Raw genomic sequence first — 461,373 nt, 5'->3', positions numbered from 1 at the left:
ATGATGATAAAGAAGTGGCAGTATCTATATCGCATGCAGAATATTACGCTGCATTTTCAGCACGATGATTTACAAGCAGCTTGGCTTAGCAATGAATTGTGGCTACAGCGTTTATTCGATAATGTCTTTCAAAATACATTAAAGCATGCCCAAGCATCCAAGCTAGAGGTGACGATTAAGGACGGGCAAGTTGTCATGTGTGATGATGGTATTGGCTTTACGACTGAAGATGAGCATGGCGGACTTGGGCTTAAAATCATTCAGGATATTGCTAAAACATTGAATATCGAAGCTTCCTTACAATCAAACAAAAATGGCACGACCTTCTACTTTACACACCAATAAAAAACAACGGCARAGGCTRCCGTTGTTTTTTATTTTACACTGATTTTCGTTGCTGTAGTAAGAACAGGGCAAGWCCTAGTAAAATGACCACAATACCGATCCCCTGTTGAACGGAAATCATCTCATCTAAAATAAAATAAGCTAATATACATGTGCCGATTGTTTCGCCTAAAATACTCATGGAAACCACCGTTGTACTTAACCATTTCAATAGCCAATTAAAAATGGTTTGCCCGAAAATCGTTGCAATGACAGCCAGCCCTACAAGGGACCACCAGGTGGAGGCTGAATAATCGAAAAACGATTCTTTCATAAAGAGGGCATAAACGGCTAAAAAGATCGAGCTACTGCCATAGCCGATAATAGAATAGGGAATGAGCGATAAATCCTTGCGCACTGATTGCCCAATAAAAAAGTAGGCTGTAATAATACCTGCCGCAATAAAGGCAAGAATATCGCCATAAAGGGCTTGTCCACTAATCTGGAAATCTTGCCAGCCAATAATGAAGCAGCCGATGATCGCTACGAAGCAGCCAACAATCGCTCCTTTTGAAAATCGCTCTTTAAATAAAAAATAGCTGCCTATTAAAGAGAATAGTGGCTGTAGTGTCACAATGACGGTTGAACTAGCCACAGATGTGTAGTTTAATGATTCAAACCATAACACATAATGACAGGACAAAAATAAGCCTGATAAAATGCCGAGTCCCCATTGTTTTTTCGAGAGACTTGTAAGCTCCTGCCGCAAGCTCTTCTGTGCCAATAAAAATGGAAGAAGTACTAGCATCGCAAAAAATAGTCGATAAAAGGCTGTAATCGCTGGTGGTGCATCAGCTAGCTTAACAAAAATTGCTGAGGTAGATAATGCAAATACTGCAAAAAATAACGAGATGTAATAAAACATGATGTACTCCTAAGCATTTACAAGATTAATAATGACAAACCTATTATAGTGTAGTCCGCATGAATAATATAGGGTTTTTAGAATATTAGCACAAAATAGGTTTATGGAGCTAATTCTGCTCAAGCAAGGATTCAATGACCTGTTTTAATTGCAGGATGAAGGGCTGCTTACTGTCATCTTTTTTATAGATATAAACTGTTTCGATCACACTGTGAAGGCCATCTAAATCATAAAAATGCAGGTCGGGACAAGGATAAAGTGCTAGTAATTTGGTATTTAATACAGCCAATGTATGCTCGATTTCAAGAAAATCTAAAATACTACTAACTGATTTAATTTCCTTCATCGTAAAAGGTACCTGCTTGTCAGTGAGCCATTGTGCTAATGCATGGGTATACATGCAGCCCTTACTTAAAACAAGCAATGTGACAGGTGTTCGTTGATCAAAGTCAATGATATGAGCGGAGCTTGAGATAACTTCAAACGTCTCTGTGGCTAGTACATCATAGTGTAGATCGCTATAATGCTTGATTGGATTACTTGTCAATGCACAATCTATTTCCGCCAGATGAACTTTGTGATTTAAGGCTGTACTTGATTCCACAGTGAAATCAACATCTATCGGACTTCGACTAGTTTGCAGTGCGTTCATAATGGATGGTCCATATATTTTTATGGTTGTATGAGATGTACCAACCAAAATGCTTGTTTGTGTAGGGCCGATGGTATGTAAAAAGTCTTCATACTGCTCGGCAACTTTCTTTAAAAACTGTAAATAATGTTGACCTACCTCTGTCAGCTTTAAGCCTTGGGGTGTTCGTTTAAAGACGTCCTGCCCAATTTCACGCTCCATTTTTTTCACCTTTGCTGTTAAGGCAGATTGTGTATAATTGGTGATTTCAGCCGATTTACTCAAGTTTTGCCTCTCTAAAAGCTCCATTTTTAAGGCAATTTCTTCAATGTTCATGTTGTTCCTCACATACCTATAGATTTTTTTAATAGCCGCTATCATTTTCCTCCATTTTACGTTCGCTAGCTGTCCACGTACACTCTAGATAATGAAAAGGTAGACTGCAAAAGCAGTAACCTGATGGAGGGTTTTTATGCATACATATTATCGATGGGTCATCTTGCTTGTGGCTACACTTTCGCAAACAGCCGCAACCTTTGTGACCTACGGAATGGGGCCAGTTGCCTCTTTTTATCAAATGGAATGGCACTTAACGTCCTTCCAAACAGGGCTAATTGTTTCAGCCGTCAATATAGGGCCAATTTTCTCCATGCTGCTATTTGGTTATCTCATGGATAAAAAGGGAGAAAAGCAGATTATTGGATGGGGCTCGATACTACTGGGCCTGTCAGCCTTATTGCTAATACCCGTGAATCATTATACGACATTGCTTCTCGTATTAATAGTTGTGGGGATATGGTATGGCAGTGCGCAAACAGGTGGCAGTACTGCTATTGTGAAATGGTTTCCTAACAAGCATCGAGGACTTGCTATTGGGATACGCCAAACAGGTATTCCGATTGGAGGTGCATTGGCTTCCACTTTGCTGACCTATTTGTATCAACATCATCATCTATCCTCTGTCCATTTAGCACAGGGCTTGATGGCGGTTGGTGGGGGACTATTATTTTTATTGCTGTACAAAGAACCAAAACAGCATGACACCGCTACGGCACCTCTCATTCCTTTTAAAGAGAAGATGCGTGCTATTCGGCACAATCGAGCGCTCTATCCTTTATTTTTTGTGGGCATGGTCATGATGTCCCTCCAAATGATTATCATTGCTCACTTTATGAGCTATTTACATCATGAAGGTGGGTATACATTAACCGAGGCGGGGCGCTATTTAAGTCTGATTTTATTTGGTGGGATGTTTGGGAGAATTGTACTTGCTTGGATGAGTGACCATTATTTCGCTCAAAAACGAGAGCCATTATTAGTGCTCGTCATGGTCGCTACATTCCTGATGGTTGGCTTTTTGCCCTTTGTCATACATAGCAAGGGCCTCATGATTTTATTTTGCAGTTTATTTGGGTTTTTAGCGCTTGGCTGGTATTCCATATATATCACTTGTGTCACTGAGCAATCCGATTCGCAAGCAGTAGGACTAACTGTTAGTGCAGCGTTAACGATTAATCAGTTCTTTATTGTCTTGGCACCAACGGTTTATGGTTTATTGGTTACTGTTTTTTCCAGCTATCAGCTCGCTTTGGATGTTATCGCTGTAATGGTTATACTGGGGGCATTTCACTTATACAGAACATCCCAAGGTAGTCTAACTTCTGAAAGTTCGGTAAAATAATGGAAAAGAGGAAATGGAGGTTGCTGCGAATGACCAGTTCGATTTGGATTGAGGCAAAGATTTATAAAGTATGGCAGGCGATTACAGAGGAGCAATCCCTCTCCCGATGGTACGCACCAGGCTCCATATGGGACATCCCTATACTAACGGCTGGGGAAAAGATGACATTTACCTTAATGCCAAATGCGCATAACCAGCTTTCTGAAAAACTGCCGATGGAGCTAACGATTCAACAAGTGAAGAAAAATGAGGAATTTTCCTTCTATCTAGAAGTTCCTGAAACATTGATTGCTATTACGCTAGCCCAACAGGGTAATGGCACTACGGTGAGCTTTAATTCGTCAGGCTATGATGCCTCTCTTGCGAATTTAAAGGCATTGCTGGAGGGGCATGACATTCCTTATCAGTAAGCCTCTCTACGTCTTAGGTCTTAGATGAATTTCGAGCGGAGGGTCGTATTTTAATTTCCTCCCTTATATATAATGAAATTATTGGTAGATTATACGGTGGGAGGAAATAATAGTGAAAAAATTAGTGGGTTTAGGTGTCGTGATAGGCACGTCAGCATTGGTATTATCGGGGTGCTTTTCCTTTATTCCAAATAAAATGCGAGAGGAAGCCATTTTGGTGGAAAAGGATAAAGCGAAAGCATTAGAGGTAGACATTGATTTAGGTGTTGGCGAAATGAATGTATCGAGTGGTGCAAAGGAATGGGTTGAGGGCAACGCAGAATATAATGTAAAAAAGCTAGCCCCTCAGATAGACTATGATCTACATGGCGATACAGGAGAAGTGGAAATCAAGCATAAGGGCTCAACAAGGCTGGGGCTCTCGAATATTAAAAACACATGGGCGATTCAACTGAACGACAGCATCCCCATGAATCTAAATGTGGAAACGGGTGCCTCTCTTGCCAATCTTGATTTACAGGGTCTTCAGCTGGAAAAGCTCGATATTGAAGCGGGTGTCGGTGATCTAACGGTTAACCTAGGTGGCGACTGGAAAAAGAGCTTTACAACGACTATTGAAACAGGTGTCGGTCAAACAACAGTTATTTTACCTTCAAAGGTTGGCGTGAAATTAACGACAGAAAAAGGCATTGGCTCGTCTAAAGTGGAGGGCCTTATATCAAAAGGGAATGGTGTCTATGTCAACGAAGCTTACGACAAGGCGGATGTCGTGCTAGAGGTCAATTCGGAATTGGGCATCGGGGAAATTACCTTTAAGTTAGATCGATAGAAAATGGAGTAGGCTACTTGATTGAAATAAATACAATAACCATAATAGGAGCGTCAAATACATCCTTTGTATTTGACGCTTATTTTATGGTAGTTTTAAGAAAGCAATGTTTCAAAGGAGCGAATAGATTGAAGACCTATACATACAAGCAACCAGCGGCCATCGAGTCAACAGAGGCCGTTAAAATTTTAAATGAAGCGGGGGAGGTATCGTCCACCGTTCAACGTGTGTATTCCAATGCACTAAAAAAAGCATTCGATAAAACGATGGACTATCGTTATTTCGTTCGTTTTGATGTCCACGATCGCAATGGTCAGCCACTTTTTACGTGTAAAAAAGTATCCCGTCGCGGGCGCGTGCATTTTCGTGGTAAGGATTTGGTAACAGGTAAAGACTATATGATTGCCTATGATGGCTGGCAAATTATGATTCCTGATTTAGTTATTACCGATGGCGAACAGCAGATCAAGCTCAACAAAGAAATGGAGGACTGGTCTGTTTTTACTGTGAATGAGCAGCCCATCGCACGCTGGCAAGCGACTTTCTGCGAGACGCATTTTAACATTACACTACAAATTGAAGACAGCAGTCCCATTCAGCAGGAAGCCTTTTTTATTGCCATCGGACAGGCAGTGCTGTTTGTTGGGGCTTAAATAAAGGTAGATGGAAGAAAGGGCTTGATGAAATGCTAAACATATTACCAGCAAAAGAGATTTATTTACAGGGAAATGAGCATGCCCTATTGCTTTTACATTCCTTTACAAGTCATACAAGAGATATGAAGACAGTAGCCACTGCATTACATAACCAAGGCTATACTTGCTATGCGCCGCTATATCGTGGACATGGCACTCATCCAGAACAGTTATTACACTATCAGGTAGACGACTGGTGGCAGGATGTAGTGAATGCTCATCAATTTTTATTGGATGAAGGCTATCAAAAGATTTCGGTCATCGGTCTATCCATCGGGGGAATTTTCGCGTTGAAGCTTGCTCAATTAGAAAGGCTCGAGCAAATCATTGTCTTATCTGTGCCGTTTGATAAGGAGCCAGAGCAATTAAAACAAAGGATTATTGACTATGCCCATAATTACAAAACAATAGAGGGCAAGCCACCACTTCAAATCGCTCAGGAAATGGAGCCATTTGAGAACATGCCATTACATGCGATGAACGCATTCCAAACATTTATCCAAGCAACGATGGAACAGCTTGATAGAATTATCATTCCTATCGCTATCTACTATGGTGAAAAAGACGATGCCTTATACACGCAGAGTGCTGGAACGATCTATCAGCATGTTCATTCATCTAGAAAGCAGAAGAAAGGCTTTGGAAATTCTAAGCATCTCATGACATTAGGACGAGATCAAGAGGCTATCATAAAGGAAATGATAGAATTTCTTCAAATTTAGGGAGAATTTCATTTATAAAAGGAGTGGGGGTGCTCCGCTCCAAAGAGGGGTAAAAGCGCTCGCTCAAGAGAGAGCCCCGCTTCTAAAAAAACAGCCACCTCTATCCATAGAGTGGCTGTTTTACCTATATTTCCAAGATCTCATTCGCTAATTTTTGTCTGCTCATCCAGTAGCCTTGAAGGGTAAAGACAATGAGTGTTGACCCTAGGAAGGCGAGACTTGTGAGGCCCAATGTTAGAAAGTCATAGGACATCGGCGAGCCATCATCAATGAAGCCTAGCATMCTCGTTAAGACGAACCCCAGAAATGTCCCGACCGTGAGACCATAAAGGACAAACGATAGGACTTGTGTCAGTATGAGCTTCATCAGCCCATTTGGTGACAGACCAATTAATCGTTGGATGGCATAGTCACTGCGTTTTGTATAAATCGCATGCAGTAAAGTTTGAAGGACACCAAGCCCCGTGGCAGCTATTAAAATAACAAAGACGCCAACAAATAGGCTCCACCGTTGGAAGAACATTTCATTGGATTGTGCTAATATGGTCGCTTTATCTGTCAACTTCAGGGCTGGCCAGCGCTCTTCCAAGAATGATAGCTCCGCCAATGTCTGCTCTGGGTGGGATGTTTCGACCATAATGTCTTCGATAATTGGGTGATCCTGTGCCGTGAGGAATGATGACCAATCAACGATTAAATCAGCACGGTGAATAGGTGTATCAGTAATTCCTATAATTTGTAACTCACCAGTAGGCATATCCTGCCGGGCAGTAAAATCATAGGTACCCATCGTTACACGATCACCCACTGCCAAATGATAACGCTCGGCAAAGCCCTTTGTCACGACAAGGCCATTTTGCAAATTTCCTTCCTCAATTTGAGGCAACTTCTTTAATTGCATAAATTTCTTAATATCAATGGTTGTATAGTTCTCTGGTAGCCATTCATCGCCGAGTTGTAGAGCAATATACGCATTATTACTTTGTGTATACGCGTACTGTACGCTTGGCAATGCTTCTATTTCCTCTATAATTGCAGGCGTGATAGTTGGATCATTTAATTCATTATTGATTTTTATGGCTGTTTCGTATTGTGATTCTGTGTAGGCAAGGTCATTGTTTTGTAAGGTTTTCATTAATGAACTTCCAAAGGTTAAAATAACCATTAATCCTATCATGCTGAGCACCACGGGCATATTTTTGCGTACTTGTGGCATGAGCTGCTGGCATGCTAAATAGGCTTCCTTGCCAAGTACCCTTCGAATCGGCTTTAAAGCCAGATGAAGGATGGCTGTAAATAGATAGGGGATTAGTAACAGTAAAATCCCACATACAAGTAGTGTTCCGAGTAAAATAAACAGGGCACCTTGATCGCTTCCTGTCCCAGCTAAATAGGCTTGTAAAAAGAAGAAGGTAGCTGACACACCTACAATACTGACAATAATTGTTTTCCATTTTGTCCAACGCAGCTCTAAATTTTCATTATCTGTCGCGATTTGTAATGGCAGTAGTCGAGAGCTTTTCGCTACTTGCCATTTTGTCATCACTTGAAGAATGATGAAGCTGGAAAGGGCAATTAAAAGAATAAACACAATAGGAAGCTCTGTTTTAGCTTCGGGTAAATGCAAAAAGCTAAGTAATTGTGGTAGCCAGCTTTTTATTATCACAAGGCTCAGCGTTGTTCCAAGCATAACGCCAAAGCTAATGATCAGTGATAGTGGGAGCTTGACTATACGTCCAACCTGTTTCACGGATGCCCCGAGAGCCCGTAAGATCATGAGCTGCTCTTTAATTTTATAAAATAATAGCTGGAATGTGGACAGCAATAGGACACTTGAAATGAGTAAAATAAAAACGGATAGTACAATCATAAAAACCATTAAGCTCTGTAAATTTCTTTTAATCACATCGTAATCACTCATAACATCAACACGTAATGTTTCATCCAGTTGTTTGATTTCTGCGCCTACTGCCTTGGCACGCCCCTCATCAGTTTTAATGAGCGCAAATATGCCTGCCGTTTGTGGCTGACTGTTGTTCATCCATGCCTTAACTACGTCATTCGCTAAGAGGATGATATTAGGACTGTCAGTGCCTTTCATCGGCGGTAAAATTTCTTGCACGATAAAAGCCTTTGATTGAATATGAATGGAGTCCCCAACTCGTTTGTTGAAAAGACGGGCAACATTTTCCGAAAGAATGGCATCATCCGGTCCAAGATTGACCGCAAAATGGTAGCGACTTTTCACAAGGTCATCATTTTCGACGCCAACGGTATAAAATGCGGTGTACTTTTCATGTTCAACGATTGTATGAGCTATCGATAAGCGGGACACTTGTGTGACACCGGCTAGAGTAGAAAGCTCTTCTATTTGATTTGTCGTCAACAATTTTTGCTGATCGGGATTATAACCAACCATTAAATCCATTTCCCCATACAATGCTTGGATGTCTGCCTTCATCTGGCTATTCGCATTCCAAATGTAGACGGTCATCGTCATCACCAGGCAAATCGAGATCGTAATAATACTAATACTCGTTAGGACATTTGCCCAAGCGGCACGAAAAAGCTTGAGGGCAATATTGCGCATCGTAAACATTAGCGATCCCCCCTCGTTATTTCCTTGAATTTCATTAGAATACAATCTAAATCCTCTTCATTTTGCCGGTTTTGATAGGAATCCACAATCGCCCCATCATGGAAGAACAATACCCGATTGGCATAGGTAGCCACATAGGGGTCATGTGTGACAAGTAATATCGTTTGCTGGTTCTTTTTTTGCAGAGCAACAAGCAGTTCTAAAATTTCATCTGTTGTATGAACATCCAAAGCCCCCGTTGGCTCATCTGCCAGTAAAATAGGAGGATTGGCAATAATCGCTCGCGCAATGGCGACACGTTGCTTCTGTCCACCAGAAAGCTCATGTGGTCGATGCTTTGCCCAAGCAGCGATGTTTAAGGTTTCCATCATGTGCTGCACACGCACCTTAATCTCCTTGCTAGGAATATCATTTAAAATAAGGGGAAGTGCAATATTATCCTCGACGGTTAAATCCTTTAGCAGATGAAAGGATTGGAAGATAAAGCCGATATTTTCTTTTCGAAATTGCGATGCTTTTGGCTCTTGATAAATAGCCTGCGCTTCTTTGCCAAATAAAAATAATGCTCCATCTGTTGGCTCATCGATTGCACTGATCATATTCAGAAGAGTACTTTTACCAGAGCCGCTTGTCCCCATAATCGCCACCATTTCTCCTTGATAAATGGTGCAATGGATATTTTTCAAGGCATTCACAGTATGATGCTTTTGCTGATAAATTTTGGACATCCCTTCAACACGTAGCACCTCTGTTAAACGTCCTTCAGGGATGGGTATTGCATTAATGACTTCTTTCAGCGGATTGAACCCACTCATCGAGATATGCCCCCTTTAATTGTTGTCGTAATGCATGCAAGCCACGGCGAATATGTGTTTTCACGGTACCTTCAGGGCATTGCAAAATCGCCGCAATATCCTTGACAGAGTAGTCTTGATAAAATCGTAGCAATAGCACCGTTTTGTACTTTTCCTCGAGCTGGCAAAGAGCCTGCCATAAATCCAGCTCTTCTTCGATGTATGTAGGAGATGCGCTTGTTAAATCCTCGAAAGTTTGTGGTTCAACAGGCATAACTGTTTTTTTCTTCGCAATATAGGTTTTACAGCAATTTATCATAATGCGGGTAAGCCAAGTGGCAAAATAGTGAGGCTCCTTTAATTGCGGTAGCCCCTCATAGGCTCGAATAATGGTTTGCTGAAAAACTTCTACGGCGTCGTTTTCATTTTGTACGTAGACATAGGCCATTCGGTAAAGCTTATGCTGCTCCTGCTCAATGAGCTGATAAAACGCCTGCTCATCACCTTGTTGGGCTAAGGCTACAAGAGTTTGTTGGGTGCTCGTAATGAAAATCGCCTCCTTTTCGACCATTAGACTCAGCAAGTCATCATTTCGATTCAAGTTTTTTATTTTTATTGAGAAACGTCATAAGCATACCCATTTAATAGAAGGTTATCAATTTACTGCTATAATGATAGTGGCTTCATCAAAAAAAGGAGTGAGTTTATGAGCAGAAAGCCTATTTATGTCGAGATAGACATTCAGGCTCCTATAGAGAAAGCGTGGGATTATACACAAAATCCTCATCTGCATGAGCAATGGGATTTACGTTTTACATCGATTACATATATTCCGAAAAAAGCACCCGAGGAGCCACAGCGTTTTACCTATGAAACGAAGGTAATGCCAGGCTTACAGGTAAGCGGCTGGGGAGAAAGCAAGGGGGAGCATCATAAAGAAAATGGCACGCGAACTTCCTCACTGCATTTTGGTACGCCTCAAAAGCGCTCACCCATAGCGGAGGGAAAAGGCTATTGGCAATATATCCCGCATCAACAGGGGCTGACATTTCTGACCCAATATGATTATGATACACGCTATGGCAAGCTTGGCGTATTCTTTGATTTATTTTTTCGTCCATTAATGGGGTGGGCGACGGCACTCAGCTTTGACGTTTTAAAAAGATGGCTAGAAAAAGGAGAAAATCCTACCGCACAGTATAGTCGATTCTTTTTAACGATGCTTCTGTGTCTATTCTTTTGCTTTGTCTGGTTCTATCATGGTCTTGTACCGAAGATCATCCATATGCATCCGCAGGAATTAAAGATGACCGCTTCATTACTAAAACATGCTGATCAGCTAGTTATGTGGATAGGGGTTGCGGAAATTCTCTTTGCTTTTTGTTGGCTTTACCCGCGAGGAAAACGCTGGCTCTTTGGCATGCAAATCATCGTTTTTCCGCTCTTGACGATAGCTGCTATTGTTGCGGACCCGACAAGTGTACAAGCACCCTTTAATCCACTTACCTTTAATAGTGCTTTATGGGTGTTGTCGATTGTCGGATTTAGCTTAAGTAAGGATGTACCGAGTGCTAAAAGTTGTAAAAGAAAGCGAGGATAACAAGGATGACGATCTATCAAACATTATTAGGGGATGATTTTGCAAGACTTCATCCGATGCTACAACAGCGTTATGCGTTACCAATTGATGAATCATTTTTTGCTAAGGGCGTGATGCATCAAATAAAATCTGGTGCTAAATGGATGTGTCCCTTCTATACACTGGCTGCGAAAACGCGATTTCTGTTTCCAGAGTCAGGGGAGGATATCCCCTTTACTATTTCGAATACATGCAGAGCCCTGCCAAGTGGGGAACTAGACGTGCTATGGGAGCGCACCTTTTATTTCCCGCAGAAAACAAGGCATTTTGATGCAAGGATGACCATTGATCCAATTCAAAAAATTGTGAAAGATTATTTAGGCACACCCGCTCTTTTTTATTCCGATTTGCACTTTACGGTGACACGAGCGGGGACATTGGTCATTCGTTCAGGTAAGCAGCGCTTTGTCCTCTCGCGTTTCGAATGCCCGATGCCTAGACTGTTAGAGGGTCGAGTCATTGTAGAGGAAGGCTTTGATGAATCGAAAAATGTCTTTACCATTCATGTCTCCATCCATAATCCATTCATAGGGAGGCTCATGATGTATGCTGGTGAATTTACACAACAATCGAAGTAATTTCATTTTTTTACTAGGGATTTTGTTCACGGTGATTTGCTTTGTGCTTAGTGGGCAACCCAATTACTTATGGTTACTAACCGTTGCTCAACTAGTTTTCGTTCCCACCATGGTATCAATGGTTGTGGATGTTCAGAAAGTCGGCACAGCCATTATTTTGGGGATGATGCTAGCCGTTACACTGCTGCATTGGTCGACGGATGGCGTTTTGGTTAATGTTTTGGCAGGCATGTATGTACTGTATACCTTCTATATCGCCATGCAAGGCGTGAAAAGATTTTTACAACGAGGTTTTACAAATATTGCGGAGTTTGCTATCGACATGGGGCTTTTCTACCTAGCCCTCGGTGGTCTGTGGTTTTTCGCCTATGTCACCAACATGGATACTGGTTTTTCACCATTAATAACGTGGTTAACGGCCATTCACTTTCATTATTCGGCTTGTTTATTACCCATTTCAGTCGGACTTTTAGGTCGATTACATGATAGTAGCGGCTACCGTGTGATGGTGATGATGTTGCTGGCAGGACCAATCCTTGTTGCGGTAGGTATTGCCTTTTCCATTCTCATCGAAATCATCGCCGTCGCTCTTTATATTTTCGCCATTTACGGCTTGTTTTTCGTAGCGCTCAAAACAAAGCTTCCGTTTGGACAGGAGCTATTGCTGAGGACTTCCTATGGAGCGCTCTGTCTGACGATTCTTGGATCTTGTCTGTATGTTTACAGTCGTGTCAGCGGAAACGTTTCCATCGGCATTCCAGAAATGCTTCAATTCCATGGTGTGATCAATGGTGTTTTCTTTGGGGGGATAGGGGTCATCGCCTGGCTAATGGCTGTCCCCCCAACAACACAGCGTCCGTTTGAGTTCCCTGTAAGCCAAATTCGCGGGAAGCTACATCATGAGAATATACCACACCCTGGCTTGGTCGATGCCTTACAGGATTTTGTCGATACTACAAAGCTACCGCCTGTCATTCCACATTTTTATGAGTATACGACGACCTATCGGCTGCTTTCGACGGTGCAATGGAAGGCTTGGTTTCGACCTTTTGCCTTTCTGTATCAAGGAATGAGCCGTTTGCTCCAACAGCTCAATTTACCCTTTTCCAGTAAGCCAGTTGAGATGACGGGTAGCATTGTTCAGGTCGATTCTGCACGAGATAGCCGTCCGTCTCCACGTGCATGGATTCGGACAATTCATCAGCAAACCGTTTTTGTCGCGATTTATTCGAAGCACACAAGCGACGAAACGACCTATATGAATATAGCCTTACCACTCCCGTTCTCAACAATGGTTGGCATTTTGTATACCTATGAAGAAAATGGTCAGTTACACCTAACAAGTCGCCATGATGGAGATGCAGGAATTTATTTGGCGATAGGAAAAAATGTGATGAGGCTACCCCTACAGGAGGATTTTCAAATTTCTGCGGTAGATGACAAGACATTGTCAGCACGCCATCAGATGACGTTATTTGGTATTCCATTCCTACAAATTGATTATCATATTAAAAGAAATGCATAGATTGGCAGGAATTTCCTCAACCGAACGAGAAGGTCCTATTATAGAGACAAATAACAAGGAGTGATGGAAGGCTTGCGTTTAACAAAAGGAATTTCTGGTTTCGATGCAGCGCATTTAATTGAGCAGGACATGCGCATGTTTCAGTCGATGGTGTACAATTTAGTGACAAGCGAACAACGAGCGAAAGTAAGGCAATTTATTGATCAAGCGCCCTTTGTCTATATGCAGGCAGTGATTGAAATCGATGGAGAAACACTGACGATTCTTCATCATCGTTTGATGCCGTACATCGCATTTGCCAAGCAGGAGGTGAATAGCTTTACCTTTTTATCCAAGCCTCACCTGCATAAATATTTTCCTATGCGAAAATGCTTGGAAGCGGAGACACTTACAACATTACTAACAAAGGATGAGGCGTTCCATAGCCTATCTGCTACAGAATGGAAATACGTCTCTTATTTTAATAGTCAAACCATTGGCGATGTAATGTTCAATAGCTGGGATTAAGGATAGTACTAAAGGCGTGCGATAAAAGATGCTATAAAAAACATTATATTGACCAAGTTATTTCTGGAAATATAGCAAAAATTCCTAAAACCGCTAATCGTCCTAATTAAATGGTAGATTTTTAAGGATGGAATAGATTAGGAAAATAAGGGGTTTTTGCAAATGAAGTTCAAAACAATCAGTAGACGCATTGTTTTTTCCTTTAGCATTGTGATTGCAATCATGATAGGATACATTGTTTACAATTACTTTGCCATCAAGCAAAGCAATGATGCGACAGAGCAAATTGTACAGCAAGAATTACAACTATTAATCATCGATTACGAGCAGGCACAGTCCATTGATTTAAGAATAGCGGCAGCTAGAGGCTATGTGCTTTCTGGGAGAGAAAAGTATAAAGAGATATTTCAGGATAATGTTGCAAAGGAACTAAGCAATGAAGAAAAGCGGTCAGCATTATCTTCCTCAGGCGAATTTGGACAATTTGCGGAAATGTCTAAGGAATGGAACCGTTATATTGAGCAAGAGGTATTTGTGGTATATGATCAAGGGAACACCGAGCTAGCTACCCAAAACCTCACAAAAATGGATGACACAGCTACGACCATTCGTGAAGGCTACGAAGACTTAGCGGCGCAACGGAAGCTAGCCATTAATGAGGTAGGGACGGACAGTATTGCTGCTGGAGAGCAGAAACAGCGAATCGCCATTATCGTAGGTATTGTGATTGTTCTTCTAGCAGTGATAATTGAGCTATTAAGTGCTCGTGGTATTTCAAGACCAATCGTGACGTTAACCAAGCGTATGCAACAAATGACCAATGGCGATTTAAGTGAGCCGCCTTTGAAGGTTCAATCGAAGGATGAAGTAGGGCAACTGATGGAAGCGACCAATACGATGTCAGATATTTTAAATCGTCTATTAAAGCATATTCAAACGGTGTCCAATGATGTAGCGGCACATAGTGAGGAGCTTCTTCAGTCGACTTCTGAGGTCAAAATGGGGACAGAGCAAATTGTTCATACGGTTACAGAAATGGCAAGTGGGACAGAATTACAGGCAGATCATGCCTCTGATGTCGCTTCCGCCATGAATGATTTTACTAGCAAAGTTACTACGGTTCATCACGGCAGTAAAGATGTACAACAGTATTCGCAGAATGTGAAGGCTTTAACACAAGAAGGTAGAAGCTTAATGACCACTTCCACAAAACAAATGGAAGCCATCCAGTATACAGTGAAGGACGCGGTGAATCAGGTAAATGGCTTAAGTAAGCAAACACAGGAGATTTCTAAGCTTGTGGCGGTCATTCAAACGATTGCTGCCCAAACTAATTTACTCGCATTGAACGCAGCGATTGAAGCAGCTAGAGCTGGGGAACAGGGGAAAGGCTTTGCCGTGGTGGCCGACGAGGTTCGAACATTAGCCGAACAGGTCGCCTTCTCCGTCGATGATATTACAGCGATTGTCAGAAAAATTCAGGATGATTCCGATACAGTAACCTCCTCGCTAGAGCAAGGCTATGAGGAAGTCGAAAAGGGCACAACACAAATGGCCGCAACCAATACGACATTCAACCAAATTGCGGATGCTATTGAGGCCATTGCGACAGGCATTGAAGGTATGTCAGTGGAGCTAGCTGAGGTTGTTCACAATACTGTCACGATTAATAAAGCAGTCGATGAAATTGCTGCTGTCTCCGAACAATCAGCGGCAGGCATTCAGGAAACATCGGCTACCATTGAGCAAACTGCAAGCTCCATGGCTGAAATTAAACATAGTGCCGAGCATTTAGCAGAAATGGCTGAACAACTAAATGCCCTGATTCGTCAATTTAAGCTATAGAAAATACCTGTGGATTTCAAACTTCCCTCACATTTCATCTGTATACTAAGGCATTGGAAGGTGGAATCATTTTGAGAAAATATTTACTTTTATTATTGATGAGTACTTTATTCATGGCACCTGTTGCCTACGCCCATACGATGGATAAAAGTACACTATTCACGGATGTCCCTGAAACAGCCGCCAATATTCAGGACATTATGGTACTACACAGTATTGGGCTTCTTGGGTACAATGGCAAAGATATGGCCTTAAAMCCAACAGACAATCTTTCACGCAAGGACTTTGCATGCTGGGTAGGTGTCTATTTCTGCCTTGAGGGAGCAACAGTGGATGAGCTAGCACAAGCAGCTCAAAAAGAGGATTACGTATCTTCGCTAGAGGGAGATATTACGTACAAGGAAATAAATACAGCACTTTTTCATCATAAACTTGAGCTAGCCAATCCTGACGCAACCATGACGAAAGAAGAGTACATTGCATTCTTAACAGAGCACCTAACATTTGATATGGGCGGACATACGCTTATTCAGATGGGCGGCTTTGCAGAAGGACCAACGGGTACGATTGAAGACGTTGTCACAGGTGACCAAACAGGAATCATCATCGAAGGTAAAACATATATGTTGTCAGGACACCCTCGCATCTTTGCCGATTCAACAGATGCCAAAAGCTGGGTAGGGCAACAGCTAGAACGTTCTATTTTTACAACAGCAGCGGATCACCATCATGGTCATGACGGTGGGCAAGAGGAAAGCCACGGGGATCATGCAGAAGGCCATGGCGACAGCCACGAGCATGAAGCATCCGACTCGAATGAAGCAACACTACAATATGTGCAAATTAGCACTGCACAAGTGGTGAAAGAGGATGCCAAAGAAATGGAGTCTTCGAACGCTACACCAAGAGAAGAGCAACAAGCAGCCGCAGCAGATGACACAGCATCCAACTCAAACACAGTTTGGATGATCGCTATCCTAGCAGCACTAGCCGCTATTTTTGTTATTGTATTTGTGAAACGCAAGAAATAATGTAAATGAAAAAAACCAGCAATGACCGAGGGAATTCGGTTGTTGTTGGTTTTTTCATTTTTCCCCACTTTCATTAAACCGTCAAACATTCCAAATAAACACCTGCATATTCCAGCAATTTTACACAAAATTGAATAAGCACAAGCATGTTCGGTATATAAATAGGGTACGAACATTTTTTGGTTAGGAGTGTGTAAATGGCTGTACTTGTGGTGAAGAGGAGCATAATGCATCGTTATCAAAGTATCGGGCAGGCGATTGAAGAGGCGGCGCCTGGGGATATGATTGAAATTCGGGATGGGATTTATGAGGAAAGCTTGGATATTGCTAAGCGGCTGACGTTGTATGGGGTTGGCAATGTGACCATCAAGGGTGGTGTATTTATTCGCTATCAAACTCCTGTCGCGATGCGTAATTTACGGTTCCGGCAAGGGCAGGGGCTATATGTGAAAGGTGATTTACAGCTAGAGAATTGTGTCATTGAGGAGCAATTGATTCGAACGCAGATGATGGTGAGCTATGGTAGTTTGCTGATGAAAAATTGTGCAGTGCTTGCTACGCCACTGAATCATTTTGGTTTGCGTGTCGCGAATGGATCCAGTGTTATTCTAGTCGACACGACATTTGAGCATCATAGGAAGGCACAGATTATCGCTCAAAACTGTGAGCTGACCTTGACGAATTGTATGCTGTTGGAAGGGAAGAAGCATGGTATTTTTGCGATTCGCCATGTCAAGATGACAATGGAGGACTGTGAAATTCATGGGAATGACAAGGCACAAGTAATAGCTGCGTCGAGTGAGATTACGATGACCAATTGTTTAGTACACCAAGGGCAAGGGGTAGGCATTCAATTGTTTGATAGCACGACTTTCAGGATGGATGGCTGTGAAATAAAAGAGCATCTTGATACGAATATGGTGGTTCATCGCAGTGAACTAATGGTATCTGATTCTATTTTTTCAGATGGTCAAAGTCATGGGTTGTATCTTGGAGAAAAAACCGAAGCCAAGTTCTATGATTGTCAAGTTTCTCGGCATGTCAAGGCGCAGGTGTTGATAGAAAATAGCAAGGTGGAATTTCATACATGTCGTGTTCGTAATGGCATGGCTGTCGGGCTTACCATTGTGGATGAGGCAAATGTTTCGATGAACCAATGTAAAATTCAAAACCATCAGCAATTTCATATTATTGTTGATGCTAGTGGATTAAAGCTACAGCAATCGATTATTCAATTTGGGCAATCAGGTGGTGTTTATGGTAATGAACATGCCAAAATCATGATGCATCATACAACGATTCGAGAGCTGCAAAGCCACCATATCTATATCAACAATGCCCGATTATTTACACAATATTGCACGTTTGAACAAATGGAAGGAAACGGAATTACTTGCATTGATGCAATTTTTGAGATAGCTAATAGCTATTTTAAAGATGGTCAAGAAAGCTCTTATGCCATGATTTGGTCAGATCAATCAATGGGGCGTATTGAAAATTGTAGGGTGGATAAGGCGGCTAGACCATTCTTAGCGCTGTCCAATAAATCATTATTGGAAATGCGTCATACTGATATAGCCACAGTAAAGGCTCCAGCGGTGGTACAGGAAAACAGCCAATTATTTGTACAAGGACATGTGCAGACAGCGACATGGCAGAAGGATACAGCATCAAAGGTATCTCAAATTGAGGACATGAAATTAGAAATAGTGAAATATGATATTAAAAAAATAATATAAAAGCCGATTATACAAATAAGACAAGTAGTTTCAATTTTGAAATTACTTTTTTTATGGATTCGTGTATTGATATTTCATATATGTGAAAAATGGGTAAAGGAATACGTTTGGGCTTTAATTAATTTTAATTTGTGCAAAAAAAATCTATAATTCGACAAAATGCAAGAATATTTTTATAATGGTATAGATGTCTTGTTGCAATTACTGCAATATTTTGAAATATTCCACAGGAAAACTTATACAATCTTTGTATAAGTTATAACCTACATAATAAAAGTTTTTACTTAATGTAAAATAAATATTAAATAAATGTGGATAATAGATTGATTATTTTCTATGTTTAAACCTATAATTAGTAAAAATGGTTCATCCAATAAGATAAATTTTCGTTAATTATGAAATGGGAGTAATGATTTTACAATAATAAATAGAGAGAGTATTGGGGTGATATGAGTATGTTTGGGCTGACAAAAGAAGAAATTATGTTAATGCTAGAGGAGATGGAATTAGCAGAGAAGCACAAGAATGTGATTGCTGATATCTTACATCTAAATAATATGCGAATCGAACAACAACTCGCATTAATGATCCAATTAATCATAGATGAGCGCGAACGAAATATTTCCAACAATACATATCTAAACTAAAAAAATGTCGAAAAATCACAGGTGCTATGTTTGCAACGCCTGTGATTTTTTTGTCAGCCATTTTTATAATTTTTTTGTGAAGCAAATGATGCGATTAGCTTCTGTAAAACAGAACTGAAGATGAACCCTTAGGCTTTCGTCATTGTCCCATTCACAGTCAATGGCAATCACTAGACAGCCTCTTTGCTTTCCCCATTKCTCACATTTCYCCACMAGCAGTCTGGCAGAGCCATGCTGGGGATATTCCTCTCTCACAAAAAGGCCTTCTAAATAGCCGACTGGACTCGAGTCAGTCCCTTCTACATAGTCTGTTCTTAACTGGCATTGGGCAAATCCAACTGCTTCGTCATCGTCATAGGCAAGGAAAATAGCTGCGTTTTCTTCCCTTAGCAGCTGTGTCATCTCTTCGGTAAATTCCTCTGGTGTATGATTGGGCCAGAGCAGTAAGGCTAATGAGGCTGCAGCATGAGCGTTCTTCTGGTTTGCTTGTTGAATCATAAAATCTTCCTCCTTTGTAAAAAATGAAACAAATTGTTTTGAAGTACGTACAAACTAGTAAGCGTTTTTATTTTAAAGCTCTAATTCTATTTTAACAATCTTACTTGAGGGGGGAATCCAATCATGTCACTCTTACAAACGTTAATTGAACAAGCGAAAAAGCCAAATGGATGGATTGGCTCAACGATGCTACAAATTATGAATTTTGCCCATCGTGGTATGAATGCATGGTTCATCAGGCAAGGTGCTATCAATGATGGTGATCGTGTGTTAGACATAGGTTGTGGTGGTGGGAAAATGCTCCAAATTTTATCCAAATTGAATCCAAATGGTATAATATATGGGATAGATTTTTCCACACAGGCAGTGAAGGAATCAATCAAATTGAATAAAGCAAATGTTGCCAAGGGTAGCGTCATTGTGAAAGAGGCAAGCGTTTCAAGCATTCCATACGATGATCAGTTTTTTGATGCGATTACAGCCTTTCAAACGCACTATTTTTGGCCATCCTTGGAGCAGGATGTAGAGGAAGTATGGCGGGTTCTGAAAAACGGTGGGAAATTTATTATCATAGCAGAGCTCTACAAAATGAACTATCATATGAAAGCCTATCAAACACCTGAGGCAACGAAGCAATTATTAGAACGTATCGGTTTTCAAACCGTGTATGTCACCGAAAAATCAAGTAAAGGATGGCTTTGCATTACAGCTATTAAGTAAAGGATACATAAAATGGAGGGTATAAAAATGAAAAGATGTGATTGGGTCAAGCTAGATGAGCCTTTGTATGTGGAATACCATGACAAGGAGTGGGGTGTACCGGTCTATGATGACCAGCATTTATTTGAGATGCTTTGCTTGGAGGGGGCACAGGCTGGCTTGAGCTGGTGGACGATTCTCCAAAAGCGTGAAGGCTATCGTGAGGCATTTGATCAATTCGATGTGGAAAAAATTATCCATTATACAGCAGACAAGCTAGAGGAATTGCAGCAAGACACACGGATTGTACGCAATAAATTAAAAATAGCTAGCGTGGTGACAAATGCTAAAGCATATCTCCAAATACAGGAAAAGCATGGCTCATTCTCAGATTATATTTGGGGCTTTGTAGATCACAAACCAGTTATGAATGAGTGGGCATCCATTAAAGAGGTGCCTGTGACGACAGAAATTAGTGATCGTATGAGCAAGCAATTGAAGAAAGATGGCTTTAAGTTTATCGGTAGTACAATTTGTTATTCTTTTATGCAGGCAGTGGGCATGGTAAACGACCATACAACGGATTGCTGCTGTCGACAAAAGGAGCTAGCAGATGGCAATTGAACAAATTCGGGCTCAACTAGCCACGCAGGCCACGATTTTTCAAACGGGTGGTATTCGACCTACACATGATTTATTGGAAAGCTGGATTGGCTATGTGGGCTGGTCCTTACCAGAAGAGCAGCCACCATCTGGCTATCAGCCGCTCGCTACGTTTTTTCTAAAAGGTCTACCCTATGTACCGATGGCATTACAGCCTTTTCAATTAGTCACAGTCTTTGTCGATGAACGTCTATTAGATCATCTGATGGAGGATGATCTTGGTTCTTATTTTGATATTAGAACGTACACCACTTTGGAAGGCTTAGTAAAGCGCGAATGGCAGCATGAACAAATTCGCGCGTTTCCACTCCTACCGCAACATATTACAAATGACTATCCAACATGGGATGGGGGCGGTATTCCTGCTCAATTGGAGGAAGAGATTTTGACGTTGGAGCATGAAGAGCAGCTCGACTATTTTGAGGATATTGTTGAAGACCTCTATCCACTCCATAAAATTGGTGGCTATCCAAGCTTTTGTCAAAGTGGCGTTGATTTCGGTGACGATGCGCCATTTGTCCTCCAAATTGCCTCCGATGCAAAAGCACGTTTGAATATTGTGGATCATGGTAATTTTTATTTTTTCTACAATCCAACAATCCAGACTTGGCACGTCTATTGTGATTTCTACTAAAGGGATGGCGGCTTGTCTCTTTCATGAATTGTCATCATGATGAACCGGTAAATCAGATATAAGCCAAGGTACGCCCCTGTAATTAGAAAGACAGGGTTTAAGAACACAGCATGGATCGTTGTCATAAAGACTACATCCTCAAGAATAATGTTCGTTATAGCTGTAGCGGCAATCGTGCTAAACAGAATCGCAGCAAGGACACCTAGTATGTTGAAAAGAAGGCGAAAGCTAGCCCATTTGTGCTGAAGATATGCCATAAGGCTGGGGATGCCAATCGTGGCAGTCAGCATGACAATTGTCATAACATCACATCCTTTCTTTCAGATTGCCCTTGTTCGTTCCTGCATAAACATAGAAAACGATAGGAGGGAAACCGATTGCGATGGCAAGAAGGAGAGTTAAAAAGCACTAGGAAGGTGAAAAAAGTGGAGCATAAAACGGTGGTCAAAAATGGCATTGGCTTTGGTTCGGTTTTAGCGATTACGATCTCCTGGAGTGTGCATCACTCCATCATTTGGGCAATCATCCATGGCTGTTTTAGCTGGCTGTATGTTATTTACTACGCCATCATGCGCTAAGCTTGTAGGTCAGCCTATCAACTAAGATGTTGTTTGAATAAAAATAACATTGGGTACATAAAAACAAAGCGTTCATAATTTTTAATGAGCAAGCATAAATAACAAAGTGCTCTTTTTCCAAAGTACCAATTGTATGAACGTAGAAGAAAGGTTGATAGAATGACACATCAAGTAACGGCTTTAAGTAATGTTAATGGTAATGCTACAGGCGTGGAAGGTATATTACAAAATGTAGCATTTATTTTATCGACGTTTACGATTCCTTGTCCGCTCCGCGAATATGTGACAAGGTCTGATATTCGTAAACCCTTCCAGCGTATGAAGAAAATAAACACAAAACGCCTCATAGAATGTATCCAACGTTTTGAGCCACGAGCTGTCGTAGTAGATGTTGATTATCTTGGCGATGTGAATAGAGGGAAATTAGAGCCCATTGTCAAAGTCATTGTCAATGAATAGCTGAAAAATATGAATTCTGCCAGGTATGGTTTCACGAACCTGGCAGAAGATTAAATGTGCCCTTATAGTGGTAGGATTATGGTATATGAATTGGTGTCAAGTATGATAATGGAACAGTTACGCGTTTCTAATGGCAATAATTTGCTGGCAATCAATGATAAGTGGTGTTGCTGCTGCAGCATCTACCTCTAAGAATGTAGCACAGCAAGTTTTAGGATCTAAGCTGATGAATAAAATTCCTGCAAAGCTACCGCCACCTGCTAAAATAACATCAACCAAAGTGCCAGGAGATAAGCATCTTAATAGATGACAAATACAGCCTTTACACTTGTGATCTTTGGAATAATCCTTCTCGTAGTAGTACTCTTCCTCCTCTTTTTTGCAAGAGCAAGAATCCTCCTTATGTTCCCATTTACAATGGTCATCCTTTTCATGACACTTACATCGCTGATGCTTCTGTTCCCATTTGCAATGCTCATGCTTGTGTTTGCATTTGCATCCTTCTTGTTTGTGTTCACATTTTTTTTCTAAATGACAATAGCATTTTACATATTGTTCACAGCACTTTTCTTTTTTATGATTCCAATTCATATATTGACTATATCTACTATCCTGCATCTTTTAATCTCCCTTTTTGTTAGTTTTTTAGTAATGGTAGCGCTAACCTTTACATTTCTAATCTATGAAGCCACAAACAAAACTTCTTGGTAATTTGCCCTTTGTACAAAAAGAAAATTATTTTTTAATAATTAAAAAGAGAGAAATAGCCATACATAGCTGTGAGAATAATAACAATTTCAGGGAAAAAGATTGCTAGACTTCCGCCTGTAAATTTCATGGAGAAATGGAGCGAGTGTATGAAAAGTGTCCTGCAAATCTTCTTTTTATTCATGTGCTTACTGGTTGTGATGTCATTGTGGATGGTACAAAGGGAGCCTTTAGCTATAGCTCCGAGCACCGAAAGAGCAACTTCCTATGCTGAGGAGCTTGGCGAAAAATTACAAGCTACGAATTTTACAAAACAAGTGTTACTGGCGATACGGTCGGCAGGTTACTCGCCTGATAGTACAGTTGGTTATCTAATAGACTCTCCAGCGCATCAAGTCATCACTATTCAATTACACGATGGGGAAGAAATTGATGTAAGTACAGAAAGTGAAATTCAATCGATTATCGATGAGCTAGCTGAAAAGAATAATATGCATCTATTTATGGTTGATGTTCAATTACTAGAGCGTGAATAGTAGAGGGGAGGCACTGTGATCTGTGCCTTTTTACATATAAAGGGAATTGTAATATAATGATAAAGAGGTGAGAGAAATGAAAATATTAATATTAGGCGCGAGTGGACGTGTCGGCAGCCATTTGGTAGAACTAGCAATAAAGGATCAGCATGAGGTCACCCTATTAGTCCGAAATCCCGATAAATTACCGCACCATCATCAACAGCTGTGTGTAATGAAAGGGGATGTTTTAAACAAGCAGGATATCGAGCAGGCAATGCATCATGTGGATGTGGTGGTGAGTGCATTAAATACAGATGGAGGCACTACATTATCGGCTAGCTTACCATTGATTCTTGAAGCGATGACAAAGCAACAGGTGACAAGAATCATTACGATTGGAACAGCAGGGATTCTACAAAGTCGTGTAACGCCGACTCTTCTTCGTTACCAATCAACGGAATCGAAACGAAAATCGACCTTTGCTGCACAGGAGCACCAACGTGTATTCGAACAGCTACAGCAATCTGCAATGGATTGGACAATTGTTTGTCCTACCTATTTACCTGATGGGGCCTGGACAGGAAACTACCGCGTTGAACGTAACTTCTTGCCAGAGGGAGGTAGCGAAATTTCAGTAGCGGATACAGCAGATTTTGCCTACCAACAAATCTTCAGTGAGGAATTTTTGAAAACACGCGTCGGACTTGCCTACTAGAAAAGGGGAAATATAGTGAAATATATTCATGCCATCTTCGGGATGGTAATCATTGTGGTTGGATGTGCCTTTCTCAGTACAACCATAGAGGAGGCGCCTGTTAGAAATGTGATGCTGAAAGTCTATGGAGCTATTATTGTGTCCATCGGCTCTTTCTACCTCAAAAAAATTGCGAAATTTGGTAAGCAATAAGCACTTTTACATAAGGATAGTCTAAATGGACTTATCCCTTTAACCTTTCTTTATCCTAAATCGTCTAAATGATAGCTATTTTAGTGAAAAAATATACTGTTATTTTCCTTTTTATAGAAGGTTTGCTATACTTTATGTCGAATATATCTATTGAAGAGGTGATTGTATGGACAAGGAGATATCAAATAACTATCAATATCCTAAACACCTAACAAGCCTTGATGGAATCGAAACGACAGAATTATATGTCATCAAGATAACAAAGGAACAAGTGGATAGGTTGATTGAGGATATCGATCAAACATTAAAGACGTCGACATGACGTCTTTTTTCATGCCAAAAAAGGCCACCTTCCAAGAAAAGTGACCTCAAAACAGGAGAGCTGTGGAAAGGCTAGATTTGCTTTACCCTACTATTTGTATGTAAAAGTAATCTTGTTAGCTMGCCATTTGCCTGAAAGATAGATGAAATTTACTCGATTTTCTAGCAACTCAGTTCACTATCCATATATGTACTACCTCAGTTCTTCTGACATGAAAAGGAGTAATTCAAAGCCAAATAATCGCGGATGATAGTAGGCTGTCCGCCATTTTCAAGACATAGCTTACTGGCAATTTTAATTTCCTTCTGATTATAGTGAGATTGTGCCCCAATCAAAAATATGCCTGACAGTATCAATAATGTACCGATGCCCAACACATATTTTATAACCCTTTTCACTCATCTAACCTCCATTTCGATACGTTTACCCTATTGTCTAACATATGTTGAAGCATGAAAGCATTATGTTTAATTGACAATTTGTATACATTTGTATACAATCAGTTTAAATTAATGTATACAAATGTATACAAAAGGAGTGTTTTAGAAATGAGAGGATCTGGATTTAGAGAGCATATGAGAGAGGGACATCACCGTGGTGGACGCCACAGAGGCATGGAAGGCGCGCCACAGCGAGGAGCAAAAACGTTCCGACGCGGCAAAGCGATTTCATTTTTAGAGATGCTGCATGTGAAGCGAGCTACCATTAAACAGCAATTAGAACAGCCAGAATTTCAATCCATTCAGCAAATTTTAGTCGGTGAATTAAAAGCCATCGATCTAGTTATCCAAGAATTKTGCCAGTTGTTTGATATTCAAGAAAATGAAACCAACGACAGTCTACAAGAGGAAGATAACGCACATGAAACAAATGAATAACTATATAGATGAGGTATTTTATCAGGACGATGCCCTATTAGAGGATGTCCTGTCCTCTATTGCCGAAAATGGTATGCCTGCTATTTCTGTCTCTCGATCATCAGGAAAGCTGTTGACGATGCTTGTATCGATTACTAGGTCAAAGGCTATTTTAGAAATTGGTGCTCTTGGCGGCTATAGTGGTATTTGTCTGGCGAGAGGAATGGAAGGGAAAGGCAAACTGACATCCCTAGAGTTAGAGGATAAATATGCACAGCTAGCCGCTAAAAATCTTGCCAAGGCAGGCTTTGCCGAGCAGGTAACGTATATGACAGGCCCTGCATTGGATAGCCTTGAAAAGCTTGTGGCAACGGGACAGTGTTTTGATTTTTTCTTCATTGATGCTGATAAGGATAACTATGAAAATTATTTAGCCTATTGCATACAGCTAGCAAGCCCTGGTGCATTCATTGTGACAGATAATGTCCTAGCAGGAGGCAGTGTAGCAGACCCTATGGCGACACCCAAGCGCTATACAGCCATCATGAAAAAGTTCAATGTCACAGTGGCTAATCATCCGCAGCTGGATTCGATTCTTTTACCCATTGGGGATGGTATGACGGTTTCAAAAGTTATAAAATAATGCATATCAGAAATTAACTATTAATGGTAAAATATTGTTAGCAAACGATAAGGGAGAGATGCTTTTGAAGCAAGCACTAGTGGTCATTGATGCACAGCAAGAATTAATCGAGGGAAATCAGGATGAACAAGCCGTCTATCGCAAGGATGAATTGCTTAAAACAATCAATGCCGTTATTCAAAAAGCTATTGAGGCAGAGGCATATATTATCTTTGTACGTGATCAGGATGTAGCGGGTGGAGAAGGGGAAGGCTTTCAAGTACATCAAGCGATCCAAGTACCTACTACCGCTGTTTATTTTGATAAACTGGCTACAAACGCTTTTTATAGGACGGGATTACTCGATTACTTACAGGCCAATGAGGTAGAGCATTTGGTGATGATGGGCTGCAAAACCGAGCATTGCGTGGATACAGCAGTTAGAGCAGCAACTATACAGGGCTTTGATGTCACTTTAGTGGGAGATGGCCATTCAACAAATGGTTCCGACTACTTATCACCAGAAGATACGGTTGCACACCATAACGACATCCTACATGGCCATTATAATGTGGATCATTTCTCACTTGTACGAAGCGCCGACGAAGCATTATTTGAACCCACACATAATAGTTATCGCTAATTGTAAAATGACCAAGAATCAAGGTTCTTGGTCATTTTTACATATAGAAATGATTGAGCATCCAACCTATAACCGTACTCACGATACCAACTCCTATCAAGACTAGCCCATGGGTTGGTGCTTGATAATCCTTTTTAAGTACAATCCCCATACAGATAGCCATAAGCCCACAAAAAGCTTGGAATAGGAGAAGGGCTACTACCACATTGACCCAACCGATGATTAAAAGTAATCGCTTACTATTATTTTCATGTACCATTTATTGTTCTCCTTCTTCATTTCTATGTAAATAAAGTGCCATACCTAACACGCATAGTAGTAGGATTGAAAAAATAATAGACATTGTCGCTTGATAGACAATGGCAGTTATGAACAAAAACAATAAAATAATCAGTATGATGAGACGGAGTAGGAATTTTGTTTTTTTACGAATGGCGAAAAAATCCTGTAGAATAATGAGTAAAAAGCTCACACCAAATAGGAGAGCATATTTACACCCTCACCTTGTAAGTATTTTAAAATAATTATAGGAATGAGTATGTATTTTAAATACTTGTACCACTGGAAAAGACGATCCATGTTGCTGCCTCCAGCTCAATAGACTATTTTTACAAATATTGTAACGAAAATTATGATCCGACACAATGATCTTTTATTTTCATAGGGCCACTGTGCGAGCAGTGACCCTAAGTATCAAGTCAGGAGGTGTAAGGCTAAAATTAGCTTTACACTATTATATGTATGTGAAAGTAGCTTCAAAAGCTAGTTATCTGCCTGCTCGATAGATTATTTTTTGGAAGGCGACTAAATGGGGCACCAATTGTCGGATGAAGGGCTACTATTCCTGCTAAAGTAAAGATAAGGAAGGTGAAAGAAGTGGATTCTTTAACAAGGTTGAATAAGGCGATTACGTATATCGAGGCCAATCTAACAGAGGAAATTGATGTGCAAGAAGCTGCGAGATTAGCTTATTGTTCGGAATACCATTTTAAACGTATGTTTTCCTTTCTAGCAGGCATCTCGCTATCAGAGTATATTCGTCGTAGGCGTCTGACGCTTGCCGCACTGGAACTATCAGATTCATCTATGAGAATTCTCGATATCGCGATTCGTTATGGCTATCGCTCTGCAGATGCATTTACAAGAGCCTTTCAGCAAATGCATGGCATCACACCATCGGAGGCGAGGCAAAATGGTCAGCACCTAAAAGCGTTTCCACGAATGACCTTCCAACTTACCATACAAGGAGGTTGTGAAATGAATTACCGACTCGAACAAAAAGAAGCGTTTCACATCGTGGGTCTTATGAAAAGAGTACCTATCGTCTTTCAAGGAGAAAATCAAGCGATAACTGAAATGGCACGTGCATTAACAATGGAGGATATTGGGCAACTAAAAAAGCTGTCGAATCTAGAACCAACAGGAATCATCCAAGCCTCCACAAACTTTTCTGAGGGCAGAATGGAGGAAAAGGGCGAGCTTGATCATTATATCGGCGTAGCCACAACCGAAACGTCTCACCATTTTTCACAGTTGGATGTACCCGCTTGTACGTGGGCTGTCTTTGAAGCGGTTGGACCATTCCCACAAACACTGCAGGAAACATGGGGGCGCATTTATGCGGAGTGGTTCCCATCATCTGGCTATGAACAGGTTGCTGGTCCAGAAATCGTGCGCCATACAAGCACGGATTTTTCCTCACCAACCTTTACAAGTGAAATCTGGATACCACTTCAGAAAAAGAAGCCTCTTGCATAATGCGAGAGGCTTTTACTGTATTTTCGTTCCATTGGGCAGCTGCTGATCGGGCGTTAACAGGATTACATCTCCCTCCACAGGTACACCACCAATGACTAATACCTCTGACTTAAAACCCGCAACGCGACGTGGCGGGAAATTAACAATCGCCACTACTTGCTTCCCAATAATGACTTCGGGTGTATAACGCTTCGTAATTTGTGCGGAAGACTGTTTAATGCCCAATTCTTCACCAAAATCAATTTTCATTTTAATCGCAGGAACCCGAGCCTTTGGCAGTTCCTCAGCCTCTAATACCGTGCCGATTCGTATATCAAGTGCTATAAAATCTTCTATTGTCGCCATCACTGTACTCCTTAAGCTTTTATGACAATGTTAGCATTTAATAGAAAAAAATACAAAAAAGAAGAGCACATAGCGTGCCCTTCTCTCGTTAACGACGATGCTCTACCAGGTCAATCGCACCTAACACAATATGTGCTAAGCCAAAGCCAAAAATCGTATTGGCCACCATTTTGTTAGAGCCATGTTTTTGCTTCATTGCATAGCCTGCCGCCGTAACAGCTGACCCGAGTATAGTGGGGATTAAACCTTCACGAATTCCATTCATAAATTGATCCCTCCGTCGTATGATTCGGCGTGAGTTTCACACCATACTTACTATGAACGTTTGGCGCGGATACTATACTAGGCATCAACCGTATCAATCATGAAAGCAGTGATCTCCGTTTGATCTGCATTTGTATAGGCCTTGCAAAAAAGAACCACAGCACTTTCTTCATCATCAAACCATAAATAGCGAATTTCTGTTGTGAAACAACTTTGGTCGTTCATTTCATACACATCAATAGCTAAGGAAGCTTCATCCAGCGGCCATGTTAAGGTACCTTGCAAGGCGAAAACCTCCTGCAGAAATATAGCAGTATCCTCTGTTAATATCTTCTCCTGTTGAAGTTTCTCATATCTATTATGTACTAAATCATCTAAGGTCATTTTCGTTAATGCACTTATTTTGTCTTTCATTTGCATAGCCTCCCTCCTTATAGTTATTTTACTGGAAAAGGAAAAATCTTGTATAGGTAAATAGGGATTTATTGAAACGAAAAAGAGCGGTTAGCCGTATAATAAACGAAGGGGGGCTGAAAATGAAGTATATAGGCATTGGCACCATCTTGTCCATTCTAGGTGTGATATGCTCCATTCTCATATGGGGTACAGAGGAAGCCCATTTGCTTTCAGGGCTACTCGGTGGAATTTTCATCGTTTCTGCCATGTTATTGTCAGGAGCCATCGCAAGCGGAGATAGAATGCGCGCCAATTTCGCAACAGAAACCAATGAAGACAGAAACGAACGCAATCTTCTCATGAATAATGCGTTACTATTAGCAATACCAAACATTATCGTAGCAATCTTTGTTTATTATTTATGAAGCTAATAGCAGCCATCAATTTAGAATAAGCTTGGTATTCAGCACATTTAGCATTCTATCCACCGATTTGAAATGAGCAATCCATTCTAAGCGATTCTATCCATCAAAATGAGCGATGTATCCGTCAGATTAGACATTGTATCCGTCACATTTAGAATTCTATCCACCAATCATTACATATAAAAATCATAAAAAGTGTCACATCTACCCTAGGTGTGGCTTTTTTTGTTGCATTTAATAGAGAGGAGTACATTTGCAATAGAGAGGTGGTACTATGCAATTAACAGATGGTACACAGATATTTGACACGGACATCATTGATGAGGCTGCTAAAAAGAGGGAGCGTGATGAGCAGGAGCGGGAGATGCTCAACGCCTTTGCCCGCTATGCATACCTACGATATAAGCAAATACGAGACAAAGTAAATCCGCGAAAATGCAAATATATGTATATTCATCAGGTACGTCAGCAATTAGCATTACCAGCTAGACTACAACGTGTTTGCAAGCTGCTAACGATGACGGAAGAGGAAGTTCTCTACATTGTTGAATTTGTGCGGAAGTATTTGAAATACGTTAAATAAGCCTCATCTACAAAGATGGGGTTTTTTTACATAATTTCTAGGGAGAATTGTTTTTCAACAACCGCTCCATATAGTATGATGAACGTGTATAAAGGAGTGAGCGTAGTTGAGATTGATTAAATTTCTAGTGGTAATTGCTATATTTGTTGGTGTAGTGGGGTATGGTGTACTACATTTCGGCACAAAATTTGCCTCTGAAAAAATTGTAGATACCTTGTCGACAGAATTAGAAAATAGCGGACAAAAGGAAGAAATCAAAAATACCATTGAAAATGACCCACAATTAAAAGCCTATATGGAAGAGGCGAAAACGGTCGATAGCAGTACATTGCCGTTTACGACAAAAGAAGAGGCAACGAAAGTCTTAATTCAAAAAGTGGGCATTACCGATTTGAACGACATGCGTGTAAAATTGCAGGACGGCTCGATGACGCAGGAAGAAGCTCTACAAATGGTGGAAGGCAAATTATCCGATGAAGAGATTGCAGCTTTAAAAGTCATTGTCTATAAAGAGCTTTATGAATAACAAACAGCAGAAGCAATTGTTTGCTTCTGCTGTTTGCATTACCCATTACAGATCATGATTATATTTCCATCTAAATCTTGAATGTTGAAGTAAGCAAAGTCATCAAAACGTTCTATAGGCCGAACAATCGGAATGCCCTTGTCTTTCATAGACTGATAGGCATCGTCAATATTGTTTGTGTAGAAATTAAACAACACATGCTTGGACGGCTGTAATTGAAAGCCAGGATCAAATGTGTGATCGTCTAAGGTAATTCCCGTCTCAGAGGAAATGGGTAAATTGTAGACAGGCGAAACTACCTTCTCTTCACAAAAGGGCAGACCAAGAAGTTGGCTATACCATTCTGCTGAATGACGTAAATCTCGGACATGAATAAAAACATTATTCACCTTCTTGGTTAGAGGGGACGTTACAAAATTCATTCTTTCTACCACCTTTCGCTTGTTTTTATAGGAATTCGCTAAAAAAATTTTTTCACCTGCTTAAAAGAGCATGCTTCATGGTATGTTCTTTTTTTATGTCCCATTTTAAAAAATTTTCTTTATATAGTTAGAAAGGACATTAGAAGGAAAGAGGGATCGTCATGATTTATCGAGTAGCCAAAAAGGAGAATTATGTGGTTTTGGATAAAGCATTTTTAAATGATGAGCAATTAAGCTGGAAAGCAAAGGGTCTGCTTGCCTATATGCTGTCTTTGCCAGATGATTGGTCATTTAGTCTTGCAGATTTAGCAATACGTAGTAAATGTGGGCGGGAAGCGACTGCCAAAATTTTGGACGAACTCATAGAGGCGGGCTATCTTCAAAAAGTACAGGAACGAGGAAAAGACGGCAAGTTCGGTAGGGTAGAATTTTTCGTCTATGAAGCATCAAAACGTGCTGCTATACCGTCAACGGGAAATTCGTCAACGGTCGTACCATCAACGGAAAAGCCCACACTACTAAATAATAATTTACTAAATAATCAATTACTAAAAGATAAAGATGATAAGGAGTCTACTAACACTGCCTACCACTTTTATGTACAACAAGGCTTTGGCAAACAAACAGCCTATATTGCTAGTAAAATTCGTCACTGGCTCACTATTTTTTCAGAGGACATGGTCATCTWTGCGATGAAGCTAGCGGTGGAGCATAATGTTTTACGCTGGCGGTATGTAGAGAGCATCTTACAAAATTGGTGCCATCAGAACATAAAGAGTCTTGCAGATATTGCTATCGACCAGCAGCGTTTTCAAGCCCACAAGCAGCAAGTGTCATCACATTCTAAAGCTAGACGACGGGAAATCATTCCGCAGTGGTTTCAGCAGCGTGGTGATCAGGAACAAGAATTTCAGCCAACAATTGATTTTGCAGCAGAACGACAAAAAATTTTAGCCCTCTTACGGAGTGAATAAATTCTCCGCATACCATAAAGGCTTAATCGATGAAAAGTTATCATGATCCTGTAAAATCATGTGAATTCTTTCCAACGCATCGTCAAAGGAGCGTGGGTCATAGTGACGAGTCCAAACAATGGTTGAAAAGACCGTCATGGCTGCATAGAGGGCATATAACCGCCAAAACATATCGTCTGGTGAAGATGAAAAATAGCCATCAATCTGCCCAATACAATAGGGGATACTTTGTCGTCTACTAAACAAGGCAAGATTATAAAAGTCATGATAAGGATCGCCCACCTCATAGCCATTAAAATCTATCACCCCATTGTAAGTATGTCCTTTACAAATAATGTGACCGAGATGAAAATCATCATGAAGCAGGGTGATGGGGCGTTGCTTTAACAGTGGTAAGTGCGTTTCAATAAAGCGCAATAGTTTAGCCTCTTGTGGAAGTTGATAGGCATCTTGTTGGTATGCCTTCAAATAGGTAGAAAACTTTTTGAGCTGTGTTGTCTCCCAATGAATTATTTGCGGAGGGCTCACTTGATGTATTTTTCTTAATTCTTTCCCCGCCGCAAGCCCAAGGTGGAATTGCTCAGAGTCAGAAAGTTCCTGAATAATTTCATCTGCTGGTGTTTCTTCTAAAAAGCTAACGACCATTGCGGATATATTGGCTTCCTGAAACAAGGTATAGTCAACGGCTTTATGTGTTCTTACACCCTGCTTTGCTAACTCTTGGAGCAAGGAAAACTCTACTGCACGTTTGTCATGATGTGCTAGATCTGACAAGCGCACCAAATAGCGCGTTTCACCAACTGTTACCAGATACTTGCTATCAGGTGAATAGCCTTTGTTAATTTTCACTAGCTGTGTAAAGCCGTGTAAGCTTGGTAATTGACGAATAATCTCTACTGCCTGCACACTTTCTTTCCTCGCTTTCAATATTTTAGAAGAACTAAAATACTACAGAAMACAATACTTTGTCAATGCTTGGAAGCGAGAAAAGAGGTTATAAAATCATAATGAAAAAATAGTAAAAGAGCACAACTAACTAGAAAACACTTTTGTGCGCGCATTTACTAATAGTAAGTGGATGTCCTTGTGACATTCACACTTCATAGCTTCGAGGAAAGAGAGGTGAAACGATCGCAGTAGCCTTAAGCGCGAAAAGAAGCTAATAAGCCTCAAAAGGAACCTCTAATTATCTGTTGTTTACCCTAAAAAACCCAAAAAGAAGAAAAGAATAACATAGCGTCAGTCGCTAAAAATAATAGGAAAGGACGGTGCAACATGAGTYATGTTATTGAAAAACAGATGATGTCAGGGCTACCGAATCAAGCGCTAACGGCAGTCAAATACGTTGTGGCGCATGAATCAGGTAATGGCAGCAATACAGGTCCAAATGCATTGGAAAACGAAATTGCCTATATGAATCGAAATAAAGCCAATGCCTTTGTTTCTCACTGGGTAGGCGGTGGTGGAAGAATCGTACAAGTAGCCCCAGTCAATCGCGTGCAATATGGCTGTGGACCAAAGGGAAATCCGTATAGCTATGCCCAGGTGGAATTGGCACGGACTGCTGATAAGGAACAATTTAAAAAGGACTATGCGGCTTATATTTGGCTGTTACGTAAGCTTGCGATAGAGGCAGGGATTCCCACTGTTTTAGATGGTAGCGGCAACGGCATTAAGTCACATCGATGGATTGCGGAAAATCTAGGAGGCACTACGCACAAAGATCCTTTTGACTATTTAAAAAGTATGGGGATTACAGAAGCACAATTCCAGCAAGATATTAAAAATGGGCTTGAGGAGGGATTAACAGTGTCACAATATAATGAGCTAAAACAAGAAATAGAGACGTTGAAAAGCTTACTAGCTGAAAAAGCTAGTTTACAAACAAGCAGAGAAGTGGGGGCAGCCCATAAAGAGGCTTGGGAGTGGGCTATTAGCGAAGGCATTATCCGAGGCGATGGAAGTAAGAACATGAATCCAGCAGGCGCCTTAACAAGAGAGCAAATGGCGACCATGCTGAAACGCTATTACGACAAATTTATAGCCAACTAATTGTGCAGGATAAAGCTCCTATGTCATCACGAGCTTTATCCTTTTTCATTGAATAAAGGTTTTTTTAAAATTTTGTCGAATGTAGTAGAAGAGAGGAGGGGTTTTGATGTTAACCAAAATAAGAAAAGTAAAATTTGAACAAGAAAGAAAAAATCCATTATACCAAGTGGTGATGGAATGTCCCGATGGTAAGCAACTCTATGTAAAATTTGATTATACGTATAAAACAAAAAATTTCTGGCCATTAGAAGTGAATTATAATAAAAAGAACTATGGTGCAAAGCTAGCATGGTATACAAATGAAGTCGAGAATATGACAGTGGCTTTATTTCTAGAAACGATTGCTGGTAAAATCAACAAGAAGTATGATTTTAACTTTAAGAAACAATAAAAAAAGCAGCACCTTGTAGGAGCATACTGCTTAAGACTTGTCCATTATTTAGTTGAGATATAAACAACAAGTGCTGCCTCATCAAATGTTACATTTGCGCCAAGTGCTTGACTGACAAAGCGTAAAGGCACCATTGTTGTACCTTGATATATTTCAGCAGGATGGCTGAGTGTGATTGTTGATGCAGAACCATTTGTATCAACATAAGCCGTTTTATTCCCCACACCAATCACAATTTTTTTACTGTCCTTTGTTGCCGTTACTTTTTTTGTTGCATTATCATAGCTAACCGTTGCCCCAAGAGATTCAAAGATTGCCTTCATTGGCACTAAGGTTGTGCCATTTTTCATATAAGCGCTAGGCGTATAATTTTGCTTCACGTCATTTAAATAGACAGCAACCTTCGTTAATACAGGTGCTACAGTTGCTTTAGGTGTTGGCGCAGAATAACTTTGACCGCCTGAAGAAGACCCTGCATCATTGCCACCATTGCCATTATGATAATGATAGCCAGAACAAAGACCTTTAGCCTTTGATTTGTCAGAACAGTTGTGACCGCCATTGCTATCTAAACGCCCTGGATGTGCGCTCGCAATAGAGGCTGTGGTGAAAAATAATGTAAGCATCGCCATCAACAAAACCAATTTCTTCATATAAATCCTCCAATTCTCAAAATATGTAATTATTATACTATTGAAAAGAGAATTTTGATATGTTTTTATAGGAAATTAGTTTTAACCCATTAAAAGGCACTACCAGTCAAGATTGGTAGTGTCATTTTGTTATACGGTTAATTGATTTTCGTTTTGGAGATCAATGGCTTTTTGGAGCAGTCGATGCAGAACGGCTGCAAAGGTTGCAATCGTACTGGTTACAAAGATGCTGATAAGTGTCAGCGTAATAATTCCTGTAATATCTTCCTTGCCAGTAAACATTATCATAATTGATGCAATACCTAGCGCAAGGCCGGCTACAATAGTGAGAGCACAATTTTTGATCGTTCTCAAAGCCCGTACAGATGATTTGGAGAACGTTTTATGCTGGGCGATGTTCGTTAAGAGGCGATAGGCCTGATACAACGCCGTGTAATAGGGAATGCATAGTGCATACAAATAGAGTAAAAAAAGATAAGACAAATAGGAGGATTCGGGATGTGCCGCTGCATCTCTACTGGCTATCCCAGGTAGCCAAAATAGTCCTAAAGCTAATACAGGGATACCTAGCAGCATAATCACACTCTTTAGGAAAATGGTTGACCCCTTTTTATGTTTCATACAAAACACCTCACTGGTAATGATATATTGATTTTAAAATAAAATTTATCGTTTTTCAATAAAAATATATTACTATTCATTGATTTTTTTCGTTTTAAAAGACATCCATCCTTATAGGATAGATGCCTTTTAAGTGGGATGATTAACATCTTACATATTTACGTTTAAAGCCAATTCTGCCTCGCTCTATTTCCTTTTGAATTGTTTCATAAGCATTTAGCTGTGTGCTTTTCTTGTTGTCTCGCTTCATTTCTACAGGACCAATCGCCTGTGCGGTTGCTACTGCTTGTTCGTGGAGCGGCACATAGGAAATAGACACTGTATATAAAAAATTATTAATGGCCGATTTTGTACGTACGGGTACGTCGTGGATGGAATTTTTCACGACTTCCAGCATGTTAGCCAGCTTGCTCTCGGAAAATTCGCTATCCTTGCGATTCCCTAATAGCCAGCAATAGCAGCTCCAGCCCGCAGACATTTTCAGTTCCTCACCACTGGCAATCCACGCATCCGCCACCTCCTGAGCAATCGGTGCCTCTGCTAAAGTAACCGCTACTACATAATCCGACAGCATATAAAAATAAGCTGCCTCCATCCATCGATTAAAATCTTCCACAGTCATGGCTTTTGGATCTGCTATGATGCCAGCAAAGTACATCGCATCATAGTTGCCAGTAGCATAAAGCTCTTCTGCTAGAGCCTGATCGATTTTAATTTTCTTCGCAATAGGCTTCATGGCACCTGTTGCCACACCAAATAACGGCTCATGGGCGCCATTTGACATATACATTTTTTTCGTCCGTTCCTTGCCAAGAGCCTCTAGCTCCTGCATCACCAATTCAGCATTCATAATAGCACTTCCTTTTCTTTAAATATCGATTGCCTTGAGACAGCTAGTATTATTTACACCATATAGCGTTTTAGTTCCTTCTAAGTGGTCGCTTAAGAACCGATCCACCATTTGAATAAGCTCTTCAACGGAAAAATCAAGCTCGCCCTGTAGCCAGCTAATGGTAACAGCCGTAATGGATACAGTGAAAAAATGGGTCACAAAACTCATATATTTTTTCTCTACCTCTTGACACATTTCCGCAATTTGCTTCACAAAGTCTTCAATAATGCTATATATTTCTTGATGGAAAAAGCGATTAAAATGCTCATGGCCCATGGAGTTAATAGCATTTAGTGCAAACGCTCGATTTTTTTCTAAGTACAATAATATATCGCGATAGCCTTCTTGCCAAAGGCTTTCATCCTTATAATCATCCAGTAACTCAATTGCCTCTCGCTCTAGTGTCCACTTCAATAAATCATAAATATCCTCAAAGTGATAGTAAAACGTCTGTCGATTCAATTGTGCTTTCTCCATGACTTCCTGTATCGATATCTTTTCTAACGGCTTAAGGACCATTAAGTCTTTTAAGACACTGGCTAATTGCCTTTTTGTTTTTTCACTTTTTTTCATACAGATCACCTTTTTTACAATTTTGCATTTTTGTCTGAATTTATACAGATCACGTTATCTGTCTATATCTTGCTCTTCCTTTCTTGATATACAGTATAGTCAGTTCTAATTGGAAAGGAAGAAAAGCATGAAAAAGTCATGGATATTGAGTCCTGTTTTTTGGGTGATAACAGTTATCGTGATGCTGATGATAATGCCTAATCTTGAAAAACTTGTACTAGATAAAGGACAAATCACATTGCCTAGTGACTTAGAGAGTGTCATTGGCACAGAGCTGTTAAACGATATTCAAAACGAAGGGAAGGATACCTATTCGTTTGTCTATGTATTTCATCAAGAAAAGGGTCTAACAGCTACTGATTATTCGGCAATCGAAGAGGTCCTTCATCATTTAAACACAAATAAGCTTCTTATCACAAATGCGCTCTTCCATACAGACAGTGAGCATGCGGCGAATCAATTGGTTAGTAAAGACCATACAACCGTCATGGCACAATTGTCAATCGATAGAAAGATCGGTACAGCCAGTGAAGCGGCAGCGCTATTAAGGGCGGAAGTGAAAAATTTACCAATGGATACATATGTAACAGGAGCCGATATTGTGATGGATGATTTCTCTGCCACAACCCAAGAAGGTGTGAAAAAGACTGAAATCATTGCTATTATCTTTATCATTGCCATATTAGTGATTATTTTCCGTTCACCGATCATTCCATTGATCTCGCTTTTAACAGTAGGGGTGGCTTATGCTGTATCATTATCCATCATCGCCTTACTTACTAATTATTGGGATTTTCCGTTTTCTAACTTTACACAAGTATTTTTAGTTGTCATATTATTTGGGATTGGTACAGACTACAATATTCTTTTGTTTACTCGCTTTAAAGAGGAATTGGCTAAAACAAATCATGTCTTAAAGGCGATACAAAACACCTACAGAACCGCAGGCAAAACCGTATTACTAAGCAGTTCATCTGTGTTAATAGGCTTTACGGTGTTGTATTTTTCAAAATTTACCTTGTATCAAAGTGTTAGTGGAATCGCGATTGGCATTTGTATCTTATTGGCGGTTTTGATGACATTAAACCCATTCTTTATGGCATTGCTTGGCTTTAAGCTGTTTTGGCCAAGTAAGGCTATATCAGAGCATACTGAAAATAAGCTGTGGGGTTTTTTAGCAAAAAACGCCTTTGCAAGACCAATCGTTGGCATTATCTTTGCCTGTATCCTCACTGTGCCATTTATTTATCACTATTCAGGAGGGCTCAATTATAATGATTTAGTAGAAATCGATGACAAATATGAATCGAAGCAGGCAATTAGTTTGATTGAAAAACATTATGAGCCTGGTATGAGTGCGCCCGCCACACTTGTCATCCAACAAAATGAATCGCTCGCAAGCACTGATTATTTACGTGCATTAGATGAATTAACTGGCATTATTGCGAATACACCTGGTGTAGCGAAAGTCTATTCTCCGACACGTCCAGAGGGGGAGCGTATTGCTGATCTTTATGTGAATGAACAAGCAAATACTCTACAGGGGGGCTTAGGAGAAGCACAGGAGGGTGTCGGTTCCATTCAAAAAGGACTACAGGATGCCACCAATCAATTATCGAAAGAACAAGATGTCAGTGGTGTCCAAAATTTAATAAATGGCACCATACAATTACAGAATGGAGCTAGTGATTTAACCAACGCGCTACAAGGATTAACAAATGGCTTAGACAAGGCAGCAAACGGTTCTACAGATTTAATAAACGGGACAGTATCCCTAGAAGCGGGACTTGGGGAGCTTCAGCAAGGGCTCAATCAATTACAAACCTTCTATCAACAAATTGATACGGGCTTTCAACAATATCGTTCCGTTTTTTCTCAAATCGAGCAGCTAATCACGTCCTCTAAACAAGCGTTCGAAGGTATTTTAGGGGCCATGAATGCGTATGTCCAAGCAAACCCGGTAGCAGCAGAAGATGACAACATCCAAACAACTATAAAGACTGCTCAGCAAGGACTAAGTTCGTTAAATGCATTAGATGTTGTATCACTTTCAGCCCAATTTAATCAATTAACACAGGCTTTTGGGCAAGCCAATACCTCCCTAGCTAATGCCCAATCAGCCATTGTGACATTAAAAGCAGGCGCTCGTACTCTAAAAAATGGTGTCAATGATTTATCCCAAGGAATAGGGACAGCAGCACAAGGAGCCAATCAAATAACGACTGGTTCACACAATTTAACCAATGGATTAGCTGAGGTAAAAGCAGGTCAACAGCAATTACAGCAACAATTAACCAGTCTACAGGATAGCATGGTGGAACTGCGCAATGGATTAGGCGAAGGAGCAGAAGGGCTAGAAGATATCTACGCAGGATTAGATGATGCAAATGGCTATTTACATGAATTGTCAAACAAAGAAACAGGGACATTCTTTATACCAGCAGAGGTGTTACAGGGTGAGTTCCAGGAAAGCTTAAATGCTTATATGACCGATGATCGTCATGCCGCAACCTTCATGATTATTCTGGATGTCAATCCCTATAAGGAAGAAGCTATGACGATTATGCGTGACATCAAGCATCGAGTAGACAGCTATGTGGAAAGTTCGTTATTGCAGCAAGCAAACGTCTATTTAACAGGTAAAACAATGAGTAATATCGATTTACAAGAAATTTCTTCAGCTGACTTTATACGAAGTGCAGTACTGATGCTTGCCGGCATTAGCGTGATTTTATGGTTAATCACACGCTCCTTTTTACAAACACTTATTATTAATGCCAGCTTATTAATCGCGACATTTGCCAGCCTTGGTTTAACTGAAATGATAGCGAAACAGCTGCTAGATTATGACATGCTTAGTTGGAATGTACCATTCTTTACGTACATTATGATTGTCTCACTTGGTGTGGATTACTCGATTTTCTTGATGATGCGCTATAACGAAACAGCACAAGCAGGACTGAGGGAAATTATTCCAACAAGCCTACAAATGGGAAGCGTTATTTTAGCAGCGGCCGTTATTTTAGGTGGCACATTTGCTGCACTAATGCCATCTGGCGTTATTACACTGATTCAGGTAGCGATGGCAGTCATTATTGGATTAGTGATCTTGACGTTTATGATGATGCCAATTTTTATTCCAGCTTGGTTTGGGTTTGCCGACAAAATAAAATTATTCCTAGCAAATAGAAAAGAGAAAAATCTGTAACGTCATCTATTTTTTAAGAATAGAAAAAATACTATTATATGAAATGAAAATGTGGATTTGGTATTTTCCAAATCCACATTTTAGCTAGAGCCTATTCCAAATAAACATAAATGGAGCTGTATTCGATTCGAGGGCAATTTTATGATAGTCTGTTGAATCATCATCTGTAATCAAGCGACATTTTTGCACGTTTAAAATGGCATGTTTAACAGAGTCGGGATGTTCAATCGCATAGTGGGAGTCTTTTAGAAGAGTGAGGGCAGATCGACATTTATGTTTATCGATGCGCTCATTTTTTCCTTTAAAATACAGCTTAATTAAATAGGGCACATCGTCAATGATTAAACCAAGCTCAGGATTGGAACGCACAATTAAATCGTCACAATACCAATTCGCCTTACCTGGTTCAAACCACTGTACGTTTTTATTTTTTAAGAATCTTATATAGGCTTTAACGGCTTCTTGGTAATTTTTCTGGCGTGCAGGAAGGGCATTATCCACGATGTCGAGTAAATAGGTATCATTAAAACGATGTTCATGGTATTTTTTTAATCCATCACGCAAGGTTTTCCAATAATCTTTTATTGGATGGTACTCTCCCTGATATTTTATATCCTTCACAAACTTTGTCTTTGCTGCACTTCCCTTCATTGTGAAGTCTGTAAATTGTGTTAAACCAATAGATGGCTTTGTGAGCGTCGTCATTTTTCCATCACCCTTCTTTCATCATCGCTGACATACTATAGATTAGTATTATATTGGAAAGGGTACATGTATATGATTGATGGGCTTGTTAACAATCAGCTCCTAACAGTGTTCTATTACAATAAGAAAATCAATTTTTTAAAAAAATATGTTTAGATGTGTTTTGACTGGGAATATAAATAGCGAGCTAGTAAAAAGCTCAAAAAAATATTTAGGAGGAATAGAAATGGCTAACAAGCAAAACAATCGCAACAGAAACAACAATGAAAACATGACTGTCGAAGAAGCGGGACGTAAAGGCGGAGAAGCTACCTCCAGAAATCATGACCGTGATTTTTATGAAGAAATTGGACGTAAAGGCGGAGAGGCTACGTCTAAAAATCATGGACATGAATTTTATGAAGAAATTGGTCGCAAAGGTGGAGAAGCTACGGCTGAAAACCACGGCGAAGAATTTTATGAAGAAATTGGCCGCAAAGGCGGAGAAGCTACCTCTGAAAAGCACGACGACGATTTTTATGAAGAAATAGGACGTAAAGGTGGAGAAGCACGCAGTAAACAGCGTAGTAACAACTCCAACGGCAATCAAAATCGTCGAAATAACAACAATAACTAATCACTTTTAAATAGCTTGAAACCCTTCACACACAGGGCGTTTGTAGTTTTAAACTACAGGCGCCTTTTTTGTTGTTAAGTTCCTCTCAATCCACAGGATAAATTTGTTGAATTTCTCCTAATTGTAGTATATATTTAATCCGCTTCTATTTGTTTTTAGAGGAAATGAGGATAGAGAGAATGACACAACTTATAGATAAAGAACTATTTCAGGTAATTCAATCCGTCGTGAAGGCTGTGAACATGACGGTCAAGATAAAACAAGATGATTCAGGTATTAATATGAGYTATAACTTTATTGGGGATTATGTAGGATTTGATGCGAAACGATTAGTAGAGGCAAGAAATGAACTAATGCTTCCAACTTCTCTTGAAATTTATGTCAAAACAATGACCCTTCATGAGCTAGGTCATGCAGTGGATCGACAAGCATTACAGGCGTCACTTCCACGTACAATTGAAATCTTTACGATGAAAAAGCAACATGCCTTAAAAGAAATATATCGTCAGGAACAACTACTAGCCATGCTGATTGAAGAACATGAAATGAATATTCAATTTGAGCAAACGGCTTGGGAAAATGCATGGATGCTTAACCATACACATCACTTAGTTCCTGAAAAGGACTTTGACTATATCAAACAGCATAGCCTAGCGACCTATCAGCGTTTATATGAGCAAGATTTACAAGCTTATCACCATCTTTTGAACCAGCAGATGGTGCAATTAGTTTAGCTAGAAATAATCATTTCATACCGTCGCGGGAATAGATCAAACCAAATAGGGCAATGTAATACTACTTGGAGGTGATCATTTTGACAAAGGGCAAGCAATATAAACGTCAGTCAGAGTTGGCGGAATTAGCGACAGATTTAAGTCCAGATGATTTAGATGTGCGCGAAGAAAATGCTTTAACACAAGAGCAAAAGAAAAATTCGAGCGAAGGAAATCGTTCAAAAAAATCTGCCACACGCAAATCGCAATCATAACGTAAACACCACAATCATTTCCGATTGTGGTGTTATTTTATCTATTGCCACTTTTACATAGAACTCTACTAACAATCGTTGAATTAATGTTACAATTTATAGAATGAATGAAAGGAGCTGGAATAAATGATTTTATTTATCGTATTTGTTGGAGTTGTCGTTGTCATAGGCATCGTCAGTAATGCAAATAAAAATCACAGCAAATCAAATGAGCACAATCACCATATCCATTCCACTAACGAATTTTCAACAAATGATGCATATCTTTCCTCCCAGGACAGCCAACAGTGTGCTGATTCTAGTGCTACTACGAGTGACTCATCCTGTGGCTCCGGTGGGGAATGAAGGTGGCCCATTCTGAATTATGGAGATATTGCTAGTAAATTGGCTTACGAGAATTCAAAGTAATCGAACTAAGAGCAAATTTTTTATAACGTGATCAAAAGCGGAGGAGGTCTGTTTTGCACCGATCTCTTCCGAAGTACATATGTAAAATTTCATCACCTCACCACTAGTAACTATTGTTACTAGAGAAGTTGTGAACTGTTCTTTAAGATATAGCGAAAATGAAGCAACAGGCGTAAGATAGAGGAATAGATAGAGAGAATTTGGAGGTAGTAGTTGATATGATTCGATTCGAAAATGATTATGCAGAAGGTGCCCATCCACAAATTTTGCAGCGGTTAGTGGCTACAAATGAAGAACAATCTCCAGGGTATGGTATGGATGAGCATTCCGAAAAAGCAAGAGCCTATATAAAAAAAGCGATTGCAGCGGAGCAGGCAGACATTCACTTTTTAGTTGGTGGTACACAAACGAATACAACCGTGATAGCGTCTATTTTGCGTCCTCATCAGGGCGTCATTGCTGCGAGTACAGGGCATATTGCGGTGCATGAAACAGGAGCTATTGAGGCAACGGGTCATAAGGTACTGACATTACCTAGCGATGATGGCAAACTAACTGCGGCACAGGTGAAAGCCTGCTATGATGCGCACTGGCTGGATAGCACTCATGAGCATATGGTGCAGCCAGGCTTAGTGTACATATCACACCCTACAGAAAATGGCACGACTTATAGTAAGGCAGAATTAACAGCCTTACGTGAAGTTTGCCGAGACTGTGACTTACCACTGTTTATAGATGGTGCTCGTTTAGGCTATGGTCTAGTGGCACAAGACAGTGATTTATCTCTCGCTGACATGGCTCAGCTTTGTGATGTATTTTATATTGGTGGTACTAAAATGGGTGCATTGTTTGGAGAAGCAGTCATCATCGTGAATCCTGCGTACCAAAAGGATTTCCGCTACATGATTAAGCAAAGAGGAGGGCTACTTGCCAAAGGTCGATTATTAGGCATTCAGTTCGAAACGCTATTTGAAGATACGCTCTATATGGATATTTCGCATCATGCGGTAGATATGGCAATGCTTATACGACAGGCATTTCTCGATAAAGGCTTCGCAATGCGCTATGATTCAAAAACAAATCAGCAATTTCCAATTTTACCAAACCATCTACTTCCAACGTTAGAAGAAAAATATTCCTTCTCTATTTGGGAAGCATACGATGATACCCATACGGTTGTGCGCTTTTGCACAAGCTGGGCTACGACCAAAGAAAATGTGGATCGTTTAATAGACGACATCTACCGTTTAATATAATCAATCAAGCTGCACCTTCCGTCAAAGGGTGCAGTTTTTTCCTATTATTCCCTAACTCTTGCTATACTATAGATAACAGGAAAGGTGGAAGCGAATGACTAAATACGTAGCACTTTTAAGAGGTATTAATGTAGGTGGGCACAATAAATTAAAAATGGCCGAATTGAGAGACGCGCTKCAACCACTGGGGCTCCAAAACATTCGGACATATATTCAAAGTGGCAATATCCTGTTTGAATCGAGTGAATCAGAAGAATTTTTGCAACAGCAAATTCAAGAGACCATCCAAAGTACCTTCACTATCACGAGTACAGTAATTATCCGTACAGCTGAAGAATTCCGCTCTATTGTGAACAATTGTCCTTTCTCAGAACAAGACTTAGCAGATGCAAGTGCTACAGCTACAGGGGAAAGTCTCCATGTTGCACTACTTTCAACAGTTCCAACTGAAGAGAACGGAGCTAAGTTATTACAATATGTAAGTGAAAAAGAGCGCTGCATTATCAAGGGGAGAGATGTCTATCTGTTATTTCACGATAGCATTCGCAATGCCAAGCTTAGTCAACAACTGCCTAAGCTAGAGGTGCCCGCTACAGCTCGCAATTGGAAAACGATGATGAAGCTTGCGACAATGGTTGGTGAGTAGGGAAACTCATCTTTTCTATAAGGAGGCGTGTTTGGATGCGACGGGATCAAGTAGGTTATTTTATTTATCCTTTTTTGTACTTCATTGTTAGAACAATGAATCAATGGAGGAAGCATGAACCGATTGCATGGGGAGAAAATGTGACGATGATGGTCATCACAATGGTCATCATCTATTTCTTTGTTTGGATGTGGAATTGGTCCAAAAAGCCGTATCAATGGAGAAAGAAGAATAATAAAGAAACATAAAGCAAGAGAGCAAATTTCATTATTGAAATGATGCTCTCTTTTTTTACTTAAACTTTTCAGGTTTTGTGGCTTTAATAGAGGCAATTTCTCCACATTGGGTACAGACAGTGAAAATAAGGGGTGAACCTGAGGAAAAGATGGTATTCACGGGTCTTAAAGCAGCATAACCATCTAATTTCCCTTCAGAAAAAGATTGACTGCCACAGGCTTTACAACTATATGTATTTGTTTCCATATTCTCACCTCGTAATGTAAGTTTAAGGAAATTATAGCATAGAAAAAACTACAGCGATATGCATCACTGTAGCTCAGAATTGGTTGATACCCCTTGAGGTTTTCTAAAGTATTATAGCATAACAACTTATTCATTGTATAGATGAAGGAAAATATATAAATGTTGCGACTTCATTTGACTTTATCGAATTGGCTATTTGAACGAAAAGATTGGGTGTTTCCTGATTCGTGCTATCTTTATAAATGCCAAGAAGATATTGTAAATTGCTTTCTTCAAAAACAAAGAAGTTAAAAAGCAGGTGCTCAAAATAAATTCCCTAACGACCATCTTGCAGTGTATATGCTTTTCCTGAAAAGCTCACTTTCGGTTGAATAGGTCGAATATCAATTTTAAAAATATGCTGTTTCATTTCGTTATGAACATAGAGAATGTTAAGTGAATCATTCATACCATATTGATGATCTTTGTAAAATCGACCAAACTTATGTGTGATGGAAAACGGGGGTATAACAGTTGGGAGTTTGACCTTACTATAATGCTGTTCAAATTCCTTCACAGCCGCTTCTACTGATTGATAGCCTGCTTCATCAAATTTTTCCTCAAAAGTGGGTGGCAGAGGATGCGCACTTGCATGTTCAATGGTGTGGTTAATTAAAAAAATACATAGTGAAAAAGTAATTTTCTTTAGCATTGCTTGCACGTCCTTATTTAAATAGCACTTTATATATAAGTATTTCGAATCAGGATGTAAATATACGTGTTCACATTTAAGGATATTAGTTTAAAAATAAATAGTTTAATGTTAAACTATTTTACGTCAGGAGAGCTGATTTGCTCTTTTTCGTGTAATTTGAAGGAGGAATTGAAGATGAATCGAGTAAAAAATAAAGTGGCATTAGTGACAGGTGGAGCTTCTGGTATTGGTTTATCAGCAGCTAGCTTGTTAGCAAAAGAGGGCGCAAAAGTAGTCATTGCTGATTTTAATGTAGAGGGTGCTAAAGAAGCAGCAGCAACTTTAGTCAATAATGGGTATGAGGCAGCAGCCGTTTTCCTTGATGCAGGGAATGCTTCCTCCATTGAAGCGGCCGTGAACTTCACTGTAGAACGATACGGCTCATTAACGGTGCTCTTTAATAATGTTGGTCTAACTAACCTGAAGAAAGATTTAGATATATTAAATATTGATTTAGATGAGTGGGACCGCTTAGTCAATGTGAATTTAAAATCCAKATTAGTAGGAAGTCGTTTTGCCATTCCACATATGCAAAAAGCGGGCGGGGGCTAAATTATTAATACGGCTTCTATGGCTGCATTCGCCAGTGACCAAATACGTACAGCCTATGGGGCAACAAAAGCAGGTGTGGTGAATATGACGAGAAACATTGCCACACAATTTGGGAAGGATCATATCCGTTGTAATGCGGTTGCACCAGGTCTTATATTAACACCTGCCGCGAAAAACAATATGCCAGAAGAAATGCTGGCCATTTATGCGAAATTTAATGCGCTACCATATCATGGGGAAGCGGATGATATTGGTCATGCAGTTGTATTTTTAGCCTCTGACGAATCAAAATTTATGACGGGCCAAACATTGCAAATTGAAGGCGGACATTACCTCGCTAACCCAACCATCGCTGATACTAATAACTGGCTAGCATCTTTATAGTTAATAAATAAAAGAGGTTGTCTTAAAATAGACAACCTCTTTATTATTTGGCACAATAGCTACATTTGAGGAGCTTCCAACCCAAACTGAGCCCATTCCTCTTTCGCTGGACCATAAATACCTGGAACAGTTAAACCAGCCTGACGCATCAGAACCGTCATTTGACCGCGATGATGACTTTGATGCTGTAGTAAAAATAATAACAGGGAACCATTGGGCATTTGTTGACCAATAAATTCAATCGTTTCAGTCATTGTCTTGTCAGTCCATTGCGATTGTATCGCTTCCACAAAGGCTTCACTCGCTTGGTGATAGCCATCTGCAATGAACTGAGCAGAAGTAGGAACTGGAAAATCCTTTGCTGGGGCTTCAAACGCTAAATTCGAATTCGAGGTAATAATTCGAATTGCAGTAACCGTGTGCCAAGCAACCCGTCCTAAAGTCCAGTTTTCGGGAGTGATTGCCTGATGTAGCGATTCATCTGTAAGGTGATTAAGTAATTTTTGCGTAGCAGCGGCTTCAAATGCCCAAGACTGTAAAAAATGATCGATTGTTTGAAACATGAAATCCCTCCAAAAATAGCCTATGATGTCTTATTTTCCTATGCTCCTAAAAGAAAAGCAAGATAAAGCACTGCATAAAGGGGAAGGGCAATAGAGAGCAGGATGTACATGCTCCATTCACCAATCGATAATTTTCGTTGCCACCTCGTTAATTTTAGCTGTCGACAATAGATCATACTAGCAAGTAAAAAAATTAATAAAGTAAAATCCTTTAAGTTATCTAAAAAGATGTTCAGAATATCAACTCCTTTAGGCATTTGCAATATATGTGTCAACAAGACGTTCAATGACCATAAGCTGAGCCAACATAAAAAGTGCGTCTCTATCTAACATAGAAACGCACTTCGATTTATTCGTCTCGAATGACGATAAAAACGCCACTAAAAATTAATAGGGAGCCTATCCAAAAGGAAAGCCCAATCGTCTCTCCCAATAAGAGCCAGCCTAAAAATGTGCCAACAATTGGTTGAAAGAAGAAAAATAAGCCGCCACTAGACGCATTCATTAGTTGAAGCCCTTTATTCCACAATAAAAAGCCACCAGCTGTTGAAATAATGCCTAAGTAAAGCAAGCCGCCTGAAATGGTCGGTTGTAAAACACTTGCCAGATCTAAATTCTTTAGCCTTGGAAGGACAAAAGGGGTCAATAACATCACGGCAATCATAGATGTATAGGTTGTGACAACAATTTGTGAGTAATGGCTTGGTACCTTTTTGACGAATACCGACATCAATGCCCACGTTAAGGCAGCAAGCAGTAAATAGAGTCCACCTAATTGCTGTGTCACATCGATTTGACCATTGCCTACAACGATCCCGACACCAATCGTGGCAAGAGTGATAGAGAAGCATTTTTTCAGCGTAATGCTTTCTTTTAAAATCAAACGGGCGAAGACAACCATAAAAGCAGGGGTTGTAGCAGTAATAATTGCCCCCATCTGCGCGGTGGATAGCATTGTGCCCATTTCCTGTGTCACAATTGAAATCGTGTTCCCAATAAGGCCAACAAGAAAAATGATCAGCCAATCTTTTTTAGCTATTTTCCAGGATTGCCTCATCATGATTCCAATGATCCCGAGTGCAATCACCGCGATCAAATATCGCATCCAAACAAGCTCTAATGGTGGCACAACCTCCACCACTACTTTAACAACTACATACATGGCACCCCAAATACTCGCAGCAAGCGATAAAAAGATAGCACCGATTATTAGATTTCTCATGTTTTTTTCCTCCGTTTTCATAGATACCTATGCCCTTAACGGAGAAAAAGCGCTTCTACCGTTAAGGAAGAAGAATTGCTGGTACGTCCTGTTCAAATAATGGAGCAAACATCATAATAATCCCACCATCCTCAAGTCATTTTTTATTAGTATAATAGAATACACATCGTTTTCATAGGGAGATTTCATGAAAGCAAAAAGAGGGGGATGTAAATGGTAATACTTCAATACGAGATGGAAGAGAAGGATTTGCCAACCATAAAGGAGGTCTATCAATCTGTAGGGTGGATGAAACATGATGAACAGATTATCAAACAAGTTTTCGATGCAAGCACACATCAAGTTTTCGCCGTGGTTGATGGAAAAATAGTGGGCTTTGCTAGAGCTTTGTCAGATGGCGTATTTAATGCCGCCATTTACGATGTGGTTGTGCATCAAGCCTATCAAGGCACAGGGATTGCTCGTTTATTTCTGGAGGATATGATCGCACAGTTAAGGGAGGTATCCTGCATTCAGTTAATCGCCACAACAGGGAATGAACCGTTTTATGCAAAAATGGGCTTTAGAAAATTGAAAACGGGTATGGCCATCTATAAAAATCAGCAACTAGCTCAAGAATATCTKGATTAAAGGAAATGGTCGGAAACMCACAAATGGTTTCCRACCTTACAAGTTTATTTCATTATAATTAGACTGGATGAAATAGCTGTTAGTGGATACCTGCTTATAGTGCCCTACATTCCACTCATTCAGGTTGATTAAATCCTTAAGGAATTTGGGGACAGGGCAATTCCAATCTACATTTGCTATTGTTAGTGGGAAATTATCCTCAGCCGGATTAGGTGTATGGATATTAACTGAATCCAAACCAGCATCCTCCTCTACAAACTCCATCCATATTTGATAAGGTTTTCCGAATGTCGAGAGCCTTTCTGATAAGCGGTTATATAGGGCTATATGTGCTTTGATGTGCTCTCTTCTTATCTTTAAACCATCATTGCCGTACCCGTAAAAATCAAGGTGAGTGTGCCACAAATTAAACCAACCTTCTTCGTCAAAGTCTACAATAGATAGCTCTGTGGTTGTTTGTCGCCATAAGTTACGGAAATAACGCCTTTTCCCACGAAATTTTTTCAAATTACTGTTCCTCCATTTAAAAAGCTGTTCCTTTCATTGCGTTGCCTTTTATTAAAATAAAGGCTTTGGCAATCCACTAAGATGCGCGATAACAGAGATTTGCCCAATATGGTAAGCTTCATGTGAGTAAACATGATGAAACAACCAGTTAAGTGTAGGGACGGAAGGTGGCGTCCAACCATCGGAAAACTTCGGCACCTCGACTATTTCATTGAGCTGCGATTCGTCTAATGTATGTAGAATGTCATCCGTATAATTTCTAATTTGAATATAGCTATCTAGTATTTCCTTAGGCGAACAATCATCGTGAAGGTTTAATATACAAGGATTTTTAAGTCCAATTTCATTCACCCAATAGTCTTCGCTACTTGATAAATGAGAAATAATCCATGCTACATTATTTGGATAAAACTCAGATGTCTTAAACCAAAACGTCTCATCAAGTGTGCTTAGGTAAGGTATTAACGTTTTCCTAAGATCATTACGATATGGAAATAGCACATCTATACATCCTTTCATTTATTAATAGGTTTATTGTATAGGAACAAGCACGGGATAGGAAATGAATCCTTTTTTCTCAGATTAAAAGAGGTCTGGAATATTAAAAAAATCACCTAGAGGAAGGTGATTAAATCGGATTGACTTTAAGTTCTCTTAGAATTAAAAGAACGCCCATTCCATACACAATAGAAATGGCTAAAGGTACAAGTGTGAAGGCTTGATCGACAAAGAAGCCACCTAAAATCAGAGCAGAAAAGCAGACGCCTAGAGTCACAAATAAATAAGCCTTACTTTTATAAATCCATATGTATGGCAGAAAATGAGAGCCTGCAAGTAAACCAATTGTAAAGGGAAGATATTCAGGTATGTTCATATACACAATGATAAATACAGGTATGTAAAAAGCTTGAGGAGCGGCAACGATTCCTCCTAACGTCCCTAAAGGATTGCCAGTAGCGTTTAAATTAATCCCAAGAATTTTACTAATACCTAAACCGATAGGGAAAATGGCACCTAAGCCAAATATCCAACTTAAACGAACTGCTTCGATTGGCAAAACTAAGGGCATTAGAGTAAAAAGTAAAAAGACAACCGCACCAGAAAGTAAAATTGGAAATCCCTTTTTTACTTCAACGATCATTTCCTTTTGTAAATCTTCCAGTGTTTTATCCATCAACGCACCATCCTTCATGAAGTAAATAGAATATAACCTATAATATACCAGTATATTTCTATTTTTACCACAGATGATTTGAAGTGGAATTTTTTAGAAAAGTTTGCGATCCATTGCCTAAAAAATTCTTGAAGACCAAGATTATTATTAAAAAGGAAGGAATAGCAGAGAGCCGAAACTTTTGCTCACTCTATGGCATTGATGTGGAAGCTGCCACAGGTTTATCCAATGGGGCTTTTACCTGTTATTTTTTAAATATAAATGTTTTTAATCAAGAGTACATATTTAGAAAAGCTACCTTCATATTGAATATGCCATTTTCAATATAAAGGTAGGATAAAAAAATTAATATTTGACTTTAGTGATAATAGGGGTTTCAACTCTACTATTCAATTTTTGGAATAGCCAGATAGCAAGGAATAAAGCCATGCTTACAGTACCAAAACCGACCCAATTCAAATTTAGGACAGAGGTATGACCGATGACAAACCCACCTAATGCAGACCCCAGTGCAAAACCGAATTGGATAAAGGAGGTATTTATGCTTAGGGCAATGTCTGGATTTCGAGGTACTAGTGTAACAAGAAGGAGCTGCTGGGCAGGAGAAATACTCCAAGTTGCTACCATAAAAATCATTAAAATCAAGATCAATACAAAGAGATTGATACCAGCTAGTGCGAATAAGAGGAGCGTTACTGCTTGTAACAGCAATCCAAAACAAATGGTAAAACGCGAACCCTTTGCATCAGCCAATTGCCCGCCCACTCTTGAGCCAAGAAAGCTACAGATGCCAGCTAAAAATAGAATGCCACTAATTTCGGTCATAGAAAGAGGGGATGTGGCTTGCAAGAAAGGCGTAATATAAGTAAATAGGGTAGCGTAGCCACCGACATAAAATAAAGTAATCGCCAGGGCAGTTAGAATTTTTGAATCTTTTAAAATCGAAAGCTGCGACCTGAGTGTAACAGCTTCTTCCTCCTTGATAACTGGAATTTTTTTATAGATGATAAGCAGTGGAAGAATAGTTAATAAACCGATCAGCATAAATAAAACTCTCCATCCAAATATTTCGCTAAAAAATGTGCCAATTGGAACACCCAGCACGAGCGAACTGCTTAGTCCCATCAAAATGATGCCGATAGCACGGCCTCTTCGTTCTTTTTCAACTAATCGAGTAGCTACTGCCATGGCTACCACTGTAGCAATTCCTCCGCTAACCCCTTGAATAATTCGTATCCCTAGTGCGTACTCAAAAGAAGAGCTGATAAACATGAATCCGTTACTAATAATGAACACACTAACGGTAGCCATAAGCAACTTTTTGCGATCCACATTGATCGTGAGCGCAATGAGAATTGGAGCGAAAATGGCTGCTGCTAGGGCAAATAAAGTAACCAATAACCCAGCTTCTGATATCGTTACTCCAAAGTCGACGGCAATCATTTCAATAACGCCTGTAATAATGTACTCAACGGTTCCGATTAGAAAAACAATGAGTGATAAAACATAGATAATCAGCTTATTTTTCAACTCAATTCACGCTTCCTTCAGCTATTTATAATAGGTATTTGTATCTCCATTAATTGGACGTTTTGGGTTGTAGATAATGGTAAATAGATTTCTCTACCCGGTTCGTTTTCCTTGACTTGATAGTTATTTTCTACAATCCAGTTAGCTAAATCAACACAGGCTGTACAAGCAAAGTTAGAATCTGAACGAAAGGTCATTGTGGCCATCATTGGCTCAGGAGGAAGAGTCAGTAGTTGAAATGTATCAGGGAGTGATGAAAGCTCCTTGGTTAAAAAATAGCCGACTTCAAATTCAAACTCGTCTTCTTTCTCCTCTATTTCTTTCCATAAAACAACCTGAGGACTTTGAGCTAATTGGCGCATTTCCTTTGTGAGTAATTGATTAAATGTACGAAACAGATCTGGAATATCTTCTTCTCTCCCGCGTGCTTTCAAAGAAAGGAATTGCTGAGCATCCACTGCCTTGATGCGGATTTCTTGATCTGATTCCACCTGACCCTCTCGTTCTAAAAGTTGCATACGTTCTTCAATTCGTGCAAGCTTGGCCTGTTCCGTCTGGATAATATGTTGAATCTCACTTTTTTTCAGCTTAAACATCCCTTGTATATCTTTTAACGAAATATCTTCGTGGAGCAAACGTATAATTTGTGGCAAGGTAAACCCCAATTCCTTATAGAGAAAGATCCGATTGAGCTCTAGTAGCTGGTCTGCTGAATAGTATCGGTAGCAAGTATCATGGTCCACCTTTCTCGGCTTTAATATGCCAATCTGATCATAATAGCGCAATGTTTTTAAGGATACTTTGCTTAGCCTAGAAAATTCACTGATTTTAAACAAAATATCACCTCCAATCTAATAACTTAATGCAAGTATACAGTTTCCTGTGCAGGGGAAGGTCAAGTGCTTATTAAATAACCTTACTACAATCTAATGTAGTAAGGCTCTTGTGAATATTTCAATGAATGTTTAATATATAAATAACAATAATAATATAATTAAAAACAATTATTATTTATTGTTAATCAATAAATTTCGTGTTAAATTTATAGTGTCATTAAATAAGTGAGGTGCTTTCAATGAATGTTAAACCAGGTTTAACATCTTTTTTAAAGGTAATGATTCTTCTGACTGGGATGGCCATTCTTGCCCTATGTATATTTTTTGTACCTCCTATGGCTCATTTCGCATCGAGTTTGTATCCGAATTTTTACCCAATGAATTATCTCATTTTCATTGTGATGTATGGATCGGCTGTACCTTTTTACATTGCTCTCTATCAGGCTTTTAATCTTTTACGGTACATTGATGCGAATGCAGCGTTCTCGGAATTATCTGTAAAAGCGTTAAAGTACATAAAGTGGTGTGCAATAATAATCAGTGGCTTGCACCTATTAGCTTCACCCCTTTTTCATTTTATAACAAACAAAATGGATCCTCCTTTTGGAATAGTGGGACTCCTCATCATTTTTGCTTCACTGGTTATCGCCATTTTTGCGGCTGTCCTCCAGCGGCTTCTACAAGAAGTGACGAATATAAAATTAGAAAATGATTTAACGGTCTGAGATGGATGATATGGTGATATTAGCCAAACGAAAACTGCTCATAGAAGAGATGTAGAACATATCATTTAGAATTCGGAATCCTATGGAAGTTTAATTGTGAAGCAAGTAAATTTCTAGATAGATATGTAGTTTAATCTTTTAAGGGGGCTGATCCACTTTTATTCTACTTTTGCTATACTTTATGAAATTGAATAGTATAGGAGGCTATAAAAGTGGATTGGAAGATAAAAAAATTTGATGAACTAACAGTAAAAGAACTATATGAGATACTGAAGGTTCGTGCGGAAGTTTTTGTTGTAGAGCAAGAATGTGTCTATCAGGATCTAGATTCAAAAGACGAAAATGCTTATCATTTATTTGGTGAAGACCAAGGAGAGGTAGTTGGGTATTTAAGAATTCTACCCAAAGGAATAGCATATCAAGAAGCAGCAATCGGAAGAGTATTAACAAAGCAAACATACAGAAAAAAGGGATTGTCTCTGGAAATGGTTAAAAGAGCAATTGATTACATTCTAGATGATATTGGAGAAGACGCAATCCGCATTTCTGCGCAGGCATATTTGCTAAAATTCTATGAGGGCTTCGGATTTGAAAAGACATCAGAAGTTTATTTAGAAGATGGAATAGAACATATAGAAATGCTATATAACAGGCTGTCCGTCGAATAATAATATTAATTTAATAACGAACAAACAAGGCGTCCGATAGCATAAATTATCGGACGCCTTGCATTTAAAGTGGAGGATAGCCCTCAAATAGCAGGATAGAATTCTAAAAGTGGAGGATAAAACTGAAAAAGTAGCGGATAGAATGCTCAAAGTGAGGGATAGCCCTCAAATAGCAGGATAGAATTCTAAAAGTGTCGGATAAAACTAAAAAAGTAGCGGATAGAATGCTCAAAGTGAAGGATAGCCCCGCAAATTAGGATGATACCATTCTAAAAGTCGATAAAATAGCAGATTAACAAATTGTAAAAATTGAGCGCTATCCGAGCATAAGGATAAGCGCTTTATTTTTTTCTTGAACTTTTAAGCCCTTAAACTAGTATTTAACCTTCAAACCTAATAATGAAGCAAAACCTATGGCTTGTTCAGTAGAGACTTCACACCCATTTAAACTTTCTGGAGTTACTTGAAGTCTTTTAAATTTACATGTACTGATGTCTATTCCTTTTAAGGAAGTTTGGGAGAAATCCACTTCATTTAGATCACTTTCCTGAAACGCCACCTTATTAAGTAAACAATCATAAAAATTCGCACCTTGCAGGGAGGTGCTATCAAATAGCACTTGTTTAAAGCGCACTTCGGGGAAATTGCATAAGTTTGCAAGACAATTTTCAAATGAAACATTGCCGAGGTTTGCTTCAGTTAAATTCAATCCTAATAATTTACAGTTTTTGAAGGCCACTCTATGAATGATGCCTTCACTTAAGTTAGTGTTAGATAAATCACAGTTTTCAAAAATGACGTCGGTTAAATCAATTTTTTGAAAGGTACAATCGATGAATGTGACATTTTTAAAGATAACATTAGAGACGATTAATCGTTCAATATCCTCGTGAGCAATGACCGTATCCGTAATCTTGCAATTTGTTAAATAGGGTTCCTCCTCATAAAAAATATCCTGAAAATTTGCTTTGTCAAGATTCGGGGATATTTTTGGTGATATAAGTTGGAAATTGTATGACATATTAGCACACCCTTCAAATATAAATAAAAGCTTCTTCTATTTAGTATAAGTGCAAACCTAAAATAAGAACACCGTCTATACGGTGCTCTTATCTGGTTTATACAAAGGATTCACCATCTTACTAAAAACGGAGGCTAGCACCTGTTGAAACAGCATCCCGAACACAACAGGCATGGCGACTTTACCTGGAAAGTACGTTGTGGCCACGATGACACCGACAGCAATATTTCTCATGCCACCCGTAAAAACAAAGGTTGCCATTTGTGGACCGTCTTTTAACAGATATCGCCCTATGAGGTAAGCAAATAGATAGCCTGAGACTGCAAGGAAGAACACTAAAAGCACCACGAAGAAGAGATGCATGTTGATATTCTTTAAATAGGGAGCAATGGCACTGCTATTAATCAGTATGACCGCAAATAAACATAGCTTTGAAAAAGGAGCAAGTTTTTTACCGATTTTTTGAGGGATGGCTCCTTTCGAAAGTTCATTCACTAAGATACCTAAAATCGTGGGTAAGACAATCATCCATAGTAAATTCAGAATCAGGGATGCCACATCCAACTCAATTTTTTCACCCGAAACGATATAAAGGATGAAGGGGAGGATGATGGGAGAAAGGAGCGTATCAATTAAAATAATTGATAAGCCTAACGGTAAGTTCCCTTTGCAAATATTGATCCAAATAACACTCGTTACGCCTGTTGGAAGTGCAACTGCTAAGACAAAACCAACAGTCAACAAATGGTCATCAAACAAAACAGTGGATAAGAAATAAGCCCATAAAGGCATCAAGAGATGAAGAAAAAGGATGGAGAATAAAATGAGAACTGGATGCTTCATGAAAATTTTTACATCTTTAAATTTCATATGTAAGCTTCCTGAGAATGTCATGAAGGCAAATAGCCAGGAGACTAGGAATAATAWATGATGTCCAATACTTTCTAAGAATACACCTACAATTAAACTTAATGGTGTCAGGATCGCAATGTATTTTTGGAGAAATACATTTAGTTTTTCTAACATACAAAGACCTTCTTTTTTTATCTGATTTTATCACTTTTATTATAATCGTAGGTAAATTTACCGCAAAAAAAGCAGAAGATTTACTCCTGCTAAGAATTTACATGTTTTTTATTGGTTTCTTTAGTGAACGGCATCCATACAATGCCTACGATCAATAAAATATTACCTGTCCACCTAACCCATAAATAATAAGGCTGGTCTTTTAAAAAGTACAACGAAGCTAGGATAATAAGCATCCCAATACCAATCATTAATTTTAAATAAATCGGAGTTTTTGCCATTCTCCTGCCTCCTTTCTATCTTTTCATGAATATGTATCTATATCACTTTTTTTCCTATCCAATGCGCAGTAAAGACAATGGGGAAAAATAATATGCCAAAAGGCAAGCTTATCAAAACGATATGCCAAGTAAGGATGCCACTAGTAAACAAAGATTTAAATAAAATAATGCTATAGGGAATAATGATGATGGCTGATGTTATAGCTCCTGGAGTAACAGAACGAAATAAGAGCGATTGTCCAATATGGGTAAAAGCATGGATAAAGAAAACAAGTGTAACAGCTGTGAAAAAATAAATAGTAAAAGAGACCTCGTTTAGAAAATAGTAGTTAGCCAGAATGGTAGAGAGACTGACAAACAAGAAGATAAATAAGACAGCAACAGCAAATTGTGCGGTGCTCATTGAAAATTGTTTCACCACTTTATCGGCTATTTTTGGGGGTAATCTTTCATACAGCTTATGACGATTATGATGTAACCATTTCTCTACCATAATAATTTCTTCAAAATCATGAATAATAAATAAAATAGGAAACAACCAAATTAGTGTTTGAACATTCGTCCATTCCATATAAATACCTCGCTCCTTATCACGATGATGGAAGTGTTACTGAAAATACCATATTTATATAATATATGTTAATAATAACATATTAGAAAAAGTTGTAAGCTAAGATTCATTTATTATTGAATCTAATTATTAAGAAATCGGGGATGAAGCTGTGAATGAAATTGATAAACGTAATAGACTAAACAAGGAACCATTCTCATATCAAACGACAAAAAAGGGGACTGTCGTTATTTATTATGAAGGCAAGCAAATTAAAATCGTCAAGGAGAAAGAGGCTGAGCGTCTACTAGCAAAAATTCAGCAGGTGAAGGGGCAGATAAAGGAAGTCCAGCTATTGTTAGCTAAAATTACGGGTAATTTTAAAAGAGGTAACGAGAAATTGGCTAAACCTCAAAAAGGGAATGAAGGTTAAAAAAGATTTATTGAGATAATAATTATGCAAAGCTAATAGTAACATATTGAATTGGTTTTTCCTTTTTAAGGCAGGCGTTAAGGGGGTTATTACGATTATTTACTGTATGGTTCTCTTTTATAAAAATACAAGTACTTGCTTTGTCCAATGAGAAGGGAAGATAAATTAACGCACAATTAGCGGATTTGAATTTTTTGTTAATTATTAGCTCATTTTACCATTTTGTCGATAACCTGTGTTATTCTATATTAGAATAATAAATTAGGAGGCGGTAATATGTATTACAGCAATGGTAACTATGAAGCTTTCGCACGTCCTAAAAAACCTGAGGGAGTCGATAAAAAGTCTGCTTATCTGATTGGCTCGGGACTAGCCTCACTGTCAGCAGCATGTTTTTTAATTCGTGATGGCCAAATGAAAGGTGAGAACATTCATATTCTTGAAGAGTTAGATATTTCAGGAGGAAGTCTAGATGGCATACTTAATCCGACGAGAGGGTTTATTATTCGCGGTGGACGAGAAATGGAAGATCATTTTGAATGCTTATGGGATTTATTCCGTTCCATTCCTTCGTTAGAAGTAGAAAATGCTTCCGTTTTAGATGAATTTTACTGGCTTAATAAAGAGGATCCTAATTATTCAAAATGTCGATTAATGAAGGATAGAGGCCAAAGACTTGAGGATGATGGCAAGTTCACTTTATCAGACAAATCCTCAGAAGAAATGATTAAATTATTCTTTACGCCTGAGGAAAAATTAGAGGACAAAAAAATCACAGATGTTTTCTCAGATGAATTTTTTGAATCGAATTTTTGGCTCTATTGGTCCACAATGTTTGCGTTTGAAAAATGGCATTCTGCGATGGAGATGCGTCGTTATATTATGCGTTTCATTCATCATATTGGCGGATTACCAGATTTATCGGCCTTAAAATTTACAAAGTATAATCAGTATGAATCGCTCGTGCTGCCAATGATTAAATACTTAGAAAGTCATGATGTTGATTTCCAATATAATACGGTTGTAGAAAATGTTTTAGTTGATAAGGTAGGAGACAAAAAAGTAGCTCATACATTGGTGTTACGAAAAGATGGTGTGAAAAAGAATATTGAACTAACAGAAAATGAGTTAGTGTTTGTGACAAATGGTAGTATTACAGAAAGTACAACATACGGGGATAATAATACGCCAGCCCCTATCAATAAAGATTTAGGTGGCAGCTGGTCCCTGTGGAAAAATATCGCTGCCCAAGGTGAAGAGTTTGGTCGACCAGAAAAGTTCTGCGATAATCTACCAGAGGAAAGCTGGTTTGTTTCAGCTACCCTTACAACATTAGATGATCGTGTGGCTCCATATATTGAAAAAATCAGTAAAAGGGACCCATACGCTGGTAAGGTCGTAACAGGAGGGATTGTCACAGCTACTGATTCTAATTGGATGCTAAGCTATACATTGAACCGACAACCTCACTTTAAAAATCAACCAAAGGACCAATTAGTTGTTTGGATTTATGGCTTACTATCAAACAAGCCAGGTGATTTTATTAAAAAAAGTATTACGGAATGTACAGGCATTGAGATTGCACAAGAGTGGTTATACCATATGGGTGTACCAGTGGATGAAATTCCAGACATTGCACAAAATTCTTGCAATACGATTCCATGCTATATGCCTTACATCACTTCTTATTTCATGCCAAGAGCAATGGGTGATCGTCCACTTGTTGTGCCAGAAGGATCAGCTAATTTAGCCTTTATTGGCAACTTCAGCGAAACAGCAAGAGATACAGTCTTTACTACTGAATATTCCGTAAGAACGGCGATGGAGGCAGTCTATCAACTATTAACGATTGACCGAGGTGTGCCAGAGGTGTTTGCGTCTGCCTTTGATGTTCGCACATTATTAGCATCAACGGCTCGTTTGCTGGATGGTAAAAAACTAACAGATATTGATGCACCATTTATCTTAAAGCAAATCGGTAAATTGGGTATTCATAAAACAAAGGATACAATCATTTATGATTTACTGAAAGAAAGTAAACTAATATAGTGTTGAAAAAGAGACAAAGCAGTTTGAGGGGCTTTGTCTCTTTTTTTTATAGCCAGTCTTTTACATAGGCAAGTAAACCGATCAACGCACCTAACCCCATGCCAATAAAGACAGGCACTATGGGGTTGGCTTTCTTGTGTACGGTTTTCATTTCTTCCATTGAAATCCCTTCTTTCCCATCACATACTTAAAATTCTAAGCGCATCGTTTGGTTCGTATCCTTGAACCCGTGTTTTTCATATAAGGATTTAGCGCCTTTATTTTCAGTCAATACATTTAACTCCAGATAGTCCAAGTGACGATAGGCTGCCCATTTTTTCGCTTCATCTAAGAAAGCAGACCCAATTCCTTTGTTTTGGTAATGCTTTCCAACAATCACATCCACAATAAAAGCATATTTGTGTTCAACCAAGCAAGTATAGGGTGGGGTCGTCGTTTCTTTAATAAGCAAAAAGCCTACTACTTCGTTCTCGAATGTTGCGATTAAAATATCTGAATCATCCTCAATGATCGTAAACCTGATAAAGTTGGCATCTTGTTTGGCAGGTTTGATATATTTAGGTTGAAGAATCGACATCTCTAAAAAAAGCTCTTGGTATAAACGCTCAATTTGTGGAATTTCATCGAGCGTTGCAGTTTTTATTTCCATACTATCCCTCCGTCAGTTTTAGTATCATAGTAAGTAATATTTTACATTAATGGTTGATTAATAGAAAGGAGAAGGCACATGAGGTTATGGCATATAGATTTAATTGCATATCTACCAAAAGGACAACTACTGTCGCAGTGGAGAGAGCTAAATAGCATATTTGCGAAAGAGGATCAGCATATACTGATTAATTATATATACGAATACCCAAAAGAAGATTTGTATTTGTATACAGAAAAAGTCATGGATGAAATGCAGAAGCGGGGTTATCAAATTCGAACCTACGAAAAAAAGAATAACTACTTTAAGGGTTTGGGCCCAGTAAAGGATAGGAGACCCTTTCAACAGCATCATAATCAGGAATATCTTGAAATATGTTTTTATAATTTAAAGGAGAAATTTATAAGAGGCCAGAAGGATTATGAAGAGGAATTGTATCAGCAATTATGCGCATATATAAATAACGTGCTTTAACTAGGAGGGTTATACATGTTAAGAGCGATTATATTTGATGTAGATGGAACGATTTTGGATACGGAGCAAGCGATTTTACAGTCATTGCAAAGAACCTTACGAGAAGAAACACAACAGGACTATCCCTTTGAGGCATTACGATTTGCTTTAGGCATCCCAGGAAAAGATGCATTGCAGAGGCTTAACGTGGATGACATAGAGGCTGTGCATCAGAAATGGTCTGCGGCTGTGCTGGATTTTTCACATGAAGTGGCTGTTTTCGAAAGTCTAGAGGAAGTTATTCAGCACCTTGCAACAAAGCCACTACAATTAGGTATTGTCACTTCTAAAACAGCGCAAGAGGTAGTGGATGAATTTGAGCCGTTTGGGTTAAGCAAGTATTTCCAACATATTGTAAGTGCCAGTGATACGGAAAAGCATAAACCACACCCAGAGCCGCTGTTAAAATGTCTGGACGCATTACAGGTAGCACCAGAAGAGGCCATCTATATTGGTGATTCTATCTATGATTTCCAATGCGCAAAGCAAACAGGCACCAAATTTGCCCTTGCCCATTGGGGAGCCAAATCCACCATTGGCTTTGAGGAGGCTGATTACGTTTTTTATGAGCCACAGGCTATTTTAGCAATCGTTAAGTAGCATGAAAAATAGACAATGGTGTCTCATCTTTCACATCATCTTTGCCTATTACATGGTAGGTGGGAGGTAAATAGTTAAGAAGGTTAAGACAGTTAAATTCCTTATATCTACACTCACATGGGATAAGATATTGAACGTAAATAAATGGCTCACCTGATATGGATAAGTACAGTCGCTTCATAAGAATGTGAAAACTTAATGAAAGAACATGGAGTTGCGTAGGCAGCTCTTTTTTCTTTATTGAATAGTGGCATCAAAAATTTATAAGAAAAGTAATTGACACCCGAACTACTCGGTGTTACTATGTAGTTGTAATAAGTATTACTTAATAGCTTCTCAAAAGCAAAAAAATTTTACCTAAGTACTAAGTTATACAGAATAGTGAAGCAAATAGAGGTGTTCTGCATATGGAAAATTTAACGGAGATGCTGAAGGGGTCCCTGGAAGGCTGCGTACTGGAAATCATTAGCCGTCATGAAACCTACGGATACGAAATTACCCGACGCCTGAATGAGTTAGGGTTCACTGAAGTCGTGGAAGGGACGGTCTACACCATCCTCGTGCGTTTAGAGAAAAAAAAACTGGTGAATATTCAAAAGAAACCATCAGATATGGGACCGCCCCGCAAGTTTTACTCACTTAATGAGGCTGGACGTGCTGAACTAAAATTATTTTGGGAAAAATGGGATTTTATCTCGTCAAAAATCAATGCTCTAAAGTCTTTTTAGTTTCATATGATAATGCGTCTGATCTTTAGCTTGATAATACAAAGGAGGAAAATAACGTGATCGAATTGTTCAAAAAAATGATGGGTGATAAAAAAGAGTACAAGATGATGATGGCACGGGTCGAACAACTGCCCGAGGATTATCAATTTGTGTTTAAAAAAATTCAAAACTACATGTGGAATTTCACAGCAGGCAATGGGATGGATATGCTGCACATGCAATATGAATTGATCGAGTTGTTCGAGGCTGGTGCAGCGGAAGGCAGACAAGTGCTGGAAATCACTGGCGAAGATGTAGCGTCTTTTGCTGATGAGCTAGTGGCAAACGCAAAAACCTATATCGCCAAGTATCGTGAAGATTTAAACCAAAGCATTTTGAATCGATTAGGAAAAAAATAAATGGGTCAGTAATACCGACTGAATAGCTATTTGTTCATTGTTGCCTTCGCTATTCAGTTTTAATTTTTAAACGGTACTAAGTTATACAGATTATCAGTCAGACTAAGTAGTTAAGGAAGGGCAATCTACTCTGCAAAGAGATTTTTAAAAAGGGAGGAAAAAGGATGAGCAAAGATGCGATTTCTGTAAAAGGGTTAAAAAAATCTTTTAAAGAAAAGGAAGTTTTAAAGGGAGTGGATTTTGAGGTGCGACGTGGCGAAATTTTCGCATTGTTAGGCTCAAATGGAGCAGGGAAGACGACGATAATCAATATTCTCTCCACATTGATGAAGTCTGATGGTGGCAAAGTAGCGATTTGCGGTTTTGATGTCCAGCACCAACCAGATCATGTTCGTCAGAGCATCAGCCTAACAGGGCAGTTCGCCACTTTAGACGGTATGCTCACAGGGCGGGAAAACCTGATCATGATTGCCAAGTTGCGAGGAGTTTCCAATCCCGCTCAAACCGCAGACAATCTACTCGCAAGATTCAGCCTGACAGATGCGGGCAATCGTCGGGCCGACAATTTTTCTGGCGGGATGCGGCGCCGACTTGACATTGCCATGAGCATGATTGGGACGCCAGCAGTTATTTTTCTAGACGAACCAACTACAGGGCTTGATCCTGAAGCACGAATGGAAGTCTGGGAAACAGTCAAGGAGCTTGCTGATGGTGGCACGACCATCTTGCTAACGACCCAGTACCTGGAGGAAGCCGAACAACTGGCGGATCGTATTGCCATCCTACATGAAGGAAAAATTATAACGACTGGCACCCTTCTAGAACTTAAAGAGATGTTCCCACCAGCGAAAGTAGAGTATATTGAGAAGCAGCCAACACTTGAGGACATTTTCCTCGCCATCATTGGCAAAAAGGAGGAGATTTAAATGAAGAGTAAAACATGGGTATTGCTAGGGCGTTTAATGCGTAACATTATGCGCAGTCCAGATACAATAATCACGGTGGCGATTACGCCAATTATGATGATGCTACTATTTGTCTACGTATTTGGTGGCGCAATAGAGACAGGCACAGACAACTACGTCAATTATTTATTGCCAGGAATCTTATTGATGGCAATTGCATCGGGCTGCGCTTACACTTCCGCACGACTGTTTACAGATATAAAGAGTGGGCTGATGGCACGTTTTATCACCATGCCCATCAAGCGCTCGTCTGTATTGTGGGCTCACGTGTTGGCCTCGCTTATTTCCAACGCGCTTACTGTTGTAGTCGTTATCCTTGTTGCGTTCTTGATGGGTTTCCGTTCTAGTACGGATCTCTTGGATTGGTTCGCGGTAGCTGGCATACTAGGGCTGTTTACGCTAGCATTGACATGGTTGGCAGTCATTCCTGGATTGGCAGCAGGGTCTATGGAGGGGGCAACAGCCTACTCGTACCCGCTGATTTTCCTACCTTTTATCAGTTCGGCCTTTGTTCCCACGGAAACCATGCCTAAAATTATCCGTGCGTTTGCTGAGAACCAGCCCGTTACCTCAATCGTCAATGCAATTCGTGCCCTCTTATATGAAGGCTCTGTTAGTAATGATATCTGGCTCGCTCTTATGTGGTGCATCGGCATCATGGTCATCGCTTATTTTTTCGCCATTAAACAATTTAAACGCCAGTTAGTCTAAATTCATCATTATCAAATAAGCCATACGAACAAGTCGATTTCTTATTGTATAGGAAATCGACTTGTTCTCGCTTCTATTCAATTTATATGGATAAAGACAATGTTAATTTCGAAAATGATTTCGTGCTAGCAGGGTTGCTGACTGATATTCATAAGGCAAATCATCCTCAAAATAAATCGCTTCTACTGGACATACTAATTCACAAGCTCCACAATCAATGCAAAGATCTGGATCAATTACATATTGGGTATCTGTCCTAACAATGCAATTTACTGGACATACATCCAAACAGACAGCCGCTTTTTCATCCCTGCATAATTCTGTAATTACAAATGCCATTATAAATCCTCCTATACAGACAACTGGTGTTTTAATTCTTCGGGTGAGTGTTTCCAATACGCTTCATTAAATTCAGATAAAAACTGATAAAGTAGCTTTTTTGAATGACTATCCATATGCTGCAAGAGAAATTTCCCTTTCAGTGCCTTATCTAAAAAATTTACCTGCTCTGGCAAAGATTTATAGCCAAGCTTAATACGACGTTCTTCTTTTGATACCCGTACTTCACTTGCGGTACATCCCGCATAATAGGGGCCATTTTGATTAACCTGAATCGCTACCCAAACTATCCAATAACGATAATAATCGCTGCTAGCATGAGCTAGATCAGGTGAAAAACGAACTTTTTTTTCAATTTTACTTCGTCCGTGTAGGGCTTCTAAATCTATAAACACGTGCTCTTTTTCACAATCTATAATAATTGACGTTACATTATTTAGATCAAGGGTACCTACTCCGTAACCTCCATCTCCGTCAGTTGAATCGTTACTTAAAATTGTAAAATGCATTTTCTCTTTCATAGAAGTCACCTCGACACATTTGTATTTCCTGATTAATAAATAGTTAATCAGTCTGAACATACAGTTTTGCTCATAGCAAAAAATCACATAAAAAAACATCACTGTACGCTACGTTGTACAAGATGTTCTACCTGTTGGTAATTTTTCAAGTACAAAACTAACAAACACATTACGTATAGTTTTTATAAATTAAGATACTTGAACGTTTTAGTAGTAATTTTTTTCTATACGTAATGGTTGTCTAGGATTTTTCCTAATACTTTTATGGTTAAAAAGTATAAATACAATATACCGTCTAACATCAATGATTGTCTTCAGACTAATGTCTGAAATGTTATGTATTGGAAATTAGTGATTGGACCTTTAATTAACGGAACGTGGTTGCTATCAATTTTGCCCTTCCTTTTTAATTGGTAGAAAGCAAGTATCTGTAAAAGAGACAAAGACTCCTGTGTTGAAAAACAGCTTTTTTTCTATAAAGGAAATTAATTGCTTGTTGTTGTAACAATAATAGTGTACGATACATAGTATAAGTTATACAGTGTATATCATATAGTAAGTGAAATAGAGGTGAGTGCATGAGTACGTTACTGAATTCATTAATGACAGAACTTAGGAGAGGAACACTGACATTAGCCGTTTTAAGTCAATTACGAACACCGCAGTATGGATATTCACTTGTTCAATTATTGGAAGATTCGGGCATTAACATCGATCAAAGTACATTATATCCATTGCTTCGGCGTTTAGAAAAACAAGAGTTAGTGACAAGTAGCTGGGAAACCTCTGAGAGTAGACCCCGCAAGTATTATGTATTAAGTGAATATGGATTAGACGTCTTTTTGCAATTGAAACGAGAATGGATTAATAATTCAAAAGAACTTTATGAGCTACTAAAAGGAGATGAGGATAAAGATGAATCTGACTGAAATTTATATTCAAGAAGTCACGCGGAGGCTGCCTGAAAAAAATCGTGAGGATATTGCACTTGAGTTACGATCAACCATTGGGGATATGCTGCCTGATGATTACAATGAGCATGATGTAAAGGAAGTACTTGAAAAATTAGGGAATCCAGCGGCGTTAGCGAGCGGTTATCGTGATCAACCAATGCATTTAATTGGCCCTCGCTATTTCGATGTATACCTCTCGTTACTAAAAATGATTATTCCAATTGCTGCTGTCATTGCGGTCATCTCAATGATTGCTGAATATTTTATTAGTTTTGGTGGGGAAGAGGCGGTTATGAATGCTTTTCTCAATATGATGGGTGAAGGAATATGGAGAATCATCGAAGTAGGCATACATGTCTTTTTCTGGCTAACGGTCGTATTTGTCATTTTGGAACGAACTGATAAAGGAAAAGAACAGCATCCATTATCAGCAAGTCTTAAAAAATGGACTCCTGAGGATTTGAAAACTGTCATTTATATTCCGAAGAAAAAAGCAATTACCAAGCTTGAAGTATTTGGCTATTTAATGTGGACGGCCATTTGGGCAACTCTATATTTTTATGCAAATCATCTTTTAGGTATATATGAAGGTGGCGGAGAGGGTCTCAAGTTCGTAATGCCAGCTTTAAATCAGGATGTTTTACTTCGTTATTGGCCTATTGTAATTGTTGTCATTGCTCTCGAAATTGGGTTAGCTCTCTACAAACTACTAAAAGGGCAATGGACGAAAAAAGTGGCAATCTTTAATACAGTTGTGGAGCTTTTCGCAACCGTTGTATTCATTGTGATAGTAAGTAATCCGAATTTAATGAACCAAGAAAGTATCACGTACATGAGTAAATTATTTACCACATCTACTAAGCAATTTGAAATATGGCTAATTGCCGGCATAATTATTATATTTGTTGTATCTGCGGCAATCAGTATATTCGACGGCTTCCGCAAGGCACGAATTCGTTAATTCATCGTTGTTTATCAACCATGGATACTTTACTTAAAGATGGCCACCGTATAGTGCCATCTTTTTCTTTTGAAATCTATGTAAGATGAAGTGAAATTACATAAATAGACAGTGGGGGAGTAAAATGGATTTACTAATTGGAATAGCGATTGTACTAATTGTGTTTTTCTCTTCAAGCATAATAGAGAGAAAGTTAAAATCGATTGAAAGGCAAAACAATCGCATAATAGAAATACTAGAAGAAATAAGAGATAGAAAATAAATAGATCATCTACTAACAGCGAAGTTTAGTGTAACGATGAAATACCCCATCAAAGTAAGACACAAAATCTAGCTTTGAACTGCTCCCCAAATGTTAGACACATCTAACATTTGGAGGAGCAGTTTTTATATGGCTAAATTTACATCGGAAGAAAAACTACAAGCAGCCTTACGTTACATAAAAGGCAATGAAAGTTCACATGAAATTGCTAAATCTATCGGAACAGATCACAAAGCAATTCTTAATTGGGCGAAACAATATGAGTATAATGGCGTAGAAGCGTTTATAAAGCGATATACAAATTATTCGGCACAGTTTAAACTAGACGTACTAAACTTTATGATTGAAAATGGTACGTCCTTACTTGAAACAGCAGCTATCTTTAAGATAGCTACGCCTTCTACACTTCGTAGTTGGAAAAAGCAATTTAAAACAAAAGGATTCGATGCCCTTCAATCAAGGAAAAAGGGGCATCCATCCATGAAAAAAGAAACGAACAAACAACCAAAACAAGCACCAGTAGAAGGGACACCTGAAGCACTTCAAGCAGAAATCAATCGTCTACGTATGGAAAATGAGTACTTAAAAAAGTTGAACGCCTTAGTTCAAGCCAAGGAAAAATCACCAAAGAAGACAAAGTAAAGGTCATCTATGAATTAAGGCATAAATACTCGGTGAAGGCGCTTGCGAAATTCGCAGGCATTCCACGTAGCACGTACTATGATTTAGTGAAGAAGATGGATCGTCCAGATCCAGATGCCGAGTTAAAGGCCGAAATTCGAGCAATTTATAACGAACACGAAGGTCGTTATGGTTATCGTCGTATTCGTGATGAGCTAGCAAATCGTGGGAAAAAAGTGAATCATAAAAAGGTTCAACGTATCATGAAAGAATTAGGTTTAAAGTGCTTAGTGCGTATGAAGAAATACAAATCTTATAAAGGGACAATCGGTAAGATTGCGCCTAATAGATTGGATCGTAACTTCATAGCAGAAGCACCGAATGAAAAATGGGTTACAGATATTACGGAGTTTAAGCTGTTTGGTGAAAAGCTCTATTTATCACCTATTTTAGACTTATTTAACGGCGAAATTATTACGTACACAATTGGTCATAGACCAACATATTCGCTTGTATCAGAAATGTTGGAGAAGGCACTAGAGAGGTTGCCAGAGGAACATCAATTATTGATGCATTCAGATCAAGGTTGGCATTACCAAATGAAACAATATCGCCACGCCCTTGAATCAAGAGGCATTGTGCAAAGTATGTCACGTAAGGGAAACTGTTATGACAACTCTGTCATGGAGAATTTCTTCGGCATCATGAAGTCAGAATTCCTCTACTTAAAGGAATTTGATAGTGTCGAGCATTTTAAAAAGGAACTTGAAAAGTATATAACGTATTACAACACGAGACGTTTAAAGGCAAAATTAAAACTGAGTCCGGTAGAATACCGAACTCAGTTTACCCAAGCTGCCTAAACGAAATAACCGTGTCTAACTTATAGGGGTCACTTCACTTTGACGGGGTGTTTTTATCTGTCAAAGAAGAAAAATCGCACGACATTAAATAAAGGGACAAGTCTATGATTTTAATGGGAAGGTATTATTCTGGCGGATATTTATACGTCTTTAGATGTGTGTGATGAATCAATTTAACATCTGGTCCTGAAGAAATTTCATAGGTCATTCGATCCTTTCCAATAGGAATCCATTGTCCGCCATCCGTAGGTTCAATTTCAAATGTAATTTGCATGTTAAAGCCTCGGAAATGATTTCTTTTTGTTTCAATTACTTCAATTTTCCAGGGAGTAATATGAGGGGAAACATCCTCTCTAACCTTTGAATAATAATTGGTCAAATCTTCTTCAATATAAGGAGTAAGCAATAGCATGAGCATATCCTGCAATCTCAGCTCGTTAGAATCCTGTGTTGGTTCAGCTGTTGAAGCGGGTATTGTTTGAAATGAAGTAACTAGTACAAGGGAGAATATAAAAACGAGTAATATCTTTTTCATTTTCTTCCAAACACCTCTTTGTGGTCTAATGCATTGTATTGTTACCTTTATGGAGTGAAGTATGTATGATCGAAGTAAAGGTGTTCGAGTATAGGCTATACAAACAATAGAAGATATTTTCTGACATGACGATTGGCAAAAAATAAGCTGCAATACTGTTCAACATAATAAATGCTGGGAACCAATCATTTTGACGGAGCTTAGCTATATTTTGACCACCATTCGATAAAAAATTTAAAATAACCACTAACATAAATCTACGTCCCCTCATAACTAATTAATTTTATATTGGATGGCGATGGCAAAAAAATAGAAGGGGCACGGATGGAAGTGCCCCTTAGTAACAAATCGGGAGGTGCCATGTTAAACGAATTCGCTTAACACTACTTCTATTTATATGATAAGATTACTTGGTTTTATGGACCATCATCTTGAATATGCTAAAATTTACACGTCGTAGCGAAGAATGGCTCTTATCCAGTCCTTTACTAATAGTTCCCATTGGAGCTGTGAACTGTCTAAGGGGAGAGAGAGACTTTGCAGCTCTTTAGGGAGCAAGTGTATTTTATGACGTATCATTTCATTGTCAGGTGATTCTGTATCGATAAATAAAAGATAGCGTCCGATTAAATCTTCCTTATACATAGATGGATAATCAAGGGCTTTTAATACACGTGTAGAAAATTCCACACCATTTAGCTTTACTTCAAAATGTCCTCGCACATTAAATTCACAGTGAATATGTGTACCAGGTAATCGATATAGCGCTTGTAGGAAAGCAGCTAATGTTCTTTCACTAATGAAATAGGTTTTCCAATAGTATTGACTCTCTTCATGTTTATTTGAATTAGCATCATATGTATCATACCTTATTTCGATTGTTGTTTCTGCTTCGGTAGATTTTTTCCTAGTGAGGTAGTGCCGAGCAATTTTTTTAATGGTGTGATGATCTAAGTCACATCCATAGCTGAGAATAGTTACTTGTCTACGTTGTGCTTTGGCGAATAACCGCATTTCTAAATTTGCATCACTATTTAAATCCCAGCCATAGCGTGGGTTGTAATGAATACATGTACTTTTGTTCATTGCGACCTCCTTTTTCCCATGTCTACTAACATTATAAATAATTTTGTCTAATTTTCCTTATTTTTCTTTTAAAAATGAAACTTTTGGATTTTAAGTTTCGTATAAACTGGAAAATACTCTTTTAGAAGGTAATTATGGCTAAATGGAGAGGCACAATCCTTCTTTGTACATTGCTATTAACAGCCTGTACAGCAGAAACTGTTCAACCTAAGGAACAAATACTGGAAGGGAAAAACGATGAAAATATTGTGGTCACAAAGGATGGCAAAATAACCTTTGAAATTAAGAATGAGATTGGTGTTCCACAAGATAAAGTAGAGGCTATAAAGGATGAAATTGTGACAGCATACGACCACATAAAGAATTCTATACATACTTCCTACACGCCATCTGAGCATATCAACGTATGGTTTATGGAAGACGGTCTATCCTGGGGGTTTGCATCGAAAATCGAACTAGTTGGCGTTAAAGAAGATACCTATCCACTTGTCCATGAAATGACCCATTCTTTACTTGGCTATGGCAACAATTTTGGATCAGACCATGGCTATTTTACACAAGAGGGTTTTGCAAGTTATATGGAGGAACAATACGGAAAAAATAAATTATACTTTGAAAAATACATGAAGCATTATTTGGATTCAGATAAGTTAATTCCTATTAGTAAGTTAATTGATCCAAATCAAGATGATGTCTATTTTCGCCCAGCACTTTCAAGTGAAGAACAGAATCGAGTCATGATGGAGATGAGCTACACACATGCGGCATCATTTGTTACATATTTAATTGATACCTACGGACTCGAAAAGTTTGAACATATATATAACGAGAAAGAACTAGCGCAAAAATTAGAGGAAGTTTACGGAAAGAGTAGTAGTGAGTTAGAAAAGGAATGGTTAGCATTTATTCAACAACAACAAGGGTTTACTCATGAGGAAAAATTTAAATCAGGAAATTTTTATGATATGAATACAATTCTTCTTCAAATAGATCCAAAATATTTTGCCAAGGAATAATATTTTTCTAAAAGTAAACCCAAGTGCTCTTTATTCAGAGCTCGTGGGTTTACTTGTGTATGAATTCGGATGAAACTGTCTATGTAATAAATGAACGCCCAGTAAAACGCACAGACCACCAATGCTTCTTAATAATATATTTTTGAGAAATACTGTATCGTCAACCGTAATCACAATCAACATAGGGCCAACCATAATCAATGCGATGCCTAGTAATGCTTTAATTACTCTCAACATGTAGAATTCACCTCAAATTTACCATTTCAGATTTGATTATCGCACGATTATCTGAAAAGGAAAAGGGTCACTAGGCTGGTAAAGTGACCCTTATAAAAAAGCTAGTATGACCTTACAAACTTTAGGAGTCTGTAAAAGGTTAGGTGCTAATTGGGATGATTAGTACATGAAAGAAGCGCCAACAATAATTAAAAGAATGAATAGAACGACGATTAATACGAATGTTGAACCGTAATAGCCGCCACCGCCAGAGTCGCCGCCATAATAGCAGCTGTTGTTCATGTTACCTACGTTTCCATTGTATCCCACTGAAAATCCCTCCTTTCTACAACCTATAATATGTGTGCTGGCAGAAAGGAGAAATGGTATTTACCCTATGGTTCTAAAAAATGCTGAAAACATTCTTGTAAATTACTTTTATAGAAGAAGGTTTTTCATTTACTTAATTTTGATTTTTTTACATAATTAGAGAGTGGTGTTTTAGGTTTCAAGTAAAGTTAGAAAAGAAAGTGGGCGTTACATGCTACGGGAAAAGCTAAAGCAAAAAATCATAAGTGAACCAACTGAATGTATGGCTTATTTAACAGAATTAGTGAAGTCAAATCGAATTTATAATGGGGAAGTATTGGCAATCATTATAGATGTTATAAAAAATGGACCTTATCAATTAACCAACACGCAGTGGGATGCCTTGTTAGATAAGGGTTTACTACCTGATTTTTATGTAGAATGTGATAGCTGTGAAGATACCATTCCCTGGTCAGAAATGTACCATGCGATCTTCATAGCGAGAGATCATTATTGTCCCTTTTGTAGATATTTAGCAAATAAAGAGAATACAAGATTATTAGACTAGGATGGTAGAGGCAATAATGAAATGGTTCATGATAATTGCCGAATGGCTATTGTTTTTATATGTGTTAATTTGTCTATTGAGCTTTAACATAATTCACCTTGGAAACCTTCTCTATGTGGATATGCCGCACGAAGAATCGATGACTGTGACAGCATCCTTTGCGCAGACATCACTGTTTATTATAGGTATAGGTGTTGTTTGTTTTTTGTATATGAAATATTTATGGGGCAGTAATGCTTATAAAAAGTCAAAGGCAGTGATCTGGGGAAGTCTATTTGCCTGCCATGCATTGACAAGCGGTTTTTATTTGCTCATGCGATATGGGCTTATATGGAATCAACATGAAGCAATGGAGCTTTTATTATCGACGATCATTAGTTTCGTCCTTACAATCCAGGCTGTGATGAAATATGTAGCAAGTAAATATTGAAAGAGTGAGATGCTAGGAAACTGGTATAGTAAAGCAACGTTTGACTTATTCAACAAACGGGCATTTAATTAAGTAAAACATAAACCAAAATTGGATAATTATGTTGAAATGAAGAAGAAATAAAATATACTAAAAAACGGAGCGGATAGTGAAAAAAGGACTTAGAATATCGATTTAATTAGACACAAAGATATGGGGGTCGTGTATGTTTATAGTTAGTCAAGTTATTTTATGGATTATTATATCAACTATTATTAATGCATATTTAATGACATTACCCATACCTGTTTTACAGAGAAGAGATTTTCCAGCTAACTATCTTATTCAACAAAACAATCGAATAGATTTTCAAAAGAATAACGAATGTGCAGCATTTTCAACAGCATATCTATTACGTCATTTTGGCATGGAAGATGATGGTGAAGGGTTATATACGCATTTTCCTAGTAAAACTAGGGTTGGTACTGTATATCCAAAGGGAATCCGAACGGTGTTAAGAAAAAAGGGTTTTAAAACAAAATATCATAAAGGAAATGTAAGTACATTAAAGTATGAAGTTAGTAAAGGAACTCCCGTGATTGTTTTTATTAAAACACAAAAGGATCGTAACTATCTGCATTTTGTCCCAGTAGTAGGCTATGACAAGGAATATATTTACCTTTCAGAATCAATAAAGAAACTGGTGAATTGTGATGATGTACACAATCGCTATAATCGAAAAGTTCCAATTAATGAATTTAAGAAACTATGGAATGTAAAGAGAATTCATATGCTTCTTTATAGCAATACTTACATAGCCGTAGACGCCACACAGTCTAGTTAATTGTTTTATCATTTAAAATGTTTACAATAACAAGAAACAGGAGTTGAACGTTATTTAACAATCGGGCGAGATTTTGCAATAAGAAAAAACACTCAAATTATCAAATAATATAAACTAACAACGCAATATTTTTTATGTGAACTAACTGGTGGAGACATTCAATATCAAGACTTAGATGAAGAAATTGCTTGGTAGGATAGCAATGAAATTTCAAAATTTATTCATGCATACCCGAAAGACTCAGAAGCTATTGAACAACTATTATCAAATTTATCTTAAAAAAATCTTCCACAATTGTGCGCATTTCTTTAAAAAGGAATGCGTCTTTTTTAATACGAAATAAACAAAAACTGCGCGTTATTTTTTAGTGTGTAAAGAATGGAAATCCATGATGTAGGAAATAATGTAGTTCTCGAATGCAAATTACAATTCAAAAGAAAGCAAATCAATACGGAGGTAAAAATGACTGTTCTTGATTGTATCATAATAGGCGGAGGTCCTTCTGGGTTAAGTGCTGGCTTAACTTTAGGAAGAGCTAGGAGAAATATTGCATTAATGGATGATGGGACAAATAGGAATAGAGTGACACAGGCGTCACATGGATTTATTACGCGTGATGGGATAAAACCACAAGCATTTAAAGAAATAGCTTTAAAAGAGTTGGTGAATTACCCGTCCGTCTCCTATCTTAATGCGACWGTTACTGAAATTATAAAGGATATAGGTAATGAGCGATTTACTGTCAAAACATCTACGAGTCAGGAATTTGTTTCAGAAAAAATCATCCTCGCCACCGGTGTTCAAGAAATATTTACTATAACAAGTATAAGAAAATTTTATGGAAAAAGTCTATTTAGTTGTCCGTATTGTGATGGCTGGGAGCAAAAGGATAAGCCATTAGTGGTGATGGCAGAAAAAGAAGAGCATGTATTGCATTTGACTAAGTTGATTTATAATTGGTCACAGGATTTGGTTGTCTTAACGAATGGAGCTCACTTATCAAAAGAAGGTAAAATGGAGTTACAAAAACACAATATCAAAATAATATCAGAAAAGATAAAAGACCTCATAGGCAATGATGGGTACTTACAAAAAATAGAGTTTGAATCAGGAGCAACCATTATAAGGTCGGGTGGATTTGTGGCCCCCTCTTATTATCGCCCCAATCAGTTTGCTGAGAAGCTTGGCTGTGATATTGACGAAGATGGAAAAGTCATAACAGATGGTGTTGGTAGAACAACTCAAAAAAATGTATATATTGCAGGGGAAACCGAAAGATCTAAACCTTCCACTTTAATGATTTCAGCTGCCAAAGGTAATAAAGCTGCTGTTTCAGTAAATACTGATTTAACGATGGAACGCTTTTGATGACGCCAAAACACTTGGAATAGGATCTTAGCAATAACATATCAGCTAATGTATTCTCAAATATTGTGTTAGAGTTACTATAAGAAATGACGAAGAACGGATTTTGCTTGTAGAATCCGTTTTTGTTGTTCCAAAAATTTAAGTTTTACAAGGGTAGGGTAACAACTAAAACCAATAAAAAAAGCTCGGGGGAAGAAAAACATGAAACAAGTGGGGACTCTATACTTTTTCTGTGGAAAAATGGGAGCAGGAAAATCAACAAAATCAAAACAATTGGCTAAAGAAAAAAATGCGGTACTTTTATCTGAGGATGAATGGCTTTCCTCTCTTTATCCCAATCAGATCACATCATTTGAGKACTATCTAAAATTATCAGCACAGCTCAAGCCGATGTTGAAAAAGCATGTCCAAAACATTTTAAGTGTTGGTACGCATGTAGTAATGGATTTTCCAGGTAACACTCAAAAACAGCGAAAGTGGTTTTTGGATATAGCGTCAGACGTCAATGCAAACCATCAACTAATCTACCTTAATTTAAATAACCAGCAATGCTTGCGTCAAATTGCGCAAAGGCGTAACGAACAACCCGAAAGAGCAGCTTTTGACACGGAAGCGACGTTTATTGAAGTTACTAAATTTTTTGAAGCACCAGAAGCTTCTGAGGGTTTAAATATATGGGAGTTTAGTGGGAAAGAATAACACAGAGTTATAGCACCAAGAAAAATTAGCTGGACTAAACCGCCTATAGAATTGTCATATGTAATTTATGCGGTTTATGAAGAATTTTTAAAAATTATATTGACAAACTATTTTTTTTCTGTAAAATGAAAAACAATTCAAAAATATTTGTATAGAACAAAGGCTATGAAAAGAAGTAGTATCAATTATTTTTACGAACAGAAAGTTACCGGTCGATGAGAGGTACATGTAAAACGATTGAGAATTCATCTTGGAGCTGTGTACCGAAAGGATTTTTCTAAGTAGGCTACGCCGGTAAGCACCCGTAATCATGTGCGAGAGTATCGTCAAATGACCGTACTTCTTAAGGTAAGTAATGTGAATTGCTTATAAATTAAAGGTGGTAACACGAGTTGAATCGTCCTTTTGGTTAATCCAAAAGGGCGTTTTTTTTATTCCTTTTTTGAGCAAGTATTTGAAAATTTAAACGTATGAGGAGTAAGCATTATGAAAGATAATCATCAAGATTCACAACTAAAGCGGGAATTAAGTACGCGTCACATGCAATTAATTGCACTAGGCGGGTCCATTGGGGTCGGTTTATTTTATGGCTCTAGTTCAACCATTCAAATGGCGGGACCATCTATTTTACTAGCTTATTTAATTGGCGGGTTAGTTATTTTCACCATTATGCGTGCATTAGGCGAAATGGCAGTAGCAGAACCTGTATCAGGCTCATTCAGTATGTACGCGAATAAATATTTAGGGCGCTTTGCTGGTTTTTTATCTGGTTGGACATATTGGTTCATGTGGATTGTCGTGGGCATGGCAGAACTAACAGTAGTCGGTGTATATATTAACTACTGGTTTCCAGATATTCCACAATGGGTAACTGCTCTTGTCGTCCTTGTTATGATGACGCTTGTAAACTTAGCAAATGTAAAAGCATATGGAGAATTCGAATTCTGGTTTGCGATGATTAAAGTTGTGGCAATTATCGGGATGATCGTTCTAGGATTAGCCATTATTTTCTTCGGTGTCGGCAATCACGGTGAAGCAATTGGCTTTGATAATTTATGGGCACATGGTGGCTTCATGCCAAATGGTTTCCATGGTATTTTAATGTCACTCGTATTAGTTATGTTCTCATTCGGTGGGGTTGAATTAGTGGGTATTTCTGCAGGAGAAGCAAAAAATCCTAGCAAGTCCATTCCATCAGCGATTAACAACATCGTTTGGCGTATTTTAATTTTCTATATTGGGGCGCTAGGCGTTATGATGGTTATTTATCCTTGGAACGAAGTTGGCTCAGAAGGTAGCCCGTTCGTTCAAATTTTCGATTACGTTGGTATCCCTGCTGCGGCTCACATTATTAACTTTGTCGTCATTACAGCTGCAATGTCTGCCTTTAATAGTGGCTTATATGGTTCAGGACGTATGCTACACAACTTATCGGTACAAAAAAATGGTCCAGAATATTTTAAAACAGTAAGCAAAAACGGTAGTCCGAGTCGAGGGATATTATTTTCGTCAGCTGTGTTATTAATCGCGGTTGTCTTAAACTATGTAGTACCTGAAAAAGTGTTCATCTATATTTCTGCAGTTGCGACGGTTGCAGTCATTACAAGCTGGATGATTATTTTATTAGCACAGTTGAAATTTAGGAAGTCAAAAACGAAAGAGGAAGTAGCCAAACTGAAATTCAAAATTCCGCTTTACCCACTTTCTACGTATATTGCTATTGTATTTTTATTAATGGTGATTGTGTTAATGGCGTTTATTCCAGATATGCGTGTTGCCCTATATGTGGCACCAGTTTGGTTTTTCATCTTATTTATTGGCTACAAAGTAATACATGTTAAAAAGTAGTTACATCTTTTATACTGATACTTCTACTGCGCAAATTGTTAAAAAATCATTTTGGTATACTCGATTCGTTACGTTTATCTAAGGTTTAATAATTTTTAGCCATTAGTAAAGAATGTGATGAGTGCCTTCCTTTATGAATAGGTTCATAATAAAATTGATCTGTATTTAGACAAAAAAGGAGGGGCATGATGGAAGTAGTATATTTGGCTGGTGGATGTTTATGGGGCGTACAAGCTTTTATAAAAACGCTACCAGGAGTTACGTTTACAGAAGCAGGAAGAGCGAATGGAACAAGTCGTACGCTTGAGGGCGATTATGATGGATACGCTGAATGTGTAAAAACAGGGTTTGATCCAACAGTTGTAACCATTCGGGATTTAATGGGCTATTTATTCGAAATCATTGATCCTTACAGTTTGAATAAACAAGGACAGGATGTTGGCGAGAAATATAGAACGGGCGTATATAGTGAAAATCCTGAGCATTTAAAAGAGGCGAAGGCATTTCTTAGAGAGCAAAATGATTACGAGCTTATAATGGTTGAAATATTGCCCCTTACAAACTATGTCAGAAGTGCAGAGGAACATCAAGATAGATTAACCAGATGTCCAAATGATTATTGTCATATTCCCGCAGAAATTTTAAATAAATATAAATAACGGAATTTACGAGACCTTTCTATGTTATTAGTGCGTCATTTGGATTATCAGGTTATGTATTTGCTAAAATGCAGAAAATTAGAAGGAAATGATAAGTGCGTAAGAAGGGCTAGTGCGGTGTAGCTAAACCCGTTCTATGTAGGCTTGTTCCAAACGGAATTATTCAAGTAAAATAAGAGAGACAGCTATTTGTAAACATTATACCTAAAAATGGTAGTTAGAATAAGGAAGATAGTGTATTGGTATATAGTATTGAACAATGTATTATCAAATCAATACATCACTATTATTTTTTAAAGATAAAGCCTGTATCTTCAATTACCAAGTAATTATGGATACAGGCTTTTTTTGTGGCCTTTTAATAAAGATTGATAATAATTAAGTTCGATTAGTTATAATAAATTTTTGATGAAAAAACTGTATGAAATAAGCAGGAACTAAAAATTATTTGGAGAAATTTAAAAGTATAGTTCAAATTAATGAAGAGGATTGTTATATAATGGAGGACGGTAATTATGAACATTTATAATACAGTTCCATATTTTTTATTAAACTACAAGCCTTCGGAGCGGTTCTTAAAACACTACCATGAAAAGTTCTCCCAACACTTCAAGGAATATTTTGTGTATCATTGTAAAAATGCAGATGAGAAGATTAAAAACGCAATTCAAAAATATCCTTCCAAAATGAGTGAGATAAAGGAATCGAGTGGAAAAATCGAAAGTCTAATTCAACAAGTTGTGTTAACTTACAGACAAAAATATAATGTCGAGTTCACTAAAGATGTACATATTATTGTTGGAGCATATGGGTCAAATGCATTTACACATCGTCAAATTATTCCTGAAGTGACTTTTTGTTTAGAAAAGCTCTCTTCTAATGATAAGCATTTAAAAGTAATTATTGCTCATGAATTTGGTCATACGCTTCATAATATTTTATCAGATCAGGAGGGTATGGATTGGTCTAAAGTTCAGTGGTTTCATCCCTTTACAGCGCTGTTTCAGGAAGGTTGTGCAACGTATTTTTCAGAACAAGTTGCTGATGCTGATAAATCGGTCTATTTTTTATACGATGATACTGGAGAAGAATGGTTAAGATTTGCAGAAGATAACAAAAAAGATATTATCACTAGTTTTTTGGGAGATATGAACAAACGTACACAACCTGAAATTATCCATGAATGGTTTTCAATTAATGGAGGTTCCAACTTTGGTTTCACACGTTTAGGGTATTTTATTGGATACAATGTGATTCAAATCTTAATTGAAAAGTATCAAGAGAAAGAGGCTGTTACACTTTGGAAAGAATCTACCTTCAATAAAGAAATAGAGAATGTGCTTTTAGAACTTACTTAAAATGATTTAATTAGAGTTAAGTTATTTGACATTCGGGCCCGATTGTCGAGTAACAGAGGATGAAAATGAACAAGCTTTTTATAAAAAACAAACTTAAAACTGCTAAAGAAGAGTCCATTTTGAACAATCTCTTTCAAAATGGATTCTTCTTATTTATCTTAAAACAAGTATTTACGAGAGGTGTTGCTCGAACTTATTTCAACTTGCTTCTCTGAGTAGGAAATAATATATCTTTATCTCTCATCGCATTTGTAAACATGACATTACGATACACAACCGGATTCTCTTTAATCCTTCCACTAGCTTTAAGCCAAAGAAATAAAGAACTTACCCTATCTATGATGGCATTGACAGTAGAAACTTTAAGGTCATCTTCAACATATTCGTAATCTAACCTCTCCTCATTTCCATGAAATCTATATGGGTTCTTGAGCCACAATTTGAAGTTAGTAAGAACATCAGGTTTACCGTCTAAATCCAAAATATCCAACCCCTTTTTCTTCAAATACACAATGAAATACCATAAGTTGTAGTAGTATGTTCTTATCGTATTAGGGAATACTTCTCGTTCAGCTCTTTCTTGTATCATATCAAGATATTCTTTTACCAATGATTTAAAATCCAAGGATGCNACCCCTTTGCNNGATNTATTNNNNATAAAAAAATTTGAGGTTAGGTTGTTCAATTAACAGGTTTTTTGATGAATAATTGAATTTGGCTAAAGTTAACTATAGAAGTTGCTATATCAGTAAATGTAGCAGCAACTTCATTAGATCGTGAATTGCAGAAAAATTAAAGTTTCCATTTTCAATCCCTTTGATGAAATATGGTAAAATGGACAAAAGTAAAGGCTTTGGAGGGATGAGGTTGGCAGAAAAAAGGTTAAAAGTTTGTGAAAAAGGACATCCATTTTACAAAAGCACAAATTGTCCAAGCTGCCCTACCTGTGATCAGGAAAATAAACCTAGCAGTGGCTTCCTTTCCAAATTGAGTTCACCTGCAAGAAATGCATTCGTACACGCAGGTATTGATACGTTGGAAAAACTATCTATGTATACGGAAAAGGATATCTTAAAATTACATGGTGTTGGACCAGCCTCCTTACCGATTATGAGATCATCATTGAAAGAAGAAGGCTTGTCATTTAAATAAGTGAGGGGGAAGACAACAATGTCAACGAAAGAATTGTCACAAGAGCAAACCGAGGAACTAATCAATACTTTGCAAGTTCGCTTCGAGAAAAATACATCTCGTCATGAAGGGCTTGATTGGGCAAATGTCCAAGCTAGGCTAGAGGCTAATAGGGAGAAACTATGGTCGCTCCACGAAATGGAGGCAACAGGCGGTGAACCAGATGTAGTAGGCTATGATGCAAACACGGACGAGTTCATTTTTTATGATTGTTCTGCGGAAAGTCCTAAAGGTCGCAGAAGTTTATGTTATGACCGTGAAGCATGGGAATCTAGAAAAAATCACAAGCCTGAAAATACGGCTATGGATGTTGCCAAGGAAATGGGCATTGAGCTGTTAACAGAGGAGCAATATCGCCAACTACAGGAGCTTGGCAAGTTCGATTTAAAAACATCAAGCTGGGTACAAACACCTGACAACATTCGCAAACTAGGCGGTGCCATCTTCTGCGACCGTCGCTATGACATGGTCTTTATGTACCACAATGGGGCAGAATCCTACTACGCAGCAAGAGGCTTCCGTGGATCGTTAAGAGTTTAAGAAATAAAGGCATATGTCCGATCAGCGGATGAGCATCTGCCTTTTTCTATGGAAATATAGTTATGCCAATGTCTTTCTAGTTAGCTATATCCTTTATTTAGTGTATGATAAACTAAAAGGGGAGGTGGAGAATTATGTTAAATTGTTTAAAAATTATTTTTTCCATCACAGGCATATCTCTCGCAGTTTACGGACTAATCACACGTGATTTCCAATTGAATTACCTCATGATATTGTTCTTAGGCTTTTTCATGTTCACTTTAGGTATTCAAGAATTTCAAAAACAGCGAACAGTTTATGGTTGGTTCCTAATGGGGGTATCTGTATTTTCAATCTATGTGTCCGTTCAGAGCTTTGTCTTGATATAAAGGAAGCAGCCACTGTTAATTTTCGTAATACCATACATCGATCAATTCCTTCCAGACATTTTCATAAATCACTTCCAAAGTATATAATGGCCCTTCATCTGGATGGGATTCAGTTAAAATTTGCATGGCATTTTTTTCTGTCGATGTCATGTTCAAATGTTCGTCTTTACCTCACGATTTGCCCCTTGTCCCATCATTATTATTTTTAGGATTTCATCAGGAAATGCAAATGTTTTTTCCTCCGTTTTAACTGTTTCATTACACCCTACAAGCAATAACAAAATGAATAATAAGAATATTTTCTTCATTATGTTCCTAGATATTTTATAGATTTGATGGGTCAGACCCGCTCATCGCTCATACCAGATATTTATATGTTATAATTTACATAAATTACATAAAATGAGGTGAAATGATGGAGAATGAAAAATTAGTTTGCAAGGCTTGTGGGCAGGATACCTTTACGATTGGACAGGTGGGTGGTACTACAAGCCAAGGCAATATACGACCTATTGGCGCAATTATGGCGGTAGGGTCACCACTCCAAATGACTTTTTGTAAAAACTGCGGGGAAGTTGCTTCATTTAAAGTGGTAAAACCACAGAATTTTAAATAATCGTTGAAAGGGTCACTGATAGGAAAGTGATCCTTTTTATATAGTGGACGTTTAAAAGGGGATAAGGATTTAAAAGCATACATATGTTCGACTTTGGTTAATTGAATACCGTGATATGAAACCTGTCTTACAAGACAAAACACCCTCTAATAGGTTAAAGGGTGTTTAAAAACTAGATAGAATTTCGATAAGCTCTCAAAGTTGAATGTAAGTTTGAATTCGAACTTGAGATTGATTTTTTATAGTTATACATACCTAATGGGCTTAAATGATTAGAACTAGATCCTAATAACCCTTGCTTTACTGCGCTTTTTAACGTTTCAATTTGTTTGCTAGATAGTTTAGAAGTTTTACTTTCTTCAAGAATTTTATTTACATTATTTATTTTTTCTTGATTCTCTTTTGATGTAGCTTTAACTTCCTTGCTCATTTGTCGTGTCAACCCATAATACTTAGACGAGGACTTTCGTGACATTAAATATTGCATAGTAGAGAAATTGGTCGTCATCATGATAAATTATCACCTTCCTAATCACATTTTTAGTTCCATAGTTGTTATCGTACTGAACTTGAAAAGATTTAGTATATTTACTTTTTTTAGTAATTGATTTTCGGGTTTAATCAGACCAGATGATGGCACCAGTAAGCTTTGAAAAACGTGGAGAAATACTATCAAGAACACAGTATTAAGTCAGTTGGATATAAACTATCATAACTACCACTGCCGAAGAAGCATATATTGTATATGAAAAATTTGCAATATCAATATATATTGAACGGATGGTTTGAATTACAGAAGGAAAAAAAGTAATAGGTAAAGAATATTTATTGTGGAAGACCCTATTAAAACTAGATGAGTTTGTTGATAGGAGGGATACAATTTAACAAGTAATTTGTGATGTAAAATAGGGCTCTAAGTAAAGTGAGAAGTCGCTGTACAAGCAAAGAATAATTCTAAGCTGTTAATAATTAAACAATTAACAGTACTATTAACGTTTGTTAATAGAAACGACATTAAATGGCTATAAAAATTAAAAAGTGAAGATGAAAGATACTTATTCCAAACTAAACTAAGGAGTGTTATTTTGAAAAATATTATTATTAGCATAGTATTTTTATTAAGCTTTGTCGTTTCATTTCTTTCAATAAATACAGTCACCTTTGCTGCAGTTGATTTCCCTGATATTGAGAATTCCTATGCAAAAAATGCTGTCAACGAGTTAGTTGAAAAAGGCATTATAAATGGTTATCCAGATGGTGAATTTAGACCAACATCAGCAATTACAAGACAAGATTTTGCTATAATTTTAGCGAAAGCACTGAATTTGAATCTAACTAACTCTCCAAGTACTCCAACATTTACAGATATTCCAACAACTCATTATGCTTATCCAGCTATCGAAGCAGCAGTTAAAGCCGGATTAATAAATGGGATAGGTGATGGGAAGTTCGGCGTTGGCTCAGGTTTAACACGTCAAGAAATGGCCACTCTATTTGCTAGAGCATTAGGTGGTGAAACTAATGGCCTTGGCGAACAACTTACTTTTGCTGACCAGCATAAAATTTCTGCTTGGGCAAGGGATGCGGTAGGTTTTGCAGTAGCATCAAACCTAATGACAGGCGATACATTAAATCGTTTCAATCCACAAGGAATTGCTGAAAGACAACAAGTTGCCCTTGTTGCTTCTCGATTTTTAAAGCAGATTGATAAAGTAACACCAGAACCAAAACCAGAACCAAAACCAGAACCAAAACCAGAACCAAAGCCAGATCCAAAACTAGAACCAAAACCAGTACCAAAGCCAGAACCAAAACCAGAACCAAACTCAGACTCAGACTCAGTTCCATCACCAACACCAATTGTAATTCCTGTAGTCGGGATTACATTGAATGAGGTGATAGAAAATCTTAAAATTGGTGAAACAAAGACATTAACAGTAAATGTTGTACCCGCAAATGCGACAAATAAACTTGTGAGATGGACTTCCTCAGATCTGAACGTTGCAACTGTTAACGGGCAGGGGAAAGTAATAGCGACTGGTATAGGGACTGTGACCATAACATCAACAACGGTAGATGGACTAAAAACGGCTTCAGTTACTTTCACAGTGACCCATAGCAATGGTGCAGCGATTACTGGCGTAGGAACGTCATCATCTGTTTTACAACTGGGAGAAACTACTAGTAGAACAGCAGAAACAACCGAATCAGGCACAATAACGTGGTCATCAAGCAATACAGGTGTTGCAACAGTTCATTCTAGTACAGGTGAAATTACTGCTCACACACCAGGCAACACAACCATTTCGTATACAAGTAGTAATGGTAAAATGAATTCTGTGAGTCTCACTGTATATGATGAGGCAACAGCAAAAAGCCCAACATATTCGCAAGTACTGCAAATGGATGAAGTAATAACAGCTTCAGTAGGAGCAGGTTTATCTGCAACAGCAACAAACAAAAGTTTTGTAGCTGAACCAACAAGTGTAGCGATAGTGAATGCTACAACTGGCCAAGTAACAGCTATAAGTGCAGGTAGCTCAGTTATTACGTATGTAGGAATGGATGCTAATGGCGTAGTAATTGAAAAAGGTACGACAACTGTGACAGTTCATCCACAAGCAGCAGTAGCAGCAATACCCATGGTGCCAGCACCTTATTCAGTTATTGGCTGGGGCTCAGCAGCAACTAATTTTACGCCTCCAGGAGTCGGACAATCCATCATCTGGACTGTAACAAATGGTACAGGAGCTGCAACAATTCAGCAAAGTACAGGGGCTATAAGAGGTGCTACAGCTGGTGATGTAACGGTAAACTATAAAATAGTAGATAATAACACTAGAGTAGTAGCTTACAAGTCAGCACCCGTAACGGTGACAATTCCAGATACACCAAGAGTTAATATTTCACCACCATATGTTGATGGTGGGACATTTGGTGAACCTTATTCCATGTCAACTAATGTGAATTTGACGGTTGCCATAACAGGGGAAAACAATTCAAATGTCACTTTCAGTAATCCGAGAAGTAATGATGACAATATTGCCACTGCAACGATTACGGGTCCAAATCCTTCTGGACATGTTTTTTTAAATGTGCAGAAGATTGGTACAGGAGAAGCTCAGATAACATTTGATTACACAGATATTAACAATAATACTGGGTCGATGACATGGATTTTTAATTTCCAATAGAACTAATTTTACAAGCTAAAGGATGCGTCTATGGACGTGTCCTTTTATAGTGTCGTTCAAAAGAGGCATTGACTAATCATTCCCTCTTTTTTCAGCATAAAGTCGGCAATAAAATCATCACAGCTTGGCGAGCAGCCATTCATATATAGTGAACCTCCAAGTAAATTAAGCGAATCAAAACAAAGCCAATATGATACAAAGCATGTCGCGTGTTAGTCGATGTATTGATACGAACCGATTGAAGCATTTTGGTGCAAAAGCATGACTTATGTAAATATTATAAGCATACCGTTAGCAGAAACGTTTGAACGGCTTGAGTCCTGTCTACTTAGAGTTGTTCATTTTGACAATTATGTGAATGGTTTTACCTAACTAACTTTAAAATGTTTTCAAGGGTTTTTGAAGAAAATTCACAGTAAATATTACTTTAGATGTACAAGTAATAACTTGTACGCCAATAATAAGGAAGGATAAGTGACGTGATTTGGCGTGATTTGTTTTTTATTTATAAATTACGCCAAAATATACATAATAAACGCCAAAAAAATGGCGTTGATTGAGTGTTGATTTAGAAAAGTTAAGAATGTTAGGATAAAATTACCTCGAGGGATATTTACTATAGTAATTCAACAACTATTACTAAATAGATTACAATAGGAGTTTATTTCATGAGAAAATTTAAATTAATGACTATTTTAATGATCACAATGACGTTACTTTTTTCAGGGGTCTCTAGTTCGTATGCAATTAGTACTGTTGAAAGTATGAATCAAGAACAAAAATTAGAAAATGATTTAGCAGAAGCACTTGAATTGATTTTTGACAAAGCAGTTTTAAAAAATAATAAAGAAGTTATTGTAGGTTATGATAGAGAAATAATAGAGACAGAATTAAAAGGTAATTCTATGAAAGAGGCGATCATTGAGGGATTAGAAGTAGAAAACCTACTAATTTCTTCTGAAGACGTTAATATAATTTCTGAACCACAAATTACACTATTTGCAGTAGCTTGTGAATGGCATGGTAAAAGAGAAACAATGGAATTTAGAGCAGCAGAAAATGAATGTATTAAAGAAGGTTTATCGAGTTATTTTGGTATTGCTACATCATTAACGATTATTGTTGATGCAATTAGAGCATCTAATTTCAAACAAGCTGCAAAATTAATTTTAAAAGAGTTTCCTAAAAAAGTTGCAGGTGCAACACTTCCAGGTTTAGTAATAAATCTTAGTGTTATCTCAGTAAGCTGTTCTACTAAGATGAACAAACTATTCCCAGGAAGTTCTAATTGTGAATAAGGAAAAATAAAATATGAAATTAATCAGGAACTTTCTAATTTATTTTATAGTCGGTGCGATAATTATAAACATTTCTAAGTTTATTTATAATAAAGAGGACTACTATTTTGATAGTAAAGAGACGATAATGTACGGTATTATCACTATGGTTGTATTTCTCATAATGGATTATGTAAGAAATATAAGTAAGTCCAGAAGTAAATAATTTTGTGATAAACCCAGGTATTCAATAATTTTGAGCCTGGGCTTTTTCCTTTTGTATTATTGGTATATTTAGTAATTAAATATTACTTTATATGAATACATACTAGAAGCGATGAAACATAATGAAAGCTTTGATTGTTCTAATTGTGCAATCACGAAGTCACATTCCCCCCAAAAACCCAAGAAATCAGGCGAAAAGCATGTCTTTGTACATTCACACAAAACCTCTTTGCGAATACATATGAAAGAGGGTAAAAGCATGAACGCTTATGATGAATGTATGCGTTCATGCTTTTTCTATGTCTTGATATATCAACGTTTATAGGGGTTTTTTGAGGTTGGTTTTTTAGAAAAAGTCACGGAAAGTAAACATTTATTCTTAAGTTCTTTTTGAATAAAGTTTAGGTCTAAAAAAAATTTAGAGCAACATTAAAAATAAAGTATAATATATGTAATAAATGGGTTTTACTAATTAATTTAAACACTTTAAGAAGCGAGTGAGATAGAATATGATACTTGTAAATGGAATTATTATGTATTTAGCAACAGTTGGTATAATGTTGCTTATTTTGAAAAAAATTAGTGTTGTTATGCTAAAGGTACAAAATAAATTAAAAGAATTTTTAAATCGAAAACAACTGAACTACTTAAATAATAGACAATTAAAAAATCTCATTAGAACTATAAAAATAGAACTTTTTTTATTAAATATACTTAATAAATTTATTCAAGGTTTCCCATCTAAAGAGGTAAAGAATTACACAAATGAAGAAACTACATACTTTATAAATGGAAATGTAGAATACTATAAATTTTATTTAATTAAGTTCTTACCTATTAATATTTTTAACGTATTAATAGTATTATGTATATTACAATTATTTTATGAAATACCGATAGTTAGTTACATATTTAATATTAATTTACCAACATTCAAAGAGTTGAAAACTTGGATAAGTTTAGCCTCACCACTAATAGTAATTTTAATAATTGTTCTAGCATTTTATTTTTTAAGCCCATCTGGATTAATAAGAACTACAAAAAAAGCTGTTCATAAAGATAATTTAAAAACGCAAATTGAATTTCATTTTAAACATAAAGGGTTATTTTATAGGGCGTTACGTACTGCTAACCAAAATATAGGATATATTATTAATAATCAGAAGGATTTTATTGAAAATAGAATACATAAAAAAGCTTTTTATTTAGAAAATTTACTTGATATTGATGAAATTTCATTATTGGCAAAAGCAATCAATAATTTTAAAGTCGAAAATTCCAATTTGGAACTATTTACTTTCGGGATTAGTCATAAGGTTTGTTATGATTTAGAAAGAGAATTTTCTAAACAAATGGATGAAAATGAAATTTCAGAAATACTGCAAAGTATTTTTATTACAAAAGAATCCTTTGATACGTTTTATTTTTCAAAAAACGATGAGTTTTTAGTTTACAAATTTAGCAAATGTATTTTAAATAGCATTAAATTTCAAATCTATATTCATAAATATCTTAAAATAGTTGAAGAGAAAATTGTTAAAAAACATAATATATTTGATTTCTTATCATTTATCACTAATAAAGATAAATAAACCATAATAATTTAAATGTGGAGATACTCTTTAAGAAATTAGTATCCCCATTTTTATCTTCACACTTCCAACAACTCAGTAAACTTATCATGCATCCTCTCAGTAGCGGCCATGCGCATCCCAGATGTAACATGCAAATAAATCTTCGTTGTTGATCAGAATTCTTATGTCCAACCCGATTCATAATAAAGTTCAAATCCACCCCAGCCTCTGCCAACAGACTAATATGTGTATGCCGGAGGATGTAGGTGCGGAATTGTTTGTTGATGTCGGTGAGTGCACCGATGCGCCGGACGGTTTGGTTGAGCATTTTGACGATAGGGGGGATGCCCTCCTTATCGCCGAAAACAAAGTCGGACTTAGCCCATTCTCGATACTCGCGCCATTTGTAAAGCTGCTTTAATTTCTCCACTACAATATCATCAATATCGACGGAGCGGATGCTGCCTGCAGTTTTGGGTGGAGTGAGCTCGAAGTAACCCCTTATACTTTTCTTTGCATACACCGTTTTGTTGATGTGTATGACCTTCTTCTCCAAGTCCACATCCTCATACTTTAAGGCAACAGCTTCGCCTGGTCGCATTCCTGTAAAAGCGATTGCGTAGATTAGCGTGCGATATATGATATTATGATGTTTGTCCACGTAACTTAAAAATTCCTTCAGTTCATTGGTTAAAGCTTCGCTGTGTCCTCACTGCTTGCTTCCTCTAACGTCATTTTCTTCTTCGGCACAAAATTAGCTTCCACAGGGTTCATTTCAATCAATCCAGATTCTTTGGCATAGGCAAATAACATTTTGGCTGTATTATGAGTACCGCGTAGCGTATTATAGGCTGTTCCATTATCAAATAGATGATTGAGCTATCCTTGTAATTCGATAGACGTGATTGCGGTTATTTTCTTTTTCGCCAAATAGCGATTGAGTAGGGAGATGCAATAGGTACCTTTAACTTCTAATATTCTCGTATATTTACTATTTAATATCTATATACAGAAGTTAAATGGAAATCACATCTGGGGAAAAAGATTGCTCGAAATATTGAAGCAAAGAAACGTGGATTTCATTTAAACGCCCTTGCATCTCCTTGGGAGAAATGGGCAAAGATTTTAGATGAATTTAAAGAAGCAAATCGTAAAGGTATAGAAACCTTAAAAACGTAGGTTAATACAGTCGTGAGAAGAAAAGACGAATGATTAAAGACCATTATAAACTTATTTCTCGACATATTGGCTATGAATGCGAAGTACCAAAGGACGTATTAGTATTGACGGCTGTAGTTGATGTTCAAGATGACCGATTAGAAGTAGAAGTTGTGGGTAACGCTTCTTTTGATCCTTTTGTAATAGCCCTTTGTCGTCAGATAGGTTCAGCATTAGAACTGAATTATACAGATAATTTAAAAGGTACAACAATAGAGATCCGTATTCTTATTTAGCGAGTATGGGAATCTCCGAGGCACAATTCAAGCTAGACATTTTAAATGGCTTGGAGGAAGTAAAAGGGGCTGAAATTACAGAAGCGAAAGTTATACTTAGTGATACAAAAACTATTCCAGCAGTGATTATAGATGGTAGGACACACGTTTCAAGTACAAGAGCTAGCCGATCTTTTAGGGTTAAAACTCGTTTATAACAACGAAAGTTAAACAACAAAAATGTATGAAGTAAAAAGATAATATTAACTCTTTTGTAATTCGAAGGCCTGTTACCTTAATTGGTAATGGGCTTTTTTATTTCACAAACATAAAATCAAATAAATTACAATGAAATTAATAGTAATTATTGTTAAGGTTTTGTAAAAACAATAAAATATACTATCAGATAAGAATGTCAAACAAAATCTGATGAAATTAAAATAAATGTAACTTTGGACCTTCTTATTACATAAATACCGCCAAAATATGGCGTGATTGATAGCGTTATGTGGCGGTTATTGTAAATTTAATGTAAATTTTACGCCGAAGAATGGCGTGTTTCAACAATTGAAGTGGGGAAGTTTCCAATGATAGGATAATAATAACTCGAGGGTGTGCTTACTATAGTAATCAGCTTATTAACAGAAAATTAAATTCAATTAATTCATGGAGGGTAAATATATTGAAAAAGTTTATTATTAGTCTAATATCTACATTTTTATTATGCGCAACGATTTTACCAAGCATATCTTTTGCACAAGAAATAAATGAAGGATCTGGCAATGAAAATTATGAATATCCCGAAGGATTAGATAATACCCTTCCTATTGATAAAATTGGTGATGGTGAGGAAGCGGTACAACAATTTTGGGTAGGTCCTATATTCAGAGTGGTTTTACAAGCTGGGAAATATATTTCATCGATGAATAGAACAGGTAAGGTAATAAAAACTGCTAGAAATGTTGTAGCTACAGAAGCTCATATTTTTTCAAAAAAGCATCTTGATGGAGGTATACTGAGATTAGGAAAAGATAGACAGCAAATTGTAGACAGAGGGATTGACATAATATCAAAAAATGACGACAACGGAAAGTTGAAACAAGGGCATAATCAAATTTGGACAAATATCAATAACCAGCCAGCTGAGGTAAGATGCTTTGTGAGTAAGGATGGTCAAATAGAAAGTTTTGATATTTTCTTTCGTGCGGTAAGTACGCCTAAACCAGGTGCTAATTTGATTATTGATTAAGAGGCGAGGATGAAAAATTTCATGAAAAAATTACATTCGAACGGACATTCACTTATACAAAATGAAAATACACTATCTTTCGTAAGTTTTTCTGAAGAAGAGGATAAAACTTACTATTATCAATATAATGGTGAAAATCTAAAGGAAATATCAAAAAAAGAGTATGTGGAAAGTAAATTTGGTGATAAATGGGATGATATATCTAGTCAATTGGAGGAGTCAAATTATTCATACATCGAAAATATAGCGAAATGTTGGATAAATGAAGAAGGAAAAAGAAAATTAATTAGTCTTAGTGAATACTATATTAATACATTTGGGGAAAATTGGGAGGATAAATATGATATTAATATCATACCTCACAATATTTTTTCTGATGTTACTAATTTTATGACATGTGCTATAAGAAATGAAACGATTTGCCTTCTGTGGCCTCATAATATCATACTGCACTTCAATGAGGATGATAAGCTTGTTCAATATATTTTGTTGGAAACCTCTGACTATTATGATACATTGTATAAAATTTGTTCAGATGGACAAGCAGTCTGGGGCGTATCTCCCACTTTGAATTCTGTTGTAAAATATAAATTTCCGAGTTTTGAAATAGAAAAAATCTACCGTTATATGCCTTATGAAGAACTCCCAGGAAAGTCTGAAGGTATAAGTAATGAAATCAATGTAATTTATTGTGAAAATGAGCTAACAGGATTAAATTACCCAGAATATATTTCTTATATCGATGAGAAATTATATATTTGTGATATGGAAAATAAACGAATTGTAACGTTTAATCCAAACAGTGGGAAAATTGAACAATATATCTCTCTGAATTCTAAACCGTTTGAGTTTTTAAAATATAAAAATCAATTTGTTATTCAAACAGACACTGGAATATATTTAATGAATAAGAATGAAAAGAAGGATTTTTCCGATTAGAATTTCTCAAAAAAGACCAGGCGCTCATATAAAATAGAGTACCTGGTTCTTTTTGTTTATTCATCATATTCATCACATGAAGCTCCTTAGCTGTATCTTTTCTTTTTAAAATATACAACGATGTTAAAAATCACTAATACTAAGCATAATGAATAAATGACTATCATTGAGTAATCAAAAAACTTTGGTTCTTTCCAGTTGACCATGTCAGTTAAGATATACAAAGCAATTGCTAAAGCAGCCAAATATCCGATATTTTTCATAATTGATGGGATATGATAAGATTATAGGGAAGGAGGCGCTAACCTCCTTCTACATCTTACTTGCGACGTTTTCCTTTGTGAGAGGGCGTCGCTTTTGTTTTGGCTTATTCTTCATATCACTAATGTTTTTTGCTGAACTTGTTAGTAAGTTAAGCAGTTGCGATAGCTACTAGATAAGCAAGAACCTTATCATAATCACTTTGTCAACCTCCTTTCTATACTCATGTTATATATCAAGTGATTTATAAAAGTTTTTTTTTATTTTGCTAAGTGATTATCATAGTATTCACCAAGCATTTCAGCTACTCCTAATCCCATAAAGCTAATGTCGCTAACACCATCTTTAGCAGCCTGTGCAGCCTTAATAACTGCTTCTACCTTTTCTGTAAGTTTCATATGTCATCATCCTTTATAATTTTATTTAATTGCAAATCAAATGGTATATATATCAAGTGGTTTTTATTTTATAGAGAACCACTCTTTTTTTTGAGAAACTCTTGGTATATTTTAGGATTCAAAGTATACTCTATATAAATCCATAATAGGAGAGATGACGCATGGTGAAAGCTTTGAATTGTCCAAACTGTGCTGCAGGTTTTAACCCAAGCAATAAGTCATGTGAATACTGTGGGAGTTACATCATCACAACTGATTTGAAACAATTTACATACGATCTAAATGAATTTAAACCTTCTTATAAAAAGATTTTTTTCCATGAAATTGAGATGGGTACGAATGAGCTACCTATACGCTCTGGCATGGCGAACATTTATTATAGTGCAACTAAATCGGATGGAGGCCGTTTGTTACTAACCAATCAACGCCTTATTTTTTGTGCTCATGCTTTAAACATTAATCCTAATTTATATTGGGAAATTAGTTTAAAGAATTTAGATCGAGCCGAGAATGGTTTAAATCTTCTTATCTCTCAAAGAGTTAAGATTTTTGATAGGAAAGGTAATGAAACAACCTTTGTCGTTTATGGAGGGAAAACTTGGATAACTGAAATTGAATGTGCTTTAAACCAAAATTAAATAGAAGTGATCAGGTATTTAATTATTATTAAGCATGGTTATTTTTTCTCTATTCTCAAGATGCTTTTGATTTAGTTCCATTTTTTAGGTGTGTAACGACCCTAAATAAAACCACTATCCGTTACACAAAAAAGTCACCAAAATCACAAAAAAGTCACATTTCTCCCGAAAACCTACGAAATCAGGCGAAAAGCATGTCTTTGTACATTCACACAAAACCTTGCTATAATAAGGTTTGCGAATACATATGAAAGAGGGTAAAAGCATGAACGCTTATGATGAATATATGAAGCAGGTTGTGAAGCCGATGCGTGAGGAGCTTGTGGAGGCTGGTTTTACGGAGCTGACGACTGCGGATGCGGTGAATGAATTTATGGCGGAGACGAAGGGAACATCGTTAGTGGTGATTAACTCGGTTTGTGGTTGTGCTGCAGGGCTTGCTCGTCCAGCGGCGCGTGAGGCAATTGCAGCGGTGAAGCCAGATCATCTTGTGACGGTGTTTGCGGGGCAGGATCCAGAAGCGACTGCGGCGATGCGTGGTTATTTTGAGGATGTGCCACCTAGCTCACCATCTATGGCGATTTTAAAGGATGGGGAGTTGGCTTACTTTATCCCACGTGAACAAATTGAGGGATTCCCTGTGGAGCAGATTGTCTCTCATTTAACTGGCGTGTTAGAGCAAACATGCGAGAACTAAAAACGATTGTGACGACAGCGGGCAGACCAGACGATGTATCGATGGCGCTCGCTGCTTTTGCGTGTCAAGAATTAGGTGCTGCGTTTGAGCCACGGAACAAGCGCTCTGTTCGCAAAATTTCGCAGGAGTTGCAGGCACATGTGATGGTCGCTGGGAAGAATCGCTTCGAGTATTATGCCTATGGGGCGCAGGAGCCGTTTTTCTTTCACCCCAATTCTGCGGCGTTTCGATTAAAGCGTGTGGCCCGTGGTGAGGCAGAGCCTTTTTTGGAAGCGGCACAGCTTCAACTGGGGGATTCGGTGTTGGATTGTACGTTAGGTTTAGCGGCAGATGCCATGTTAGCGGCTTATACAGTGGGTGAAGCAGGTCGTGTTGTGGGACTGGAAGCAAATCCAAATGTAGCGTTTATTGTTAGACAGGGGATGCAAGCCTATGATACATCCGAGCTACCGTTAACTGCCTGTATGCGACACATCGAGGTAATACAGTCTGAGGCTGTTCGCTATTTAAAAACCCTACCAGACAACGCATTTGATGTGGTTTATATGGACCCAATGTTTGAGAAGGTTATAGAAGAGGCCGATAATTTTCAGGCATTACGGTTAGCAGGGGAGCATGTCACATTAACCGATGAATGGGTTTATGAAGCCAAGCGTGTAGCGAAAAAGCGTGTGGTGTTAAAGGCACATTTTCGCTCAGAGTGGTTTGCGACCTATGACTTTCAGCAGCATGAACGGATAACTGCAAAATTTCATTATGGTGTGTTAGAGGTATAGAGGCTTGTTCTTGAGACAAGCCTTTTTTTAGTATATGGTAATAAAAGAGGAGGGTGGAATAATATGGTGAACAATGATAAACGAACTCCCTTTGAGCTAGACTTGCTGGCGAATGCACAGTCGTTGATCTGCACGAAACCTCCTATTCCATGGGCGTATGAAACGAGCATTACTGCCAATGGTGTTTTGGCTTGCGGTTGGGATCATGAGGAAAACATCGTGCTAATTAGTGGCTCTGGCTATAGTATCACTGAGCCTATAACAGGTCGTCGTCTTCATCGAGAACGAGATGTGGATGAAACCTACGACAGAATGAGTGATGACCGTTTAACATTTCAATTACCTCAGGGGACAATATCTATTTTCGGCTTTGAAGCTGGGGATGGGATTCATATGACAGCAGATGGCTGGCAGGTTGAAGTTATTTATCCTTGGTGGCCACGTGCCACAGTAGTACTCGATTATCTTTATACAACTAATTATACTTATTTAAAAAATGCGACAGCTATTGATTTACAGCGATTGGATGGCATGATTAAATGTGGATTTTCGCCATCTGGCAAGCATTTAATAATAATGGGCTCAGGCGGTGCATTGATTTATTCGAGAAAGGGATGAGGTCATGGATGATGAACAAAATGGCTATGTTTCCATATGGGCTGGTAATTTTACAAGCGAAGAACAGTTACATACATATCTTGCCACTGTCTATCAGGGAGAAGATGAAACGGACGAAGCCTTTTCACAAAAGTTAGCAAAGCTTTTTTTACCAGAAAATCAGCACCGTACTTGTGAGGAAGAGTTTAAAGCACTTTATGATGAGTTCTACAATCAATTTGAATACGATTTCGGCTTAACCTTCGACGAGGATTTTTGTGAAGCGCTATTTTACGAAGCAGCTTCAAACCAACTTAAGCAACTACTTTGTGATGAATTTTCCTATTCGCAGCAATTTAAACATCAAGTGCTAGCCAAAATGGGCAATGAACTACAGAAAGCTTATAATGCAATAATTTTACTATATGACATGAAATATGAGGGTCACATTCAATCTGTAAGCCATGAAGCGTTTCATATCGATTTTGTATGCTCTATTAAATTGCAGGAAATGTGATGAAAGGAGATTTTAATGATGTCACCAGCAAAAATCCCTCGTTAAGCCCGTGGTCCACCTTGGTTCAATAACAACGATCTTACTTATAAAAGGAGCGATGTAAATGATTGGACCAAGAAAAAAGACAAGTGATGAACGCATGCAGATTGCCCATTCGATTGCGCAACAAGTTATCGCAAAATATGGAGGAAATGTTCGAGCAATTGGTATTTATGGCTCGTTGGCTAGAAAATCAGATGGTCCGTTTTCTGACATTGAGCTTAAGTGTGTCTGTCATCAATTAGAGCACAGCTATAGCTATGAATGGACAGCAGGAGATTGGAAGGCAGAGGTTAATTTCGATCAAGCAGAAGTGATTATCGAAGAGGCAATAACGGTTGAGGAAGATTGGCCATTAACAAATGGGAAGTTTTTCGATTTACAGCCACTTTACGATCCTACTGGCTTTTTTCTAGAACTCAAAGACAAAGCGGCCACTGTGGAGAATGCCCGATTTAAGGAAGCAATTTGCAAAACCATTGTAGACGAAATGTATGAATACATGGGGAAATTAAGGAACATAGCTGTTCAGGGTCCCACTACATTTTTGCCGATACTGGCGATGAAAATAGCGATGACAGGTGCCATGATAGTAGGATTACACCATAGGCAGTGCTATACAACATCTGCACAAGTATTACCTGAGGCTTTAGCGATGGATGATCAGCCACATGGGTTAAAAGCATTAGCTGAAATGGTCATGACGGGCAATCTAACGAATCCTCAGCAAATCATAGCTGTCTGTGAAAACTTTTGGCAAACACTTCTCCAATGGACAGCTGAAAAGGGTTATCAGATTAAATGCTCTAAGGAGATTCCTTGGTAATTTTTTATAGACCTTTACTTTTGTAGTATAAGGTGCTATAATAGAACACGTGCTATTTTAGGTAGCATATTTCCGTAATCTGGCATTCTGCTTTTTGTTTTTGTAGATACTTATTCACACTGGCGCATGCTTTGGGGCTGCAAGGACGCAAAAGATGGAAGGGTTTGCGTTGCTTAAGTTAGAAGGCACACAGTGGAATTTTACCGCGGTGATGAAACGAATCTGGTTTCAAGATAATATTCCCCAGACGATTGGGTTGAGACTTTTACAATTTACGAGAATGTTACCTATAAATACTAAAGGGGTAGTTTCGCAACAGCGAGGCTGCCCCTTGTCTAATTTTAAGGCCTGTCATGTCCAACCATGACAGGCCTTTTTGGTATACATTACCGTTTACTCTCTTCCATAAATAAGTGATAATAAAAGCATGAATTTTAGTAAAAATCTAAATTCTGCATATAAAAATCAGAAAAATCAAAAAGGTGAGGGATGTCAATGGGAAATATCGACACACTATCGACGAATGTCGTGACACAATTAGAAGAAATGGCTATACGGCAAGACAATATGGATCAGCTAGTATCACGCTATTGCCAAGAAAGACTGCTTTATCGTCTATCCATATCCTCCTATGAAGATCAATTTTATCTAGATGGGGATCTATTATTATTTGCTTTAACAAATGGATTGGTGAAGCCTTCCAAAGAAGTCACGCTGACTGCGCAAGCAAGCGTTCATCAACACGATATAGTGAAACATGAAATTTAGCTCACTAGCACACCAGCGGATGGCATTGAATGGAATGCACAGCTGATCGAATCGTCCATATCGAATGACAATATTCAACTAAGCATACCAGCTACATTGGGCAAAATGACTGTATACATAGAAGTTAGGATTACCTTTAAAGAAAACATGCGAATAACACCAAAGACCATTAATTTTCCAAGCTTGCTAGACAATAAGGCTGCGGTGGTTAATACATATCCAACAGAATTCGTACTGGCACAAAAATTTATCGAAATTTACCAGTACCCAGCATTAGAAAAGACTGAAAAAACAATAAATGAAGTACAACAATTGCTACACACGCAAACTATTGAAGGACGAAGATTGCAGACGTATATTGTGGACTTATTTGATCGTCATCATTTTACAATCGAGCTAACTTCTACACTCGAGATGACAGGGATTCTGAAACAATTCTTTATCCCTGTTTATGAAGCGATTTTGGCTGAGGACGAATTTTTCAAGCAATGGAACAATCGAGCATGGCAATGAGGAGAGGGACCCGCAAATCATCTACGGTTTGCGGGTTTTTGCATGGCTATTATTCAGTAATTTATTAAGGGGATACATTTGTATATCTCATGAATGGTTTCTTCTTTTTATTAAAATGTAGCTAAAGTGTATCTGTTGCACGAATAAATAAAGTTGAATCGTATTATGTCATGAAGGAGGTTAGGTGAAAAATATGATAAAGTTTGCTGGCTTAAGTGTGCAAGAAATTGTCCAAACATATAGTGACACCCTCATACGAATTGCTGTGCAACAGACCAAAAATATGGCTGAGGCGGAGGACATTGTGCAGGAGGTTTATATGACACTGATAAGGCAGAACAAGCCCTTTGCTCATGAAGCACATTTAAAGGCTTGGCTTATAAAGGTGACATTTAATAAGTGCAAGGATTATTTTAAGTCCTCACGTGTGAAGAAGACGGTACCCATTACAGACGAAATGGCCTTTATTGCAAAAGAGGAGCAGATGGTTCTTACTGAAATTTTTGAGCTTCCTTCAGAAGAGAGAGTCATTGTTTATTTACATTATTACGAGGGCTATACAACGGCAGAAATTGCTGATTTATTAGAGATCAACGTCAATACAGTAGGCTCAAAGCTCAGAAGGGCACGAATGAAGCTGAAAACGATTCTAGAAGAGGGGAGCAAAGTATGATGAATGCTTATAAGAATGTGATGAAGCAGATTCATGCTTCTGAGGAATTTAAGCGTAAGATGCAGGAAGAGATGATGAAATATGAAAAGAGGTCCTTTATGAAAAAAGTAAGAATTAGTGTTGGAAGCTTAGTAGCCTGTGCAGTGATTGCTGTCCTTGCTATGGTAAATATAAATCATGATACACCAATTGATTTGACGGAGAGAATTGTTGCGGACCATTCAGCTCCTGCGGCAAGTGCGCTAGTAAATATCGAAGGGACCATTACGGAAGTAGGAGAAGATGGGCTGAGCTTTACATTGGATAACGGTATGGAAGTAGTCGTGACAGATAAAACCAAAATAGGAATAGATGGACCGACAGCACCACCTAAGGAGGAACAGCTATTTGAGCCTACTTTTAGAGTAGGTAATTTAATTGGCGGCTATACAGAAGATACCTCCTCAAATCCAGTTCAGGCTGCTGCCATTTATACAAATTGGAATTTTGAACATCCAATACGATAAAGATTTAGATGCGCAAAAAAGAATTTCCGAGGGGAGATTCTTTTTTTATAGCTTCTGGTTAACTATTTATTCCTTTTAATCCTAAAAACGAGATTGAATAATACTATTTATAAAGAAATGATTATTTTTATACAAAAAAGTATTGTCTAAAGAGAATATTGTCACTATAATTTACGTAATAGTCTTACATTTCCGAATTGCGAAAAATAATACGCATTATGGAAAAAATATCATACTAGGGGGATGGGCTATGAAAAGAAATTTAATGGTGTTGCTTACAATTATGGCAGCTTTCACGCTAGTTTTAGCGGGTTGCGGCTCGAAAGACAATACATCATCAGGTGATGGAGATAGTAAAAAAGTTTATAAGGTAGGTACTGAGGCTACATTTGCACCTATCGTATCTCTTGATGATAAAGGGAATATTGTAGGGATTGATGTGGATGTGTTACAAGCAATCGCGGATGAAATGGATTTTGAAGTGAAGTGGGAAAGTATTGGTTGGGAGCCGGTATTCCAAACAATTAAAAATGGTGAAACAGATATTGGTGGTGCAGGGATTACAATTACGGACGAGCGTAAGGAAACATTTGATTTTACTGAGCCGTACTACGAATCTCAATTATTAATCGTGGTGAAAGAAGATTCAAAGATCCAATCATTGGATGAATTAAAAGATAAAAAGATTTCTGTACAAATTAATGCTACTGGTCATATGGCTGCCAAAAAGCTACAGGGTGAATCTAGTCCCAACATTTTTGCTTTCGAAAATCAACCAATTGCTATTCAAGAGATGCTGAATGGCAACGTAGAAGCGGCGATTGGAGATAATTCAGTTGTTTATGAATATATCAAGGCACATCCAAATGACAAAATCAAAGTAATTAAAGATGATTCCTTCGAAAAAGAATACTATGGTTTCATGGTTCAAAAGGGGAACAAAGAGCTTTTAGATAAGTTAAATGAAGGCCTTAAAAAGATTAAAGAAAACGGTAAGTTAAAAGAAATTACAGGTTCAGACTTTTAGTAATAAATAAACCGTAGAAGCTCACCTCAAGGGGAGTTCTACGGTTTATTTTTTAGGTGCTAGTCTTGCGCTTCAGCAACTGTTTTGACCCGTTCTAAAAATTGTACGACTACTTTGTCCGATGCAAACAATAAAAATAATTTGACGAACCATTTTAACGCATTATTTGTTACGGAATAAGTAAAGGAAGTCTCTGTTTCATTTATTTTATTTAATTCATAGTAAGCCGTAATTTCAAACAAATTAGCGAGTACAAAGCCTACTTTCAATATTTTTTTATCAGGTGTATTCGAATATTCCAATGTTTCTACATCATACGTTTCGATACGTTTTCCTTCTTTATATTTTTGGCGATAAATACTGCCAACCCCTTCTTCTGTTACTTTTACAGGCTTGTTTTCAATTACCTGTGGCATAATCTTCTGCATATCAGCTAAAGAGCCATCAAGTAATTTCCAAACGTTTTCGATGGGGGCATTTATGTTTATAGTCTTTGTCCATGTTTTCATCCAAACACCTCTACTTTCAAAATTACTTATCTATGCTGTAAATTAAACTAATTAATAAATGTAAGTATACTAAATTTTAACGGTAGCCACATGATTATTAACATTTGAGGAGATAAGGGAGAGAAAAACAAAAAAAGATTGAAGCCAATGTAGCTCCAATCCTTCTTATTTACATATTCATCCTATTAATGGAATAGCTATGTGTTAGTTTTCATCTTTTATTTTCCAATCGTTATAAACGATATCTTGAAGTACATTTTTCAGTTGTACAAATTGCTGCTCTGAGATATTAGATTGCTTCATCACTTGGCGGGACACTTCAGGTAGTTTCCTTCTTACATCTACGCCTTCCTTGGTTAAATATATTTTCATTAATCGTTCGTCCTCCTTAGAACGTTCACGACAAATGTAATTCTTTGCCTCTAATTTTTTTAACAACGGTGTTAATGTTCCTGAATCTAAAAATAAACGTTGGCCCAATTCTTTCACCGTTATCTGTTCGTTTTCCTCTAAAGCTAATAAAGTGATATAGCCTGTATAAGTAAGATCGTAAGGCTTCAATAATAATGTATATTGCCGAGTGATTTCCTTAGATGTTGCATACAAAAGAAAGCACAGCTGATTATCTAAATGATTAGGCATAAAAATCCCCTCTTAAAGTTCTTCTACTACCATTTATATTAAAAATAAAGTTCCTACTTGTCAAACGCAATTAAATTGTGTACAATTCAATTTGTAAAAATTAGATTGTATGCAATTTAATTAATAACAAAAGATAAGGGGTTTTCAGTTATGAAAGAATTATACGCAACTACAATGATTAATGAAGGTGGCCGTAGTGGCACATCCTATGCAGAAGATCAATCTTTATCATTAAAAATTGCACCACCAGGCTCCAAATTAGCGGATGTTACAAACCCAGAACAATTATTTGCGGCTGGCTATAGTGCTTGCTTTAATAGTGCATTAGATTTAATCAAACGCCAAAAGAAACTAAAAAATGCATCAACCATTAAAGTAACAGTGAAATTAATGGAGCAAGCTTCTTTTGACTATGTGCTTGCAGTGGAAATCGAAGGGCATATTGAAGGACTAGCAGTGGAGGAAGCACAGGAATTATTAGAGGTCACACATACGGTATGCCCATATTCAAAAGCAACAATGGGCAATATTAATGTAACAATAAAAGCAGTTTAAATTGTGAAAAGAGGGAAACTACATGTTATCAACTACACCATTAAAACAAATTATGCAAATGCGTAAATCTGTTCGTAAATACAATGCAGAGACTAAAATTCCGCGTGAAACAATCATGCAGCTGCTGCAGGATGCTACTTCAGCACCTTCTTCAAGTAATATGCAGCCATGGCGCTTTCTTGTCATTGATGATAAGGAAATTCAGAAGAATATCAACTTCTTTTCATTTAATCAAGAGCAAATCGAAACAGCCTCTGCCATTATTGCTGTCATTGGTGATATAGAGATGTATGTAAATGCTGAGGAAATCTATGCAAAAAACGTGGAGCTGGGCTATATGCCAGAACCAATTGCCAATAAGCTTGCACAAGATGCGCTGACAATGTATGGTTCAGCACCAACAAAAACATTAGAAAATATCGTACACTTTGATGCTGGCTTAGTATCGATGCAAATCATGCTATTAGCGAAGGAAATGGGCTATGATACCGTTCCGATGGGTGGGTTTGATAAAGCAAAATTCGCGGAATACATGGAATTACCAGCAAATGAAATTCCTATTTTATTATTAGCCATTGGTGAAGCGGCAGCCCCAGCATATGGTTCTTCACGCCTACCAATAGACCGCATTGTTCGTTTTAATAAATAGTTTCAAGCAATGTCCTTGATACACTTGAGGACATTGCTTTTTTAAAGATTTTTTAGGAGGGAATAGGATGTCTTCATTAACTTTTATTTTAAGCTTAGTCGTAGCAGCTGAGCATTTGTATATTATGTATTTAGAAACGTTTGCAACTACTTCTAAAAGAACAGCAAAAACATTTAATCTGTCTGAAGAAGCGTTAGAAAATGCAAATGTTCAAGTTCTTTTCAAAAATCAAGGCGTTTATAATGGTCTGATTGCGATCGCCTTATTGTATGGATTATTTTTGTCACATCAGCAAACTGAAATTGTTGCCATTTTTTTAATCTTTGTAATCATTGTCGCTTTGTATGGTAGCTTAACAAGCTCTAAATCGATTCTATTAAAACAAGGTGGACCTGCTATTTTAGCACTTATTAGTTTATTTTTCTAAAGGAATCTCTACATATAAAAAGATTGAAGTTAATGTAAACTTCAATCTTTCCTGCACACATATTCTAAAGCGTGTCGCACATTTTTTACCTCAGTTGGCCACAAAGAAATTCAATAGCAAAACATTGATAACACGACGTAATGCATAACAGACGTTATCTCTGTTCTAATGGAAGTATAGTGGAAGACTTATATAATTGTGAGCAAAGATTTCTTTTTAAGGAAGGAAGATAATTAGCTTACATCTAATATACAGATTGTCCAAAACTTTATTAACAGTCAAAAAGATATATATTGTGATGATTGTCTCTCTGAAAAGTTGGATATTAAACCAAGACAACAAATCAATCAAATTTGTAATAAGTTAAAAAAACAGGTCTTTTATAAAGAGAGGTTAAACAATGTTCTTCTTGCGCCAAAGATATACTTATCAATAATATAGAATTTAGGTAGAGTTTTTCATAACATCCTAACTTTTTAATAAAGGGGTAAAATAGATGATGCTTAAAAATAGAAAAGTAATAGTAACAGGTGCAGCTTCTGGTATAGGAAAAGAAATTGTTAAACAATGTTTAGATGAAGGTGCTTCAGTACTTGCTTGTGATATTAATGAAGACGCCTTAAGGGAATTAAAACAATCAATGAATGTCCCCTCAGATTTGTATACATATCAACTAGATGTAAGTATTTATGAAGAAGTAGTCAATTTTTTTGGAAATTTGGAAAGAGAACATTGTGATGTAGATAGTTTAGTTAATAATGCAGGGATTTATTTGGGTAAGAATATACTGGATTATCAAACCGAGGAAATTGATAAAGTCATAGATATAAACTTAAAGGGATGTATTTATTTTTCTCAAATGTTCGGGAAATATCTACTTCAGAGCGAACGTAAGGGAGTCATCGTGAATATGTCTTCTGTATCAGGTATGGAAGGCAGTTCAGATGCAATATATGGACTCTCAAAAGCTGCTATATTGGGATTAACTAAAAGCTGTGCAGTGAATTTCTCACCATACATCAGAGTTAATGCCATTGCCCCTACAATGGTAAACACTCCTATGATGGATGCAATACCTATTTGGAGAAAAGAGGAATATTTAAATCATCAGCTCATCGATACACCTGTAATGCCTGAAGATGTTGCTGATACTGTTATTTTCCTCTTGTCAGATAGATCAAAGCATTACACAGGTGCGACATTTGATATTAATAATGGTGGATATCTAAGGTAGTTCAAAAACTTATTCAACTGTTTTGCCAAACTAATTATTTACTCAGAAATTTGGCGCTTTTCTCAAATAAGGAAAGCGTCTTTCCTCATGGAAATAAAACAAATGGGATGTTGAGTTGTTCATTAGAAGTTGTTCAATGAAAGGAATCGCTACATAATGATTTTTGGTTAGGGAGGGGTTAGTTCTGTTGATCAAAATGTAGTTCGCCAGTCGAAGAGGCTTGGTGCTCAAATATTAATGCCATTTTGAAGAATCACTTTCAGATGTAATACATATAAATATGTACCCCTAGGTCAATGAAAAAGGTACTTTTGCAATGCAGAGACAAAAGTACCTGAAAACTTCTATATTAGGGTTTTAAAACCACTTTAATGCAACCTTCTTGCTTTGTATCGAATATTTCATAAGCATGTTTTGCTTTTTCAAGGGGGAGGACATGTGTAATGATATCACCGACATTCACTTTTCCTTCAGCCATTAAGTTATAGACATGGGGCATGATATGAACAACTGGAGCCTGTCCAGTACGAATCGCTACATTGCGTTGGAATATATCTCCAAGTGGGAAGGCGTTGTATCGACCGCCGTATACACCGGTAATTTGGATTGTTCCTCCTTTACGTACAGCTTGACTAGCTGTGACAAGGGCTCCCATAGCACCACCTTGAAGTTTTACCCCACTTGCAAGAAATTCTAGTGGCGTCATTTTTCCACTCATCCCTACGCAATCAATGACAACGTCTGCACCGCCCTTGGTAATCTCTTTCAAGTATTCACCACAATTTTCATGGTCTTCAAAATTAACAATTTCGACGTTATTTGTCTTCTTTGCATGTTTAAGACGATACCCGATGTAGTCAACTGCGATTACTCTTTCTGCTCCTTTCAGCCAAGCAAATTTTTGTGCTAGCAGTCCAACAGGTCCGCAACCAAGAATAATAACAGTATCTCCTTTCTTCACACCAGCATTATCTACACTCCAAAAAGCAGTAGAGGCTGCATCGGCAAGGAGAACGAGACTTTCATCAGGAACTTCTGATTTCTCTGGAATTTTGAAAGGAATAAAATTGCCATAGGGCACTCGCATAAACTCTGCCTGTCCTCCCGGAAAACCGCCCGTTGTGTCTGAATAACCAAAGTAGGCACCCATTTCGCCATTATCGTTTGCATTATCACATTGACTTTCCAGATCATGATTGCAGTACCAGCATTCCCCGCATGCAATATTAAAAGGAATGACAATCCTGTCACCCTTTTTAACCTTCGTCACATCTTTTCCAACTTCTTCTACAATACCCATTGGTTCATGACCAATGACATAATCTTGTCCAAGATTCGGAATCATACCATGAATCAAATGCAAGTCTGACCCGCAAATGGCAGTAGTGGTTAAACGAACAATAATATCATCGGCTTTTTTTATTTTAGGATCTTGTACTTCTTTAACCTCAACATTTTTTACACCTTGAAAAGTGACAGCTTTCATTTAAAAAATCCCTCATTTTCGTTTATTTTTTCGGTGGGGTAGGGAACATTCCTTTTCGATTCATATCTTTAGGGAATAAATCCAACTGGGCAATACTAATCGCATTTTCTGCTGATTTAATATCCAGTTCCTTTTGTCCTGCAAGATCATAAGGTTTTAGCCATTCTTTTTTTACCATCAGTTCAGAAATTTCGAAATATAAATCGACCATGACATCCAGCTGAGTTCTCAAGATTTTCTGAAGAGCAGGAGAAGCTGTTTCTGTTAAGGCAATTGAAAGATTCCGAATACCCGTTTTAGTTGTAAGTAAAAACTCAAGAGCAATCCCCGAATCAGTTAGTTCAGGCATTCCAACTGAATTTATAGGATCTAAATAGTCTTGCATACAATTGTCCTCCTAATATTCCAATTCCGATTTTGAGTAGAGCTTAACCATAGCAGTGAGTGCCGGGGTAGATAATTTTACATTTTTGTCCAATAACGCTCTTAAATCATCATCAAAGACCACACCTTGACTCAGCTTCGATTTAAGTAAACTAGTTGTCATAAAGTTAATGACTTCATGAAATTCCATGGTTTCATGAAGTGCTAATTTTTTCTCAAACACGTAATTCGCACCTCCATAATTTTCTTTAAAAAGTCTTCCCTGTAGCAAGTCTATTTATGCAAATTCGCATTGGATTAATTCTAAGACTATATTGATAGCTATAATCTGATTTAAAGTTGAATTTCCTCCATTCTTTTCACTCAACCCATTTATTACATTACTTATGTGCTTGAAGCCTTATGAAAATTGGTTTTAGGCGTTTTTCTCTTTGTCTAAAGAAAATGCGGGATGTATCCTAAAGGGCGCTTTTCTGAAATAAGGGAAGCTTCTTTTTTTCATAAATGGGTCATTTAATGAAAGAAGGGAGCAACACTTTTTTTAGATAAATTTATATAAAATTGGATATAAAAAAGGACCTTCAGTCTCTATAGCTGTCAGGTCCTTATTTTTTATACTATTTCATTTGTTTTTTAAAATATCTTCTACTTTGGTAAACCTCAAGACAACAAACAGGAGAATGAAGCCCAGTACATCCTGGATATAACTCAATGGTTCATCATCTTTTGAATGCAACCATAAATTTGCTTAACACACTGCCAAGAATTATTAATATTATATTAGTCCCAACAAGCCAACTGTGTGCATGCATTACTATACATTGTAATGTAAAGAAAAATAAAAAACCCCAAAAGCTGCATATAACTGAAGTGACCCCTATAAGTTAGACACGGTTATTTCGTTTAGGCAGCTTGGGTAAACTGAGTTCGGTATTCTACCGGACTCAGTTTTAATTTTGCCTTTAAACGTCTCGTGTTGTAATACGTTATATACTTTTCAAGTTCCTTTTTAAAATGCTCGACACTATCAAATTCCTTTAAGTAGAGGAATTCTGACTTCATGATGACGAAGAAATTCTCCATGACAGAGTTGTCATAACAGTTTCCCTTACGTGACATACTTTGCACAATGCCTCTTGATTCAAGGGCGTGGCGATATTGTTTCATTTGGTAATGCCAACCTTGATCTGAATGCATCAATAATTGATGTTCCTCTGGCAACCTYTYTAGTGSCTTCTCCAACATTTCTGATACAAGCGAATATGTTKGTCTATGACCAATTGTGTACGTAATAATTTCGCCGTTAAATAAGTCTAAAATAGGTGATAAATAGAGCTTTTCACCAAACAGCTTAAACTCCGTAATATCTGTAACCCATTTTTCATTCGGTGCTTCTGCTATGAAGTTACGATCCAATCTATTAGGCGCAATCTTACCGATTGTCCCTTTATAAGATTTGTATTTCTTCATACGCACTAAGCACTTTAAACCTAATTCTTTCATGATACGTTGAACCTTTTTATGATTCACTTTTTTCCCACGATTTGCTAGCTCATCWCGAATACGACGATAACCATRACGACCTTCGTGTTCGTTATAAATTGCTCGAATTTCGGCCTTTAACTCGGCATCTGGATCTGGACGATCCATCTTCTTCACTAAATCATAGTACGTGCTACGTGGAATGCCTGCGAATTTCGCAAGCGCCGTCACCGAGTATTTATGCCTTAATTCATAGATGACCTTTACTTTGTCTTCGTTGGTGATTTTTCCTTGGCTTGAACTAAGGCGTTCAACTTTTTTAAGTACTCATTTTCCATACGTAGACGATTGATTTCTGCTTGAAGTGCTTCAGGTGTCCCTTCTACTGGTGCTTGTTTTKGTTGTTTGTTCGTTTCTTTTTTCATGGATGGATGCCCCTTTTTCCTTGATTGAAGGGCATCGAATCCTTTTGTTTTAAATTGCTTTTTCCAACTACGAAGTGTAGAAGGCGTAGCTATCTTAAAGATAGCTGCTGTTTCAAGTAAGGACGTACCATTTTCAATCATAAAGTTTAGTACGTCTAGTTTAAACTGTGCCGAATAATTTGTATATCGCTTTATAAACGCTTCTACGCCATTATACTCATATTGTTTCGCCCAATTAAGAATTGCTTTGTGATCTGTTCCGATAGATTTAGCAATTTCATGTGAACTTTCATTGCCTTTTATGTAACGTAAGGCTGCTTGTAGTTTTTCTTCCGATGTAAATTTAGCCATATAAAAACTGCTCCTCCAAATGTTAGATGTGTCTAACATTTGGGGAGCAGTTCAATACAGTGGGGTTTTCACATAAGATCATCAGCTTATTCTAAATATAGTCCTACAACAACGGTTGGTATCGGTACTGCAACTGTAAATGGTGTTATGATTAATTCGCCGTATTCAAATCACACAGCAGCACCAGATTATAATTTCCATGGTAGTTTGAAAAATTATCAAATTATGTTAACAGGCAAAAGCCAACCTCTTAAAGCCAACGATATTGTAACTCTATTCTTTAGAGCACATTCATCTAACGGTGCAAATAGTAGTGCTACTTCGGTTGACCTGAAATGTAGAGTATCATAAACTTTCCATATAGGGGGTTAAATAGATGGCTCTTAGATGGAATAAGGAAAATATTATTTTCGATAGCTTACATGAAGCAGATGTATGGGCCGACTCAATAGGAAATGAGATTTATGCAAGACTATATGATGGTTATGATACACCAGATTATAAAATAGCTTATTCCTTAGCTTTTAGACTTGCTGAAATGAAAGAATTCAGAGTAATTACTGAGATTTCAATAGATAAGGAAACAAGATATAAAGTCTGGGTAATATCTGCTTAGAATTGATTACACTTATTTAAAACTTACTCCTTGAATACATCTTGAAGCCCCGAATTGTAGACACTTAAAAGTGAAAACTATTCGGGGTTTTTTGTTTTATAGCGAAACACTTTAAATATCTATGGGAATAAAAGTGGTATGTGATTGGATTCATCTATTAAATATTAAATTTAAAGCCTATTAATAAATGTGTGGTTTGAAATAAAGTTGCGAAGTTTATAAAAAAGACACGATGTTTAAAACAAAGTCGCGATAGTTATAAAAAAGTTGCGAAGTTATACCCCTTTGGATCACTGAGACCAAAGGATTTTTATAAAAAGGTAGTATTCCACAAACGGGCCATATTATTGAATAACAATTTTTAAAGATATATTACCAAACGACGCTTTGGTAACGTTCTATCCTACAAAAAAGACACCTATCTGATGGGAGTTGAATCCCAATCAGACAGGTGTCTTTTTTGTCTTATTTTTTCATCGTCATTTCTGTTGCAGCTGCTTCAATGACTCCGATTGCCCAATGACTAGCCGGTACATCACGGAATGTTGATTCGGTGATGTTTTCTACTGTTGGTCGTTCAAATAATTGGTTCAGGACTTTTACCGCTTGTGCACGTGTTAACGCACCATTCGGATTAAACGTTGTCGCACTGTTTCCAGTCATAATGCCGAGGGCACTTACTCTTTCAATCGATGAGGCAGCCCAATGGCTTGCTGCAACATCGGAAAAGACTTTTCCGGGCTTAGCGGTTTGACAATACGTTTTCGTGTCATCTTGTGCACACACTGTATCTACCCAGCGTGCGATGACACCCGCCATTTGGGCACGGGTAATTGTCCCATTCGGGTCAAATTTGGTTTGGGTTGTGCCATTAAATAAACCAGCTTGTTTCACAAACTCAATCGCATACTTCGAAGTATTCTTTTCCGTATCTTCAAAAGTTACTTCGGCTGTTGGAATTTTCCCATTTGTTAAGAAACGGGCTAACATTGTTGCCATTTGAGCACGTGTTACCGAAGCATTTGGTTTAAATGTGCCATCTGGGTACCCTTGAATGTAGGGCACTAATCGGTTTGTTTCTACTTCCTCTTTCTCTTCTTCTTGCACTTCTGAAGCATACACTAAGCTAAATGTGGAGAAATGATCGACTTCAAATTGGAATCCTTTCACACCTGGTTCAAATTCTACTATACGACCACGTTTTACTTCAGTTGTTGCGTCACTATGCTCAATATAAACAACCAGTGAGGCCATTTGTTCTGCTGTTAATGCAGCCGAAATTGGTAACGTAATCGTTATCGGACGATTTTGTAGATTCGTTTCAATCGTTACCGGTGTCCCTAACAATGAAAGGGTTGCTCTATTTGGCATCGCCTGTTGAATGTGTTCATTTTGTCGCACATTCGCCTGAATCATTTCCTGTTGTTGTGCCTTTACAGGCATAATGCGGAAGAATATATCCTCAGTGATCCCATTAAATGCGGTAGATGGCATCATCAAGTGTGCTAATGCTGTTTGCATAAAAAGATTCGTTTGTTGCTTGTTTAAATAGAGCCCAGCCGTTCGTGGGAGATGTAAAATCGCTTCTACTGTCGCCGTTTCTGCTGGGTATACGAGACGAATTGTTCGTTCCTCTTGATTCGACATTTGTTGTACTTGTACTTGAACAGGTTCCAATAAAACGTTTGCATGATAACGCACGATTCCTTGTTCAACCGTACGAATAATAGGGATGACACCTGAAGGCATCGGTTCCACTGAGTCGTCTGGTTGTGGTACCGGTGTCGTCTCTGGTACGGTTGTTGGTGCCTTCACCGTAATGGTAGCCGTATCAAATGAACTGCCGTAAGTAGCCGTAACAGTCACCGTACCGGGTGCGATTGCAGTTAAGGTACTTCCTTGGATCGTCGCAACCGTTGGATCGCTTACTGTAAATCCGGTTTTCGCCGTTTGATCTTGCGTAGTGCCATCCGAAAGGTTTTCTATTAGTTGGAAGTTTTGTGTGCCTCCAACAGTTAGTTGCCCTGTTTTAGGTGAAAGACTAATGCCTGTTGTTGTGACAGGAGCTGAATTCACCGTAATGGTTGCTGTATCAGATGTGCTGCCGTAAGTAGCCCTGACGGCCACCGTCCCAGGAGCAATCGCTGTTAAGACATTATCTTGCATCGTGGCGATGGCTGAATTATCTACTGTAAATTGGGCATTCCCAGTTTGATCTTGGGTTGTGCCATCCGAAAGGTTTTCTATTAGTTGGAAGTTTTGTGTGCCTCCAACAGTTAGTTGCCCTGTTTTAGGTGAAAGACTAATGCCTGTTGTTGTGACAGGAGCTGAATTCACCGTAATGGTTGCTGTATCAGATGTGCTGCCGTAAGTAGCCCTGACGGTCACCGTCCCAGGAGCAATCGCTGTTAAGACATTATCTTGCATCGTGGCGATGGCTGAATTATCTACTGTAAATTGGGCATTCCCAGTTTGATCTTGGGTTGTGCCATCCGAAAGGTTTTCTATTAGTTGGAAGTTTTGTGTGCCTCCAACAGTTAGTTGCCCTGTTTTAGGTGAAAGACTAATGCCTGTTGTTGTGACAGGAGCTGAATTCACCGTAATGGTTGCTGTATCAGATGTGCTGCCGTAAGTAGCCCTGACGGTCACCGTCCCAGGAGCAATCGCTGTTAAGACATTATCTTGCATCGTGGCGATGGCTGAATCATCTACTGTAAATTGGGCATTCCCAGTTTGATCTTGGGTTGTGCCATCCGAAAGGTTTTCTATTAGTTGGAAGTTTTGTGTGCCTCCAACAGTTAGTTGCCCTGTTTTGGGTGATAGAACTATGCCTGTTGAGTAAGTGGGCCACTTTGCATAAATTATCATAGGTGCTGTAACCGTATATGTCCATGAAGTAGTATACGATTGGTCCTCGAACCATCCGTGAAAAGTAGCTCCTGGCTTGGCTTGGTGATTAAATGCTGTCTGACTAAGTCTTGAAATTTGTCCTTTAAATTCAACTTGATTTAGCTGGTTATTATAAAAGGCAAAAGTCCCAATACTAGTCACACTAGAAGGAATGGTCACATTCGGTAGCTGGTTAGACGCAAAGGCAAAACCCCCAATACTGGTCACGCTAGAAGGAATGGTCACATCCGTTAGCTGGTTACTATAAAAGACATAATCCCCAATACTAGTCACGCTAGAAGGAATGGTCACATTCGGTAGCTGGTTATACGCAAAGGCAGAAGCCCCAATACTGGTCACGCTAGAAGGAATGGTCACATTCGTTAGCTGGTTATTATAAAAGGCAAACTCCCCAATACTGGTCACGCTAGAAGGAATGGTCACATTCGGTAGCTGGTTAGATCGAAAGGCAAAAGCCCCAATACTGGTCACGCTAGAAGGAATGGTCACATTCGTTAGCTTGTTATTATAAAAGGCATACTCCCCAATACTGGTCACGCTAGAAGGAATGGTCACATCCGTTAGCTGGTTACTATAAAAGACAGAATCCCCAATACTGGTCACGCTAGAAGGAATGGTCACATTCGGTAGCTTGTTATATCGAAAGGCAGAAGCCCCAATACTGGTCACGCTAGAAGGAATGGTCACATTCGTTAGCTGGTTAGACGCAAAGGCAGAATCCCCAATACTGGTCACGCTAGAAGGAATGGTCACATTCGTTAGCTGGTTAGACGCAAAGGCAGAAGCCCCAATACTGGTCACGCTAGAAGGAATGGTCACATTAGTTAGCTTGTTAGATTGAAAGGCAAACTCCCCAATATTGGTCACGCTAGAAGGAATGGTCACATTCGTTAGCTTGTTAGACGCAAAGGCAGAAGCCCCAATATTAGTCACGCTAGAAGGAATGGTCACATTCGGTAGCTGGTTATAATAAAAGGCAGAAGCCCCAATGCTAGTCACGCTAGAAGGAATGGTCACATTCGTTAGCTGGTTATTATAAAAGGCAAACTCCCCAATATTGGTCACGCTAGAAGGAATGGTCACATTCGTTAGCTTGTTAGACGCAAAGGCAGAAGCCCCAATGCTGGTCACGCTAGAAGGAATGGTCACATTCGTTAGCTGGTTAGACGCAAAGGCAAACTCCCCAATATTGGTCACGCTAGAAGGAATGGTCACATTCGTTAGCTGGTTATACGCAAAGGCAGAATCCCCAATACTGGTCACGCTAGAAGGAATGGTCACATTCGTTAGCTGGTTATATCGAAAGGCAGAATCCCCAATACTGGTCACGCTAGAAGGAATGGTCACATTCGTTAGCTGGTTAGACGCAAAGGCAGAATCCCCAATACTGGTCACCGCTTGACCATCAATAGTAGGTGGAATAGTGACGTCTTTTGTTGTTCCTTTGTAACTTTTAATGGTAACGCCTGTACCATTTGGATTTGTTAAAAAATCGGATTCACTATTCGCAGCACCATAGACCGGTATATTTCCCCATTGTAAATTGAGGAGTAACACGATTAGGAATAGACTAGCTAGTTTTTTCATATAGTAAGTCCCTCTCTTTCTTGTGATTTCTATGTACGAATAACGTCAACTTCTCTAGCATTCAGAACATACAAAAGTAAAAAATAACATACAAAGGTTAAAAATAGGTTAAAAATTTAAAATTAAGTAATTATTTTTTATACAAACCCATTCAAAATAACGTTCCCAAATAAAAGTTTGGGTAGACACAAAAGCCAAGAAACGCTGTAAAACAAACGTTACTTGGCTTTTTCATTGGATATTGTTTATACAAAGGTATATAAAGAGAGTTTACAATAAGACTTTTCAAAATATTGCAGAAAACATTGTAGGGGTGTTATATGAATAAAAACCTGTATATGGAGACTTTCTAAATCTGTATTCTTCTCAATCCTATATTACAATTGCTGGTGGTTTAGGTGAAACGATCTTCAACAAACGGGCGCGATTGTGGAGCAACACAGGTAGAAAATAATCAAACTTTTTTATTAAAACCTAACTTATAACTGCTAAAGAAAAACCCCTTTTGATCAATCTTTTTTCAAAAGGGATTCTTCTTAATTTAACATAAAATAAGGGTTTGCAAGGTAATTTTACTCAAACTTTAATTCAAAGCTACAGTTTCTCCACTAACTAGTAGCGATAGAACAAAGCATAATTTTATTTGTTATAATTTAAGTAATATATATAAAATAAGTAATAATATGGATAATTAACTGATTCTACATAGTCAAGTGACATTCAAGAACTAATTCGTTCCACATTTAAGCTAAAGAGAGTAGGGATGTTTATGTATAAAAAGCTTTCTGCGGATGAAAGAGAGCAACAGCTATCAGCATTAACTATAAAACAACGGAATTTTTTAGAAAACGAAATGAAACGTGGTAGACGGACAGTATTAGAAAACGTTATGAGAGAGGAAAAAATCACAGCACTCAAGTCCATAGATATAACTCTTCAAGAAGATGAGATGAATGTCGTAGATTGGTTGATTTCCGATTACAATGATTTTGGTCCAGGTAATCTAGATGGGCGATGCGCCTGTGGTCGACGACTACGATATATGTTTACCGTTGAACATCAAGTGACTCGGACAAAAATTCAATATGGGAAGGATCATTTGAGTGCATTTTTAAATATTGAAGTGAATGAAATAGATGGCGTTATAAATGAGTTAGATAAGATTGATTATGAACTAGATGAACTTTTATGGAAATTAAATAATAATGTGTACTACCACGAATACTACAATAGAATCCCTGATAAAACAGTAGTTTCTGAAAGCATTAAAAGGCATTTTGAAATGAATATTCCAATTTTAGATCGACAAATCAATAGGTTAAATAAATATTTTCAAAAACAAATGGAAGCATTAGAGGAAGAACAACGTAAAATTCAGCGTGAAGTTGACCTTGAAGAGCGCCAGAAAGAAAGAAGACGAATTGAAGAATTACTTCAGGAAAAGAAAAATATTGAGGCCACTTTAGAGGCTGGAAGAAAGGCTCAACGCGAAATTGAAATCAAAAGACAACAGCAGGAAAACGAACGTATAGAAAAATTGTCACAAGAAAAAAAGATGATAGAAGACAAACTAATTGAATCAGTAAAAGCACAGCTCGGCTATAATGCTGCTTTCGATGAAGTAGCATATTCACTTGTATTGAACGGTCAACATAGCGCGGTAGCAATTAGTCATATTATGGCTAATGATTTTGGCTTTAATAAGCATTTTTCTGTAGGCATTATGCATCGTCCCTTCATTTATTTTGATGTATTACTGGCTTTGAAGAAACAAGTGGATAAAGGATATCTTATTATGGATGAATCATCAAATATAGTGGATTGTATTTTCTATGTGAATCCTTACCGTGAGGAAGATAGAAGTAATGAATCCGAGGAGTTGCAACAACAAACTTTTTCACTTTTTTAATGGTAAATAATTTGGATGAGATAACTCATATTTTTGTTTATTTTAATGATTTTGATGCAATACTTGATGGATTTTACTTAGTTTCAGAAAATGATTTGTCCGATTTAAAAAGTTTGAAATCAGCAAGATTTATAATAAGAGATATAAACGGCAACGAAGCTTGGTTTAATAATTTGAATTGCGGTTATGGCGGTATAGGACCATCTTACTCACAAAAAGTACTTGAGAAACTTGGTATACCATCAGACAAGTCCAAATGTGTAAAAGATAGTAGTTATGACATAGTTAAGTATTTTAAAAATGAAAAAGGGGAGTTTGAAGTTTATCCTATTGAAAGTGCAATTACGAGAAAATCAGAATGTAAAGCAACTTTATATTATCACAAGGGAAAAATAGTTTGTTTGCAAGATGAAGAGAATTACGTGTCTTATATGGATGATAAAACAAAGTTCTTATATGAATATTCATCGATTGTTCCCAATCCTAGTGATATTATCCTGTTTAATAATAGAGAGTCTGCTATTGAGCATGGATATTTCACAAAAGATTTTTTTGGTAATGATAAGGTTTACCAAGTAATATTAAGAGATCAGCATGGTAGGGAACTTTGGTTATGCCCTCCTGTTCATGATAATAGCGCCTTGAAATATCAAAAAAGTGTAAATGAAATATTAGAGTTTTGTGGTCTAGATGTAAAGTTTGAGGAAAACAAACATAAGTAAATATTAAACCGAAACAAGTTCTAGTAGAAGTAATTGAAATAAATAGCAGCTTATAGTTAATTTACATTAAAAGAATTGATTATAAAAGCACTCAAAACAAAAAAATCACACACATCAGACAAGTCTAGGTTGTGTGATTTTTATTTTCATGCATTAATATGCTGTGTAAGCAATATTTTTATTTTTTTCTCCAAATTCATTTGCGTTTTTATCATTAGTAGCATTTTTGAGTCCAAAATACACATCAAACCAATATAAATCTCTTTTTCTATTTAAATCACCTGTGTCCGTTACTTTAAAAATAGTTTTATTACTATAACCTTCTACATATAAAGCATTTTTTATGAGTATAGTAGAACCAAAAGGAAATATAGTATCATGGTTTGATGTTGATTTTTGATGAACAGCAACAGTCATATACTGTTTTTGGATAACTTGCTCCACCATGCCCTATTTTATTTCCTGTATAACCAGTTACTACACCTGCAATATGTTCAGAGAGCGCTTGTGTTTCGATGTCCGGTGTTTCGATGGCCTGTGTTTTCGGTGAAAATGTAAAAATAAATATAAAACAAGTAAGTATCGAGATAACTGCATTTTTCTTCATGAATACAACCCCTTTTAGTTTTTATATTGTTCTCTTTCAAATTCTTCTTCTAGCTCACCCGTTTCTGCATTGAACAATAAATAAATCATATTTTCCTTGGACTGGTCCCATCCGATAACCATCACAATTGGAATGTTTTTTTGCGAGTCTTTAGTAAAACTAAAATTATATCCCTTAGCAAAAGTGTCTCCGGGATAAATTTTGGTGATTTTTTGAGCCCTTTTTAGTAATTCAGGTGTATCATACTTAAATTCTTCAACACTAGAAATAAAGTGACTTTTAGGCATAGCGTTTAATTCATTAGGAACATGTACTTTATCTAGTACCTTTCCGTTTTGAATAGTTATTAAATAATAGTCTTTTTTATTTGGTATGCCAAATTCAATGCTCCAGTACTTTCTTCTGCCTTCCATTCCTGTTGGCGTTTTATCTTTGTCAACACTATTTCCACTATATAACATTGCTTCTTTGTTCCACTGAAGAGCCTCTTTTTGGGCAATCTCAATTGCTTCTTTTAACGTTAAACCCATTTCCATGTCAGGAGAAAAAGCAACTTCAGATTTTTTGCTCGAATCTAACGTTGTATCGTGGTCTGTACTTTGTTGACAACTTGCTAAAAATACACAAATGAAAAGAAGTAAAAAAAATTTCTTCATTAATTCCTCCCTCCAAAGAAAATTAATTTTAGTTGGTATAAGAGTAATTTATACATATAATTTCAAATACCTTCCATTAATTAAAATTTTTATGAAAAGGTCTCTTCGATTTCTATTTACCTAGAAGAACGCCAGAAAGAAAGAAGATGAATTGAAGAATTACTTAAGGAAAAGAAAGAAATTGTGGCCACTTTAGAGGCTGGAAGGAAGGCTCAACGCGAAACTGAAATCAAAAGACAGCAGCACAAGAAAATAGATGATAGAAGACAAACTAATTGAATCAGTAAAAGTACAGCTCGGCTATAATGCTTCTTTCGATGAAGTAACATAATTACTTGTATTGAACGGTCAACATAGCGCGGTAGCAATTAGTCATATTATGGCTAATGATTTTGGATTTAATAAGTATTGCCCTATTTAAATGGACCAAAGATGAACTAGGTCCTACAAGTGTATTTTTATGGTCAACCGATTAACCAGGTCCTGCAGCTGAATATGTTTGGATTGATTGCCCCAGTGATGAGCAGGTCATCTGGCCAAAGCAAAGAGGCTTAATAACTAGCCGCATTAAAGGTGGCTTTATTCTTAAAATTTTAGTGTTTCATGATTTTACATTAAAAAGTTGAATAAGACGAAAAAGGTCGAATACATTATGATATCTGCTCATATCGTAAAATGAGAGGAGGTGGGATTTATTAAAAAGAAATTCCTTATTGTAGTCTTAAGCATCATGGGGGTACTATTATTAAGCTTCGGATTAGCTTCTTTAAATGGTTCTGCTGAAAATAACATTAGTCCACCACCAAAAAGTGCTGAAATTCAAATGTTGGAAAAGATAGAAGTAAAATTAGTGGGGAAATATAAAATAGGTACCTATAGTATTAATACTCATGTTGATAACAATTCGAAGGATATAGATATTGATGTTCTTGGAAGCCAAGAGTATTATGATTCAGTAAAACATGAAATCAAAGATGTTGTGAGAAATTTGATTAGGTCAACTAAATTTGAAAAATATAATGTTAATGTAAAAAAAGGTGAAATTCGTCAAATGATAACAGAAGAAGAGTTAGAAAGAAATAATTTATTGGTTGAGATCGCAAAAAAAATTAATAATGAATTATCTAATGCTTATCCAAACAAAATTGATGGAGGAGTAGATATGAGAATTCCTCCACCGGAAGATCCCCAAGAACTAATTGTGGAAGTAAGTACATTGTTAGATGGGGAAAAACAAGTAGATATTGGTAAGGAAATAGAAAGGACAATATATACTACACTGTAGACAAAGTTAGCCTCTAATAAACTTTTAAAAGAAAGTACCGTGAAAATATACATTTATAATAAGAATAAAGAAAAAATAAAAACATCTTTATAAAAAGATGTTTCAGACTGTAGACAAAGTCGATTTTTTCGACTTTGTCTATTATTTTTAAATTAAACGGCTATAAGTACAATTTTTTCAGATTTTCCAAACCCTTTATTTTCTAGGATTCAGAAAAATATTTGAACATAGAAAACTAAAGTTAAATGCCGACTTATGATAACTTTTTGTTACGAATTTAGTTTGTCGACACTCTGAAATATCTTTATAAAAAGATGTTTTTTTTCTTTAATCATAAAAGCTTAATGTAAACTTGTCACCCTTATCAACTAAAATAGAGAATTGTACTCTATCACCTGCATTAAGATTACCAATTTGAACAGTTCCTTTATAGTCATCTATTGAATTAAGTAAAGTAAACTTTTTAACCCCATTAACAAAATAAGTAGTATGGACATAATTTGAACTATAAAAAGTGCTTTGCATATCTATTTTAAAATTCCCACCATCAGTCGCAACATATTCATTAGTCAACCATGCTACTCCTGCTCCAAGTGTTGGATTTTGTTGTCCTTTAAAATCCCATTCTCCAGCCCCCAAAGGATTTACCTTTGAATCACTATCAATTTCTGTTGCATAAGTATAAAAAGGAATTGCAAAAGTAGTTGCTAAAGAAATCATAAAAACTAATAACAGAATTTTAAATCTAAATAATTTATTCATAATAAAACTACTCCTTTTCCAATTTTTTAATTGCTATTAATTTAATTCTATAATATTGTAAAATATCCTCTTAATATAAAAAATTATATAGTATGTATATTTAAATCTATTTTCTGTTCATTATAAGTAGACTCTAGCTGAACAAAATAGAATGTAGTAATATCAATGTATTAGATTGTTCATTATAAGTTGTTCAATTAAAGGAGTCGATACATAATGATTTTTGGTTATGCACGGGTTAGTTCTGTTGATCAAAATTTAGATCGCCAGCTGAAGGAGCTTGAAGCTTTCGGATGTGAAAAAATTTACAGTGAAAAAAAGTCAGGAAAAGATTTTGCTCGTTCTGTTTATCGTGAAATGAGATCGAAAATGCGGTTTGGTGATGTGCTGGTCATTCATGATTTAAGTCGTTTCGGGCGGAACAAACAAGAAATCCTTAATGAATGGAAGCAAATAACAGAAGATGAAATTGATATTGTTGTTTTAAATATGCCAATCCTTGATACACGAAAATATAAAGAACTAGCAGGAGGTGTTGGCCAGCTGGTGTCCGATCTCGTTTTGACACTTCTTTCGTGGATGGTTGAAGAAGAACGAAATCGAATTAAAACAGCACAGTCAGAAGGTATCGCTATTGCTAAAGAGCGTGGAGCTTTCAAAGGCAAGCCTAGAAAATATCATGCTGAAGCAAAGGGAAAGGATCGTCTTATCTATAATGTAGTGGTCCAATTATTAAAACAAAATGAATCAGTAGTGAATATTCATCGAGAAACAGGTCTTGCTAGGAACACTATTTATTCAATTAAAAGGCAATTAGAATTGGATGAGTAAACCATCTCTAACAACAAGGATGCAGTTGATAAAACAAGGGCAAGCGATACTTCGTACAAATCGCGTACAAAATGCGTACAAATCGCGTACAAAATGCGTACAAATCGCGTACAAAATGCGTACAAATCACGTACAAAATGCGGACTTTTTTTCGGAAAATCTGTGCTAAAGTATTAGTATCAGAAGATTATGTCCTGAAGAAAGAAAAACTTTTGACAGGATACATAAAGGGTCTTTCCTATTTATAGGAGAGATCCTTTTCGCTTTTGAAATATTAATATTTTTGATGGGAGGGCAAAGAGAAAATGGAAGAACGTTCGAAGCAACAAATCTATGGGTATGAACTTGAGCCAGTGGACATTTCAGATATGTTGTCTTTTGTAGAAAGTAGGCAGGAAGTACACGGCAATAAACCAAAAGTTACTTTGTGCATGTACGGAGATGATGGGAAATGGCATGTTGACGCAGCTGTAAGCTACAAAGGTCGTGAAGGAAAGGATGAGTTTCAACCTTTCTTATTAAAATCCTATAAACAACTGTGGCGTGCGGAAAAATATGCGAGGGAAATTGCTGAAGAACATGGCTTTTCATATGAAGGACTTAATCCTTCATTAACTAATTCAGATATGTTCTTACAATATCAAAAACGAAAGCATGTAAAGGATACATTCACAAAAGACATGCGAAATGAAATTGAACAACATGGTACTGAATTAATGAAGGTTGTCGAAACACAGGCAATTGATGATGAAAATGACCAATCTTTCTTAACCAAGAAAGAGGTGGAACATTTAATTAGTGAGCAATTTAATCGTATTGAAATAGGTATCGAACAAATGCTCAATTCTGTGGATCCACAATCAAAGAGGAAGACATTCGCTGACTATCGTGATGAAATGAAAAATCTTCTAAAGGAATGTCGCCAGCATTTCAAAGATTCTATTATTGAACGTACATTAACATCCAAACAAAAAATGGATGACAAGGTAATTGGGCTACGGGACGGTGTTCGCGATAGTATTTCCGAAGTAAAAGATTCAGCTAAATCAAAGTTGATGCAGAGCATTCTTTATATGAATGAACGTTTAAAGGACTTTACAACTGTTATTGATCAAAAGTTGTACGAGCATGAACCAGTACAACTTGATAGAAAGCAAAACAAAGCTATGGCTGCACAAGCTCATGAACGATAGGGATTCCCCAATTTTGGGGAGTCCTTTCTATTTTTAAAAACTAAGATACTAAAAAAAGGATGGGGATTATAGTGAAAATGACAAACAACCTTAAACGTAAAATGATGGCTGTGCCATTCGCTGCTGTGGCATCTATTATGCTAATGACATCAGCATTTGCTGCGGAAACAGAAACAAAACCAGTTAACCAGGTAGAACCAATTGTAGAAGTAGCACCAGTAAAAACAACAACGCAGCAAAAACTACAATCAAACAATGATAGTGAGCGTCGACAAGCATTAGAAGAAACGTTTAACGTGAAGCTTTCTGACACAGATATTTGGGCAGATAAAGCAGGTGAGTATACTTATGATATGTATGGAAATAAGCATGAGTATACACCACACGAAGCACTTAAAGCATTAAAAGTTTATGCAACAAATGCAAATCGCCAAGAGTTAATTCAATACGGCATTCGAGAAAATGACTGGCAACCATATCGTGCATTTGAAGCTGAAAAAACACCAGCGTACTTTGAACTTGTCGATGGTAAATACGAGTACAATAAAATTTTCTGGGGAAATTTAATTGAACATGATCTTACAAATTTTAAAACAAAATTGGCCGATAACTGGAATGACCTTGAAAAGCGCGCTGTAATTGAGGCTGAAATGAAAGCCTACATTAAAAAGCAGGCTGCTATTTTTAATGAAGCTCCTGGAATCGTTCCTTACGTAATTGGACTTAATCACACTGTAACTTTGGCGAAAGAAAATGGTGTTGCTGAAGTAGCAAAAGATTACTTTGACAGTAAATATAATCATCCTGATGTTATGGCAAAAGGTATCTTTAAAGATGGTTCTAATCCATTTAAAAAATAATGTGTTTGATAGTTTATTAATGTTCGACAGGCAGCTTGGGGCTGGAACTAAATATTAATGCATTCAAGAGAGGGGGCGTTGGCCACTCTTTTTTTATTGCCCTTGAAGGGAGGTGGAGAATTTTGAATAACTACAAAGCAGAGATCACTCTAGCTATTATCGTTTTAGTTTTATTTGGTGGGATGGTAGCCTTTGCTACTGGTGTAGTCGATCCTCTAATGGCGAAAATCGGTGCTGGATGGACGAAAATGGTAGACAACGTATTTGGCGGAATTGGCGTTTAAAAAGACAGCCTTTTAGAAGAGATCGTGAGGGACTCTTCTTTTTTTATTGCTCTAACTCAATTGAAGGGAGGTATAGGAATTGAATAACTACAAAGCAGAGATCACATTAGCCATCATCGTTTTAGTTTTATTCGGTGGAATGGTAGCCTTTGCCACTGGCGTAATCGATCCTTTAATGGCGAAAATCGGTGCTGGATGGACGAAAATGGTAGACAACGTATTTAGCGGAATTGGCGTATGATAAAGGCTTAATTTAGCCCTAGGGGCAGGGAGTCATGAGGAGCAGAAGATAACGATCTTCTGCTTTTTTATTTTATCGAAAGGAGAATTACAAATTGACACCATCAGAAAGAAAGCGTCAAAGCAAAGTAAAGCCAGAAGGATTTGCTGAAACTGAGGCCTTAGTAAAGGAAATATTTGAGGCACAGGGACAGTCTTATTTTGATTGGCTACATCAGCAACATCAAGCTCTAATTCTTGAATTTAGCTTAGAAAATAAAGGAATGATAGCTTCTCTAGCTAAGGAAAAGGAGGTATAAAGCATGGATAATGCCATTACACTTATAAATGAGATTGCAAATGACGTACAAAAATTTGCGCCTGCAGTAGCTGGCTTGGTTTTAATTATTATTGGCCTTGTTTGGATGTTTGCAAAAGATCCTCAAAAGAAAGAAAGTGCGCAGTCTTGGATGATGAACGTATTTATCGGATTCGCCATTGTTTATCTAGCTGCATCTTTCGTTGCTTGGATGACAGGAAAAGTATCTGGATTCTGATCTAATATTTTACTGAGGGAAAGCAAGGGAAGGAGAAAACAATGTGTTACGAAAATTATTGATTCGTTTCAAGGATGACGGTGATTACTTTCGAGAAATTGATGAAGAACGGAATTATTTTTTTACCGAAGCAGAAGGAATTATTGATAGGATTCGTGACAGAATTGCAAAAGAAAAAAGGGCAGCCTCTACCAAGTCTTTTGAGTTTTGGATTGATGGCCAATGTTTAGTTATCAGCCAAGTTCATTTTGACAAAAAAGATAGCCTCCAAAAACAGCTTGAGCATACAATTCTAACATTTGATAGTTGGGAAGAAGATATACGACATAAGTATGTCAACACCCTAAAGGAGTATGTTGAGGAGGAAAAGCAGCTGTTTATTAATAAAGAGTTTGCGACATTTGCGATTCGCTTTGATCAACTATTCGGTGTTTCTGCTTTTGAACCGTTCCCTATTTATTTAGATGGTTCACAACTAAATCAAGTATATGGGACCATGCAACCACTTGTTAGAACAGGCTTTTATGCAGAACTTGAGCAAATGATGGCAGCTATAAAAACTGCTTTAGAAAAGTTAGTCCTCGATGCTCAAAAGACTTTGCAAGGTGAGCAAACAGACTATCTTCAACAGCAGAAACTGTTAGAGGAAAAGGTAAATTTGATATTGCAAGAGGATGCAGCTTTCAAACAATTTACTCAATATACTGGTGCAAGTTTTCAGTCTGTAGGAAAACACCGCATTGAGGCTTTATGTCCCAATTTCAAACTATATCAGGCTGTTCAGCTGATTCTTTTTTCCACTTTTGTAGAACAAAATAGTTTTGCTGAAGCTTACGAAATTCATTTAACACTGGTTACGGCTTTAAAAGAAAAATATGATGCTATTTTATCGCAAGGCTTCTCGCTTGCTAATGATGAAATGATTGAATCTCTTGTTTTAAGTCCAATTCTACAACAATTTAAGTTGGATATTGAAAAGCAATTACAGAGAGATGAGGTGAAGGAGGATGAGCCTCAATAAATTACTTTATCAAGATATAAATGAGATGTTGGCCGAATTAAATGCAAAGGATCGAGGCAGATATTTCATTTGTACGTGTCCAGAGTGCCAGCAACAGGAAGCGTTTATTTATAAAAACAATATGAATTTCATTCAATGCAATCGAGAAAATAGTTGTGGTGAGCGTTTTATTTTATCCTACGAAGAAAAAGAGGCTGAAATCTCTTACTCTACTGATCAAGATAAAAGAAAGGGACTTAGCGTTAAGGAGTCTAAGCAGCTGGCCGACTTTACAAAATTAATGACTCATGTCCTACAAAATATCGAAAGTGACACTTTAGATAAGGGTTATCGAGGACTTTCACGTGCAACTACTTCCCCGTTCATTGCTGATTTTTCTAATCCAGAAGGCGTGAAATTTATGTTTGAATATGCGAATGGATTATTACCGAAAAATTATGCAGATAATCATTGGATGTGTCAAAGAAACCTTGTCTTTCCGTTATTTAGTGAGGATGGTCGTATAGATCGCATTTTATTACGTTCTTCCATCAATCCAAATATTGAACCTAAAGAAATACAACTAGTTGTGAATCCCTCAAATGAAGCGAGGGATTTTTTTGTTGATATTCCTGAAGAGGCAAAAACCGTTGTTATTGGTGAAGCTATTCTGGACAGTTTATCATTCCGTGAAATCGATAAAACGCTTGGAATTATGGCTTTAACAGGTTCTCGGAAATATAGAACGCTCTGCAACTATATAAAAGAAAATCCAGAAAAATTTAAGAATAAGCGATTTCTTATTGCTATGGACGATGATGTTGCTGGCTATAAAGCTTCCAAAGAAATCGCTAGTTGTCTGGAAGAAATACATGCTGATTATCAAATTTTTATATACCCTGAAACGTGTAAAGATGGAAATGACTTTTTAGTAAAGGAAAAGGAAAAATTTCAGCGATATGTTCAGTTTTTTGATCAAAAATTTGAGTCAAACAGCAGAAATTATATTGATATTAAAAAGTCCATGCAACATGTAGTAATATGCAATTCGAGAATGGATGCTTTATCATTCCGAAGTGTTGATGCAGAATGTGGCGTATTAGTTATACAGGGAGAGGACAATGTTGATTTTAAAGAACCTATCCAGAAACTAATGTTAAACAGGGATTTACAGCATAAAACATTTATTCTAGCTATGCCACATACAGCTGAAGGTCAGAACAAAACACATGAGTTGATTGGATTTTTTGAGAAAATGAATTTAGAGTACAAAGTTTTTGAATATCCTGATGATGCCTTATCGCCAATAAAATTTTCTCTGGATGATCATAAGTCTTTTGAGAAATGTGTTAATCAACAACTTTTCAAAAAAGAAAATCAAATGCGGAAACTTCAATATGAAMGATAAGACACAAGGAAGGAGATATTATGACGACTTTTTTGAAATGGTTTGTACCACTACTAGCGTTCGTAGCTTTTATAGGGTTTATTGCCTACGGGGCATCAGTTCAGAATATAACGACACGTACAATGGCCGAAACTGAAGTGGTTTTGGAAACTGCTCATGTAGGAGCCATTCGAACAGGCTTAAATGAGCAGGGACGATCAGAGAAGGACGCTTTGTATATAGATGAAAAGGAATTAGTAGAAAATTTGTTGACTGAAATTGCAGCAACTCAAAAAAATCTTACCTACAAGCTCCAAGTAAATTATGCATTTGTAGATGCAGGAGGTAAAGTAACATCCATTGATAAAGATATTCGCGGTATCCAATACCGTATTCGATATATTGATGAAAAGGGTAAAGTGAAGGGTACTGCTGAACGACACTTAACACTGAATGAATTAGAGTAGGTACTCACCAAATTTGGTGAGTGCCTTTTACTTTAAGGGGAGGGTGGTGAAGCACAGGCATGTCAAATCTAAAAGGTGCAATATTGGCGATGGCACTATGGGTTGGTGTAGTGTTTCCTTTCTTATTAAGTTTTGGAATCGACTCTTTGCAACAGCGTGCTTATCTCAGTACAACAGAAAAAATAGCAGAGCTTCTTAAACAAGAAGGTGGCGTTTCCGAACAAGTACAACAGGTAGCGAATAATTTAAAGGGCAAAGGCTACATAGTGACCTTTTCTAAACCTAGTTTAGTTCAGTTTGGAGAAGAAATTGTTATTAATTATCAATATGAGTATCAAAATGTACGTGGTAAACAAAAGTTAGCTACACAAAATAAAGTGGTAATAGACAAACGTATAGTCGCAGGTGGCGGTAATCCTACCACGCCAAAGGAACCTCAAACATATTCTGTGACAACGCCTGAATCGTTAAATGCCAATGGTGAATTTACGTTTAACATACCAGGGTTAAAAAATATACTAAATGTAACTTCAAATACTGGAAATGTTGAAATTGTGCGTGTTAACGGTGAAGAAGTAACAGCGAGAGTTTCTAATGGAGCCATCTCAAAGAAAGTTCAAACAGGTGGAGCATTTATTCCAGCTGATACGAAATTTGTTCGAGTTACAGAAAAACGAAGTAGTCCTAGAGTAGCGAAATACTTGAATTATAACCAAGATGGGTATGTAGGTAAGTTACAATACGTTGGATATTCAGGAACAGCACCAAGTAAACAAGTAACAGGTGATAATTTATGTATACATTTGGTAGCTGGAAGCTTTTCATTTTATGTTTATAAAGATGGGGATTGGACTCGTACTAGCGGAACAACAGCGTGTAGTAACACTGTTTTCAAGTACAAAGAAACAGATTCAAATGGTGTAACTTGGGTAGGTGATTTAATTGATTATGTGGATACCTTCTTTGATGAACCTAAGTATGTTTATAGATCTGGAGAATCATCACTAGAATTATTAAACGGTGTCGAATATCCAAATAAACCTGATCTTAATTCCATTGTCCCTAATCCTAAAAATGGAGATACCCTTGAAATTTTAGCTACTAAGGGTATTCGTAAATTTACTGGTATAGTTTATGACAATTCTAAAGGTAATCCAAGTTGGGATTACGAAGGATACGTCACAAGATCAGAATCAGATACACGTACTTACGCCAACTACTATCAATATCAACTACAATTTGAGTATATGAGTAATTGAGGACGATAAAACTTTCTACCTTTAAGTGCTTGAACCGAAAGGTTTAGCAGAATGGTGAGTCATTTCACAAGAAGGGAGTGAGAGATTTCATATGTCTAACCTAAAAGGTGCTATTCTGGCCACAGCGTTGTTTGCAGCTGTGGTTTTTCCTTTTCTTCTCATGATGTCTATCGATGCTTTTCAACAACATGCCTTTTTGAAGATGACAGAAGAGGTGACGGAGCTTGTCAAAGAAGAAGGCGGTGTATCTGAACATGTTTCACAAGTAGCTGAAAGATTAAAGAAAAAGGATTTAACGGTGACTTTCTCTAAGCCAGGACTTGTTAAATTTGGAGAAGATATTGTTATTGGGTATGAATACAACTATCAAAATGTGCGTGGTAAGAAAACGCTAGATGGTCAAGATAAAATCGTGATTATGAAGCGTTCCACAGGTAAAAATGGTGGTAATTCTAATGAACCTAATCTGCCAACTGAGATTGCAAAGTCATACTCTACAAAAACACCTGAGTCAGTGCAGCCAGATAAAGAGTATACATTTACGGTACCAGGATTAAAAAATCTACTGGGTGTATCTGCAGATATGGGGAAAGTAGAAGTTGTACGTGTTGAAGGGGAGAAAGTGACCGTTAAAGTATCAGGTGGAAAAGTAGTAAAAACAGTACAAACAGGTGGAACAAATACGCTGGCAGATGAAAAATATGTGACAGGTGAAGATACAGCTACGTATAACCAAAATGGTTATACAGGCACCCTAGAACGCTATCTTTATAGTGGGAAACTTATGCCAGCTGATAGTAAGGTGATCACGACAACCAAAACATCGTTATTTACTAGCATTTTCCCAGGTTCTATTGATTATGGATCAGATGGCTATCATGGTACTTTGTTGAAGAATGGAGATCCAGTTAAAACGATCTTTAGTGGTGAATACACACCTTCAGATACTAAATGGATAGAAGGTGCTACAGCTGAAGATTACAATAAAAACGGTTATACAGGCAAGCTTGAAAGATATGTTGTAAGTGGCGTATACATCCCTAGCGAGAGTAGATATGTAGAGGGTCAGGATCAAGCCTATTACAACCAAAATGGCTATACAGGTATGTTAGAACAATATGTTGCTGGTTGGAAAGAGGTATTAGTAGATCGTTATGCTGATTATGTTGTACCTACGGGATTGAGCTGTCCTGCGGTATATCCAGGTGGCAGTTATCCTTTGTATGACTACACAGAGGATGTAATGGGGGCAAAAACATGTTATTACAAGTATACTGTTTCTGAAAATATCATTATTAACAAATATCGTGGCACAGTAACAAAACCAGGTATAGACACACGTGTATATGCTTATAAGGGAACAGTAACGAAGCCAGCTACTGATACACGAATATATGAATATGTACARRATTACACTGGTACGGTTACAAGACCTGAAATGGATACACGTATTTATAAATACCGCGGAACAGTGGTAAGACCAGCCTCTGATACGCGTACTTATGAGAATTATTACCAGTACAATCTTAATTTCCAATATAGGTAGGTGAACTGATTAGATCAGATCAACTACTTCAATTAAATCAAGTGTACTGTAGAACCTTCTTTTAATGAAAGGGGTGAGAGATTTCATATGTCTAACCTAAAAGGTGCTATTCTGGCCACAGCGTTGTTTGCAGCTGTGGTTTTTCCTTTTCTTCTTATGATGTCTATCGATGCTTTTCAGCAACATGCCTTTTTGAAGATGACAGAAGAGGTTACGGAGCTTGTCAAAGAAGAAGGCGGTGTGTCTGAACATGTTTCACAAGTAGCTGAAAGATTAAAGAAAAAGGATTTAACAGTGACTTTCTCTAAGCTAGGGCTTGTTAAGTTTGGAGAAGAGATTGTTATTGGGTATAAATACAACTATCAAAATGTGCGTGGTATGAAAACGCTAGATGGTCAAGATAAAATCGTGATTATGAAGCGTACCACAGGTAAAAATGGTGGTAATTCTAATGAACCTAATCTGCCAACTGAAATTGCAAAGTCATACTCTACAAAAACACCTGAGTCATTGCAGCCAGATAAAGAGTATACATTTACGGTGCCAGGGTTAAAAAATCTGCTGGATGTATCTGCAGATATGGGAAAAGTAGAAGTTGTACGTGTTGATGGGGAGAAAGTGACCGTTAAAGTATCAGGTGGAAAAGTTGTAAAGACGATACAAACAGGTGGAACAAATACGCTGGCAGATGAAAAATATGTGACAGGCGAGGACTCAGCTGTGTATAACCAAAATGGTTATACAGGCACCCTAGAACGCTATCTTTATAGTGGGAAACTTATGCTAGCTGATAGTAAGGTGATCACGACAACTAAAACATCCTTATTTACTAGCGTTTTCCCAGGTTCTATAGACTATGGATCGGACGGGTATAGAGGTAATTTGTTGAAGAGTGGAGATCCAGTTAAAACGATTTTTAGTGGTGAATACACACCTTCAGATACAAAATGGATAGAGGGTGCTACAGCTGAAGAATACAATGAAAATGGTTATACAGGAAAGCTTGAAAAGTATCTTGTAAGTGGAACGTATACTCCAAGCGATACTAAGTATATTCAAGACCAAAATTCAGCCAATTATCATCAAGATGGTTACTTTGGATATTTAGAACGTTATCAAGTTGAAGAATTCACTACAATAAGCGAGGTTTATCCTAACTTGGGGACGGGTGGTTGTTCTCATTTTTATTATATAAATGGACAATCTTTAACTTTAGTAAATCGCACGATTGATGGGGATACTACAACTTGCTTTTACAGTGGATATATTTTGGTAGATAAGTATAAAGGAATGGTCACAAAGCCTGCAGTTGATACACGCGTATATGCTTATAAGGGAACAGTAACAAAACCAGCTACAGATACACGTATTTATGAGTACGTCCAAAATTACACTGGTACAGTTACAAGACCTGAAATGGATACACGTATTTATAAGTACCGAGGAACAGTGGTAAGACCAGCCTCTGATACGCGTACTTATGAAGATTATTACCAGTATGAATTGAATTTCCAATACAAATAAGGTGAGATATATGAAAAAATTTCTCAAAAAGTCAATTTGGTTTTTGTTTTTTGTATTTGTAGCTGCTATAGCTTATATAAATACGGACTATGGGAATATTGCCCCTCAAAGAGAGCAACAAGAAATCWAACACGTTCAGATGTAACTACTACATCCAGAGCGTGTTTTTTGTTGGAATTTGAAAGAAAGGAGTAAGGTCTATGAATGAAACAAAATATTTACAACGTTTAGCACAACCTAAAGGACTTCTTGTTTTCTCTATAGTTTTTTGGTCACTCATGTTTTTTGTTTCGAATTTTGTGCTTGCATTCCTTCAATCTATACTGGCATCATTTCATCAATTCCAGGCAGATCCCAAGAGTGTATCTTTTTCGATTGATTGGCGAAGCTTTTTAGATTTTCAGTCAACTTGGATTCCGTTTTATATAGGGTTTGCAATTCTAAGCACGATAGGATTTGTGAAATTTATCTATAAAATTCGCTTGAATTTTGTGGATTTGAATAAAGGGCAGCACGGCACTAGTGAATTTGAACAGGTGCGTGAATTAAAAAAGCAATACAAAATTATACCTGCTGCAGAAAAAGAATATGACGGTGATGGTGGCGTCATTATTTCAGCTTTACAGGAAAAAGGGCGTCCGTACCGTCTATTAATCGATGAAGGACCCATTCATACGATGGTTATTGGGATTACGAGATCGGGTAAAGGGGAAACTTTTGTATTTCCTCAGATAGATGTACTGAGTCGAGCCAAAAATAAGCCCTCCTTAGTTGTCAACGATCCAAAAGGGGAACTTGCAGCTGCTAGTTATGACACGCTAATTGCTCGTGGTTACGAAGTGCATGTATTTAATTTAATACAACAATACATGGGAATGGGATTTAATCCATTACAAGTAGTTATCGATGCGTGGAAATCAGGAAATACGAGTTTAGCGCAACAGTATGCGAATAGCGTAGGGTTTATGCTATACAATGATCCATCAGCAAAAGATAAGTTTTGGTCCAACTCAGCTCAATCTTTGGTGACAGCAATCATTTTAGCTTTGACTGAGGATGCGTTACTGACTGGTAAAGAAGATACGATTAACTTATATTCTGTGGCTAATTTCCTGTCTACACTTGGAAGTGATACTAATGCGGAAACAGGTGAAAACGCATTAGATTTATTTTTCCAAGCCAGAGATGAGGTTAATCCTGCTCGTATGATGTATGCAACAAGTAACTTTGCTGCTGGTAATACACGCGCAGGAATTTTCTCATCAGCGATGGATAAATTGCAAATTTTCACATTAGAACCCAATGCAAAACTTACAAGTTACAACAGTTTAGATTTAACAGAAGTCGGATTTGGCGACAAGCCAATCGCGATTTTTATGGTAACGCCTGACTATGATAAATCGAACCACGTTTTGGCCAGTATTTTTGTGAGTCAATTATATCGAGTAAATGCTGAGAAGGCTACTATGAGTCCTAGTGGCAAAATGAAACGCCATGTACATGCTTTACTTGATGAATTTGGGAATATGCCAGTAGTGGATGGTATGGACGGTATGGTTACTGTAGGGGCTGGCCGAGGGTTTAGGTTCCATTTAATTATACAAGCTTATTCTCAAATGAAATCCCTATATGGTGATGACGCAGATACAATCATTGGTAACTGCTCTAACCAAATATATATTTTAACGAAAGATAAAGCGACAGCAGAACAGTTCTCCGCGCTCATTGGTACAAAAACAATTACAGATGTGAGTCGTAGTGGGAAATTACTGTCTACAGATAAGTCGCATAGTGAATCCGTGAAAGAACGTGCATTACTGATGCCAGATGAATTAATGCAGTTAAAAGAAGGGGAATCTGTAGTCGTTCGTGCTAATAAGCGTCAAGATAATGAGCGTAGAAAAATTGTGCCTAAGCCTATTTTTAATACGGGCGTTACAGCTGCTAAGTTCCGTTGGGAGTATCTAGCAGAGGACTTTGATAATAGTAAGTCCATATTATCTCTACCCATTATGTCCACTAAGTATCACAATTTAAAGATGTCTGAAATGGTCTTCACTTCAAAAAGTGAAAGAGACCTTTTTGTTTGTATGTCTTCAGCGATGAGTACAGCAGAGTTTTCTAATTTGACAAGTACCTTGTATCAACTATTACAATCAACGGATGATTATTTAGATGAAATCCCTACCTGGTCATTTTTACAGCTCTTTAGTTATCTTACTTACGGATCAACGATTGAATCAATACCTATTGAACGTAGAATTTTCAAGGATTTAAAAAAATACTTACCAGATAAAGTTTTGAGGGAATGGACAAGTATTTTACGAAATCAACGCGAAAAAACGATGCAAAATAAAATGTCTTCAGCTCAAGATGAAAAGATAACAAATATTCAAAAATTGATTATGGAAGGAAGCGAATGAAAGCATGTTTGAACAGGTACAAGAATTAAAAAGACAATATCAAATTATTCCAGCTACCTCCAAAGAATTTGAGGGCGATGGTGGTGTGATTATTTCTGCCTTGCAAGAAAAATTTCGCTCTTACCGTCTACTGATTGATACTAGACCAGTTCATACGATGGTTATTGGGCCTGCACGCGCAGGCAAAGGAGAATCCTTTGTTTTCCCAATGATTGATGTACAAAGTCGTGCTAAAAATAAACCATCCTTAGTCATCAATGATGCTAAAGGAGATCTTGCGGCTGCCAGTTATGAAACTTTAGTTGCTCGGGGTTATGATGTTTACGTTTTTAATGTGAGTCAACATTGTACAGAAATTGATTTAGATTTAACTGATGTAAGATTTGGCGACAAGCCAATTGCTATTTTTGTGGTTTCAACTGATTGGTCAAGTCGCATGTTAGCGAGTAAGTTTATAAGTCATCTATATCGTGTCAATGTAGAGAAAGCGAAAATGAGTCCTAGTGGTAAAACGAACCGCCTAGTACATTTTTTACTAGATGATTTAGGTAATATGCCACCAATTGAAAATATGGGTGAGATGGTGGCTTGTGGTGCTAAAATGGGGTTCAGATTTCACTTGATTTTTCAATTAATGTATCAAATAAAAAATTTGTATGGAGAAGAAGCAGATACGATAATTGGTAACTGTTCCAACCAAATTTTTATGGGAATTAATGATATAACTACTGCAGAAAAACTATCAGCTTACATTGGGATGAAAAAAATTATAGGTGTGAGTCGAAGTGAGAAACTTTTGTCTATAGATGAATTAATGCATTTAAAAGCAGGGGAGTCAATAATTGTTCGTACCAACAAGGGGCTTAAACCGATTTTTAATAGAGGCATTACTGCAGCTAAATTTCGTTTTGAGTATTTAGCAAAGGACTTTAATAAAAACAAGTCTATCTTATCCTCACCATAAAATTAGAAAATTACTTGGAAGGAGTTATTAAAGATGTTTAACGAGTTGCTTAAAGAACGGTTGCTTGACGCTCATTTAGAATTTTTCGGAAAAGATAAAAAGAAATTTCTAATCCATCGTATTTTATACGCTGTGGTTGTAACCATGCTGTATACAATGATCATTATGGTGATTAAAAAACCAATATTGTTAATTGGTTTGCCAGCTGGCTTTTATCTAGGATGGAAATTTGCTTATATCAAATTGCTGGCAACCAAAAAAAATATTGATGTAAAAAATTCCTTTTTGTTTCCGCAATTTTTGCAGAGCTTCATAGCATTACTACCGAGTTCAGGAAATGTCTATCAAACATTGAAAGTAGCGTTGAAATATACGCCTGATCCATTGGATAAAGAATTGATCAAACTTATTCAGAAAATCGAGAATGGAAATGATCGAAATGCCTATTTAGAATTTGCGGATTATATAGGTTCTAGTGAGGCTTACATGGTTATGAATATGATTTACCAATTTAGTGAACAAGGTGTAGAAAAGGAATCTATACAGGAATTAGAGCGATATATCCAAAACCTTCAGGAAAATAAGGTTGATGAATTGATACAACATAAGATGAATGCAAGCGATAAATTTGGTTTATTTCCAATTCTAATATCGCTTTTTTTAGTGGGTGGATTTGCTGGTGTCATTTTCTTGCACTACATGACGAATGTGACAGATGCATTAAATACCATGCCTAAATAGACTTTAAACAATATGACAAAGGAGGATGGTGGTGAATGTCTAAGGAAACGTTTGAAATTATTGAAAATGTTGCCCTTTTGCGAACTGCTGATACGGGATGGACAAGGGAATTGTCAAAAGTAAGTTGGTATCATAAACCAACTACTATTGATATACGGTGGTGGTCTCCTCAAAAAGAAAAAGCAGGAAAAGGCGTATCACTTACGATGGAAGAAGCCCAACTATTGTTGGAAGGATTGCAAAAATGTTTGTCTATTGAACAAATGGAGGTATAAAAAATGAACGTAATGAGCGATCAGGAACGTCTAGAAGAAAGAATTAATGAAATATTGGAACAAAGTTTTTTAGGGCCTTATTTGAAACAATTAACTATCACAGATATTAGATTTAATGGAACACAATTGAGGATACAAGATAATGAAAAAGGGCGATATTTAGCGCCAGACCAGCCAAGTAAAGAAGACGTGCAAAGACTCGTGAAACAAATATCAGATATTCAAAAAGGTAATTTTTCGCACACTGAGCCACAATTGGATACAGAAATCGGTATTTTACGGATCAGCGGCACACATCAACGTATTAGCATTGACGGTGTTAATCTTGCCATTCGTGTTTCTCGTCCTCATTTAGCGATTAGTTCAATAGCTGCTTTAGTGACAGGAGATCATGAACCCGTAGAGCAATTGTTTAAAGTATTAACGCTTGCCGAAAGTAATCTTATCATTTGTGGACGAACAGGTTCAGGAAAGACAGAATTTCAAAAACTGTTAGTTGGATATACAGCTGAAGATGCAAACATTGTATTAATTGAAGATACACGGGATAGTCATATAAAAACATTATACCCTGAAAAGGATATTACAAGTTGGAAAACAATACCTGGTGTGTTTGAAATGAGCGATGGTGTGAAAGCAGCACTTCGAAATAACCCTGATTGGACCATTATCGCTGAGATCCGAGGTGCAGTAGCTGCAGATGTATTAGATAGTGCTAAAACCGATCATGCCATTATCTCTACTTTACACGCTAAAGGGGCCATGAATATCCCATCTCGCTTGATTCCGATGATTCGACAATCACCAGCTTATGCGATTATTGATGATCAATTAATTGGAAATGAAATCGTAGAATTTTTACGTTGGGGTTGCTATTTACAAGGGACAAGGACCAAAGAAGGAAAAACTGTTCGAAGAATCAAAGAATTGGCCGAGTATACGGAGTTTACTTCTAAAGGAACAGTAGGAAATTATGTGTATAGAGAAGTGAAAGTAAGGGATCAAAAGACAGGTGAATATCGTATCGAACAACGTTATCATCCTTTATCAGAAAAAACATTGGCGGAACTAGAAGATAAAGAATTAATTCATTTAGTTCCAGACGTATTTTTGCCAAAAGGGAGGCAGTAAATTGTCATGAAACAATTATTAAAAGAAGCTCGTGTTTTGTTCTATGGCTGGGAAATCGCGTTTTATTTACTAATATGGTTCTTGGCCAACTATCAGTTTTTCTATCTCATTTCAAAAGAGCGCACCATTAGTATTATTGTTGGCTGCATAGGTGCTCTCTTTTTCTTTTTTGTCTTTACGGTACAAAATCGCCAATTAAAAAAATATCAAATGCATTTAAGTGAGCTATTAAAGTATGTCACGAACATGATCTTCTTTCTACAAACAGGTGAAAATGTGCTTCATGCATTTAAGGAAACGAAAGCAACTGTCCATCCAGACATACAAAAAGCAATTGAAATCAGTATTCAACAGTTAGAAAAAGAGGCTCAATTAAATACAAAACAGTTTGAAAAGTATGATTTTCCTACCTTAGATCAGTTTCATCAAAATTTAAAGATTCAATATGAGCATGGCGGTAATCCAGGTGACTTATTTAGCCAAATACATAAAAACATGATATTTGAGCTAAAGAAACGTGATGAATTATACCGTAAACGTAGAGGTTTCGCGATGGCCGTGTACATGTTGCTAGGCATGGTAATGGGGATCTCATTAATGCTGCGTTTTATCGTTGGGGAACTATGGGACACGTTTTTAAACGTTGGTTATGCTGGTCTAGGCGTGTTACTAATAACACAAGTATTTGCTTTTTTAAACCTATACTTTTTACAGAAAAGAAGTATGGATATATCGATTCGCTACTAAATATATAAAACAAAGGGATTCGCCAATTTTGGGGAATCCTTTTAAAAAGGGGATTATACAATGGTATTGCCGTTTGATACACATGAAATTTATATTTCAATTGACCGTTTTGATGAAGAAGGAGGTTACGCTGATTATTATAAGTTGAAAAGTGATTTTACTAAAATAAGTGTTGAAAAAATACCTATGACAACAAGGGATAAACCTTTAATAGTATTAAACGAGTCGCAATTCCTTTCAGCAAAGTCATTTTTAATGAATAAGCAAAACCCATTTCAAATGAGTAAAGATGAAGCGATTATTTATTATAAAATTGGGTTTATTACTAAAGATGAGCTAGACAACTTCATTCATACCTAGTCATTTACTTTAATTATAAAATTAGTTTTGTTGTAATTAGCAACAAATTGGGTTATACTAATACTATCAAATGAAGTATATACAAAGGGGTGTAAAACGATGGAGAAATCTTTAAATTACGAACAAACTTTCAAAATCGAAGTATTAAACGAATTTTCTAACGGTGTCTATGCTCGATTACTAAATTTTATCTTGAAAAATGGTGTTGATAAAAACGATAGTAATAACTTTTATGTTAGTCTGTTACAACAGTTCTCAGAAATGCTTAATGTAGACTTATTTAAAATGTCAAATGTTGAATTAGATAATGTTAAGTCTTATTGGGAGAATATGAACGATTACATTAAAGGAATCACAAAGGAAAAATCAGCATGAATAAGTTTGATCTCGCTTATTTTTCAGAAGATGAGTTCCAGGAGCGTTTGCAATTTACCATAGATAGATTAAGTAAAAAAAAGAAGCCTTTTCAAAAGCCAGTTGCTTATCTTTTAGGGGGACAAGCAGGTGCAGGGAAAACTACATTACATGCTATTATAAAGGATAAATTGAACAACGATGTTATAACCATCGATAATGATACATTTAAACAAATGCATCCTAATTTTGATTTACTGGTTGAAAAATACGGTAAAGATTATGTGGCACATGTTACGCCCTTTTCTAACAAAATGACTGAAGCCTTGATTGAACATTTTAGTAGCCAGGGTTTCAATTTAACTATTGAAGGCACTTTACGAACAATTGAAACGCCTATGCAGACTGCTACATCTTTAAAAGAAAAAGGCTATGAAGTCAACCTTTATGCAATGGCAGTATCAAAAGATTTGTCTTATCTAGGTACAATAGAGAGATATGAATCAATGTATTTAATCGATCCACAAACAGCAAGATCAACTGATAAGGTTATCCATGACACAATAGTTTCAAATTTGCCTGATAACCTCGATATGCTTTTTAATAGTGGTTACTTCGCTGAAATTAGTCTTTTCACAAGAGAAGGAACAAAAGTATATTCTAGTGTTGATACGCCTTCTATTAGTCCAAAACAAATTATTTATGAAGCTTTAAATCAAGAAATACCCAAAGATGTATTGATTAATAAAATTGATCATATTATCCAATTGACTAAACACAACAATCATCAAGTGCCAGATCTGTTACATTGGAGGAAGGAACTGATACGACAACCTATTTCTCCTTTCCAAGACGATGAGAAGAAACAAGACAAAGTATTTAATAAAGTAAATAAAAATAAGGTTTTTGAACGTTAAGGAAGAGATGTCATTGGAAAAAGTATATTTAAGCCAAACTGATATTGGAAAATTGACCGAAAAAGTAGGCTGGGGAGATCGTCGGAAAATTGCTGTTTTAATAGGCAGAAATCAATTTCCTCCACACGATGTACGAATAGGGAGTACGAAAGGTTGGAAAAAAGAAACGATTGACCAGTGGTTCGAAGACGTAGTGGAGAAAGATTTAAAGAAAAAGCCAAAAATACCTCTGAAGCCACAAGTCTAAGGTAGCCTAAAACTATGAGAAAAGTACACATAAAAAAAGAGGATTCGCCAAAAATGGTGAGTCTTTTTTCATGGAAATAAATTGATTATTTTAACAGATATGGTATAATGTAGTTATAGAAACTTCCTATTAAATAGTTATTGGTTTGAAATATAGATTGAGCAAAAAAATACCATTTGTTGAAGGAGGAAAATGAAATGAGAAACAAATTATTTATGGCGACATTAGCAGCTGCTATTGCTGTTCCAGTGATGGTGGCACCTATTCCGACTCATTATGCTGAGGCTGCAGGAACAAAAGGAACTGTAGTATTGGCCAATAATCCTTTCAAAGATGTAAAAGTAAATTCTCCATACTATAAAATTATTCATGAAATGCGAGATGCTGGGATCATTCAAGGCTATGAAGACGGTACTTTCCGTCCAGATACAACAATCAGCCGTCAACACGCTGCTGCATTAGTTAGCCGTGCGCTGAAAATCAATGATTTAACACTTGAAAAAACAAAGGATTTTAAGCAGCCAAAGGATCTACGTACAGATAGTCCTTTTTACAATGACATCAAGGACTTAGTAGAGGCAGGGCTTTTAGAATTAGACAGCCAGGGCAATGTAAACCCGAATAAGCCTTTGACACGTGGGGAAATGGCGAAAATTATTGCTGTAGCTTTCAATCTTGAAGTGAAGGCAGATTATGTGTTTGGGGATGTAAAAGGTTCAAAATATGAGGAATACGTGAAAGCATTATATTCAAATGGCGTAACGACAGGTTATGAGGACTATACGTTTAAATTGAATGGTTCTTTAACGCGTGTTCACTATGTCCTTTTCATGCACCGTGCTATGAATATAGATGCTGATTTCGTAGCAGAGCCAATTCCAACACCAACACCGAAACCAACGCCAGAACCAAAACCTGATCCTAAACCAACAACTAAGAGTCCAGTTAAGTATAGCGATTGGAGCTATCAGGATATTAAAACAAAAATCCCTCGTCCAGCTGGCTATGTAGCAGGTGAACATGAGAAGAAGAATGCTGAAATTTTAAAAGAGCTTATCATAGAAAATGGACATAGAGGTAAGGGGAGTTTTAATATAGAGTCCAAATCTTGGAATTCTTCTTCATTTACATTTGAAGAAAAATTACGTTTCAATGCCGAATATGCTGGTGTAACTTACGAGGAATACGTCTCCATTATTAATCAAGTGATTAAAACAGGAGAGGTTTATGATGGTGGAACCTTTGCAATGTACTTTAATTATCAAAACGGAATGATTTATGAATCTGGAACAGATCAAGCTCGGTAATAAAATATCAAATTTCAAAGACCTTTATTTTAAAGGTCTTTTTTGTATGGAGAAAGGGTGAATATACGTGTTAAAACGGGTTATTTCTATTTTTTGCTTAATTATTTTATTATTTTCTATCTTTAACTTTGAAGGTAATAAGCCCCTAGAAGTGGCTGCTGCTACCACAGCCCCCATTAAGGACACTATAACTCTTACAGTGAAGTTTCCTGATACTGTTGGAGAAGGGTTTGGAATAGAACCCACTGATCCTGAAGAAATTCATCAGATGGTGGATAGTAAAGGAAAAACGCACCCACACCGTACAGGATGGGGAGCTATTAAATATGAGTGCGTAAGAACAGATACAGATTACATTGCTGGTTATGACTACTATGGGAACCCTATATGGGATGTTCATACAGTGTCAGGTTGGAGACAAAAGGAAGACTACAGCACAGAAGATAGCCATGTTCCACATCAGCCTGCTGAAGTTAAAAAAGAGATCGTTGAAAAGTATGGAGAAGAGATGTACGAACTAGCAGAAGCTGCAGGCGCTGTATTCTATTATGACGACACAACACCCATTCCTGCTCGTTTCCTTACAGGAGATATAGGGGACTATAACCGACGAGTAAACGGTACAACAGGTCGCTATTCGATTTATTATAAAGACACTACCTATACTGATAGTCATTGCCAGAATGGAGAAAAGGCTTATTTTTATAGAAATAATGATTTCTTTGTCACAACAACTTTTGATGTTGAGTGGAAAGAGCCAGAAGATAAGCAAGGAACAGGTTTAGGGAGAGCATATTGGGAATTAGAAAGAACGGATAAAAATGACCTCAGTGAAGTAGCTGTCTATAGTAGCTTTAAGGGAGAATATGATAAACATGTTGCAGTTCGAAACATTAAACATACAGTAAATCTTGATACGAAACATGTTGAACAAGAAGGAGCGATTGAATTTACGATAAACGCAAAACAAGTCCAAAACAAGGACATGCAGTATGGCTTTGAATATGAGTATACCAACAAAGAAATTGGGTGGGTTTGCACAGGGAAAGGCGAAGATCAAGAATGTCATTGGGATGATCGTCCCGATTGGCGAGCTGTCCAAAAATTTGAGTTGAACGGTTCTATACCAGTTGATCATCAACAAAAGAAAACTGAAAAATCGGATAAACTAGATAACATTTTAGTAAAAAAATGGGTCGTTGGTAGAGAAGATAAGTATGGTCCATCGAAAGAATCAAAAGCGTATTATGAACAATATCATCGTGCTGAAGGGAATGAATGGCAGGATGAGATAAATTTAAAAACACAAACTACTTTGCCTATGACACCAGGAAAATTATTGTATAGCGTAGAGCTACCTTCAGGTAAACATAAAGACGGTGACTTTTATCCACTTATGAAAACACAAAGTTCGGGTACTTATAAAGCAGCTGAATTAGACGAAAGCCTACAAGCTGAGTTTGAGGATGGCGTACAGCTTCAACAAAAAGTAATGAAAGATATGGGGATGAAAGGTGATCAACGGCAGTTCGAAGGGGAATTTGTTTCTGATTTGTTTTTCACGGCTTCAGGAACTGGCTTTATGTCAGGTTATAAATATGCTGAAAAAGTGAAGCAAGCTATTAAGAGCGATCAAGGACTACCGAGTTTCGCGCAAGTAGTACAAGAGGGTGCAGCTAAAGGGGAAGCAGACTTTGTTCAATACACAAACGTGCCATTTGAGGACGAATGGGTCTTTACAAGTTCAGAAGAGGATCTTCCTCACTTACAACGTTATTCTTTACCTATTACACCGTATTCTCAATTAATGCCGAATGAAACGTACAAAAATCAATTAGAATTAGTGGATATGGGATTAAGCGATCTGAGCTTTACATTTGATCAATCCTTTAGCTTTGAACATTTCTTATTTGGTTCGGGGTATGATGATGCCTGGATTATTGAGCAGCCAGAATCGAGGGTACCTGTGACAGAATTTGAGACGGTGGAGTTAACGCATGAACAAGTGAAAAAACTTGCTAAAGCTGAACGACAACACTCTAATAACAAAATTCATAACTTCCGATTTGTGGATCGGACTTTTCCTGATAAAGTAAGAGAAATCCGAGGCGCGCGATAAAATGACTATGATTTATCTGATAATCACTCCTATCCTAGTCTTTGTTATTTCATATTTTTGTGCAAGATATGTCGTATGGCCAATTTTTAAGATGATTAGTCAAAAAGAGGATTCACCAAAAATGGTGAGTCCTTTTTCTATTAAAAAGTTTGAATGTAGAAAATAAGAAGGGAGGATTCGTTCATGGAAGATAATGAAATTATCGAGAAACATAAGATACTGGAATCCATTTTGCATGTGAGTGATGGCTTTCTTTGGCAAGATGTGTTTAGGGCGCTTGGAAGTGGCATTATCTACACATTAAGCTGGTTGAATCAATTATTAGAAGACATAGTGACCAAAATTATTACACTCAATGATTTTTATGCTACGGGCGCAATGGGAGAGTTTATGGATAAAGCAAGACCATTAATATGGATTGTATTCTTTATAGCTCTTGTGGTTCTGGGCTTTCAATTTATGTTAAATAAAGTGGAAAAACGGAATGAAATTCTACTGAATATTGTGATGGCCGTATGTTTTATCGTCATCATTCCAGATTTAATGTCTAATATGCAGAAGATTATTGGTGTCGGAATTGAACAAATGAATCCTGAAAATGAGACGCTTGCTAGTAATATGATCAAAAGTAATGTGGCTGACGTTTTGTATTATGCCGAACATGATTTTCAATTTGCCAGTAGTACACGTGGGGATGAAAGTTCACCTCCAAGACCTGCAAGTAAAGAAAATAGTTCCATAGGAACTACAGATTATACCTATGCAAATCGTTTTTCGGATTCATCAGCGTTGCACATCCCCTTTTTACAAAAGCTTGACTTGCACGAAGATGATGGCTGGCTTTTTAAAGAAGATTGGGTAAAGCAATTAAGTGATGAGTCAAAAGAGGTTTTAAAAACGAAATCAGTTCCGACAGGTGTTGGCGACAGTTATCAAGTCGAAGAATTACAAGATAATGCCGTCCCTATGACGAAAATAGGTCGAGAAACTTATTATCGTTATCATGTCAATTGGCTGTCTTTAATTGTGTCCTTACTGGTAACGTCTATTGCGTTAGGTATCACAGTTTTAAAAATTGGCCGTGCAATTTTTGATCTAGCGTTCCATCAAATTTTTGGTATGTTCATTGCAGCTAGTGACCTTACAGGTGGACAACGGACAAAAAAAGTATTGGTGGAAATGGTCAATACTTTTGTCGTGATCTTTATAATGACGGGCCTCCTCCAACTATTCGTTTTGTTTGTTAATTGGGCAAACGGATTAAAGACGGATATTGGGATGTTTGGTGTCGTCATACTCATGATTGCTGGTGCTTGGGCATTGATTGATGCTCCTGATATTGTTCAACGTATGCTTGGTATTGACGCAGGTTTACGCAATGGATGGCAAGCGATGATGGGAGCTTATGCAGGAGGTAAAGCATTGACAGCTGGCGCACAGGCTCTTAAAAACGTAGCTCAAAAAGGTGCTGCTACTGTAGCAGGTGGCGCAAATATGGCGAAGAGAACTGTCGAAGGAATGCGTACAGAAACACCGTCAGAGGTAGGAAAACGTACTTCTGTGCCAGCGATACCTGGTAGTGGCGATGTAAAAACCATGCCAAAATCAGATGAACAGCATTCAAATTCTACTATGGGGGGTACTTCAGATTCTATCCCGTCATCGGTTGAAAGTGATGGATTGAATGCACATGATCAGATAGCTGCAACTTCACAAGATTATGAGCCAATTCCATCTAGTGATAACAGTAACCAAGTGGGTATGCCAGGCAGTATGGGAAGTGTTCAACCTGATCAAATACCAAGTCAAGGTGGAAAGGAAAAAGGAAGTCCACCAATCCAACCAAAGACAGTAACAACACCAGCTAAACCACCAACAAATACAAGCACAAGTGATGTTTCACAACGGGGTGCTATGCAACGTCAAGAAAGTCAACCTATATCAGGAAGTCCTAGTGTTGATTCTTCAATACAAAGTGTAACTGGTCATGATGGCGACATGCACCAGGGCCCAATTCAGCGACAAGAACATGAGCCAATTCCATCTAGTGAAGCAATCCCGTCTGAAGGGATCTCAACACAACCAAGTACACCAGGCGTGGCAAGACAAGTAGATACAGCAGCAACTATTCCAACAGGAGGTCCAAACGTTCGTCAAACAAGTGAGGCAATCCCGTCTGAAGGGATTTCACCACAGCCAAGTACACCAGGCGTGACAAGACAAGTAGATACAGCAGCAACTATTCCAACAGGTGGTTCAAACGTTCGTCAAACAAGTGAAGCAATCCCGTCTGAAGGGATCTCAACACAGTCAAGTACACCAGGCATGACAAGTTCAGCAAATACAGGAAATGTTCCAATGAGGTCGAACGTCCGACAAGCAAGTGAAATAATCCCACCTGGAAGGGTTACACAACAGGCAAGCACACCAGGAGTAATAACACCATCAAGTACAGGAAATGTTTCGACAGGTTCAAACGAACGTCAAACAAATGAAACAATCCCATCTGTAGGAGTTGCACCACAACAAAATACACCAGGAGTGACAGCTCCAACGGTTATAGGAAATGGGCATCAAACTGTTACTAGTGGAGTAATTCAACAAGGTTCATCAGGAAATGTCCAACATGTTGCACCGCAAAATTCGACACAGGCACAAGTAGTTAGTCAATCAACAGGAGGATCAAACGTTGTACAGCAAGGACCAGTTGTTTCGACTGTAGGAGGACAAGGTGGTACTGTTCAGCCTAATCAAAAGTCAACTACCATTGATCCTAAAACATATGGACATAAACAGGTGGTGCATACAAATACCATTCTTGGTGGTAATCCATCTGTACAACAACTGAAAGAAAGCGTGACACGTGCTGGTAATAGTGGTTTTACACTTGGTCAAAATATTCGTCGTATGACCAATAATATAGGAAAAGGAAAAAGACAAGGGAGTGACCAAGAATAATGTATGACATTCCAAAAGAAATTAAGGCAAAGCCTAAAATTGTTGGTTTAGAAGTAAAGGAGTTAATCATTTTGTTGGTTAGCTTCTTTCTTTTTTTCACCGTATTAAAAGATTTAGTACATGGTATTTTGTTTATTCCTTATATATTGATGGCAAGTGGTACCTTGTTTTGGATGGTATTGCCTTCTAGGAATAACCCTCGACTCAAAAATTACATGTCATTGTATTTATATTTCAAGCGTAATAAATACACTTATCATGCATTAGATGTCAAAAAAATTATGAATGATTATTTATATGGAGAGGGGGATCATCGTGAATAAAGAGGAAATTAAGCCAATTATTGTCCCTTCTTATACCGAGGAAAAAGTGTCTAAAAAAAGCTTCCTTAAAAAGTATCCTTTTTTTCTAAAGAATAAAAAGGCAAAAAAGAAGGTTGAAAGAAAATCTCATGTTTTACGGAAAACGCCTATGATTATGCCATTTATCGATATAACTGACGAGTACATTGTGATGAAAAAAGGGTACTTTATGGACATCTTTCAAATTATGCCTAGTGATTTACACTCACTAACGGATAACGATATAACAGTAAAACTTTTAGAAAATGCACGCTTTTATCGTAGTTTTTCATCTCAGCACAAAGTTGTAGGGTTAAACTTTCCAGCCAATACATAAAAGCAAAGGCTGTATTGGGAAAGAAAAAAAGAGAAAACGACAGATCCATTACGTTTACGTTTTATCAACAGAAAGTTATTTGAGTTAGAGTTTTTAGAACGCGAACGGACAAACCGTGAATTTTTCTTGTTTATCTATGCGAAGTCAACTCAGACTTTAGAGGATGAAAAAAAACAAGTAGTGCGAGGGATGCGACAATCATTCCCTTTGCAAGCTTTAACAAAAGAAAAGAAGCAAGACATTTTATTTATGATGTCTAATCAAAATTCTAAATTATAAGTAGAGGAGGGGATGTTTAACAATGAAGCTATTAGACTCTCTTATGAAGATGAAGCAGCCAGATAAAATGAAGCAAGAGGAGAAACAAGAGAAAGTGTATAATCCCACTTTTTTAGCTGCTATACAACCGCAAGGCGGTATTCAATTTAAAGATAAATACATTCAAAAAGGAGACGGTTATGAGGCCTGTATTCACATATGGGACTATCCAACGAATGTATCAAAACTATGGTTAGAAAAAATATTCTCCATGCGTGATGTCATTGTAACGATGGATAATGCAACAATGCCTAAAGATGAAACCGTTAGTGCGATTAATAAAAGTATGTTAGAGCAGACCGTACGTTATTCAAGTGGAAAACATCAATCTGAAAAAATGGATGCTCAAAATAGTTATCAAGAGTTAGAAAGGCTTTATCAGGAAATTTCACAAATGGGTGAGGTCGTAAAGCTTGTCGACATTCGTTTATTTGTACATGCAAAAACGATTCATGAGCTGGAACAAAAAGTACAAGCAGTTGAAACGGATTTAATTAGTTATGGATATAAGGGAACGATATTTCTTAATGAAAGTAGTTGGGAATGGCAGTCCCTTTTTGTTCCTTATCAAGAGCAACAAACATTTCCAAATAAAAGAGAAAGTAAAGGCATACCAGCGCTTTCATTAGCTGCAGGTTTGCCTTTTCATTTTTCAGAGCTTAACGATCCCACAGGCAGTTATTTAGGCACGACATTTAGTGGTGGTAATGTTATTTTTGATCTGTTTCATCGAGACAAACAGCGTACATTTTTTAATGCCGTTGTTGCTGGAACGATGGGGAAAGGAAAATCGACACTGTTGAAAAAGCTGACAACGGATAATGCTTGTCGTAGTAATGTGATACGGGGTTTTGATGTAACAGGCGAATTTGCCACGTTAGTAGAAGAATCTTTGAATGGCCAATTAATTAGTTTAGATGGCAGTCAAGGTATCATAAATCCTTTGCAAATTTATCGTATTTCAGACGGCACAGATCAAAAAAGTGAAGAACTTAGCTTTATGCAGCACCTTTCTAAAGTTACAACCTTCTATCAATTTTTAACGAATAATCCTTCAACGGAAGACTTAGAAGAATTTAAAAAAATATTACGTTTGTTTTATGTATCTTTAGGTTTTCAAGAACGGATTCAAAGTACGGGTGTAACCCAGTTAGCGAATGAAGAATATCCGACATTCAGTGAATTTTTACAGTATGTGCGGAATGAATTATATGAGGATTTACCACAACGTATTATTCGTAAAGAGTTGTCTATGACTAGAGCCAATCGTCTAGAAAAAATTGAATTAGTAATTGATAATTTAGTACACAGTTATGGTCATTTATTCGATGGACACACATCCATTCCAGCTTTTACAGATGAACAAGTGATTTTCTTTTCTGTCCGTAATCTAACAAGGTTAGAGAAAAATATATTTAATGCACAAATGTATAGTGCATTAACGTTGATATGGGATAATCTTATTCAAATTGGTACACCTCAAATGCGAGCAATTTATGAAGATAGTAATTTCAATGAAGAGGATGTTATTCGGTTTTTCCTGGTTATCGATGAATCTCATCGTTTTATCAATGCCAATAATCTGTTAGCTGTGGACTATTTAATTGATTATGAACGAGAAGCCCGTAAGTATTTTGGTGGAATTGTATTAGCTAGTCAATCCATTCGAGATTATGTACCTGACCATGCAGATTCGGAAGTTGTGACAAAGATTCGTACTTTATTTGAATTAACACAGTACAAATTTATCATGGGACAAGACGCCAACACATTAGATGCTATGCGAACGATTTTTGAGGGTCAAATCAGCGAAAGTGAATTGGCGCAAATACCGCAGTTCCAACAAGGAGATTGTCTACTATCTATTAATGGAGTAGGGAATTTAATGTTCAGCGTAGAAGCATCAGAAGAAGAGTTGGCAATGTTTAGAGGGGGAATGTAACGTGGAACGTTCTACAATGTCAAAATTAATCTTGGTACTATTCATTGGTTTGGTCATGTTAGGGTTCATGATAAAAATGTTCTTCTATGATGGTAAAAATAAAGATGATACAGGTTTTGAGGGAGAAAATGAATACAGCTACACAGAACCAATAGAGGAAGAAAGAACAGACTCAGAGACGGAAACCGATAAAGATCAACAAGTACCTGTAGGGAATACGGAAATCGATTATGACGCTGAGTATGGGGCTAAATTCGGTGAAGATAAGGTACAGGCAGCAGAAAAATTAGCGGAAAAAGTTATGCAAGCTTGGCTAGAAAATAATACAGATATGGAGATGTGGAAGGAAATTTCTACAGCTCCTTTTTTAATTGTTGTACAAAATGAAGTAATGGCTCCGAAGGATCAACTAACAAGGAAAGTCCAGTCACTTGATGTTTCTCCTACAAAGGCTTCAGGAGATCAAGAAATACAATTCATGGTCTATGCCACATGGGATGTGCTTTCTGCAGGTAAAAAAGTTAGAGAACAATCCAACATGTATAAAATATCTTTGACACTTTCTGAGTCGGGAGAATGGTTTGTAAAAGAGTTGAGTCGTGTATGAAGCAACTCATTAATTTTATTGGACAGCAGATTGGTAAAAAGATTTTGGTATGGATTGCAGGGTCGTTAGGGTTTTCATTCTTTGCGATTGTAGCTGTCATTTTGTTGGCCATCATCATGATAATAGGTGCAGTAGGAGGCTCAACAAACAATCATTCTATTGGAGGAAATGGTTTATCAGCTTGTTCTGTGACAGGAGAAATCGATGAAGTAAGCTGGAATGCAGCCTTTTCAAATGCAGGGGCTTTCACTGGAAAAGGAGATTTATTTATAGAACTTGCTAGATTAAATGGCATTGATCCTGTATTGGCTGCAGCAATTGCTTTTCACGAAACAGGTCGAGGTACATCCAATGCGGTTGTAAATAAAAACAATCCAGGAGGCATCATGGACCCAGCTACAGGTTGGTCTAAGTTGATGCATTTTTCCACATTAGAGGAAGGGTTGTCATACACAATGGCGAATTTAAAGCGTCGCATTATTGATGACGGACTCTCAACAATTGAGTCATTAGGGAGTGTTTATGCACCCATCGGGGCAGCAAATGATCCGAACGGATTAAATGCACATTGGGTACCAACGGTCACGAAATTTGCTAGTGAGTTGGGTGGATTAACGATGAATTGTTCGCCTATGGGTTCTCAAATTGTTGGAAATGAAGCTTTTAAAACGATTTTAAACGAGATGTTAAAGTACGAAGGATGGTCCTATGTTTGGGGTGGTTACAATCCAAATATGGGCTTTGATTGTTCAGGATTAATGCAATAGTCTTACGAAAAAGCAGGCAWCCWACTTCCACGTACAGCCTATACACAATACAAATTTGCTCAACCAATAACACGGGATCAATTGCAACCAGGCGACTTAATTTTCTTTAAAAGTGCTAATTACGCACCAGTTACAMATGTCGGTATGTATGTAGGAAACGGAAAAATGTTTAACTCGCAAAACGATGGTGTGCGTTATGATGACGCGTTAACAGGTTATTGGGGATCTGTCATTGTGGGTTATGGAAGAGTGGCCGATTTCTCTGAATAAAGGAGGGCGTTAAATTGTGAAATTAAAAATAAATAAAGGCTTAGAAAACAAATTTTATGTAAGTCTGATGTCGTTTCTCATCATTAGTTTTTTGATTATCTTCACATCCAAGTTGTGGATGTATGATGATAATCCAATTAAACAAACACCTTTTAACAAAGACATAGTTGGTTTAGAACAAACGACATTAATCTTAAAAAAATGGCACTATAATCCCGAAAAAGGGTTCATGGAAGTATTGCTGGAAACACGACACACAGGTTCAGATAACGTAAAACCTACATTTGCATTTGCGGCCAAAGCGTCCAAATCATTGGAGTCTTACCCTGTGAAAATTATCTATCAAAAAGATAATCAGTACGTTCTTCATATTTCAAAAGTGCCTGAAGAGCATTCTGTTATTGGTTTATTTGTTAAGGAAATTCGTGATCAAAAAATACTTGAAAGTGAGGCAAGGGACAAACTGTTGGCTGAAAAAGGCGCTGTCGATCCATCAGCTGTTTTAGATTTACCACAGCCGAAAGAAAAGATTATTGTTGGCGATTATCGAAAAATAAGTGAGGATAAAACCTTGAAAGAAAAGACACAGTTCGCCTATCAAGAAGAATTTATTGCGCTTGAAATTGACCAAATTGATAAGAAGATTCGTACATTGGAAGGAGAACAGATTCCCTTACAAGATGACATTATTGCATCAATACAAAACGAAATGAAGCATCTAGAAAGTGAGCTTGCCTATAAGACGGAAGACGAAAAACAAGAAGTACGTCTACAACTTGTAAAGAAAAAAACAGCGATTGAAAACGTCAATGAGAAGAAAAAAGACTATCAAAATCGACTAATAGAATTACAAAATAAGCGAAAGAAGTTGCAAGAAAAAATTGACATGATTGGCTCCGATGAAATGAAAAAGAATGTAGTTGAAGTCGAATAATACTAGTAGTAAATGGATTGATTTTAGCAAAAAAGCTAGGAAGAAAACAGGAAGAACGTAAGAAATTTCAGGAAGAAAACAGGAAGAATTGCTCTTTTTTATGGGGACACCGAAATACTAGGCTCTGCCTAGTCTATCACCCCAGGTGATAGCAGATTTCCCTTATGCTCTTTCACTCAATAGCCTGCGCTCGCAGGCTATTTTCAGTTTCGCCTCTTTTAGAGACGAAACGCTCAACGCCCTAGCGACTTTGAAGTAAAGGAGAGATTGCACAATGGCCGAAATAAAGGCACGGGTTGATCCAGCATTAAAGAAAAAAATAACAAGCATGGCCAAAAAAAAGAAGATGACACAAAATGATTTTATTAATCTTCATTTGAAACGAATAACGACTCCAAATTTATTTCAAGAAGAAAAAAATCGCTTCGAAGAAATGCTGGGGATGCATATAGAAGTGTTTGCAACATTTGCAAAATCGAATGAAGAGTTGCTGAAGAAACTGATTTCAATTGAGGGCATTTTAAACCAAGAAGTTCAAAAGGTTTTTGAGCAAGAGGTGAACGAATAATGAGTGACATATTAATTCGAGATGTCGATGAATTAGCAATAGATAAAATTGATAAAGCTGCTAAAAAAGCAAAGGTGTCACGCCAGGTTTATTTAAAATCCTTGCTTGAACGAATTGCATATTTTGATGTGTTCATTGAAGAACGAGATCGCTTTGAAAAGGTTGTAATGTCTTCACAGAAACAAATGGAACAATACTTACTACAGCAAAGTGAACTATATGAAAGTGTATTGCGAATTGAATCCATGCTGTACTTATTATTAGATAGTGATGCAGAAGAAATAAATCAACAACTGACAGAATTAGTAGGAAAGGAAGTGAAGTTAAGTGACAGTAACGAAAAATAAAAAAAATTTCTGGTTAACGGATTCTACAATACTAAAGCTCGAACAGTTAGCAACTGAAAAAAATTTAACTCTTGGTGGTGTTATAGAGTACCTAATTGAGACTCTTTATGCTCATGAAACTTCTCAAAATCAAGCCCTTTTAGCAGAAGTAGAAGCAATGATGCACAAACATTTACACAGTATATTGGAGCCAATTACAGAAGACTTAAAACGAGTACGTATAACAGGGAATGTTATTGATCGTAATACTCAGATGATGCTTGAATTTTGGAATCACTATTTCATTATGACAGATGCAAAACAGTTAGGTTCTACTGATCGATTAAAAACAGTGCCTTTTACTCAAGCTGAGGAATTAATAAAAAATCGTATTGCACATAATCGTCAAAAGAAAATCGATCAGGAAACCAAAAGAGCTTTGCCAGATAATCAAGGTTCTTAATGGATAGAGGGAGATAAAGATGAATAATTCTCCTGGCGTTGTTTTAAAAAGTCGCTTTGTTATGCCATCCAGCGAGGAGTATCAGGATTTTATTAGTTATATTGATCGTGATGCTGCGAAAGTGAAGGAGAAAATTATTACTGATGAAAATGATTCCTTTTCTGTTTTTTATCAGTATATGGACTATATGGGAGATGAAAACAAGCAAGGTGCATTGTTTTCATCTACTGAAGATATTATCAATATGGATCAAAAAAATTCATTAAAAGATTTGTTCAAGCAGGCTCAAGAAAATGGTTCTCCACTATGGCAAGATGTGATTAGTTTTGATAACACTTGGCTACAAAAGTATGGATTAATGGATGAGGGTGGACAGGTTAATGAAGTGAAAATGAAAAATATTGTGCGCGCTGCAGTAAACGAAATGTTAAAAGGAGAGAATATGATCGATAGTGCGGTATGGTCTGCAGCTATTCACTACAACACAGACAACCTTCATGTTCATATAGCGACAGTTGAGCCGATACCTACACGGGTTAAAAAGTGGACAAAGAATTTTGAAACAGGTAAATGGGAAGAACAACTACGTGCCAAACGAAAACAAGGTTCCCTTGATAAAATGAAGTCGAAAGTGGCCAACCTTATTATGGATCGCACAAAAGAACGTAATCTTATAACCGATTTGATACGAGGTAGTGTGAATTTAAAAAAGGAAAAGGGAGTCGATTTATCTACACATCGTCAAACGAAAAGGCTTTTTCGAGAGGCACTTCAACGATTACCGCAAGATCGTTCTCAATGGAGGTATGGTTATCAGTCAATTGATGGGGCAAGGCCGTATATTGATCAGATCGTTGATATATATTTAAAACGTTACTATAAAAATGAAATGATAGATCTTCATCGGCTACTGGATGAAGAAGTTGAAGTCATGAAAGAAAAGTATGGAGAAGGTAGCAAGTATCAAAACTATAAACAAACAAAATTAGATGATTTAAAAAAACGTATGGGTAATGCGGTTTTAACTGAAATGCGTGCCTATCAAAAGGAAGCCGATCATCGTTGGTTTGAACTATCTAAATCCCAAAGGAAGTATCAAGCTCCTATGTATCGTCAAAATTTACATGTTTCTAAAGGGTTAAACCAGGCACTAAATAATTTGAATTATCGGTTACGAAAAACGTACCACGACTTTAAAAAAGAACGAAACATGGAAGAATTTGACCGCATGTTAGATGGATACGAGCGTTAGAGGAGGTTGTTAAATGTCCTACCAAGTCAAATGTGAATCATGTAATAAAGTGCTTGATGTAATTAGAGAACCTTATCATGGGGCAATGTGTATGTCGTGTATTGATAATAATCTAGATATTGTTGTGATGTCTGCTCCAAAAGAAATTGGTTTCTTTGACGAAAATAGTAGATGGATTTCCCCCATGAACTATTTAATTCAGAACCTTGATGGAAAAAATTATCTTATACATCGAGAGCTGGCTTTGGATGAACTATGTGAGTACGATGATGACCAAACTTTTTATTATCGATCACAAAAATATCTAAAAGAACTTACAAACATGCCCTCGAAAGAGGCTGCAGAAGAAATCATTAAAAGCTGGTGGAATGCATTTAATGAATTAAAAAATTTTGAAAATAAGAGGGATGGCAAAAATGAACAACATTCAATATGCGTTTATTAAAGAGTTAGAAGAACAGCATGTTACGCTTCGAGTAAATAGTGTAGATCTAAAAATAGATCTAACAGAGGATAATCGACAGTTTATCTTTGGGGCAATTCAACAAGGTACATTTATTGTGCCATTCAATCAAGAAAGCCATGAAATAATTATGGATACCTCATTACTTGAATATTTTCCTGAAACAGAACGTCATGAATTAGCAGATGCCCATTTGGTACCTGAAGAACTTTAAAGGAGTAGAGATTATGGTGATGACACGTAAAAAATATACAGCAAAAACAGCAGAGGAAAAGCAAAAAGAGATCGAAGAATTATCAGAGAAAATGACCAATCAACTAAGCTCCTATTTTATAACTGAGGATGCTTTAAAAGAGCATTTAGCTTTTATGTCAATATTTTATAACTATTCCTTGCGTAACATGGCTTTGATTCAAAATCAGTTCATGGGTGCAAAAGCAGTAGGTTCATTTAAGTTTTGGCAGGACAAGGGTGTATCTGTTAAAAAAGGTGAGAAGGGGATTCAAATATTTGTCCCTACACCTGTCACATATTTTAAACGGGATGATGAATGGATACAGATGCAATTCGCTAATTCAAGAGAGAAAGCACAAATTAAAAATGGCGTGCTAGAAACTGAAAAAAAGTTGTTTTTTAAAATTGGCCATGTATTTGAATATACCCAAACAGATGCAAGAGAGAAAGGGATGCCTGTCTCTGAAATCTTTGGCCAGTATCACCAGGATGGAGTGATAGAAAATGAAGGTGAAATGTTAGCAGCCTTGCATAAAGTATCTAAAAATATTGGGTTTGAAATATTACCAGTACCTCCACGTGAATTAGGAGTAGCGAAAGGAGTTGCTTATCCATATGAAAAAATAATTGCCTTAAACCCACGAAATACAGCTTACGAAAATGTTACTACGTTACTTCATGAGTTAGCACATGCTAGGCTGCACACTCCTGATGTTCGAGATAGCTTTACTACAGCAGAACGTGAATTTCAAGCAGAAATGGTGTCCTATGTCGTGGTCAGTCGATATGGAATTGATACTGAAAATTTTAGTCTTTCTTATTTGGCCAGCTGGACACAACAAGGTAAAGAATTAAAAGATAAAGAGATGTTATTAAATGGTGTGAGAACAGCAGCGAGTGAATTTATAGAAACCATCGATAATCATTTTTTAGAAATACGACGTGCAAAAGAGAACGAATTAATGAAGCCTGTGCAGCTGCTATTAATCGAGTATGGGGCCTTATCGAATGCCAGCTTGCGTGCAATTGAAGCTGAGGACTTAAAAGAAATTATTCATGACATAATCACTAATAAGGTTGAGCAATTACAACATCCAGCATTTAAACAGGAATTGGATCAACTTAGGAGTGTCAGTGATGATTTACTTACCTTTGAGCAAGTAAATGCAGATTTTATCCAGGTGTTTAATAATACGTTTAAAGATAATTTTGCCCTCATTAATCAGCAAGAAGTGACTAATCCGAAGATCCTAATCCAATGGTCTGAAAGTGAACTAATGTCTAATGAATTAATGGGGTTTGCTGAAGGAAATGAACGCATGGCGCTGCTTGAAAAGGCAGTGTTTTCTGATAAAGAAAAAGCATATAGTTATCTCAAAACTCGATACCATGTATTAATTCCAAACGGAGATACAATCGATCTAGTTAATCCAGATCGATTAGATATTGGTGATGGAGAGTACAAGAGTCCATATGATCAACTCATTGCAGAAAATAAGCTAACTGATCCGCAACATCAGGAAATTTTAAAGGAACTCGCTTTGTATGCTGATGAAAAGCAGCGTGGTGGCCAATTAACTGAGTCAGTCCAGGTAGAGAAAGAGTTGCAACAAAAAATACCTGGTGCTCATGATGAAGTATTGAAAAATGAAGTGGGTACCAAACACAAGCGAAGAAGTATTGCATATGAACGTTAAGGAAGCGCAGTCAATTTGACTAGCGTTATTTTTATTGAAAAATTAAAGAGGCTTGTCCCTTCAAGCCTCTTAAAAAGTATGTAAAAGAACGCTTGTTCTCCTGGTTTAATTATAATATGTCGGGAGGAAAAAAGCTATGAACATTAACAAAAATACTATTTACAACATGGATTGCCTAGAGGGTATGCAGTACATACCAGACAAGTCGGTTGATTTAATCCTGACAGATCTTCCTTATGGAACGACTACCTGTCGTTGGGATACGATTATTCCGTTTGAGCTTTTGTGGGAGCAGTACGAGCGAGTGATCAAAGATAACGGAGCTATTGTATTAACGGCAAGCCAGCCATTCACTAGTAAATTAATTATGTCCAATCTCAAACTGTTCAGATATGAGTGGATTTGGAAGAAAGGAAAGCACACAACAGGATTTCCAAATGCCAATAAGATGCCACTAAAAAATCATGAAAATGTATGTGTCTTTTATAAAAAACTGCCGACATACAATCCACAAGGAGTTATATATTGTAAGCCTGTATTAATAAAAAATTCTCCTAAAATGAAAATACTAGGAGATAGAAATGAAACATTAAGTAAACCACATATCGTGAAAAGGAAAAACTACCCTAAGTCAGTAATTGATTTTCCACGTGACAGCAAAACTTGGCACCCGACACAAAAACCATTATCACTATTTGAGTATCTTATCCTAACTTATACAAATCCAGGTGACACAGTGTTAGATAACTGTGTGGGAGCATTTACTACAGCTGCAGCCTGTGACAATACAAAACGTTCCTGGATTGGTTTTGAGTTGGATTCAGAATACTGTGAAGGGGGGAGAGAACGAGTAAACGAAAATAGACAAAAGTTAGGTTTAAAACCAGTTGAAATTTTGTCCTTAAAAAAGTGAAAAGTAATATTTAATTTTAAAGAGATCAGGACTCATCAAAATTGGTGAGTCTTAGCAGTTAAACAACTATTGTTATTATCATTGAGGGAGATGTGTCTATGGCTGAAAAAATAAAAATGATTGCGGTAATAGAAGTTGATGAAAATATAGCGAAAGATCACAATTACAACATTGAAGAGGAATTCAAATGGCTAGTTGATAGTGGTATATTTTTAAGAAATCTTGTGAATGTTCCTCCTGATTTTGATATAAATGATCTGCAGCAAGAAAATAAACTAATGAAAGAGAAAAAAACAATTAGAAAACAAGACAAAGGATTTTATGAACGTTAGTGAAAAGATTTTTAAAATCTAACAAATATTCAAAGGTTAAGGATTCATCAAAATTGGTGAGTCCTTTTTCTTATCAAAGGGAGTTTTTCAGGCTTTGTAGATCAAATTTAATTATTTAGAACGGAAGGAGTGTGTAATATGGCAATTTTAAAGCCTTTAAAGAGGTTGAGTGAGTGTTTCTTGATATTAACAATGCTTTATTTAAGTATCGATGGAGTGTGTGTATTAACAACCTTTATCAGTAGTGACAATGTACGTGAAGGTATCGAGGGGCTTATGGTTTTTTTAATTACGACTTCCTTCGCATTGTCACTAAGCTTGAAATTTACATTTCGGACGTCAAAAACCATATTAGAATCCTTTTTGCTTTGTTTATCTTTATGTACATTGTTAGGCTTATCGTTTTTAGGAAACCAGGAAAGTACAACATTAATAATTGTAATTTATCTTGTTTTAAATGCGGTTCTATTTTTAGTTCAGAAAATAATTATTCATAAAAAGCAGAAACAACATAATTTAATTGTTAATGATAAAGGAGGAGTTTGAAATGTCAGAAGAAACAAATGAAGATATTATTCAACCATTTTCTGTAGAATGTCCCTGGTGTGAGAGGGAGCAAAAAATATATGAACAAGAGCAAACAGTAGGCTGTACATCGCATAAATGTGAAAGTTGCGGGATAAGTTTTGCCATTTGGCACTTAATTGAAGAGAGGTATAACAAATGAAAAAATATAGATTAGGTTATGATTATGTATTTTTAGCAGATACGCCATTTATGTACAAAGGCGTTAATATTGGGGCCACAAGCGTAAATGTGTTGTTTAAAGTGTTTGATACTAAAGGAAACGAAAAATTATTTGAGTCAGAAAATGAATTAAATGAACAAAAAATTGATTTTGGTAATGGAAATTCATGTTATTTATTTGAATTTATTAGATGTTTTATTGATACAGAAAATGTTTTGAATTTTGAACCCAATATAAAACTTTTAAGAGAATTTGGATGCTCTTATACTTTGCAATGGGAGAAAACGTCATATACAAAAGATATTTTGATTAATGGTGTTCTAAATCCTGAAGATGTTTCAGAAGTTGAGTTTATGGAACTGATGAAAAATAATATGGAATTATTTGATATTCGTGATAACTACCCAGCTCAAACAACTTCGTTTTTTACACAAGAAATAATCATGTTGCACGATTACAAATTAAAAAACGTTCCTGTAAATTATGGGCTTGGTAAAGAAGAAACTGTTTCAAAATATCGCTATGAATACAACGGTGAAAAATATTTAGTTGAGGTTGTACTTGATATAGGAAATATGATTGAGGTTGCGGTTTTTGAGCTTGATGATAATACCATAAAGTACGTTGGAGATACAGGGGAAAATGTATTCTTTGTTTTTAATACGATGACTGTTTTAGTAAAAGATTTACAAAGTTATGTGAATAAATGGATTGAAGAACATAAAGAATTGATTTTTCATGGGAATTGCTTACTTGAGGAGGTAGTGAAAAAATGAATTTAATTAAATTATTGAACCAAATAAACATTGATCAAACAATCACTGCAAATCCTATACATTTTTTGTTATTTAAAGAATCTCACTTTGAAAATCTCTATATGCCTATGTACTGGGGTGGATATGGACGACTCTTCAATAAAGAAATCTTAAATGAATTTTTTAAAAATGAAATTTCATATGATGAAATTATTCAAGCTGTAGATTTAACAACATTAGAGTTGCCCTATCAAAATGAATTTCTTCCCTTGATTAAGGAACGATTAGAAGAAATAAAAAGCCTTTCTGAACCAGTCCTTAACAGCGAAAAGATGAATATATTAAACTCACTTATTCTGTCATCAAGTGCATTTGTTTCATTACCTTATATCAGGAAATCTATTCACAAGCACGAACTTATAACTTTGTTAGCTTTAACTGAGTGGGAATTTTGGTTTCAAACTTGTTCAGGATGGGGTGTTAGCTATACCGCACTCACTATAAAATTCAATAGCATTTTCGATATATCTGAGTTAGAAATATATTTACCTTATGATGAACTGAACCAGTTACTAGATAAGCTTCAGTTTCAAAATGAAGAACTTTATAGAAACTTAGAATCATCTAAAAATATAGAAGAAAGTGAACTATTTGCAAGGTTATCTAACTTGAATATGTAGCCTGTTTATTAAAGTCAAAAATATATAAAAGGTGGTTATTAGAATGAATACAGTCATATTAGCCGAAAAACCTTCACAAGCAAAAGCTTATGCCGAAGCTTTTGAAGTAGCAAAAAGAGAAAAAACACACATTGAACTAAAACCTTGTAGCACATTTCCAGATGGAGCAGTCATCACATGGGGAATTGGACATCTTGTTGGCTTGAAAATGCCAGGGGAATATCGAAAAGAATGGAAAAACTGGGATATTAAAAATTTACCTATCATTCCAGCACAATTTGAGTATAAGGTTTCTGAGGATAAAAAAGTTCAATTTAATGCTGTAAAGAAGCTAATTAATAACGCTGATGTAGTAATCAACGCATGTGACATTGATCGTGAAGGTAGCAATATATTCTATTCTACTTTCAACATGACAGGTGCAAAAAATAAAACGATTAAACGGCTCTGGATTAACTCACTTGAAGTAGATGAAATTGTCAAAGGCTTTCAATCCTTACAATCAAATGAGAAAGATTTATTAATGTACAGCGAAGCAAAAACTCGTCAAATATCAGATTGGCTTGTAGGAATGAACGCTAGTCCTTTGTATAGTTTGCTTTTGCAAAATAAAGGTCTTAATGCAAGTTTAAGTATTGGCCGTGTACAATCCCCATTAGTTTATATGATCTACCAACACCAAAAAGAGATTGAGAACTTTGTATCTAAGCCATTCTTCGAATTAGTTGGCCATTTTAAATCAACAAATGGCCAATATACAGGTAAGGCAAAGGTTAAGACAGATACACTTAAAGAATTAATTTCATTTTTAGAAGAAAAAAACCTGGTATTAAATAAAGAAATTACAGGTGAAGTTTTAGAAATAGAGACAAAAGAGAAACATATAAAATCACCAAGATTACACTCTTTATCAACACTACAAAAGATTGCTAATAAAAGATGGAAGTACAGCCCTTCTAAAGTGTTAGAAATAATGCAGTCTTTGTATGAGAAAAAAATAGTCACTTATCCTCGTACCAGTATAAATTTCATTACTGAAAATGAATTTGTTTACTTGTCAAACAATGTTGAAAATTATATGCAGTTAATAAATGTCGATTTTACCCCTAATAAAGTTGCTAATAAACGATATGTAGATGGCACAAAAGTTCAAGAGCATTATGCCATAATACCAACTAAGACAATACCTAGTGCTAATACATTAAACAGCTTATCGGTTGAAGAAAAGCATATTTATGATGAGGTTTTGCGTAATACACTTGCTATGTTCCATAGTGACTACTTGTATGAGGAAACGAAAATTGTCACAGCTGTAAATAATGTGAAATTTGAAACTGTTGGAAAGGTAGAAATTGAAAAAGGTTGGAAAGCTTTATTTGTACAATCAGATGATGAAGAACATGTGGAAAATGGCAGTAATAAGGTGCTTCCTAGCGTTTCAAAAGATGAAAGAGTATTAAGTATCCTTCAAAGCAAAGAAGGGCATACAACGCCTCCTAAGCCCTATACAGAAGGTGATCTAGTTAAAGTAATGAAAAACGCTGGGAAAACAGTAGATGATGAAAGTGATAAGGAAATCTTAAACGAGGTAGAGGGGTTGGGGACTGAGGCCACACGTTCTAGTATCATCGAAACCATTAAGAAAAATGGGTATATTACAGTAACGAAAAATATTGTTTCTGTGACGAATAAAGGCAAAATTTTATGTGAAGCAATAGAGGGTACTTTACTTGCAAGTCCAGTAATGACTGCTAAATGGGAAGGAAAGCTAAAAGAAATCGGAACTGGAAAAAGTTCACCTGAGAATTTTATTTCTAATATTAAAGCTTTTATCATGAATTTAATTCAGGAAGCACCGAAAAAAATAGGACAAGTTAGTAATATAGAGCAAACAATAAAGATAGAACAAGCAAACAATAACAAAGGTAACTGTCCTTGTTGTAAGAAAGGTCAAATGATAGATCGTAAAACTTTTTTAGGGTGCAGCGAGTATAAAAATGGTTGTAAGTTTTCGATTAATAAAATAATTGCAACTAAAAAGCTTACGGAAAAAAATATCAATGATTTATTAGAAAAAGGGATTACGTCAGTCATAAAAGGCTTTAAATCGAAAACTGATAAATCGTTTGATGCAAAACTAAAAGTAACTGGTGACAAAGTGACATTTGAATTTTCTAAATAGGTCATTTTATTAGGGAGTCATTTCTTGAAAATGGACCGTAAGAAAGGAGACTAATCGTGCTAGGAACTAAGGCAAGACAAAAAATAAAAAATCCTACTTTGATTTTGGGTTATATAATTGCTGCTCTAGTTGGATGTTTAGGTAGTTACCTGGTCTTTTTACGTTTATGGTCATTATATGGTGTGCCACACCTGATGTTTTCGTTATTGGCTATAAGCAGTGGTGGAATTATTAGCTTTATTTTAGCTATTTTCTTGATGGGTAAAATATTTGATAAGCTTTATTTTGACTGACTATATAGTGAGTCTTTTTTGTTTTAAGGAGGTGATTTAGAATTTCTTATTTTTAATCACATAATGTATGGATGGCAAAGTTATATTTTAATTATTATTAGTTATTTTTAGGATTCATCGAATTTGATGAATCCTTTTAATTTGAGTTAACTGGATAAATGATGAATTAGTATTTCTTTTGTATAAGGCACTGACATATTTCAAAAGAATAAAGCTATAACACATGTGATTTAAAATACTTAAAGGGAGTATCAGGATTGAAATTTTTGAATGCTGAGATGTTGAATTATTTGAAACCATAATAAGAATATTGATGGTTAAAAGAATTCTATAAATAGTTTTCTATATAGTCTGCGTTGAAAATAGATTATATATGTAAAATATATTTTAATATTGATTTTATGAGAAAATATGGTTATTATATTTTGGAGGATATATTAAAAAGAACTACTTATATAATATTATATTCCTATTTTATGTATTACTTTTTATATTTATAACTTTATATAGGATTTTGGTTATAAATTAAATTAAACTGAAAAGGAACTACAATGAAAAGATACAATTAAAGCTCTTAGGGATACAGATTTTATGGTTAATACAAAGTGTTCACCTGACAGATATTTTTATCCAGAATGATTATTTACTATAAGGCAAAAGAATTAAACAATTAAAGTTATTAATTTCAAAACCTTCAATAAGTATAGCCCCGTTCTAAGAAAAGAACGGGGCTAAAAATATAGTTGTTTAATTTGTGCGAAAAGAAATTACTTTGAATTCCAAAAATTTTAACACATCTTACATAAGTGTGTAAGAGAATTAAGAGATACAAATAAAAGGGAACAGGAATTAAAGTTAAATAAAAACACCTTTAATTTCTCTTATGAAGCTATTATAAGCAGCATACACAAACAACTTGAAGCATTTAAAGTGAAAGGTGAGGAAGGAACTGAAATATGAAAAGTGGAATTGGTTACTTTAAGATATCCAAAGGAACCTAAAAGTTCGATCTGGACAAATTGAAATTCCTTTTAAAGTAAAAAATTGAATATTTTAGCTTATTTAATTTCAATAAAACCAGCAGAACAATAGCACTGCATGGATGTCTGATATACTGTAGACGTATGTAAAATGTGTACTTATTACCTCTTACAAACTATCTTTGAAATGCAGAAGAACATATAATCAGTCAGCTAGATGTCCAAATGATTATTACCATAATCCAGAAGAAATATAAAGGCGGTATAAGAAAGGGAGATTATTTAAAGATGGTTTATAGGTAGTTTTCAGAAATGCTTTACCTTATAATACTTCACTGGAAGGTTTGCCTCTAGTCTACTTTGTTTTAAAATAAAATTACCTATTGGATCCATTATTTTTATATTTTAAAGGACACGTTTCAGAGACAGTTGTCATTCTTCCCTACTACTTCACTCCTGTGGTGTATCAGCAGTCACTCAATATTCTCAGTAGTTGCCCCATGACCATATACTTAATAAATACGAAAAATAAATCATGTATGAAAGGTGAATATAATTGAATACTACATCATCGATTATCTTTTTAAAAACTATTGCTCCTAAATTTATGTCCTATCTGCTTCCTAAAGTTACAAATACAAAAATTTTTCGTGATATTAAAGATAAATGGATAAGAGACAATTATACGCAAAAAACTACACTTATTTTTAAAGCAGCTATTGAAGACGCAAAAGCAGTATTGAATATTCCTGATGAATTAGCAGTAGCTTTATTAGACGATTCTATAAACAGAAATGAGGTATTCCGCTGGATTTTAGAAGAGGCACCAGCAAGTATTAATACACACGAACTAAATCTCGACCCCTATATGGAATCGTATCGAGAGTACCAAGATTTAATAAAACCCTTTTTTGAATTAATAGCTCTTTGTATGAATGACTATAAAACAAAAAATTGGGATCCAGAATTTTTAGAACTACTATACAAAATCGGAACTTTAGAAGAAACAATTAAAGAAGGCTTTAATACAGTGATTGAAAAGCAAGCTTTAACTACTAATTTAGTTGAAGAGAATAATAGTTACTTAAAAGAAATAATTACCCCTACTGAATTTAATGATTTAAATGATCTAATGAAAAAAGGTCTCTTAAAAAGTGCTCGAGAAAAAGCTATTGAAAGATTAAATAAACCAAATCTAAAGCCCGACGAAACTTTAGAGCTACATATAGTAATAGCAAATACTTTTATTGAAACTAGAGAATTTGAAAAGGCTATTCGACACCTCTACACTGCCATCACACACTGCAAAAACGAAGCTAGAAAAGAACGTTTTTTAGCTCTTATAAACATATTTGAAGAACGTTTTAATAAAGCAGAAATTCACATTGGAAAAGCTATTGAAATAGGTGGAGAGACTTCTGAAAACCTTAGTGTCTTATTAAATGTATTAATAGGCCAAAATAAATATAAAGAAGCTATTGATATTATTGAAAGTGAATCAGACGGAAAATTCGAGGAAACAAAAGCTAGTATATGGATTCTTTTGCAAGAGTTTGAAAAAGTCATTAATCTTGCAAGTGAAAAACTACAAGATAATCAATTTAATATAGTTTGGTTATTAATAAAAGCTGAAGCATTAGTATTACAATTAGAGACTAATCTGTCTAGAAATAAAATTGTATATCCAGAACTTACATTTAAAGGGGTGCTACCACTTCTTGAAAGTATTGAAAAGCAAACAACCGAGAACTTTTATATTTTAGATAGAATAAAAGAGTTAAAAGCTTGTCTTTACTTTAGAACAAATAGGTTTTCAGAAGCTAAGATACTGTATGAAGAATTATTTCAAAAAGACAAAAATTACAGAAGTAAAATATTTGACAATCTACTTCTTAATATTATTGGTTCTAATGAATGGGAAAAATCTATAGTTTTATTAGAAGAGAAAAAAACTATCGATGGTTTAGACTTAGATGAAATGTTACTCTTAGCTGATTCATATATAAATTCAAGCATTCCTGCTAAAGCAGTACAACTTCTACAAGAAAACCAATTACTGGGGGAGCCTAACGATACTAACTTCTCATACTATTTTAAATATATTGATGCGTTGTTTGCAAAATTAAAGCATGCGGAAATTATAGAATTAATTAATACATTTAATATCGACGAGTTTAATAGTTCGTTCAAAGACATTTTAAATGGATATTATGCCTTTAAAAAACAAGATTGGGAAAAGACGATATCTCTTTTAGAACCCAATTTAGATAAATTCAATTATCAAGATAAGGTATCTATAAAAGTAATCTTAAGTATAGCTTATTACAATAAACACACTAAAGATGATTATATAAAGTTAAAAGAAATTATAATTACAATTCCTAATTGGATACAACACGAATCTATAGTTAGTCGCTATATCCAAACTCTCTATGAACTTGGTGAATACAAAACAATAGTTGACTTTGAGGAGAAATTGCCTTTTAAATCTGTTATCCTATCTGAGGTAATTGCAACTATTTATTTCAATTTTGGATGGTATGAAAAGGCAAAGCTTAATTATTTATCACTATATCAACAAACTAGAGAATTAAAATACCAATTAAGTTACGCAAATTGCTTTTATCAACAAGGGGAGATCCAAACTTGCCTTGAAATTTTATCTGCTGCAGAAAATGAAGTAAATAAACGTGGAAATATAGAAGATTACCAGTTAATAAGTTTTGCCTATAAAGAAGCAATGGAATATAGGAAATCAATGGAATATGCGTATAAAGCTCTCCTGGTAGGAAAAAATTCCGCAAAAATATGGGGATTTTATTTTTACAATTTTTCAACGCTGAATCAGTTCATTAATGATCCTGAAGAAAACTGGATAAAAGAATACCAAAATATTATTAAAAACTTTGAAAGTACATTTCCAGATGATGATCCTATTTTCAAAAAAATTACAGTATTAGAAAATGATGAAGTATCTTCTGAATTAATTTCTAACTTAAAACAGCCAAAGGAATCTACAGAAGAACCTATTACATTATTTATTAAGTATAAACTACCTATAAATTTTCTAGTCAATATCTTAAATCGAAACCCCTTTGAAACATGGGCATATGTAATTAATAATAAGGATCTTCCTATAAAGGTTATAAATGGGTCTATAGAGGAATTAGTGTCAGGTTTAAAAATTGCTTTATATTCAAAAGGAATATTATGTGATTTTACTACCTTACTAATGTTAAATCATTTAAATTTACTTGACATGCTTAAATCAGAATTCAAGTTATATATTCAACAAGAACAATTTGATTCAGCCTTACATGAATATTACAATAATAAACTTTCTATTCACAATGGTATTAAGACAATGTCATATGAAAATGAAAAAATACAAGTAATCGAATACTCTCCAAGCCAAGTAAAAGAAGCAGTACAAAATCAAGAGTATATACTTAACTGGATTAAAGAAAATTGCATAATGGTTGGTAATGTTATTAAAGATCAAGTTTCTAATCCTAAAGACATTCCATTCTTAGAAAACATTTTTGAAATATGTAAAAATCAATCACTAAATCTGTTAATTGATAGTGCAACTGTAAGAGATATAGCTAAAAATGAATTTAATATTAACTGTATTTCTACGCTAGATATAATGAATTTATTAAAATTCAGAAAAATTCAAACGCAAGAAGAACAAAATTTCTTAATGGGTAAACTAATAATGGCTGGTTATACATTAATACCAATTACAGATGAAGTTTTCACTTGTTATATAAAAGAGAAAAATTACGTTACGGATTATGAAATGCAACTACTTTTTAATTATTTTAAAAATGAAGATTTAAAGGTAGAATTTTTGATAGATTTAGTCTCAAATATTCTTTATTGGCTATGGACTGAAATAATCCAAATAAACGATAAACATACAATAACTAGGTTTATTTGTGAGTATATTTGCTTTAACCGAAATAAAGACTTTATCATATCTAATATAATGGTGAGGACTGAAACAAAATTCAATCCTTTTTCAGTACATCAAAAATTACTGTTGAAACAATTTTTAACGGAATGGCTTGCTAAGTCCTAAACATTTCAAATAATTTAGTAAAATTTCAAATCGTATTTACAATGAAGTGGGAAAGTATAACCTACGATATTTTAAAATATCAGTACTGATTCACACCACCTAAGTGGTTTTATAAAAGAAACACAACACTCGTTTACAATATGGGTGTTTTTTTGTGGTTTAACCAAGAGGAAATAGGGTAAAGCATGTACTCCCAATCATTAGATATTTCAAATTATTTTAAAGTGATAATTTCATCCATACGATTAGATACGTGTACCTCCTCTTTTTTTAATGAATGTGCATAAACTTTATAAATCGTCTCTGGAATATCGCCAACTAAAGCAGCAACTGTAGATATCGGAATATTATTAGATAATTGTATCGTCATGAAAGTGCGCCTTAAGTAGTGAGGTGTAAAATGATTATTTTTGGGGGAGTTAGGGAAGAAAGTGATTAGTTGAAAGAAATTGTACAGTAAAAATTTATAATTTAAATAACTTTTCAAATTCTTCTTCTTAATTTATGTTTTTCGACCTATATAAAATAATAGTCTTATCTGAAATTAATTTACCTTATTAGAAATTAGCTTTATTTATTTTAGCTATTTACTAATTTAATTTAAAATTTTGCTTAACGCGCTGCCAAGTATTAGTAATATTATATTAGCCCCAACAAGCCCCAACATAGTCCCAAAACGAGCCCCAACTGTGTGCATTATTTTGCGTTACTATGCATTGTAAAGAAAAATGAAAAACCCCAAAAGCTGCATATAACAGGCTTTTAGGGCTTTGTAGGGTACATATTACAAAATAAAAAAATTAGTCCGTGAAACATAAAGATGATAAGTAACCTAACATTAATAAAAGACCAATACCCATTGCGATGCTCATGCTTTGTACCTCCTTTAAAAAAACGACACATTATTCATAAATATTGTACAATGAATTATAGAAATATGAAACCTTTTAATGGCGAGAACGTATATAATAATAGGAGAATTACCAATTTGTACATAAAGAGTAGGTGACAATAAATGAAAACGTGGGTTAAGAAAAGTATAGTCATCATGGTTGCGTTTTTAACATTTGGTTTAATAACGCCTACACATGAGATTTGGGAAGCATTTGATCAAAATCCTTCGAACCGTGCATCCATCGGCCCTTCATCAGGGACAAGCACTGCTTTAGCTGCTGAGCATGATGGCAGCACTGACGAGCAGCTACAGATACAAGAGGAAGCGATTGATTATAATGCCTTACTGGTGGATGCAGCTAGAGAACAATCGTACATAAAATTTGGCACAAAAATTGGTCCAAAAATTAGCAATGAATTCGACAGCATCATCTTCCCTAAAATGGAGGAAGCCATTGCAATGACAGTGGCTAATCTTGATGATCAAACTGCTGCATCTTTAACCATCTCTGAAAGACCAAGTGGTAATTACGGTGAGAAAATTTTCAATGTCATCAACAATGAAACAGGCACAGATTTAATTCGCTTCCATGTGCGCACAGAAAAAAGACCGCAGGAAGGCTACTACTACAACTTCCATTACCACAGTGTCGAGGACAACTTCATGGCACATAACAACCTTGGCGATATCTATTGGGAAAAAAACACACCACCTAAGTGGTTGTCATAATAAGTACGAAACACTCGTTTACATGACGAGTGTTTTTTTGTGAATATCTCAGCGTTTGTAAAAAGTCATTGAGTTATAACTTTTAATTTTTCAGAGTGGGGGAGGTAGGGGAAAGCATGTACCCTAAAAAGTACCCCAAATTCTTAAGTTTTTGATTTTCTTAGATTTATCAATTGAATTGTAGCGATAGCTGATATCAATAGCTACATTGAGCACTCTCGATTGAAGGTGCTTTCCATCAATATAAACAGGACTTTTGTTTATGATTGATTACCCTATATGCAAGTCCTTTTGTTATGCTTTCACAGCCTCTCCCGTAACTCCACATAGGGCTTTATAGCACCATTTAGAGAACCATATAAAAGAAAGGTGACTTTTATAGTCACCTTTTCACTTATAGATAGCAATTTATTTATTGAATATTTGCTCATAACGGTGGAAGAATGCCACAGCGTGCGCTCTTGTTAGAGAATCATTTGGTTTAAACTCTGCATCCGTTTTAGTAGTTGTTAAGTCGAAGTCACGTAGAAACTGGATGGCTTCTGGCTGAGATACTGTTTTTCCATAATGCATAGATGCTAGGATACGAGCAAAATTACCACGTGTGATGTCTTTGACTGCATATACCTGTTTAGACGCTGATATACCACCAAGCGTTGGTAGAGCGTACTTACTTGCTAGTTGATAGTTTACATCTGCACTCCATGAAGAACTAGGTTTTGTTGAAGCTAATTCATCAGACTTAAAGTAACGGAAAAGTACAGATAACATCTGATTTTCTGTTAAATTCGTGTTTGGTTTCAGTAAGTTTTCGTATTTCTTTGTTGCAGGGTTGTATACGTTTGGATAACCGCTGATAAGTCCTTTGTTTACTGCCCATTGAAAATCCTCTGCCCAGTACTGGTCTGCCTTGTAATCAGCGAACTTTGATACATCTATACTACCTACTGGAGTTGTAGGAGTTGTAGGTGTTGAAGCTGAGTAGTTTAAATAACTTGATGCTACATACCCCTCTGTCCCGTCATTTCTTTTCACAGGATACCAAACAAAATGGTTTTTCTTAGTTGATACGGCTTCATATTCAAAAGGGCCCGTAATGGTAACAATTTCGCCTTTACGTAAAGTACCCATAGAAGGACTATCCGTAGTAGGTTTTGTCCTAACTGTTACATTAGTTGTTGCATTAACTTTTTGATTTGTTTTAAAAAAGTACTTTGATTTTGTTAATGGTAAATCAAAATCGTAGTTCATCACTGAAAATTTAATATTTTCCCTGCTGTTAGAGTCATATTGAAAATGTTCGCGTGTAAAAGGCAGCTCTGTTAAGTCTATTAATTCTAATCTCTCAATAATTTGGAGAATTTTTTCTTGATAGGCATTTGCATTTCTTTCCCCAGTTGCTTGGACAAATGGACTATTTACCGGCTTAGTACCGTTATAAGCCATGATAGCGAAGTACCAATGTTCCAATATATCTCTTTTCCCACCGTTGATGCTAGGCAAATCCTTCCGCTTAAACATATCATCTAGAGTCTCCACACCAGCTCGAATATTATAGACAATATCGTTTTTTAGTCTATCTTGATTGTAGCCTGCTTGATTGGTAATTTGCATAATGCCAATTCCATTATCAGCTGTCACAATCGCTTTACCATTCATATCGAAATGACGCCAATTTCCACTTTCACCTTCCGCTATTGCCTTCACAATTTCAGGAGGAACATTATAACTCAGTGCTGTTTCGGTTAACAAACAGTTCATTGTGGAATAATCAGGGTTGACCTTCGATGCCGAATCATACTTACATGTTTTTGCAATATCATTAGCTAATACATTTTTATCTATATTTATAGTTAGAGAGAGGGCACCAATGACAATACCACTAATCAATGGTTTCAATATCTTTTTCATATCTGGTTATTACACTTCCTTTCATATTTTCCAAAGTTAAAAGATTCAGATATATGTTATCATAAACCCAATATTTGGGATAGGGGTAATATTCAATGTTCCTTTCATTTAACAGGGTAGAGTGATAAATGATAGCCCTAACATATATTGATTTGGTGAAAGGGTTGTAAATAGTGAGTTCATTGAAACAAGCCCAAGCCAAATCTATATCTACGCCGCATCTGCGGAAGATGTATTTCCTCTGAGAACCGACCTGAGAGCAGTCCATGTAACCAAGTAGTACGTCTATCTAATACTCGGTTCGTCTGAGGGCTGTTCTGAGAAGGTAGACAAGAGAACAAGCACACCTACTAATGATGTGCTACCACAATCTCATCATAACTTTTTTATAAGCTTACACTTCTCTACACAAACATTTGTAAACATGTTACACTATACCAAACAACGGATTGTTCAGTTTTTTAACTAACAGATGCTTTAGTAAATGAAGAAAAGGTTCTACATATTAGTCATATCTAATATGTAGAACCCTTTAACTTTCTATCTTTATTGAAATTAGGTCTTGATAAATCGAATTATTGGATAAATATAAGCACTTTAAAATCACAGATGCAGTTATCTTAGGTTAAAAGAAAACCCGTTTACTATGCTGGTGGGCAAACAATTAAGTAACGATAAGTATCAACCACTCGCAAATGTAGAATTTGGATTCAAGCCAGAGGAAAAAACTGCATTCAGGGAAATAAAATGAATTTAAGTTAAGTTCCCCAAAGGAATATTAAAAAATATACAAAAATATTATAATCTAAAAAGCACGATAAGCTATGAATACTTGATATTAAAGTAATCTAATAAATAAAAACTAAAAGATACCAACCCACTTAGACTCTGGGAAAAAAACACACCACCTAAGTGGTTGTCATAATAAGTATGAAACACTCGTTTACATGACGAGTGTTTTTTTCGAAAATAAAATACATACTGAGAGAGACAAGGGAAAGTATGTACTCCGAATAACTTAGATATCTAGGATTGCATTGTCATTGAAGGTATTTAAAATCAACCTACTCAACAGGAAATAATTATTGTCCCATCCCAAAATGCCTTCTGCCAGTATTTCAAAAGGCAAGGAAAATGAAGAAATCAGTCGCTTGATGGAGGAATGTGGGATTGAATTTGTCTTTTCTTGCGCTTACCCGGGAAATTTTTTTATTTCCTAAACAAACATTTGAACATTTTGTTAAAGGGAGATAGGGGGGACTGCCAAATGAAAGTACGACTCAAATTGATATCAAACTACTATAAGAAAAATAGCTACCTGTTAAGGCAGCCATTTATTATTCCGCAACATTGCCCATAGCAATAGAAATTCGATTCCAACTGTTAATTTGATTAATCAAGATAACCAAATCGACATAAGCCTTTTCATCAAAATGCTTGCGAACACGCTCATATAATTCATCAGGAACGCGTTTTTCTGGAATATGCGTAATATGTTCCGTTAATTCTAATGCTACTTTTTCAGCATCTGAATAAAAAGTACATTCTCTCCAAGCGCTAATGCAGTATAAGCGCTGTTCAGTCTCTCCCATTTTCTTCGCATCAGCAGTGTGCATGTTGATGCAATAGGCACAGCCATTAATTTGAGAAGCTCTAATTTTAATGAGTTCACGTAGTTTTCTATCAATACCACTTGTCTTCGTGTATTTTTCCATTTCCATCATTATCTTCATAGCATCTGGTGCAATTTCATAATAATTCATACGTTGTGTCATTGTGAATCCCTCCATTATTTATTAGCTAATTCAACGGATAATTGATCCGCTTGATAAAGTGCATTTTGCAAGACATCTTCTGTATTCAATAAGGCTGTTCCTTGGACACGAAGAATATTAACATCTTCTATTCCAAGAAAGGCAAACATTGATTTAAGGTATTTGTAAGAATACTCCACTTCGGTATACCAATCGCCATTTGTATAAATTGAACCACTTGCCTGAATGAGGATCATGCTCCTTCCATCATTTAATAAGCCCACAGAACCATTTTCCGTATATTTGAATGTTTCTCGCGCAATTAGAATGTTATCCATATAATCCTTTAGCTTTGAAGGAATATTAAAATTATGCAAAGGCATTACAATTAGATATTTATTGGCACTTTTAAATTGAACTAAAATTTCATTCATGCGTTCCAAAACTTCATTTTCTTCGTGTGTTAAAGGATCTCCATTTCGTGAATGTTCCCAGCCACTTAAAACAATTTTATCTATCATCGGAACAACGTCTTCATATAGATTAATTTGCTCAATTACTTCATCATCCTGTTTATTTTCTTTGTATGTCCCTAGAAAATGATCTAATACTTGAAGGCTCAAAGATGTCTTTGACTCCACTTCAGGGTGTGCATTTATCACAAGTAGTTTACGCATAAAAATCCTCCAGTTAAATAAAGTTGTTACTAATCGTCGATTAATTTAATCGTTGATTAACTTTGTCTACAATATACACTTTTCATTTTCGTTTGTCAAACTGATTCATTTATGTATAGCTAAAATGTGTTACTATCATGGTAAGCAAAATGTTTTAAGAGGGTGGAATAATGAAATATAGTGTGATGGTTGAATATGCCCTACACAGTCTTGTTTATTTAATTGATGTACCAAAAAATGAAAGTATAGGAATAAAGGATTTATCAGAATTTCAAGGATTATCGGAGACCTATCTTTCAAAAGTTTTAGGGAAATTGTCCAAGGAAGGCATTGTTAGCTCGGTATCTGGTGTAAAAGGGGGTTATCGACTCAATAGAAAACCTGAAGATATTACATTTTGGGATGTTGTGCGAGCTGTTGAAGGTGAAGATCCGATATTTCAGTGTAAGAATATTAAAGCGAATTTTGCTTATCAAAATAAAAAACCAAAGTGTGAGTCTTGTTCAAGTCAATCGAACTGTACGATCAATAGTGTCATGCTGGAAGCGGAAGAACACATGCGAAATTATTTAAGAAGCAAAACGATAGCGTGGTTAGAAGAAGAATTACTGCGGACTCTACCAAAGGAGCAAATAGAAGAAGCAAAAAAATTTTTTAAAAAAACAAATTGATAACTTGAATCGAATCATTTTGGATGTATGTAAATTCGGTTTACCTGAATGAAAATCTAAAGCGGGAATTTTATCCTGAAGGAATTAACCAAAATGGTGAARAACAAAAAACCGGCAAGGATGCCGGCTGCGGATGTTGAATGAAAGCTATTTTGAATTATTTTCGTTAGCAAATTTACCAGAAGCAAATTTTTTGTTTGCTTCAGCTTGTTGAATTTGTTGTCTGATTTGGTTAACATCAGTTTCATTCCCAAATTCAACGTTYGTTGACTTCATTGCGTTCATAGAACCAGAAGCCTGTTGCTTTTTAGCTTCAGCTTGTTGAATTTGTTGTCTGATTTGATTAACATCAGTCTCGTTCCCGAATTCAACATTCATTGAATTCATTGCGTTTGGAGCTGCATTAGGAATTTTTGAGTTGAAATTTTGGTTGTTGTTATTATTCGCCATTAAATATCACCTCCTGAAAAGTAGTGTGTGCAGAAGGTTTTTTACTATCCATACATTTTAGAAAAACCTAACCGATTTGGACTGGCACTACAGAGTGAGGAACTCTAGTATCAAATTTGCATAGTTTAAGAAATCTAGTTTTCCTAGTATAATTGTAGTTAGTTCGTTATTGTGTTTAGAGATTGGAGAAATGTATGAAAGATCGTAAACAAATCGTTATCGAATCAACATTACAATTATTTACTGAAAAAGGGTATCAGCATACATCGGTTCAGGATATTTTAGATAAGGCAAATATTTCGAAAGGTACATTTTATAATTATTTTTCATCTAAAAACGAATGCCTGAAAGCCGTATTAGAGCAAAATCGTCAAGAGCGAAATGTTTTAAAAGAGGAAATTTTAGTTGGTAAGAAAAAAGATGATGTAGACGTTTTAATTGAACAATTAATCGCCACATTAAAAATTAAAGAAAAATATAATTTAATGCCTTTATTTCGAGAAATCTCCTTTTTGCATGATGAAGAGCTGCAAGAAATTCTTGCGGAACATCGCTTTCATGAAATCACCTGGTTAAAAAACAGATTCTATGATATTTATGGAGAAGAAGGAAAGCACTATTATTATGAGTGTGCAGTCGTCTTTTTTGGCACCTTCCAATATTTATCTTTTTATTGGAATTTGGCTACTAATATGACGATAGATCTAAAAAAAGTGGTTACTCGGTCATTGAAATATGTAGAAAGTTTTCTGCCAGAAATGATTAAGAGTGGAGAAATTCTATTAGAGCCTCAGGAAATGTTTTTATTAGAAAAGGATTTAGCCTATAAGTCCATTACTAGTAAAGAAATACAGGAGAAATTAGAGAAATTTTGTAAAAAAATCTCGACAATCGAACTTCCACAAAAATCACTCGAACTCTCTAGCTTGCTTTTGGATGAAATGAAGAGAGAAACACCCCGCATGAGTGTTTTAGAGATCATGCTACAGCCATTTCGTGCTTCTTTTGCTGAAACGATTTATAAATATGAAGCTGAAGAAATAGCCAACCTTTTCTGGCTCTTTATGAAGATGAAAACAGCAAGTCATAAATGAATGATTGAATAACTAGACCAGCTTTTTAGCATAAAGTTGGTTTTTTCTTTTGTATTCGCTGGCTATTAATACTAGTGAGGGCATTAAGTTTTTTCATTCTTTTGTCAGTGAATATTCGATACTTGGTGGAATCGTGTCATTTTTCATAAAGCGGAAATAATAAAAGTATACATTTCCCACCAATTATACTTTGTTCTATAATTCCTACCCAATTCATGTTGAAACCGTATTAAGACACAACAAGTAAGCTCACCATAGACGACAATACATTCTCGGTTTAAGTGAATTACTAATTCAGGAAGTGTTATAATAATTTTACAGATTGTGGAGGTGGAGAGAGCTGGTGAAGGAAATAAGAGAACTATGGATGATTACATTTAAAATATTTTTAGAATTAATAAGAATTATTATCCTTTTTTCCATTATTGGATGCGTGATGTGGGGAGGCGCCAGGCTTATTTATACCTCTTTTGATATAAATGTTGTTGGTTCTTACGCTGGGTGGCTGGGGGGAATCGCTATATATAGTTTATTGTTTTTCCTCTATCGTAATAAACTGCAGTTTTCGGGATTTTATAATGGTCCATATCGCCAAAAATTATCCCCTACAACCACTACCATTTTTATTACGATTTCCGTTTTTTTATTAATACTGCCACTTTTTTGGCGTCCTCATTTTTAATATAGTTTCATTTGATACATAAAAAAGAATGAAAAGAGGGTTACTACTGTGAAAGAATGGAAGGATAGGGCAGAAGTATCTTTTGTCACGGATATTTCCCGATTCGATTACCTGAGACAGCAAATTCAAGAAGTGGCTGAAAAATTCAGTTTCAATCATCAGCAACTTGCGAAAATATTTGATTTACCAATGAATGAGCTGGATAGTTTATTGAATAACAAGGGCAGCATCACGACGGAGCAGCTAGATAAGATTGAACGAAAAATAGTTATGTTATGTGTTGGCTTTGAAGGCTTTGATGCAAGGGAAAGAGCCGCATTGCTTTTGAATGACCTCATTAAGGAATACATGTTTTCAACGGCTAGTGTCGCGAAAATGATTCATGTAGAGGAAAAGGACTTAATCGATTTTAGACAAGAGATATCGATCGATAAGAACGTAGAATTGAAAATTTGCGTGAATAGTATCATGCTTCATTTTGTATTACATGACTAATGACAAGCCCTGGTATTTTGGACTAAATCATTCACGAAGGAAGAATAAAAAATCTTCTCTTCTTCGCTGGCATTCTTCATGACTTCCACGTTTTCCTTCATACATAGTAATGAAGAGAACCTCACACATTAACCAAAAAGTATGGAGGTTCCTAAATGAAAAATGCCAATAGAGTGTATGTGCTTTTATTTATCGTAGTTTTCTCATTTTCTTCAACCGTATATGCAGAAGAAAATAAGGAAGGTATTCTTGTATACCATGTGAAATATGATTATGAAGCTATAAGTAAATTTTTGGGCATGACCGTGCAGGAATACGACCAAGAGTGGAGGAAAGGTCTTTCGATTGCAGAGATGGCGGAGAAAAAAGGAATTGCTAGAAGAGATGTAGAAGGCTATTTTTATCAATTTCATTATGAAGAAATGCAAAAATGGCGAAAAAAGGGTGTCATGACGGAGAAACACTATTTCCATCTTGTGTACGGATTAGCCGATGAAATAGAGGAATTTATTGATCGTAATCCCAACCGATAACTTTTTTCTAAACCCGAAAAGTTAATCTTTTAAAGTTAAAAGGCAGAAATGTTGTTTGCACAACATTTCTGCCTTCGTTCATTTATTTTTGTGTAATACGCTCGAAAAATTCCAGTGTTCTGTTCATATCCGTAACATGTTCATTGCATGTTTGACTATCTGCACAAATGTAATTACTGTGGTTGGTAAACGTGCCAACCACCTGTCCTTTAATGGACGTAGTAAATAGGCCTACATCTGAATGGCGATTACAGATAGCGCAAATGCCGCGAACCGTGTTATTGGCAAATATCCCTTTGATCCCTTTTAGCTGCCCATTTTGCTCAAGGACAACATATTTTCGATGTGTGCCAGCATCATCCCAAGCAAGATAACAAATTTGCTGAAAATCGAGTGCTTCTAGATTTGGTAGCTTGAGCTTCTTTTCTTTTTTAAATAAGGCTTTAAGCGTACTAGCGGTCACCGGCTTGAACGGGATGACATATGGTTTTAATTGCTCTAAAAATGCATCACCTTGTGCACGATCTGTGACAGCAAAAAGCTGGTCTATCAGCATTGTTTCTGCTGCTGATAATGCTAATTTTGTTGTTACCTCCGTATCAACAAGGCCACGTACCGCTAGGATAACGTTTTTATCCTTTGTTGTTGTCAGTGCATGTAAAATTTTATTTAATTGCTGTTCTAGTAAATGATAGTTGGCAACCGTTAAAAACGGCTGAATTGTTTGTTGTTCCATTTGAAATCTCTCCTGTTTATTAGGCTATTTGATTACTTTTTGGCCTAAAGAGATCATTCAATTTCTGTTAGTTTATAACTTAATCTTGACCTCTTTGACCTAAAGAAGTCGTTCTAGAGCATGCATTACAAGTGAATGCGATCATTTAGATCCCTCCTTTAAAGGAAACGTTGATTTATATGGGTTTTACATAAGGTTTTATAATAGGTTGAATTAAACAGGCGACCAATTTACATTAATTTGTTAAAAATTATAAGTGTCTATAGATATAGTAACATGTGATTGCCCTAATTGCTCTTGAATTGTTTTGAAATTACTCCCTTTACAATGGTATAAGATGCAAAGGTTCATGCAAATTTATTAGACGAAATTGTTTGTCTATAATCAACATTTCCATCTTCATTATATGTAGGACACTATTTATTTTTCTTTTGATAGGCTAATTTTTGTAATCTTGATGTATAAGAATTAGGATTGTTTAATTAATTTTAATGAACTAATTATATTTCTACCATAAAAAAGAATAAAGTAAATTAGTGTAACATTTATAAAGAAATAAAGTATATTAAAGTTAATTTGAGTAATGCCATTTTTAGTAAATAGAGCAATTGCGGATGATAACTCATTCTCACCGATGTAACTTATAAAGGGGAATGGGGCTCCAAATTTGTTAGAACCAAAAGATGCAAAGAAAATGGACATTAAGCTCATTATAATGCTAATCCATAACAACGCCTTTTTGTTTGTACCTTGCATTAAGTCATCTCCTTTTATATTTTAACTACCCAGTATTATTATATCGTAAAAAGTTGAATGTGGTAATATTTTGGTAATTTATAATAAAATATTATCCAGAATGTTTATTGTAATTTTTATACATATTGATATTATAACAGCTTATGAAAATTTGAAAATTGATAAAGCACTGTTTATTTTCTGAATTGTTGGAAAGGTAATAAATTGGTATAATGGACTGAATTGGTTAATGAAGGGGGATTTATGATGAAACAGATGACTGAACGTAAATTAATGAATGCTTGGAGAATTTATACATTGTAGGAGGCACTATGCTATTAAATAAAGAAGGTTTTGATTTATGGGCCGATGGATACGACCAAACGGTACAACACAGTGAGGAAAAGTATCAATACCCATTTGCAGGCTATAAAGCGATTTTAAATAAAATTTTCAATGAAGTGATGGCTGTTCCCGCTTCCACAGTTTTAGATATTGGCTTTGGAACAGGGGTATTAACGGCGAAGCTTTATGAACAGGGGCATTCGATTTATGGCTTTGATTTTTCTGCGAACATGATTGCCATTGCCAAGGAAAAAATGCCAGAGGCTCACTTAATGGAGTGGGATTTAATGAATGGCTTGCCACAGGAGCTATTACAGCAGCCCTATGATGCGATTATTAGTACGTATGCGCTCCATCATTTTACAGATGAGCAAAAGTCTTTGTATATCACACAATTATTACAGCACCTATCACCAACAGGGAAAATTTTAATTGGCGATGTAGCTTTCCAGACAAGAGAGCAGCTGGAGCAATGTCGTCAAGATAGCAAGGGATACTGGGATGAGGATGAATTTTACTTTGTCCATGAGGAGCTAAAGGTCGCCTTACAGGAAATTTGTGAGTTAACATTTTACCCACTATCGCATTGTGGTGGAGTCTTTGTGATTAGTCGGAAGAATATAAATGCTGATTAGTGACCCTTTATATGGGGAGTTCGAGATAGATGGTTTGTTAGAGGAATTGATTGTAAGTAAGCCAGTTCAACGCTTAAAGGAAATTCATCAGGCTGGGGCAGGCTTTCTAGTAAATAGCAAGTGGACTATTTCAAGATTTGAGCATACTGTAGGTGTCATGCTGCTTATTAGACAGCTTGGCGGTTCATTGCAGGAGCAGGTGGCAGGCTTATTACATGATGTGTCCCATACCGCTTTTTCCCATGTGGTGGATGTTGTCCTTGAAAATGAGGCGGAAGATTACCATGAAGCGATATTCATGGATGTTATCAAACAGTCTTCGATACCTGCGATTCTTGAAAAATATGGCTACGAGGTAGAGAACATACTAGATACATCCAGATGGTCGTTACTTGAACAACCTGCTCCAGCATTGTGTGCAGATCGTATCGATTATACATTAAGAGATATGTATTTTTATGGAAATTTAGCCCTGGAAGATATCCAAAAATTTTTACAGGACTTATTCGTTTTTCAGGGGAAACTGTGTGTTAAAACGATTGAGCGTGCAGAATGGTTTGTAAAAATTTATTATCAGGAAGTGTTAGATTTTTTCTTGCACCCTTTAAATATCTATGCGACAAGTTCGTTAGCGCATGTATTAAAGCTGTCACTAGCAAAACAAATTCTAACGCTTGAAGATTTCCTAAAGACTGATCATGAGGTAATGCAGCAGATGAAGGCTTCACATGATCGAGACGTTCAAGCTCTTTTACAACAATTACATGAAAATGTAGAGGTAAGAGAAGAACAAGAGAATCATGACATTCATTTTCGTAATAAAGTGCGACTCATCGATCCAGCTATCTATCATCAACAGCGACTATGGAAGGCGAGCGAGGTATCTAACTATGTCAAAGCAATGAATGTCTCTGCTTTGGAAAGGTTTGAGCAGGGTGTTTATGTGAAAATAATCAATGAGGAGCTGTCATAGGGCAGCTCCTTTTCTTTAGGCAAACATGGATAAAATATATTTGCCAGAAAGCATAAATAGGGCATAGACAGCGAGCGCGCTCATAACAGAGATGCCTGGTTTAAACCAGCTTGTTAGGAGAAACGTGAGCACAGTAAATAATAGCATGCCAACCGCTCCAAATACCGTGTTTTGAAGAACAGTATGAAAGGTATCTTCTTTCATATTTTTCATTTGCATGCCCATATTAATGAGCGTCAATATCGGTAAGGCCGTAATAATACCTGATAAAAATAAATACTTAGATTGGCTAAGTAGTAGCGCTAGCACCATGATTGTGCCACCTACTAAAAAATAGAGAAAGTATAACATGGGATGCCCTCAATTAAATTCAGAATAGAGTAATAATACTGTAGAACGTAAGTGTTCACAAGTACCCATTGATACTATTTAGCAAGAAGCGCAGAAAGATAGATGTTTATGAAAAATAGATAGAATTTTTGGGAGGGGGTGAGTAGTAATGTCCATTCTATCCTTTATGCTTTTATATGTAGTAGGCATACCAATCTCTACGCTGCTGCATGAAATTGGGCATGCATTGGGTGTTATAGTATGTTCAAAGGAACGAGCCCATGTTTATTTAGGTGCAAAAAATCTTCCTGAAAACTTGCGTATAGGTCGTATACATTTCCATATTCGATGGGGATTGTTTGGCTTCTGTACCCCACAACAAGGGAGTAGCTTAACGCGCAAGCAGTCGCTCGGATTTATAGCGGGTGGTCCTATCATGACTTTAGCAGTATTACTTTTTGCCAGCTATCTAGCCCGTTATTTTGCTGCTTATGCAGGGATACACTATTTTTTCAATAGCCTTTTTTATTTGAATACTTTTCAATTTCTTGCAACAGCAGTCCCGCTAATTTATCCAAACTGGTATAAGCCCTATGCAGGTTTACCCTCAGATGGCTATCAGATGCTAAGCTTACTGAAGAAAAATATCTGAAAATAAAAACTTTAACGAGGTCACTTTTAATATATCGTTGTATACGATATAATCGTTTTGAACGATATATTAAAGGAGTTATTACAATGATTAAAGATATAAATGATTATTTTACAACGATATTCTATCATCTACATACAACCCATGAAGATGTTATTTCCCATCAGAGTGTGCGTATTTTGCAAATGATACAAAAGGAAGAGGAAGTGACGGTGCGTGATATAGCAGGGTTACTAAATATTTCTCCTAATACGGCATCAGAGCATGTGAAAAAGCTAGAGCGTCATGGCTGGGTGATGAAGGAGCGTGCAAGTGACGACCAGCGTAAGGTCATGCTACATTTGACAGCAGAAGGGCTACAAGTGTTGAAGAAAAACTCGGAGCTAGATGATGATAAGCTACAGCATGCACTTAATCAGCTAACTGAGCAGGAACAGCAAGCCATTCTACAGGCGTTTCGACGTCTAAGTGAGGTGGCAAAATAATGTATACATTCTTTAAAATTTTGAGTTCAGCAGCCATCATTGGCGTTGTGACGGAGGTTGCACGACGATTTCCTACCTATGGAGGCATTATTGCTGCGTTGCCCTTGGTGAGTATTTTAAGCATTATTTGGCTGACAGTGCAAAGTGAGTCGAGTGAGCATATTCAACGCTTTACGGTAGGCGTTATCGTTGGCTTGCCTGCAACGATGTGCATGCTATTTGTGATTTACATGGCGATGAAATCCTCCGTACATATTGTACTAGCTATTGGACTTGGTGTGCTATCCTGGGCTGTATTTTTAGGCATACAAAAAGCGATTGCAGGGGTTTTTCATATTTCCATTTAAGAAGGAGTTTATAAAATGACGATTATTGCCATACATCAACTACCAAAACAAACTGTAAGCGAATTTTTTCAGGAACATTGGGGTACGACAGAGATGGTCATTTCCAGTGGCATTTATGATTGTAGTGAATTAGCGGGCTTTGCTTTTATGAATGAGCAACAAATGATGATCGGTTTAATCACCTATATCATGCGGGAAGAGGACTGTGAAATCATTTCGTTAGATAGTACGGTTGAGGGGAAAGGTATTGGTTCTGCTCTTGTGAAAGCAGTAGAACAAGCAGCAATGGAGCAGGGCTGTACAAGCATATCACTTATTACAACAAACGATAATTTGCATGCATTGAAATTCTATCAAAAACGAGGCTATTGTTTAATAGAAATACTGCGTAATGCAGTGGAAAAAGCAAGAGCCTATAAGCCTTCTATCCCACTCATTGGTAATGATGGTATTCCAATACGAGATGAAATACGTTTACAAAAACAACTTGACTGTCAATAAGTCAGGTTGTTTTTGTTATACTAGTTGGGAGGAAAGAGAGGGAAAGTATGAAAAAAATACTATTTATTTTAGTACTGAGTGTGCTTGTGGTCGGGGCAATCTTTATGATTTATCTCAAGAGCAATCCACCACTTGTTATTCAAAGCTATAGCAGCAAACAAGGCAATGAAGCAATCAAAATCATCGCACTTGAAAATACAGGGCTGCGTGAAATTAAGCTAAAGCAAATACTGGTGAATGATCAGCGTCCTGATAACGCGAAGCTTATAATAAGTAAGTCAGAACCTTTTGAGGCGGAAACAAAGCTAGAGGGAAATGATCAACTATCTTTTCATAAATTAGCACAGCGAACGATCGTACCTCAAAGATACATAAATCAACAAGCTATTGGCGAGCAGCCACAGCATTATGCAGTACAAGTTCTAGCATCTAACAACCAGAAAGTAACGATACACTATGAATACTTAAAAATACCTTTTACGCTTACAGTTGAGCTTCAAGCCAACAAATAATCACTTTTTGTCTTATCCTTTATGCCTGTGTCAATTTCTAAGATTGTTTGGTGAAAAGCTCCTATCCCTCCTAGAACATGGTAATATTGTATTAACAGCAATTGTGATACTAGGAGGGACCTAATGGCATTTATCATCTTGGGTATAGTACTATTTATCTGTGTTATCACTGTGACATTAGTGTTTATGAAAAAGCTTTTAAAAAATGATATTATGCTTGAAGTGACAGCCACTTGTGAAGGAAAAAATGAAGACAATCAAGCGATTATGAAGATATATTTTAGGTATTCCATTGGACGTCTTGCCAGAAGGAAACGAGAAATGATAGGCAGTATTGAATGGTCTGAAGGGTGGATGCCTGTCAGCTATAATTTAAAAGAACATGGCGTGTATGATGAAGAACGACTTCTGTATGCAACGAATGAGCAAACGTATTCCACCTTTGAAATCAACGCGACAAATGCGCTTGACGAGCAAGGACGTGGAGAGGGCTACGTGGTCCTTGTATTAGAAAAGCCAAATACCTCTCATATGTCCCGAGCGGGTGTTATTCTCGCTGTGACAGCCAATATGGTTACATATCAATTATCAGACTCGACTAGCTGGCACAATGATATGCTAGCGAACTAGCTATCCAATGTATTGGATAGCTTTTTTGGTATTTACAAGTAAAAATAGGCTGTTTATGGAACCAATTGCGGAAAATAACGTATAGAAAGAAGAAGGACTTGCAGGAGGAAGGAGGATATAGATGTCCGAACAACATAGCAAATACAATGATTCAAGGCTTGTCACAATAGATGAGCAAATATGTGCACTTTTGCAGCAACGAAAAGAGCAAGCTGCTCTTACTCCAGGCTTGCCTTCGGATGATACCATTTCGAAATGGGCACAGCAATATGGTTTCGATGATACTTTTTTAGCGTTGTTCTTCTAGTTGATTAAATCAGAAAAATACTATACTTCAAAGGTAGAACCTTCAGGCTTCCGTCACTATATCCCTGTATTGAAAACGGTAGCAAAGGGAGAGCGTTTGTATACGGTTTCTTATGTTCGTCAATATGACAATGCAAGTGTAGTGCAATTATTAATCGATTGGGATGAGCAGCAAGAACCTCAGCTAACGATTCAGCAAAAATTAGAACGAAAACATTTTGGTCTATACATTGATGCGTCCTATGAATGCCGAAGTAAAGGTACAGGTGGCTCAAATGGACATGAAAGCAGTACGTATGTGGTGACACCACCCTTGCCAGATGATTTAAGTGGACTTCATTTTGTTTTTACAGAATACGAGGATGCCTTTGAAGAAAAGCCGACAGGGTGGGCTATCACCATACAAGGTTAGGGGGATATTTAATGAAAAAATGGATGTTTCCACTTGCCCTCATCATCCTATTGACAGCTTGTCAAAGTCCCAAGCAGGAGATACATTATATCGCCAAAAGTGAGCATTGGAAAGCCATCTATCATAGTAATGGTGAGGTGGGCTTACGCTTATTTTATCTGGGAGATGATGATGATTTGGGGCCTTTAGAAATTACAATTGAGGGGACAAAAGAATCCCAAAATTTAAGTGATGTTCAGTTAAATAAAGATGGCTATTATTCCTTCACAAAAAAAGAAAGTGAGAAAATCTTTAAACGAGAAACAAAGCCAATGATCCATGTAGAATGGCAATCTGAAGATGAGACCTTAGAAGTGAAAAATCATTAGGAGATAATAATAAAATGCGAATTGAACAGCGCGAAGATATAGTGATTATTGATGGGCTAGAAATCAGCGGTACGATTCAAAAAAATCAACAATGCCCGAGTTGTCAAAATTCCATCATCTATGATGACACGTTTGATAGTTATTTTTGTGCGATGTTTAATGAGTGGCAAGAGGAGGCATGTGATGACCCGCATTGTCACTATTGTGTTCAACGTCCAGAACGCCCATTGCAAGTCCATCGCTAAATTTTTTTCTTTTTTAGTGTTTGACAAAGAATTCACTATTCGTTATAGTAATTAACAATTTCATACAAAATGAAATGGGCAATGATAAGGACAAGAGATGCGATTAACCATTTATAGAGAGGGAGGCCTTGGCTGCAAGCTTCCTAATGTCGTACTCCCATCTTACTACCTTGGAGCCGTGCTTGGAAACTTGCACCGTTTTTTTTGCGGCGTTACAGCAAAATCAATGAGCCACTAGCTTATAAACTAGTGGGAATTTGGGTGGAACCACGGGTAATCAACACATACTCGTCCCTTCTTAGGGGCGGATATGTGTTTTTTTTATCTACACAATTATGCCAAGGTGTAATTGATTTTATTACTAAAAGGAGTAGAGAAACATGTCAAATCAACGTATTCACATTCAATTTCCAGATGGTCAACAACAAGCATTTACTAAAGGTGTGACACTAACCGATATTGCACAAGCGATTCGTCCAGAGCTTCGTAAAAAGGCAGTCGCAGGGAGTGTTAACGGAACCATCATTGATTTGACGCGCCCGATTATGGAAGATGCACAAATTACATTGTACGATGCAAGCTCAAAGGAAGGGATCGAGGTCATTCGCCATTCTACGGCCCATTTATTAGCTCAGGCAATTAAACGACTTTATCCACATGCACAATTTGGAGTAGGACCAGTCATTGAAAATGGCTTTTATTATGATATAGATATTGCTGATACACTGACACCGAGTGATTTACAGCAAATTGAAAAGAAAATGAAACAAATTGTACAGGAAAATATCCCGATTCATAGACGCGAGGTTTCACGTGAAGAAGCAAAGCAATTATTCGCCCATGATGCGTTAAAGCTAGAGCTGTTGGAGGCAATTCCTGTAGATGAGCTAGTTACGATTTATGAGCAGGGAGATTTTTATGATTTATGTCGTGGTCCACATGTCCCGTCTACAGGCAAATTACAGCATTTTAAATTAATGCATGTGTCAGGCGCTTACTGGCGAGGCGATAGCGAGAATCAAATGCTTCAGCGTATTTATGGCGTTGCCTTTGCTACAAAAGAGGAACTGCGCGATCATTTTATCTTCTTGGAGGAAGCAGAAAAGCGAAATCATCGCAAGCTAGGTAAAGAGCTATCGTTATTTATGTTTTCAGAGGAAGCACCTGGCATGCCCTTCTATTTAGCCAATGGTCAAATTTTACGCAATGAACTGGAATCGTATTTGCGACATTTACAAGCAAAATATGACTATAGGGAAGTACGAACACCGCTGATGATGAACCAACGCTTATGGGAGCAGTCAGGTCACTGGGATCATTATAAGGACAATATGTATTTCACACAGGTGGATGACCAAAGCTTTGCCTTAAAGCCGATGAACTGTCCTGGGCATATGCTGATTTTCAAAAATGCCTTACATTCCTATCGGGATTTACCTATACGTATGGCAGAATTTGGGCAAGTGCACCGACATGAATTTAGTGGCGCCTTGAATGGTCTGTTACGTGTACGAACTTTTTGTCAGGATGATGCCCATATTTTTGCAACACCACAGCAAATTGAGGATGAAATTGCACTGGCCTTAAAGATTATAGATGAAGTGTACAACGTCTTTGGATTTGCGTATACGATTGAATTATCGACACGACCAGATGATTATATGGGTGATTTGGCACTGTGGGATCAAGCAGAAGCAGCACTTGAAAATGTCCTAAACAATTTAGGTATTGCCTATACAATTAATGCAGGGGACGGGGCTTTCTATGGACCGAAAATTGACATCCATATTAAAGATGCGATTCAGCGCAGTCATCAATGCGCAACGGTTCAGCTTGATTTCCAGCTACCAGAGAAATTTGATTTAACGTATATTAATGAGCACAATGAAAGGGTGAGACCTGTTGTCATCCATCGTGCAGTGTTTGGCTCAATTGATCGCTTCTTAGGTATTTTAATCGAGCATTTTGGCGGAGCATTCCCAACTTGGCTGGCACCACAGCAAGTCCAAGTGATTGGAGTAGCTGAGGCACATCAAGGCTATGCCAAGCAAGTTGTTGAAGCTTTACAACAGGCAGACATCCGTGTGCAATTAGATGACCGTCAAGAAAAGCTCGGCAAAAAGATACGAGAAGCCCAATTGCAAAAAATACCATATATTGTGGTTATTGGTGATCGTGAGGTTGCCAACCAAACTGTAGCTGTTCGCAGACATGGTCAGCAAAATTCCACTGATAAGTCACTACAGCAATTAATAGAAGAAGTCACAGCAGCCATTCAACAAAAAAGTTTAGCTTAATTTAAGTAAAGAAAGCTTGCGATGAATGTTCGTCATTCATCGCAAGCTTTTTAATTGTTAAGAAATTTTTACTTCTATTTTTTTGAAATGACTACTAGAATCTACATGGTGTGCATACAATGAATTAAAGGTGCTTGGAACTTTCTTGAAAAAGCGAATGTCCCAGTATTACTTCTTGTGTTTCAGCGTCGATGACAAGAAATTTGCGATAGGATTCATCGGTATTGTGCTGAAAGGATGCTAAAAAATAAACTTGTCGATTGGGATGAATAAAAGTATGTTGAGAGAGGTCTATTGTTTCCTGTTTACCATCTGTTTGTAAATAAAAACGTTTTGTCGCATTTGCTACATCTTTAAAAGCCATCTTTTGACGAATATTCAATGAAGCATTGGTATATTCCTCATAAATCGCACGATTAAGCTGCTGATAAAATGTGTCCTCATCACGAAACGATTGAAATTGGTTGTTTGGGTATTGATATAGTGTATTTATTTCAGTTGGTGTGCAAAGTGTGGGTGATGTATGGTCTACTGAATGTTGAGGTGGCAATAATATTTTGGAAACAACCATAAAAGTTAAGATGAATACGTGCATCATTCAACCTCCAAATGTTTTCTTATCAAAAACATCGCCTACTTTTTCATTCTCTATACATTCTGAGAAATGGCTAGGTGAATGCATGTATCATCCCCGATAAAACCAGCCAATAAAACATGGCCTGGCTTTATCATATCTATACTTTCTTCTATTATATGCCTCGTTATGATTAGGAAGCTTGTGCTTGTTTTAAATATCTATTAAGTAAGACATCCAATTCTTGACTGTAATCTACTACAATAGGGTGGGTGAAACCAAGATCCTTTGCTTTTTTATACATAATTCTTCGTTTGATCTCAATTTCCGCCTTCAAGAATTGTTTAAGTAATAAGTTAACCAAGATATTTTCCTCCTAATTTTTTATCCATATTCTTGAAATAAATTTTTATGACCTCGATTCAACTTTTTCATTGTATATCACTTATATTAAAAAAAATGTCACATTGTGTATCGTTTCTTAAATTCGTAATTTAGTCATAGATAAGGTACTTCATCCTATTTAACTTGGTTGAAAATTTTTATATATTATAGATAAAAATTACTGTAAAATTCCCCTTTTATAGAATTTAATATATGACTTAAAACCCTGTTCGTGTGCTGAATAGGGTTATTCACGTTCTTTGTTTTAGAAAATATTAAGGGGAAAATGGAGAAGTCTTAAGTCTTTTATACTAAGAAAAAAGTTGTGATTAGAGATTGAATTTTCCGATAATTAATTGCAGAATTCATATCTTGTCACATTTTAGCAAATTCCCTTTTTTGTTGTTTAGAAATGGGGACATTTCATTGTCTATGGTGAAATGTTGAGAATTTTTGAAATTAATGGAATAATGGGTGAGAGAAGAGGTGATGAAGCGGATTGATCGTTGGAATAAAGAGAGGCCTTTCAAGCTTTCTTAAACGCAGGTGAAATTCGTCCTTTACAAGCCATGATGCATTCCTCACAAAAGAATTGTTTGAGCGAATTAACTTACGTATTTCAGTATAGATTTTATGATCGAATAGTGATTAATGAATCGAGCACCCCTGATTTACAGGTCGTTCAACTGGAAATTTCCGTTGGGAGTCAGCTCTACATAAAAACATACGCTCTGCAACAGCAAGAGGAGATTTGGAAGGTTCATTTAGCTAAAGATCAAAGAGGAGAAACAGATGACTGAAATTTATTTTGTTAGACACGCACATGCTCATTATTCAGAGGATGAATATCATCGTCCACTATCTGCTCATGGACAAAGGGATGCAGAGTGTGTCACAAATCTTTTGAAGCATCATCGAATCGATGCCGTTTATGCTAGTCCCTATCGAAGAGCTATTCAAACAGTGGAGGGGGTTGCACAGGCGCGTCTTTTACCCGTTCAAACGATAGATGCTTTAAAAGAAAGACAACTTTCTAAGGGGRAGCTGGAGGATTTTCATGCAGCAGTTCAACGGGTGTGGCAGGAGCCAAGCTTTGCATGGGCAGGTGGGGAGTCCAATCAACAGGCAATGGCTCGCGCTATTCCAAGTTTGCGAAACATCCTTCTCACGCATCCACAGGAGTCTGTCGTTATCGGTACACATGGCAATATCATGGCATTGATGATGCAATATTTTGATGCCCAATACGATTATGCATTTTGGCAAACGTTAAGTATGCCAGATATCTATCGATTAGCCTTTCAAGGGCTATCCTTACAGGAAGTAACACGCGTGTGGCAAGAGGACTGAACAAAAAAAGAGATACTACAGCAATCATAGTATCTCTCTTGTGCTATTCTGTTAATTCCTCTCCCAATCGGAGCGTAAGAGGCCAAATAAAACTACGTCATGGAATGTACCGAAGCGGAAAATTTCTTGGCGTAAAATGCCTTCTTTTGTGAAGCCACATTTTTCATAGGAGCGAATAGCTGCTGGGTTAAAGCTAAAAACCTGAAGCTTGATTTTCTGAACAGCTATATATTGGAAGATAAAATCAATAAGCGTTTTCATTGCATCCGTGCCATAGCCCTTGCCGTGCCACYCTCTCSCAATTGAAATGCCCACTGAGCAAGTGCTATTTTGCCAATTCACTGCATAAACGCCACAGGAGCCTATTAACTGTTGTGACGCTTTTTCATAGATACCGAAAAAGTATTCCTCCTTCTTTCCGCTGATACTGTTAAAGAAAGCGGTGTGATCCTCTACAGTTTGTGGAAAGGGAATCTCATCATTAGCAAGTAGCAAAGAGGTGATTTCGCTTTCGATTGCTATAAAAGCCTCTAGGTCAGCAGTAGTCATTTGTTGTAAAGTGATCGATTTACCTGTTAAAAATGTTTTCAAATAATGTTCCATTATTGTATTCTCCCTTATATAAGGGCTGCAAGTAGCGTTACAACCCTACGATTGTTGGTAATATTTTCACGTCTACTGCATCTTTCACACTCATAAATCCACCCCTTTTTTTGTGCATACTTCCATAGTAGCATGAGGGACTAAGAGAATGGAAGAAATTATGTTAAAATATGTCATAGTTAAAGAGAGAGGGATTAAGATGCGCACAACATATTTTGCGAATTTATTACAATACTTACCACAAGAAGAGCAGCAACAATTACAACAGGCTTTTGGTGCTTCAGAGACACAAATTCAGGCCTTGTTAGAAGTATTTCCGAACTGCCCACAAGCTTTGGTGGATCTATTACAGGATGTCAATGGTACATATTATTGTCAGCATGGGCAAGAAACGATCTGTGTTTTAGTTCTAGGCTCTGATTTAGGGGATTATCCGTATTATTTAAAATCGGTGGAGCAAATCGTGAAAGATTATCATGACAAGCGTGAAACAATTTATGAGCGCTATCAGGAATTTTTAGCGTATGTGGAAGTAGATGAAAAGATTAATATGCATGTCCCGATAAATGAACGGCTCTGCTTTGCAGATTGTATGAATAATGGGGGCACATCAAGCCTATATATTGATTTTACGCCAAATGAAGCGGGACAAGTTGGCCAGGTGGTTCGTTATGTCCATGATCCTGATAGCTTTGAGGTGATTGCAGCTTCGTTTGAGGATTATTTACAGCAACTTATAGAGGGAGACTATGAATTCACCGCTATTTACGAGGAGGAATTCGAGTGACTATGCAGCTCATGTTCTATGAGGACAAAGCAAAAAATTTAGTAGAACAATATACCCTAACAGAAGAGCAGCTACGCTATACAAAGTCTCCAAAAGAAAGCATTGCACTTGCTAAGCAGGATAATAGTCGGCATGCCATTTTAGCAATGGATGGTAACAAGCTAGTCACGTTCTTTGTCTTACATGAAAAAGAGGGGGTGACGCCTTACTCCTCCAACGAACAGGCGCTATTAATCCGTTCCTTTTCCACTGATTTTTATGAGCAGGGCAAAGGCTATGCCAAGACAGCACTCCAATTATTGCCTGACTTTGTTCGCAAGCATTTCCCATCCATCAATGAGCTGGTGCTCGGGGTCAATGTACCAAATAGAGCTGCTCAAGAACTTTATAAGCGATGTGGCTTTGTCGATGAAGGCAGACAGGCGATGGGACTTCGAAATGAGCTAAAGGTGATGAGCTACTATATGAAGGAGGTTGAAAATTGAGCCATCATATAATTGAAGCAAGAATGGAGCATTTACAAGCACTTTGTACAATCGATCAAGAAGTAATTGGAGATTCATCCAGAGCGGAAGAAATTCAGCAAGCTATCAAAGAGAAACGCTGTTTGCTATACCAATCCGCTGATACCATTGGGGGGTTTTTGCTATTTAGCAATGACTTTTTTGGCTATAGCTTTATTTCCTTAGTCATTGTCAAGCCGTCCGAGCGCAGAAAGGGGATCGCATCTGCCTTAATGACCGCTTATATCCAAATGGCTAAAACAGCAAAGGTTTTCTCCTCTACAAATCAATCCAATAGGCGTATGCACCAGCTTTTTCATAACCTAGGCTTTATCAAAAGCGGTTTTATCGACAACTTGGATGAGGGAGACCCAGAAATTATTTATATGAAACAAGCCTCACCACAAATCTAGGGTGAGGCTTTCGTTTATTTTTTTGCTTTGATGAATAAAAAGGATGGCCTGCGTAGTTCCTTTTCAATAGAAGGAAGTTGTTGAATGGCTGCTGTGCTTGGAATTGGTTCTACGATTTTATCAATGGTTAACCCATGGGTAATCAATGTATTGACCAGTGTCGCTATAGTGCGATGATATTTGACAACAACATCCACCAACCATGTTTGCTCACGCAAGCCTTCTTCCTGGTAATGATCCACAGCATAGTGCAGACGTTGATGATTGTCATCATATACCCAATTATCATCTGTTGTATGACGAGCTGTAGCAATAGGATGCTCCACAGAGAAGATAAATACACCGTTAGGACGTAGCATGTGAGCAATTTGACCAATGACCGCATCGAAATCTTTGACATAATGAAGAGATAGGGAGCTGGTTATACAATCAAAGCTAGCCGAAGGAGCTTCATAATCCTCTATTGCCTGTAGCTGATAGTCAATTTGTGAGTGGGCATGCTCCTGTTTAGCGACGGACAGCATATTGCTCGAAACATCTAATGCGGTTACGTGCTTGGCTTGATGGTCGATACAATAYTTGGCGAAATTCCCCATACCACAGCCAATATCGAGTACCTGTAAATTTGTCAACGGTGGAAGTAAAGCCTTCATCGTGGGCTGCTCCAAAAGACGGTTATAATTAGATGCTTTTTGTCTCAATGTCTTGTAGTGATGAAAAAATATCGGATTATCATAAATATTTTGTTTCATTAAAAGCCTCCAGTTTATGAAACATAACGTTATGTTATTTGTGCGCATCATTATTGTCCCATGTAGATAGAAAAAGAAATAGACTTTTATTACAATTTTTTGTAAGATGTAGATAGAGGCATACCATTTTGTGATACAGTCATCTTCCATTTAATGGGATATTTTCTCGTTCCCTCTACATAATGATTGAACCTACCAAGCACATCCCCATTTCCATGTCATAAAAATGTAACAATTTGAAAAAATAAAAATATTTAAAGGGAAAACATGGCACTTCTTACACGCTATAACGTTCTTACTATTTGGAGGCATATTCCGAAAAAGAGACGTTGGAGGGATTCTATTGAATCAAGAAAGTTTATTATCCATTAGTAGCAATGCCTTATTTATTGCCTTTATTCTACTACTCATTGCTATTGTGCCATTAGGGCTAGCAGTCAAATCAAAGAGAAAAACATTCGGTAAGCTAGGACTATTGCTCACTTATATAGCCTTTGCCCTACAGCTCGTGTACTTTGTTGTCAGATGGGTGGCGGTTGACCATGCACCTGTCAGTAATATGTATGAATTTATGACGTTCTTTGGCATCATGCTTACAGGAAGTTACTTAATTATCCATTTCTTATATAAGCAAATCGTGGTAGGCTTATTCACGATTCCTGTATCCTTAATCATCCTTGGTTATGGAAGCGTTTTCGCGAAGGAAGTATCGCCGCTTGTTCCATCATTACAAAGTCACTGGTTAACAATTCATGTCATGACCGTGGCCTTTTCTAGTGCCATTTTATCTGTATCCTTTGCTACAGGTTTAATTTACTTATTAAGAACGCTGGATGTTTCCAAAAAATCTATCAGTACATACGGTCTTGAGTTTGTGTTGTATTGTTTGGTGGTTGTCATTGGCTTTATTGGCGTATCGACGTTTTTCAGCCTTGCCACAGAAGATGTGCAGGTACAATTCGATAATGCACAGGGACAGCAAGAAAAAGCCACTTACTCCATGATGCCCCTGATTGTCAGTAAAGGAGCCGTCACCGAGAAGGGTGAAGCAATCGGTGGTGTCGAAATCACAAATAAAATAGATGCCAAGAAATTAAACTCGATTGTCTGGGCATTTATCGTGGGTACTATTTTATATGGTGTCATTCGATTCATCACAAGAAAATCAGTGAGTGCCTTATTAAAGCCATGGACAAGCCGCGTACAGCCACAATTAATGGATGAGATTTCCTATCGCGCAGTTGTTATCGGCTTCCCATTATTTGCATTAGGTGGCCTGCTATTCGCCATGATTTGGGCGCAAATTGCCTGGAGTCGCTATTGGGGCTGGGACCCGAAAGAGGTGTGGGCATTAATTACCTTTTTATTCTACGCAGCCTTCCTCCATTTCCGCTTATCCAAAGGCTGGGAAGGAGAAAAAACAGCCTGGTTGGCCATCATCGGCTTCGGCATTATTGTGTTCAACCAAGTATTTGTCAATCTAGTCATTGCCGGCTTACATTCCTATGCCTAGTTAAAGGTAGGGGGTCTTGACTCCTAAGTGATCCTGACTGAGTGAGGAGGAGCCCGCTCTAAAGTGAGGAGAGAGCGCTCAAACTAGTCAGGTAACTGCTCCAACTAGTGAGAGAACCTCTTAGCTTTGGCCATCCTTTTCTTCTTATTAAAATATTCAACCGAAAAAAGCATTACGAAATGCATGTAGCACTTCGTAATGCCTTTTATTAATTATTTTTTGCGAAATAGTCTAGCGTTGCTTGACCTAAAACGTTGGCGGCAATTCGTAATGAGCGCTCGTCGATATCGAATTTCGGATGATGGTGTGGATAGACTTCCTCCCAATCAGGGTTTTTCGCCCCTGTGAAGAAAAACGCACCGGGGATTTCCTCTAAGAAATAGGCAAAGTCCTCACCGCCCATATTTGGATCAACTATTTCAACAGTCTCAACATCTGCAATTTTCTCTGCGGACGCCATTATATGCTCAGTCTCTGCATCATGGTTCACAACAGGCGGATAGCCTCGCACATATTCATACTCGTAATCGGCTTTTGTTAAATAACAAGTTGCCTTTAAAAGCTCTTCGATTTCATGCTCTAACAAACTACGCTCCTCCTCGTGGAAAGTGCGCACCGTACCCTTCATGTACACTTGATCAGCAATGACGTTGAATGGATTTAATGCCTCAATATGGCCAATTGATACTACTGCTGGACGTAATGGGTTGATGCGACGTGCCACAAGCTGCTGTAAATTTGTAATAAACTGAGCTGCAAGGACAATGGAGTCCTTGGTGTCACTTGGGTTTGAACCATGGCCGCCCTTGCCTTTTATCGTTATATAAATACCATCTGCTGCAGCCATTAATGGTCCTTTAGCTGTTTGCACTTTGCCAAGATCAGTGGGTGCCCATAAATGTGTCCCAAAAATAACATCTACACCTTCTAAGCAGCCATCCCTAATCATCGAAATAGCTCCACCTGGCGCAAGCTCCTCAGCATGTTGATGAATAAAGACGATTGTTCCTTCTAAATCATCCTTCATTTGATTAAACGCCTTCGCTAAGATTAAGAGGGAAGCTGTGTGTCCATCATGGCCACAAGCATGCATACGCCCTTTAATTTTCGATTGGAAAGGTAAGCCGGTTTCTTCCGTAATGGCTAAAGCATCAAAGTCTGCTCGTAACGCTACTGTTTTCCCTGGTTTTCCACCAACTAACTTTGCCACAACTCCATTGCCACCTACACCTTCACGAACCTCATGACCTAATGCACGATGAAAGGCAGCAATGGTTTTTGGCGTTTCAACTTCCTCAAAGGAAAGCTCAGGATTTTCATGGAAATGACGACGAAGCTGTATTGTCTCTTCTTCATATTGTTTTAATAAATCTGCTAACTGTTGTTGTAATGTTGTCATTCTCTAACACTCCTTATTTTAAGTAAATATAATCTCCAGGGCCAAGCGGTAAACCTAGTAGGAACCAAATGGCGAAGAGGATAATCCAACCGATTGCGAAAAACACCGAGAACGGTAATAAAGAAGAGATAAGCGTACCAATTCCGATATTTTTATCATAGCGCTTTGCAAAAGATAGTAAAATCGCGAAATACGGTAACATAGGGGTAATTGGATTTGTAATCGAATCCCCTACACGATAGGCCATCTGCGTAACCGCTGGGGAATAGCCTAAGTATAAGAACATTGGTACGAAAATTGGTGCAAGTAAAGCCCATTTTGCAGAAGCACTGGCGATTAATAGGTTGACAAAGGCACATATTAAAACAAAACCTATCATCATTGGTAAACCTGTAAAATTCAATGCTTGTAAAAGCTCTGCACCTTTAATGGCTAAAATAGAACCAATATTGCTCCAGTTGAAAAAGGCAATCATTTGTGAAGCGGCAAATGCTAATACAATAAATGGCGCCATATCTGCAATGGATTTAAAAATTTTCTCCGCAACTTCCTTATCGTTTTTAACCTCCTTCGCTGCTATCCCATAGGCAAGCCCAGGTAATAGGAAGAAGAATAACATGATAGGTACAATGCCTGCCATGAAAGGTGAGTTTAAAAAGCCACCTGTGGCAGGATCACGTAAAAGACCGTTCGACGGTATGACTGTAAAAGCAATGACTAAAATATAAACTAGCGTTACGATTCCAGCCCATTTTAATCCTCTCTTCTCTAAAGCTGTCAATGGCTCTAGCTTTTCAATTTCACCGTGAAACGAACCAAAGCGAGGCTCTGTAAACTTCTTTGCAACCCATGTACCAATAATGACTAATAAAAACGTCGAAGCAATTAAGAAATAGTAGTTCATCGTTGCACGACCAGTGTACGCGGGGTCTGCTATTTGTGCTGCTGATTCTGTAATCCCTAATAATAATACATCTAGAGAGCTAATTAATATGTTCGCACTGAAGCCTCCAGCTACAGCTGCATATGTAATAATTAAGCCTGCTAATGGATTTCGACCAATACTCATAAAAATCATGGCTGCAATTGGTGGTAAAATGATAAATGCCGCGTCAGCCGCTAAGTTACCAACTAAACCTGTAAAAATGATAAAAGGTACAATTAATTTTGTAGGTGCTGACATCACAATTTTCTTCATGACAGCTGAAATTAAGCCTGTTTGCTCAGCTAAACCAATACCAATCATTGTCACGATTACTAGCCCTAATGGAGCGAAGCCTGTAAATGTTGAAACCATCTGCGTTAAAATTAAGATAAGTCCTTCTTGACTTAGCAGATTTTTTACTTGAATGACATCTTCGGTCCCAGGTTGAACTGCTGAAATACCGAGCATGGATAAAACCCATGATAAAACTAGTACTATACCTGCTAGAATAATAAATAACGTGATAGGGTCCGGTAGCTTATTACCTGCACGCTCGATTTTATCTAACATATTGTCAATCCAAGATTTTTTCTTAATTGTTTGTGAATTCCCTTGCATAAATTTCATCTCCTTTTATACTTTATTAGACTTAACCTTTAAAAATCCAATGTCTCTATTTTAAGACATCGAAAATCTATGTCCTTTATACAAAGAAACCATATTTTCTGACTATTTTCAATATTTATTTTTTATTAAGGAGCTATATGTATGTATAAAATTAATGTTTTTACCGCTAAACGCTCACTTTCATGGGTTCAACAGCTTGAAAAAATTAAACCCTCTTTTTGTGAATTTCATTACTATGCTTATACTGATTTTGAACATTTGAATGAGCTTTTAGAAAAGTATTTGGAAGGGGGAGATGGAGCGCTTTTTAGCGGACAAATTCCATATTTTTATGCTCAAACGCATTTTCAAGAAGCAACGGTACCCATGCATTATTTTGATATTTCAGAGCGTGATTTTTACCGTACCGTTACGGAGCTTTTTTATGAGAAAAAGATTGCTATGAATCGCATTGCCATCGACTTTTGCTATGAGGAAAACGGCTATTTGGGCATTCATGAATGGTCGATAGGAAAAAAACCTTATCTTTTTAGCCAAACGATGAGCGAGTACGCAAGTAGCGATATTGTCGATAAAGCTGCTGAATGGCATCTACAATTGCATAAGGAAAACAAGGTTGATTTGAGCTTTACCCGCATTGCAGAAATACGTGAGCGCTTAGCTGATCAAAATATACCATTTATCGCTTTTTACCCGTCTCAATATGCAATGCAATTAACATTAGATCATTTTCTCAATCAACTGCGAATTCGACAGCTTAACCAAAATAAAGTAGTGGTAGTGCATATTTTAATTCCGATAGATAAATCGAATATAGAAGACCTAGAATATCGGCAAATTGCCTTATATAAAACTATATTAGATTTCAAACAACTGTATGCTAGCTCATTTATCGTACATCGTGAGGCATCGTTTATTGCAATTATCACGACGTATAAGCAATTTTTAAGTACAACGAATCGTTATTCACATTGTCATTTAGTTGATTTTTTAAATGAGAAGCTATCGTTTCCTGTCAGAATAGGGTGGGGAATTGGTGACTCTCTAATTGAAAGTCAGGAGTTTGCTAAAAAAGCCGCAACCCTCTGCTCCTCAAAGGAAACACAGGGATACATTATTGAAAATTCACGAGAAATCGGGCCTTTACTATATGGAACGATGCTACAGTTTGACGATGAAAAACAACAGCATCTAAAAAATTTAAGTACGACATATGATATTCCCTTATTACAATTACAAAAAATAGAAGCGATGCTGGAAAAACTAACGACAACGATTGTTAGTGGGGAACTGCTCAGCACACATCTTGGCATTACGGTACGCTCTGCAAACCGCATTTTAAAGCAGCTCCATGAGAAAAATTTAGCACACGAATTACCAAGCAACACGTCCACCACACGTGGACGCCCAAAAAAGTATTATCAAATTCATTTATATTAGTCAGGATGGAATGGCTCATACGGTGGGGCTACCTGTGCAAGTTGATAGGATGAATAAATCCTGACACAGGAAAAAAGAGACATCCATTTACGAATGTCTCTTTTTATATGCACGTCTATGTTAAGTGAAGATTATAGTTTCACTACATTCGTTGCTTGAGGTCCACGGCTGCCTTCTTCTACGCCGAATTCAACTTTTTGGCCCTCTTCTAAAGTTTTGAAGCCATCAGATTGGATAGCTGAGAAATGTACGAATACATCATTGCCACCTTCAACTGCGATGAAGCCAAAACCTTTTTCTGCGTTAAACCATTTTACTGTACCTTGTGTCATGTAAACACCCTCCCAAAAAAATTCAACAATCAATTGCTTCTATCACATATAAAAAACGTATTCAAAAGCTCGTATTACTTTTGAATACGTGTTTTTAATCATAGCAATGAAGTAATGTAATTATTACCCTTATTATAGTACAGAATTGTTTGTATATCCAGTAAATTCCGTTTTTAGTAAGGAAAAATTTACATTTGTAATCTAATAGTAAAGAAACGCTATTTCCTCATTATTTAATCCATGCTTTTTCCTTCGCAACAATGACCGCCTCTGCCCGCGATTCTACATTTAGCTTGACGAATAGCTTCGATAAATAGTTCTCCACCGTGCGCTGGGTGACACCAATTGCAGAGGCGATGGCTTTATTTGTACAGCCTTGGGCAACGAGCTGTAGTATTTCCTGTTCCTTATCGCTCAGTAGAACCTCCTGCTGCACATTCGGCAGGTTGGTGCGTTGCTGAACAAAGTCTAAGAAATCGGCTGCTAGTAAAATCTCACCTCTTATGGCTGCTTGAATGGTTTGGATTACTTGCTCCTTTGTCGCTAGCTTTGATAATAGACCGTCAATTTTTTTCTCAATCAATAGCTCATAATAATCGGAAAGTTCGTAGCCTGTGTAAAGAATAATCAATGCATCTGCTTGTTTTTTCTTAATCATCTCTGATAGTTGAATGCCGTTGATTGGCTTCATATTGATATCAATGAGAAACAACTGAAAGGTAGCTGTATCCATTCTTGATAAAACGGCTGCGCAATCCTGTTCTGTTTCGATTTGAACATTGGCTAAATCCTGCAACAATGTTTTCGTACCATCTAAAACGACAGGATGGTCATCTATAATAAGTATGTTCATCATATGAATCCCCGTCCTCTTGTATTTGTATATAAATATGCATGCCCTCGTTAAGGCTCGATTGAATGGTAATGTCACCATTAAAAGCACGGACACGTTCGCGAATGCCATTAATGCCCATTGATGCAGAGGACTGTATTAAATCGTCAATGTCGCAGCCTATACCATTATCATCGTATCGAAGGATAAAGCCTTGAGGGATTGCTTGTAATTGAAGCGAAACCTCTGTTGCTTCGGCATGCTTGATTGCATTATTTAACAGCTCCTGAACAAGACGATAGACTACGAGATGCAGGGTGACATCCTGAAATTCTACACGATCAATTTGGGCGCTTAATAAAAAATCAGCCCTTATTTTTACCTTTTGAATGAGTTTTTTTAATGCCATTTGTAAACCAAAGGTATCCAATAGTGGGGGACTTAAGTTCTCGCAATATTCTCGTAAGTCCTTCGTTGCATTCAATAACTGCTCGCGTATAGCTAGCACGGTCTCCTTCTGAATAGTAGGGGAGCCAGCTAGGACATCAAGCTCTCTGGCTAAATGAAGCTGCTCCTGCAAAATGGTATCATGTAATTCCTGTGCTAAAATACTCTTTTCCTTCTCAATAATATTCCATAGCAATTTATCGAGCCAAGGAAGCGGTGTATCACTGGTATTTTTTATATGCTGAATTTCACGCACTAAATCCTCAATTTGCTGTAAGTTATTGATAAACATGGACACATACAGTGCAAGCAATTCTAACCAAAGCAGCTCTTCCTTTTGCAGAGCATGGCGTATTTCTAACATAATCTTTTCCTCACCAGCATCATGTAACAGTAATTGCGGATAGTAGCTTACATGCTGTGGAGAATCGTCTGTTATTGTCCGGATATGAAACGCTGTGGTTCCAAGCTTCTCGGTGATTTCATATTTAAAACGATCCAATAATTCTTGTTGGTTTTTTGCTTTGCCCATACGCTGAACGGCTGCATATAAATTATGTACATAATTTCCAGTAGAAGAGAAGATAATTTTTCGATACTTAAAATCAATGCGTTCTTTTATATAAAAGCTTGCAATGATCACCATAAAGACAAGTAAAAAAATACTTGTGACATGGACGATGGATAGCTCCCCCATGAATAACAGGGCAATCCCTGCTGTCAACAGAAGCGCACTGAAAAAGGCTAGCGTTGAATAATAGCGTAATCGTGATAATTGGTATTCAATATCGAATAATCGTTCGTTCACCTGAATGAACAGAAAAGAGAACGGAATAAATAATAAAAATAATGCGGCGATTTCAGCGTGTAATATCGGCTTATGTCCTAATATTTCAGGTGTAACGAAGAATAATAAAAAGGGTAAAAACGGCACGATAAAGGCAAGCGCAATTAAACGAATTTTGGCCAATTTAGTACGTAAATAACTCGTTACTAAAATAAAAATTGCATAGACTACCAGGACAGCAAATAAACTTAGGTTCAATATAGGTGTGAACTCACGTAATGATGGCTCAATTTCCTCCATTAGATAAAAGCCAGGGATGAACAGTATTAATAAGTACAGCCATTTGCTGTGAGGGTAGGTCCACTTAATTTGTAGGTATTTGAAAAAGTGTTGTAAAAAGTGAATAAAGAGAACCATGCATAAAATAATACAGCTACTAATGACAAACATCCCAATCATATTTCCTCTAGCTGATGCGCCAGTACTGATATAGGCGGTCGAACAAGTTAATAAAAATAGGATCAATAAAAACGTTGAAAGATTATTTTGATTGCGTCGCCAAACATAAAGTGCGACACCAAAAGCTAGGAAAAAATAAAAGATAGGGAACAAAATTTGCAAATATAATTCTTCTGGCATGTCTCGATGTTTGACAGCAATGGTTTGAATACTCTTATCAGCCTTTTGGATCGTTAATGCATTGGCGCTTCTAACGATCATTTGCTGTTGAACGTAGCGATTCTCCATGGCTGGCTGCCCATCGATAGCCACAATAATATCCCCTTTTTCAATATTTTTTTGCTCTGCCCATAGAGGGTAATAGCTATCCACAAAAACAGGCTGACCGTTTGTCGTATCGAGAGTGAGACTCACAAAGGGTGTTTTGATGGTAATACCTAACACATAAATACCGAGTATTAAGTATGTAAGAAAAATACAATAAGTACATTTTTTCATTGTTAAACCTCTAATTTGCTTATGATCATAATCTCCTATATATTATCGCTAATTATTGATAAATTTGGAATACCGAAATAACGAGTTTCGGAAAACCACTATTGTTTTTTCGGAATAACGAAATAGTGTTTTCGGACATGGCTATGATAGGGTAAATTTAATCATTAGTGACGAATAGGGGGACTTCTGCGTGAAAAAAGGCATTTTAACACTTTTACTTTTTTTTCTCATCGCTATGATCACCATTCCATTGACCACGAACCATTGACCACGAAGGCCAAAACGGTGAATCAGGATAAAGTCGAGGTAGAAATTGGTCTCATAGGTAGTGATCATCATTTTGTCTATAAGATTCCGAAGCATTTACATAAGGATATGCCCTATACAGAAATGAAAAATGGCATTCAAGCTTCCTTAGCTAATCATTGGAAAATTGGTGAGACTCGTTATGAGGCCAATAAATCCGATGTTGCCTATACCTTTTATATTCAGGATTTATTTCAAGAAAAGCAGGATGGTCAGCTAAAAGTAGCCATTCCCTATCGTCATCTAGTAGGGATGTTTGGCGAGCAAGATCCTATTCAATTGCGTATTTTAGCAAGTAAATTATCCAAGTGGACTGTCAATACAAAGGATTGGACAGCGCTTGGCTTTATGGAGCCCTTTACTTTTTTAAGTGAACGTGAATATGTCTATGAGGGGGCAGTCCAAGAGTTATTAAACCAAAGAGTGGGCCATTTTGATGGCACCATTCAAAAAAGTCAGTTGCTTTTATACAGTGTCATTTATTTTTGCTTTATGGCTATCCAACTGCTTGCTTGTCTTATTTTATCCAGGCGGTTAAAAAGGAAAATCATTAAAAACCCAGACAATATGCATCAGTTCCGTAAACTCAATTACCTGTATCAATTGGTGCCGATTTTGATCATTGTCGCACAAATCGTGTTCCTTGTATTATCGGGTCTGATTACAGCATTTGGATTATACTTTAGTCCTGGCATTGATTTATTAGTGATTGTTGGACCTGTTTTATTAAATATCATCCTGCTGCCCACTTTTTTTGTCACAACAGAGAATGAAATTTCAAGGGAGCTCAACAATAATTCGTTGTGAAATGGTATAATGATCAACAGCAAACTTGAAGGAGCTGTTGAAGAAAAATGACGCATCCAGAATTCGCGTACTTAAATTTACTACAACATATATTAGAAAATGGCACAAAGAAAGAGGACCGAACGGGGACAGGTACATACAGTGTCTTTGGGTATCAAATGCGTTTTGATTTAAGCAAAGGTTTTCCTCTTCTAACGACAAAGCGTGTGCCCTTTAAGCTTGTAGCAAGTGAATTATTATGGTTCATTAAAGGGGATACCAATATCCGTTACCTATTGCAGCATAATAACCACATCTGGGATGAATGGGCATTTAAAAAATGGGTGGAATCTGATGAGTATAAAGGTCCTGATATGACAGATTTTGGTCGACGCTGTTTAGTAGACGAGTCATTTAACGCATTGTATCAAAAAGAACTTGCCTCATTTTGTGAACGTGTCTTAACAGATGATGACTTTGCACAGCAATATGGAGATCTCGGAAATGTCTATGGCAAACAATGGCGCCATTGGACAACCTCTGATGGCGATAGCCTTGATCAGCTACAGGATGTCATTCATCAGATTAAGCATCAACCTGATTCACGCCGTATCATTGTCAATGCATGGAATCCTGAGGATGTCATTAATGCGGGCGCAAAGGGCAGTAAAGCTGCATTACCACCGTGCCATGTGATGTTCCAATTTTATGTAGCAAATGGTAAATTAAGCTGCCAGTTAATGCAAAGAAGCCTTGATACATTATTAGGCTGTCCATTCAATATTGCGTCTTACGCCTTATTAACACATTTGGTTGCACATGAGTGTGGCCTAGAGGTTGGCGAATTTATTCAWAGCATTGGGGATGCACATATTTATGCAAACCATGTGGAGCAAGTGAAAGAGCAGCTATCACGTGAGCCAAGAAACCTACCAACATTGCACATCAATCCAAATAAAGCATCCATCTTTGATATAGAGCTTGAGGATTTATCGATTGAAGGATATGATCCACATCCTGCGATTAAAGCACCAATTGCCGTATAATGCTAACAGCAGCCATTTTGGTTGCTGTTTTTTTCAAACAAAGATCTAGGTCTAACTATTTGTTTTACGAAATAGGCAAGTAGTTGGATGACTGGATGAAAAGAAATTAATTATAGTTATTATGGTATAATTAGCATTATTTGGTATAATGGGAATAGTCCATTATATTGTAGGGGTGATAGTTGTGAAAAATACAATGGTACTTCTAGTAGATGAATATGATCGACAGCAAAGCGAGCCAGAACAAAGCATGGGTTCTGTGCAACATGCATATTCTTGTAACAAGATCGAATTGTCGCAGCAGCAAATTCAAGAAATGATGCAAATCATCGAAGAGATTCGTTTGAAAGGTTATAAAGATACACTATAAATGTAAGCGCCTCCTAAGCTATAATGGCTATGGAGGTGATTTTTTATGAACGTTATTTTTATCGATTCTTATTCTGGGGAAGAGCTGCTACATATGGTGTCACAAGATGTAGCAGGCATTTTGGCAGCAGCGCAAGGAGAAAGTGTGACATTTCCTGTAGGTCACTTTAAATATGAATTTCATAATTTAGATTTTTATGAGGACAACGGTCAAATACGACAGGAATTAGTCATTTACGTAAAAAAAATATAAGCGATACATTAGCAACAGCATAACGGGGAACAATATATACAGGTGACAGGGCTTGACTTTTTTGTACACCTGTAACTATAATAGTTACAACWGGTGGTGATACATATGGTGAACAGTCGATTTTCGGTGGCGATCCATATTCTTTCGCTCATTGCTACAACCTCTGATAAAAGTCTCCTTACGTCCGATTTTATAGCTGGTAGTGTGAATACCAATCCAGTAGTCGTAAGAAGAATGATTGGTGTGCTAAAAAAAGCTGGCTTACTTTCTTCTCATTCTGGCATGGCTGGCTATGAGCTATTAGTAGAGCCAAAGGATTTAACACTGCTAGCGATTTATCAGGCAATTGATGGGCCAGAGCAGTTATTTGCCATTCATGATGAGCCCAATCCAGCGTGTGCAGTAGGTCAAAAAATCAAGCATACATTAGAGGGTGTCTATACATCTGTGTGGCTGGCAATGGAAGAGCAATTACAAGCACAGACGCTACAGGATGTGCTAGATCAGCTTCGTACTTAGACGGAGATGGTCTTCTTGTATCTAACCTGTAACTAAAATGGTTACAACTAAACCTTAGGAGGAATAAATCATGAAAATTGCCGTAATTGGTGCAACAGGAAAAGCTGGACAAAAAATAGTAGAGGAAGCGGTACAACGTGGTCATGAGGTCACAGCCATCGTTCGTTCAGCAGCAAAAGTGACAGCTGCTATTCCAGTAATTGAAAAAGATGTGTTTGATGTGACGCAAGATGATGTAAAAGGCTTCGATGTCGTTGTCAATGCATTCGGTGCTCCAGCTGGACAAGAAGATTTACATGTCAAAGCTGGTCGTCATTTAATCTCGATTTTCCAAGGTATTCCTACAAAATTAGTGGTTGTAGGGGGAGCGGGCAGTCTATTTGTGGACCCAGAGAAAAAAGTGCGTGTGATGGATACACCAGATTTCCCAGCCATTTATTTAGCAACAGCGCAAAATCAAGGACAAAACCTACAGGATTTACAACAATCATCCATTACTTGGACATTTATTAGTCCATCTGCATTTTTCGATCCAGAAGGACCACGTACAGGTCACTATACAGCAGGAGTCGACCACTTATTAGTAAATGAGGCGGGGGAAAGCTATGTCAGCTATGCCGATTACGCAGTGGCTGTCGTCGATGAATTAGAAAACCCTCAGCACGTTAATAGCCGTTTCACAGTAACGTCAAATAAATAATAAAATGCAACCGAGCGTAGGAAATGCGCTCGGTTTTTTGTGATTTTTTTGCTTTTTTGAAGGATTTTTTTCGTTTACAGAAAAATGACTGTTTACAATACGACTTTTATTAGCTACTATCAAGTGTGAGTATTACATAAAAGGAGACGACAATAATGTCAACACAACGAATAGAAAAAGATTTTTTAGGTGAGCGCGTATTACCAGCAGAGGCGTATTACGGAATTCAAACACTACGTGCTACGGAAAACTTCCCAATTACAGGCTACACAATTCACTCTTCACTTATTAAAGCAATGGGGATTGTGAAGAAGGCAGCTGCATTAAGTAATATGGAAGTACACCTATTATCAAAAGAAATTGGTGAGGCAATTGTCGAAGCAGCGCAAGAAGTGATTGATGGCAAATGGGATGCTGAATTTATTGTAGACCCAATTCAAGGTGGTGCAGGTACATCCATCAATATGAATGCCAATGAAGTCATCGCTAACCGTGCCCTAGAAATTTTAGGGAAAGAAAAAGGTGACTATCACACAGTAAGCCCAAACAGTCATGTCAATATGTCACAATCAACAAATGATGCTTTCCCAACAGCTATTCATATCGCTGTGTTAAATTTAATAGATGAATTATTAGTAACGATGGATTATATGCAATCCGTTTTCCATCAAAAAGCAGAGCAATTTGCTCATGTCATTAAAATGGGACGTACGCATTTACAGGATGCCGTGCCAATCCGCTTAGGACAAGAGTTTGAAGCTTATTGCCGCGTGATCAACCGTGACATCGTACGCATTCGTCAAACTCGTCCGAATTTATATGATGTGAACATGGGTGCAACGGCTGTTGGAACAGGCTTAAATGCCTTCCCAGACTACATTAAATCTGTTGATGAGCATCTTGCTGAAATTTCTGGTTTACCATTAAAAGGTGCAACGCATTTAGTGGATGCAACACAAAATACAGATGCCTACACAGAAGTATCAGGCGCTTTAAAAATCTGTATGATTAATATGTCTAAAATTGCTAATGACTTGCGTTTAATGGCTTCTGGTCCTCGCGCAGGCTTAGGAGAAATCCTGTTACCAGCTCGTCAACCAGGTTCTTCAATTATGCCAGGTAAAGTTAACCCAGTTATGCCTGAGGTGCTGAATCAAGTAGCCTTCCAAGTAATTGGGAATGACCATACAATTTCTCTAGCATCGGAAGCTGGTCAATTAGAATTAAACGTAATGGAGCCTGTATTAGTGTTCAACCTAATCCAATCGATTAGCATTATGAATAATGTATTCCGTGCGTTTACAGAAAACTGCTTAAAAGATATTGAAGCAAATGAAGAGCGCATGAAAGAATATGTAGAAAAAAGTGTAGGCGTGCTAACAGCAGTTAACCCTCACATCGGTTATGAAGTAGCTGCTCGTCTAGCACGTGAAGCTATTTTAACAGGTCGTTCAATTCGTGAGCTTTGCATTGAAGAAGGCGTCCTAACAAAAGAACAATTAGACTTGATTTTAGATCCATATGAAATGACACACCCAGGTATTGCGGGTTCTAGTATCATGAAATTAAAATAAAACGAGCAATTATGGACTGTAGACATGCCCTAAAAGGCTGTCTATAGTCTTTTTTTGTAGACCTTTTCTCATATAAAATAGAGCGTATCCTTATGTATTTTAGGATTATTCAACTATAATAATGGTATGGAAGACATATTTTAGTTGGGGGAATTTGTAATGAGTTTACGAAAAAAGAGTTTACTTGGCTTTTCCGTTTTAAATGTTTTAATGATCGTTATTTTATTTATCGATTTAGCCAATGTAACGACATTGGATTGGTTTTCTACCGTGTTAACGATTGTAGGAATTGCTATTACACTATCTTACACAGTGTATGTCCATTACAAAGTGATACAGCCTATCAAACAAATCACAGAGGCTGCACAAGGAATTACGGCAGGTCAATTAGATACCGTTGTCATTGAGGTTCGTGATAATGGTGAAATTTCTCAACTAGCACAATCCTTTTTAGAGATGCAGGAACAATTACGAACAATGACACAAAAAATTGCGCACAGCTCTACAGATTTATCAGCAAGCATCGAGGAATTATCTGCGAGTACGAATGAAATTACGCTTGCTGTGGAAGAAGTAGATCAACAAATGGAGAAGACGTCAGAGGGCTTGAAGCAAGCAGCACAATCGGCTAATGATAGTGCTAAATCTATGCAAGAAACCGTTGATGGCATTGAGCGAATTACAGTAGCCACACAAGATGTGTTTGTGCATGCAAAAGATGCTAGCGAGATAGCAGGAAATGGTGCAAATATTTTACATGTGGCAAAAGAGCAAATGCAATTTATTTCCTCTTCAACAGAAAAAACAAGTGGATTGATGCAGCAATTATCCCTTAAAATGTCAGATATTAAATCAATGACAGATATGATTACTACCATTACAGATCAAACAAATCTACTAGCATTAAATGCGGCCATAGAAGCAGCACGCGCTGGGGAGCATGGTAAAGGCTTCGCCGTTGTAGCTGAAGAAGTGCGTCAATTAGCAGAACAATCAAAGCACTCTGCTACGCAAATTGTGGATTTAGTTGTAGGAATAGAAAGTGATACAAAACAAGTAGCCTCATCAGTAGAAGATGATTTGAAAAATGTTCAACAAGGAGTGTATGTAATTGACGAAGCGACAAAATCATTTGGCACAATTTCACAGCATGTTAGTCAGATGACAAGTCAGCTAGAGGATATTTCGACGACAGCTGAGCAGCTTTCAAGTAGCGCCAATGAAGTGGCATCCACTGTGACAACCATCGCAGCTGGCATGGGCAAGCTATCGAATTATACAGAAGCTGTTTTACATTCAATGGATGAGCAAACAGCCTCAATGCAAGCAGTTAATCATGTCACACAGGATTTAAGTGTCCAAGCGGATAACTTACAAAAGTTAACAAATCAATTTCATGTCTAGGTAAGAAATTGATATTTTCAAGATTTTTTAGCCCTGAAATAACTATCACATATTAATAATTTTATAAGTTTTTTAGTATAATTTTTATCTTCCTGTCACACATTCGAGAAGAGGCTTTTTTACAGACGACAAATTTTCTGTAAAATATGCCTCTTTTTTTATTATTTATTTCGTAAACTTGTAAATTAACAGATAAATAAAAATGTTGAATTTTCTAATCGAGTTTCTTATAATGGACTAGCTGTTACCTCTATTACTCACTTCAACTATTGCAACCCGCACTCGCCGGGTCAACAAGTCATTTCTATTTCTCTTCGCATATCCCTTGCGAAATCATAATTTGTAAGACAACAACTAAATGTAACTAAAACTGAATCGTAAGACCATTACAAAAAATTGAAAGGAAGTCATGCCTCGAAAAAATATTATTGAAAGATAATTCTGAATAAAAGAAAGAGAGAGATTGGATTGAAGCTATCACCAGTTGAACAAGAAAAATTACTCCTCCATGTGGCAGGAGAACTTGCGCTGAAAAGAAAAGCTCGGGGCTTAAAGCTGAATTATCCAGAAGCTGTCGCTCTAATTAGCAGTTTTATTATGGAAGGTGCTCGAGATGGTAAAACGGTAGCACAGCTTATGAGTGATGCCAAGCATGTACTGACAGCGGAAGATGTGATGGAAGGTGTCGGGGACATGATTTCAGATGTGCAGGTTGAATGTACATTCCCAGATGGGACGAAACTTGTCACAGTTCACCGTCCAATTCAGTAAAAGGAGTGTTTGTGGATGATTCCTGGAGAAATTCGACCGAAAAACGGAGTGATTGAAATCAATGTGGGACGAGCAACGAAAAAGGTATTGGTGGCGAATACAGGTGACCGCCCGATACAAGTAGGTTCCCATTTTCATTTTATTGAGGTTAATAGATTTCTAGCGTTTAATCGACAAGATGCGATTGGTATGCATCTCAATATTCCATCAGGAACAGCTGTGCGTTTTGAACCTGGGGAAGAAAAAGAGGTGGAGCTTGTCGAATTTGGTGGTAAACAACATGTCTTTGGCTTAAATATGCTAACAGAGGGCTCTACCCACCATAAGGACGAAATTTTGGACAAGGCAATTGAAGGTGGCTTTAAAGGAGCGGAAGAAAAATGAAGGTAACACATGAAGCTTACGCGAAAATGTTTGGCCCCACTGTGGGCGATAAAGTCCGTTTAGCCGATACGGATTTATGGATTGAAATTGAGAAGGACTATACTTCATACGGTGATGAGGGGGTCTTTGGTGGTGGTAAATCACTACGCGTCTCAATGGGGCAAAATGGTAAAAATACACGCAATGAAGGTGTGCTGGATACAGTTATTACCAATGTCATGATTATCGACTATACAGGGATTGTAAAAGCAGATATCGGTATCAAAGATGGTCGCATTATCGGTATAGGGAAAGCAGGCAATCCGAACAGTATGGATGGTGTGGATCAGGATATGATCATAGGTGTGGGAACAGAGGTTTATGCAGGCGAAGGGCTTATTGCAACAGCAGGAGCAATCGACACGCATATCCATTTCATCAGCCCTGATCAGGTGGAAACAGCATTATTAGCAGGGACAACGACATTTATAGGCGGTGGAACAGGTCCAGCAGCAGGCTCAAAAGCGACAAGCTTAACGGCTGGTGAATGGCATCTGCATCGCATGCTACAGGCTGTAGAGGGATTCCCCATCAATGTTGGTTTGCTTGGAAAGGGTAGTGCATCTGATCCTGCGCCTATTATCGAGCAGGTTCGTGCAGGTGCGATCGGGTTGAAAATACATGAGGACTGGGGTGCCACACCAGCTGCACTCGATCAAAGTCTATCGGTGGCAGATGAATATGATATTCAAGTTGCCCTCCACTCCGATACATTGAATGAAGCAGGGTTTGTAGAAGATACAATCAATGCGATTGATGGCCGTGTCATTCATATTTTCCATACGGAAGGTGCGGGTGGCGGTCATGCTCCAGACCAATTAGTGATGGCTTCCTTACCTAATATTTTGCCAGCATCGACGAATCCTACGAAACCGTTTACGACAAACACGATTGATGAGCATTTAGATATGCTGATGGTTTGTCACCATCTAAAGCATGATGTACCAGAGGATGTGGCATTTGCAGATTCACGCATACGCCCAGAAACTATTGCAGCAGAAGATATTATGCAGGATTTAGGGATTTTGAGCATCATGTCTTCCGATTCACAAGCGATGGGACGTGTTGGTGAGGTCACAATCCGAACGTTCCAAACAGCAGACAAAATGAAAAAACAGCGTGGTCCATTACCACAGGATGAAGGCAAGGATCACGATAATTATCGCGTTAAGCGTTATATAGCAAAACTAAATATTAACCCAGCTATTGCCCATGGCATAAGCCATGAAGTAGGCTCGCTGGAAGAAGGTAAATTAGCGGATATTGTCTTATGGGACCCAGCGTTCTTTGGGGTGAAGACGGAAGTTGTCATTAAGGCTGGTATTGCTGTGTATGGCATAACAGGTGATCCAAATGCTTCCATTCCTACACCACAGCCAATGAAAGGCCGTCGAACATATGGCTTCTACGGTCAAGGGCCACAGCATTGCGGCATGACATTTTTACCGAAAATTGCTGTGGAMGAARGYTTGCCAGAAAAATTAGGCCTAAARCGAATGATTGGCACGGTTTCAAATTGCCGAAATAATCGTAAAGATGACATGAAGCTTAATAATGCCACTCCGMAGATTGATGTTAATCCAGAAACCTATGAAGTGAAAATTGATGGGGAGCTAGCAACATGTGAGCCAGTGGATGTACTTCCAATGGCACAACGCTATTTCTTATTCTAAGCACATGATATGAGTGTAACAGCGAATACAAAGAAAAAGAGGAGCTAAACCATATGTTAATAGAAAAAATTATTGGCAATATAGCGAATGAAGAAGAACATCCACAAAAGGCAACGGAATGGATTGAGCTAGAGTGGGAGGAATTAAGCAAACGCATTCTTCGCACAGCAACGGATCAAGGAACAGATATCGCTTTACGTATAGAGGGTGAAGAGCCTCTACAATATGGTGCCTATTATTCGAGGATGAGCAACGACGAATTGCAATTCGTACAAAATTGGAGCCAGTTATCGTCATTACACCAAAAGATATGTATGAAATGGGGAAAGCTGCCTTTGAATTGGGCAACCGTCATACTCCTAGCTTGATTGCAAACAATGAAATCATCGTACGAGCAGATCATACGATTAATCCATTATTAGATGAAATTGGGGTGCACTATGAAACAACTGAACGACGCTTCAAGCAACCGTTCAAATACCGTGGACACGCTCACTAATTTATCCTTATTACAATTATTGCAAATTCATGACTCCGCATTTCCAATCGGTTCCTATACACATTCCTATGGTATGGAAACGTATATTCAGGAAGATATCATTCGCACAAAGGAACAATTAGTTGAGTTTTGTCAGGTCTATTTATTTCACAATGTAGTTTACGGTGATGCAATTCTAATACAAGAGGCATTCCATGCAGCTAAAAGACGAGATGTTGCTCATCTTATTGAGCTCGACCAACTTTGTGGGGCAATGAAGCTAGCGAAAGAATCTAGAGATGCTAGTGTCAATGTAGGGAAGCAATTTATGCGAACAGTAGCCCCTCTAATGGAGAGTCCTTTTTTATTGCAATGGAAAGAGAAGATTGACCATGAAGAAGTAAAAGGCCATTATGCAGTTCTCTATGGGATTTATTGTGAAGCACTAGGTGTGAACGTTTTTCATGCAATCATGACCTTTATGTACGCATCAATTAGTGGTTTAGTGCAAAATGCTGTCCGTGCTGTACCCTTTGGTCAAAATACAGGTGTGCAAGCATTACATGAGCTATTAGCCTCTGTGGAGGAAGCAGCCGAAACGGTGTTGACGTTAACAATGGATGATCTAGCCAACAATGCACTAGGTATTGAACTGGCGTCCATGAAGCATGAGTTTTTATTTTCGAGATTATTTATTTCATAGAAAGCGAGAGGATATACATGAAACCAGTACGTATTGGTATCGGTGGGCCTGTTGGATCAGGCAAAACATCTTTAGTCGATCAATTAACACGGGTAATGCATGAGCATTACAACGTAGCCGTGATTACCAACGATATTTATACAAGAGAAGATGCACAGTATTTAATCACAAACGGCGTGTTAGCAGAGGAGCGAATTATTGGGGTAGAAACAGGTGGTTGTCCACATACAGCCATTCGAGAGGATGCCTCGATGAATTTTGCTGCGATTGATGATTTGAATAAAAGCTTTCCAGATTTAGATATTATTTTTATTGAAAGCGGTGGCGATAATCTATCGGCAACATTTAGTCCTGAGCTCGTGCATGGCTATATTTATGTGATTGATGTGGCAGAGGGACAGGACATCCCACGTAAGGGTGGTCCAGCGCTAACACGTTCAGATTTATTGCTKATTMRTAAAACATCACTAGCTCCTCATGTTGGGGTTGATCTTGAGCTAATGGATCAGGACGTGAAAAAAATGCGTGYTGGACGTCCATATATTTTTGCAGATGTTCGCTCCCAAACGAATGTAGATAAGGTGGTTGAATGGATTCAGCACCATTTGTTACTTGAAGGTGCCGAAGCAGTTGAAGAAGATGTTTAACCCTAGCAAAGTTAATCATTTTGGCAAATTAGAGATGGCCTTTGAACCGAGACGGGGCTATACACGACTGGTTCATGTGTACCAGCAACCCCCATTAAAGGCCAGTCGTGAACTTTACGAAGGCAATCATCCAGCAGCCACCGTTTTTATCCTGGAATCCCCAGGGGGCATGGTTGCGGGAGATCGCAATGAAATTACGGTTACACTAGCGCCAGATAGTCAGGTGAAGCTCAAGCAACAATCAGCATTAAAAATTTACCCTTCTCACAATGGTGAGTTTTGTACACAAGCTATAAAGGTGGAACTTGCAGAGCAGGCGAGATTAGAATGGCTCCCTGAAGTGACGATTCCATTTGAACGAGCAAAATTTCAGGTACATACAACCATTCGTATGAAGGAAAGCTCGACATTGATCTGGGGAGAAATTGTTGCTCCAGGTAGAGAAATGCGAGGAGAAATCTTTGACTATCAAACATTCCAATCCAAATACAAGATCTATGTAGAGGATACTTTGATAGCTTATGACTCGTTGCAGTTTAAGCCGCAGGAGATGAATTTTGCCGAAATCGGCTTGCTTGAAAAGGCACGCTATATTGGTTCTTTGTGGATTGTCTCTCCATCGGTTAACAAACTTCAAATAAGGGATTTACAGGATCAAATCCAACAGGAAAAGTCCCTTCAGGCGAGTGTGACAAAATTGACAGATCAAGCCATTCATTGTAGATGGCTTGCCAAGGAGCAACGAACACTTCACAAAGAAATAAACCGCATGTTCGAGTACATCGCAGCATTGCTGTAATTTCTGTTGTGATAAAGGAGATATTAAATTGAAAAAGTTTTCCGTATTGATACTTTTGATGGTGCTAGCGGTAGTTTTTGTGGGCTGCTCGTCTAATCAAGGAGGAGAGAAACAACCGACAGCTACATCATCTGCCCAGGCAAATGAGCTTGTTTTTGCCTCAGAGTCTGAGTTTGCAGGCTTAAATCCTCTTTTGGAAGAAACCAATTTAGATGCCTTTTTATTTAGAGGTCTGATGCGCTTTGATGAGCATAATGTACCCATCAATGATATTGCTCAAAGTATTAAAATATCAGATGACCAGATGACGTTTACCATTTCGATTCACAGGGATGTAACCTTCCATGATGGGCACCCATTAACGGTGGACGATATTATGTTTACCATTAACAGTATTTTGGATGATGCAAACGGTTCCTATTTAAAGTCTGATTTTAGCCATGTTGTGTCAATGGAAAAGGTCAATGACATGACGATGACTATCCAATTAGATGAGCCATTTACACCGCTATTAGACAAATTAACGGTGCCAATTTTACCAAAGCATGCCTTTGAAGGGCAAGAGATGAGAACCGCTACATTTAACCAGCAGCCAATCGGTGCGGGTCCGTATATGTTTGAACAATGGGACAAAGGGACAAGCCTGACACTAAAGGCATATCCATCTTTCTTTGGCACAAAAGCTTCTATCGAGAAAGTAATTTTTAAATTTATCCCCGATAGTAATGTGCGTGCGCTCCAGCTAAAATCGGGTGAGGTCGATATAGCGTTACTAGACCCGAATCAGGTAGAGGAGCTATCGAAGGTTGAGCATTTAAAGCTATACGAGGTGGAATCAGCAGATTATCGTGGTGTTCTCTTTAATATGAAGTATCCTATTTGGCAAGACGTTGCTGTTCGCAAGGCCATTAGCTATGGGACAGATCGTGCAGGTATTGTCAAAGGCATTTTACATGGATACGGTACAGAAGCATACTCACCGCTACAAAAGCATGCCTTTGTAAACGCCAACATTGAGCATTATAAATATGACCTTGATAAAGCAAACGAGCTACTCGACCAAGCGGGCTGGCAACTAGCTGAGGATGGTTTCCGCTATAAGAATGATCAAAAATTAGCATTTACTGTTACGGCACCTATTACTGACACAGTGCGTGTGAACATGGCTAATTATGTGGCAGAAGGCTATAAAGAGATTGGGGCAGATGTGCAAGTAGCTGCACTCGATTGGAGCAATATTGTCATTGAAGAAACAGAAGCCTTTATGGTTGGCTGGGGAAGCCCGTATGATGCTGACCATCATACGTATAGTCTCTTCCATTCTGGTGAATCCAGTCTCACAAGTGCTGGCTACAATTACGGTAGCTATAACAATTCGAAAGTGGATGCATTGCTAGAGGAGGGGCGTACAACCGTTGATCCTGAAAAACGTAAGGAAGTCTATGGGGCATTACAGGAGGAGCTAGCACAAGATCCACCATTCGCCTACTTTGCCTATGTGGATGCTGTGTATGGTATTAATCAGCAGATTAGTGGCGTCAAAGAGCGCATTTTAGGTCATCATGGGGCAGGCTTCCTCTGGAATGTCGAGGAGTGGAAATGGCATGATCGCTAAATGGATCGGGAAGCGCGTGATAATGGGGACAATTGTCCTCATTATCGTGAGCTTCCTCTCTTTTTTCCTGATGCATGCGGCTCCTGGTAATCCAGCTGCAGCGTATTATGGTGGCAATGCCCAAACGTTATCGACAGCGGAGAAAGAACGCATTGAAACAGCTTTTGGTCTGGATCAACCGATACTCTATCAATATGGTGTGTGGCTCCGTGAAGCGATGCAAGGAAATTTAGGCTACTCGGCAAAAGAAGGCAGACCAGTAGCGACAATTATACAAGAACGTTTACCAAATACATTACAGCTCGTTGTTGGAACTTTAGGCATCGTAGCCATTGCCTCAACATGGCTCGGCTTACAGGCAGGCATGAAGGAGGGTTCGTTATTAGATCGCGGACTTTCCTTTGTAAGTATTGCTAGCTCAGCCATTCCTCCATTTTGGCATTTTATTCATCATGGTGTTCTCTGTACAACTAGGCTGGTTTCCTTCATCGGGGATGAAGGATGTACGAGGGGATGGCGGCCTTGTGGACCGACTATACCATATGGTTCTTCCTTTATCGGTCCTTGTACTGGCACATGTCGGGGTATTCGCACGTTTTTTACAGGAAAATGTGAAGGCAGAGAAGCATCGTTATTATGTAGAGGTGGCACGTGCCAACGGAGTACCAGAGCGAGCTATTCGTAAGATGATTTTACGCAATGCCATTATTCCATATATCAATTATGTCGGTGTGACCATCCCATCATTTTTTGGAGGATCCATCGTGGTTGAAACATTATTTGGCTGGTCAGGCTTAGGTCAGCTTTTAGTGAAAGCAGTGATGGTAAAGGACTTTCCTGTGCTGATGGGTGCCATTTTAATCACTGGCGTAGTAGTCGTTATCTGTTTATTTGTGATTGATGTCCTCATGATTTGTCTCAATCCCCGCTTAAGAAGAGGGGGAATCGTATGAGAAAAGAGCAAAAAATGCTCATCTTTTGGCTAGTGATTCTTGGTCTTTTAGTAGGCTTCACCCTATTCTCCTCATGGTTAGTGCCTTTTGAGCCAAACGCGATGGATATGAATCATATTTATGAAGCACCTWATGGAACACACCTCCTTGGCACAGATCAGCTAGGTAGAGATGTTCTTTCCCGCCTACTCGTTGGTGGTAGAGTGACCCTTTTTATCGCTACGTTATCGGTTGTTCTATCCAGCATAATTGGCATTATCTATGGCGGTATAAGTGGCTATTTCGGTGGAGCTATTGATGCAGTGATGATGCGTATACTAGAGGCATTTTTAACAATTCCATCTTTAGTGATTGTGCTTGCTCTTCAAGCGATTATGCAAGGAAGTGTATGGCGCATGGCAATGATTATGGGGTGCACAGGCTGGTTTGTCACTGCCCGTATCGTGCGCTCTGAATTTATCCGGTTGAAGGAATTAGAGTTTATCCACATGGCGAAGATGTTCCGCACTCCGCTGTGGAAGATTCTTTTTCGTCATTTATTGCGTAATAGTCTTCCCGCCATTTTTGTCGTGACGATATTTAATTTTGCTGGTGCTATTTTTACGGAAGTATCCTTAAGCTTTTTAGGTATCGGTGTTCCACCGTCCATTCCATCGTGGGGGACGATGCTCTATACGGCACAAAATGATTTACTTGTCGGGGCTTGGTGGATGGGCCTTTTTCCTGGGATGTTCATTTTCGTAACGATTTTATGCGTGCAAGCTATTGGTAGTAGATTTAAGCAGAGAGGGGGACAGACCCATGTTTAAAATAGAGCATGTTACTGTTCGAATAAACGAAAAATTTATATTGAACGATCTCTCGTTTACGGTGCCAAAAGGTCAGATTACCGTGATGATAGGTGAAAGCGGTAGTGGAAAAAGCACCATGCTCTCTGCCATTCTAGGCATGCGTCCAGCGCAAGCAACAGTTGAAGGCTCAATCTTTTTTAATGGAAGAAATATAGTGGAATTAGCAAAACAGGATCAATCTGTACTACGCCAAAGGCACTTCTTTACGATTTTTCAGGATGCTGCTAATAGCTTTTCGCCAACGCAAAAAATGAAACAGCAATTGTATGGATTAACTGCCTTACGGATGGGGCAGACAAAGGCAGTATTTCTAGCTAAAATGAAGCATATTGTACAGGATTTACATTTACCAGCAGATGTGTTGGAGTGCTATCCCTTCGAGCTTTCAGGAGGGATGCTACAACGCTGTATGCTTGCCTGTGCTCTCTATCTGGCGCCAGCTGTTTTATTAGCGGATGAACCAACCTCTTCCTTAGATATGCTGCATCAACAGGAATTTATTCAACAATTGAAAAGGCTTCATACACAGCTAGAAACAACCGTACTCTTAATTACCCATGATTTAGATGTAGCTGCTTCCATCGCGGATTTTATCCTCGTCATGAAAAATGGAGAAATTGTGGAGCGAGGGCGAGTAACAGAAATCTTTGAGCAGCCTAAGCATCCATACACTAGGCAGCTAGTTGCGCATCATTTTTAGGAGGAGGTGTGGGCTTTGTTACTTCAGGTTCACAATATTTGTAAAAGCTATCGAAAGGGACGCCCAATATTAAATCATATTCATCTTACTGTAGGAAAAGGGGAAATAGTCGGCTTAGTAGGAGAAAGTGGCAGTGGCAAAAGCACATTGGCCAAAGTAATTATGCAGCTAGAAGCTCCTGAAAAAGGGGCAGTATACTTTCAACAGCAACCAATAACCAAGCATCGTCGCGCATCTTTTTATGACAACTGCCAGATTATTTTTCAAAATGCAACAGCCGCTTTAAATCCCATGTGGACTGTAAGGGACCTATTAAGAGAGCCGCTTCAGCATAAGCAACCTATAACGGACACCTATTTACAGACCATGCTGGAGAAGGTCAAGCTACCAACAGATATCTTACATGCCTTGCCCTCTGAGCTAAGTGGCGGAGAAAAACAGCGAGTTAATTTATTACGATCCCTTTTGGTCGAGCCACAATTAATCGTATGTGATGAAATTATTTCAAGCCTAGATCGCTTGATTCAACGAGAAATCGTTGATTTATTAAAGACCTTGAATAAAGAAAGGGCAATGGCCATTCTCTTTATCTCTCATGACTTAAAGGCTGTTTCCTATTTATGCGACCGCATTTATGTGATGAAGGCTGGAACCATTGTTGATGAGAGCAACAAAGAGAATAACGGCTTTACCTTCACGGACAGCTATGCAAAAATGCTGTTTCAGGCAATGGATCATTGATTTGGCAAAACACTTCCTTTGAATGGGAAGTGTTTTTTTTATGAGTGAACTAGCGCAGCTAATTTTTCAGTGAACTCCTCAGATATTGTGTAGATCGTATGCGTATCCTCGACATGCATCAAACTACTGTTTTGCCCTTTATCACCTAACCAAAGATGATAGCCATATTTGTTTCCTGCCTTGTCCACTATTTGTACATCATATTCTGGCGAAGCCATATTGACAACACCCTCGTTTTTGACTGTTGTTGCAATGGCTTGTTGGAATAGTGTAAGTGATTCTTCATCCGTATATTCTTTAAAAAAATCAGTGTTCACCTTGTTAAATTTAGCACCAATAGAAATGCTGACCTTAGCTAATTCATCATCTGGTTTTTCATTACATCCTAGTAAAACAACGGCTAGTAGAGACACTAAGGCAACTATCATTATTCGCAACCACTCATCCCCTCTATAGGCTAAATAATACCACCATTTCCTGTCGTAGCTCTCACTTCTTTGTAATACATTAAATAAACGAGAGTGAAAGGGGACAGATAGTGGGCTTATTTGATGGATTGATCGGCAATGCAAGCGAGGTGAATTTAGAAAAACTACAGGAGGAGGTCCATAATTTATTAATTCCAAACGAGACAGTCAAAAACGCCTATAAAATTATTAGAGACACGTTTATTTTTACCAATAAACGATTAATCCTCATTGATAAGCAAGGAGTGACTGGCAAGAAAACGGAGTATCATTCCATTCCCTATAAAAATATCGTTCATTTTTCAGTAGAGACAGCTGGAACATTTGATTTAGATGCAGAGCTTAAAATATGGGTGTCTGGCAGTCCATTACCGATTCAAAAAAACTTCAATAAGGCGACAAATATTTATAAGGTGCAAAGCGTCTTAGCACAGTATGTTTTGGGGACGTAATGAAGGTGCTAATAGTACGTGTGCACAACCAAAAGCCCGCAGATTTGCGAGGCTTTTCTGTCGTGCCAGGAAGGGGTCGGTGTAACGGATTTTAAATCAGCTTCATGATTACGGTAAGCTCGAAAATACTTTCAAGTGTAAATAACAGCGCATTGGCGAAGTCTTATTCAAATACAATCATTTCTCCGACTTCTTTAAACCCGAAGCGTTTATAAATATTTTTTCCATCCTCTGATGCCTGTAAGACTACGGGCTTTTGCTTATCGATTGTTTGACTGAGTAGGAATTGAAACATCTCACTGCCATAACCCTTGCCCCTATACGCATCTTTTGTCATCACATCATAAATCCCATAGCTATGTTTACTGTCGATTAATAATCCCGTAGCGATAGGTACTTCCTTTATGCAACCAATAAACATGCGAGCATTTGATGCTAGTTTTTCCTGTGAGAATTTATGAAAGTAAATTTCTAATGCATCTCTTTCTGCTGTTTCTCCAAATAAACTTAGAAAAACTTCCTTATATYGTAGAAGCTCTTCCTTGTTACTTACTTCTGTGATGGTAAGATAATTGGAAATTCGTGGACCTGTGTGAAGTGTATGGTCAAGCTTCATCATCATATTTCGTTCAGCTTCCTGTAAATTGCAGTCTTTTATCAGTTGTAGCCAATCATCGCTTAGATAGTTGGCATCCACCCACGTGCTGAAGGGAAGTTTATTAACAATGAAATGATTAATCCTTTGTTTAAGATGATTTTCCTTATGAATTATAGGCGATTTCGCTACTAACAAATTAAATGTATCAGTTGGAATATTTGTATTGGCTATGACAAAATGAGCTTCCTCTATAATTTGTCCAGAAACGGCTCGAGTAAATAGTTTCATTTTTTCCTCTAAATTACTCGTTACTAATTGTTGACTTGTTTTCATATTTTTCATCCTTCCACTATTAGAAGTACACTATCTTTTATTATAAAGTCAATGAAAGATAAAAAATACGCAGTTCACCTTTTTTATATCCCGCTATAACTTTATTAGTAGTTTGGAAAATATTGTGATATTTGACTTTAGAAAAACACTACTTTACAATTGATTTTAGTAATCTAATAGGAATGTGCTTATACTCATTCCTATGACAACTGAATAGCGTGTAGTAATAGGTGTAAATTGCGTGCAATTTGCTTAAAAGGGAAGTCGGTGCGAATCCGACACTGTCCCGCAACTGTAAATGTGAGCGACTTTTCAGTATCCACTGTCTTTGGACGGGAAGGAGAAAAGAAGCGATGATCATGAGTCAGGATACCTGCCTGTTACGAGTACACACCATAAACCTACGAGGAATAGGAGGTGGCATGTTGACAAAACAGAATGCTCTGTTCGTCACAGTACGTCAAACGCCCATAGTAAATGAAAGGGTTCATAATCGAACTCGTTCACACATACTTAGGGTTTGTTTGGCATTGTGTGATGAAAGAAGATAAAATGAAGGATTTCCTCAAAAGTAGGGAGTCCTTTTTGTTTTGAAAATATGTACGCAAAGGGGATGCACGTATGACAAATATTCATGTAACGACAACGTTGGAAACGCCTTATGAAGATCTGAACATTTGTAAGCAACCACGCACAGAAGTTGCCAAGAAAGCGAAAACAAGAATGGTGGTCGAGTCACTGATCGATCAATTATTAGCAACGAAGCTGATTCGCAATGATCGCTTCTTTGAGCAAATCTTATATAATAAAGAAATTATTTGGATACAAAATGGGGATGTGGACGGTCATCTTTTAGCGAAAGCAGCCATAGCAGATGAACTAAAAACAAAGACGAATAGTTTTATGATGTACATGCCGACCAATCCGATTGTCTATGAGGTCAACGGAGAAGCGTATCACTTAATTACGCGCATTGATTCTACACGCGCAAAGCCCAACCTCGACCGTCTATCATTGGAGCCAAAGCCTGTTTTAAGTGCCGCTCGTGTCAATGACTTATTATGCTCGAYTGTCATGCGCTTTTACGAAACATATTTATATGATTTAGCATCTCATCATGACAAACTCATTGCATTTGTGCAGCAGGAATATGCCCAATTTATTGAAGCGGTGCAAGCGTTAAATGATTATCATTTCAACTGGCATCCACGTGGCAACGGTCACGAGCTTTTACTGCAATTAATTGATCATCTACAACTATTAAAAAGTCAACCTGGTAAGGTACTAATTGATTTTACGAACAAGCATGACTATGTAATAGTTGAACCCGCATATTTGTTGGACAATCCAACAAAGAAAGCTGTCGGTGCACTATAAAAACAAGCCCTCCATTTTTTGGAGGGCTTGTAATATCTTATGGCAGGGTAGAGATATATTGATGCCCAAGCAAGAAATACCCGCGGAAATACCCGAAGCGAGCAGGCTCATCCCATCCTACAGGCAATGCATGGCTGCCTGTGCTTCTTGCCATGGAACCGAATATCCTTTGCCCTTAGCACAAAAGATACTAGAGGAACTATACTCAGGGTCGGCATTTCTATCGTAGCCAATCTGTGCAATCACATCCTCTGTATTATGGCACACATCATAGCCATCAAATTGGAGTGTGAGTGCACCTTTCCCATTTGTATAGGCGGCAAAGGTTGTACTGTAGCTCATTAAAGTGGCAACAGGTGCACGACCTGTTAGGATAACATCCGTTTCGGATAAAATCGGGTCATCGAACGTGCCAGCTGCTTGCTGAATATCAGTCATCATACGACCGATAAAGTCATTTGAAGCTTTCATTTTAAAGCGATAATAGGGTTCAAGTAGGACATTTTGTGCCTGCTCCAGCCCCTGACGCAGGGCACGGAAACTGGCTTCACGGAAATCTCCCCCCGATGTATGTTCATTGTGCCCGCGACCTGTTAGAAGTGTAAAATGAATATCTGTTACAGGGAAGCCTGTCAGTAGCCCATGATGGTCACGCTCAAACAGATGCTTTTCAACAAGGCGCTGATTGCCTACAGATAAATGATCGGCATGACAGGCATTGGTGAAGGTATTACCTGTTCCACGTGGATTTGGCTCCATTAATAAATGAACTTCTGCATAATGCTTGAGGGGGTCGAAATGACCATAGACCGTTACGGTCGTCGCAATGGTTTCGATGTATAAAATGTGCGGCTCACCAAAGGAGACAGCTAATGAAAAACGCGTCATTAATACCTCTGTAAGGACCTACAATTGAATGGCACCCATAATATGCACATGGATTTCCTGAAATTTTTCCTGCCAGACCACACGCAAGGACGGTTCTTCTGCTTCGAGTAAACGGAAAATCTGTAGCACTTCCTTGATATGCTGATCACCCTCATATTGAACCTTTGCCTGTAAGGTTGGGACAAGCTCATAGGGCTGTGATAGCATCGTTGTACCGATTCGATCCCCAATGTTTGCCTGGCTCAGTCCTTTGACAGCGAAAATTTCTCCTGCCTCTACCTGTTGAACGGTCTCAAAGCGWCTTCCGTTATAAAGTCGAATTTCGGTCACTTTTTCTGTTACKTCGTCAAATGAAAATTCATCTCGTACATGCAACGAGCCCTTGGTTGCCTTCATAAAGGTTAAACGCTGGTGACYATCATGACGAATCTTAAAAACCTCGCCCTCAAATGGGGCATCCTTGTCAAAATGGGAAGCCGTTAACAGCGGGAGCTGGTCAAGAAATTCCTGAATGCCCTCATCCTTTAAGGCCGAGCCAGCAAAGCAAGGGAAGGCACCTTCATTTTTAATCATTTCCTTTAATTGAGCAAGACACTGTTCATGCTCCAATGACTCATTTAGAAAGGCATCAAGCAATTTTTCGTCGCGCTCCGCCAGCCATTCCATAATATTATTTGATACATAGTCTGCTCGCAGTGGCTCATCGATGAGCAATACATGCTGAGAGCAATCTTTGCGAAGCTGGCTGATGACGGCCTCCATATTGGCACCCTCACGATCCATTTTGTTGATAAAGAAGAAGGTAGGGACATGGTATTGACGTAAAAGTTGCCACACTGTTTCTGTATGGCCCTGTATCCCTTCGACAGCGCTAATGATAATAATGGCATAATCCATCACACGAATGGCACGCTCCATCTCAGGGGAGAAATCGACATGCCCTGGCGTATCAATCAATGTGTATGTATCATCGCCAATATTCATGCGCCCTTGCTCGGCAAATATCGTAATGCCCCGTCTGCGCTCTAGCTCATGATGATCAAGAAAGGTATCCTGATGATCAACACGCCCCCGTGCTTGAATACTATTTGTATGAAAAAGCACTTGCTCAGAGAAGGTCGTTTTTCCTGCATCCACGTGCGCAAGTACACCGATCGTTTTGTACATAAGAAATCCTCGTTTCTATAGAATGCTATCTTTTTATTGTAACAGAATACTAGCTTCTATATTTCTTGTAAAATAGTTCGTCTTTATGTCGAAATAGTGCTAATATAATGATGATTATACTTTTAGTGTCATACTACTGATTGCGCGATAAATTTTCTTCTGCTAGTCTATCAATAGTATTGACCATTATAGAACGTATTGGTGCAAATGGCATTTGTCATTTGCTTAAAAGGGAAATCGGTGCAATTCCGATGCTGTCCCGCAACTGTAAATGGGGAGTCTATACAGCATGCCACTGTAGTGAAACTATGGGAAGGCGTATAGATGATGAACCTAAGCCAGGATACCTGCCAGTATGTATTTTTTGACTAAGAACCACGAGGATGGGGATAGTGATGAAGGTAATGATACCGTTATTTCACTATGCTACTCTCTTGGCGACAAGAGGGTTTTTTTATGCCCTTCCAACTACCTTAGTAGTAAAGAAGTCTCTGATTTCTTTCTATATTTTAACAGCAAAGGAGAAAAGGACATGAAGAAATGGAAAAGTATATGGTTGATGATGATCATTGCCTTGGTCGCTGTTTTAGGGGCTTGTAACGCAAAGGACAAAACGGAATCAGCTGCACAAGGTGAAAAGGTTGAGCCATCTGAGGCGGCAGCAGCAGTAACCATTGAAAATAATGACACAACTCAAACATATACGGAAGCACCAACAAAAGCGATTAGCTTAAATCAACATGTGACAGAAATCATGCTAGCACTTGGTTTAGAGGATTCTATGGTAGGGACAGCTTACTTAGATGATAAAATCTATGAGCCACTGCAAGAGGCATACGATAAGGTCCCTGTTCTTTCCGATCAATACCCAACGAAGGAGCAAGTCATCGATGCCGAGGCAGATTTCCTATATGCAGGCTGGAAAAGTGGCTTTGGCGAAAAGGGTGTAGGCACACCAGAAGAGCTTGAAGAATTAGGCATCCATACGTATTTACATACGGCTTCCAACATGACAAAGCCAACAATAGAGGATATTTTCACTGATATTCGCAATATCGCGAAGATTTTCCGTATTGAGGATCGTGGCGAAGCTTTAATTGAGCAAATGACGAAAGATGTAGAGGCAGTACAAGCTAAATTACCAAAAGATAGCGAAAAATTACGTGTTCTTGTGTTTGATAGCGGTGAAAAGGATGTATTTACAGCTGGTCAAAACTTTATGAATGAGCTTGTGACAATCGCGGGTGGACAAAATATTTTTGGTGATGTGGAATCAGGCTGGACAACTGTGTCGAAGGAAGATGCAGTAGACCGCAACCCAGAGGTAGTTGTCGTGATTGATTACGGTGAAACAACGGCAGACCAAAAGATCCAATTCTTAAAAAATGATCCAGCCTTAAAGGAGATGGAAGCCGTCAAAAATGAGCGCTTTGTCATCCTGCCACTTTCAGCAGCGTCTGAAGGGGTTCGTGCGGCAGAGGCCATTGAAATTTTAGCAAAGGGCTTCTATCCTGAAAACTTTTAATCCATTCGAGCTAGCGTTTTTGCTAGCTCCTTTTTTATAAGGAGCGATAAAAATGAACGCATTTCAAAAAAATGTACCAGATCAAACATTTGAAACACTGAACCGTCATGGTGAGTTTACCCGTCTAGCCGTTAGCCCTGGCATTATTAATAAGCATTATACTCCTGCACAATTCCAAAAAATAGCCGAAATTGCTGGCGAAAAGGGGGCGATAAAATATTCTGCTTCCTATAGTATACTCGTATCCATACCAACGTGCGATGCCACAGAAGCGGTGCAAGCCTTACAGGAAGCAGGTCTTTATGTTGCTCCCTCTGGTTCAATCATAGCCATGAAGGCCTGCGATTTTTGTGATGGGGAGAAAATGGAGGCTACTCCGATAACCGAACAGCTCTATCATGCCATAGAGGGGATGAAGGTACCTGCAAGAGTGCGTGTCAATATTAATGGCTGTGCATCAGCTTGCTACAATGCAGTCTATGATGATATTGGACTCGTTTACCAACAAGAAAGCTTTGATGTCTATTTAGGGGCAGTACCAATGGGAGCAAAGGCACAGGCTGGCACATTATTCGCTAAGAGGGTAGACGTCACACAAATTGAAGATTTTTTACTGCACCTGATAAACCTTTATAAGGAGCATGCTCGCCCAAATGAGCCCTTTTATAAATTTTATCGCAGAACAAAGTCAGCAGAATATTGGGAACTAGTAAAAAATTCAATTAAATAGAGGAATATTACTTAGGGTGTCGAAGTATTGTAGTAAGACAGAAAATTACAATACAAAGGAGCAAGAACATGACATCGAAACAAGGGATTCAACCAGAAGATCTTTATCACTTAAAATCAGTAGCAGATCCACAGCTTTCACCAGATGGGACAGAGGTAGTTTATGTAGAGACTCGTATGGACGAGAAGAAAAATGACTATATATCGAATTTGTTTTACATAAACTTGAAGGACAAAACACCACAGCAATGGACATTTGGTGAAGATAGAACGAGTTCCCCTGTTTGGTCACCAGATGGCAGTCAAATTGCATTTTTGTCAACGAGAACAGGTAAGTCGCAAATTTATGTTCTTTCGAAAGCAGGTGGAGAGGCAAAACAGGTGACACATTGTAAAAATGGAGCGACCTCCCCTGTCTGGTCACCATGTGGCAAGAAAATTGCTTTTTCAGTCGTGCTAGGGAAAGATGAAACCATCCTAGATAAAGCGGAGGATGAGAAGAAAAAGGATAAAGAACTAAAGCCACTAGAAATCGAGAAAATGAAACACAAATCGGATGCTGGTGGATTTATTGATATGGAGCAGTTTACCCATATTGCCATTGTCAATGTGGCATCAGGAGAGCTAGAACAAGTGACAGAAGGCAAAGAGTACTGCCATCTGGGTACTTGGTCGCCAGATGGCAAATACCTTACGTACTTAGCAGATAAAGCGGAGGATTTAGATTTCTCATTTAATGTGGATATCTATTTATTGGAGTTAGAATCTAAGCAGAGTCACAAGCTAACAGAAGGTTCGGGTGCATATTACCAAACAGCTTGGTCTCCGAATAGTCGCTATCTTTCTTTTGTAGGTGGAGAACGTGAATTTGAAAATGCCACACAAGCAAAGCTTTGGATTTATGACATGGAGCAAAAACTACTAAACTGTGTAACAAGTGATTTTGATGCGCCTGTTGGTGATTATGTCATCGGTGATTTCCTGCAAGGTGTAGCGTCACCACGTGTGCAATGGATGAATGATAATCATAGCTTCTACTTCCAAGTCACAGATCACGGCAATGCGGCGATTTATTACGGAAATGTAGATGGCGAAATTTACCCAGCTATCCATGATGATCAATATGTCTATGGCTTCTCACTTGATGCGCAAAACGATCAGGCTATTGCGGCTATTAGCACAACGACCCATCCAGGCGATCTGTTTTATGTGAACCTAAAAACAGGTGACAAAGAACAGTTGACGTCCATTAATGAAGATTTTTTAAAAACCAAAACATTAGCTGTTCCAGAGAGTATCGAATTTGAAGGTGCAGAAGGCTGGAAGGTCAATGGCTGGATTATGAGGCCAGTTGGCTATGAAGCAGGGAAGAAATATCCTCTCATTCTTGAAATCCATGGTGGTCCGCATGCAATGTATGGTAATACCTACTTTAATGAATTCCAAATCCTTGCTGCACAAGGCTTTGCAGTGCTTTATACGAATCCGCGTGGTAGTCATGGCTATGGCCAAAAATTTGTGGATGCAGTACGTGGCGATTATGGTGGTAATGATTATGCGGACTTAATGGCAGCGGTAGACTACGCTCTGGAGCACTATGATTTTATTGATCAAGATCGTCTAGGTGTAACTGGTGGAAGCTACGGTGGTTTTATGACCAACTGGATTGTGGGCCATACAAATCGCTTTAAAGCAGCTGTGACGCAGCGCTCCATTTCGAACTGGATTAGCTTTGCTGGTGTCAGTGATATCGGCTATTACTTTACAGACTGGCAAATTCAAGCAGGACTCGATGATATAGAGAAGCTATGGCATCATTCGCCACTGAAGTATGTAGACAAAGTGGAGACACCATTATTGATTTTACATGGTGAAAAAGACTATCGTTGTCCAATTGAGCAGGCAGAGCAATTGTTTATCGCCTTAAAATATCGTAAAAAAMAAACAAAGTTCGTGCGTTTCCCTGAGGCGAATCATGAACTTTCAAGAAGTGGAAAGCCTACATTACGAATTAATCGACTTGAATATATCCGTGATTGGTTTGTGAAATATCTATAATCGGGTGGCCTAAGAAGAGAACATCTTCTTAGGCTACTTTTAATAGAAAGGCTCTGTTTGTTTATAACGTTTCAATCTTTTGGAGTCTTTATTGTAGAGATACCGAACCTCCTTAGGTAGAATCAACTTTTCCTTACATAAAAAGAATCACACCTTGGTGTGATTCTCGATTGGTTAGTCGATTTTCTGGATGAACACGACCTTCAGATAATTAAATTCAGGGTATTCACGTGGTACACGGAAATCCTTCGGTAAACCGTATTCCTCGACAATTTTATAGCGTGTACGAGTCTCTTTAAAGGCTTGGTCAATAAAGCCTTTGAACTTTTTCATGCCAAAGCTGGCATTATTTGTGGAAGCCACGATGATGCCGTTTTTAGCGGTAATGGCAATCGTGTCCTTTAGTAATTTAGGGTAGTCCTTTGCCGTTGAAAAGGTCATTTGCTTCGTACGTGCAAAGCTAGGTGGGTCTAATACGACAAGGTCAAACTGTAAAGCATGGCGTTGTGCATATTTAAAATAATGGAAGACATCCATGACTTTTATATCCTGTGCCTCATAATCAATATGATTGACACTAAATTGCTCAATCGTTTTGGCTAGACTGCGCTTTGCCACATCTACACTCGTTGTCTTGATGGCTCCTCCTAGAGCGGCTGCCACAGAAAATGCTCCTKTATAGGAAAATGTATTCAGCATGTCTGTATTGTTGGCATAACGCTCACGAATAGCCAATCGTACCTCACGTTGATCGAGGAAAATCCCTGTCATGGCGCCATCGTTTAAATGCACCGCATAGGTCATACCATTTTCCTTCACCATGATAGGAAATTCTCCTGGCGTGCCCATTACAAAATCATCTTGCTCGATATATTGTCCTTTGCTATCAAAGCGTTTTTTCTCATAAATCGCTTGGTAGTCTACTGTCTCAGCAAGCGCCTCATACACCACTTCTTTAAATGAATAAATGCCCTCACTATACCAGCTTACCATGTAGTAGCTGTTAAAAAAATCAATCGTAAGACCGCCGATGCCATCTCCTTCACCATTAAACACACGAAAGGCTGTTGTGTTTTCATTGCTAAAAAATGCAGCACGATTGTCGATGGCTTTTTTAAATTTTTTTATAAAAAAAGCTTTATCAATTGTTTCATTCGTATCGGTCGTTAGCACCCAGCCAATCCCTTTGTTTTGGATGCCGTAGTAACCTGTTCCAATAAAACGGTTATGATGATCCATGAGCCTGAGGAGTGTTCCTTGCTCAGCAGGTAAACGTCGTGCATCAACCGCATCCTTTGAAATAAGTGGGAAGCCTTTTTTTAATTGATCAGAAAAGGGCTGTTGTATTTGTAGAGCTATTGTTTGTGTCATAGTGTCATCCTTTAAAAAACGTTTTGCTCTATTATCGCACTGTTTGCGCGGGATAGCCAAACTTATTTCAGGAATTGCGCAATTTTTGTCACGGTTTCAATTGTTGCTTCTTCAAAATAATTCATTTTACTGAAATAACTATGGATTAAACCTGGCATTGTAATATGTTCCACTACCACACCAGCAGCCTTTAACTTTTGTGCATAGCTTAGACCCTCATCAAAGAGAACATCTGCCTCTGCAGCTATAATGAATGTTTTCGGCATGTTACGGACTTCCTCTAGCTGAAGAGGGGACACAAGTGGATTTGTGAAGTTTGCTTCCTCTGTATAGTGATGAGAGAACCACTGCATGGCTTGTGTATCTAAGCCGTAATCTTCACCATATGCCAGATAAGATACTGTTGAAAAATCGACATTTGTGACAGGATAGATGAGTGTTTGAGCGTGTAACGATGGTCCCTCGAGTGCAGTAGCTAAGTATGCAACTACAGTAGCCAAATTTCCGCCAGCACTGTCCCCAGCAACTGATAATCGACTTGCATCGCCACCTAAGGCTTCCATATGATCGTGCACCCATACTAAGCTATCGTAGGCATCATGTAAGGGTGTTGGGAAAGGATATTCAGGTGCTAAGCGGTAATCCACTGATACCACAATCGCCTGTGCCTGGTCTGCTAATAACTGGCAGCCTGCATCGACAGATTCTAGATTGCCATAGACCCAGCCTCCACCATGATAATAAACAATAACAGGTAAAGTTTTGCCGAGGACGGGCGTATAAAGCCGAACTTTAATTTGTTCGCCATCTCGCACTGTAATTTTGTGATCCTCAATGGATGCTAGCTTCGGTTTGTGTGCAGATTGCCATTGTGTAACCGTCCGCATGGCTCTCGCTTCCTGAGGTGAAACTTTGTAATAAGGTGTACCAGTACGCTGAGCTTCTAGATATTGAACAGCTTCTTTTCTTAAAGTTATCATCTTCATCATTCCTTTATTGAGAGGTTTGTTATTCCTATTATAAACTATTCATATAATTTTACTAGGATTTAGGTGTAACAAATGTTTATTTATTTAAAAATAGGTGAAATAAGCGCATTATGTTTATAATAAAAGGGACGAAAGTATTTGGAGGGACAGTATGATTTCTTTAATTGTGGCACATGATGACAATCACGTCATCGGATATAACAATGGGATGCCTTGGCATTTACCTGGGGATCTGCAGTATTTTAAACAAAAAACAATGGGCAAGCCTATGATTATGGGACGTAAAACATTTGAATCCATCGGTCGACCACTTCCAGGGCGACGCAACATCGTCATTACCCGTGACGAAAACTATCAGGCAGAAGGTATTGAAATTGTGACTAGCTTGGAAGGTGCTTTAGCGCTAGCTGGAGATGTACCTGAGGTGATGATTATTGGCGGCGAGCAAATTTTCCGTTTAGTGATGGAGATGGCTGATCGCTTGTATATCACCAAAATTAATCATGCCTTTCAGGGAGACACCTATTTCCCGAGCTATGAGCAAGATTTTGTTCAAGTCTCTTCAGAGGAGCCTGAAACAGCACCAGAAGGTTATACATTCCAATATCAAATTTTTGAACGTAAATAAACGAAAAAGCAATCGCTCCCTTTACAATGAGCGATTGCTTTTATTATAGATAAAAATAAACACACGCATACATGGAGGCACAGCCAGCTAGCACAAAGAGATGCCAGATTGCATGGTTATAGGGCAGAGAGCGCCATGCATAAAAGATGGCTCCAATCGTATAGAATAGCCCACCTGCTAGCAGTAAAGCAAAGCCATGTAAACCTAAATACAGATAAACGGGCTTAATGGCAAATATAATTAACCAGCCCATACCAATATAAAAAATTAATGAAAGTACTTCAAAGCGATTAATAAAGAAACATTTAAACAATACACCAAGCACAGCCAATGACCAAATAGTACATAGTAGCGTCAATCCAAGGGAACCACCAACGGCAATTAATAAAAACGGCGTATAGGTGCCGGCAATTAAAATATAAATGGACGAATGGTCCAAAATAGCGAAAAAGTGTTTATATTTTTCTGGCATACTGTGTAGTAATGTAGACATTAAAAACAGAATGATGACAGACGCACCGAAAATGCTGAAGGTTGTAATATGTAGGGCATTTCCTGTTTGTACGGCTGCTAACAGTAGAACAACCAGTGCTGGAATACTAGCAATGAAACCAATACCGTGTGTTATGGCATTCCACAGCTCTTCCCTCCATGATTTATAGTCAAATGAATCAACCATTTGAAACACTCCTTTCGTTCATACATTTACTATACCCCAATAATTTATAGATGAACATTTACATTAGTCATATAGTTCATATCAAAAATGTCATAAGCCTGTCATATTCTTTGAGGGGCATTGATAGACAAGAGGTAGGTGAAAACGCTATAGTATCCAAGGTAGCGTTTACATGCTAGCTAGGACAGAGCTTTGTCTAATGACAAATGTCATGTTTACATAATGATTCATTAGTCTATATAATAAATTTTAATGAAGTAAAAGGATGTGTCGAAGTGAGACGAATTCATATAGTAACTGACTCAACTTGTGATTTAACAAAAGAAGAAGTAGCACAACATGGCATACATATCGTGCCTTTAACGATTCAAATTGATGGTCAAACATATACAGATGGAGTGGACTTAGAGCCACAATCTTTTTTAGGCTTAATGAAAAATGCAAAAAATTTACCGAAAAGTTCACAACCAGCACCAGGTAAATTTAAGGAATTATATGATGAGCTCGGTAAAGATGGCGATCAAATTATCTCCATCCATATGACTGGTGGTATGAGTGGCACAGTAGAATCAGCTCGTCAAGCAGCTCAAATGACAGATGCCGATGTGACAGTCATTGACTCACGCTTTATCGCGATTGGTTTAGCTATCCAACTACGAGAGGCCATCCGCATGCGAGATGAAGACGCCACTGTGGAGGACATCGTGACACGTTTAGAAAAGGTACGAGACAATACACATTTATACGTTATTGTAGACACGCTCGAAAACTTAATCAAAGGCGGTCGAATTGGTAAAGGCACAGGCTTTATCGGTTCCCTCCTAAACATCAAAGTCATTGCCAATCTTGAAGGTGGCGTATACAATCCTGTGTCAAAGGTACGTAGTCATAAACAAGTAGTCAATTTTTTATTTAAACAATTCCAAGCAGATACAGCTGGAAAAACAGTTAAGGCAGTCGGCATTTCCCATGCAGATGGCCTAGTAACGATGGGCAACCCATTAAAAGCGCTGATCGAAGAAACTGGCTTTAACGATGTTGAAATTGCCTTTACATCTCCAATCATCTCGACACATACAGGTCCAGGAGCAATTGGTTTTATTTATTTTGCAGAATAACAGGAAGGAGCTACTACATAAGTAAATGTAGTGGCTTTTTTATTATACGTGGATCTACTAGCAGGATGAGCGGATTATTCAAAGATGAGCAGTTTTTGTTTAGCTGTGATCAGTTTTCGACTAACTATGAGCGTGAGCGGCTTCAATTTAATAGTGATCGTGTTGAACAGTAGCTTCAATCAAACAGTGATCACGTTGCCACCAAAAATAATCAGACATCCTACTAATTATCATCCCTTCTGCATAAAGGCACACTGTATAAACACACATTTTTCCATACATACACCTGAGGAAATTTGGCAAGCACACAAAATTATGGAGAACTAAGGGGAAGTCACTTTTCATTGCGGCATGAACTATTCTATAATAGAAGTAATAGAAAGGGATGGAAGGTGGTCAAATGGACATTTGGCGATTTATATTGTCATGTTTGACCGTCTTTGTACTAAGTGGTTGTGCAATATCAATCGATGAACCGAATCCGCAAGCAGAACCTGAAGGTGAGCAAGCAGGAACGGAGCAAGATATACCGCAGGATGAGCAACAAACAGAAGATGAGGAAAAAACATCTAAGAATATGTTGACGCAAATTTTTGAACATTTTTTTGAGCCATCAGCAGAGGATTTATCGCAAATTGATGAAGAACAAGCAAAGCAACTACATTACTTGGCACTGGGAGATTCGTTGACAGATGGTGTCGGTGATGAGTATAGTCAAGACGGTTATGTTGGAAGATTAGCAGATTCATTGCTCGCATGGCCTTCGATTTCGGATGTAGAGGTTGATAATCGGGGCAAACGTGGCAGACGCAGCGATCAGCTACTAAAATTAGTGAAAAAAGGGCATTATGATGAGGAGCTGCAAGAAGCACAGCTAATTTCCTTAACAATGGGTGGCAATGATGTCATGAAGGTCGTCAGGCAGGATTTATTTAACCTGAAACGTGATGCTTTTGATAAGGAATTACTGGCATACAAGGAACGTTACAGCAAAATCGTAGAAGGCATTCGTGCTAAAAATCCGACAGTGCCCTTATTACTCATTTGTTTTTACAATCCGTTTTCGATTGTAACCAATGAGGCGAATGAATTTGATACGATTATCACAGAATGGAATAATGTGATAGAGGAAGTAGCCAGCAAGGATTCCAATGCTTGTTACGTATCAGTAGAAGATTTGTTTGATTCAAATGAAGAGCTCGTCTATCATACAGACTTTTTCCACCCGAATGCAAAGGGGTATGAAAAAATGACAGAGCGTATACTAGCAGCAATGGAGCAGTGTGGTATGGAAAAAAAGATTAACAAGGCAATAGGCTTCGAGGAGTGACAAAATGAATAAATGGAAAGTCGCGTTTTTCGCCTTAGCGGGCACAGTGCTTTTTGGAATCCTCCTCGTCGTTTTTTTAGCAACTAGACCAGTGGATGGCGTCCATGTTGCGAAGAGTTCAGCAGGTGAAAGTGAAAGCAAAGGAAATGTACTCGTGGTGCAAACCACAACAAAGGAATTAGAATCGATCTCAAAAAAATACCTAAAGGATGCAGCGAAAGGCTCACCTTTACCACTTGATTTCACAATTGGGGATGATATTCAACTACGTAGCACACTGACGGTATTCTATACGGAAATCCCCATTTCCATGAATTTTGATCCTATTGTGGATGACAAGGGGAATATTATTTTAAAACAGACAGGCATGAATGTAGGGTTATTAAACATTCCACCAGAAACGACAATGAAAATCATGCGCGATTCGGTGGAATTTCCCTCATGGATTACCGTGAATCCGAATAAAGCAGAAATATATATTGATTTATCGCGCATTAACATTGCCTCTGGTTCACGTGTACGTGCTAAAGAGTTGGACTTACCAAAGGATAAAATCTTATTGGAAATTATTGTTCCTGGTGAATAAGGAGTGAAATAAATGACAAAGCAATATGCAACATTTGCGGGAGGCTGTTTTTGGTGTATGGTCAAGCCCTTTGACGAAACACCTGGGATTGATTCCGTAATCTCAGGCTATACAGGTGGACATGTTGTAAATCCTACCTATGAACAGGTTTGCTCGGAAACAACAGGGCATGTGGAAGCTGTACAAATCACATTTGATGATGAGTTATATAGCTACGAGCAGCTACTTGCGATTTATTGGACTTTAATTGACCCAACAGATGCAGGGGGTCAATTTTACGACCGTGGAGAATCCTACACAACGGCCATTTTTTATCATAACGAAGAACAGCGTGAGCTAGCTGAACGTTCAAAGTCAGATTTACAAGCGTCTGGCAAGTTTGATAAACCAATTATGGTAAAAATTTTACCAGCCACTACGTTTTATCCGGCTGAGGATTATCATCAACAGTATTATAAGAAAAATCCAATGCACTATGAGCGCTATTCGATTGGATCAGGTCGTCGAGCGTTTCAGGAGCAACACTGGGGGAACAAACATGAATAAGGAACAACGTTTAAAAGAACTAACAGAGATGCAATACTATGTCACACAGGAAAATGGCACAGAGCCACCATTCCGTAATGAGTTTGATGACCATTTTGCAGAAGGCATCTACGTAGACATTGTGTCTGGCAAGCCTTTATTCAGCTCACTCGATAAATACAACTCAGGCTGTGGCTGGCCAGCCTTCACAAAGCCGATTGAAAAAGAACAGGTAACCGAGCATTTCGATACATCTCACGGTATGCGTCGTGTGGAGGTACGCAGCAAAGAAGCGGATTCGCATCTAGGACATGTCTTCCCAGACGGCCCAAGTGAGCAAGGTGGCTTACGCTACTGCATTAACTCAGCAGCGCTTCGATTTATCGCAAAAGAAGATTTAGAAAAAGAAGGCTATGGCGAATACCTAGCACTATTTAAATAGTAAAAACCTAGCAAGGTAGCTCCTTGCTAGGGTTTTTTTATGGTCATGAGAAACAGCAGGTTAGAAGGATAGAAATCTAAAAGTGGAGRATAAACCTGAAAAAGTAGSGGATAGCATGCTGAAAGTGAGGGATAACCCTGCAAATTAGAAGGATAGCCMCGCAAAGTTAAGGGAGAACCAATAAAAAATTGGTTCTCCCTCTCTCTTTCAGTTCGCTTAAACTTTAAACTCGCTCACGAGGTTGCGTAGGCTATCTGCTTGTTGGGCAAGCTCAGTGGCAGCAGCGTTGATTTCCTGCATGGAGGCGGAGCCTTGTGTGGCTGCTGCCGCAGATGTCACAGTGTTGGCCGCGGATTGTTCTGCGTAGGCATTGACATGAATGAAGTCACTTGCCACCGCATTGCTATTTTCAAGCGTTGTTGCAATTTTATCTACCATGGCCGCGATGATTGACGTTGTTTCTTCGGTATGCGATAAAATGTTGGCTAAGGATTGATTTGTTTCGTTTGTTACTTCAACGCCTCGGATGACCGTTGTCACACCCTCATGATTTTGAGCAATAATGGATGTGACCTCATCTTGGATGGATGTGACAATCGATGTGACCTCTTTCGCTGCACTTTGGGATTGCTCTGCCAGTTTGCGAACCTCATCGGCTACGACAGCAAAGCCTCGTCCATGCTCACCAGCCCTTGCCGCTTCAATAGCCGTATTTAAAGCGAGGAGAGTCGTTTGCTCAGAAATGGCCGTGATCGTACCAATAATAGAGGTAATATCCGCAGATTTACGACCTAACGCCTCCACAGTAGATGTTGTAGAAGCCATTGTTTCTTCAATGGATTGCATGACGAGTGATGATTGCTCCACAGAGCGGCTACCTTCATCGGCTGCTTGCTGCATGGCGATAGAGGCACGATGGACAGCACTTGCTTGCTCATTTAATTGATGCATTGAATGCTCTAAGTCGCTCATTTTTTGCTGCGCACTATTCATACTGGAAATCGTATTGTCACTATCACTCGCAATATCTGCTGTCGCATCCGCAATATCCTGAATTGTACGCGCATTTTCATCTGCTAAGGACATTAGCTCCTGACTGCTGCTTGATACATGATCCGCCAACTCACTTACGCGTCGAATTAAGTTAGAAATCGACTCAATTAACGTATTTGTCGAGGCTGCAATAATCGAAAATTCATCACGATTACGCACATTTACACGTCTTGTCAAATCGCCTCCTGCTTGTGCAATATCAAGGATAGAGTCATTAATCGCTTGTGTATTACGTTTTAATGATTTAAATAGCATAAAGCCAAAAATTACAATCGCTAAAAAGCCAACGATTGAAATGAGAAAGAATGTAGTGATAGAAATATTTACCTGCTGGTTAAGCTTGTCTAATTTTGTTTTATTGGAATCGTCCATGACAGTATTAATGGTCTCAATGTTTTGATCGATATGTGTTTTCATTGTTTCCCCAGTAGCACCCATCATCAGTTTACGAGCCTGCTCAAGACCGAGCTCATCACGCATTGTCATGACTTTATCTGAATAATCAAGGTAATTTTTATAATATTGCTCGATTGCCTGCATATGACCGAGTTCCACTTGGCGATCTTGAAATTGATCTTGCAAAGCGGCTAGCTTTTTATTAATGGTATCTATTTTTAAATGATAAGAAGTAGAATAAATGCCGTTACCCGTAATTAAATACGATTGCTCTAAATTGGTCAGTCTAGCAATTTCATAGGCAAGTTGATTCACCGTTAGTTGCTCCTGCACATTTTTCTTTGTGAAATCTTCCATTTGGTGCTGCAAGTTTTGTATATTGACATAGGACAATATACCCGTAATACCGTTAATTACAATAAGAAGTGCAAACATAATAAGCACTTTACCCCGAATTAAATGGTAAAAACGTTGTCGTTTTTCTTTAATAGGAGGGGGATTTTTCCCAGTTTCCCCTTGTGTAGAAGCTTTCCTCTTCTTAAAAAAGCTAAAAGTAAAGAGAGACGGGCGTTTTTTCGCTGTACCATGGGTTTTTTTAGTCTTTTTCATCGCCATCACCTTCCTATTTTTTAAATAATCGATTTCAATTTTATCTTATTTTGCTAGATTTTTCTATCTTTATTTCTAAAAATTAAAATTTTTCAGATAAAATAACTATGACAAAAGTCAGTATCGACCATGAAAATAGTTCTAAAATCATAAGTGGGTAAAATATAGTAGTAGTGGAATTTATGACGAATGCTATTTTTTTTGATACACTAGCGAAAAGCCAATGCATAAAAAGGGGAATTTGTTCGATGAAGAAAAGTTTTTATTTATATGTCCTAACCTATCGAGGTGGCGATTGGTCTGACCCTAAAGTACGCTTTGCAGAGGAAGTGTTTCATGAGCATAATTTTCCAAAGCAGAGCACAGACTTTAATGAGTTGTCCGACTATATAGAAACCTATGCAACGGAAAACCTAACAATCCAGACCTTTGATACTTTGTGGACACTTTATGAGGAACAAGCATAATTGTACGAAAACTATAAATAATTTTGTAGTTGCTAGACGTCTAGCATTGCGTAAATGACAGAAACACAGTATTATTTATAGTGATAACTGACAGAAAAGAGGGATTGCAGTATGAGTATTCATATTAATGCAAAAAAAGGTGAAATCGCTGACACAATTTTACTTCCAGGAGATCCATTACGTGCAAAATACATTGCGGAAACATTTTTAGAAGATGTAATTTGCTACAACGAAGTACGTAATATGTTTGGATACACTGGTACGTATAAAGGGAAACGTATTTCTGTACAAGGAACTGGTATGGGTGTGCCATCTATTTCAATCTACGCAACAGAATTAATGCAAGAATATGATGTTCAAAAATTAATCCGTGTAGGTACTTGTGGTGCAATTCAAAAAGATGTAAAAGTACGTGACGTGATTTTAGCGCAAGGAGCAACATCTGATACACGTATGAACCAAATTATTTGGGGTGGTGCTATCGATTTCGCTCCAATCGCTGACTTTGATCTTTTATTAAAAGCATACAATGCAGGTAAAGATGCGGGTCTTAACTTACAAGTAGGGAATATCTTCACAGCGGATTTATTCTACTCAGATGAACACCAAAACGAAAAATTAGCTCAATACGGCGTACTAGCGGTAGAAATGGAATCAGCAGCTCTTTACACATTAGCGGCAAAATTCGGCCGTAAAGCACTTGCTGTTCTAACAGTAAGTGACCATATCATCACTGGTGAAGTAACGACAGCTGAAGAACGTCAAACAACATTCAATGACATGATGGTTATTGCGTTAGAAGCGGCAATTCAAGACTAAGCTAASYTWAGCYATAATTAACTTTATAAAGAATGCAGGCAACCGACAAAAAACAGCCCATTTTCTAAGATGGGGTGGAAGTAGTCGGTTGCTTTTTTTGGTGTAATTATAGACAGATTGTTCCAGTTTTGATACCAGTCGGCCCGTTAAATCCTGGGATTGTGGCAATTACCATGTTTGTTGCTATGTCGATGACAGACACCGTATTGTCTACTTGATTTGTTACATAGGCAAAAGTACCATCTGGCAAGATGGTTACTTGGTCTGGAGATGCACCTACAGGAATAGTTGCAATCACCGTATTGGTGGCTGTATTGATGACAGATACGGTATTATTGCCTTTATTCACAATGTAAACAAGCGTTCCATCAGGGGTAATCGCTGTTCCTACAGGTCCTGTACCAACAGGAATGGTAGCCACTACTGTATTGGTAGTGGTATTAATAACCGATACGGAATTGCTATTTTCATTTGTCACATAAGCAAATTGCCCGCTTGGAGTCAAAACAATGGATCTAGGACGAATTCCCACAGGGATTGTAGCAATCACCGTATTGGTTGCAGTATTGATAACAGATACTGAATTAGAATTCTCGTTGGCAACATAAGCACAGACACTGTTTGGCGTAAAGGCAATACCTTGAGGTTGTAGCCCTACTGGAATAGTGGCTGTTACGGTATTGGTGGCTGTATTAATGACCGATATAGTGTTCGATCCGTGATTGGATACATAAGCAAGTGCTCCATTTGGTGAAATGGCGACACCAAGGGGGTCAATGCCTACAGGAATGGTAGCGATTGGCAAGTTTGTGGCAGTGCTAAAAACCGTTACATTATCCGAGAAGAGCGCTGGAACATAGCCAAAAGCGCCATTAGGTGTAATCGCTACTTCTAGCGGAGCAGATCCTACTGGAATGGTAGCGACGATTGTGTTTGTTGCGGTATCGATTACAGAAACTCTATTATCAGGCGTTGCGAGCTGTCCAGCATCTGTCACATAGACTAGATAATGACAACTTGGTGGTATGGGTAAAATGGCGGCTTACATTTACAACGACAACAAGGACAACAACAGCGACAATGACAATTTGGATTTGACGTAAACTTGAATTTTTGAAAATATTTATGTTCTTTCCCCACACAGGACATCCTTTCAGTCATATATGGCTACTTTATGCGTAAAGAGCTAGGCTTGTTGTACGTTTACCTAGCCATTCTCTTTTACCATTTTTACTTGTTATTGGAATAGTTCTAAACTTCTGAGTACGGTTCTTCTAAAAAATGCAGTATGATGAAACTAAAAAGCATAGGAGACATGAAGATGTTTAGCTTGATTAAAAATGATATAAGATTCATTGAAATTGAAAAAGAGATTATGAATTCAAATAGGGACTATAATTTAATCGCATATGATAAAGAAGCACTAGGAAATGAGGATATTTTAGATATATTTAAAGACGCTGAGGAATTACAGATTGAGAGATACATAGTAAAAAAGGGGAAGAATATCTAGCCATATTGGATTACGGCATGTCAAGTCCTCGTCTATGCTAAAAAAATATATTTGACCTATGAAGAATTAATGAGAATGCAAAAAGTTAACTGTATTCAAATAGCGGTTCATTCCACAAATCAGCAAGCATTAACCTTCTGGACTTCACTTGGGTTTATTCAATTTGATGAAAGAATTTACGAAGGCAAAGGAATCTTCAGCTTTGAGAAGAAATTAGGAGAGGATTGAATAGCATGCTCACCTATGAACTTTTGGATACAAGGCTACTAGCTGATGAAGGAACAATAAGTCCTGTTATGCTGACAGGGCCGTTTCCAATGATCTCATTCCTACAGAGCCCATTGCCATTCAAGCAGATCAGCATAGTTGTCGAATAGGGAAATACCTGAATTGGTGCAATTGAGTAAGGCTTTGGCAAAAAAACATCATTTTGAACATTCCTGTACAGATGAGGTTGGCAGGCTCTTATCAGTTCTTGTTGGACAAATAAAAACAGGAAAAATATTGGAGATAGGTACTGGTTATGGTGTAGGCAGTTCCTGGATACTCTCTAGCATTCCTCGATCTATACATTTTATATCCGTCGATCATTCAAAGGATAAGATAAAGCTTATTAGTCAAAATATCCATCATGCCCAGGCAGAGTTTGTTTATGGGGATTGGAAAGAGATGATTCAAAGTGGTCCCTTTCAATTTATTTTTGCAGATGCGGCAGCAGCCAAAACGATTGAGGCTGAACGCTCATTTGACATCCTAGGCATGGGTGGCATGTTATTAATGGATGATTTTACACCTGAAGAGCATTTTCCTGAAGAGTAGAAAGGAAAGCCCGATAAGGTACGAGAATTTTGGTTAAATCACCCTCATTTAATGGCTACAGAGATATACGTAACAACTTAATCGTCTGCTATACTCGCTACAAGGATAAAATAAATTTAGAAAGATGCTTTAGGAGATTTTCCAATTCATATAGAATAAAAAAAATAAAGTATGACCGCTTCAAAATAGAAGCTCTCTTTTACAGATAAATTTTAGCAGCCGATTCTTAACCAGACAAGGAGGAGGGTGAACTTTGAAAAAAATAGGTTTACTAATAGCAGCTCTTTTCGTAGTAAGTGGGGTCTTTATTGATAGCAATAAATTATTATACCCTCCTTTGCCAATCGATTCCCTTACACCAAAGGAAGCTATACAAAAATTAAATGCATCCCCCTTTGATTTAGTGGCGCTCTCCAATGATAAGAAGGCAACTTGGTACCTCGCAGCCATTTCAGCTAGGGGCATACAGAAGGTGGACGAGGACATTCAGCAAATGATGGCTAATGAAGGATGGGCATTTCTTGAAAAAGAGGGGAGCGGGTTATTTTTCGAAAAAAATGGGGAACGTTCTATTGTGACAACGGAAATGTGGACGAAGCAGTATGTGCTTGTTCAAATTCAGAAATGAGGTGCTCTATGGAAGTCTGGGATCTCTATGATAAAAATCTCCAAAAAACACATAAGCGTCATGTACGTGGGACAGCATTAGCAGCTGAAGATTACCATATCGTTGTGCACGTATGGATTCGCAATAACAAGGGAGAATTCCTTTTAACAAAAAGCCATCCCAATAAACATTATCCTCATTTATGGGAATGTCCAGGAGGCTCTATAGTAACGGGTGAAAGCAGTTTGGACGGGGCTATTCGTGAGGTAGAAGAGGAAATAGGGATATCATTATTGAGGACCAATGGACAATTAGTAAAGAGTGAACGACGTGATTGTTTCAATGATTTTTATGACGTTTGGTTATTTGAGCAAAGCTTTGAAATTAGTGACACAAAACTTCAGGAGGAGGAAGTGACAGCAGTTCAATGGGTCACAAAGCTAGAGCTTGAAAAGATGCTTCACGCGAATAACGTAGTACCGACACTTCGCTACTTTACGTCCATTTTTAACGATAAGACTACGCCATGTTAGTGTTATGTCAGCATAATTCTGATTCTGTAGGTTAACCTATATCTAAATAGGTTAGAGGAGCGGTAAAATGTGACTAAGCGTATTCTTATTGGACTAGCTTTATTTACGTATGTTTCCACTTTTAATTTGGTTTTTGCAAAGGACAGTGATTCGCCACAACCTCTTGAAGAATTTCTTCCTGAAATCGGCTATAAAACAGTAGAAATAGCCGTAAAAGAGTTCGAACACCACTATAATAAAGAGCTGAAGCTACCCCTACGAGTACCGCCAATCAGCTTTACGCATCACTTTGGAAGGTTTAGTGATTTAGAAGGAGAAATGAATGATCAGCTGGAGGTGGTAATGATCAGTGATCAATTGCCACAAAATCATTTCAAAATCAAGGTTCGACCAGTTCAGCATAAAATGTCATTTGAAAAATATAAAATAGATGTATTTAAGTTGAAAAATGGCAGTGAGGCAGCCTATATTGAAAATCCACGAATTGGTTTTCATTTACTCGTGTTTGAAAGAGACAATTGGCAATATGTCTTTAGTATTGATCGAGATGTGGCAGATCAAGTAACGGCTGAAGTCTTGATTGATATTGCTAATTCAATTGATTATCCAAAGCAAAAGTATTAGCCCCTCTAATTTTTATTCTTACTGTTCAGTTCCTCTCGTAATTTCTTTAGTTCCTCCGTTTGCTCCAAAATAGAATTGTTAACTCGTCTAATCGAATCATATATAGCAAAAATCCCCGCAAAAATAAGAATGATAACTAATAATTCCATTGTGCACCTACTTTCTATTTATACAATGATTGTAACAGGAATTTCTAAATGTTCGAAGAATTAGTTAGGTGGAGGTGCTTGTCATGCAGAGATATGTTTATCATATGGTTCCAAGGGAAATGGTGGGTCATGAGCTCATGCCACTAAATAGGTTAGGGGCATTATTTCCACATTTATATGAACGATATTCGAAAAAATATTTTGATCATCCTGAGAGACCGAAATTATTCATGAAAGAAATTCCTCACTTAAATTGCTTGTGGAATGATGTTGTTCATTTCCTACCAATCCATCCTAGTCATCTATATAAGGCTTTAACAGAGCTTGGTATTGAAACGAGAGAAAGCCTAATGTTTTATCAAATTCCAATCCAAAAACTAGCGGTTAATCGTAATGCGATGTACCTGTATTCCAAGGAACACTATAAAGGGCCAGCAGGGGCAATTGCTGCAGAGGATATAAAACTACTGTCGTTACCTGATTATAGAGAACTAGAACAGCTACCATCAGCAACTGTAGACTATTTCCAAACGGAGAAAGAAAAAGGGAAGAACTTTGGGCTTTTTGCGTATATTCCGCATCTCTTCAGCTTAGGCAATGTCAACGTAGATGAAGCGGAAATCATTACATGGAATCACTTCAATCCTAGCTGAGGTGGAAAAAGAAATAGGGTATGCCGAGTAGTTGGCTACCCTTAAATGTCATAATTTCTTCCTCCTACTCATTAGCTATGATTTCTATTAGACTGTCGAAATACTAGTTGAAGCAAATAGACAATCAATCGAAAAATGAGTAGATAAATAAAAGCTTCAATCAAGCTTGTTGCTAGTATCATTACATAACGACCGAAATCTTCTAACTCATGAAAAGTATATGTTTGTATGTGCCAATCAAAAAATAATGCTTTGTAACTCGTCCCCAAAAAGATGGGTATGAAAAGTAGCCAATAAAAGGGCGGTAAACTAAATTTATAGCCTTTAACCAGCAAGGGACTCCCCTCCTCAACTTTTAAGTGATCATAACATAAAAGATAATGTTTTAGTATATTATGGAAGTATCAAAGTATTATTTACAAATATAGTAATTTAAAGGTATTATTAGTAAGTTAAAATGAACCGCAAGAAAGGTATAATTCCATGAAAATGATCCATTCAAGCAAGATTCAACCCGAAGTGAAAACATTATTATCCTATGCTACTTCCGAAAAGAAAGTGGATAGGGAATATCCATTGTATATCGAAAATCCTGAAAGAGTGTTGTATGGCTATACCATCGAGCAAGATTTAGTCGGTTGTATAGGAATCGTTAAAGGAGAGGAAAATCGCTGTGAAATTAAACATATTGCCGTATCGCCCGTTTTTCGTGGAAAAGGCATTGGACGTGAGATGATTCGGTATGTAGAAGAACATCATGCTTTTTCTTCCATTTATGCAGAAACAGATCAAGACGCAGTGATTTTTTATAAAAATCTCGGCTTTCACATTACAAGTTTAGGAGAAAAATACCCTGGAGTGGAGCGTTTTGGCTGTCTATTAACCTGCACTACCTAATGGTCAATTCGTTGTACTGTCGATAAACGTCCACTTATATGCTTTTTACGCCCTGTTATTTGTCTGTGTTAAAAGATCGGAGATTTGAATGGTACGCTAACATATAAAGGAGCTATAAAAATGAAACAAAAATTGTGGTGGATTGTTTGTGGCTTGGCATTGTTCATAGCAGGCTATTCGGTTGTTCAATATTTACTATTCGATGCACGGCAGGCGGGATTTGTTCAATTAAAGCTTATGCTTAGTGCAACATTGCATTCATTTTGGTATATCATGCTCTATATACATATGGTATTCGGTATATTAGCCCTCGTCATTGGTCCTTTTACGTTGTCATCTAAGTTACGAGAGAAAAATGTGAAACGCCATAGACTACTAGGCAATATCTATATAGTTAGTATTTTGTTTGGTGGGCTTGGCAGGACTTTATTTAGCGCTGAACGCAACAGGGGGATGGGTAGCACAGCTAGGCTTTGATTTATTAGCCATAGGGTGGCTCTTCATCATGTTTCAAGCGCTGGTCCATATTAAAAAAAGAAATATCCAAGGCCATCAGAAATGGATGCTAAGAAATTATGCTTTAACCTTCGCAGCTGTCACATTGCGAATTTGACTCCCTTTGTTTACGGTAGTATTTGGCTTTGATAATTTTGAGTATAGTTATGCCTCTATCGCTTGGCTATGCTGGGTGCCAAATTTAATAGTGATGGAATGGTATATCCAGCATAAACTACCTAAATTTGCAGCTTACCGAGAAATGGCAAAGACAAATGAATAAGGTTGAAACATATTATTGAGCATTGGGTTCTACATGGCCTAATGTTCTTTTTATTTTAAGATACATAGTTAATTCATTCTAATATTCTAGGTACATTAATTATCTCAATAAGTAGACTTTTGAATATGATAAAAAGGGACAGGAGGTGAAGTCGCATTGAGGTTTAGTTACAATCGTAATTTTGATAATTTTAAATGTGATGCAAAATGTAATTATCCAATGAAATATAAATGTAATGAATTTGGGTGTAATGGCTACCCATATGTTTATGGTATTGAGGATCCAATCGGTGTAACAGGAGCAACAGGAGCTACTGGTGCTACAGGAGCACAAGGTCCCCCAGGAGCACCAGGACCTCAAGGAGTAGCAGGAGTAACGGGAGCAACAGGTCCACAGGGAGAAATGGGTCTCCAAGGAGTAGCAGGAGTAACGGGAGCAACGGGTCCACAGGGAGAAATAGGACCTCAAGGGGTAGCAGGAGTAACGGGAGCAACGGGTTCACAGGGAGAAATAGGCCCTCAAGGAGTAGCAGGAGTAACGGGAGCAACGGGTCCACTGGGAGAAATGGGTCTCCAAGGAGTAGCAGGAGTAACGGGAGCATCAGGTCCGCAGGGAGAAATAGGCCCTCAGGGAGTAGCAGGAGTGACGGGGGCAACAGGTCCACAGGGAGAAATAGGCCCTCAGGGAGTAGCTGGAGTGACGGGGGCAACAGGTCCACAGGGAGAAATGGGTCTCCAAGGAGTAGCAGGAGTAACGGGAGCAACGGGTTCACAGGGAGAAATGGGTCTCCAAGGAGTAACGGGGGCAACAGGTCCGCAGGGAGAAATAGGCCCTCAGGGAGTAGCAGGAGTGACGGGGGCAACAGGTCCACAGGGAGAAATGGGTCTCCAAGGAGTAGCAGGAGTAACGGGAGCAACGGGTCCACAGGGAGAAATAGGACCTCAAGGAGTAGCAGGAGTAACGGGAGCAACGGGTCCACAGGGAGAAATGGGTCTCCAAGGAGTAGCAGGAGTAACGGGGGCAACCGGTCCGCAGGGAGAAATGGGTCTCCAAGGAGTAGCAGGAGTAACGGGTCCACAGGGAATAATAGGGGCCACTGGACTTCGAGGACTTGCGGGAATAACAGGAGCAACAGGAGCCCAAGGCGTAACAGGAAGCACAGGAGCGACTGGTTCACAGGGAATAACAGGGGCGACAGGAGTCCAAGGCGTAACCGGGAGTACAGGAGCAACAAGTTCACAGGGGATAACAGGGGCAACAGGAGCCCAAGGAGTAACAGGAAGCACAGGAGCAACAGGTTCACAGGGAATAACAGGGGCGACAGGAGTCCAAGGCGTAACAGGAAGTACAGGAGCAACAGGTTCACAGGGAATAACAGGGGCGACAGGAGTCCAAGGCGTAACAGGAAGTACAGGARCAACAGGTTCACAGGGAATAACAGGRGCGACAGGAGTCCAAGGCGTAACAGGAAGTACAGGAGCAACAGGTTCACAGGGAATAACAGGRGCGACAGGAGTCCAAGGCGTAACAGGGAGTACAGGAGCAACAGGTTCACAGGGAATAACAGGGGCAACAGGAGTCCAAGGCGTAACAGGAAGCACAGGAGCGACTGGCGCAAGAGGGACTACAGGTGTTACTGGAACAACAGGTCCAAGTGGTTCAGGTTTGATGGAAGTTTTCCTCTCTACAGATCAATCAGTTGGTAATAATGATTTTCTTGGTACTGGTAATTCGTCAGCTTCATTCGTGAGAAGTTCAATTGTTATTCCTGAAAATGCTACAATTAGAAGCTTAACATTGAATATTCGCGACCATGCTTTAAGTGCAGGTCAAACGGCTTCAGCACAAATATTTATCAGCACAAATTGCGGATTTACTAGCGTTGCTACAGGTATCATTGCGAGCGTATCAGGACCAAATTCATCTACAACACCCAATTGTTGTGCAAAAGTGATTGCAAATTACCCAGTTAATAGTTGTACACTTCTTTCTGTACAAGTAAGTACAACGGGAGGAGCATTTTCAAACGGTGTTTCAGCAACGATACTTTTTAATACAGTTTAATTACGCGTTTTAATTTGTGAGTTTTTGAGGGGAAGTTAATAAGGAAAGATATGCAATTTATTATTCTGGTTGATTGTTGCTAATAGGACATCCTTTACATCAATGTTATAAGTTGATAGTTGGTCTTTTAACCAACTCTCGGTTAGCGTTGTTTTATTCAACTCATGGTAATCAATTTTTCCCTCTTTAATAAGAACCGTGGGAAGAAAAAAAGGATTAGACTGTACACTTATATCTGCTCGTGTTGGTGTTTGGTAGGGTGTATGCAAAAAACTAGAGATCGATCCGTCTGGTTCCCATAAAGCGAGTGCTACATTTTGAACTTCTTCAATTTTTTCTTTTCTTAACTCTGATAAAAGTAAATCAACAGATATTCTAGCCTTTTGTAAGTTGGCGCTAATAATTTGCCCATTTTTAATCAGGGGAATCGGCGGGGAGTCTATCAAATGACGAAAGGCAACCCATTTTAGGCTCAAAAAAACACCGATGAGGTAGAGCGCAACTAAAACGGCCATGGTAATCATGGAACCCTTCATTCCTAACCCTTCATCAGATAAGGGATGTGCGATAATATTCCCAAGTGTGATAGCCATTGCAAAATCCAGCATTCTTAACTGAGAAATAGAGCGCTGTCCCATAATTTTTGTTGCGAAAAGTAGGAAGAAAAAAGCGACAATGGCTCGGAGAATCCATTGAATAGCAGTAAGTGATTCTTGACTATGAAAAAATTCCACAGCGACACATCTCCTTTTTTCTTATTGTTTCCTTCCGTTACATGATTATGCGGATCTTCTGGATTGAAACGAAATAGACTTGTAAAAATATGTTCAAAACGATATTGTTAAAATAAAAAAACTATTATTTAGTAATTTTAAGAAAATCAGGAGAATATCTATGCAAACAAAATTACAAAATATTCTTATCGACATACAAGAGAAGGTTAATTTTTCAGGAACGGTGCTAGTGGAAAATCAGGAGAAGGTTGCCTTAGTCAGCCAAAGTTTTGGCTATGCGAATCGCTCAGAACAAATCGACAATCATGCCAAAACTCGTTTTGGCATTGCCTCTGGCTKTAAAATTTTTACTGCAGTCGCTMTTTGTCAGCTTATTGAAAAAGGGAAGCTAGCATTTGATACGAAATTATGCGATTGTTTGCCTCAACTATTTAAGCACTTTGATAAGCAAGTAACCATCGCTCATCTGCTAACACATACGTCAGGAATACCCGATTATTTTGATGAGGAAGAAATGGAGAATTTTGAAGCGTTATGGGTTGAAAATCCGATGTACCAGCTTCGAACATTGAGAGATTTTTTACCATTATTTCAGAATCGTCCAATGAAGTATAAAGTTGGTGAGCGATTTCACTATAATAATGCAGGATATATTGTATTAGGGTTAATTGTAGAGCATGCAACTGGTATGGATTTTTCCGCTTACATTCAACAACATCTTTTCGATCGGGTGAATATGACGGAATCAGGCTATTTTTCGTTAGATTCTTTGCCAGCTAATACAGCATTAGGGTACATAGACAACCCAGATGGAACTTGGAAAACAAATATCTATTCTTTACCTGTAAAAGGGGGTTCTGATGGGGGAGCATTCGTAACAGGGAAGGATATGGCAAAGTTCTGGAGTGCACTTATGAATTTCGAACTTTTAAATGAAGAGTTAACGAATCAACTGTTAATGCCTCATGTCGAACTGAATGAAAATGATTGTTATGGCTATGGTGTATGGATTAAGAAGAATAGTGAACAAGCAATACTGAAATACCATGTGATGGGGTATGATCCTGGCGTGTGCTTCCATTCAGCCTATTATCCTGCTTCTTCCATCAAAGTTGTCGTATGTTCCAATAAATCTAAGGGCGCTCTTGATATGATGAAAGGAATAGAGGCTATCCTATAAAAGAATAAGGCTTGTCTGTGAAAAAGATTACAGGCAAGCCTATTGCTAGTTATTAAGTAATGCCACCATGTATATTACAATAATACTCGATCTCAATAATATGAGGTGAGGATACACCATTATATGAATAGTAACCACCGATTGCAATATTGTAAGCACTGCCATGATCTTTAATGGAAGGGTCATACCCCGTTTGCGTCCAGTAGCCTTTACCCTGTTCAATTTTAGAAGACAAGGAATGCATAACCGAAAATAACTGTCTTCCACCAGGAATGTCCATGCTTAGTTGGGTGTCAAATGAACCATCAACACGAATGATTGTTCGATGTGCCCCCATATGTAATTCAACGAATTTTGGTACTTTAACTGGAGAAAAAACTTCCTTATTATCGGCCACGACATAAGAAGTGTCTATTCTGCCTTTTAACATGTCTTCAAAATCTTTTAATTCAAGCCAATAATTTGCTGAAAATGTTGTAATGGGATCTAGCTTAAAGCCTGTACCATACTCTTCATTTAGTTTATTGACAATAGCCGAATATTCTTTATAGTAGTATTCTTTCTGTGGTAGCGTTAAAACTAATGGAACAGGTGCCATGACAGATTCCATTGCTATTATTTGTTTATCTACTGATGTAGATAGTGGTGAGGCTGCTTTGTCATCCTTTTCACAGCCTGTTAGGAAGATGGCTCCTACTACAATGCTTGTCACCAAATATCTTTTCAACACCTTCACCTCCCAAAAATGAATAAAATCTATTATACCATACATAAATATGTATAATTTCGTTTTTTTGGTAAAATGATAATTTCCTAGTATATTGTAGAGAGAACAACGATTAAGCAAGTGTAAGGGGCGGTATAGTGGCAATTTTAAAAGATGATTCGAGTCATCCGAGTTGTGAGGTAGAGCTAGATATTTTAATGGTGAACGAGGAAAGTGTAAAGTTTCGTATTGAATTTCGCTTTGGGCCAGCTTTCCCAGCGATAAATACTGAGATTTATTGTTTAAAAAGAGATTTCCTTCAATTATTAGAAGACATAACACAATTGGAGCCTGCTTATTTAAGTATGCTGGAGCCGCATGATCCTGGCCTATGCATCTATCATATCCCTCATTATGGTGAATATTTTTTTCCTGGATACGGTATCTTTCAAATTCCTGAAGAGGAGAGAGAGGAAGCAGAGCAACGTTATAAATTAGTGTTTGTACTAGATGCTTATGAGAAGAATCATCATGGTGCAAGAGAATGTGGGCCTGCATTATGTATTATTGTGACGATGGAACAAATCCGAGTCTTCATTACCACTTTGCGAGAACAAGTAATGAAATTCTAAAGTAAAAGGTGATACAACGGTCATTTATCCTCTTCTAAAACGATGCTAGAGGATACGTTGAGAAGAGGACACGTTGAACGATCACATACCTGATCAATTTGTTTTTTTGTTTCATCGCTAGGTAATTGCTCATTCACCCCTAATTGTTCAAATGAAATGTTTCCTGAATTTGAGTTGTTTCTTTTTCTAGCTCAAGAGTGATTGCTGCCGTCATATTTAGTATATCTAATTGGCTTGCAGGGCGCTTGAATTTTTTCTGTCTAGCTCAAATAGCATTGTTTTCTTTAGGTGTAAGATCTCGTTCAGAAATATTTTTTCCTCCTCTCCAATTCATTGTTTGTCAAAAGGTAATGTAACAAGTATGAAATTTATAAAGTATTTTTGTTGAAATTTAGTATAAGCTTTTGTACATGTAGGTGTAATAGTCACCATTAAGGAGCAGTATACTTCTGTTTTCTTCTCTTCTTTTGCTTATAGGTAAGATAAGAAGTTTTTAAGGAGGCATAACTTCCAATTGCTGCATAGCCATAAAACCAGCCCATGAATAGTCCTGCAAGATGATTATGTCGGTGGCTGATGAAAATAGAAATGAATAAGCCGACAACTAGTGCAATGGTTGGAACCCAAAAAGGCTTTATATGACACATTTTCTTAATGAGTTGGGTAATCATCATAACTACAGGGACTGCAACGACGGCATCCCAAAAATTTGTATGTATGAGTGGAAAGTGTTCCATTCAGTTCACCTCTCATTGACTATTTTGAACTTATTGTGAACATATAGGGAAGTTTTATACAGTAGTGTAGTGTGCAACATTGGGGATTTGTAGAGAGAGTGTATAGATAGCTCTGGTAGACTTACTCTGTCGGGATGCACAAGCAAACTAACACGCACAAAAAGGGTAGGACAACTAGCCTTGTCCTTTTAACAAAGTGGCATCAAATGGAAATAGGGATTGCAATAGCTAGTTGACAAATGTAAAATTTGATTAATAAATCTACAATAAAAGAGGTATATGATGTTTCCAATTTTACATACTGAACGATTAGTGTTAAGGGAATTGACGAGTTCTGATGGACAAGTTCTTCTTGCGTGCTTTTCGAATCCTGAAGTTTTGCGCCATTATGGACAACAACCTTTAACCAGCTTAGTTCAAGTGCAGCAAATCATTCAAAATTTTGCCAACAATTTTGCCGAAAAACGTGGTATTAAATGGGGCATTGCATTAAAGGATCAAGAAGGAATTATTGGTACAATCGGCTTTCAAGAGTGGTCAATAGAGCATCGAAGAGCGGAAATCAGCTACGCCCTTTTTCCTGACTATTGGGGAAATGGCTATGCTCAGGAAGCTGTTAAACGAGCTATTTCCTATGGTTTTGAAGAAATGGATTTAGTACGTATTGGAGCCATTGTATTTAAAGAAAATGAAGCTTCCAATCTACTATTGCAAAAAATAGGCTTCGAACAAGAAGGATTATTAAAAAAATATATGCATCAACATAATGTGCCCCATGATACTTATATATACTCACTTATAAAATAATAGGGAGACCAGATTCCTATGAGGACATCTGGTCATTTTTTTATTGTTTCTGTAAAAGTTTTTCGACCTGGATTGATTTTGGCTACATCCACATCAATTTTACTAATTGAATCCTCTGATAATGGGATTTTTCCATCTTTCTCAAGCTTTTTCCAAGCCTTGACGTTATCGCGGTAGAGATATTCTGACAATCGATAGATATCCACATCTAATTTTAGACCTTCTTTATAGGTTTCCTGAATTTCCTTTTTCACTTCTTTTACAATAAGCTCTCTCAGCTCCTGTTCGGTTACTTTTCCTTTAAAACCATTGATGGTCGCATTGATTCTCAATTTGACTTCAAATGTAACAGCCTCTTGTTTGACAAGTGGTTCCACATCGACATGTATTTTCTCAATACTAACCGTTAGTTCTTCCTGGTCACTTGTGTTTAATTGAAAGGTAATCTCCCCGCGATTAGTATAGTTATGCATCCATTGACTGCCGCGAGCCGCAGTGTCTTGCACGAACCCCTTAAAGCCATCTTTCGATAGGACACCAACCCCTGAAAAATAGGTTTCCTCAACTTGCTCCTCATCTGTTTCCCAATCGTCTTTAATGGACACATAAGGAATTGTTACTTCATAACTTGGCTCATTTAAGCCAATGACAACATCTCTTAAGTCTTTTGGTTCGATAAATGTTTCTTGTTCTGTTGGGTTGATTGGGTTACTTAATTTTGATGAGGATAACGAATTTCTTAAGATTGGTGTGACAAGCAATATATCTTCAACTGGGTTTTTTGTACAATACACCCAGATTTGATACCTAGTATCACGAAAGCGTATGAATGTATCGATGACAGGAATAATGTGTTCATTTTCCATAGCCTGCTCTGAAAAAATCATATATCGCATATGCCCCCAAAAAATTTCTTGATCCGAGGAGCGATATAATTTGTAAATTGCCTCTTCTATTGTTTTACCAGTGGCACGTCCTACTTCAGCAGGCGCCACCGTTGCGCTAGGTTGTATAGATTTCGCGACATCAGCGAAATTAATCACTTGTAAATAGACAATATACTCGTCGTTTTCGTAGTCTACACCTACTGCATTTATATAGTACATTCTTTGCGGCTCCGTAATATCCCAGCATCCTGCGAGTAATGTCGTCAATCCGATGATCAATAAAAATTTGAAATAAGTTTTCATGGTTTCTCCACTCGAATTGCTCTTCAGTTGTATTTTATAGTGTTAGCTTAGACAAAAGATGGCTTTTTTATAAAGTGCTAGCTGAGGAAATAGTATTTGGAAAATTATATCCAATGAAACAATTTTCAGGTATGATGAGGCAAGGAGGGGAGAACGGTGACTAGTATTTCATATTGGCTAATTAATACATTTACGAATGAGCTATATAAAGGGAATCCTGCAGCAATATGTCTATTAGATGAAGAAGTTTCTGAGGAGACCATGCAAAAAATTGCACAGGAGATACCTGTCCCGACAACAGCCTTTATTGAAAAAAGACAGGTTGAATTTACGCTGAAATGGTTTACGCCAAATAGGCAAATACCCATTTGTGGTCACGGCAMCCTTGCTAGTGCCTTTGTCCTTTGGCAACAAGGAATTGTTCCAAAGGAGCACACAATTACATTTCATACAGCAAGTGGTCCTTTACATGCCAAGTGGCAACATGAACGAGTGGAAATCGCCATCAAAACGTATCCAATTGCTGAAATGGAATGTCCTTCAGCATTGGAGGACTGGTTAGGATGTAAGCCCATCTTTGTAGGGAGGACCGAATTGGATTATATCGTGTAAGTAGGCAATGAAGACCTAATTGTACAGTTTGAACCTGACTTTTCTGCGATGAAGCAGTTTCCTGTTCGAGGTATATGCCTAACTAGTCAATCGAAGGAAGAAGACATCGATATCGTATCTCGCTTTTTTTCTCCAGCACAAGGCATTGATGAGGATCAGGTAAATGGATCAAGTCATGGCGCACTAGGCCCTTATTGGTGTGAGAAATTATCTAAACAACAGCTTGTCAGCAAGCAGCTTTCTAAACGTGGAGGTGTAATCTATGTGGCCCCTCATCACAACAAGGTATTGATTGCAGGCGCAGCAGTTACAGCATTGCAAGGAGAATTAAACATCTAGATACGGTTTAGAAGGAGATTTGTATTCAAAGTATACAGTTCGTTTTCTATATTTCGCCTTATTTTGGTAACTGCTAAAAAGCGAGAAAAAAATTCGAAATTGGTTGTAACCTTTTTCAATGTTAAACGACTACTCTATTAGTAGAATACAAAAGAACTAAAGCAAGTAGTAACATTCACTTTTCACAAAATGACCAGGGCTCAATTTTGAGTGCCTGGTTATTTTGTTGCCATAATAAAAAGAGGGCACGCACATATGGCATGCCCTCTTCCATTTTATTCGCTCAGCATAGCTTTTAATGTTCGTTTTTGCCAGCCTAGCTTGAAGTATGCATATTGCATAATGAAGTGGACGCAGAAGGTGATTGGATAGGCTAACCAAACGCCATTTAGTTCTAGTGACGTATGGTGAGATAATAGGAACGCTAATGGTACCTGTACAACCCAAATCGTAATGACTAAGAAGATAGTTGGCCATAATACGACACCAGTGGCACGCATTGTAGCAGAAACAGTTTGTGTGTGTCCGAAAATTAAATAGCTCCAAAAGGCGATATATAAATAATTCTTGGCAATAAGCACAGTCTCATGTGAATCGATAAAGAAAGCCAAAATAGGCTCTGCAAACAGATACATAATGAGTATGATCGCGCCACCTAGAAGATAATTAATGCGCACACCCATTTGACGGATTTTTTTAATCATCTCTGTAGAATTAGCCCCTAACGCCTGTGCTACAAAGACAGATGTTGCAATGGCAATACTCATTGCTGGGACTTGTGCATAGCTAGCTACCTGATTGACAACGCCATAAGCGGCAGTAGCATCCGAACCATAGCCATTCACAAAGCCAATAACGGCAATTTCGGCTACTGAAATGGCAACCATGCTAATACTGGATGGAATGGCTAGCTTTAATAAGGACGTTAAAATATCTTTCTTTAATTTAAAATGCTGTAAGATTGTTTTATCAAAACGTAGTAAATGCTTTGTCTTATGCAAATAGGCTAACAACAGAATCATTGTCACCAGGTTTGATAACACAGAAGCATAGGCAGCCCCATTTAAGCCGAACGCAGGCAACCCCAACCATCCGAATACTAAAGGGGGGAGGAAGGCGATATTTAACACAACACTAATTACTAAGAATAGAAAAGGTGTTTTGGAATCGCCGACTCCTCGCATAAAGGTTGTATACACCAAATACCAAAACATAATTGGTAACGTGAAGAAAAGTATTTGGGCATAACTAATACTCATGTCTAAAATATTCGCAGGTGTCTGCATAAAACGTAAAATCCATTCGATGAAAAAGCCACCAAAAATCGCGACAGCGATGGATAAAATAGTTGTAAAGGCGAGTGTTACACCAACAACCTCTTTCATTTTGGCATGATTACCAGCCCCAAATGTTTGCCCGACTAAAATAGAGCTTCCTGAACCAATGCCAATTGCAAAGGCCATTAAAAAGAAGAAAAATGGAAAAAATGCCGAAATGGCTGCTAGGGCATCGACCCCTAAATTGCGTCCGACGATAAACATAGCAAAAACTTGGCCAACAGATTGCAGCACGTTCGCTAGCATCACGGGAATTAAGAAATTAAAAAAAGCTTTGCGTAGCTGTTGATCATCCTGTAACATTTGTTCGTTCATCATTAAGTTCCTCTTGAGTTTTAATAACCCATTTCTTTTAAGATTCTTGAAAGTGTGCGTAGGCGTTCACCAATTAGCTCACCATCATTATTAAGTGCTTGCTGAAAAAGCTGAATATCCTCTTTAATCTGTTCATTTTCTGTGCAAACTTCCACTGTCATGGCATCTCCCTGTAAGCCTACACGATTAATTACAGGGTTTTCTTCATCATATAAATGCTCATGACGATAAGCCTCCTTAAAATAAAGTTCCGTTTCACACACTAAAATAGCGAGATCAAGTACGCGGTGTAGGGGAAGTTCTTCTGATTGGCGAGACCACTTGCCACCTGTATGCCGCCAAACCTTCGCAGAAATATCAACCTTTCCTCGATCATTCCATTGTGCCAGACCAAGGGAAAGCCCTTGTGCATCTGTTTGATAAGCCGTGCGCCCATCAATATTGGCATAATTTTCTGCCACGATGACAGGTTTATGTTTTAAATGTGTTGGAATTTTCATGTATCTGTACTCCTTATCATTTCGAATTTAGTAATTTAGTAAATTACTGCTTTAGTAAATTTAGCATTAAACGCTTCTATAAGTCAATCGAAAAGAGCAAAGTTAGAACCCTTTCTTTTAAGACCAGCTAAGATAGGCTTAAGAGTAAGGGATTCATTACAATAAACGTTCAAAATCTGCCGTGGTTTTTACAAAATAGTAAGTTATAATTTATAGAAGTATGATTGATTGGAGAGAAATAGGATGGAAACAGCTAAATATCACCGAATGGTTTATACACGTATATGTGAAAATTTACAAAAATGGGATAATAGTGACTTTGTTAGAGAAGACGAGCTCTATTCATTTTTACATACGTTAAAAGGCACCGCTGGATCAATCGGTTTACATGAATTAACGTCGATTGCTCGTGAAAAGCTAGAGCTTTTGAATGAAGATAGTAACAAGCAATGGACCCAATCAGAATGGAAAAAGTTTCTTGCTCCATTTATTGAAAGTGTCCATTTTTATAAAGAAAATGATTCAATGACACAACATATGGAACATCCTACAACCATCATTAAAAATCCAGCAAAACAAGATTTTATTCTGATAATAGATGATGATGTTGTATTTATTTCCTATTTAAAAAATGTTTTAGAGAAAAAGGGCTACTCTGTCATTGCAGCTCATAATGGTAAACGAGGATTAGCGTTAATTTATGAATTGCAACCATCCATCGTATTTCTAGATATCATGCTTCCAGATTCTAATGGCTTTTCTATTTTAGACAATATTAAAAAGACGAAAAAAGAGCTTATGTTTGTGACAGTGATTAGTAGTAATGATTGTAAAGAAAATCGTATTCGCACATTGGAGATGGGTGCTATGGATTTTATGGCAAAGCCCATTGATGAAGAGCTATTAATCGCTTATGTTTCCAATCGCTTAGCCTATAAAAGAGAATTAGAACAGGCTATCGTCATTGACGAATTAACCCAAATTTATAATCGTAAATTTATGGAATCGCAAATGAAGCTTTTCATTAAACACCATCAGCAAAACAAAGAACATTTTTCAATTGCGATGATCGATTTAGATTATTTTAAAAAAGTAAATGATACATATGGTCACCTAGTGGGGGATGAGGTGCTTAAGGGTTTCGCTTCATTGGTGAAGGAGCTAAAAGGAGCTGAAGAAATTGCTTGTCGCTATGGTGGAGAAGAATTTGTAATTTTAATGCCTCGTACAACTAAAAAAGAGGCATTTATTTTTATTGAAAAACTTCGTACCTCCATGGAGAAAAAGACATTTACAGCAAATGGAACTAGCTTCCATGTTACATTTTCGAGTGGAATTGCGGAAGCCACTTCTACCAATTTACATCCTAAAAAGATGCTAGAAGAGGCAGATCAAGCACTTTATACGGCCAAGCAATTAGGGAGAAATCAAACGATCATCTTTGATAATGTAGCTGCTGTGGAGAAAAGAAAGGTGAAAATTAAGATCGTTGTCATTGATGATGTGTATATTATTCGTGATCTGATTACCAATCATTTTAAGCATTTGGAGGAAAATGACGATTATAGGATTGAAACATTATCATTTCCTGATGGCATTAGTTTTCTGGAATCCAATTGGTATGACCCTGCATGCAAATACATTATCTTATTAGATTGGATATTGCCGCAAATGGACGGCATCGAGGTGCTGAGTAAGATAAGAGAGCAGCATGCTTCAAGTAATGTAATCGTCTCCATGCTAACTTCACGTGTGGGGGAAGAATACGTCATGAAGGCTTTCATTAATGGGGCGGATGATTATATTGTGAAGCCGTTTAATGTGGCTGAAGTATCGGAACGTATTGTTCGTTTAATTCATCAAATGTTTCTTTAATGGGAAAGGGAGAAAAAGACAGGATGGCTAGAATTTTAGTAGTAGATGATGAAGAAATATTACGCATGTTAATACGTGAAACATTAGAAGATTTAGAATTTGATATTGATGAGGCAGAGGATGGCGAAGAAGCCCTAAAAAAAATGATGGAAAGCTCCTATGATTTAATGATACTCGACTATATGATGCCGAATTTAACAGGAATTGAGGTGATCGAGCTTCTCCCACAAGAGATTAAAATGTCGATGCCTATTCTCATGCTGACAGCAAAATCACAGGAAAGTGATCGTCAAAAGGTATTTGACTTAGGGGTAGATTACTTTATGTCCAAACCGTTTAGTCCCATTAAGCTAATGAACCTGGTGGAGGACATCTTAAATGATTAAGTCGACACCCTTGCTGAATAAAAGTATACGCAGCCAATTCTTTAAAATGCTGCTTTTTCTAGTTGTTAGCTTTTTAATCATCATTGCTGCCTTTCTTGTCGTAGTCAATGCAAGTCAAAATGCCTTACAGCAGAAGAGAGAGCAAATGTATGAAAAATCAATGCTTGTGGATGAATTGGAAGAAAATTTTAATGGCATATTTTTTCGAGCAAGGGGCTACTATGCCTTTCAAAATGAGCAGGAATTAAAGTTATTGTATGAAAATTTGGAGAATTTCGAAGTTCTATTACAGAAGTTTTCGCAACTGGATTTAACGGAAGAAGAACGAGGGCTCTATAATGAGCTAGTTGATTTTCATTATAATTATAAAACGGTTACTCTCCCAAAAGGGTTAAGCTTTGCGAAGATGGGGGATTATGAGGCTTTGCGAGAGCTTTCGAATAGTGGCGCAAATGACCTTGTCAATAAATTTATTGCCTATACAAAATCCTATAAGAAAAAAACAGACCACTCCTTAAACCAAATTTTTAGCAAGACAGTGGAGCAGGGGCAATTATTTACTTTTATTTCGCTCATGATTAGCGGTCTCATTTTACTATTTGTTGGGGTCATTTTACGAAGAGTGCTGAATAATATGATTCGACCAATTGAACAATTAACACTTGCGACAAACGCTTTGGCGTCAGGGAAATCCATTGATTTAGGTAATCTTGTACAAAAGGAGGATGAGTTAGGCATTCTAGCGAACTCATTTCTTAAAATGATACTCTCCATTCAGGATAAGGAAGAGGTACTGACCACTCAAAATGAGGAGCTTTTAGCGCAGCAGGACGAGCTTCAAGAAAATCAGCTACAATTACAAAATTCATTAAATTATTTAGAAAAGTATAATCAATTAAATCATGTACTAACCTTTACGTTAAATAAACAGAAACTAATCGATAATCTCCATAATTATTTAAACGACATTTATCAATATGATACGAGTGTGCTGTATTGGATGGAGGGCAATGTTTATGCGACAAAAGGTTTATCACACCAATCTGCTGCAGCCCTAGTTGAAAATTTTGGCATGGATAAACAAGCACGATTAAAGCAGGAAAAATCCTTTGTTATTACACGTCAATTGACAGCAAATGAAAAAGGAATTGCACAAGAGTCTTATTATGCCTATGACTTGTATTCTTCCGTGTTTAATTCTAAACGGGAGCTAGTCGCTATTTTAATGGCGACACGAGAGGGGCATCCTCATAATGATCGGGATATAGATAGTTTAAACGGACTATTAAATCGTGTGTCCATCGCATTTGAACGTATTCTTATGTATGAAGAGGTAGAAAAATCGAGGACGTTAAATCAAACGATTATTGATAATGTCAACGAAGGAATCCAATTAGTTTCTGCTACAGGCGATACCGTTCTTATCAATAGAGCGCTATGTGGTATTGTCAACCTCCTTAACTTGACAACAGAAACAAGTATCCCTAAAAAGGATTGGCTACAGCATTTTCAAAAATGTAGTGCCCAACCTGATGAATTAATTGAATTTTTAGAGGCATCTATTATGGAGAGCTTTGAGGAGACACGAAAATGCCGCTATTGTATGACGGCTGAACATGAAATCTTTGTCGAGGTGTATGCAACTTGTCTTTTTGATGGACAGGAAAAAGTAGGCACAATTTTTGTGCATCGTGATATTACAAGAGAATATGAAGTAGATCAAATGAAATCCGAATTAGTGAGTACGGTAAGTCATGAACTGCGAACGCCTTTATCGAGCGTACTTGGCTTTACAGAGCTTCTGTTAACGAAAAATATAAAACCCGAACGACAAAATAAATATATCGATACAATTCATAGAGAAGCGGTACGACTAACCAATCTTATAAATGACTTCTTGGATTTACAGCGAATGGAGTCAGGCAAGCAGCAATATAACATGGAGACACTACAATTAAATGAAATAGCCTTTGAAATTGTCAATCGCTTCCGACATGAGCAAAAGCATAATGTCCATCTAATTGATAAGGCAAGAGAGGTCTATGTCAATGCAGATCAAGATAGACTCGTCCAATTATTTATTAATTTAATAGGAAATGCGATTAAATTTTCTCCACAAGGTGGGGATGTGGAGATTTTGTTAGAAAACAAAAATAATAGCATCCAAGTGAGTATAAAAGATGAGGGGATTGGCATATCTAAACAGGATATTGCTCAGTTGTTCCAAAAATTCAAACGAATCGATAATAGTTTAAGACGTAAAATAGGAGGAACTGGACTGGGTCTTTCCATTTGTAGAGAAATCATCTTAAAGCATGAGGGAGAAATATGGATAGAGTCAGAAGAGGGACAAGGTACTACTGTGTACTTTACTTTACCACTCGCAAATAACACTATCACCTTCGATGAAGAGGATGTAATGGAGGATAGCAACGGCTTAAACATTATGCTTGTTGAGGATGACTTAAGCTTAGCTCTATTGTTGTCTGAAGAGCTAAAAAGCAAGGGCTTTACCGTGATTCATCATCATGACCCTAAAAAAGCTTTTGAAGATACACTCAATACGCCTTTACTTGGTATTGTGATTGACATAATGCTGGGCGAAGAAATGAGCGGCTGGGATTTAGTCCGTGCACTAAGGGAAAGAGAGCATACAAAAGAGATACCGATTATTATATCCTCAGCATTAGATGAGGTAAAAGAAATGGTGGACCAATTTCAAATTAAAAAATACTTAACCAAACCATATCCACCTGAAGAAATATCAAAACTGTTTGTGAAATAATAGGATAGCTTGAATCATTGTCCGTAGCATTATATTGTAAGGAAAATGTGAGCAGTAGCTTAAATTCATAAAAACTATAATAGGTGAAGCCAAAGCGTATGTCGAAAGTTGCCCCATTCAACCAGGCATTAACCGAATCTCTATCAATGCATTTTTGAAGGCGAACAACTTAAAACTAGAAAAATAATTTTCGTGAATTTTTCTTCAAAAATGTGTAACCTTTGCCAAGCTGGCACGACTACTATACTAGTAGAATACAAAACACTAAAGCAAACTAGTAGGTTTCACTTTTCACAAAAAGACCAGGGCTCAAATTTTTTGAGAACACCTGGTCTTTTTGCGTGCTGGCAACAAAGTGGAAGTAATGCTAAAATAAGATAAATACTTTAGAATTTTCATGAAATTTAATCAAAATCACGCATAGAAATTTGAAAAAAATGAAATCCCCCATCGTTTTTTCAACTAGGCGTAAAAAGGAGTTCAGACATGCAGGTTCGTCCAATTTAAAAATCTCCCAAGAAAAAATAAAATCTTAATTTTGGGGGATAAAACGTGTTTAAAAACCGATCTTTTTCACTTTTATTGACAGGTCAATCTTTAGCGGATATTGGTGATATTCTCTATATAGTAAGCGTGATTAGTATAATTTATCGTTTCACCAACTCGGCGATTGCTACTTCCTTCGTACCGTTTATTATTACTACTTGTATGTTGATTTCCAGTCTGCTAACACCTCTTATTACGACAAAAGTGTCGTTGAATCAATTGCTAACTATTTCTCAAGGCTTTAAAACCGCTGTCATTTTGGGCCTTGCCTTGTATGTACAATGGGTAGGCGACCAGCCGATGATAGGCTTTGTGTTTTTATTGATTGCGATGGTTGCGTTTTTGGATGGTTGTGCCAATCCTATTCGTCAATCCTTGCTGCCTCATTATGTGGAAGAAAAGGATTTATTGCGAGCAAATAGTATTGCAGAAACGGTTATCCAATCCATTCAGGTGGGTTCTTGGTTTGTTGGCAGTTCCTTGCTGCTTCTCTTGACACCATCACAGCTTATATGGGGCGTTGTCGTCCTTTTTTTCATGGCAACATTGCTTTTAAAGCTTTTACCAGATGTGGCACGTATGGAACGTCCACAAAAAAAGAAATGGATGTTATTTATGCAAGGGTGGCAATCCATCCATCAAACACCTGTACTAAAGGTAGCTGCACGAATGGATTTACTGGAATCAATGGCAGGTGCAGTGTGGGTCGCAGCGATTTTACTTGTTTTTGTAGAAGAAGCATTGCAGGCTTCTTCTCAATGGTGGGGTTATCTCAACGGCATTTTTTTTATTGGCATGATTATAGGGAGTATGATTTGTTTAAAATGGACCAAATTTATTGAGCGTAAGAAAGCTATATTCATAAGTGGAGGTGCGCTGTTGTCCGCTATTTTTACATTATTCTTTGCGGTTAGTATCACACCATTGATGGCTTTACTCTGTTCTTTGCTGATTGGCTTATGTGGACAATTAAAAAACATTCCACAGCAAACCATCATTCAAACAAGTGTCTCAAAGGAGAAATTACCAACGGTGTATACATCGTTGAATGTCATTGTGACAGGGGTATTCGGCCTTTCATCTTTAATGATGGGCATGTTGTCAGAATGGTATGGGATACGAGTTGTTTTTTTGCTTTCAGCTAGTATGCTACTTCTCGTAAGTGTGATTGCCTATAAAAATAAAACATCATTCACGTAAGAAAGAGTAGCCCTTACTTTTAGAGTAGGGGCTATTTTTTATAAAAAGTTCATATCCTGTTAGTTGATAGTATGGTAAAATATACAAATATTTGTATATTTTAAAAGGAGAGTTAGTATGAATCGTAAAAAAATAAGTTTCATTATCTCTGCACTTATCATAGCAMTCTTTATTGGTGTGGCATTAAAAAATGTTTTTTTCCAAGCATCTCTTACACCATCTATGACTGTTTTGGAGGATGGCACCAAACAAATTAATTATGAAACTGCTTTAACAAAGCTAGATCAATCCTCCACAACGTTTGAAGCATATAAGGGCAAAATAGTAGTAGTGAATTTTTGGGCGTCCTGGTGTGGGCCTTGTCAACAGGAAGCACCTGAACTAGAGGCATTCTATCAACAAAAATCAAAGGATGTCGAGCTGCTAGCCATCAATGCCACAGCCTATGATAGCTATAAGAAGGCGGCAGCATTTAAGGATACTTATGCTTTATCATTTCCTATCTTCCTAGACGAAGAGGGAGTACTACAGAAAACGTTTGAAGTGGTGAATTATCCTAGTACCTTTATCTTTGATAAAGAAGGAAAATTACAGCACAGCGTGAAAGGCGAACTCACTCAACAACAATTAATACAATTGATTGATGATCTCTAAGAACAAAATAAGTCTTATAGACAATATATTTAGAAAAATGAAACTTTTTCTAAAAAGATGCGTAGAAGTAGCTAAAGAAAAAATGAAGGGGCTCCTTTAATGCCACGGAAACACATGATTATTATCATCATTGCATGGATTGTAGAAATATCGTTGACGTACTGGGTTGCCACAATATTCTCTGTGCGATTTATCGAAGTGATGTTTTTCACCGGCATTGCCTTTACCTTAGGAACGTTTTACTTTTCGAGTAGCGGTGGAGCGATGTCAAGGCTTTATACATCCCAAGTGAGTGCACAAACAGGGATCATTCATGAGCGAGAACGGTTCAAGGTTAAACTTGGGCCCGTATTTATAGCGTCACTGATATTTTTCCTTATTGGATTGGTATTCTTTATTTTACTTGTAACAGGCATTATTCCACCACAAAAGGTGTGAAAGTTATTGGCTTCCACCTGCAAAAAATCAAGATGGCTAGGTGCTCATTTTGATTTTTTTGCGTTGTATAGAATTTGTAGAGTGCTATATTATAAAATAGGCTTCGATAATTGTATTTTTACAATTATAAAGGGATAAAAAGGTAACTATTATACTATAATTACCCTTCGTTATTAGTAATTTGTCATGCAAAATATGTATATCTATGGAGGTATACAAGATGTTAAAGGAGCTATCAAACCGCAGTGCCCCAAAATCGAAACCAACAAAATAGAGAGAAGAGTAGACACCAAGAACCTGACGTTCAGTATAATGCTATGCTAGAGATTCAAACAATGGAAAGTAGCATAAAAAGATACATAACAGTGCATGGTGATCACTTGAATGCAGCTGAATATCATTCTTTACTGCAAATGATTAAGAGTTTAGAGGAATTGAAAACAGCGATTAAAGAGGTCTCATTAGATTAGGCACATTCTTTTAAATTGGATGATCTGACAATACGGTTTGTCAGATCATCCTAGGAATTAATCCACCGGTAATAAGTAAAAGTGAAGTTTTGACCATTCATTTCAAATGATTCTCCGCTTCTATCCAATTGTTTAAAACCGTTTTTTTCTAATACTTTTTGAGAGGCTATATTGTTCGTTGTTGTTTGTGCCTCAATGATGAGCATGCCTTGCTGGCGCATAAGGTCTAATACTAATTCTAAGGCTGTATGGGCAACCCCTTTCCCACTAAAATCTTTTCCTACTCTATAACCGATATGGCCTAATCGTTGATCCTTATCAATATCGATTACATTGATTCTTCCTATAATTTCTTCAAGTTCATTTTTTATTAGATAGAAATAGGATAGCTGTTGTGCTTGTTCCTCTAAAAGCATGTCATTTTTTCTTATGAAACTTGGTAATTCGTAATAGTCATCCCCTCGACTTGGGACTGTTTTTTCAAAATAGGCCCTATTTTTAACCTCAAATGCATATAAGTTTTCAAAATCACCCTGTGTTAATGTTTCTAATCGAATTTTCATGGCATCTCCAATCAATTTTGGTTTTTCTTTCATTATACCTGTAGTCTAGGGTTAATCTCACTCAGTTTTTTGATTGTTCAGATTTTGTAGATGTGTGGATAGACATGAATACTGGTTTGCTTTTTCAGCCAAAAAAGGACCGTCATTAAAAAGACCCACTTCCTGTCGGGTTTAGTGAATTAAATAGTGAGCGGACAAGTAAATTAGTAGAGGCATTGAGATTTTTTAAGAGAGTCCTGTAATTTTCAAAATGTGGAAGCACTTGTTCCACTAGAAAATGAACTTAGGTTGGTTCAAGTCTACCTCTATATACAGTAGGAGCGTTTTGGCAAGCGTATTCAGGTTGTATGGCAACTAGAGTCGGAGACAACTGTCCTCATCCCATCAATGACTAACCAGCCATTAATTGAAAATGCATTAAAGCATGGAATGTTAAAGCGTTCTGACGGGGGAACGATACATATTCGTATTATCAATTTTGATACCCATCTCGAAATCACCGAAGCGGATAATCGTTGGAATGGATGAAGACAATTGGCAAAACTACTGCAGCCTCAAGAACGCTCATCCAGCAGTAATCAATATCCATATAAGATTGCAACACCATTATGGGCAAGGTTTACGTATGACAAGCAAGCTTCACGAAGGAACGGTGTTTCATTTGTGGTAGTAGCAAAAAAACATCTACATCATTAGATGCATTGCCTCTCGATGAGTTTTAAGAGGGGGAATGCATCTTTTATTATTTGCAAGTTTGAAAAATAGAAATTTAGAGCACAGCCTGAGGCGTCTTCGTTTTAAAATGTGTGAATAAGTAGCATCCCAAAATCACGATGATTCCCCCAATGCCTTGCAGCCAGCTTAGCTGTTCACCGATAAATAAAAAGGCGAGCAATGCTGTAAAAATAGGATTAAAGTTTAGAAAAATACCAGAGGTGGTGGCACCTAATTGTTGAACGCCAATATTCCAAAATACCATACAAACTACTGTAGAGATGACCCCTGTATAAAGAAGCGAAAGGATGAAAGAGGAGTCGATTTCGGAGAAGGTAAAATCCGTAATCGTGAATGGGACTAGGATGAGTACCCCAAACAAACCTGCATACAATGTCGCCATTAACGGAGAGGTTGTTTGCATAGCCCACTTACTACATACAGAATAAAGTCCCCATACGCAAACGGCTGCCACCATCCATAAATCTCCTGTATTCAATTGGAAGTGCCATAACAGCTGCCAATCTCCTTTCGAAAGGACAAGAAAAACACCAATTAAAGAGAGTACCATCGCCAGAAGTTGCCAGCCATTTATTTTTTCTTTCAGAAAGGCGAAGGAAAAAAGGGCGATGGACATGGTATTCATTGTAGAAATAAGACCAGCATTCGTGGATGTTGTTCGTTCCAACGCTAAAAATTGAAATATATTAAATAAGGCAACACCTGTAATGCCCATCAGGAATAATGGCACAAGAGCGGCTTTAGCAGGAACCAATCTCTTCTCTTTCCACCAAACTAACGGTAGCAGGACGATCACTGCGATCAGCCATCTGACCAACGTTAAGGTCATTGGAGAGGCATGAGCCACTAGCGTCTTAGCCACAACAAAATTGCCTCCCCATAGTAAGCTCGTGACAAGCATTAAGCCCATATAAAATTTAACCACAGTATAGGTACACTCCTTTTGCTTTTATGTATAATAAGAATCATAGCACTATTAGTGATTTATCAGTATAATATTTTGTATAATTGAATAAAATCAAAATAATCGAAAGTTATTTAATGAATATCAAAATAATATTTTGAAATCGCATTAAAAACTTCCTTGTCTAAAAATAATCAAAAGAGGAGAAAACAATGGAGGATATAAAAAATAAAGGATTAGATAATGTCGATCTGCAATTATTAGCGATTTTGCAGCGAGAGGTTCAGATTAGCAATGCGGAATTAGCTAGACGGGTGAATTTGTCCCCACCAGCAACCCATACAAGGGTGAAACGTCTAGAAAATGAAGGCTATATTGATCAACAAGTCGCAATTTTAAATCAGGAGAAACTAGGGTTTGATTTATTGTGCTATATATTTATGAGCACAAATATTCATCAGGAGAAGGAAATAGAGGAGTTAGAAAACAGCTTGAAAACAATGACCGAAATTTTGGAATGTCATTGCTTAACAGGTGCCTATGATTATTTGTTAAAGGTCGTAATTCGAGACCGCCAAGACTTAAATCAATTTATTCGAAAATTAAATAAGCTTGGCGTTTCTAGAATTCAAACGAATTTATCCTTACGAGAAATTAAATATTCTACAGTGTTACCGATCGAAGAAAAACAGCAAGTCTGAGTAAGCTAACTCAGGCTTGCTGTTTTTTACTCATGATAGGTAAGCAGCCGCTTTAAACGAGTATAAAGTCGTCCTAAAAAGTTAGTTACCACTCTAAATGAGTAGAGCCCCGCTCCTAAAGATTCACCCTGTTCAAATAAGGAGACCACACGTACAAAAATCATACAACCCACAAGTTGCTTATAGTTGACATGCAACCATAGAGTTGCCTATAATCAAGCTATGAATTGGGATAAAGACGCTGTTTTTAAAGCACTAGGGGACTCGACTCGGAGACTTATATTAGATGAACTGGCTGAGTGTGATGAGATGACGTTGTATGAATTGACGGTGCGTCTTCTAATGAAACATGAACTTTCCATTTCGAGGCAGGGGATTGCTAAGCATCTGTCTGTCTTAGAGAGTGCTGGACTCGTCCTATCACAGCGAAAGGGAAAATATAGAGTCATTCTTTTCAATAAGGAACCACTTAAAGATTTACTGAAAGGATGGGTAGAATAAAGTTTACGTGTGAAGGATGCTTCTTAAACGACTTAAAAGGAGGAAAAGCAATTGAATATTATTGTCAACAGTATCTTTGTACAAGATCAGGAAAAGGCACTGGCATTTTATATGGAAAAGCTAGGGTTTGTAAAAAAGGAGGATGTCCCAGTAGGAAAACATAGATGGCTAACGCTTGTGTCGCCTGATGATTTAGAGGGCACTGAGCTATTACTTGAGCCAGATGAGCATCCTGCAGCAAAGGACTATCAAAGGAGGATTTTCGCTGAAGGCATTCCAGCAACAATGTTTGGAGTTGCTGATTTAGAAAAGGAGTATAGCCGTTTATTGGAGAAAGGCGTTGAATTTACACTTAAGCCGACAAAAGCGGGAGAAGTCACAATAGCAGTTTTTAATGATACATGTGGCAACCTTATTCAGATTATACAAAAATAGTGTAGAAAAGCGTGTTTGATATTTTTTATCAAACACGCTTTTCTCATTACTCAGCCATTACCCAACCTTGATCATCGTTCAAAACGTTTAGATTTTCTTTTGGCTGCGCATTTACGGTCTGTTCTTTGGCTTCTGCTTCCTCGCTGGGCGGAGCTTCTTCCGACGAACAAGCAGATAAAAGGAATAGTAGCGCTATACTTAATGATAGGAATTTCTGCATGAGGCAAACCTCCATCAATCAATCGTTGATATGAATATTTTGCACATCTTTTTACAGAATATGTTGTGTATAGCTGCCATTAAAAATTTTTTTAAGCGACTGTATTACTAATTATTTTGCTAAAGCCATTATTATATGCACTATTAATCAGTTGCTGTATTGACTTCACTGCTTGCTCAGAGAAAATATACCAGTTATCGCCATCGAAATCATGGAGTAAATACTCAGGATAGCCTTGTAATAATTCCTCTGGGAAAGGTTGATTTAATGTATAGATATCATATTGTCGAACACTGTTTTGATCATGGCTCATAAAATCAAATTGACCAAGCTTGTAATAAGATCCAGGAGTTTCTAGATTGAGGTGCCAATAATAATCTTTCGGAGCCTCTACTTTGTCGCCTTTCTTTTCTTGGAAAATTTTGAAAAGTGCTTGGTGATAGGCATTGCCCTTGATGTCCTGAATGACACCACCCATTGTCATATGGTATTCATAGCGTAGTACCTTGATTTTTTCATCTTCAATTAGCAATGGTTCAGTCGTAATATTCACTGTGCCATCATTATAATGCACTTGGCTGCCGAATGTTTCAGCAATAAAGCGAATTGGTACATAGGTGCGATTGTTTTTCATGTATGGTTGTACATCCAATTGCTCTTTTTGACCATTTTTAATGACTGTTCGGTTATTAAGATTCAATTTAATGGTTGTTTGATCCATTGAAAGGGTGATTTGTGAATCCTGCCAATGAACTTGCGCACCAAGATTTTCACTGATCACTCGTAATGGCACCATTGTTCGATTGTTTTTTTGCTCGGGTGCTGTATCAGATTTTACCACAACATCGTCGATTTTGATTTGTGTCGTTGCGGCATCAGCAGGTGTTGCTACAAATAATGTAGATGTTAAAAATAGCCCTGTAAAAAATTTTTTCATGGTATATAACCTCCTTATACTTTAACACTTACCACCATCGGAAATTTTACCATAATATTCTTATGTATATAATAAAAACTTTACTATTTTTTCTTTTGGCTGGAAAAGGTTGTGTATCATCATCAATATTTTGGACTTGATTTCGCAGTGTGTCATTTAGATTAAAACCATCGTGTTGCTAGATATCAAAGTAAAGAAGTTGAAATAAAACACAAAATCACCACCGCTATTAGCAACTTTTTGACAGTGTATAATCTGTATTTGTTCTCGAATACTAATGCTGAAAGGAGGTTTTTTAAATGAAGTTTTTGACATGGGGCATTGTTGGTGCAGCATTATTTGCTGTGATGAAAGGCTACGGAAAATCGAATCAAGGACAAAAGGATAGCTTTCAACAAACAACTACGCCTGTACAATTAGTAGCCAATGCAAATCCGCTGACAGCCAATACACCGAAACAGTAGAACAAAAGCTTATAGATTATAGGGATCTATAAGCTTGCTATATTTTTATATAAATAACTATTATTGGCATATAGATGGTGAGAAGAACTCAATTTTACAAACGCTCACGACGATGGCTTGGAAGAAATTTTGTAATTATTTTACGGAACTGTACATAGGTATTCACAGGCCAAATTGTAGGCTTGTGCACCGTTAGCAATGCAACCATTTAAAGTAGCGGCTTTGGCAACAGTCTTTAAGAAATAATAAGACCTATGTCGCAAGGGAGCATCATCGAATTGACAAATTTGGATCAGCCTTCATGTCACATAAGGATTTTCAGGGACAAGGGAATAGAAGCAGACGCAAAAAAGCTTGGTCTAACACATATTTACACGGATGCTGGTCTTACAGCGGGACCATTTTTTGAACGGAAAGGATACCAAAAAACAAATGCATATCGCGTGATGAAAAGGACGGGTGAAAAGCATGAGTTATGTAAAGATTTTTGTTCTATTAAAACAAGAACAACAGACCCAGTATCAAACTCGGTATGTTTCTTCGTTTAGGCATCGATAAATGGTTAAAATAGCTTGTAAAGGCATACCTTCATGAAAGATGGGGCGTAACAGTACTTGTTCAATGGTTTGCATACCCATATCAATAGGAGGGAATTCCTCTGACAATCGATGGCTATACTGTTCCTTTAATAGTTCAGGCTGCTGAGCTAAATACTTCTTTAATTCCTCGAAGGATGGCGTTTCGTCGTCAAAATGCTTTGGCGATGTACCAAAGCCAAACCATTTCTTGAGAGCTTCTAAATCTGTATCCTTTCCCTTTGTTAATGCCTCTATCCATAAATATTGATCGAGATAAACATGACCCATATTCCAGCGAATATTATTATGAAATCCAGCTGGGATGATGTTCGCTTTTTCTTCTGATACATGCTCGAGTAAGTGAAGCAGCTCGCCACGATAATTGGTTAGCTGCTGAAATAGATTTTCTTGACGTTGATTCAAATGTAACCCTCCTTTTTAATATTATTGGCTATTAAAACTCCATTTTCCTGCAAAAAAAGAAGAACACTTTTTGTGTTCTTCTCCAATTTATCTACTTTGTGTCTGTAATGCTAAACGGACACCGAGACCGATATAAACGAAGCCAACTGTCTTTTCGAGCCAGCGTGAGCTACCGCTTGTTTTTGTAAAGATTTTTTCGCCAATGAAGCTTGTAATTACTGCGAGTAGGATTGTATATAAAGCACTCATCACGACAAATGTTATACCGAGTGTTAGCAATTGGCTTGTGACAGATTGCTCGTTATGCTGAACAAATTGCGGTAGGAAGGCTAGGAAAAACAGTGCCGTCTTTGGATTGAGGATTTCTGCTAAAAAGCCTTGACGGAATGAAGTACTAGCAGGACTTTGTTCGACAGTCGGTTGCTCAATTTTCTTTGGCTTTGTGAGGAGCATCTGAATGCCTAAGTAAACAAGGTATGCCACACCAATATATTTCACCACTTCAAAGGCAGTGGCAGATTTCATTAAAATAGCAGAGAGACCTAAAACAGCCGCTAATGTATGAACCAAGTCACCAAGACCGATACCTAAAGCTGTATAAATACCATTCTTTTTTCCGCTTTTTAATGTTTGTGTAATGGTAATAATAACTGCAGGACCTGGAATGAAAAATAATAAAAGAACTATTGCGATAAAAGATAACATGCGAAAMCATCCTATTCTAATAAACTAATCAWTCTAGGGTGAATGCATGGAATATTATATTCTAGCTATTGTGTGGCTGTCGATAAAGAAATATTGAAAAAATAATGAAAAATAATTCAGAAAACTAATGAATAATACTAATGAAATTTTATTACCTAGTACTAATATTTAGTGATAGAATAAGATTATAAAAAATACGTTGGAGGAATTCATATGTTAACAAGTCAACAATTACAAGCTATTTTGCCACACCAATATCCATTTCTTTTGGTAGACCGTATTGTGGAGTTAGAAGAGGGCAAGCGCGCAGTGGGGTTGAAAAATGTAACGATTAATGAAGAGTTTTTTAAAGGTCATTTTCCACAGTATCCTGTGATGCCAGGTGTGCTAATTGTTGAAGCATTAGCACAGGTTAGTGCAGTGATTATGCTGACAAAGGCTGGGAATGAGGGAAGATTAGGTTTATTGGCAGGAATCGATCATTGTCGCTTTAAAAAGCAAGTAAAGCCTGGTGATCAGCTACATCTAGAAGTGGAGATTACGCGTGTGAAGGGCGCTGTTGGGAAAGGCAGAGGGATTGCAATGGTAGATGGAGAAATAGTTTGCGAGACGGATCTTGTTTTCGCTTTTGGATCTTAGAAAATGGAGGTTCTCGGTTGAATTACACATTTATGCTTTATATCGCCGTTTGTATCATGCAAATAGCGCTATTAACGAATATTACGATTGCTAAAGGCGCTTGGAATGGGGTGACAATGTGGCTTTGTACGGTAGTTTTTGTTTTCGCAACAGCTATTTTTGGATTAAGTAGAGCGCGGCAAAAAGACACTCAAAAATAAACGACTTTGCTTCAATTCGTACTACACGGCTCTCTTTCCTTCATATAGTAAATGGAGTGAAAGTTTTAATATGAGAGGGTGAGGGGGTTTGAGGGTCGCTTTTATAGAACATAAAGAAGAACAGCTACAGCCAGAGCAAGCGTTGGCGCACGATTTCTGTGATCAATTTGTGCAAAAGATGCATAAAAATATATTGCATAAAAAGCTTGATGAGGATGTGTATCAGTCCTATTTTGTTATCCTTCAGCAACAATATACAAGGCAAGAGCTGCGATTTATTGTCCATCTGTTAAAGGTACAGGCAAATGAGATAATACGCATGAAGCCCATGTTTATTACCATGAGTGGTGTTATTTTATCCATGTTTACATTGCTTGCTACAACCATCAATAGCAAACTCATGATAGGCATGTCGCTTGTCCAAATCGTTGCATTAGCCGTCTTGAGTTTTAATGTCGCCATTATATGGATTTCCTTTAAAATTGAAATCGAACATAAGCGGGTGCAGGCAGTGATTGCATTATTAGATTATTACGTAACAATTGTTTCAGAAGGGAGTGACCTTCATGCAAAAGACAGTTGAACAATTACATTATTGGCTTATAAAAGTACCAGAAGTATTTCGTGTGATGACAGAAGCGGAAATAACACAACGACCTGCTCCAAAAAAATGGTCCAAAAAAGAAGTAATCGGTCATTTATGTGATTCGGCTATTGTCAATCTTGAACGATTTCTTCAAATTCAGAATGAAGCTTCACCCTATGTAGTGACTACATACGACCAAGTACAATGGGTCGCGTTACAGGGCTATCAGGAATTACCAATAGAAGATATTTTAATGTTGTWGACAAGCATCAACAAAAAAATCATGTATGTACTGGACCACCTTGATGAAGAGACATTGGCCCAGCCATGTGTGATGAATCAACTACAAAGGACATTGGGATGGTTGATAGAGGAGTATATGCAACATCTGGCACATCATATCCACCACCAAATTTTAATGAATGAATGTGAAACATAAGCATTTTTTTAGGAAATCCTCAAATAATAAAGTACGAAAATAATTATTTGGGGACGTGAAAATGTGAAAAAGTATTTATTGCTTTTACTACCACTTAGTCTAATCACGGTGTCGCTTTTTTATGTAAAAGTGAGTTCTTCTGAAAATAAAGGAAGAAAGTATTATGAGGAAGCAGGTCAAATTCTTTGGGAAATTCAGACAGATGAAAAAATCATTGCCTTAACATTTGATGATGGGCCACATCGCAAATATACAGCGAATATCCTTGATGTATTGGAAAAATATAATGCAAAAGCAACCTTTTTTATTGTCGGTCAAAATGCAGAAAAAAATCCTGAGCTGATTACAAGAATGTACGAAGAAGGACATGAATTGGCCAATCATACCTATACACACCCTTTAAGAACAAATGTTACCAATTTAATGAAAGAAATACAGCAAACAGATGAAGTGATTGCAGGGATTACAGGCTATCAGCCAACATTATTTAGACCAGTTGAAGGACAATATACCGATGCGATGATTGATGCAATTTCAAAAAAAGGCTATAAGGTTGTTATGTGGTCTTGGCATTTAGATACGCTTGACTGGAAAAGCCCAGGTGTTCATCGCATCGTGAATACCGTTTTAAAAGGTGTGAAAGCAGGCAATATTGTCCTATTTCATGACGGTGGGGGAAATCGAGCACAAACGGTTCAGGCAATGGAACAAATCATACCGGAGCTTGAAAAACAGGGCTATCAGTTTGTGACGGTTTCTGAATTATTGGAAATCCAAAGGACACATAAGAAAATGGAAAAAAAACAGTAGTGTTGAAGCAGAAACGTCTTCAACACTTTTCTTTATGTAAAGGTTATTTAAACATTTTTTTGATGTGTTTAAGCTCAGCAATTAAATAATCAATTTGTTTCTGCATATTATTTATTTTAACTGTTTGATGCCCATTTCAATGGCCATTATGTGTTAGAGAAGAATCATTGTTTGCGTTTTGGAGCGCTTCTAATGCGAGTCCCGCTGCAATGGGTTGTAAACCATCCCCTAATGTTGAAATGGCTSTGCCAATATAGGATAGCTTAGCCGCATAAATTTCTATGGATTCATTGCCTTGGCTCGGTTTATTATTTCTCCCCATTGTTTTTCCTCCTTACATTTGTCATTACTTGCATCATATGCGACAACAAGTGAAAAGGCGATTCCGATGATCGTTGAATGATTCACTAAAAATGGTAAAATTAGTACAATCAACGGATGGGGGGACTAGCATTGACACACCATGTAGAGCTGATTGAAATGAATAGTGAGCTGTTAGAGGGGAAGGGCAGCTTTTGTTTACGAAGCAAGAAAAAAACAGAGGGCTATCAGAACAAAAACAAATGGCTTAATCAACAATTTGAAAAGGGCTTACATTACATACAAGTACTTGAAAATCAAAAACAAGTAGGTTTTATAGAATATACAGACGCGGAATACTCTTCAAGAGTTGTACATGCAGATGGCTATGTGGTGATTCACTGTTTATGGGTAAGTGCAGTGGGTAAGGGCTATGGTACACAATTACTGAAGAGGTGCTTAAAGGATGCCAAGGAACGTGGGAAAAAGGGAGTGGTGGTCATTACAAATGACCAAACTTCCTGGACGCCAAGCAAGGATTTATTTTTACAGCATCAGTTTCAGCATATGGCAACAGCACTCAATGATTTTGAATTATGGGCCTTTCCATTTCATGAAAGCGTTGAACGGCCATACTTTCCTGATAATTGGCAGGAACGATTAACGAGATTTCCTCATTTAACGATTTTACGTTCCTTTCAATGTCCATATGTAGACGTCGCCACGGAAAATATTCAATTAGCTGCCGAAAAATTAGGATTGCAGCCAGTGCTGGTGGATCTTCAAACGAGAGAAGAGCTGATGGAGAAATCACCGACACCATATGGTATTTTTTCAGTAGTTTATAAAGGACAATTGATTGCCTTTCATCGATTAACCGTACATTCCGTATATAAAAAACTGCAAAAACTCATGAATAATTCCTGATAGGATGCAACTTTTTTGGACACTGGCACGTTATATTCTTATAGCATTTCTATGATTCTTTGAGTTTTTTGTTGACTGCTACTAGGAAATGAGTAAAATTAAAAGGCAGTACCATAATATGCCTAAACTTAGTAGTATGATGGCTGAATAGGTGCTGGAATGCTAGTTAGAATGAAGCATGATCGGACAAGGTCTGTCATGAAATTTTGACAGTCTTTTTCTTTTCGTCTTCTGGATAACCTGTTAAGATGGTAGTAGTGTGACAACAAGTTAGTGTAAATGAGAGTGGTGACAATCAAGATGGATGAACAGAAAAAAGAAAGTACAGAACAGCAGCAGGAGCCGACTCCAGCTGAAATAAAGCCGGCAGGACAATTTATACAACTGAAACCGTTTAAATTTATCATGCTAATGTTCTTTACAATTCTTATTACGGCAGGTTTAACAATATTTGCGTTAACCTTTGGTGATAAGAAAGTAGTAGAAGTGAAAGTTCCGATTGAACGAGAGGAATTTACAAAATTATATGAAGCATTTGATTTACTGAAAAATAACTATTACCAAGATATTGACGATGAAAAAGTGGTCGATGGTGCGATCAATGGTATGTTTGATGCATTAGGCGATCCTTATTCCGATTTCATGGTAAAGGAAGAAGCGGATCAATTTAATTCTGGCTTATCTTCAAGCTTCCAAGGAATTGGTGCAGAAATCCAAGAACGTAATGGTTATATTACAGTAGTGTCACCTATCAAAAATTCTCCTGCTGAAAAGGCAGGCTTATTACCAAAAGATATTATCTTAACAGTTGATGGGAAAAGTATTCAGGGCTTAAGTGCAACAGAGGCAGTTGCACTGATTCGTGGCGAAAAAGGAACACCAGTAAAATTAACGGTAAAACGTGGTGAAAATACGGAACCTATTCAAATGACGATTGTTCGTGATGACATCCCAGTCGAAACCGTTTATGGTGAAATGCTGGATGGCAATATTGCCCATATTCAAGTTACATCATTTAGTGAACAAACTGCCCAAGAGCTTGAAAAAATCCTTACTGAGTATGAAGGCAAAGGAATGAAGGGCATTGTATTAGATTTACGTCAAAATCCTGGTGGCTACCTAAAGGCTGCAGTCGATATCTCTAATTTCTTTGTACCAGAAGGAAAGGCGATTGTGCAGGTACAAGAAAAAGATGCGGAGCCTCAAATTACAAATGCCATTGCAGGTAAAAAATATAACCTACCGATTACGGTACTAGTTGATAGTGGCAGTGCTTCAGCCTCTGAGATTTTGGCAGGAGCATTAAAAGAGTCAGTTGGTGCTAAAGTTGTTGGTGAAACATCATTCGGTAAAGGAACTGTCCAAAATGTTACACCATTAAAAGACGGCTCTAATTTGAAATTTACGACAGGTAAATGGTTAACACCGAAGGGCAACTGGATTAATGAAAAAGGAATTGAGCCTGATGTCAAAGTTGCGTATCCATCCTATGCCTCTTTACCATACTTGAATGCCTCTTTAGAAATGAAGACAGGCCTACAATCTGACTCTGTGAAAGCAGCAGAGGAGATGCTTCAGGTGCTAGGGTATGAGCCTGGTGAAGTAGATGGGATCTTTGATGACAATACCGCACAGGCAGTAGAAAAACTACAAGCAGCGAACAACCTTGAAGAAACAGGCATTCTAACAGGTAATACAACGTATGCTTTAATGGATGCGTTACGTGCAAAAATGAAAGCCGATGATCCTCAGTTACTAAAAGCGAAAGAGCTTCTTGTAGGAACAGCCGAAAAAACAGAGGAAACAACAAACTAACAATGTAGCTGTCGCAACAGTTGTCTTTCACGGCATCTGCGACAGCTTTTTTTATGGGAGGAACTAATATGAAAGATGTGTACCTATTTAGTGGCTTTTTAGGGAGTGGCAAAACATCCATGCTGACAGATGTCATTCGCCAGCTAAAAGAAAAGAAATTAAAGCCTGCTGTTATTATGAATGAGCTCGGGAAGCTGCCATTTGACTCGCAGGCAGTGGAAAAGGATATCCCGCTAAAGGAGATGCTAGAGGGCTGTATTTGCTGTTCGGGTGCTGAAAAAACAGAGGCACAAATTCAATCTCTTCTATTAGATAGTGATTTTGATATGCTCATTATCGAGACAACAGGTGCAGCACATCCTGTAGAAGCTTTGGATGCCGTTTTTTCACCGCTTTTTGCAGATCAGCTCAATGTGAAAGGCATTATCACGGTGGCGGATTCTAAGCTCTGGCTACACCGTGATACATTAACACCACAAGTGCGCTCTTTATTTCTGGAGCAAATTCGCCATGCACATCTATTGTTAGCAAATAAAACAGACTTATTAACAGAGGCAGAGCAAGGTCAGGTCGTCTATGAACTGCAGGGCTTGAACCCTCATGCCTTTATATTGCAAACGACAAATGGACGCGTACCACTCAGCTTATTAGAGGGGCTGAAGGCAACAACACAGGTCGATAAAGCAGATATAGTTAAAGCGCCAATAGCCTCAATGCAGCTGGGCTCTCGCTTAGTAGATTTTACAGATCAGGAATTTACACAGGAGCAGTTTGAAGATTGGGTGCGTGCATTACCTGAAACGATTTATCGTATGAAAGGCTATGTACCAATTAAGGGCATCAAAAACCCAATGTTGTTCCAATATGCTTATGGAATGGTGCAATGGCTCCCAGAATATATAAAAATKCCAGCAAAACTTGTTATTATTGGAGAGAATGTTAGTGCTTTACCTGTTATTGGGGAGAATTGAAGAATAAAGCAACCAGTGAATTTCTGCACGTGAACAACCTGTGTAGCTTTACACAGGTTGTTTTATTTTTATGTAAATGAAATGTAACGATCTTGTAACACAATTGTAATATTAGGCTAACATGAGGCTACGACACTAGCCGTCTCTAGGGTGATGCAAAGAAAGTAATGAAAAAAGGCGATTAAAAAATGAGTGTATAAAACATACATTTTTTATTCATATCAGCTGTTTATTTTCTAAAATATTTACGAGTTTAGGAGGGGTGTCAACCCTCTTTCAAACGTAAGTATTTCATAGATTGGTGAAACCTGCTAAAAAATAACGCGAAAAAAACGTGATTTTTCGCGCATTTTCTTCTTCGTTGGCGTAGTTAGCAGATGTTGGTAAGATTTTAATGAAAATCATCCCTTACGATTAGTGGCAGAGAAGGAGGAATTGCAAACATGAAAAAAACACTAACTGCAATTTGTGCAACATTTCTTTTAGCAGCTCCAATTCAAATAGCTTCTGCTGCTGCAAATACAACAGAGGGGAATTCCGTACAGCAATCAACAAACTGTAATGTTTATTATTATAAATGGTCAAACAATAATCATAAGTGGACGATTAAACTTCCACAGGCATCTACACCATCTAATGAGACGCCAACAACAAATAATACAACACCAACAAAGCCAAATAATAATCAATCATCACAAAATGAAAAGCCAGCAACACCACCAACTACTTCAACACCATCAACAACAACTTCAGATGTGGACGCATTTGAACAAGAAGTAGTAAAATTAACAAACGCTGAGCGTACAAAAGCTGGTTTATCACCACTTCAAACAGATGCAAAATTAATGGCTGCAGCTCGTGAAAAATCACAAGATATGCAAACAAATAAATATTTCTCACATACGAGCCCAACATTTGGTTCACCATTTGATCGTATGAAAGCTTTAGGTATCGCTTATAAAGCTGCAGGTGAAAACATTGCTCAAGGTCAACGTTCACCACAAGAAGTAGTACAAGCGTGGATGGACTCACCAGGACACCGTGCGAACATTTTAAACGGTAAATTTACACACATCGGTGTAGGTTATGTGAAATCAGGTAACTACTGGACACAACAATTTATCCAAAAATAATCATTTATTAATAGAAAGATGCTCTATAAGTCTATAAAGGCTTATAGAGCATCTTTTTTTATTGAATTAATGGTAAAATTTGATGAGAAAGGGAGGATAGAATTGAAACAATATAGCATAGCAATGGCGGTTTTCTCATTAGCCGTGTCGTTTTTAATAGGAAGCTGGCTCATCGCCACTAGTTTAAAAGAGCAGCCAAAGGAATCCGTGCAACACCAGCTATTGTCACAACAAGAGGCAGCTGATTATTTAGGAATCAGTGTAGTGGAAGTGCTAAAATTAACAGAAGTGCCAGACGGATCTAATAGTTACATAAGCGAAATCCCTCATGTGAAGGTAGGGGACAAAGTCTATTATCCAAAGCAAGCCATTGATCGCTGGCTATTGGATATGGAATTAATCGTAGTACCTTAAGAAAAACATATGAACTATTTCTTTGGATAGGGGCATCCGCTAATAAAAAAGAGCGCTCCTCCAGCGAAAAACGGTCGATGAAACTTTTCTTTCTCTTTTATAAATAGTAGTTTTTAAACTGTATTTTGGGGGAATTGATAAATAAGTAGTGGGTAAAAAGTAGGGAGAGGTGAGATGGATGAAAAAGCCGAATCTATTAAAGCAGTTTTTTACAAAAGAAGAAAGACCGCATACGTTTGCGCTGGCAACAGCTCAAGATCATCGTTTATTTTCATATGCCATGTCCTTTGCCAAGTATCACCCCGATATGATGATTGTGTTTTCGGCAGATGGCGAAATTATTTACGTCAATCAAGAAGCACTCTATGAACTATTACAATATCGACCTAGTCATGCAGAAGATTTCAAGAAAATTCTGACTGATGCAGATTATAAACGATTAAAAAGAGCGTTCAATCGAACATTACGAGGAAAGTCGGTCAAGATTGATATTGAAAGACTCCAGCATCAAGGACAAAACCTAAGCCTCGTACTGACGTTTATACCAATAAAAAATGACGACAATCAGGCGGAGGGGCTCTATTTAATCATTGAAGATATGTCCACGTATTCAGCCATGAAGCATCAGTTAATGCTACATGAGAAGCATTTAAATTACGCCCAGCATATTGCGGWAGTTGGGAGCTGGGAGTACTTTATTCAGCATGACAAACTGTTTTGCTCAGATAACTTTTATCATATTTTTGGCTTTGCACGTTCAGATAACGATGGTATTGATCACGTTTTCCAGTTCATTCATCCAGATGATTATGAAAGGACATATGATGCATTTAATCATGCTCGAAAAGGGACTAATTTTGACAGTGACTTCCGAATTTATCACGGTAAAACCAATGAGCTGCGTTTTCTACAGGCAGCCGCCGAAGTCATATGGAAGGATGACAAGCCCTTTAAGATGATTGGGGTTGTCAAAGACGAAACGGCTTTCAAACTACTTGAGAAAACACTAAATGATACATTAGCCAACTATCATTCTATCTTTGACAATTTAGATGCAGGGATTTGGATGCGAGATTCCATTCGTGGCAATATGCTGTTCGCCTCTAAAGGATTGGAAGGAATTCTTGGTATTCCATTAGCTAAGCTTTATGATGACTCAGAAGTATGGATTAATATGATTCATCCTGCACATCGTGAGGAGGTATTAGCGTATACAGATCATCTCGCTTCAGGCAAAAGCTATCAAGTGATTTATCGTATCCTAACGGGGGAGAATCAGACAAAGTGGTTGCTGGAGCAAATTGTGCCGAGACTAGATCAGCAAGGGGAGGTCAACCATATTTTCGGCTTAGTAACTGATATTACAAAGGAGATTGAACGAGAAAAGAAGCTTAATTATTTAGTGTATTATGATGAATTGACAGGTTTACCAAATCGCTTGAGCTTACATGATAAAGTTGATACCTTATGCTTAGCTGGCGAACCCTTCGCACTATTATATATTTCGATTAACCGCTTTCATATCTTAAATAATGCGCTAGGTACGAAAATCGGTGATGAGCTTCTKCGCACGGTGACCAACTACTTTTCAACACTAACAGATGATCACAGTTACATGGCACGTTTAGACAATCAGCATTTTATCATTGTCATGAAAAAATATGTGAGCAAGCAACATATTTACGCGCTGGCTAGCCGTATACTGAAAACCTTTGATACACCTTTTTCGATAAAAGACTATCGCTTGCACCTATCTGCTAGCATTGGTATTGCTTTTTACCCAGAGGAGGGCTTAACGAGAAACATTTTATTAGAAAATGCATATTCAGCTTTATGCTATGCGCAACAGCAGGGAAGGAATCGTTTTCATATTTATGCCTTTACAGAGGATATTACTTCCTATAAACAGTATGTGTTAGACCGAGATATGCGACAAGCCATGTTAAATGAGGAATTCGAATTATATTTCCAACCAATGGTGGAGCCGCAAAAGGGGGTTATCAACGGTGCAGAAGCGTTAATTCGTTGGCATCATAAAGAATGGGGCCTTGTGTCACCTGGTGAATTTATTCCATTAGCGGAAGAAAACCATATGATTCACATCATTACAGATTGGGTGATTAAAAAAGCATGTGCGTTGTTACAGCACTGGAAGCAGCAAGGGCATGTGCTGCGAACAATTAGTATTAAGATATCGCCAATCCGTCTGATGAAAAAGGGCTTTATTCAGTTTGTCCAAGAGCAATTACAGGTAAATTCAATTGACGCTCACTATATACAGTTCGAGATTAGCGAAAGTACCATCTTAAAAAATAGTACAAGTGTGATGACCGTTCTTAAAGAATTACAAGACATCGGTGTCAAAATTGCTATTGGTGATTTTGGAACAGGCTACTCTTCCTTAGAATCATTGCGAACATTCCAACCAACGACACTCCATATCTATGAAGCGTTTATCCGTGAAATTCGTCATGACCGTCCGATTGAAAATGGACTCATTTCAGCAACGATTTATTTAGCCAAAATGCTTGGTATTCAGGTTGTGGCAAAAGGAGTTGAAAGTTACGAGCAATTTATCTTTTTAAAGCAGCAAGAATGTGATTATTTGCAAGGTAGTATTTATACGAAGGCTGTTCCCGCGAAAGCCTTTGAAAAAATGCTGGCACAAGGCATTTTAACACCACAAAAAGCCATTGTTCATAAAAAACCTGTGGTGGAGCGACGCAAATATTATCGTTTTCAATTCCCGGCCTATGTGAAGGGCTTCATGACAATTATCGAAATGAATGAGCAAAAAATTAATATCGGTCATACCCCGATCATCATTGAAAATATTAGCTTAGGCGGCATGAAGATTCGCTCTTCTTTGAAGCTACCCGTTAATCAAACGATGAAATTTAAATTTAGCTTTATTTTAATGAATCAATCATTTAACCTAGAGGGTACTTTTAGATGGACCTTAGAAGAAAAATACCAAATCTATTCTTATGGCGTCGCCTTTAATTTGACGCAGGAGGATGAAGGAAAATTAGCCCCGATCATCAATCGAATGACAGCCTTGCATAATCACCATGAAAAAATAGAGGGAACGCCCTTTATGTATGAGGATATTGAAGCTTATTTTAAAAAATAGCTGATCATGAAGATGCCCAAATGTTCTAGAGGGCATCTTTTTTTCATGGCGTGGAATCACACGAACTAAGCGTTTGAAATACACGAAAAATGCTTATACTCTCCAGTAGAGGAGGCGTTTTATGGATAAAGTGRAGTATATGATCAAAAGCCTACAAAAAGCATTCTACCATTCCTCGGATTTGACCGTCAGACAAATAGATTGGCATGAAGGGGACACGGCTATTTTATGCTTTTACGCTTCTCTTGTTGATGCGAAGGAAGTCCAAAAAATACTGGATACCATTTATGCACGTTTAGATACAGAAAAACCTTTTTGGAGTGAAACCCTACTTACAACACTCGATAATTTTGCGCTACCGCAAGCGATTGAACGGGTTTGCCAAGGTGAAACGCTCGTGATTTTGCCTGATACGGGAAAAATGCTGACGTTAGCGATTACCAATGAAGTTCGTCGTAATCTTGAGGAGCCAAACAATGAACATATTCTGCGAGGCTCCCATGAAGGTCTTGTGGAGCGTGCGGATACCAATTTAACATTGATACGAAAGCGAGTGAATAATCCCGCTMTTGTGGTCAAATCTTTTACAATTGGACAACAAACTAACACTAAAGCGTATTATCTCTATATGGATGGGGTTATACGGCCTGAAAMCTTACAAGAGATGGAAAAGCGGATTGCAGACATTAAAATCGACTATTTTTATAGTATTGGCCAGTTAAGTGATGCACTAGAGGATTCCGTGTTATCGCCATTTCCACAATTGTTAAATACAGAGCATCCAGATCGTGTGGTAGCCCACTTAGTGGAGGGTAAAGTTGTGGTCATGACCAATATTTCGCCGTCTGCCTTGATTGGCCCTGTAACATTTTTCTCTTTCTATCAAACACCTGATGACTATAATAGTCGGGTAGTGGTTGGCTCTTTTTATAAAATAGTGCGTTTACTGTCGTTTGTAACGGCGGTTTTTTTACCAGCATTTTATATTGCTGTGATTAGCTTTCACTTTGAGGTATTACCCTTAGAATTAAGTAATCAAGTAAAAAATGATGTTAATGATATACCTTATCGACCGTTAATTGAAGCACTGATACTTGAGATTATTATGGAGCTCATTCGAGAATCAAGTATTCGTTTACCACAATCAGTAGGGCAAACGATTGGGATCGTAGGGGGGTTAGTGATAGGAGATGCCATTGTAAGTGCGGGACTCGTGTCGAACTTAATGGTCATTGTTGTCGCCTTAACGGCCATTTCAAGCTATGTTGTCCCGTCCGTTGAATTGAATAGCACGATTCGCATGATCCGTTTTCCGTTTATGCTACTTGCCTCATTATTTGGGTTTTTAGGCATTGTGGTAGGAGTTGTCATCCTATTAATTCATTTAATTAGTTTAACGTCATTGAAACAGCCGTATTTTTCACCTATCGTACCATTTCAACCGAAAGCTGTTTATAAAATTTTTTTACGCTGGCCATTTATTAGACCGACAGTCCAAGTTACTTCCTTTCAACCACCGAAGGATGAAAAGGGAAAAAATGAGGATACACCATGAATTTTTCTCTATCAAAGGCACAATTTTTTTTACTACTCTTTATCATTCAGACAGGTGTTGTCTACATTGCCTTTCAAACACCGTTAATCATATACAGTCAACATAGTGCATGGTATGTCTTCTTCCTTGCTAGCATCTTCCATTACGGCTTGCTGTTATTTTTTGAACGCTATTATCAATTTTTCTTTTTAAATGGGTTCTTTCGCTGGATCTATCTGATCTATTGGTTATTAATAACAGCTGTATTAATTGCCTATATGGGGTATGTTCTGGCCTCATGGGTCTTGCCCCGAACACCTGAATGGATTGTTGTCATGATGATTGTAGGGCTATCTTTGTATGCCAATTTAGTTAGACCAGAAACCATCATCAATATTGGTGTCATGCTAATTCCTATCATTTTCCTCTTTGTCATTTTTTTAATGCTGGCTATTCCAGATTTAACGTGGAGTAATCTTTTTCCCGTTGAGTGGAATAATACTAGGCAAATCATGGCGGGCATGATTCATAGCATGTATGCCTTTTTTGGGATTGAAATGTACCTCCTTTATCGTCCATTTCTCAAACAGGATTTACAGGTGAAGGGAAAGCCCTTATTGATTTATCAACTCGTCATTTTTATCTTTTATTTTATTTCGGTTGTCTTTACACAAATGTTCTTTGCTTTGGAGGAGGTTCAACTAATACCAGAGCCTATTATGTATATTTTAAAATCACAGGAAGTGAATTTTGTAAAACGGCTGGATATTTTTTTCATCTATATTTGGCTTTCTTGGTCCATTGTTACGGTCATGATCTACGGTTTGTCCTTTCGTGTGCTTTATTTGTCAAAAAAACGGAAGCATCCGAAACGAAGTATTGTTTTTTTTCATCTTCTCTTAGCCATCCTGCCGCTATTTGTCATGCAATTTCAGCGCATTGAGTTTATCAAAAATTCTATACACTACGTACTCATTGTGTTTACGATTCTACTACCAATGATGATAATTTGTTGGAATAAATGGAGGGGAAAACGTGTATCGTAAAGGGATTATGCTCCTCTTGTCTATGTTACTTTTAGCTGGCTGTTGGGATGAACGACTTTATAAAAACGCTTCCGTTGTGACGCTCGTTGGGGTGGACGGATATATAGGGGCGTACAAGGGATATTATGCCTATCCGAATACAGCAGTTCAGCAAAATGAAGTGATTGAAGCGGACGGCATTTCACCAAGAGATGTACGGAATCAAGCCAATTTAAAAGTAGAACAAACACTTGATTTATCTGAGCTATCGACCATCCTTGTATCGGACCAAACGGTAAGAGAGCCTCTTTATGATATTTTGGATATTTATTTTCGTGATCCCCAAAACCCGATTTCGATAAAAATTGCTGTAACAGAAGGGGATGTCAAGCCGTTTATAGAGCTAACAAAGGATTTAGCAGGGGGGGCAGGAGGCTATTATGAACGTTTTATGGAAAGCACAGAGGAAAATACAATTTTTCCGAAATTAGATTTACAGACGGTTGGCTCCATGCTATTTGAACAGACAATTGATATAGCACTTCCGTATATTCAGTTAAGTGAGGATAAAAAGCATGCTGTTGCGGCAGGTGTCGCTTTGTTCTCAGGTCAAACGTTTACGGGTACAATATTAACACCAAAACAATCTCTCACGATGCTTCTCTTCATGAATCAACCTAGCAAACAAGCGCGGATGAGCTATATGTGGAAGCATGATGGAAAATCGATGCCAATCACGGCTGATGTTATTCATATCAAGCGTCAATGGACGGTGAATGAGGAATTAAAAAGAATAGACATGGATTATCTCATAGAGGTAGAAATTGAGGAATTTGCACATGACCATTTATATAAAGACCCCGTTTTCAAGGAGGTTCAGCAGTTGATTCAAGATCATGTGCAGGGAGAGTTTGAGGAGGTTTTGCGGATTCTTCAAGGTCAGCAATCGGATACGTTGGGGATTGGTCGATATATTCGTGCCTATCACCCCAAAATGTTTCAGAAGGATTGGCATGCTGTCTATGCATCCTTACAGCTAGTGCCGTCTGTTCAAGTGAAAATCATTCGTACAGGTGTTTTACGCTAAAAAAATCGCCTTTCTCAAGTTAGAGAAAAGCGATTTTTTGTTGTTAAACAGTGACTCTTTTTTGAACAACCAATAGACGGATTAAAAGAGTAATTGCGCCCATTGTTAAACCTGCCACAAGGCCAATCCAATAGCCAAATGGACCGAAATCCGTATGTGTGGCAAGGGTATACCCAACTGGCAAGCCAATTACCCAATAAGATATAATGGCCATGATAAACGTGATCATAACATCTTTATAGCCTCTCAATGCGCCTTGTACTGGTGCTTGTATTGCATCAGATAGCTGGAAAATGGCTGCGTAGACTAAAAATTGTACGGCATACTCAAGTACCATCTGATCTGTCGTATACATATGTGCTACAGGTTCACGTAAAATAAACAAGATGCAAGCTGATATAAAGCTAAATAAAATGGCTGTGCCTACACATAGATAACTATACATACGAGCATCTCGCATGCGACCAGCGCCGATCTCAAAACCTACTAATATTGTGACACCCATAGAAATACTGAGCGGAACCATGTATAACAGGGAAGTGAAATTGATGGCAATCTGATGGGCTGCGATGATTTCTGTGCTAAAATTACTCATCATCATGGTCACAGCAGAAAAAATACTTGTTTCTGCAAATAGGGAAATACCGATCGGTACTCCAATCAATAAAATTTCCTTCCATCGAAGCCATTCAAGCTTAGGCCAATCATGAAACAGACGGAATCGTTCGAACGGTACTCGTTTAGCGATGATCCATACTGTAATCATGAATATTAGCCAGTACGTTATTGCTGTCGCTACACCAGCTCCGATGCCGCCAAGCTCAGGCGCACCAAATTTGCCGAAAATAAAGATATAGTTCAGCACGATATTAATGGGTGTTGTCATTAAGGTAATGATCATCGTGACCCGTGTCTGACCAAGGGCGTCAATAAAGCAACGCATAACAAAAAATAAGAAAAGTGGCAAAAGACCCGCACACATCGCATAGATGTAGCCTTTTGCAATGCTATGTACAGCAGACTCTAAGTTCATCTTACTAAGTATCCAATCAATGCCAAAGAAGAGTCCTGTAAAAATAAGGATCGCCAGCAATATGGCCACATAAATGCCTTGCTGGACTGCCTTTTTTGCATCCATCTCTTTTTTCGCTCCCACAAGCTGTGAGACAATTGGCGTAATAGCTAGGAGTATACCTGAAAGTCCAGTATAAATCGGCATCCAGATAGAGGAACCAATCGAAACACCTGCTAAATCAACCGTCCCGTAACGACTGGACATTAAAATATCAAAAAATGAAATAAGATAAATAGCTACCTGTGTCACTAAAATAGGGACAATCATTTTTAAGAGTAGCACGTATTTTTCCTTAATTGTGGATGTTTGATACATATTTTCTACTTCCTTCATGAACATAATGAACAAGTATAGCATATGTAAAGAGAGAAAAGCTGAAATTTTCATGCTTCATCTATATCTTTTCGTCAGCATATAGTAAAATAGAACACTGTAAACAAAAAGTAGTGCTAACTACAATGGTTTTTAAGGAATAGGAGAATTTGTGTGAAACAACAAACAATCATTTTAACCGGTGGTGGGACAGCTGGCCATGTATCGTTAAATCAGGCGATACTCCCGTCTTTACTAGAACTTGGTTATGATGTCCACTATATTGGCTCAGAGCAAGGTATTGAAAAAGAATTAATTGGCGAGGCGTTCCCCGATGTTCCGTTTTATGGCATTGCGAGTGGTAAATTGCGTCGTTATTTCTCCATGAAAAATTTTACAGATCCATTTAAAGTGCTTGCTGGAATGATGCAGGCTTTTCGTATTATTAAAAAAGTGAAGCCACAGGTTGTCTTTTCAAAGGGAGGGTTTGTCTCTGTACCCGTTGTGATGGCAGCGAAATTAGCAGGTGTGCCAGTCGTCATCCATGAATCTGATGTAACACCTGGTCTTGCTAATAAAATAGCCTTACCTTTTGCTTCACATGTATTCACAATTTTTGAAGAAACTCTGAAGCATTTACCTCAAGAGAAGGCTACTTGCACAGGCTCCATTATTCGTCCTGAGTTATTTGAGGGAGAAAGAGCAAGGGGGCTAGCTTTCTGCGGCTTTTCTACTTTAAAGCCTGTTTTACTTGTTATGGGAGGGAGTTTAGGCTCTGTTGTCTTAAATGAGGCACTACGTAAAAGCTTACCAGAGCTCCTCAAGCAATTTCACATCATTCATTTATGTGGGAAGGGGAATTATGATGAAGCACTGGAGGCAATGCCAGGCTACAAGCAATTTGAGTATGTGACAACAGAGTTACCTGATTTATTGCATGCTGCAGACTTTATTGTGTCACGAGCAGGCTCTAACTCCATTTTTGAATTTTTAGCGCTTCACAAGCCGATGCTATTAGTACCTCTCTCAGCGCAAAAAAGCCGTGGAGATCAAATTCTAAATGCCAACTTGTTTAAAAAACAAGGTTACGCAGAAGTGTTACAGGAAGACGAGTTGACAAAGGAATCTTTTATGAAGTCTGTTCATACACTAACAGAGCGTAAAGTGGAAATGGTGGAGACAATGGCAAAAACGCAAAAACCAAAAACACCAGATGAAATGGCGTCATTAATTTTACGGTACAAGAAATAAGTGCTATTTGAAAAAAGAAAAGAAGCTATGAGGTAGGTCGAAATGACAAAACCTTATAGCTTCTCTTTTATATATACACACTACATTGCTTGCTCTTCGCCTTCTTGCATTTGATGTGCCGTTGTTAGGTAGAATAAATCTTTTGGAATTTTAAATAAATTAAATTGTGCCTCACCGCTATTAACCTGCGCTAATAATGTTGGATGACTTTCATTGGCACTCACCACATAGGGAAGCTTTAAAGCAGCACGCTGTGATTTTAAATTTTCAACACGTATACGGAGAAAGACCGTATGAAAATTATAGTCAAAAAATAACTCGTTCAAAAATAACATTTTTGCTTTTTGATTATAACCTTTACCTTGGTAAGGGAGTCCAATCCACGTTCCTAGAAAGCCTGCACCGTCCTCCACATCGTGAATACTAATGGTGCCGATTGGTTGACCCCAATCATCAGTTATGGTCCTCGAGATAGCGAGTCCTCTCGCTTCCTCTTCAATCAGTTGTTTTGTCATAAACCAATATTCATCAGCGGATGTGGCTTTTTGACGGACAAAAGGGAATACAGAAGGGTGTGATAATAGCTCATAAAGCTCTGTACATTCATGCAGGTCTCGATGTTTAAGCATACGAAACGCCTCCTTTACTAGGGTAGTTAAAACAATTCCGTTGAAGCATAAAGAAGAAAACTAAAATTCGTACTGGAATTAAAACCCAAAGAACTAGACGTTATAACTATGATATTCCATAATCTCCCGCTGTCTTACTGATTTCGACCATACCGAAAAAAGGCTAGTTTTTTAAATATAATATAACATATAAACTGCTTGATGCAATCATTTTGCTCGTAAAAAAACAAAATTTGAGTTTAATAGTCAGTAAATTCTGATAAATTAAATGTGATTATCCATAATATTGTTGTTTTTTAGCATTAAGACTAACCTATCAATTTTAACTAATATTAATCATTTATCTACATCTTTAGTAGGATTGTTGTCTTGTTATAATAGGTAATATATCAAATATTATCCTTAAAAGGATATAATTTTTACGATTCTAGAAAGGTAATTTTTTATTTTTATGTTATAATAGTAGTATTATTTTTAATCTAACAACACATACATACGAACATTTCTATCATGATGGCAATGGCTTTTCTGGAGGTGACAGCATGGAGTATATTTTAAGCGAAGATTTCTTTAACTCATTATTTATTGGCAAGGATTTTGTTTTTCTCGTGAAAAAAGTAGGGGACGATTATCAATATATTCGCTTAAATCAAGCAGCTCAGGATCTGTTATCGAATGAGGCGATTGGTAAAATGATTTCGACCGTTACCTCAAAGCGTAATTTTTTGATCATTCAGAAAAATTACCATGAGGCCATTAGAGAACATAAACAGGTTGACTATGTAGATTATGCATATGTTCAGTCGGAGGTTCGTAAATATGAAACATCCGTCAGACCGTTGAAATATAAGAACGAAGACTATATTTTAGCCATCACGAAGGAAATACTTTATGACCGCAGTATTGAAGATAAATTTTTATTTATGCGGTCCATGTTTGACCATGCCTTTTTCTCAACAGTCATTTTATCGGCTGAAGGAATGATATACGAAGTGAATTCAAGCTTTATGGAAGATTTTCAATTAGATAATGAAACCGTCAAACAGAAAATGTTTGTGGATTTACCGATTATTCCAAAGGAAGAAGTTGAACAAATAAAAATTTGTTTGCAGAAAGCTGCAAGAGGGGAAAACGTTGGCGAGAAGTTTATTAAATTGCATACATTGGACCAGCAGGAACGCATGTATTTACTGTCACTATCACCAGTGATGCAGGATGATAATTCCTTTGCCATATTTCTTATCATGCAAGATTTTACACAATTTACTTTACAAAAAGCAGAATTACGCTCGAAGTCTCACGGGCTAGAAGTATTTAAATCTGCATTAAATTCAGCTACAGCCATTGCTGTATTAGATCATAATTGTAACATTACCGAAGTGAGTGAGATGTTTTTACAGGCTTCTGGCTACACGGCGGAGGAGTTAATCGGTCAGCCCTACGCATTGATCGAACCACGATTCCGTGGGCAAGACCTTTTTCAAATAATTGAAGATAAGCTGGACACGATGGGAATGTGGCGTGGAGAACTTTGCTATCGAACGAAATATCATGCAGATTACTGGGTAGAAACTACCATCGTTCCATTAAAAGATGAGTTTGGTCAAATCGAACAAATTTTAACCATTAACTATGATATTACGGATAAGAAAAGAATGTTCACAGAATTAAAAAATATTGAACGTACTTTCAGACTCATCACAGAAAATACAAATGATTTAATTGTGATTACAAATGAGGATGGCATCATTATCTATGCTTCCCCGTCCTATGGTATTTATTTAGGTTATGAAAATGTAGAGCTACAAGGACAGTTTTACAGTGACATTATTGATCGAGAAAGTAAAGGCGAATGGCAAACATTCTTGAATAATTATACAGGGCAAACAGATTCACAGTTTGAGCTTTTACTGAAGGCGAAAGATGGAACACCGATATGGACAGAAGGAAATGTCACGGTTGTGCACGACCCTGAACGTGAAAAAGTTTCTCAAATTATGATGGTGTCTCGTGAAATTACCCATCGCAAAGAAAGGGAAAATGATTTGCTGTATTTAGCCTATCACGACGCTTTAACACAGCTACCTAATCGGCGTTTTTTAGAAAAGGAGTTTCCTAAAATCCTAGCAGAAGCAAATGAAAATCAAACCTGTGTGGCGATGCTCTATATAGATGGTGATGATTTTAAAGAAGTAAATGATCGCTTTGGCCATGAGACGGGCGATGCGTTTATTCAGCGATTCGGCAGTTCCTTGAACAAAACAGTTCGAAGCCATGATATGGTTATTCGAATAGGTGGCGATGAATTTATTGTCATCTTAACTGGCTTAACAAGAGATCAGGAAAAAAGACATCATCAAATTATGCATATTATTCGACGGATTCGCGATGAATTAGCAGAAGGCTGGATGATAGAGGACCATCTTTTTACACCAACTGCTTCAATTGGCATTGCCTATTACCCAGACCATGCTCGAACATTGGATGAGCTAATGGATTTAGCTGACCAAGCATTATATAAATCAAAAGAGTCGGGGAAAAACAACCTCTCCATTTCAGATATACACTAAAAAGTCTGTCCACAAGGTTTTCCTTGTGAGACAGACTTTTTATTTGATGTTATGCTATAACAGTATAGGGATAAAAATCCTACATCGTTATTTTGGAATAGAAGGTGATATGATGCCTAAGAAGATATTGTTGGTAGAAGATGAAAAGCATATCGCTCGCTTTGTCGAACTTGAATTACAACACGAAGGCTATGAAGTAAAAACTGCCTTTGATGGTCGAGAAGGATTGGCTTTGGCAACATCGGAAAATTTTGATGTACTTTTACTGGATGTGATGTTACCAAGTATTAATGGGATTGAGATTTGCCGTCGTATCCGAACACAATCACAAGTACCAATCATTTTATTAACGGCACGAGATGCTGTGATGGATCGTGTAGCAGGACTCGATGCAGGGGCTGATGACTATATCGTCAAACCTTTTGCGATAGAAGAGCTGCTGGCTAGGATACGGACGATTTTACGTCGTGTCACGCCAGAGCAGACAAGCAGTGAATCTTTATGCCTACGGGATATTGAAATAGATGTAGCTGCCTATGAAGTTTTCGTTCAGGGGAATAAACTTGATCTAACAAAGACAGAATATGACTTATTGAAACTATTAATCGAGCACAAAAATAGAGTATGTACACGAGAGCATATTTTAACATCCGTTTGGGGCTATGATACGGATATCGAAACCAACGTGGTAGATGTTTATATCAGACATTTACGTACAAAGCTCCCTGGGGCGATGAATGATTATATTGAAACCGTTCGCGGTGTTGGGTATGTGATGCGAGAATGAATAAGTTAAGAAATTATTTACGTCAGCAGTCCCTGCAAAAAAAATGGATGCTGACCTCAAGCAGTGTCATCTTTATTAGCTTTACGATTATTTGTGTAGTCGTCTATGTTTCTCTGCATACATGGTTATTAAATGATGAGGAGAGTAAGGTCAATCGGACAAGTAAGGATATCATCTCTTTTTTAGAGTCCCAAGGTCCTACAATTACCATTCAGCAAATTCAGCAAAATACAGGCTTGCTCAAATCGATTGCGGATCGTGATGAGACGGTCCGAATATTTAATGCTGATGGGGTGGATATTTTACGAATCAATGATACCTCTGCTGCTGCACCACTTAATTCGTTGCAAGAAATTTTTGAGATGACCATTGATAAGCAGGATGTGCTGGTCATCAATGAACCGATTCGGATGGGCTTTTTCCAAGGCTATATTCAGGTGATTCATCCGTTAACTAGTTTTCAATCTCTCATGCATTATCTTTTGACAGCCATGCTGATTGCAGGGTTAGGAGCCTTAGTGTTATCTGGCTCTATTGGCTATTATCTAGCGAACTATTTAATGAAGCCACTACACGAATTGCGTGCATCCATGAAAACTGTGATGGATCAAGGATTTAAGGAGCCTATACAGCTAACCTATACATCACATGACGAAATTGGTGATTTACTAAAGATGTATAATGCCATGATGAACGAGCTGCAAATCTCATTTACCCAGCAGCAGCAATTTGTCGCCGATGCTTCTCATGAGCTGCGTACACCGATTCAAGCAATTGAAGGGCATCTTTCTCTTTTAAAAAGATGGGGCAAACATGATCCTGCCATATTAGAGGAATCCATTGATACCTCCTTAACAGAAATTGCTCGTATGCGCAAAATGATTGAGGAATTATTAGAACTTGCACGGCGTGAGGAAAAAGATGAAACAAGTGAGGCCAATGCATTAGTGGTCATCGAAGCAGTGATGGATGAGGTAAAGCTTGTTCATCCACAAGCGCGAATATCGCTGTCGAAACATGGTGAAATTGGTCCGTTATTTATCACCGAAAATGCACTAAGTCAAATCGTTCGTAATATAATAGAGAATGCCATTCGTTATTGTGAAAAAATTCCTGAGATACAAATTTCTATTTCTGTTGCTGGAAATTATGCATGTTTAGAAATTACTGATAATGGTATAGGAATAGCACAAGACAATATTCCGTTTATCTTTGATCGTTTTTATCGAGTGGATGAAGCAAGAAATCGCCAAATTGGTGGAACAGGCTTAGGGCTTAGTATTTCGAAGATGTTACTTGAAAAATACAATGCCACAGTAGAAGTCAAGAGTGAGGTTAATATTGGAACCGTTTTCTCGCTGAAAATCCCGCTAAAATATTAAGAAAAATACACGCTTTATTTCATTATTCTATCCTTTGCGAAAAAAATTGCTTAATTTGCTAAAAAGAGTTGTATTTTTTGTGAAGAGTAGTAAGATTGAGATGGAAAAAACGTTCTTTAAAATATGGAAAAGTAGTGAGAAACATTCTTTTAAAGAACGGCTAAATATTATATAATTAATTGCAATTTAATTAATGGAACTGCCGAAAGGCAAAATTTGGAGGTCATTTTTCATGTCGAACAACGTTACAACTGTAAGTTCTCCATGGTCAGCTTTCTCTGGTCCTAACCTAGGATATGTGATGGAGCAATACGACTTATTCTTACAGTCTCCTGAAGAAGTAGAACCGGAGTTAGTTTCTTTATTCCAACAATTTGGTGCACCAGTAGTAGTAGAAGGTGAAGTAGCTGTAGCTAGTCATACAGCAGCGGCTCCTGCTGGCGATTACAAAAAAGTGTTAGCCGCTGTAAAACTAGCAGATGCAATTCGTTCACGCGGTCATTTAGCAGCAGATATCTATCCTCTGAAAAACCGTGAACTACAAACAGCTCAAATTGAAGAAAGCGCGTTCAACTTAAGCGCTGCAGATTTAGCTGAAATTCCTGCAGCAATCTTCTTCAAAGATGTGCCAGCAAACGTGAAAAATGGTAAGGATGCAATCGACTATTTAAAAGCTATTTATACAGATAAAGTAGCATTTGAATATGGTCACGTAGTAGCTACTGAAGAACGTGATTGGATTCAAGCGCAAATCGAATCAGGCTCATTCAAACAAGCATTATCTGCGGATGAGAAGAAAGCCTTATTAGATCGTTTAACTCGCGTTGAAAATTTCGAGAAGTTTATTCATAAAACTTTTGTAGGACAAAAGCGTTTCTCTGGTGAGGGCTTAGATACGCAAATCGTTCTATTTGATGAAATTATTAAAACGGCAGAAGCAAAAAATGTGGAAAACGTACGTATTGGTATGGCACACCGTGGTCGCTTAAACGTTTTAACACACATTTTAAATAAACCTTATGACATGATGTTCTCTGATTTTGCACATGTTTCCAATGATTTATTTATGCCAGAGCATGGCCGCCTTGAAATTACAAAAGGTTGGACAGGTGATGTGAAATACCACATGGGTGCTTCTTACAACCGTGAATCCGGTATGAATGTGAAATTGGCTTACAACCCATCTCACTTAGAAGTGGGCAATCCAGTAGTACTTGGTGCTACTCGTGCAACACAAGATGATACATCTAAACCAGGGCAACCTATTTTTGACCGTACAAAGGGCTTAGGCATTCTTGTACACGGTGATGCTGCATTCCCAGGTCAAGGGATTGTAACAGAAGTGTTAAACTTCGCTAAAACAGAAGGCTTTACAACAGGTGGAACAATCCATATTATCGCAAACAATATGATTGGATTCACAACCGAACATTATGATTCTCGTTCTTCTGTGTATTCTTCTGACCCTGCAAAAGGCTATGAAGTACCAGTAATCCATGTCAATGCAGATAGCCCAGAGGCAGTAGTGCAAGTTGGACGTTTTGCGGCAAACTACCGTCAAACATTTGGCAAAGACATTATTGTGGACTTAGTAGGTTACCGTCGCCATGGTCATAATGAAACAGATGACCCAACAGTGACAAACCCAGAAACATACAAATTAGTGTCTAAACATGAAACAGTGCGTGCATTATATGGTGCACAATTAGTGGCAGAAGGTCTTGTAACTGCTGATGATGTAGCTGCACTAGATACAGCTATCTATGCAGAAATGCAAGCAGCCTATGACCACGTCAAAGAAATGGCAGAAAAAGATGATCATCATCATTTAGAAATGCCAGAAGAATTAAAAGTAGAGTTCCCACAAATTGATACAGCAGTAGGTGCGGAACGTTTAGAAAAAATCAATGAAGAGCTTTTAGTGTTTGAAGAAAACTTCGAACCACAGAAAAAGCTTGGTAAAATCTTAGAAAAACGCCGTGATGCTTATGCGTCTGCAAAAGTTGACTGGGGTCATGCTGAAACTTTAGCGTATGCAACGATTATTCAAGATGGCACACCAGTACGCTTTACAGGTCAAGATGCACAACGTGGTACATTCTCTCAACGTCACTTAGTACTGCATGATAAAAACAATGGCAATGTCTTCACACCACTACACCATATTTCTGGTGCGAACGCATCCTTTACAGTACACAACTCTCCACTGACTGAAGCTGGGGTGGTAGGCTTTGAGTATGGTTACAACCTAGAAAATAGCCATGTACTAACAGTATGGGAAGCACAATTCGGTGACTTTGCGAATATGGCACAAGTGATGTTTGATAACTTTATTTCAGGGGCACGCTCAAAATGGGGTCAAAAATCTGGTCTAGTTATCCTTTTACCTCATGGTTATGAAGGTCAAGGTCCAGAGCACTCTTCAAGCCGTATGGAACGCTATTTACAAATGTCAGCTGAAAATAACTGGTTTGTAGCGAACTGTTCAAATGCAGGAAACTACTACCACTTATTACGCCGTCAAGCAGCATTATTAGGTACAGAAGGAGTACGTCCACTTGTAGTCGTATCACCAAAATCATTATTACGTCACCCATTAGCTGCGGCGAATGCTGAGCAATTAGCAAATGGTTCATTCCAAGAAGTGATTGAACAACCACGCTTAGGGGCTAAACCAGAAGCTGTAGAGCGTATCGTTTTAGGTACAGGTAAAGTGATGATCGACTTAGCAGAGCGCGTGAAAGACGGCGAAGGCTTCGATCACCTACACATTATTCGTGTAGAACAACTTTACCCATTCCCAAAAGAGCAAGTTGCTGGTATCATTGCTAAGTATCCTAATGCAAAAGAGATTGTTTGGGTACAAGAAGAACCTAAAAACCAAGGCTCATGGAATTATGCATTAGAAACATTATATGAACTTTCAGAAGGTAAAAAACTTCGCTATGTAGGCCGTCCTGCAATGAGCTCAACTTCTGAAGGGGATGCAGATTCTCATAAAGCAGCACAAGCAGCTCTTATTGAAGAAGCGGTTGCTGAGCCAGTAAAGGTTAAATAACATATATCAATTTTTGAAACCGGGCTACTTGCCCTTAAGCAGTAGCCCTTCTATGTGCGTCATGCACGTTAATCAAAGGAGGAAATGAAAGTGGCTGAAATTAAAGTCCCTGAATTAGCAGAATCGATTACAGAAGGTAGTATCGCACAGTGGGTAAAAAAAGTGGGCGATCGCGTTGAAAAAGGTGAATTCATCGTTGAACTTGAAACAGATAAAGTAAACGCTGAGATCATTTCTGAAGAAGCAGGTGTATTAACACAAATTTTAGCTGAAGAAGGCGATACTGTACTAGTTGGTCAAGTTATCGCAGTAGTAGAAGCAGGCGAAGGCGCAGCAGCAGCTCCAGCAGCGGCAGCTCCAGCAGCGGCAGCACCAACTGAGGCAGCACCTGCACCAGCAGCGCCACAAGCAGCACCTGCACCAGTTGCAGCAGCTCCAGTAGTAGAAGAAACTTCTGGTGAGCGTGTAGTTGCATCTCCAGCAGCACGTCGTCTTGCACGTGAAAAAGGTATTGACCTTGCAGCGGTATCTCCAGTAGATCCACAAGGACGTGTACGTGTACAAGATGTAGCAGCTCATGGTACAGCWSYAGCACCAGCAGCAGCACCTACATCCGTAGCAACTTCAGGTGGCCCAGTAGTATTCACACCAGCAGCTAATTCTGACCGTGTAACAATTGAAAAAATGAGCCGTCGTCGCCAAACAATTGCAAAACGTTTATTAGAAGTTAAACAATCAACAGCAATGTTAACAACATTCAACGAAATTGACATGACAAACATCATGGCACTTCGTAAACGTAAACAAGAAGAGTTTGTAAAAGCAAACGACATCAAACTTGGTTTCATGTCATTCTTCACTAAAGCTGTTGTTGCAGCACTGAAAAAATACCCATACGTAAACGCTCAAATCTCTGGCGATGAGATTCATTTAAATAACTTCTTTGATATCGGTATTGCTGTATCGACTGAAGAAGGTTTAGTCGTACCAGTTGTACGCGATGCTAATAGCAAAAACTTTGCAGAAATCGAAAAAGATATTGCTAACTTAGCGACAAAAGCTCGTGATAAAAAATTAGGCTTAAATGACATGGCTGGTGGATCATTCACAATCACAAATGGTGGTGTATTCGGTTCATTAATGTCAACACCAATTATGAACGGTACACAAGCTGGTATTTTAGGTATGCACTCAATTGTAAACCGTCCAGTTGCAGTAAATGGTGAAGTTCAAATCCGTCCAATGATGTATGTAGCACTTTCATACGATCACCGTATCATCGATGGTAAAGATTCTGTAGGATTCTTAAAAACAGTTAAAGAATTAATCGAAAATCCTGAAGATTTATTATTAAATTCATAATTCCATTAAACCCTGCGAACAATGTTCAGCAGGGTTTTTTTGTATGACGAAAGGTATTGAGCGATTCTATGCTTGAAAGAGTACGAATGGTACATCGTTTATAGGAGCAAAGAAAGAAAAAAACGCAACTTTTCTCATATGTAGAACATACTCTATAATAAATATTTGTTGTAATTTTCAGAAATATCAACAAAAGTTCAACGATTTAAAGTGGAAGCAGAACGCACAATATCCTAATATTGTCATTAGTCAGAAAAATGTTAAAATCGTCTTGACGAACATATTAGTTTTATAGTAGTATCTAAATATCAATTAAATAAACAAACCTCACGAATTGTTACCAGTGAGGTAGAGGCGCGGTATTTATTAGTTCATTGTTGAGTAAAAGCAAGCGAAGACGCAATGAAGAAGGAAATATCGCCGAAGTATAAAAGGAGCTCGTACTTTTATACTGGGTCTGCAGTGAATAAGTGCAGGACTGTCCTAGTAAATGGATTTCCAGATTTACTAGGTTGTGCTATCTCGGAAACATGGAAATTATAGTGAGGATTTGGGCAACTGTCATAAAAGGTAAGACCTAAGTTCAATAAACTTAGGTCTTTTTTAGTACAGTTGTCTTATTTTTTTACAGAAAAGGGGAGTTTTTCATGAAAAGAAAATGGTTGTTAGTAATGATCTCTATCATGACGGCAATTGTGCTAGCTGCATGTGGCACAAGTGACAAAAAAGAGGGCGGTTCAAGTGATGCTGGAACTGACAAAGAAGAAGGTGGCGGTGAATTCCGAATTGGAATGGAGGCTGGCTACCCACCGTTCAACTGGACACAGCAAGACGATGCAAATGGTGCAGTGAAAATTGCGGATAATGCAGAGTATGCAGGTGGCTATGATGTACAAATGGCAAAGAAAATCGCTGAAGGTCTAGGCAAAGAGTTAGTCATTGTTAAAATGGAGTGGGACGGTTTAGTTCCAGCGCTACAATCAAACAAAATTGATGCAATTATTGCAGGTATGTCACCAACAGAAGAACGCAAGAAAACAATTGATTTTACAGAAAACTATTATACTTCTGATTTTGTTATGGTTATTAAAAAAGGTAGCAAATATGAAGGCGCAAAATCGATTCAAGACTTCTCAGGTGCTAAAATTACATCACAATTAAATACATCAAACTACACAGTTATCGATCAAATTAAAGGCGTAGAAAAGCAAACAGCAATGGAGAGCTTCCCAGCAATGCGTGTGGCGTTAGAAGCAGGTAAAATTGATGGCTATGTAGCTGAACGTCCAGAGGGCATTTCCGCTTCTGCTGCCAACGATAAATTCACCTATGTAGCATTTGAAGAAGGCTTTGATACAGACCTATCAAATACTTCAATTGCTGTAGGCTTACGTAAAGATGATGCAAATCGTGAAAAAATCAATGAAATCCTAAAAGGCATTTCAGAAGATGATCGTCAAGCGATTATGGAAGAAGCTATTTCTCAACAACCCGCAGCACAATAATGACATGGCACGGACTAGCAATTAGTCCGTGCATGATCATTTCATCATTATCAAAATGAGAACCTCTCTACATAATGATAATGTCCTAGCGTGACAAATCATAGAATGGTAGAAAGAGCTAGGACACAAAAGAAATAAGCGAGCAAGATGACATTGTTAGGAGGAACATCATGAGTCTTGAATGGATACTTTCAATTATTGAAAACAACTGGCAAATGTTTTTACGAGGTGCGTATTATACGTTACTGATTTCGAGTATTAGTACAATTATTGGTGCATTTATCGGATTTTTCATCGGAATTATGCATACGATTCCAGTTCGTAAAAAAGGTGTGAAATTTTATAGCTTAAAGCTCATTAATTTTATACTAACATGCTATGTTGAATTTTTCCGTGGTACACCAATGATTGTACAAGCTATGGTTGTCTACTACGGATTAGATATCGCATTCGGTATCGATATGCACTTTATTACAGCAGGTATTTTAGTCGTTTCCCTCAATACTGGGGCATATATGGCAGAAATTGTTCGTGGCGGTATTGTATCCATTGATAATGGTCAATACGAGGCAGCATCAGCAATTGGCATGAATCACTTCCAAATTATGCTTCATGTTGTCTTACCACAAGTAGCGCGTAATGTTTTACCAGCGACAGGTAACCAATTAATCATGAATATTAAAGATACAGCCGTATTAAATGTCATTGGAGTAACGGAATTATTCTTCCAAACAAAATCAATTTCGGGTAACAACTTCCGTTATTTCGAATCATTCTTCGTTGCATGTGTTCTTTATTTCATCATGACATTTACCGCATCTCGCATCCTTCTGTATGTTGAAAAACGTCTAGATGGTCCTGATGCCTATCAAAAAGAACAAAAAGAAGCCGTATAGGGGGACGCACAAATGGCAGTCATTAAAATCGAGCATTTAAGTAAATCATTTGGACGTAACCAAGTGTTAAAAGATGTGAATTTCCAAGTGGAAAAAGGGGAGGTAGTTTGTTTAATTGGCTCCTCTGGCTCTGGTAAATCCACATTGCTTCGTTGCATAAATTTATTAGAAACGCCAAGTGGCGGTCAAATTATTTATAAAGGGGAAGACATCCTAGATGAAAAGCACAATATTCAAGAATATCGCACACATTTAGGCATGGTGTTCCAGCAGTTCAATTTATTTAACAACCACAATGTCATAAGTAATTGCACGGTGGGCCAAATCAAAGTGTTAAAACGTTCGAAAAAAGAAGCAGAAGAAACGGCGCTTAAATACTTGAAAATCGTTGGCATGGATCAATATGTGAATGCCAAGCCCCGTCAACTCTCAGGCGGACAAAAGCAGCGTGTGGCCATCGCTCGTGCCTTATCAATGAATCCTGATGTAATGCTATTCGATGAGCCAACATCCGCATTAGACCCAGAAATGGTGGGTGAGGTATTAAAGGTAATGCGTCAGCTAGCAAACGAGGGCAATACGATGCTCATCGTGACACATGAGATGGAATTTGCCAAAGAAGTAGCAGATCGTGTTGTCTTTATGGATAAAGGTGTAATTGTGGAAGAAGGCCCTCCAGCACAAGTATTAGTCAATCCACAACATGAACGTACGAAGGAATTTTTAAAGCGTACATTAAAATAAGCACAAAAAAGTGAGTCCAACCTGTTGGACTCACTTATTTTCTAGAATTCCATTCTGCATAAAGTACAAAGCAGATTGCGAATGCTACAGCAATGATAAAAAACCATTGCGGTACACCACCAAAACTCATCATAACACCTCAAATGTTCATTTTTTTTGGATAGAATAGGTATAGTATTTCTTTTTTCTCCACAAAAGACCAAAAATATTATAAAATAAGCAATAGACATTAGCTTTTGCTAGTAAAGAGAGGTAGAGAGAATATGTTACATTTAAAATGGAAAGATGCGCCAACATTACGAACGGTTACTTGCAAACATACAAATGCATCGAAATACTTAGTATCAAACGTATTAACAGTAGGAAAAGAGTATGAAGTGAAAAATGAAACAGAAGAGTTCGTTTTTATCATCGACAACACAGGTAATGTCGGTGGCTACTATAAAGATTATTTTGAATAAAAACAAACAGGGTGGTTCAGAACATTTGCTGAGCCACCCATTTTTTTGTTAATCTCGCTGATAGCTGCTAGCACCCGCCACATCCTGTAGCTGTTGTTTCTCTTGTTCAGTTGCGGTATGCAGGGCAAAGACATCTTTAATTGCTGTTTGCAGCTCTTGCTGTGTTTCTTTAAACTTCGAAACTTGCTGTTCAAACGTGGGACTTGAGAAGCGATCATGAGCCCTTGATAATCGCTCCTCTAAACGTGCATAATGATGATCCATATGCATCGATAGCATCATCGCCAGTTGGTTTTTCCAGAGCGGAATCAAGGTAACGATAGAAAACTCAATTTTTTCAGCTAATGTTTGATTGGCCTGCTGAATCATACGAATTTGAGGAGCTGTTTGCAGAGCGACTTGCTGTGATACTTGTAAATCATAAATACGTTGATCGAGTCTTTCGATTTGAGCAGCAAAGTCATTTAATTGCTGGATCGCAAGTGGCTGTTTGGTAGCTTGGACACTCGTTATTTGTGCAGGTAGCTCTACCTCAATGGCTTGCTGCTTTTTCATTTGTCCTGCGGCAATCGCCGTTGCCAATTCCTCAAAAAATCCTCGATTATGGGCATAAAGCGCCTCTAAGTTTTCAACATCTTTTATCAGCTGAAGCTGTGCACGTTCCAGCTGAACGCCAATGCGTTCCACCTGTATACTAATACGTTCAAATTCTGTGAGTGTTTGCTTCACATTAGGCTCGGTTTTGCCAAAGATTTTTTTGAAAAAGGTTTGCTTTTTTGGTTCCAAAGCAGTTGGATCTACTCGATCTAACGTCTGCATTAAAGAATCCAGCATTTGACCAATTTTAGTGACATCCTTTTGCTTTACTTGAGCAAGCATGCGGTCGGCAAATTGAGACAGAGCTCGCTGTGAATCTTGCCCAAGGGACAGCAATGATTCAAAATCAGTCAAATCGATTTGACTGGCATACAGTAATGCACGACTTTGTGCAAGAGGCGATAGCGTTTCATAAGTCGCCATCGCCTCGTTTTGCGGAGTTGTTTCTAAATAGGATTGGACTAGTGGAGAAAGCCCTGGTATGGTATTTAGTTGAAATGCGTGTTCGTTTGCTGTCATTTATCATCGCCTCGCCAGTCCAATTGTTCTCTACGTCTAAGATTGGAACGATTTGCGAATTCAATCTCCATTTGCAGATGATCGATATCATTTGCAAGTGCATCCTTTAAATCAATTTGAATTGTGTCATTCAAATCAGTTAGGGTTTCTCGTGTTTTGGATAAAGTTAATTGAATTTCCTTATCCTTCACTGGCTGCTTGGAAAGCATTGTATATTTATCCGTTAATTCTACAGCAGAAGGTAAGTGTGCATAGAAAAATGGTTCCACATTATAAAATTTACGTGGGTCTGTCTTGACGATTTTGACGATATTTTTGGAGATACGCGTCATTTCAAGTAGTTGTTTAAACGCTGAAACAGAACGTACACGTAAATAGTTTTGACTCAATGTTTGAATATGCTTATTAGCTGTTAATACTTGTGTTTCAATGTGTTTGAATTCTTCTTTTGTGATGCCTGCTATTTGCATGACTTTCTTTTTTTGTCTATGTTTCAGCAACGATGTACTCGTCGCATAGGAACCCGCAAACAGTAAACCACCAAGGAAGAATCCAGGATTTGCCGCAATTGCTGCAATAGAAACAGTTGTGAGCGAAATAAGAAAGCTGGCACTATGTCTAGAGAAAAACTGTCCGACACTAAGCATTGTTTCATCCTCCTTGCTTTTCAATATGTCTATCTTCTTATACGAAATAATCGACATAAAGTTTCATTGAAAATTAATCCCTTACATAAATTTTACTGCTATTTGTGAACTTTCTCAATGATAATACATAGAATAAGTGAGTTGTTTCGATGAATAAGTCGGTTTTGTTATCCTTAGGAGCCATTCTGACATGGGAATGACGATTTTTTGCATCTCGGTCCCTGAATAGAGGAGCGTAATTTGATTCAAGAGCGGCTTCTGCCTCAAAGCGAGCGGTTAAGTGAGATCCATGAGCGGCTCCAACTCGAAAAGGAGCGGTTTATTCTCTAAGAAGAGCATCTTCATCCAAAATGAATGAGTCTTGTATGAAAATTTTTCCAAATGAATTCGTAACTGATACAAAGGGGGATATAGGATGACGAAAATTTTTCTGGTGTCTATTACAAAAAATATGGATGAACCAGTAAGTGAACAGAAAGTGAAAGAAAAAGTCTTTGAGAAAAAATCAAAATTAAAAGCCTATTTAAACAAAGAAGGCTATATGAAGGAATCTAAAAATCAATATGTGAAAATCACTGATGAATCGATATTAGTTGCTGCCATTCAAAAAATAAAAATCAAAAAATGATGATAGGTCATGTTCTTAAGAGCATGACTTTTTTGCTTTCAATAACTAGGAGAGGAGGCATCATTCAAAGAACCCATAGCCCAGTGTCAGCTCTCTTGAAAAACGGCTTCCAATTTGAATCTTTTTCGTCTTTTTCGTTTGGTTTTCTTACAAACGCAATACATCGTTCTTCGCATGCACCAAATATATTAAAATTTTTCTGTGCTTGCCTTAAGGATAGCGTATTAGCTCCACCTCCAAAGTCATAATCATAAAATTGAACGCCGTCATCTTCCCAAAAACAAATTTCACATATCTCGTATGTACCTGGTGGTTTTCCTTTCATTGTCTTATATCCGCAACAAGGACAAGTAAATTTCATTATAATCACTCCCAAATATTTTTCGATAATTTTATCATACTTCCTATATGACAAAATGCAGTGTTAAGATTAAAAATTGTTGAACCCCTCTCTAAAACAACACTACAAAAAAGCCAGACATTAAACAATGTCTGACTCCATACGTATATAGCCTTTTAAATCATCGTATAATTCTAAAGAAAATGAATTGGAATCGGCTTGGGGACTAACGCCTTTTTGGACAAAAAGGAGAAATTCATTGAGTGCCTTTTCTGAGCCCTCCACTTCCACTTCAATTTGCTCTGCGTCATTCAATCGACAGTATCCTTTTAACCCTAATTCAATAGCTTTTTGCTTGATGAAGAATCGGTAGCCTGTGCCATAGACATCACCAAAAAATTTTATACTTGCTCGTTTGTTCAAGGGAATACCTCCTACTTAATAGAGGAGAGGGGCGAACCTCTCCTTTTATTGCATGACACGTTCTTTTTCTAAATAGGCAATTAAGTTATTAATGTGATAAAGTACATGCTTAGATGCCTCATCGACTTCTTTTAGATGAATATCAGCTTGTTCGATATGACCCGCTTTATGGGCTTCAGCCGCAAGCTTCGCTGATTCATGGACGCGTAAATGATAGCCATCTAATTCATGATAGTCCTGTAAATGACCGAAACGTTCGACTGTACGAGACGCAGTGTACCATTTGCCAAGTCGACAGTCTCTATGAGAAGAAACATCGCTTGGATCAACGTTTTCTAGGCCAAGGAACATGTTATAAATGCGCCATTTCCATAAAATATGATCAGCCTTCGATAATTGTAGTAGGGCAATAGATGAAAGCTGTACATTATTGTTAGCAATAAGATCATTACGGAAACGGTTAATTTCTTTCCCTAATAAATGAATATCGCTGGATGTATTATGACTATAATCACGAATATCTTCCTGCAAGCTTGAAATTTCAATCATTCTTGCTGAAACTTCATCAATCGCGGCTGCTTGTTCCTGGGAAATGGCAGCCGTATTTGTCACATCTAAATTAATACCCTCAATCGCTTGAACAATGGCATTTAATAATGGTAACGAATCTTTTGCTTCAACGGTTGCTTCTTTAATAATAGCTGTCGTATCGGTAATCGAGTTAGAAACATCATTCGAATAACTCTTTAAATGATGAACATTTGCGGATACTTCACTTAGCGCAGCTACCGTGTTTTCAGCAAGCTTTCGTACTTCCTGTGCAACGACCGCAAAGCCTTTCCCATGTTCACCTGCACGCGCTGCTTCAATGGAGGCATTAAGTGCGAGTAGATTCGTTTGATCGGCGATTTGATTGATTAATGTGACAACCTGTTCAATATCATTTACCCTTTTTTGTAATTCTGAAAATGAGTCAACAATGGATGTAAAGGTCTCCTCTGTTTTAAAAATCTCCGATAGGGCATGCTCAATAGCGTTTTTACCTTTTGTAGCATGGTCAACAGATTCAGTTGTTTTCTCTGATATATGAGAAGACATGCGTGCAACCTCATTGATAGAAGCTGCAATCTGTTCTGTTGCAGCAGTAGAGGATTGAATCTCTTCATTTTGTTTATCTAGGCTAAAAACTAAATCTTTCATGTACATAATTTTGGCATTGACATCCATTAAAGAAGATACTTCTCCTACCACATTTTCAATAATGCGTTCAGTTAACACTTCCACTAATAATTCTTGATCGACATTGACAGCGGATTGGAAGGATTTCATATATTGAAATGCTTTATTTGGCTTGATACCAAAATTGTATAAAATATATGTAGTAATATAGAAGGCAAATTGGTTGAAGACAACAATTAATTTACCAGGCTCGTATTGATGCTTGCGGAATAGATTGAAAAATTTGACAGTTTCATCTACATAATGATCATCACGAGTTGCTAAGAAAAACTGTGTTAAGTATTGATTAATATTTTCTTCACTAATGATTAATTGAGAGGTAGGGGATATCTCGCTTAAATAATGATGAAAAATGGCATTCATGGAAGGGGTAATGTCTTTGAGCTTTTGATAGAGTGCCTTTAAGTGCTCCTCATCTTGTGAAGTGAAATGATTGAATGCCAGTGTTTGGTAAAATCGGCCTGTTGCATGTAAATCTGTACCACGTTTGAGTAGTTCTTCTAGCTCTGCTTTAGGTCGAATACTTGAAAACATAAAAATACCTCCAAAAAGTATGTATAATAAGGTAATAATAGCATAATTCAGGTGGTTTTAATAGACATTTCAGTTGTGTTTGCTAAAATGAAACTATCTTATGACAGCAAGGAATGGGCAAATATGTATACAATTATTTACATGAAAGCGGACTATGAGCCTTGGTGGAAATTTGAAGGCTGGGAAGCTTATATTCAAACTGAAGATACATTTGACACGAAGGAGCTCTTTGAACGTGCATTACAGCAAAAATTAGCGCATTTTCGTTCCTCTTACGATAATGAGGCAGCGAAAGAGGAGCAGTATTGGGCTTTTTGGTCTGAGGATGAAAGCTTTTACTGTGAGGCTTGCGATGATGATGCACAAGTATATCATGGGATAATTGCGTGTAAAATAGAAGAGAAGTAAAAAAATTTTGAAAAAAAGTAAAAAAGATTTTTTCTTTATTTGACAAAATTATGGATGGCAGTTATACTTAACTTAACAATTTAATTGCTTCACCGGAAACATGAATTCACATATTACAAAAAGTGATCGCGTTAGTTCGGTACTCTTTGTAATATGTGAATTTTTTTCAATCGCTGAAGAAATTACATATTGTTCACTTTTATTTTTTGGAGGTTTTCTTAAATGAAACAAGGTACAGTAAAATGGTTTAACTCAGAAAAAGGTTTTGGATTCATCGAAGTTGAAGGTGAAAACGACGTATTCGTACACTTCTCAGCTATCCAAGGCGAAGGTTTCAAAACTCTTGACGAAGGTCAAAAAGTGGAATTCGAAGTTGTAGATGGCAACCGCGGACCACAAGCTGCTAACGTAACTAAACTTTAATTCTCAGTAATTAAAATTACTTTCGTTAAACCCAAGACATCCTATGTAAATAGGATGTCTTTTTTGTATCATTTGCAAGTTTAAGGATTACAAATCCTATTTTAGGTTAAATATATAGTAGTGGCGGATAGCCATGCAAAAGTAAAGGATAGCGCTATAAAAGTAGCGGATAGCCATGTGAAACTGGAGGATAGCTGCACAAAAGTAGCGGATAACCCCATAAAATGGAGGGTAGCCCCGCCAAAATAGCGCATCGCTGTAAAGAAGGAGGCAGATGAATGTGAATAATGAAGAAAAATTGCCTGAAGAACAGGAGCAACAGGATTTTTATCAGAAACTACGTACAAAATTAGTAGCTTTCCTTGGGTCGAAAAAGGGAAAAAGTAACAAGTTTACTCCGTATTTAATGTTTGTGCCTGATTTATTTCATTTGTTAATTAAAACAGTAACCGATGCGGGTGTAGATAAAAAGAGTCGTGCATTAATTGGGGCATCCATTGCGTATTTTGTATTACCAATGGATTTAATGCCAGAAGGACTGCTAGGCTTTGGTGGCTATTTAGATGATGTTGTACTAGCAACTTTTGTGGTAAATACCATTATTAATAAGTTGGGTCCAGATGTAGTGGAAAAGCACTGGACAGGGGATGACAAGCTTTTACATGTGCTACAAAAGGTTGCAGAAGTAAGTGATGAGGTAGTCAGTAAAATTCCTGTAAAATCACCAATTGCTCAGTTCGTCAAGCAAGAAAGTAAAGATAAATAATAATATTATGTAAACCTAAGGCGCCCTATAAAAAATGAACCTGCTTATTACAGGTTCATTTTTTATTGCTCTTCTAATAAATTTCGGAGTTGTTGTACAGGTACAAATAGGCCAACATTTCCAATGGGCTCATATTTCATCGTGGCAAAGATAACCCCAATGACCTCACCATGTTGATCGATTACAGGGCTACCACTATTGCCCCGATAAACAGGAGCTTTTAGCATCCTAACTGGCTCCTGCCAATCTTCTAATTGAATGGCTTCTAGCAATGTTCCTTCATTAGCGATGCCGGTGAAAGCAAGTGGATTTCCAATAAAATAGACATGTTCATTAACAGTGTAAGGTGGATCTTCTGCAAGAGGTAGATAGGGAAGTTGCTCAGCTTGCACCTGTACAAAGGCTAAATCTACGGCTGGATAGCTCTCGATTAATGTTGCTTCCATCAGTCCCTCATCAGGAAAGACAACTGATAATGTTGTGGCATGTTCGACAACATGGGCGTTGGTGACAATCAGACCATCTGGTGAGATGGCAAAACCAGTGCCTTTACTGGAGCCTGTTGAAATTTCAACGACTGCCTTTTTATAGGTTTGTATATCCTCTTGTGCAGAGAGCCGCGTTGAAACCTTGATAAATTCAAGCGCGGGTATGGAGTAGATTTGAAAAATGAGGGCAAATGTATTGAAAAACAGCACTAGTGCCATACCCCACATGATCCAGCGTACAAGAGGCTTTTGTTTTTTTGGCTTTTTTCCATAAATGCGTTCTTCTCGCGCCTGTGCTAATGCTTTTTGCTGTTCCTCGAGTACAAGTTCAATAAATTCTTCTTCCGTTAATTCATCTTGCTTTGGTGTTGCATTATGTATATCACTCATTGATTGGCCTCCTTTGCTAAAAAACAGACGCCCAAGCAGGACGCCTGTTTACTTTCAATTATTCTATTTTTTGCAAGGTTGATGTCACAACAAATGGCTCATCTTGCTCTGTTTCCATCGTATCCTCTTTGCGAATTAGACCAATGTCCTTTGCAAAATATTTGGTTGTGGTCATTTGATCTTCAGAGCGACTTAGCTGGATGACATCTTGATAGACCGTTGTACCAGTATCAACAGTAGCGGTCGTTGATTCAATGGTCCAACCTTGAAAGCTTGTCCCGACTTGTAAAGGCTTTTGAAGTACGGTTTCCAGTACAGGATAAGATGCTGCCTCAGCTGCACTTGGCATGCTTGGATTACTGTCAACAGGTTCTCGATAGACAAGATCAATACTTGTATCCGTTATGCGGTAGATTTTTAATAGTGTCACACCACCATTATCCTCTATTTGTACGATATGCTGTGTATCGAGGTAGGTAGTTTTTAGTGTGAAGCTAGCAAATTCATTTCCTTCCCCTTGAAAAGAAGCAACAGATCCATCAGGTGGAAAATAGGAGAGAAGTGACGTTTGATCTTGTTCCACTGCTTGCTTGTCTTCCACAGATGGTGTTGGAGCTGGCACAGGCTCTTCCTGAACTTCTTCACGACAGCCAGCCAGCAAAAATACTACAGAAAGTACTAGAACAGGGTATCTCATGGGCACACTCCTTCGCTATTTTCTTTCATTATACGTGAACGAGGAGTGTTATACGAATAATATGAGATTGTATAAATAATATTATTATGTAAACTATTTAATGAAAACTTGTAACAGCATGGAAAATTATCTATGATAGAAATGAAGTGAAAAAATGGGGGGCAAAGACATGTATAGACATGTAGATGATTTCTTACAAGAATGGTCAAATGCATCAAACGGGACACTACAGGTATTACAGGCTTTAACAGATGACAAGCTTCAGCAAAGCATTGTAGAGGGTCACAGTACACTTGGTTGGTTAGGCTGGCATTTAGTTGGAGCAGCAGGTTATTTTAGCTATCTAGCAGGATTAAAAGTACCAATGATTCGTCAAGAAGATCCTGTGCCAACGACTGCGGCTGAGATCGTGACAGCCTATGAAAGCGTAGCAAATGGTATTAAAGAGGAAGTGGCTAAGCTTTCGAATGAAGAGTTACTAGAGGTAGTAACAGGCTTTAAAGCGCCGATGCCAAAAGGGGCTTTATTACGTGTATTAATTGACCATCAAACACATCATCGTGGACAAATGACGGTCCTACTACGTCAAGCAGGTTTACCAGTACCTGGCGTGATGGGACCAACAAAGGAAATGCAATAATCACGCAAGCAGCAGATAAATCGTTTATCTGCTGCATTTTTTAGATTGACACTTACCTACTAGTAAGTTAGTATAAAGCCATGACAAATAGAAAAAAGCAAATTATAGAATTAACATTGAAGAATATTCAGGAAAAGGGATTCACATCATTTAGTTATGAGCATTTAGCAAAGGAGCTTGGCGTCACGAAAGCCAGTATTCACTATCATTTCGAGAAGAAGGGAGACTTAGGGATTGCTGTTTGCGAAAGAATTCAACAAGGATTAGAGAGAACTTTTACATTGATGAAGGAGTCCACTTTGCCAGCTGAGGAAAAGCCATTTGCCTTTATTATGCAGCGAATAAAATTTCTAGAGCAAGACGGCATTTGCCCTATATCAGCTTTACAGGCGGATTATCAAGAATTACCGCAACCAATGCAAGAAAAGCTTCAGCAGCTTAGTCAAATGGAAATCGATGTCTTTGTTGAGCTATTGAAAGATGCTAAACAACAGGGCGCACTCCAAGCTACTAATGATTTGGAGGCTCTAGCTGTATTACTTATTTCAAGTACGAAAGGGGCATTACAATATAAACGTGTTGTAGGAGAAGCGTTCTTTCAAAAGATGCTGGAGCAATTAAAGGAACTGTTAAAGTAAGACATGATACGAGAAGGAGCGATGTGCATGGTACGAAGAGTCGTTGTTACTGGATATGGTGTTGTTTCCCCGTTAGGTAATTCGGTATCAGCCTTATGGGAGAATATTAAGGCAGGAAAATCAGGGATTCAAAAAATTCAAGGGGAGGCATTTAGCGGCATTAATACGCAAATTGCTGGGACGAGTACGGATTTCGATGCAACGCTGTATATGGATAAAAAAGAAATCAGTAAATATGATCTATTTGTGCAATATGCTGTTGCCGCTGCCCAGCAAGCTCTGACACAAGCCAATTTAAATATGGATCAGGTAGATAAGGAGCGTTTAGGCGTTTACATTGGCTCTGGCATTGGGGGCATTGAAACGATTTTAGAAAATCATCAAGCGATGCTCAAKCAAGGGCCTAGGAAGGTGTCACCATTTATGGTGCCGATGATGATTAGCAATATGGCTGCAGGAATACTAGCAATCAAAACGGGCTTTAAAGGACCAAGCTTTTCACCTGTTTCTGCCTGTGCGACAGGAAACCAGGCGATTGGAGAAGCTTTCTTAGCGATTCGACATGGCTATGCGGATGGCATTTTAGCAGGCGGAGCGGAGGCACCGATCAATCCACTTAGCTTTGCAGGATTCTCCCGCATGAAAGCCATGTCCACTAGGAATGAAGAGCCAACAAAGGCCAGTCGACCATTCGATAGCAAGCGGGATGGCTTTGTCATGTCTGAAGGAGCTGGCATCGTATTCCTAGAGGAGTATGAACACGCCAAACAAAGGGGTGCTACGATTCTGGGTGAGATTGTTGGCTATGGTGTGACAACAGATGCTTATCATATTACAGCTCCTGATTTTACTGGTGCTGCCAATGCCATGAAGCTGGCATTAAAAATGGGTGCTATCGATGGGGCAGCTATCGATTATATCAACGCACACGGCACAAGTACTCCAGAGGGAGATAAATCTGAAACAAAGGCTATTAAACACGTTTTTGGTGACCATGCCTATCAACTAAAGGTTAGCTCCACAAAATCGATGACAGGACATCTATTTGGCGCGGCCGGTGGAATTGAAGCCATTATTACATTGAAAAGTATAATGGAGGGCATTATTCCACCAACCATCAATTATGAAACACCAGATCCCGAATGTGATTTAAACTATGTTCCTAATGAGGCACTTCATCAAGACGTTAACTTTGCGCTATCGAATGGGTTTGGCTTTGGTGGTCATAATGCTGTGCTAGCATTTAAAAAATTTGAGGAATAAGGCATTAGCTTAGCTAAAAAGAGTGGTATGAATTTAATTGTTCATACCATTTTTTATGTTTGTTTTATCAACTTGAAAAGAGAAGAGGGAACTTAAGCTATTGCAAGTCAATAAGTTTTCCTTATGAGAAATAGCTAGAAATTCGTATTATAACTTATAGTTAGAGTATGGTAAATTCAAAGGAAAAGGGGGATAAATGATGCGAATCTTTGATGCACACTTTCATATCATTGACTTTAATTTTCCGATTATCGAAAATCAAGGTTATACGCCACCAAGCTATGTAGTAGAGGATTATCAAAAGGACACAGTGAGTCTCCAGATAGCGGGAGGCGCCATTGTATCAGGATCTTTTCAAGGATTTGACCAAGCCTATCTTTTAAAAGCATTGAAACAACTTGGTCCCACGTTTTGTGGGGTAACGCAATTACCTAATACGGTCACGGATGATGAAATTGTACATTTACATAACAATGGGGTACGGGCATTACGCTTTAATAGTAGACGAGGTGGCTCAGAGGATTTATCACAGCTAGAAACCTTTGCACGACGGGTTTATGATTTGGTGGGCTGGCATAGTGAATTATATATCGATGCGAAGGAAATACCGGAGATAGCCTCGACAATTGAAGCATTACCAGCCATCTCCATCGATCATTTAGGGTTGTCGGAAGAAGGGCTGCCACATTTATTAAAGCTTGTTGATAAGGGAGTACGTGTCAAGGCGACTGGCTTTGGTCGTGTGGAGCTGGATGTGAAGCATGCTTTACAAGCGATTTATAATGCTAATCCAGATGCCCTCATGTTTGGAACAGATTGCCCGTCTACAAGAGCTAAACGACCTTTTAATTATGGGGATGTGGAATTGATTCAACAGCTATTTGATCAACAGGCTGCTGATAAAATCCTCTACAAGAATGCGCTACAATGGTATTTTCAGCGTTGAATATAAAAAAGAATCCATGTTGGCATGAAAATGGATTCTTTTTTAATTATGACGGTACTAAGCATTTCGATAGTTGGCAAACATAATTTCATTATAATACTGATCTAATTGAGGCATACCTAGTTCTTTTGCGATCATTAGCTCAGCCTCTCGGTCATATGCTACTCTAATAAATTGGATGGCATTGTTTGACTGTGTTCCATCTAGAATGGCATAGGAAGCAGAAGTTAGGTCAAGTGAATTACCAACACTCCCTACATTACAAAGAATTCCTTGTTTATATGTATGTAAAAAAGTTGTATGGATATCGCCATAGAACACAATATCAGGATGTTTCTTGTAATGGCTTGAATTGGTTACTGCCGTATTCTCAAACATAGATAAACGCTTTTCAAGTGGATGATTTGGTAGGATACGTTCAAATTCACTTCTTGGAGACGCATGGAAAAATCTTATGAGCTGTTCATTTAATTCAAGATCAATATGGAAGGGTAATGACCCGAGATATTGATAGTCTTTTGCTGTTAATCGATCTTTAAACCATTGGAGAAAATCATTGTCAGTAGGGGATTGAATAAATACGTCCCAATTGCCTCGTACGACTTGTTCACAATTCTGTTGGATAAGTTCTATACAGGCAGATCCTTGAGGGCCCTTGCCGATTAAATCACCTAAACAAAAAATTCTGTCAATCTTTCTTAAGCGAATGTCTTTTAATACGGCCTCTAATGCCGTTTTATTCCCATGAATATCTGATATAATTGCAATTTTCTTCACGAAGATTACCCCCTCATTAATGCTATACTATATCATTCAATAAAAATCCTTTTAATCCTTTAAAAACCATATAAACACAAAAGACAAAAAAATCCTCTACCCACTATGGGTAGAGGATTTTTGTAAAGCTTAGCTTAAGCCTTGGCTATCTTTCCACTCTAGGAATTCATCATATGTTAACTGCTTATCTAAAATAGAGCCGTCTTCACGGATTTCGATGACACGGTTAGCAATTGTTTGGATGAACTGATGGTCATGTGATGTGAAAATCATTGCGCCTTTGAAACGAATTAAGCCTTCGTTCAATGCTTGAATAGATTCAAGGTCAAGGTGGTTCGTAGGTTCATCTAATAAAATAACATTTGCTGTCGCAAGCATCATTTTCGATAGCATACAACGTACCTTTTCGCCCCCGGAAAGAACAGCAGGGGATTTCTTCACTTCTTCACCAGAGAACAGCATACGTCCTAGGAAACCACGTAGGAAGCTTTCTGTTTCATCGTCTGGAGAATATTGACGTAACCATTCTACTAATGTTTTTTCAGAACCTTCGAAGTACTTGTCATGATCGTTTTCGAAGTAGCTTTGAGATGTCGTTACACCCCATTTAAATGTGCCAGCATCCGCTTCTTTTTCTTCCATTAAAATATCAAGAAGTGCTGTTTTCGCCATTGGGCTACCAAGTAAAACAATTTTATCTTCTTTGTTCATCGAGAAGCGCATGTCCTTGAATAGCGTTTCGCCTTCATGACTTGCTGTTAGACCGTCTACTGTTAGGACATCGTTCCCAATTTCACGGCCGATTTGGAAGTTGATGAATGGATATTTACGGCTTGATGGCTTAATATCATCCAGTTCAATTTTATCCAGCATTTTTTTACGAGATGTTGCTTGCTTCGATTTAGAGGCATTGGCAGAGAAACGTGCGATAAACGCTTGTAATTCTTTAATTTTCTCTTCTTTTTTCGCATTTTGATCTTGTGCCATTTTTTGTGCTAATTGAGAAGATTCATACCAGAAATCATAGTTCCCTACATATAATTGGATTTTAGAGAAGTCCAAATCCGCAATATGTGTACATACTTTATTTAAGAAGTGACGGTCATGGGATACAACAATAACTGTATTCTCAAAGTTAATCAGGAACTCTTCCAGCCACTGAATTGCCTTTAAGTCAAGGTGGTTGGTAGGCTCATCGAGTAATAGTACATCAGGCTGACCAAACAGTGCCTGTGCCAGTAATACTTTAACTTTGTCAGAACCTTCAAGATCGCCCATTAGCATGTAATGAAGATCATCGGAGATACCTAAACCGTTTAATAGTGTAGCCGCTTCTGAATCAGCTTCCCAACCGTTTAGCTCTGCAAATTCACCTTCTAACTCTGCAGCACGCATGCCATCCTCATCTGAGAAATCTTCCTTTGCATAGATAGCGTCTTTTTCTGTTTTCACGTCATATAGGCGTTTATTCCCCATAATAACTGTGTCGAGCACTGTATGCTCATCGTATTCGAAGTGGTTTTGTTTCAGGACAGATAAACGTTCGTCCTTACCCATCGATACATTTCCTTCCTGCGCTTCGATTTCACCAGAAAGGATTTTTAAAAATGTTGATTTACCAGCACCATTTGCCCCAATTAAACCGTAGCAATTGCCTGGTGTGAATTTTATATTTACGTCTTCAAATAGTTTACGATCGCCATAGCGAAGACCTACATTACTAACTTGAATCATGCAAGTTCCTCCTTTTTTCACAATGGCTCTAGTATAGCATGAAATATGTTCCATAGTCTATAAACATTATTAAATCAAGGTTTGGCGTTCTTTCCACATTTTTTGTTAAACATAAACTGAATAAAGATACAATAAAAAAATTAAATTTGGTGTAACTTTCTTTGAGAGTGGAGCGTCTATATTGTAGTGTGATTAACTATTTTTGAAAAAGAATAGAAAAATGACATCATTTACCACGGGGATTTTAGTTGCTTATTCACAAAGGTTTCGTCTAAAATGATTCTGACTGTTTATATATCAAGTAAATCATCACTGGTGCCCACAAGCCCATCCCCGTTTTGAATGCCAGCTATTCGTGGCTCTTTCATTTATACTAGATAGATGTTGCTAAAGTTAGACGAAAAACATCACAATCCTCATAAATGATTTCATTCATTTATCTTAATGATAATTTCATAGAAGAATGCTGTAAGCTAAAGAATTATTCGTTTGTGGTAATGATATGCTATGCCTGCGTTCAACTAGGACATTCAGCCCTTGTGGCGGGAATGATGATTAAATAAACACATCAATGGAAATTTTAACAATTGGAGGTATATTATGGGTAAGGGCTTATTATGGACAGCCACTTGTGTAATAGTAGTTTTAGTTGGGTTTGGTAGCTACTATTTTATTAAAGAAATAACAAACTCTATGGCATACGATAAATTAGTAGATGAGTATAAAAAGCCAGAACCAATTGAACATATAGAGGAAGAATATGATGTTATTGTCATCGGTGGTGAGCCAGAGGGAGTGGCTGCGGCTGTGGCTGCTGCTCGAAATGGTGCGAAAACATTGCTGGTCGAAAAACGACAAGAGTTAGGTGGATTATTTACATATGGTATGCTGAATTTCCTCGACATTCCTCGTGATGGCCATAACAACTCGATTAGTGAGGGAATATTTAAGGAATGGCATGAACTTGTTAGAGGGAATGACGCTTTTGGTATTGTAGGTGCTAAGGCAGCCTTTAAAAAGCTGATCGATGAAGAGCCCAACTTAACGTTATCCGTGCAAACCGAGGTTGTGAAAGCAAATGTTAAACAACAACAATTAACGTCTGTGGAATTAAAAAATGAGTACGGTACATATGTTGTGAGGGGGAAATCATTCATAGATGCTACACAGGATGCTGATTTTGCAGCCTTGTCGGGCGTTCCTTTCTTTGTGGGCGGAGAAGATATTGGCATAAAGGATAAGCGTATGGCTGTGACTTTAATGCTACATTTAAAAAATGTCAATTGGGATGAAGTCAAAAAAGCGGCTAATTCCGGTGTATTTGGCGGTGCTAATTTAAATCATACGGTGATGTGGGGCTTTACAAAGCTACATGATGAATACAAGCCATTACAAGAGGGTACAAGATTACGAGGGTTAAACTTAGCTCGTGTAGATGATGAATATTTCATCAATGCCTTACAGATTTTTGGTATTGATGGCTTGAATGAATCCTCAAAACAAGCGGCGATTGTCGCTGGGAAGAAAGAAACGTTACACATTCTAAAATATTTACAAACAAACTTCCCAGGGTTTGAAAAAGCTGAAATTGTCAGCTATCCAGAAGAGCTCTACGTCCGAGAAACGAGACATATTTGGGCAGAGTATCAATTACCAATGGCAGACCTGTGGAAAAATAGTGATCAGTGGGATAGCATTGGCATTGCCTCTTATCCAGTCGATGTGCAAGCGCAAACGCCTCATGATTACGGCTATGTGATCGCTTCACCCAAGCAATATGCTATTCCTTTCCGGTCGTTAGTACCGAAGGATATTGATGGCTTATTGGTTGTCGGACGCTCTGCTGGTTATTCATCACTTGCAGCTGGTAGTGCACGTATTGTTCCAACAGGGATGGTGACAGGTGAAGCGGCTGGGACTGCAGCTGCTCTTGCACAGAAGCACGATGTAACCTTTAGAGACATGAGTAAGGATAAACCATTAATCGCTACATTACGAAAGCAATTGGCTAAGCAAGGTGCCTATGTTGATTCATTTTCAATTGAGTATCCATATCAAGGAGAATGGTATGATGAAGCCATTCAAACCCTCATTAATTACGGCCTTGTTGTGGGCGGCTATGATAATGACCTAAAAGTAGACAGTAAGGCGACGAAAATAAAGTTTGCTAAAATGTTAAAAGAGAGCATGCTACGTGCTGGTGGAGAAAGTGCAGCAGGAATGAAGGACCAGCTCGAAATTGTCATCAATAAAGTTTATAATCAAGGCGATGAAGCTATTGAGCGAGATGAGTTAGCTCAATATTTGGCTGACGTCCTCATCGGTGAATCCAATGCGACTAGCTGGGATACATTGGTAGAAAAAGGAATTGTCACGGAGAAAGTAGCGAAGAAAGTCTCTGATAATAAGAAATTAAAATTAAAAGAGATGTATGCGATTATGGCTGATGTGATTCATTATGTAGAAAAAAAACGTTCCTCCTTGTGAGGAGCGTTTTTTGCTGAAACGGCAACGTAAAAAAGGGTTGACGCCAATTAGAAAGTCCTGTAATATATGTCAAAATCATAAAAAAATTCGATGAAAAAGAGAGTAATTGATGGAATGACTGGCTAGCGAGTTAGGGATGGTGGGAGCCTAATGCAGGAACCATGAACGAAGCGCACTTTGGAGAAGATTCTCGAACAAATAGTAGAGAATAGCGGGGCGTCACCTCGTTAACAACGGAAAGTGGTCATGTTACATGGCAACTAGAGTGGTACCACGGGATTATCATGCTCTCGTCTCTAATTATAGAGGCGAGGGCTTTTTTATTTGAACAGGAGGAGGAGCAAAATGAATCAACAAATCGCCGACAGTATAGCAGTCACATTAAAGCAGCAAATAATAGGAGAGGACATATTGTCATTATTAGAAAAACCCAAAAGCTTGGAGCTAGGGGACGTAGCCTTTCCATGCTTTACTCTAGCAAAAGTGTTGAAAAAATCACCGCAAAGTATCGCAGCACAGATAGCAAGTCAATTAAATCATGACAGTATCGAGCGTGTGCAAGCTGTTGGTGGCTATGTCAATATTTTTCTTGATCAACAAAAGGTGACGCAACAGGTGTTACGCAAGATTCTGCGCGACAAGCAACAATATGGTACTACGCCAACAAAGATGGGAACGGTCGTCTTGGATTTTTCCTCTCCTAATATCGCCAAGCCTTTCTCGATGGGACATTTACGTTCAACAGTCATCGGCAATGCCTTAGCAAATATTGCAGAAAAAAATGGCTATCAAGCCATTCGTATCAATCATTTAGGGGACTGGGGTACACAATTTGGCAAGCTTATTGTTGCTTATCAGCTTTGGGGTGATAAACAAGCTATTTCGGCTTCCCCGATAGAGGAGTTATTAAAGATTTATGTGAAGTTTCATGAAGAGGCCGAGCAAGACCCAACGCTCAATGAACAGGCTCGTGCCGCCTTTAAAGCATTGGAGGACGGTAATGAAGAGGCGCAGGCATTATGGCAATGGTTCCGAGATGTGTCATTCATAGAATTTCAAACAATATATGAGCTATTAGGAATTCATTTTGATGCCTTTATAGGTGAAGCCTTTTACAATGACAAAATGCCGTCCGTTGTAACAGAATTAAAAGAAAAAGGGCTCCTTGTGGAATCAGAAGGTGCGTATGTTGTGGAGATGGAGGAGATGCCTCCATGTTTAATAACGAAAACGGATGGAGCCACGCTTTATGCGACGCGTGATTTAGCAGCAGCCCTGTATCGCCAACAGCACTACCAGCCCCATAAGATGTTCTACGTTGTTGGCAATGAGCAGTCCCTCCACTTTAAACAACTTTTTCAGGTCATCGAAAAAATGGGCTATCCTTGGGCAAAGAATCTGCAACATGTGTCATTTGGCATGATACTGAAGGATGGCAAAAAAATGTCGACGCGTAAAGGCAAAGTGGTGTTATTAGCAGATGTACTAGCAGAAGCTATAACGACTGCAAAGCGTAATATGGAGCAGAAAAACCCTTCTCTACCTAACAAAGAGCAAGTCGCAAAGCAAGTGGGGGTTGGAGCGGTAATTTTTAATGATTTAAAATCCCATCGTCTCAACGATATTGAATTTTCAATCGAGCAAATGATGAATTTTGAAGGCGAAACAGGGCCATATGTACAGTATACATATGCACGTATTTGCTCTATTTTAGATAAAAAGAAAGCTCCGACTCAAGATATGCTCTTCAAATCTTTAGGAGAGCAGGCTTGGCCGATTATTTCATTACTAGAACAGTTTCCTAAAACGGTAGCTATAGCTTTTGAGCAGGCTGATCCGTCCCAAATAGCGAAATATGCCTTACAACTGGCACGTTTATTTAATAAATATTATGCACAGTACAAAATATTAGTAGAAGATGAACAGCAAGCATCCCGTCTTGCATTATGTCAGAGTGTTGCTATTGTTTTAAAAGAGTCATTAGCCTTATTAGGTATTGAATCACCTGAAAATATGTAAGAAGCCTTAGCCATGTAAAGGTAAACTGTCCAATCATTGACCAACCATCGAAAACATGATAAAAGGATAGAGGAATCCATGCAAGCTTTTCATAAATGAAGGCTGCGTAATAACAGAGGGGATCAAACAATTGGTTAAAAAACATTGGACATTATCACTCACCTTCGTGGTCATTAGTATATTTTTTGTCGCTCTTAATATGAGGCCAGCTGTCACGGGAATAGGACCGCTTTTTAATGTCCTCATGACATCCTTACAAGTCTCGAATACAAGCATGAGCTTTCTCACAGCTATCCCCGTTTTTTGTATGGGATTATTCGCACCTTTGGCTGTCCCGCTTCAGCGAAAAATGGGCACGAAATCAGCTATCACCCTTTTAGTGGCCATCCTTGTAATCGCGAATGGGCTACGCTTTTTCCAAGCAAGCTATCTCTTGCTCATCGTGACAAGCTTTGCGGCAGGCTTAGCGATTGCAATGATTGGTCCTATCCTAAATGCTTATATTAAGAAAAAGTTTCCAGAACGTTTTACGACAGTAGTCGGTATCTATTCATTCGGTATAGGCGTAGGGGCTACTTTAAGTGCAGCCTTAACCGTGACTTTTTATCAGAGTTTCAGTAATAGCTGGACAATCGCCCTTGGTATGTGGTCAATCCTTGCTATAATTGCTCTCGTTATCTGGCTAGCGGCAATTCCATCCAAACACAACGAGCAGCTCCAACAAGTAACTACGTCAGAAGAAGTCCGTAATCCGTGGACATCTAGACGTGCCTGGGTAATTTTACTGTACTTTGGTTTACAAACATCACTCTTTTTCTCAATCATGTCATGGCTTACGCCGCTATTGCAGGATAAAGGCCTGTCATTAGAGGCATCCAGTGCTATGCTAACAATTATGTCTATTGTACAAATGATAGGGAATATGGCGGTACCAATTCTCATGGAAAAATGGCCAAGTCGAATGGCCTGGCTACTAGTGTTTAGCTTTGTCGGCATGATTGGATTTATGCTACTCTGGCTGACAGCGGGTATTTACCTATGGCTGGCTGTTTTATTAATTGGCATTGTGCTAAGCGGGCTATTTCCAATCGGACTATTGCTGCCTCTTGATGAAGCCAAAAATGATCAGGAGGCCACCAGTTGGTCATCTATGGTGCTGGCAGGTGGCTTTATGGTAAGTGCCATTATCCCCATTCTAATAGGCATTTGCTATGACCTAACGGGCAACCATACATGGACGTATCTGATCTTTGTATTATTAATGCTCGGCATTCTAGTAACGACTGGACTATTAAGAAAAAAATGATTGTAAGAGACATGTGTCAGGTTGCACATGTCTTTTTATGTGAAAATTATTTTGAGGGTATAATATCCTTCCATCCTCACAGCAAATTTTGTCTTCCATCAATATTAATGGGTAGAAAGAAATGACTTTAGGGAAGTTGCTGCATTTTTCTAATATCAATTATTCAATAATAATATTATGTAAACTTGAAACATTACTAGTCCTTGATTATGATAGAGAAGAGAGAATGTAGAATAGAAAGTTTTGGTGAAGGTATGTATAAAAAAGTGCTCATTTTAGGAGCGACAGCTTTTCTTGTAGCAGGCTGCGACAGACAAATAGGGACAGGATGGTTTCAAAATAAAAAGGCAGAGGTAGAATCAGAAGGAGCTGTGACGAAGCAACAGGAAAAAATTGTCCCAGAGGTCAAAGTGATTGGAGAGCATGGTGTTGGAGCAGGCATTATTATCAGGCAGCAGGATGATCAACTGTATATTTTAACGAATGGTGCACTAGTGGCATCCAAACCAACTGCCCTCGTTCAATTTGGTCAGGACAAGCTGGTAGTAGCGACTATTCATGTCATGTCAACAGCCTATAATATGGCCCTGCTACGAGTAACCTATCAAGCGGATGTGCAAGTGCCTAATTTATATGAAGGTGAGCTAAATCAACTGGCTGTTTATGTGAATGGCTTACCCTATACAATTCAAAAATACCAAGATAAAGTAGCGGCTTATTATATAAAAGCGGAACAATCGATACCTCTAGGAAGCCCTGTCATGGAGGCTGAAAACGGAGCCATTGTCGGATTATATGTTAATCGACAACAGCAAGGAGCGTCGCAGCCATACATATTGCCTATAAAGGAATTCCAAGCATCCATCGATGAATGGATTGAGGAGGGCATGACAGCCAGTGTACGACTTTCCCAATCGAAAAACTTATACCCCTATATTGAACAAGGGGATAAAGAAGCTGTACAGCAAGCAATCGAACAATATGGAGAAAATATATTTGCGTATAATACCGATGAAATTATGCTATTTTTAGATATGTTTCACAAGTATTTAAAGGGGGCAGTGACAACCCAGGATGCAAGTGTTTTGAAACCGATTGTCGGGACAGAGGCTATACAGGAAACCTTGGCTAGTATGGTTGCCTATTATGCTTCCAAGCAAGCCAAAATTCATTTCTCAGACACGGATATTCAGGCAATTCGCGTAGAAGGGCAGCGTCTTATCGTACAGGCTAAAACGGAATATATCCTGACGAATGCTGCTGGACAGGAGGCACTTGCCTACTCCAACATGTTGTATGAGTTAGAAAAAAATGAACAGGGCGAGTACAAGCTACTTGGTCTCACAAACAAGGAGTGAATTTTGCATGGAGCAAGCTAGACAAATGCTACAGCATCATTTTGGCTATGATACCTTTCGGCAAGGACAAGCCCAGATTATTGAACAAACATTACGAGGGCAGTCAAGTCTTTGTGTCATGCCAACAGGTGGAGGGAAATCCATTTGCTATCAAATTCCAGCGCTAATGCTTGAGGGGTTAACCATCGTGATTTCGCCACTGATTTCACTGATGCAAGATCAGGTGGAGGCTTTACGTACAGCAAATATTCCAGCAGCCTATATTAATAGTACGCTGACGGCACAGGAAGTGGATGAAACCATGCAGCTTGCTAGTGCGGGTTATTTAAAGCTCCTCTATATTGCACCTGAACGACTGGAAAGTACTACGTTTCTTCAAGCATTGTCGTATTTATCTGTCCCATTACTTGCGATTGACGAGGCTCATTGTATATCGCAATGGGGGCATGATTTTAGACCAAGCTATCGTTCGATCCACAAGCTTTTTACGCTATGGCCCCAAAAACCCACTGTTTTAGCGCTGACAGCTACTGCAACGCCAACGGTTTGTGATGATATTCGTCAATTGTTAGCGATTGATGMGCAGGCAACGGTCATGAMAGGCTTTTCACGTGAGAATTTGGCACTTTCGGTGTTAATTGGTGAAAATAAAGAACGCTATGTAAAAAATTATGTTCAACAAAATAAACAGGAAGTGGGCATCATTTATGCAGCTACTCGAAAAGCTGTGGATGCCATTTATGATGTGCTGAGTCGCTCTGGTGAAGACGTTGCGAAATATCATGCAGGTCTATCAGAGAATTTAAGAATGGCTGAGCAGGAGCGGTTTTTAAAAGATGAGGCACGTATCATGGTGGCAACGAATGCTTTTGGTATGGGTATTGATAAAAGTAATGTGCGCTTTGTGTTGCATTATCAAATGCCTCGTAATATGGAGAGCTATTACCAGGAAGCGGGCCGTGCTGGTCGAGATGGTCTGCCAAGTGCTTGTATTTTATTGTATGCTTCAGGGGACGTTCAAACACAGCGTTTTCTTATCGAACAGTCACAGGATGAGGCTCGTATTACACAGGAGCTAGCTAAACTACAAACAATGGTCGATTATTGCCATACTGAGGGCTGCCTACAGAATGCGATTTTAGCGTATTTTGGAGAAGTTGAGGAGGAGCCATGTGGGCGTTGTAGTAACTGTATTGACGGGCGAGCAGTGACAGATGTGACAGAGGATGCGCAAAAGGTGCTGGCCTGTGTTGTGCGTATGGGACAAAAATTCGGGAAGACCATGGTGGCACAGGTGCTAATTGGCTCTAAAAATCAAAAGATCGCTGAATTTGGCTTTGCCCGTTTATCGACCTATGGCATTTTAAAAGGACAATATACCTCAAAGGATGTCTCCAACTTTATCGAATTTTTAATTGCAGAGGGCTTGCTGGCCGTGAAGCACGGTACATTCCCTACAATTTATGTATCTGCTGAAGGCAAGGAAGTGCTGCTTGGCAATCGACAGGTCATGCGTAAGGAAGCTGTCACAGTGAAGAAGCTGGTGGATAATGATCCATTATTTGAACACTTACGGGTATTACGCAAAGAGATTGCCAACGAGGAAAAGGTCCCACCATTTGTTGTATTTTCTGATAAAACGTTACGTGAATTATGTGATAAGAGACCAACTGTACTGGAGGATTTACGACAGGTGAGTGGTATAGGCGAAGTAAAATTTGAGAAGTATGGTCAACGCTTCTTTGACGCACTACAATCGTTTTTAGAAGCCTCTGTTTAATAAATTTGTTGCTATTGTATAAAAGAGAGGTGTCCCACAAGCTGGAGACACCTCTTTTATATTATTTTTCCCAATGCTTTGCAATGAACGTATCACGCCCAGAAACGGCACGGTCTTGCTGATAGTGTGCTGTCTCTTTTTTATAATAATCCTGGTGATAATCCTCTGCTGGATAAAAGCGTTCAGCATCGCGAATTTTGGTTACAATAGGTTTATCAAAGCGTCCGCTATTGGCAAGCTTTTCTTTCGATGCCTCTGCGATTTGCTTTTGCTCATCTGTATAGGTAAAGATTGCTGTAGTATAGGATTCGCCACGGTCATGGAACTGTCCATACGCATCCGTCGGGTCAATTTGCATCCAATAAATATCAAGGAGCTGCTCATAACTAAAAATAGCAGGGTCGAATTCGATTTCGACTACTTCTAAATGACCTGACGTTCCTTTTTTGACATCTTCATAGGTTGGGTTTTCTAAGTGGCCACCCATATAGCCTGAAGTGACTTTATGTATACCGTCCCACTCGACAAATGGCTTGACCATACACCAAAAACAGCCGCCAGCAAATGTCGCTTTTTCTATCATTTGAATCATCCTTTCTTTTGTGAAAATATTATAGCATTGTTTTACGCCAAACTGTGCAAATGGGTGTAAAATAACGTTTAGATAGAAAAACATGGAATAGATCCTTTTTATAATGAAACTTTCTAGCTAATCAATCGTTACATTAACTATATCAAAATAGAGGAGTTAGTTGTTATGGAAGAGCAAGATTATACGAGACGCTCCCAACGTCCTAAAAAGCGTCGATTACGTAAAGGGAGAGCATTTTTTACACTATTACTATTGTGTATCATTGTGATTGTCGGCTATTCGGTCATGCAATATCGCAGCGGGCTTGAGCTAGCCAACGACACCAAAGTTGCACAGGAGGATTTTACTGGTGATAGCATCAAAGGGGATATCGAAAACTATTTGATTTTAGGGGTCGATACACGTGGAGAGGAAAAATCACGGACTGATACAATGATGGTATTATCCTGGAATAAAGCAAACAACGACATTAAACTCGTATCCTTTATGCGCGATATTTACGCGGATATTCCAGGCTATCAATCCTATAAGCTTAATACAGCTTACTACCTAGACGGTGTTCAGCTATTAAAGGATACATTAACAAATATGTTTGGCCTACCGATTCATCATTATGCACTAATTGATTTTAAAAACTTTGAATCCTTAGTGGATATTTTAGCGCCAAATGGTGTGGAAATGGATGTTGAAAAGGACATGTCTGAAAATATTGGGGTAGAGTTAAAGCAAGGTGTTCATCGTTTAAATGGACAGGAGTTACTAGGTTATGCGCGTTTCCGTCATGATGCAGAAGGAGATTTTGGGCGTGTTGCACGTCAGCAAAAAGTGATTGAGGCATTAAAAACAGAGTTATTAACGCCTACGAATATGTTGCATTTACCAAAATTTGTTGGTGCGGCACAGGGCTATATCACAACAGATTATTCATCTACTGAGGAAATGCAGCAAGTACTTAAATTKCTATCAAAGGGCAAGGTAAACATTGAGAAAGCAACCATCCCTATCGAGGGTAGCTATCAATTCCAAAACTTTAGCCATGCGGGCGATTCTATTGTCATCGATGTGGAGCAAAACAAAGCCTTTTTAAGTGATTTTTTAGGTATTTCACTAGAGTGATGTTTCGCAAAAACCAGCATTATCCTGTAATATAAAGGGAGAGCATTTGGATTGGGGTGGATATATGGAAAAAGAGAGACCAAAAGAGCGTTCAAGCCTGTTAGCAACCAAGTTTATTCGTTTTTTAGGTGGTAGAAACCTATTATTTACACTGGTAATTTTATTACTGGTGGCATGTGTTATTTTTATGTTTAATCAAGTTTCCTTTATCTTTACCCCGCTACAAGTTTTATTTGAAGTAGTCATTTTACCAGGGGTACTAGCCGTCATTGGTTACTATTTATTACGCCCATTGCTGGCGATTCTAGTACGATGGCGCATACCAAGAATATGGGGTATTTTAATCCTCTATATTGCGGTCATTGGTGTCATTACGTTACTTGTGGTGCTAGTCTATCCGTTTTTACGCGATCAGTTCACGAATTTAGCACAGGAATTCCCAGAGTACTTCATGGCATTTACACAAAACATTGTAGAATTCCTAAATCATTCACGTTTTAATGAGTACTTAGATAAAATTAGTTTTAATTTTGATGAAGTTTTGAATAACTTCACAACGGATATGGTAAAAACAGTGAAGGATATGGCGACCAATGTAGCACAGGGTGTGGCATCTGGTATTACCGGCTTCCTTTCAACGTTAACAGGTATTGTGCTATCACTTGTAACGGTGCCATTCATCCTGTTTTATTTACTAAAAGAGGGCGAAAAATTACCGAAATTTATGCTGAAAGTGTGCCCACCACGTATGCGTAAAGAGGTAACTGACATTTTCCATGACATGGACAAGCAAATTAGTTCGTACATACAGGGACAGATTTTAGTATCCATGTGTATTGGGGCAATGGTAACGATTGGCTTCTTAATTATTGGCATGAAGTATGCTTTATTGCTCGGCTTCCTTGCCATGATTACAAGTGTGGTGCCCTATTTAGGACCCGTTATTGCGATCACACCAGCAGTCATTATCGCTCTTGTTACATCCCCATTGATGCTGATTAAGCTGGCAATTGTATGGACAATCGTTCAATTAATCGAAGGAAAGTTCATTTCACCGCAAATTATGGGGAAATCACTCAGTATTCACCCGATTACGATTATCTTTGTACTATTAACGGCAGGCTCGTTATTTGGTGTCCCAGGCGTTATTTTAGGGATTCCGGGCTATGCAATCTTTAAGGTACTTGTCACGCATTTATTCAAGCTCTTTAAGCAGCGCTATAATCGCTACGAAGATGACGTTCATCAAAAATATGATATCTAATAAACGACCAGCTACTGCTAGCAACGCAGTAGCTGGTTTTTGCTGTAGAAAACGGCATTATGCTATTCTAGTAGTAGAGTCAAAGCAAGGGGGAAAAGGAAATGGCATACATACCGATTAATTTTCAAGAGAAACTGGCTAAATTTCAAGAGCATTGGTCTCCAAAGGTTATTGCTGAAATGAATGATTATCAATTCAAACTCGTCAAAGTTCAGGGGGATTTTGTTTGGCATAAGCATGAGGATACGGATGAGGTATTTATCGTCCTTGAGGGGCAATTAATCATCGAATTCCGAGATGGCCAGGTAAGCTTGCGTGCAGGAGAGATGTTTGTTGTCCCACGCAATGTGGAACATAAACCCTTTGCAGCTTCGGAGTGTAAAATTCTGATTGTAGAGCCAATGGGTGTCGTGAATACAGGTGAGGAGCAATCAGAGCTTACCGCTGAAAATGATGTGTGGATTTAACCATCATAGAAAAACCCTTCCAACAAAATGTTAGAAGGGTTTTTACATTGACTAATTATTGCTTTGCTAATAATTGTACTTTTGCTAAGCGATCCACGGCTTCTTGTAGAAGTTCCTTTGGTTGAACTAATGCTAAACGTAAATAGCCTTGTCCTGCTGTACCAAATACGGTTCCTGGAACTGTGACAACGCCTACTTGTTCAATCAATTGAAAGGCTAATTCTGTGCAATCGATAGCATAGGGATATTTAGCCCATACGAACATTCCACCATCAGAGGGTGCTGCTTCCCAGCCTAAAGCTTGTAAGCCATTCATCAGCGTTTTATGGCGCTCTGAGAAAGTGGCACGTAAGCTTTCCGTAATTTCCTCTGCGTTATCCAGTGCTACGACAGCCGCATCCTGGATAGGCTCGAAAATACCGAAATCTAAATTTGATTTTAATTGCTTAATAACAGCGATCATTTCTGCATTTCCTGCGATATAGGCAATACGCGTTCCAGCAAGGCTAAAGCTTTTAGAGAGGGAGTTAATCTCCATACCGACCTCTTTTGCTCCTGGTGCAGCTAGGAAGCTAATAGGGCCATCTCCCGTAAAATAGAACTCTGAATAGGCAGCATCATGGAGGACGATGATATTATACTTTTTAGCAAAGGCGATGACTTTTTCAAAGTATGCTAATGACGGCATCGCTGGTACAGGATTTCCTGGCAAGTTTAAAATCAATAACTTTGCTTTCTGTGCAATTTCTTCTGGTACAGCGTCTAAATCAGGTAAATAATCGTTGTCGGCTGTTTGAGGCATGTAATAAGGTGTTGCGCCAGCTAAGTGAATCCCTGCGTCATATGCTACATAAGCTGGGTTTGTGGATAAGACGATGTCTCCTGGATCACAAAAGGCAATTGGTAAATGCACTAAGCCTTCTTGCGAACCAATTGTTTGAATAATTTCTGTCGCGGGATCTAGATCAACATTACTACGACGCTTATAGTAGCGACTCACCGCGTCATAAAAACGCTGTGTGCCAGTCAGTGTATAGCCATAAGACTCGGCTAAACCTGCACGATAGGAAAGATGCTCACGTATTTTGGCATGCGGAGGAAGATCAGGGCTGCCTAAGCTTAAGTCAATTAAGGTCATGCCCTTTGCTTGCTGCTCTCGAGCAAAATTTTTCAAATCTCCGAAAATTGCTGGTGTAAATAATGACATTTTTTTAGATGGTACGATTTTCAAAACTAGTACACTCCTTGTAGTTGTATAACAGAATAGTAGTTCAAATTTTATCATACTGAAGCGCAGAAAGGGACAGATATTCTGAAAAAAGAAAATATTTATATAATGGAGAGGATGTGTGCATAGACTAGCGAAAAAAGATTTTCTGCCATTGGGAGAAGCTACTATAAATTCCTTCAAAGAGGAAAGTGTATTATACTGAGTATAAAGCTTTTCAGGTGGGGTGAGTCTTATGAGAACAGAGCAAGAAATGTATGATTTAATCCTAGCCACTGCACAACAGGACACTAGAATTCGTGCTGTTTACCTAAATGGCTCAAGAGCAAATCCGAATGTACCAAGGGATATGTTTCAGGATTTTGATGTTGTGTATGTCGTAACAGATATAGCCTCTTTCTTACAAGATGATAAATGGATTCAAGTATTTGGTGAGCAGCTGATGGTGCAGGAGCCTGATCGATTGGATAAGGGGCTTGGCTTGGACAAAGACTTTTCTTATAGCTATACATATTTAATGTTATTAAAGGATGGGCATCGCATTGACCTTCGCTTATTATCGACACAAGCTATGCTGGATGAATATGGACAAGACAAGCTGACAGTCCCTTTACTCGATAAGGATCAGCTTTTGCCATCTATCTCTCCATCTTCAGATTGTGGCTATCATATTAGTCCACCGACTGTGGGGCAATTTGCCAGCTGTACCAATGATTTTTGGTGGTGCTTACAAAATATAGCCAAGGGCATTTGGCGAGACGAACTCCCATATGCCAAGCAAATGTTTGAGGAAACGACAAGGCAGTCCTTACATCAAATGCTTAATTGGTGGATTGGTCAGCATCATCATTTTCAGATATCTACAGGCAAAATGGGAAAGTATTTAAAAAACTATGTGCCAGCTAATTATTGGGCATTGTACGTAAAAACCTATGCAGACGCTGATTATGCTAACATGTGGAATGCCCTGTTTGCGGCATGTACACTCTTTCGAAGCATCGCAAAGGAGGTTGCCCATCACTTCCAGTTCTCGTACCCTCACGAGGATGATGCTCGTATGTCAGCCTATTTGAAGCATGTATGTACATTACCACCAGATGCGAAAACGATTTTGTAAGGGGGAAGAGGGCATTGAAGGTTTATTCATTAAGTGGACCAAGCGGCACAGGCAAAAGTACAAGTGCGCTGGCCTTTGCCCATAAATTAGGGGTGGAGGCCATTGTTGATGATGGATTACTCATTGTGAATGGCGTCAGAGTGGCAGGTCTTTCTGCTAAATTCGAAAAGAATACAATTACTGCTGTACGACGTGCCATTTTTACAGATCCAGTTCATCGTGAGGCTGTCCAAAAGGCGCTAGCTCATCATCAGGTACAATCTATTTTACTGATAGGTACATCGACTAAAATGACGAATAGTATTGCCAAGCAGCTAGAGCTGGGTCCGATTGAACACTATTATAATGTAGAAGATGTCCGTTCATTGAAAGAAATTCAAAAAGCACGCTTTATCCGTCAAACACAGGGCAAGCATGTTATGCCGATTCCATATAGACAAGTGGAGCAAAATTTCTTTAAACGATTGGTGCAAAAGGGCATGGAGATTTTTTCTTCGAAACGAGAAAAAATCGGGGAAACGACGATTGTACGTCCTGATTTTCAGCGGGAATATATAGAAATCAGCAAGCATGTTTATGTACAGCTACTGACATACTGCTGTAGCCAACAGGCAATTGTACAAAAGGTCGAGCAAGCACAATTTGTGCTAGGGGATCAGGTTCAAGCTATCCTCACTATTCAAGTAAAGCTGCCGATCGATTATCCATTAGCAGCGCGTTTAGTGGAATTACAACAAGCTGTGCAACAAGATTTTTATCTACATTTTGGCTATGAATTAGATGCTATTCATGTACATGTAAAAACGGCTTTGCAAAAGAAAAAAGCGTAAAAAACAGGTACTCCGCTCGCACGTTGGCGTTAAGAGTACCTGTTTTTTATTTAGGCTGGCGAGTGAACTGTGGCTGGCGTTTTTCCACAAAGGCACGACAACCCTCTGCGAAATCACTGCCTACAAATGGTGAAGAGCCTTGCCATAAGGTCGGCGCACTATCGAGACATTCTTGAACAGATTGCTTCACGGCAAGTAAGGATTCAGGCGACATTCCTGCAACCAGCTTACCCATTCGAATCATGTATTTATTTAAATCTTTTTCAGCTACTAGGTAGTTAAGCAGCCCAAGCTTGAAAGCTTCCTCTGCTTTAAACATTCGTCCTGTAAAGACTAAATCCTTGGTTGTGGCAGGGCCGACGAGCTGAACTAAACGCTGCGCAAATTTGTTATTTAAAGTAATCCCTAATTTACCGACAGGAATGCCGAGCTTGGCCTTGTCGGAGCCAATGCGGATATCGCAGGCTAAGGCTAATTCCAAGCCAGCGCCCATTGCCGGACCGTTGATGACGCCAATCGTTGGAATCGGTAGGCGCTCAATGGTTGAAATGGTCTTTTCCATATGTACAAACGCTTCTTCAGCTTGCTCAAGAGAGATGGCATTGAACTCTTTAATATCAGAGCCTGCTGTAAAGCTTTGGCCAGAGCCTCGTAAAATCAGTACTTTATTTTTCGGATTATCTAATACTTGTAGGGCAATCTTGGCTAATTGATCCCACATGTTTGCCGTTAATGCATTTTTTGCCTGTGGTCGATGAATCGTAATAATCGCTAGCCCAGCTGTTTCTTGATAAATAATTTTCGCATCTTCTGCTTCCAGTCGAGTCGTTTTTACTTGCATATCGGAAAGCCTCCTACATGTTAGTGTCTATCTTTATTATATAACACAATCAACGATAAACACGAAATGATACGAATTTTCACATAAAATTGCGTTGTTATACAAGAATGTAGGGAATAGTAAGCATTTATTGTACTACAACAGGGGAGCGGAATTTACTATTGTAAGAAAGTAAAAATTATGAGAAACTACTTTAGGAACATATGTTTCTTCATTACGTAAGGGGCATTTGAATGGTAGAAGCGGGTTCATGTTGTGAAAATACAGATTATCCGACATTACAATAGTATAAAATGAATTTGAACCTACGCACCCAAAATATAGTAAAATAGAAACAACACACGCAAAGCAATCAAGGAGGGGCAATATGGTCACACTCAAGGAAGCATGGAATAGCTACGCATTGCTGCTACAATCATTGAAAAAAAGTGCTGCCACAAAAAAACAATACAATATGGATGGGCAGCAATTTTTAACATTCGCCCATGAGCAAAACTACCTGTATGTGGACCATCAATTGAAAAATTTATTACAGCTCTATTGCGACTATTTAAAGGAAACCTACAATAATATCAACACGTTTAATCATAAAATAGCGACATTGCGAGGATTTGTAGAGTTTATTTTTTTACGAGAATGGGTGGAGCCTTTTGATTATCAGCATATTTTGCAGCCGAAAAAAAGACAAAAAGAGGCACTGCAAGTACTGACAAATAAACAGGTTATGCAAATTGCCAACGTATGGCCAACCTATTTTCAATATGCTAAAACGCAGGAGCATGCATGGCTGGCAAGACGCAATGGCTGTATCGTTCAAGTGTTGATGGAAACGGGTTGTAAGCCCGCTGAGCTCGTCCGCATGAAATGGGCTCACTTGAATGAAGAGAAAGCGACCCTTTTTATAGCCAATCGAAATGGCCGTCGAGAAATTAAGTGTTCGCCCATCCTTATGGACATGCTAACACAGTATAAAAAAGAGACGACCCATTTACATGAGCAAGAGGTAGGGGAATGGGTTTGGGTAAGCGAGGCGAGTTTAGCGAAGCCGATTACTACGAAAACAGTTGAACGCATTTTTCAAACGATGTCACAAGATATAGGGAAGAATGTAAGAGCCACTGACTTGCGTTATACTGTGATGCAACGGGCGTTTCAACAGGAAAAAACGCTGGAGCACATTCAACAAGAAATGGGCTATGTACGGAAATGGGTGCTAACAGAAAGACAGCAGCGCCTAGAATAAAAGCGTGCAGTAATCGCGATTTATCACCATTACTGCACGCCTTTTATAAATGATTCAATGCTTTGACATTTACTTTGACTGTTAAATCATGCTTGCCTCCTGTATATACCCCTTCCACAGGGCTAATGTCACTATAATCGCGTCCAATACATAAAATAATATGGTTTTCTAATACTTCCACATTATTTGTGGGATCAAGACCGATCCAGCCAATACCTGGAATCATGACTTCTACCCAGGCATGTGTAGCGATATCTCCGATGAGGGCTGAGTTTTCATCGACATATAGATAGCCACTGACATAGCGAGCTGGTATTCCTTTCGCCCGTAAAACAGCAAGCATGACATGGGTGAAATCCTGACAAACACCCCGTTTTAATGCAAATGCCTCACTTGCTATTGTAGTTACATTGGTCGCTGTCGGGTCATACTCAAAGCTAGAATATAAATACTGCATTAAATTAAGCGAAAAGAGCACAGGATTTTCAGCATGACCGATCGCATGATAAACTTCCTCTAGCTGCTGCTCTGTCATAAATGTAAAATGTGTTGCTTTTAAATACGGTAAATAATGCTCATAGAATAGCTGTGAGTGAAAGATGGTCTGCATTTCGGGCGAATATTGAATACGATGAATAAATGGTGCACGCTGAATACTTACAATTGAAGATGTATGAATTTCTAGTATTTGATGTTGCTCTGGTATATAAAAGGAACCAACAGTATTGCCCCAAATATCCGTATGCTCACGGGTTAGGGAGGATGGCGTTATGGCAATTCGATAAGATAATAATCGCTGACGCTCATCGCTACGCGGCTTTAAACGAATAGTATTCAAGCTTTGATCGACTTCAGACTCATATTGAAAAATATTTGTATGCTGAATTTCAAATTTCATCGTGTCCGCTTCCTTCTGCTTACTGACTTGCCTGTTGAAAGGGAGCTGTGGTGAATTCCTTTCAAGGTTGTACGCTGGGTTCATATAAATGATAGATTGTCGAAAAGGCATCACTAAAAGCCATACATTGAGACAATCTTTCCTCCATCATTTTTAGGGTTTCCTCAATAGTCATTTGCCAAAAATCGATATGATCGATTGCAAGAACAAGGCTACTAATATCCGACTGAAGCGTTAAAAATCGTGGGGATAAAGAATCATGTTCAATAGCCGTTATGGCTTCTTCTATTTTCTTTACACAGAACATCACAGAACATGGGAAATGCGCATCTTGGACTAAATACCGAATGACCGTTAGTAAATTGGTCTGGCGATGCTTCCGCATGAAAGATTCTCTTGCTGCGGAAAGATCCAATAAAAAGGTACCATCATCCTCTAACAGTGACGTACCTGTTCGCTTCTGTTGTTCTACGATTATCACGATCATCCGAATGGTTTTTTCTGCTCGTTCAAGCCATTTGCCGACCTGCATAAAATAGAAAGGAAGATCGCGATCCATCGAGCCCTCAATTAACCCTGTCTCCATCCATAAAGTCTTTCGTACATCCTGTAAAAAATCTTGAAGGGCAATGAGTGGAATCGGTCGTTCTCTTTTTAGTATGGACTGTTGCTTTGTTAAATAAAAGGAATTTTGAATTTCCCAAAGTTCCGTTGGCATACTATCACGTGTAACTCGTGCATTTTCCCGAATAGCACGCAATGTGGCATGAAGGGCATTGCCATTTTTCTCAGAAAACAGAAGATAATCAATCAAAGGGTTAACACGAATCGTTGTGTAATTTGCTAAATACTCCTCCTTAGAGGCACAAATATTTAAAACAGCCTCCCAATGATCAATATAATCATGTTCTTGCCCAGATTGCTCCAACATATTCAACAGCTGTACCTGTAATATATGTGCATTTGTTTGTGTACGTTCACTATAACGTGCCATCCAGTACAACGCGTCGGCTACTCGACTTAGCATGCTGCAATTCCTCCTTTAAAATCCACGTATCCTTTGCACCGCCCCCTTGAGAGGAATTTACCACAAGAGACCCTTCTTGTAGTGCCACTCTGGATAAACCACCAGGCAACACATAGCAATCCTCACCCTTCATGACATAGACACGTAAATCAACATGGCAAGGATAAAATCGCCCATTCTGGAAGGCAGGTGCTCTGGACAATTTAATCGTTGGTTGTGCAATGTATTGATAGGGCTGTTCAACAATTTTTTGCTTAAATAAAGCAATCTCTTCCTTACTCGCATGTGGACCAATTAACATGTCATAGCCACCAGAGGCTCCTACGTTTTTAATAACGAGCTCGTGTATATGCTCTAGCACCCATTCACGCTGACTGTCATCTCCTAGATGATAGGTTTTCACATTCGGTAGAATAGGTTCTTCCTGTAAATAATAGCGAATCATCTCAGGCACATAGGCATACATTGCTTTATCATCTGCCACTCCATTCCCAACGGCATTCAAGATGGATACATGACCTGCTTGATAAGCAGCCATCAAATGTGGAACACCTAATAAAGAATCCTCACGAAAGACAGTAGGATCTAGAAAGTCATCATCAATCCGCCGATAAATAATATCGATTTGCTGTAGGCCATAAATGGTTTTCATATAGACCTTCAAATCCTGTACAACTAAATCACGGCCCTCGACGAGCTGGATGTTTAAATGCTGGGCTAAAAAAACATGATCGTAATACGCAGAATTGTACATGCCTGCTGTCAGAAGTACAGCTTTAGGCTCTCTTTCTGCTTGCATGGAAGGTGGACGATGGGCAAGAAGTGCTTTTTTCATATAAGCCATTTGTTTATCAAGAGGTCGAATCGTATGCTTGGAGAAAAATTCAGGGTATACTTCCTTCATCACATCCCGATTTTCAAAGACATAGGAAATGCCGGAAGGGTTGCGTAAATTATCTTCGAGTACATGATAATCACCTTTTTCATCCCGAATTAAATCAATCCCTGCTAAAAATATATGATTCGCAATTGGTACTTGAAGTCCTCTCATGGTTGGTTTGAAATAAGGATTATTTTCAACAAGCTGCCTCGGAATAAGACCGTCCTGAAAGATCTTTTGCTGTCCATAAACATCCTGTAAAAATTTGTTGAGTGCCTCCACGCGCTGCTTGACACCTGCTTCAATCATGGCCCATTTGCTTTGAGGAATAATAATTGGGACACAATCAAAAGGCATGGTACGTTCTGTTCCATCTTGTGCACCATATACCGTAAAAGTAATCCCTTGTCTGAGAAAGCTCGCTTGCGCTTGTCGGTATTTTTCTTCAAGTTGCTCCCGCGAAAAAAAGGTTAGCTTATGATGAAAAGATCGATAATGAGGCTTTGGCTTATTGCCATCAAACATTTCATCGAAAAACAGACTAGAATCATATAAATTCATCATATGGATCGCCTCCGAATTCAAGTAGTAGTGAAAACATGTTACACTGTGAATAAATACATAAAAGGAGCTAACAACCATGACCATCATTAATTTAATGCAAGCGTATGAATTAGATAAACTATCCAAATTAAATTTATCAGACGAGGAAATTTTACGAGCTTTGCGTTCGGGGGATGTATCAGCTTGGCAAGAACAAGTGCCAAACTATGAATTTAGCGAGACAATGGCTCTATATCAGGAAGGGGAACAACAGTTCTTAAAGGCATACCATGGCCATTATCGAATCAAGTATGTAACATTACCAGGCATCCAACGTTTATTGCAGCTACGCTTTCAATTAGAAGAAGGGAAGGATTACCAACTATTAGAAACAGGTATCCAGCATTTAACGTGTGATGAGGAAACAGTCACAAGACTTCAGCAAATGTTATCGACAAACTGGTCACTAACAAAACAAGAGGATGGGAATTATTCAGTTTTTGTAAAATAATCCCATGCGCGTTGTGAGACGAATCGACATGGACAGTTACCCATCTCTTGTTTTTTCGAAGCGTCTCACACAGCAAATAAAGTCTACTAGATTTTAATATTCATTTACCGAGAACTTTATGCCTAAAATCCTATAACTGTCACAAAATAGTTGTAACAAAAATCCTCTTTTTAAAAAGGGGTTTTTTATTACCTTCGAACAGAACGTTTGTTCTTACGTGCGAAAAAGGGCATTTTTTTCAATAAAGTTCCCAAATTTATATTTGGGAACGTTTTTTCATGGTAAAATAGAGCAAATAGAGGTGATGAGCATGCAAAAAACAAAACAACCAAAATTCATGAAGGATTTTCTTGTCTATTTAACAACCATCAAAGGAAAGTCTCAGCGCACAAGAAAAGAATATGAATATGACCTGACCTTATTTTTCCGCTTCCACAAAGCTGTCCAGGAGGATTTGGATATAGAGAATTTATCCGCCATTGATATTGGCACTATTACAATAGAAGAAATACGCGAAATGACATTAGAGGATCTTTATTTATTCATGGAATATTGCGAAGTACAGCGAGGCAATTCAGCTGCTGCACGAGCACGAAAAGTGGCCACATTAAAATCCTTTTTTAAATACTTAAAAGGCAAACGTCGACTTATCGAGGAAAATCCTGCAGATGAATTAGAGACACCAAAGATAGGCAGAAAACGACCCATTTATATGAACCTACAAGAAGCTACACAATTTATAGATGGGATTAAAAGCAATCAGGCATCCCCGAGAAATTATTGCATGATGATGTTTTTCTTAAATTTAGGAATACGTGTCACCGAGCTATGTCAGCTTAATAAGACATCCATTCAAGGACGTTATTTAACCGTAATTGGGAAGGGCAACAAAGAGCGCACCGTCTATTTAAATGATAGCTGTATGCAGGCACTTGCTGACTATGAAAACAGTGGGAAGACACCCTATAAAGGCGAAGGTGAGGAGCCCCTATTTGTGTCTCAGAAGGGAACACGCTTTACACGTCAAACCGTTGCCAAAATCGTTAAACGCATTAATCAGCAGTCAGGTCTTCAAAAAGAACGACTTACACCACACAAACTACGCCATACATCCGCAACGATGATGTATAAAGCAGGGGCAGATATCCGTAGTTTGCAGCACATTTTAGGGCATTCTAGCGTCGCAACCACGCAAATTTATACACATATTGAAGATGAGCAGCTACAGCAAGTTTTAGAGAATAATCCATTTAATATTGTTCGTGAAAGATGATTTTCCCCTCTCCATATCGAATATATAGTAGAAGACCTAATGAAAGGGGAGCCAAGGATGTCAAACGTCAAAGAACATCTCGATACCACAAGAACACAATTGCTTCAGGAAATTCACTTATTGGACGATACAACCTTTAATAAGAAACCAGATGCACAAAGCTGGAGTGTGGCACAAATCTGTCATCATCTCGTATTAGTAGAGGAAGCAACAAAGAAAGCCATTACATGGGGATTAAAGGCAGAGGAACAGTCAACACCCGCTCGAAAAAATGTTCATCTCATCTTAGATCGATCAAGAAAGTTCCAAGCACCGCCTATTGTAGAGCCAGCAGAAGAGCCTTTCACTGTTCAAGCGATGCTGGATTTACTAGCTACAACAAGAAAGAACCTCCTCGCCTTTTTGCAAACAATCGAGGAACCTGAAGCATTAACTAAGCGCGCTGTGAAGCACCCAGCCTTAGGAGAATTACCACTCGACCAATGGATTGAAATGGTCTATATGCACGAGCAGCGTCATATCAAGCAATTACAAGAAATCGTTAGAGAATAACATGTATGAAAGGAATTTGGCACAGGAGACGAGCTAAATTCCTTTTATTGTTATTCAATTTTTCTGTTATAATCTCTTGACGTGCTACATAATCTGTTATATATTAAATAAAAATAATAACAACTGTTATAAAACAGATTTAGTTAGAGGAGGAAATTTAAATGTCAAAGTATCGTGATGGTTATGAATTTTATTGTGAAATGTGTGAGCGCTATGGATTGGAGCCAATTTCTTTCCGTTACTATGTATTACAATTATCACAGCAACAACTTTCGGCTTACAATATGCAAGCAAAACAATTAGGAATTTAAAAGGAGTGATTATGACGGAAGCCGCCGTGAATATTTTATGAAAAGCCCAGCCATACTAAATAAAATGGTCTGGGCTTTCGTGATTTCAGCAAGAAATTTCAGATAATTCATTGACAAGTACAGTAGTCTGTTATATATTTTTAAACAAATAATATTTCTGTTATATAACAAAAAAATCAGACGTAAAATAGGGAATGTGAAAGGAAGTTATGAGGATGACAGATTATCGAGAAGGTTATGAATTTTATCGTCAAGTATGTGAGGAGCATGGGCTAGAGCCTATTAATTTTCACTATTACATTTCAAGTTTATCCCAAGAGCAATTAGATGCCTACAACATGCAGGCGAAATCAATAGGGGGTTCAATAGAATATGAGGTCTCTTAACATATAAAATGCCTTACTTCCTATGTGGGACAGTAAGGCATTTTACTTTAACAAAAATTTTACAAGACATTCAAACATATTATATAAAACTTTTATATTTTGTATTAAAAAGATAAATAGCCTAAATAAACTATTTAATATAGTTCAAAAGTATTGAATAACAATATATTTAGACAATTACAAGGAGGTTATATCCACTAATTTTTGTCTATTTTATTAAAAACTATCAAATGCAGCTTTGAATGTTTTTGAGATTTGGGTTGAATTAACTGCTTTTCTAAGACTATAATATAATTACATAAAAAAGGGCGATATACCACAACTTTATACCTCGCTGTAAGATAAAGCAAAAGTACCAAACCCTTCATATTTTAATGAATGGAGAATGAAAATGATGAATATCACGCCTAGTAGTGTTAATCAAATGAACTACAGTCTAAAAGAATTACAAGATATCTTTTCCGCCATGAATAGTTCCATCATTGTAGCGATTACAGATCGTACCGGAAAAATTACTTTTGTTAATGATCATTTTTGTAAAATTTCGAAGTATACGCGTGAAGAATTAGTTGGTCAAGATCACCGTTTACTAAATTCAGGCTTTCATCCCAAATCTTTCTTTAGAGAGATGTGGAAAACAATCGGTAATGGCGATATGTGGAATGGCGAGGTGTGCAATCGTGCAAAGGATGGCAGTTTATATTGGGTGAAAACAACGATTTTTCCGTTCCTAGATGAACGAGGAAAGCCTTATCAATATATTGCCATTCGCGTAGATATTACAGCGCAAAAGGACATTAAAAAAATTACTCATATTGCCTATCACGATGAACTAACAGGGCTACCAAATCGTCGCAAATTAGAACAGCGTTTAGAAAATGAATTTCATCAATCTCGACGTACAGGAGAGAAGTTTGCGTTATTTTTCATTGATGTGAATCGTTTCAAACACATTAACGACGGACTTGGTCATATTATTGGTGATATGTTTTTAGTGGAAATGTCCAATCGTCTGCGCAATATTGATCATACTTCGAATTCTTTTTATCGCCACAATAGCGATGAATTTGTCATGATTCTAAATGATGTCAATCGCATTGATGAAATGGCTAAGGAAATTATTGGCGTCTTCAATGAAAGCTTTATTGTCGATACCTATGAATTTTATGCGAGTATTAGTATCGGCATCAGTGTATTCCCAGATCATGCAAACTCTGTGGAAGAATTATTGAAAAATGCGGATATTGCTATGTATGCTGCAAAATCTACACGAGGTAATCAATATCGACTATATCGTGATAATATGGACGAGGCCAATGATAAATGGCTTTTGCTGGAAACGAAATTACATCAAGCATTAAAGCAAGATCGTCTAGAATTACATTATCAGCCTAAGATCGACTTAAAAACGGATTCTGTTATTGGTATGGAGGCATTGCTACGCTGGTATGATCCTGAATTAGGTCATATTCCGCCAGATCGTTTTATTCCATTTGCAGAGGATTGTGGATTGATTAATGATATTGGTGTATGGGTTTTACGTAAAGCCTGTGCTCAAGCTCGTCAGTGGAATGAATCACATGATTTATCATTGCGGGTAGCTGTAAATATTTCACCAATTCATATTAGTACAGGTGGCTTTGTAGATATGGTGCGTAGTGTCATTGCAGAAACAGGCATTGACCCTAATTTATTAGAAATTGAAATTACCGAGATGAGTATGCTTGATTATACGGAAGATTTAATTGATACTATCAAGCAATTACGAGAACTAGGTATAACTATTTCATTAGATGATTTTGGGACAGGCTATTCATCGTTAAATTATTTAAAAAAATTCCCAGTGGATGTACTTAAAATTGATCGTGCCTTTGTCCGTGATATCGTACCTGAGAAGTCTGGAATCGCTATGATTTCAGCCATGATTTCATTAGCACATGCCTTAAATCTCCAAGTAGTAGCTGAAGGTGTAGAGGAGGAAGCTGAATTAAATGTTCTGCGTGAGCATGGATGTGAGTATGTGCAGGGCTATTATTTTAGTAAGCCTTTATCTGTAGAAGATTTTACGAATCTCATTGTTAATACTGTCACAAATAAATCCAGTTATTAATTGCTATTCCTGAATGATTTTGCTAAAGTGGGATAAAGTAAAACTGTTAACATGATAAACCATTTGATGATGTGGCCAAGTAAGTAAGAATTGTGAAACAGAAAATATAGCACCTGCTGAGAGCTATATCACCGCTTCTTGACTGAACACCTACCACGGAGATGTTATGCAAACATAACCGAGTCGTTTTCGTTACCAAACGTGAGAGGGCTTTATAATCTACGTAAAGCTAAATCAAGGTGGTACCACGTCATTCCAGCACAAAGACGTCCTTATTCAGAGGACAGCTTTGTGCTTTTTTCTTGCTTCAGCTAAATCTTTATACGGGTTGAACAAGTATTCATTTAACAAAATTGGAGGAGAACACATGTCAAAACAACTAGAAGATTTTTCGAAATGGTATATCGAGACCATCCAAAAAGCCGATTTAATGGATTATACACCTGTTCGAGGCTGTATCGCCTTTAAGCCAGACGGCTATGAAATTTGGGAGCATATTCAGGAGGAAATGGATCGTCGCTTTAAAGAGACAGGACATCGTAATGCCTATTTCCCAATGCTTATCCCTGAATCCTTCTTTCAAAAGGAAAAGGATCATATCGAAGGTTTCTCACCTGAGCTTCCTTGGGTAACCGAGGCAGCAGGGGAACAATTAGAAGAACGGCTAGCCCTTCGTCCAACATCTGAGACGATGATTGGTCATCTTTACTCTAATTGGATTAAAAGCTACCGTGACCTACCAGTGCTAATCAACCAATGGGCAAATGTCTTCCGTTGGGAAAAGAAAACACTGCCTTTTATCCGGACATCAGAATTTTTATGGCAAGAAGGGCATACAGCGCACGTGGATGAAGCAGATGCTCGGCAGGAAACAATGCAAATGCTAGACATTTATAAAGAAGTAGTAGAACAGGTGCTAGCAATTCCTGTCTATGATGGACAAAAAACACCTTCTGAGCGTTTCGCAGGGGCTGTCGATACGTACTCTATTGAGGCAATGATGAAAAATGGCAAGGCTGTGCAAGCAGGAACATCCCATTATTTAGGAACAAAATTTGCTGAAGCCTTTAATATCAAGTATTTAAATAAAGCGAACCAGCACGAATACGTACACACAACATCTTGGGGTACATCTACACGCTTAATTGGTTCAGTTATTATGGTGCATGGTGATGAGCAGGGACTTGTTTTACCTCCACGCATCGCACCAACGCAAGTCGTTTTAATTCCAGTAGGACCATGGAAAAAGAACCCTCAAATCATGGAGCATTTAGATGAGATTTTTGCAGCCTTAAAAGCGAAGGGTATTCGAGTACGTTTGGATGATTCAGACCAATCGCCAGGCTATAAGTTCAATGAATGGGAGCTAAAGGGCGTGCCTGTGCGTGTTGAATTAGGGCCGCGTGACCTAGAAAACAAGCAAGCTTTACTGAAAGCGCGTGATGAAGAAGAAAAACGAACTGTTGATTTAGCTACAATCATCACAGCTATTGAAGAAGAATTAACAACCATGCAAACGCGCTTATTAGAAAAAGCTCGTCAATTCCGTGAAGCAAATGCTCACACAACAATTGACACACTTCCACAATTACAACAGCACATTGACACAGCAAAAGACAATGGCACAATCCCAGGCTGGGTGCTTGCTGGCTGGTGTGGCGAGGATGCATGTGAGGAAAAAGTAAAGGAAGAAACGAAATACACATCTCGCAATATTCCTTTCAATCCACCAACAACGAAAACCACATGTATTGGCTGTGGAAATGAAGCAAAACATACAGTTTGGTTTGCACAAGCTTATTAATTAACAAAGCATGAACAGAACGCCCGAACAATTATGAAGCACACTAGGTTGTTTTATAATTTAGTTCGGGCTTTTGATGTTCTGCTAAAAAGACTTTATTTCCATTTAGATAGTCAAAATTCTCACTCTTGTTTCTCCATGGCTCCTCCAGATAACCTCCAAATAGGCATTGATCCAACGAGCTGTCTTAATCACTCATAATGGTGTTCCACCTTAGCATCTATCGCCAAGTTCTCATCATGAGTGATAAAATAAAGGGACGTTTGCTTCTGAAAAATCCTAAAGAAATGGGGATATGAATGACTGTATTACAAGAAGTATTTGATCACTACCTAAATATCAAGTTTAATCGGGGTTTACCAGCCGTTCAAATGAAGGACTTCGAATATGTTTTATTAGAAGATACTAGCGCAGAGCTCTTTTTTATTGATCACGAACAGGGGACATTTTTGGAATGGGCAGAGGCATTTCAACCACAAAATCCTCATTATGTTCAAAAGCCAGACTGGCAGCCTATGCTTACATCTTGTTTCAAGCAGCTAGATGTTTATGATGAGCAAGTTTGCTATTATTTGCTCTACACAATAAATGCAACGACTAGAATAATTCCACGGAACCCGTATAACAAAATGAATGATTTTATGAAAAACTATTGCTTCTTTCAACTTGCTCAATTAGAGCATGTTACGATACTCAGCAAAGAGCAGAAACAACAGTTAAAGGACTTTTTATTCTTTTTCTATCTGTATAGCCATCCAGTGAACGAGGAAACGCTTTATGCTTTTTCGTTCAAAGAAGGAACATTAATTCATGCTAAAACGAATATCAATATGGAGCAATATTTTTCTCATTATCATGATTATATWTGTCARCATAAGCAKGACAGAGCATTGTTAACACCACATGAGATAAATGCTTGCAAAAAGCTGACAATCGAACTTTTGAGAAGCATCGAAGGGAAATCAAADAGACTCGTTATGCCTTTTGAAGATGGCATAGAGTACCTACATCTAATTAATAATGTAGATGATTTTTTACATATGTTTAATCAAAATAATAAGGCATTCTATCAATTGCTTCATAGCTTTTTATTCGATCATCAATCGAATCCTTATCGTGAGCATTGCTTTAGTATGCTATTACAGAATTATGTCACTTATATTTTGACTTTTCACTTTGATGACCTTATTCAGTTARTAGCGTATTTCCATGACTTACCATCAATAGGTAGGATGATTATCAATAAAATTTTTGTCGATACCATCTTTATGCAAAAAATATTGAAAGAGGCCAATATTAACCTTAATAATTATCCAACGATCATAGAGTTTTTTGACGAGGATGCTAGAAGCATATATCTTGATGAACAGTAAAAGGAGACAAGGAAATGACCAACACAACTGGCTGGAAACAGAATGCACAAAATCGCACATTTATTGCTTCATTTAKTGGTGGCAAGGATAGTGTTTTAGCTTTATATAAAGCATCACAGGTGGGCCAAGCAATGGGGCTCATAGTGATGCTAGAGGAAGAAGGGAAACGTTCAAGGTCCCACGGGATGCCACCTGCGCTTATCCAGGCACAAGCTGACTCTATTGGGCTACCAGTCTATACTGCTGCAGCAAGCTGGGCGGATTATGAAGAAGTATTTGTAGGTTTATTAGTAAAGGCAAAGCAGCAGGGAGCTGAAGTATTAGTAACAGGAGACTTAGATATGCCTGCACATGGCTGCTGGCACGATAAAGTCACTAAAAAGGTAGGTTTAAAGCTAGGCATGCCATTGTGGGAGATGAACCATCGTGAGGCTGTCGATGAATTTATTCACTTAGGATTTATTACAATGATTGTCACGGTCAACCTATCCTTGGGCATGACGGAGGACGATTTAGGGCGAGTGCTTACCCCTGAATATGTAAAGGAGCTTGAAGCCCGTAGCATTGACCCATGCGGAGAAGGCGGCGAATTCCATACGACCGTCATTGATGGCCCTCTATTCAAGCAGTCAATTGAGGTGCGTAAAGGTTCCGTTATAAGAGATGGAGACTACGCCTTTTTACCCTTAGAGCTAGCATAAATTCACATCAGAAAACCTTTATTGGGATGCGCAATTCATGTCAATAAGGGTTTTTCTTTTAAGGCGTATTGTTATTCTGTTACATGAATCCATAACAACTGAAGTTAACAAATGAATAATTACCCGAAAGTACATAGGCTCCTCCTCTGTACTTTTTTGTATTTTAGCTAGTTTTCCTTGTAGGTATAGAACTCCTACCACTTTGACCAAAATAGTATTTGACTGGACACTATTTGGTGTCATATAATTAAGACACCAATCAGTGTCCTATTAGAAAGGGTGGTGGTTTTGAATAACAATCATCAAGAGCGTGACGTTTATGTAGCCATTGCTGACCCAACAAGACGAAAGTTGATCCGTTTATTGGCAGAGGTAGATGAGTTACCGCTTCACGAATTAACCGCTCAATTTGATATGGGGCGTACTGCTGTCTCGAAACATTTAGCCATTCTAAAAGATGCAGGCCTTGTTCTTGCACGCAAGGAAGGTAGGGAGACGAGATATCGATTGAATGCAGCTCCATTGAAAGAAATACAAGATTGGGTATCGTTTTATGAAGGTTTTTGGAAAGAAAGAATCGCGAAATTACATCTATTATTGGAGGAAAAAAAATGAAACCAGATGTATCATTAGATTTTAAATTTACAAGTTMCATCGAACAAGTATGGCATGCTTTAACAGACTMAGATACACKAGCAAAATGGATCTGGAACAATGACTTCCAACCAATCGTAGGACATAAATTCCAATTCCGTGCTGAACCAAATGAATGGTGGGACGGTATTGTAGACTGTGAGGTACTGGAAGTGGAAGAGCCTCACAAATTATCTTATACTTGGACAAGTGCTGGCGAAACAACAACAGTTACATGGACATTAACACAGGTAGCAGATGGTACGACTCAGCTTCATCTTGATCAAGGTGGCTTCAGCGAAGAAACAAAGGCACGTCAAGGTGCAATCGAGGGAGCAAAATATGCTTGGACAAATATGAGTGCACAGCTWRAAAAAATATTAGCGTAGAATAAATAAAATAACAGCAAGAAGAGCGCAATTCCGTAGCAAGAATTGTGTTCTTTCATGTTCAGTCTCATCTTTTAATTTTCTTAAATGGAAGGATAACTAAATGAAAATTAATGAACTAATTGCCAATAATATTAACCGTCTAGATGTCGTTTTATCCGACGATCAATCTTTAGCCATAGCAGGTTTGTCTGGTTCAGGGAAGACGACATTTTGTCAAACGATTGGAGAAGAATCCAAAAAACGTCTTGTTTCTTTATTGCCAAAGGCTGAATATCAATATTTGTTTCCAAACATTATGGAAACGAACTTCAGTGCCATCAAAATGGAGGACATGCCCCTTGTACTTTTTCTAGGAAAATCCTCAATCTCTAGCAATCCACGTTCCACAATTGGTACGCATACAGGTGTTTTTAAAGAAATTCGTAATCGATTGGCAGATGAGTTTCAGCTATCGCCAGAGATGTTTTCCTTTAACAATGCGTTAGGCTGGTGTCCTGCATGTAAGGGGCGAGGCACAACAAAAAATGTAGAATGTAAAAAATGTTTGGGTAAGCGCTATAGTCCAGAAGTGGAGCAGTATAAAATCACTTTATGGAATGAACTCTATAGTATTTCTGATATTCATCATTTAAGTATAGAGGCCATCTATTCCTTATCAAAAGAATTAAATATCAGTGAAGAAAAACAGCATATTCTGCATAATATTATGCAAATGAATATTGGCTACTTAACCTTAAATCGTATTATGGGGACTTTATCAGGTGGAGAATTAACAAGGCTGTACTTAGCAGAATTTATGGCAACAAGCGAAAACACCGTGATTATTGTTGATGAAATTTCTGTGGGTCTGGACCATAACACCTTACTAAAAATTTTAGAGCAAATACAACAGCTAGGTGCTAAAAACCAAATTTGGTTGATTGATCATTCTGATACTGTGTTAGACACGGCAGACGAGCATCTATTCTTTGGACCAGGTAGTGGAAAATACGGAGGAAAAATCGTTGAAGAATCTCCACGACCAAAGCCTATTTATTGGGAACGAAATCCAGCAGCACCAACATCCTATTATCAATTCCGAGATTTATATTGCCGTAATATCCAAATGGATGCAATAGACATTCCACAAAATCGACTTGTTACCTTTACAGGAGAGTCTGGTTGTGGGAAATCAACGCTTGTTAATGAGTGTATTGCTAAAGATTTTATCAAACGCTATCCAAAGGACAAACTCGTGATGGTTGGGCAAGATCGTAACCAATCCATTACGAGTCGTTCCACTGTCGCGACATTCCTTGATATTAAAAAGAAACTAACAAAATATAGTGAGGACATTGATGATATTTTCCAACGCTCGATTGAAGATATAATCAACGAACTACCTAATGAGGATATCGCACATAAACGCTTAAGCTTATTGATTAAGCTTGGACTAGGCTACTTAACGCTTGAGAGAAAAACGCAATCTCTATCGACTGGTGAATTCCAATGTGTGCATCTAGTTTCAGAGTTATTTGCCAACGCTCGTAATTCCCATACATTATTTATTTTTGATGAGCCTTCTAAAGGGCTATCTCAGAACATTTTAAACCAATTCATCGATAGTGTCAGGGACATCCTAGAGGATGAATCTATCTCCATCATCATGATTGAGCATAATGCCTATATGCTGGAAAGCTCTGATTTTGTTGTTGACTTTGGCAAAAGACAGCAGGAGCCTGTAACACATCTAAATGTAGTTAGCCATGAAGATTATTTTAATCAGGATAATCATTCAATGGGTTCAACTCCATTACAAATCACATCTACACTCGCATTAAGGCAGGGCATTCAATACTTAGAAGACAACCATATTAGCTATTTCAAAAATGCGGAAAATATATATAAGGGTGGCATCTTAAAAAGCTTATCTTCCATGGCTCGTCTGATTTACGGTGAATATGAATCAAACAAAATTGCCCCAGTTGTTGCCATTGATTTGGAAAGACATTTATATAGCCAATATAGCTTCMTGTATGWAATAGGTGGCCTAATCAATCATATTGTGGCTGCTCATCCAACAAATAAGGATACGAGAAGCTTCGATTTTTATAGCCAAGAAAATCATTGCCCTAGCTGCTCTGGTCGATTGGAAATTGAAAAATTCGATTTTGATCTTGTGGTACAAGACAAAAACGTGCCATTTTGGGACGGCCTACTACATCCCGATATAATGGAGGTTTTAAAATACTATCAACATTCTAAATTAGAATTTCTCTTTGAGCAGATTAAAATAGAGCTGGGTCAGGACATTAGTAAAAGCTATCATGATATGACTGAGGAAGAGAAGCATACATTTTTATATGGTTATTGGGACAAATCCTTTTATGATAAGGCAACGAAATCCTCGAAAAAGTGGGAGGGCTTTAATTTTATCATTGGTCGTTATATCGTGATTTCAAAATCCATTATTAAAGAGCAAATGAAGGAAACAAGAGAAATGGTGCCATGCCCAATTTGCCATGGGACTGTGCTCAACCACCAAAAGAAATTACGATTTGGGGACACAGATATTCGTGACGTAATTCGCCAGCCGCTTGATGAAGTCATCAACATTGTAGGCAACTTACCACAGCTAGAAAAAATCAAAGCCATCGTGGGCGGAGACATGTCACTGCTACAGGATGTTTCCTTATTACCAAGGGAAACACAGGTATCCCTAAAAATGCTGGAATTAGAGCTAGCAAGCTTTGTCGGCTATGAAATCGTACTACAAAATGCTTTTCCTTTTTKGGCCAAAATCAAAGATAATCTAGAGCGCATCAGCCATAAAAATCAAGTGACCATCTGTGATTTTGCCAATATACAGGAGACAAGAGAAACCWTCAWCGATCAATATTTTACGAATGGTAAATATAAAAAACYAACATATGTATATGAAGCATTTGGCTACAAGAAAATCGTAACCMAAATCAATAAAGTCAAAGCCAGTCATTCCTGTCCATTCTGTAAAGGGAAAAAGGTGCTCTCTGAAGATGGACTGCATGATGGAGTCCATAAATTAACCGTGCCCTGTGTAAGCTGTGGCGCAAGTGGCATTAATGAGGAGGGACGCCAGCAAATCGTTGATGGCATTGATGTGGAAACATGGCTAACTGGTACTGTAAGCGATGTTGTTACAGAGGGCTCCCATCTTGAGGCCGTTGCCAATATTCCTATTTTTAATCGTATACGCGAATTGAATAAGCAGGAAATGATGGCAGTCTATCAGTTCCTTCAATCAAATCACTAAATCATCAAACCCATGTGCTTCGGCATATGGGTTTCTTTCGTTGGACTAGAATTACTCACTCATTTTTCCACAAAAATTCATAATTCGTGTCATCTTTGATTACTATAAAGATAACAGTAATGGTAGTAAAAGGGAGGACATGGTTTGGTAAAAAAAGTGCTGTTATTCGGGGATATTGGTATTGATGATACGGTGGCATTGATCTATGCACGGCTTAATCAAGAAATAGAAATTGTGGGACTCGTTGCAGATTATGGCAATGTATCGCGAGAGGATGCGGTATCCAATATTTATTATGTCATGAAATTGTTCGACTTCCCTCAAGGTATTCCTGTGATCTTAGGAGCAGAAGTACCCTTAACAGGAGAGCAGCCGACCTATTACCCAGAAATTCATGGTGAACGAGGTCTTGGACCCATCATCCCAAATGATAATCACGAATTAAAAATTGAGAACTTTTTTGAAATCGTCAACATTATTGAAAGGTATAAGCATGATGAGCTAATTATTGTTAATATTGGGCGATTGACCTCACTAGCCACGATGCTTATCCTTTATAAAGAGCTTATGAAAAATATCAAGGAATTTTATATTATGGGTGGAGCATTTTGGGTGCCAGGTAATGTAACGACAGTGGCTGAAGCGAATTTCCATGGTGATCCCTTTGCCGTTAATATTGTGCTTACCTATGCAACGAATGTGACAATCATCCCTTTAAATGCGACACAAAAGGCCATTGTCACACCTGGGATGGTGGACTATATTGACTCCTTTGGCAAAACAAAAATTCTAAAGCCCTTAATGGAATACTATACACGTTTTTATAAAGAACGGGACCCCTCACTTCTAGGAAGTCCCGTGCATGATGCGTTAACACTAATGGCAGTCATTTATCCTGACATGTTTATTTATGAGTCCTATCCTGTAACCGTTGTCGACAAGTTAGAAGGACCTGCAAGGGGGCAAAGTATTGCCGAGACAAGACCTTATGAAAATAATAATGGCGAAAAAAAGCATCGTATTGCCTTTGATATTCATTATGAACATTTTTTCCAAAACTTTTTATCGGTTATGACAGGGCAACCATTTCACTAGTTATTCAAAAACACCATCCCTTAAAATTGTAAAATCAACATGGACATTTACCTTCATGTCTTTATATATTTTTTGCCATTTATCCTTTGTTAGCTTAGAATGTCTTACTTCGCTTCGATATTTCTCACCAAAGCCAAAGATATCAGACTCAACTTCCTGACTATGAGCAATCACTCTACGTATTTCCTTTGACAATTTTTTCTCGATTGCTTTTTCCAGTGCCGCCACACTTTTTGGGTCCCCTTGATTGATATCAGGGTACACCTCTAATACTCTCGATTTGATTTTGATGTTCAGGTCAAATGTTGGCGTATCCGCATCAACTAACATCATTTCTCGTTTCGACTGGATTGCATCAAAGGCTACCGTTATTTTATTGGCAGGCTTTTGAAGAATTTCGGAAGGTACATCTTCGTTTTCCAGAACGGTTTCATATAAACCTACTTTAAAGGTATCTCTGACAATCTTTACGTAAAAGCTATCTTTTGCTGGAAGGGTACTGACCATTTTGCTGCCTTTAAAAAGTGCTATCCCACTTAATTCCACCAGCTCGTCATCTCTTTTAATAATAGGCATGGCAAATTCTTTTCCAGATGAATAATAATCGTGGGCAATTTGATGAAGTGTAGAGGAAATCATATATTCCTGCTTGRCATTTTGTTMAATCAMCYTAAAAATATGCTGCCMAMTMTCCTCAATATTTTGATATTCGTATTTCAGTAATGTTTCTGTTTCMCCTTCCACAATAGCCATAAAGATCCCATTGCTGACACTAGCATTTTCTAGGTTTGTATCAATATAATAGCGAAGGTCTTTTTTTGCCAATTCCTCTCCAAATAGGATGACTCTCATTTGACCAACCATGATTTTTTTCGAAAGCTTACGATTGGCTTCCATCCGATTTCCTTTACTCGTATCGTTTTCTGTAGACAGAACTTCCACATTACTTTGAAATTCGGGGTTTACTTCACGAATAACAGCTGTTGTCTTTATTTTATCCTCTGTTCCTACATCATAGCCGACTAAAGTAGTTAATCCAACTTTATCCAAAATATTGGTTTGTGCACATCCATATAAAAAAACAAAGGATAGAAAAATCATCCATCTTCCTTTAAGTTTGTTCATTCTTTTTCACCTTCTTTGATGTGAAGTTCTTCTTTAGTCGTGCTATTGGCCAAAGTAAAATAGGGTAGACAAAGATTACGTAAAAAGCAATCTGTCCAAACACCGTGTTAATTGTATTAATCTGTGTCCGTGTTTGAACCAATAATGTTCCAATTAAAACGATGAATGAAAAGAGCCAAACAAATGTCTTTTCACTTATCGGGAATAAACGAATTGCTCCGCGGTACGCAGCCCATAAGTATAGACATAGATTCGGTAAAATGATTAGCATCCAAAAACAAACAGCTACAAATTCAAAGCGTTCCATAAAGGGGAAGCTAATAAAACTAAATAATGTCAAGGTTGCCCATATCGTTTTCAATAGCTTGCCCTCACTGTAATAAGCAATGGACACCAGCATCACGGCTAAATAGATGATGGTTGTAGCTAATAGTCCTAAATGAACAGGTTTTCTGATTTTTTTCTTGTCTTTTACAAAGGGGTAAATCACGTTTAGAATTTCAAAGCCGATAATCGTAAAGGTCATTGATTGTGCCCCTTTTAAAATGGAGCGAATATCATTTTCTAAAATAGGGAGAAGACTTTCTACTGTAGCGTATTTCATCGGAAATGCTAGCATTGGGAAAATCCATAAGGAGAGAATGATACTAAAAAAAGACACGCCTACAATGACGCGAAGCCCTCCCGTAAAGGCATAAATAATAATAATTAATAAAGTTGCTGACAGGAACCAGGTCTCAATGCTAGGAAAAATCCATGCTTGTATAACTTCAATATAATTTCGTAAAACTGAAAAGAACGCTACGGAGCAATAGATGACATAAATTGCATTTAAAAAATTGCCAATCCATTTACCAAAAATATCAATTTGAATTCCGTAAAGATCATCAGAGCCGTAAATTTCTAACGTTTTAATCATACAAAACGTAACAAGATGTGTAGCAATCCCAGCCAGTAGAACAGAAATCCATGCATCCTGTCTAGCATCCTGATAGATAATGCGTTGAAATCCCTGTATACCAACCCCAATTTGAGCACCGTGTACCACAAAAAAAMGCAAATAAGCATTAATCATATCTTTAGGGCTAAGTTGTATAGGTTTTGCCATTTATTTCACCTTCAGTTCAACTTTTATCAGGTTTCACTGGCTCTGGCACAAATTTATGTTCATCCTTTGGTCTTGTCAAAGCAGGTCTTTTTGATGTTAATGGGACAGGCATTCTAATAATACTATCCCGCATTTCCTTCAACCTCGGTGGATAGAAGGGAGACATATACGGAGCACCCAAGCTTGACTGACGTAACAAATGAATCAGAATAAAACAAAAAGCCAACATGATACCATAAAAACCCCAAAATCCTGCAAGTATAATAATAGGGAAGCGAATAAGACGAATCACATTGCCCATCATATAACTTGGCGACGTAAAAGAGGCTAGAGCACTTAACGCAATGATAATCAGCAATATATTACTGGTAAWCCCTGCCTGTACAGCTGCTGTTCCAATAACGATACCACCAACGATACCGATTGTTTGTCCTATTTTAGTTGGCAATCTGGCTCCTGCTTCTCTCAGTAGTTCAATAATAAATTCCAGCAGCAAAGCCTCAAATATGGGCGGGAAAGGAACTAAAGCCCTTGATTCACTTAATGGTACGAGAAAGGCTTGTGGAATCACTTCATAATGAAAGGTAAGAGCTGCCACATAAAATGGTGTTAAATAAACAGATAAAAAGAAGGCAGCCAGTCGTAATAAACGAAGAAAAGTAGCAATTTGCCATCTTAAATTTTGATCTTCTTGACTTTGAAAAAACTCAGTAAATCCTTGAGGGGAAACGATAGCCATTGAACTACCATCTACGAGAACCCCAATTTTTCCATCTAAAATGCCATCACAAAATCTGTCAGGTCTTTCTGTCAATAGCATTTGTGGAAAGACAGATAGTGAATTATCATCAATCATTTCAGCTAATACGGCACTATCGATAAGCTCATCGATATTAAGATCTTTGATTCGTTGACGCATTGTTTGAACCATTTGATCATTGGCAATGCCACGCATATATAAAAGAGAAACAGAGGTACTTGTCCGTGTACCAATTTTTACTTTTTCATTACAAAGATTAGGACTCACTATGTAGCGACGAATCAAGGAAATATTGGTAGATAGACTCTCATTAAATCCAACCTGTGTACCAATTACCTGCGATTCATTCTCAGGCGCTGACAATGCTCTAGACTCTCTGCTAGCGATATTGGCTAAAATAGTCTGCGGGAAGCCACCTATGTGAATCACAACATGACCATTGACCATCAATTCTACGGTTTCCCTTAGTAGACTGGATTGACTGACTTCTGCAATAGAAAGGGCCATCTCAATTGCCTCGGGTGTATCGTGAGGCTTGCACTGTAAATTAGCAATAATATCATTATTTAAAGTCTGATCATCGATCAAATTATCGATGTAAATAAGGGTGACGTTTGGTGGAAGAGATTTAATAATTAAATCTGCCGGATGATTAGTAGCATTTTTAATCGATTGAATAAAATGATCTGTGGCATGTGCAACTCTCACAAGATTTTCTTTAGGCGCCTCTTGAACTGGTTGTTGTTGTTGTTTGTTGAAAGGTAGTTTAAATTTCATAATAAATGGTAGGCTCCCTTCATTGCTAACTTCGTTTATAGAATAGGCTTTAAAGGGGCATTCTATACTTATTTCAGTTATTTTCATCATGTAGACATATCYAACAAATAACGGTAATATWATAGTAATCTTAAWAACAKAAGGGAGAYTAGCTTTTTTATGCTAAAACTAATTATCGCMAATTAAATTYAATGAATTTAMTAWAGGGGTTATTCTATAATTTTTTTTAAAATTATAGGGTCTATTTAGTAATGCCCTTTTGCGATAAAAGAGAAGCATAATGATGTCTAATCCACAGTTATATTTTGTATAACAAAGGACTTTATGAGCTTGTTCTCATAGGGTCTTTTTCTGTTTTTAGGAGGTGATGATTCCCACAAAAATTAGCGATTGAAACAKAAAATAGGAGGGAATAGACGTGGCAAAATATGAATTAGTTAGTGATTATCGTCACAATGAAAAATTAAAGGCAAGTTTTAATGATTTAGCTATGAAAACATTTGGTTTGGACTTTCGAGGCTGGTATAACAAAGGCTATTGGAATGACCAATATATTCCTTACTCATTTGTACAAGCAGGAAAAGTAATTGCGAATGCTTCTATTTATAAGATGTCGATTCGCGTAAATGATGAGCGATTAAAGGGAATTCAGATTGGTACAGTGATGACGGATGAACATTATCGTCATCAAGGCTTGGCAAAGCAGTTGATGCTGCATCTCATGAAAGAGTACGAAGATGCCTGTGATTTCATGTATCTCTTTGCCAATGAAACAGTACTAGATTTTTATCCGAAGTTTGGCTTTACGCGAATCCATGAAAGTGAATACAGCTTAGATCTTACCACAAGACCTATTCAACCAAAGCAGACCAGCGTCCAACAGCTGACAATTGAGCAGAATCTAGCACTTCTTGAAGAGTATGCAAAAAATCGTTATATCCATTCTAGTATGATTGCTGTTGAGGAAAATGAAAGTTTATTAATGTTTTATTTTACGTTAGTTTTTCCTCATGCTATTTACTATTTAGAAGAATTTGACACAATAGTATTAATGGAGGAGGAGGAAGKGGTATTAAATATTTATGATATCATCTCTTTACAGGCAACAAATGCAGAGACTATATTAGCAAGCATTATTAAGGATACAACAAAAAAAGTAGTATTCTATTTTACACCTGACTTTACAATCGAAGGCATGACAGCCACCATCACCACAAATGATGACGATGCCTTATTCATTCTCTCGAAAAAGCCCTTCTTACAAGGGCACTTTATGTTTCCTTTAACATCCCATTGCTAGGTTGGGTTTCAGAAGGCTGTATCGGAGCGTTGTGAATTAAAGAATGAGCGCGCTTTTGAATAAAATATGAGCAACTCCTGTCCCCTTGTCCTTTACCAAAACAGACTTTTTTAATTGACACTATAAATATTGGGCAATTCTCTATAGAATGGTATATATAAAGTAATTTTACTAGGAGGAAAAAATGTATACAGTTGGAGTCATTGGCCCTAATTCATCTGTAGAGCGCATCATTCAATTAGGCAAAGAATACGAAATGACTATGAATTTCGTAGCATTTCCCTATCATGATTTTCATGAAACCGTAAATATCGTAAAGGATAATCATCACGCTGTTGATGCATGGTTTTTTTCTGGCCAAATTTCGTATATGGTTGCGAAAAATACGTTACAATCAGGTGAAAACTTAGTTTATATTCAACATACTGAATCCGGCATTTATAAATGTCTATTGCATATGGGCTTTTATCAGGGAGAATTTTTGAACAAGGTAAGCATTGATGAAATCACGACTTCACACTTGGAGCAAGCCGTCAAACAGCTAGATTTTGCGCCTAAAGAAATCTATGTGAAAACATTTGATGTAAATACCAGTACAAAAGAATTAATGGATTTTCATATCGACTTATGGAATCAACAAAAAACAGCAGGTGCTTTGACTTGCTTTGAAGCTGTTTATCGCGGGCTGAAAGAGGCAGGTGTCCCTGCTTATCACATTTCCACTACAGATATGGAAATCCGCCAAACATTACGAATACTGGAAGAAAAACTCAGAGCCTTCTATTTTAAGGATACACAGATCGGTGTGCAAATTATCGAAATCGAACATTTTGATAAAATCTCTGAAAAAGCGAAGAGCTCCTATCATTTACAGTATTTAGAATTAAAATTGAAGGAAACGTTATTGCGATTTTGTGAGCAACTAGATGGCTCCTTGTTAGAAAAAGGAAATGGTCGCTATATCATTTTTAGTTCGAGAGGAGCCATTGAACGTAAAATCAAGGATTTACAGGATACCATCTATCAGCTATCACATGAATCCCATACAACAGTCACTGTCGGAATTGGCTATGGGGTAACTGTTCACTCTGCGGAAATCAATGCGCAGCGAGCCATCCAGCTCTCCAAAGAGAAATCGGAGCAACCAATCGTGATTGTCCAAGAAAATGGAACGATTACTGAATCGGCTGGTGAAGAAGATGAAGTGAGCTTTTCATACCGTATTAATGATGACATTTTATTAGAGAAATTAAAAAAAGCAAAAATTAGTTTAAAAAATTACAGTAAATTATACACACTTATTAAAAAAATGAATTGGCAGGAATTCACCATTAAAGATTTAGCAGCACATCTCTATTGGGATGAAAGTAATGCTAGACGCATTTTAGCCAGTTTATGTGAGGTTGATCTCGTCGAATACACAAGGAAAGACGCACAAATATCCAGAGGACGACCAAGTAAAATTTATCKTTTGAAATAACCATCTAAGTGAGATGGTTATTTTTTTTGTAAAAAAGTGTTGAAAAATTCAAACGATTAAAATAAAATCATTTTAAGGTAAACACCTTTTAATAACCTTTAATTAATGGTGCATGAAAAATGTGTGCAATGTTTCATCATCTAGAAAGGAGCACAATCTATATTAGTCACCTACACTACATTGCACTGCAGAGTAAAATATGTAAATTTTTTCTGTCAAAACGTCATTTTATTGAAGCGTCCAAATTAAAAGGGTCATACCAATATTCTCTTTTCAGAGAGGGGAACATTCATGAGTCAAGAACAATATTTGAAAAAGAAAATGGGGTTTTGGTCACTTACAACATTATCTCTAGGGGGAATAATAGGATCTAGTTGGCTCTTTGGACCATGGGTAGCTGCTAAATTAGCAGGCCCGGCAGCCATACTTTCTTGGATTATTGGTGCGTTTGTTATCACACTCATAGCGCTTGTTTATGCTGAATTAGGAAGAGTAAAACCTGAAACAGGGGGCCTAGCAAGATATCCGCTTTATTCTCACGGAAAAATGCTTGCTACCGTTACTAGTTATTCAATCTGGTTTGGCTATTGTGCTACAGCTCCCGTAGAATCATCAGGTGTTATTCMATMTGCCAATCAGTTTTGGCCAGGGTTATATGATGTAGGAAAAGAACAACTGACAACATCAGGTATTCTTGCAGCGATGGTTTTAATGATATTCTTTGTTGTTTTCAATTATTTTGGGGTGAAATTATTCGCAGTCACGAACAATATCATTACAACAATTAAGTTTATAGTCCCTGTACTAACAATCATTGCATTTTTTATGACAGGCTTTCATCCAGAGAATTTTTCAAGCCAAGGATTTGCACCAAATGGCTATAGCGCTGGTTTAAGTGCCATTTTAACAACCGGAATATTTTTTGCTTATACTGGGTTTGGCAACGTCATCATGATGAGTGGGGAAGTTGTGAACCCTAGAAGAAATATTCCACTTGCCCTCATTACATCATTAGGTGTTGCGGCAGTATTATATGTGTTACTTCAAATTACATTTATCGGCGCAGTTCCAACAGAAATGTTAGCGAATGGTTGGAGTGGCATTAAATTTGATTCACCATTTGCTAATTTAGCAATGATGGCTAATATGGTTTGGCTATCTTGGATTATTACAGCTGATGCGATGGTTTCGCCAACAGGTTCAGCTCTTACTTATACAGCTGGTACGTCAAGACATGTATTTGGTATGGCGAAAAGTGGATTCCTACCATCTTATTTTGGAACAATTAATAAAAAATTCGGTGTTCCAACACGTGCACTTGCACTCAATTTCCTAGTAGGATTATTATTTTTATTCCCACTSAAAMGCTGGACAGCTATCGTTGCGATTGTAGGAGCTATCGGTATTTTTAAATATGCTTCAGCATGTGTAACGGTTATGGTTTTCCGTAGAGTAGGKCTGACAAAAAATAATGGGCTACCTGGTATGCAATTCATTGCGCCAATGGCATTCGTTTTTGCCACACTGCTTATTTATTGGACAAATTGGAGTAAGGWACAGCTAGCCATTACTGGATTAATAATAGGTATTGTTTGTTATTTAGTAATTTTCTTTATTCAAAAACACCAATCAGTTGAATTTTTTGGTGGTATCTACATTATTATTTATATTTTAATGCTTGTATTGATGTCTTTCTTAGGGAATTTCGGTGGGAAAGGTATCATTCCTGACCCTTATATGTCCGTAATTGTCGCTATATTTGGCTTAGCCTTTTACTATTTTGCTGTTTACAATGGTGTCTGGTATATGCGTAAAAGAGGAAATATTGAGGAATTACAGGAAAGCATTTCTGAAATATCATAACGTTTAATAGATTGATTGAAGGAGAATGAATGATGAAGCTTTGGGGCGGTCGCTTTAGAAAAGAAGAAAACAAATTAATGGAAGATTTCAATAGTTCATTAAAGGTGGATCAAAGACTTTACAAAGAAGATATTAAAGGCAGTATTGCCCATGTCCATATGCTAGTACAATGCAATTTATTGACTGAGAGGGAAGGACAAGATATTGAGAATGCACTTCTTTCCATTTTAGAGGATATTGATAATGGCACATTACAAATTGAAGGAAATTATGAAGATATTCATAGTTTCGTAGVGTYGAATTTBACTCAABGGATCGGTGACACAGGGAAAAAACTTCATACAGCGAGAAGTCGTAATGACCAAGTAGCAACAGATATTAGACTTTATGCAAAAAACAAGGCGTTTGAGGTGATTGCCTCAATTGAAGCGTTACAACAGAGCTTAGAACAAAAAGCAAAAGACAATAACGTTATGATGCCAGGATACACACATCTTCAACGTGCGCAGGTTGTAACGTTTCAACATCATTTGATGGCTTATTATCATATGTTAAACCGCGATAAAAAAAGAATTGTGAAAGCGATAGAAATTATGAACGAAAGCCCGCTTGGATGTGGAGCATTAGCAGGAACTACTCATGCGATTAACCGTGAGATGACARCTATTGAGCTAGGCTTCTCTAAGCCTGTAGATAATTTCTTAGATGGAGTAAGTGATCGCGACTATTTATTAGAGTTAATGTCAGATTTTTCAATCATTATGATGCATTTAAGTAGATTAAGTGAAGAGCTTATTTTGTGGAGTAGTCAAGAGTTTAGATTTATTACGATTGATGATGCCTATTCTACTGGCAGCAGTATTATGCCACAGAAGAAAAACCCTGATGCCGCTGAGCTGATACGAGGCAAAACAGGACGTGTATATGGTTCACTGACTTCCCTCTTGAAAACAAAAAAGGGCTTACCACTTGCTTACAATAAAGATATGCAAGAAKATAAKSAKCCATKTTTMGATGCATTGGACACCGTATTATCTTGTCTACAAATTATGTCAAAAATGATTGCTACGATGAAGGTGAACAGTGAAAACATGAAAAAAGCAGTCAAAGGAGGTTTTCTGAATGCAACAGAGGTCGCTGATTATTTAGTGAGCAAAGGCGTTGCGTTCAGAGATGCACACAGCATCGTGGGTTCCATCGTTATTTATTGTGAAGATCATGACAAAGCCATTGAAGATTTAACAATGGATGAATTGAAAGAATTAAGTTCGTTCATCGATGACGATATCTATGACTATATTGACTATCAAAATATTTTAAATAAGGGGATTAAAGTAGGTTTATTATTATAATGAAGCAGGGAAAACGACTTTGTTGAAATGCATGACGGGCTTCTAGGGTGGAAAAAAGGCAAGGCATTCATTGAGGATGTACCACTTAAGCAATGGAAACGAATCGGTTACGTCCCACAAGCTCATAAAAGGTAGCAGAAATTGAAGACAAACACATTGTTCAATTATAAAAATGTGTTTGTCTTTTTATCTATTTTTCTATTTTTAAATTAAAATTCAAAAAATCTACAGTCTGAGGTTGAGAAATTAATTGTTCACACCATATCTTCTACATTTAAATATTTTGTTTCACAGTAATAGCCTTTGCCGCCAACATAAACTTTTTCTATTTCATTCTTGCTATTGGTTGCTAATTTCACTAATATTTCGGAAGGCGAATGTAAAGAATAACCTTGTTCAAATACATAGATTTCTTTTTGCAAGTGATGCTGTTCATAAAGGTAGCAAGCTAATGCACCGTTTGAAGTTCCAGTCGCTGCTTCTTCATTGATGTCGTATAGTGGAGCAAAATTTCTGCATATGATTCGATCGTCATTAAACGTATATACATGCATCCYCACAACWTCATAATACTCGCTGATTTCTTTAATCTTGTCAAAATTAGGTTGCAGTGCATGTAATTGTGTTTCGCTTGTTATCGGAATTAAAATATCTTTTAAGCCCGTGGAAACAATTTGAATTGGGTATTTATTGTCTATATCTTTAATGTCAAAACAGTCGATAAACTCGTTTGGAGATATAACATCATAGAATATCGGTTTGTTTTGTTCCATGAAAATGATGTCATCTTTTATGGTAATAGTAAGAACACCGCTGTTTGTTTCAATCGTATAGCGATCTTTGAAAAGTTTATTTAAATGCATCAGTATCGTGAAAGCGCCTATTGTGGCATGTCCACATAAATCTACTTCTTCCTTAGGTGTAAAATACTCAAATTTATAATCAGCCATTTCCGATGCTGATATAAATGCGGTTTCCGCATAGCCCAATTCTTTGGCTATTGCCATTTTTTGAGTAGTGGTCAATGTATCCTCATTAAATACCACTCCTGCTTTATTCCCGCCTTGATGATCCTTGCTAAATGCACTTGCAACATAAACGGATATTTTCATAAAACATCTTCCTTCCTCATTTATAGTGAATTGTAGCATAAAAAGAACTACGTAAAAATGTTGTTGGGTAAATTTGCTAAAAAGCAAGAGACAAACTATTTTAGCATCTGACATCTTCAAAAATAGAATGTCTACTGTTTGAAACACGGTTTAAAGACGCCTTACTTCATCTACTAGGAAGAACGCGAATAGTAGCTGATTTCGTCTTTGTTTTAACCTTTAACGTCAGACCCATGATAATGATGATGATCAATAATAAGGTGAAAAGGGCGACGTCAAATGTATTCGTCATATYTTTGATGACACCAACAAGCATAGGAATGATGCCGCTAATGATATAGCCACCGAATTGAATCATCGCTGTCCATTCACTTGCCTCTTTTGGTGTAGTCGTAGCATCTAAAGGTAAAATCATTGCTAACGGGAATAAACCACCAGCACCGATCCCTGTCAACGTCGCACAGAAAATTGGCGAGATGCCGCCCATAATTAACATCAAAATGCCAATAAAGGAGCTTGAAGCACAAAGTAGCATCCAAGGCTTTCTCTTGAAACTATTATTTATTAAGATGGGGATGATAAAGCTACAAATCATTTGCATGACAGAAAAAATAGTGACCGTTGTTGCAGCGTAAGCGTCACTATATCCCATATCCTGTACTTTTGGAGCGAGGCATGTCGCGAGGGAATAATAAACGCCAGATTGTAAACCGAACATGACCATAAGGAGCCAAACATATCGGTTTCCCCAAGGTAGTCGACTTTTTTGACCTGTAGATTTCTCTAATGACTCTTGAGTTTGCTTGGATTTTTTGATAATTGGAATCCAAACAATAATACCCATAAAAGCAAATACCGACCATATTGCTAAAGCTGCGTTCCATGATTGATGAAAAGCATGCATAGCAGGCACAACTAAACCAGCACTTAATGACGCTCCAATTCCCATACCCGCAGAATATACACCGATCATCGTAGAAGAATATTTAGGAAATTCCTTTTTGATATAGCCTGAAATCAGTGGACCTGTAATAGCAATACCTATCCCACTAAGAATAGCTGTTACTAATAAAAATAAAGGAAAAGTTGCCACTAGCCGTAAAGCTGTTGATACACCAATTAATAAAACGGATAACCCAATCGTCCATTCGATACCCCATCGTTCACTTAGCTTGCCAGCCAATGGTGCAAAAATCCCCATACAAAATACGGGAAGTGCTGTTAATAAACTTACAACAACACTTGTCATCTGCAAATCCATTTGAATATTTTTCAATACCGGCGAGATAGATGTGATCGAAGCTCGTAAATTCATAGATAGTATAAACAAAGAAAAAACGCTCCAAATAATCGGAAAGTTTTTTGATTTCGCCATTACTGAAAWCACCTCTTTTAGTTATTATTTGATATACTATAGTTAACTTTTAAATTAAAAAAATAAACTATAATTAATCGACTTGTATACTATAATATACTATTTATACAAAGTCAATGGGAGGGGTGCGCAGAATGCAGGAGGAAAATATCGACTTATCTGGMCAAGTTGGAGGAAATTTACGGGAAATTCGAAAAAGCAAAAGGATGAGTTTAGAGGAGCTGGCGAATGTCAGCAATGTTAGTAAATTGACGTTAGGGAAAATTGAACGAGGGGAAACGAATCCGACTGTCAATATTCTTTGGAAAATTTGTAGAGGGCTTAATATTCCGCTTGTCGCTTTACTATCTTTTGAAGAAAATATAGAGGTTCATCGTTTTGGCTCAGACTACCAATTCGCAGGTCATAATAACGACTGGTTTGTTGATCCATTATTCAAAGCAAATGGAACTGAGTGGTTTAGAGGTCGTCTTGAACCGAATAGTGAATACAGCGAGTGTCACCTAGCAGGTTCCGAGGAAATTGTGCTTGTATTAAATGGGCAATTGGAGCTAAAGGTCGGAGAGAAAACCCATCAGCTAAACCAATGGGATGTCATTAAATTCAAGGGTGAAGAACTTCACACGTATATCAATCACTCGGATGAAAAAGTACATTTAATGCTGTCATTAACATATACAACCCCATGATTGTTCTACAATAATCAAGCAGAAGATGATCCTATTTTGGGGAGGAAAAAATAATTCTGATTATCGATTTCATCATTGTTTATTATTTTCATGAATATCAATAAAAGCTTGTAAAGGATGTGCTATACGCCAATCATTTAAAAGAAGAAATCGATAAAATTGGCATTATAAAAATAAACATTGATAAAGGCAATCCTATATTTATCCCATTCAATCAATCTCACAATGATTACTTGATATCACAATGAATGAAAGTGTGGACTCTTACTTTGATGGTGAAAATTTCAAAGAATTGTTGTTTACCCTCATTGTCTTTTGACTATATATCATGCGTTTCCATACAAAAATCGTCCTTACTAAGTTAAGTAAGGACGATTTTTTTCTATTTAGATATAACCCCAAATCATACATAATAATGTTCCGAAAATGGTCACGAGCGCAATGATTAAGCCATAATAAATATTGGTATAGATGGCTGGTTTATCATTTGTTTCACCAGCATGCATAAAGACAACTAACTGCAAGCCTGCCTGAATAAATGCTGTGACTAATAAAATAGTCATGGTAATTGGAAAAGATAGATTGAAAAAATATACACATGCCGCAATGATCGTAAGGATTATGGACACACCAAACCCCATGACTTGCTTCATCGGGAATAAATCACTCATGTTACACCATTCCTTTCAAGTAAATGAAGCTGAAAATAAAAATCCAGACCACATCTAAAAAGTGCCAGTATAAAGAGAAGATAAACGATTTATTGGCTGTTTCTGGTGTTAAACCACGTTGGATGAGCTGATAGACGATGAACATTCCCCAAAATACCCCAAAGGTAACGTGTGCACCATGTGTTCCTAATGTTGTTAAAAGGGCAGCCGTAAAGGCACTCGTCTGTAAGCTCGCACCAACATGAATATAGTGCATAAACTCGTAAACTTCAAAACCAATAAATACGACACCGAGTACTAATGTCAAAACATAAAACCATATCATTGCTTTCGTATAGCCCTTACGCATAGCATGTATACCTAAGCCAATGGTAAAGCTACTTGTTAAAAGAATAAACGTTTCAAATAAAACAGGTGTAATTTCAAAAATCTCCGCTCCTGTTGGACCATTCCCAGTACGGTCTACTAAAACAAAATAACCTGCGAATAATGTGCCGAAAAGCATAATTTCAGCACCAATAAACACCCAGAAGCCTAATATATTCAATTGATTTTGCTGAGTACTATATTCTAAAGGAAGTGATTGATCGATTTTCATAATTGACTACCTCGCAATTTCGATTCCGTTGCTTTCACTTTTTCGACAGGTACATAGTGTCCTGGATCTTTTTCCAATGAACGGTGAGCCATGCAGATAAAAATACCAATGGTTGTGAGAATTGTTGGTATCCACATACCAAAAACAAAGGAGAAGCCCCATGCAAAGAAAATACAGCCTAATATGAAAGGTACACCGCTATTATTCGGCATATGAATCTTTTCATATGGCTCTGGGAACAGTTCATGCTGATGATATTTTGCATCCCATAACGCTTCTGTTGAAATCACGTGTGGAACCTTGGCAAAATTATAATAAGGCACAGGGCTTGGTGTAGCCCACTCTAATGTGCGAGCGTCCCATGGATCCGACCCAACATTCCTTGGTGAATAACGAATACTGTAAATAACATTGTAAACAATTAAGATAAAACCAATTGTTAAGCCAATTGCACCGATAAACGAAATCATATTCCACAGCCCGAAACCAGTAGAGGCAGAATAAGTGTACATACGGCGTGCTTGTCCATCTAAGCCAGAGACAAACATTGGCATAAAGGCTAGCAGCGTACTGACGGCAATAATCCAAGCCGTCCACTTGCCGATTTTTTCATTCAACATAAAGCCAAACATTTTTGGCCAATAGTAATGTAAGCCAGCTAGCATAGCAAAGACAACACCAGGAATAATCACCATATGGAAGTGGGCAACCAAGAACATTGTGTTATGGTATTGATAGTCAGCGGCTGACATGCCAAGCATTACACCCGTTACGCCACCTATTGTAAAGGTAGGAATAAATAACATGGAGTAAAGCATTGGCGTTGTAAAAACAATTTTTCCTTTCCAAAGGGTGAATAACCAGTTAAAAATTTTAACCCCAGTTGGGACGGCAATAGCCATCGTTGTAATCGAGAAAATACTATTTGTTAAAGCACCTTGTCCCATCGTAAAGAAATGATGTGTCCATACTAAAAACGAAAGGAAGGAAATGATTACCATGGAGCSGACCATTGATTTATAGCCATAGAGATTGCGTCTTGGCAGCGTAGAGATAGTATCAATAGACAGCCCAAAGGCAGGTAAAATCAGGATATAAACCTCAGGATGCCCCCAGACCCAGAAAAAGTTTGCCCACAGCATATCCATACCACCATCGGATGTTGTGAAAAAATTAGTAGCAAATAGTCGGTCAAAAGTTCCCATCGTTAAGGCAACCGTTAAAACCGGAAAGGCAAAAACGATAATTACGTTTGCTACTAATGAAGACCACGTAAACATCGGCATTTTCATAAGTGTCATGCCTGGTGCTCTCATTTTAAGTATCGTCACAATCATATTAATACCAGTAATTAATGTGCCAAGACCTGAAATCTGTAAGGCAAATAAATAATAGTTTGTTCCTACAGATTGGCTAAATTCATTATTTGCTAGAGGGAAATAATTCGTCCAGCCAGCATCAGGGGAGCCACCTATAACAAAGGATATATTTAGTAGCATGGCCCCCATGAAAAATAGCCAAAAGCTTAGTGCATTCAATCGCGGGAAAGCAACGTCTCTTGCACCGATTTGTAAGGGCACAATATAATTCATAAAGGCCATAATAAAAGGCATGGCCATAAAAATAATCATGACTGTTCCATGTGTTGTGAAGATTTCATTATAATGCTGCGCATCAAGTAATGTATTGTCAGGTACAGCCATTTGGGCGCGCATCATAATCGCATCTGCTCCACCACGGAAAAGCATCAGAAGGGCAGAAATTAGATACATAATACCAATACGTTTATGATCAACGGTTGTTAACCATTCACGCCAAAGGTAGCCCCATTTTTTAAAGTAGGTTAAGCCAACTATAATTGCTATCACCGTCAGTCCAATCGCAACCATCGATGCATAGATAGCTGGGCTTGGATGGGGTATAGCAAATCGTTCGAAGTACTCCATATGACTATGTCTCCTTTTAATTAATGATCGTTTTGTTGAGAAGCATGATCTTTAATGTGTGATGTGCCATGCTGATGTCCACCATTCTCACCCTCAGGGGCTGGCAGGAATGTTAAATGTGTACCAGTGTAGGTTGATTGGCCAACGTGTCCTGGTTCTAGCAACGTATTAAATTTTTCTTCTGTTAATGGTTCAGCTGTTGCTTTTACTTCCTTCACCCAATCATCAAACTCATCCTGAGTCACTGCTGTTACGTTAAACGTATTTTCAGCGAACCCTTTACCATTAAAGTTTGCATTTCTCCCCATATACTCCCCAGGTAGATCCGCAGCCAGATGCAATGTATTCACCATATCGGCCATTGCATATTTTTGACCACCCAGTTGAGGAATCCAGAAACTTGTAATTGGTCCGTAAGAATAAAGTTTAAATTCGATAGGACGCTCTGCAGGAATATACAAATAATTCACCGTTTCAATATCTTCCTCTGGATAGCTAAAATGCCATTTCCAGTTCGATGTTGAAGCATAAATGATTAACGGCTCTTCCTGTTTGTATTTCTCTGGTGTAGATTCCACCTTATAGTTACTTTCAACAGAAATAAAGGATAGGTACGCTACAATTAAAACGGGTATACCTACACAAATGATTTCCACCTTTGTACTCCCTTTAATGTGGGGAGGCTTATAGTCAGGGCTTTGCTTAGATGCACGAAATTTCACTAACATATAAGCTAACAACACAAAAACAATGAGTACGATAAAGGACATAATCCCTATCGAAAGCATAATATCTTTGGCTTGCACTTGAGCTTGAGGTCCTTTTGGATCTAAKRYTAACAATGGGTCACAGCCTGTTAGCATAGTGACAATAGTGGAAAGACCAATTAATCTGAGCCAACTTTTTTTCATAAACAAACCCCTTTAACTGTTTCATTGAAGTGCTATAGGCTACTACGGGTTTGTATGGAATTCGATTCACAATTGATTTTTATAATAGGGGGACTTCTTTTGAAAGACAAGGCGTTTTCCAAGATAACACAGAATGTTCTCAAACGAGAAAAATAATTTCAGTATAATTTTATAGAGGGAAATGCGCATCAAATAAGGGCTTTTATCAAAAAAAATGGATTGAAATTGAAAGRGGATGGTAAAATTAATAAGGAAATGGATGGTTAGTTTCAAATATTGTTATAGTATGATTGTCTTTTTAGCTTATTTACTAGAGCTAAGAAAGGATAAGGCATAACTGAGGTGAGTAAACATGGATTGGAAACCTGATCGAACAGTAAAAAAAGCGATTTATAAGCAGCTCGCAGAATACATTGAAAAGGGGATTGCAGATGGGACATTCCCGCCCGATAAACCCTTACCATCTGAGCGCTATTTAGCAAACGCTTTGAGTGTAAACAGAAGTACGGTAGTTAATGCATACGATGAATTGGAAGCAATGGGGCTGATTGAACGAAATCGTGGAAGTGGCACAACCATTAGCAAAGACATCTGGGGCATTACGAGGAAACGAATTCCTAGCTGGAATCGCTATATTGAGGCAGGTTCCTTTTTACCGAACCTTCCTGTTACCCAAAAAATTAGAAAAGAGGCTATTGAACATAAATTAATTAATCTAGCTACTGGCGAATTATCCGAGGATCTTTTTCCCAAAAGCGCCTTGAGAGAAATTACCGCAACGCGTTCATTTATCGGTAGCCTTGGGTATGACCATCCTTTAGGGAGTGACATATTACGGACAACTCTTTCACGGCATATTAAAAAAAGCAGAGGAATTGAGACAAAGCCTTCCTCCATACTGATTACTTCAGGAGCACAGCAAGCCCTACATTTGATTGTCCAATGCCTGTTAAAACCTGGAGATGCAGTCGCCATAGAAGATCCTTCTTACAACTTTAATCTGCCTATATTTAAAACAGCAGGCTTACAAATCCATTATCTTCCTGTCAATAAGGATGGCATTAACCCGGATGATTTGCAAGTATTATATAAAAAACATCGAATAAAAATGATTTTTCTAAATCCTGATTTTCATAATCCTACGGGATCTTCCTTAGATTTAAAGAAAAGAGAAGCTATTCTAGACATATCCTCTAAACTAGGTATACCAGTAGTAGAAGATGACCCCTATAGCCTAACAGCTTTTTCGGGGGATAAAATGCCTACGCTTAAATCGCTCGATAAGAACGGGAATGTTTTATATATTAGCTCTTTGTCCAAAATTGTAGCCTCAGGCTTACGAATCGGATGGATTGTTGGTCCTACATCTGTAATCGAACGACTATCCGATGCCAAGCAACAAATTGACTTTGGGCATTCTAGTTTCACGCAATGGATTGCCAATGATTTTTTAGAATCCCCTAATTTTAATTTGCATATTAAGCATTTAGTGAAGGAATTAGAAACACGACGAGATACCATTGTACAGAGCCTCAATATGTATTTAAAGGACGAAGTGACGTTTTCCATTCCTCAAGGTGGGATACATTTATGGTGTCATGTTCTCAAGGAATATAACGAAACGCAATTACTTGAGGAATCCATTAAGCGAGGCGTCATTTATGTTCCTGGATCTACGATGGGCTCCAAAAAGGGTTTTGTACGCTTCACTTATGCGAGGGAGGATGTTCATTCAATCAATGAGGGGATTAAAAGGTTTGCACAAGCTCTAAATAGCTTCTAGTAATTTTGTAAATTATAGCCAAGTGGATGGCTAAGAAAGTGCTTAAGTGGATGGTTTAAATTCGCTAGAAAGTATTTAAGATAGAGTCATGGATAACAACTATCCATCAAGGCTAACTACTATCATGGCAGTGTGGATTGATTCACAATTATTCACACAAGTAATGAAATTTTTTATGATCTGGAAGGTGATAGGACAAACCTATTAGTAGCAAGAGAAAGATATCAGTGAAGAGGTAGTTCACTTGATTCGCTATAAAAATAGGCAAACACTTTAATCAAGAGATTTAAAAAATTCACAACAAGTATCGTTGGTTTTCTCAGTTTTACCTGTTCAAACAGTCTCAATCGTTAGCTTTAGGCTGCTGATGAGAAAACATCAAGGCAGTCACACCTTATTATATTTTAATTCCCACAAAGGTATAGTGGGGAAATAGGCACCCCTTCTATACGGACACTTAAATCTTAGTTAAAAAAACACCATCCAGCCACTTAGTCTCGATATTCAATCGATACTAGGTGGCTGCTTTTTTTCATTAAAAGTAGTTGAGTAGTGCAAGAAGACAATTTGGTGGAGCTATCATTAGTGTTTTGCATAATCGCCGCTACACTTACAAGAAGCCGCCACTACATTATGAATTAACACTAGGGAAGGAATATTTAAAAAATAACGACAACAAAAAAAGTCGCATTCCTGTAGTTCAGGGATCGACTTTTTGGGAAAAAATTTATGAGAAATACATTGAAATATGTATAGTCTTGTGATAAATTTATAGAGATAGACACTGTATAATTATTATACCGCGCATTATCCCTATTTTAATTATACAATACAATCTATTGTGTCGTCAACAATTTTAATTTTAATTTTTTTGAGGGGTGGTTGCGATGAAATCAGCAGATTGGGGGAACAAACACACGAAGAAGCTCCATTGTTTGAGACAATCAAATGGCTTCCTAAACATGTGAATGAAATTGAAAAAGATAAAGAAAGTAGGACTGATACTATATGTCAGAGAAAACCATTTCAGTTGAGACAAAAGCGCCTTATGGCATGATTGCCATTTTATTTATCGGGGCCTTTGTTGCTATTTTAAATGAGACCTTACTCAACATTGCACTACCAGCCATTATGGACGAATTCGATGTGAAAGCCACTGCAGTACAATGGCTTTCAACAGGCTATATGCTAATTAACGGTATTTTAATTCCTGCCAGTGCATTCTTCATTCAACGATTTACAGATAAAAAATTATTTATTACAGCGATGGCTCTGTTTACATTAGGTACATTTCTAGCTAGTATTGCACCTGCATTTGGTGTGTTATTAGCAGCACGTATGATCCAAGCTGCAGGCTCAGCAATCATGATGCCTTTATTAATGAATGTGATGCTAACTGCATTTCCAGTTGAAAAGCGAGGAGCTGCAATGGGGATGTTCGGTCTTGTCATGATTACAGCTCCAGCGATCGGGCCGACGCTTTCTGGTTGGATAATCGAGCATTATAGCTGGAGAATGTTATTTGATCTTGTGCTACCAATTGCCATTTTAACTTTAATTTTTGCAGCCTTTAAATTAAAGGATGTGACACCACAACGTGCCATTAAGCTCGATGTGATTTCTCTTATTCTATCAAGCATTGGATTTGGCGGCTTGCTTTATGGCTTTAGTTCCGCAGGTGAAAAAGGATGGGATCATATCCTTGTATATGGAACAATTATTATTGGGACAATTGCTTTAATTACGTTTACCCTTCGTCAGCTACGAATGGATGAGCCCATGCTTGAGTTTCGGATTTTCAAATATCCAATGTTTGCCTTATCCTCAGCCATCTCCATCGTTATTTCGGTGGCGATGTTCTCGGCTATGATTTTAATGCCTATTTACGTACAAACCATTCGTGGTATTTCCCCAATGGATTCAGGTCTACTCATGCTGCCTGGTGCCATAGTGATGGGAATTATGTCTCCGATTACAGGGAAGCTCTTTGATAAATACGGGGCAAGAAGCTTGGCTGTATTTGGCTTGATCATTACCATTGTTACGACATATTACTTCAGTAAAATTAGCATGGATACAGCTTATTCGACATTGGTGCTGCTGTATACATTACGTATGTTTGGGATGTCTATGGTAATGATGCCCGTGATGACAAATGGTTTAAATCAGCTACCAGCACACAATAATCCACACGGTACAGCTATGAACAACACATTACAACAGGTTTCTGGTGCGATTGGTTCTGCGGTGCTGATTACGATTATGAACAATAAAACAACTGCCAAGGCAGAGGAACTGGCTGCAGGTGCGATGAACAATATGAGTGCCAATGCAGCACAGGCTACGACACAGTCTGCCAGCGAAGTAAAACAGCAAATCTTAAACGAAGCCATGCTGCATGGCATCAATTATACGTTCTTCCTTTCCACATTGATTGCGGCCATCGCACTCATACTTGCCTTCTTTATAAAGCGAGTTAAGCCTAACTATGATAATCACACAGGTGGGGAAGTTGCTGGAAAACAGGTAGAGGAATAATAGTAGACGGGTGTTGCTTCAGTTTAGCAACGCCCGTTTTTTCTTAAGAAATTTTATATAGAGGTGGGGAAACCTAGTAAGACTAAAAAAAGGCATTTCATCTATAGATGAAATACCTATTCTAGTAGTTATTGAGCTAATCGTTGGATAAAGGCTTCTAATTGGACCAATGTGACATTGTCGTTCACACCGAATGTGCCGTCACCTTTACCTACGGTTACTTTATTCGAAGCAAGGATCCCTACATAATTATTTGCCCAATGTGAGCCTGGAACATCAATAAATTGTTCAGCTGTTCCTTGCTGTGTTAAATGAAATGCTTCCACTAAGACTTTAGATAGTTGGCCACGTGTCATTGGAGAACCAGGATTGAACTTTCCATTATCATCACCCGTAAAAACGCCAATTTTTTTAAGTGCCTCTGCAGCACCTGCATATTTAGACGAAGGCTTAATATCTGGGAAACTTGAATTCGTATTACTCGTATCTAAATGTAATTTATTAGCTAATCGAAGAGCTACCTCACCACGCGATGCATATATGCTAAAGTCAATTTCCGCATCTTTTACTTCTCCATAATCAGAGAAGTTGGCAATACGTTTTGCTCCTACATAACGTGAACCCCAATAGTATGGGTCATTCACTGTATCTACCTTAACCCCAGAACTTGTAGTAGCTGAGATAAAATTATTGTCACCTATGTATATACCAACGTGTGAAACACCGCTTCCAGATGTATTAAAAAATACGAGATCACCCGTTTTTAAATTGTCTTTTGCGATCGAAGTACCTTGTTGGTATTGAGCTTTAGATGTACGCTCTAATGAAATGCCTAGCTTAGAAAAAACTAACTGTGTATATGCAGAGCAATCCACACCTGTCTTAATATCCGTTCCTCCATATTTATAAGGAGCTCCAATATATGCTTTGGCTGTATTTGTTATATCTGCTATTGTTGCCGCTTTCGCATCATGAATACCCATACCTGTAAAGAACATAAACGATGCGAAAATGGGTAGTAACCATTTTTTCTTCAAATCAATCTTACTCCTTTCAAAAAGCTTTCGCCTTTGAACTAAAGTAAGAATAGCATGAAATAGGGCAGAGTTATTTTTCAATAATATTACCAATTACCCCTAATCACCAAAATTGAAACCTTAATTTTAATTGTGTAAAACTTTTGCAATAATAATGGGCAATTTTACTAAAAATATATGAAATTAATGGATTTATAGGGACATAAGTGTTAATTTAAACGTTTTATCCAATTGAAAAATCGTTATTGTAATAGTGGCTTTCCATCATAACGGTTATTTAAACATTATTATTTTTAGGTGATACTACGTTATGACACTAAGGATAGTGGTAGAAAATTCTGCTTTTATGTAGCTCCCGTAACTGCAAAGTCGTTTACTGTTAGATAGGAAAAGTTAGCCTTAATTTATGTTTTTGAACAATGGATACGTTAAACTATAATAAAATAAGTAGGTTCAACATGAAGAAATACAGCTGCGAGCTAATGAAATAATAAGGAAACATAAATCGAATGAATACTAAACGAGAAGGAGGTATTCCATTGCAGCAAATTTTTAATGAATTAATAAAACAGGACATCAAGCCATTTCTAATCAAGCTAGGCTTTAAAAAGAAAGGATTGAATTTCTATCGAAAAACCGAAAACCTTATCTATCTGATCAATTTCCAAAAATCTTCTGGTAATACAGTCGATACTATGATGTTTTATGTGAACTGTGGGATATACGCGGCAGAGCTAGCACGACTACAATCAAGAGAAATGGTGACAGCACCCAAAGAAGCAGAATGTCACTTCCGAGCAAGGATTAACTCCATTGTCGAAGATGCACCTGATCGATTTTCCATCACAGCCACTACAAATTTGGACGAATTAACAAAAATATTGCTGCTGGGGTTAGAGGAGGTTCATAATTTCTATGAAACCATGACTTCTGCAAGATCCATTGTTGATTATTATATAGCAGGGCCATTTTTGCACTTGGGCGAAGAAAGTTTTCATTTGTTATTACAAGCCAATGATGTAACAACAGCAAAGCTCTATTATAATGCATTGCAGAAGAAGCATGGAACCGAACAGAGGTGGTCCATTTTTCAAAATAAATACCAAGCCATTTTCAATCAATACGGTGTGGAATTTGGGGAAAATTAGTCATCAAAACCAGAGCTCATTCTTGAACGAGAATCTGGTTTTATATTTTAGGAGTTGTTCAGTATATTATCTAGTATTCTTCCAGTTATCGGCATAAAAAAATGGAGGATATAACCACCTAAGCAAACTGTTAATAATGTCCCGACACCGATGGGGCCATTAAAAATGATAGCTAACATTAAAAATAAAATATAAATAAGGGTTCTTGAGAAGAAAACCGTTTTTCTTGTTAATTCTTTGATGATCAAAGTAAGTCGATCTACAGGAATTGGTGCAAAATTTGTATGTAAATAAGTTGCCGTTCCTAACCCAACCACAACTAATCCAGTGGTAAAACAGACAGCTTGGCTAAACCAAAGATCTGGGGATACTATATCATGTAATAAAAATAACCACATATCAATCCCTATGCCAGTGATCAATGCAGTAACCAACCCTAAAATTTCAGGTCTTTGTCTAGCTAATAGGGAATTACTACCTATTAATAGGAGAGCTAAGATGATTTCCCAACTACCTACAGTTAGCCCCACATTTTTAGATAATCCTACTAGAAGCGCATCGAAAGGTGATGTGCCGAGTTTAGATTGAATCGTGAGCGAAATACCTAGCGTTAAAATTAAAATGCCCACTACATAAAAGACATATTTCAACAAAAAGACCTCCTCCTACTATTTTTATTGCAAATACAACAAAATTGCGTTAAATTGACTATATACTCTTTTTATTGCATTTGCAATATAAAATCCAGAAAGAGTTTACAACAAAGGAGTGGAATCAATGTCTGTTAAATTAGAGAAGTGTGAGCACGCAGATTTAAAACAGCTTCAAGCAATAAGTATTGAAACATTTAATGATACATTTAAAGACCAGAACTCCCCTGAAAATATGAAGGCTTATTTAGAGCGTGCCTTTCATAAGCAACAGCTAGAGAAGGAATTGGCCAATTTGGATTCAGCATTCTATTTTATCTATTATGAGGAAGAAATAGCTGGTTATTTAAAAGTAAATGTCAACGAAGCACAATCCGAACTAATGGGGGATGAGTCATTAGAGGTGGAGAGAATTTATGTTCGACATCAATATCAAGGAAAAGGGCTTGGCAAATACCTTATGAATAAAGCAATAGAGGAGGCTGTGGCTCAAAACAAAAAAAGCATTTGGCTAGGGGTTTGGGAGAAAAATGACAGTGCCATCGGTTTTTATCAGAAAATAGGCTTTGTCCAAACAGGCGCCCATTCATTTTATATGGGTGATGAAGAACAAATTGATCTTATCATGACGAAAACACTTGCCTAAATTTTATGGCAGAAACGTTGATTCACAACATTTCTGCCTGCTATTTTAATGGCTTCTATTTTTCTTCATCGCCTCAGCTAACGCATCAGCATGTGGATTTTCCTCTTTATAAAGTTCCTTTATTATGTTGGCGTAATCACTAGCATTTCGATTTTGACTTAATTTATAGGCTGCCTGCACTTCTTCCACCTTTATTTTAAACCCTTTTATTCCTTTCATTTCTTGCTGCAAAAGCTCAGGAGATAGTTTATCCCACAACACAGGATTTTCACGGAATGACTCATATTTTTCAAGTAAGCTAGTCAAATCTTGTTCTAAAGCTATTCCTTCAATCAGACTTGCCTTTCCATATACATGGACAGCTTGATAATTCCAGGTTGGCACATTTTCATGCTCATACCACGAAGAAGAGATATAGGCATGTGGACCATTAAATATCACGAGAATGTCTTGTACTTCCTCAAAGGTCTTCCATAAAGGGTTACCATAGGCTAAGTGACCTGTCAGATAAAAGTCATCCTCGATTTTTTTCAGCAACACGGGTATATGGGCTGCAATAGGCTTACCTTTTCGAATTGAAACGATTGTTGCAAAGGAATTATGTTGAATAAATTCTTTGATTTCTTCTAAATCCGATACTTTGTAATACTTAGGAACATACATGGAAACCTCTCCTTATACATAAAATCATCGTGAGTTTTTCGAATAAACAAATAATTATGTAGGCACGTATTTACATTTTCTGCTCAACGATGTAGATTTTATTATAATCAATCACTGGCACCTCATAAAAGTGCCAACAACGCTATTTCTAAAGGAGCCAAGAATCATGCTCGAAATGACACCAAACCTGAATAATGAGGAACCACTTTACCTTCAATTATATAACTATATAAAAGCAGAAATTCAAAATGGAAAGATAAGGGCTCAAAGCAAATTGCCGTCTCAGCGTAGTCTAGCTAAACATTTACAGATTAGTCGCAACACTGTAGATGCAGCTTATCAGCAGCTCCTTGCAGAGGGCTATGTGATAAGTAAAGAGCGAGATGGACTATATGTGGTTGATCTTGAAAAAGGTTATTTTCAAGGAGGCCCTCATCATTTTGAACCACAATTAGCGACTCAGCAGAAACAAGAACGACCAGCAATTAAGTACGATTTTAATTATGGAGATATTAATTTAAAAGATTTTCCCTTTAAAATATGGCGTAAATTATCAATGCAGAGCCTTGATGAAGAACAGGCTCAACTCCTTTTATATGGAGATCCACAGGGAGAGCTGGAATTAAGAAATTATATGGCAAGCTACCTTTATGAATCAAGAGGGGTGCAATGCAGTGCAGAGCAAATCGTTATAGGAGCAGGCTTGCAGTTTCTTCTTGGTATCGTATGTAACCTAATTGGACGGAATGAGCTTTTTGCTATGGAAGATCCAGGTTATTATCGCGTTCGTTACTTGTTTAAAGATAATGGTATAAAGGTGAAACCAATCCCACTTGACGAGCATGGTATTCATATCGATCCGTTAAGAAACAATAACATCAAGGCTGTTTATGTCACACCCTCCCATCAATTTCCCCTTGGAACGGTTATGCCTATCTCAAGAAGATTAGCATTACTAGAGTGGGCTAAGGAAGAAGATGCTTATATCATTGAGGATGATTATGATGGGGAATTTCGATATGCTGGAAAACCAATTCCTGCACTACAGGGATTAGATTCAAGTGATCGCGTCATCTATATGGGCACCTTTTCAAAATCTTTGATTCCAGCCATTAAGCTAAGCTATATGATATTACCTAGAAAATTAATGGGTTTATTTCATCAAAACAATTACTATGTTCAAACTGGGTCTAGACTCCATCAGCATACGTTACAGCTATTTATAGAGAGTGGGCATTGGGAGAGACACTTGAATAAAACACGAAATAGTTATAAGCGAAGATATGAGACATTACTAAAGTCCATTCAACAAACGTTCGGGGAAAATGGGAAAATTTATGGAGCCAGCAGTGGCTTACATATTTTACTTGAACCAAATAATAAGATGACTGAAGAGGAATTGATTGATACAGCAAAAATGGCTGGTGTTAAGGTCTACCCAACATCTATTTTTTATGCAAATCCCTTGGTTGTTCAGCCTGCAAAGGTATTACTTGGATTTGCTAATCTAGCGGAAGATGAGATTGACACAGGCATTAAGCTATTAAACAATGCTTGGTTTAAAAGTTCTACTATGACGTGAATCTCTTTCAAAGTTCTATTTCCACATTTCTTGTATATACATAATAGAGATAAGTGGGAGGGGATTTTTATGCAATTTTACTATGGCCATCAAATGCCATTACGTGTATTAGATGAAGCTGAATTTTGGAAACATCAAGAAGAGGAGCATACAGTAGTAATAAGAGAGCTTGTGAAAGATTTGGAGCAGCAATATGTCGATGCGTTAAAGGAATGGGAAAAAGCTTTTGCTCAAACACATCAGCAAGTTGTAAGATATATAGAAACCGTCAATCGTTCCCAGGGACAAGTTTCTCCAGCTCTGTTTCAGGATATTTTACAGCTTACTTCCTTCTGTTTGCAACAGAGTGATCAATTTATCCAGTTTTGCCGAACGCTTATGCAAGAAAGTCAACCGATAAGCGCAAATCCTACAGCTAAAGTTGTATTAAATCATATCATTGTAGAATCCGAATATTTTATCGGAATTGCCCAAACCATTTTATATCAACAGAAATACTAGGTCTAGCGTCTGGAAAATGGAGTTTGGAGAAAAAACACTTGCCACACTCCATTTTTTGGACGTTTTCACCATCACAATATTAACTATTCGGAATTTTCTCCTTATATTTAAAGGAAAGGAGACTTAAAGAATAATTTTTAAGTGTATCTGTGTGAACAAAGTCATTTAGAATACTTTCAATTGAATGACAATGTTGATTGATTAAATTAATTTCTTCTATATAATTTGAATCAATCAATACTTCTTTTAATGTTTTAAACACTACTTTCTGCTCGTTAAATAAATAAACCAGTTCAAACCTAGTGTTCAATATTAGAGTGGTAATCTCAGGGAAAATAATTCGATCCTTTAGTACTTCAAGAATGGAATTCACGGATTTTACTCCATCAATAGTTTGTAAAGATGAAAAAACACCATTTAATAACTCTTCAAAATCAACCTTCATCAAAATCCTCCATCAATCAAAATACTTTCTGATAATAACATTTTTTTAGAAAAATTTTAATGATTAATATTTTCCTTCAATAATGTGGAAAGTCTATTTAGACAATAGTAATTTATTGAAAACAATTCACTTCACATGTTTCCAGAGGCTAATAAAATTTTTTAATCCGCTCACAATCATTTTTTTAAAATAACAACAAACAAAACATCAAGAAAGGTATTATTATTGCTTGTTTAGATTTTGTTCAAACACAGTATGCTACTATCTCAAAAGGGGTTGATTGTAAAAACAGTGAGCAATATGATGTAAAGATACATCATAAATGATCGATCTTTGGGGGCACGAAAATGAAAAAAAATATCATAATTATTGTAAGTATAATCATGCTTTTTGTGATTGTTTTTTTTATTGGTAATTGGCATTATTTCTCCACTAATCAGCCAAAAATTATACATAAAGGTGTAGGAAAATTAGAGGAAGAGCAATTATTAAAGCTTGTAAAGCTAGAAGGAGAATGGGCCTTTTATCCAAATGTATTAATTTCTTTGGGGGAAAATTTTGATAGCTATCAACATAAAAAACTGAATTTAAATGTACCCTTTAATTGGCAAGCATATGTAGAGCCAAATGAAGAGGGGCTTTCGGTGGGAACCTATCACGTCAACATAGAAGTACCATCAGATGGAGTTTACGGCCTATATATTCGAACCATTCGTCAAGCTAGTCGTGTATTCATTAATGGCGTTGAGGTGGGGGCTAAAGGAAATCCAAGTACTGTTTTAAGCGCATATGCATCTGAAAATGATGATAAATATACCGTTTTTTCTCCTAGTGTCAATAAAAGACTAGACATTGTCATCCATGTTGCAAATTACAATTATCCTCAGGCTGGAATTGTTTATCCTATTGAATTTGGTACAATGAAGGCTATTCAAAAGCATTATCACTGGAAAGTTTTTTTAGATATAGTAGTGAGTATAGGTCATATTATAGTTGGTGCGATCTATGTCTTTACATTTTTACAGAATCGCAAGCGTAAGGAAGAGTTATTCTTTGGTCTTTTTACTATTTCATTAGGATTTTATATGTCGTTTATCAATCAAAAAGTGTTTTTTCTGTTATTTACTGATCTATCGACGGTCAATCAAATACGTCTGCAATTAGGAATCATTCCACTCGCATTGCTTGCTTTAACATTTTTTATAAATGCGATGTATCCACAATTACTAGAAAGAAAAATTTTATACACGCTTGCCATATTACTTGGTATCGTGTTTGTTATGTACGGTATCTATAATCCCTTTACAAAAAATGAAAGGGCCTCCTCAGAATTTGAAATGATTATGAGAAAAATAATCTATATCAGTGTCACGGCTCCAGTTATTTTCTATAATATATGGTTGCTTATAAAGGTCATGCTAAAACGTTTAGAGGCTGTGTGTTATGTGCTAATAGTTATTACAGCGATTAGTTGTTATTCTATTTTACTCATTTGTAACTTTTTATTTGGGATGCCTTTTGACTATACAGAATTCATGTTATTTTTACTAATATTATTTGGCTTTGCCTCATTATTAAATTATCGTGCCAATCAAGCTGTTTTAAAAATAGCAGCATTGTCAGAGGAATTGCTTGAACATAATCAAATGAAGAATGAATTTCTTCTGAAAACTTCGCATGAACTCCGTGCCCCCCTAAACGGAATATTAAATATATCCAGATCCTTAATGGAAGGTGCTCAAGGACCATTAAAACGATCTCAACAGGAGCAAGTTATTCTAATTCACAGCGTTACACAGCGCATAGGTCATTTAGTAGAAGATTTATTGTTTTCTTCTAATCAAATGACAGGGGAAGTAAGGATTAGTCTACGCAGTGTATCTCTATCTGTTATACATGAGGTAGTAGCCGAAATTCGTAGTCTTATGCCCAAAAATAGTCAGGTAAGGGTAACAGCAGAGATAAACTTAGATTTGCCAAAGATCTACACGGATGAATTACGCTTTAAACAAATTTTATATAACTTGCTGCATAACGCAATTAAATTCACACAAAATGGAACAATCATAGTCACTGCGCATGTTGAACAGGAGCAGATGGTCATCCAAGTAAGTGATACAGGCTGTGGAATTCCGACACAAGAATTAGATCGTATTTTTAACGCCTTTTATCAAGGAAACAATCATCATAATAAAGAAGGGCTAGGTTTGGGACTAAGTATTACTAAAAATATTGTTGAAAAATTAAATGGTAACATTTATGTGACAAGCACTGTAGGGGAAGGGACAACATTTACATTTACAATGCCCCTCTCAACACTAGAAAACGTAAGTAATGAACAAGCTATCATTACATCACATACAGATACAGAAATACAGCTTCGACTGCCCCTTATTTATAAAGGAAGCGATAAAAAAATACTGGTGGTAGATGACAACCATGTCAATATAAAAACTTTAACGGAAGCACTAAGTTTAAAGGGATATACAGTGATCGCCTTAGATAACGGCTTTGATGCGATCGATTATATTAAAACCAATCATGTAGATTGTATGTTAATCGACCTAATGATGAATGGCATGTCAGGTTATGAGTTATGTAAACGTGTACGTAAACAATATGATATGCTGGAACTACCAATAATTATCTTAACTACAGTTATGAAGCAATCTGACTTACTGCAAACGTTAAAAGTAGGGGCGAATGATTATCTACAAAAGCCGATTTCTACCGATGAACTTTTTATTCGTATTGAATCTTTATTGGCTGTTCGACAATCATCAATCGATGCAATCGAAGTAGAAATGAACTATTTATATTCACAGGTCACACCACATTTTGTATATAACACACTTAATACGATTATTGGTTTAAGTTATACAGATATGGAAAACACACGTGAAGCTCTTTATTGTTTAGCCACTTATTTCCGTGCAAAACTGAATGTTCATTATCGAAATAGCATTGTCCCCATTGATGAGGAGATGGAGCTTGTAAAAGCCTATTTATCAATTGAAAAAATGCGCTTTGGAGATCGTTTACGTATTAAATATGATATTGACGAATCGATACAATTAGGAATCCCTGCATTGTCCATTCAACCTTTAATTGAAAACGCAGTGTTCCATGGTATCTCTAAGAAAGTAGAGGGAGGGACCATAGAATTAAGCCTACAGAGAGAGGGACAATTTGTAAGAATTAAAATCTATGATAATGGTGTAGGAATTTCAGAAGAAAAATTGCACCAATTGCTAAATGAAGAAAGTACAAGAATTGGCTTTATGAATCCATTAAAGAAATTTAAATTAATAAAAAATGCTAGTTTACGAATTTACAGCGAAGAAGGAAAGGGAACAACAATTGTCATTTTATTACCAGAGGGTGGTGTCACATGAATATAATGATCGTTGATGATGAAAAATTGGCCATTGATGTTTTATCTATTATGGTTAAACAACTTGCCCAATTTCAGATTAACATTAAGGGAACATTTACAAATTCAACTGAGGCCCTCCAGTTTCTTGAAAAAGAAATAATTGATGTAGTGTTTTTAGATATTGAAATGATTGACACACACGGTATGCAACTTGCAAAGCAGCTCCTACACAAGCAACCATCCTTACAAATCATTTTTGTTACAGCTCATACACAATTTGCCGTGGAGGCTTTTGAAGTTGAGGCAACAGATTATTTATTAAAGCCAGTACAGGAAAAACGACTGATTAATGCGTTAACAAAAGCACAGAAAAAAATGGTCGTGACGGTGGCGCCGAGGGATGAGAAGAAAAACTCATTATATGCGCATACATTAGGCAGCTTTTATCTACTGGATGTTCAACATAATGTGATTAAGTGGCGAACAAGAAAAGTACGTGAACTATTTTTATATTTACTATTTCACCAAAAACGGCCTATGTTAAATGCAGTTCTTTTAGAGGAATTGTGGCCAGATTTGAACTTTGAAAAGGCAGCTAGTAATTTACATACAACTATTTATCATTTAAGAAAGATATTAAAGGACAATGGTATTCAAGATCCCATACTCTTGGTCAATAATCACTATAAATTAAATGCGGAAATTCAAACTGATTATGATGAGCTGAATCAACTATTGGAGCAGGATCAACATGATGAGAAATCCATTCAGCAGTTATTGAATTGCTATGAGGGTGATTTTTTAATAGATGAGGAGTATTTATGGGTTAATCAAATCAGGCTCCGCTTAAAGCAATCTGTATTACATGTGCTTGAACAGTATATTGCACGTACAGACGTTGCCCACACTTTATTAAAGTATAATTGCCTACAAAAGCTTTTAGAGCTAGACGAATACAATGAACAGTATATGTTTCAATTGTTAGAATTCTTAATTCAACAAAATAGGAAACAAGAATGTATAAAATTCTTTGAATCTATAGAGGCAAAATTAGCTGAAATTGATCTCCCTGTGCCAGAAAAATTTTATAGAAAATACAACGAGTTCTTACTCAACGTTTAGAAACGATTTCGGAAAAGTAATTTCTGTTTTAATAGTAGGTAATAATTTTATAAAAAGGAGATGCTTTCGGCATGCAAAAGATTGAAATAATTGAGCTTCACCATATTGAGCAAGATTTGGAGAAGCTTACTGAATTATTGATTATGGTCGTAGATGAAGGAGCATCCGTAGGTTTTTTACCTCCACTCACACAAGAACAAGCGATAAAATATTGGCAATCTGTCTTAGCGTCAGATGTCTTACTGTTCATTGCGAAAATAAATAATGAAATTGCAGGTAGTATTCAATTGCATTTAACTAGCAAACCAAATGGCATTCATCGTGCTGAAATTTGCAAGTTAATGACACATCCCAACTTTAGACGCAACGGTATTGGACGAGCGCTGATGCAACAAGCAGAGGAACGAGCAAAACAAGAAAACCGTTCCTTGCTAGTTTTAGATACGAGAGAAGGGGATCCTTCCAATAAATTATATAAATCATTAGACTACCAAGAAGTAGGGAAAATTCCGCAATATACTATTTCACCAGATAGAGAATTAGAAGCAACCGTAATTTACTATAAATTGATATCGAATATAACTGAAAACGTGTAGAAAGGGAGCTAGTATATGAACGAAGCGCAATTATTTATGCAAATGAAAATGTGGCGTAATTGGACTGTTGAATTTCTACGTACGATCCCTGAGAATATTGCTGATCAGATACCCGCTGGACATCATAACAATATTCGTTGGAATGCTGGTCATCTATTAGTTGGTTGGGATCATACCGTTTTTCCAGCTGTTACACAAGAAAGGCATTTGCCCCTATCCTATCATGTAATGTTTCCTAGTGGCAGTAAACCAGATGACTGGACTGAGCAACCGCCAACAATGGATCAAATCATTATGCTCCTAGAGGAACAACCAATTCTTATTGAACAAGCTTGTGCAGGACATCTACATGAACCGCTTAAAGAACCTTTTTTAGGTATGAAAACATTAGGTGATATGGTTGTCTTTCATATGAACCATGAAAATTTTCACATGGGAATTATAAAAAGTATGATGCAAACGCTCTTAAAGAATGAAGCCTAACTGATGGAATCAGTTGGCTTCATTTTTCTATATATACCATGGTAACAGATCCTCCATTTTCTTACCTGGCTTACTTTTTTTATCTTTTACGATCCATGTGCCGTCTTTCTTTTGCAACTGATAGCTTACATTTGTACCATCCGCCCTTTTAAAGAGCATATAACCTATATTACCCTTAATAAAAGTGACAGGGTCTATGACATTTTTGTAGGGAATCTTTCGCTCAGGAAATAAAATATGGGTCACTATTTCCTCTGCAATCATAGCAAGGGATTTCATATCATTATTAATTTCAGCTTGATATTGCAATTGATCGTATCGGTAGGAAGTATACGATGCTAAGTCCAGTTTAAAACTCTGCTGTATATCTAACAGTGTTGCCCTATAGAATGCGTTTATTGCCTTTTCTACATCATCTGCCTCATGTATATAGCGAAGTGTGCTGACACCAGTTGGACTGACTTCAAACGTAATGATTTCCTTACTGTAGGGTGGGGAATGCGCATGCTCAAAGGTCGTAACTTCCACGCTAACTTTAAAGCTAAACTGACTTTCTTTGACAATTTTTAAAATTTTCACATCATACAAGCCATACTGCTTAGGATAGCCATAGTAATGATCAATTTCCTTTTCGATAAATGGATTAAGGATTGTAATGAATGTGTCCCTGATTAGTTGCTCATCAGCTTGTTCACTTTGCGCATAAATCTTACATGGCAGAATGAACATAGTGAAGATAAACATTAAAACATAAGCAAATTTTTTCATGGAATAGTGACCTTTCTGCAGGATGATACTTTATAGAGTGCACCAATCACAGCAAATTATCGAGCATTTTTAAAGAAAGGGAATTGAACAATGGGAAAAATAATACTGCCCTTTTTATGTATGCTTTTGTTATTTCCAACAGCTACTTCGGGGTCAGAACCTGAAGGCTTAAAATGTCCAAATCCAGATGTATTGATGAGAACAACGGAGAAAGACAAAGACGAGCTTAGTCAAGCATTAGCTGACATCATTCCAAAAGTATATGGCTCAAGCCCTGATTATCAGGAGTGGCAAATTGAGGTGATAAAGCCCATGCCCATATTAACTGGCATGGAGGAGAATTACTATAAAATGGCGGTGAACTTCTGTGGAGAAAATGTGGCTAATCACTCCTGGTTTGTTCGATTAAGGTTTCCAAGATTACTGCCAGCGCAAAGTGCATCACTAGGTGAGCTATATATCGTAAAAGAGACAAATTCTAAATGGATCCATTGGTTTCAATATCATTAAAAAGGAAGAATCCATAAATGGATTCTTCTCTTTATGACATCGCTATCGTTTTCGTTGCTACAGTTTGTTGAAATGCCTGATCATGCTCAACAATCACCATTGTGAGATGAGAGCTTTTTATGAGCTCTTCAATCTGCATGCGTGAATAGATATCAATAAAATTGAGTGGTTCATCCCAAATATATAAATGAGCCTTCTCACACAAGCTTTTAGCAATCAGCAGCTTTTTCTTTTGCCCACCAGAATAATGAGAGATATCCTTCTCAAATTGAATACGCTCAAAATCCATCTTGCGCAGGATTGATTTAAATAACGTCTCATCAATACCATGCTCTTCAATAAATTCCGATAGCAATCCCTTTAAATGGGATGTATCCTGCTGAACATAGGAAATGACTAGACCTGAAGCTAACTTTATCGAGCCTGTATGTTGGATGGGATTACCTAGAATAAGTTTTAACATACTACTTTTTCCGCTTCCATTTTTGCCATCTAAAACAACTCGATCCCCTTGTGCCACTTTGAAGCTAATAGGCTTATTCACGATATGGTCATCGTACCGAATCGATACATCCGTGACAACAACCATTTCTTTTGATGGATATGCCAATGGCTCTACTTTCAATGACTCGGTTTTTTCAACATTTTTTAGCAGTTTTGATTTTTCCTCAATAGCTCTTTGTTGTCTGGATTCCAGGTTCTTCGCTCGTTTCATCATCTTGGCTGCTTTATGTCCAACAAAGCCTTTGTCCAGTTTGGAACCTGAATTGGTTGTGCCGTTTTTGGAGGCTTCCACTTGATTAGACCAACCTGACGAACGCTTTGAGGATTGTTTTAATCGGTCGATATCTTTTTGCAGTCGTTGATTGGTTACTTCTTCGTGTTCCTGCTGACGATCAAAATTTAACTTCCAAGAAGAATAATTTCCACTTTGAACGTCAATATTGGCTCTATTAATCGATAGGATATGGTCAACACAGCCATCTAAAAAGCTTCTGTCATGTGAAATTAAAATAAATCCTTTTTTCCTGCGAAGATAATCGGAAACCGTCTTTCTTGCATCCGTGTCTAGGTGATTGGTTGGTTCATCAATTAATAAAAATTGACCCTCTGTCAAAAACAACGCAGCAAGCAGCACCTTTGTTTGTTCGCCATTGGATAATGTTTTAAAAGGACGATACATGACCTCCGCATCTACATGTAGGTAAGCTATTTCACGTAGACATTCCCAATCTTCTGCCTGAGGACAAATTTCCTCAAATATTTCATGGGTATATTTATTTGGATCAGAAACTGGATAGGGGAAATAAGTGAAGTCTACAGAAGAGATGATTTTTCCGCTATACTCATAATTTCCTAATAACAACTGAAAGAATGTTGTTTTACCTCGTCCGTTTCTACCGATAAATCCAAGTTTCCAATCCGTATCGATTTGAAAGTTGACATTCTCAAAAATATTGTCAAAGCTGCTTGGATAAGAAAAAGTTAGGTTTTGTACTTGTATCATGGACATGATAATTCCTCCTTTGTATTGCAACAGTTTACTTTTCATACAAAGTCGGTCTATCCATCTATGGTTCATTTCTCCGTATAAGCAGATGGATATTAACGACTTATACGGAGTGTTACATGCGTTACAATAGTTTCTGAATCGCTCATATTTTTTCCTCTCCTTTATGGGTAAATGAAAGGTACAAAATCAACTATGAAAGCAAGAAAAAAACCCTCCAATTGTACATTGGAAGGATTAGTCTTTCTCTGAATAAATGCGATTTGCCATTTGTGTCATGACAAATAAAATGCAAACTGATAGTTAAAAATGGATAGACTAACCCTATATTTTGTGTTTGAAATCATTCAATTCAAATAAAAATATAGTTTAGTTCTTCATTGTCCATTCATCAGTCCTCTCATAATTGTCTTTTTATAGTAACAAATTTTTTTACAGAATACAATGTAACCTTATTTTCATTTAGTACTATACAACAATTCCTATAATATTTATAGAAATAATTTATATAATAGTTGAAAAATAATTTCTACTATTCTGAAATATGTGCTATAGTAGGAGCATAATTGAATATTGTGTAAGACTTGGTGCCAAATGAAAGTTTGGCTTAAAAGGGAAGTCGGTGCAAATCCGACGCTGTCCCGCAACTGTAATTCGGAGCAAATCACAAATGCCACTGGGGAAACTGGGAAGGCTGTGAGGCGTGTTGATGGAAAGCCAGGAGACCTGCCAATTTCTAGTACACACCAAATACCTACGTGGAAATAGGTGGTGAAAAGTGACCAAATAGGCACTGTGCGATAACGTTTATGCGAAAGTAGATACTTTTTCGTATTGTTTTAGCATTATTAATTTTAACATGCAGCCATTTTCCTAATAGGAGAATGGCTTTTTATTTTTTCTAAAAAAGGAGCTTAAAAACATGAACTATACAAGTACATTGATCGGTTATCCCTATATAGGGGAGGAACGCGAATGGAAAAAAGCACTAGAAGCATTTTGGCGCAATGAACTTTCTGAGGAGGACTTTGAGGAAAAATTAAAGAAAATCCGTTTATCAAGAATAAACAAGCAGCTGCAACTTGGAATCGATATGGTGACAGTTGGCGACTTTACGTTTTACGATAGAATGTTAGATACAGCTTTGATGTTTGGTTTAGTTCCAAAGCGCTTTAACTGGCAAGGTGGTAAAGTCGATTTTCATACCTACTTCAGTGTAGCAAGAGGAGACAAAACAGCCGTAGCTAGTGAAATGACAAAATGGTTTAATACAAATTATCACTACATTGTTCCAGAGTATGAGGGACAAGCCTTACAACTAACAGAAAATAAAGTGTTAGCCGACTTTTTAGAGGCGAAGGAAACTTTCGGTATCATTGCGAAGCCGACACTAATTGGTCCCTATACATTTTATAAGTTAACGAAAGGCTACAACAAATTAACACAGGTTGAGTACTTATTAGCTTTATTACCACTCTATACGCAGGTATTAAAAGAATTAGTGGATGCAGGTGCCACTTGGATTCAGCTAGAAGAGCCATCCCTCGTCTTAACACTTGATCCAGCAGAGATAAAGCTGGTGAAAGAAATGTATGACCAGTTAGCCACTGCCGTTCCTGAGGCTAAAATAATGCTACAGACTTATTTCGAAGCTTTAAGTGCCTATGAAGCATTAAGTACATTGCCTGTTCAAGGATTCGGTTTGGACTTTGTTCATGGCTATAAAGGAAATATGGCGTCACTTCGTCAATTTGGTTTCCCGCAGGATAAAGTATTAGGAATAGGGGTAGTGAATGGCCGTGATATTTGGCGTTCAAACCTGGCGGAAGTCAATGCGACGATTCAAGCCATTGAACAGCTAAGTCATGCTGCTGAACTATGGATTCAACCATCAAGTAACCTACAGCACGTTCCAATCACAACCTCTCTTGAAAATGAACTTGACCCTGTTTTAAAGCAGTCTCTGGCCTTCGCAGATGAGAAAATCATAGAAATCACGGGGCTGACTAAATATAGACGAGATAAAGATGGTTCCTTACAACATAATTTTTCAGAAAGTATGAAGGCGATTGAGGCTCTAAAAAAACATCCAATCCGCCAAAATAAGTTAATTCATCAAGCCGTTCAAACTGTGACAAAGCAAGATTTTGAACGACACAGTAATTTTACGAAGCGACAAACGATCCAACAACAAGCCTTAGGATTACCGCTGTTTCCAACAACTACAATCGGTAGCTTCCCGCAATCAGATGAAGTGAAAAGAAATCGTAATGCGTGGCGAAAGAAACAATTATCGAATGAAGCCTATGAAACATTTTTAGAAGACGAAACAAAGCGCTGGATCTCCATACAAGAGGAATTAGATATCGATGTACTTGTTCATGGTGAATTTGAGCGTACAGATATGGTTGAATATTTCGGTGAAAAGCTGACTGGCTTTGCCTTTACAAAGAAAGCGTGGGTTGTTTCATATGGATCACGCTGTGTGAAGCCTCCGATCATTTATGGAGATGTTGCATGGGCTTCACCAATTACCGTAAAAGAATCCGCCTATGCCCAAAGCCTAACGAAGCGATTTGTAAAAGGCATGCTGACAGGGCCAGTAACAATATTAAATTGGTCCTTTGTGCGAGATGATTTGTCCCGTAAAGATGTCGCTTATCAAATTGCATTAGCACTCCGTAAAGAGGTGGAAGCACTAGAAAACGCAGGTATATCAATTATTCAAGTGGACGAGCCAGCGTTAAGAGAAGGTTTACCGCTTAGAAAGGAGGAATGGGGGGCTTACTTAGAGTGGGCTGTCAATTCCTTTAAGCTTGCGACATCTAGTGTCAAAGATGAAACACAAATCCATACACATATGTGTTACTGTGAGTTTAATGATTTCATCGAACCAATTAGCGCACTAGATGCAGATGTGATTTCCATAGAAACATCACGAAGTCATGGGGAACTTATTACCTCACTACAAGTACAGCCCTATAAAAAAGGAATTGGCTTAGGCGTCTATGATATTCATAGCCCTCGTGTACCAAGCGAGGATGAAATGCTCGCTATTATGAAAGATAGTCTACAGGTGCTGGACCGTTATCAATTCTGGGTGAATCCAGATTGTGGCTTAAAAACGAGAAAAGAAGATGAAACCGTTGCAGCTTTAGCGAATATGGTTGCTGCTACTAAAACGTTGCGTCAAGCTGTACAACAATCTACATCAAGCTAACGAAATGATTTTTAATCTACTACATCTACTCTCCAATAACGAAGACTAGGGTAAATCCCTAGTCTTTTTATCTTACGTCGATATATATATTATCTTCAGAAAGTAAAATTGACGTGAACATGCGAGCATGTTATGTTTATTACTAATTTCATAGCAATCATTACAAGTTTGAGTGAAATCGTCTTTCATTCAATTAAAAGGAAAATGGGTGAAAATCCCATGCTGTCCCGCAGCTGTAAATGAGGAGTTTTGTTTCAAATACCACTGAGTGAGTACTTGGGAAGGTGAAACAAAATGATGATTCATGAGCCAGAATGCCTGCTTGTAAGAAGATTCATTGATGATCTACGAAAGATAGGGAGATGGATGGAGACTTGCTCATCGTGGGTTTTTCTGTCCTTATTCTTTTTTAGAATAAGGTTTTTTTATGCCTTCTCTTCTTCAACAAGTAGATGTATTTGTACTACGAATAGAGATAGGAGACAGAAAATGAGATTGACAAAGTATTTACTTCCTTTCCTGCTTGTCCTGACGTTCAGTTTACTTGCTGGCTGTACAGGCACGGATGAAGAAAAGGAAAAGACCTCAGCAAACCAAACAGATGAAAAAATAATAACGATTGGCTGGCCATTAGATGTCGGTCCATTGAATCCTCATACATATTTACCGAATCAAATGACTGCCCAAGCAATGGTTTATGAATCCTTGGTGGAATACAATGATGATGGTACTGTTACGCCTAAGCTCGCCGAAAGCTGGGACATCTCTGAGGATAAAACTTCGTATACTTTCCATCTAAGAAAAGACGTGAAATATTCAGACGGCACTGCATTTAATGCAGATAATGTCATTCGTAACTTTGACGCCGTTTTAGCGAATCGAGACATGCATTCTTGGATGGGCATGGTTAACCACATGAAAGAGGTTGTAAAAGTAGATGATTTTACAATTCGTCTGCAATTGGATGAGCCTTATTATCCAGTCTTAAACGAACTTGCCTTCGTCAGACCTTTCCGTTTTTTAGGGGATAACGGATTCCCAAAGGATGATATGACGCAAGATTCTATCAAAGCACCGATTGGAACAGGCCCTTGGGTATTAACTGAATACAAAAAGGACGAATATGCATTATTTAGTCGCAATGAAAACTATTGGGGAGAAAAACCACTAGTTGAACAAATAAAAGTAAAAATTATTCCTGACTCAGAATCTATTTCATTAGCATTTGAAAACGAAGAATTAGATTTAATTTATGGGCGTGGCATTATTAGTTTAGATAACTATACGTATTTAAAAGACAGTGGCAAATACAAAACTGCTACCTCTGAGCCTTTATCTACGAAAGCACTGCTATTCAATACACAATCTGGTCCATTATCTGAGCTAAAGGTACGTCAAGCCATTCAATATGCTATTAATAAGGAACAAATGGTCGACAGTATTACACATGGTACGGAAAAAGTAGCGAACACATTGTTCTGGGATGCGATTCCTTATGCCAATATAGATTTAGCACCTATTGTATACAATCCAGAAAAAGCCCAACAATTGCTAGATGAGGCAGGGTGGTTATTACCTAAGGGTGAAAAAATTCGTTCAAAAAACGGACAGCTGTTGTCTTTAGATTTGATTTACATTGCATCTGATGCAATTCAAAAACCAATGGCAGAATTAATGCAAGGTGAACTCGCAAAAATTGGCGTTCAGTTGAATTTAGAAGGGGCAGATGTAATGGTCGGTCTTCAAAAATTGATGGATGACCAGGTGGATATTAATTTCTGGCGTACCAATGGACCACCTACAGATCCACATAGCTTTGCAAATGAATCAGCTACACCAAATGCTAGTGGTGTGTACGAGGCGAAATTAGGCCTAGCAAACGCCAAAGAAATCGATACGAAAATTCACCAATTATTAGTAGGAACAGATGAACAGGAACGCGTGCAGCTTTACACGAATATTTTAACGATGTTTCATGACCAGGCACTCTTTTACCCTATTTCTTACGAAACAAATAATGTGATTTATCAACCATCTCTAAAGGATTTTGCACCACGTGCATCTGAATATGATATACCTTATGCACAAATGGCTAAAGAAAAATAAAAGTGGAGGAGAGAGTGTGTCTAGCAGAGACAGCTCTCTCTTTATCATAGGATTGAGTAGGAAGTGACAGCATGTATGAATCAACATGGATCTTTTGTTTAAAAAGAATTTTAACATTGCCCTTTGTCTTATTAGGCGTTTCCATCCTAACCTTTGTATTTATTCGTTTTGTTCCTGTAGAGCCTGCTGAAGTCATACTACGTTTGGCAAGGGTTGCGCCAACAGAGGAAGCCATTCAGGCATTACGTGAGGAACTGGGAACGGACAAGTCGTTTTTTCTTCAATATTTGCTATGGGGAAAGGGCATAATCCAGCTAGATTTTGGAACATCTTTTGTTAGTAAATTACCTGTGGCACATGAACTATTCGTGAAATTACCCGCAACCATTGAATTAGCTATTGCTGCGTTTATCCTCATTTTAGGGCTAAGTATTCCATTCGGAGTAATAAGCGCATTGTATAAGCACACCATCATCGATAAAATCATACGATTCTTTAGCATATTGAGTGTGTCGATTCCAGCCTTTTGGTTAGGTTTCCTATTACTCTATTTATTTAGCTTAAAATTAGGACTCTTTCCGACAAACGGGAAGGGCACACCTGCTCATTTAGTTTTACCCGCCTTCGCACTGGCGTTACCAACAATTGGATTATTCGTTCAGCTTATCCGTTCAACCATCCTAGAAGAATTACAGCAGCAATATGTTCAATATGCACGGCTAAGAGGATTAAAAAGCTCCGTGATTCTTATCCGTCATGTTTTGCGAAATGCTGCTATTCCCTTGACTTCCTTGCTAGGCATGACCCTTGGCAATCTTTTAGGTGGAGCCGTGATTGTGGAGCAGGTTTTTAGCTGGCCCGGACTCGGCAGGTACTTAATAGAATCCATTATGAACAGGGATTATCCAGTTGTACAATGCTATGTGTTAATTATTGCGGTTATCTATGTGCTTGCCAATTTATGTACAGATATATTGCATCGTTTATTGGACCCTCATCTAATGATGAAGGGTAGGAGAGATTAAAAATGAAATTTGTACGAACAAAAAGTGGCAACTTAACAGGATTAATCAGTCTATTCCTCCTTGTCATTACTGGCTTATTAGGACTGTTGGCGCCAATTTTAATGCCACACGACCCTTTTGCTGTCGATATTGCTAAGAAATTTTCAGTCCCGTCTTGGGACTATCCATTAGGTACAGATCATTTAGGAAGGTGTATCTTGTCACGCCTTCTTTTAGGTATTCGTTATTCTTTAGGTTCAGCGCTCATCATTCAGCTAGTCGCTATTGTTTTAGCTATCCTACTGGGTGCTTTTGTAGCGTTGAAAAGAGGATTAATTGATTTTCTTTTTATTCGATTATGTGATATTTTATTAGCCTTTCCGACACTCGTACTTGCATTTGGACTGTTAGGTATATTAGGTCCTAGCTTAAAAAATGTTTTAATAGCGCTCATTTTCACACAGCTTATTTATTATGCAAGAATGATCCGAGGTTTGTTTATTGGCATCAATGAGAAAGACTTTGTTCAAGCTGCTAGGATAACGGGCACTACAGGTATCCAATTAATTAGACGCCATTATATACCCAATCTATTGCCATCTATTGTCACGATTGTCGCATTAGATATCGGGAAGGTGATTTTAGAAATTGCAGGCTTTTCGTTTATCGGACTTGGGGTGCAGGCACCGATCCCAGAATGGGGCATGATGATCAATGAAGGAAAGCAATACATGAGACAGCATCCTGAATTAATGCTTTATCCAGGACTTGCCATCATCCTTGTTGTGTTATTGTTTAATCAATTAGCAAATCGTTTAAAAAGGCTTGACTAGGAAAGGGGAAGTTATGGAGAAAGTTTTAGAAGTGATAGACCTCACAGTCAAAATAGGGGAGAAAAATATATTAACCTCTATCAACCTGACAGCTTATAAAGGGCGAGTCCTAGGAATTATCGGGGAAAGTGGCAGTGGCAAGTCCATGCTTTGCCATGCCATCATGCAAACATTACCGTCCTTTGCCCATGTCAGCCAAGGGGACGTACTCTATCTGCAAGAAAATTTATTAAACGTTTCAGCTACTAAATGGAGAGCTTATCGTGGCAGACATCTTTCGATGATTTTGCAAAACCCATCCGCTGCATTTGATCATATTCAAACGATTGAAAGTCATTTTCGAGAAACATTAAAAGCACACTTTAAGCTTACAAAAAAAGAAATGAGACAGATCGCCCTTGATGCTTTGAAAAAAGTTCATTTACCTCAGCCAGAGCAGCTCTTGTCCTACTATCCTTTCCAGTTAAGTGGAGGCATGCTACAGCGAGTGATGATTGCTCTGTCAATGGCGATACAGGCCTCCCTCTACATCGCAGACGAGCCTACGACTGCTCTGGATACCATCAATCAGAAACAAGTATTAACACTATTTAATCAAATTCGCTCAGAAACAGATGCTACCATACTCCTTGTCACGCATGATTTAGGTGTCATTGCTGAGCTTGCGGACGATGTGGCTGTGATGTATCAAGGAGAAATCGTTGAGCAAGCAAATGTTTTTGATTTTTTTGATGCGCCTCAGCATCCCTATACCAAGAAACTTTTACAAGCGAGAATGCTATGAGGTGATAAAATGACGCTACTAGAAGTAAAAAATATTGAGAAATACTATGCGCAAAGACCATTTCTATTCAAACGAGGACAGGAAGCCCCTGTATTAGAGAATGTGACATTTTCACTTCAGGAAGGAGAATGTCTTGGCATCGTCGGTCAAAGTGGTTCTGGAAAAAGCACATTAGGGCGCATTATTTTAGGGATTGAACGACCAACAAACGGAGAGCTGATCTTTCAAGGTGTCAATTTATACGAAGCACCCAGCAAAGAGAAAAAAATGATACGAAGAAATTTACAGGCTGTTTTTCAAAATAGTTATCATTCATTTAATCCAAAACAGACGATTTTCGAAATACTCGAAGAACCGTTTTTGAATTTCGAGCATTTTAGCAAAGCAGAGCGACAACAGAAAGTAAGGGAATTACTAGACTGTGTAGAGTTAGAGTGGGCAATGGCTCAAAACTATTCCTCACAGCTAAGTGGGGGACAGCAGCAACGAGTCAACATTGCTAGAGCTCTTGCATTAAAGCCGAAACTGATTGTTTTAGATGAGGCCATTAGTAGTCTTGATATGATTTTGCAAAAGACGATTATAGAGCTACTGCAAAGACTTCAAAAAGAGCTACAGCTTGCTTATCTATTCATTTCACATGATTTACAGGCCACACGTTTTATGTCAGATCGCATCCTTGTGATGCAGCATGGTCAGCTAGTGGAGGAGATAGGCAAGGATGGGACATATCAGCACCCCGCTTCACAAGCGTTATACAATGCAATTTTGCCATCACACCCGCGGGAAAGAAAAAAGAAGGATAGACCCAATTAAACAGAAACGCCATTTTGAGAAATTAAAAATGGCGTTTTCTTAATTTTTAAAGCAATATAGAAACAAAAATAAATAAAATTAATCAAGATATTAATTTTATTTATTTTTTAATTAAAATTATTAATTTTATTATTTACATCTTTAATTTCTTTATTATATAATCAGCTTAACTTAAAGGAAGGAGTTCACTATGGCTTATCAAGTAATCACAAATTGTCCTGTCTGCAGTAAAACATTAAAAATTACGAAGTTACAGTGTTCTCATTGTCACACGACCATTGAAAATGAGTTTGAATTGTCGAAGCTAGCATCCTTATCACAGGATCAGCTTCATTTTGTGGAAGTATTTTTAACCTGCCGAGGAAATATTAAAGAGGTTGAAAAGGAACTGGGGGTTTCGTATCCAACAGTTCGAGGCAAGCTAAATGATATTATTTCATCCCTTGGCTATGCTCAAAAGAAGAAAAATGAAGTAGATGAGAAAAAAATTGTAAGCATGCTTGAAAATGGCGAAATCACAACAGATGAAGCCATAAAGCTCTTAAAAGACGAATAGGGAGGAACGACCATGAAAGAGGAAATTACAAAAGTGTTAACGATGATTCAAGAGGGCAAAATTGATGCGGATAAAGGATCAGAGCTGATTCAAGTGCTACAACAGAAAGAAGAATCAGAGAATAAATTTGTGGAAAAAACAAAGTATTTAGATAAAACGTTAAAGGTCCGTGTTGTATCCACCGAAAATGATAATGTCACGGTAAATTTACCAATTAAACTTGTCAAAGCCGTATTGATGGCAGGACACAGCATCGCTGCAAGTATTCCGCAATCTGAAAAATACGTAAAAGATATCGACATCAATCTTCTTCTTGAAGCAATTGAAAATGAACTAGATGGACAAATTGTAGATATAAAATCAGCAAACGGAGATTCCGTTGCAGTCTTCATTGAGTAGAGGCGACGAATGATGCATGTAAAAGTGAAAGCAAAAGACGTTCGCTTTACCGTCCCTGTTCCCTATACTGTGCTAACCATTGTCCTCTCCATTTTAACTTCTAAATGGATTCAGCAACAAGCCAATAAGTGGACAAAGGCATACTTCGATAAAAAGAAAATAGACTTTACCTTTCCCCTCATCGACAAAGAAATGTTAAAGCCGATTATCAAGGAACTACAAAATTATAAAGGACTTGTGCTAGTCGATGTCAAAGCTCAGGACGGGACTGAGGTTAAGGTTAGACTATAATCCCAATGATAGAATGGTAAGAGCATGTTATGATAAAAGCATGCTCTTTATTAATGTAATGAGCATCATTTGAAATGGGTAAGAGATGATCATTATTTCAGGACTTACGATAGAGACAACTATTTTTCAATGGTACATAAAATAGAAGATTTCTTTAAACTCAAATTAGAATTCTAGATCCATTTTAATAGAAAATCACGTACATCGTTAAAAATAGATTTTTGATTTGGGTATAAGTGATTAGTGGTAATCTATTTGGAACTACATAATTAAAAATACTGAATAATCCAAAAATAAAGAAGTTTAGAATCTAGATTTACTTTTCATTTGAAGGATGGTAAACTTAAAACTATTGAACAACAACAATATATTGTGTTCGTTTTACTAAGGTACTACTATATGTAGTTTAAAAGGGAAGTTCGGTACAATTCCGACGCTGTCCCCGCAACTGTTAAGCTGACGATGATAGCATCCACTGTGCATGCGCATGGGAAGGAAATCAGAGAATGAAGCAAAGCCAGGAGACCTGCCTTTATAAAACAAATTAATCATTTCTTCGGGGATTAAGAGATGGGAACGTCGGTATTTTTAGTATGTTAACGTTTCCATTTTAGCTATCTCTCTTAAAGAGATAGCCTTTTTATTTTATGAAAAGAGGGATTTCTATGAAACTTTATACGAAAACAATTTGTCCAAAATGCCTGTGGGTAAAATCTGAATTACAACGTGCAGGACTTGAAGCAGAAATTGTTAACATTGATCACGATGAACAAGCTAAGCAAACCATTATAGATGCAGGTTTTTTAAGTGTGCCTGTTTTAGAAATGAATGAAACCTTTATAGGAGATGTTCAGGAAATTGTTTCTCAAATTGAGTTGATTACCCTATGATCGTTTATGCAAGTCGTACAGGCAATGTCCGAAATGTTGTATCCAAATTAAAGGCAGAAGCTATCGAGCTCTCTGAAGAATTGCGACTGAATAAGCCGTATCTTTTAATTACCTACACAGATGGTTTAGGTGACATTCCAGCGAAGGTGCAACGCTTTTTAGAAAAAAACAGAGATTTTTGTAAAGGAGTAGTTGCCAGTGGCAATAGTAACTTTGGCCATCATGTATTTGGCGCTGCTGGTGAGAAAATTGCTACTACCTATCATGTACCCTTAGTAAGGAAATTAGATTTACGAGGCAATCAAACAGATTATGAAGCAATACAAACGTTTTATGAAACGAGGGTAATGAGATGAAAACCTATTTAAAGCTTAATAATGACGTACTGAATCGTTATAGTACAACTGGATTACTTGAGTTAGAAAAAGATCGTGAAGCTACGCGCCGCTACTTTTTAGAGTATGTCAACGTACGTTTGCGTTATTTTATAGATATTGAGGAAAAAATCCGCTATTTAGTTGATGAGGGCTACTATGAGAAAGCATTTATCGACATGTACGAAATGGAATTTATTAAGAAGTTGTATAAAAAAGCCTATGATTATAATTTCCGTTTCCCATCCTTTATGAGCGCCAGCAAGTTTTATGATAGCTATGCTATGAAAAGTCGTGACGGCGAAGAGATTTTAGAAAAATATGAGGATCGTATTGTTATTATTGCTTTGTATTTAGCTCAAGGCAACACAGCTTTAGCAGAACGTTCTGTCGAAGCGATGATGGAAGCCTATCAACCTGCCACACCAACTGCATTGAATAGTGGCAAGAAAGCACGTGGTGAATTAGTAAGCTGCTTTAAATTATCAATGGATGACTCCATGAATAGTATTGCTGAAAATATTGGCTATTGTTTAGAGCTATCACGCCTTGGTGGTGGAGTTGGGGTCAACTTAACAGATTTACGTCCATTAGGTGATCCAATTAAAGAGATATTAAATCGTGCAAGTGGTGTCATCCCAGTAGCGAAACTGTTAGAAAATTCTTTCAGTTATTCTAATCAGTTAGGGCAACGAAATGGCTCAGGTGTTGTCTATCTAAATATTTTCCATGCAGACATAGAAAATTTCATTTCATCAAAAAAACCAAATGCTGATGATAAAATTCGCCTCGCTACCCTTTCAACAGGGATTATTATACCTAGTATTTTCTTCGAACTGATGAAACGTGATAAGGATATCGTTTTGTTTAGCCCATATGATATTTTTAAAGAATATGGCAAACGTATGTCTGAAATTTCCATTTCAGACATGTACTACGAGCTACTTGATAACCCTAAAATTCGTAAAATTAAACGTTTAAATGCACGTAAGCTTTACACAGAGGTGAAAAAAGCACAATTTGAATCAGGCTATCCGTTTGAAATCTTTGATGATAATGTCAATAAGGTACATCCTTTAAAAAATATTGGACGTGTCAAAATGTCCAATTTATGTACAGAAATCTTACAAGTACAAGAGACAAGTATCATTACGGACCAGGATCAACCAAATGACTATGGATTAGATGTATCGTGTAACTTAGGTTCCATCGATATCCATGCAGCAAGTAAAGTCAATGATTTCGGCGCATTAGTCGATACAGCCATGCACCTATTAACGAATGTATCGCAAATGACGCACATTAAGAATGTACCGTCTGTTGCAAAAGCCAATCAATTAATGCATTCAGTAGGGCTTGGCTGTATGAACCTCCATGGGCATCTCGTGACAGAAGGCATCCTGTACGGCTCAAAAGATTCCATTGATTTCATGGATCACTTTATGGAAGCGATGAACTATTATTCTCTGAAATCTTCGATGGAAATGGCGAAAGAAAAAGCTGCAACCTTCTACCGATTTGAGGACAGTGATTATGCATCAGGTAGCTATTTTGACCAATATATCAATAAAACTGAAGAAGAACTATCGCCTGCTGTGTTGAAGGCGCTTGGCAATATTCCAATCATCACAAACAAGATGTGGGAAACGTTAAAGCAGGATGTAATGCAGTACGGTCTATTCCATTCCTATCGTTTGGCTATTGCCCCAACTGGTAGTATTTCATATATTCGTAGCTGTACGGCTTCAATCGCACCATGTACAGAGCGCGTAGAGGTTCGTGATTACGCCGATAGTAGAACCATTTATCCAATGCCTCATTTAACAAATGACAATAGTCATTTATATGTGGAGGCGTATGATGTGAATCCTTATGATTTAATTGATTTATATGCAGCTTCTCAAAAGCACGTTGACCAAGGTATTTCCATGACGCTTTATGTAAAGGACAATTGGACAACCGAACAATTGGCTAAAGTATACATTTATGCGTGGATAAAGGGCATTAAGTCTGTTTACTATGTTCGTCAACGATTACAAAGCTTAGAGGAGTGTGTAGCATGTCAAATATAATTTATGAGGCAGTCAATTGGAATAAGGCAACAAGTGAGCTTGCCCAAATATTTTGGGACCAGCAATGGAAGCAAATTTGGTTTCCAGAAGAAATTGCGGTCAGTAAAGATATTAAACAATGGAAAAGCTTTGAGCATCAGGACACATATAAAAAAGTATTTGCAGGATTAACCTTACTGGATACTGTACAAACAAATATCGGGATGAATCGTGTTGCTGCTTATACAGACGATTTACAGGAAAAGGCTGTCCTAACCGTTTTTGATGCATTCGAGGCGATACATGCCAAGTCCTATTCTTATATTTTCACAACGCTTTGTACAAACGAAGAAATCGACGAGCTATTTGAATGGGTTAAGAAAAATGAATTTCTACAGTATAAGGCCAATAAAATAGCAGACATTTATAATAGTATTGAAGAAGGCAATCCAGAGAGCTTATGGAAAGCGATGTTTTCATCCGTTATGCTTGAATCTTTCCTGTTTTATTCTGGCTTTTTCTATCCACTATACTTAGGAGGACAAGGCTTCCTACGAAACAGTGCCGAGATTATTTCACTCATCTTGCGCGATGAATCTATCCATGGGGTAGCAGTTGGATTTTTTGCTCAAAATTTATTCAAGCAATTTTCAAAGGAAAAGCAAGAAGAGCTACATTTATGGGGCTATGAGCTATTATTAGATTTATATCAAAATGAAATGAAGTATACAGATGATATTTATGCGGAAACAGGATTATCACCTGAAGTGCGAGCATATGTACGTTATAATGCAAATAAAGCTTTAATGAATGTCGGCTTTGAAGCCATGTTCCCAGAAGAGGAAGTTAATCCAATTGTGATGAATGGTATTCGTAATGAAGGCTCCACATATGATTTCTTTTCACAAAAAGGTGCTACCTATGCCAAGGCAAAAGTTGCGCCAATCACAGATGACACATTCAATTTTAATCGTTAAGGATGAAGAACAATGAATCTAGAAGTAAAAATTAAAAAAGTTCACGCTGATGCCATGCTACCGATACAAGCCAACCCTGGTGATGCAGGCATGGACCTCTATTCCATAGAAGCAGTAGAAATCCCAGCAGGCGTAGCCAAACTCATTAAGACAGGTATACAGATTGAATTACCTAAGGGAACGGAAGCCCAAATTCGACCAAGAAGTGGATTAGCATTAAAGCATAGTGTAACTGTACTGAATAGCCCAGGCACTATAGATGAAGGCTATAGAGGCGAAATCGGTGTTATTTTAATCAACCATGGTCAAGAACCATTTATCGTAGAAAAATCAATGCGCATTGCTCAAATGGTTATTCAATTTGTTCCTTCTATTCAATTAGTGGAAGTAGATGAATTATCTCAAACGGTCCGTGGAGAATCTGGATTTGGTGCAAGTGGTACGAAATAGCGTACCTATATATAAACCTCATAAAGTTTACTTAAAAATCCTGCTTAAAATGCAGGATTTTTTTGTTACCGTTGCTAATAGCCGAAGGAAATAATAGGGTTCATATGGAATGAAGTAATGATAGCGAAGTAAAGGAGCTAATAATCATGAAAAAAATATGTTCAGGTATTTTCCTTATGTTGATTGTCATTGTTACATCTATCACAACTGCTACAGCAGCTAGTAGTCAACTAAAAGTGGACGGTATGACAGTACAAACGGATGTGAAACCCGAAATAAAAAACAATCGAACAATGGTACCTTTACGCGTGATTAGTGAAAATTTAGGGGCTAAGGTGCATTGGTCGGATGGGCAAGTGATACTGACCCAAAGTGAGATGAAAGTCAGTTTAAAGTTAAACAGTAGTAAAGCCACAGTAAATGGAAAAACGGTATTATTGGATGCAAAGCCATACTTAAAGAATGGACGCACCATTGTACCATTACGTTTTCTAGCAGAAACCTTTGGCTGTAAAGTTCAATACGATCATTTAACGATCTCTATCGATACAGAGCCATTGATGATTAAGGGTGTGGAAGTGAAAGCATTACTTCATGAATACCACATGACAATGGGGGGAGTAGTCGAGCAAATCAATGGCAATGCCTATATGGAAGAAATGCACCGTATATTTACTAAAAATATGGGCAAGAAGATAAAACAGCCTAACGACTACACCTGGTCTGTCCATAGCACCGTAATTGGGGGCTATTATAAAATGGGCCAATATGATTTCCTGAACAAGGAAGGTAGTAGCATAGCACGTTATGATCTCTATTCGTTGGTGCAATCTTCAGATAAACCTTTGACTGGACAGCCAGACGTGTTGATTTATGACGCAGCTGTTGACCAATGGTATAAGTTTAACAAAACTGCCAGTGACTCTATTTATTCGTTAATGGAAACTGCCACGAGAAATGGCTTTGTGACAGTTATTAGTAATACAGTTCCTTGATTATGAATCCATTAAAAACGCAGTAGAAGAGCACATCTATGAATAAGATGTGCTCTTCTTTATTTTAGTGAGGATAAAAAATGCTAATCATTTTTATTTAGAAAAGTACTAGGCATTACTACAAGGACAACTGTTCCACGAGCACAAAGCGTATCCTGCGCGTAAACTTCAGTTTCTACTTTCCATTTCTTCGGATGAATTTCTTCAACAGTGCCAATTGCCTTTAAGGGAACATGTTGGGGTGTTGGCTTTAGGAAATCTACATTAAGGTTAGCCGTTACAAATCGAGGTGGCTCCGCTCCATCACCAATTTCATGTCCATTTTTACGATGCAAGGCAAGCGCTGCCGACCCTGTTCCATGGCAATCAATTAATGAAGCAATTAAACCACCATAGATAAATCCTGGAATACCCATATATTTTGATTCAGGTGTATAGATTGTAATCGTCTTATCACCATGCCACCCCGTGCGAAGATGATGACCATCATCATTCAAACGGCCACACCCATAACACCAAGCGATATCATCTGGATAAATATCTTGAATTGCTTTTTCCACTTTTAATTCTTCCATTCTTCTCTCCCCAATACTCTAGTATTATTAGTTTCTAATCGAACGTTAATCATTTAAGTATAATTAATCATTTCCATTCCATCAATAAAAATCTAAATATTCCATCTATTTAAACTATGTAAAAAAGCACTACCATAAAGTTGGACAAATTTTATTAGTGACAGATGGGGAGGGCTGGTATCAGGAAGAAGGAAAAGCTGCATAGCTTGTAAAACGCTGGCATGGTGCAACAATAGAAAGATGGTATACTATGATCGTTGCATTGCTGTGCTGAAGAAGGAATTAAAGGAGTCAAAAGGTATGTCATTAAAAAATATAATCGATTGTATTTGCAAGGAAGCAACTAATAAAGACAGTAAAAAATTAGAAGAATTACTAGAGCAATTGTATGATTATGAAAGTGCTAAAATACTTGATATTTACCCTTATCAGATAAAAAGTAATGAAAAATATAGTCAAGTTGAAGTATTCTTCGATAAATTAGAGATGGTCGATTTCCAACAAAAAACGCAGGATTATCATTCGTACCAGAAAAGCCTTGAAAAATTCGAGAGATTTTTTGAATTGATGTGGTTAAAATCATCTGAATTTTATGCATTTTATTATTTACCAGATCCTTTATATAAGGATCAATTGTATTATAAAGTCTACGAGAATGAGTGGGGTAAAATTATACCTAAAGATCTTACAGAAGGAACTTTTGTAAACATTGATGAATACACAATGTTAAATTCACTAATAAAATTAGCTGTTTCGGACCATCTCCATTTACATTTTATTTTACCTGAGGAGAATATTGTATTTAGTGGGAATGGCTTAGCCTTTTTAATTTACAGCCAACATAATCTTGAGTTATTAGAAAAGGTTGCTAATACGGAGGGGCTCTATATTCGTTGAAAAAGTGAGTGAACATTTCCCGCTACATGAAGCCAGATAAATATGAAACATACCCTAAAAAATAGCAACAATCTATGTTTCTTACAGATCGTTGCTACAATTATCTAAAAATCATTTATTTTGCTCTTGATAATTAATGGCCTCTTTAAATTCATCGGTAGCTAGGATATTGTAGAACATATTTCTACTGTTTACGTTTGCTATTGTCCCAGTGATTGTATTATCAATCCATAGATAGTATTCATCATCGTTTAGTTTGATCTTATACTGCGGAGCAATTTCGTTATCGACCTCACCGAATTCTCTAGCTTTTTTAAATGTTTTTTCTATAATTTTAATATCTTTCGCATCGGAGATTTGTTGTAAAGTATCGGGTTGCACTTCATCGAAATTAATTAATTCTTGAATTTCTATCACCTCCGATGCTTCTTTCTGATCGTTACAAGCAACTAACGCTAAAGAACAAATCATTAACAACAAAATTGTTTTTATTTTCACCTTGTCTTCACCCCTTTTTGTTCAATCTAGTATATTCCCTTATGAACATTTCTTCAAACTGCAAAACCCTCAAAGTATTTACATATTCTAACAGTCTAAAAAAAGCTTTAACCACAGCATAAAAACTTATCTGAGAGCTTTCCCCTTGAATGGAATTTATAGTATGCTGATTAAAAGGGAGGAGAGGGATTTTATGGTTAAACAATTGATTGTTGGGGATACAACACAGGAATTGGCTTCTACTCGTCGTATGCTGGAACGCTTGCCTGACGAGCATATGACATGGAGGCCACATGAGAAATCAATGACACTAGGAGGTCTGGCCACGCACCTAATCAATCTGCTAAACTGGCGAATGGCTATTTTACAGTACTTAGACTTTGATCTTTCCGCCGTTCCGTTGCGACGAGAGGCATTAGAAAAGCGAGCTGACATTCTGGATGAGTTCGATACAAACGTAAGAAAAGTGGAAATGATGCTTATTGGATGTGATGAGAAAACGCTCGGAGAGGAATGGACACTACGTCACGGTGACCATATTATTCGCCAAGAGCCTCGAGCAATTGCGTTCCGCACCTTCGGATTAAGCCACATGGTCCATCATCGGGCGCAGCTTGGGGTATACTTGCGACTTCTCGATATTCCAGTACCAGGCATCTACGGCCCCTCTGCAGACGAAGAAGCCTAGTAAACTACTTCCATGAATCGCTATTTAGAAAGGTATGAGGTGTTCGATTGACTAAGATAATGACGAAAACAGAACGATTAATTATTCGATTAATGGAAGAGGGAGATTACTCTTCTTGGCTTACGCAATATGAAAATCGTTTACCTTCCCAGCATAAATACGATGAAGGTAAATTAGATATGAGCATCTGTACGAAAGAATGGTTTCGTGATTTAGTTACTAAGCATCATCAGATGGCTGAGGATGATAAGGTGTATGTATTTGGAGTATTTAGAAAAACAGATAATACGCATATTGGTTTTGTAGACTTTTCCACAATTATGAGGGAAGAATTTCAATGGGCTAGGTTCGGGTATACCATTCATAACCATTTTTGGAGAAAAGGTTATGGTAAAGAGGCTGTAAAGGCAGCGATTGATCTAGCTTTTGAAAAATTAAATTATCATCGAATAGAAGCTCATATAAACCTCGACAATACGGCATCTATAAAATTAGCAGAAAATGTTGGAATGCTTTATGAATGCACGAGGAAAGGATTCATATACGAGGACAACAAGTGGACTGATCAGCTGGTTTATTTTATAAATGCAGAAGACATTTAAAAGGGAGGAGCTGTATGTACGACATGGAGAACTCTTTAGAAGTGCAAAAGAAAGAGGATATAAAAATTTCAATAGTCATACCAGCCCATAATGAAGAAAAATACATTGGAAAATGCTTAGAATCTATTTTAAAGGCTTCCAAATCCTTTGAAAATCAAGTAGAGATTATTGTTGTTTTAAATCGCTGTACAGATAGAACAGAGGAAATTGCAAAATCGTATAATTGTATCCTACTAAAAAATAGCGATAAGAACCTTTCGAAGATTAGGAACGCTGGCGTTGATATAGCAAGAGGGGAAATCATCGTCACAATTGATGCCGATACACAGATGAACGAACATGTGTTATCGAAGGCAGTGGAGAACTTAATCACAGGTAAGTACATTGGCGGGGGCGTTACAGGAAAGTTTGAAAGAATGTCCTTAGGAATTTTTGTTTCAGCTTTGTTGTTAATCGGACCAATATTTTTAAAATATGGTGCAATTTCTGTAGGCATCTTTTGGTGCTACAAAAAAGATTTTCAAGCAATTAATGGATTTAATGAAAATATGCTCATGGCAGAAGATGCCGATTTTGCTAAACGATTAAAAGATTGGGGAAAAAAGAACGAAAAAAAATACGGAACAATTCAAAATGGAATGATCACTTCAAGCAGAAAATTTGATAAGCATGGAGACTGGGTTTTACTTAAACGTCCTAAAATGATCCTAGCATACCTTAAAGGTACAGATCAGAAACATGCGAATGAAGCATATTATGAAAATGAAGATAGATAAAAAGAAACCGTAACGTTAATCGAACAAGGATTAACGTTTTTTTGTTATCACACTAGCTGGAAAAAAGAAAAGAATTGAATAATTTTTTATAATAAATTATTCTTTATTACATCAATATTGATGATTCATTTTAGCGAAAGGATGGGGATTGATATAGCTGACGTCAATGTGTCAAACCCTAACAATCAGAATGATGAATAACTTTGAAGATTTAATAGAAAAAGAGTATTCCAATATAGCAGGCATCGCTATTAGAAAAGATAATTATTTAATTTACGAAAAATATTTTGATGAGTACACCCAAGATGATGCTTTGCATATAGCATCTGTCACTAAAAGTATCATCTCCATTCTTATTGGAATGGCAATTGATAAAGGATATATGAAAAATATAGAACAGCATGTGTTAGATTTTTTTCCAGATTATACAGTGAAACGTGGCGAAAAAACCATTCAAAACATCACCATAGCAAATTTGTTGTCAATGACTGCACCCTATAAATACAAGTCAGAGCCTTATACGAAAGTATATTCAAGTGATGACTGGGTAAAAGCTGCATTGGATTTGCTAGGAGGCAAAGGTAGTATTGGGGTGTTTAACTATTCTACCGTTGGCACACATATTTTATCAGGTGTTCTTACAACTGCCACTGGTCAATCTGTTCTTGATTTCGCTACAGAAAACTTGTTTAAACCTCTTTCAATCAAAGCTCCCACAAATACAACTATACAAAATAAAGAAGACTATTTCGCTTTTCTGAAGGATAAATATGTCACTGGCTGGATAGTAGATCCTAAGGAAGTAAATACCGCTGGTTGGGGACTTACGTTAACAACCCGAGATATGGCCAAAATAGGTCAGCTCTATTTAAATGGGGGTGTATGGAACGGTCGCCAAATTCTTTCTTCTCAATGGATAGAGGACAGCACTAAAGTACAAAGTCGATCAGGAAAGCTGACCTATGGTTATTTGTGGTGGATACTTGATGATTGCTATGCAGCTTTGGGGGATGGTGGAAATGTAATATTCATAAATCCTCAAAAGAAGATGGTCATTTCGATTGCTTCGCGCTTTATGCCACGTGCCAAGGATCGTGTTGAATTGATTAGAAAGCATATAATACCATTGTTTGAATAACAGCTAGGGATAATAAAAAATTATGGTAAATACACTCCATTTTGATCATCATCAATCAAAATGGAGTTTTTATATTGAATAAAGGATATTAATGAATCAATTTTGTCAATCATCCTTAATGAGCATAAAAGCATCTACTTTATTGACTACAAAATAACATTACAAGCCATCCAAAACAGTTTTGAGGATCCGTTCAACTTTGTTCAAAATGACATTTTTAAAATCAATTAAAGTTTCGCATTTTTAATCAAAATTTTTTTAAACTAACAAAAATACTTGCAACACCCATTGTAGTACTGTATAGTACTAATTATGACAAAGGTAAAATTAATGAATCAAAAACGTGTAATTGAAGTAGCTGCAACATTATTTTTAGAAAAAGGGTTTGCTTATACAAGCATGGATGAATTAGTTCGTGTAAGCAAAGTTTCAAAGTCTAATGTGTATTATCACTTCTCTAATAAGGAAGAATTGTTGGAAGGGGTCGTTGATTATTGGATTGAAATGTATCAATCTGTAATAGATGACTTACTATCTCAAAACCATTTATTAGTTGAAGATCGTATCAAACTGTTTTTAAAGCAAATAACACAAGGAGTTCAGACGAGAGAATATAAGGGGAGCTGTCCATTTATTACGCTTTATATTCAAAGTCCTACAAATGCCACAAAAGTAAAAGAAAAAATAGGTCTTTTTTTTAAAGGCTTACAAACGAAAGTTTCTCTATTCCTTAAACAAGGGGTAGAGAATGGTGAATTTAGAAAGACAATAAATATTGACGAGGTTGCATCTCTTTTTATTACAAATCTTGAAGGAGCGCTATTTATTTCAGAAACACTGGAGGATGCAACTGTAATCATGAAAACAGCAGATCATTTGTTTAACTTGCTTCGGTAAAAGAAGCATTTTTTTTACATCAAATTAGTACTGCTCGGTACTACTAGGAGGATTTTTATGAGAACAGTATTTTTAACGGGTGGAACAGGTTTTATTGGAAAGCAATTAGTGAAGGAATTAGCCAAAGAGGATGTGAACATTCTTCTTTTAGTGAGGTCGAAAAGTAAAGCAACACACATTTTTCAGGAAAGAGGCATCTTAAAAGAGGAAAATATGCACTTTATTGAAGGTGATTTAACGAAAATAGACTTAGGTCTAAGTGCTGAAGATAAGGAGTTGGTATTGAAAACGGATGTGATTATTCACGCAGGAGGCTCCATGGATATTCAAGCGACAAACAAAGAGGCAACTTCTGTATTTTTGAATGGCGCCAAACATATTAGTGAATTCGCTAAAAGTATTCATCACTTGAAGGGCTTGCAGCAATTTATTCATGTTGTAGGTTACATGAGTCCCTTTGATGATAATAATAGCAAGGTTACGATAGATGTATTTAAAGAAGGAAACAAATTTTTAAAAATAAAAAATCCATATGAGAAAACAAAATTTTTAGCTGATCTTTATATCCGTCAACAGGCATCAGCAGTAGGTTATCCGCTGTCTGTCATTAATCCGCCAACTGTGGTTGGTAGTAGTAAAACAGGGAGTACAGAGCAGATAGCAGGATTAGGTTTGCTTGTGACAAGTATGCGAAGAGGGCTCATGCCAGTGATTCCGGGAGGTAAGGGATATAGGTTGCCACTGATTTCAAACGATGAGTTTGCGAAGTTTATTGTGCAGGTTTTCAAATTGGAGCAGCCGGCTATTCAAACATATACACTTGTTGATGACAAAGAGAACGATCCGAACATTGCTGAATTATTAAGTGTTATGTCGGAAAGTATGAATATGAGGGCACCAAAAATCTCTGTTCCAATGCCGCTTATGAAAACAATAATGAAAAGTGGAGTAAGTAAAATAACAAACATTCCTTCTGATGGACTGAATTTTATCACAAAACGAACATTTTCAAATGGTTCGGTGAAAACCATGAGGGGGGGAGATTGGTTTAAGAAGATGAGTGTCATGAACTTTTTCCCTGCCGTAGTAGCTGATCTGGATTATCGATTGATGTATCAAAATGGGGAGCATCATCATTTATTTGAGCGAACATTATGCGATAACAATACCCTTTACCAATTACACGGAGAGGGAAAACCGTTTATTTTATTACATGGTTTATTGAGTGATGGGGAGGATTTATTTCCTTTAGCGCTAGAGCTTCATGAAAAAACGGGTCAACCTGTATGGATCTTGGATCTTCCAGGTTTGGGACGTTCACCTTTTAAACGCGAGAAAAATCTTTTAAATATCTATTTGAATGTAGTAAAAAAGTTATTGGAGAAAGCTACTAACGGCGCCCATCTAATTGGCCATTCATTTGGTGCGTATATTCTTTTGGAAGCATTAGTACAAAAGTACATAGATAAGAAGTATACAATTACTTTACTTCAGCCACCTATTACTAAAAAAAATGCTAAATCGATAAATGTTCCTCAATTTATGAACAAATGGACATTGAAATTGGCAACTACTAATTTGATAGAGCGATATTTATTAAGTAATGGTTTATTTGAAAGTACAGAGAGCATCCCTGAACATTATATTGAAAAACTAAGTAAAAGTTTTACTTCTCCTAGAATTTTAAATACTACGGTTCAGCTTAATAGTTTACTATCGAAAAACGTTCAAGGTGATTTCAATGAAGTAACAAAGTATAATCTTCACATTATTTGGGGGGATTCTGACAGAGGCTATTCTGCTCCTTCACATCTGGGTAAGGTTGATTTTGTTCCATATGGTCATCATTTTCCTCTTAGCCATCCGAGTGAAACGGCTAATTTGGTCATAAAAAACAGTAATGAATTTGCAAAATAAGCTGAGATCTTGCTTCGGTAAAACTACTATTTAGTGTCCTTTCTACAGGTAGCAGTGAAAATTACTGATATTACAGCCGAAAAAGTATACACCTAACCAGTTGTCGAAATTTATTTGACGACTGGTTATTTAATATTGTTCTTCAGAAGAAATTATACTGAACTTCCATGTTGTTTATTTTATAAGTAGTTAATCATACAATAAATCAAGTTGAAGCTGAAGCTATAGGTAAACAATCTCAAATGTAATCAAAATTATTTTGTTAATAGATGTTTATATAGGATGATAAGTTTTTAGAATTGTCCCTAAAATTTTCAAAAATATAAGAAGTCCAAAACCCAAGAAGGAAAATTATTTTATTTTTTTAAGGACAGCAGAAAGAATTTTGAAGCTAGAAAGGTAAATTTTGGTGTCCAAAACCTATGTGACCTTTTACATTCATTTTGTCTCACTATTATTAGTATACTTTTCAATGAAATATAACTTCCTATAATTTATATTATGTAAACTAAAATTATTTTGCGTGGAGGAGGGCTTAGATACGTCAACTACCCATAATAATTTTCAAGTTCCTTATAATTTTCATGTGAACGATAACTCTCCTTTTTTACGATAATGGGATGATTTTGTACAGATAATAATTATTGTTTAATACGATATCTGGAGGTTTTATACTTGCAACTACACGCTGCCATTGACGAATTTGTATTGTATATTGAGATTGAAAAAAATTACTCGGTTAATACAGTCACTAGTTATGAATACGATTTACAACTCTTCTTGACCTTTTTATCGGATCATGGCTGTTCAACCTGTTTAAATGAGATTACCAAGACTCAAGTACGACGCTTTATCCAATATCTATTAGGATCATTAAAACAAAAACCTCGTTCGGTGAACCGAAAAATTTCTTCCTTAAAATCGTTCGCCAAATATTGTTTAATAGAACGATACCTTACTAATGATTTTACACACGGGATTGAATCGCCAAAGACCGATGATAAACTTCCTGTCTATATGACACTAACGGATCTAAAACAGCAATTTGACTATTTAGAGCGCTCCCAATCACGTTTTTCGATGCGGAATGAGCTAATGTTTAAATTATTAGCAACAACAGGTATAAGACGTTCTGAACTTGTTTCATTAACATGGGAACAAGTGGATTTGGTAAATGAAACGATTCGAATTGATGGAAAAGGAAAAAAAGAACGGATATTGCCCCTTCATCCACACTTAATGCCGCTTCTGGCATCCTATAAAGCTTCTTTAAGATCATATCAAAATTACCTTCTGCTGAACTAGTAAAATAATTAGTTGGTAAGTACTTAGATTCGATAACATCGTATCTTCCATTTTCGAAAAAGTAAAACGAATTAGCTGATCTTTAAATACTATATAAAGCTTTTCAACGTATCTAACTTTTCAAAGAACTCTTCATTTAATGGGTACTTTCTTGCCTTGTAAGTGAAACCTGCAAAAAAGACCATCAAAATGATGGTCCTATCTCAACAAACTGGTTAGTACAATTTGAACAATATTTACTTATCTGCCATTCTTTTTCTGATGTAACATTCGGCGTGTCAATTAAGGCAAATATGGATTGTCTTATATGTTCACAGTACAGAAAAAACACAGAGACTAACCTCTGCCTTTCCTTACTTATTAGTGAATTCTAATCCTACTATGGTATCTCGGATATTTTCAAGATCTTTTACTAATACTTCTCGTGGCTTACTACCATCAGGTGGAGAAACAACACCTCACTCTTCTAAAGTATTAACTAATCTAGCAGCCCTTGCATAACCAATTCTAAATTTTCTTTGTAACATTGAAACGGAAGCTGTTTGCTCTTTAATAACTAGCTCAATTGCATCCTGAAGGAAGGAATCCTCATCATCAGTTTTTTTATATTGATTCGATATTGAGTTATCCATTTCCTCTTTACAATCATCATTGCATTGTGACTGATATTAGTAATAACAACTGATATTAAAATTTGAAATAACAAAAAGTTTACACCCTATTAATTTCGATATTTTTATAATTTGGGTTTAGTCCACTCTATTTTATAATGAAAAAACTAGCTATCTGATCAATTTCAGGTAGCTAGTTTAAACTTTAGATATGCGCTGAACGTGCTGCAACGCGAGCATTATGCATTTTACACTCTTTTATGAAGCTATCCAAGAATGCGTCTACAAATAGAATGTGCATATTCATTTGAACACTATCGAAATAGCCCTCGAAATTATATACCTGTGTTAGCCATTCATTTACTTGTAAGTTCGTATCGCGCATAAACTCGCCATCAACAAACATTGGATTTTTCGAGACAACCTCTTTCATGAAGTCAGTCATATTCTCACCAGTATTTAACTTGTAATCTGTAGTGAATTTAATAAAGCTGTATGCGAATTTGTTGAGAATCTCTAAAAGTGCAATGGCCTCGTTACTGCCAGGTGTTACATTGAATAATTTTTGAACTTGGTTTTCACTCATTTTTGAAAATGACTGTGCGTACCCCGTTAAGAATCGGTTATACCAACGGTCATAGTACGTACCGTTGTAGCCTAAAAGACCGTATTCTAAATATTCCTTGTTTTTCCATAACGTTCTCGTGCTTTTTTTCAATGGGTCCCAATCTTTAGATGCTTTTACAAACATTTCTTTCATTAATTCGGTAATTTGCGCCTCAGCTGTTGGAATATGGTGACGTAATTTCTCGGTATCGATATTTGCCGTGCCTAAATGCTCTTTATTCACAATCGAAGTGAACAGCTTTTTGATTTGATAAGCGTTATTTTCTTGGTACTCAGCAACATTTTTTGAACAATACGAAATGATATTTTTCACCAGCACATCATAACGGCTATCAATTAATGTTTCTGGAATTTTCGCTTTATATAAAATGCGCTTTAAGTCTTTTTCGTTTTTTGAACCGGTAATATGGCTAACCGGCTTAAAATGATATTGGCTATTTAGCGCCAGTAAATCAATTTCAGTCTTGTTCGCTAAAATTTGGATTGCTTGATTTTCATCGATTTTTGTACAAACTAAATACGGTACTGCTGATGGATTAGCATCATAAATCGCTGGAATGGCTGTACTTAAATCTGACGGTGAATCCGTGTTAAGCGCGCGAATAAAGAAAACAGAATCAAGTTCTGGGTATTCATTAAATAATGTTTGGTAACGATCTGTCAGTCCATTAGTATCAGGTTGCTCACTATGATCTAAACCATACGTATCAATGAATTTCACTGTTTGAACCTGTAATAAATTTAACATCGGTTCAAATTGTGATAAAACTCTGTCTTTAATCACTACTTTTTTAAGTAGTCCTGTCACAGATTTTTGGTCATGAATTTTTAAAAAGTACTTTAACTGCTCCGTTAATTCAGGTGTAATCGTATTTAAATCAAATTCCTTTGGAAATGATCCCGCAGCCGTTTTGCACACTTTATAGACTGCTTTTAAATACAACTCCACAAGATCATTGAGTTTGTATACCTTTTTATCTGCAATTTTTAACGTCAATCCTTCAGCGAATTGACTCTTTAAGTAGTCTGCAACTGCTGACAACTGCTCTTTTGAATAGTCATTTGTTAGCGCTGTTTCTTCTTTATTAAGCGTATGTAAAATACCTGTCCACAACGTTTCGATCTTTTTAGAATTAGCATCGTCAACAAAATCGAATTCCTTATAATTAAAAAAGCCTTCTGTAACCAAAATTTGCTCACAAATGGATTCGTCGTATTTCTCCTTAGGGACTTCCGGCTCTTTTGCTAATTGCTTTTCCACAAACTCATCTTCACTTAAATATTCAACTGTCACTTTCGGTGATGGTTCATTTATTGAAAAATGATACTCTACAATCGTACGTGTTGTCTGGCCTTCCCCACTCGCTTGAATCTGATCGCGATGCGCAGCAAATGAGTTAATAAATTCAGATTTTCCGGCCCCTGATTTCCCAACTAATAAAATAGATACGCTTTTCTTCATTGTACATACCACTCTCCTTTGGAATATTATTTCAATCATAAATGATAATCACACGATTATATACATTTGTTGGAAAATAACTAAAAAATGGCGGAATTACGTCCAACCAATAATAAGGTGCACGTATGAATACAGGAGATTTCCGGTCTGCCGTTTGCCAAGGTTTTGTAGTTGAACTATAGATTTTTTCGCTTGCTTCAGCATATGTTATCTCACGTTTTCGTAATGCTTTTCAATTTTCTCCATTTTTGAATATACTTAGTTATCCCCCTGAATCTGTTGGCTTAAGTAAATTACCCTATATATTCCCATTAACTAAACTAAATTCGCTAAACTTCAAAAAAATTTATAGTTATTTATTAGGATTTAAATTTGAATAATATCTTTTCAACCAGGGGCTAATCCCCTCTAAACCACGATAAATCATTCTTTCATTTATATTCGCTTGATCTAACTTATCACGTATTCTAGTTTTAAATGTGCTGGGATAACTATTTTTTATATACATCAGGTCTTGTTTCCAAAATATCAGTTAAGTTTATATTAGGTTTTGACATTATTGTAAACATTGAGTGAGTCACATATGAATTTAGCCTCTATTTACGGAGGCTGATTTTGTTTTATTGAATAAATTATTTTATCTTCTAACCGTTTCTGAGTCGTTTCACTATGATTATCTATTATTTATTCTTTAAATAGAAATAATTTTCAAATGATTCGAAATTACTCTTCTCGCTAAACCATAAATATCCACTGTAACCAAGTAAGTTTTTTGGCAGTATGTCGATAGCCTGACAATAATTTCTGTCTGCTTTATATATTTCATATGAAAATAAAAAATCTTTATAGGGATTTTTTATTTTTTCATATTCACGGTTAAGAATGTGTTCCTGATTTTCATCAACATAGGTTGATAGATCCACTTTTTCGAATTGTTCAAAAACGGAGTTAATTTTATCTATATCATTATTTTTTATAATGACTTCTGCTTTCTCTAAATGTTTGGTATATAAATGGAGTGAGTCCGTAAAATGCCTTTGAGAACCTATGTTACATCCTATTTTTTTTGCAATATAGCACTGTAATAAGTAAAAAACAACTACATTGTATGGAACACCGAAATAAAGATCATTTGAACGGTTTATCACGGTCATATCCAAAAGGTTATTTCTAATTTTAAGCATTATTGAGATATTACAGGGTATATCTTTCGAAGAACTCCCTAAATCATTTATATGCCACATTGTTAAAACCACTCTTCTAGTAGAATTGTCTTCTTGTAATAATTTTATGGCTTTTTCAATTTGATCTATTCTGTTCAGTTCTCTTAGCCTATGGCCGTATGCTCCATTAAGAGTAAATCCATCATCTGAATATTTATCATAATCATTAATGAAATAGTTTAGTGGTCTCAAATCATTTGATCCACTTATAATCCAAGAGAATTCATTCAATGCGAAAAACGGATTAAAAGCCCTTTTTTTCAAAAATGGAAGTCTAATTAAATCATGATTCGTTATTTCAAAATAAGCAGGCCCTAAATCTTTTACAGGTCCATTTCTCGAATTAGTTACTTTTACTTCTTGCGTAACAGCTTCATTTAACAATTTTAAATAAATCTCTGAGAAGTTATCACCAGTTATTGTTATCAAGAATATATTCCACCTTTTATAAAACTCGAATATAATATTACAAAAGAACAGATATACTAATAATAAAATTTTTATATTTACTCCAGTAACCTAGTCCCTTTTTATTTTTATAAATAAAATAGAAATTAAAAAAATTACTAACTATAGGATAAATCCTTATATCTTTAATTGTTTTAGAATTTCCCATTAGACCAGTAAGACATTTGAAACTGGCTTCTTTACAACTCCAAGTTATTGTTAGAATAGTGTCTTTATCTTCATCTGCAATCTTCTCTGTCCATATTTTTTCTTCAGAACTACTTAAATAGTAGCTTGAGAATTTTGGATGCCTATTCCTAACACTTTCAATATCACATCCAATATTTTTAAAAAATTTGCTACTACAAGCAAATCCTATTTCATTGCAATGAGAAATAGATAATGCTAAATAATCTTTTCTTTTAGTCACCAAAATAGGTGCTCCATTGCTTTTATTTTTTATATGAAAATTTTTCATTTCCTCTAAGTTTATATTTAAACAATCAGCTATTACGTATTTTGCTGCTACTCTACCAGAAAACCAATTTTTACCATTCCTCAAAAATTTCTTTTCATTATTCCAAATTTTGAGTTCAATATCACTAAGATATCTATCATCGTCAATAGAAAACTCCCTTATACAAGTGAATATTTGATAATCATTTAATAAAATTAATTTTCTATTCATTAATATCCAAATTAAATTCAACTTGTTCTTCATTTCTACAAATTTGTAACATTTTCTCATAATTTGCTTTTGGTTTAATATTTCCGAGTGCCGCATGAGTAGCAATACATGTAAGTTTTCCAGTTTTATAACCAGATTCATTAGCGATAAAGTCCAAAAGCCTACCTAACCCTAAATAATTTCCATAAGCTTTTTGAACAAAATATTGGTTTCTATAAATTGCAGTTAAATCTATAAAATCTTCACGAATTTTGACACTTATAAAGCTCATACAAGGAAAACCCATCTGATTATTTTTATCCAAACAAGGATCATAAATAGACATTTCATACATGACCCTAATTCCTCTACCATTGTTTCTCTCTCTATCCAATTTAAAGATAGTATGTTCAACCTGATTAAAAGTTGTACCCTTGCCATAGTTCCACTCTACTAATCTCCCAAAGTATGTACCTTTATTATTTTCTGTTACTTTTCTTAAAATTGGATAAACTTTTTGAAATCTATTATAAAAATCAAATCGATTTTTACTTTTATTTTTCATTTCAAAAGGGAAAATTGTATTAGCAACAGTTTCGATTCTTTGATCATCCATACTAAATAGTATTTGGTTGAATTTATCTCTAACCATTTTATCGTCTGATGTTGGATTTTCTATTTCTACTATCAGATTATAATCATCTTTTCCGTTTCGAATGAGATGCTCTATTGCTTTCTTCCAGGCATCAGAGATGTTTTTACCTTTAATTACAGTATTCACATTTATGCCCCCTTTGGTATAATCCATGCACCACGATTATATTTATTAAAATAATCATAAGAAACATATGCATATCCATTATCTGCCCATTCAGGACCCCAACTATTTCTAATGATAAAAAAGTTTTTTCCATCATCTCTCTGACCATAGCCCATTATTAAAATAGCATGTAATCCTTCAAAGGTTTCTACTTGTGGAACATCTATAAAAACATTTTCATTTGAAAGCCAAAATGTTGGTTGAACTTCAACTCCTGTAATAACAGGTCTTTCCATAGATAAATGATTCTCTATTTCTTGAACATCAGCATTAATAAATTGATATGAAGAAATTTTTCTCCCTAAAGCATCTTTCTTAACATTTGTATCGATATCTGCAAATTTAAAAGGTGTTTTTAAATGTTGATTATAAGGGAAAATAGAATCTTTAGAATGACCATAGCTTTGAATCGCTTTAAAAGCACTAGGAATACTTATTCCATTTGAGTCGTCCTTCCCGTCTAAGTGTTTTGCTGAACTAAATACATATTCTTCAGATAGTCTAACATCTAAATTTCTATGATGTTCATGACAAGCTGTAACTGCAAATGCTGTACATGTTCCTCTACTTCCCTGATCTCTTACTATTGAAAAATTATTTCTTAAATCCACCATCAAATTATATTTGTCACTCATAATCATAATAGACTCCTTTAAGCAATCAATTGTTCTAGTTTTATACCATGTCGCTTATACTGTGTAATAATATTGATCTTAAATACCTTAATAGAATTTGATTTTGGCAACCATGGCCTGTTATAAAATAATTCTAACTTCATTTCCTTTATATCTTTAATTTGGAGTTTAATACATCTATCACCAACAGCTCCAAGTATATTTTCATCGGATGGACTCCAATTAGAATTAATATATCTAATTTCAGGAATCCCCATCCACTTATAACCTGTACTAGGGTTTTCTTCTAGTTTAATACGTACCTCATCTCCTAAAGCTGGGTATATAATAATATTGTTGTCTTGCTCATTTATATTCCAAATATTATTCCAATTGGTTTCTAAACCATCTTTGCCATAATGATTTTTTACATCTTTAGGACTGTAACTTTTTAGATCTTGGTATTGGCGTCCAGATTTAATTATTCTTAAACTTGCTAATCTATTTACAGTAGCTTGATAGCTTGTATCCATTCTTAATGAAAGTTCATATACAGAGAATGGAGTAAGCTCAACCACTCCCATTTGTTTCAAAATGTTGTTTACTAACTTCCTTGGCATAAGAATACAAGAAGCAAACACTTCAGCAATCTGTTCCTTTTCATCTCGCTTATATTCCTCCATAAACAATTCAGAAGATGTATCTAGACTAGGAGGATCTTTCCTAATATAGTGACAAAGCTCATGTGCAGCAGTGTACCTTTGTCTCGTAATTGGTAAGTTTTCATTAATAAGAATTCCCGGACGATTTTTTTGTGTTTCTGGAATATATGCCCCAGCCAATTTATCTATTTTTTGGAAATTTATGATAATGTTGTTTCCTTCAATTATTCTAAAAATATCGATTGGCTCTGTATATGAAAAATCAAATTTACTTAACACTCTATTTGCCTCTGCGGTTGCAGTTTTTATTATTTCAGCTTTGGATAAACCCATTGTTTTCACACTCCCCCTAGAATTACATTATTTCATTTCCGAAAGTATTTTTGAAAATCTAAGAATACTCTCACGGTCTTTTTCAGATAAGTCATCACTTGCTCTAGCGAGTAGTTCTACATCTTCATTTTCGCTATACACACCTTCAAGAAAATAACTTTCTGGATGTTTATATAATTTTGATAACATATGTATTTCATCAATGTCTGGTCTTTCTTGACCATTTTCGATACTCATGAGTTTTTCAATGGATATATCTAAAAAATTAGAGACTATCTCTATTGTTAACCCTAAATATTCTCTAGCATCTTTTAATCTATCATTGACATTCGAATTCATCGTTTAGCCTCCAATAGTTCACTTATTAGTTCACAAAATTCTTTAAAGGAAGATTTAACTCTCTTATGAACTTCTTTTATTGGTACTTTAATACCCATTTCTTCTTCTATTACACCGATAATTTCCATAAAAAATATTGAATCAACATCTGTGTCACCGAACTCGGTTATCTCATTAATAATTCTTTCTGAACTATCTCCACACCAATCTTCTAAATATTCCGCTATCTCACTCATTAATTTTTCCTGCACATAAATCACCCTTTATAAATAACTTCACCCTTTGCGAAGCATTTTACTATATCTACTATCGTTTGATGTAATTCTTCAACAGAAAGAGATCCGTCAACTATTATTATCCTTTTTGGATTTTGTTTGGCCATATATAAGAAACCATTGCGTACATTGGTTTGAAATTGAATTTTTTCTAGATCAAATTTATCTATATTAACATTATTTCGATTTATAATTCTCTGATGTGCTATTTCTGGATTTATATCTATTAAAATTGTTAGGTCTGGAGCCTTGTCTTCTGTTGCTAAAGAAGTTAGATAATGGATAACTTCTATTTCTAATTTTCTACCAAATCCCTGATATGCTACTGATCCGTCTATTCCTCTGTCACTTAAAACTAATTTACCTAATTCAATATTGGGATTGACGACCTTTTTTACAGTTTCATGTCTATCTGCTTCAAATAAAAATAATTCCGATAAACTTTCAAGTTTTAACTCAAAATTATTTACTAATATTTCTCTTAGTATTTCTCCAATAGCTGTACCTCCAGGTTCTTTAGTAAGTATCACATCACAAGTTTGATTTTTTAAATATTTATATAATAAATTTATTTGAGTTGTCTTCCCTGAGCCACCAATACCTTCAAATGTAATCCATTTTCCTGTCATACCAAATCTCCTCTAATTCTTAATTTGGTTATATTATACAGGTCTTTAATAGGTAAAAATACATGTTTTTAACAAAAAAATAAATTTGTGTTACAAATGATGGGAATAATAACGTAATATTCATTATATAGACACTCAATCTAAATAAATAGGGGAATAAAATAATGAAAATAATTACTTTATGCGGCTCTACGAAATTTAAAAAAGAATTTGGAGAAGTAAATGAGGCCTTAACACTCCTTGGTCATGTAATATTAAGTGTTGGTGTGTTTGTTCATTCTAAGGAGTTAAAAATAAAGCCAAGCCAAAAAGTATTATTGGACGAAATACATAAAAAGAAAATTGATTTATCAGATGAAATATTTGTAATTGATGTAAACGGCTATATAGGTAGTAGTACTCGTAGTGAAATTGAGTATGCTAAACTCAAAGACAAAAAAATAAATTATTTATCAGATAACAATTGTCCTTATAACTTTAATTTAAAAAATATAAGTAACTAAAAATAAAGGGTAACTCGTCGATTCATTATAAATGACAAGTTACCCTTTATTTTATTTATAAAGCTCTGGTATCTTATTTGCTTTAACATAAAGAGGATGACGTGGATGACCGTCCTTTGTTAATTCTAATACAAAAAGTGGAATACTGTTTTGTCTGATTAGATTCAATACTTCTTTATCACGATCAAACAAAATTCCTTTAGTGCCCCATGCCAGTATGACCTTTTCAGACCTTGTTAGCGCATTAACAATATATTGATTATTTTCTTTTCCTATCGGATCATTAGCTGAAAGTAACATTTCCGGATTAGTTGACCTATACGCGAATAGATTAACAACCTCTAGTGACCCATAACCCCAGTTCATAGCAAACTTAATGCATCTACGTAAAGTTGGATCATCTTCTCTACTATCGGCTGTACTAGGGTTAAGCATGATGAACGTAACCCTCGGTAAAGTATCATCCCAAACTCTCCATAGAGAATAACGATACCTTTCAGTATCATCAATTATTGCCCCACTATTATTATCCAAAATATCACCAAAAAAAGTTAATTGCATAAATATCACCTAAGTCTATTATAAACATAAAAAACACAAATTGAGTACCCTTTACAATTTTTTGCCTCACCTATTCCTTATTTATCCATATTAAAAGTTCATCAGAATATACATCACATTATAAAAGAGGAAACGATTAAAATGAACATAAAGTAAACGGCACATATACTATATCAAATAAAATAATTTAATTTTCACTTATATTATCTACTTTAGGAGATTCTTTCTAAGCTATTTCCAAATCTTTAAAAGGTTCTTTACTTTATTGTTCTTTAACGCTATGAAACGTATCGAGATTCAGTAACCTGTACTGTTGCTCATCTCAATCGCCCTCACAGCGCACAATAAAAGTATTTCGCGTTTCCTTATTTTACGTAATCCAGGATGAACACCTCATTGATTTTCTATAACTATAGACTACAGCTTCTCCTTATTCCTTCAATATTTGTATGTATTAAATAACTCATAAGCAATATATAATACAATCTGTATTTCGGTTTCACTTTGTCTTCTATTAGATATTGCATAATCATACACAACTCTTTTTTTCAAAATACTTATTATCGAAATTTAAAGTGTCAAATTTAAAGATTACTGAAGGCTTGGAAGAAGACACCAAGCCTTCAGTAATCTTTTTCTTTAAAGTTGATAAGGAGATATACTCCATATCAACTTTTTATCTTTTGTTAAGATATAGTATCAACCAGCTTATTTGTTCACTCTTATGAATAATTCTTATTAATATTGGACAGATCTACATTAAACGATAATTTGCATTATTTAAACGAATAATTCCCTTTTGAACGATAAATTATAGGAACCAACCGATAATTAGAAAGTTTTAACCAAGGTATTTATATTATGTAAACTAAAATTATTTAGCATGGAGGAGCACTTAAACTACTGCTACTTGTTTGTACTTTGTTTCCTCCTGAATTAATTACCGTAGGATATCTTTTGATAGATCTTGTGAAGAAATCTGCAATAATATGACCGTTTAATGAAAACGAGCTCTAATCCTTGTTACAGAATCGCGCCTGATTGTTGAAGAAGGTAAAAATCACTATATGCAACAATTAGTAAAGCTCGTATAAATGGATGAGGTTTATAATTTCCATCCTTTTTTACCTGTAAAATTTTACATTAGAATATATTAACCTCATTGATTTATAATCAAACCCATCTAATCCAAAGTATTATAAAAATCGAAACTTTACCAGCTACATTCTTCTTTCCATTAAAAATGTATCATGCCATATCCCATCTAATTGAGCAATTTTTTCTCTTGTACCAACAATTCGAAAGCCCATCTTTTTATGTAATTGGATACTTGATGAATTGATCGCAAAGATGGATGATTGGAGTGTCCAAAACCCCTCCTTTTCACTCTCTTCAATTAGTACTTTAAATAGCTTAGAGGCAATACCTTTCCCTTTACTTTCACTCGATATATAAACACTAACTTCTCCAACTCCAGAATAGACGGAGCGTGTAGAGACGGGTGAAATGCCAATCCAACCAACCACTCTATTGTGTTCTTCTGCAACAAAACGCAAGGTCGCATGGTGTCTTTCATCCCATACCTGTTCACTTGGCACTATTGTTTCAAAAGTTGCCATTCCTGTTTCGATTCCCTCTTTATAAATCTTTAATACCTCTTGTAAATCCTTATTTTCCATTTTACGAATAATAAGTGTGTCCATTCCATTTCCCCCTTGAATTTTTAAAAGGACTGCTAGCTTTCGCTAACAGTCAAATTATTAACAACCTGTATTTGATTGATTGACAAGATTAATACTACATACGCCTGTTTCTGGTAATTCTAATTCCACACGTTTCGATGCTTCTTCATCACCTGATAAATAAGCTGTTATAGAACGAACCTGTTCGTAGCCGGTTGCCATTAAAAATGTTGGTGCGCGTCCATAACTTTTAGCTCCTACTATATAGAAGTCCGTTTCAGGTTGGCGTAGTATTTCTTCACCATGCGCTCTTACTGTGCCACAACTATGCTCATTAGGATCAATTAGTGGCGCTAATGCTTGCACACTTTCTGTTGCTGTATCGATAGATAAACGCAGTTCATTGTTCATGGTAAAATCAGGTCGATTTCCTGCATTAACAATAAGTTCATCGAATTCTGTAAGTACTTTTTGTTCTCCATTAATAGTACCTACAATATGGATATTTTCTTCTTTTTTCACCTGTGAAATATAGAAAGGTGTTACTACCTCAATTTTTCCTGTATCTACTAATTCATGGATGCGAATACCCAATGCGCCACGTGCTGCCAACGCATCTTTTTCCTCCCCGCCATAGGCCTCCTCTACAGATCTTTTACGCATAATCCACACAAGCTTTGTTGAAGGATTATCTTTTTGTAATTCAGCCAAAGCTAATAAGGTATTGATCGCTGAATGACCACCACCAATGACAGCAACCTTCTTATTTGCATATCTCTTAGGATTCGTATTTATATCTGGAATACCATACTCAATGTGATCTGCTAATGCTTTCTCATTTTTCAGCCAAACACCTGTAGAATTTGCTGGGTTTGGGTTCCCCCATGTTCCTGTTGCATCAATAACTGCTTTTGCCTCAATAATATCGATATCATCCTCTTTTTCAACATATATATTAAAGGACTGATTGAATCGATTTTTTGATTTCATTTTATCATTTAATTGTCGTGAAATACCTACTACTTTTGAGTTCAATCGGATACTTGGTTTTATTTGTCTTAACTCTGCCAAAGGTTTTAAATAAAGATCAATTAACTCATGCCCCGTAGGTATTGTTTCTAAGTTAGGTTCTATCCAATCAGACCCCTCTAATAATGATTTAGCAGCTTTATTGATGTTATAACGCCATGGAGAAAATAATGTGACATGCCCCCAAGTACGAATATTGTGTGCTATTTCTTTGCCAGCTTCAAGTAAAATAAATGACTGGTTCTGCTCTACTAGATGAGCTGCAGTAGCTAACCCTATAGGACCTGCACCAATTATGACAATCGGTAAATTCTTATTTGGGATATTAACACTCTCCTGTACTTCAATATCCTTAGTTGTAGTACAACAAGATTGATTTTGGTTGATTACTTTTAGTGTTTTCATATAAATTTCTCCTCTTTTCTCTATATAAGCATTTTCTTATATAAAATATATTTTTTTACGTCTAGCAGTTAGCTAGACGTAATTTATTTAAGCTTTTGTAATAGTTATGAACACACTTCAATTTCACACATGATTTTATCAATTTCTTTTATAGCTTTTTCAAATTGCAACCATGTAGAAGGGCCGTAACGCTCCATATCTCCTTTAAAGAAGAAATCAAAAGCAAATTCTTTAGCCTGTATCAATGTGTATTCTCTACTATTCATAATTAACTTTAAATAAGCGATAAAATAATTTTTAGTTAATACGCTAGCATGGTTAACTGTCATTATCGTATCCTCCATTCAACAGATTGAATATTTGCTAAGACAGTATTTAAGGTATCTGGTTAGCAAGATGTCGGAGAGTATCCAACTAATACTAAACCTAGTTCACCATTCTCTTCTTCTGCATGGATCGTAACATCTGTTAATTGCGGTGCAATATCAGGATGAATTGCGATTTCGATACCTTCAATTGTTTGAATCGCATCTTCTGCTGCTGGTGCTTCTAAGCCTACACCTAAATTAACCCCACAGCAGCCTGTAATACCAAAGAAACGAAGTGTTTTAACCTCGGAATCAGCTAATACCTGTTCTAAATAATTTTTACCTTCTGGACTCATTTTCATTTGATTTTCTCTCCTTTTAATTCATGTAAGCCTTGTGCTCCAACCAGTGGCGTTTTTACCCATGGAATGGCCACAAATTGATTATTACTGATGGATTTAACTTCTTTTAGCCATTTCGTTTCTGCTTGTTGTTTTTGAATTAATGTTGGACTTGTTGTATAGATAGATGAAAATGTCTGATTAACAACCCACCAATCAACAGTTAATCCAGCACGGTGTAAATCTTCTTGTAAGCGCGAAGCTTCATAGACAGGTGTTGCTTCAGGAAGAGTTACAATGGCAACACTCGTATAAGAGGCATCACGCAACCTTGGTAACAGGTTAGAAACAGCCGGAGGAATATCCCCTTGTGAACGGCTTATTTCCCGATGATAAGCTTCTGTTGCGTCTAATAACAGCAGCGTATGCCCTGTTGGTGCGGTATCAATAATAATGACTTCATCTTGATGGTTTTCTACAACGTTAGCAAATGCTCGGAATACAGCTATTTCCTCTGTACAAGGAGAAGCCAAATCCTCTTTCACAAATGCTAAACCTTCCTCATTCATCGTTTCACTTGCCTTTGCAAGCACTTCTGCTTCATAGTTTTCCACTTCTACTTTTGGATCAATACGACTGATTGTTAAATTTTTAACGTTGTCATCACCAAATGTCCAATCGAGGTGTGCGGCAGGATCGGTTGTAGTTAAATGTACATGAGTACCCTCTTCTGCTAATCGTAATGCAATATAAGAAGCCACAGTTGTTTTGCCAACCCCACCTTTACCCATCGTAAAAATGAGTTTCGGCTTACGTTCTAAATAATCTGCAATCATTTCTTCTATCTCTGGAATCTTAGTTTCTTCATTTGATTCATCTTCTTGTATAACTTCTTGGTCAGTCATCCATGCTTGCATACGCTCAATACTTGATAATGAGTACGGTACAAATGGTAAGTAGAAATGTTCAAATCGATTTAGTTCTTCAGGAATTCTTGCTAATGCATTAGCTTGACACGCAATGAAAGCCTCTTCGATATCATCAGTAGAATCGGTATTGCTCATATATCCATTAATTAGTAGAGTCTGATTTTGAATGCCTATTTCAAACAATTCGTGAGAAGCACGTGCAGTTTCTTTTAAAGGGTTTTCTTCAGGACGCGTCACTAACATTAACGTCGTTTGTTTGGCATTCTTTAAACGTTCAACTGCTTCTTTATAGATTTCACGTTGTGGCTCTAGCCCTTTTAAAGGACCTAAACATGAGGTACCAGTCGTGTTATCATCTAGAAACGTAGACCATGCAGAAGGCAGTTGTAATAATCGTAACGTATGCCCTGTTGGCGCTGTATCAAACACGACAGTGTCAAAATTCCCTATGACTGAAGTATCAGTCAATAATGTTGCAAATTCATTAAAAGCAGCAATTTCTACTGTGCAAGCACCAGAAAGTTGCTCTTCCATATTTTGTAATACCACTTCAGGTAGCTTTCCACGATACGGACCAACCATTTGTTCTTTGTAATGCTGTGCCGCCTGTTCAGGATTCAAATTTATCGCAAATAAATTATCTATGCCTTCAATTTTTGTTGGACTATTAGAAAACGTTTGGCCAAAAATATCTTGTAAGTTGGATGCGGGGTCTGTACTAATTAAAAGTACCTTTTTCCCTTCATTTGCAATGGCTATTGATAGGCTACAAGCAACCGATGTTTTCCCAACGCCCCCTTTCCCCGTGAAAAACAGGAATGGGGTGTCAGGGAAATGACTTCTTGTAAAACGTTCCATCTTAGGCTTCTCCTTTTAGTGACAAGCGTACTTTTGGCTTTTGTAGTAATTCGTCTTCTGAAAGTCCTGACCACTGTGAAAATTGTTCATTTGTAGGATAGATCCCTTTGCAAAGTAATTCTCCATCCACAAACGTTGCAGGCAAGGCATCCATTCCTTCTGACATTAATAGTTGATTAATTGCTTCATTTTCTACAAAAGCATTTGGCTCGTTTGTAAGATTAAATCTCTCAGCTTCTATGTTTGTTTTCTTTAAATTATTCATAATAAATGACATACGCAATAATTCTGGGTCTATAGAGGGTCCACATAAGCCTGTAGAACAGCACATTGCTGGCTCATAGATATGAATTTTTTTCAATTTATTTCAGCTCCTCAGCTACAAATTGTTCAATGCGTTTACCAATTGCATCACGAACATTTTGGAATACAGCCCACTTCTCTTCATCAGTACCTGTCGCTTTCGCTGGATCTTCAAATCCCCAATGCTCACGACGAACATGAGGAGGCGTCATTGGACATTTATCAGCTGCATCCCCACATAAAGTAACAACTAACGTGGCGTTGTTTAGTGTCTCTAAATCAATTAAATCGGATGTATGATTTGAAATATCAACCCCTACCTCAGCCATCGCTTTAATGGCCTTCGGATTTACACCATGTGCTTCAATACCCGCACTTTTAACTGTCCAATTGGTAGGTAGTAATTTCTTTGCCCATCCTTCAGCCATCTGACTACGGCATGAGTTCCCTGTACATAGGAAATAAAGTGTATTTGTCATAGTAATTGCTCCTTATAATTTAATGGTTTTAAAGTATTTTTTCTGCCAACGTAGGGCAACCCATACAAGTCCTATGAGAACAGGTACTTCTACAAGTGGACCAATAACAGCAGCAAATGCCACGCCACTATGCAGGCCAAACACACCCACTGCAACCGCAATCGCTAGCTCAAAATTGTTACTTGCAGCTGTAAAAGAAAGAGCTGCTGTGACAGGATAAGATGCCCCAACTTTACGGGAAGAGAAGAATGACACAGCAAACATAATCACAAAGTAAATAAATAATGGAATAGCAATTCGCACTACATCAAGTGGCAGTTCTACTAATTGCTCACCCTTTAAAGCAAACATCATCACAATCGTGAACAACAGTGCAATTAGTGTCAGTGGTGAAATCTTCGGTAAGAACTTTTCCTCATACCAATGTTTCCCTTTTGTTTTAATCCCTATCCAACGTGTGAGGAACCCTGCAGCAAACGGGATACCTAAGTATATAAGTACGCTCTTAGTAATCTCCCACATAGAAATGGATACATGGAAATTCTCTAAACCAAACCAACCAGGTAATACATTTAAGAAAAAGTAAGCAAAAATTGAATACGTCACGATTTGAAAGATGGAGTTAAACGCAACTAAACCAGCTACATATTCACGGTCTCCACGTGCTAAATCGTTCCATACAATGACCATTGCAATACAACGAGCTAAACCAATCATAATCAGTCCAGCCATATACTCTGGATAATCGTGCAGGAAAATGATGGCTAAAAAGAACATTAAGAACGGTCCGAGTAACCAGTTTTGAAAAAGAGAAAGTAAAAGCACTTTCCAATCCTTAAACACACGCCACATTTCTTCATACTTTACTTTCGCTAATGGTGGGTACATCATGACAATTAACCCGGTAGCAATCGGTATGGATGTTGTGCCAATAGACATGGCCTCTAATGCTTCTCCAATATTAGGCATTGTCAAACTTAATAAAACACCTATTCCCATAGCAACAAATATCCATAAGGTAAGGTAACGATCTAGAAAAGATAGCTGCTTGGTTAAAGAATCATTACTCATTTATATTTCCTCCTACATGGCAACAATCTGTGCCACAGTTACACCCGTTTAAAGGTTGAATTTGTTCTAAAATGCCCTTCATCAGTGGAGTTTGATCCTCTACTAAACGGTAATGTTTCCAAGTCCCTACTTTTCGTTCTGTAATAATGCCTGCCTCCTTTAATTTTCGAAGATGTTGACTAACAGCTGGTTGCGATATTCCGAGAACATCTACAAAATCACATACACATACCTCCCCATTCTTCATGCATGCAAGTAATTTAATGCGGTTTAAATCTGCAGCTGCTTTTAGTTGTTTTTCAATTAGTGTATTTTCCATTTATCTGCACTCCTTATATAATTATTTGCTTATATATTATTTTAAATAAAATCACCTCGTTAAAGAAAGGTGAATTAATCCATATATAACTATATTCTTATATTATGATTTAATGTTTTGAATTGCAACAGATTTTTGTAGATTTGGAATAAAGATTGAGCAAAAACACCTCACAAACCTTTATTTTACGTTAAATAAGAAGAATCCCTTTTTGAAAAAGATTGATCAAAAGGGATTTTTCTTTAGCAGTTTTAAGTTAGGTTTTTATAAAAAAGTCTGATCATTTTCCAACTTTGTTGCTCCACAATGGCGCCCTATAATGGAAAATGTATAACTAATATTTCATCTGCATATTATCTTGTAGTATTTTCTCTGCAAGTTTAATGTTTTCTTTTAGAAATAAAGGTAGTTCCGTATGTGCAAGAACCTCTCTACTAATGAGAGACCTCCACCAGCATGCTCCTCCTTTTCACTTCTACGGATTAAAAGCCATTTCTCATTGCGACGAATAGCCCCTTCTACATTTACTACAAACATAAAATACCCCCTATAATTTATACTTTATCCATAAACACATGGCCCTTTTTATTTCGTAGACGCATTTTTTTCTGCAGAAATGCGCCCGGTTATAGAACCTTCAAACAATATTCTGTTACTCATATCACACACCAATTATTACCACCACGACTCAAGCACTTTAATTTGAACTAATAATAAACTAATTTTTTAGATTATTCTCAATATTAATCCTCCTAATTTCTCCAAAACCCTTATTCAACAATATGGCACGATTGTGGAACAAGAAAAAATCTTGCTTTTATATTTTGTGTAAACATTGAGCTTTAGAGATTAAAAGTCGATAAAAACGCGACAACTTTAAAAACTAATCCCTTGATTTTTGTTAAAATGTAAATAAGTTTTTTTTGCTTTTATGTTAAAATTTTGTAAAATAAAACGGAAGACACATATTTTTACAACTTGGGAGGGGCTATATTATGCGAAGTAAACGAATTAAATTAGCAATTGTCGCAATTATTCTTGTCCTTTGTATAACTGGTATTCTATTTTATTCAGAATATGGAACAAAGAATTTTGGAGATGAACTCATTACAAACACTGATAAATTTGAAGAAGTTGTTGATAGCATTTCCGTTTGGGAAATGAACGGTGGTGTAGATAACAAAAATATATTTATCGTAAACAAAGACGATGAATTATATAACGAAGTACGCAGCATTTTGAATAATTGGGAAGCAAAACGAACTTTATTCAAAAGTATGGATGTCTCTAACTCTTATTACAAAATAGTTTTCACTAATAACGACGATACTACTAATCCAATTAATATATTAATTTCAAAAGATGGTATGGTTAACATTAACTCAAGAGAATACGAACTTGTCAAAGGCGATTTAGTTGAATTACTTAATATCGCTAACTATGAATAATCAATCGAGAATGATGAATCTCAAGTACCTTGTATTCCGCTGCAAGTTCGCATGGATTGGTGGAATGCTTGTTGTATGGTGAAGTCATAAATTTTCTGATTTCTGATTCGTGCAATCATTGCGCAAAGCTCCGTAAGCTAAATAGATCTTTTATTTTACAGCTATATGGTTAAGTGAACCAAGATGAACAATTATAAATGGTGACTGTTTTTATAATAAAGGCGGACTTCCACAAACTAATCTGTGGAGGACCGCTTTTAATTTGTTCTTATTTACTTAACAATCCTCGTCTCGTGAATTCAGAAGAACAGAACGCTATTCAACAATAGCGTCCAATTGTTGAATATTGTTATCTAACTAAAGCACTCTAAAGTTTAAGTGAAACTGTTCACAACTTACAATCAGTGTTTAAGGATCTCGGATAATGCCTGTTCCTCACCATCTAACATCGAAGTAACGATTGTCATAAAATCTTCAGCTCCAATTTCAAAATGACCTCGACGGAATGGTAACCCCCAATTGCGATTTCCACGCGTAAAAGTGAGCTGGTTTAACAACAGTGCAATCTTAACTTCTCGACAAGGAATATAACGCATATCTCTGCGAAATGGCACAAACGACTCCGACACTTGATGTTTGTAAGCACCGTTATCCGTAACCTGACCAATAGCAGTAAATGCTTGAACTGGCTTCCCTTTGGACATGTCTGTGCGAGGGGAATAGTATATCAGCCAATCACCTGGAGACATTTTACGCAAAGGTGCTACCTTACCGTGACATAACTGTGCAAAACCACCTTCTATGGCTAAATTCACATGAGAAGCGGATACAACGCCAATCCAATATCTGCTTTTCTGACTTGTTATATTCGACATGATGCATCCCCCCTACTCTTCAAATACTAAACTTTTCAACCGATCCAGTTGTAAAAAATGATGTCTGTAATGCATTTCAATCAACATAAACCATTCCTGCGCGTTTAAAGCACCGAACGCCGGATGAAGTATCTTGTTACTTACAGGCACTTGAAGTAGAACTGATTCCGTATTCCTCATCCGTTCCACTACACTGTGAAGTCCTTCTACCAATTGCTCCATGCTCTCTGGTGGTTGCGGAGTATAGTTTGGCGAAGCAGGGACCTTAATACGAACAGCAGGAAATTGTTCTAGTTTAAAAACAATCTTACCCTGCTCAGTTTTTTCCTTCGCTGGGTTCAATGTCGATTCGCTACCAGCTAAACATTGCTCGACATTATGTAGATGCATGAAAGCTGATTGAATTAAATGTACATACATCTGTCCTATGGACCAATCTTCTTCGTTCAGCTTTCTATGTATTTTATCAATATTGAGTTTTGTCAGTTCTGCCAAATATCTTTCTACTGTAAGTTCAAATGACTTCAATACTTCCTTTGTACTTTTCATCCTTCATAGCAGCTCCTCTTCATCTTGGTATAGTCACAGTATAAAAGAACACTACTGACAGGTGTATGTCAGTAGTGTTCTAGAATTTTTTTCGCTACTTCCCGAATCTTGAAGCGTAAAGACTTCGGCTCAATCACCTCGATATCTCCGTCCCAGCCAAGTAAATGCTGTAATAGTTCCTCTGGATACCGAACACGAAATTGAAAGATTACATCCTCCTTCCGCTCCTCAATAGATTCAATATAAAAATTTACTGCCTCAATGATTTTGTCGGCAATTTCGGGGTTTGCCCTCATTATTATTCTTTCATCTCGATTGTCAGGTGGCCGATAGCTACTTAGGTCAAAATCATTTGGTAGAAGAAATTGATCTTCCAACACAGAAAGCTCGGACATCCGGGACAAGCGGAAATGACGCATTTCTTGCCTCATATCACAGTATGCTAGTAAAACCCAATTTTCATGGACAAGTGTTAATCCATATGGAGAGACGACACGTTTATTTTTCCGATTCCCATCTGTTCCTGGCATTTTTTTAATATACATAAAACTGATTTTGCACTGTTTCAAAATTGCATCGCGAACTTGATTAAGATACGTTTTTACCCGCTCTTCAGTTGACTGCTCACCTATATGAAGCAGTCGCATTGTTTCCCGAACAAGCCTTGACTCGTTACGAACTGACTCCGACAAAGTAGCCTCGATTTTGCGTTTAGCGGACCTTGCATTAATACCATAATCTGTATCCAACCTTTGCTCGATAAAATCAGCTCCCATGAGCAGGGAGACRGCCTCTTCTGCTGTGAACCTAACCGGGGGTAGAAAATATCCTTCCATTAAGGAATAACCCTGACCAGGGGCACCTAAAATGGGAACCCCAGCCTCACTTAGTGCTTGAATATCCCTATATATCGTACGTACACTTGTCTCAAATTGAGAAGCTAAATCTTCTGCTCTCAATGTTTTGCTTCGCTGTAATTCAAGCGTGATCGCAAGCTGCCTCTCCGTTTTATTCATTTTTTTCCTCCACAATTTCAGCATTCTATTACAGTACTTGCCCAATAATTGAATAACAGCAAGCAATATTGAAGCTGTATCCCTAAAAATGAGCTGCCTATGCAACTCCGTGTTCTTCAAGCAAAGCACCCGTTCTAGCTTAAATATTTTCTTTCATATGTTTGGTGTTAATCAGATTTAATAACCTCCCATAACGCCGTTTTATTGCTATCCCATTTTAAAAGTGTTACTGCCTCTTCAAAACATGCTCTTTGGATAATGATATATCTTTTGTAGGAACTTTAACACCAAATGAAAATTCTTTTAATACTTAAACGTCTTGTCCCCAAAGGAAATTCCCAACTACATCTTCTACTGCTAGTGAAGAACTAGAATCTAATGCAATATGATAATCTCTTGTAAAGCCAGCCTCTTCAAATGCTTCTCGTTTAGTAGGAGTCTTACCCTCTTCTTCAGCACCAGCTAATCCCTGCCAATATCCATAATCACTTCTCTTAAAAATTGCATATTCAACCCGTGAAAGTAAACACCGAGTGCGCCATGTGCTGGCCAAAGCATCTTTTTCTTCGACCTATAGGCTTTTTCTACAGACTTTTTACGCATTCCACACTAGCTTTGTTGCAGAATTCTCTACTTGTAATTCCGCAAGTGCTAGCAATAACAGAATGGCCACCACCCAAAACTGTAATTTTCTTTCGTATTCGTATTTATAGTTGGGATACCATACTTTATGATCTGCTAATACTTATTCATTTTGTAATTATATCCCTGTAGAAATTACTGGATTTGGATTCCCCCCATGTACCGTAGCATCCATAACGGCTCACACTTCAATAATTAGGAAAGCTTTGTAAAAGATGTTTACAAACAACTTAAATTTAGATATACTTACAAAGTAAACAAAAAATTCTTAAGGAGGTCGAATAAAATGATCGTTATCGTTAAATTGATGTCATTGGTAGCTACAACTTCATTAAAAATGAAAATCACACATTCGACCGCATCGGAATGGATCGCTTAAGGTTTTTTTGTAAATAAGCATACCCATACCGCAGGGAGAAGTGTGCCCCTGCGGTATTTTTGTGCCTTTTTTCGCCGTAGAGGAGTCTCTCTACGGTTTTTTTCATTTTTCATGACAATTTAAGTAGGTGATACTATATGATATTAAACTTTTTTGCGCTCACGATAACTATTACAAAACGTAAGGTCTCTCTTGAGAAAGCACTTCATGATGAATATGTGAAAAAAATCTTTGAAGAGAACCGAAAAAAAATTGACGATTATATTCGTATTCGTCAATATTAATCTTGTTAATTAAAAAACATGAAAGGTGGTAATTGAAATGTATTATATGATCAAAAGACGTCATGCAGTTTTATGGCTGGAGAAAGACACAACCACCAGATGAAGTAATATAAAGTGATAATATAGCTAATTTTATAATCTCAGTTGAGCTAACCCRTTCTAATCTAGGACGGGTTGCTTACTCCAATCGCAATGTTAATTAAGTTAAAAAGAAACTTATAAACTAACTATTCCAGACTACACAGTGATAACCCTTCTTGCTTAGAAATTCATTAAATCCTTATTACTTTAACCTTCCCAGTTAGTTAAGTACATTACTTTTCCAACTAACCTAATTTTCAACATAATTCCTTTAAAAATGTTATTCAATTAAATAGCCCTTAAACTGAAAAATGAGCTTTCCTTTTTCCAGGAAAGAGTCCGATTGTTGAAGATCGTTGTTATTAAATTAAAGCACACGTTAGTTTAAGAAGAACAAAAGGTTAACGCATCGTCTAAGATTAATTTTGAAAGTTTATGGTCATTAATTACAAATGGTATTTCAGAGGGTTCTACCCAAATTCGAGCAGATGATTCATGTTCTCGGAGAAAAGGTAAGCATTCGGTAACATCCATTCTAAAAAATGCCTGATAAGCAATCAATGGATATTTTCCACTTGAATCAAAGGACAGATTTTCTTTATGGCTTACTTCAATAGAACCTATGTATTTAATTGTTCCCTTTACATACCCTTCTTCATATGTTTCGCGTAGTATAGCTTCTTCTACGTTCTCCCCAATCTCTACGTGTCCACCTGGATAATTAAACCCTCGATTTTTTATTTGTGATAATAACACTTTCCCATCTCTAAAGCACACTGCATGAACACTCGTCACTATTAAAGATTCTGTTAATTTCATTCGAGGCATCCAAGTTAGCTTCACATTATTTCCACCCCAGTCTACAAAAATCGTCTGCATATATCTATCCCATCTCCTGTTAAATGCAATTTATCACCTAATTTTAACTTTCTACACTGTTTCAAAAATCCCTCTTATACAACAAACCGGAAATAGATTTTAAAACGTGGTAAATATACGTTTTTTATGTTGCATCAATTGTAGAATATATTACGAGTAACCATTCTTATGCCAATAGAATATATTTGGAATTTGCATATTGGTCCGTTTAAAAGAATGAGGCTTCTGACTCTTATTCGAGTTCTCGTCATCTAGTAGATTTAAAAGTCTTATCAGCAAAGCCTCCCTCATGGTAATAGATTTCTTGTTTGTTTTACAACTTTTATTCCACAATCTGGCCCTTTAATGCAAACAAGCGCTGATCCTTATTACAGAATGCACCCTTTTGTTGAAGATCGTTTTACTTATTGAACTAACGTATCTGTTCGTTAAAGGTAACTCTTCACATATTACTTMWTATTATAAAGGTGAATAGAAAGATAAGTTATAATTTAGTTTAATAGTTGTAAAAGTATGTTATTTATATTATTCTCTTATAATTTTTCAAAAAGGAGTGTTTATGAAAAAGATTATTGTTGTTGTATTAATGATATTTATATTATTCTTAGGATCCACAACACAAAGTTATGCACTGTCAGATTCGAAATCTGCGGCAATACAAGCGTTGCTAGATGATGCCTCTCGAATATCAGGTGTTCCAGGAATTTCAATCTCAATAATTGTCGATGATGAAGTGTTCTACTTTTCTTCAGGGTATGCTGACCGTGAAAAGGGGTTGACTGCAAGTGAAAATACACTCTATGAGTTAGCTTCTGTCAGTAAAGCTTTTACTGGTATGGGTATTATGCTGTTGGAAGAGCAAGGGCTGCTCTCAATGACGGACCCTGTGCAAAAATATTTACCTTGGTTTACGTTAAAGTATCAAGGAAAACCTGTTGATACGCAAAGCCTTACACTAAATAACTTTCTTCACCATACCAGTGGTCTAACAAATATTAGGCATACTCAAAATATTCCACAAGGCAATACACCGGATATGTTGCAAAAGACTGTGGAAATGCTCGTAGATGCTGAATTGGCGTTCCCTCCTGGTGAACAGTATAACTATGGAACCGTTAATTATGACGTATTGGGATTGGTTATTGAGATTGTGTCGCAACAAAGCTATGAAGACTTTATGAAGGAACAAGTATTTCAGCCGTTAGGTCTTCACCAGACGTATGTTTATAAAGAAGATGCTCAAGCCACTGGACAGTTGGCACAAGGCTACCGTTCTTCCTTTTTTATGACAACTCCATTTAAAGCTCCGGATTATGCTGGGAACAAACCCGCAGGCTACATCATTTCTAATACAAAAGATATGGCACGTTGGATGGGCATACAGATGGGTATTGTGCAGGACATACCCGAAATATTTCACACGGTTATCGAAAAATCACATAGGGGTGATATGTCTGTCTCGGCTGTCAACGATATGTATTATGCGGCAGGCTGGTCGGTAAACGCCGACCAAACAATTATCGAACATACTGGGGGCAATCCAAATTTCCGAACCGAAGTAGCCATACTGCTAAATGACAGAACAGCCGTCTGCTTGCTGAGCAACGGCGCAAATACCAATATAAACTTGGTACTAAAAGTTAAAGATATATTAGACGGTAATCTAACTCAGTCATATGAAATAAGTGGCACACAGCTTTTGGATATCATTTTGTCGTCTATCACTATTATTCTTTGCCTATTGGCTGTTCTGCTATTTCTCTTAGGATTACGAAAAWARAWAATGAATAAGAGACAGCCAATGACAAAAAAGAGGATAATCATAACAGTTATTTTCCTGATGGCTACGATTGTCCTTGGTATACTGTGCTATGCTATCGATTGGTCAACGATACTTATTTGGCAAACATATAGTATTCTTACAGCGTTGATTTCGTCAGCATTATTAACAGCCAGCATTACATGGTTTGTATACACTCACCGATAAAATACCTCGCTCCCAAGATAATCATAATGTTAAGTAATAAAATATAAAATTATCGGTATGCTTAATAAACCTGCTACTGCAGCAGAAATTGAAACTGCAACTGCAAATTTAAGTCTGCTACTGTAAGCATTGGGAATGGAAATACGGTCCTTTTACAAAGAAGTAGTATGGTACGTGTTTTACAAAATCACCACCCACTTTATTGGACAGGATCAACTGGAAAAACTCTTTTTAATCCTAATATCAGAAACTAATTTATCTAAGAATAACATTGAATGGACCTTAGAAAAAATTATAAATAAACGAAATAATTTAGTGGTTTTTTCTTCAAAAAATAGTATGAAAAGTCGGTTAAAAGGAGTTTGTGAAGAAAATGAATTCATTAATGAAGTAGTTGTAAGTGCACATGATTATCTTACTCTAAGAGAAAAGGATACTCGAACTCAGAATCTAAATGAAATGGTTGAAAAATACAATCAGCTTAAGCAATTGATTAAAGAATAAAAATATGACAGATGCTTGAAGTTGTACAATTAGCTACTATTAGTTTTCAGACTAATGGTAGCTTATTTAATTGTTAAGTTACAAAAAGGTCGTATCCTAGAAGTCTTTAAAGCAACAGAAAGCATTTAAATGGCTCGAAATGGCTTTATCTGGTGTTTTAAGTCGTTTAAAATCCACTCTTGAATGACATCTAAAAAACCTCCAAATATATGGAGGTTTTTAAACTATTTTATTTTACTTCAACTTGACCCATCATCCCATTTTCTTCATGTTCAAGGACATGGCAATGGAACATGTAAATGCCCTTATTATTGAACTTCACTGCTAATTTAACTGTTTGACCAGCTTCAACTGAAACCGTATCCTTCCACCCTTTTAAATTTAAAGGAGGTTCTTTCCCATCAATCGACACGATTTTAAATTGAGTGCCATGTATGTGGAAAGGATGTGTCATGCCACCCATCATATCAGGTTTATTATAAATTTCCCAAATTTCAGTATCTCCCTGTTTTTGAGTGAAATCAATGCGATTCATATCAAACTGTGAACCATTGATTGAAACCATTGTGCCCATACCAAAAAGTTCAAGTTTCTTTGTAACTGGTAAGGTTTTTTCCTCTTCCGTAACACCAAAATCATTTAATTTTTGTGCAATGTTACTTGTACTTGCAGCTTTTTGTTCAATTTTAAATGGTAAAAGGGTAATTCCTTCTTCATTTATTAATGCTATATCAGTTTTGTCATCCATCTTTGAAAAATCCACTATTACCTCTGCTCGCTCACCTGGTGTTAAGGTAATTTCTTTCATATCAGTTGGTTGATTTAAGAAACCTCCATCAGTAGCAATTTGTTGGAATGTAGCTCCATTATTCAATTTAAACGTATAATTACGAGCATTAGAACCGTTTAATAATCGAAGTCTTATTTTTTCTTTACCGACAGTAAGTTTAGGATTCACAGTACCATTAATTAACAAAGTATCTCCTATTGTACCATCCTCATTAAGGACTGCTTGATAATTTAATTGCTTTTCTTCAGTAAATTGTCTATCTTGGAATACTAACGGAAAATCATTCACACCATACTCATTCGGTAAATTGATTTTTTGCGAATTTTCATCATCAATATAAATTAAGCCAGCTAAACCTTTATATACTTGCTCTGCTGTAGCACCTTCTGGATGTGGATGGAACCACAGCGTAGATGCTCCTTGATTAACTGTAAAATTCACATCTTCTGTTACACCTGGCTCTAAGACTTGATGTGGACCGCCATCACCATTTCCGGGAATTTCTAATCCATGCCAGTGAAATGTTGTTGGTTCAGATAAAGCATTTTTAGTTCTAAACGTTACCGTTTGATCTTTATGAATACGAATGACTGGCCCTAAAAAAGAACCATTATATCCATATGTCTCTGTTTTAGTTCCCTTAAGGATTTCTGTCGTTCCTTGTTGAGCAGTAATATCAACAATTCCATTTTTAGGTTCAATAATAGGTGGAAGCGCAAGCTCATTTTCCCCAGTTGAATTATTTAATGCTAATGGATTGTTATGACTCGCATGACCATTTTCCATGCTATTATCTTTATTATCCATACCCTCCATGTTTTTCATTTCTTCATCACTCATATTGGAATGGTCCATACTAGACATAGTAGAATGGTCCATATTTGAATTATTATTAGATTCCGAATTACCCGCACTACATCCCCCCATTATAATAGCGCCTACCAATAATGAAGCAATCAAAAGTTTAGATTTCATTATGTTTCCTCCTTTTATTCTTTACATAGGCACTATAACAAAGAAGTATGGAGAAATTATGGATTTGTAATTAAATAAGACAAGTATTAACCACTCTATCTAAGAAAACTTTGATATGACTTTTTTACTTCTTAACTTTCCAAATCAAAATGATAATTGACATTAATAAGATACTTATTACAATTTTCCCTATTAAATTTACTTGCATAAAACCATATACGGCTCCTGCTTCAAAGATTAAGGCTGGTATTTTTCCAATCGTACTAGCAAGCGCAAATGTGCCTAAAGACACCTTAGAAAATGCACTAGTAAAAGTCACAAGACCTGATGACATAAAAGGTAAAATCCTTAAACTGACAATTATCCAAAATGCATCAGACCCTTCCAACTCCTTTAATTTTAAAAGTTTAGGGTGTAATACGAACGGTCTTTTCCATTTATTGATTCCTTTTCTATATAAAATAAAGCTAATAACTGCACCAAGTGATTCACCGATAATAGAAATCAACAAACCGTTGAATACGCCAAAAAACACAAGGTTAGTAGCTGTAACAAAAACACTTGGTAGTATACCTATAATACTAACCAAAGTATTTATCATTAAACTAACCAAAATTGCAAATAATCCAGATTGTTCAAGTAATTGAAGTAATTTTTCTTCCATGATTAAACGCTATCTTTTTTAACCTATTACTTGCATATAATGAACTATTGTTAATAAACAACAACTGCCTGTTCGCCTAATGCTTCATAGCTATTAAAAAATGCTCCCTTATCCAATGTTATCAATCCCTTACGTGGATCCATTACTTCCACAGTCGTATTTCCCACAGATAATAGTACCATTGTATGTAAATTTTGATACATTTGATGGTACTCACCTGCTTCTTCCATAATCCATCCCCCTTTAACCTTTGGTGGTGAGAGGTCCAATGTTACCCATATAATAACTGGTATTCCCTGTCTAATATAATTTGTTATTTCTTTTATTGTACTTCCACTACTATTTTTTGCATGTAAATCTAACTTTCTCTCGGTGATAAAATTATTAGCTGCTTTGACAATTGGTTCTGCAAAAACATATGTACCCGTTTCTAGATTGCTTGGCTCGCCGCCATATGCTTGATTAGGATTTGGCCCATACTTTTTTTTCATTTTGTATTCAAACGATTGTTTAGGTAAATAATTTTGATCCATTTCTAATTTAGATGTTTCTGCACCATAGTAATTAAGTACTGCTGTAAGAGTAGTTATTTCACACCCATTTGGTAATTCAGGATTTTGTAGAATTACAGGAACTCCAAATCCTTTATTATGATTTACTGCATATGTTTGCACTAATATGGATTGTGTAGATGACGTATACGTAAATTTTTTCTCTGTTAAATACATTCCTGTTGTAAAATTGTTTGGATTCCCTACTTTTACTGTATAGGTTTCATTCGGTTGCAAATTATTAAATTGAGCCTCACCTTTATTCAAACTAATTGTTGAATCTATTTCTTTCCCTTCTTCATTAAGTAACACCACATATAGATCATTAAGTGGATCTCCACTAAAAAATTCAACGGTTAACACTGTTATGGTATTCAAGTTTGTATTTTCATTTGTACAACCCTCTAAAATAACTGCTAATAATCCTAAAGTGAAAATAATTCCCCACTTTCTAATGCCCCATACCTCCTCCCGTTATTATTACATGATTCAAAATGGATATAACGAATAATTATGGATTAAAATTAAAATGGATTTTTAGAATTTCTTCATAAAAAAAAGATGTTCCATTTGTCAAAATTGACTTGACTCGTCGAACATCTCTGAGTATTTAATTTTTACGGAGTAGATCATCACTTTCCGTTAGCCATTTATGAATTGTTACTTTTACACCAGGAGTAGAAGTGTAGTCAACCATATACACAGTTGTTTCCTCTGCAGAATTAATTCCTCTTTCATCTCCTTCATTTTGTCTTCGCTGCACATGCAATGTAACAATTTTTGAATTACCCAAAATTGACTTTAGTGAGATTAAGAATCATTATTTAGTCTGGTAGAATTAGTTCCATATAATTCTTTATATCTTGTTCTTTCATTTCTCCAGTGATTATTTTTTCTATTTTCCCCTCAGAATTAATAAGCATAGTCGTTGGTAATGGATTGATATTATATGCTTCCATTACACTTTTATTTTTATCTATTAAAACCGGAAAAGTTAGACCTTTTCGGTCAATATAATTTTGAACCACGAAGTCGGATTCTGCTATATTTATAGCTAATACCTGTATACCCTTTTCTTTATAATCATTATAATATCTATCTATAATTGGAAATTCTCTTTCGCAAGGTTTGCACCAAGTACCCCAAAAGTTTAAAAAGACGCCTTGTCCTTTGTATTCTTCCAAATTATGTTTCTCACCATGCATATCAACTAGAGTAAAATTTGGAGCATCGTCCCCTATTTTTAATACTTCATTTTTATCTTGCGTTAAAGTTGAATAGACTGTGAAGAATATTGCCCCAAATAATATAATTAATATAATTGAACGCATAAGAAATCTTCTCTTTTTTTTATCCATAATGAAGTTAGGCTCCTTCCTTTCTTATATATGTAAAACTAGAAACCAGTAAATCCTCCAAAAATCGGTGTTAAAAACGCAATAATTTTAGTCATCATATCAAAGTATAATAAAACCCCCATCACAATCATTATTGCACCACCTATTTTCATAAACAGTCCATTTTTTCTTTGAAGAAACTTCATTTTTCCGATAAATAAAGACATTATTAGGAAAGGTATAGAGAAACCTAGCACATAAAATAGCATGTACAACATGCCCTTCCCAGGATCAGACACGCCTAAAGCTATTACTCCTGCAAGAATTGGTCCAGTACAAGGTGTCCATCCAGCTGCAAAACCCATACCAATAAGTACCGAACCAAAATATCCTTTGGGCCTTTTTTTAAAATGAATCTTTTTTTCAGATTGTAAAATATCGATTTTAAAAAAACCTAGAATAACTAATCCAAAAAAGACCATGATAATTGCTCCAATTTGTCTTAGGAACTCTTTATACTGAATAAAAATCTGTCCGATAAAAGAAGTTGAAAAACCTAGTGCCATAAAAATAATAGAAAAACCAAGTAAAAAAAGCAGGGTATGTATCAGAGATTTTCGCCTCAAAATCCCTTTTTCTTCTTTTAGTTCATTAAAGGATATTCCTGTTACATAAGATAGAAAAGCTGGATACAATGGTAATGAACAAGGTGATACAAATGATAATAATCCAGCACCAAATGCAAGAAGTAAATTTAAATGCTCTAACAAATACGCTCACTCAACCTTTCTATAGTCCATTTGAAAATAAAGTATAGACTATAAATATGGAGAATATATGCATATGCAGCGTGATATAAGAATTAGAATTTTTTTGATAGCTTTCTAATTTTTCATTAATCTAAATAGGGATTAAAAATAAAAAATGAGCCGTGTTTCAACTTTAGAAACACAGCTCATTTATTATGCTAATTCTAAACATTGGAAAAATCTTTAATTATATTCCTAGTCTAAGGATTAAAGCATAATCTAACAAGAATATTAGATACGAATCATACATATATTGATTTTAATATTTCATTAAAACAAAAATCTATTATTCTATTCATGATGGAATTATATTAAATTTTCTATAAAGATAGGATGATGACAATTATTGAAAAGTCGGTTCTTGCTATGGTTATTTTACGTGTATTGTCTGGGAGTATTGAAGTAAGTGCTGGATTGTTGATGCTAAAGTTAAATAATCTAGAAAAAGCATTTTATATTAATACAATGCTTGCTTTGGTTGGTCCAACAGTATTAATCGTAACGACAGCAATTGCATTATTTGGACTAGCAGATAAAATACCTGTGACAAGAATCGTTTGCTTATTTACGGGTATAACACTTATTATTATTAGCTCACATATTAAGTAAAAATAAAAGATTACTAAAATTCAGCAAAAACATACAAGTGTCAGAATTTGAGTTTGACGAAAAAATAATCTTCACAACCTTTTGGATCCAAGTTATCTTCTGTATCTTTATAGCATGGTTCCATTCATAATCTTTGTTAAACTCTTTTATGAATCACCTAACATGTTCATTAACTTACTGTAGCGTGTGACGACGCTGCTTTTTTTTATGTATAATTAGCCTTTWTTTGCASRWATTTATNTTGAGTGWRTYGCMMGCAMTTATACGGTGGTGGCGTTGGTTGACCGTCACGACCTCCCTCAATAAGGGTTACATTATCTCAGTAACCCTTTTATAATTTCTATTCAGATCAGGTAGTTTTCTACTTTGGGCTAACTTTAATCAAACCTTTACGACCACTAACCGTATTAGTAAAGATGTTCCTCTATCTTTGATTTTTTCTGTACTAGCTCATTCATATAGTTACGGAACACCTATTTCCTCATAATTTCAAATCTCCTGCATCCTTCCCTATATATTATGGAATCTGCTTTTATTTATATATATATTTAATCTACGTGGTTTGCACAGCACGCAACATCAGAATGAACATCTTCTAAAACCGTATCAAACATTCCAAGAAGTTCGCGAATACGCTCATTTCTCAAACTATAGTAGCAATATTTTCCTTCATTACGACCAACAATAATGCCACACCCTTTTAAACAGGCTAAGTGTTGAGAGATATTAGACTGATTCCCCTTTAATTCCTCGACGATTTGAGATACTGTCTTCTCTTTCTCTTTGATACACTCTAAAATTTGAAGTCTTACCTTGTTTGAAAATCCATGAATTAGTTTAATTTTTAAGTCAATATTTTTTTCTGTCACAAAATCTCCTCCAATACATATTAGACTTAGCTAATATGTTTTGATATGATCATATTCGATATCACTAATATGTGTGTCAAACATACTAGCACTACCTAATATGTCTGTCAAAATTTTAAAAAATATGGGTCTCTCTTCAGCTAATAAACGTAGGCATCCTCAAGTTAGATTTTTTACTGTCTGAAAAGGAATATTAGATTAAATTTGGGACAGGTTTCGCAACTGGCTGGACACTTGTAATAATGGCTTTAGKGCTAACARACCCTGATAAAGGCTTATTATACATACTTATTAATGTACTGGTTTTWTCAAKTTCCTTTCTTAAGCTKTCTYAAATTRCSTTTYKTMMAAAAAAARCATTTRTGATTATTGATTTTAATGGGATTTTATTATATTTTGACATGATGACAAAGATTATTGCGTGGGTCACTCCTATTTTCGGAGGGGACACAGGATTTTAGAAGTTCATACGCTCTGTAGAAAGGCTGGATGTAGCATTGAATAATACGTGGAACAAAATTATCTATAAAATTGGCTCTTCCTTTTACGATAAATTTTTTAATACAGGTACTTTTTTAAAGACTAGAAWGAGKATTTTKCAAGAAGTGCCTTTTCAGCGTAAACAAAAAATCCTCTATGTAGGAATTGGTACTKGGGCTGATTTAGAATTAATCAACTATGTTGATTATGATATAACTGCCATTGATTATTCTCCTGATATGCTAGCGAAAGCTCAACATAAATTCGAGCACTCTTCTATCAATTTTTTAGAAATGGATGCTCAAAAAATGTCTTTTGCAGATGAATCATTTGACTATATTGTAGCTAGTTTAATACTTTCTGTGGTTCCTAATGAAAATAAATGCTTTGAAGAGATGATAAGAGTTTTAAAGAAGGATGGTAGAATTCTTATCTTTGATAAATTTGCTCCTAAAAATCAAAAACTAACGCTAWCAAAAAAATTGGTAAGGCCATTTATAAGTATGTTAGGAACAGATATTGGTAGAAGTTTTGAGGAGTTGTTTAAACAAAATGATCAAAGGCTCAGAATTATAAGAGATGAATCTGTTATGTTAAAGGGTATGTATAGATATATTGAAGTTCTTAAACTCTCTTAGCTAATCATTAAGGGCATAGCTGAACTAGCAGTTAACGTTTTGGAGAAACTCATCAAGAAGCTCAAGCATCTTATCAAGAGTTTAAAAAACAACAATTAGCCAACTTGAATTGGCTGATTGTTGTCTTAGTAATTGAACAACCCTATAAATGTTAAATACCATGTATCGATTTAAGTCTCCCGTGATAAATTGTTACTCTATTTGTTTTTTCATGAGTTGTTTTGAAAAGTTAAAAAATCGAATTTCGCTAACAAATGTAGAACCTAATAAAAATACCCCTCCGATAATTTGCACTAGGGTCATTTGTTCTTGCAATATCATTGCAGAAATCAATATTGCTACAAAAGGATCGACATAACTTAGCATCGCAATACTCTGCCCTTTCAATTTTTCCATTCCCGAGAAAAATAACCAAAAKCCAATCCCTGTATTAACGATAYCTAAAAKTAAAATAAAAGGAATASATGCGCTTGATAATCCAAAAATCCCAAAGCCTTCTGTCAAAAAAACATACGGCAGCAGTAATAATGCAGTTGTTCCAAGTTGAATAATGGTCATCTCTAGCTTGTCCATCTCTTTAATAAATTTGTTTAAAAGTAACAATGCCGCATAAAACGCAGCTGCCATCAATCCAAAGGTAAGTCCAAGGAAATCATCTGATTCCGTTGCACTCACCCCTTCTCCTACAATCATTATCATACCGATAATTGCTATGACAATGCATATTATTTTCTTTATGGATAATTGTTCCCTAAGTACAACAGGTGAAAGAATCATTACAAATACTGGTGCAAAGTAATATCCTAGTGTGGCATTGGCAAGTGATGTGTGGTCGTAGGATTGATAGAGAAAAATCCAGTTTCCTCCCAATGCAACGCCTGAGAGAAACAAAAATAAAGCATTCGATTTCACTAAATTCCAGGATATTTTTTTCTTCATTATGGAGAAGATGAAGAATAAAAATAAGCACCCTAGTAAACTACTTAGTAAAGCTCTTTCACTCGCCGCTAAATCAATGTAACGTACAACTAAACCGATTGTGCCAAAAATAATCATTGATACGATAAATTGAAATTTAGATTTCATGGTCTACTCCCCTAACCTACCGCATTTTAATAGGAACTATTAGGTGTTTTTTCCGTCCTTTCCTTCCACTCCCTTTCAACTTGCTTTTGTAATGGGAATAGCATAGCATACTTATVTSTRTTACARAWTTGMATGTTTGTCATGCTACACATAACTAAATAGCATGCAAGGGGGATAGCGCAATGAATATCCAAAAATATATGGCCTTTGTCAAAGCAGTAGAATATGGGAGCTTTACAAGTGCTGCCGATGCATTAAACTATACACAGTCTGGTATCAGCCGTATGATCAACGATTTAGAATCAGAATGGAGAATTTCCCTTTTTGAACGAGGTCGTGCTGGAATCAGTTTAACATCCGATGGCTTAAAGTTACTGCCCCAATTACAACGTATATGTAATGAGCATGAAATGTTAATGATGCAGATCGAAGACTTACATGATATCCAATCAGGAATCATCCGAATTGGTACATTTTCTARTGTAKCAACACDTTRGCTACCTTATATSATCAAATTCTTTAAGCAGGATTATCCAGGGATTGAWKTMGARTTACYCTTAGGAGATTACACCGAAATCGAAAGCTGGATTATCGAAGGTAGGGTCGACTTTGGATTTTTGCGACTACCAACAAAAGCTAAAATGGAAACAATCTTTGTAGAGCAAGACCGATTGTTGGTAGTCATTCATCAGAATCATCCTCTTGCTGATTGCGATAAATTTCCTATAAGTGAACTATTGACCAGTCCATTCATGCTTTTAGAAAAAGGCGCAAAAGCTGAAATCTCCGAAATTTTTGAGAAGCACAATATCTCGCCGCACATTTCTTTTACAACATGGGACGACTATGCCATTATGTCAATGGTGGAAAACGGGTTGGGAATCAGTATATTACCTGAACTGAWTTTMGAACGCATTCCGTACCAAATTATCGCGAAAGAGCTTGAGATCCCTGCTTTTCGAACTATTGGGATTGCGATGAGAGAGCAAAAATCGCTGTCACTTGCAGCAAAGAGATTTATAGAATATTTATCCTATAGAAAGAGAAAATAAGAAGTTTAGCTATTATTTTGCACACTATAAAAAGCGTATTCGAAAAAATCTCGAATACGCTGCATTAATCTTCCACCGCTTCTAAATAGCCTTGCTGTAAACATGTATCCGTCATAAACTGCTTTATCCCTGCATCAAATGACAATTTGATCGTGCTACTTGTGACCTCCAAAATTTTTCCCTCTCCAAACATCACATGCTTCACCTTTGAGCCAACGATTAACGCTGACTCCGTTGTAATTGTCCTGTCATTACGGTATTGCTTTAATGCTTTCCTCGGACTTTTCGACGCTTTCTTTGGTAATTCCTGAGGTGAAACGATTTGCTTTAACGCCTTCATAAATATTGATGGCACCACACTTGCTTTAAAGCGCTTGCTGTACGAAATTAATTCCAAATGGCGAATTGCACGTGTGATACCGACATAAAAGAGTCTTGTTTCTTCCTCTATTGCTTCTTCCGTCTCAGTAGGTAAAATCCCATCAATTAAGTCAATCAAATACACACGGTCAAATTCCAAGCCCTTTGAACTGTGTAAGGTTGTTAATGTAATGGCATTCATTTCATTTTTCAGATGAGATGTACGTGCTAAATTTTCAAGGTACTTCAAACGACCCGCAAATTCAGTCATCGTCGACGTATGGCGAGCAATCAGTCCAAGTACATCCACAATATCTAGTAAATTTTCATAATTAAAACCGAGGTCCTCGCTCATTTTCTTTAAGGCACGCTCATAACCAAAGTCATAACGGATATGCTCTAGCATGGCTGTTGGTGTTGTTTGATCAAATTGAATGCTATCATACGTTTGGCGAATTCGCTTAATATATTCAGGCTGATAATCCTTTAATTCCACATGCTCTAGTAATAGTGAGAATACACAGCCATCCTCCGGTACTTTCTGCAGTGCCTTTAATTGCGTTGGTGTAATATAAGCATTCATTTTTCTGTAAACTTTTTCAAATATCGAGATATTTTTTGTATTGTACGCTAGACGCATGAAGTTCATTATATCCTCCACAACCCAATGCGTAAAAAAGCGAATGGTGGAATCTTTCATATAGAAAGGCAAGCCCGCTCTGTCTAATGCGTCCATAAGAGGAATGGCTGACGTAYWATTTCGATATAAAACAGCCGTTGAGCCACGCTTAGACAAGCTTTTTAACTGATTCACTACATATTTGGCCTGTAAGCTGTAATTCTCTAGGATTTTAAACGAGATTGGCTCTGCTGCAGGATTTTGCGTAAACATTTGTTTGTTATATCGTTTTTTATTTCGCTGAATGAAAAGATTGGCTGGCTCTACAATCGAGGCAGATGAACGATAATTTTGTGTCATTAGTAAAACACGTGCCTCTGGATAAATCTTTTGGAAATTCAACAAATAATCTGGCTCTGCACCGCGCCAGCTATAAATGGCCTGATCCTCATCGGCAACGACGCATAAATTTTGATGGACAGCGACAAGCTTCTCGATGATCGCATGTTGAACAGGCGATGTATCCTGACTTTCATCCGTTAAATAAAAATCGTATCGACGTTGAAATTGCGCCAACACCTCTCGATTTTTCGTAAAAATATCATTCGCCATTAACAGCATATCGTCAAAATCAATGAGCAATCGGTCACTAGCTGTGCGCTTATATTCCTCATAATGCTGTAAAAKCTCGACTTTTCTTGGCACCTTTACTTCTGCAATTGCCCATTCCTGTTCTGGCAGCATTTTATTTTTGATGAACGTTATGTACGTCAGTAGCTCGTCTAACTGATCTTCCGTAATTTTGGAGCCATTTAATTGTTCAAAAATCTCACGAAGCACTCGTTTTTTTGACATTACACCAGGCCCGTCCGCTTCTTCGATAATCCCGTACGAAATGCCCTGACGTTCAAGTGTCTGCCGCACAACTTGAAATGCTAAACTATGAATCGTCGAGAAATCAACTGGTGGCAAATGCGGAAAAAACTTTGCAAAACGTGCCTTCATATCATTTGCTKATGCCTTACTAAACRTAAMMGCCTTTATGCGAGCAGGCTTGACACCAAGCGCCTCGATCATATAGCCAATACGCATAATAATCGTCKTCGTTTTTCCTGAACCAGGAGATRCCAATAGTAGCAGCGGTCCATTCGTCTGCAATACGGCCTGCTTCTGCACATCATTTAGATAAACGCCAAGTGAACGCTCCTTTTCTTCAAAAAATGCTTTTTGCGCTCCATTCATATCAATTACTCCGTTCTAAAAAAATCTATTTTCTATTATACCAGATGATACTGATTAACTTCTTAAGAGCATTAAAGCAACTAAGCTCGACTACTACTCATTCGAGTGATCTTAGCTCTGTTAAGGAAATTGTTTGCCTCTTCATCATTTTTAGATCTTATCAAAAACAAAAAAGCGTATATACAAAATGTACAACGCTTTTTAGTAGCTCGTTAGTGAAATTTTTTATTTGGCTATCCATTCATATTGAATATCAGCTAAATTTTCTTCATTTTCATGTCCTCTCCCTATGATTTTAAATCCATGTTTTTCATAAAATCGTTGGGCATTTTCATTAACCTCAAATGTGTATAAAGTTAATCGCCCTTTTGATTGTGCTTTTACTTTATCTAGTAATGTATGACCTATGCCCATCCCTTGATAGTCAATATGAATATATAGTTGGCTTATTTCTTCTTCGTTATAGGCAATCATGCCAACTACTTTTTCATCCATTAACGCTAAATCGATGTGAAACTGCKCAGCTAATAGATGATTTAAGAAATATACATGACTTTCAAAGGTATGAATTTCTTTTTGACCAATCGCCTGCTCCTTACTATCTCGCCACATAGTAACTGTTTGTTCGGCRTATTGGGGGGTRTATTGCGTAATAATTATTTTGTGTTGGTTCACTACGATGCCTCCTTAAGCATAATGTAAAAAATAGATCTTATGAAAAATACTTGGTTGGATTCCTAAATCCTGATTGCATACGACTTTAGCAATGCAATATACTTTAAATCAAATATTTTACATTCAAGACTAAACCTATGTAGTTTGTATTTCCTCACATCTTCTGGAAAAATATAAGACATTCCTGTATGCTTCAATTTTTAATCGACTATAATAATTATTTTCTCGTCTTGTCAATGTCGTAATTCAAACAGCGTGATAGCCCTTTTATAAACCACCTGCTATCATTATCAATTACTTCCTACCATAGTTTGAACCGTAGATTTAAATTTGGATAATTTTCATTCATACTATACTCCTTAATAAAGTAAAGCACATTACTTGAAGAATTAAATGTAAGTTCTACGGATAAAAAAACATCTTCCACTCACACTAATGGTGGAGGTGAGATGAAAATGGGAAATAATAAACATAAAAATAATAAAACGCAAGACAACAAAAAACAGCAGAATCAAAATCAAAATGCTAACAATGAGCGTAAAAACAGAGAAGAGATTGCTGAAGAAGTAGATWTCAGTCAAATTCAAAATGAAAACAAACGTTAATCATACTATCATGTGAAGAAACCCTAATACTCACTTCAGTAAAGATGGKTATTGGGGCTATTTTTATAATCCATCTATTACAGCATTTTACGGCTCAAACCCAGCCTGACTTATATAAACATGATTTTCTGGAAAGATTTCAATAAATCGGTTGTATACTTTTTTTATTACATCTGGTCCATACCATTCTTCTAAACCAAGTTGGTCATATTTTTTCTCAATCTCAAGTTTTCTTGTGCGTTTTCCACCACTGCCATCTCCCATGAAGTAGTCATCTATACATATCCGATCGACGAGTTGCTTCAATTTCAAAGGAAAATATTCCCCACTTGGTAAAATGGGAGCGATAGCAACTTGGGTCGGAATGTCCGCAGCTGCTAATTTTTCCAATGTCTTAAAACGCGCTTGGATTGGAGGTGCCATTGGCGTAAAATGTTTACGTATCGTTTCCGAATCTGTCTCCATTGTCATACTTACCCGCACTTTTTCTTTAAATTGTCGCAGCAAATCAATATCTCGACTGACAAGTGGACTTCTCGTCTGTACAAATAAGAAATCAGGGGGGATCCTCTAGCATAACTTCTAGTAAAGATCGCGTCACTTTTTCCTTATGCTCTATTGGCTGATACGGGTCTGTACTTGAGGACATAAAAATGGTTACAGGCCCTTTGGCTTTAGCACGATGAAGCTCCTTTTTTAATACTTTCGCCGCACCGTTTTTAACATCGACCCAACTACCCCATTCCCCTTCTCGAAAAAGAGATACAGGCATTTGACGTACATAGCAATAAGAACATCCAAATGAACAGCCTGTATAAGGATTGAGCGAATGCGTATAGCCAGAAAGAAAGCCAGTTCCTTTATTCAAAATGGTTTTTGGATGCTTATAGAATAATTCGCTTTTCATACGAAACCTCCATTCCATGTAAAGCAGGTATTACGCATTGCTAGATGAACCTCGCTTTTCAAGTTCCAAGAGCAATTTCTTCATTGCTAATCCGCCCCGATAGCCTGTTAAAGAGCCATTCTTTCCTGTTACACGATGGCACGGTACAGTAAGTAACACTGGATTAGCCCCAATAGCCGCTCCAACAGCACGAACAGCTGCTGGTTTATTGATAGCATGGGCAATGTCTGAATAGGATTTCGTCTGCCCATACGGAATTTCACAAAGTGCTTGCCAGACTGCTAGCTGAAATGGCGTACCTACGTACTCAAATGGGATAGTAAAGGTTTGCCTCTTTCCTGCTAAATACTGAATGATTTCATTGACATAGGGTTCAAGCTTTTCCTCATCTTCAACAAAAGGACTTCCTGGAAAGCGTTTCTTCGCCCATTCAAACATTTCCTCGATTGGTTTGTTCTGTGAACCAACAAACACAAGGCCCTTGGAGGTAGCAGCAATATAAAAATGCCAATCCTCAAACTTGAGTAAAGACCAAAAAAGGGTTGGTTTATTTTTTATTTCCATCATTCATTTCCTCCATTTTTCTCATTTGACGAAATTGCGCTGGGGTCTCACCTGTTTTCTTTTTAAATAAAGTAATAAAATAGGGTGCATTCGCCATACCCACACATAGGGCAATATCGCCTATTGCTTTATTCGTCTCAATCAAATACTTTTTAGCCGCGTGTACGCGAACTTGTTGTATATACTCAATGGGCGTCAAGCCTTTAATCTTTTTAAATGTTCGATGCATATGATAGGGGCTCCCATGACAAATCATTGCTAATGATTCGAGCGTTAATTTTTCAGCGAAATTTTGATCAATGTATGCTGTGATAATATCAACCCACTCGCTATCAGGCAAGTTTTCATTAGTAGGCTTGCAACGTTTACAAGGGCGAAATTTTGCGTGGAGTGCTTGTTCTGCGGTTGCAAAAATACATACATTCTCTTTTTTCGGAACGCGAGACTTACAGGATGGTTTACAGAATATCCCTGTTGACTTGACAGCATAGAAAAATTGATTGTTGTACGCTGTATCATTCGTGATAATGGCTTGCCATTTTTCATCTGTCATCATTTCTACATTATTCAAAATATCATTTTCATCATTCATAGGATCCAGCATTTATCTCACCTCTCCTTACAATATACTCCCTAAAAATTCACAATGTACAATTCTAGATATGGAATAGCAAGATATTGAAGTTTTTTTATTTAGAATCGTGAAAAATGATGCCAAGACCGTATCGTTCTCCAGCAGTAATCGTACTTACTCCATGACGAACCGTATGTTTATAATATCCCCTTTTCCCTAGAACAGGTCTATGGTTTGTAGGAAAGATGAGCGCACTGCCTTGATCTAACGTAATGACATGTCCCCTACTCTGAGCACGTGGAATTTGTTCCACTAGGAGTGATTCTCCACCAAAAAAGTCTTGTTCGCGTTGATTTAATACAAATACTACTTGAAACGGGAAAAACACATCGCCATATAAATCTTGATGCAAACAATTAAAGCCACCTGTTTCATACTTTAAGAGTAACGGTGTCGGTCTAGTTTGTTCATATTCTTTACAAGTGTTCAAAAAATCTTGAAGCTGAGCTGGAAACTGCGCTGTTTTCTTTAAATAACCTAACCATCGATTAGCTGTTTTGGCCAATTCTTGATAAAAGGACTCTCTTAAACTTTGGATGATTTCAGGCAATGGATAGGAAAAATATTTGTATTCCCCCTCCCCAAAGCGATACCTCGTCATATTAATGGTCGTTCTGTATGGCTCTTCCTTACCATACAACCCTATTAAAAATTCACATTCCTCTTTTGTTAAAATTACTGGAAGCTTTGCAAATCCTTGCTTATCTAGTTCATGTTGAATGGAATCCCACTCCAAGCCGCCAACACGTGTTTGAATATCTTGGACCATTTTTATTCCCTCCTTAGCCTTCTTAATAACTAACACTATAACCTCATCAATAGAAAAAAATAAGGCGTTTAGAATGGAATAGCAAGATAACAAAATGAGTAAAGCTACTTTTATGATAAAGTAAACTAACAAACTGTGTATGTTGAAAAGGAGAATGAAAAAGTGATATGGCATGACGTTGACGATGTGATGATCATTACCTTACCAGCAAATTTTGATATGAATGCAAATCTAGGCTATTTAACAAGAGAAAAAAATGAATGCCTGTATGAAATAGAGAACAATATCATCACAAAAGTGATAGCCATTGGAGAAATGCAGTCTTTAGTACAGATAAGCGTAATCGATAATCAACAAATGGTTGTTCAATTCCTAAATGGTTCTAGGCCTATTGAAAAGAGGGAGCGGGAAAAAATTGCAACATATATAATTGAATGGTTTGATCTTGATAACGATTTAACGCCATTTTATGAAATGGCAAATACAGATCCATTACTTAAAACACCTGCCCAAAAATTCTATGGATTACGAGTTATCGGCATTCCCGATTTATTTGAAGCGTTATGCTGGGGCGTTTTAGGGCAACAAATCAACCTTGCCTTTGCCTACTCTTTAAAGAGACAATTTGTAGAAAGCTTTGGCGATTCTATCGAATGGAATGGTAAAAAGTATTGGGTATTCCCTCCATACGAACGAATTGCACAGTTAGAACCTACTGACCTAGCAGCTATTAAAATGACGGTTAAAAAAAGTGAATATATCATTGGCATTGCAAGATTAATGGCATGCGGAGAATTATCGAAGGAACAATTAATGAAAATGAATTTTAAAGAGGCAGAAAAAAGCTTAATCAAAATACGAGGAATCGGACCTTGGACAGCCAATTACGTGCTAATGCGCTGCCTAGGGTTTCAGACGGCTTTTCCAATCGATGATGTAGGTCTGATTAATTCAATAAAAACATTACGTAATATGAACCAAAAGCCTACGAAAGAGGAAATTTTAGCGCTCTCGATACCATGGAAAAACTGGGAATCCTACGCTACCTTCTATTTATGGCGTGTTCTTTACTAAATATCATCACCTTGATTTGAGCATGTTTTGAAAAAATGAACCAAAACATGCTCTTACGTAGGTATGTTTTATGCTTCTACAAAAGCACAATGATGATGAACAATCGCAATGGACACAGAATTCTTATAGCTGTAATTCTTTAATACAATCCATGGTTGTTTTTATAAACTCTTTGACAGCGGGAAGGGGTTGCTTCTTTGAGCGAGTAATGATGCTTATTTCTCGGAAAGGTTCGGGTAAGAGAGGTTTTACAATGGTACCAGCTAAATTATAGGGTAAAGCTAGTTCTGGTATGATTGTAATGCCTAATCCTTCACGTACCATTGCAATGATTGTTTGATTTTCTTCCACATTAAACTCTATGTTTGGGGATACCTCTTGTTCCTGTAAAAACTTCTTAACACTCACTTCACATCCTAGCTGAGGCATAATAAAAGCCTCCCCTTGAAGTTCTTCCGCTTTTACTTGTTCATTTATGGCAAGATGATGATGAATCGGTACGATTGCTACTAATCTATCTCTTACTATGGTGGTAGCCTCAAAATGATCCATAGGGTTACTTAAAGATGTAAAACCTATATCCACTTTCCCCTCTTCTACCCAACGTGTAATTTGGTCATAGCTCCCCTCATAAAAATTTATTTCAATTCCCTTAAACTCTCCTTTAAACCGTGATATGATCGTTGGCAACACTTTTGAAGCGAAACTTGAAAAGCTGCCAATATTTATTTTTCCGTTTTGTATTCCTAAAATAGATGCCGCTTCTTGTTTAATGCTTTCTGCTTCTGATAAGATATTTCTCATATTGTTGATGATACGTTCTCCACTATCTGTTAATGAGATACCGTTTCTTCCTCTATTCAAAAGTTTAATACCGAGTTCTGACTCTAATGAAGCGATATTATGGCTTATGCCCGATTGTGTCATCGCCAATATTTCTCCTGCTTTTGTGAAATTCCCAATATCGACTACTTTGACGAATATTTCTATTTGCAAAAGGTTCACAAGTTAACCTCCGTATAAGATTTAACTTTCCATTCGACTTCCTCATGTTTAAGATTAAAAACATGAATTTTACTTATCAATTCTATCATACTACAATAATCTTAGAATGAAGGAGGAGATAGCAATGAAAAAAGTGGTAGAGTTTTTTTATGTGGATGCATTCACCATAGAAACGTTTGGAGGAAATCCAGCTGGCGTCATACCTCATGCTGAAAATTTAACA

The 461,373-nt window shown here is 37.4% G+C and carries 501 protein-coding genes, 10 pseudogenes, 6 riboswitches and 2 other annotated features (2 of these 519 running past the window's edge); of the genes and pseudogenes, 339 read left to right on the top strand and 172 right to left on the bottom strand.

Translation table 11 applies throughout. The annotated features are described in order from the left end of the window. Positions 1-345 carry the 3' end of a HAMP domain-containing sensor histidine kinase gene (locus tag ACHZEU_RS04035; protein ID WP_048390650.1) on the top strand. It extends 645 nt beyond the left edge of the window, so only the last 345 of its 990 coding nucleotides appear in the window; its start codon lies beyond the left edge, outside the window; its stop codon occupies positions 343-345. A 34-nt stretch (positions 346-379) separates the two neighbouring features. Here the strand turns inward: ACHZEU_RS04035 and ACHZEU_RS04030 are convergent, their stop codons facing one another. Beyond that, complete coding sequence (locus ACHZEU_RS04030; RefSeq protein WP_404804055.1) at positions 380-1,249, bottom strand: DMT family transporter; 870 nt, start codon at positions 1,247-1,249, stop codon at positions 380-382. A 109-nt stretch (positions 1,250-1,358) separates the two neighbouring features. After that, the gene (locus ACHZEU_RS04025; RefSeq protein ID WP_115673718.1) at positions 1,359-2,216 is read right to left on the bottom strand and encodes a LysR family transcriptional regulator; all 858 of its coding nucleotides are present in this window, start codon (positions 2,214-2,216) and stop codon (positions 1,359-1,361) included. A 136-nt stretch (positions 2,217-2,352) separates the two neighbouring features. Here ACHZEU_RS04025 and ACHZEU_RS04020 point away from each other — a divergent pair, with 136 nt between their 5' ends. The 5 genes from ACHZEU_RS04020 to ACHZEU_RS04000 all read left to right on the top strand — a co-directional run bounded on the left by ACHZEU_RS04020 (position 2,353) and on the right by ACHZEU_RS04000 (position 6,217). Then, on the top strand, positions 2,353-3,561 hold the full coding sequence (locus tag ACHZEU_RS04020) for an MFS transporter (RefSeq protein ID WP_054548758.1): 1,209 nt from the start codon (positions 2,353-2,355) through the stop codon (positions 3,559-3,561). 29 nt (positions 3,562-3,590) lie between these two features. Beyond that, a complete protein-coding gene (locus tag ACHZEU_RS04015; RefSeq protein WP_404804054.1) occupies positions 3,591-3,971 on the top strand; it encodes an SRPBCC domain-containing protein in 381 nt (126 codons plus the stop codon). A 112-nt stretch (positions 3,972-4,083) separates the two neighbouring features. Beyond that, positions 4,084-4,800, top strand: coding sequence for a toast rack family protein (locus tag ACHZEU_RS04010; RefSeq protein ID WP_048390660.1), 717 nt, complete (start codon positions 4,084-4,086; stop codon positions 4,798-4,800). A 128-nt stretch (positions 4,801-4,928) separates the two neighbouring features. Further along, positions 4,929-5,453, top strand: a complete 525-nt coding sequence (locus tag ACHZEU_RS04005) for a hypothetical protein (protein ID WP_048390662.1) — start codon at positions 4,929-4,931, stop codon at positions 5,451-5,453. Positions 5,454-5,485: 32 nt separating this feature from the next. Further along, positions 5,486-6,217: a carboxylesterase gene (locus ACHZEU_RS04000; RefSeq protein ID WP_048390664.1), complete on the top strand. Its 732-nt coding sequence runs from the start codon at positions 5,486-5,488 to the stop codon at positions 6,215-6,217. Between the two features lie 124 nt (positions 6,218-6,341). On the opposite strand, the gene ACHZEU_RS03995 is transcribed toward ACHZEU_RS04000, so the two are convergent. The 3 genes from ACHZEU_RS03995 to ACHZEU_RS03985 are packed head-to-tail and all read right to left on the bottom strand — an operon-like array spanning position 6,342 to position 10,181. After that, positions 6,342-8,816 (bottom strand): ABC transporter permease, encoded by a 2,475-nt coding sequence (locus ACHZEU_RS03995; RefSeq protein ID WP_404804053.1) that lies wholly within the window; start codon positions 8,814-8,816, stop codon positions 6,342-6,344. Then, entirely contained in the window at positions 8,816-9,544 is a 729-nt protein-coding gene (locus ACHZEU_RS03990; RefSeq protein ID WP_048390701.1) for an ABC transporter ATP-binding protein, read from the bottom strand. Before ACHZEU_RS03990 ends, ACHZEU_RS03995 begins: the two co-directional genes overlap by 1 nt. A gap of 52 nt (positions 9,545-9,596) precedes the next feature. Beyond that, positions 9,597-10,181, bottom strand: a complete 585-nt coding sequence (locus ACHZEU_RS03985; RefSeq protein WP_048390667.1) for a sigma-70 family RNA polymerase sigma factor — start codon at positions 10,179-10,181, stop codon at positions 9,597-9,599. A gap of 135 nt (positions 10,182-10,316) precedes the next feature. Between ACHZEU_RS03985 and ACHZEU_RS03980 the strand changes: the two genes are divergently transcribed. The 8 genes from ACHZEU_RS03980 to ACHZEU_RS03945 all read left to right on the top strand — a co-directional run bounded on the left by ACHZEU_RS03980 (position 10,317) and on the right by ACHZEU_RS03945 (position 19,121). Next, positions 10,317-11,210: a DoxX-like family protein gene (locus ACHZEU_RS03980; RefSeq protein WP_048390669.1), complete on the top strand. Its 894-nt coding sequence runs from the start codon at positions 10,317-10,319 to the stop codon at positions 11,208-11,210. A gap of 5 nt (positions 11,211-11,215) precedes the next feature. After that, positions 11,216-11,827 carry a DUF4166 domain-containing protein gene (locus tag ACHZEU_RS03975; RefSeq protein WP_048390672.1) on the top strand — a complete coding sequence of 204 codons (612 nt, stop codon included), beginning with the start codon at positions 11,216-11,218 and terminating at the stop codon, positions 11,825-11,827. Beyond that, the gene (locus ACHZEU_RS03970) at positions 11,796-13,352 is read left to right on the top strand and encodes a YndJ family protein (RefSeq protein ID WP_404804052.1); all 1,557 of its coding nucleotides are present in this window, start codon (positions 11,796-11,798) and stop codon (positions 13,350-13,352) included. Before ACHZEU_RS03975 ends, ACHZEU_RS03970 begins: the two co-directional genes overlap by 32 nt. A gap of 63 nt (positions 13,353-13,415) precedes the next feature. Then, positions 13,416-13,859: a hypothetical protein gene (locus ACHZEU_RS03965; protein ID WP_404804567.1), complete on the top strand. Its 444-nt coding sequence runs from the start codon at positions 13,416-13,418 to the stop codon at positions 13,857-13,859. Between the two features lie 162 nt (positions 13,860-14,021). Next, on the top strand, positions 14,022-15,704 hold the full coding sequence (locus tag ACHZEU_RS03960; RefSeq protein WP_404804051.1) for a methyl-accepting chemotaxis protein: 1,683 nt from the start codon (positions 14,022-14,024) through the stop codon (positions 15,702-15,704). 71 nt (positions 15,705-15,775) lie between these two features. Next, the gene (locus ACHZEU_RS03955) at positions 15,776-16,735 is read left to right on the top strand and encodes a hypothetical protein (protein ID WP_404804050.1); all 960 of its coding nucleotides are present in this window, start codon (positions 15,776-15,778) and stop codon (positions 16,733-16,735) included. A gap of 227 nt (positions 16,736-16,962) precedes the next feature. After that, positions 16,963-18,474: a right-handed parallel beta-helix repeat-containing protein gene (locus tag ACHZEU_RS03950; RefSeq protein WP_404804049.1), complete on the top strand. Its 1,512-nt coding sequence runs from the start codon at positions 16,963-16,965 to the stop codon at positions 18,472-18,474. 449 nt (positions 18,475-18,923) lie between these two features. Next, positions 18,924-19,121, top strand: coding sequence for a hypothetical protein (locus ACHZEU_RS03945; protein ID WP_404804048.1), 198 nt, complete (start codon positions 18,924-18,926; stop codon positions 19,119-19,121). A gap of 63 nt (positions 19,122-19,184) precedes the next feature. On the opposite strand, the gene aac(6') is transcribed toward ACHZEU_RS03945, so the two are convergent. Next, positions 19,185-19,619, bottom strand: a complete 435-nt coding sequence (gene aac(6') / locus ACHZEU_RS03940; RefSeq protein ID WP_404804047.1) for an aminoglycoside 6'-N-acetyltransferase — start codon at positions 19,617-19,619, stop codon at positions 19,185-19,187. A gap of 123 nt (positions 19,620-19,742) precedes the next feature. Between aac(6') and ACHZEU_RS03935 the strand changes: the two genes are divergently transcribed. The 3 genes from ACHZEU_RS03935 to ACHZEU_RS03925 are packed head-to-tail and all read left to right on the top strand — an operon-like array spanning position 19,743 to position 21,615. Further along, positions 19,743-20,339, top strand: coding sequence for a class I SAM-dependent methyltransferase (locus ACHZEU_RS03935; RefSeq protein WP_404804046.1), 597 nt, complete (start codon positions 19,743-19,745; stop codon positions 20,337-20,339). A gap of 27 nt (positions 20,340-20,366) precedes the next feature. Continuing rightward, positions 20,367-20,942, top strand: a complete 576-nt coding sequence (locus ACHZEU_RS03930; protein ID WP_048393888.1) for a DNA-3-methyladenine glycosylase I — start codon at positions 20,367-20,369, stop codon at positions 20,940-20,942. Next, on the top strand, positions 20,932-21,615 hold the full coding sequence (locus ACHZEU_RS03925) for a DUF1963 domain-containing protein (protein ID WP_404804045.1): 684 nt from the start codon (positions 20,932-20,934) through the stop codon (positions 21,613-21,615). The genes ACHZEU_RS03930 and ACHZEU_RS03925 overlap by 11 nt, the downstream gene beginning before the upstream one ends. Here the strand turns inward: ACHZEU_RS03925 and ACHZEU_RS03920 are convergent. Further along, a complete protein-coding gene (locus tag ACHZEU_RS03920) occupies positions 21,612-21,917 on the bottom strand; it encodes a transposase (RefSeq protein WP_257961178.1) in 306 nt (101 codons plus the stop codon). The genes ACHZEU_RS03925 and ACHZEU_RS03920 overlap by 4 nt on opposite strands. 75 nt (positions 21,918-21,992) lie before the next feature. Here ACHZEU_RS03920 and ACHZEU_RS03915 point away from each other — a divergent pair, with 75 nt between their 5' ends. Then, positions 21,993-22,193: a hypothetical protein gene (locus tag ACHZEU_RS03915; protein ID WP_048393883.1), complete on the top strand. Its 201-nt coding sequence runs from the start codon at positions 21,993-21,995 to the stop codon at positions 22,191-22,193. Between the two features lie 159 nt (positions 22,194-22,352). Further along, complete coding sequence (locus tag ACHZEU_RS03910; protein WP_048393880.1) at positions 22,353-22,652, top strand: hypothetical protein; 300 nt, start codon at positions 22,353-22,355, stop codon at positions 22,650-22,652. Positions 22,653-22,769: 117 nt separating this feature from the next. Here the strand turns inward: ACHZEU_RS03910 and ACHZEU_RS03905 are convergent, their stop codons facing one another. Continuing rightward, positions 22,770-22,931, bottom strand: coding sequence for a hypothetical protein (locus ACHZEU_RS03905; protein WP_233732648.1), 162 nt, complete (start codon positions 22,929-22,931; stop codon positions 22,770-22,772). 20 nt (positions 22,932-22,951) lie between these two features. Continuing rightward, a complete protein-coding gene (locus ACHZEU_RS03900) occupies positions 22,952-23,131 on the bottom strand; it encodes a hypothetical protein (RefSeq protein WP_305193835.1) in 180 nt (59 codons plus the stop codon). 378 nt (positions 23,132-23,509) lie between these two features. On the opposite strand from ACHZEU_RS03900, the gene ACHZEU_RS03895 reads away from it, so the two are divergent. The 4 genes from ACHZEU_RS03895 to ACHZEU_RS03880 all read left to right on the top strand — a co-directional run bounded on the left by ACHZEU_RS03895 (position 23,510) and on the right by ACHZEU_RS03880 (position 25,107). Further along, positions 23,510-23,896, top strand: coding sequence for a hypothetical protein (locus ACHZEU_RS03895; RefSeq protein ID WP_048393877.1), 387 nt, complete (start codon positions 23,510-23,512; stop codon positions 23,894-23,896). 76 nt (positions 23,897-23,972) lie between these two features. After that, entirely contained in the window at positions 23,973-24,593 is a 621-nt protein-coding gene (locus tag ACHZEU_RS03890) for an NAD(P)-dependent oxidoreductase (RefSeq protein WP_048393876.1), read from the top strand. 15 nt (positions 24,594-24,608) lie between these two features. Further along, positions 24,609-24,785, top strand: coding sequence for a hypothetical protein (locus tag ACHZEU_RS03885; RefSeq protein WP_175400806.1), 177 nt, complete (start codon positions 24,609-24,611; stop codon positions 24,783-24,785). A gap of 166 nt (positions 24,786-24,951) precedes the next feature. Further along, positions 24,952-25,107, top strand: coding sequence for a hypothetical protein (locus ACHZEU_RS03880; protein WP_016993988.1), 156 nt, complete (start codon positions 24,952-24,954; stop codon positions 25,105-25,107). A gap of 197 nt (positions 25,108-25,304) precedes the next feature. Here ACHZEU_RS03880 and ACHZEU_RS03875 read toward each other — a convergent pair whose 3' ends face one another. After that, on the bottom strand, positions 25,305-25,505 hold the full coding sequence (locus tag ACHZEU_RS03875; protein WP_016993987.1) for a hypothetical protein: 201 nt from the start codon (positions 25,503-25,505) through the stop codon (positions 25,305-25,307). 150 nt (positions 25,506-25,655) lie between these two features. On the opposite strand from ACHZEU_RS03875, the gene ACHZEU_RS03870 reads away from it, so the two are divergent. The 3 genes from ACHZEU_RS03870 to ACHZEU_RS03860 all read left to right on the top strand — a co-directional run bounded on the left by ACHZEU_RS03870 (position 25,656) and on the right by ACHZEU_RS03860 (position 27,229). After that, positions 25,656-25,985, top strand: coding sequence for a hypothetical protein (locus ACHZEU_RS03870; protein WP_404804044.1), 330 nt, complete (start codon positions 25,656-25,658; stop codon positions 25,983-25,985). Then, the gene (locus ACHZEU_RS03865) at positions 25,969-26,607 is read left to right on the top strand and encodes an O-methyltransferase (protein ID WP_048393874.1); all 639 of its coding nucleotides are present in this window, start codon (positions 25,969-25,971) and stop codon (positions 26,605-26,607) included. The genes ACHZEU_RS03870 and ACHZEU_RS03865 overlap by 17 nt, the downstream gene beginning before the upstream one ends. 64 nt (positions 26,608-26,671) lie before the next feature. Continuing rightward, entirely contained in the window at positions 26,672-27,229 is a 558-nt protein-coding gene (locus tag ACHZEU_RS03860; protein ID WP_404804043.1) for an isochorismatase family protein, read from the top strand. Between the two features lie 37 nt (positions 27,230-27,266). Here ACHZEU_RS03860 and ACHZEU_RS03855 read toward each other — a convergent pair whose 3' ends face one another. After that, entirely contained in the window at positions 27,267-27,488 is a 222-nt protein-coding gene (locus ACHZEU_RS03855; protein WP_115673735.1) for a hypothetical protein, read from the bottom strand. Then, complete coding sequence (locus tag ACHZEU_RS03850) at positions 27,489-27,701, bottom strand: hypothetical protein (RefSeq protein WP_279494743.1); 213 nt, start codon at positions 27,699-27,701, stop codon at positions 27,489-27,491. A 404-nt stretch (positions 27,702-28,105) separates the two neighbouring features. Between ACHZEU_RS03850 and ACHZEU_RS03845 the strand changes: the two genes are divergently transcribed. Beyond that, complete coding sequence (locus ACHZEU_RS03845) at positions 28,106-28,987, top strand: AraC family transcriptional regulator (protein ID WP_048393870.1); 882 nt, start codon at positions 28,106-28,108, stop codon at positions 28,985-28,987. Positions 28,988-28,999: 12 nt separating this feature from the next. On the opposite strand, the gene csaA is transcribed toward ACHZEU_RS03845, so the two are convergent. From csaA to ACHZEU_RS03830, 3 genes are all read right to left on the bottom strand, one after another. Continuing rightward, positions 29,000-29,332 carry a chaperone CsaA gene (gene csaA / locus ACHZEU_RS03840; RefSeq protein ID WP_004228641.1) on the bottom strand — a complete coding sequence of 111 codons (333 nt, stop codon included), beginning with the start codon at positions 29,330-29,332 and terminating at the stop codon, positions 29,000-29,002. A gap of 88 nt (positions 29,333-29,420) precedes the next feature. Further along, on the bottom strand, positions 29,421-29,597 hold the full coding sequence (locus ACHZEU_RS03835; RefSeq protein WP_004228639.1) for a hypothetical protein: 177 nt from the start codon (positions 29,595-29,597) through the stop codon (positions 29,421-29,423). A 77-nt stretch (positions 29,598-29,674) separates the two neighbouring features. Then, positions 29,675-30,016, bottom strand: a complete 342-nt coding sequence (locus ACHZEU_RS03830) for a hypothetical protein (protein ID WP_279494744.1) — start codon at positions 30,014-30,016, stop codon at positions 29,675-29,677. A gap of 116 nt (positions 30,017-30,132) precedes the next feature. On the opposite strand from ACHZEU_RS03830, the gene ACHZEU_RS03825 reads away from it, so the two are divergent. The 3 genes from ACHZEU_RS03825 (at position 30,133) to ACHZEU_RS03815 (ending at position 31,526) form a co-directional block, all read left to right on the top strand. Continuing rightward, complete coding sequence (locus ACHZEU_RS03825) at positions 30,133-30,417, top strand: DUF5316 domain-containing protein (protein WP_115673739.1); 285 nt, start codon at positions 30,133-30,135, stop codon at positions 30,415-30,417. Positions 30,418-30,691: 274 nt separating this feature from the next. Then, entirely contained in the window at positions 30,692-31,000 is a 309-nt protein-coding gene (locus tag ACHZEU_RS03820) for a hypothetical protein (protein ID WP_004228634.1), read from the top strand. A 106-nt stretch (positions 31,001-31,106) separates the two neighbouring features. Then, positions 31,107-31,526 carry a hypothetical protein gene (locus tag ACHZEU_RS03815; RefSeq protein ID WP_048393864.1) on the top strand — a complete coding sequence of 140 codons (420 nt, stop codon included), beginning with the start codon at positions 31,107-31,109 and terminating at the stop codon, positions 31,524-31,526. A 38-nt stretch (positions 31,527-31,564) separates the two neighbouring features. Here ACHZEU_RS03815 and ACHZEU_RS03810 read toward each other — a convergent pair whose 3' ends face one another. Next, positions 31,565-31,948, bottom strand: coding sequence for a VOC family protein (locus ACHZEU_RS03810; RefSeq protein WP_048393862.1), 384 nt, complete (start codon positions 31,946-31,948; stop codon positions 31,565-31,567). A 161-nt stretch (positions 31,949-32,109) separates the two neighbouring features. Here ACHZEU_RS03810 and ACHZEU_RS03805 point away from each other — a divergent pair, with 161 nt between their 5' ends. Then, on the top strand, positions 32,110-32,922 hold the full coding sequence (locus tag ACHZEU_RS03805) for a DnaD domain protein (RefSeq protein WP_404804042.1): 813 nt from the start codon (positions 32,110-32,112) through the stop codon (positions 32,920-32,922). Here ACHZEU_RS03805 and ACHZEU_RS03800 read toward each other — a convergent pair. Continuing rightward, entirely contained in the window at positions 32,908-33,828 is a 921-nt protein-coding gene (locus ACHZEU_RS03800; RefSeq protein WP_048393858.1) for a phosphotransferase family protein, read from the bottom strand. The genes ACHZEU_RS03805 and ACHZEU_RS03800 overlap by 15 nt on opposite strands. A gap of 369 nt (positions 33,829-34,197) precedes the next feature. Between ACHZEU_RS03800 and ACHZEU_RS03795 the strand changes: the two genes are divergently transcribed. Continuing rightward, positions 34,198-34,974: an N-acetylmuramoyl-L-alanine amidase gene (locus tag ACHZEU_RS03795; protein WP_404804041.1), complete on the top strand. Its 777-nt coding sequence runs from the start codon at positions 34,198-34,200 to the stop codon at positions 34,972-34,974. Positions 34,975-35,080: 106 nt separating this feature from the next. Then, a complete protein-coding gene (locus ACHZEU_RS03790) occupies positions 35,081-35,365 on the top strand; it encodes a hypothetical protein (protein ID WP_048393855.1) in 285 nt (94 codons plus the stop codon). A 44-nt stretch (positions 35,366-35,409) separates the two neighbouring features. Here ACHZEU_RS03790 and ACHZEU_RS03785 read toward each other — a convergent pair whose 3' ends face one another. The 4 genes from ACHZEU_RS03785 to ACHZEU_RS03770 form a co-directional block, all read right to left on the bottom strand. Next, a complete protein-coding gene (locus tag ACHZEU_RS03785) occupies positions 35,410-36,018 on the bottom strand; it encodes a copper amine oxidase N-terminal domain-containing protein (RefSeq protein ID WP_048393853.1) in 609 nt (202 codons plus the stop codon). A gap of 129 nt (positions 36,019-36,147) precedes the next feature. Further along, entirely contained in the window at positions 36,148-36,639 is a 492-nt protein-coding gene (locus ACHZEU_RS03780) for a DUF2975 domain-containing protein (RefSeq protein WP_404804040.1), read from the bottom strand. A 142-nt stretch (positions 36,640-36,781) separates the two neighbouring features. Then, on the bottom strand, positions 36,782-37,489 hold the full coding sequence (locus ACHZEU_RS03775) for a DNA alkylation repair protein (protein ID WP_404804039.1): 708 nt from the start codon (positions 37,487-37,489) through the stop codon (positions 36,782-36,784). Between the two features lie 18 nt (positions 37,490-37,507). Next, a complete protein-coding gene (locus tag ACHZEU_RS03770; protein WP_279494749.1) occupies positions 37,508-38,104 on the bottom strand; it encodes a TetR/AcrR family transcriptional regulator C-terminal domain-containing protein in 597 nt (198 codons plus the stop codon). Positions 38,105-38,231: 127 nt separating this feature from the next. Here ACHZEU_RS03770 and ACHZEU_RS03765 point away from each other — a divergent pair, with 127 nt between their 5' ends. Beyond that, positions 38,232-41,312: an MMPL family transporter gene (locus tag ACHZEU_RS03765; protein WP_279494750.1), complete on the top strand. Its 3,081-nt coding sequence runs from the start codon at positions 38,232-38,234 to the stop codon at positions 41,310-41,312. Positions 41,313-41,396: 84 nt separating this feature from the next. Here the strand turns inward: ACHZEU_RS03765 and ACHZEU_RS03760 are convergent, their stop codons facing one another. Then, positions 41,397-42,017: a hypothetical protein gene (locus ACHZEU_RS03760; RefSeq protein ID WP_404804038.1), complete on the bottom strand. Its 621-nt coding sequence runs from the start codon at positions 42,015-42,017 to the stop codon at positions 41,397-41,399. Positions 42,018-42,243: 226 nt separating this feature from the next. Between ACHZEU_RS03760 and ACHZEU_RS03755 the strand changes: the two genes are divergently transcribed. From ACHZEU_RS03755 to ACHZEU_RS03725, 7 genes are all read left to right on the top strand, one after another. Then, on the top strand, positions 42,244-42,633 hold the full coding sequence (locus ACHZEU_RS03755) for a KGG domain-containing protein (protein ID WP_404804037.1): 390 nt from the start codon (positions 42,244-42,246) through the stop codon (positions 42,631-42,633). Positions 42,634-42,812: 179 nt separating this feature from the next. Next, positions 42,813-43,367 (top strand): integrase, encoded by a 555-nt coding sequence (locus tag ACHZEU_RS03750; protein ID WP_404804036.1) that lies wholly within the window; start codon positions 42,813-42,815, stop codon positions 43,365-43,367. Positions 43,368-43,438: 71 nt separating this feature from the next. Next, positions 43,439-43,621: a hypothetical protein gene (locus tag ACHZEU_RS03745; RefSeq protein WP_227744851.1), complete on the top strand. Its 183-nt coding sequence runs from the start codon at positions 43,439-43,441 to the stop codon at positions 43,619-43,621. A 126-nt stretch (positions 43,622-43,747) separates the two neighbouring features. Further along, positions 43,748-43,966 carry a hypothetical protein gene (locus ACHZEU_RS03740; protein WP_054549407.1) on the top strand — a complete coding sequence of 73 codons (219 nt, stop codon included), beginning with the start codon at positions 43,748-43,750 and terminating at the stop codon, positions 43,964-43,966. A gap of 281 nt (positions 43,967-44,247) precedes the next feature. After that, positions 44,248-45,285, top strand: a complete 1,038-nt coding sequence (locus tag ACHZEU_RS03735; RefSeq protein ID WP_048393840.1) for a low specificity L-threonine aldolase — start codon at positions 44,248-44,250, stop codon at positions 45,283-45,285. 94 nt (positions 45,286-45,379) lie between these two features. Then, on the top strand, positions 45,380-45,931 hold the full coding sequence (locus ACHZEU_RS03730) for a DUF1697 domain-containing protein (RefSeq protein ID WP_048393839.1): 552 nt from the start codon (positions 45,380-45,382) through the stop codon (positions 45,929-45,931). Between the two features lie 35 nt (positions 45,932-45,966). Further along, positions 45,967-46,179 carry a hypothetical protein gene (locus ACHZEU_RS03725; RefSeq protein WP_048393837.1) on the top strand — a complete coding sequence of 71 codons (213 nt, stop codon included), beginning with the start codon at positions 45,967-45,969 and terminating at the stop codon, positions 46,177-46,179. A gap of 43 nt (positions 46,180-46,222) precedes the next feature. Here the strand turns inward: ACHZEU_RS03725 and ACHZEU_RS03720 are convergent, their stop codons facing one another. Then, on the bottom strand, positions 46,223-46,414 hold the full coding sequence (locus ACHZEU_RS03720; RefSeq protein ID WP_048393836.1) for a hypothetical protein: 192 nt from the start codon (positions 46,412-46,414) through the stop codon (positions 46,223-46,225). 316 nt (positions 46,415-46,730) lie between these two features. Then, a complete protein-coding gene (locus ACHZEU_RS03715; RefSeq protein WP_279494752.1) occupies positions 46,731-47,105 on the bottom strand; it encodes a hypothetical protein in 375 nt (124 codons plus the stop codon). A gap of 177 nt (positions 47,106-47,282) precedes the next feature. Here ACHZEU_RS03715 and ACHZEU_RS03710 point away from each other — a divergent pair. Further along, a pseudogene (locus ACHZEU_RS03710) lies at positions 47,283-48,083 on the top strand (SDR family NAD(P)-dependent oxidoreductase). Positions 48,084-48,142: 59 nt separating this feature from the next. On the opposite strand, the gene ACHZEU_RS03705 reads toward ACHZEU_RS03710, so the two are convergent. The 3 genes from ACHZEU_RS03705 to ACHZEU_RS03695 all read right to left on the bottom strand — a co-directional run bounded on the left by ACHZEU_RS03705 (position 48,143) and on the right by ACHZEU_RS03695 (position 49,868). Next, positions 48,143-48,646 (bottom strand): DinB family protein, encoded by a 504-nt coding sequence (locus ACHZEU_RS03705; RefSeq protein ID WP_048393832.1) that lies wholly within the window; start codon positions 48,644-48,646, stop codon positions 48,143-48,145. A gap of 38 nt (positions 48,647-48,684) precedes the next feature. Then, positions 48,685-48,903 (bottom strand): hypothetical protein, encoded by a 219-nt coding sequence (locus ACHZEU_RS03700; RefSeq protein WP_081456920.1) that lies wholly within the window; start codon positions 48,901-48,903, stop codon positions 48,685-48,687. Positions 48,904-48,995: 92 nt separating this feature from the next. Continuing rightward, positions 48,996-49,868, bottom strand: coding sequence for a DMT family transporter (locus ACHZEU_RS03695; RefSeq protein ID WP_279494755.1), 873 nt, complete (start codon positions 49,866-49,868; stop codon positions 48,996-48,998). Between the two features lie 213 nt (positions 49,869-50,081). On the opposite strand from ACHZEU_RS03695, the gene ACHZEU_RS03690 reads away from it, so the two are divergent. Further along, a complete protein-coding gene (locus ACHZEU_RS03690; protein ID WP_404804034.1) occupies positions 50,082-50,498 on the top strand; it encodes a GNAT family N-acetyltransferase in 417 nt (138 codons plus the stop codon). A 36-nt stretch (positions 50,499-50,534) separates the two neighbouring features. Here ACHZEU_RS03690 and ACHZEU_RS03685 read toward each other — a convergent pair whose 3' ends face one another. From ACHZEU_RS03685 to ACHZEU_RS03675, 3 genes are all read right to left on the bottom strand, one after another. Then, a complete protein-coding gene (locus ACHZEU_RS03685) occupies positions 50,535-51,005 on the bottom strand; it encodes a hypothetical protein (protein WP_048393827.1) in 471 nt (156 codons plus the stop codon). Between the two features lie 51 nt (positions 51,006-51,056). Then, on the bottom strand, positions 51,057-51,506 hold the full coding sequence (locus tag ACHZEU_RS03680; RefSeq protein WP_054549402.1) for a DinB family protein: 450 nt from the start codon (positions 51,504-51,506) through the stop codon (positions 51,057-51,059). Positions 51,507-51,633: 127 nt separating this feature from the next. Continuing rightward, positions 51,634-52,179, bottom strand: coding sequence for a DUF7010 family protein (locus tag ACHZEU_RS03675; RefSeq protein ID WP_048393824.1), 546 nt, complete (start codon positions 52,177-52,179; stop codon positions 51,634-51,636). Between the two features lie 113 nt (positions 52,180-52,292). Between ACHZEU_RS03675 and ACHZEU_RS03670 the strand changes: the two genes are divergently transcribed. Further along, positions 52,293-52,508: a hypothetical protein gene (locus ACHZEU_RS03670; protein WP_404804033.1), complete on the top strand. Its 216-nt coding sequence runs from the start codon at positions 52,293-52,295 to the stop codon at positions 52,506-52,508. A 16-nt stretch (positions 52,509-52,524) separates the two neighbouring features. Here the strand turns inward: ACHZEU_RS03670 and ACHZEU_RS03665 are convergent, their stop codons facing one another. Both ACHZEU_RS03665 and ACHZEU_RS03660 read right to left on the bottom strand, forming a co-directional pair. Next, on the bottom strand, positions 52,525-53,709 hold the full coding sequence (locus ACHZEU_RS03665) for an MFS transporter (protein ID WP_404804032.1): 1,185 nt from the start codon (positions 53,707-53,709) through the stop codon (positions 52,525-52,527). Between the two features lie 17 nt (positions 53,710-53,726). Continuing rightward, positions 53,727-54,545 (bottom strand): MerR family transcriptional regulator, encoded by an 819-nt coding sequence (locus ACHZEU_RS03660; protein ID WP_404804031.1) that lies wholly within the window; start codon positions 54,543-54,545, stop codon positions 53,727-53,729. A 239-nt stretch (positions 54,546-54,784) separates the two neighbouring features. Between ACHZEU_RS03660 and ACHZEU_RS03655 the strand changes: the two genes are divergently transcribed. After that, entirely contained in the window at positions 54,785-55,270 is a 486-nt protein-coding gene (locus ACHZEU_RS03655; RefSeq protein WP_404804030.1) for a DUF2975 domain-containing protein, read from the top strand. A gap of 212 nt (positions 55,271-55,482) precedes the next feature. Continuing rightward, a complete protein-coding gene (locus ACHZEU_RS03650) occupies positions 55,483-55,938 on the top strand; it encodes a GNAT family N-acetyltransferase (protein WP_305193826.1) in 456 nt (151 codons plus the stop codon). A 373-nt stretch (positions 55,939-56,311) separates the two neighbouring features. On the opposite strand, the gene ACHZEU_RS03645 is transcribed toward ACHZEU_RS03650, so the two are convergent. From ACHZEU_RS03645 to ACHZEU_RS03630, 4 genes are all read right to left on the bottom strand, one after another. Continuing rightward, positions 56,312-56,959 carry a pentapeptide repeat-containing protein gene (locus ACHZEU_RS03645; RefSeq protein WP_333880770.1) on the bottom strand — a complete coding sequence of 216 codons (648 nt, stop codon included), beginning with the start codon at positions 56,957-56,959 and terminating at the stop codon, positions 56,312-56,314. A gap of 75 nt (positions 56,960-57,034) precedes the next feature. Beyond that, positions 57,035-57,985 (bottom strand): bile acid:sodium symporter family protein, encoded by a 951-nt coding sequence (locus ACHZEU_RS03640; RefSeq protein WP_404804029.1) that lies wholly within the window; start codon positions 57,983-57,985, stop codon positions 57,035-57,037. 89 nt (positions 57,986-58,074) lie between these two features. Then, on the bottom strand, positions 58,075-58,266 hold the full coding sequence (locus tag ACHZEU_RS03635) for a hypothetical protein (RefSeq protein ID WP_048393808.1): 192 nt from the start codon (positions 58,264-58,266) through the stop codon (positions 58,075-58,077). A gap of 37 nt (positions 58,267-58,303) precedes the next feature. Continuing rightward, positions 58,304-58,837, bottom strand: coding sequence for an HXXEE domain-containing protein (locus tag ACHZEU_RS03630; RefSeq protein ID WP_404804027.1), 534 nt, complete (start codon positions 58,835-58,837; stop codon positions 58,304-58,306). A gap of 151 nt (positions 58,838-58,988) precedes the next feature. Here ACHZEU_RS03630 and ACHZEU_RS03625 point away from each other — a divergent pair, with 151 nt between their 5' ends. Further along, positions 58,989-59,249 carry a hypothetical protein gene (locus tag ACHZEU_RS03625; RefSeq protein ID WP_333880766.1) on the top strand — a complete coding sequence of 87 codons (261 nt, stop codon included), beginning with the start codon at positions 58,989-58,991 and terminating at the stop codon, positions 59,247-59,249. A 276-nt stretch (positions 59,250-59,525) separates the two neighbouring features. Further along, positions 59,526-61,298, top strand: a complete 1,773-nt coding sequence (locus tag ACHZEU_RS03620) for an oleate hydratase (RefSeq protein WP_054549388.1) — start codon at positions 59,526-59,528, stop codon at positions 61,296-61,298. Positions 61,299-61,485: 187 nt separating this feature from the next. Here the strand turns inward: ACHZEU_RS03620 and ACHZEU_RS03615 are convergent, their stop codons facing one another. Then, positions 61,486-61,947, bottom strand: coding sequence for a GNAT family N-acetyltransferase (locus ACHZEU_RS03615; protein ID WP_404804026.1), 462 nt, complete (start codon positions 61,945-61,947; stop codon positions 61,486-61,488). A 78-nt stretch (positions 61,948-62,025) separates the two neighbouring features. Between ACHZEU_RS03615 and ACHZEU_RS03610 the strand changes: the two genes are divergently transcribed. From ACHZEU_RS03610 to ACHZEU_RS03585, 6 genes are all read left to right on the top strand, one after another. Then, positions 62,026-62,421: a pyrimidine dimer DNA glycosylase/endonuclease V gene (locus ACHZEU_RS03610; protein WP_333880764.1), complete on the top strand. Its 396-nt coding sequence runs from the start codon at positions 62,026-62,028 to the stop codon at positions 62,419-62,421. A 15-nt stretch (positions 62,422-62,436) separates the two neighbouring features. After that, positions 62,437-63,060 (top strand): HAD family hydrolase, encoded by a 624-nt coding sequence (locus ACHZEU_RS03605; RefSeq protein ID WP_404804025.1) that lies wholly within the window; start codon positions 62,437-62,439, stop codon positions 63,058-63,060. Between the two features lie 407 nt (positions 63,061-63,467). Then, complete coding sequence (locus ACHZEU_RS03600) at positions 63,468-63,788, top strand: PadR family transcriptional regulator (RefSeq protein ID WP_257961143.1); 321 nt, start codon at positions 63,468-63,470, stop codon at positions 63,786-63,788. A 56-nt stretch (positions 63,789-63,844) separates the two neighbouring features. Then, complete coding sequence (locus tag ACHZEU_RS03595; RefSeq protein WP_279494769.1) at positions 63,845-64,186, top strand: DUF1048 domain-containing protein; 342 nt, start codon at positions 63,845-63,847, stop codon at positions 64,184-64,186. A gap of 164 nt (positions 64,187-64,350) precedes the next feature. After that, positions 64,351-65,112 carry an ABC transporter ATP-binding protein gene (locus tag ACHZEU_RS03590; protein ID WP_279494770.1) on the top strand — a complete coding sequence of 254 codons (762 nt, stop codon included), beginning with the start codon at positions 64,351-64,353 and terminating at the stop codon, positions 65,110-65,112. Then, positions 65,113-65,862, top strand: coding sequence for an ABC transporter permease (locus tag ACHZEU_RS03585; protein ID WP_279494771.1), 750 nt, complete (start codon positions 65,113-65,115; stop codon positions 65,860-65,862). 102 nt (positions 65,863-65,964) lie between these two features. On the opposite strand, the gene ACHZEU_RS03580 is transcribed toward ACHZEU_RS03585, so the two are convergent. Beyond that, on the bottom strand, positions 65,965-66,201 hold the full coding sequence (locus tag ACHZEU_RS03580; protein WP_279494772.1) for a ferredoxin family protein: 237 nt from the start codon (positions 66,199-66,201) through the stop codon (positions 65,965-65,967). Positions 66,202-66,212: 11 nt separating this feature from the next. Continuing rightward, entirely contained in the window at positions 66,213-66,722 is a 510-nt protein-coding gene (locus ACHZEU_RS03575; protein WP_279494773.1) for a YwhD family protein, read from the bottom strand. Between the two features lie 578 nt (positions 66,723-67,300). Between ACHZEU_RS03575 and ACHZEU_RS03570 the strand changes: the two genes are divergently transcribed. From ACHZEU_RS03570 to ACHZEU_RS03555, 4 genes are all read left to right on the top strand, one after another. Next, positions 67,301-67,651, top strand: coding sequence for a PadR family transcriptional regulator (locus ACHZEU_RS03570; protein WP_016994532.1), 351 nt, complete (start codon positions 67,301-67,303; stop codon positions 67,649-67,651). Continuing rightward, entirely contained in the window at positions 67,638-68,636 is a 999-nt protein-coding gene (locus tag ACHZEU_RS03565; protein ID WP_279494774.1) for an HAAS signaling domain-containing protein, read from the top strand. Before ACHZEU_RS03570 ends, ACHZEU_RS03565 begins: the two co-directional genes overlap by 14 nt. A 124-nt stretch (positions 68,637-68,760) precedes the next feature. Next, positions 68,761-68,898 (top strand): hypothetical protein, encoded by a 138-nt coding sequence (locus ACHZEU_RS03560; protein WP_004228528.1) that lies wholly within the window; start codon positions 68,761-68,763, stop codon positions 68,896-68,898. Positions 68,899-69,027: 129 nt separating this feature from the next. Beyond that, positions 69,028-70,382, top strand: a protein-coding gene (locus ACHZEU_RS03555) for an IS3 family transposase (RefSeq protein WP_139111235.1) whose coding sequence is annotated in 2 segments (ribosomal slippage) — positions 69,028-69,481 and positions 69,481-70,382 — 1,356 coding nt in all. Because the reading frame shifts where the segments join, the coding sequence is not laid out codon by codon here. Between the two features lie 124 nt (positions 70,383-70,506). Here ACHZEU_RS03555 and ACHZEU_RS03550 read toward each other — a convergent pair. The 3 genes from ACHZEU_RS03550 to ACHZEU_RS03540 form a co-directional block, all read right to left on the bottom strand. After that, entirely contained in the window at positions 70,507-70,917 is a 411-nt protein-coding gene (locus ACHZEU_RS03550; RefSeq protein WP_279494775.1) for a DUF3888 domain-containing protein, read from the bottom strand. A 25-nt stretch (positions 70,918-70,942) separates the two neighbouring features. After that, positions 70,943-71,170: a hypothetical protein gene (locus ACHZEU_RS03545; RefSeq protein WP_279494777.1), complete on the bottom strand. Its 228-nt coding sequence runs from the start codon at positions 71,168-71,170 to the stop codon at positions 70,943-70,945. 194 nt (positions 71,171-71,364) lie between these two features. Continuing rightward, on the bottom strand, positions 71,365-72,003 hold the full coding sequence (locus tag ACHZEU_RS03540) for a hypothetical protein (protein WP_279494778.1): 639 nt from the start codon (positions 72,001-72,003) through the stop codon (positions 71,365-71,367). A gap of 134 nt (positions 72,004-72,137) precedes the next feature. On the opposite strand from ACHZEU_RS03540, the gene ACHZEU_RS03535 reads away from it, so the two are divergent. Further along, the gene (locus ACHZEU_RS03535) at positions 72,138-73,019 is read left to right on the top strand and encodes a hypothetical protein (RefSeq protein ID WP_279494779.1); all 882 of its coding nucleotides are present in this window, start codon (positions 72,138-72,140) and stop codon (positions 73,017-73,019) included. A gap of 396 nt (positions 73,020-73,415) precedes the next feature. On the opposite strand, the gene ACHZEU_RS03530 is transcribed toward ACHZEU_RS03535, so the two are convergent. Further along, on the bottom strand, positions 73,416-73,538 hold the full coding sequence (locus ACHZEU_RS03530; protein WP_081456919.1) for a YjcZ family sporulation protein: 123 nt from the start codon (positions 73,536-73,538) through the stop codon (positions 73,416-73,418). Positions 73,539-73,776: 238 nt separating this feature from the next. Between ACHZEU_RS03530 and ACHZEU_RS03525 the strand changes: the two genes are divergently transcribed. From ACHZEU_RS03525 to ACHZEU_RS03490, 8 genes are all read left to right on the top strand, one after another. Continuing rightward, positions 73,777-74,112 carry a hypothetical protein gene (locus tag ACHZEU_RS03525; RefSeq protein WP_279494782.1) on the top strand — a complete coding sequence of 112 codons (336 nt, stop codon included), beginning with the start codon at positions 73,777-73,779 and terminating at the stop codon, positions 74,110-74,112. Positions 74,113-74,128: 16 nt separating this feature from the next. Then, positions 74,129-74,542, top strand: coding sequence for a hypothetical protein (locus tag ACHZEU_RS03520; RefSeq protein WP_345803570.1), 414 nt, complete (start codon positions 74,129-74,131; stop codon positions 74,540-74,542). Positions 74,543-74,747: 205 nt separating this feature from the next. After that, positions 74,748-75,365 carry a cysteine peptidase family C39 domain-containing protein gene (locus tag ACHZEU_RS03515; protein WP_066037844.1) on the top strand — a complete coding sequence of 206 codons (618 nt, stop codon included), beginning with the start codon at positions 74,748-74,750 and terminating at the stop codon, positions 75,363-75,365. 462 nt (positions 75,366-75,827) lie between these two features. Further along, positions 75,828-76,733, top strand: coding sequence for an NAD(P)/FAD-dependent oxidoreductase (locus ACHZEU_RS03510; RefSeq protein ID WP_404804024.1), 906 nt, complete (start codon positions 75,828-75,830; stop codon positions 76,731-76,733). Positions 76,734-76,934: 201 nt separating this feature from the next. Next, positions 76,935-77,432, top strand: coding sequence for an AAA family ATPase (locus ACHZEU_RS03505; protein WP_404804023.1), 498 nt, complete (start codon positions 76,935-76,937; stop codon positions 77,430-77,432). 156 nt (positions 77,433-77,588) lie between these two features. Further along, positions 77,589-77,840: a binding site (T-box leader), on the top strand. Positions 77,841-77,918: 78 nt separating this feature from the next. Continuing rightward, entirely contained in the window at positions 77,919-79,280 is a 1,362-nt protein-coding gene (locus ACHZEU_RS03500; RefSeq protein ID WP_112117983.1) for an amino acid permease, read from the top strand. A 188-nt stretch (positions 79,281-79,468) separates the two neighbouring features. Then, positions 79,469-79,939, top strand: a complete 471-nt coding sequence (locus ACHZEU_RS03495; RefSeq protein WP_103117995.1) for a peptide-methionine (S)-S-oxide reductase — start codon at positions 79,469-79,471, stop codon at positions 79,937-79,939. 515 nt (positions 79,940-80,454) lie between these two features. Then, positions 80,455-81,297, top strand: coding sequence for a DUF5700 domain-containing putative Zn-dependent protease (locus ACHZEU_RS03490; protein WP_328025229.1), 843 nt, complete (start codon positions 80,455-80,457; stop codon positions 81,295-81,297). Positions 81,298-81,490: 193 nt separating this feature from the next. Here ACHZEU_RS03490 and ACHZEU_RS03485 read toward each other — a convergent pair whose 3' ends face one another. Then, positions 81,491-81,922: a hypothetical protein gene (locus tag ACHZEU_RS03485; protein WP_404804022.1), complete on the bottom strand. Its 432-nt coding sequence runs from the start codon at positions 81,920-81,922 to the stop codon at positions 81,491-81,493. Between the two features lie 236 nt (positions 81,923-82,158). Here ACHZEU_RS03485 and ACHZEU_RS03480 point away from each other — a divergent pair, with 236 nt between their 5' ends. The 3 genes from ACHZEU_RS03480 (at position 82,159) to ACHZEU_RS03470 (ending at position 83,396) form a co-directional block, all read left to right on the top strand. Further along, positions 82,159-82,449 (top strand): RNA polymerase alpha subunit C-terminal domain-containing protein, encoded by a 291-nt coding sequence (locus ACHZEU_RS03480; protein WP_326141667.1) that lies wholly within the window; start codon positions 82,159-82,161, stop codon positions 82,447-82,449. A gap of 18 nt (positions 82,450-82,467) precedes the next feature. Next, on the top strand, positions 82,468-83,028 hold the full coding sequence (locus ACHZEU_RS03475) for a DUF4256 domain-containing protein (RefSeq protein WP_048393777.1): 561 nt from the start codon (positions 82,468-82,470) through the stop codon (positions 83,026-83,028). Between the two features lie 134 nt (positions 83,029-83,162). Then, positions 83,163-83,396, top strand: a complete 234-nt coding sequence (locus ACHZEU_RS03470; RefSeq protein WP_279494788.1) for a DUF3953 domain-containing protein — start codon at positions 83,163-83,165, stop codon at positions 83,394-83,396. Between the two features lie 15 nt (positions 83,397-83,411). Here the strand turns inward: ACHZEU_RS03470 and ACHZEU_RS03465 are convergent, their stop codons facing one another. Beyond that, positions 83,412-83,546 carry a hypothetical protein gene (locus tag ACHZEU_RS03465; protein ID WP_277620335.1) on the bottom strand — a complete coding sequence of 45 codons (135 nt, stop codon included), beginning with the start codon at positions 83,544-83,546 and terminating at the stop codon, positions 83,412-83,414. A gap of 265 nt (positions 83,547-83,811) precedes the next feature. Between ACHZEU_RS03465 and ACHZEU_RS03460 the strand changes: the two genes are divergently transcribed. Beyond that, positions 83,812-84,012, top strand: a complete 201-nt coding sequence (locus ACHZEU_RS03460) for a hypothetical protein (RefSeq protein WP_054549372.1) — start codon at positions 83,812-83,814, stop codon at positions 84,010-84,012. Positions 84,013-84,184: 172 nt separating this feature from the next. Here ACHZEU_RS03460 and ACHZEU_RS03455 read toward each other — a convergent pair whose 3' ends face one another. Further along, on the bottom strand, positions 84,185-84,442 hold the full coding sequence (locus ACHZEU_RS03455; protein WP_244205647.1) for a hypothetical protein: 258 nt from the start codon (positions 84,440-84,442) through the stop codon (positions 84,185-84,187). A gap of 655 nt (positions 84,443-85,097) precedes the next feature. Between ACHZEU_RS03455 and ACHZEU_RS03450 the strand changes: the two genes are divergently transcribed. From ACHZEU_RS03450 to ACHZEU_RS03440, 3 genes are all read left to right on the top strand, one after another. Continuing rightward, complete coding sequence (locus ACHZEU_RS03450) at positions 85,098-87,206, top strand: Ig domain-containing protein (protein WP_279494790.1); 2,109 nt, start codon at positions 85,098-85,100, stop codon at positions 87,204-87,206. A 668-nt stretch (positions 87,207-87,874) separates the two neighbouring features. Next, positions 87,875-88,504 carry a hypothetical protein gene (locus ACHZEU_RS03445; RefSeq protein ID WP_066037853.1) on the top strand — a complete coding sequence of 210 codons (630 nt, stop codon included), beginning with the start codon at positions 87,875-87,877 and terminating at the stop codon, positions 88,502-88,504. A 737-nt stretch (positions 88,505-89,241) separates the two neighbouring features. Beyond that, on the top strand, positions 89,242-90,300 hold the full coding sequence (locus tag ACHZEU_RS03440) for a hypothetical protein (protein WP_139111242.1): 1,059 nt from the start codon (positions 89,242-89,244) through the stop codon (positions 90,298-90,300). On the opposite strand, the gene ACHZEU_RS03435 is transcribed toward ACHZEU_RS03440, so the two are convergent. After that, positions 90,284-90,943, bottom strand: a complete 660-nt coding sequence (locus tag ACHZEU_RS03435) for a site-specific integrase (RefSeq protein WP_066037856.1) — start codon at positions 90,941-90,943, stop codon at positions 90,284-90,286. The genes ACHZEU_RS03440 and ACHZEU_RS03435 overlap by 17 nt on opposite strands. A 29-nt stretch (positions 90,944-90,972) precedes the next feature. After that, positions 90,973-91,095 carry a hypothetical protein gene (locus ACHZEU_RS03430; RefSeq protein ID WP_256389913.1) on the bottom strand — a complete coding sequence of 41 codons (123 nt, stop codon included), beginning with the start codon at positions 91,093-91,095 and terminating at the stop codon, positions 90,973-90,975. 219 nt (positions 91,096-91,314) lie between these two features. Between ACHZEU_RS03430 and ACHZEU_RS03425 the strand changes: the two genes are divergently transcribed. From ACHZEU_RS03425 to ACHZEU_RS03410, 4 genes are all read left to right on the top strand, one after another. Further along, positions 91,315-91,461, top strand: coding sequence for a terminase gpA endonuclease subunit (locus ACHZEU_RS03425; protein WP_139111245.1), 147 nt, complete (start codon positions 91,315-91,317; stop codon positions 91,459-91,461). Between the two features lie 29 nt (positions 91,462-91,490). Next, the gene (locus tag ACHZEU_RS03420; RefSeq protein WP_066037857.1) at positions 91,491-91,736 is read left to right on the top strand and encodes a terminase gpA endonuclease subunit; all 246 of its coding nucleotides are present in this window, start codon (positions 91,491-91,493) and stop codon (positions 91,734-91,736) included. A gap of 661 nt (positions 91,737-92,397) precedes the next feature. Next, positions 92,398-92,964 carry a hypothetical protein gene (locus ACHZEU_RS03415; RefSeq protein WP_066037859.1) on the top strand — a complete coding sequence of 189 codons (567 nt, stop codon included), beginning with the start codon at positions 92,398-92,400 and terminating at the stop codon, positions 92,962-92,964. Between the two features lie 21 nt (positions 92,965-92,985). Then, positions 92,986-93,903, top strand: a complete 918-nt coding sequence (locus ACHZEU_RS03410) for a hypothetical protein (protein WP_139111243.1) — start codon at positions 92,986-92,988, stop codon at positions 93,901-93,903. Between the two features lie 521 nt (positions 93,904-94,424). Here ACHZEU_RS03410 and ACHZEU_RS03405 read toward each other — a convergent pair. After that, positions 94,425-94,562 carry a hypothetical protein gene (locus ACHZEU_RS03405; protein ID WP_404804021.1) on the bottom strand — a complete coding sequence of 46 codons (138 nt, stop codon included), beginning with the start codon at positions 94,560-94,562 and terminating at the stop codon, positions 94,425-94,427. A 161-nt stretch (positions 94,563-94,723) separates the two neighbouring features. Between ACHZEU_RS03405 and ACHZEU_RS03400 the strand changes: the two genes are divergently transcribed. The 11 genes from ACHZEU_RS03400 (at position 94,724) to ACHZEU_RS03350 (ending at position 102,139) form a co-directional block, all read left to right on the top strand. Next, entirely contained in the window at positions 94,724-95,200 is a 477-nt protein-coding gene (locus ACHZEU_RS03400; protein WP_404804020.1) for a hypothetical protein, read from the top strand. A gap of 265 nt (positions 95,201-95,465) precedes the next feature. Next, the gene (locus ACHZEU_RS03395) at positions 95,466-95,897 is read left to right on the top strand and encodes a BrxA/BrxB family bacilliredoxin (protein WP_004228455.1); all 432 of its coding nucleotides are present in this window, start codon (positions 95,466-95,468) and stop codon (positions 95,895-95,897) included. Continuing rightward, positions 95,885-96,673, top strand: a complete 789-nt coding sequence (locus ACHZEU_RS03390) for a class I SAM-dependent methyltransferase (RefSeq protein WP_048394593.1) — start codon at positions 95,885-95,887, stop codon at positions 96,671-96,673. The genes ACHZEU_RS03395 and ACHZEU_RS03390 overlap by 13 nt, the downstream gene beginning before the upstream one ends. A 63-nt stretch (positions 96,674-96,736) precedes the next feature. Continuing rightward, on the top strand, positions 96,737-97,291 hold the full coding sequence (locus ACHZEU_RS03385) for a hypothetical protein (RefSeq protein ID WP_048394591.1): 555 nt from the start codon (positions 96,737-96,739) through the stop codon (positions 97,289-97,291). 4 nt (positions 97,292-97,295) lie between these two features. Then, a complete protein-coding gene (locus ACHZEU_RS03380) occupies positions 97,296-97,787 on the top strand; it encodes an immunity 22 family protein (RefSeq protein ID WP_279494799.1) in 492 nt (163 codons plus the stop codon). Between the two features lie 103 nt (positions 97,788-97,890). Continuing rightward, positions 97,891-98,652: an ANT(4')-I family aminoglycoside nucleotidyltransferase gene (locus ACHZEU_RS03375; RefSeq protein WP_404804019.1), complete on the top strand. Its 762-nt coding sequence runs from the start codon at positions 97,891-97,893 to the stop codon at positions 98,650-98,652. Between the two features lie 495 nt (positions 98,653-99,147). Next, the gene (locus ACHZEU_RS03370) at positions 99,148-99,420 is read left to right on the top strand and encodes a hypothetical protein (protein ID WP_404804018.1); all 273 of its coding nucleotides are present in this window, start codon (positions 99,148-99,150) and stop codon (positions 99,418-99,420) included. 105 nt (positions 99,421-99,525) lie between these two features. Further along, entirely contained in the window at positions 99,526-99,933 is a 408-nt protein-coding gene (locus ACHZEU_RS03365; protein ID WP_404804017.1) for a hypothetical protein, read from the top strand. Positions 99,934-100,126: 193 nt separating this feature from the next. Beyond that, positions 100,127-100,606 carry an RNA polymerase sigma factor gene (locus ACHZEU_RS03360; protein ID WP_404804566.1) on the top strand — a complete coding sequence of 160 codons (480 nt, stop codon included), beginning with the start codon at positions 100,127-100,129 and terminating at the stop codon, positions 100,604-100,606. Further along, positions 100,603-101,112, top strand: a complete 510-nt coding sequence (locus ACHZEU_RS03355) for a hypothetical protein (RefSeq protein WP_066037867.1) — start codon at positions 100,603-100,605, stop codon at positions 101,110-101,112. The genes ACHZEU_RS03360 and ACHZEU_RS03355 overlap by 4 nt, the downstream gene beginning before the upstream one ends. A gap of 250 nt (positions 101,113-101,362) precedes the next feature. Continuing rightward, a complete protein-coding gene (locus tag ACHZEU_RS03350) occupies positions 101,363-102,139 on the top strand; it encodes a basic amino acid ABC transporter substrate-binding protein (protein WP_004228443.1) in 777 nt (258 codons plus the stop codon). A 59-nt stretch (positions 102,140-102,198) separates the two neighbouring features. Here the strand turns inward: ACHZEU_RS03350 and ACHZEU_RS03345 are convergent, their stop codons facing one another. Together ACHZEU_RS03345 and ACHZEU_RS03340 are read right to left on the bottom strand one after the other, a co-directional pair. After that, positions 102,199-102,648, bottom strand: a complete 450-nt coding sequence (locus ACHZEU_RS03345) for an SRPBCC family protein (RefSeq protein ID WP_048394580.1) — start codon at positions 102,646-102,648, stop codon at positions 102,199-102,201. Positions 102,649-102,852: 204 nt separating this feature from the next. Further along, positions 102,853-103,290, bottom strand: a complete 438-nt coding sequence (locus tag ACHZEU_RS03340; RefSeq protein WP_054549302.1) for a MarR family winged helix-turn-helix transcriptional regulator — start codon at positions 103,288-103,290, stop codon at positions 102,853-102,855. 150 nt (positions 103,291-103,440) lie between these two features. Here ACHZEU_RS03340 and ACHZEU_RS03335 point away from each other — a divergent pair, with 150 nt between their 5' ends. From ACHZEU_RS03335 to ACHZEU_RS03320, 4 genes are all read left to right on the top strand, one after another. Next, complete coding sequence (locus ACHZEU_RS03335) at positions 103,441-103,845, top strand: Ohr family peroxiredoxin (protein WP_004228436.1); 405 nt, start codon at positions 103,441-103,443, stop codon at positions 103,843-103,845. A gap of 22 nt (positions 103,846-103,867) precedes the next feature. Then, a complete protein-coding gene (locus ACHZEU_RS03330; RefSeq protein WP_066037868.1) occupies positions 103,868-104,494 on the top strand; it encodes a nitroreductase family protein in 627 nt (208 codons plus the stop codon). Positions 104,495-104,561: 67 nt separating this feature from the next. Further along, positions 104,562-104,921, top strand: a complete 360-nt coding sequence (locus ACHZEU_RS03325) for a DUF1304 domain-containing protein (protein WP_066037869.1) — start codon at positions 104,562-104,564, stop codon at positions 104,919-104,921. Between the two features lie 499 nt (positions 104,922-105,420). After that, positions 105,421-106,155, top strand: coding sequence for an SDR family NAD(P)-dependent oxidoreductase (locus ACHZEU_RS03320; protein ID WP_048394621.1), 735 nt, complete (start codon positions 105,421-105,423; stop codon positions 106,153-106,155). A gap of 349 nt (positions 106,156-106,504) precedes the next feature. On the opposite strand, the gene ACHZEU_RS03315 is transcribed toward ACHZEU_RS03320, so the two are convergent. The 4 genes from ACHZEU_RS03315 to ACHZEU_RS03300 all read right to left on the bottom strand — a co-directional run bounded on the left by ACHZEU_RS03315 (position 106,505) and on the right by ACHZEU_RS03300 (position 110,283). Continuing rightward, positions 106,505-107,641: a zinc-dependent alcohol dehydrogenase gene (locus ACHZEU_RS03315; RefSeq protein WP_054549299.1), complete on the bottom strand. Its 1,137-nt coding sequence runs from the start codon at positions 107,639-107,641 to the stop codon at positions 106,505-106,507. A 22-nt stretch (positions 107,642-107,663) separates the two neighbouring features. Continuing rightward, positions 107,664-108,026, bottom strand: a complete 363-nt coding sequence (locus tag ACHZEU_RS03310; protein WP_048394572.1) for a spore coat protein — start codon at positions 108,024-108,026, stop codon at positions 107,664-107,666. A gap of 12 nt (positions 108,027-108,038) precedes the next feature. After that, positions 108,039-108,248: a hypothetical protein gene (locus ACHZEU_RS03305; protein ID WP_016993944.1), complete on the bottom strand. Its 210-nt coding sequence runs from the start codon at positions 108,246-108,248 to the stop codon at positions 108,039-108,041. 680 nt (positions 108,249-108,928) lie between these two features. Further along, positions 108,929-110,283, bottom strand: a protein-coding gene (locus tag ACHZEU_RS03300) for an IS3 family transposase (protein WP_404804015.1) whose coding sequence is annotated in 2 segments (ribosomal slippage) — positions 108,929-109,830 and positions 109,830-110,283 — 1,356 coding nt in all. Because the reading frame shifts where the segments join, the coding sequence is not laid out codon by codon here. Positions 110,284-110,659: 376 nt separating this feature from the next. Between ACHZEU_RS03300 and ACHZEU_RS03295 the strand changes: the two genes are divergently transcribed. Continuing rightward, positions 110,660-110,899, top strand: a complete 240-nt coding sequence (locus ACHZEU_RS03295; protein ID WP_004224260.1) for a hypothetical protein — start codon at positions 110,660-110,662, stop codon at positions 110,897-110,899. A gap of 465 nt (positions 110,900-111,364) precedes the next feature. On the opposite strand, the gene ACHZEU_RS03290 is transcribed toward ACHZEU_RS03295, so the two are convergent. Continuing rightward, on the bottom strand, positions 111,365-115,396 hold the full coding sequence (locus ACHZEU_RS03290; RefSeq protein ID WP_279494804.1) for a leucine-rich repeat protein: 4,032 nt from the start codon (positions 115,394-115,396) through the stop codon (positions 111,365-111,367). 769 nt (positions 115,397-116,165) lie between these two features. On the opposite strand from ACHZEU_RS03290, the gene ACHZEU_RS03285 reads away from it, so the two are divergent. Next, complete coding sequence (locus ACHZEU_RS03285) at positions 116,166-117,305, top strand: hypothetical protein (protein ID WP_404804014.1); 1,140 nt, start codon at positions 116,166-116,168, stop codon at positions 117,303-117,305. Next, complete coding sequence (locus ACHZEU_RS03280; protein WP_039884582.1) at positions 117,305-118,027, top strand: hypothetical protein; 723 nt, start codon at positions 117,305-117,307, stop codon at positions 118,025-118,027. The genes ACHZEU_RS03285 and ACHZEU_RS03280 overlap by 1 nt, the downstream gene beginning before the upstream one ends. A 153-nt stretch (positions 118,028-118,180) precedes the next feature. Here ACHZEU_RS03280 and ACHZEU_RS03275 read toward each other — a convergent pair whose 3' ends face one another. Genes ACHZEU_RS03275 through ACHZEU_RS03265 form a run of 3 tightly spaced genes read right to left on the bottom strand, consistent with a single transcriptional unit; the run spans position 118,181 to position 119,290 of the window. Further along, on the bottom strand, positions 118,181-118,444 hold the full coding sequence (locus ACHZEU_RS03275) for a hypothetical protein (protein ID WP_175400785.1): 264 nt from the start codon (positions 118,442-118,444) through the stop codon (positions 118,181-118,183). Continuing rightward, positions 118,404-118,634, bottom strand: a complete 231-nt coding sequence (locus tag ACHZEU_RS03270) for a hypothetical protein (protein ID WP_004224158.1) — start codon at positions 118,632-118,634, stop codon at positions 118,404-118,406. Before ACHZEU_RS03270 ends, ACHZEU_RS03275 begins: the two co-directional genes overlap by 41 nt. A 14-nt stretch (positions 118,635-118,648) precedes the next feature. Next, positions 118,649-119,290 carry a hypothetical protein gene (locus tag ACHZEU_RS03265; RefSeq protein WP_004224156.1) on the bottom strand — a complete coding sequence of 214 codons (642 nt, stop codon included), beginning with the start codon at positions 119,288-119,290 and terminating at the stop codon, positions 118,649-118,651. A gap of 730 nt (positions 119,291-120,020) precedes the next feature. Here ACHZEU_RS03265 and ACHZEU_RS03260 point away from each other — a divergent pair. Further along, a complete protein-coding gene (locus ACHZEU_RS03260; RefSeq protein ID WP_404804013.1) occupies positions 120,021-120,575 on the top strand; it encodes a hypothetical protein in 555 nt (184 codons plus the stop codon). A gap of 327 nt (positions 120,576-120,902) precedes the next feature. On the opposite strand, the gene ACHZEU_RS03255 is transcribed toward ACHZEU_RS03260, so the two are convergent. Beyond that, positions 120,903-121,337: a hypothetical protein gene (locus ACHZEU_RS03255; RefSeq protein WP_004224152.1), complete on the bottom strand. Its 435-nt coding sequence runs from the start codon at positions 121,335-121,337 to the stop codon at positions 120,903-120,905. A 216-nt stretch (positions 121,338-121,553) separates the two neighbouring features. Here ACHZEU_RS03255 and ACHZEU_RS03250 point away from each other — a divergent pair, with 216 nt between their 5' ends. The 49 genes and pseudogenes from ACHZEU_RS03250 to ACHZEU_RS03010 all read left to right on the top strand — a co-directional run bounded on the left by ACHZEU_RS03250 (position 121,554) and on the right by ACHZEU_RS03010 (position 168,493). After that, entirely contained in the window at positions 121,554-122,168 is a 615-nt protein-coding gene (locus ACHZEU_RS03250; protein ID WP_004224151.1) for a recombinase family protein, read from the top strand. A 305-nt stretch (positions 122,169-122,473) separates the two neighbouring features. After that, entirely contained in the window at positions 122,474-123,361 is an 888-nt protein-coding gene (locus tag ACHZEU_RS03245) for a hypothetical protein (RefSeq protein ID WP_404804012.1), read from the top strand. Between the two features lie 77 nt (positions 123,362-123,438). Then, complete coding sequence (locus tag ACHZEU_RS03240; RefSeq protein ID WP_404804011.1) at positions 123,439-124,221, top strand: hypothetical protein; 783 nt, start codon at positions 123,439-123,441, stop codon at positions 124,219-124,221. A 122-nt stretch (positions 124,222-124,343) separates the two neighbouring features. After that, positions 124,344-124,505 carry a hypothetical protein gene (locus tag ACHZEU_RS03235; protein WP_004224145.1) on the top strand — a complete coding sequence of 54 codons (162 nt, stop codon included), beginning with the start codon at positions 124,344-124,346 and terminating at the stop codon, positions 124,503-124,505. A 79-nt stretch (positions 124,506-124,584) separates the two neighbouring features. After that, on the top strand, positions 124,585-124,746 hold the full coding sequence (locus ACHZEU_RS03230) for a hypothetical protein (protein WP_004230910.1): 162 nt from the start codon (positions 124,585-124,587) through the stop codon (positions 124,744-124,746). A gap of 94 nt (positions 124,747-124,840) precedes the next feature. After that, positions 124,841-125,044 (top strand): hypothetical protein, encoded by a 204-nt coding sequence (locus ACHZEU_RS03225; protein ID WP_004230914.1) that lies wholly within the window; start codon positions 124,841-124,843, stop codon positions 125,042-125,044. 3 nt (positions 125,045-125,047) lie between these two features. After that, positions 125,048-125,281, top strand: coding sequence for a pilin (locus ACHZEU_RS03220; protein ID WP_004230916.1), 234 nt, complete (start codon positions 125,048-125,050; stop codon positions 125,279-125,281). Between the two features lie 43 nt (positions 125,282-125,324). Then, entirely contained in the window at positions 125,325-126,302 is a 978-nt protein-coding gene (locus tag ACHZEU_RS03215) for a hypothetical protein (protein WP_404804010.1), read from the top strand. Then, on the top strand, positions 126,289-127,689 hold the full coding sequence (locus tag ACHZEU_RS03210; protein WP_404804009.1) for a toprim domain-containing protein: 1,401 nt from the start codon (positions 126,289-126,291) through the stop codon (positions 127,687-127,689). The genes ACHZEU_RS03215 and ACHZEU_RS03210 overlap by 14 nt, the downstream gene beginning before the upstream one ends. 20 nt (positions 127,690-127,709) lie before the next feature. Continuing rightward, positions 127,710-128,135 (top strand): hypothetical protein, encoded by a 426-nt coding sequence (locus ACHZEU_RS03205; RefSeq protein WP_404804008.1) that lies wholly within the window; start codon positions 127,710-127,712, stop codon positions 128,133-128,135. Between the two features lie 59 nt (positions 128,136-128,194). Continuing rightward, positions 128,195-129,394, top strand: coding sequence for a hypothetical protein (locus ACHZEU_RS03200; RefSeq protein WP_404804007.1), 1,200 nt, complete (start codon positions 128,195-128,197; stop codon positions 129,392-129,394). Between the two features lie 91 nt (positions 129,395-129,485). Then, complete coding sequence (locus ACHZEU_RS03195; protein ID WP_404804006.1) at positions 129,486-130,940, top strand: hypothetical protein; 1,455 nt, start codon at positions 129,486-129,488, stop codon at positions 130,938-130,940. Positions 130,941-131,027: 87 nt separating this feature from the next. Beyond that, positions 131,028-132,464, top strand: a complete 1,437-nt coding sequence (locus tag ACHZEU_RS03190; protein WP_004230925.1) for a hypothetical protein — start codon at positions 131,028-131,030, stop codon at positions 132,462-132,464. A 200-nt stretch (positions 132,465-132,664) separates the two neighbouring features. Next, positions 132,665-134,887, top strand: a complete 2,223-nt coding sequence (locus tag ACHZEU_RS03185) for a VirD4-like conjugal transfer protein, CD1115 family (RefSeq protein ID WP_404804005.1) — start codon at positions 132,665-132,667, stop codon at positions 134,885-134,887. Positions 134,888-134,891: 4 nt separating this feature from the next. Continuing rightward, the gene (locus ACHZEU_RS03180) at positions 134,892-135,851 is read left to right on the top strand and encodes a type IV secretory system conjugative DNA transfer family protein (RefSeq protein ID WP_404804004.1); all 960 of its coding nucleotides are present in this window, start codon (positions 134,892-134,894) and stop codon (positions 135,849-135,851) included. A gap of 33 nt (positions 135,852-135,884) precedes the next feature. Beyond that, positions 135,885-136,592, top strand: a complete 708-nt coding sequence (locus tag ACHZEU_RS03175; RefSeq protein WP_004230931.1) for a hypothetical protein — start codon at positions 135,885-135,887, stop codon at positions 136,590-136,592. A gap of 35 nt (positions 136,593-136,627) precedes the next feature. Further along, complete coding sequence (locus tag ACHZEU_RS03170) at positions 136,628-136,867, top strand: YdbC family protein (protein ID WP_004230933.1); 240 nt, start codon at positions 136,628-136,630, stop codon at positions 136,865-136,867. Between the two features lie 3 nt (positions 136,868-136,870). Continuing rightward, entirely contained in the window at positions 136,871-137,998 is a 1,128-nt protein-coding gene (locus ACHZEU_RS03165; protein WP_004230935.1) for an ATPase, T2SS/T4P/T4SS family, read from the top strand. A gap of 6 nt (positions 137,999-138,004) precedes the next feature. After that, positions 138,005-138,745 carry a type II secretion system F family protein gene (locus ACHZEU_RS03160; protein WP_004230936.1) on the top strand — a complete coding sequence of 247 codons (741 nt, stop codon included), beginning with the start codon at positions 138,005-138,007 and terminating at the stop codon, positions 138,743-138,745. A gap of 60 nt (positions 138,746-138,805) precedes the next feature. Further along, positions 138,806-139,105, top strand: a complete 300-nt coding sequence (locus ACHZEU_RS03155; protein ID WP_004230937.1) for a hypothetical protein — start codon at positions 138,806-138,808, stop codon at positions 139,103-139,105. Positions 139,106-139,204: 99 nt separating this feature from the next. Next, positions 139,205-139,480: a hypothetical protein gene (locus ACHZEU_RS03150; protein ID WP_004230939.1), complete on the top strand. Its 276-nt coding sequence runs from the start codon at positions 139,205-139,207 to the stop codon at positions 139,478-139,480. Next, positions 139,477-140,376 (top strand): zeta toxin family protein, encoded by a 900-nt coding sequence (locus tag ACHZEU_RS03145; RefSeq protein ID WP_004230941.1) that lies wholly within the window; start codon positions 139,477-139,479, stop codon positions 140,374-140,376. Before ACHZEU_RS03150 ends, ACHZEU_RS03145 begins: the two co-directional genes overlap by 4 nt. Positions 140,377-140,389: 13 nt before the next feature. Then, positions 140,390-140,623: a hypothetical protein gene (locus ACHZEU_RS03140; protein WP_004230943.1), complete on the top strand. Its 234-nt coding sequence runs from the start codon at positions 140,390-140,392 to the stop codon at positions 140,621-140,623. Positions 140,624-140,820: 197 nt separating this feature from the next. Next, the gene (locus tag ACHZEU_RS03135) at positions 140,821-141,930 is read left to right on the top strand and encodes an S-layer homology domain-containing protein (protein WP_216486345.1); all 1,110 of its coding nucleotides are present in this window, start codon (positions 140,821-140,823) and stop codon (positions 141,928-141,930) included. Between the two features lie 67 nt (positions 141,931-141,997). Beyond that, positions 141,998-144,049 (top strand): hypothetical protein, encoded by a 2,052-nt coding sequence (locus ACHZEU_RS03130; protein ID WP_066036887.1) that lies wholly within the window; start codon positions 141,998-142,000, stop codon positions 144,047-144,049. A gap of 183 nt (positions 144,050-144,232) precedes the next feature. Beyond that, a complete protein-coding gene (locus ACHZEU_RS03125) occupies positions 144,233-147,007 on the top strand; it encodes a pLS20_p028 family conjugation system transmembrane protein (RefSeq protein WP_279494820.1) in 2,775 nt (924 codons plus the stop codon). After that, positions 147,007-147,330, top strand: coding sequence for a DUF5592 family protein (locus tag ACHZEU_RS03120; protein WP_004233211.1), 324 nt, complete (start codon positions 147,007-147,009; stop codon positions 147,328-147,330). The genes ACHZEU_RS03125 and ACHZEU_RS03120 overlap by 1 nt, the downstream gene beginning before the upstream one ends. Next, complete coding sequence (locus ACHZEU_RS03115) at positions 147,323-147,685, top strand: hypothetical protein (protein WP_279494822.1); 363 nt, start codon at positions 147,323-147,325, stop codon at positions 147,683-147,685. Before ACHZEU_RS03120 ends, ACHZEU_RS03115 begins: the two co-directional genes overlap by 8 nt. Before the next feature lie 301 nt (positions 147,686-147,986). Next, positions 147,987-149,945, top strand: coding sequence for a type IV secretion system protein VirB4 (locus ACHZEU_RS03110; RefSeq protein ID WP_279494824.1), 1,959 nt, complete (start codon positions 147,987-147,989; stop codon positions 149,943-149,945). A 1-nt stretch (position 149,946) separates the two neighbouring features. Then, entirely contained in the window at positions 149,947-150,552 is a 606-nt protein-coding gene (locus ACHZEU_RS03105; protein ID WP_328004019.1) for a hypothetical protein, read from the top strand. Beyond that, on the top strand, positions 150,549-151,319 hold the full coding sequence (locus tag ACHZEU_RS03100) for a hypothetical protein (RefSeq protein WP_404804003.1): 771 nt from the start codon (positions 150,549-150,551) through the stop codon (positions 151,317-151,319). Before ACHZEU_RS03105 ends, ACHZEU_RS03100 begins: the two co-directional genes overlap by 4 nt. Before the next feature lie 63 nt (positions 151,320-151,382). Next, a pseudogene (locus ACHZEU_RS03095) lies at positions 151,383-151,589 on the top strand (NlpC/P60 family protein); the annotation flags it as partial. A gap of 16 nt (positions 151,590-151,605) precedes the next feature. Further along, on the top strand, positions 151,606-152,523 hold the full coding sequence (locus tag ACHZEU_RS03090) for a hypothetical protein (protein WP_404804002.1): 918 nt from the start codon (positions 151,606-151,608) through the stop codon (positions 152,521-152,523). 274 nt (positions 152,524-152,797) lie between these two features. Then, positions 152,798-153,091, top strand: a complete 294-nt coding sequence (locus ACHZEU_RS03085; RefSeq protein WP_066036880.1) for a hypothetical protein — start codon at positions 152,798-152,800, stop codon at positions 153,089-153,091. Next, positions 153,091-153,438, top strand: a complete 348-nt coding sequence (locus ACHZEU_RS03080; protein WP_066036879.1) for a hypothetical protein — start codon at positions 153,091-153,093, stop codon at positions 153,436-153,438. Before ACHZEU_RS03085 ends, ACHZEU_RS03080 begins: the two co-directional genes overlap by 1 nt. After that, positions 153,419-153,880 carry a hypothetical protein gene (locus tag ACHZEU_RS03075; RefSeq protein ID WP_066036878.1) on the top strand — a complete coding sequence of 154 codons (462 nt, stop codon included), beginning with the start codon at positions 153,419-153,421 and terminating at the stop codon, positions 153,878-153,880. Before ACHZEU_RS03080 ends, ACHZEU_RS03075 begins: the two co-directional genes overlap by 20 nt. Before the next feature lie 19 nt (positions 153,881-153,899). Then, the gene (gene mobP2, locus ACHZEU_RS03070; RefSeq protein WP_066036877.1) at positions 153,900-155,132 is read left to right on the top strand and encodes a MobP2 family relaxase; all 1,233 of its coding nucleotides are present in this window, start codon (positions 153,900-153,902) and stop codon (positions 155,130-155,132) included. 13 nt (positions 155,133-155,145) lie between these two features. Next, positions 155,146-155,577, top strand: a complete 432-nt coding sequence (locus ACHZEU_RS03065; RefSeq protein WP_083225254.1) for a hypothetical protein — start codon at positions 155,146-155,148, stop codon at positions 155,575-155,577. Further along, entirely contained in the window at positions 155,549-155,809 is a 261-nt protein-coding gene (locus ACHZEU_RS03060) for a hypothetical protein (RefSeq protein WP_305193285.1), read from the top strand. The genes ACHZEU_RS03065 and ACHZEU_RS03060 overlap by 29 nt, the downstream gene beginning before the upstream one ends. A 13-nt stretch (positions 155,810-155,822) precedes the next feature. Next, positions 155,823-157,526 carry an LPD25 domain-containing protein gene (locus ACHZEU_RS03055; RefSeq protein ID WP_404804001.1) on the top strand — a complete coding sequence of 568 codons (1,704 nt, stop codon included), beginning with the start codon at positions 155,823-155,825 and terminating at the stop codon, positions 157,524-157,526. Between the two features lie 136 nt (positions 157,527-157,662). Beyond that, entirely contained in the window at positions 157,663-158,439 is a 777-nt protein-coding gene (locus ACHZEU_RS03050) for a DNA-methyltransferase (RefSeq protein ID WP_404804000.1), read from the top strand. Positions 158,440-158,537: 98 nt separating this feature from the next. Further along, positions 158,538-158,771 (top strand): hypothetical protein, encoded by a 234-nt coding sequence (locus tag ACHZEU_RS03045; protein ID WP_225340972.1) that lies wholly within the window; start codon positions 158,538-158,540, stop codon positions 158,769-158,771. A 138-nt stretch (positions 158,772-158,909) separates the two neighbouring features. Continuing rightward, complete coding sequence (locus ACHZEU_RS03040; RefSeq protein WP_225340973.1) at positions 158,910-159,317, top strand: hypothetical protein; 408 nt, start codon at positions 158,910-158,912, stop codon at positions 159,315-159,317. Position 159,318: 1 nt separating this feature from the next. Beyond that, the gene (locus ACHZEU_RS03035) at positions 159,319-159,498 is read left to right on the top strand and encodes a hypothetical protein (protein ID WP_225340974.1); all 180 of its coding nucleotides are present in this window, start codon (positions 159,319-159,321) and stop codon (positions 159,496-159,498) included. Continuing rightward, a complete protein-coding gene (locus ACHZEU_RS03030; protein WP_225340975.1) occupies positions 159,495-160,295 on the top strand; it encodes a hypothetical protein in 801 nt (266 codons plus the stop codon). Before ACHZEU_RS03035 ends, ACHZEU_RS03030 begins: the two co-directional genes overlap by 4 nt. Continuing rightward, positions 160,292-160,954: a hypothetical protein gene (locus ACHZEU_RS03025; RefSeq protein ID WP_225340976.1), complete on the top strand. Its 663-nt coding sequence runs from the start codon at positions 160,292-160,294 to the stop codon at positions 160,952-160,954. Before ACHZEU_RS03030 ends, ACHZEU_RS03025 begins: the two co-directional genes overlap by 4 nt. A 43-nt stretch (positions 160,955-160,997) precedes the next feature. Beyond that, positions 160,998-163,136: a DNA topoisomerase III gene (topB, locus tag ACHZEU_RS03020; protein WP_279494835.1), complete on the top strand. Its 2,139-nt coding sequence runs from the start codon at positions 160,998-161,000 to the stop codon at positions 163,134-163,136. A 56-nt stretch (positions 163,137-163,192) separates the two neighbouring features. Then, on the top strand, positions 163,193-163,429 hold the full coding sequence (locus ACHZEU_RS03015) for a hypothetical protein (protein ID WP_279494837.1): 237 nt from the start codon (positions 163,193-163,195) through the stop codon (positions 163,427-163,429). Positions 163,430-164,965: 1,536 nt separating this feature from the next. Beyond that, positions 164,966-168,493, top strand: a complete 3,528-nt coding sequence (locus ACHZEU_RS03010; RefSeq protein ID WP_279494838.1) for a PIN domain-containing protein — start codon at positions 164,966-164,968, stop codon at positions 168,491-168,493. A gap of 214 nt (positions 168,494-168,707) precedes the next feature. On the opposite strand, the gene ACHZEU_RS03005 is transcribed toward ACHZEU_RS03010, so the two are convergent. After that, positions 168,708-168,863, bottom strand: coding sequence for a hypothetical protein (locus ACHZEU_RS03005; protein WP_175400720.1), 156 nt, complete (start codon positions 168,861-168,863; stop codon positions 168,708-168,710). A 645-nt stretch (positions 168,864-169,508) separates the two neighbouring features. On the opposite strand from ACHZEU_RS03005, the gene ACHZEU_RS03000 reads away from it, so the two are divergent. Continuing rightward, on the top strand, positions 169,509-170,117 hold the full coding sequence (locus tag ACHZEU_RS03000; RefSeq protein ID WP_279494840.1) for a YpjP family protein: 609 nt from the start codon (positions 169,509-169,511) through the stop codon (positions 170,115-170,117). 408 nt (positions 170,118-170,525) lie between these two features. Here ACHZEU_RS03000 and ACHZEU_RS02995 read toward each other — a convergent pair whose 3' ends face one another. The 3 genes from ACHZEU_RS02995 to ACHZEU_RS02985 form a co-directional block, all read right to left on the bottom strand. Continuing rightward, positions 170,526-172,016 (bottom strand): SH3 domain-containing protein, encoded by a 1,491-nt coding sequence (locus ACHZEU_RS02995; protein ID WP_279494841.1) that lies wholly within the window; start codon positions 172,014-172,016, stop codon positions 170,526-170,528. 1,349 nt (positions 172,017-173,365) lie between these two features. Further along, a complete protein-coding gene (locus tag ACHZEU_RS02990; protein ID WP_048394554.1) occupies positions 173,366-173,803 on the bottom strand; it encodes a carboxymuconolactone decarboxylase family protein in 438 nt (145 codons plus the stop codon). 14 nt (positions 173,804-173,817) lie between these two features. Continuing rightward, a complete protein-coding gene (locus tag ACHZEU_RS02985) occupies positions 173,818-174,459 on the bottom strand; it encodes an FMN-dependent NADH-azoreductase (RefSeq protein ID WP_048394551.1) in 642 nt (213 codons plus the stop codon). 170 nt (positions 174,460-174,629) lie between these two features. On the opposite strand from ACHZEU_RS02985, the gene ACHZEU_RS02980 reads away from it, so the two are divergent. After that, positions 174,630-175,130 carry an Rrf2 family transcriptional regulator gene (locus tag ACHZEU_RS02980; RefSeq protein WP_048394550.1) on the top strand — a complete coding sequence of 167 codons (501 nt, stop codon included), beginning with the start codon at positions 174,630-174,632 and terminating at the stop codon, positions 175,128-175,130. Positions 175,131-175,277: 147 nt separating this feature from the next. On the opposite strand, the gene ACHZEU_RS02975 is transcribed toward ACHZEU_RS02980, so the two are convergent. Continuing rightward, positions 175,278-175,580: a gamma-type small acid-soluble spore protein gene (locus tag ACHZEU_RS02975; protein ID WP_259418912.1), complete on the bottom strand. Its 303-nt coding sequence runs from the start codon at positions 175,578-175,580 to the stop codon at positions 175,278-175,280. Positions 175,581-175,774: 194 nt separating this feature from the next. On the opposite strand from ACHZEU_RS02975, the gene ACHZEU_RS02970 reads away from it, so the two are divergent. The 4 genes from ACHZEU_RS02970 (at position 175,775) to ACHZEU_RS02955 (ending at position 178,384) form a co-directional block, all read left to right on the top strand. Further along, positions 175,775-176,674, top strand: a complete 900-nt coding sequence (locus ACHZEU_RS02970) for a TetR/AcrR family transcriptional regulator (RefSeq protein ID WP_279494845.1) — start codon at positions 175,775-175,777, stop codon at positions 176,672-176,674. A gap of 343 nt (positions 176,675-177,017) precedes the next feature. Continuing rightward, positions 177,018-177,356, top strand: a complete 339-nt coding sequence (locus tag ACHZEU_RS02965) for a hypothetical protein (protein ID WP_279494846.1) — start codon at positions 177,018-177,020, stop codon at positions 177,354-177,356. Between the two features lie 48 nt (positions 177,357-177,404). Next, positions 177,405-177,851 carry an HTH domain-containing protein gene (locus ACHZEU_RS02960; protein ID WP_066036860.1) on the top strand — a complete coding sequence of 149 codons (447 nt, stop codon included), beginning with the start codon at positions 177,405-177,407 and terminating at the stop codon, positions 177,849-177,851. A 155-nt stretch (positions 177,852-178,006) separates the two neighbouring features. Beyond that, positions 178,007-178,384: a hypothetical protein gene (locus ACHZEU_RS02955; protein ID WP_279494847.1), complete on the top strand. Its 378-nt coding sequence runs from the start codon at positions 178,007-178,009 to the stop codon at positions 178,382-178,384. Between the two features lie 82 nt (positions 178,385-178,466). Here the strand turns inward: ACHZEU_RS02955 and ACHZEU_RS02950 are convergent, their stop codons facing one another. Further along, positions 178,467-179,120, bottom strand: coding sequence for a FusB/FusC family EF-G-binding protein (locus ACHZEU_RS02950; protein WP_048394543.1), 654 nt, complete (start codon positions 179,118-179,120; stop codon positions 178,467-178,469). A gap of 1,067 nt (positions 179,121-180,187) precedes the next feature. On the opposite strand from ACHZEU_RS02950, the gene ACHZEU_RS02945 reads away from it, so the two are divergent. Both ACHZEU_RS02945 and ACHZEU_RS02940 read left to right on the top strand, forming a co-directional pair. Further along, positions 180,188-180,835 (top strand): class I SAM-dependent methyltransferase, encoded by a 648-nt coding sequence (locus tag ACHZEU_RS02945; protein WP_066036856.1) that lies wholly within the window; start codon positions 180,188-180,190, stop codon positions 180,833-180,835. Next, positions 180,825-181,808 carry an HD domain-containing protein gene (locus tag ACHZEU_RS02940; RefSeq protein ID WP_279494849.1) on the top strand — a complete coding sequence of 328 codons (984 nt, stop codon included), beginning with the start codon at positions 180,825-180,827 and terminating at the stop codon, positions 181,806-181,808. The genes ACHZEU_RS02945 and ACHZEU_RS02940 overlap by 11 nt, the downstream gene beginning before the upstream one ends. Before the next feature lie 15 nt (positions 181,809-181,823). On the opposite strand, the gene ACHZEU_RS02935 is transcribed toward ACHZEU_RS02940, so the two are convergent. Further along, positions 181,824-182,159 (bottom strand): hypothetical protein, encoded by a 336-nt coding sequence (locus ACHZEU_RS02935; RefSeq protein ID WP_066036854.1) that lies wholly within the window; start codon positions 182,157-182,159, stop codon positions 181,824-181,826. 148 nt (positions 182,160-182,307) lie between these two features. Here ACHZEU_RS02935 and ACHZEU_RS02930 point away from each other — a divergent pair, with 148 nt between their 5' ends. The 11 genes from ACHZEU_RS02930 (at position 182,308) to thrS (ending at position 188,893) form a co-directional block, all read left to right on the top strand. Then, a complete protein-coding gene (locus tag ACHZEU_RS02930) occupies positions 182,308-182,790 on the top strand; it encodes a hypothetical protein (protein WP_279494850.1) in 483 nt (160 codons plus the stop codon). 86 nt (positions 182,791-182,876) lie between these two features. Further along, positions 182,877-183,275, top strand: coding sequence for a MarR family winged helix-turn-helix transcriptional regulator (locus ACHZEU_RS02925; RefSeq protein ID WP_036219134.1), 399 nt, complete (start codon positions 182,877-182,879; stop codon positions 183,273-183,275). Continuing rightward, positions 183,275-183,622 (top strand): DUF3147 family protein, encoded by a 348-nt coding sequence (locus ACHZEU_RS02920; protein WP_016993931.1) that lies wholly within the window; start codon positions 183,275-183,277, stop codon positions 183,620-183,622. Before ACHZEU_RS02925 ends, ACHZEU_RS02920 begins: the two co-directional genes overlap by 1 nt. Before the next feature lie 15 nt (positions 183,623-183,637). Further along, complete coding sequence (locus tag ACHZEU_RS02915; RefSeq protein WP_048394534.1) at positions 183,638-184,123, top strand: GNAT family N-acetyltransferase; 486 nt, start codon at positions 183,638-183,640, stop codon at positions 184,121-184,123. Between the two features lie 47 nt (positions 184,124-184,170). Then, positions 184,171-184,635: a hypothetical protein gene (locus ACHZEU_RS02910; protein WP_048394533.1), complete on the top strand. Its 465-nt coding sequence runs from the start codon at positions 184,171-184,173 to the stop codon at positions 184,633-184,635. Between the two features lie 123 nt (positions 184,636-184,758). After that, positions 184,759-185,265, top strand: coding sequence for a hypothetical protein (locus ACHZEU_RS02905; protein ID WP_054549270.1), 507 nt, complete (start codon positions 184,759-184,761; stop codon positions 185,263-185,265). A 121-nt stretch (positions 185,266-185,386) separates the two neighbouring features. Then, positions 185,387-185,572: a hypothetical protein gene (locus tag ACHZEU_RS02900; protein WP_279494852.1), complete on the top strand. Its 186-nt coding sequence runs from the start codon at positions 185,387-185,389 to the stop codon at positions 185,570-185,572. Next, entirely contained in the window at positions 185,573-185,983 is a 411-nt protein-coding gene (locus tag ACHZEU_RS02895) for a hypothetical protein (protein WP_279494853.1), read from the top strand. Positions 185,984-185,994: 11 nt separating this feature from the next. Continuing rightward, positions 185,995-186,351: a hypothetical protein gene (locus ACHZEU_RS02890; RefSeq protein WP_054549268.1), complete on the top strand. Its 357-nt coding sequence runs from the start codon at positions 185,995-185,997 to the stop codon at positions 186,349-186,351. A 14-nt stretch (positions 186,352-186,365) separates the two neighbouring features. After that, entirely contained in the window at positions 186,366-186,596 is a 231-nt protein-coding gene (locus ACHZEU_RS02885) for a hypothetical protein (RefSeq protein ID WP_279494855.1), read from the top strand. A 380-nt stretch (positions 186,597-186,976) separates the two neighbouring features. Continuing rightward, on the top strand, positions 186,977-188,893 hold the full coding sequence (thrS, locus tag ACHZEU_RS02880; RefSeq protein ID WP_279494857.1) for a threonine--tRNA ligase: 1,917 nt from the start codon (positions 186,977-186,979) through the stop codon (positions 188,891-188,893). Positions 188,894-189,017: 124 nt separating this feature from the next. Here the strand turns inward: thrS and ACHZEU_RS02875 are convergent, their stop codons facing one another. Both ACHZEU_RS02875 and ACHZEU_RS02870 read right to left on the bottom strand, forming a co-directional pair. Beyond that, a complete protein-coding gene (locus ACHZEU_RS02875; RefSeq protein ID WP_048394519.1) occupies positions 189,018-189,488 on the bottom strand; it encodes a hypothetical protein in 471 nt (156 codons plus the stop codon). A 172-nt stretch (positions 189,489-189,660) separates the two neighbouring features. Further along, positions 189,661-189,831 (bottom strand): aspartyl-phosphate phosphatase Spo0E family protein, encoded by a 171-nt coding sequence (locus ACHZEU_RS02870; RefSeq protein ID WP_004230265.1) that lies wholly within the window; start codon positions 189,829-189,831, stop codon positions 189,661-189,663. Positions 189,832-190,643: 812 nt separating this feature from the next. On the opposite strand from ACHZEU_RS02870, the gene ACHZEU_RS02865 reads away from it, so the two are divergent. Continuing rightward, positions 190,644-191,201 carry a histidine phosphatase family protein gene (locus ACHZEU_RS02865; RefSeq protein WP_404803999.1) on the top strand — a complete coding sequence of 186 codons (558 nt, stop codon included), beginning with the start codon at positions 190,644-190,646 and terminating at the stop codon, positions 191,199-191,201. A 51-nt stretch (positions 191,202-191,252) separates the two neighbouring features. Here the strand turns inward: ACHZEU_RS02865 and ACHZEU_RS02860 are convergent, their stop codons facing one another. After that, complete coding sequence (locus tag ACHZEU_RS02860) at positions 191,253-191,804, bottom strand: GNAT family N-acetyltransferase (protein WP_404803998.1); 552 nt, start codon at positions 191,802-191,804, stop codon at positions 191,253-191,255. A 148-nt stretch (positions 191,805-191,952) separates the two neighbouring features. Here ACHZEU_RS02860 and ACHZEU_RS02855 point away from each other — a divergent pair, with 148 nt between their 5' ends. From ACHZEU_RS02855 to ACHZEU_RS02845, 3 genes are read left to right on the top strand one after another with little or no spacing between them, the layout of a single operon-like run. Then, positions 191,953-192,591: an SMI1/KNR4 family protein gene (locus ACHZEU_RS02855; RefSeq protein WP_404803997.1), complete on the top strand. Its 639-nt coding sequence runs from the start codon at positions 191,953-191,955 to the stop codon at positions 192,589-192,591. A gap of 2 nt (positions 192,592-192,593) precedes the next feature. Then, positions 192,594-193,076, top strand: a complete 483-nt coding sequence (locus tag ACHZEU_RS02850; protein ID WP_404804565.1) for a GNAT family N-acetyltransferase — start codon at positions 192,594-192,596, stop codon at positions 193,074-193,076. Next, on the top strand, positions 193,073-193,507 hold the full coding sequence (locus ACHZEU_RS02845) for a GNAT family N-acetyltransferase (RefSeq protein WP_404803996.1): 435 nt from the start codon (positions 193,073-193,075) through the stop codon (positions 193,505-193,507). Before ACHZEU_RS02850 ends, ACHZEU_RS02845 begins: the two co-directional genes overlap by 4 nt. Positions 193,508-193,521: 14 nt before the next feature. Here the strand turns inward: ACHZEU_RS02845 and ACHZEU_RS02840 are convergent, their stop codons facing one another. Beyond that, positions 193,522-194,259: a class I SAM-dependent methyltransferase gene (locus tag ACHZEU_RS02840; protein ID WP_404803995.1), complete on the bottom strand. Its 738-nt coding sequence runs from the start codon at positions 194,257-194,259 to the stop codon at positions 193,522-193,524. A gap of 343 nt (positions 194,260-194,602) precedes the next feature. On the opposite strand from ACHZEU_RS02840, the gene ccsB reads away from it, so the two are divergent. After that, positions 194,603-195,772 carry a c-type cytochrome biogenesis protein CcsB gene (ccsB, locus tag ACHZEU_RS02835; protein ID WP_404803994.1) on the top strand — a complete coding sequence of 390 codons (1,170 nt, stop codon included), beginning with the start codon at positions 194,603-194,605 and terminating at the stop codon, positions 195,770-195,772. Positions 195,773-195,980: 208 nt separating this feature from the next. Here the strand turns inward: ccsB and ACHZEU_RS02830 are convergent, their stop codons facing one another. Then, a complete protein-coding gene (locus tag ACHZEU_RS02830) occupies positions 195,981-197,171 on the bottom strand; it encodes an amidohydrolase (RefSeq protein ID WP_279494866.1) in 1,191 nt (396 codons plus the stop codon). A 13-nt stretch (positions 197,172-197,184) separates the two neighbouring features. Beyond that, a complete protein-coding gene (locus ACHZEU_RS02825; RefSeq protein ID WP_048394502.1) occupies positions 197,185-198,714 on the bottom strand; it encodes an AbgT family transporter in 1,530 nt (509 codons plus the stop codon). A 150-nt stretch (positions 198,715-198,864) separates the two neighbouring features. On the opposite strand from ACHZEU_RS02825, the gene ACHZEU_RS02820 reads away from it, so the two are divergent. Next, positions 198,865-200,163, top strand: coding sequence for a hypothetical protein (locus ACHZEU_RS02820; RefSeq protein ID WP_048394501.1), 1,299 nt, complete (start codon positions 198,865-198,867; stop codon positions 200,161-200,163). Positions 200,164-200,294: 131 nt separating this feature from the next. Here the strand turns inward: ACHZEU_RS02820 and ACHZEU_RS02815 are convergent, their stop codons facing one another. From ACHZEU_RS02815 to ACHZEU_RS02805, 3 genes are all read right to left on the bottom strand, one after another. Beyond that, positions 200,295-200,495: a cold-shock protein gene (locus ACHZEU_RS02815; RefSeq protein ID WP_004230248.1), complete on the bottom strand. Its 201-nt coding sequence runs from the start codon at positions 200,493-200,495 to the stop codon at positions 200,295-200,297. Between the two features lie 229 nt (positions 200,496-200,724). Further along, entirely contained in the window at positions 200,725-201,348 is a 624-nt protein-coding gene (locus ACHZEU_RS02810; protein WP_326141383.1) for a response regulator transcription factor, read from the bottom strand. Then, the gene (locus ACHZEU_RS02805; RefSeq protein WP_347724020.1) at positions 201,326-203,518 is read right to left on the bottom strand and encodes an ATP-binding protein; all 2,193 of its coding nucleotides are present in this window, start codon (positions 203,516-203,518) and stop codon (positions 201,326-201,328) included. Before ACHZEU_RS02805 ends, ACHZEU_RS02810 begins: the two co-directional genes overlap by 23 nt. 285 nt (positions 203,519-203,803) lie before the next feature. Here ACHZEU_RS02805 and ACHZEU_RS02800 point away from each other — a divergent pair, with 285 nt between their 5' ends. The 21 genes and pseudogenes from ACHZEU_RS02800 to ACHZEU_RS02700 all read left to right on the top strand — a co-directional run bounded on the left by ACHZEU_RS02800 (position 203,804) and on the right by ACHZEU_RS02700 (position 220,829). Continuing rightward, the gene (locus ACHZEU_RS02800) at positions 203,804-204,631 is read left to right on the top strand and encodes a hypothetical protein (RefSeq protein ID WP_404803993.1); all 828 of its coding nucleotides are present in this window, start codon (positions 203,804-203,806) and stop codon (positions 204,629-204,631) included. 47 nt (positions 204,632-204,678) lie between these two features. Next, a complete protein-coding gene (locus ACHZEU_RS02795) occupies positions 204,679-205,656 on the top strand; it encodes a thymidylate synthase (RefSeq protein WP_404803992.1) in 978 nt (325 codons plus the stop codon). A 148-nt stretch (positions 205,657-205,804) separates the two neighbouring features. Continuing rightward, positions 205,805-206,026: a hypothetical protein gene (locus ACHZEU_RS02790; RefSeq protein WP_259955504.1), complete on the top strand. Its 222-nt coding sequence runs from the start codon at positions 205,805-205,807 to the stop codon at positions 206,024-206,026. Positions 206,027-206,071: 45 nt separating this feature from the next. After that, on the top strand, positions 206,072-206,278 hold the full coding sequence (locus tag ACHZEU_RS02785; RefSeq protein ID WP_036080672.1) for a hypothetical protein: 207 nt from the start codon (positions 206,072-206,074) through the stop codon (positions 206,276-206,278). 105 nt (positions 206,279-206,383) lie between these two features. Beyond that, positions 206,384-206,797: an Rrf2 family transcriptional regulator gene (locus tag ACHZEU_RS02780; RefSeq protein ID WP_048394490.1), complete on the top strand. Its 414-nt coding sequence runs from the start codon at positions 206,384-206,386 to the stop codon at positions 206,795-206,797. A gap of 70 nt (positions 206,798-206,867) precedes the next feature. Further along, positions 206,868-207,497 (top strand): NAD(P)-dependent oxidoreductase, encoded by a 630-nt coding sequence (locus ACHZEU_RS02775; protein WP_257961058.1) that lies wholly within the window; start codon positions 206,868-206,870, stop codon positions 207,495-207,497. 155 nt (positions 207,498-207,652) lie between these two features. Further along, on the top strand, positions 207,653-209,071 hold the full coding sequence (aspA, locus tag ACHZEU_RS02770) for an aspartate ammonia-lyase (protein ID WP_004230240.1): 1,419 nt from the start codon (positions 207,653-207,655) through the stop codon (positions 209,069-209,071). A gap of 159 nt (positions 209,072-209,230) precedes the next feature. Continuing rightward, complete coding sequence (locus ACHZEU_RS02765) at positions 209,231-210,475, top strand: methyl-accepting chemotaxis protein (protein ID WP_048394485.1); 1,245 nt, start codon at positions 209,231-209,233, stop codon at positions 210,473-210,475. Between the two features lie 468 nt (positions 210,476-210,943). Next, a complete protein-coding gene (ureA, locus tag ACHZEU_RS02760; protein WP_036080666.1) occupies positions 210,944-211,246 on the top strand; it encodes an urease subunit gamma in 303 nt (100 codons plus the stop codon). 15 nt (positions 211,247-211,261) lie between these two features. Next, entirely contained in the window at positions 211,262-211,630 is a 369-nt protein-coding gene (locus tag ACHZEU_RS02755; protein WP_016992588.1) for an urease subunit beta, read from the top strand. Then, complete coding sequence (gene ureC, locus ACHZEU_RS02750) at positions 211,627-213,342, top strand: urease subunit alpha (protein WP_404803991.1); 1,716 nt, start codon at positions 211,627-211,629, stop codon at positions 213,340-213,342. Before ACHZEU_RS02755 ends, ureC begins: the two co-directional genes overlap by 4 nt. A 53-nt stretch (positions 213,343-213,395) precedes the next feature. Further along, positions 213,396-213,841: pseudogene (locus ACHZEU_RS02745) on the top strand (urease accessory protein UreE). Further along, positions 213,783-214,523 carry an urease accessory protein UreF gene (locus ACHZEU_RS02740; RefSeq protein ID WP_231595761.1) on the top strand — a complete coding sequence of 247 codons (741 nt, stop codon included), beginning with the start codon at positions 213,783-213,785 and terminating at the stop codon, positions 214,521-214,523. Before ACHZEU_RS02745 ends, ACHZEU_RS02740 begins: the two are co-directional and overlap by 59 nt. A gap of 17 nt (positions 214,524-214,540) precedes the next feature. Beyond that, positions 214,541-215,170, top strand: coding sequence for an urease accessory protein UreG (gene ureG / locus ACHZEU_RS02735; RefSeq protein WP_404803990.1), 630 nt, complete (start codon positions 214,541-214,543; stop codon positions 215,168-215,170). After that, on the top strand, positions 215,163-215,969 hold the full coding sequence (locus tag ACHZEU_RS02730; RefSeq protein WP_404804564.1) for an urease accessory protein UreD: 807 nt from the start codon (positions 215,163-215,165) through the stop codon (positions 215,967-215,969). The genes ureG and ACHZEU_RS02730 overlap by 8 nt, the downstream gene beginning before the upstream one ends. Before the next feature lie 28 nt (positions 215,970-215,997). Further along, a complete protein-coding gene (locus ACHZEU_RS02725) occupies positions 215,998-217,584 on the top strand; it encodes an ABC transporter substrate-binding protein (RefSeq protein WP_404803989.1) in 1,587 nt (528 codons plus the stop codon). Continuing rightward, a pseudogene (locus tag ACHZEU_RS02720) lies at positions 217,532-217,828 on the top strand (hypothetical protein); the annotation flags it as partial. The gene ACHZEU_RS02725 and the pseudogene ACHZEU_RS02720, both read left to right, overlap by 53 nt. Before the next feature lie 208 nt (positions 217,829-218,036). Continuing rightward, positions 218,037-218,537, top strand: coding sequence for an ABC transporter permease (locus ACHZEU_RS02715; RefSeq protein ID WP_279494882.1), 501 nt, complete (start codon positions 218,037-218,039; stop codon positions 218,535-218,537). Beyond that, positions 218,534-219,346 carry an ABC transporter permease gene (locus ACHZEU_RS02710; protein ID WP_404803988.1) on the top strand — a complete coding sequence of 271 codons (813 nt, stop codon included), beginning with the start codon at positions 218,534-218,536 and terminating at the stop codon, positions 219,344-219,346. Before ACHZEU_RS02715 ends, ACHZEU_RS02710 begins: the two co-directional genes overlap by 4 nt. Further along, complete coding sequence (locus ACHZEU_RS02705) at positions 219,339-220,088, top strand: ATP-binding cassette domain-containing protein (RefSeq protein WP_404803987.1); 750 nt, start codon at positions 219,339-219,341, stop codon at positions 220,086-220,088. The genes ACHZEU_RS02710 and ACHZEU_RS02705 overlap by 8 nt, the downstream gene beginning before the upstream one ends. Positions 220,089-220,094: 6 nt before the next feature. Further along, positions 220,095-220,829: an ABC transporter ATP-binding protein gene (locus ACHZEU_RS02700; protein WP_231595759.1), complete on the top strand. Its 735-nt coding sequence runs from the start codon at positions 220,095-220,097 to the stop codon at positions 220,827-220,829. A 38-nt stretch (positions 220,830-220,867) separates the two neighbouring features. Here ACHZEU_RS02700 and ACHZEU_RS02695 read toward each other — a convergent pair whose 3' ends face one another. After that, positions 220,868-221,257, bottom strand: coding sequence for a hypothetical protein (locus tag ACHZEU_RS02695; RefSeq protein WP_048395742.1), 390 nt, complete (start codon positions 221,255-221,257; stop codon positions 220,868-220,870). Between the two features lie 110 nt (positions 221,258-221,367). Between ACHZEU_RS02695 and ACHZEU_RS02690 the strand changes: the two genes are divergently transcribed. Further along, on the top strand, positions 221,368-221,748 hold the full coding sequence (locus ACHZEU_RS02690; RefSeq protein ID WP_048395723.1) for a PH domain-containing protein: 381 nt from the start codon (positions 221,368-221,370) through the stop codon (positions 221,746-221,748). Positions 221,749-221,911: 163 nt separating this feature from the next. Here the strand turns inward: ACHZEU_RS02690 and ACHZEU_RS02685 are convergent, their stop codons facing one another. Then, complete coding sequence (locus tag ACHZEU_RS02685) at positions 221,912-222,679, bottom strand: GNAT family N-acetyltransferase (protein WP_404803986.1); 768 nt, start codon at positions 222,677-222,679, stop codon at positions 221,912-221,914. A gap of 211 nt (positions 222,680-222,890) precedes the next feature. Then, positions 222,891-223,075: riboswitch (cobalamin riboswitch) on the top strand. Positions 223,076-223,300: 225 nt separating this feature from the next. Between ACHZEU_RS02685 and ACHZEU_RS02680 the strand changes: the two genes are divergently transcribed. Next, positions 223,301-224,056: a hypothetical protein gene (locus tag ACHZEU_RS02680; protein ID WP_404803985.1), complete on the top strand. Its 756-nt coding sequence runs from the start codon at positions 223,301-223,303 to the stop codon at positions 224,054-224,056. Positions 224,057-224,173: 117 nt separating this feature from the next. Here the strand turns inward: ACHZEU_RS02680 and ACHZEU_RS02675 are convergent. Further along, positions 224,174-226,111 (bottom strand): annotated as a pseudogene (locus ACHZEU_RS02675) (GTP-binding protein). Between the two features lie 182 nt (positions 226,112-226,293). After that, a riboswitch (cobalamin riboswitch) is annotated at positions 226,294-226,481 on the top strand. Positions 226,482-226,643: 162 nt separating this feature from the next. On the opposite strand from ACHZEU_RS02675, the gene ACHZEU_RS02670 reads away from it, so the two are divergent. The 3 genes from ACHZEU_RS02670 (at position 226,644) to ACHZEU_RS02660 (ending at position 230,423) form a co-directional block, all read left to right on the top strand. Continuing rightward, positions 226,644-227,636, top strand: a complete 993-nt coding sequence (locus ACHZEU_RS02670) for an ABC transporter substrate-binding protein (RefSeq protein WP_066036836.1) — start codon at positions 226,644-226,646, stop codon at positions 227,634-227,636. Between the two features lie 52 nt (positions 227,637-227,688). After that, positions 227,689-228,366: a precorrin-3B methylase gene (locus ACHZEU_RS02665; RefSeq protein WP_326141377.1), complete on the top strand. Its 678-nt coding sequence runs from the start codon at positions 227,689-227,691 to the stop codon at positions 228,364-228,366. A gap of 68 nt (positions 228,367-228,434) precedes the next feature. Beyond that, positions 228,435-230,423, top strand: a complete 1,989-nt coding sequence (locus ACHZEU_RS02660; protein WP_404803984.1) for a S9 family peptidase — start codon at positions 228,435-228,437, stop codon at positions 230,421-230,423. 174 nt (positions 230,424-230,597) lie between these two features. On the opposite strand, the gene ACHZEU_RS02655 is transcribed toward ACHZEU_RS02660, so the two are convergent. Both ACHZEU_RS02655 and ACHZEU_RS02650 read right to left on the bottom strand, forming a co-directional pair. Further along, a complete protein-coding gene (locus ACHZEU_RS02655) occupies positions 230,598-231,794 on the bottom strand; it encodes a class I SAM-dependent rRNA methyltransferase (protein ID WP_404803983.1) in 1,197 nt (398 codons plus the stop codon). 62 nt (positions 231,795-231,856) lie between these two features. Then, entirely contained in the window at positions 231,857-232,774 is a 918-nt protein-coding gene (locus ACHZEU_RS02650; RefSeq protein ID WP_048395703.1) for an alpha/beta hydrolase, read from the bottom strand. Between the two features lie 160 nt (positions 232,775-232,934). On the opposite strand from ACHZEU_RS02650, the gene ACHZEU_RS02645 reads away from it, so the two are divergent. After that, positions 232,935-233,411: a dihydrofolate reductase gene (locus ACHZEU_RS02645; protein ID WP_054549236.1), complete on the top strand. Its 477-nt coding sequence runs from the start codon at positions 232,935-232,937 to the stop codon at positions 233,409-233,411. A 43-nt stretch (positions 233,412-233,454) separates the two neighbouring features. Here the strand turns inward: ACHZEU_RS02645 and ACHZEU_RS02640 are convergent, their stop codons facing one another. Next, the gene (locus ACHZEU_RS02640; RefSeq protein ID WP_115674432.1) at positions 233,455-234,090 is read right to left on the bottom strand and encodes a hemolysin III family protein; all 636 of its coding nucleotides are present in this window, start codon (positions 234,088-234,090) and stop codon (positions 233,455-233,457) included. 275 nt (positions 234,091-234,365) lie between these two features. Here ACHZEU_RS02640 and ACHZEU_RS02635 point away from each other — a divergent pair, with 275 nt between their 5' ends. The 5 genes from ACHZEU_RS02635 to msrB all read left to right on the top strand — a co-directional run bounded on the left by ACHZEU_RS02635 (position 234,366) and on the right by msrB (position 238,091). Further along, entirely contained in the window at positions 234,366-235,208 is an 843-nt protein-coding gene (locus tag ACHZEU_RS02635; protein ID WP_404803982.1) for a DegV family protein, read from the top strand. 400 nt (positions 235,209-235,608) lie between these two features. Continuing rightward, complete coding sequence (locus tag ACHZEU_RS02630) at positions 235,609-236,538, top strand: GDSL-type esterase/lipase family protein (protein ID WP_404803981.1); 930 nt, start codon at positions 235,609-235,611, stop codon at positions 236,536-236,538. 4 nt (positions 236,539-236,542) lie between these two features. Continuing rightward, positions 236,543-237,124: a YpmS family protein gene (locus ACHZEU_RS02625; RefSeq protein ID WP_115674434.1), complete on the top strand. Its 582-nt coding sequence runs from the start codon at positions 236,543-236,545 to the stop codon at positions 237,122-237,124. 12 nt (positions 237,125-237,136) lie between these two features. Next, positions 237,137-237,670: a peptide-methionine (S)-S-oxide reductase MsrA gene (msrA, locus tag ACHZEU_RS02620; RefSeq protein ID WP_048395693.1), complete on the top strand. Its 534-nt coding sequence runs from the start codon at positions 237,137-237,139 to the stop codon at positions 237,668-237,670. Then, positions 237,663-238,091 carry a peptide-methionine (R)-S-oxide reductase MsrB gene (msrB, locus tag ACHZEU_RS02615; RefSeq protein ID WP_048395692.1) on the top strand — a complete coding sequence of 143 codons (429 nt, stop codon included), beginning with the start codon at positions 237,663-237,665 and terminating at the stop codon, positions 238,089-238,091. The genes msrA (ACHZEU_RS02620) and msrB overlap by 8 nt, the downstream gene beginning before the upstream one ends. A 216-nt stretch (positions 238,092-238,307) precedes the next feature. Here msrB and ACHZEU_RS02610 read toward each other — a convergent pair whose 3' ends face one another. Next, positions 238,308-240,149, bottom strand: a complete 1,842-nt coding sequence (locus ACHZEU_RS02610) for a methyl-accepting chemotaxis protein (protein ID WP_404803980.1) — start codon at positions 240,147-240,149, stop codon at positions 238,308-238,310. A 248-nt stretch (positions 240,150-240,397) separates the two neighbouring features. Between ACHZEU_RS02610 and ACHZEU_RS02605 the strand changes: the two genes are divergently transcribed. Together ACHZEU_RS02605 and deoD are read left to right on the top strand one after the other, a co-directional pair. After that, complete coding sequence (locus ACHZEU_RS02605; protein WP_048395688.1) at positions 240,398-240,616, top strand: YozE family protein; 219 nt, start codon at positions 240,398-240,400, stop codon at positions 240,614-240,616. A 111-nt stretch (positions 240,617-240,727) separates the two neighbouring features. Beyond that, on the top strand, positions 240,728-241,435 hold the full coding sequence (gene deoD / locus ACHZEU_RS02600; RefSeq protein ID WP_404803979.1) for a purine-nucleoside phosphorylase: 708 nt from the start codon (positions 240,728-240,730) through the stop codon (positions 241,433-241,435). A 106-nt stretch (positions 241,436-241,541) separates the two neighbouring features. Here deoD and ACHZEU_RS02595 read toward each other — a convergent pair. Beyond that, positions 241,542-242,465, bottom strand: a pseudogene (locus ACHZEU_RS02595) (beta-propeller fold lactonase family protein); the annotation flags it as partial. A 258-nt stretch (positions 242,466-242,723) separates the two neighbouring features. On the opposite strand from ACHZEU_RS02595, the gene ACHZEU_RS02590 reads away from it, so the two are divergent. The 10 genes and pseudogenes from ACHZEU_RS02590 to ACHZEU_RS02545 all read left to right on the top strand — a co-directional run bounded on the left by ACHZEU_RS02590 (position 242,724) and on the right by ACHZEU_RS02545 (position 250,072). Continuing rightward, positions 242,724-242,948 carry a hypothetical protein gene (locus ACHZEU_RS02590; RefSeq protein ID WP_279494896.1) on the top strand — a complete coding sequence of 75 codons (225 nt, stop codon included), beginning with the start codon at positions 242,724-242,726 and terminating at the stop codon, positions 242,946-242,948. 69 nt (positions 242,949-243,017) lie between these two features. Beyond that, complete coding sequence (locus tag ACHZEU_RS02585) at positions 243,018-243,176, top strand: hypothetical protein (protein ID WP_279494897.1); 159 nt, start codon at positions 243,018-243,020, stop codon at positions 243,174-243,176. A gap of 183 nt (positions 243,177-243,359) precedes the next feature. Next, positions 243,360-243,767 (top strand): class I SAM-dependent methyltransferase, encoded by a 408-nt coding sequence (locus ACHZEU_RS02580; protein ID WP_279494900.1) that lies wholly within the window; start codon positions 243,360-243,362, stop codon positions 243,765-243,767. Between the two features lie 253 nt (positions 243,768-244,020). Then, positions 244,021-244,395: a hypothetical protein gene (locus tag ACHZEU_RS02575; protein ID WP_279494901.1), complete on the top strand. Its 375-nt coding sequence runs from the start codon at positions 244,021-244,023 to the stop codon at positions 244,393-244,395. Positions 244,396-244,403: 8 nt separating this feature from the next. Then, positions 244,404-244,907: an NUDIX domain-containing protein gene (locus ACHZEU_RS02570; RefSeq protein WP_279494902.1), complete on the top strand. Its 504-nt coding sequence runs from the start codon at positions 244,404-244,406 to the stop codon at positions 244,905-244,907. A gap of 69 nt (positions 244,908-244,976) precedes the next feature. Continuing rightward, complete coding sequence (locus ACHZEU_RS02565; RefSeq protein WP_279494903.1) at positions 244,977-245,531, top strand: hypothetical protein; 555 nt, start codon at positions 244,977-244,979, stop codon at positions 245,529-245,531. A 232-nt stretch (positions 245,532-245,763) separates the two neighbouring features. Beyond that, positions 245,764-246,333 (top strand): group-specific protein, encoded by a 570-nt coding sequence (locus ACHZEU_RS02560; protein WP_279494904.1) that lies wholly within the window; start codon positions 245,764-245,766, stop codon positions 246,331-246,333. Between the two features lie 519 nt (positions 246,334-246,852). Beyond that, entirely contained in the window at positions 246,853-247,230 is a 378-nt protein-coding gene (locus tag ACHZEU_RS02555; protein ID WP_404803978.1) for a GNAT family N-acetyltransferase, read from the top strand. Positions 247,231-247,350: 120 nt separating this feature from the next. Beyond that, positions 247,351-248,008: pseudogene (locus ACHZEU_RS02550) on the top strand (DUF2306 domain-containing protein). 219 nt (positions 248,009-248,227) lie between these two features. Continuing rightward, positions 248,228-250,072, top strand: a complete 1,845-nt coding sequence (locus ACHZEU_RS02545) for an exosporium protein (protein WP_404803977.1) — start codon at positions 248,228-248,230, stop codon at positions 250,070-250,072. 35 nt (positions 250,073-250,107) lie between these two features. On the opposite strand, the gene ACHZEU_RS02540 is transcribed toward ACHZEU_RS02545, so the two are convergent. After that, positions 250,108-250,806 carry a DUF421 domain-containing protein gene (locus tag ACHZEU_RS02540; protein WP_048392970.1) on the bottom strand — a complete coding sequence of 233 codons (699 nt, stop codon included), beginning with the start codon at positions 250,804-250,806 and terminating at the stop codon, positions 250,108-250,110. 160 nt (positions 250,807-250,966) lie between these two features. Here ACHZEU_RS02540 and ACHZEU_RS02535 point away from each other — a divergent pair, with 160 nt between their 5' ends. Beyond that, on the top strand, positions 250,967-251,986 hold the full coding sequence (locus tag ACHZEU_RS02535; RefSeq protein WP_404803976.1) for a serine hydrolase domain-containing protein: 1,020 nt from the start codon (positions 250,967-250,969) through the stop codon (positions 251,984-251,986). A 52-nt stretch (positions 251,987-252,038) separates the two neighbouring features. Here ACHZEU_RS02535 and ACHZEU_RS02530 read toward each other — a convergent pair whose 3' ends face one another. After that, the gene (locus ACHZEU_RS02530; protein ID WP_231595642.1) at positions 252,039-252,716 is read right to left on the bottom strand and encodes a hypothetical protein; all 678 of its coding nucleotides are present in this window, start codon (positions 252,714-252,716) and stop codon (positions 252,039-252,041) included. Between the two features lie 134 nt (positions 252,717-252,850). Here ACHZEU_RS02530 and ACHZEU_RS02525 point away from each other — a divergent pair, with 134 nt between their 5' ends. Then, on the top strand, positions 252,851-253,324 hold the full coding sequence (locus ACHZEU_RS02525; protein ID WP_257961030.1) for a hypothetical protein: 474 nt from the start codon (positions 252,851-252,853) through the stop codon (positions 253,322-253,324). Positions 253,325-253,755: 431 nt separating this feature from the next. Here the strand turns inward: ACHZEU_RS02525 and ACHZEU_RS02520 are convergent, their stop codons facing one another. Then, the gene (locus ACHZEU_RS02520; protein WP_404803975.1) at positions 253,756-254,061 is read right to left on the bottom strand and encodes a hypothetical protein; all 306 of its coding nucleotides are present in this window, start codon (positions 254,059-254,061) and stop codon (positions 253,756-253,758) included. A gap of 282 nt (positions 254,062-254,343) precedes the next feature. Between ACHZEU_RS02520 and ACHZEU_RS02515 the strand changes: the two genes are divergently transcribed. Beyond that, positions 254,344-254,868, top strand: coding sequence for a GNAT family N-acetyltransferase (locus ACHZEU_RS02515; RefSeq protein ID WP_404803974.1), 525 nt, complete (start codon positions 254,344-254,346; stop codon positions 254,866-254,868). A 32-nt stretch (positions 254,869-254,900) separates the two neighbouring features. Here the strand turns inward: ACHZEU_RS02515 and ACHZEU_RS02510 are convergent, their stop codons facing one another. Continuing rightward, positions 254,901-256,058 carry a Ger(x)C family spore germination protein gene (locus tag ACHZEU_RS02510; protein ID WP_115673552.1) on the bottom strand — a complete coding sequence of 386 codons (1,158 nt, stop codon included), beginning with the start codon at positions 256,056-256,058 and terminating at the stop codon, positions 254,901-254,903. A gap of 156 nt (positions 256,059-256,214) precedes the next feature. Between ACHZEU_RS02510 and ACHZEU_RS02505 the strand changes: the two genes are divergently transcribed. Both ACHZEU_RS02505 and ACHZEU_RS02500 read left to right on the top strand, forming a co-directional pair. Beyond that, entirely contained in the window at positions 256,215-256,670 is a 456-nt protein-coding gene (locus ACHZEU_RS02505) for a PhzF family phenazine biosynthesis protein (RefSeq protein WP_404803973.1), read from the top strand. Between the two features lie 48 nt (positions 256,671-256,718). Next, positions 256,719-257,009, top strand: coding sequence for a PhzF family phenazine biosynthesis protein (locus tag ACHZEU_RS02500; RefSeq protein WP_404803972.1), 291 nt, complete (start codon positions 256,719-256,721; stop codon positions 257,007-257,009). A gap of 275 nt (positions 257,010-257,284) precedes the next feature. On the opposite strand, the gene ACHZEU_RS02495 is transcribed toward ACHZEU_RS02500, so the two are convergent. Further along, positions 257,285-258,664, bottom strand: a complete 1,380-nt coding sequence (locus ACHZEU_RS02495; RefSeq protein WP_288583122.1) for an MATE family efflux transporter — start codon at positions 258,662-258,664, stop codon at positions 257,285-257,287. A 17-nt stretch (positions 258,665-258,681) separates the two neighbouring features. Beyond that, positions 258,682-259,161, bottom strand: a complete 480-nt coding sequence (locus tag ACHZEU_RS02490; protein WP_016994140.1) for a DUF6530 family protein — start codon at positions 259,159-259,161, stop codon at positions 258,682-258,684. Between the two features lie 243 nt (positions 259,162-259,404). Here ACHZEU_RS02490 and ACHZEU_RS02485 point away from each other — a divergent pair, with 243 nt between their 5' ends. From ACHZEU_RS02485 to ACHZEU_RS02455, 7 genes are all read left to right on the top strand, one after another. After that, positions 259,405-261,036: a diguanylate cyclase gene (locus tag ACHZEU_RS02485; RefSeq protein ID WP_404803971.1), complete on the top strand. Its 1,632-nt coding sequence runs from the start codon at positions 259,405-259,407 to the stop codon at positions 261,034-261,036. 23 nt (positions 261,037-261,059) lie between these two features. After that, complete coding sequence (locus tag ACHZEU_RS02480; protein WP_054548630.1) at positions 261,060-261,422, top strand: response regulator transcription factor; 363 nt, start codon at positions 261,060-261,062, stop codon at positions 261,420-261,422. Next, positions 261,415-264,207 carry an ATP-binding protein gene (locus tag ACHZEU_RS02475; RefSeq protein ID WP_404803970.1) on the top strand — a complete coding sequence of 931 codons (2,793 nt, stop codon included), beginning with the start codon at positions 261,415-261,417 and terminating at the stop codon, positions 264,205-264,207. The genes ACHZEU_RS02480 and ACHZEU_RS02475 overlap by 8 nt, the downstream gene beginning before the upstream one ends. Positions 264,208-264,759: 552 nt before the next feature. After that, complete coding sequence (locus ACHZEU_RS02470; protein WP_404803969.1) at positions 264,760-265,953, top strand: MFS transporter; 1,194 nt, start codon at positions 264,760-264,762, stop codon at positions 265,951-265,953. 117 nt (positions 265,954-266,070) lie between these two features. After that, a complete protein-coding gene (locus ACHZEU_RS02465) occupies positions 266,071-266,607 on the top strand; it encodes a TlpA family protein disulfide reductase (protein WP_404803968.1) in 537 nt (178 codons plus the stop codon). Positions 266,608-266,706: 99 nt separating this feature from the next. Then, positions 266,707-267,045 (top strand): hypothetical protein, encoded by a 339-nt coding sequence (locus ACHZEU_RS02460; protein ID WP_048392945.1) that lies wholly within the window; start codon positions 266,707-266,709, stop codon positions 267,043-267,045. A gap of 245 nt (positions 267,046-267,290) precedes the next feature. Continuing rightward, on the top strand, positions 267,291-267,515 hold the full coding sequence (locus ACHZEU_RS02455) for a hypothetical protein (RefSeq protein ID WP_259950720.1): 225 nt from the start codon (positions 267,291-267,293) through the stop codon (positions 267,513-267,515). A gap of 50 nt (positions 267,516-267,565) precedes the next feature. Here the strand turns inward: ACHZEU_RS02455 and ACHZEU_RS02450 are convergent, their stop codons facing one another. Further along, positions 267,566-268,078 (bottom strand): GNAT family N-acetyltransferase, encoded by a 513-nt coding sequence (locus ACHZEU_RS02450; RefSeq protein WP_404804563.1) that lies wholly within the window; start codon positions 268,076-268,078, stop codon positions 267,566-267,568. Between the two features lie 387 nt (positions 268,079-268,465). Between ACHZEU_RS02450 and ACHZEU_RS02445 the strand changes: the two genes are divergently transcribed. Then, on the top strand, positions 268,466-268,606 hold the full coding sequence (locus ACHZEU_RS02445; protein ID WP_279494944.1) for a hypothetical protein: 141 nt from the start codon (positions 268,466-268,468) through the stop codon (positions 268,604-268,606). 6 nt (positions 268,607-268,612) lie between these two features. Then, positions 268,613-268,774: a hypothetical protein gene (locus ACHZEU_RS02440; RefSeq protein WP_279494946.1), complete on the top strand. Its 162-nt coding sequence runs from the start codon at positions 268,613-268,615 to the stop codon at positions 268,772-268,774. A 73-nt stretch (positions 268,775-268,847) separates the two neighbouring features. On the opposite strand, the gene ACHZEU_RS02435 is transcribed toward ACHZEU_RS02440, so the two are convergent. Then, complete coding sequence (locus tag ACHZEU_RS02435; RefSeq protein ID WP_259950771.1) at positions 268,848-269,723, bottom strand: DMT family transporter; 876 nt, start codon at positions 269,721-269,723, stop codon at positions 268,848-268,850. Positions 269,724-269,929: 206 nt separating this feature from the next. Between ACHZEU_RS02435 and ACHZEU_RS02430 the strand changes: the two genes are divergently transcribed. The 3 genes from ACHZEU_RS02430 (at position 269,930) to ACHZEU_RS02420 (ending at position 271,354) form a co-directional block, all read left to right on the top strand. Continuing rightward, on the top strand, positions 269,930-270,418 hold the full coding sequence (locus ACHZEU_RS02430) for an Lrp/AsnC family transcriptional regulator (protein WP_259950722.1): 489 nt from the start codon (positions 269,930-269,932) through the stop codon (positions 270,416-270,418). 222 nt (positions 270,419-270,640) lie between these two features. Beyond that, positions 270,641-270,919, top strand: a complete 279-nt coding sequence (locus tag ACHZEU_RS02425) for a helix-turn-helix transcriptional regulator (RefSeq protein ID WP_054548639.1) — start codon at positions 270,641-270,643, stop codon at positions 270,917-270,919. Positions 270,920-270,970: 51 nt separating this feature from the next. Next, positions 270,971-271,354 (top strand): VOC family protein, encoded by a 384-nt coding sequence (locus ACHZEU_RS02420; RefSeq protein ID WP_048392938.1) that lies wholly within the window; start codon positions 270,971-270,973, stop codon positions 271,352-271,354. A gap of 46 nt (positions 271,355-271,400) precedes the next feature. Here the strand turns inward: ACHZEU_RS02420 and ACHZEU_RS02415 are convergent, their stop codons facing one another. Continuing rightward, on the bottom strand, positions 271,401-271,574 hold the full coding sequence (locus ACHZEU_RS02415; RefSeq protein WP_197078723.1) for a hypothetical protein: 174 nt from the start codon (positions 271,572-271,574) through the stop codon (positions 271,401-271,403). Positions 271,575-271,665: 91 nt separating this feature from the next. Further along, positions 271,666-272,511: a copper amine oxidase N-terminal domain-containing protein gene (locus ACHZEU_RS02410; RefSeq protein ID WP_048392936.1), complete on the bottom strand. Its 846-nt coding sequence runs from the start codon at positions 272,509-272,511 to the stop codon at positions 271,666-271,668. Between the two features lie 299 nt (positions 272,512-272,810). Between ACHZEU_RS02410 and ACHZEU_RS02405 the strand changes: the two genes are divergently transcribed. Next, positions 272,811-272,975 carry a hypothetical protein gene (locus ACHZEU_RS02405; protein WP_004230164.1) on the top strand — a complete coding sequence of 55 codons (165 nt, stop codon included), beginning with the start codon at positions 272,811-272,813 and terminating at the stop codon, positions 272,973-272,975. A 521-nt stretch (positions 272,976-273,496) separates the two neighbouring features. Here the strand turns inward: ACHZEU_RS02405 and ACHZEU_RS02400 are convergent. Together ACHZEU_RS02400 and ACHZEU_RS02395 are read right to left on the bottom strand one after the other, a co-directional pair. Then, positions 273,497-273,976 (bottom strand): DinB family protein, encoded by a 480-nt coding sequence (locus ACHZEU_RS02400; RefSeq protein WP_404803967.1) that lies wholly within the window; start codon positions 273,974-273,976, stop codon positions 273,497-273,499. 87 nt (positions 273,977-274,063) lie between these two features. Continuing rightward, positions 274,064-274,681 (bottom strand): LysE family translocator, encoded by a 618-nt coding sequence (locus ACHZEU_RS02395; RefSeq protein ID WP_404803966.1) that lies wholly within the window; start codon positions 274,679-274,681, stop codon positions 274,064-274,066. Positions 274,682-274,894: 213 nt separating this feature from the next. On the opposite strand from ACHZEU_RS02395, the gene fabZ reads away from it, so the two are divergent. The 5 genes from fabZ to ACHZEU_RS02370 all read left to right on the top strand — a co-directional run bounded on the left by fabZ (position 274,895) and on the right by ACHZEU_RS02370 (position 277,355). Further along, positions 274,895-275,320, top strand: a complete 426-nt coding sequence (gene fabZ, locus ACHZEU_RS02390; RefSeq protein WP_404803965.1) for a 3-hydroxyacyl-ACP dehydratase FabZ — start codon at positions 274,895-274,897, stop codon at positions 275,318-275,320. 17 nt (positions 275,321-275,337) lie between these two features. Beyond that, complete coding sequence (locus tag ACHZEU_RS02385) at positions 275,338-275,520, top strand: hypothetical protein (RefSeq protein ID WP_319840420.1); 183 nt, start codon at positions 275,338-275,340, stop codon at positions 275,518-275,520. A gap of 88 nt (positions 275,521-275,608) precedes the next feature. Further along, a complete protein-coding gene (locus tag ACHZEU_RS02380; RefSeq protein WP_404803963.1) occupies positions 275,609-276,103 on the top strand; it encodes a hydroxymyristoyl-ACP dehydratase in 495 nt (164 codons plus the stop codon). Next, on the top strand, positions 276,087-276,545 hold the full coding sequence (locus ACHZEU_RS02375) for a DinB family protein (RefSeq protein ID WP_404803962.1): 459 nt from the start codon (positions 276,087-276,089) through the stop codon (positions 276,543-276,545). Before ACHZEU_RS02380 ends, ACHZEU_RS02375 begins: the two co-directional genes overlap by 17 nt. Positions 276,546-276,608: 63 nt before the next feature. Continuing rightward, complete coding sequence (locus ACHZEU_RS02370; RefSeq protein ID WP_404803961.1) at positions 276,609-277,355, top strand: polysaccharide deacetylase family protein; 747 nt, start codon at positions 276,609-276,611, stop codon at positions 277,353-277,355. A gap of 136 nt (positions 277,356-277,491) precedes the next feature. On the opposite strand, the gene ACHZEU_RS02365 is transcribed toward ACHZEU_RS02370, so the two are convergent. Further along, positions 277,492-277,677: a hypothetical protein gene (locus tag ACHZEU_RS02365; RefSeq protein WP_404803960.1), complete on the bottom strand. Its 186-nt coding sequence runs from the start codon at positions 277,675-277,677 to the stop codon at positions 277,492-277,494. Positions 277,678-277,808: 131 nt separating this feature from the next. On the opposite strand from ACHZEU_RS02365, the gene ACHZEU_RS02360 reads away from it, so the two are divergent. From ACHZEU_RS02360 to ACHZEU_RS02320, 9 genes are all read left to right on the top strand, one after another. Beyond that, positions 277,809-278,582, top strand: a complete 774-nt coding sequence (locus ACHZEU_RS02360) for a GNAT family N-acetyltransferase (RefSeq protein ID WP_328024532.1) — start codon at positions 277,809-277,811, stop codon at positions 278,580-278,582. A gap of 300 nt (positions 278,583-278,882) precedes the next feature. After that, complete coding sequence (locus tag ACHZEU_RS02355) at positions 278,883-280,397, top strand: S41 family peptidase (RefSeq protein ID WP_048392917.1); 1,515 nt, start codon at positions 278,883-278,885, stop codon at positions 280,395-280,397. A 68-nt stretch (positions 280,398-280,465) separates the two neighbouring features. Continuing rightward, complete coding sequence (locus ACHZEU_RS02350; protein ID WP_404803959.1) at positions 280,466-281,368, top strand: CobW family GTP-binding protein; 903 nt, start codon at positions 280,466-280,468, stop codon at positions 281,366-281,368. A 443-nt stretch (positions 281,369-281,811) separates the two neighbouring features. Next, entirely contained in the window at positions 281,812-282,501 is a 690-nt protein-coding gene (locus tag ACHZEU_RS02345) for a CAP domain-containing protein (RefSeq protein ID WP_048392912.1), read from the top strand. A 102-nt stretch (positions 282,502-282,603) separates the two neighbouring features. Next, the gene (locus tag ACHZEU_RS02340) at positions 282,604-282,915 is read left to right on the top strand and encodes a helix-turn-helix domain-containing protein (protein WP_288583091.1); all 312 of its coding nucleotides are present in this window, start codon (positions 282,604-282,606) and stop codon (positions 282,913-282,915) included. Positions 282,916-283,093: 178 nt separating this feature from the next. Continuing rightward, positions 283,094-286,048, top strand: coding sequence for an EAL domain-containing protein (locus ACHZEU_RS02335; protein WP_404803958.1), 2,955 nt, complete (start codon positions 283,094-283,096; stop codon positions 286,046-286,048). Positions 286,049-286,169: 121 nt separating this feature from the next. Next, entirely contained in the window at positions 286,170-287,603 is a 1,434-nt protein-coding gene (locus ACHZEU_RS02330) for a spore germination protein (RefSeq protein ID WP_404803957.1), read from the top strand. Next, positions 287,600-288,628, top strand: a complete 1,029-nt coding sequence (locus ACHZEU_RS02325; protein WP_312124377.1) for a GerAB/ArcD/ProY family transporter — start codon at positions 287,600-287,602, stop codon at positions 288,626-288,628. The genes ACHZEU_RS02330 and ACHZEU_RS02325 overlap by 4 nt, the downstream gene beginning before the upstream one ends. Continuing rightward, positions 288,618-289,694 carry a Ger(x)C family spore germination protein gene (locus tag ACHZEU_RS02320; protein ID WP_404803956.1) on the top strand — a complete coding sequence of 359 codons (1,077 nt, stop codon included), beginning with the start codon at positions 288,618-288,620 and terminating at the stop codon, positions 289,692-289,694. The genes ACHZEU_RS02325 and ACHZEU_RS02320 overlap by 11 nt, the downstream gene beginning before the upstream one ends. Positions 289,695-289,737: 43 nt before the next feature. Here ACHZEU_RS02320 and ACHZEU_RS02315 read toward each other — a convergent pair whose 3' ends face one another. Further along, positions 289,738-291,084: an MATE family efflux transporter gene (locus tag ACHZEU_RS02315; RefSeq protein WP_066036795.1), complete on the bottom strand. Its 1,347-nt coding sequence runs from the start codon at positions 291,082-291,084 to the stop codon at positions 289,738-289,740. A gap of 171 nt (positions 291,085-291,255) precedes the next feature. Between ACHZEU_RS02315 and ACHZEU_RS02310 the strand changes: the two genes are divergently transcribed. After that, on the top strand, positions 291,256-292,332 hold the full coding sequence (locus tag ACHZEU_RS02310; RefSeq protein WP_404803955.1) for an undecaprenyldiphospho-muramoylpentapeptide beta-N-acetylglucosaminyltransferase: 1,077 nt from the start codon (positions 291,256-291,258) through the stop codon (positions 292,330-292,332). 80 nt (positions 292,333-292,412) lie between these two features. Here the strand turns inward: ACHZEU_RS02310 and ACHZEU_RS02305 are convergent, their stop codons facing one another. After that, positions 292,413-292,961 (bottom strand): GNAT family N-acetyltransferase, encoded by a 549-nt coding sequence (locus ACHZEU_RS02305; protein ID WP_004230128.1) that lies wholly within the window; start codon positions 292,959-292,961, stop codon positions 292,413-292,415. 542 nt (positions 292,962-293,503) lie between these two features. Here ACHZEU_RS02305 and ACHZEU_RS02300 point away from each other — a divergent pair. From ACHZEU_RS02300 to ACHZEU_RS02260, 9 genes are all read left to right on the top strand, one after another. Beyond that, the gene (locus ACHZEU_RS02300; protein WP_269898492.1) at positions 293,504-295,531 is read left to right on the top strand and encodes a diguanylate cyclase domain-containing protein; all 2,028 of its coding nucleotides are present in this window, start codon (positions 293,504-293,506) and stop codon (positions 295,529-295,531) included. A 112-nt stretch (positions 295,532-295,643) separates the two neighbouring features. Continuing rightward, a complete protein-coding gene (locus tag ACHZEU_RS02295) occupies positions 295,644-296,318 on the top strand; it encodes a response regulator transcription factor (RefSeq protein ID WP_048392894.1) in 675 nt (224 codons plus the stop codon). Then, positions 296,315-297,700: a HAMP domain-containing histidine kinase gene (locus tag ACHZEU_RS02290; RefSeq protein ID WP_115673570.1), complete on the top strand. Its 1,386-nt coding sequence runs from the start codon at positions 296,315-296,317 to the stop codon at positions 297,698-297,700. The genes ACHZEU_RS02295 and ACHZEU_RS02290 overlap by 4 nt, the downstream gene beginning before the upstream one ends. 232 nt (positions 297,701-297,932) lie before the next feature. After that, positions 297,933-300,758 (top strand): 2-oxoglutarate dehydrogenase E1 component, encoded by a 2,826-nt coding sequence (locus tag ACHZEU_RS02285; protein WP_269898491.1) that lies wholly within the window; start codon positions 297,933-297,935, stop codon positions 300,756-300,758. Between the two features lie 90 nt (positions 300,759-300,848). After that, positions 300,849-302,120 (top strand): 2-oxoglutarate dehydrogenase complex dihydrolipoyllysine-residue succinyltransferase, encoded by a 1,272-nt coding sequence (odhB, locus tag ACHZEU_RS02280; RefSeq protein ID WP_404803954.1) that lies wholly within the window; start codon positions 300,849-300,851, stop codon positions 302,118-302,120. 341 nt (positions 302,121-302,461) lie between these two features. Continuing rightward, positions 302,462-302,648: riboswitch (Lysine riboswitch) on the top strand. 119 nt (positions 302,649-302,767) lie between these two features. Next, positions 302,768-303,625 carry a transporter substrate-binding domain-containing protein gene (locus tag ACHZEU_RS02275; RefSeq protein WP_004230114.1) on the top strand — a complete coding sequence of 286 codons (858 nt, stop codon included), beginning with the start codon at positions 302,768-302,770 and terminating at the stop codon, positions 303,623-303,625. A 170-nt stretch (positions 303,626-303,795) separates the two neighbouring features. Then, positions 303,796-304,521, top strand: a complete 726-nt coding sequence (locus ACHZEU_RS02270; protein WP_004230111.1) for an amino acid ABC transporter permease — start codon at positions 303,796-303,798, stop codon at positions 304,519-304,521. Between the two features lie 12 nt (positions 304,522-304,533). Beyond that, complete coding sequence (locus ACHZEU_RS02265; protein WP_004230107.1) at positions 304,534-305,265, top strand: amino acid ABC transporter ATP-binding protein; 732 nt, start codon at positions 304,534-304,536, stop codon at positions 305,263-305,265. A 263-nt stretch (positions 305,266-305,528) separates the two neighbouring features. Further along, positions 305,529-305,726: a DUF6501 family protein gene (locus ACHZEU_RS02260; RefSeq protein ID WP_048392887.1), complete on the top strand. Its 198-nt coding sequence runs from the start codon at positions 305,529-305,531 to the stop codon at positions 305,724-305,726. Positions 305,727-305,774: 48 nt separating this feature from the next. On the opposite strand, the gene ACHZEU_RS02255 is transcribed toward ACHZEU_RS02260, so the two are convergent. Further along, a complete protein-coding gene (locus ACHZEU_RS02255; protein WP_009371332.1) occupies positions 305,775-306,842 on the bottom strand; it encodes a toxic anion resistance protein in 1,068 nt (355 codons plus the stop codon). Further along, positions 306,839-307,489 carry a 5-bromo-4-chloroindolyl phosphate hydrolysis family protein gene (locus ACHZEU_RS02250; protein ID WP_404803953.1) on the bottom strand — a complete coding sequence of 217 codons (651 nt, stop codon included), beginning with the start codon at positions 307,487-307,489 and terminating at the stop codon, positions 306,839-306,841. The genes ACHZEU_RS02255 and ACHZEU_RS02250 overlap by 4 nt, the downstream gene beginning before the upstream one ends. Positions 307,490-307,904: 415 nt before the next feature. Between ACHZEU_RS02250 and ACHZEU_RS02245 the strand changes: the two genes are divergently transcribed. Continuing rightward, positions 307,905-308,117 (top strand): hypothetical protein, encoded by a 213-nt coding sequence (locus tag ACHZEU_RS02245; protein WP_048392884.1) that lies wholly within the window; start codon positions 307,905-307,907, stop codon positions 308,115-308,117. 64 nt (positions 308,118-308,181) lie between these two features. On the opposite strand, the gene ACHZEU_RS02240 is transcribed toward ACHZEU_RS02245, so the two are convergent. The 3 genes from ACHZEU_RS02240 to ACHZEU_RS02230 form a co-directional block, all read right to left on the bottom strand. After that, the gene (locus ACHZEU_RS02240; RefSeq protein WP_404803952.1) at positions 308,182-308,478 is read right to left on the bottom strand and encodes a CPCC family cysteine-rich protein; all 297 of its coding nucleotides are present in this window, start codon (positions 308,476-308,478) and stop codon (positions 308,182-308,184) included. Between the two features lie 120 nt (positions 308,479-308,598). After that, on the bottom strand, positions 308,599-308,880 hold the full coding sequence (locus tag ACHZEU_RS02235) for an acylphosphatase (protein WP_016994023.1): 282 nt from the start codon (positions 308,878-308,880) through the stop codon (positions 308,599-308,601). 45 nt (positions 308,881-308,925) lie between these two features. Further along, positions 308,926-310,653 carry a globin-coupled sensor protein gene (locus ACHZEU_RS02230; protein ID WP_259950737.1) on the bottom strand — a complete coding sequence of 576 codons (1,728 nt, stop codon included), beginning with the start codon at positions 310,651-310,653 and terminating at the stop codon, positions 308,926-308,928. A gap of 51 nt (positions 310,654-310,704) precedes the next feature. On the opposite strand from ACHZEU_RS02230, the gene ACHZEU_RS02225 reads away from it, so the two are divergent. The 3 genes from ACHZEU_RS02225 to ACHZEU_RS02215 all read left to right on the top strand — a co-directional run bounded on the left by ACHZEU_RS02225 (position 310,705) and on the right by ACHZEU_RS02215 (position 312,250). Further along, a complete protein-coding gene (locus ACHZEU_RS02225) occupies positions 310,705-311,061 on the top strand; it encodes a DUF1033 family protein (protein WP_279494980.1) in 357 nt (118 codons plus the stop codon). A gap of 222 nt (positions 311,062-311,283) precedes the next feature. Further along, positions 311,284-311,484, top strand: coding sequence for a cold-shock protein (locus tag ACHZEU_RS02220; protein WP_004230088.1), 201 nt, complete (start codon positions 311,284-311,286; stop codon positions 311,482-311,484). 274 nt (positions 311,485-311,758) lie between these two features. Further along, on the top strand, positions 311,759-312,250 hold the full coding sequence (locus ACHZEU_RS02215; RefSeq protein ID WP_066036791.1) for a YkvA family protein: 492 nt from the start codon (positions 311,759-311,761) through the stop codon (positions 312,248-312,250). A 62-nt stretch (positions 312,251-312,312) separates the two neighbouring features. Here ACHZEU_RS02215 and ACHZEU_RS02210 read toward each other — a convergent pair whose 3' ends face one another. Continuing rightward, positions 312,313-313,128 carry a S1C family serine protease gene (locus tag ACHZEU_RS02210; protein WP_404803951.1) on the bottom strand — a complete coding sequence of 272 codons (816 nt, stop codon included), beginning with the start codon at positions 313,126-313,128 and terminating at the stop codon, positions 312,313-312,315. 58 nt (positions 313,129-313,186) lie between these two features. Continuing rightward, positions 313,187-313,825, bottom strand: coding sequence for a hypothetical protein (locus ACHZEU_RS02205; protein WP_048392874.1), 639 nt, complete (start codon positions 313,823-313,825; stop codon positions 313,187-313,189). Positions 313,826-313,994: 169 nt separating this feature from the next. On the opposite strand from ACHZEU_RS02205, the gene ACHZEU_RS02200 reads away from it, so the two are divergent. The 4 genes from ACHZEU_RS02200 (at position 313,995) to ACHZEU_RS02185 (ending at position 317,312) form a co-directional block, all read left to right on the top strand. Beyond that, a complete protein-coding gene (locus tag ACHZEU_RS02200; protein ID WP_016993631.1) occupies positions 313,995-314,465 on the top strand; it encodes a DinB family protein in 471 nt (156 codons plus the stop codon). Between the two features lie 80 nt (positions 314,466-314,545). After that, positions 314,546-315,103, top strand: coding sequence for a TetR/AcrR family transcriptional regulator (locus ACHZEU_RS02195; RefSeq protein WP_404803950.1), 558 nt, complete (start codon positions 314,546-314,548; stop codon positions 315,101-315,103). A gap of 27 nt (positions 315,104-315,130) precedes the next feature. Further along, the gene (fabF, locus tag ACHZEU_RS02190; protein ID WP_404803949.1) at positions 315,131-316,366 is read left to right on the top strand and encodes a beta-ketoacyl-ACP synthase II; all 1,236 of its coding nucleotides are present in this window, start codon (positions 315,131-315,133) and stop codon (positions 316,364-316,366) included. A gap of 199 nt (positions 316,367-316,565) precedes the next feature. After that, complete coding sequence (locus ACHZEU_RS02185; RefSeq protein WP_103118112.1) at positions 316,566-317,312, top strand: amidohydrolase; 747 nt, start codon at positions 316,566-316,568, stop codon at positions 317,310-317,312. A gap of 57 nt (positions 317,313-317,369) precedes the next feature. Here the strand turns inward: ACHZEU_RS02185 and ACHZEU_RS02180 are convergent, their stop codons facing one another. Both ACHZEU_RS02180 and ACHZEU_RS02175 read right to left on the bottom strand, forming a co-directional pair. Beyond that, positions 317,370-318,089 (bottom strand): metallophosphoesterase, encoded by a 720-nt coding sequence (locus ACHZEU_RS02180; RefSeq protein ID WP_048392870.1) that lies wholly within the window; start codon positions 318,087-318,089, stop codon positions 317,370-317,372. A 129-nt stretch (positions 318,090-318,218) separates the two neighbouring features. Further along, entirely contained in the window at positions 318,219-319,823 is a 1,605-nt protein-coding gene (locus ACHZEU_RS02175) for an ABC-F family ATP-binding cassette domain-containing protein (protein ID WP_004230062.1), read from the bottom strand. Positions 319,824-320,423: 600 nt separating this feature from the next. On the opposite strand from ACHZEU_RS02175, the gene ACHZEU_RS02170 reads away from it, so the two are divergent. From ACHZEU_RS02170 to recQ, 5 genes are all read left to right on the top strand, one after another. Then, entirely contained in the window at positions 320,424-322,310 is a 1,887-nt protein-coding gene (locus ACHZEU_RS02170) for an FAD-dependent oxidoreductase (protein WP_404803948.1), read from the top strand. 81 nt (positions 322,311-322,391) lie between these two features. After that, positions 322,392-322,611 (top strand) — a binding site (T-box leader). A gap of 44 nt (positions 322,612-322,655) precedes the next feature. Further along, positions 322,656-324,329, top strand: a complete 1,674-nt coding sequence (gene argS, locus ACHZEU_RS02165; protein ID WP_066036785.1) for an arginine--tRNA ligase — start codon at positions 322,656-322,658, stop codon at positions 324,327-324,329. A 130-nt stretch (positions 324,330-324,459) separates the two neighbouring features. Beyond that, on the top strand, positions 324,460-325,635 hold the full coding sequence (locus ACHZEU_RS02160) for a CynX/NimT family MFS transporter (protein WP_066036784.1): 1,176 nt from the start codon (positions 324,460-324,462) through the stop codon (positions 325,633-325,635). A gap of 254 nt (positions 325,636-325,889) precedes the next feature. Then, the gene (locus ACHZEU_RS02155) at positions 325,890-326,993 is read left to right on the top strand and encodes a hypothetical protein (protein ID WP_279495001.1); all 1,104 of its coding nucleotides are present in this window, start codon (positions 325,890-325,892) and stop codon (positions 326,991-326,993) included. A 7-nt stretch (positions 326,994-327,000) separates the two neighbouring features. Then, a complete protein-coding gene (gene recQ / locus ACHZEU_RS02150) occupies positions 327,001-328,773 on the top strand; it encodes a DNA helicase RecQ (protein ID WP_404803947.1) in 1,773 nt (590 codons plus the stop codon). 61 nt (positions 328,774-328,834) lie between these two features. On the opposite strand, the gene msrA (ACHZEU_RS02145) is transcribed toward recQ, so the two are convergent. Then, the gene (gene msrA / locus ACHZEU_RS02145; protein WP_081011039.1) at positions 328,835-329,356 is read right to left on the bottom strand and encodes a peptide-methionine (S)-S-oxide reductase MsrA; all 522 of its coding nucleotides are present in this window, start codon (positions 329,354-329,356) and stop codon (positions 328,835-328,837) included. Between the two features lie 174 nt (positions 329,357-329,530). Between msrA (ACHZEU_RS02145) and ACHZEU_RS02140 the strand changes: the two genes are divergently transcribed. The 3 genes from ACHZEU_RS02140 to ACHZEU_RS02130 all read left to right on the top strand — a co-directional run bounded on the left by ACHZEU_RS02140 (position 329,531) and on the right by ACHZEU_RS02130 (position 332,212). After that, positions 329,531-330,481: an LCP family protein gene (locus ACHZEU_RS02140; protein ID WP_404803946.1), complete on the top strand. Its 951-nt coding sequence runs from the start codon at positions 329,531-329,533 to the stop codon at positions 330,479-330,481. Between the two features lie 64 nt (positions 330,482-330,545). Next, entirely contained in the window at positions 330,546-331,745 is a 1,200-nt protein-coding gene (locus tag ACHZEU_RS02135) for an AI-2E family transporter (protein ID WP_048392857.1), read from the top strand. Between the two features lie 101 nt (positions 331,746-331,846). Next, the gene (locus ACHZEU_RS02130; RefSeq protein WP_103118117.1) at positions 331,847-332,212 is read left to right on the top strand and encodes a cupin domain-containing protein; all 366 of its coding nucleotides are present in this window, start codon (positions 331,847-331,849) and stop codon (positions 332,210-332,212) included. Positions 332,213-332,267: 55 nt separating this feature from the next. Here ACHZEU_RS02130 and ACHZEU_RS02125 read toward each other — a convergent pair whose 3' ends face one another. Then, positions 332,268-333,443 (bottom strand): aminotransferase class I/II-fold pyridoxal phosphate-dependent enzyme, encoded by a 1,176-nt coding sequence (locus ACHZEU_RS02125; RefSeq protein ID WP_016992684.1) that lies wholly within the window; start codon positions 333,441-333,443, stop codon positions 332,268-332,270. Between the two features lie 232 nt (positions 333,444-333,675). On the opposite strand from ACHZEU_RS02125, the gene ACHZEU_RS02120 reads away from it, so the two are divergent. Together ACHZEU_RS02120 and ACHZEU_RS02115 are read left to right on the top strand one after the other, a co-directional pair. Then, positions 333,676-334,557 (top strand): aminoglycoside 6-adenylyltransferase, encoded by an 882-nt coding sequence (locus ACHZEU_RS02120; protein WP_054550123.1) that lies wholly within the window; start codon positions 333,676-333,678, stop codon positions 334,555-334,557. Positions 334,558-334,571: 14 nt separating this feature from the next. Beyond that, positions 334,572-335,387, top strand: a complete 816-nt coding sequence (locus tag ACHZEU_RS02115) for an ATP-binding protein (protein ID WP_016992682.1) — start codon at positions 334,572-334,574, stop codon at positions 335,385-335,387. 46 nt (positions 335,388-335,433) lie between these two features. On the opposite strand, the gene ACHZEU_RS02110 is transcribed toward ACHZEU_RS02115, so the two are convergent. Continuing rightward, complete coding sequence (locus tag ACHZEU_RS02110; protein ID WP_404803945.1) at positions 335,434-336,228, bottom strand: enoyl-CoA hydratase/isomerase family protein; 795 nt, start codon at positions 336,226-336,228, stop codon at positions 335,434-335,436. Positions 336,229-336,595: 367 nt separating this feature from the next. Between ACHZEU_RS02110 and ACHZEU_RS02105 the strand changes: the two genes are divergently transcribed. Beyond that, positions 336,596-337,471, top strand: a complete 876-nt coding sequence (locus tag ACHZEU_RS02105; RefSeq protein ID WP_279495012.1) for a site-specific integrase — start codon at positions 336,596-336,598, stop codon at positions 337,469-337,471. 43 nt (positions 337,472-337,514) lie between these two features. On the opposite strand, the gene ACHZEU_RS02100 is transcribed toward ACHZEU_RS02105, so the two are convergent. The 3 genes from ACHZEU_RS02100 to ACHZEU_RS02090 all read right to left on the bottom strand — a co-directional run bounded on the left by ACHZEU_RS02100 (position 337,515) and on the right by ACHZEU_RS02090 (position 340,840). Further along, positions 337,515-338,369 carry a transglutaminase family protein gene (locus tag ACHZEU_RS02100; RefSeq protein WP_048392841.1) on the bottom strand — a complete coding sequence of 285 codons (855 nt, stop codon included), beginning with the start codon at positions 338,367-338,369 and terminating at the stop codon, positions 337,515-337,517. Positions 338,370-338,430: 61 nt separating this feature from the next. Further along, entirely contained in the window at positions 338,431-339,396 is a 966-nt protein-coding gene (locus tag ACHZEU_RS02095) for an alpha-E domain-containing protein (RefSeq protein ID WP_279495015.1), read from the bottom strand. Then, the gene (locus ACHZEU_RS02090) at positions 339,350-340,840 is read right to left on the bottom strand and encodes a circularly permuted type 2 ATP-grasp protein (RefSeq protein WP_257960990.1); all 1,491 of its coding nucleotides are present in this window, start codon (positions 340,838-340,840) and stop codon (positions 339,350-339,352) included. Before ACHZEU_RS02090 ends, ACHZEU_RS02095 begins: the two co-directional genes overlap by 47 nt. A gap of 76 nt (positions 340,841-340,916) precedes the next feature. Here ACHZEU_RS02090 and ACHZEU_RS02085 point away from each other — a divergent pair, with 76 nt between their 5' ends. The 13 genes from ACHZEU_RS02085 (at position 340,917) to ACHZEU_RS02025 (ending at position 355,231) form a co-directional block, all read left to right on the top strand. Then, complete coding sequence (locus ACHZEU_RS02085) at positions 340,917-341,330, top strand: hypothetical protein (protein ID WP_048392836.1); 414 nt, start codon at positions 340,917-340,919, stop codon at positions 341,328-341,330. A 310-nt stretch (positions 341,331-341,640) separates the two neighbouring features. Next, on the top strand, positions 341,641-342,603 hold the full coding sequence (locus tag ACHZEU_RS02080) for a tyrosine recombinase XerC (protein WP_257960989.1): 963 nt from the start codon (positions 341,641-341,643) through the stop codon (positions 342,601-342,603). Positions 342,604-342,660: 57 nt separating this feature from the next. Next, positions 342,661-343,155 (top strand): DinB family protein, encoded by a 495-nt coding sequence (locus ACHZEU_RS02075; RefSeq protein ID WP_279495018.1) that lies wholly within the window; start codon positions 342,661-342,663, stop codon positions 343,153-343,155. A 161-nt stretch (positions 343,156-343,316) separates the two neighbouring features. Next, on the top strand, positions 343,317-343,466 hold the full coding sequence (locus ACHZEU_RS02070) for a hypothetical protein (RefSeq protein ID WP_004230023.1): 150 nt from the start codon (positions 343,317-343,319) through the stop codon (positions 343,464-343,466). 215 nt (positions 343,467-343,681) lie between these two features. Further along, positions 343,682-343,852, top strand: coding sequence for a hypothetical protein (locus ACHZEU_RS02065; protein WP_048392829.1), 171 nt, complete (start codon positions 343,682-343,684; stop codon positions 343,850-343,852). Between the two features lie 391 nt (positions 343,853-344,243). Beyond that, entirely contained in the window at positions 344,244-345,962 is a 1,719-nt protein-coding gene (locus ACHZEU_RS02060; RefSeq protein WP_054550129.1) for a bifunctional diguanylate cyclase/phosphodiesterase, read from the top strand. 367 nt (positions 345,963-346,329) lie between these two features. Beyond that, entirely contained in the window at positions 346,330-347,766 is a 1,437-nt protein-coding gene (gene proS / locus ACHZEU_RS02055; protein WP_048392823.1) for a proline--tRNA ligase, read from the top strand. Between the two features lie 299 nt (positions 347,767-348,065). Next, a complete protein-coding gene (locus ACHZEU_RS02050; RefSeq protein ID WP_404803944.1) occupies positions 348,066-349,139 on the top strand; it encodes a hypothetical protein in 1,074 nt (357 codons plus the stop codon). Positions 349,140-349,153: 14 nt separating this feature from the next. Next, on the top strand, positions 349,154-349,840 hold the full coding sequence (locus ACHZEU_RS02045) for a diphthine--ammonia ligase (RefSeq protein WP_404803943.1): 687 nt from the start codon (positions 349,154-349,156) through the stop codon (positions 349,838-349,840). Between the two features lie 288 nt (positions 349,841-350,128). Next, a complete protein-coding gene (locus ACHZEU_RS02040; protein WP_048392816.1) occupies positions 350,129-350,455 on the top strand; it encodes a helix-turn-helix transcriptional regulator in 327 nt (108 codons plus the stop codon). Further along, the gene (locus ACHZEU_RS02035) at positions 350,452-350,862 is read left to right on the top strand and encodes an SRPBCC domain-containing protein (protein ID WP_404803942.1); all 411 of its coding nucleotides are present in this window, start codon (positions 350,452-350,454) and stop codon (positions 350,860-350,862) included. Before ACHZEU_RS02040 ends, ACHZEU_RS02035 begins: the two co-directional genes overlap by 4 nt. 103 nt (positions 350,863-350,965) lie before the next feature. Then, a complete protein-coding gene (locus tag ACHZEU_RS02030; protein ID WP_404803941.1) occupies positions 350,966-354,136 on the top strand; it encodes an ATP-binding cassette domain-containing protein in 3,171 nt (1,056 codons plus the stop codon). 144 nt (positions 354,137-354,280) lie between these two features. After that, positions 354,281-355,231, top strand: a complete 951-nt coding sequence (locus tag ACHZEU_RS02025; protein WP_048392810.1) for a nucleoside hydrolase — start codon at positions 354,281-354,283, stop codon at positions 355,229-355,231. Here the strand turns inward: ACHZEU_RS02025 and ACHZEU_RS02020 are convergent, their stop codons facing one another. Genes ACHZEU_RS02020 through ACHZEU_RS02010 form a run of 3 tightly spaced genes read right to left on the bottom strand, consistent with a single transcriptional unit; the run spans position 355,232 to position 359,001 of the window. Continuing rightward, positions 355,232-356,356: a Ger(x)C family spore germination protein gene (locus ACHZEU_RS02020; RefSeq protein WP_404803940.1), complete on the bottom strand. Its 1,125-nt coding sequence runs from the start codon at positions 356,354-356,356 to the stop codon at positions 355,232-355,234. Continuing rightward, entirely contained in the window at positions 356,343-357,464 is a 1,122-nt protein-coding gene (locus tag ACHZEU_RS02015) for a GerAB/ArcD/ProY family transporter (RefSeq protein WP_404803939.1), read from the bottom strand. The genes ACHZEU_RS02020 and ACHZEU_RS02015 overlap by 14 nt, the downstream gene beginning before the upstream one ends. Positions 357,465-357,480: 16 nt before the next feature. Then, a complete protein-coding gene (locus ACHZEU_RS02010) occupies positions 357,481-359,001 on the bottom strand; it encodes a spore germination protein (RefSeq protein ID WP_404803938.1) in 1,521 nt (506 codons plus the stop codon). 418 nt (positions 359,002-359,419) lie between these two features. On the opposite strand from ACHZEU_RS02010, the gene ACHZEU_RS02005 reads away from it, so the two are divergent. The 4 genes from ACHZEU_RS02005 to argH all read left to right on the top strand — a co-directional run bounded on the left by ACHZEU_RS02005 (position 359,420) and on the right by argH (position 364,996). Continuing rightward, positions 359,420-360,301 carry a GNAT family N-acetyltransferase gene (locus ACHZEU_RS02005; protein ID WP_404803937.1) on the top strand — a complete coding sequence of 294 codons (882 nt, stop codon included), beginning with the start codon at positions 359,420-359,422 and terminating at the stop codon, positions 360,299-360,301. Positions 360,302-360,485: 184 nt separating this feature from the next. Further along, positions 360,486-361,781, top strand: coding sequence for a hypothetical protein (locus tag ACHZEU_RS02000; RefSeq protein ID WP_404803936.1), 1,296 nt, complete (start codon positions 360,486-360,488; stop codon positions 361,779-361,781). A 291-nt stretch (positions 361,782-362,072) separates the two neighbouring features. After that, positions 362,073-363,644 carry an APC family permease gene (locus tag ACHZEU_RS01995; protein WP_404803935.1) on the top strand — a complete coding sequence of 524 codons (1,572 nt, stop codon included), beginning with the start codon at positions 362,073-362,075 and terminating at the stop codon, positions 363,642-363,644. 29 nt (positions 363,645-363,673) lie between these two features. Next, positions 363,674-364,996 (top strand): argininosuccinate lyase, encoded by a 1,323-nt coding sequence (gene argH / locus ACHZEU_RS01990; RefSeq protein WP_404803934.1) that lies wholly within the window; start codon positions 363,674-363,676, stop codon positions 364,994-364,996. Between the two features lie 254 nt (positions 364,997-365,250). On the opposite strand, the gene ACHZEU_RS01985 is transcribed toward argH, so the two are convergent. Both ACHZEU_RS01985 and ACHZEU_RS01980 read right to left on the bottom strand, forming a co-directional pair. Then, positions 365,251-366,108: a PhzF family phenazine biosynthesis protein gene (locus tag ACHZEU_RS01985; protein ID WP_404803933.1), complete on the bottom strand. Its 858-nt coding sequence runs from the start codon at positions 366,106-366,108 to the stop codon at positions 365,251-365,253. Between the two features lie 166 nt (positions 366,109-366,274). After that, positions 366,275-367,483 carry a CynX/NimT family MFS transporter gene (locus tag ACHZEU_RS01980; RefSeq protein ID WP_404803932.1) on the bottom strand — a complete coding sequence of 403 codons (1,209 nt, stop codon included), beginning with the start codon at positions 367,481-367,483 and terminating at the stop codon, positions 366,275-366,277. A 134-nt stretch (positions 367,484-367,617) separates the two neighbouring features. On the opposite strand from ACHZEU_RS01980, the gene ACHZEU_RS01975 reads away from it, so the two are divergent. Beyond that, positions 367,618-368,172 carry an XRE family transcriptional regulator gene (locus tag ACHZEU_RS01975; RefSeq protein ID WP_103118130.1) on the top strand — a complete coding sequence of 185 codons (555 nt, stop codon included), beginning with the start codon at positions 367,618-367,620 and terminating at the stop codon, positions 368,170-368,172. 386 nt (positions 368,173-368,558) lie between these two features. Here the strand turns inward: ACHZEU_RS01975 and qoxD are convergent, their stop codons facing one another. From qoxD to qoxA, 4 genes are read right to left on the bottom strand one after another with little or no spacing between them, the layout of a single operon-like run. Next, positions 368,559-368,843, bottom strand: coding sequence for a cytochrome aa3 quinol oxidase subunit IV (qoxD, locus tag ACHZEU_RS01970; RefSeq protein WP_036079092.1), 285 nt, complete (start codon positions 368,841-368,843; stop codon positions 368,559-368,561). Position 368,844: 1 nt separating this feature from the next. After that, positions 368,845-369,441, bottom strand: a complete 597-nt coding sequence (gene qoxC / locus ACHZEU_RS01965) for a cytochrome aa3 quinol oxidase subunit III (RefSeq protein ID WP_048392792.1) — start codon at positions 369,439-369,441, stop codon at positions 368,845-368,847. Next, the gene (gene qoxB, locus ACHZEU_RS01960) at positions 369,438-371,387 is read right to left on the bottom strand and encodes a cytochrome aa3 quinol oxidase subunit I (RefSeq protein ID WP_404803931.1); all 1,950 of its coding nucleotides are present in this window, start codon (positions 371,385-371,387) and stop codon (positions 369,438-369,440) included. The genes qoxC and qoxB overlap by 4 nt, the downstream gene beginning before the upstream one ends. Positions 371,388-371,407: 20 nt before the next feature. Then, positions 371,408-372,298 carry a cytochrome aa3 quinol oxidase subunit II gene (gene qoxA, locus ACHZEU_RS01955; protein WP_404803930.1) on the bottom strand — a complete coding sequence of 297 codons (891 nt, stop codon included), beginning with the start codon at positions 372,296-372,298 and terminating at the stop codon, positions 371,408-371,410. Between the two features lie 352 nt (positions 372,299-372,650). Here qoxA and ACHZEU_RS01950 point away from each other — a divergent pair, with 352 nt between their 5' ends. Further along, positions 372,651-374,081, top strand: coding sequence for a PLP-dependent aminotransferase family protein (locus tag ACHZEU_RS01950; protein WP_279495039.1), 1,431 nt, complete (start codon positions 372,651-372,653; stop codon positions 374,079-374,081). 1,008 nt (positions 374,082-375,089) lie between these two features. Beyond that, positions 375,090-376,619 carry a DHA2 family efflux MFS transporter permease subunit gene (locus ACHZEU_RS01945; protein ID WP_237900835.1) on the top strand — a complete coding sequence of 510 codons (1,530 nt, stop codon included), beginning with the start codon at positions 375,090-375,092 and terminating at the stop codon, positions 376,617-376,619. A gap of 128 nt (positions 376,620-376,747) precedes the next feature. Here the strand turns inward: ACHZEU_RS01945 and ACHZEU_RS01940 are convergent, their stop codons facing one another. Then, positions 376,748-377,656, bottom strand: a complete 909-nt coding sequence (locus tag ACHZEU_RS01940) for a C40 family peptidase (protein ID WP_048392783.1) — start codon at positions 377,654-377,656, stop codon at positions 376,748-376,750. Between the two features lie 539 nt (positions 377,657-378,195). Here ACHZEU_RS01940 and ACHZEU_RS01935 point away from each other — a divergent pair. Continuing rightward, complete coding sequence (locus ACHZEU_RS01935) at positions 378,196-378,804, top strand: DUF4304 domain-containing protein (protein ID WP_279495042.1); 609 nt, start codon at positions 378,196-378,198, stop codon at positions 378,802-378,804. Positions 378,805-378,851: 47 nt separating this feature from the next. Here ACHZEU_RS01935 and ACHZEU_RS01930 read toward each other — a convergent pair whose 3' ends face one another. Continuing rightward, complete coding sequence (locus tag ACHZEU_RS01930; protein ID WP_131520219.1) at positions 378,852-379,454, bottom strand: YitT family protein; 603 nt, start codon at positions 379,452-379,454, stop codon at positions 378,852-378,854. Positions 379,455-379,581: 127 nt separating this feature from the next. Between ACHZEU_RS01930 and ACHZEU_RS01925 the strand changes: the two genes are divergently transcribed. Further along, positions 379,582-380,100, top strand: a complete 519-nt coding sequence (locus ACHZEU_RS01925; RefSeq protein ID WP_054550151.1) for a GNAT family N-acetyltransferase — start codon at positions 379,582-379,584, stop codon at positions 380,098-380,100. A 45-nt stretch (positions 380,101-380,145) separates the two neighbouring features. Here the strand turns inward: ACHZEU_RS01925 and ACHZEU_RS01920 are convergent, their stop codons facing one another. Further along, positions 380,146-380,763 (bottom strand): FMN-binding negative transcriptional regulator, encoded by a 618-nt coding sequence (locus tag ACHZEU_RS01920; RefSeq protein WP_279495044.1) that lies wholly within the window; start codon positions 380,761-380,763, stop codon positions 380,146-380,148. A 166-nt stretch (positions 380,764-380,929) separates the two neighbouring features. On the opposite strand from ACHZEU_RS01920, the gene ACHZEU_RS01915 reads away from it, so the two are divergent. Together ACHZEU_RS01915 and ACHZEU_RS01910 are read left to right on the top strand one after the other, a co-directional pair. Beyond that, positions 380,930-382,345 (top strand): PLP-dependent aminotransferase family protein, encoded by a 1,416-nt coding sequence (locus tag ACHZEU_RS01915; protein WP_279495045.1) that lies wholly within the window; start codon positions 380,930-380,932, stop codon positions 382,343-382,345. A 69-nt stretch (positions 382,346-382,414) separates the two neighbouring features. Next, positions 382,415-382,846, top strand: coding sequence for a DUF2935 domain-containing protein (locus ACHZEU_RS01910; RefSeq protein ID WP_066036753.1), 432 nt, complete (start codon positions 382,415-382,417; stop codon positions 382,844-382,846). Between the two features lie 79 nt (positions 382,847-382,925). Here ACHZEU_RS01910 and ACHZEU_RS01905 read toward each other — a convergent pair whose 3' ends face one another. Further along, complete coding sequence (locus tag ACHZEU_RS01905) at positions 382,926-383,291, bottom strand: hypothetical protein (RefSeq protein WP_048392769.1); 366 nt, start codon at positions 383,289-383,291, stop codon at positions 382,926-382,928. A 347-nt stretch (positions 383,292-383,638) separates the two neighbouring features. Here ACHZEU_RS01905 and ACHZEU_RS01900 point away from each other — a divergent pair, with 347 nt between their 5' ends. The 4 genes from ACHZEU_RS01900 to ACHZEU_RS01885 all read left to right on the top strand — a co-directional run bounded on the left by ACHZEU_RS01900 (position 383,639) and on the right by ACHZEU_RS01885 (position 388,868). Then, on the top strand, positions 383,639-386,686 hold the full coding sequence (locus ACHZEU_RS01900) for an ATP-binding protein (RefSeq protein WP_279495047.1): 3,048 nt from the start codon (positions 383,639-383,641) through the stop codon (positions 386,684-386,686). Beyond that, a complete protein-coding gene (locus ACHZEU_RS01895) occupies positions 386,683-387,789 on the top strand; it encodes a response regulator (RefSeq protein WP_054550156.1) in 1,107 nt (368 codons plus the stop codon). The genes ACHZEU_RS01900 and ACHZEU_RS01895 overlap by 4 nt, the downstream gene beginning before the upstream one ends. A 71-nt stretch (positions 387,790-387,860) precedes the next feature. Next, entirely contained in the window at positions 387,861-388,385 is a 525-nt protein-coding gene (locus ACHZEU_RS01890) for a GNAT family N-acetyltransferase (protein WP_279495049.1), read from the top strand. 15 nt (positions 388,386-388,400) lie between these two features. Next, positions 388,401-388,868: a DinB family protein gene (locus ACHZEU_RS01885; protein ID WP_054550158.1), complete on the top strand. Its 468-nt coding sequence runs from the start codon at positions 388,401-388,403 to the stop codon at positions 388,866-388,868. Positions 388,869-388,895: 27 nt separating this feature from the next. On the opposite strand, the gene ACHZEU_RS01880 is transcribed toward ACHZEU_RS01885, so the two are convergent. Continuing rightward, on the bottom strand, positions 388,896-389,636 hold the full coding sequence (locus tag ACHZEU_RS01880; RefSeq protein WP_279495052.1) for a DUF3888 domain-containing protein: 741 nt from the start codon (positions 389,634-389,636) through the stop codon (positions 388,896-388,898). 120 nt (positions 389,637-389,756) lie between these two features. Here ACHZEU_RS01880 and ACHZEU_RS01875 point away from each other — a divergent pair, with 120 nt between their 5' ends. Continuing rightward, complete coding sequence (locus tag ACHZEU_RS01875) at positions 389,757-390,146, top strand: hypothetical protein (protein ID WP_279495053.1); 390 nt, start codon at positions 389,757-389,759, stop codon at positions 390,144-390,146. Positions 390,147-390,177: 31 nt separating this feature from the next. On the opposite strand, the gene ACHZEU_RS01870 is transcribed toward ACHZEU_RS01875, so the two are convergent. Further along, a complete protein-coding gene (locus ACHZEU_RS01870) occupies positions 390,178-391,659 on the bottom strand; it encodes an Lsa family ABC-F type ribosomal protection protein (protein WP_048392759.1) in 1,482 nt (493 codons plus the stop codon). Between the two features lie 565 nt (positions 391,660-392,224). Then, a riboswitch (cobalamin riboswitch) is annotated at positions 392,225-392,405 on the top strand. A gap of 173 nt (positions 392,406-392,578) precedes the next feature. Between ACHZEU_RS01870 and metE the strand changes: the two genes are divergently transcribed. The 15 genes from metE to ACHZEU_RS01795 all read left to right on the top strand — a co-directional run bounded on the left by metE (position 392,579) and on the right by ACHZEU_RS01795 (position 407,402). Beyond that, a complete protein-coding gene (metE, locus tag ACHZEU_RS01865; RefSeq protein ID WP_279495054.1) occupies positions 392,579-394,876 on the top strand; it encodes a 5-methyltetrahydropteroyltriglutamate--homocysteine S-methyltransferase in 2,298 nt (765 codons plus the stop codon). A 147-nt stretch (positions 394,877-395,023) separates the two neighbouring features. Continuing rightward, a riboswitch (cobalamin riboswitch) is annotated at positions 395,024-395,217 on the top strand. A 148-nt stretch (positions 395,218-395,365) separates the two neighbouring features. After that, a complete protein-coding gene (gene nikA / locus ACHZEU_RS01860; protein WP_066036744.1) occupies positions 395,366-396,982 on the top strand; it encodes a nickel ABC transporter substrate-binding protein in 1,617 nt (538 codons plus the stop codon). A gap of 71 nt (positions 396,983-397,053) precedes the next feature. Continuing rightward, on the top strand, positions 397,054-398,007 hold the full coding sequence (gene nikB, locus ACHZEU_RS01855) for a nickel ABC transporter permease (protein WP_115673607.1): 954 nt from the start codon (positions 397,054-397,056) through the stop codon (positions 398,005-398,007). A 2-nt stretch (positions 398,008-398,009) separates the two neighbouring features. Further along, positions 398,010-398,819: an ABC transporter permease subunit gene (locus tag ACHZEU_RS01850; protein ID WP_227744871.1), complete on the top strand. Its 810-nt coding sequence runs from the start codon at positions 398,010-398,012 to the stop codon at positions 398,817-398,819. Positions 398,820-398,832: 13 nt separating this feature from the next. Continuing rightward, positions 398,833-399,603, top strand: coding sequence for an ABC transporter ATP-binding protein (locus ACHZEU_RS01845; protein WP_259950770.1), 771 nt, complete (start codon positions 398,833-398,835; stop codon positions 399,601-399,603). Positions 399,604-399,612: 9 nt separating this feature from the next. Continuing rightward, the gene (locus tag ACHZEU_RS01840; protein WP_131520206.1) at positions 399,613-400,419 is read left to right on the top strand and encodes an ABC transporter ATP-binding protein; all 807 of its coding nucleotides are present in this window, start codon (positions 399,613-399,615) and stop codon (positions 400,417-400,419) included. A 190-nt stretch (positions 400,420-400,609) separates the two neighbouring features. Continuing rightward, on the top strand, positions 400,610-400,975 hold the full coding sequence (locus ACHZEU_RS01835) for a DUF2089 domain-containing protein (protein WP_004229931.1): 366 nt from the start codon (positions 400,610-400,612) through the stop codon (positions 400,973-400,975). 12 nt (positions 400,976-400,987) lie between these two features. Next, positions 400,988-401,374, top strand: a complete 387-nt coding sequence (locus ACHZEU_RS01830; protein ID WP_016991732.1) for an SHOCT-like domain-containing protein — start codon at positions 400,988-400,990, stop codon at positions 401,372-401,374. 9 nt (positions 401,375-401,383) lie between these two features. Beyond that, the gene (locus ACHZEU_RS01825; protein WP_048392756.1) at positions 401,384-401,665 is read left to right on the top strand and encodes a hypothetical protein; all 282 of its coding nucleotides are present in this window, start codon (positions 401,384-401,386) and stop codon (positions 401,663-401,665) included. Between the two features lie 370 nt (positions 401,666-402,035). Further along, positions 402,036-402,214, top strand: a riboswitch (cobalamin riboswitch). A 116-nt stretch (positions 402,215-402,330) separates the two neighbouring features. Next, on the top strand, positions 402,331-402,555 hold the full coding sequence (locus ACHZEU_RS01820) for a glutaredoxin (RefSeq protein WP_205443572.1): 225 nt from the start codon (positions 402,331-402,333) through the stop codon (positions 402,553-402,555). Then, positions 402,552-402,911, top strand: coding sequence for a class Ib ribonucleoside-diphosphate reductase assembly flavoprotein NrdI (gene nrdI / locus ACHZEU_RS01815; RefSeq protein WP_205443573.1), 360 nt, complete (start codon positions 402,552-402,554; stop codon positions 402,909-402,911). Before ACHZEU_RS01820 ends, nrdI begins: the two co-directional genes overlap by 4 nt. Continuing rightward, the gene (gene nrdE / locus ACHZEU_RS01810; protein WP_279495061.1) at positions 402,908-405,001 is read left to right on the top strand and encodes a class 1b ribonucleoside-diphosphate reductase subunit alpha; all 2,094 of its coding nucleotides are present in this window, start codon (positions 402,908-402,910) and stop codon (positions 404,999-405,001) included. Before nrdI ends, nrdE begins: the two co-directional genes overlap by 4 nt. Beyond that, positions 404,989-405,957: a class 1b ribonucleoside-diphosphate reductase subunit beta gene (gene nrdF / locus ACHZEU_RS01805; protein ID WP_004229921.1), complete on the top strand. Its 969-nt coding sequence runs from the start codon at positions 404,989-404,991 to the stop codon at positions 405,955-405,957. Before nrdE ends, nrdF begins: the two co-directional genes overlap by 13 nt. Positions 405,958-405,969: 12 nt before the next feature. Further along, positions 405,970-406,407, top strand: a complete 438-nt coding sequence (dut, locus tag ACHZEU_RS01800) for a dUTP diphosphatase (RefSeq protein WP_048392753.1) — start codon at positions 405,970-405,972, stop codon at positions 406,405-406,407. Positions 406,408-406,553: 146 nt separating this feature from the next. After that, complete coding sequence (locus ACHZEU_RS01795) at positions 406,554-407,402, top strand: copper amine oxidase N-terminal domain-containing protein (RefSeq protein WP_279495066.1); 849 nt, start codon at positions 406,554-406,556, stop codon at positions 407,400-407,402. 83 nt (positions 407,403-407,485) lie between these two features. Here the strand turns inward: ACHZEU_RS01795 and ACHZEU_RS01790 are convergent, their stop codons facing one another. Further along, a complete protein-coding gene (locus ACHZEU_RS01790) occupies positions 407,486-407,977 on the bottom strand; it encodes a PaaI family thioesterase (RefSeq protein ID WP_048392750.1) in 492 nt (163 codons plus the stop codon). Positions 407,978-408,277: 300 nt separating this feature from the next. Between ACHZEU_RS01790 and ACHZEU_RS01785 the strand changes: the two genes are divergently transcribed. Next, positions 408,278-408,874: a hypothetical protein gene (locus ACHZEU_RS01785; protein WP_279495068.1), complete on the top strand. Its 597-nt coding sequence runs from the start codon at positions 408,278-408,280 to the stop codon at positions 408,872-408,874. Positions 408,875-408,985: 111 nt separating this feature from the next. Here ACHZEU_RS01785 and ACHZEU_RS01780 read toward each other — a convergent pair whose 3' ends face one another. Next, the gene (locus ACHZEU_RS01780) at positions 408,986-409,372 is read right to left on the bottom strand and encodes a hypothetical protein (protein ID WP_279495069.1); all 387 of its coding nucleotides are present in this window, start codon (positions 409,370-409,372) and stop codon (positions 408,986-408,988) included. 193 nt (positions 409,373-409,565) lie between these two features. On the opposite strand from ACHZEU_RS01780, the gene ACHZEU_RS01775 reads away from it, so the two are divergent. From ACHZEU_RS01775 to ACHZEU_RS01745, 7 genes are all read left to right on the top strand, one after another. Then, positions 409,566-410,060, top strand: a complete 495-nt coding sequence (locus ACHZEU_RS01775) for a DinB family protein (protein ID WP_279495070.1) — start codon at positions 409,566-409,568, stop codon at positions 410,058-410,060. A 47-nt stretch (positions 410,061-410,107) separates the two neighbouring features. Next, positions 410,108-410,662 (top strand): GNAT family N-acetyltransferase, encoded by a 555-nt coding sequence (locus ACHZEU_RS01770; RefSeq protein ID WP_016991743.1) that lies wholly within the window; start codon positions 410,108-410,110, stop codon positions 410,660-410,662. Positions 410,663-410,676: 14 nt separating this feature from the next. Then, positions 410,677-411,438 (top strand): glycosyltransferase, encoded by a 762-nt coding sequence (locus tag ACHZEU_RS01765; RefSeq protein ID WP_054550172.1) that lies wholly within the window; start codon positions 410,677-410,679, stop codon positions 411,436-411,438. A 193-nt stretch (positions 411,439-411,631) separates the two neighbouring features. After that, positions 411,632-412,576 carry a serine hydrolase gene (locus ACHZEU_RS01760; protein ID WP_279495073.1) on the top strand — a complete coding sequence of 315 codons (945 nt, stop codon included), beginning with the start codon at positions 411,632-411,634 and terminating at the stop codon, positions 412,574-412,576. A 330-nt stretch (positions 412,577-412,906) separates the two neighbouring features. After that, on the top strand, positions 412,907-413,473 hold the full coding sequence (locus ACHZEU_RS01755) for a TetR/AcrR family transcriptional regulator (protein ID WP_257961482.1): 567 nt from the start codon (positions 412,907-412,909) through the stop codon (positions 413,471-413,473). 57 nt (positions 413,474-413,530) lie between these two features. Continuing rightward, a complete protein-coding gene (locus ACHZEU_RS01750; protein WP_279495074.1) occupies positions 413,531-415,390 on the top strand; it encodes an alpha/beta fold hydrolase in 1,860 nt (619 codons plus the stop codon). Between the two features lie 675 nt (positions 415,391-416,065). Beyond that, a complete protein-coding gene (locus ACHZEU_RS01745; protein WP_259950154.1) occupies positions 416,066-416,695 on the top strand; it encodes a site-specific integrase in 630 nt (209 codons plus the stop codon). A 458-nt stretch (positions 416,696-417,153) separates the two neighbouring features. On the opposite strand, the gene ACHZEU_RS01740 is transcribed toward ACHZEU_RS01745, so the two are convergent. The 10 genes from ACHZEU_RS01740 to tmk form a co-directional block, all read right to left on the bottom strand. Next, complete coding sequence (locus tag ACHZEU_RS01740; protein ID WP_374805551.1) at positions 417,154-417,327, bottom strand: DNA translocase FtsK; 174 nt, start codon at positions 417,325-417,327, stop codon at positions 417,154-417,156. A gap of 184 nt (positions 417,328-417,511) precedes the next feature. Further along, the gene (locus ACHZEU_RS01735; RefSeq protein ID WP_259950155.1) at positions 417,512-419,395 is read right to left on the bottom strand and encodes a hypothetical protein; all 1,884 of its coding nucleotides are present in this window, start codon (positions 419,393-419,395) and stop codon (positions 417,512-417,514) included. A gap of 680 nt (positions 419,396-420,075) precedes the next feature. Next, the gene (locus ACHZEU_RS01730) at positions 420,076-421,047 is read right to left on the bottom strand and encodes a thymidylate synthase (RefSeq protein ID WP_279495077.1); all 972 of its coding nucleotides are present in this window, start codon (positions 421,045-421,047) and stop codon (positions 420,076-420,078) included. 37 nt (positions 421,048-421,084) lie between these two features. Next, positions 421,085-421,753 carry a 4'-phosphopantetheinyl transferase superfamily protein gene (locus ACHZEU_RS01725; RefSeq protein WP_259950157.1) on the bottom strand — a complete coding sequence of 223 codons (669 nt, stop codon included), beginning with the start codon at positions 421,751-421,753 and terminating at the stop codon, positions 421,085-421,087. Further along, entirely contained in the window at positions 421,746-422,513 is a 768-nt protein-coding gene (locus ACHZEU_RS01720) for a hypothetical protein (RefSeq protein WP_259950159.1), read from the bottom strand. Before ACHZEU_RS01720 ends, ACHZEU_RS01725 begins: the two co-directional genes overlap by 8 nt. A 2-nt stretch (positions 422,514-422,515) precedes the next feature. Next, positions 422,516-423,187, bottom strand: coding sequence for a C1 family peptidase (locus ACHZEU_RS01715; protein ID WP_279495079.1), 672 nt, complete (start codon positions 423,185-423,187; stop codon positions 422,516-422,518). 17 nt (positions 423,188-423,204) lie between these two features. Further along, entirely contained in the window at positions 423,205-424,161 is a 957-nt protein-coding gene (locus tag ACHZEU_RS01710; RefSeq protein ID WP_259950161.1) for an ImmA/IrrE family metallo-endopeptidase, read from the bottom strand. Between the two features lie 27 nt (positions 424,162-424,188). Next, complete coding sequence (locus ACHZEU_RS01705) at positions 424,189-424,500, bottom strand: helix-turn-helix domain-containing protein (RefSeq protein WP_259950162.1); 312 nt, start codon at positions 424,498-424,500, stop codon at positions 424,189-424,191. Beyond that, a complete protein-coding gene (locus ACHZEU_RS01700) occupies positions 424,497-424,751 on the bottom strand; it encodes an acyl carrier protein (protein WP_259950163.1) in 255 nt (84 codons plus the stop codon). The genes ACHZEU_RS01705 and ACHZEU_RS01700 overlap by 4 nt, the downstream gene beginning before the upstream one ends. Positions 424,752-424,756: 5 nt before the next feature. After that, positions 424,757-425,404: a dTMP kinase gene (tmk, locus tag ACHZEU_RS01695; RefSeq protein WP_259950165.1), complete on the bottom strand. Its 648-nt coding sequence runs from the start codon at positions 425,402-425,404 to the stop codon at positions 424,757-424,759. A 164-nt stretch (positions 425,405-425,568) separates the two neighbouring features. Between tmk and ACHZEU_RS01690 the strand changes: the two genes are divergently transcribed. Next, positions 425,569-425,907: a hypothetical protein gene (locus ACHZEU_RS01690; protein WP_259950166.1), complete on the top strand. Its 339-nt coding sequence runs from the start codon at positions 425,569-425,571 to the stop codon at positions 425,905-425,907. 51 nt (positions 425,908-425,958) lie between these two features. Here ACHZEU_RS01690 and ACHZEU_RS01685 read toward each other — a convergent pair whose 3' ends face one another. The 11 genes and pseudogenes from ACHZEU_RS01685 to ACHZEU_RS01635 form a co-directional block, all read right to left on the bottom strand. After that, the gene (locus ACHZEU_RS01685; protein WP_259950167.1) at positions 425,959-426,468 is read right to left on the bottom strand and encodes a DUF1643 domain-containing protein; all 510 of its coding nucleotides are present in this window, start codon (positions 426,466-426,468) and stop codon (positions 425,959-425,961) included. A 1,220-nt stretch (positions 426,469-427,688) separates the two neighbouring features. Next, the gene (locus ACHZEU_RS01680; RefSeq protein WP_259950168.1) at positions 427,689-428,171 is read right to left on the bottom strand and encodes a GNAT family N-acetyltransferase; all 483 of its coding nucleotides are present in this window, start codon (positions 428,169-428,171) and stop codon (positions 427,689-427,691) included. Positions 428,172-428,228: 57 nt separating this feature from the next. Then, complete coding sequence (locus ACHZEU_RS01675; RefSeq protein WP_259950169.1) at positions 428,229-429,584, bottom strand: FAD-dependent oxidoreductase; 1,356 nt, start codon at positions 429,582-429,584, stop codon at positions 428,229-428,231. 104 nt (positions 429,585-429,688) lie between these two features. Next, positions 429,689-429,913: a hypothetical protein gene (locus ACHZEU_RS01670; RefSeq protein WP_054550188.1), complete on the bottom strand. Its 225-nt coding sequence runs from the start codon at positions 429,911-429,913 to the stop codon at positions 429,689-429,691. 59 nt (positions 429,914-429,972) lie between these two features. Further along, positions 429,973-430,254 (bottom strand): Fe-S cluster assembly protein HesB, encoded by a 282-nt coding sequence (locus tag ACHZEU_RS01665; RefSeq protein ID WP_103118156.1) that lies wholly within the window; start codon positions 430,252-430,254, stop codon positions 429,973-429,975. After that, positions 430,251-432,020 carry an arsenical pump-driving ATPase gene (arsA, locus tag ACHZEU_RS01660; RefSeq protein WP_259950170.1) on the bottom strand — a complete coding sequence of 590 codons (1,770 nt, stop codon included), beginning with the start codon at positions 432,018-432,020 and terminating at the stop codon, positions 430,251-430,253. The genes ACHZEU_RS01665 and arsA overlap by 4 nt, the downstream gene beginning before the upstream one ends. Position 432,021: 1 nt before the next feature. Continuing rightward, entirely contained in the window at positions 432,022-432,381 is a 360-nt protein-coding gene (gene arsD, locus ACHZEU_RS01655) for an arsenite efflux transporter metallochaperone ArsD (protein WP_115673623.1), read from the bottom strand. A 1-nt stretch (position 432,382) separates the two neighbouring features. Continuing rightward, complete coding sequence (gene arsC, locus ACHZEU_RS01650; RefSeq protein ID WP_279495081.1) at positions 432,383-432,802, bottom strand: arsenate reductase (thioredoxin); 420 nt, start codon at positions 432,800-432,802, stop codon at positions 432,383-432,385. Between the two features lie 12 nt (positions 432,803-432,814). Further along, positions 432,815-433,873 (bottom strand): ACR3 family arsenite efflux transporter, encoded by a 1,059-nt coding sequence (gene arsB / locus ACHZEU_RS01645; protein ID WP_054550190.1) that lies wholly within the window; start codon positions 433,871-433,873, stop codon positions 432,815-432,817. Next, on the bottom strand, positions 433,866-434,192 hold the full coding sequence (locus tag ACHZEU_RS01640) for a helix-turn-helix transcriptional regulator (RefSeq protein WP_066036718.1): 327 nt from the start codon (positions 434,190-434,192) through the stop codon (positions 433,866-433,868). The genes arsB and ACHZEU_RS01640 overlap by 8 nt, the downstream gene beginning before the upstream one ends. A gap of 432 nt (positions 434,193-434,624) precedes the next feature. Next, a pseudogene (locus ACHZEU_RS01635) lies at positions 434,625-434,729 on the bottom strand (DNA mismatch repair protein MutT); the annotation flags it as partial. 458 nt (positions 434,730-435,187) lie between these two features. Here ACHZEU_RS01635 and ACHZEU_RS01630 point away from each other — a divergent pair. Then, positions 435,188-435,640 (top strand): hypothetical protein, encoded by a 453-nt coding sequence (locus ACHZEU_RS01630; protein ID WP_066036717.1) that lies wholly within the window; start codon positions 435,188-435,190, stop codon positions 435,638-435,640. Between the two features lie 401 nt (positions 435,641-436,041). Here ACHZEU_RS01630 and ACHZEU_RS01625 read toward each other — a convergent pair whose 3' ends face one another. The 4 genes and pseudogenes from ACHZEU_RS01625 to ACHZEU_RS01610 all read right to left on the bottom strand — a co-directional run bounded on the left by ACHZEU_RS01625 (position 436,042) and on the right by ACHZEU_RS01610 (position 438,633). Beyond that, positions 436,042-436,515 carry an EVE domain-containing protein gene (locus ACHZEU_RS01625; protein ID WP_259950173.1) on the bottom strand — a complete coding sequence of 158 codons (474 nt, stop codon included), beginning with the start codon at positions 436,513-436,515 and terminating at the stop codon, positions 436,042-436,044. A 12-nt stretch (positions 436,516-436,527) separates the two neighbouring features. Continuing rightward, positions 436,528-437,064 (bottom strand): DinB family protein, encoded by a 537-nt coding sequence (locus ACHZEU_RS01620; RefSeq protein ID WP_259950174.1) that lies wholly within the window; start codon positions 437,062-437,064, stop codon positions 436,528-436,530. A gap of 68 nt (positions 437,065-437,132) precedes the next feature. Then, the gene (locus ACHZEU_RS01615; protein ID WP_404803929.1) at positions 437,133-438,080 is read right to left on the bottom strand and encodes a helix-turn-helix transcriptional regulator; all 948 of its coding nucleotides are present in this window, start codon (positions 438,078-438,080) and stop codon (positions 437,133-437,135) included. A gap of 167 nt (positions 438,081-438,247) precedes the next feature. Continuing rightward, positions 438,248-438,633: pseudogene (locus ACHZEU_RS01610) on the bottom strand (NUDIX pyrophosphatase). A 605-nt stretch (positions 438,634-439,238) separates the two neighbouring features. Between ACHZEU_RS01610 and ACHZEU_RS01605 the strand changes: the two are divergent. Beyond that, positions 439,239-439,385, top strand: a complete 147-nt coding sequence (locus tag ACHZEU_RS01605; RefSeq protein ID WP_081011020.1) for a YrzI family small protein — start codon at positions 439,239-439,241, stop codon at positions 439,383-439,385. A gap of 465 nt (positions 439,386-439,850) precedes the next feature. Here the strand turns inward: ACHZEU_RS01605 and ACHZEU_RS01600 are convergent, their stop codons facing one another. After that, complete coding sequence (locus tag ACHZEU_RS01600; protein WP_054550199.1) at positions 439,851-440,345, bottom strand: NUDIX domain-containing protein; 495 nt, start codon at positions 440,343-440,345, stop codon at positions 439,851-439,853. A 559-nt stretch (positions 440,346-440,904) separates the two neighbouring features. On the opposite strand from ACHZEU_RS01600, the gene ACHZEU_RS01595 reads away from it, so the two are divergent. Both ACHZEU_RS01595 and ACHZEU_RS01590 read left to right on the top strand, forming a co-directional pair. After that, the gene (locus ACHZEU_RS01595) at positions 440,905-442,332 is read left to right on the top strand and encodes a serine hydrolase domain-containing protein (RefSeq protein ID WP_404803928.1); all 1,428 of its coding nucleotides are present in this window, start codon (positions 440,905-440,907) and stop codon (positions 442,330-442,332) included. A gap of 174 nt (positions 442,333-442,506) precedes the next feature. After that, on the top strand, positions 442,507-442,836 hold the full coding sequence (locus ACHZEU_RS01590) for a hypothetical protein (protein WP_103118173.1): 330 nt from the start codon (positions 442,507-442,509) through the stop codon (positions 442,834-442,836). A gap of 229 nt (positions 442,837-443,065) precedes the next feature. Here ACHZEU_RS01590 and ACHZEU_RS01585 read toward each other — a convergent pair whose 3' ends face one another. The 6 genes from ACHZEU_RS01585 to ACHZEU_RS01560 all read right to left on the bottom strand — a co-directional run bounded on the left by ACHZEU_RS01585 (position 443,066) and on the right by ACHZEU_RS01560 (position 447,923). Beyond that, on the bottom strand, positions 443,066-444,601 hold the full coding sequence (locus ACHZEU_RS01585) for a multicopper oxidase family protein (RefSeq protein ID WP_279495091.1): 1,536 nt from the start codon (positions 444,599-444,601) through the stop codon (positions 443,066-443,068). 124 nt (positions 444,602-444,725) lie between these two features. Continuing rightward, a complete protein-coding gene (locus tag ACHZEU_RS01580; protein ID WP_115673635.1) occupies positions 444,726-445,265 on the bottom strand; it encodes a TVP38/TMEM64 family protein in 540 nt (179 codons plus the stop codon). A gap of 50 nt (positions 445,266-445,315) precedes the next feature. Beyond that, positions 445,316-446,194 (bottom strand): C39 family peptidase, encoded by an 879-nt coding sequence (locus ACHZEU_RS01575; protein ID WP_054550203.1) that lies wholly within the window; start codon positions 446,192-446,194, stop codon positions 445,316-445,318. A gap of 232 nt (positions 446,195-446,426) precedes the next feature. After that, the gene (locus tag ACHZEU_RS01570) at positions 446,427-446,609 is read right to left on the bottom strand and encodes a DUF1541 domain-containing protein (RefSeq protein WP_066036708.1); all 183 of its coding nucleotides are present in this window, start codon (positions 446,607-446,609) and stop codon (positions 446,427-446,429) included. A gap of 31 nt (positions 446,610-446,640) precedes the next feature. After that, positions 446,641-447,174: a thiol-disulfide oxidoreductase ResA gene (resA, locus tag ACHZEU_RS01565; RefSeq protein ID WP_279495093.1), complete on the bottom strand. Its 534-nt coding sequence runs from the start codon at positions 447,172-447,174 to the stop codon at positions 446,641-446,643. Positions 447,175-447,212: 38 nt separating this feature from the next. Beyond that, a complete protein-coding gene (locus tag ACHZEU_RS01560; protein WP_279495095.1) occupies positions 447,213-447,923 on the bottom strand; it encodes a cytochrome c biogenesis CcdA family protein in 711 nt (236 codons plus the stop codon). Positions 447,924-448,295: 372 nt separating this feature from the next. On the opposite strand from ACHZEU_RS01560, the gene ACHZEU_RS01555 reads away from it, so the two are divergent. After that, positions 448,296-448,571 carry a YqhV family protein gene (locus ACHZEU_RS01555; RefSeq protein ID WP_048395961.1) on the top strand — a complete coding sequence of 92 codons (276 nt, stop codon included), beginning with the start codon at positions 448,296-448,298 and terminating at the stop codon, positions 448,569-448,571. 548 nt (positions 448,572-449,119) lie between these two features. Here the strand turns inward: ACHZEU_RS01555 and ACHZEU_RS01550 are convergent. Next, complete coding sequence (locus ACHZEU_RS01550; protein WP_259419460.1) at positions 449,120-449,440, bottom strand: helix-turn-helix transcriptional regulator; 321 nt, start codon at positions 449,438-449,440, stop codon at positions 449,120-449,122. A 497-nt stretch (positions 449,441-449,937) separates the two neighbouring features. Here ACHZEU_RS01550 and ACHZEU_RS01545 point away from each other — a divergent pair, with 497 nt between their 5' ends. Next, a complete protein-coding gene (locus tag ACHZEU_RS01545; protein ID WP_404803927.1) occupies positions 449,938-450,558 on the top strand; it encodes a class I SAM-dependent methyltransferase in 621 nt (206 codons plus the stop codon). A gap of 192 nt (positions 450,559-450,750) precedes the next feature. Here ACHZEU_RS01545 and ACHZEU_RS01540 read toward each other — a convergent pair whose 3' ends face one another. Then, the gene (locus ACHZEU_RS01540) at positions 450,751-451,644 is read right to left on the bottom strand and encodes a DMT family transporter (RefSeq protein WP_404803926.1); all 894 of its coding nucleotides are present in this window, start codon (positions 451,642-451,644) and stop codon (positions 450,751-450,753) included. A gap of 182 nt (positions 451,645-451,826) precedes the next feature. Between ACHZEU_RS01540 and ACHZEU_RS01535 the strand changes: the two genes are divergently transcribed. After that, complete coding sequence (locus ACHZEU_RS01535) at positions 451,827-452,696, top strand: LysR family transcriptional regulator (RefSeq protein ID WP_404803925.1); 870 nt, start codon at positions 451,827-451,829, stop codon at positions 452,694-452,696. A 64-nt stretch (positions 452,697-452,760) separates the two neighbouring features. On the opposite strand, the gene ACHZEU_RS01530 is transcribed toward ACHZEU_RS01535, so the two are convergent. Together ACHZEU_RS01530 and ACHZEU_RS01525 are read right to left on the bottom strand one after the other, a co-directional pair. Then, entirely contained in the window at positions 452,761-454,917 is a 2,157-nt protein-coding gene (locus ACHZEU_RS01530; protein WP_404803924.1) for an ATP-dependent helicase, read from the bottom strand. Between the two features lie 225 nt (positions 454,918-455,142). Further along, positions 455,143-455,592: a GNAT family N-acetyltransferase gene (locus tag ACHZEU_RS01525; protein ID WP_404803923.1), complete on the bottom strand. Its 450-nt coding sequence runs from the start codon at positions 455,590-455,592 to the stop codon at positions 455,143-455,145. Positions 455,593-456,047: 455 nt separating this feature from the next. Between ACHZEU_RS01525 and ACHZEU_RS01520 the strand changes: the two genes are divergently transcribed. Next, the gene (locus ACHZEU_RS01520) at positions 456,048-456,197 is read left to right on the top strand and encodes a hypothetical protein (RefSeq protein WP_404803922.1); all 150 of its coding nucleotides are present in this window, start codon (positions 456,048-456,050) and stop codon (positions 456,195-456,197) included. Positions 456,198-456,284: 87 nt separating this feature from the next. On the opposite strand, the pseudogene ACHZEU_RS01515 reads toward ACHZEU_RS01520, so the two are convergent. The 4 genes and pseudogenes from ACHZEU_RS01515 to ACHZEU_RS01500 form a co-directional block, all read right to left on the bottom strand. Beyond that, positions 456,285-457,104, bottom strand: a pseudogene (locus tag ACHZEU_RS01515) (SPL family radical SAM protein). A 30-nt stretch (positions 457,105-457,134) separates the two neighbouring features. Beyond that, positions 457,135-457,668: a methylated-DNA--[protein]-cysteine S-methyltransferase gene (gene adaB / locus ACHZEU_RS01510; protein WP_054550483.1), complete on the bottom strand. Its 534-nt coding sequence runs from the start codon at positions 457,666-457,668 to the stop codon at positions 457,135-457,137. After that, positions 457,652-458,272: a bifunctional transcriptional activator/DNA repair enzyme AdaA gene (locus ACHZEU_RS01505; RefSeq protein WP_279495104.1), complete on the bottom strand. Its 621-nt coding sequence runs from the start codon at positions 458,270-458,272 to the stop codon at positions 457,652-457,654. Before ACHZEU_RS01505 ends, adaB begins: the two co-directional genes overlap by 17 nt. 85 nt (positions 458,273-458,357) lie before the next feature. After that, a complete protein-coding gene (locus tag ACHZEU_RS01500; protein ID WP_066036699.1) occupies positions 458,358-459,071 on the bottom strand; it encodes a 2OG-Fe(II) oxygenase in 714 nt (237 codons plus the stop codon). Positions 459,072-459,233: 162 nt separating this feature from the next. Between ACHZEU_RS01500 and ACHZEU_RS01495 the strand changes: the two genes are divergently transcribed. Then, entirely contained in the window at positions 459,234-460,145 is a 912-nt protein-coding gene (locus tag ACHZEU_RS01495; protein WP_279495105.1) for a DNA-3-methyladenine glycosylase, read from the top strand. 123 nt (positions 460,146-460,268) lie between these two features. Here ACHZEU_RS01495 and ACHZEU_RS01490 read toward each other — a convergent pair whose 3' ends face one another. Beyond that, positions 460,269-461,150 (bottom strand): LysR family transcriptional regulator, encoded by an 882-nt coding sequence (locus ACHZEU_RS01490; protein ID WP_066036697.1) that lies wholly within the window; start codon positions 461,148-461,150, stop codon positions 460,269-460,271. A gap of 124 nt (positions 461,151-461,274) precedes the next feature. Between ACHZEU_RS01490 and ACHZEU_RS01485 the strand changes: the two genes are divergently transcribed. Beyond that, positions 461,275-461,373 carry the start of a PhzF family phenazine biosynthesis protein gene (locus tag ACHZEU_RS01485; protein ID WP_279495108.1) on the top strand. 801 nt of this gene lie beyond the right edge of the window, so the window shows 99 of its 900 coding nt (coding positions 1-99); the start codon lies at positions 461,275-461,277; its stop codon lies off the right edge, out of view.

Origin of the sequence: Lysinibacillus sp. S1 (assembly GCF_044986265.1) — a bacterium.
In the GTDB taxonomy this organism is placed as follows: Bacteria; Bacillota; Bacilli; order Bacillales_A; family Planococcaceae; genus Lysinibacillus; species Lysinibacillus capsici.
The sequence above is the reverse complement of the archived record's forward strand: the minus strand, read 5'-3'. Positions and strand labels throughout refer to the sequence as shown.

Coding starts and splice junctions, on each gene's coding strand:
- ACHZEU_RS03175 (WP_004230931.1), top strand. CDS start 135,885: ATGTTTAACGAGTTGCTTAAAGAACGGTTGCTTGACGCTCATTTAGAA.
- ACHZEU_RS03375 (WP_404804019.1), top strand. CDS start 97,891: ATGATTGGACCAAGAAAAAAGACAAGTGATGAACGCATGCAGATTGCC.
- ACHZEU_RS02110 (WP_404803945.1), bottom strand. CDS start 336,228: ATGCAAGTAAAAACGACTCGACTGGAAGCAGAAGATGCGAAAATTATT.
- ACHZEU_RS03865 (WP_048393874.1), top strand. CDS start 25,969: ATGAAACAAATGAATAACTATATAGATGAGGTATTTTATCAGGACGAT.
- ACHZEU_RS01715 (WP_279495079.1), bottom strand. CDS start 423,187: ATGAGTGACAAATATAATTTGATGGTGGATTTAAGAAATAATTTTTCA.
- ACHZEU_RS01705 (WP_259950162.1), bottom strand. CDS start 424,500: ATGAATTCGAATGTCAATGATAGATTAAAAGATGCTAGAGAATATTTA.
- ACHZEU_RS03820 (WP_004228634.1), top strand. CDS start 30,692: ATGCAATTAACAGATGGTACACAGATATTTGACACGGACATCATTGAT.
- ACHZEU_RS02325 (WP_312124377.1), top strand. CDS start 287,600: ATGAATTTTTCTCTATCAAAGGCACAATTTTTTTTACTACTCTTTATC.
- ACHZEU_RS02295 (WP_048392894.1), top strand. CDS start 295,644: ATGCCTAAGAAGATATTGTTGGTAGAAGATGAAAAGCATATCGCTCGC.
- ACHZEU_RS03275 (WP_175400785.1), bottom strand. CDS start 118,444: ATGACTGTTGCTGTTCATCAAAAATCAACATCAAACCATGATACTATA.
- ACHZEU_RS02300 (WP_269898492.1), top strand. CDS start 293,504: ATGGAGTATATTTTAAGCGAAGATTTCTTTAACTCATTATTTATTGGC.
- ACHZEU_RS02900 (WP_279494852.1), top strand. CDS start 185,387: ATGTCCGAACAACATAGCAAATACAATGATTCAAGGCTTGTCACAATA.
- ACHZEU_RS02775 (WP_257961058.1), top strand. CDS start 206,868: ATGAAAATTGCCGTAATTGGTGCAACAGGAAAAGCTGGACAAAAAATA.
- ACHZEU_RS02590 (WP_279494896.1), top strand. CDS start 242,724: ATGATGAAACTAAAAAGCATAGGAGACATGAAGATGTTTAGCTTGATT.
- ACHZEU_RS01790 (WP_048392750.1), bottom strand. CDS start 407,977: ATGGAAGAATTAAAAGTGGAAAAAGCAATTCAAGATATTTATCCAGAT.
- ACHZEU_RS03615 (WP_404804026.1), bottom strand. CDS start 61,947: ATGGAAATAAAAACTGCAACGCTCGATGAAATTCCACAAATTGAGCGT.
- ACHZEU_RS03790 (WP_048393855.1), top strand. CDS start 35,081: ATGTTAACCAAAATAAGAAAAGTAAAATTTGAACAAGAAAGAAAAAAT.
- ACHZEU_RS02120 (WP_054550123.1), top strand. CDS start 333,676: ATGAGAACAGAGCAAGAAATGTATGATTTAATCCTAGCCACTGCACAA.
- ACHZEU_RS02980 (WP_048394550.1), top strand. CDS start 174,630: ATGAAATATAGTGTGATGGTTGAATATGCCCTACACAGTCTTGTTTAT.
- ACHZEU_RS03675 (WP_048393824.1), bottom strand. CDS start 52,179: ATGGATAAAACACTGGAAGATTTACAAAAGGAAATGATCGTTGAAGTA.
- deoD (WP_404803979.1), top strand. CDS start 240,728: ATGAGTATTCATATTAATGCAAAAAAAGGTGAAATCGCTGACACAATT.
- ACHZEU_RS03760 (WP_404804038.1), bottom strand. CDS start 42,017: ATGACGACGCTCACAAAGCCATCTATTGGTTTAACACAATTTACAGAC.
- ACHZEU_RS01820 (WP_205443572.1), top strand. CDS start 402,331: ATGAAACTTTATACGAAAACAATTTGTCCAAAATGCCTGTGGGTAAAA.
- ACHZEU_RS03605 (WP_404804025.1), top strand. CDS start 62,437: ATGTTAAGAGCGATTATATTTGATGTAGATGGAACGATTTTGGATACG.
- ACHZEU_RS03560 (WP_004228528.1), top strand. CDS start 68,761: ATGGATTTACTAATTGGAATAGCGATTGTACTAATTGTGTTTTTCTCT.
- ACHZEU_RS01690 (WP_259950166.1), top strand. CDS start 425,569: ATGAAAATAATTACTTTATGCGGCTCTACGAAATTTAAAAAAGAATTT.
- ACHZEU_RS02605 (WP_048395688.1), top strand. CDS start 240,398: ATGAAGAAAAGTTTTTATTTATATGTCCTAACCTATCGAGGTGGCGAT.
- ACHZEU_RS01620 (WP_259950174.1), bottom strand. CDS start 437,064: ATGAAAAGTACAAAGGAAGTATTGAAGTCATTTGAACTTACAGTAGAA.
- ACHZEU_RS01680 (WP_259950168.1), bottom strand. CDS start 428,171: ATGGACACACTTATTATTCGTAAAATGGAAAATAAGGATTTACAAGAG.
- ACHZEU_RS01895 (WP_054550156.1), top strand. CDS start 386,683: ATGAATATAATGATCGTTGATGATGAAAAATTGGCCATTGATGTTTTA.
- ACHZEU_RS03575 (WP_279494773.1), bottom strand. CDS start 66,722: ATGAAAGAGAAAATGCATTTTACAATTTTAAGTAACGATTCAACTGAC.
- ACHZEU_RS02460 (WP_048392945.1), top strand. CDS start 266,707: ATGCCACGGAAACACATGATTATTATCATCATTGCATGGATTGTAGAA.
- ACHZEU_RS02695 (WP_048395742.1), bottom strand. CDS start 221,257: ATGATAGTTGCCTTAGTGTCTCTACTAGCCGTTGTTTTACTAGGATGT.
- ACHZEU_RS02570 (WP_279494902.1), top strand. CDS start 244,404: ATGGAAGTCTGGGATCTCTATGATAAAAATCTCCAAAAAACACATAAG.
- ACHZEU_RS03720 (WP_048393836.1), bottom strand. CDS start 46,414: ATGGAAACAAATACATATAGTTGTAAAGCCTGTGGCAGTCAATCTTTT.
- ACHZEU_RS02355 (WP_048392917.1), top strand. CDS start 278,883: ATGGATGAACAGAAAAAAGAAAGTACAGAACAGCAGCAGGAGCCGACT.
- ACHZEU_RS02875 (WP_048394519.1), bottom strand. CDS start 189,488: ATGCACGTATTCATCTTAACTTTTATGGTTGTTTCCAAAATATTATTG.
- ACHZEU_RS02730 (WP_404804564.1), top strand. CDS start 215,163: ATGTTTAACCCTAGCAAAGTTAATCATTTTGGCAAATTAGAGATGGCC.
- qoxC (WP_048392792.1), bottom strand. CDS start 369,441: ATGAAAATCGATCAATCACTTCCTTTAGAATATAGTACTCAGCAAAAT.
- ACHZEU_RS02820 (WP_048394501.1), top strand. CDS start 198,865: ATGTATAAAATTAATGTTTTTACCGCTAAACGCTCACTTTCATGGGTT.
- msrA (WP_081011039.1), bottom strand. CDS start 329,356: ATGATAGAAAAAGCGACATTTGCTGGCGGCTGTTTTTGGTGTATGGTC.
- ACHZEU_RS02930 (WP_279494850.1), top strand. CDS start 182,308: ATGTCCATTCTATCCTTTATGCTTTTATATGTAGTAGGCATACCAATC.
- ACHZEU_RS03530 (WP_081456919.1), bottom strand. CDS start 73,538: ATGAACAACAGCTGCTATTATGGCGGCGACTCTGGCGGTGGCGGCTAT.
- resA (WP_279495093.1), bottom strand. CDS start 447,174: ATGGATAAAAAAAAGAGAAGATTTCTTATGCGTTCAATTATATTAATT.
- ACHZEU_RS03245 (WP_404804012.1), top strand. CDS start 122,474: ATGGAAGAACGTTCGAAGCAACAAATCTATGGGTATGAACTTGAGCCA.
- ACHZEU_RS02640 (WP_115674432.1), bottom strand. CDS start 234,090: ATGGTTGATTCATTTGACTATAAATCATGGAGGGAAGAGCTGTGGAAT.
- ACHZEU_RS03895 (WP_048393877.1), top strand. CDS start 23,510: ATGAAAAGTGTCCTGCAAATCTTCTTTTTATTCATGTGCTTACTGGTT.
- ACHZEU_RS03455 (WP_244205647.1), bottom strand. CDS start 84,442: ATGAGCAAGGAAGTTAAAGCTACATCAAAAGAGAATCAAGAAAAAATA.
- ACHZEU_RS03495 (WP_103117995.1), top strand. CDS start 79,469: ATGGAAGTAGTATATTTGGCTGGTGGATGTTTATGGGGCGTACAAGCT.
- ACHZEU_RS03325 (WP_066037869.1), top strand. CDS start 104,562: ATGTCTTCATTAACTTTTATTTTAAGCTTAGTCGTAGCAGCTGAGCAT.
- ACHZEU_RS02100 (WP_048392841.1), bottom strand. CDS start 338,369: ATGAAATTTGAAATTCAGCATACAAATATTTTTCAATATGAGTCTGAA.
- ACHZEU_RS03040 (WP_225340973.1), top strand. CDS start 158,910: ATGGCAATTTTAAAGCCTTTAAAGAGGTTGAGTGAGTGTTTCTTGATA.
- ACHZEU_RS03925 (WP_404804045.1), top strand. CDS start 20,932: ATGGCAATTGAACAAATTCGGGCTCAACTAGCCACGCAGGCCACGATT.
- ACHZEU_RS03025 (WP_225340976.1), top strand. CDS start 160,292: ATGAATTTAATTAAATTATTGAACCAAATAAACATTGATCAAACAATC.
- arsC (WP_279495081.1), bottom strand. CDS start 432,802: ATGACAAATACACTTTATTTCCTATGTACAGGGAACTCATGCCGTAGT.
- ACHZEU_RS02805 (WP_347724020.1), bottom strand. CDS start 203,518: ATGAAAAAATGTACTTATTGTATTTTTCTTACATACTTAATACTCGGT.
- ACHZEU_RS01600 (WP_054550199.1), bottom strand. CDS start 440,345: ATGCAGACGATTTTTGTAGACTGGGGTGGAAATAATGTGAAGCTAACT.
- ACHZEU_RS04025 (WP_115673718.1), bottom strand. CDS start 2,216: ATGAACATTGAAGAAATTGCCTTAAAAATGGAGCTTTTAGAGAGGCAA.
- ACHZEU_RS03770 (WP_279494749.1), bottom strand. CDS start 38,104: ATGAAAAAAAGTGAAAAAACAAAAAGGCAATTAGCCAGTGTCTTAAAA.
- ACHZEU_RS03835 (WP_004228639.1), bottom strand. CDS start 29,597: ATGAATGGAATTCGTGAAGGTTTAATCCCCACTATACTCGGGTCAGCT.
- ACHZEU_RS01505 (WP_279495104.1), bottom strand. CDS start 458,272: ATGCTGGATCCTATGAATGATGAAAATGATATTTTGAATAATGTAGAA.
- ACHZEU_RS03080 (WP_066036879.1), top strand. CDS start 153,091: ATGAGTGACATATTAATTCGAGATGTCGATGAATTAGCAATAGATAAA.
- ACHZEU_RS03345 (WP_048394580.1), bottom strand. CDS start 102,648: ATGAAAACATGGACAAAGACTATAAACATAAATGCCCCCATCGAAAAC.
- ACHZEU_RS01925 (WP_054550151.1), top strand. CDS start 379,582: ATGTCTGTTAAATTAGAGAAGTGTGAGCACGCAGATTTAAAACAGCTT.
- ACHZEU_RS03065 (WP_083225254.1), top strand. CDS start 155,146: ATGTCCTACCAAGTCAAATGTGAATCATGTAATAAAGTGCTTGATGTA.
- ACHZEU_RS02060 (WP_054550129.1), top strand. CDS start 344,244: ATGATGAATATCACGCCTAGTAGTGTTAATCAAATGAACTACAGTCTA.
- ACHZEU_RS02195 (WP_404803950.1), top strand. CDS start 314,546: ATGACAAATAGAAAAAAGCAAATTATAGAATTAACATTGAAGAATATT.
- ACHZEU_RS01605 (WP_081011020.1), top strand. CDS start 439,239: ATGATATTAAACTTTTTTGCGCTCACGATAACTATTACAAAACGTAAG.
- ACHZEU_RS01555 (WP_048395961.1), top strand. CDS start 448,296: ATGATGACAATTATTGAAAAGTCGGTTCTTGCTATGGTTATTTTACGT.
- ACHZEU_RS02065 (WP_048392829.1), top strand. CDS start 343,682: ATGACAGATTATCGAGAAGGTTATGAATTTTATCGTCAAGTATGTGAG.
- ACHZEU_RS02270 (WP_004230111.1), top strand. CDS start 303,796: ATGAGTCTTGAATGGATACTTTCAATTATTGAAAACAACTGGCAAATG.
- ACHZEU_RS03965 (WP_404804567.1), top strand. CDS start 13,416: ATGGAAGGCTTGCGTTTAACAAAAGGAATTTCTGGTTTCGATGCAGCG.
- ACHZEU_RS02810 (WP_326141383.1), bottom strand. CDS start 201,348: ATGAACATACTTATTATAGATGACCATCCTGTCGTTTTAGATGGTACG.
- ACHZEU_RS03135 (WP_216486345.1), top strand. CDS start 140,821: ATGAGAAACAAATTATTTATGGCGACATTAGCAGCTGCTATTGCTGTT.
- ACHZEU_RS01785 (WP_279495068.1), top strand. CDS start 408,278: ATGTCATTAAAAAATATAATCGATTGTATTTGCAAGGAAGCAACTAAT.
- aspA (WP_004230240.1), top strand. CDS start 207,653: ATGTCAACACAACGAATAGAAAAAGATTTTTTAGGTGAGCGCGTATTA.
- ACHZEU_RS03520 (WP_345803570.1), top strand. CDS start 74,129: ATGAAATGGTTCATGATAATTGCCGAATGGCTATTGTTTTTATATGTG.
- ACHZEU_RS03385 (WP_048394591.1), top strand. CDS start 96,737: ATGGTGAACAATGATAAACGAACTCCCTTTGAGCTAGACTTGCTGGCG.
- ACHZEU_RS02305 (WP_004230128.1), bottom strand. CDS start 292,961: ATGCTTAAACATCGAGACCTGCATGAATGTACAGAGCTTTATGAGCTA.
- ACHZEU_RS01875 (WP_279495053.1), top strand. CDS start 389,757: ATGCTTTTGTTATTTCCAACAGCTACTTCGGGGTCAGAACCTGAAGGC.
- ACHZEU_RS01840 (WP_131520206.1), top strand. CDS start 399,613: ATGACGCTACTAGAAGTAAAAAATATTGAGAAATACTATGCGCAAAGA.
- arsA (WP_259950170.1), bottom strand. CDS start 432,020: ATGGAACGTTTTACAAGAAGTCATTTCCCTGACACCCCATTCCTGTTT.
- ACHZEU_RS03160 (WP_004230936.1), top strand. CDS start 138,005: ATGAAACAATTATTAAAAGAAGCTCGTGTTTTGTTCTATGGCTGGGAA.
- ACHZEU_RS03005 (WP_175400720.1), bottom strand. CDS start 168,863: ATGACGATACAATTATCTAATAATATTCCGATATCTACAGTTGCTGCT.
- adaB (WP_054550483.1), bottom strand. CDS start 457,668: ATGGAAATAAAAAATAAACCAACCCTTTTTTGGTCTTTACTCAAGTTT.
- ACHZEU_RS03470 (WP_279494788.1), top strand. CDS start 83,163: ATGTTAAATTGTTTAAAAATTATTTTTTCCATCACAGGCATATCTCTC.
- ACHZEU_RS02215 (WP_066036791.1), top strand. CDS start 311,759: ATGAATGTGAATAATGAAGAAAAATTGCCTGAAGAACAGGAGCAACAG.
- ACHZEU_RS04000 (WP_048390664.1), top strand. CDS start 5,486: ATGCTAAACATATTACCAGCAAAAGAGATTTATTTACAGGGAAATGAG.
- ACHZEU_RS02500 (WP_404803972.1), top strand. CDS start 256,719: ATGAAGCAGTTTCCTGTTCGAGGTATATGCCTAACTAGTCAATCGAAG.
- ACHZEU_RS03420 (WP_066037857.1), top strand. CDS start 91,491: ATGATTAAAGACCATTATAAACTTATTTCTCGACATATTGGCTATGAA.
- ACHZEU_RS03635 (WP_048393808.1), bottom strand. CDS start 58,266: ATGGCAAAAACTCCGATTTATTTAAAATTAATGATTGGTATTGGGATG.
- ACHZEU_RS03320 (WP_048394621.1), top strand. CDS start 105,421: ATGCTTAAAAATAGAAAAGTAATAGTAACAGGTGCAGCTTCTGGTATA.
- ACHZEU_RS03370 (WP_404804018.1), top strand. CDS start 99,148: ATGGGAAATATCGACACACTATCGACGAATGTCGTGACACAATTAGAA.
- ACHZEU_RS02090 (WP_257960990.1), bottom strand. CDS start 340,840: ATGATGAATTTATATGATTCTAGTCTGTTTTTCGATGAAATGTTTGAT.
- ACHZEU_RS03255 (WP_004224152.1), bottom strand. CDS start 121,337: ATGAATAAATTATTTAGATTTAAAATTCTGTTATTAGTTTTTATGATT.
- ACHZEU_RS02210 (WP_404803951.1), bottom strand. CDS start 313,128: ATGAGTGATATACATAATGCAACACCAAAGCAAGATGAATTAACGGAA.
- ACHZEU_RS02925 (WP_036219134.1), top strand. CDS start 182,877: ATGATTAAAGATATAAATGATTATTTTACAACGATATTCTATCATCTA.
- ACHZEU_RS02205 (WP_048392874.1), bottom strand. CDS start 313,825: ATGAGATACCCTGTTCTAGTACTTTCTGTAGTATTTTTGCTGGCTGGC.
- ACHZEU_RS01825 (WP_048392756.1), top strand. CDS start 401,384: ATGATGCATGTAAAAGTGAAAGCAAAAGACGTTCGCTTTACCGTCCCT.
- ACHZEU_RS01910 (WP_066036753.1), top strand. CDS start 382,415: ATGCAATTTTACTATGGCCATCAAATGCCATTACGTGTATTAGATGAA.
- ACHZEU_RS03445 (WP_066037853.1), top strand. CDS start 87,875: ATGAGAAAATTTAAATTAATGACTATTTTAATGATCACAATGACGTTA.
- ACHZEU_RS03170 (WP_004230933.1), top strand. CDS start 136,628: ATGTCTAAGGAAACGTTTGAAATTATTGAAAATGTTGCCCTTTTGCGA.
- ACHZEU_RS02475 (WP_404803970.1), top strand. CDS start 261,415: ATGATTAAGTCGACACCCTTGCTGAATAAAAGTATACGCAGCCAATTC.
- ACHZEU_RS01885 (WP_054550158.1), top strand. CDS start 388,401: ATGAACGAAGCGCAATTATTTATGCAAATGAAAATGTGGCGTAATTGG.
- ACHZEU_RS03990 (WP_048390701.1), bottom strand. CDS start 9,544: ATGTCCAAAATTTATCAGCAAAAGCATCATACTGTGAATGCCTTGAAA.
- ACHZEU_RS03515 (WP_066037844.1), top strand. CDS start 74,748: ATGTTTATAGTTAGTCAAGTTATTTTATGGATTATTATATCAACTATT.
- ACHZEU_RS02245 (WP_048392884.1), top strand. CDS start 307,905: ATGACGAAAATTTTTCTGGTGTCTATTACAAAAAATATGGATGAACCA.
- ACHZEU_RS02315 (WP_066036795.1), bottom strand. CDS start 291,084: ATGTATCAAACATCCACAATTAAGGAAAAATACGTGCTACTCTTAAAA.
- ACHZEU_RS01580 (WP_115673635.1), bottom strand. CDS start 445,265: ATGGAAGAAAAATTACTTCAATTACTTGAACAATCTGGATTATTTGCA.
- ACHZEU_RS03980 (WP_048390669.1), top strand. CDS start 10,317: ATGAGCAGAAAGCCTATTTATGTCGAGATAGACATTCAGGCTCCTATA.
- ACHZEU_RS01625 (WP_259950173.1), bottom strand. CDS start 436,515: ATGTCGAATATAACAAGTCAGAAAAGCAGATATTGGATTGGCGTTGTA.
- ACHZEU_RS01890 (WP_279495049.1), top strand. CDS start 387,861: ATGCAAAAGATTGAAATAATTGAGCTTCACCATATTGAGCAAGATTTG.
- ACHZEU_RS03855 (WP_115673735.1), bottom strand. CDS start 27,488: ATGGTACATGAAAATAATAGTAAGCGATTACTTTTAATCATCGGTTGG.
- ACHZEU_RS02220 (WP_004230088.1), top strand. CDS start 311,284: ATGAAACAAGGTACAGTAAAATGGTTTAACTCAGAAAAAGGTTTTGGA.
- ACHZEU_RS03360 (WP_404804566.1), top strand. CDS start 100,127: ATGATAAAGTTTGCTGGCTTAAGTGTGCAAGAAATTGTCCAAACATAT.
- tmk (WP_259950165.1), bottom strand. CDS start 425,404: ATGACAGGAAAATGGATTACATTTGAAGGTATTGGTGGCTCAGGGAAG.
- ACHZEU_RS03150 (WP_004230939.1), top strand. CDS start 139,205: ATGGAGAAATCTTTAAATTACGAACAAACTTTCAAAATCGAAGTATTA.
- ACHZEU_RS03310 (WP_048394572.1), bottom strand. CDS start 108,026: ATGCAAGACTATTTAGATCCTATAAATTCAGTTGGAATGCCTGAACTA.
- ACHZEU_RS04020 (WP_054548758.1), top strand. CDS start 2,353: ATGCATACATATTATCGATGGGTCATCTTGCTTGTGGCTACACTTTCG.
- ACHZEU_RS02265 (WP_004230107.1), top strand. CDS start 304,534: ATGGCAGTCATTAAAATCGAGCATTTAAGTAAATCATTTGGACGTAAC.
- ACHZEU_RS03985 (WP_048390667.1), bottom strand. CDS start 10,181: ATGGTCGAAAAGGAGGCGATTTTCATTACGAGCACCCAACAAACTCTT.
- ACHZEU_RS02905 (WP_054549270.1), top strand. CDS start 184,759: ATGGCATTTATCATCTTGGGTATAGTACTATTTATCTGTGTTATCACT.
- ACHZEU_RS02755 (WP_016992588.1), top strand. CDS start 211,262: ATGATTCCTGGAGAAATTCGACCGAAAAACGGAGTGATTGAAATCAAT.
- ACHZEU_RS02630 (WP_404803981.1), top strand. CDS start 235,609: ATGGACATTTGGCGATTTATATTGTCATGTTTGACCGTCTTTGTACTA.
- argS (WP_066036785.1), top strand. CDS start 322,656: ATGAATCAACAAATCGCCGACAGTATAGCAGTCACATTAAAGCAGCAA.
- ACHZEU_RS03180 (WP_404804004.1), top strand. CDS start 134,892: ATGTTTGAACAGGTACAAGAATTAAAAAGACAATATCAAATTATTCCA.
- ACHZEU_RS02915 (WP_048394534.1), top strand. CDS start 183,638: ATGACGATTATTGCCATACATCAACTACCAAAACAAACTGTAAGCGAA.
- nrdF (WP_004229921.1), top strand. CDS start 404,989: ATGTCAAATATAATTTATGAGGCAGTCAATTGGAATAAGGCAACAAGT.
- ACHZEU_RS03035 (WP_225340974.1), top strand. CDS start 159,319: ATGTCAGAAGAAACAAATGAAGATATTATTCAACCATTTTCTGTAGAA.
- ACHZEU_RS03045 (WP_225340972.1), top strand. CDS start 158,538: ATGGCTGAAAAAATAAAAATGATTGCGGTAATAGAAGTTGATGAAAAT.
- ACHZEU_RS03920 (WP_257961178.1), bottom strand. CDS start 21,917: ATGACAATTGTCATGCTGACTGCCACGATTGGCATCCCCAGCCTTATG.
- ACHZEU_RS03340 (WP_054549302.1), bottom strand. CDS start 103,290: ATGCCTAATCATTTAGATAATCAGCTGTGCTTTCTTTTGTATGCAACA.
- ACHZEU_RS02985 (WP_048394551.1), bottom strand. CDS start 174,459: ATGCGTAAACTACTTGTGATAAATGCACACCCTGAAGTGGAGTCAAAG.
- ACHZEU_RS03545 (WP_279494777.1), bottom strand. CDS start 71,170: ATGTTAGTGGTTATTTTAAATTTTTTATCGAATGGTGGTCAAAATATA.
- ACHZEU_RS02515 (WP_404803974.1), top strand. CDS start 254,344: ATGTTTCCAATTTTACATACTGAACGATTAGTGTTAAGGGAATTGACG.
- ACHZEU_RS01830 (WP_016991732.1), top strand. CDS start 400,988: ATGAAAGAGGAAATTACAAAAGTGTTAACGATGATTCAAGAGGGCAAA.
- ACHZEU_RS01845 (WP_259950770.1), top strand. CDS start 398,833: ATGGAGAAAGTTTTAGAAGTGATAGACCTCACAGTCAAAATAGGGGAG.
- ACHZEU_RS02560 (WP_279494904.1), top strand. CDS start 245,764: ATGCAGAGATATGTTTATCATATGGTTCCAAGGGAAATGGTGGGTCAT.
- ACHZEU_RS03540 (WP_279494778.1), bottom strand. CDS start 72,003: ATGAACAAAAGTACATGTATTCATTACAACCCACGCTATGGCTGGGAT.
- ACHZEU_RS02105 (WP_279495012.1), top strand. CDS start 336,596: ATGGTCACACTCAAGGAAGCATGGAATAGCTACGCATTGCTGCTACAA.
- ACHZEU_RS02585 (WP_279494897.1), top strand. CDS start 243,018: ATGAGAATGCAAAAAGTTAACTGTATTCAAATAGCGGTTCATTCCACA.
- ACHZEU_RS03830 (WP_279494744.1), bottom strand. CDS start 30,016: ATGCAAATGAAAGACAAAATAAGTGCATTAACGAAAATGACCTTAGAT.
- ACHZEU_RS02175 (WP_004230062.1), bottom strand. CDS start 319,823: ATGATTCAAGTTAGTAATGTAGGTCTTCGCTATGGCGATCGTAAACTA.
- ACHZEU_RS02940 (WP_279494849.1), top strand. CDS start 180,825: ATGCTGATTAGTGACCCTTTATATGGGGAGTTCGAGATAGATGGTTTG.
- ACHZEU_RS01755 (WP_257961482.1), top strand. CDS start 412,907: ATGAATCAAAAACGTGTAATTGAAGTAGCTGCAACATTATTTTTAGAA.
- ACHZEU_RS02435 (WP_259950771.1), bottom strand. CDS start 269,723: ATGGGCTTAATGCTTGTCACGAGCTTACTATGGGGAGGCAATTTTGTT.
- nrdE (WP_279495061.1), top strand. CDS start 402,908: ATGAAAACCTATTTAAAGCTTAATAATGACGTACTGAATCGTTATAGT.
- ACHZEU_RS03765 (WP_279494750.1), top strand. CDS start 38,232: ATGAAAAAGTCATGGATATTGAGTCCTGTTTTTTGGGTGATAACAGTT.
- ACHZEU_RS03910 (WP_048393880.1), top strand. CDS start 22,353: ATGACACATCAAGTAACGGCTTTAAGTAATGTTAATGGTAATGCTACA.
- ACHZEU_RS02250 (WP_404803953.1), bottom strand. CDS start 307,489: ATGCTTAGTGTCGGACAGTTTTTCTCTAGACATAGTGCCAGCTTTCTT.
- ACHZEU_RS03960 (WP_404804051.1), top strand. CDS start 14,022: ATGAAGTTCAAAACAATCAGTAGACGCATTGTTTTTTCCTTTAGCATT.
- ACHZEU_RS03410 (WP_139111243.1), top strand. CDS start 92,986: ATGAAAAAATTACATTCGAACGGACATTCACTTATACAAAATGAAAAT.
- ACHZEU_RS03490 (WP_328025229.1), top strand. CDS start 80,455: ATGAACATTTATAATACAGTTCCATATTTTTTATTAAACTACAAGCCT.
- ACHZEU_RS01735 (WP_259950155.1), bottom strand. CDS start 419,395: ATGAAGAAAAGCGTATCTATTTTATTAGTTGGGAAATCAGGGGCCGGA.
- ACHZEU_RS02765 (WP_048394485.1), top strand. CDS start 209,231: ATGAGTTTACGAAAAAAGAGTTTACTTGGCTTTTCCGTTTTAAATGTT.
- ACHZEU_RS03250 (WP_004224151.1), top strand. CDS start 121,554: ATGATTTTTGGTTATGCACGGGTTAGTTCTGTTGATCAAAATTTAGAT.
- ACHZEU_RS03550 (WP_279494775.1), bottom strand. CDS start 70,917: ATGAAAAAGATATTACTCGTTTTTATATTCTCCCTTGTACTAGTTACT.
- ACHZEU_RS03655 (WP_404804030.1), top strand. CDS start 54,785: ATGAATGTTAAACCAGGTTTAACATCTTTTTTAAAGGTAATGATTCTT.
- ACHZEU_RS03200 (WP_404804007.1), top strand. CDS start 128,195: ATGTCAAATCTAAAAGGTGCAATATTGGCGATGGCACTATGGGTTGGT.
- ACHZEU_RS02135 (WP_048392857.1), top strand. CDS start 330,546: ATGGAAAAAGAGAGACCAAAAGAGCGTTCAAGCCTGTTAGCAACCAAG.
- ACHZEU_RS03295 (WP_004224260.1), top strand. CDS start 110,660: ATGGCTCTTAGATGGAATAAGGAAAATATTATTTTCGATAGCTTACAT.
- ACHZEU_RS02275 (WP_004230114.1), top strand. CDS start 302,768: ATGAAAAGAAAATGGTTGTTAGTAATGATCTCTATCATGACGGCAATT.
- ACHZEU_RS03125 (WP_279494820.1), top strand. CDS start 144,233: ATGGAAGATAATGAAATTATCGAGAAACATAAGATACTGGAATCCATT.
- ACHZEU_RS03620 (WP_054549388.1), top strand. CDS start 59,526: ATGTATTACAGCAATGGTAACTATGAAGCTTTCGCACGTCCTAAAAAA.
- ACHZEU_RS02890 (WP_054549268.1), top strand. CDS start 185,995: ATGAAAAAATGGATGTTTCCACTTGCCCTCATCATCCTATTGACAGCT.
- ACHZEU_RS02255 (WP_009371332.1), bottom strand. CDS start 306,842: ATGACAGCAAACGAACACGCATTTCAACTAAATACCATACCAGGGCTT.
- ACHZEU_RS03975 (WP_048390672.1), top strand. CDS start 11,216: ATGACGATCTATCAAACATTATTAGGGGATGATTTTGCAAGACTTCAT.
- ACHZEU_RS03610 (WP_333880764.1), top strand. CDS start 62,026: ATGAGGTTATGGCATATAGATTTAATTGCATATCTACCAAAAGGACAA.
- ACHZEU_RS02970 (WP_279494845.1), top strand. CDS start 175,775: ATGAAAGATCGTAAACAAATCGTTATCGAATCAACATTACAATTATTT.
- ACHZEU_RS01850 (WP_227744871.1), top strand. CDS start 398,010: ATGAAATTTGTACGAACAAAAAGTGGCAACTTAACAGGATTAATCAGT.
- ACHZEU_RS02170 (WP_404803948.1), top strand. CDS start 320,424: ATGGGTAAGGGCTTATTATGGACAGCCACTTGTGTAATAGTAGTTTTA.
- ACHZEU_RS01915 (WP_279495045.1), top strand. CDS start 380,930: ATGCTCGAAATGACACCAAACCTGAATAATGAGGAACCACTTTACCTT.
- ACHZEU_RS02070 (WP_004230023.1), top strand. CDS start 343,317: ATGTCAAAGTATCGTGATGGTTATGAATTTTATTGTGAAATGTGTGAG.
- ACHZEU_RS02230 (WP_259950737.1), bottom strand. CDS start 310,653: ATGTTTTCAAGTATTCGACCTAAAGCAGAGCTAGAAGAACTACTCAAA.
- ACHZEU_RS02910 (WP_048394533.1), top strand. CDS start 184,171: ATGAAAAAAATACTATTTATTTTAGTACTGAGTGTGCTTGTGGTCGGG.
- ACHZEU_RS03350 (WP_004228443.1), top strand. CDS start 101,363: ATGAAAAGAAATTTAATGGTGTTGCTTACAATTATGGCAGCTTTCACG.
- ACHZEU_RS02645 (WP_054549236.1), top strand. CDS start 232,935: ATGATTTCTTTAATTGTGGCACATGATGACAATCACGTCATCGGATAT.
- msrB (WP_048395692.1), top strand. CDS start 237,663: ATGAATAAGGAACAACGTTTAAAAGAACTAACAGAGATGCAATACTAT.
- ACHZEU_RS03880 (WP_016993988.1), top strand. CDS start 24,952: ATGGACAAGGAGATATCAAATAACTATCAATATCCTAAACACCTAACA.
- ACHZEU_RS01640 (WP_066036718.1), bottom strand. CDS start 434,192: ATGGAAAATACACTAATTGAAAAACAACTAAAAGCAGCTGCAGATTTA.
- ACHZEU_RS03775 (WP_404804039.1), bottom strand. CDS start 37,489: ATGAATGCTGAATTGGTGATGCAGGAGCTAGAGGCTCTTGGCAAGGAA.
- arsB (WP_054550190.1), bottom strand. CDS start 433,873: ATGAGTAATGATTCTTTAACCAAGCAGCTATCTTTTCTAGATCGTTAC.
- ACHZEU_RS03030 (WP_225340975.1), top strand. CDS start 159,495: ATGAAAAAATATAGATTAGGTTATGATTATGTATTTTTAGCAGATACG.
- ACHZEU_RS02610 (WP_404803980.1), bottom strand. CDS start 240,149: ATGAAAAAGACTAAAAAAACCCATGGTACAGCGAAAAAACGCCCGTCT.
- ACHZEU_RS03280 (WP_039884582.1), top strand. CDS start 117,305: ATGGTAAATAATTTGGATGAGATAACTCATATTTTTGTTTATTTTAAT.
- ACHZEU_RS01760 (WP_279495073.1), top strand. CDS start 411,632: ATGAATAACTTTGAAGATTTAATAGAAAAAGAGTATTCCAATATAGCA.
- ACHZEU_RS01945 (WP_237900835.1), top strand. CDS start 375,090: ATGTCAGAGAAAACCATTTCAGTTGAGACAAAAGCGCCTTATGGCATG.
- ACHZEU_RS03330 (WP_066037868.1), top strand. CDS start 103,868: ATGTTATCAACTACACCATTAAAACAAATTATGCAAATGCGTAAATCT.
- ACHZEU_RS02920 (WP_016993931.1), top strand. CDS start 183,275: ATGTATACATTCTTTAAAATTTTGAGTTCAGCAGCCATCATTGGCGTT.
- ACHZEU_RS02405 (WP_004230164.1), top strand. CDS start 272,811: ATGAAGTTTTTGACATGGGGCATTGTTGGTGCAGCATTATTTGCTGTG.
- ACHZEU_RS02345 (WP_048392912.1), top strand. CDS start 281,812: ATGAAAAAAACACTAACTGCAATTTGTGCAACATTTCTTTTAGCAGCT.
- ACHZEU_RS03220 (WP_004230916.1), top strand. CDS start 125,048: ATGGATAATGCCATTACACTTATAAATGAGATTGCAAATGACGTACAA.
- ACHZEU_RS03935 (WP_404804046.1), top strand. CDS start 19,743: ATGTCACTCTTACAAACGTTAATTGAACAAGCGAAAAAGCCAAATGGA.
- ACHZEU_RS02410 (WP_048392936.1), bottom strand. CDS start 272,511: ATGAAAAAATTTTTTACAGGGCTATTTTTAACATCTACATTATTTGTA.
- ACHZEU_RS01795 (WP_279495066.1), top strand. CDS start 406,554: ATGAAAAAAATATGTTCAGGTATTTTCCTTATGTTGATTGTCATTGTT.
- ACHZEU_RS02415 (WP_197078723.1), bottom strand. CDS start 271,574: ATGCAGAAATTCCTATCATTAAGTATAGCGCTACTATTCCTTTTATCT.
- ACHZEU_RS02480 (WP_054548630.1), top strand. CDS start 261,060: ATGGCTAGAATTTTAGTAGTAGATGATGAAGAAATATTACGCATGTTA.
- ACHZEU_RS03525 (WP_279494782.1), top strand. CDS start 73,777: ATGCTACGGGAAAAGCTAAAGCAAAAAATCATAAGTGAACCAACTGAA.
- ACHZEU_RS01905 (WP_048392769.1), bottom strand. CDS start 383,291: ATGAAGGTTGATTTTGAAGAGTTATTAAATGGTGTTTTTTCATCTTTA.
- ACHZEU_RS02395 (WP_404803966.1), bottom strand. CDS start 274,681: ATGTTATCTTTTATCGCAATAGTTCTTTTATTATTTTTCATTCCAGGT.
- ACHZEU_RS02670 (WP_066036836.1), top strand. CDS start 226,644: ATGAAGAAATGGAAAAGTATATGGTTGATGATGATCATTGCCTTGGTC.
- ACHZEU_RS02825 (WP_048394502.1), bottom strand. CDS start 198,714: ATGCAAGGGAATTCACAAACAATTAAGAAAAAATCTTGGATTGACAAT.
- ACHZEU_RS03240 (WP_404804011.1), top strand. CDS start 123,439: ATGACAAACAACCTTAAACGTAAAATGATGGCTGTGCCATTCGCTGCT.
- mobP2 (WP_066036877.1), top strand. CDS start 153,900: ATGAATAATTCTCCTGGCGTTGTTTTAAAAAGTCGCTTTGTTATGCCA.
- ACHZEU_RS03725 (WP_048393837.1), top strand. CDS start 45,967: ATGCGACGGGATCAAGTAGGTTATTTTATTTATCCTTTTTTGTACTTC.
- ACHZEU_RS03395 (WP_004228455.1), top strand. CDS start 95,466: ATGAACGCTTATGATGAATATATGAAGCAGGTTGTGAAGCCGATGCGT.
- ACHZEU_RS03290 (WP_279494804.1), bottom strand. CDS start 115,396: ATGAAAAAACTAGCTAGTCTATTCCTAATCGTGTTACTCCTCAATTTA.
- ACHZEU_RS01835 (WP_004229931.1), top strand. CDS start 400,610: ATGGCTTATCAAGTAATCACAAATTGTCCTGTCTGCAGTAAAACATTA.
- ACHZEU_RS03970 (WP_404804052.1), top strand. CDS start 11,796: ATGCTGGTGAATTTACACAACAATCGAAGTAATTTCATTTTTTTACTA.
- csaA (WP_004228641.1), bottom strand. CDS start 29,332: ATGGCGACAATAGAAGATTTTATAGCACTTGATATACGAATCGGCACG.
- ACHZEU_RS03165 (WP_004230935.1), top strand. CDS start 136,871: ATGAACGTAATGAGCGATCAGGAACGTCTAGAAGAAAGAATTAATGAA.
- topB (WP_279494835.1), top strand. CDS start 160,998: ATGAATACAGTCATATTAGCCGAAAAACCTTCACAAGCAAAAGCTTAT.
- ACHZEU_RS03400 (WP_404804020.1), top strand. CDS start 94,724: ATGGTGAAAGCTTTGAATTGTCCAAACTGTGCTGCAGGTTTTAACCCA.
- ACHZEU_RS03600 (WP_257961143.1), top strand. CDS start 63,468: ATGGAAAATTTAACGGAGATGCTGAAGGGGTCCCTGGAAGGCTGCGTA.
- ACHZEU_RS03705 (WP_048393832.1), bottom strand. CDS start 48,646: ATGTTTCAAACAATCGATCATTTTTTACAGTCTTGGGCATTTGAAGCC.
- ACHZEU_RS02780 (WP_048394490.1), top strand. CDS start 206,384: ATGGTGAACAGTCGATTTTCGGTGGCGATCCATATTCTTTCGCTCATT.
- nikB (WP_115673607.1), top strand. CDS start 397,054: ATGTATGAATCAACATGGATCTTTTGTTTAAAAAGAATTTTAACATTG.
- ACHZEU_RS01670 (WP_054550188.1), bottom strand. CDS start 429,913: ATGACAGTTAACCATGCTAGCGTATTAACTAAAAATTATTTTATCGCT.
- ACHZEU_RS03740 (WP_054549407.1), top strand. CDS start 43,748: ATGATTTTATTTATCGTATTTGTTGGAGTTGTCGTTGTCATAGGCATC.
- ACHZEU_RS03390 (WP_048394593.1), top strand. CDS start 95,885: ATGCGAGAACTAAAAACGATTGTGACGACAGCGGGCAGACCAGACGAT.
- ACHZEU_RS02945 (WP_066036856.1), top strand. CDS start 180,188: ATGCTATTAAATAAAGAAGGTTTTGATTTATGGGCCGATGGATACGAC.
- ACHZEU_RS01870 (WP_048392759.1), bottom strand. CDS start 391,659: ATGTCCATGATACAAGTACAAAACCTAACTTTTTCTTATCCAAGCAGC.
- ACHZEU_RS02950 (WP_048394543.1), bottom strand. CDS start 179,120: ATGGAACAACAAACAATTCAGCCGTTTTTAACGGTTGCCAACTATCAT.
- ACHZEU_RS01900 (WP_279495047.1), top strand. CDS start 383,639: ATGAAAAAAAATATCATAATTATTGTAAGTATAATCATGCTTTTTGTG.
- ACHZEU_RS03630 (WP_404804027.1), bottom strand. CDS start 58,837: ATGGAATGGACGAATGTTCAAACACTAATTTGGTTGTTTCCTATTTTA.
- ACHZEU_RS02445 (WP_279494944.1), top strand. CDS start 268,466: ATGACTAACCAGCCATTAATTGAAAATGCATTAAAGCATGGAATGTTA.
- ACHZEU_RS02990 (WP_048394554.1), bottom strand. CDS start 173,803: ATGACACAACGTATGAATTATTATGAAATTGCACCAGATGCTATGAAG.
- ACHZEU_RS01500 (WP_066036699.1), bottom strand. CDS start 459,071: ATGGTCCAAGATATTCAAACACGTGTTGGCGGCTTGGAGTGGGATTCC.
- ACHZEU_RS02095 (WP_279495015.1), bottom strand. CDS start 339,396: ATGCTAAGTCGAGTAGCCGACGCGTTGTACTGGATGGCACGTTATAGT.
- ACHZEU_RS03700 (WP_081456920.1), bottom strand. CDS start 48,903: ATGCCTAAAGGAGTTGATATTCTGAACATCTTTTTAGATAACTTAAAG.
- ACHZEU_RS02290 (WP_115673570.1), top strand. CDS start 296,315: ATGAATAAGTTAAGAAATTATTTACGTCAGCAGTCCCTGCAAAAAAAA.
- ACHZEU_RS01740 (WP_374805551.1), bottom strand. CDS start 417,327: ATGGATAACTCAATATCGAATCAATATAAAAAAACTGATGATGAGGAT.
- ACHZEU_RS03335 (WP_004228436.1), top strand. CDS start 103,441: ATGAAAGAATTATACGCAACTACAATGATTAATGAAGGTGGCCGTAGT.
- ACHZEU_RS01920 (WP_279495044.1), bottom strand. CDS start 380,763: ATGTATGTTCCTAAGTATTACAAAGTATCGGATTTAGAAGAAATCAAA.
- ACHZEU_RS03535 (WP_279494779.1), top strand. CDS start 72,138: ATGGCTAAATGGAGAGGCACAATCCTTCTTTGTACATTGCTATTAACA.
- ACHZEU_RS01750 (WP_279495074.1), top strand. CDS start 413,531: ATGAGAACAGTATTTTTAACGGGTGGAACAGGTTTTATTGGAAAGCAA.
- ACHZEU_RS03735 (WP_048393840.1), top strand. CDS start 44,248: ATGATTCGATTCGAAAATGATTATGCAGAAGGTGCCCATCCACAAATT.
- ACHZEU_RS03190 (WP_004230925.1), top strand. CDS start 131,028: ATGTCTAACCTAAAAGGTGCTATTCTGGCCACAGCGTTGTTTGCAGCT.
- ACHZEU_RS03270 (WP_004224158.1), bottom strand. CDS start 118,634: ATGAAGAAAAATGCAGTTATCTCGATACTTACTTGTTTTATATTTATT.
- ACHZEU_RS02715 (WP_279494882.1), top strand. CDS start 218,037: ATGGTGTTCTCTGTACAACTAGGCTGGTTTCCTTCATCGGGGATGAAG.
- ACHZEU_RS02490 (WP_016994140.1), bottom strand. CDS start 259,161: ATGAAAATTCCAACACATTTAAAACATAAACCTGTCATCGTGGCAGAA.
- ACHZEU_RS03645 (WP_333880770.1), bottom strand. CDS start 56,959: ATGTCATACAATTTCCAACTTATATCACCAAAAATATCCCCGAATCTT.
- msrA (WP_048395693.1), top strand. CDS start 237,137: ATGACAAAGCAATATGCAACATTTGCGGGAGGCTGTTTTTGGTGTATG.
- ACHZEU_RS03440 (WP_139111242.1), top strand. CDS start 89,242: ATGTATTTAGCAACAGTTGGTATAATGTTGCTTATTTTGAAAAAAATT.
- ACHZEU_RS03755 (WP_404804037.1), top strand. CDS start 42,244: ATGGCTAACAAGCAAAACAATCGCAACAGAAACAACAATGAAAACATG.
- ACHZEU_RS04015 (WP_404804054.1), top strand. CDS start 3,591: ATGACCAGTTCGATTTGGATTGAGGCAAAGATTTATAAAGTATGGCAG.
- ACHZEU_RS03825 (WP_115673739.1), top strand. CDS start 30,133: ATGAAGTATATAGGCATTGGCACCATCTTGTCCATTCTAGGTGTGATA.
- ACHZEU_RS02080 (WP_257960989.1), top strand. CDS start 341,641: ATGCAAAAAACAAAACAACCAAAATTCATGAAGGATTTTCTTGTCTAT.
- ACHZEU_RS02485 (WP_404803971.1), top strand. CDS start 259,405: ATGGAAACAGCTAAATATCACCGAATGGTTTATACACGTATATGTGAA.
- ACHZEU_RS02785 (WP_036080672.1), top strand. CDS start 206,072: ATGAACGTTATTTTTATCGATTCTTATTCTGGGGAAGAGCTGCTACAT.
- ACHZEU_RS02830 (WP_279494866.1), bottom strand. CDS start 197,171: ATGACAACATTACAACAACAGTTAGCAGATTTATTAAAACAATATGAA.
- ACHZEU_RS02425 (WP_054548639.1), top strand. CDS start 270,641: ATGAATTGGGATAAAGACGCTGTTTTTAAAGCACTAGGGGACTCGACT.
- ACHZEU_RS03155 (WP_004230937.1), top strand. CDS start 138,806: ATGGTATTGCCGTTTGATACACATGAAATTTATATTTCAATTGACCGT.
- ACHZEU_RS02260 (WP_048392887.1), top strand. CDS start 305,529: ATGTTACATTTAAAATGGAAAGATGCGCCAACATTACGAACGGTTACT.
- fabZ (WP_404803965.1), top strand. CDS start 274,895: ATGTTAACAAGTCAACAATTACAAGCTATTTTGCCACACCAATATCCA.
- ACHZEU_RS03900 (WP_305193835.1), bottom strand. CDS start 23,131: ATGAGCATTGCAAATGGGAACAGAAGCATCAGCGATGTAAGTGTCATG.
- ACHZEU_RS01880 (WP_279495052.1), bottom strand. CDS start 389,636: ATGAAAAAATTTGCTTATGTTTTAATGTTTATCTTCACTATGTTCATT.
- proS (WP_048392823.1), top strand. CDS start 346,330: ATGTCAAAACAACTAGAAGATTTTTCGAAATGGTATATCGAGACCATC.
- ACHZEU_RS03590 (WP_279494770.1), top strand. CDS start 64,351: ATGAGCAAAGATGCGATTTCTGTAAAAGGGTTAAAAAAATCTTTTAAA.
- ACHZEU_RS01630 (WP_066036717.1), top strand. CDS start 435,188: ATGCGAAGTAAACGAATTAAATTAGCAATTGTCGCAATTATTCTTGTC.
- ACHZEU_RS03060 (WP_305193285.1), top strand. CDS start 155,549: ATGAACAACATTCAATATGCGTTTATTAAAGAGTTAGAAGAACAGCAT.
- ACHZEU_RS03000 (WP_279494840.1), top strand. CDS start 169,509: ATGAAAACGTGGGTTAAGAAAAGTATAGTCATCATGGTTGCGTTTTTA.
- ACHZEU_RS03085 (WP_066036880.1), top strand. CDS start 152,798: ATGGCCGAAATAAAGGCACGGGTTGATCCAGCATTAAAGAAAAAAATA.
- ACHZEU_RS03930 (WP_048393888.1), top strand. CDS start 20,367: ATGAAAAGATGTGATTGGGTCAAGCTAGATGAGCCTTTGTATGTGGAA.
- ACHZEU_RS03355 (WP_066037867.1), top strand. CDS start 100,603: ATGATGAATGCTTATAAGAATGTGATGAAGCAGATTCATGCTTCTGAG.
- ACHZEU_RS02185 (WP_103118112.1), top strand. CDS start 316,566: ATGCGAATCTTTGATGCACACTTTCATATCATTGACTTTAATTTTCCG.
- ACHZEU_RS02430 (WP_259950722.1), top strand. CDS start 269,930: ATGGAGGATATAAAAAATAAAGGATTAGATAATGTCGATCTGCAATTA.
- dut (WP_048392753.1), top strand. CDS start 405,970: ATGAATCTAGAAGTAAAAATTAAAAAAGTTCACGCTGATGCCATGCTA.
- ACHZEU_RS03810 (WP_048393862.1), bottom strand. CDS start 31,948: ATGAATTTTGTAACGTCCCCTCTAACCAAGAAGGTGAATAATGTTTTT.
- ACHZEU_RS03185 (WP_404804005.1), top strand. CDS start 132,665: ATGAATGAAACAAAATATTTACAACGTTTAGCACAACCTAAAGGACTT.
- ACHZEU_RS02955 (WP_279494847.1), top strand. CDS start 178,007: ATGAAAAATGCCAATAGAGTGTATGTGCTTTTATTTATCGTAGTTTTC.
- ACHZEU_RS03050 (WP_404804000.1), top strand. CDS start 157,663: ATGAACATTAACAAAAATACTATTTACAACATGGATTGCCTAGAGGGT.
- nikA (WP_066036744.1), top strand. CDS start 395,366: ATGAGATTGACAAAGTATTTACTTCCTTTCCTGCTTGTCCTGACGTTC.
- ACHZEU_RS03055 (WP_404804001.1), top strand. CDS start 155,823: ATGGTGATGACACGTAAAAAATATACAGCAAAAACAGCAGAGGAAAAG.
- ACHZEU_RS03315 (WP_054549299.1), bottom strand. CDS start 107,641: ATGAAAGCTGTCACTTTTCAAGGTGTAAAAAATGTTGAGGTTAAAGAA.
- ACHZEU_RS03365 (WP_404804017.1), top strand. CDS start 99,526: ATGACTGTATACATAGAAGTTAGGATTACCTTTAAAGAAAACATGCGA.
- metE (WP_279495054.1), top strand. CDS start 392,579: ATGAACTATACAAGTACATTGATCGGTTATCCCTATATAGGGGAGGAA.
- ACHZEU_RS03585 (WP_279494771.1), top strand. CDS start 65,113: ATGAAGAGTAAAACATGGGTATTGCTAGGGCGTTTAATGCGTAACATT.
- ACHZEU_RS02130 (WP_103118117.1), top strand. CDS start 331,847: ATGGCATACATACCGATTAATTTTCAAGAGAAACTGGCTAAATTTCAA.
- ACHZEU_RS03405 (WP_404804021.1), bottom strand. CDS start 94,562: ATGAAACTTACAGAAAAGGTAGAAGCAGTTATTAAGGCTGCACAGGCT.
- ACHZEU_RS03120 (WP_004233211.1), top strand. CDS start 147,007: ATGTATGACATTCCAAAAGAAATTAAGGCAAAGCCTAAAATTGTTGGT.
- ACHZEU_RS01585 (WP_279495091.1), bottom strand. CDS start 444,601: ATGAAATCTAAACTTTTGATTGCTTCATTATTGGTAGGCGCTATTATA.
- ACHZEU_RS02450 (WP_404804563.1), bottom strand. CDS start 268,078: ATGAAAATTCGATTAGAAACATTAACACAGGGTGATTTTGAAAACTTA.
- ACHZEU_RS03265 (WP_004224156.1), bottom strand. CDS start 119,290: ATGAAGAAATTTTTTTTACTTCTTTTCATTTGTGTATTTTTAGCAAGT.
- ACHZEU_RS03780 (WP_404804040.1), bottom strand. CDS start 36,639: ATGAAACATAAAAAGGGGTCAACCATTTTCCTAAAGAGTGTGATTATG.
- ACHZEU_RS02705 (WP_404803987.1), top strand. CDS start 219,339: ATGTTTAAAATAGAGCATGTTACTGTTCGAATAAACGAAAAATTTATA.
- ACHZEU_RS01725 (WP_259950157.1), bottom strand. CDS start 421,753: ATGAATAGAAAATTAATTTTATTAAATGATTATCAAATATTCACTTGT.
- ACHZEU_RS03500 (WP_112117983.1), top strand. CDS start 77,919: ATGAAAGATAATCATCAAGATTCACAACTAAAGCGGGAATTAAGTACG.
- ACHZEU_RS03580 (WP_279494772.1), bottom strand. CDS start 66,201: ATGGCATTTGTAATTACAGAATTATGCAGGGATGAAAAAGCGGCTGTC.
- ACHZEU_RS02815 (WP_004230248.1), bottom strand. CDS start 200,495: ATGACACAAGGTACAGTAAAATGGTTTAACGCAGAAAAAGGTTTTGGC.
- ACHZEU_RS03480 (WP_326141667.1), top strand. CDS start 82,159: ATGAGGTTGGCAGAAAAAAGGTTAAAAGTTTGTGAAAAAGGACATCCA.
- ACHZEU_RS03695 (WP_279494755.1), bottom strand. CDS start 49,868: ATGAGAAATCTAATAATCGGTGCTATCTTTTTATCGCTTGCTGCGAGT.
- thrS (WP_279494857.1), top strand. CDS start 186,977: ATGTCAAATCAACGTATTCACATTCAATTTCCAGATGGTCAACAACAA.
- ACHZEU_RS03205 (WP_404804008.1), top strand. CDS start 127,710: ATGACGACTTTTTTGAAATGGTTTGTACCACTACTAGCGTTCGTAGCT.
- ACHZEU_RS03460 (WP_054549372.1), top strand. CDS start 83,812: ATGGAGAATGAAAAATTAGTTTGCAAGGCTTGTGGGCAGGATACCTTT.
- ACHZEU_RS03950 (WP_404804049.1), top strand. CDS start 16,963: ATGCATCGTTATCAAAGTATCGGGCAGGCGATTGAAGAGGCGGCGCCT.
- ACHZEU_RS03565 (WP_279494774.1), top strand. CDS start 67,638: ATGAATCTGACTGAAATTTATATTCAAGAAGTCACGCGGAGGCTGCCT.
- ACHZEU_RS01775 (WP_279495070.1), top strand. CDS start 409,566: ATGGTTAAACAATTGATTGTTGGGGATACAACACAGGAATTGGCTTCT.
- qoxD (WP_036079092.1), bottom strand. CDS start 368,843: ATGAGTGATTTATTCCCGATGAAGCAAGTCATGGGGTTTGGTGTGTCC.
- ACHZEU_RS03145 (WP_004230941.1), top strand. CDS start 139,477: ATGAATAAGTTTGATCTCGCTTATTTTTCAGAAGATGAGTTCCAGGAG.
- ACHZEU_RS02855 (WP_404803997.1), top strand. CDS start 191,953: ATGGAAGAAATTATGTTAAAATATGTCATAGTTAAAGAGAGAGGGATT.
- ACHZEU_RS02510 (WP_115673552.1), bottom strand. CDS start 256,058: ATGAAAACTTATTTCAAATTTTTATTGATCATCGGATTGACGACATTA.
- ACHZEU_RS03260 (WP_404804013.1), top strand. CDS start 120,021: ATGGGGGTACTATTATTAAGCTTCGGATTAGCTTCTTTAAATGGTTCT.
- ACHZEU_RS02740 (WP_231595761.1), top strand. CDS start 213,783: ATGAAACAACTGAACGACGCTTCAAGCAACCGTTCAAATACCGTGGAC.
- ACHZEU_RS01675 (WP_259950169.1), bottom strand. CDS start 429,584: ATGAAAACACTAAAAGTAATCAACCAAAATCAATCTTGTTGTACTACA.
- ACHZEU_RS02935 (WP_066036854.1), bottom strand. CDS start 182,159: ATGTTATACTTTCTCTATTTTTTAGTAGGTGGCACAATCATGGTGCTA.
- ACHZEU_RS03785 (WP_048393853.1), bottom strand. CDS start 36,018: ATGAAGAAATTGGTTTTGTTGATGGCGATGCTTACATTATTTTTCACC.
- ACHZEU_RS03110 (WP_279494824.1), top strand. CDS start 147,987: ATGAAGCTATTAGACTCTCTTATGAAGATGAAGCAGCCAGATAAAATG.
- ACHZEU_RS02885 (WP_279494855.1), top strand. CDS start 186,366: ATGCGAATTGAACAGCGCGAAGATATAGTGATTATTGATGGGCTAGAA.
- ACHZEU_RS02790 (WP_259955504.1), top strand. CDS start 205,805: ATGGGAATAGTCCATTATATTGTAGGGGTGATAGTTGTGAAAAATACA.
- ACHZEU_RS03100 (WP_404804003.1), top strand. CDS start 150,549: ATGAAGCAACTCATTAATTTTATTGGACAGCAGATTGGTAAAAAGATT.
- ACHZEU_RS02520 (WP_404803975.1), bottom strand. CDS start 254,061: ATGGAACACTTTCCACTCATACATACAAATTTTTGGGATGCCGTCGTT.
- ACHZEU_RS03890 (WP_048393876.1), top strand. CDS start 23,973: ATGAAAATATTAATATTAGGCGCGAGTGGACGTGTCGGCAGCCATTTG.
- ACHZEU_RS03570 (WP_016994532.1), top strand. CDS start 67,301: ATGAGTACGTTACTGAATTCATTAATGACAGAACTTAGGAGAGGAACA.
- ACHZEU_RS01765 (WP_054550172.1), top strand. CDS start 410,677: ATGTACGACATGGAGAACTCTTTAGAAGTGCAAAAGAAAGAGGATATA.
- ACHZEU_RS02155 (WP_279495001.1), top strand. CDS start 325,890: ATGTATAAAAAAGTGCTCATTTTAGGAGCGACAGCTTTTCTTGTAGCA.
- ACHZEU_RS03430 (WP_256389913.1), bottom strand. CDS start 91,095: ATGTTATTTGCCTATGCCAAAGAATCTGGATTGATTGAAATGAACCCT.
- ACHZEU_RS01710 (WP_259950161.1), bottom strand. CDS start 424,161: ATGGGTTTATCCAAAGCTGAAATAATAAAAACTGCAACCGCAGAGGCA.
- ACHZEU_RS01950 (WP_279495039.1), top strand. CDS start 372,651: ATGGATTGGAAACCTGATCGAACAGTAAAAAAAGCGATTTATAAGCAG.
- ACHZEU_RS03465 (WP_277620335.1), bottom strand. CDS start 83,546: ATGACATCGACAGAAAAAAATGCCATGCAAATTTTAACTGAATCCCAT.
- ACHZEU_RS02200 (WP_016993631.1), top strand. CDS start 313,995: ATGTATAGACATGTAGATGATTTCTTACAAGAATGGTCAAATGCATCA.
- ACHZEU_RS03945 (WP_404804048.1), top strand. CDS start 18,924: ATGAGTATGTTTGGGCTGACAAAAGAAGAAATTATGTTAATGCTAGAG.
- ACHZEU_RS02085 (WP_048392836.1), top strand. CDS start 340,917: ATGACCATCATTAATTTAATGCAAGCGTATGAATTAGATAAACTATCC.
- ACHZEU_RS02665 (WP_326141377.1), top strand. CDS start 227,689: ATGAACGCATTTCAAAAAAATGTACCAGATCAAACATTTGAAACACTG.
- ACHZEU_RS02625 (WP_115674434.1), top strand. CDS start 236,543: ATGAATAAATGGAAAGTCGCGTTTTTCGCCTTAGCGGGCACAGTGCTT.
- ACHZEU_RS02650 (WP_048395703.1), bottom strand. CDS start 232,774: ATGATAACTTTAAGAAAAGAAGCTGTTCAATATCTAGAAGCTCAGCGT.
- ACHZEU_RS01685 (WP_259950167.1), bottom strand. CDS start 426,468: ATGCAATTAACTTTTTTTGGTGATATTTTGGATAATAATAGTGGGGCA.
- ACHZEU_RS02075 (WP_279495018.1), top strand. CDS start 342,661: ATGTCAAACGTCAAAGAACATCTCGATACCACAAGAACACAATTGCTT.
- nrdI (WP_205443573.1), top strand. CDS start 402,552: ATGATCGTTTATGCAAGTCGTACAGGCAATGTCCGAAATGTTGTATCC.
- ACHZEU_RS02495 (WP_288583122.1), bottom strand. CDS start 258,664: ATGATGAACGAACAAATGTTACAGGATGATCAACAGCTACGCAAAGCT.
- ACHZEU_RS01665 (WP_103118156.1), bottom strand. CDS start 430,254: ATGAAAATGAGTCCAGAAGGTAAAAATTATTTAGAACAGGTATTAGCT.
- ACHZEU_RS02285 (WP_269898491.1), top strand. CDS start 297,933: ATGTCGAACAACGTTACAACTGTAAGTTCTCCATGGTCAGCTTTCTCT.
- ACHZEU_RS02240 (WP_404803952.1), bottom strand. CDS start 308,478: ATGAAATTTACTTGTCCTTGTTGCGGATATAAGACAATGAAAGGAAAA.
- ACHZEU_RS03475 (WP_048393777.1), top strand. CDS start 82,468: ATGTCAACGAAAGAATTGTCACAAGAGCAAACCGAGGAACTAATCAAT.
- ACHZEU_RS03715 (WP_279494752.1), bottom strand. CDS start 47,105: ATGCTAAAGAAAATTACTTTTTCACTATGTATTTTTTTAATTAACCAC.
- ACHZEU_RS03380 (WP_279494799.1), top strand. CDS start 97,296: ATGGATGATGAACAAAATGGCTATGTTTCCATATGGGCTGGTAATTTT.
- ACHZEU_RS02850 (WP_404804565.1), top strand. CDS start 192,594: ATGCAGCTCATGTTCTATGAGGACAAAGCAAAAAATTTAGTAGAACAA.
- ACHZEU_RS03285 (WP_404804014.1), top strand. CDS start 116,166: ATGTATAAAAAGCTTTCTGCGGATGAAAGAGAGCAACAGCTATCAGCA.